Consider the following 455,902-nt stretch of genomic DNA (forward strand, 5'->3'; position numbering starts at 1 on the left):
TAGCGGAGTCCAACCGGATCAATCGCCCAGCCCCAGTCGCTCGACTGGATGTACGGATTCTCGACACCGTTCGCCAGTCCGCCGTTGACGATGTTGCCTGTATTGTTGACAGTCGCGTCGTGCTTGACGGTCGTCGACATGTAGTAACTGAAGCCGATGTAGTCGACCGTTCCGTTTTTCAGGATCTCGTCGTCGCCGGCGAGAATTGGAATCTGATACCCTTCACGTTCGAACTCTTTTAAGGCATAGTTCGGATAATAACCACGCGCCTGAACATCCGGGAAGAAATAGCGCTGACGCATCGATTTTTCCGCCAACATGACGTCTTCCGGATGCGACGAGTACGGATAGATTGGGACGTGTGAAATCATCGCCCCGATTTGGAAATCGGGATTGATTGCTTTTCCTTTTGCGACGGCAAGGGCACTGGCAATCAACTCGTGGTGACCGGTCTGATACATGACTTCCATCGCGTTTTCACCCGGCTCGACTTTGACACCGGAGTTCGTCCAAAGGAACAATGGGTTTTCGACATCCATCTTGTTGTTGATTTCGTTGAACGTCATCCAGTATGTCACTTTGTCTTTGTAACGCGTGAAGCAGACTTCAGCGAATCGCTCGAAGAACTCGGCGACTTTCCGGTTGCGGAACCCGCCGTATTCGCGGGCCAGATGCAACGGCATCTCGAAATGTGACAAGGTGATGATCGGTTCAATGCCGTGTTTCAACAATTCGTCAAACACATCATCATAAAATTGCAGTCCTGCTTCATTCGGTTCCGTTTCGTCGCCGTTCGGAAAAATTCGGCTCCAGCCGATTGACGTCCGGAGACATTTCAGACCCATTTCGGCAAACAAGGCGATGTCTTCTTTATAGCGGTGATAAAAATCGATCGCTTCATGGTTCGGGTAAAACGTCCCGTCTTCGATCGTATCGGTGATCCGGCGGGCTACCCCGTGTTCACCTGCCGTCATGACGTCGACGACGCTTGGTCCTTTGCCGCCGGCGTTCCAGCCACCTTCAAATTGATGGGCAGCCAGTGCCCCGCCCCATAAAAAATCGTTTGGTAATGTCTTCATCTTCGTTTCCTCCTTGTATCTCTCTGTTATTTAATGATCGTTAAAATCGCCGTGTTGGCTTCGACCGTTTCGTGTTTCCCGACGATCACTTCCGCATAACTCGACGCGTTCGTGACGATGACCGGTGTGATCGTCTGTAAGCCGTGCTGTTCAATCGCCTTCGCGTCAAACGTCAACAGCTTTTGACCCGCTTCGACATGTGCTCCGTCTTCAACGTGTAACGTAAACGGTTGTCCGTCCAAGCCGACGGTTTCGAGACCGACGTGAATCAACACTTCGACACCACTCGTCGACCGCAGACCGATCGCGTGTTTTGTCGGCGCAATCATGACGACCGTACCGGTGAACGGTGCGACGACCGTGTTTGAAGTCGGACGAATCGCGATACCTTGCCCCATTGCTCCAGATGCAAACACTTCGTCCGGTACGTCCGACAGCGGCACAACTTGTCCTGCCAGTGGTGCTTGAATCGTTTCTTCGTTCGTCAACGTTGCGCTGACTTCCTGTGCCGGAACAGGTGTTGCCGGTGTCGTCGTCACCGGGACGACTTTTTCTTCGCCGAATCCGAGGATTTGAATCAGGACGATCGGTAAAATCAAAGCAATCGCTGTTCCGATCAATAATCCGACGATCGACGATGGATAATCGGAACTGATGCCGTTGACGAGCGTCAATGGTCCCGGCAGACCGGCATAGGCGAAGTAATACGGTTTGAAGAAACTCGCGACGACCGCTCCGACCGCGCCCGAGATACAGCCGTAGATGAATGGTTTCTTAAAGCGTAACGTTACGCCGTAAATCGCCGGTTCCGTAATTCCGAAGATTCCGGTCAGACCAGCTGAGACACCAACCTTTTTCGTTTCCTTGTTGCGGGTTTTTAAAATGACACCAATGACGGCACCGACTTGAGCGATGACGGCAATCGTTTGATAGGCCTGGAACGAATCCCGCCCGTACTGTTCGAAGTTTGCCAGGACCATCGGTGTAACGCCCCAGTGGACGCCGAAGATGACGATGATTTGCCAAAAGCCGCCGATAATCAATCCGGCAAGTGCCGGCGCATTTTCCGCTAAATAGTTGTATCCGTTTGCAATTCCTTCCGCCCCGAGTGTCGTGATCGGACCGATGACGAGAATCGTCAGCGGCACCATGATGACCATGCTGAAGAACGGGACGAATAATGGTTTGATGACGTCATTGATCGTCCGGTTCAAGAACCGTTCGAGATAGGACAGCAACCAGACGAGGAACAACGGTGGCAAGACCGATGACGTATAGGTCGTACCCGATAAGGCGATGCCGATAAATGAAATCGATTCACCGGACGTGATCCGTCCCGCCATCTCGGCCCACGTCGGACTGACGAGTGCCGCACTACAGGCGACGGCGATGAATTGGTTGACTTTAAAGTGGTTCGCTGCCGTGATTGCAATGAAAATCGGCAGGAACGTAAACGGTGCCCATGAGATAAAGCTGAACACTTCATATGTTCCCGTCGCGGCAAAGTCTTTAAACACAAGCGAAATTAAGATGAGTGCCCCTTGCAGGATACCGGCTGCCGCTAAGATATAGACGAACGGTGCAAAGACGGCGGACATCGTTGCGATGATCCGGTTCAAGATGGTTCCTTTCGGTGCTTCGGTTCCCTGTTCCGAATTCCCGTCTTCTAATGAAACAAGTGGTCGAAACGCTTCATAGACTTCCCCGACATGCTGCCCGATGACGACCTGGAACTGACCGCCTGATTCGACGACCGTGATGACACCCGGTAAAGCAGCGACCTGGTCTTTCGCTTTCGCGTCCGATCGTTTCAAGACTAAACGAAGCCGTGTCGCACACCGTGCGACACTGATGATATTGTCCTCGCCGCCGACCGCCTCCAAAATCGAATGCGCCAGCTGCTGATAATCCCGCACTTTACTCATCCCTGAACCTCCTTATGTTGTAAACCCGAATCGTACATCCTCATTATAATTGTACATGTACAATTTATCAATCCATATTTAATTTAATTATTTGGATGATTTAGTTCAAATCAGTCGTATGCTATAGTAAAAAAGTAGAACAATTACTGGAAAATGAGGGTGAACCATGCTGAAATACCAACAGACGGCGACAGAAATCGAAGCTTATATTGAACGACATGCCTTACAGCAAGGCGACAAACTACCGGTTCTCGATCAATTGATCCGTCAATTCGAGGTCAGCAAGACGACGATGACAAAAGCACTGGAACTATTGGAGCGAAAAGGTACCATCTTTCAAGTCCGCGGCAGCGGAATTTTTGTCCGGAAGACGAATCGGAAAGGCTACATCGAGCTGTTTTCGACGCAAGGCTTTAAACAGAATCTCGTCGAGCACGACATCCAATCCAAAGTCCTGTCGTTTGAGTTGATCCCGTGCCCGGAAGAAATCATCGAAAACCTTGGGAGTCCTCCCGGCGAAATGGTCTATGCCATCAAACGGATCCGCTATATCGATGGCAACATCATGTGTCTTGAAGAATCGTATTACCGGCAAACGATCGTCCCCTATCTGAACCGGGAAATCGTCGAACAATCAATCTTCGAGTACCTCGAGACGGCGCTCGGACTGAATATCGGGTTCTCGGACATGTACATGCATGTCGGTAAGTTACCGGACTCGATTGCACAATTCTTGGAGCTTGAAGCCGGCGATCCGGCATTGACGGTCGAAACGATCTTCCACCTGACGAACGGCCGGCCGTTCGACTATTCCGTCATCACCTATCATTATGAGCACTCGCAATTCGTCGTTCAGGCGAACGGCTTGTATTTATGAGGGGACTTCGCACATGAATGAAGAAGTGCTTTTTTATTACGCGATTCTCGCTGGCGGTATCATCTGTATAGTGCTGAGTGTGTTGTTATATTTCTGGCTCCGTGAAGATAACGGAATCGAATTTTCCCTGTTTTTCCGACTCGTTTTACTGTGTTTATTAGGTGTAGGGCTAATTTGGTACACCGTTCCGAGCCTGAAATATATCGTCTATCATGACTATGTGACGACTAAAGGAATGTGTACGGTGGAATACGATGATCAATCTAGCCCGCGGACGATTGATCTTTATTACGATGAAACAGGCGACTATTTCAGTTTCTTGGATCGGGCAGACCTCGGCGCATACGGACCGGACGTCCCATACACTTGTCACGTGACGACGACAAAAGATCATGAATTTGAGATTTCTTACCGGATATACGATTTCAAGACGGATAAGTTATTGTATTCATCTGAATGACCGAAACTACTTCGAGGGTAGGAATGTGACCATGACCATCCAAACTAACCGATTGACGATTGTACCGTATACGACTGAATGGGCAACGCTCGTTTTGAAACAATGTTACGAGAACGGTCCTGAACTTGAGAATCACTTAATTGAACTGGCAGAAACACCTGCCCTGCTCCTCTGGGGCAGCTGGCTCGTCATCTCCCAAGCTGACGGCAACATCATCGGGGACATCGGCTTCAAAGGAAGACCATCCGCCAATAAGGACGTTGAAATCGGCTACGGCTTATTGGACCGTTATCAAAACAATGGTTATGCGACGGAAGCCGTCGGTGCTCTCGTCGATTGGGCGTTGTCACGTCCGGACGTTGCGACTGTTTTTGCTGAAACAACAGCGACGAATCGCGCTTCGATTCGGGTCTTGGAGAAAATCGGATTCCAAAAAACTCGTGCATCCGATACCACCTTTCACTGGTCCCGCCATCAGACGGACGGATCCAGATGAATGCTGAAATCATCACTTATTTTTTCATTTTCTTGTTAGGTGTTTCATTTGTCTTACCGGCCTGCTATCTTCTTGTCCTTCATTTTGACAACAAACAGTATTCCTTTTTCAAAAAACTCAAATGGACAGGGATCCTATTACTCGGATTGCTATGTCTCTGGGTAACGGTACCGAGCTTTACCGAGATGGTGTTTCGTGATTATCGTGTAATGGAAGGTTCATGCTTTCTAGAACCGTCTGAATCGAAAGGAACATCCATCGAAATCACGTTAATGGAAACTAACAACACGTTTTCCTTCCGTGACGCACCTGATCTTGATGCCTATGGTAAAAAGATTCCGTACTATTGTCAGGTAACGACAACACGAAACGGAGACTTCGAAATCGATTATCGGGTCTATGATCAAGACACGAAAAAGCTGCTCTATGCGAATTGAGGACACAAATAAGCGGAGTTCCTACTCTCAGGAACTCCGCTTATTTTACTGTTCGATACCAGAACGTTCAGCCGGTTCAAGAAACAGTTCATCATCAAATGTCGTCAGCTCAATCATCCGACCATCTTTTTCATACCTGGCGGCCAGTCCTTCCCGGTCGACCACTTTCCAGCCGGCTTGTCGAATCCGCATCGCGTACAATACGCCGGGACCTTCGACTTCTGAAACGAGGTGCGTCTTGACGAACAATCCCTCCGGCTTTTCCTGAACGGTCCCTGTCCGTGGAACCGGAAAACCATTCACATCCGACGTCTCAAACAGATAATACCAACCCGTTCCACTGATGATCACCACCCCCAATAAAACAGCCATCCACTTTCCCATGCGTCGTATGTTCATGTCATATTGCCCCTCCATTAATCATCTATGTATCGATTTAATTTTACCAATCATTTCCTTACCTTTGCCTCCTGCTTAAGGCGGATTCTTGTCGAACAAAGGGTATGAAAACGAATGAAAAACTTCATGTTTTTGTGAAAAGAACTGAAAAAAATTATTATTTTTTCATAAATCTTTACGACAAGACGTCCTGCTTAGAGCATCAACGGTTTGACAACTCCCGGCATAGAGCCGTTTTTACCTGTTATCAAGTCATTAAGTCGCTTAACGACTTGACTTCATTTCCTGCTATGTTACGATACGAACTTATTAAAGGGAGTGAATAGAACTTATGAAATTCAGAAAAGAAAAAGTCAATGTCGTCGACATGAAGCAAACCAAAAAAAGTGTCTACGCGACCGGAATTGGGAATGCGATGGAATGGTTCGATTTTGGTCTTTATTCGTATCTCGCAATCATCATCAGTCAAAACTTCTTTAGTGCCGTCGAGAACGATGAACTGAAGCTCGTCTTTACCTTTGCGACGTTTGCGATCGCTTTTTTAATGCGACCAATCGGCGGAATCGTCTTTGGACGCATCGGGGATCGGCTCGGACGAAAGGTTGTCTTGACGACAACCATTGTCATGATGGCCGGTTCGACCCTCATCATCGGATTATTACCAACGTATGATCAAATCGGGATTTGGGCACCGATTTTACTGTTACTGGCCCGGATTTTACAAGGTTTTTCAACCGGCGGTGAGTATGCCGGTGCAATGGTCTACATCGCTGAATCGTCACCTGATAACAAACGGAGCGCCCTCGGAAGTGGTCTTGAAATCGGAACGCTCGCTGGTTATATTCTGGCGTCAATTCTGGCAACCGTCCTGTTCGTGACGTTATCCGATGATCAAATGGCATCATGGGGCTGGCGGATCCCGTTCATTTTAGGGGCACCGCTCGGACTGTTTGGTCTGTACTTGCGCCGCCATCTCGATGAATCACCGATCTTCGAAAACGAAATCAACGAAAATACGGAAGAACCAGCGTCGTTCCGGGAAATCATCCGGGACCATAAACGCGATATCATCGTTTGTTTCATCGCTGTTGCTTTCTTCAACATTACGAACTACATGTTGCTGTCGTATATGCCGTCTTACCTGAATGAAGTCATGGGCATTTCCAGTTCAACGAGTACGATCTTGATTACCGGTGTCATGGTCATCATGATTCCACTCGCTTACTTCTTCGGGAAACTCAGCGACAAAAAAGGTAACCGGAACATCGTCTTGTTTGCCTTGGCAGGTCTCTCGATTCTGTCGATTCTCTCGTTCTACCTGATTGGTCTGAAACCACTCTTGTTCGTCGGAATCGGAATCTTCATTCTTGGCTTCTTCCTCGCAATCTTTGAAGGCACGATGCCAAGTCTGTTGCCAAGTATCTTTTATACGGATGTCCGCTACCGGACACTGTCTGTCACGTTTAATGTCTCCGTCTCGATTTTCGGCGGAACGACGCCACTTGTCTCGACTTGGCTCGTCCATGCGACACAAAATCCGCTCGCACCTGCTTATTATTTGACGGCGGTCAGCGTGATTGGTTTCATCACGTTCTTCTTCTTCTTCAAGAGTACGTCAGGCAAGGCCTTAAAAGGTTCGCACCCGACCGTCTCGACGGAAAAAGAACTGCATGCCGTTGCGAAGAAACCGGATGATGCTTTATGGTGGGCTGAATAATCGATTAAAAAAAGGACCGGCGTCACAAAGCGGCACCGCCTCAGATTGCAGACAACCCCTCATTTCGAACTAGAAATGAGGGGTTTTTGTATGATAGGAAGATAATTAAAAGGATACATCCTGTTTCACGTGGTCCATATCGCCTTCCATCAGGATTATATCCCCCTGCTCCGTCGATTCGACAATCGTCAGACTCGTCCCGTGGATGAAGGAAGATTTCCACAGTTCCTCTATCCCGGTTCTTTTAAAATGAGACAACAGCACTTTGATGGCGATGCCGTGTGTAACGATCAGAATCATTTCCTCTGGATGCTTCACTTGGATCTCTTTCAAAAATTCAACCAAACGATTTTGCAATACGTCAAAATTTTCCCCGGTTTTTGATATGTACAGGTGAGGTGTCTCCCAGAATGCCGTATAGGCTTCCGCGTCACTCTGCTTTAAACAATCATGGGTCTTGCCTTCCCACTCACCCAGATGAATCTCTTTGAGTCGTACATCGGTTTGGATCGGCATAGTCCGTCCCTCACAAATCAATTGTGCTGTTTGGAATGTCCGTTTGCTCGGACTCGAATAGACAGCTTGAAACGCGGTGTCTTGCAGACGTTGGCCTAATTGTTTGGCATGTTGCCGGCCTTTTGCGGTCAACGGAGAATCTTTCCATCCTTGCAGCCTGTTTTCGGTATTCCATTCCGTCTCACCGTGGCGCGTCAGATAGATAATAGTCATTTTCTTCTCACCCTTCTCCTTTAATGGTAAATCCTTCTTTATTTTAACCTTTAAGAAGATACTTACCCCAGGAAAATGAATCAAAAAGAAGAAAATGCAATCTTCCCAGTTAAGAGAAAGATTGCATTTGGTCTTTTGCTTATTTTGAAACCGATGTCTGCGTCAATGTCGCACCGTTCGAGGCGATGACTTCTTTGTACCAGTAGAACGAATCTTTCCGTGACCGGGCCAGCGTCCCCGAACCGTCATCGTGTTTGTCGACATAGATGAACCCGTAGCGTTTGCTGTACTCGCCAGTTGACGCACTGACGAGATCGATACAGCCCCAGCTCGTATACCCCATCATGTCAACGCCGTCCTGAATCGCTTCCATCATTGCTTTCAAGTGGCCTTCGAGATAGGCAATCCGGTACGAATCATGAATCGCACCGTCGGCTTCGACTTTATCGTAGGCACCAAGTCCGTTTTCAACGATGAACAACGGAATCTGATACCGGTCGTATAATTTATTTAAGATGATCCGCAACCCGTCCGGATCGATTTCCCAGCCCCAGTCACTTGCTTTCAAATAGGGATTCTTGACGCCGCTCATGATGTTTCCGCCGGCCTCATTTCCGTCCTTCTCCGCTTTTTCCGTCCGTGACATGTAGTAACTGAGCGAAAAGAAATCAACGGTGTAATCACGCAACAGTTCAAGATCACGGTCTTCGACAACCAGCTCGATGTTGTTTTCCGTGAAGAAACGGTCGGCAAACGCCGGATAGGCGCCGCGGACGTGAACATCCCCGCAGAAGTAGTTCATCATCCGTTCTTCTTCCAGTGCAAACTGGACGTCGACCGGGTTTGAGCTGAACGGATAAACCGGAGCGGCAATCAGCATGCATCCGATTTGCATGGTCGGGTCAATTTCGCGGGCCGCTTTCGTCGCCAGACTGCTTGCGACGAATTGGTGATGCAGCCCTTGATAGGTCGATTGCAGCATGTTTTCGTCTTCGCGGACTGCCATCCCGAGGCTGAGCATCGGCATGAACTGAGCGCCGTTGATTTCGTTGAACGTCAGCCAGTACTTGACCTTTCCTTGATAACGCTCGAACAAGACCCGGCTGTAGCGTTCAAAGAACGTCACGAGCCGGCGGTCGCGCCAGCCGCCGTACTCTTTCGCCAAATGGAGCGGCAGTTCGTAATGCGAAATCGTGACGAGCGGCTCAATGCCGTGTTTCAGCAATTCATCAAAGACATTGTCATAAAACTGCAGACCTGCTTCATTCGGTTCCGTTTCGTCCCCGTTCGGGAAGATCCGGCTCCAGGCGATCGACATCCGGTACGTCTTGAAGCCCATTTCAGCAAACAGGGCAATGTCTTCCTTGTAGTGATGGTAAAAGTCGATTCCGTCGTGATTCGGATACGTATACTCTTCTTTCAGCTCGAAATCAAACTGCGGATCATGGATGACCTGCATCCGGTGTTTACCGCCCGGCATGACGTCGGCAATCGACAATCCTTTGCCGTCCGTCGCGTACGCCCCTTCGAGTTGATTGGCAGCCGTTGCGCCGCCCCATAGAAAATCGGATTTGATCTGTTTCATGAATAATTCCTCCTCTGATTGGGTTTAGACTAAGATGCGTAAAACATCACGTGACGGTTCGACCGTTCCTTGATACGTCGGCAAGACGTCAAGGTAACTGGCGGTATTCGTTACGATGACCGGTGTGATGATGTCGTAGCCGGCTTGTTTGATCTGTTCGATGTCGAAACGGATCAACGGATCACCGACCCGGATTGACTGGCCGCTCTCGACGAACGATTCAAAGTGTTGGCCGTTCAGTTGGACGGTGTCGAGACCGATGTGGACCAAAATCTCGACGCCGGTGTCCGACCGTAAACCGATGGCGTGTTTCGACGGATACACCGTGACGACCTCTCCGTCAAACGGGGCGTAAACGATTCCTTCATTCGGAATGATCGCCAATCCTTTTCCCATCGCACCACTTGAGAAGACGGCATCATCCACTTGTTCGAGTGAAATGATTTGCCCTTTGACCGGTGCGAGGACCGGTAGACCAACTTGTTCACTGATCGTCGGCACTTCATCCGTGACCTGTTGTTTGTCGCGGGCAAAGAAGTACGTCAATCCGAACGCAACCAGTGCAGCGACGGTAAGACCAATCAGTGCTCCCCAAAATGTCAGGTTGATGCCAGTCTGCGGAATCATGACCGGAACACCGAAGATACCGAGTCCGCCCATCGCGTAGGAGGCTGTTCCGAGTCCACCGCCGACCAAACCGCCGACTGCTCCACCGATGATACCGAAAATGAACGGCTTTTTACGCGGTAATGTCAAACCGTACATCGCCGGTTCCGTGATTCCGAAGATTCCGGCAATCGTCGACGACGTTCCAAGACCTTTAATCTTTGGATCCTTCGCCCGTAACGTGATGGCGAAGACGGCACCAACTTGACCGAACGTCGCCATCAGGACACCGACCGTGATGGTGTCGAATCCATTGACCGACAAGTTATTGATGATAATCGGGACCAGTCCCCAGTGAAGACCGAACATGACGAAGATCTGCCAAAACGCACCGATGAAAGCAATTGCGATGACCGGACTCAAGTTGTAAAGGAATGAGTAACCGGCTGCAAGTCCCTGACTCGCGTATGTCGCAAGCGGTCCAATCGCAAGGAATGTCAACGGCACGACGAGCATCAGGACAAGCATCGGTGTCGTGAAGTTTTTGACCGCTTCATGCGAGTGACGGTTGAAGAATTTTTCAAGTTTTGATGAGACGAGTGTCGCCAGGATAATCGGAATGACGGATGAGGCGTAACTCATCAGGACGACCGGAATCGTCAGGAACGTCAGACTCTCCCCTGAAGCTTGCAGCGCGACGATTGACGGATAGACGAGCGCCCCGCCAATAATCATCCCGATATACGGATTACCGCCAAATTTTTTCGCAGCGGAATGACCGAGCACGACCGGCAGGAAGTAAAACAGTGCGTCCGCCGTCGCATTCAAGACGATGTATGTGCCCATCGTCGGTGTCAATAATCCGGTCGCCACAAGAAGTGCGAGTAACCCTTTTAACAGTCCGCTTCCTGCCATCGGACCAAGAATCGGTGTAAAGATACCGGCAATCGTATCGATGAAGCGGTTGAACAGACTGGTTTTTTCCGTTTCTTCTGAAGTCTCTTGACCGATTCCGTTCAATTCGTTATAGACGTCACCGACATGATTCCCGATGACGACCTGGAACTGTCCGCCGCTCTTGACGACGGTGATTACACCGTCGACCTGTTTCAACGCTTCGGCATCGGCTTTTTGTTCGTCCTTTAATTTAAAGCGTAACCGTGTCGCACAGTGAAAAACCGTCTTGACGTTGTCTTCGCCTCCGACCAATCGGACGATGTCTTGTGCAAGTACTTGATATTTGCCCACCTGATTCACTCCATTCTCCATTTTGGAATAAAAAAACCTAAACGATGACAAGTGAAAAACACCTGAAATCATTTAGGTTTGGCCCGTCGATGCGGTAACCATCCTTACGTTCGATTCTGTTTCATGAGATTTTCGATATGAATCATCAAGTAAAGCCGTTCATCTTTCGAAACTGTGTAGTCATACTTCCCGGTAATCAGATTGGCGATCTTTTCGACACACTCAAACGCTTTCGGATAGCGGGATTTGACCATTTCATACAGTTCTTCGTCTCCGCCGGTGTTCAGCTTTGTTTTTGAGACAATCCGCTGAACAAAAAACTTTAAATGGGTTAAAAAGCGGCCGTACGCGTGAGACTCTTCATCCAGCTCGACCTGAAAATGATACGTGATGATCGTCATGATGGCTTGCGTCGCTTTCGTCATTTCGGTCACGATGTGTAAACTTTCACCTTTGACACCGGACATCGAGGCATTGACCAGGTGCAGGGCAATCGAGACCGCTTCCTCTTCGTCGAGATTGACGCTGTGCCGTTCATTGATCAGGCGGACCGCTTCTTTGCCGGCCGCAAATTCCGGACCGTAAAACCGTTTGACTTCCCAGACGAGCGGATTGCGGATGATGATTCCGTCTGCATATCGTGACAGTGCGTAGTGGATATGATCGGCCAGTGTCACGTACACCGTATCATGGAGCGATTTGTCAAGTCTGGCTTCGGCCATCTTGACGATTTCCTTGACCGTCTCGATTTCAGCCTGCGGCATCTCGTTCAAAAAATCGATGAACCGTTCCCGGCTCTCTTTACTCTCGAGCGTAAAGACTTTTTCGATCCGGGATTCGTCAATCACATCACCCATTCGTTTTTGAAATGCGATTCCCCGACCCATGACCACATGTTCCTGCCCGTTCGATTCAATCGCCACTACATTGTTATTAAAGACTTTCACGATTTGCACGGAACCCCTCACCTCCACCCTTAGAGCATCGTATTGAAAAGAAAAAACCTAAATTCATATCCATCGCCGCAACACGCAACAGATATCAATTTAGGTTTTGCCTGCTTGCGCAGTAACAATCCTGATTGGTTTATTCTTTTCATTACTAGAATACGACGGAAAACGTGCCGCGTCAATCATTTTATGAAGCGCTTTCACAATATGTTTTAAAGCAGAAAAAAGCAAGCACCGCTTCTATCCGTGAGTGCTTGCTTTTTCCGTCAAGAGACCTGTTTCAAGACCAGTTTGACCTGCTGAATTTGATAATTTTCGACGTGCAACAGTTCAAGATCATACGTCTCCGTCTCAAGTCTTTCACCGACTTGATAGTCCGTTCCCTGCGCTTGGATGAAACCGGCAATCGTATCGATTTCATCCGCGTCAGTAAACGTCAGGTTAAATCGTTCCTGTAAATCTGCCAGCAACACGGTTCCCGACAGATGGTATTCTGTCTTCGAAACCGTCTCGATGTCGGCCTGTTCATCTTCATCGAATTCATCGCGGATCTCACCGACGATTTCTTCAAGCAAATCTTCCATCGCAATCATGCCGGCCGTCCCGCCGTACTCGTCGATGACGAGCGCGATATGGGAACGCGTCACCTTCATCTTCAGCAACGTTTCCTGGAGCGGTGTCATTTCGGACACAGCCGGAATGTCTTTCATATACTTCTGTAAGTCGCGTTGTTGATCGTTCGCTTGATCCGTCAGAACTTCCTTGACGTTGACGTACCCGATGATTTTATCTTTATCAAAATCCTCGATGACCGGGTAACGCGTGTATTGATTGTCCGTCATGATTTGTAAAACTTCGGCCCACGTCATGCTTAGCGACAGCGTCGTTACGTTCATCCGCGGCACCATGATATCCTTCGTCACCCGCTCGTCAAACGCAAAGACGTTTTGCATCAGGGCGAGTTCCGTCTGATTAATTTCTCCGCTCTTAAAGCTTTGCGACATGATGATCTTCAACTCTTCTTCCGAATGGGCCTGTTCATGACCGGCCGGCTGAACGCCGAACAGACGTAAGAAAATCCGAGCCGAACCGTTCATCACCCAGATGAACGGATACATGATTTTACCGAACACATACAACGCTGGTGCAAGAAGCAACGTCATCCGTTCTGCATACTGGATCGCGAGCGTCTTCGGTGCAAGCTCTCCGATGACGACGTGCAGGAACGTCACCGACACAAAAGCGATTGTATAGGAGAGAACCGTCGACAGGGCCGCTGCGACGCCAAATTCATCAAAGACCGGTCCAAGCAGCTTTTCAACGGTCGGTTTCCCGAGCGCTCCGAGTCCCAGTGCCGTGATCGTGATTCCGAGCTGACAGGCGGACAAGTAATAGTCGAGATCACTGGCGACTTTCTTCGCCAGGACCGCTCCCTTGTTTCCTTCCTGAATCATCTGATCAAGCCGTGACATCCGGACCTTGACGACGGCAAACTCCGATCCGACGAAAAACGCCGTCAACACAATCAACAATACAAGCAACGCCAAATTCAATACCAACAATATGTCCAATTCTTTCCCCTGAATCAGGGGGTCACCTCCGAGTAAAATAATTTGAATCGAGAAATGATTCCACAATTTAAAACCGTACAGTGAAACGTTATAGTTTCTATCATAGCGGACAGATTTCTGAATATCAACTGTTTTGCCTATGGTAATGATTCAATTATTCAGAATAATCTGATTTCAGTTTCTAAAAGGAGTACTTTTGATACTAGGTTTCTTCCCATGGTTTAGCGGCTATATAAGAGCTATGCACATCAACATCTCAAGTTAAAACAGTTTAAGACAAAGCTTCTTGAAATCAAGTGATGTACGTAAAATCGGATGTACGTAAAATCGTAAGTGGAGAGGTAGTGGATTATTATGGAAAAAACAAGAAAAGGTTTCTCGTCGTACTTGCGACCGGAAGCAGATGGAGCAGGTCGTAACATCTCGTGGAGTTCAATCATCGCGGGAGTCGTATCATTTTTTGCACTTTTAATTACATTCAGCTTGATCGGTTCGGCGATCGGATTCGGCGTCACGGACGTCACATCCAACAATCCGTTTGACGGCGTCGGCATCGGCTTAGCCATCTGGGCGATCCTGTCGTTGTTAATCTCATTGTTCGTCGCCGGTTTCGTTTCCGGTGTGACATCGTCACGTGCCGGACTCGTTCATGGTTTCCTCACATGGTCGACAAGCGTCATTCTCTTGTTCGCCTTGTTGACATTCACGACAATCAACACGTTCCAAACAGTTGGTTCAGTACTTGGTACAGTCGGTGGTGCAGCTGGTCAAGGTGTCGGCGCAATCGCCAGCACAACACAAGATGCTGTTTCAAAAGGATTCAGCTCAGTAACGGACAACGTCTCAAACGTTGATACAAAAGAACTTGAAGGAAATGTCGATGAAATTCTGAAAGATACAGACATTCCGGAATTACAACCGAACTACTTGCAAGGTCAGCTCGATGCGGTCAAAGATGACGCAACAGCAGCCGGTAAAGATGTCTTAACCAAACCGGAAGACTTCGATAAAATCGTCAGTGATCTTGGTGACAAATTGACAGCACGTTCAGAAAAAATCCAAAACTCAGTCGATGAAGATAAAATCGCTGAAGCCGTTGCTCAAAACACGGATCTCTCACAAGCAGAAGCCGATAAAGCAACGAAAAACATCGTTGACGGTTTAAACCAGGCAACAAGCGAAACAAGCAAACAGATCGAAAACGCAAAACAAACACTTGATGAAACATCAGCTGATCTCAAGAAAACAGTTGAAGATGTCCGTGTTCAAACAGAACAAGCGACACAAACAGCATCTAAAGTTTCAATCTGGGGCTTCGTCGCCCTCATCTTAACGATGATTGTGACATCAATCGCCGGCATCACAGGTTCACGTGTTGCATCACGCGGCCGTATCGCCAACAAATAATCGAATGCATGCAGCCGAAGGTCCCCGCGACCTTCGGCTTTTTTGTTTGACAATCGTTTTGAATCTGTTAGGCTGTTAACTAACGACCGTTAGGAAGGTGACGAAATGAAAGCTTCATTATTATTACAGACGGCCCTGCGGCATTTTGCCCAACACGGCTACGAAGGCGCCTCCTTGCAGGAGATTGCCCAGGACGTCGGCATCAAGAAACCATCGATTTATGCCCACTACCGTGGAAAAGACGATTTATTTCTGACAGCGATGACACATGCGCTCGCGACACAGAAAATACATCTCGCCACGTACTTCATCTCGACGCGCCATCTATCACTCGAGGAGAGTCTGAAAGGTTTTTTTGATTGGTTTCTCGAGGAAAGCACCCAAAATGATCAGCTGAAGTTCATTTTACGGATTGCCTATTTTCCGCCCGTCAAACTCGAGCGGGAAGTCACGGATTTGATTAATCCGTTTTTCGATTCGATGCAACGCCACTTGACCCGTTTGTTGCGGGAACGCGACCGCCAAGAACAGATTTTATACTCGGATGATTACGAAAGTGCCGCCCTCGCCTACTTGACGGTGACGGAAGGAACGATGACCGAGTTCGTGTTCAATGGCGTCGAGGCCTATCAACGGCGTTTCACCGCCGTTTGGCCGATTTTTTGGCGGGGACTTGTCCGCTGACGATTTAAACTACAGAAACAGAGGAATTCACCATGCAAAACAACAAATTGATTTTAGGCACCCTGCTACTTAATCTTTTTATCGCCTTTTTAGGGATTGGCCTTGTCATCCCCGTCACTCCGACGATCATGAACGAGCTGAACATTTCCGGTTCGACCGTCGGTTACATGGTCTCGGCATTCGCCTTTGCCCAGCTCGTATTATCGCCGCTTGCCGGTCGTGCCGTTGATAAATATGGCCGGAAACCGATGATCATCATCGGTCTGTTCATCTTCAGCATGTCAGAACTGTTATTTGGTCTCGGTCAATCGGTCGAAGTCTTATTCGCGTCGCGGATTTTGGGTGGTGTCAGTGCCGCCTTCATCATGCCGGCCGTCACGGCGTTCATCGCCGACATCACGACGAATGCAACCCGTCCGAAAGCCCTCGGCTATATGTCGGCGGCGATTTCGACCGGTTTTATCATCGGTCCGGGCATCGGCGGTTTCCTGGCCGACATCGGAACGCGTATGCCGTTTTTCTTTGCCGCCGCGTTTGGTCTGACCGCAATGATTTTGTCGGTCTTTACGTTACGCGAACCGGAACGCCATTATGAACAGACAACCATTCCCCAGCAAAAAACCGGTTTCCGGAAAGTCTTTTCACCGCTCTACTTCATCGCTTTTATGGTGTTGTTGATTTCTTCCTTCGGTCTCGCTTCGTTTGAGTCACTGTTTGCGCTGTTCGTCGACCGGAAGTTCGGCTTTACGGCAAAAGACATCGCGCTCGCGATTTCCCTCGGTGCCATCGTCGGTGTCATCGTCCAGGTCGGCTTATTTGAGCGCCTGACACGTTGGTTCGGTGAGATCCGTCTCATCCGCTACAGCCTAATCGGCTCAACCTTGCTCGTCCTCGTCATGACGTATGTGACAAGTTACCTTTCGATTATTCTCGTGACAATGGTCGTCTTCGTCGGCTTTGACTTAATGCGTCCTGCGGTCACGACGTATCTCTCGAAAATCGCCGGAAACGAACAAGGTTTCGTCGGCGGAATGAACTCGATGTTTACGAGTATCGGGAATATTCTCGGACCAATCATCGGTGGGATCCTGTTTGACGTCGATCTCAACTATCCGTTTTATTTTGCAACGGTCATGCTTGCAATTGGCATTGCCCTGACGTTCGTCTGGCGGGAACAACAGCCGGCTGATTTGACGGCTGAACAAAAAACATCGTAAAGAAAACCCGAACGTGGTCTGTATCAAAATGAGCCCTGACTAGTAGCTCTTTGATACAACATTCCGTTCGGGTTTTTTCATGGACTCATCTCAAACATGGACTCATCTCAAACATGCCAGCCAAATCCTGCACATCCGATAAAACAGAAGTCATTCCCGGCCCTGTGTCCTTCAAGACCGACGCCATGACCGAATACAATCAACGTTCCATCAAAATCTCACATGCCGGTACATCGTACCGCCTCCTGTCGCACAATCCAGTCCTCTATCCGGGTCAGTTTGTCCGTTTCCGGATTTGCTAAGTAATCAAAAGCTTTTAAGACAAGCGGTGACGCGTTTGACGCATCGACGTCTGCCCGGCTGACCCAGGAAGAACCGGTCGAATCCTGCCCGTCAAACGTCTTTGGTACAGACCGTTCCCCCTCTGCTTCCAACACACGGAAAAACACGGCGATATGATGCAGATGCGATGCCCGGTGCCAATCGGACTGGAGGAAAAATTCAAACGTTCCAAGCAACTGTTTAAAACGGACCGTCAAACCGGTCTCCTCCTGGAATTCACGGTCCAGTGCATCCGGCAACGTCTCGAAATCTTCCAGACTCCCGCCCGGCAGATCGTACCGGTACGTGTACGGTCCGCCCTGCTTATGAATGACGAGCAGTTTTCCTTCATTATAATAGATGCCGTATGTACCGAATGCCCGGTGAAACGTCGGTTCGTTTGTATTCATGATTCATCCTCCCCCATATACGCAGTTAACCACCGCTCGACCGATTGCAACGCCCCTTCCAAATGTCCGCCGAACGCCGGATCACTTTCCGTTCCAAGTAGCGTGACCTTGTCCTGCAACACACCTTCCAGTCGAATCGGTCGATAGGCCGGAAACTCGGTTAACGGTTCAGCATCTGCTTTCGTTGCCGTCTCCGGTTCATTTGCCCAGTCCTGATACAAAACGGCAATCGGATGACCGGCTTCCTCTCCGAATAAACGGGTCAACTGTTCGACGACCTGCCGCTTTACTGCCGTTTCTCCAAGCGTTGCACGCTCTGTTGCCGTCAGGCGGAAAAATCCAAATACGGCTCCGGGACCGGTCGGAGGTGACGCATCATGGATTTCCTGCAGCACACCGGACCAACTGATGGCGAAACCGGATCGACCTGCCTGCCGCCAAAACGGTGTATCGTACACGACAACCACCTTCGCTTGCCCGGCCATCCAGGTCGGTGTTGTACTCAGTTGACGGTGCACGGATTCCGGTAAAGCTGGATGCCAATTGATATGTGAACTGATTCGTGGCGGGAGTGTCACGATGACGTGATCAAACGTTTGCCGGAATCGACTCCCCATCTGCTCCATCGTCAGTTCGACCTGCTCGGTGGCCTCAATCGCCGTCACACGGTGCGCCAGTTGAATCGTTCCTGGATTCAGCCGTTCCGCCAGCGCCTCCGTCACACTGCCCATTCCTTTTAGCAGTCTGTGTGACAAGACCGTTTGTCCGTCCGGTAACCGGTGTTGTTCGACTTGCCCCGGTGACCGTTCAAGCATCATCGTCCCTTCTGTCGCCTGGACAAGGACCGGCAGTTGCAGACGCTCAATCAGCGTCGTCATCAACCGTTCTGTTTCCGGCCAATACCAGGTCGGTCCGAGATCAAACGCATAGGACTGATCTTTAAGCGTCAACGTTTTTGTCAGAACCCGGCCGCCGATCCGGTCACGTGCCTCAAAAATCGTGACCTCATATCCCCTTTCCTGCAGACGCCAAGCGGTGTACAAACCGGTCAGACCGGCACCGACGACAGCGATTCGTAGCATGTTCATCCCTTCTTTCTCATGTTTCTTTCTAGTGTACCGAATATTTTTTGGAACGCACAGAAAAACAGAGCGTCATCCGACACTCTGTTCGTTGTTGCTTAGGATGATTGCATATGTTGCCAGTCGTCTTCATCAAAGATCGACTGGACCCATTCGGTGGAAACATATAATGATTTGGCGATGGCTTCGTCGGATTTCCCGAGTTTACGCAGCAAATGGACGATTCGAATCCTTCGCTCGAGTTCACGCTCGTCAGGTAACAATTCCGGCATCATATCGGCGCCTCCTTTCTCTCTTTAAGCCAACCGTCATCGTTTTGTCTAAGTTACCCGTTTATCGGTTGAATATTCCGATAATTCAAGAGGTTCGATGATTTTTGATAAAGAGTCTCAAAAAAATAACAGTCTCATCACACTGAAATGTAAAATAAACTTTACAAAATGTAAAACAAACTATACAATTTAAGTACTAACTAATGAAGGAGAAACTGTGATGAAGCTGACGAACCGGGTTAAATCGTTGCGGAGTAGCAACGGATGGACGCAGGAACAATTTGCTCAGATGATTGGTGTCACACGCCAGACAGTCATCTCGCTTGAAAAAGGCAGCTATACTCCGTCCTTGTTACTGGCGATGCAGATTGCACGAGTGCTCGAGCGTCCTGTCGAATCGATTTTTTACTTGGAGGAGGAATCGGAATGAAACGTGTCATCATTCAGTCGTGTTTAAACATTTGTATGTATTTTTTGGCAGCTGTTTTCATTAGTTCTATTCACGATCAACTAAATGTTTTTCAAAATGATCCGGTCAAAGGAACCGGCTTCAATCTGACACTGGACCTTTCCATTATTCTTCCTGTCATACTGGTCGCAATTGGTCTTTCGGTCACCGGCTACTGGATGCGAACAGATAAGAAGAGTTCTTTTTCCAAGTGGTCGTCGTCGACTACAGAGTTTTCTGATCAAGATGAACGGGAAGAAGTGATCACAGGAAAGGCAACACGCGCCGCCTATGTGACTTTTTTAATTACTTTACCCGCTCTAATGATTTGCTTTTTATTTGATGTTCCGCTGATGTCGATTTTTCCAAACTTTTCATTTTACGCCATTGCGCTCGTCTTAACAGCAGGAACGCTTTCCTATATGGCGGCCTGGGTCTATCATTACCAACGCTAAACACTCATAAATGCTTTACGAAAAAGTACTGGGTCTGTCCTTCCGCCGGATGATCGGGCAGACGACCGTATTCCTCGAATCCGAGTTTTTCATAAAAGCCCGGTGCCTGAAAGCTGAACGTATCAAGCAAGATCTTACTGCATGATTTTTCTTCGGCAATCGATTCGATTTTTGCCATCAGCTGTTTTCCGGTACCGCCGATTCGGTTTTCCGGGTCGACCCACAAAAAGTGCACCTGCAGATGATTCCACACATAACTTGCCGTAACACCGCCGAGGAGTTGCTCGTCTTCATCCCATGCCAAAAAGCAATATGATTCCGTTTCCGTAAAGAGCGTTGCCGGAACGTGTTGTCGGTTATAAGCAATCAGTTGCTCCCGGATCCATTGCCCATCTTCCGTCGTACCGCTTGTGATTTCCATCATTCAAAACCCCCGATTGAAATATTTTACAATACGTTCTCATCATATCATGGAGAGAAAAGAAAAAGAGGCGCCGCTTGGCACCTCTTTTTTTTACTTCTTAAATTCTTTTTCTGTACCATCGGCAAACTCGATCTCGATTTCAAGACGGGTCGCGTCATTGATGCCAAAGACTTTCTCGACTTGAGCAATCGCGTCATCATTTGACGTATCGGCATCAAGGTTCAGTTCGTCGAGCTTGGCATCCAGCGTCTTCATCGCTTCATTGCCTCGCGCCTGCTCACCGTTCATCTTGTAATCGGCTTCCGTCCCGTCGTTATCCCGGTCATAACTAATGTCGACGGCGTCCATCATGTCCGAAGTATCTGCCTCGACTGACAGACTGACGAATCCGTAATCTTTGTCGGCATTGTCCGTCACCGTATCTTGATCTTGTGTACCTGACGTATCGTCGTTCATCGTGCTGTCATCCGTCATCGAATTATCATTTGTCGTTGTCGTTTCCTCGAATTTTTCCGTTTCCTGATTGTCCGAATTGCCGCATCCTGCTGCAAATAAGGCAAGACCGAGAACCGGGACCAAATATGTCTTCTTCATTAGAATGACCCCCTCTTTTTTTTGACTATCCCCTGGGTCAAGACACATAAATCGTTGTAATGTGCGATTTCAAAAAAAAGATTCACTCGTCACTTCACAATCAAAACCGGACATTTGACGCGTTTGGCAATCTTGTGACTGACACTGCCGAGCATCATCTCCTGCAGACTGTTTAGCCCCCGGCTGCCGATGATCGTTAAGTCGACCTGTTTTTGATTAGCGTGTTCCACAATCGTCGGACCCGGTTCACCGCGAAGAATCGTCACGTAATAGGAGACATCAGCTGCTTCCAACTTTTCTTCGACCGGGGCGAGTTTTTTCCGCCGCGCAACCTCGATTCCGGCCGCTCCCTCTGCATGCAGGACATCGTCTTTAGCTTTTGAAAAATCGGCGACAAAGACGACTTCAATTTTACTTTGCGAACTGAGCGTCGCTATTTTAATCGCTTCTTCCGTTGCCCGGATCGAGTGTTCCGAACCGTCGACGGCTAATAGGATATGTGGATACATTTTGTTCACTCCCTTATTTTAATGGGTAGAAATCTTCGGCGTTGGATCCTGATGAATCGCCAAACGATCGATTAACTTTTTACTCTCCGGATTTAATCCAATCATCTCGACATTGTTCTGATTCGCCAGTAAGCGGAGCATCACCTTGTCAATCGCTCCGACGGCGGAATCATCCCAGATTTGGGTCGATCCGAAATCAATCAGAATATCCTGCTTGTTCATTTCATAATCAAACGAAGCGATGAAATGATCGACGGAAGCAAAGAACAGTGGACCTTTGACCGTATAAACGGTTTTCCCCGCCTCGAGTCGTTGTTTGACGTTGATTTTTGAAACTTTTGCGACAAAAAACAAGGCGCTTAAGATGACACCGGCGATGACACCAATCGAAAGATCGTGTGTCGCGACGACAATGATGACTGTCGCAAGCATGACGAACGCATCCGCTTTTGGGGCTTTGCGGAGATACGTGAACGACGACCAGTCAAACGTGCCGATCGAAACCATGATCATGATTCCGACGAGAACCGGCATCGGAATCTGAACGACTAAGTTTCCGAGGACGATGATCAAAAACATCAGGAACAGTCCAGCGATAAGTGTCGACAGACGACCGCGGCCACCCGACTTGACGTTAATGACCGATTGACCAATCATCGCACAACCTGCCATCCCCCCGAAAAATCCGGTGATGAAGTTGGCAATCCCCTGCCCCCGGGCTTCCTTGTCTTTTTCACTTTCCGTGCCGGTCATGTCGTCGACGATCGTTGCCGTCAATAAAGACTCAAGCAAGCCAACGATGGCAAGCGCCAATGAATACGGGAAAATAATTTGAAGCGTCTCGAAATTGAACGGGACGTTCGGCAAGAAAAACGACGGTAACGACCGTTGAATCGCCCCGAGATCCCCGACCGTCCGCAAATCAACGTTCAAGTAGATCGCGGCAATTGTCAGTACGATGATTGCGATCAGTGGAGCGGGAATCGCCTTGAAAAAGCGGGGTAACAGATAAACGATCGCAAGCGTAATCGCGACGAACACATACGTCATCGTTGAAATCCCGATAAAATGCGGCACTTGGGCCATAAAAATCAGGATGGCGAGTGCGTTGACGAAACCAATCATGACGGCACGCGGAATGAATTTCATGACCTTCGCAATCTTAAAGACACCGAATAAAATTTGAATGATTCCGGTTAAAATCGTTGCAGCGAGCAGATAATCAAGCCCGTGCTCCTTGACGAGCGGGACCATTAAAAGCGCCATCGCACCGGTTGCTGCTGAAATCATCCCCGGCCGTCCGCCGACAAAAGCGATGATGACAGCGATACAAAACGAGGCATACAATCCGACCATCGGATCGACACCAGCGATAATTGAAAAGGCTATCGCTTCCGGAATTAACGCAAGCGCAACGACAATCCCGGCTAAGATATCTCCTCTGACATTTGAGAACCATTGTTCCCGTACACTCATTTTCATTTGTTTCTTCCACCTTTCTGTTGAGAACTGTTCTTTTCTCAACATCCTGTCCTGTTTTGAATACCCACAGTCTAGCACCATTAGTTTCAAAAAGGAACACTTTTGGTCTGATTTATTTTGAAACGATCAATCTGACCATACTAAAAAGGAGTTCATCCGAATCGATGAACTCCTAGTCGAGTGCCTTATTGATTTGCGTCAGTCTGCCAAACATTTCTTGCAGTGTTGGTAGTTTTTATTACCGCCGGATAAATTACAGACATTCGTAAAGCCAAGATTCTTCAGTACGTTTTGCGCGGCATTCCCGGTCACGCCCTTGTTGCAATAGACAATCGTCGGCAACGTCGGATCAAGCTCTTTCGCGCGTGTCCGAAGTTCACCAAGCGGGATGTGAATCGCGCCGTCGACGTGATTCTTCTCGAACTGGGCTTTCGATCGGGTATCGATGATTTGGAACGACTTGCCGCCGGCGACCTGTTCGATTAATTCATTTGGCGTCATCAGACGGGCTGTTTTTTTAATCGCATTGTCGAGTGCCATTCCGGTATAAAGGACTGGATCCTTGGTCGTCGCAAACGGCGGTGCATAGGCGAGATCGAGATGGAACAGATCCTCTGCCTTTGCTTTGAACGTAATCGCCGTCGCGAGGACATCAATCCGCTTGTCGACCCCTTGCGGACCAACGATTTGTGCGCCGAGGACCCGTCCTGTTGCCCGGTCGGCGATCGCTTTGATGACCATCTCTTTTCCACCCATATATTCCGGACGATCCGGTTTGATGTTGTGGAGGACTTCGATGTCATAACCCGCGTCCCGCGCTTCTTTTTCCGTCAAACCGGTCTGTGCGACCGTCAGATCAAACGCTTTGAAGATGCCGGTTCCAAGAATACCGCGGTGTTCCGCTTCTTCCCCGGTGATGACCATCCCGGCAATCCGGCCCATCTTGTTGGCGGTCGAGCCGAGCGGACGGTAAATCGCTTCTCCGGTAATGACGGAGAAACTTTCCGCGACGTCGCCGACAGCATACACATTGGTCAGATTCGTCTGCATCTTCCGGTTAACGGCAATCGCACCTGTCTGCCCGATTTCAACGCCGATCTGCTTCGCGAGTTCAGTATTCGGTTTAACACCGACTGATAGAATGACGAGATCTGTTGCAATCGACTTGCCGCTCTCAAGGGCGATGTCCGTGACCCGTTCCGTCCCGTTTAATGCCGTCACCGATTCACCAAGCATCAACTCGACACCTTTATCTTTTAAATGATCAGCAACCCGTTCTGCCATATCACGGTCAAGCGGCGGCATAACTTGCGGCAGGCGTTCGACAAGCGTCACCTGAATCCCGCGGTATGTCAGTTGCTCGGCCATCTCAAGACCGATGAAACCGCCACCGACGATCGTTGCCATTTTTGGATCATGCTGTTCGATGTACGAGCGGATCGCATCGGCATTACGGACATTACGGACTGTAAAAACGTTGTCGTGATCAACACCCTGTAAGGGCGTCATGATGCTTGACGCACCGGTCGCAAGCACCAGTGTATCGTACGTATCCGTAAACTTGTCACCAGTCGTCAGATTAATGATGGTTGCTGTTTTCGTTGCGTGATCAATCGATTCGACTTCGTGTCGTGTGTGGATGTCGATGTTATAACGTTTTTTGAAGAATGCCGCATCACGCGGTGTCAATTCGTCAATGTCGGCAATTTCGCCGCCAACGAAGTATGGAATCCCACAACCGGAATAGGAGATGTCCTGATCACGGTCATAGATCGTAATCTGTAAATCTTCACTGTTCCGACGTGCTTTTGCACCGACCGATGTCCCGGCGGCAACTGAACCAATGATCAACAATTTCATGTAAGTGTCCTCCTGAAAATTAATAAAGCAACAAACTGATGTACAATCCGAGCAACGTAATCGCAAGCGTTGGAATCGTCAGAATCGTACCGATTTTAAAGTATTGTCCCCAGCCGATCTTGACACCTTTTGAGCGCAAAACGTGCAACCAGAGTAAGGTCGCCAGACTGCCGATTGGTGTAATTTTCGGACCTAGATCAGATCCGATGACGTTGGCATAAATCAAGGCTTCCCGGATGATTCCGGTTGTTTGACTGAGATCGATCGCCAGCGCATCAATCATCACGGTCGGCATATTGTTCATGATCGATGACAGAATGGCGGCGAGGAAGCCCATCCCGAACGTCGCAGCGGCCAGATTCGTTGCAAAACCGTCAATGACATCTGCGAGAACTTGTGTCAATCCGGCATTTTGTAGACCGTAAACAACAATATACATTCCGAGTGAGAAGAAGACGATTGCCCACGGGGCACCGGCGATGACTTTTTTCGTCGGTACGCTTGGTGAACGACGTGCCATCAACAGGAAGAACAAGGCGATGACACCGGCAACCAGACTGACCGGAATCCCGATCAAGTCACTTGTGAAATAGCCGATGACAAGCAACACAAGTACCAGCCACGATAACTTGAACATCCGCTGATCCTTGATTGCCGTGCTCGGCGCGACGAGTTGCGTCACATCATAGGTCTTCGGAATACTTTTGCGGAAATACAAATACAACACAAGCAGACTGCCGATGACGGAAAAGACGTTGACGAATACCATCCGTGCAGCATACTCCGTAAAGCCGATGTCAAAGAAGTCGGCCGAGACGATATTGACGAGGTTTGAGACGACGAACGGCAGACTCGCCGTGTCGGCAATGAAGCCGGAAGCAAAGACATACGCCAAGACGACATAGTCCGGTAATTTTAAGTAGCGGACGATTGCGAGGACGATCGGCGTCAAAATCAACGCTGCACCGTCATTCGCAAACAAGGCCGCCACAATGGCACCAAGCAGTGTCAGATACACAAACAGTTTGACACCGCCGCCTTTTGCAATCCGTGCCATATGAAGCGCGGCCCATTCGAAGAAGCCGATTTCATCTAAAATCAATGAGATGATGATCAAGGCGATGAAGGTAAACGTCGCGTTCCAGATGATACCCCAGACAGTCGAGACATCATCCAGGTTCACAACGCCGGTCAGTAAGGCAATCAATGCCATCCCCATGGCGGAGTAGCCGATGCCGAGACCTTTTGGTTGTTTGATGATTAAGAATAACGTGATCAGAAAAATTCCGATCGCAAGTAGATGTGTGCCGGTCAATGCGTTCACTTCATTTCTCTGTTAATTTTTCTTTTTCTGTACATAACTAATCTGTTATGTTCGAAATCGCTTTATTTCTGATTTAACACGGTTTCCGTTGAACATCCGGTAAAGGAGTTGTCGTTAAGATGGTCAGCAGCAACGCATACCGGGGATGATCCGGATTGAGACGAAAATACGTCCACTGCCGTTCACGACGTTCCAAAATCAAATGCGCCTGCCGTAACAATTTCAAATGCCGGCTCACGGCCGGTTGTGAAATCGCAAACAGTTCAACAAAATCACAGACACAATGTTCCCGAACTGCCAAACGACGCAGGATTTCAAGACGTGTTCCGTCACTAAGCAATTTCAGGAACTGACTCATCTCATCGACCGGTGTCACGGTTAGAGTCATGGGAAGGCCTCCTTTTTTTAGAGTAAACAATAAGAAAATCGTCAGTCGACAGTTGCAGACGGACGATTTATATACAACCACTTTATTATATAACCTTTTTGTTATGCAATTCTTTTTTTGGCTGGCGTCTGACAAAACGCGGATACAGTTGATTGACTGTCAAAAAGTAGACAAAAAAGACGGTGAAGTAAAACTTGATGAATTTGTTCATTTCCGTTGTACTCAGCCAGATTGATTCATCGTACATCAACCGTCCCGATGCCGTGATGACGACGGGATGCGTCGCAAGCGTCAGACCGATCAGGACGAATAAGCAAACACCAAGATCATTGAGCCAGACTTGGGTGCTGCCTTTTGAATTACGAAACATTCCAATCCCTCCTTTATTTTGGAATCGTTTCAGCCAGTTCCAGTAAGATCCCCTCCGGTCCCCGAACATAACAAAGGCGGTATGTTTTTCCAAACTGTTCGACCGGATGAACGGCTGTATATCCCTGCTGTTCTATAAGCCGGATCATTTCGTCAAGCGACTCGACGTTGAGGCAAAGATGGCGAAGACCCCTTGAGTAGACTTCGTTAGATGACGGATGAGAATCAACCGGTGACTGATAGTGAACGAGTTCAAGCCAGGTCTCTCCATTCGGAATACCAAGTGCGACACACGTTGTTTTCGCTTCATGCAGGCCCGTCACCCGGTCGAGTTGCGGCCCGGACGCCTCCCATTCACCTTTGACGACGAATCCCAGGCTGACGAAAAAGCGTGTCACCTCTGCCAGGTCCAAGACGTTGATGCTGATATGATCCATCCGGTTGATCTTCATACCGTTTTCACCTGTTTCCGTTGATGCCGGCTTGCTTGATAGTCCGGCTTTAACAAAGAGAAAATCCGTCCGTCATGCGATGTTCCGCCTTGGAACAGGTAACCGCGTAAAATCCCTTCTTCTTCAAACCCGATTCGCGTCAACAGTTGGATCGAGGCTGTGTTTTCAAGGAACGTCACTGCTCCCATCCGGTACAAACCGAGTGTCTCGTACGCGTATGCCAAGACCGCTTCAATCGCTTCTGCTACATAACCGCGCCGCCAGTGTGCCGGATCAAGTTCAAAGCCGATTTCCGCCTTTTTACTGTACAGGCTAAGATGATTCAGTCCGATGGTGCCGATGAACGTTCCGCTGTCACGGGTGACCATCCCCCAGCGGATGCCTTGCCGGCTGTCGAATGTCTGTTTGAACGATTCGATGATATGTAGAGCATGCTCTTGTTCACGAAGCGGATCCATTCCGTAAAAACGGGTGACGTCCTCGTTCGACAGAATGTGGAAGAGGGCAGGCGCGTGTTCAGGTGTGACTTCAATCAGTTGCAGCCGTGCGGTTTTTAGTATTGGAAAAGGCATAGGGAATTCCTCCAGTATTTAAATTTGTAAGCTATGTACTGATACTTAACTGTTTAACACTTGTATTCTAATTATGCTTTAAGTGCTTGAATTCATGCGTGTCGTTTTTATTGTGAAATCCACTCAATTCCACACGTCCTTTGGGATTGATCTTATACTCATACGCAGCATCCGGTTCGTTTTGAAAGACGACCGTGATGACGTAAGGATTGATATGCTGGTATCCTTCTTTTTGAAAGGGGACGGTCGAGATCGTCCACTTTTCATCCGGAAATTCCTTTGCGAGATACGGTTTGACGGCTGCCACGTTTTCCTGAATCTGCACTTTGATGTCTTCCTCATCCGGCTGATTCATTAAAAAACTGCCGAACAACAGACACAACACGCCCGCCGCTGTAAACGCCACCGTGCGCTGTTTTCCTGTTTTCCATAAGCCGATTAATACAACCGGAATCACAATTAGACTAAAAACGACATACTTGATCCATTCCAAGAATTCCATCTCCTTTGTACGGGATTAGGTGTTTGTATCCGTCTTTCCTGTATGGCACCGTCGTCAACGTGGATCCATGTTACGTTCTCCGCTTCTGTACTACTCTTTTGTTTATTACGGTTTCCCCCTCAAAATTCCTGCTTTTTCCATCAAAAAACAGGTATCCGTTTTGGATACCTGTTTTGAACGAATGGATGACTTTTTTGAAAGTATCAGAGCTGTATCATGTTTCCGGTATGTTTGGATGAAAGAGCATGAGCGCTGTTTGAATAAAAGCATCCGTCGCCTTTGAAGTATCTTTTTTGTTCCGCACGGCCAATTGGATATTACGAAATGTCTTCGGTGTGAGCTCACGCATGACAACCTGATCGGGTAACGTTCCGACGCTTTGTTTCGTCGTGATGGTGACCCCTAATCCTTCCTGAACCATACTGATTCCCGTCTCGAGCTGTTCCATTTCAAATCTGACTTTCGGAATCAGATCATGTTCTTCGAATAGACTGTAGATGTGCTTTTCGACACCATCCTTGCCCATCAAGATGGATTGCTCTTTTAAATCAAGGATACTGACAGTTTGTTGAACAGCCAATGGATGATTTTCCGGCAAAAGGACAATCAGTTGATCCACTGCAAGGGCAATCGTATCGAATTCTTGATCCGTCGAAGTGATGATCCCCACATCCACACATTCTGTCCGTAGCCATTTTTTAATCTGATCGATTGTGCCTTCCCACAGCTTAATCTCCAGTCCCGGATACTGTTCCTCCATCGTCCGAATGATCTTAGGCAGAAACCGTGTATAAGCGGTCCGGTAGACACCTACATGAACCGTTCCGATTTCTAATCCGCGTTCAGCCGCTACCAATTCATCTACCTTATGAAACTCACTCATGATTTTTCGAAGAATCACTAGGACCTGTTCGCCGACTTCCGTAAAAAACAATCCGTTTTTCTTATCTCTTTTAATCAGCTTGGTTCCTAGCTGCGCTTCAACCGAAGCGACAGTCCGACTGACCGCGGGTTGTGTCATGTGCACGTGTTCTCCTGCTTTGGTAAAGCTTCCTGTCTCGGCAATTTGAATGATGAGTTCGATTTGTGACCTGTTCATAACGTTTTTGGTATGCCCCCTATGATGAATATGCATTTTATTAATAAGTATAGCTACTGTACTATGAGTGAGTATTTCAAGCAAACAGAGATTTGTAAATACAGAATTCATAAACCGAGGTGTCGAGTATCATGTCAAACATATGGAAAATTTATTTATTAGCGGCAATCAGCTTTTTGAATGGCACATCTGAATATGTCATTGCCGGTATTTTAGACAAAATCGCGGATACGAGTCATATTTCCGTTTCTTCCGCCGGACAACTCATTACCGTCTTTTCGATTGCTTTCGGAGCAGGAACCCCTTTCCTGATCGCGATGACGGCACGATGGGAACGAAAGAAACTGCTCGTCTATGCGTTGACAATCTTCTCTATCGTTAATGTGGGGATTGCCTTCTTATCAGGATACGATATGCTGATGGGCGCACGAATCCTTTCCGCCCTTTGCGCAGGAGTCATTCAAGTGACGCTATTGACACTCGCGGCCGTCTTGGCAGCCCCCGGAAAACAAGGGGGTGCGATTGCCACGGTCGTCATGGGGAATAGTACAGCTTTAGTCGCCGGCGTTCCGATCGGACGAGTCGTCGCCACCCATTACGAGTGGAATGTCATTTTCGTCGGTCTTGGTCTGATTGGATTACTGCTCACCGGATTGGCACTGGTCATGATTCCGAAAACCCAGGCTGAAGAACCCGTGCCGTTGCGTGAACAATTTAAATTCTTCATGCAACCGCGGATTTCTGCCTATCTGCTCATCACGTTCCTTTGGCTGGGTTCGTATTCCGTCGTATTCACCTATATCTCTCCGTATTTCCTGGATGTCTTTCAGATGAGTAACCAGGGAGTGACGACGGCCCTGTTCCTATTCGGAATCGCAAGTGCCATCGGTTCGAAATTAGGCGGATTCGGAACCGACAAGTGGGGATCGTTCCGTACGCTGGCTGGAAGCATGTTGCTTCATGCACTGGTCTTGTTCCTGTTCCCGTTCATCGGACAATCGGCTTCCCTGTTCTACGTTTTACTTGTTTTTTGGGCACTGGCAGCCTGGTCTTCCGGAACAGCGATCCAATTCCGACTGATTACGCTTGCGCCTTCAGCCGCTAGTATTGTGTTAAGTCTGCATAGCGCGTTCGGACAAATCGGGATGGCAGCAGGTGCCGGGATTGGCGGGATTGCTGTCAAAAACAGCTTGTTGCATTATTTGCCATGGATTGGTGCTTTTGCGCTCGCCGTTTCAGTCGTCGTCATTCTCGTCGACAACAAGCTGTCGAAGTCGGGAGAGACGCGGCAATCAGCAGAACCATTCTATGCAGAGAAGTGAGTTTGACTCTTCTTTTAAAAAACAAACGGTCTGAATTCTGTCGAAAAGAATTCAGACCGTTTGTTTTTTAGTCAGATGAACAGATACGACTTAGACATGAAAACGACTCGATAATCGTTTCAAATCTTCTGCCATCGTCGCCAGTGATTGTGACGCCGATGAGATTTCCTGCATCGATGCCATCTGTTCTTCCGTCGAAGCCGAGATGTTTTCCGTTCCGGCGGCCGTACTTTCCGTCACGCCTTGAATCTCGCGCATGACGGCTGCAATCTGTTCGCTGCCGGCCGCCATTTCCTGCACGGCACCGGACACTTCCTCGACTTGTCCGGTCACGTCACTGATCGAACGTTCAATCGCCTGGAATGAAGCACTCGCTTCATCGGCCACTTGAATCCCGTTTGTCATCTGTGCCGTCACCTTTTCCATCGAAACGACGGATTGTTCCGTTTCCTGTCGGATGACTTGGATCAAGCTCTCGATCTGCTTCGCCGCAAGAGCCGATTGCTCGGCAAGCGTCTTGACTTCCGCTGCAACGACGGCAAATCCGCGTCCCTGTTCACCGGCACGCGCCGCTTCAATCGCCGCGTTCAGTGCCAACAGATTCGTCTGCGCGGCAATTCCGGTGATCGAATCGGTAATCTGTCCGATCTCCTGCGACCGGTTTCCGAGACCGACGATAACGTGACCGAGTTCAGTGAAATCGGTGTTGATCCTCTCCATTTGTTGACCGAGCTGGCGGACGACCTGACCGCCATGCGTGACTTTATCCATCGCGTCACCTGTCGCATCTGTCATTTTTTGGGCATTTCCCGCGACCTGACTGACACCGGACGTCAAGTCCTGAACAGTCCGTGATGCACCGGATACCTGGTTCAACTGTTGGCTGGCACCACTCGCGATTTCTTCCATCGTCACGGCGACCATTTCCGTCGCTTTCGTCGTTGCTTCTGCATTGGTACTTAATTCATCCGATGCTGTCGCAACGTGTTTTGACGTGTCCGTCATTTCAATGATGACGTGGTGCAGTTGCTCCGTCATCGTATTGAAAGACGTCGTTAATTGACCGAGTTCGTCTTTTGACACGTAATCACCGCGGACCGTTAAATCACCTTCACCCGACTGCTTCATCCATCCTTGGAGCGAACGAATCGGTTGTGTGATCAGACGTGTAATGTACAGTGCCAGACCAGCAAATAACAGTAACGCGAGCAGAAAAATTCCGAGCATGATATAAAACGCGGTTTGCTTTTCCTGCTGGTTCAACGCATTGATGTCTTTTGACTGTTTCGTCATGGACATCATTAAACTTTTAGCCGTATTCGCGACTTCATCCCGTGTTTTCTCCAAACTCTCTGAATAGACGCGGTACCCTTCTTCTTTACTGTCTTGTGTGACCAAATCCTGAATCGTACTTAAGCCGTTATCGTAAGCGAGGACACTGTCCTTCAAGTTCTCGACTTGTTTTTCTGATTGTTTTGTCGGCACCGCGGTCCGCTCGAATTTGTTGAGGGAAGAACGGATTTGTGCTTGCCGTTGGTCGATTTGCGTACCCAGTTCTTCAGTACGAGCCGGATCTTCCGTCAACATCATCTCGACGAGAAACGAGTCAAGCGCCCGGGTATCAATCCGGATTTGTGCCACTTCCTGAACCGGAATCAAGTTTTCTTCATACATCGCCTGCGAGGCATTCGACATCTGATTTAAAAAATAGAGCCCTGCACCGGCTAATAAAATCATCGCGACAATTGCTGTCGCAATCAACAGTTGAATCTTTTTCCGTACCGATAAATTTTTCATTATGTAAATCCCTCCCACCTGTTTATCGGTCAATTACACAAATGATTCAGTCTTTTCGCATTTTTCGTTTTCCGGATGTGTTGTGTCGAGTCCCTGATTACGACAGCGGGTACCGGATTCGATATAATCAGAATCATACAGAAACCAAAGGAGTGAAGTCTGTGCAGTCTGTCTCGAACGAAATCACACAGTTCCGCGGAACACACTATGACTTCGGCCGCGAACAGGGCCGTTACATCAAACGCAACGAACTGTTGCATAACCGCGAAGACAATTGGAAAATCCGGGTTCCCCGTTTTCAGGTTGATCCGGTCGAAACGAAAGAGATGTTTCTCCGCTATGCCCCGTACATGTGGGACGAGTTACTCGGTTTGCAGGATGAACTCGAATTATCGCTCGCCGATACGCTGCTTCATTTTGGTCACTACCGGGTCGAAGGACCGAAAAGCGGCTGCTCCATCATGACGGGTGATAATTTCCTCGTCCGCAATTATGATTATCATCCGATGACGTACGATGGACGCTTCTCCGCCTTTCAGCCGACGGATGGCGGCTCCGCCATCATCGGACCGGCGTCCCGCGTCACCGGACGAATGGACGGAATGAACGAACATGGTCTTGCGATGGGGTACAACTTCATCAACCGCCGCCGTCCGGGAGACGGCTTCGTCAGTTTCATGATTGGACGGATTATCCTCGAGACATGTACCTCGGTCGAAGATGCGATTTCGCTTGTCAAAGAGATGCCGCACCGGGGATCGTTCAGTTATGTCGTCCACGATCAATCGAACCGCTCATTTGTCATCGAGGCGACGGCACGGGATATCGAAGTCCGCGAGACGAATCTCTGTACGAATCATTTTGATTTGTTGCAACACGAAAACCGGTTCCATCTCGACGATTCAAAACGCCGGATGATGGAACTGAAAACGCACCAGCATTTGATTCAGGACGCAGAATCGGCTTTCCGGCTGTTGAACGATTCCGATAAAGGAGTTTTCTCCGACCTTTACAGTCACTGGGCAGGGACGATTCATACATCGGCCTATTTCCCGTCCGACATGAAAGTCTGGTTCGCTCTCGGCGGCGATCAGGAGCCGGTTGAGTTCGATTTTAAAGACTGGCTTGCCGGTAACGATTTTACGTCAACGCACATTCATGGTGAACTTGAAACCGATATCCAGTTCGCCAATACGCTTCAAACGTGGCGTTGAAAACAGCAAACACCTCTGTCATCCATTTTTCGGATGCACAGAGGTGTTTTTCAGTCGATTGTTTTGGTCATATGTAAATCCGTCTTCAGGAATCCTGTCGTTTCATAGAGGTGAATCGCCCGCGTGTTATGCGCAAAAACGTGTAATTTAATTTTTTTGATATTCATCCTCCGGGCGACCTGTTCGAGCATCTCCATCGCTTGCCGGCCATAGCCTTTTCCTTGATGACCGTCATCGATTTTAAAATCAAAGATAAAGGCCGTCCGTCCGTGCGTTGATTCGCTTAATTGAAACCAGATCATGCCGACGCGTGTCTGTTCGGCGTCGTTCAAAATCGAAAACAGATAATGCTGTTTTGTCTGGATCCCGTCGGGCAACAATTGACCGTACTCAGCTGCCGAACGGTCAACGGCTTCCACTTCTGCCCATGTTCCGGCCTTGACCTTCTCCTCCGCATATTCTTTGATGGCTTCCGGTAGATACGCTGCGTATGCCGTTTCCGACATTTTTTCAAATTTAACCATCGTCCCTCTTCCTTTCTCTTTCCTGTCAGTTTGAACGGTAGCTTACGCGTTGATCAGACAACAAGGTAGTGGACCAGTCCTGTGCAAGCATCGCGTAAACTGCAACATCATGATACACACCGTACAACTTCTCCGCATCACGAAGGATTCCTTCCTGTTGAAAACCTAACCGTTCCGGTATCTTCCGGCTTCGTGTATTGTCGATCGCACATTCGATGACGACCCGGTTCAGTTGTAATGTCGCAAAACAATAGTCTGTGATAAATGCGACGACAGTCGTCATCAATCCTTTGCCGCGCCCGTTCCCGGTCAAATAATACCCGATCGACGTTTGCCGTAACGTCTGATTGATTTCGTGTAAGGCGATCGTCCCGACAAGTTCGCCCTCAAAGTAGATCCCGCAGGCAAAGCCGTTGCCGTTCGCATAGTCCGTCAACCAGGCCGGAATGATTTCGTTCCGGTAGACGTCGGGTCCCGTCGCTCCGTCGACCCAGCCGAGCCATTGGCGCAAGTGGTCCCGGTTCGCGTCAATCAACGCATACAGCGCGTCGGCGTCCTGGCGTTCGATTAATTTCACACTCAATTGATTGGTAATATGGTGCATGAACATCTGTCTTCACTCCTTATGTAACGTCTAAAGCTATACTTTAGACGTTGACGCTCAAAATACCTGCTTGAGAATCTGTTCTTGACTCGATTGCGACAAATTTTTATGAATGACCTGTTTTGGTTTGGTCGTTAAAGCCTGCTCGAGGAAGTTCGCTTGCGACCGTTCGCCGATGACGATGATCTGCTCCCAACCGAGCGATCGGTTTAATTTTTCGACCTCTCCCGATAATTCCCGGTAAAACCGTTCTGCCTGCTGTTCGACCCGATCGCGGAAATCGTCCGTCTGGTTGCTGCTCGAAGCGCCGCTCCGTCCGCTCCGTCCCTGGTACCGACGCCATTGACCGGTATCAAGATCCAGTTCGTACTCGTGCGTCGCGTCCACTTCACCAAGGCGGACGTCGAGCACAGTCGCCGAATCGAGATGCGTCAATACGATCCCGGTCCGCGGGAACTGTTGATCGAGCACTTCGAGTTGATTGAGATTCGGTTTTGAATAATAACTAATTTCATCCGTCACATCGAGCTGTAACAAATACACTTCTTGAAGCGAATCATCACTTGAAACAAAAGCAACGATACTCCGCAGCAACCCTGTCCGCTGATTGTTGATTGCCTGTTCCAGTTTCGTAAAGACGCTTTCGATGGCTTTTTTATCCTCCTGTTCCGTCAAAAGACGTTTCTTCTCATTCCGTAAAATCGTCTCCCACTGATTCCGTTTATCCGGTGCCGTGCTCAGATACACCGACAAGACATGCGTCGCCCCGTCAAATTCCTTTAACCGTTTGATATCTTCTCCAAGTCCCATGATAATGCCCCCTTTAATAAATGAATGACGCTAAAATTCCGGTGATAAAGACGGATGTGATCGTGACCGTCGAGAAGCCGGCAACGACCATCTTCGGTAAAATTTCGTCTTCGATGATCTGGACCTCGTCTTCCGTCTCTCCGATATTTTTAGCTGCTTCCTGACTGAGAATCAATGTACCGGGAAAACCATATAGTGACGTCAAACCGATTGCGATCGCCATCGGGTACGAATAACCGAGGAATTTCCCGGCAAGCATCGCGAACAACACGATCCCGAGTACACCAAGGATGAAGGCGATCAACAGTGGCACAAACAGTTCGACGAGATCCGCAAATGAAGTCGTTGCGAGTGGTCCGAAGATGATTAACAGAATCGCAAGCATCATCAAGCCGTAGGCATCGATTCCGTTTAAGACGTTTGGTTTCAAGACGCCGGTCGCCCGTAAGGCAATCCCGAGCAACAAAGCAATGACAAACGTATTGAGCCAGCCGTTCGTCAAACCGCTCAGGAACGACGAGACGATGACGACGACACCGACGACAAACAACGTTCCGGCCGTCGTTTGGAACGGTTCCGGCAAAATCGTTTGTTTCTCGGATGTTTCGGCCGGATCAAGGGCGGCTTTTTTCGTGATGCTGCCGTCGCGGATCCCGTCACGAATCCGTAACGCTTCCTTACGCAGGATGACCGACGTCAGCGGAAAACCGATCAAGCCTTGTAAGGCGGCAATCAAAACCGGAAAGACGGCGACCGAGATCAATCCGGCATTCAACGCTTGTTCCTGAACGATGATGACGGAAATCGTCCCGCCGCTGACCGCAGCAATCGCGCTGAGAACATAGTTCGTATCGAGGAACAGCCGGCCAATCGTAAAGAGCAACACACTGATTCCGATGACAGCCGAGACTCCAATCAAAAACGTTTTCCACTGCCGTTTAAATTCGTCGAGACTGATGAGCGTTCCGAGATGGACGATGATCATCCCGACGACGGTTTGTCCGAGTGGCAGTAAAGCCGACGTCGGCAGGAGATCTTCCGGGAACAGGTTGGTCTTGAATCCGATCAAGAAGATGATGGAAGCAACAAATAAGGAAGATAATAAGGCCTTTGTTTTTTTCGAGATATAATCACTGACCGTCCAGATGAGCATGATGATCGTAAAGGCAATAATCGGTTGCATACGTGTTCCTCCCTTTTAGACGACCGGTTGGTAGTTAAACCCGAGACCATGAACGTCGGCGACATTGTAGACAATGATGAAGGAACCGCGGTCAATTTGATGGATTGCCCGGATGACAGCGGCATATTCGGAACGTTTCATGACGACCATCAGCATTTTCTTCTGTTCTCCCGAGTAGCCGCCTTCGACGGTGAAGACGGTCATCCCCCGGTCAAGCGACGTCAGCAGGTAATTGCGAATCTCGTCCGCATGCAACTCACTCGTGACGAAGATCGCTTTTTTCCGTTCAAGCCCGATTTCGATATACCCCATCACAAACGTCGTGATGACGATCGAGGCGACCGCAAACAAAAACTCTTCCAGGCCAAAAACGAAAATGTTAAAGACGACAATCGTCGCATCGGTCAAAAAATAGCCGACGGATGTGTTCAGCTTAAAGTATTTGTGGAAAATCAACGGTGGAATCGTCGTCCCACCGCTGGACGCTCCGAACCAGTAAAGCGTCGCAACACCGATTGCAAACAGCACACTGCCAAAGGCGACCGAAAAGAAGCGGTCGGAGACAATCATCGTTTCCGGAATGATTCCCAGTGCAAGTGGCAACATCAAACTGCCGAGAACGGACTTTAAGAAGACTTCTTTGCCTAAAAACACGAAGGCAAACAGTAACATCAACAGATTGAGAACCAGGACGACAATCGAACGGTCAATGCCCAATACTTCTTCGAGCAGAATCCCGATTCCGGTGACGCCGCCCGCTGCGACATGATGTGGTCCTAAAAACAGATTGATGCCGGCAGCGAGGACAAAAATGGCCAGGATAATCAAAACGGTTTCACGGAACAGTTTCATCATCCGGCCCCCCTTACGCTGACGGATCTGGGAAGGACGGCATCTGCCGGACCAGTTCCAAGGCAAAAACGACGGCTTGTTCGAACTCGGCGATCGGAATGTATTCCTCGACCGTATGAATCTCTTCATAACCGATCGACACATTGACGACGACTTTGCCTTGTTCATTAAAAACGTTGGCATCCGTCCCACCGCCGCTCCGTTCAAACCGGGCAGGACGACCGATGGTTTCCAGACAGTGTTTGGCATGTGCGAGCAACGGATGGGTGTCTTCAAAATGATAGCCGGTGATGAGCGGTATCGCCTTGAAGTCGAGTTTAGCGCCGAATCGTGTCACCTCCTCGTTTAAAATCGTTTCGATTGCTTCGACCTGATTGAGACACTTTTGATGATCAAACGAGCGGACTTCCGCGACAAGCTCGAGGTGTTCCATGACGACATTCATCGCCGTCCCCCCCTTCACCTGACCGATGTTCGCCGTCGTTTCGTGATCGATTCGCCCCAGTTTCATCCGGCTGATTGCTTGGGCCGCGACTTCAATCGCCGAAATCCCTTTTTCCGGCTCAAGTCCGGCATGGGCAGCGCGACCGGTCAGTCGGATATCCAAGCGGTACATCGACGGGCTCGTCGTAATGATGCCGCCGACCGGTCCGCCGTTATCGAGGACGTAACCAAATTTCGCCTGCAGCATCGACATATCGACGGCTTTTGCACCGAGGAGCCCGACTTCTTCTCCGGCTGTCAGGATGAATTCAATCGGACCGTGCCGGATTTGCTGTTCTTTTAACCGTTTGACCAACTCCAGCATGATGGCGATTCCCGCTTTATCGTCCGCACCAAGGATCGTCGTTTGGTCGGACTGAATCCGTCCGTCCCGTTCAAGTGGACGAATGCCTTGACCGGGAGAAACCGTATCCATATGCGACGAGAAAAAGACCGGTTCAATCGACGTGTCTCCGTCAAGCCGAGCAACGAAGTTATTGGCGCCCAGTCCCGTCTTTTCTTTCGTCGCATCTTCGTCGATCGTCAGACCGAGCACCTGAAAACGCCCGATCAAGTCCTGTTGAAACGGACCTTCCGCATAGGATACGGAGTCGATTTGAACCAGTTCCATGAATTCTTGGATCAGTCGTGTCGTTGACATCGGAGTTCCTCCTATTCATTCCGCCCATTTACGATTAGCCGTAAACGCGACGGTGAGCCACTTGGTTTGCGGCAACCACTCAAGTGCCGCGTCGATCTGTTCACGAATCAAATCTTGTTCCAGAATCGAATCGTAGCGGTAGTTTTTGGCGACAATCAGATCAATTTCGATGAAAATCAGACTGCCTGTTTTGGAAATCCGCAAGTACATATCATCGACTTCGTATTCATCGACGATTGTAGCGACACTCTGTTTGATATCGATCATCAACCGTTCACTCGTCGACATCCCCAGCATTTCCCGCATCGCTTGAACCATCTCCTTGACCGGATAACGGACCAAAAACAAGACAATCAGCATCAGCATGACCGGATCGACGTACCGGGCGACGTTTTCAAAAGACAACCAGATCGCCATACCGGCGATTCCGTAACCGACGACGGCACCGACGCCCATGATGACCGTCAGACGCCACTGTTCAACTTCCGCTGTCGCTAAAATCGAGCGTGCGGACCGGTTGAGTTGCTTCAGGTGGCGGTATACGATAAGCGCAATCAAGGCACTGATTGTCAGATAGCCGATGACAAATCCCAGTTCGACCGGATCACCACCCGAACGAATCGTGTCGATGGCAGCGACAAATGCGTAGATAAGTAGGAGAAAGACGATGAGATATTGAAAGAAAACAAGAATGGGTTCCAATGATTCTTTGCCAAACGGGAAGTGGACATCATCCTTGACGGTGATGAACCGGCCACCTCGAAGCGAAAAAACACTTAAGACGACACTCAGCAAAGCATAAAGTCCGTCAAACAGAACAAAGGAGGAAGAAAGAAGGAATCCGGCTGCAATGCCAAATACCGATAAGAAAAGAGAACTAAAAATGGAGCGTTGCAACAACCGGTCTTCGATGACCGGATCTTTCACTTGCGCCAACCGCTTCACCTCCCTTAACGGAAGTGGCTTTCAGGTCTGCTGAACGATGACGGCATGACACATGTCTGAACAATGAATCGAAGTTAATTTATGATTACCCCTTTTTTGAAGCAAATAACAATTAAATGTGAAAAAGCACATATCTTTCAGAATTTTCACGCTATTTCCGGCGGTTTCGGGGAAAGGATACAACATGCCACTTATTTTCGAGGGAGGAGATTGCCTTGTCCGGATTGATTTCCAATCGTTCCTTTCGCATCGGTCTGTTCATCCTGCTTGTACTTGGCATCATCTATATGGCACGACAGGTCGACTTTCTTTTTTATCCGTTACTCGTCCTGTTTACGACGATCTTCACCCCGTTCATCATCGCCGGAATTTTATTTTACCTCTCCGTTGGTTTCGTCGATTCACTCGAACGCCGTCTGCGTTCGCGCAAACTGGCGATTTTTATCGTCTTGCTTTTGTTGTTTGCCCTTGTCATTCTGTTTCTCTTGACCTTATTCCCGCTGATTACGAAACAGCTCTTCGCCTTCATCAGTGCCGTCCCCGGTTTTGCTGAACGGCTCTACCGCCAGTCCCTGTCCCTCTACGCCAAGTACGGGACGTCGATTCCGTCACTCGAGAGCCAGTTTTCATCGGTCGACAGCTCGATGAAAAGCGCGACCGCCATTCTTGGAAACGTCTTTTCCTCGATTGCCGGTTCCGTGCTTTGGCTGATTCAGTTGATTGCCTCGACCGTCTTCACATTATTCATCGCCCTCTTTTTATACGTCTTCATGTTGGTCGATGGAAAAAAATTACCGAACGCGCTCGTCCAGTTCATCCCGATCAGTTACCGCAAGGAAGCCCTGCTGATATTAAAAGACATGAACGGGACGATCCGTTCCTATGTCCGGGCGCAATTGATCGTCTGTACATTCGTCGGGAGTCTCGCGACACTTGTCCTCTGGTGGCTCGATGTCCCGTATTTCTTACCGCTTGGTCTGTTCATCTTCGCGACGAATATCATCCCGTACCTCGGACCGTTTCTCGGTGCGGCGCCGGCCGTCCTGATCGGCTTCTTGGATGAACCAATCAAAGGGTTGTATGTCATCATCGGTATCACGATCGTCCAGCAACTCGACGCCAATGTCATTTCCCCGCTTGTTCAGGGAAAATCGTTGAAGGTGCATCCGATTACGATTACGGTCGTCCTGCTCGTCGCCGGGCAACTGGCGGGAATTCTCGGTATGTTGCTGGCCGTTCCCTTTTACGCCGTTGCAAAGGTGACGGTTCTCAACATCATTAAACTCGCGCAACTCCGGAAAATGGCATTACGGACGGACAAACCAGTTCCGGATCGTGTCCCGGAAAATCCAACCTAACAAACAAGTCAGGATCAGCAGACCGGGTAACAGGATGACACCACCGTGGGTCGCCCACCACGTCGAAAACCGGTTCAACAGACCAAATGCACCGAGCCGGTTGACGAGAATCGTCCAAAGCAACGCATAAACGCCGGTTCCGGCAAGCGTGACAAGCACATACGGGCGATACGGATAGGCGAGCAGTCCTGCCATATAATGAATCGGACGCCGGACACCCGGCAGGAAAAATGACATCGCGATGGCGACCGTTCCTTTTTCCTGCAGAATCACTTCGGCTTTTACGAGATGTTTATTCGTCAAGGCCTTTTGAAAGACAGGCAGTTCACGAAAAAAACGGGGAATGCCGTAAAACAGATTAAAACACACGAAACAGGCGGACCAGACGGATAAAAAAATCAGGATAAGTGCTTGATCCTGGCGTAACCAGCTGCTGATTTGGCGGATGACCAGCAAATCATCCGAAATCGGGATGAACAAGATACTCGAGATGAACCGGATCCATTCCGAAAACATGTGTTTTCCCTCCCGTCGAAGTCATTCTTTCTGAAAACGAGGTGTTCGTATTGATGGACTATACCCTAATCTTGACGATTTTGCTCTACGTCGTGTTAATCGCCAACGTCGCTGCGGCAATCGCCATCCTGTTTTTTGAGCGGCGCGATGTCAGTGCAACCTGGGCCTGGTTGATGATTCTCTTTTTCTTACCCGTCATCGGCTTTTTGATTTACTTACTGTTCGGCCGTTCGTTAAAGCAGGACTCCTTTTATCACATCCCGGAAGACCGCCGGATTTCACGCGAACAACAACTGACGCTTCAAACCAATGATCCGGTTGACCTGGAATCACCGCTTCATCCGTACCGGAAGTTGATTCAGGCGAACCGGACGTCAGGAGCCCTGTTGACGGAAGCAACCGATGTCCGGACGCTGTTCGACGGCAACCAGAAATTTGATACGTTGGTCGCTGACATACAGAGCGCCCAAGTCGAAATCAACATCCAGTACTTTATCTTAAAACGCGATCCGCTCGGTGACCGGTTGTTAAATGCTCTCTTCGAACAGGCCAAACGCGGCGTCAAGGTCCGGATTCTGTATGACGCCGTCGGTTCCTGGAAACTCAAAGCGAAGGACTTCGCAGCGTTCAAACAAGATGGTGGTGAAGTCCGCTCCTTCTTCTCCTCGCCGCTCGGTATCTTCAACTTACGCATCAACAACCGGAATCACCGGAAACTTTGTACGATCGACCGGCAAATCGGTTACATCGGCGGTTTTAACGTCGGCTCGGAATATCTCGGAGAAGACGAACAGTTCGGCTACTGGCGGGATACACACCTCCGGGTCCTCGGCCCCGTCGTCAAAGAACTCGAATTTCATTTTGAACAGGACTGGGACGCGGCAAGTAACGACCGGACCGATTGGTCGACCGCCCCGATTCCACCGCTTGAAGTGACGACGGAGCGGGTACCGGTTCAAATCGTGACGTCCGGACCGACGTCCGAGACGGAATATTTGAAAAACATGCTGATTCAAATGATTCACTCGGCGGAAAAATCGGTTTACATCCAGTCGCCCTACTTCATTCCGGACGCCAGTTTCATGGATGCCTGTCAGATTGCGCTGGCTTCCGGCGTCTCGCTCAAAATCATGATTCCGAACCAGCCGGATCACCCGTTTGTCTACTGGGCGACGTACGCGGCGGTTGGTGAACTGATTCAGCACGGTGCGGAAGTTTACACGTACGAAATCGGCTTCATGCATGCCAAGACAATTGTCGTCGACGGAAAAATCGCCTCGGTCGGGACGACGAACATCGACGCCCGGAGTTTCCGGTTGAACTTCGAGATGAATGCGATTTTGTACGATGCGACGATTGCGGAAGAGTTGGAGCTGCTCTTTTTGTCCGACGTCGCCGATAGTAGCTTATTGACCCGGGAAAAATATGCCGCCCGTCCGCGGATGATCCGCTTTAAGGAAAGTATCTCACGCCTGTTGTCGCCGATTTTATAAAACTGGCTCGGTTATGAATTGAAAAACTTCACTCGAAAGGAGAACTTGTAAAAATAGTAAAAATTATGAAATAATACTCATTGAACTCATTTTAATTATTGGCTATTTAGCAATGAAAAGGAGGATGGATATGGGAATTTTGCTGATTGTAACAGTAGCATTTTTGCCGATTTTCTATAATATGCACAAACGCTTGCGGATTTTAGAAGACAAACTTCGCGAATATGAGCGGTAACGGGTCAACTGAATTTCACTCATTAATTAACTCATTTGTCGCTAAACATACTCATTTTGATTGATTTTGAGTATGTTTAGCGCATTTGACTATGTTTAATACGTTCATTTTCCTGTTAAACATATTCATTTGCTGTAAAAATGAGCATGTTTATTAGTAGAGACTAAATAATACGCGTACTACATTAATGACAGGAGAGGAGGCGGTTGACGGCTTCCCTGACCGCCCATACCTGATGAGCATGAAACAGATTGTCGACTTCATGCAAGACACACCAGACCAAACGGTGGTCCCCTTCGACTGCTGTTTGTATCCGTTCATGTAACGTCATTTTAAAAAAGAACGCGTCGTTGAGAATCGCTTTCCCGTCTGGTGTCACCACGTACTGCTCGGCACGGCCGATTGGCGCATCGATTTGAATCGTAAACCCGGTCTCTTCGAGCAACTCCCTGTGAAGTGCTTGCTCCGGTGTTTCTCCCCGCTCGATTCCTCCACCCGGCAACAAAAGATTATTTAATTTGGTCTCGACGGTTAAAAATGTCTGCTGTCGCTGATCGTATGCGACGCCATAGACACTTTGCTTATACTCGTAGTGCCGTCCTTTCCGTTTCACACCAAAAGTTGGTCTCTTCTTTTCATCAGATATCATCGGTCGTCTCTCCTATAGTTCCCCGTTAATTTCCCGCCGTCATCCCACCGTCCGAGCATTTTTCCTTGTGCCGTGTATTTCAAAAAGTTGGCCAAGCGTTTTTCATATTCCGGACTACCGGGTTTGTACTCCTGAATGTAACTGATCCGGACCCGGACATACAGATCGGGCAACGTCTTAAAAAACTGATAGGTTGCTGCGTCTTTTTTTAGTTCCTCGAGAATCGCTTCATCGATGTCAAACGGTGTCTCTAAATTCGGCAAGACCTTTCTGCCTTGTTCGTGCATCTTTCCGAGTGCCGTCAAACGACGGACGCGTTCCTTGTTCAGTTCCGTCCAGTGACTGTTTTTACGGCGTGGCGTAAAGCGTTGGGCTTTTGTTGAGTCATCCATCTTTTTGCTGATTCCGTCAATCCAGCCAAAACAAAGCGCTTCCTCAACCGTCTCGATGTAACCCAGCTGGTAGTCACGCGCATCCCTTTTATAAAAGACGAGCCATATCTCGTTCTCTGTTAAATGGTTACTTTCCAAGCAATTGCGCCACTCTTCGATTCGTTCGACATGTAATTGTGTCGTGATGTCCATGAATTCCTCCGTTTTAATCAAATCGTTTCCAGTGACCTTCTGAAATCACTTCCACAACGCCATCAACAACCTGAATCGCCGTTTGATCATCAATCGCATAGGATGGTCCTGTGAGATCAGCCGCCCATTTGACGGCTTCGTCCAATGTATTTTCCGGTAACAGTTCGTGATCCAGATGCGGGAAAATCGAAAATTCAACTAATCCAAGGGTTTCATCTGACGTTGTATCAGGTGGTGTCCATTCCACGAACGCTTGACCAATCCGCGGCGTAAGCACCATACTGCCGGCACTCAATCCGACGTAGACTGCTTTTAGCGAAGGCAATCGCTCTGCAAGTCCCGACTTTTTCATCCAGTAGTTTAAAAATAACGGATCCCCGCCATTCACCAACAGCACATCTGCCTGTTCGATAAGCGGTACCCAGAGTGATTCATCCAGACTCGGTAGTGCCGTCAATTCGAGAACGCCCACCGACTGAAATCCTAATTCACACATCGGTGTTGAACCGGTTCCTGTGATGAATGAGTACGCATGGTACGGACCCTCTTTCATTCCGTAAACGGCCGTCGGAATACAGAGTGCATGTGCCTTCGCAATCGGTTTTCCGAGTAAATCAATGAGCGCACGACGTTGACTGTCATTTTGAATGCCGCCTGAAGTCAGCAATAATTTCATAAGAACCCTTCTTTCTAGATGAGATATCGAACCATCTTACGATTATATATATTTCCTCATTTTTAAACGATTTCCCTGCCAGTCATTCCGCACCTTTCAAATCACCCATGTCATTTCTTTCCTGTTTCGCTTACGACAATCAGCTTAAATTTTTAAAAGCATTTGCTATTTGAGTCTTTGCTTGCTACACTCAATCCGAGTACTTATTAAAATATTTTAAAAAGTAGAAAGGAGGTCCCGAATGGCTGGTATGAACACGGACTTATTAATCCGCTTGCGGCAAGCCCTCTTATTCGAACGGCTTCACACAATCCCGGAACTGAGCCGGACGCTTTCGACGAGTTTTCCGACAATCAAAAAACACTTGGACCTTTTAATCGAGCATGGTGAGGTCGACGAAGAGGATTCGGATGTATCGAGCGGCGGACGTCCGGCCAAACGCTACCGTTCCCGGGCCGATCACACTCACGGACTGGCGCTTTATCTCGAACTCGATGCCATCGGTTACCGGATTTTCGACGCTGTCGGCACGTTGCTGACGAACGGAACGGAATCGGTTCCCCGCAAGCACCCGCACGTTCCGGCTCTCGTCCGTCTAATTCACCGGTTGCTTGCGCAAGATCCGCGCATCACTTTTTTAAGTGTCGGCGTCGCAGCATCGGTCGAAGACGGGAAAGTCTTTTTTGCACCGGACTATCCGTCCCTGCAACAGGTCGATCTGAAACAGACGCTCGAATCCGAGTTTCACTTACCGGTCGTCGTCGAAAACGACATGAATGCGGCTGTGGTCGGATTCCACGAAGCAGATCAGAACCGTCAACAATCGTTGATCTATTTGTACTTAGGAAAAAACGGTCCCGGTTCCGGGATTTTGATCAACGGTCAGCTCGTGCGCGGAAGCAGTCATTTTGCCGGTGAAATCTCCGTCGTCCCACAATACGACAAGATGACATTCGGACAAGCGATTGCCAATCGGCAAACCACCTTGGATGTCCGGACGATTGATGCGATCAGCCGCTTGACGGCGACGTTCGCCGCGACACTGAATCCGCATCTGTTGATTTTTAACAGCGCGGAAGTGACGGCGTCAGATTTGGAACAAATCCGGACGACAACAGCCCGCTATATCCCGGAAACCCATATTCCCCGGCTCGTCCGGAGTAACTGGGAAACCGATTATCTGAACGGCTTGACACGTCTCGGATTACAACTTCAGACAGAACAACCAATAAAGGGGACATCAACATGAGTGGAGTCTGGTTACTCAGCATCATCTATCTTGCCTTCATCAGTTTAGGATTACCGGATTCGTTACTCGGCGTCGCCTGGCCCGTCATGCGGACAGAGTTCGGGGCGGATCTTGAAGTCGCCGGCTGGTTGTTCATGACGATTGCCGGCGGGACAATCATCTCGAGTCTGTTCAGCGGCAAGATTCTCAACCGGTTTGAGACGAGTCATGTCACCGCCTTTTGTGCCGCGATCACGGCCGGCAGCCTGCTCGGATTTTATTTTGCCCCTTCGTTACTGTGGCTGTTTCTGCTCGCAATTCCGCTCGGTCTCGGTGCCGGAGTCGTCGACGCGGCGCTCAATCATTTTGTCGCGACCCGTTACAAAGCGCACCATATGAACTGGCTCCATTGTTTTTGGGGCGTCGGTGCGACGACCGGACCGTTAATCATGGCGGCGATGATGAGCGAATCGGGGGACTGGCGTAACGGCTATTTGACCGTGGCTCTGGTCCAGTTCGGTCTTGCCTTGCTGCTCGTCTTAAGCGTTCCGCTTTGGAAACAGGCACCGGTCGCAATCGCAGCACCACCTGAAGATCTGTCCTTACACGGGACACAGGCGAAGCGTTTGACCGGTCTACCGTTCGCCCTCGCTTCATTTGTCCTCTATTGCGGTGCAGAAGCACTGATCGGTTTATGGGGCAGCAGTTATCTTGTCCAAGTGAAGTCGTTTTCGGTCGAGACGGCGGCCACCTGGATTTCCGTCTATTACGGCAGCATCACCGTCGGCCGGTTTTTGAGCGGTTTTTTATCGCTCCGGATGACGAACCGCCAGTTGATCCGGTTGGGGCAAGGGACGGCTCTGCTCGGCAGTCTGCTGTTCTTCCTGCCATTCGACGGTTTGATGCTGACCGGATTTATCCTGATCGGACTCGGACTTGCGCCGATCTATCCGGCCATGTTGCACGAGACACCGGTCCGGTTCGGACAGGATGCGGCGAAACGCTTGATGGGGGTTCAAATGGCCTTCGCCTACAGCGGCAGTACGTTCCTACCGCCTTTGTTTGGTGTCCTCGCCTCGTTCCTGACGCTGCAGCTATTCCCGGTGACAGGCTTCTTGATGATCTTGTTCCTGTTGCTTTGTTCCGAACGGCTTAATCGTGTCCTTGCGAAACGGGCCTTATCCCGCGCTTCCTAAATCATTCAAAAAGGAGTCTGCTCTCATGAAAATTGAACATATCGCCATCTGGGTCAAGGATCTTGAACGGATGAGAACCTTTTACGAAACGTATTTCGAGGCACAGGCCAATGCGTTGTACCATAATCCGCTCAAAGGATTTTCGTCCTACTTTCTCCACTTTAAGTCAGGCCCACGGCTCGAGTTGATGCACCGGACGGATATCGACCACGATGCCCCGCGCGACCGGTTCGGTTATGCCCACATTGCTTTTTCGCTCGGCAGCCGCTTCGCTGTCGATCAACTGACGGCACGGTTGGAGGGGGACGGCTATACCCGGCTTGACGGGCCACGTCTGACGGGTGACGGTTACTACGAAAGTGTCTTTCTTGATCCCGAAGGACTGACGATTGAATTGACCGTCTGACGCCAATTCAAAAACACCATGCTGTTTCGTACGCTTCCGGTCAAGGAGACGTCGAACTTCATGGTGTTTTCTTTTGTATGTGTTCGGCCAATCATTCTGTAAACAGTTTGTACCTGTTTTTTCCTGATGATTTTGCTTCGTATAACGCGATATCCGCTTGGCGGAGCAGCGTTTTCAGACTGATGTCAGCGTCTTTGTAGGTGACGATTCCGATGCTGGTCGACAGTTCATATGTGTCCCACGTACTCAACCGGACAAGAATTTCATCTGCTTGATCGATCAATGCTTGCTGAGAATCAAAGTGCGTAAACCGAATGACAAATTCGTCTCCGCCCAAGCGGACCGCATATGCTTCTTTTTGTCCCGCAATCAGTGACTTCAACCGCCTTGCGACCTCCTGCAGAACAGCGTCCCCGGCATCGTGCCCGTACAGATCGTTGACATTTTTGAAGCCGTCCAAATCAAGGAAGAACAAAGCCCCTTCCGTCTGCGGATGTTGGTCGAATTGATGTGTCAAATACCGCCGATTGTACAGATCCGTCAACATGTCACGCCAGGCAAACCGCTCGAGTTCCAGATAATACGAAAACAGGCGGACGATCCGTTGCAGTAACTCGATACTCTTGCTCTCGAACAAACTGACTTCATCATTGATGGCGCACAATGTACCGAACTTTTCTCCGTTCGCAAGCGAAATCGGAATCCCTAAATAGGACTGAACATTCGCCCCCTCCAATACTTCCCTCATGCCGTCGAGACTGCGGTCTTTTGTGACATCTTCGTATATAAGCGGTTGTTTCGTTTGAAAATCGATTCGTTGGCAGAGCGAGTAATTCAAATCAATGAACATTCCTTCTGTGACCGGCATCCGGGTCTGCTCTTCGGACAGTTTAATGATCAATTGCTCGGTCTCATTGATGGCTGATAAATAAAACAGCTGTTCCGGCAGAATCTCTTTTGCAAGATCCAGTAAATCATCTGCTAAATCATCAAATTTCGTGTACATTTTCAGTTCTTCAAAGTGTATGTTCATTCAGCACCTCGACACGTCATAGTTTTTAAACACTTCGTCTGAGTTTTTTTATAGACAGCATCTGCTAATCTATTTCATTTTACCATATATCGGATATTGATTTACTGTTCAACTCAAAAAAACACCGCCTTGTCGCACAGTCTCTCAACAGAGAAACGGGTACAAGGCAGTGTGTTTTGGTCGCATTCACGCGCGGTTTTTCCGCAGCAGATACAAGAAGTACGGTACACCAATGATTGCTGTGATCAATCCGGCCGGAATTTCAAGCGGCGGATGAATCCCGCGCCCAATCGCATCGGCGACGACCAACAGTCCGCCGCCGACGAGAACGGCCATCGGAATCAACAGGTGGTGCCGGTGACCGATCAAACGTCGGGCCATATGCGGGGCAACGAGTCCAAGGAACCCGATTGATCCGACCATCGCGACGGCGACACCAGCGAGAACAACAGCAAGCGCGAGAAAGACATACCGGGTTCGTTTCATCCGTAACCCGAGACCGATCGCCGCGTCTTCACTGAGTGACAGAATATCGAGTTGCCGGTGTCCAGACCAGATGGCGAGTCCGAGAATCAGAAAGACCGGCGCCAGGACATACACTTCCGTCCAGCCTTTGCCGAACAGACTGCCGGCAAGCCAAACGAGTGAATCATTCGTCTGGAGCGGAAACTTGATCAACAGATATTCCGTTCCCGACGCACAAATCGCACTGACGGCGATGCCGAGCAAAGCAAACGAACTGTGTTGCAGCTTGCCGTGATCGGCAAGTAACATCAGGGCAATCATCACGAGTGCCGCTCCGCCCATCGCTGCAAGCGGCGTCAAAACGAGCGGACCGTCCGGAAGTAACGCAATTGTCAAAACGGCAAACAAGGCCGCTCCGTTCGTCACGCCGATGACGTCCGGGGAGACGAGCGGATTCCGGATGATCGCCTGCAACAAAACACCGGATAGGGCAAAACAACCGCCGGCGAGTAACGCGAGAAGTGTCCGCGGCAACCGGTAGTTCAAGACGATGAAGGCACTTCCATCTCCTTGCAGGGCTGCGACGATTTCACCCGGTTTCAAGTAGACGGAACCGACGCCGAGCAACAGAAAACTGAGCACAGTGACAAGGAGCGACATGAGGACGAGACCAAGCCATGGTTGTTGACGGAGTCTGTTCATTTACGCCACCCCTTTCGTCTGACGTTTCGCTAAATACAAGAAGAACGGCGCCCCGAGTAATGCCGTCACGATCCCGACCGGTGATTCATAGGGATAAGCGATGAACCGGGCGAGGACATCGGCAGACGTCAGCAACAGTCCGCCGCATAACGCGGACACCGGCAGGACATACCGGTAATCCTCCCCGACCAGGCGCCGGACGATGTGCGGGACCATCAGACCGATGAAGCCGATGGCTCCGGCGACGGCAACCGTCACACCGGCCAGCAAGACAACAGCGACGGCTGCCAGCATCCGGATTCGGGTGATGTTTTGCCCCAGTCCGACGGCGACGTCCTGACCGAGTTGGAAAATGGCCAGCGATTTGGCCAGGCTTAAGGCTAAGATCAAGCCGATGATCGACCACGGCACAATCAACCGGACTTCAAGCCAGCCGCTGTCACTGATCGAACCGGATAACCAGTACAAGACATTCGTGATCCGGTCATTGAACAAAATCAACCCTTTCGTCAAAGACGTCAGCAACAAGTGGATCGCCATCCCGACGAGGGCCAGTTTCAGACTCGTCATGCCGCGGACGGAAGCAAACGAAAAGACGAGCAACCCGCCAATCATTGCACCGAGGAAAGCGAAGTACACGAGATTGGCCGTCCCGAGCGCCGGGAACAGCAATAACGCGAGAACCACGAACAGCGAGGCGCCGGCGTTGACACCAAATACCTGCGGCGAGGCGAGCGGATTCCGGGTGACCGCCTGCATCAATGCTCCGGCGACGGCTAGGTTTGCCCCGAGTATCAGTCCCAGTACTAATCGTGGTAATCGAAGTGTCGTCAGGACCAATGTTTCTTTTGACAAATCACCGGATGACCATTCCCGGATGGCTTCGAGCGGCCGGATCGTCGTCACGCCGAGAAACAGACTGAGATAGGAGCTGAGTCCAATCAGCACAATAAGTAGAACGAGCAAACGGATCAATCGTGTTTTCCGAATCATCAACGGATCCCCCTTTCATCAACAAAAGCCAGATTCCTCTGGCTCGTGTCGTCGTTTATGGTTTTTTCGGATACAGCAGTTGAATCGCTTCGTCGACGATTTGTTCCGCTGCGTCCAGTCCGCGGTAACGGGTCCACAAGTCACGATTGACTTCGTAGACTTCACCTTTTTTCACAGCCGTGATCTGATTCCAGAGCGGATTCTTTTTCCACTCGTTGAGCAGTTTCGGATCGGCTTCCGCCATGAAGATGACGTCCGGATCCCATTTGACAATCTGCTCAAGCGTAATCGTCACAGTTGGTTCCGCTGTTTTCGTGATGGCATTATCGATGCCGAGTTTTTCAAGCAGTTCCCCGTCAAACGATGTCTCTCCGTGTGCCGTCAATGAATCGGACCGGAAGACACCGACCATGATTTTGCGTTGATCGTCCGGATCGACTTTTTGTTTGGCAACTGCGAGCCGCTTGTCATGCAGTTTCAGACGTTGCTCCATCTTATCGGTCTGTCCGACGGCTTCCGCGATGCTCTTGAACGATGCGATGTTTTCCTGATAGGTCGCGTTCCGGCTTTTTAAGATGATCGTCGGTGCGATTTGTTGCAGTTGTTTGTAAATGCCTTTATGCCGGTTGAAATCTCCGATGATCAAGTCCGGTTTCAGTGAACTGATGACTTCGAGATTCGGTTGCTGGCGTGTCCCGACTTCCGTAAAGGAAATCTTCTTACCGAGCAGCCCCGATACATCATCCTTGTTTTCCTGTGCGATGCCGACCGGTTCAATGCCCAGTTCGTCGAGGGCATCGACGAACGAGAACTCAAGAGCCACGATCCGTTTCGGATGGTCCGGTACGTTCGTTGTTCCTGCTTCATGCGTGACAGCGTGCGTCTTTTTCGTCGTCTCTTCTTTCGCTTGTCCGGCACATGCCGCAAGCATCAGACAACTCATTACAATAAGCGCTAATGCGCCGGTCATTCGTTTTCGTAACATGAGGAGCCTCCTTCTTCATCCGGAATGAGAATCATTCTTAATTAATCCTGTTTCAGCATAACAAAGTTCATCACGAAACAAAAGACCAAATATTATTTTCAGATAACATGTATCCTGTCATGAACGGGAATATGCGATAATGGAATCATCGATTAAAGGAGGAATTGTCTTGTCTACATTTATTAAAGACGTAGCCGGCCGGATCCATTATCCGCTCGGTCATACGTTAACGTTTGCCGATTTACCGGCGCTGCTTGAAGCCTTTGCCTATCACCTGCCGTTTGATAATGCAGCGGTTCTTAAAAAAGAGTCGGTTCCGTTTGACCAGAACCGACTACGACAGACCTTCATCGAACGTCAGGCGGGCGGTGTCTGTTATGATCTCAACCATTTGCTGTACGAAGTGTTACGAATCAAAGGGTTTGACGTTTCACTTCTCAAGGCGACCGTCTTCGATCAGGAAAATGACGTCTGGTCCGCGACCGGTCCGACCCACGTTGCTGTCCTGCTGTCGCACCAGGAGCAGACCTATCTCGTCGATACGGGATTCGGTGTCAATCTCGCCTTACGCCCAATTCCTCTGACCGGAGAAACGATCACATCACCGAGCGGCAACTACCGGATTGCCCCGAACGGTGCCGGTTATCAGCTGGAGATGTTACGGACCGGTCAGGATGACGAGTTTGTCATCGGGTACCATTTCTACACGCAACAGACGATCGAACCGGCTGCTCTATCCGACATGGAACAGATCATCCAGGAGCATCAGGCTTCCCCCTTCAACAAACGCAGTCTGCTCGCCATCCGTAAGGCCGATGGACACCGTATTCTGACACGACAGGCGTTGACGACCTGGACCGACGGCAAGAAAACGATTCAACCGGTCACGTCTGACGACCAGTATGCCGCCTGGAAACACGAATTTTTTTAAGGATGTGATGATGCTTGTATCGTTATACAATCTGTTTAATCCGACAGGCCGATCAGTGGTTGCTGCTGAACCGGCAAAAACAACCGGCGATGGGGATGTGGAACGGGGTCGGCGGTAAAATCGAAGCCGGTGAGTCACCGGCGGAATCCGTCACCCGGGAAACGTTCGAAGAAACCGGTCTTACGGTACCGGACGTCCAGTTCGCCGGGACAATCCTCTTACAGGCAGAGGCGACGGTCGGGATTTATTTGTTCCTTGCCGAACTTCCGCCTGATCAGCTCCTCGTGACACCGCTCGCGACCCGGGAAGGCATTCTCGACTGGAAACAACTCGACTGGATCCTCGACCCGGACAATACCGGTGTCATCAGTAATCTGAAGACTTACCTGCCGCACGTCTTAAAACAGACGACACCACAGCTCCACACGTTTCACTATGACGGGCACCGGCTGCTTGAGCACCATATTTCTGAACTGGAACAAACCATCCGTTAAAAAAGACATCCGTTTGCCTGCTGCTGACCGAAATCAACAGTGCAAACGGATGTCTTTTAAGTTTCAGTTAAAACCAAACAGTTCCAAACCAGTCACGATCAATGCGACCATCACGATACCGGGTAGGAGATTCGCGACCCGGATTTTCGTGATGCCGGCGAGGTTCAAGCCGATCGCTAAAATCATCACTCCGCCCGTCGCCGTCATCTCGACGATAAATTGTTGGAGAATGGCGTCCGGAACGAATTGCGTAATGGCAACGGCACCAAGGGCAATCGCCCCTTGATAGACGAGAACCGGAATGGCCGAGAAAATCACCCCGATGCCGAGGGTGGAACTGAGGACAAGTGCTGTGAAGCCATCAATCAGACCTTTCGTATAAAGCACGTCATGATCTTGCCGCAAGCCGCCGTCGAGTGCGCCAAGCACCCCCATCGCTCCGATGACGAAAATCAGCGTTGCCGTGACAAATCCTTCTGCGATGTTTGACGGACGGCCCCGACCGATTTTCAGCTCAAGCCATTCACCGACCCGGTTCAATTTTTCATCAATCCGTAACCATTCGCCGATTGCGCCTCCTAAAACAAGACTGCCGATGACGATCAGGAAGTTTTCACTCTTCAGTCCCATCTGGACACCAAGGACGACGACGGCAAGACCGATTGCCTGAACGACCGTCTCCTTCATCCGTTCGGGGATTTTATGGAACAGCAAGCCAAGTAATGTTCCGACAATGATTAATCCTGTATTGACGAGTGTACCGGTTAAGACCATCCTATATCCTCTTTTCTAAGTAATTGTAATTACATATGGTATTTGAAATAATTATATTCCCGGTACTTCTTTTGACTGGGCCTGCTTTAAACTGTGAATCGTCATTCCGAGCATGACAAGCAGCATCCCGAACAACGCGAGACCGGTCGGAAACACGGCGTGTAAAAACAGCATCTCCCCGAGCACGGTGAACAGGATTTCAAACGACTGTGTCGCTTCGACGGCTGCAAGACGAACCGGTTCCGTCCGGACGAGTGTCGTCGCATAAAAGAACAGTGATGTCGCAATGACGCCGGAGAATAAGGCAACCAGCCCCGACTGTCCGACTTGTCCTGCGGACGGTAAGCCGACCTGTATGTAGGCGATCGCGGATAACACGAGCCAAAACGGCAGACTGGCCACCGTCATCCCGAGAATCCGGTCAAAGACGTCGAGTTCGTCGCCGTACCGTTCCATCATCTTCCGGTTGCCGAGCGGATAGGCGATCGCGGCACAAAGGACCGGAATAATCCCAAGCAACAGCGTCTTAAGCGACAGTCCTTCCGCGACCGACAGTTGCATCAAACAAACACCGGCGACAATCAGCAGCGAATAGCGCAGCGACGCCCAGGGAATCGATTGCTTAAAGAGTGGTGCGAGCAACGGTCCGGCCAGAATCGTCACTTGCCACGTCCCGGCAATCAACCAGCCGGGCGAATAATCGGCAGCAAGACAAATGCCGCTGTAAAAAATCCCGAAGCCGATCGTCCCGTAGGTCAGCCAAAAACGCGGCGCTTCCCGGAGTGCCGACCAGACACGACCGAGCCGACGCCGATAGGCGACAATCAGAATCAATAGCGGCAACATCAAATAAAACCGTAAGGCGGCACTGTAGATCCAGTGCCCCCCGCTCCCTTGCATCGACTGGTTCAGGATGAAGGTGACGGCAAAAAACATCGCCGCGAATATCCCGATCACGATTGGCCGCATGGTGGTTCCTCCTCTAAGGCGGCGACCAAATGTCGTCCGAGACCGTTCCAGTTGTGTTCCGTCGCACGGACGAGGGCTTCCATGTCCCCGTTTTGACACGCTTCGATGATGGTTTGATGATCCGTGACCGAGTCATGCCCGTGGCGGCTGAATTGGGCATACTCGAGCCGGCGGATCAGCGGCGTCAGCCGGTTCAGCGTTTCCGTCACTTGACCGTTTTGACTCCGTTCGAGGAACACTCCGTGAAAGGCATCATCGAGTCGCAGGGCCGACTCTGCGTCCTGACGTTCAATCGCTTCTTCAAATGCTTGCTCGATCTCAATCAATTGTTCGATGTCTGTTGCTTGCAGCAACGGGAACGCCAGACGTGCCGCGAGCGCATGCAGCGTCGCGACGATCGGAAACGTCTGCCTTGCCTGCGTCGCGTCAAGCAGCGTGACATTCGTCCGTGATCCCCGTTTCGCGACGACGAGTCCCTCCTCCTCCAGTTTTTTCAACGCTTCGCGGACCGGTGTCCGGCTGACGCCAAACGCTTCCGCAAGCTCCTGGTCGTTCAGCTTTTGACCCGGTGCAAGTGTCAAGGTAATGATTTGCTGTTGCAATCGTTGATAGACTTCTTCACTTAAGGAAGTTCGTTGAATCGGTTGAGTTTTCATAAAACTAATATATTACATATCAATTCCGGCTGTACAGTCTTTTTTCCAAAAAAATGAAGCAACCGGTACCGGCTGCTCCTTGGCTGTTTCTTTACGTTGTAAGCGGTCGCTTCAGATGGCTGAGATCGTGCCGTTTGAGCAACAGCAACTGAATCAGAATCGCCAGCGCGACAAATACTTGCGCAACGAGAGAGGGAATCGTCAAGTTCACATTCAATACCTCCGCCGCGATACTTGAAAAATCCCATAAAGCATGGAACAAGATCAACGGCCACAGATTGTTGAGTTTCAAGGCAATCAGGGCAAAAAACAAGCCGAACAAAAACGTATTACCGAGCTGAAAGACCATCGCACTTAGTGGTATGAAAGCAATCAGATTCAAGAGATGAAATGACGAGAACAAAGCGGCGCTGATCACAATCGCCCGGTATGGATGCTGTTCCGGATGGAGATTCCGCAGGATGATCCCGCGAAATAATACTTCCTCATTGAAACCGACGAACAGGCAGGTCACAAAGATGATCGCGACCAGTTGAACGGTGGTTGCCGACAGATCGCTATAGGACGCGACCAATGCATTGACGACGAGGACAACCTGATACAATACAATCAGCAGAATCGGCAGGTACCAGACCAGTCCCCTGATTTTCAGTTCGGAAAAGCCGACGGCTGCAAACGAACTGGTGCGACGGATGAACAGAATCAGAAAAATCGCTGTTACTACTTCTCCGAAGATCACAATTCGCAATAAATTAGGATCCCCATAGTAAAGACCGAATCCGAATGCCGAGACTGCCATCGCAATCCCCATGATTAGAAAGACGACAGCCGACGCTGTGACGATGGTCCGCTTTTCCATCAGTGCTCCCTCCTTTGGAACCAACTGACCGTCTGTTGCTTTTACCTGTTATTTACCTCATTTCCGGAAAAATAAGCGTTCTTTTTATCTACTACCTTGCTTTACAATATAGCAAGCCGTATACTTACCTTGTATTACATGATAGCGAAACGAGGAATCGAAATGTCATCAACGCAAATGTTAAAAGGCATCCTCGACGGGTGTCTCCTCGCCTTGATTGCAGAGGAAGAACTGTACGGTTATGAACTAGCGACGAAGCTCGCCGCATACGGATTTTCCGATATCAGCGAAGGAACGATTTACCCGTTGCTGATGCGGATGCAAAAACTCGGCTGGATCGAAGCAACGCACCGTGTCTCTCCAAGCGGACCAAAACGGAAGTATTATACCGTGACGCCGGACGGCCGAACGGAACTGGCCGCCTTTACGACACGCTGGCAGAAGTTATCGGCAAGCGTTCAACATATTCTGAAGGAGGAATCTTAAATGCAGACCTTATCTTCCGCGTCCGTTCGATTTTTGGCGGATTTAAAACTCTATTTACTGGCGTCCGGAAAAAATGAACAAGCGACACAGGATATCGTGACGGAACTCGAGAATCACTTACAAGAAGCAGAAGCCGACGGTAAGTCGACCGACGCGATTACCGGTGCCAGTCCGGCCGACTACATGAAATCCATCGCATCGGAAATGACGACGGATTACCGTGAATCGTTTGCCATCCTCTTGCAAATCTTCACCGGTGTGTTCTGTTATTTACTGTTTCAAGACCTGCTTGACGGACCGCTCGCGTACAGCCTTTATTTTCTGATCGGCTTCATCGTGTTGATCAGCCTGTTCCTGATTGCTCTGAGTCAATTATTTCGGTACAGCGCCACTCATGCCGACTCGAAACGACGATTCGTCTGGTTCGGCCTTTACGGCAGTCTGACGTTTCTGTTGTTAATCGGACTGTTTTTCACGGATCCGCTCGTTCCTTCGCCGATGATTCATTTCTCCTGGTGGAGCAGCTGGCTGATTGGTCTGTTTGCCTTTTTATTCACCGTCTACACGGCTTACCGGGCAAAAACCTGGATTTTACCGCTTGGACTTCTTGCGTACCTGTTGCCGCAAGTCGTGATCCGGTTCGGATTTGATGGCTCGCCACTACTCGCTGTACTGGTCGGCTACCTCTTTGCGACCAGCACCATGACCGGTCTGTTTTTTTATGAAACGAACTTCAAAAAATCGCAACATACGGAGGGGTAACCGATGTCTCAAACGCTGTTATTTGTTGTCATCATTCTGTCGCTCGTGATTTGGTTGACACTCACAAAAGAAGTCTCCCAATCTTCCGAAGAGATTAATCGTCCCAAAATGCTGACCTTGTTGAGCGCCGGCTGTCTGTCGACTCTGATTTTGATTCTCGCACTTGTTCAACGATAACCGTCGTGTTCCTCCAATCAAACGCTAAGGAGATATTTCATGAATATCAAAATAGTTCTCCCAAGCTTCATCCTGATTTATCTGTTGCTCAGTCTCTCTGCTGTCTTCGGAATCGGCTACGTGATTGACTGGGTACCGGAAGCGACGCTTGGTCAGAAGTTCAACGGTTATGTCATCGAAGGACTGAAAAAACAGTTCCTGCTGAAAAGCTTATGTGCCGTGATTGCAAGTATTGCCCTGAGTCTTGTGATACCAAACCGCACGGCGGGAAAACGTATGTAATGCCACAAAAGACGTTCCTCTCAGTTTTTTGAGAAGAACGTCTTTTGCTGTATGGCCAGTGTCGCTTATGAAGCCTGCTGTTTTTCAGCGATTTTTTCGTTCCGGAACAAACCGAGGTAGACCAGTCCAAGGCCGAGACAGACAATCAGTCCAATGTAGACACTCATCATGAACGGCGCAAGTACTGCTCCTAGGATGAGCGTCGACCGCGACAATAAATCGGCACCTGCATGTGACGTTCCGGCAAAGGCCGAGTAAGCGCCGCGTTGGTCGGCCGGCATCATGTTGGCTTTTTCCGCGTTCAGTGTCGGTGAATAGAGCAACTCCCCCATCGTTGCGATGAAGATAAACGTCAGTAACAGCGTCAGTGAATTCGCACTCGTCACCGTCGCGTAACCGATGATGTAAAGGGCCAGTCCGCCGACGAGCGCCTGTTTATTCGTAAAGCGGTTCGACAAACGCTGGATGAAGAACGTCAGACAGACAACAAGAATCGTATTTTCGATATTGATCAGACTGAGCATCCGGACGCCGTTGACGGTCAGGTCACCGATCGTAACTGTGTCGAATTCGTCTGCCAGGCGGACGGCAACATAACTCCCCATCGAAAACTCGGCCGCAAGAATACACATTGAGCCGAAGACGACTTTGACGAACGGCCGGTCACGCCAGGCAATCTGATAACTTTTCCCGAGATCCAAAAATACATTCCGGAGCGGTTGTTTCTGCCAGACGTGTTTCGACTCGTCGAGCAGGAAATGATAAGCAACCGGTAACAGCAGCGATGTACACGTCAGCAGGCTGAACAAGAACAGCCGGTTACTGACATAAAGCCAGCCGCCGAGCGCCGTCCCGAGAGCAATCGACAGATTGATTAACCAGTAGTCGATCGCATACACCGCCCGCCGGTTTTCCGGTGTCGTTGCGTCGATGATGATTGCACTCATCGCCGGCCGACCGATATTGCTTGTCACCGTGAAGATCGCATAGGCAACCGTAAAGAGCAGCATTTGATTGGCGGCAAGACTGATCGTCATGACTAAAAACATCAAGCCGGTCGCACTCGTCGACAGAACAAGCAACCGTTTTCGTGGGAAGCGGTCGGCGAGGTAACCTCCGATCAAGCCAATCAGGAAGCTGATAACCACTGTCCCGATCAAAAAGATCCCGGCAAATACTTTATTGTACGCTTGAACAAATAACAGTGCCATAAACGGCATGATGGCGAACGAAATCGTCCGGTTAAAAAACGACGTTACAAGTCTTACTTTAATTGGTCGAGGCATTTCTTTCCATTTCATGTTTTCACCTTCCATTCTCTACCTGTATACTAAACAAGACAAGTAGATAAAAAAATGGACATCGTCAGAAAAAGATGTCCCCTTTTAGAACGGAGGAATACGATGGATGCTTATTTATTCACATTATGGAAAACCTGCCGCGAAGGTTCGTATTCGATTGCCGAACTGGCCGACACCATCCATTTAAGCCCAAAACAAACGAAACGGTATTTAACGCGCTGGCAGGAAGACGGTTGGCTTGCGTATACGAGCGGACGGGGCCGCGGCCATTTGACACGGCTCGTCTGGCTCCGTCATGTCGAACGCGAATATGCGAAACAGATGCTTGAACGGATTGAACGGGAGTCGGTCGACGCGGTGACGGAAGAACTGAGCTGGGACTGGTCGCCGGGACAAACGGGACGATTCATGCGAAAGCTTGAGCAAAAGTTCGGCTATACGCAGGAATCGTCCGATGCCCTGCTGATTCCCCGCCGACGTCCTTTTTTAACGACCGATCCGCTCGAAGCCGCCGACATTCACAGTGCCCACCTCGTCCAAAACGTCTTCAGCCGGTTGTTCGCGATTGACGCAGACGGCAAACTGCAGGGCGAACTGGCCCACCACTATGCCTGGAACGGTCCTGTCCTGTCGCTTTATTTACGAAAAGATGTCCGCTTCCATGACGGATCGCTCTTAACGAGTAAGGACGTCACGAAAAGTCTCCGGAAACTGGTTGTCTATCCCGCTTATGCTAAATCGTACCGGCATGTCCAACACATTCAATCCAATGGACCGTACCAGGTTGATATCACGTTGGACCAGCAGCGCCATTCGCTGCTGCCAAAACTGGCGACGATCCATACGAGCATCAGCAAGGACAACGTCGGGACCGGACCGTTCCAGCTGACACAAAATGACCCGAAAAAGACAATTTTGTCAGCTTTTCCGAACTATTACGGCATCCGCGCTCTGCTCGACCGGATTGAGTTCATTCAAATGCCCGATGCCTATGATCCCGTCTACCGGACATCACGGTCGGACTCCGGTGAAACGGATACGATTTCGACCCAGTCCGGTTTCGGCCTCGTCTTTTTGAATCCGCGTCCCGGTGGCCCGTTCGAACGGCCGGAAGCCCGCCACTATATTCACCGGTTGATTGCCGCGATCCGTCCGGCAATCCAGTCACTCAGTGAACGCAGTTTTCCGAACGACCGCGGATTTCTCGAACAGTTCAGTTCCGTCCATCCGCTTCCGGAAGGTCCTGCCGTTTTGTTTACGCAACCGCTCCGGATCAAGCTGACTGACTTTACGGACAAGGTGACCCGCTGGTTATGCGAGACACTTGACGCGCACGGAATTCCCTATGAGTTCGTGCCGATTGGTTTTAAAGCGAGCATCACCGATTTTCATGCCTTTGACACGATTGATCTCGCCGTTCACGCCGAAGTCTTTGAACGGAACTTAGCGGTCGCCTTTCATCAGTTTTTGACGAATGATTTTTCACCGCCGGCGAAGCTGTTTCACCGGATGCCGGAGATGGACAAATGGATTGACCGGTACGATGAGACGCCGTTCGAAGACTGGATGAGATTACACCAGGCGGTCGAGCGGCATTTGATCGACTCGTCCTACTTCATTCCGCTCTATGATGATACGCGGATCATTCCGTTTCCGATTGAGCTGCAAAATATTACGATTGATTCGTTCGGCTATTTGGACTTCTCAAAACTGTGGATTTCCTCTTGACCTCCGACCTTCCTCGGAGGTTTTTTGTCGGTTGCTTGACGAAATGATGGCATACTTGTGACAAATATCACGTACTTTTTTAAATCTAGTATTTTATCTATTGCATTAAAATGATTTCTGACAGATACTGAAATCGAACCTGATCCGATCACCCATTATCCGAAAAGGAAGTGTACTTATGTTAACTCCATCTACGATCACTATCATCAAATCAACCGTCCCGGTGCTTGCCGAACATGGTCACAGTATCACACGTGTCTTCTATCAGCGCCTGTTTGAAAATCATCCGGAAATGAAACATATCTTTAATCAATCGAATCAAAAAAATGACCGCCAGTCGCAAGCTTTAGCGACAGCGGTCTATGCGGCAGCTGCTTACATTGATCAGCTCGAAACGCTCAAACCGACGTTATTGCCGGTCCTCCATAAGCACCGCAGTCTGCAGATCAAACCGTACATGTACGACATCGTCGGAACGGAACTGATCGGGGCAATCCAGGATGTCCTCAAAGACGCGGCGACACCGGAAATTATCGAAGCCTGGACGATTGGCTACGGGGAAATCGCCAAGCTGTTCATTTCGCTCGAAGCGGAGCTCTATCAGCAGGATGAACAAGCGACTGCCTTTGAAGGCTATCAGCCGTTCGTCATTGAACAGATCACACGTCAGTCAAGCGACATTCAATCGTTTACGTTACGTCCGGCTGACGGACGATCTCTTGCCCCGTATCAAACCGGTCAATACGTTACGGTCCGCCTCCAGGCACCGGATGGTCTTTGGCAAAACCGTCAGTACAGTTTAACGACGGTCGCAAACGGCACATCATATACGATCGGTGTCAAACAGGACGGGTCCGTCTCGAACCAAATGCACGATTTGTCCGTCGGCGACAGCGTGTTGCTCAGCGCGCCGGCCGGTTCGTTTACATTAACGGACGCTTCGACGCCATTCGTCGGTCTCGCCGGCGGAATCGGTTTGACTCCCCTGCTCGCAATGACTGAAGCAGCACTTGCGGCAGGTCGCGACACGACGTTATACGTTGCCGTCCAGGACGACCTTGACCGGCCGTTCGCCGAACAATTGGCACGATTCGAAGAACAAGGCGCAACAATCCTCCGTTTTGCAGAACGAAATGCGTTGCCGGGTACGACACCGGGACGCTTGTCGATTGACGACATAACGCAGATCGACCGGACAGCGGACGCATTCGTCTGCGGACCGGAAGCGATGATCCAGTTCGTCCGCTGCCACTGGAGCGGTCAGCCGGACAAGCTGCATTTTGAAGTGTTCGGACCAAGTCTCGCGCTCGAAGCACCGACTGCCGTTTCGTAACTTTCTTTTAGTCTAGCCAGAAAAAAACGACGCTGCCCGTTCCTGCGGGCAGCGTCGTTTGCTTTTAGCACGGTTCCGTTCGAACCGGTTGTATGTACAGGTTTATTTTTCAAGCTCCGGCGTAATCCGGCGCCATAAAACATTCAACATGACCGTCATTCCACCGATCGGAATCAAAAACATCAACGCAAGCATCGCCATTCCATCCATCCTGCACATTCTCCTCTGTAAGCGTTTTTTTAAGTATAACGCCTCCCATTTCTCCTGCCCTCCGCCTGAAGGCCGATTTGTCATCCGACCTCATCCCGTCGCACTTCCACAGCCGGTGTCTTACGCTGAAGACGAAGGAGCAGCAGGATGAGCAGACCGCTTCCGGAAAAGAACAGAAACACGGTGTCGATCGCAAATACGGTCGTCAAATATGCCGATAATCCGAAAAACAGCGCCGAACTGAAGGTTGAAGCAGCGACCATCGCCGAACGGATCCGTCCGAGCAGGGCGTCCGGTGTCGTCTGTTGCAGTAACGTCGAGAACGGGATTCCAAACAGACTGAGCGCCATCCCGAGTAATAACATGCCACTGAACGCAAACGGCAACGTCGTCGTCAGTCCGATCAGCAACGTGAATCCTCCCTGTAACACCATTGACAGATAAAACATCTGCATCAGGTCAAGCCGGTCCGCCAGTTTGGCATAGATGAGCGACATGCCGATCCCGCCGATGACGAGGGCCAGTTCGAGCAGTGAAAACGTATTCGCTCCGCCTCGGATGACATCTTTCGCAAACGGCGCGAGTAACGCGTTGACCGGTGTAATCATCCAGTTTGCGAGAATCCCGAACACTAAAATCCGGATCAAACGGGTGTCACGGGTGAGATACGTCAACCCTTCCCGTAAATCCACCCAATAGTTCCATTTCGGTTTGTCCGTTGTTTTCTCCCCGGACCGTAACGGGAATAACAGGCACCAGGCAAGAAGGTGCAAGACAGCCTCCATCCCTAAAATCACTGTAATTGAAAATCCGGTGATCAACAGCCCACCCGCCAGTAAGCCGGCAAGCGTTCCGACCCGGTCGAGCGTACTCAAGTAAGCATTGGCGACCGGCAGCTGTTCGGACACGACAATCCGGGTGACGACTTTAAACGCGGTATTGCCGCCGATGACTTGCAGGAACGTCTGGACGGCGAGCAAAAACAGCAACGGCACAAGCTGGGCATCCGTCTGCGTCAGGAGATACCAGACGGCAACAAGCAGAAAGCAACGGATCAGGACGGTCGCTTTCAGCAGGCGGACCGGCTCGATCCGGTCAATCCACGGTCCGACCAGACTCGAACTGATGAAACGAATCACAAACACGGCGCCAATCACTAACGAGACGGCTGCCGGCGACAACAGCTGGGCACACGTCCAGTAGATCGCAATATAGGAGATACTGGCGCCAACGACCGCAATCAGATCGGACACATAAAAATAACGAAACAGGCGGTTCATGCCAACTTCTCCTCTCCAGACGGATTTCCCCATCGTTTTCTCTCTTCTCATTTTACACTTTTTTACATAATCCGGACAGAGACCTTTCCATATTTTACAGTCTTCCATGTTCCCGACATCTGTTCGTCATAATTAGTTCATCTTGTTATCGACTTCTCATCGGACTGTAACGAAGATTTCGTCGTCAGTCCTCTATACTGAAAGCAGAAGGAAGTGAAGAGCCATGAGAATGCATACACGAACAGTTACCCAGCACGAATCGACGGATCATCCATCGGAAACACGGCTCGGCTATTACTTTTTATTGATCGTCTTGCCGTTAGGTCTGGCGCATCTCGCCCAGTCGCTCATTCCGTCAGTCGATTCCCATCAATCGTTTTTATTGTCCACGCTTACGATTTGCGCGATCAGTCTGTTTTCGATTCTCGGAAGCCGGACGGATGGCAGCCCTAAAACTACATTCTTCAGCTACGCGCTGTTTTTAGTCGTCAGCTTAACGTCGACGTTTGTCATGCCGCTGATTTGAGATGAACTACATATACGTTTCATCCGCTTCAGACAAAAAAAGCCAGTTTCCGCTATCCGGAAGCTGGCTTTTTGTCTGGCTTAGTTGTTTGCACCGACATACGTAAAGAGTGGTCCGCGCAGTTCAAACGAATAATCTTCCGCATTGACGATGCCGACGATTTGGTCACTGTCGAGCAGTTGGTCGAGGAACGTCGCCATTTCCGCCGCCGTATGGTACTTGGCCACGTTTTTGCTGTAATCAAATCCTTGTTCCCCGCGTGAGCGGTCGGCGAATTCCGTTTCCGTCGCAGCCGGTGCGAGGACTTTCGCCCGCAGTTTCGCGCCGGAGTTTTTCAGTTCCTGGGCGAGTCCTTCCGTATAGGCGCTGACATAAAACTTCGTCGCGCAATACGTGACCGCGTTCGGGACGATCCGGTAGCCGCCCCCGGACGAGACGTTGAGGACCGTCGTTCCTTCGACGTCATGATAATCATGGACATAACGGCTCGTTAAGACGGTCAGTGCTTCGATGTTCAGGCGGAGCATCTTCTCGATTTTCGGGACTGATACATCCTTGATGTTATCAAAATCACCGAATCCGGCATTGTTGATCCACGTCTCGATGTCGAGGTCTTTCAACGAGTCATACAGTTCGTGGACATTGGCCGATTCCGTTAAATCAACGGACCGCAAGATGACATCACTGTCCGGTGCGAGTGCTTTGACTTCGTCGCGTAACTTTTCCAGTTCATCCGTCCGGCGGGCAACGAGGACCAATGACTTCCCTTTTTGTGCGAGTACTTTTGCTGTTTCGTATCCGATGCCTGAACTGGCTCCTGTAATGACCGTGTATTTCATCTGTAATTCCCCATTTCTGTTTGGTATAGTAAAAGTCTACAAGTTAGAGTTGACTCTAAGTCAAGCATGAAAGGTGTGACACGATGTATACGATTTCAGAAATCAGTCAACTGACCGAAACGACGGCCCATACAATCCGTTATTACGAAAAAGAAGGATTGTTGTTCCCGACCCGGACGGCAGGCGGAGTCCGGCGTTATGACGAAAGCCAATTGACCTGGCTCCGTTTTGTCCTCCGCCTCCGGGCGACACATATGCCGATCGATCAGATCCGGGAATATGTCGAACTGTTTCTCGCCTCATCCGAAACGCACGACACGTCGCTTGAGCGGCTGCGTCTGCTCGAAGCACACCAACAAAATGTCCGCCAGCAACTCGCGGAACTCATCCGGACGGAACAAATGATTACGGAAAAAATCGCCGTTTACCAACAACTCCATCCGACCGTCAAGGAAACGATTTAGGATAGAGCCTGCCGAAGCCGGGTAAATCCGGTTTCGAGTGTTTCCGGATCCAGCTCCCCGTAAGCATCGCCGACACTGATTTCTGTTGAACAATACCCGTCTTTGTCGACGAGATAACCCACGAGGCCGAGTCCCGTTTCTTCCTGAACCTGTTCCAGTTTCGGGGAGACGTCCGCCGCCTGACCAGTAAAGTGCAGGTGGAACATGTTCGAGACCGGGACTTCCGGTGTCGTATGCACACCCGGCAACGCATTGAACCGTTCCGCCAGTTGTTTCGCATCCGCATAGTACTGCCCCATCCGGTCCTTTCGCAGTTCATAATAATAATCGGCCGAAACGATATACGGATACAAGCTGATTAAGTCCCCGCCATACCGCCGTTTCCAGATCCGGGCCGTCTTACAAAATGCTACCGGTCCTGCAAGAATCGCCCCGGCAATTCCGCCGAGTCCTTTATAAAATGAAATGTAGACACTGTCGAACAGTCCGGCGATGTCAGCTGCCGTCTTCTCGTAATACGGCACTATTTCAAACAGACGGGCGCCGTCAAGATGCAGACGGATTCCCTGTTCCCGGCAATACCGGCTGATCGCTTCCAGTTCGCTGAACGCCGGTACGACTCCACCGATTTCCCGTTGCGGTAATTCGAGCAACAGACAGGCAATCTCGGGCAATGCCTTGATTTCGTCGAGTGTCATCAACCGGTCGGCTTCTCCGACAAGAATCGTTTGAATCGGATGCAGTTCCTTTAATCCATCCTGCTCATGAATTTCGAGATGACAGAGCGGATGATAGGCGACGGACCGGTTATCCGTTTCGTCCGACCAAATCCGTAAGGCCACCTGTTGCGCCATCGTGCCGCTCGGGAAAAAGACGGCGTCCTCCATCCCGAGTACATCGGCAAACTTTTTTTCGAACGGTTGGATGATCGATCCCGTCCCGTATTGATCACTTGCCGTCTCGTCCGCAGTTTCTTCAAATGCTGTTTTTAACACGCCGACATTCCGTTTCCCGTGCCCGCTGATTTGTCCCGTTGCTTGTTGAAAACTGGTGCGTAAGCGATTCATCTGGTAACCTCCATTTTTTTAGGAAATAATGACTAATTTTTGAAAAATCAGAACGTTTTCCTGTCATATTTGCTATACTCAGTTCAGACTTGTTATCAACCGTTTTGACGGTATCAAAGAGGTGTTCTCATGAAAACTTCGTTCCGATTAAAAATCGGTTTGTTTCTTTCCGGCGTTTTACTGGCCGTGTTCGCGATCCAGTCCGTTGTCCCCCGTTTTCTGTCGTCGTTCGTTTCTCTTTTCGACAGTCGGACGACCAGCTCCTGTACGACACGCTGTGGCGACACGCATAATCTTCCGCTTCCGTCCGATCCACTCGTCATTAACTTTGATCCGATTGCCGAGACTGCCGCAACCGAGCCGGACCCGCTGTTATTACGGACGGGTTTCGATTCCACGGTCGTCGCACCACCGTATCCGTTCATCTTCATTTTCCTGATGGTGGCATCCGTCCTGCTGCTCGTCTATTACATCAAAGTCATCCGACCGACCCGCTTCCAACCGCTGCTGTTAACGCAAAGTCGTGTCGAGGTGCTTCATTATCCGCACCATGAATTACCGGCAGAAGATATTCGCCAACATATGCTGCTGTTTAACCGCCGGCTTCCGCAATCGATGCAACGGCGCGAACAGGAGACGATGACCGAGTGGTTCGCACGGATCAAGTTTCCGTCGCCGGTCAATCCGCATTACTTAGAAGTCCGTTATGGCGGACACGTCTCGATTCCGGTCCATCAACTGACGTTTTTTAAACAGACGACCGAAGACTTTTTGCGTCATGTCGGCTCGACGATCATTTGATTCCGCAGTACCTGATGCCAGATCGGGTCCTTCTGAATCAGGTGATTTTTTGTTGTACGTTAAAACATTCCCTAATTCACCAGTATTCGGTCCTTTTCCGGACAGAAACTGATATTTTTCAAAAAAATTGGGTATTATAGACTATATAGTTAACAAACAGCTTATAATTTTTTGAACTGTTTTGAAAGAGAGCGAGGCGAAACGAGATGATTACAGCACAAGAAGCGTACTTCATAAAAAATGGTCTGAACGAACAGTTTGAAGACCCTCGAATCGACTGCGACTTTTCCATTTTCTCGCTTGAACCGTTCCAACTCTTGTTACATGTACATGATGACGAGGTCGATGAATTGAGTACGGAAACAAGGTATGTCCTAAGTCGAAAGATTCGGTCTCAACTGCATCAATTGGATGCGAAAGTCGGCGGTACACCCGTCAAGACGGTGTTCGTCATTTCTGCCCCATTGATTTCCGACCGTTCCTATTGTGTGATTTTGCAATGATCTGACAGACTATTTATGGATTGAAAAAAAGATCCGATTCCATTTTCGAATGGAGTCGGATCTTTTTTTCGAGAGCATATCAGCTGGCTTCATGGCTTGAAATTTGATTGCGTCCGCTTGACTTCGCCCGGTACAGGGCTTGGTCGGCCAGGACGATCAAGTCACCTTCCGTCAACGTCTCGCTCGGCCGGACGACGGCAAGTCCGATACTGACACTGAGCTGGCAAAGCGGTTCGTACGCTTTGTGTTCAATTTTCAACCGGAGAATTTCGCTGCGGATCCGTTCGGCGACATGCGTAATCTGTTCGACATGCTCCGTCAAGATGACAGCAAATTCTTCTCCTCCGTACCGCGAGACCAGTCCAAACTCACCCGCCTGTTTTTTTAATGTAGCGGCGACTTTCTGCAGACACCAGTCGCCTTTCAGGTGACCGTACGTATCGTTGTACAGTTTGAATTCGTCGACATCAATCAAAATCAAGCCGACATCCGTCTGCTGTTCCCGGGCGGTCGTAAAGCATGCTTCCAGATGCTCATCGAATGCGCGCCGATTGGGAATCGAGGTCAAGGCATCATGTAACGAACGGTGAATCAACGCCTGTTGACTCCGCTCGAGGCGGAACGTCTGCAGGAAGGCCAGCAACAGCAGGACAGCGACGATGACGACGATGACGATGACCCACTTGGCAGACGCCGACGCCTGTTTGGAACGGTCCGTCGCTTCCTGGATGATTTTATCGATGTCCTGATTGATTTTTGCATTGATCGGCCGGAACTGATTGACATAGTCCATGCCGCTGTAACGTTTCAGTGTCGCCCGTTCGATTTGATTGCTCTGAATCCACTGAATCTGCTGCTCATAAAAACCGTCCGTCCGTAAAATCAGCGGAATCGCCTCCTCTGCCAGCAACTGCTTGAGAATCGGATGGCGTTGATCGAGCATCTTCAATGTGGCAATCGTTTCTTTCAGTTCGGCATTCGTATTTTTGAATTGCTGGAACGTCTGATCATTTTGATCGAGTAAATAACTGCGCACGGTCAACTCCTGATCGAGCAGCAATGGGAACAGTTGCGAAGCAGCATTTGAAATCGGGATCGCTTCCATCATGATCCGGTCGTTTTCTTGTTCAACTTTCAGGAAAGCATTGTAACTCCAGATACTTGTAAACATCAATGAAAACAATGCGAGTAACAGGTAAAATTGCAACGTCGATAATTTCAAGTTCAGTCTGACCTCTTTCTTTTCCGTCGGCAGCAACTGTGGAATGCTGGCGATACGGGACGCTACCTTATTATCGGTATCTTGGGATCAAACCATTAGCGCTCTACTCGAAATATTGCCCGTTGCCTGCACATTTCAAACAAATTACCAGTTCAGGTTGCACATTCATCCTGATTTTTCCTGTCCTTTGCGATAAACCTGTCCTTTCCACTCTTGTAACGTAACTTGTGCCTGTTGCGCCGCTTCGGTCATATTGTTATTTTTCCACCACGCATAAATCAGACCGCCTGCACCGAGAAGCGCCGTCAAAGCGGTTTCGACTTGATTCGTCTCAAACGGCAACGGTGTATAACCGGACGCAAGTAACGTCAAATTGACCAAACTGTAGAGCGGGACGATCAGTCGGATCAGGGCGATTGAACGTTCCTTCATCGGCGGAGTCCAAACAGATGGCGCCACGTGACCGGACCGATGACACCGTCTGCCGTCAGCCGGTGCTGTCGTTGAAACTGTTCGATGAGGTGCGTCAACTTACCATCAAATTGTCCGGTCAACGGTAGTCTAAGCCGTTTTTGAATCAGCCGGATCAGCGTCCGGTCCATCCGCTTCGCTCCTGCATAAAGTGCTCGACCGGGATAACGCGGTCCGAGTAACGGTTTCGCTTGACCGTTGACCGCATCATACAATTGAAAATGCGGATAATCAGGAAAGTTGCCCCAGTCACCGCCCCACTGCATCTGATAACGTTTCATCGCGGCGACGAGCCGTTTCAGCCGCGGATCGGGCGGTGCAAGAAACTCCGCCCGTTTGCCGCCATCCGCATAGACAAACAGATCAACGGCCACCCCGAAGTTATGATTTGATTTTCCTCCTTTGGCATAAGTAACGATTTTTCCCGGACGGGTCCGTCCAATCGCATACAAAGCATCCTGTTCCTGTTTTGTCCGGTAAGCTTGCGCAATACCGATCGGCAGTCCTTCTGCCGCCAGTTCCGTAATGACGGCGCGGGTAATCGCGACGACGTCCGGATCCATTTCGCTTATCAGTTTTCGGTTCGCTTGTGCGAGTAACCAGTCAAGTGATGGTGTCATAAAGTCCTCCTTGATCAGATAAGTTCTGCGAGCAGTAAAGCCAGTTCCCCTTGATCGGGAACGGTTTCTTCAAACCGTTGTTTTTGCTCCGCTTCTGCCTGCTGCTGTTGCCGGCGTTCCCGTTCGACCCAGTCCGGCAACCGACCGCGGTCTGTCCGGCGGGACGTTCGCTTCCGGGATGATGCCCGGCGGTGTTGTTCATGACGGTCAATCTGTTCCTGCGTCAATAAATTCCGCTGTTTCAGACTGTCGATGATGACTTGGATGTAGTTGAAATTGCGGATATTCGCCGCTGTTGCCTGTTCGATTGCATGGTGCAGGACGGCGGGACTCGTTTCTTTTAACAAACGCTCAAGCTGCCTGCGGATCGACGGGGTGACACGACCGATTTCCCTCTCAAAATGAGTAATGATTTCCTTGACTCCGGGTGATGGTGGTTCTTTTTTTAAAGACGGTTTCTTAACCCCTTTTTCTTTGGAGGCGACAGGTGTCTCCCCGGAAGTCGTCTCATGACCAGGGACCTGTCCGGAAGCACCCGGGGACCCCGCCCGGATCCGGTAGCCGTTTGACGTTTGTCCGCCGTGCCGGTCAAACCGTTCGACCTTTTCAATCCAGCCTTTTTCGACGAGCGTCTGGAGACAGTTTTTGACGGTCGTCTTGCCGCACGGAACGGCGTCCGCGAGCGTTTGATGCGACGGGAACGCGAGTCCGTCCCGTCCGGCATAACTTTGCAGCAGCAGATAGACCATTTTTTCATGGACGGAGGAAAAAGCGGCTCCGTCGCGTAACAATTGATGCTCGACACGTAAGTAAGGTTGCATAAATTTGTCCCCCTTTAAGTTCAGGAGGAATTTCCTCCTTTCTATCCAGAAATAACAGGACGAATCACTTGGTTGTTCGGAATTTTTTAGACAACAAACAGGCACGATTTTTTCGGAAGCGACTGTTCCGAAAAAAATCGTGCCTGACAGTTAGAGGAATCTGAAATACAAATACGGCAGTACACCGGCGAGCAGGATGCTGAAGGCGGCCATACCGAGGATGACGCAGATTGCTTTTGAGATTGAAAGCTGTTCTTTTCCATAAGACAACAGGACGGCTTTGACAATCGTCCAGAGCATTAAGCAACTCAAGAGACATGAGCCGATCAGGAGAATCAGCACTTCCATATCAATCACCCTTTCCTGTTATAAGTAATTATTTTATCTTGAATTAAACGATCTTTCCTTGACGGACCGCTTAAGCTTGCTAGACTGAACAAGAGAACGCTTACACCATATAAAAGGAGTTTTTCTAATGTCACGCCAACAGACCCTGCTCACCCGTCTCGACCAGATCGGCCAACAGCTGGAACAAACAAATGACGCCTGGTTATTGCTCGGACTCGGTTCCGTCGGTCAGGAACTCGAACGGCTTGATGCCTATTCCGATCTCGATTTTTTCGTGATTACGAAACCGGGTCAGAAACAGCGATTCCTCGATCGGCTCGACTGGCTCGAGTCCGTTCATCCGCTCAGCTTCATTTTCCAAAATACCGTCGACGGCTTTAAATTGTTATTCGCGGACGGGATTTACGGAGAGTGTGCGATTTTCGAACTCGATGAGATGCCGGACATCGCCTTTTCCCCGGGACGGATTGTTTGGCAGGATCCAACATTCCCGGGCGTCGACTTGACGGTTTCAAAACAAGCACCTCCACCGATCCGGCGCGATACACTCGACTTCGCACTGAACGAAGCCTTGACGAATCTTTACGTCGGTTTGTGCCGCTATGCCCGCGGGGAACGGTTGTCCGGTCTCCAACTGGTCGAACAGCATGCTTTTTCACAACTCCTGTCCGTTTTGCACCTGCTCGAGTCGGAAGTCGTGTATTATCCGGACCGGTACGGCAATGAGCGCCGGGCAGAGCAGCGGTTCCCTCAGGCGCAGGAACGATTCGCCGCTGTCCTGCAAGGATACGCCCGCGTCCCGGAATCAGCACTTGCGCTGCTTGACTGGCTCGAGCAGATTCAGCCGGTCAATCCGGCGATGGCGGCTGAAATTCGTCGGCTGGCTGCGGAATGCAGGTCGAAGCAAAATGGGTGATAGCAGGCTTCATGGCAATGGCGTGGTGTGACGGTCGTACCGTACTCGGTCCAGCCAACTTTCCAGAAATCCGTCAAAATGAAGTGTTCCGTCATACTTAACGGCTTGTATCGTAATCGGCAAATTTCATTACTCCTTTTATTTAATCCAAAATGACATTTTTTCCTTCTTTCGTTAACCCGGCCAAGGAATCCTTCATTTGTTGAATCAGTTCCTCCGAATGCCGCTCCCAAACGGCAAGTTCTGCGACGACGACAAGCGGTTCCTTCGACCGGTAGGACCGTGTCGGATTGCCGGGAAAGCGCTGATCCGTTAAGTTCGGATCGTTTTCGAACGGTCCGAGCGGTTCGACGAGATAAATCCGCTCCTTGCCATCGCCTTTGGCAAGCTCGGCGCCCCACTTCGCGGCTTCAAGCGTTGCGGTGAAATAGATATAATTCGACCTTTTTTCCTGATAATTCGACAGATAGTTGCTCTGTAACTGATCACCGATTTGTAAGACGGCCTTTGTCCCGTGCAGAAACGGTCCCCGGTCGAGCACATTGGTTTGTCCGGTCATTGCTGTTCACGTCCTTTCCTACAATCTTGTTTGTAGTGTAGAACAGAACGAAACGTAAAAGTAGTCTGTTTTCGTCTACAGATTCGCGGTATAATTCCAGTAGAGAAGAATGAAAAACTCCCGACATACGTCACGTTCCGGTTGGAGCGGTGCGTTTGGTTCGGGAGTTTTTTGCTTAGTAATGATAACGGCATTGAAGGATTTCCACCTGTTCACTCGTCATCCGGTAAACAAGCCGGTGTTCCGAATCAATCCGCCGGCTGTAAAAGCCCTGTAAATTGCCTTTTAATGCTTCCGGTTTACCAATGCCAGTTAAATTGCCGTTTCGTTTTACGTCTTCAATCAGTGTATTGATCCGCTTCAGTTTTTTTCTGTCTTCCTGTTGCCAATACAGATAATCTTCCCATCCATGATCCGTAAAAAGTAGACGGACTTTACTCATCAATCAACGTTCTTTCTGTCAGCTTTTTTTGTTCCAGCTGTTCGATTGACTCCAGTAGACGGACTGAATTTTGAGGACTTCGCATTAAATAGATGGTCTCCATCAAACGATTATATTCTTCTTCAGAAAGTAACACGGCATTTTCGTTATTTTTTCGTGAAATGATGACAGCTTCCTTATCATCATGCACTTGATCTAAAATCTGTTTAAAATTTTTCCGGGCATCACTGTATGTGACAATCGACATCATTAGTTCCTCCTTACGTGTTTTTTTCTATTTTTATTGTACATGATTTCGTACAACTACTCAATCTTCGTTCTGTTTCCTTTTACAATTAAAAGCCCGGCTCTCTTCCGGATTGACAACTTTTGTCAAAATGGTATCTTAAAAGTATCATGTTCAAGGATGTGGAAAATCATATTCATCGTCGAGCTGCTCGTCAACGCCTGCATCGCGTTTACCGGGTTTTACATCGTTTCAAAAATCATCCACTCCAACCGATTTTCATCCTATATCGCGAAGTCGCTGATCATCGGTCTCGCGACCGGATTGCTCGGGGTCATCCTGATGTTCAAAGGCATCCAGGTCAATGAATCATTACGGATGGATTTACGCCATTTACCGCTAGTCCTGCTCGCTTTTTACGGCAGCCGCTTCCCGCTTGTCATCGCCACCTTGATCATCGCCGGTTCCCGGTTTTTATTTGGTGTGACTCCGCAAGCGTTTATTGCGTTCATTGCCATCCTCGCCATCAGTACCGGAATGATGTTGATTCATCGCCAGCTCCTGAATCGGCCGTTCCGGCAGAATCTCGCCCTCAACGTCTGGGCGCTGTTGATGATTACGTTCGCCGTTCTGATTAATTTAGGTTTTAACGATGCTTCGCTTCGTCTGTTGCTTGCGACCTGGACGATTGGTCTTGCCGTCGGTGTTCTTTCAAGTCTGTTGACACTTGATTTCCAGACACTGAACCGCCAAGTCGAACTGTATAAGCAGTCGGCTGAGCGTGATCATCTGACCGGTTTATACAACCGGCGTGTTTGGGATGCCCGAACTGAGGGACTGGAACAGGAAGGACGTGTCTACAATGTGCTCGCGCTCGACATCGACCACTTTAAACATGTCAACGATACATACGGTCACGGAAACGGGGATCTCGTGTTGCAACAGTTCGCGAATATCCTGATGGAGGAAACGCGTCCCCACGATATCACGGCCCGGATCGGCGGCGAGGAATTCATGATTTTAGTCTATGACCTGGCTCCGTCCAAAGTCATCAAGGTCGCGAACCGGATCCGGGAACGGATTGCGAATGAACGGTTCCAGCTAAATGGTTTTCCTGCCATCACCGTCACGGCATCGATCGGAATCGCACATGGGAAACAGATTCACATCCAGCACATGAACGGACTGGCGGACGAAGCCCTTTATACGGCGAAACAGCAAGGGCGAAACCGGACAATCCTGTTCAATCAGCTTGATCAGCAGGACGTTGCGGTATCGCACACTTCAACGGAGACAACTTCTTAACGACATATCATTGGAGGTTTTACTTATGTATGAACCAAAACGGGAATTCATCACGACTTCGGAAACAATTCTTTTTGTCGGCAGCCTATTCATGTGGTTGTATATCGTTCGCTTTTTCGGGACGGTTGATTCCGCATGGTGGATCTTGCCACTTCTATGCTTCCTGCTCTTCTTGCGTTCGTTTATCGGCAGACGGGTTGATTTGAGTTTTAACTGGGTGGAGGAAGAAGAAGCACGCAAGTCCGAACAAAAATAAAACGAATCAAATAACAGCCCGGTCTCTCCGCTTGTTCAGGAGGAAGACCGGGCTGTTGTTCATTCACTTTTTTAAATAATATTCCCGGGTCAAGACCATCAGAATCGAATTGACACGTCGTCGTTCAACTTTGAGATCATCCTGTTCTACACCAATCACTTGAAACCCCAGTTTTTCATACACGTGCTGTGCCCTCGGATTAAAGTCAAAGACGCTTAACGTCAAGCGGGCAAGCGATGTCTGCCGAAACAGGTAATCGATCAGCAACCAGGTCGCTTCCGTTCCCAGCCCGCGGTTTCTGCCGGCTTACCCAATCAAAATCCGGAAGTTCATAATAGGTAGGTTTCTTAACGATTATGTACAATACTCCCAATTTTGAACGGTCAGGGTAAAATATAAGTGAAAGTGATTACATGGATTAGACCAATCAACTTTATGTATTGCTTCTTTTCAAAATTTAGATGGGTCGACATAGAATTTTTAAGTATTACAATAAAAAATAAGCGAACATAGCTACTTAAAGACATGTCCGCCTACCTTCCATTTCAAATTATTTTCTCAAAGACCTGCTTGACCTACTCCGTAAGTTGCTTCTTCTGTTGTAAATCCATCAAATACTAATTGATCGATCAAACCATTTCTCGAAAAAGACGTGAATCCAAGATAATCTTTTGCTTTTTTAGCAGCTTCTTCTTTCCAATCTACTTCGATGTTATTTACTGCGAAAGTAGAATCTTCGTTAGAAAAACCATCATATTCAAGTTGCGTTACAAGTCCACTTTTTGAAAATGCAGTAAAATTCAAATAATCTTTTGCTTTTTGAATTGCATTTTCCTGTTCTAGCGTCACTTCTGGTTCAGCCTGGACTTCTTCTTCCGGTTCAGCTTGGACTTCTTCTTCTGGTTCAGCCTGGACTTCTTCTTCCGGTTCAGCTTGGACTTCTTCTTCCGGTTCAGCCTGGACTTCTTCTTCCGGTTCAGCTTGGATTTCTTCTTCCGGTTCAGCTTGGACTTCCTCAGTAGAAGTTAACTCTTCTTTCGACGTATCAGCAGTTTCTTCTCCGCCATTTGAAGCAAGACTTCCAATAATAATAATACCTAACAGCCATACCCACCATTTTTTATAAAATGGCTTTTTAACTTTTTCTTTTCGCATAAATGACACCTCATTATATCTTTATATTAATGACTATAACATATAAATAAATTAAATTTAGGTAAAATAATGAAATTCATTACAATTTTGTACGTATTATTTACAATTTCAGTCCTTTATACTGGATGTATTCTAACCGTATACAAAGGAGTAATGCTGACTATGAAATTCCCCAAATGGCTCCTTTACCTCGGCGCACTCCCGACGTTCGTTTTTGCCTTTTATGCCATCACGAATCCTGCCTTTCGGTCTGACATCGCCGAGTCGTCTCCGGTCGCAGCCCCAGTCCTCGCTGTCATTCTTACTGTATTTGTCGGCTACTGGACCCTGTTCTTCATTTTTGTGAACGGACTTCGCCGGCATCTCGACTTAGTCGTCTTATCCGGCCTGTTGCTGATTTGTTTTCTGTTAACGAGTTTGTTTGCGACACTCGATTACTTTCTCACCTAATCGATGTACCCCAGCCATCTTCCGGATGGCTTTTTCCATTTTTTTCTTGCTTTCTTATTGGCTGTCCCTTAATATCAACTGTAATCATTTTCTATATATTCAAAAAACATTCAGAAGGAGTGATGGCGCATGCGTAGAACGTGGAAACACCCTGCTTTGTTGTTATCAAGCGTCGGCATCTCCAATCTCGGGGCGTGGGTGTATTTCATCGCTCTGAACCTGATTGTCCTTGACCGGACGAATTCAGCGTTCGCCGTCTCGATTCTCTACATGCTCGTCCCGATTGCCGCCCTGTTATCGAGTTTCTGGTCCGGCACGGTCATCGATCGTGTCGACAAACGGAATTTGATGGTCTTGCTTGATCTGTCCCGGGCTGTCTTGATTGCCGTCTTACCGTGGATCGATTCGTTATTCGTCCTGTATACACTGGTTTTCTTCATCAATATCGGCAGCTCGTTGTTTGAATCGGCTTCGCTGATCTACATGACGAAACTCGTCTCGAAAAACAACCGTCAACGGTTTAATGCGTTAAAAAATTTCATTCAATCCTGTGGCTTCATTCTCGGACCGACGATTGCCGGTCTCTTATTCCTCGTCGGTTCCCCGACGTTCGCCATCTATCTGAATGCCGGTGCCCTCGTTCTGTCGGCCCTGATTTTGTTTTCTCTGCCGGATATCGAAAAACAAGCTACAATCACCGGTGCCGAGCGGCTCAGTTTCAGTCTAATCGTCTCGGACTGGAAAGAAACGCTCCGTTATGCGCATAAGCATCGCTACATCACGCTCGTCTACGCCCTGTTCTGCGTGATGACGATTTTCATGTCCGGGCTCGATTCACTGGAAGCGACGTTTGCGACCCGTGTGCTCGATTTTTCGGAGAGTACGTACGGCTTCCTCGTCAGTATCGCCGGACTCGGCATCATTGCCGGTTCCATCATTAACGCGACGTGTACGAAATGGCTCAGCCTGCGATTCCTGATCGGCTTCGGAGCCATTGCGACACCGGTTGGCTATCTCATCTTTGCGACGGCGACCGATTTCAGTTTCGCGGCAATCGGATTCTTCCTGCTGACGTTTGCGTTATCATTCGCGAATACCGGATTCTTATCGTTTTATCAAAACAATGTCCCGGTTTCGATCATGGGACGATTCTCCGGCGTCATCAATGTTGCCGAGTCGGTTTTGATCATCGCTCTGACGTTATCGATCGGTTTGCTCGCTGAAACCTTTTCAATCCGCTCGACTTACATCGTCTTTTCACTTGGGTTCCTAGTCATCGGCTTGATCACATTACCGGTTGTCTTCAAACGCTCAAAACAAGCGTTGTATACGATGACAGGCGAGGAAGAATCAAAGGCATCTTAACAAACAGCGCCAACGAGGATCTGCTCCTGGTTGTCTCTGTTTTTTTATCGTCCAGGCGACAACCGGACATGCTATAGTCAAGAAAATGGATATCCGCTGAAGGAGGGATTTACATGACGGGAATCGACTGCCTGTTGTATCTGCATCACGAAATAGACCGGTATACCGAAACCGAATTACATTACATTTCTCAACCCGGTGTCTGGTCGCTTGGTCAAATGTATGATCATATTTTACTTGTCGCCCATGAATATCTGGACGAAGTCGAAATCTGTGCTTCGCTGACGACCGATACAGCGGATGGTAAAACACCGTTCGGAGAAGAATTATTCCGTCAAAATGCCTTTCCACCCGTCAAGATCAGACTGCCGGACGAAATGAATGCCCCACCGGACAATACGGACAGCCGTGACCGCTTAAAACAGCGTCTGCTGGAATTGGTCAAACGAATGGAGGACTGGTCGGAGCAACTCGATCACATCGAGCCGACACGAAAAACGAAACACGGCGGCTTCGGTTCGTTGAATGCGAAGGAATGGGTTCAACTGATCGAGATGCACACCCGGCACCATTTCCGGCAGAAAACAGAGTTGGAACAGATTCTTCCGGATTGACGACTGATATTTCCCTATGTTAATTTGTATATGCAAATGAAAGGAGATGATTTTCGATGCGTTCCGAAGAAGAAGAGGTTTTAATCCACTGTCTTTACTTCACAGCCAGTCGCTTCGCGCGAAATATCACGAAGATGGCAGAGAAGTCGTTTGACCTTGATGACTTGGCTCCCTCCTATCTCTATCTAATCATGATTGTTAAGTTCCGTCCGCGGATTACACAAAAAGAGTTGTGCCAGGAATTATCGATTGCGCCGTCGACGAGTACCCGATTCATCGATAAACTCGAGAAAAAAGGTCTTGTCCTTCGTGAAATGGATGGAAAACAATCACTGATTTCCCTGACGCCTGAAGGTGAAGAGATTTATCGCCGATTCCGGCTTTCGTTAAAGGAATTTTTCCAGGCCTACTCGGATATTCTCGGCAAAGAGTTCAGCAAAGACTTAAGTAAGACGTTACATGAAGCGAGTAATACATTAGAAAAAGAACTCTAGTTCTTTTTTTTGACCTTTCATTTGCATATACAAACGAAATCCACTTATAAGGAGCCTGAACATGAAAAACACATTAATCATCGTCGCCCACCCGAATCTTGAAACTTCCATCGTCAACAAGGCATGGCGGGAACAATTGGCGAAAGAGGTAGAGGGAACAGTGCATGATCTCTACGTCAGCTATCCGGATGAAGTGATTGACGTCGAAAAAGAACAGGCGTTGCTGCTGGCACACGACCGGATCGTCTTCCAGTTTCCGTTCTACTGGTACAGCAGTCCATCACTTTTAAAAAAATGGCAGGATGAAGTGCTTTCGTTCGGCTGGGCATACGGTCCTGGCGGGACGAAGTTGAATGGGAAAGAGTTTATGCTTGCCATCTCGACAGGAGGTCCGGCGGAAGCCTATCAAGCCGGTGGACATAACCGCTACAGCATGAGCGAACTGACACGTCCCTTCCAGGCGATGGCGAATCTGACCGGGATGCAGTTCCTGCCGTCCTTCATCGAACAGGGCGTCCGGTTCCTGTCCCCGGAACAAGTCACAGAAAGTGCTTTCCAGCTCGTCGCGCACATCAAAAAATAAAATCCCGCACAAAAAGGAGTTTTTAATATGTCCACACAGTATGCGCTCGTCACCGGTGCCAACAAAGGAATCGGTCTTGAAATCGTCCGTCAATTGGCAGAGCAGGACTATCATGTCTTTTTAGCAGCACGCGATGCAGCGAACGGTCAAGCGGCCGTCGCCTCCCTTGCCTCGGACAAAGTCACTTTCGTTCAACTCGACGTGACGGATCCGGCATCGATTGAACACGCAAAACAACAGATTCTTGCCGTGACGGACCGGTTGGATCTGTTAATCAACAATGCAGGCATCGCCCTTGATTTCGGACAACCCCCGATTACGGTCGACGTCAACGTCTTGCGCCAAATCTTTGACGTCAACTATTTCGGGACGTTCCAAGTGACACAAACATTTTATCCTCTGGTCGGGAACGGCAAGATCATCAATGTCACGACGGATATGTCGTCTCAGACTTCGTTTGATGAAGGACGGATTCATCCGCTTAACGTGTTGGGTTATAATTCTTCAAAAACCGCCCTTAACGCCATCACGCTGTCACTCGGCAAACAGTTTCAAGACAACGGACCGGAGATTTTCGGTGTAACGCCCGGATTCACGAGTACGGATCTGAACGGCAATGCACCGGGAGGCAAGACGACGGCCGAAGGAGCAGCCGTCATCGTCCGCTATGCACTTGAGGAAACGAATTACAACGGAAAAATCCTCAATGCTCAAGGGATCATGCCCTGGTAAAAAGCTATTACTGAAAATAGTCGTTCTGTTTTGCAAAAACACCTCCCGATGCGATCTCCGGGAGGTGTTTTTGAGAGCTTGCTATTTTTGACTGATAGGAGTTCGTTTCATTTTACAGTGTTTTCGTCAGGATCAAATCAACTTGTTCATCTTCTCCCATAAAGAACGAGTGTGCCCCTGTCTGGACGAAGCCGAAACGTTGATAAAAGCGTAATGCCCGGTGATTTTCTTCCCACACTCCTAACCAGACTTGCTCCATCCCCTGTGCTTGAGCAACCTCGAATGTTTTCTCCAGCAACTGCTTTCCAAGACCTGTTCCCTGGTACGCCGAACGAATGTAAATTCGTTCAAGTTCCAAGGTTTTTCCTTTCATCAGCTCCGTTTGAGCGTCTCCGACATTCAGCTTTAAATAACCGGCAATTTCCTCATTACTTTTGATGAAAAAGAAAAACGAATTCGGATGTTCAAGCTCACGTGTCAATTTTTCGAGATTATAGGATTGGTTGAGATAATCCTCTAGATGCTGCGGATCATTTTGGGAACCAAACGTCTCCGAAAAAGTTTCTATGCTAACCGCTTGTAATGTTCTGACATCCTTGACGTCACAGCGGACAAACTCAATTGTTTCTTTCATCCTGTTCACTCCTTCAGATAATGTCGAGTTCCACCTTTTTTGACAAAGTCCCATTCCCGCTCGATATTTTCACGGACGCGCTCCGTCAACTCCAGTAATTGGGCTTGTTCTTGTTCACTTAAACCAGCTAAAGCAACCCCTTTCGAATAAGCGTGTTCCTGCAGAATCACCGGACACGTTGCCTGCCCTTTTGCAGTTGCATACAGTTTTTTGATTTTTTTGTTCACGACATCTGGTCGTTTTTCGATGAATCCGGCTTTTTCTAATTTTTGAATCGATCGGGCGGCTGTCGTCCGGTCCACGAGAATCAGTTCCGCCAGTTTTTCTTGAATGATTCCTGGATTTTCACAAATCCGGACAAGATAAATGTATTGTCCTTTTGTCAGTTCCAGCTCTTTGAATTCAACATTACTGATGGAATCGAGTGCCCGTGCAATCATTCCAATTTCACGTAATAGTTCTCCCATGGCGCCTCCTTTTTATGTTCACTCATAACATGCTATGAACTTATTATATTATTTTTTGTTGCAAATACAACAAAAATTCTTTACATTTGTATGTTTTTGTTAAAACACCCTGTTATCCAATTGACAAAAAGTGTATATTTAAACCATCTATTCGTTTAAAGGAGGATTTACTTCGCCCGTGAAATTCTTTAGATCCCCCCGGACGCCTGAATTATCATGGATTCCGGAGCCAAACTGGCAAACCGTCTGTACTGAACGCTCCATCGACATTCAACAGCATCCGAACGAGCAGATCGTCGGACTGGCTTACAATAATCAACAGCAGGTCGTTCAAGTAACACGTAACATCCATGCACCGCTGTTCAGTTATTACGTGACGTTATTGGAAAATCGCCGCACCAACAAAACCGTTTTATCGAAACGGTCGCATATGACGATTCAACATCTGTCGACACGACTACATGGCTCAAGTAAATTTGCCGAGTTCAGCTTGCTCGACATCCATGTCCGCGAAGAAGGACTTGGCGAACGCGGTTTACTGCTCGAATCGTTAATTCATGATATTCAACATAAATATACCCATTACCGCGTCAGTGGAGACTTTACCGCCATTTCTTACGGTGGACGCGTCTCTGCCGAATGCTTTACCCGTTACGGCTTTACGATTGAACAGGATCGGTTGATTTTGAAAAATTTTCATGACCGACTGTTCGTCAGCTAATCATGGCTCAGGAGGTAACCGGTTTGGATTTAATCAACCGAAAGTGGTTCAACAATATCGTCCACCTGCTTGGATTCTTTTTAATGGTCATGGCGTATCGCGACTTATGGAAACGTCCGAAGACACGCGGTCCCAAATGGCTTTGGGGCATCCTGATTTTTCTCGTTAATTATCTTGGACCGATTTTCTATTTGGTTTGGGGACGGCATGCCCCGACACCAAAAACAGCATCGCGTGCCAACTAAAAAAGCCTCCTTCGTCCACCCGGTTGTCGGGTCAAACGAAGGAGGCTTTTTCGTCAGGCGCAAGTGATAGGAGATCAACCGATTTTGTGTTAATTTGTATATATGAAACCGCTTGATTTGAAAACAGCGTTTCTCATTATTTTACCGTTTACACGGTGACAGAAAAGAGGGATCTGATGACTTCACACCTGTCTACTCCATCCTACCGTCATTGGCAGGCCATCCAAAAACTGCATCACCGCTATATGAAGGAAGTCAATGCCGTCTTAAAAGACTGGGGCTTGTCAAAGGCACAATTTGATATGCTCGATACACTGTACCGCGAACAGAGTGCGACACAGAAATCACTCGAAACGACACTTGAGCTGTCGAGCGGTGCCATCTCCCAAACTTTAAAAAAATTATTTGAGCAGCATCTCATTACCCGGAAGCGGATTGACCGGGAAAAACGATTGGTCCTGACACCGTCCGGTGAAACAATCGTCGAAGAGTCAACACCGCTCGTCGAAGTCATTCATGAACAGTACTTCAAACAGTTTACGATGGATGACCATGAGTCGTTTGACCGTCTGCTCCATAAGATGCAAAGTAATCATTTTTAATCCGGAAGGAGTCGTTCTGATGATTCTTCGACATTTTACACACCGCCGCTTTTTACCGGCCATCGTCGCCCGCGGCGGACTGTCCGTCAAGGATACAGGCGGAGATTACTTACAATTCGAATTCGATCCTCCGAGTGAGCAGCCGCAGGACGAGACGGATACCGTTGCGCTTGACTTCGATTTCGTCAAGATGCAGGCGGCAGATATCGAAGTTTTAGAACAAGTAGAGGACGCGACATGGAACGTCGACCCTGACTCGAGCGTCGGTCCGTCCCGCTTCGTCAAAAGCTTTTTATCGCTCGGCTACCTGACGGAGGAATCACGAGAACAGTTATCCGAGTACTATTGAAGAACAGGTCGACGCGACCTGTTCTTTTTTTGTTTTACCTTCAGCTTCGTCGACTGTACATAAACAGCGTCACCGGGAACGTCATGACCTGAATGAACAACACACACAACAAAGCCGTTAGAACATCTTCGATGATTCCCCACTGCACGAGCACGACTACCGCAAACATATACACGATACTCAACGCATATGACATCTGACCGCTTTTCATCTTAATCGCTTCTTGCCGTTCGTCATGTGTCTCAGCCGCCGGGAAGACCAAATCGATCGCCAATTGACTGATTCCGACGAGGATGAGGATGATACTGTGCGGGCTCGGTCCATCAACAAGAGTCAGGTAGGTACCGTAGACAAGTAGAATAGCGAACAGTAAACGATTAATCATCGGCATATGTTTCATCAGGCATCGTCTCCTTTTTCTTTCGAATCGGGCAATCAAACAGCGTAGCGATTGAAAACGCCAGCTCAAGCGACGGATTATAGCGTTTTTTTTCGATGGAGATAACCGTCTGCCTTGATACACTCAGTGCTTTAGCGAGTTTGCCTTGCGACCATTGACGGGCTTCCCGTAACACTTTCAGTCTGTTTTTCATCCCAGTCACCTCTTGCTTCCAATAATAGGTAAATCGAATCTTTGTGTCCAGTTTCCTTTACAATCAGGATAAAAGAAAAACCACTCAATCCGTTTGGACTGAATGGTTGATGCTCAAGAAGATTTAACCGGTTGACCAACAGTTTCCTGTTGCTTTTTTAAATCCTGTTTCCACCAGCCGGCGATATAAAATAAAGCAGCCATTACAAAAAAGGCCATCGGATAATAAGTCAAACTAGGCTCATGCGAAGCCTCCAATGTTAAATACATGTATCTCTCAAAGATTTTAATGACAAACAGCATGACAATCCCGACCGCTACCGCAAGCGTACCCAACAGATAATGTTTATTCATCCTCGTCGCTCCTTCTCCATTTTTTTAACGATACCACATCCATCCATTATTTACCTTATAATTAAAAAGGATACAAAAAAACCTCCTTACCGATGTAAAGAGGTTCTATTTCCGAATCGTCCGGTACCGTGGATGTGTCGCAAGCACCGCTTGTCGGATTGCTTCGACATGTCGATCCGTCGCTTCCGTAAATGACTCGAGCGTCGGATAATCACCGACCAGCTGACCGTGATCCAAAATTACGAACCGGTCGCTCAGCGTCTGCGCCGCCTGGACATCGTGTGTGATGAAGACATAGGCGAGACCGAGCGTCGCTTTTAACTCCCGTAACAAATCGAGAATCATCGCCTTGTTGACCATGTCGAGACTGCTGACGGCTTCATCGAGGATAATCAACTTCGGATTCGTCGCAATCGCGCGGGCGATACAGATCCGTTGCAACTGTCCGCCACTGAACTGATGCGGATATTTCGTCAAATCTGCTTCAGCCAGTCCAACCTGTTCCAGCAAGGTGATGAGCCGTTCCTCGAGTGCATCCGGCGTCAAACGCAGGAAGTTCGTCAACGGCTCGGCAATGATTTGTCCGGCTGTCAGCTTCGGATTAACGGCAGCAAATGAATCCTGAAAGACGACCTGGATGTCCTGCCGCGATGACAGATTCTGATAGATATCCTGTCCTTCAAACAGCACCTGTCCCTCTTTCGGCCGCTCAAGTCCGAGCAGAATCCGTCCGAGCGTACTTTTACCGGCGCCGCTCCGGCCAAGTAGACCGAGGCACGTCCCGGCTTCAAGTGTCAGCGAGACGTCCTGTAAGACGGTCTGCTCCGGCTGCCGCGACAAAAACCGTTGATTGCCGTACCGGTGCGAGACGTGTTTGATCTGCAGAAGACTCATGCGTTCATTCCTCCCGCCTGAAGACCGTGCTGTTCTAGCAACCGGCGTGTATACGGATGTTGTGGCCGGTCGAACAAATCAAAGACATCGGCCTGTTCGACGATTTCCCCGTCCCGCATGACGAGAACGTAATCGGCCATTTCAGCGATGACGCTCAAGTCGTGCGATATCAACAGAATCGCCGTGTCGTATGTCGCCCGGACTTTCTCGAGATAATACAGCACCAGCTTTTGATTGTAGACGTCAAGCGCCGTCGTCGGTTCGTCGGCAATCAGGACATGCGGACGCAGACAAACCGCAAGCGCAATCATGACCCGTTGTAACATCCCGCCGCTCAGTTCGAACGGATAGGCTTTTAAAATCCGGTCCGGCTGTTCAAGATTGACTTCAAGCAGCGCTTCAATCGCCCGCTCCTTCGCTTCGCGTTTACTGCACCGGTCGTGTGTCCGGATCGTTTCCACCAATTGATGACCGATCGTGAAGACCGGCGTGAAGGCACTCATCGGATTTTGCATGATGAAGGCGATTTGACCGCCGCGGACACGACGAAGCGTCCGGTCGGACAATGTCATCAAATCGGTCGCATCGAGCAGAATTCGTCCCGATTGACGGATGACCTTTTCATCGAGCAGCCGCAACAGAGCGAGACTCGTCACGGTCTTCCCGCATCCGCTCTCACCGACCAGTCCGGTGATTTGTCCGGCCGCCAGCTGAAACGAGATATTTTGAACGAGCGGCTGGCCGGCCGCAATCGTCTCAATTGTCAGGTGTTCGACGGATAATACAGGTTTCATCCGGGTGCCTCCTTTCATTTCGATTGTTTGTTCACACCGAACCGTTCCGATAACGATTCACCGAGCAGGTTAAAGCTCGCAATGACGAGCATGATCAGCAGACCCGGGTAAATCATCAGTTCCGGATTCGTCCGGATATACGATTTACCTTCGTGAATCATGGCGCCCCATTCCGCTCCCGGCGACTGGACACCCAGACCGAGGAACGACATCGCCGAGATATCCATGATCGCCCAGCCCATCTCGAGCGTGCCGATGACAAGCAACGGCGGCAGGATGTTCGGCAACAGATGCATCCGGAAGATTTTCCAGTGCGAGGAGCCGTTGACGCGTGCCGCAGCGATGAAGTTCTTTTCCTTCAGCGTCATGACAAGACCTCGGAACATCCGGGCATAGTAAACCCACTGGACAAGCATCAGGGCGATGATGACCTGTTTCAGTCCCGGTCCGAAAATTCCGACGAGACCGAGGACGAGAATCAGACTCGGGAACGCCATCACACCGTCACAAAACCGCATCAGCAGCTGGTCGACCCAGCCGCCGATGTAGCCGGCCAGTGTACCGATCAACAAACCGATCAACAGCGACGACGCAAAAATCAGGACGGCAAATCCGAGCGATACCCGGGCGCCGTATAACAGACGCGATAACGTACAGCGTCCGAGGTGGTCGGTCCCGAGCGGATACGTCCAGGACGGGTCCTGCAGTTTCACCGCCAGATTGACGAGATACGGATCATGCGGCGCAAGCCACGGTGCGGCCAGTGCCGCGAGAAACAGCAGACCTAAAAAAATGGAACAGCCGATCAAAATCAGCCGTTGGTTCGACAGGCGGTCCAGCAGACGTGGTCGTCCGAGCGGCACATTCATCGTCTGTTCCCTCCTTTCCGGGCAATCCGCGGATCGATTGCCAGTTGCAACAGATCAACGAGCAGACTGCTGCCGATAAATAATAAAGCAGCCAGGAACACATACCCTTGAATGATCGGCATGTCCCGGTCAAAAATCGCTTCGATGAAATAACGGCCAAACCCCGGCCAAGAGAAGACGGTCTCGACGATGATCGTTCCCGTCAACAGCTTCCCGAGGTTCATCCCGAGTCCGGTGATCATCGGCGGAATCGCGACCCGCAAGACGTGTTTTCCGAGGATGACCGTTTCACGGATTCCGCGTGTCCGAGCAAACTGGACGTACGGTTCGCGCATCGTCTCGATGACGCTCGTCCGGAGCAACCGTGTGTAAAGGGCAATCAACGGTAACGCAAGCGTGATCGCCGGCAAGATGACGTGACTCGGACTACCGATGCCGCCGACCGGTAACAAATCAAGCTGGACAGCAAAAAAGAAAATCAGCAGATAGCCGAGCCAAAATGACGGAATCGACGCACCGATGAAGGCAATCCCCCGGCTGAGATGATCAAAAAAGCCGTTTTTGCGAATCCCGGCGAGAAAGCCGAGCGGGATACTGACGAAAATCGCTAACAACAGACTCGACAGCGCCAACTGGACGGTCGCCGGCAGACGAAGCAACACTTCGTCGAGGACCGGTTTCCCGGAAACGTACGATGTCCCAAAATCAAAGCTGGCCAGCCGGACGACGGTCGTCACGTACTGGGTCAAAAACGACTGATCGAGCCCGAACTCGGCCCGTTTCTGGGCGAGCACTTCTTCGGTCGGTTGGATATGGGCGGCAGACAGATAGGCTTCCGCCGGATCAACCGGTGACAAATGAATCATTGCCGTCAGCAGTAAAATCGCGAGGAGCAGGATCGGAATGACCGATCCGACCCGTTTGAGAATATAGACGCTCATTCCGTTCACCTCCCTTATTTAATGCCGATTTGGGCGAACGGACTTTCATCACGGTTTGCGGCAAACTTGAAGTTCGTGACACCGTTTTGATAAATCGCCATCTTCTTCAAATATGAGATCGGGACGAGTGCACCTTGATCTTGCAGCGACGGCAGGATTTCGGCATACATCGCTTGACGTTTCGTCTCGTCGGTCGTCTTCAAGACGTCCTTCATGTCCTGCAACAATTCCGTCTTGTTCGGATAAGCGGAAATCGCTTCTTTGAAGCCGAATCCGTCGGTCCCGATGATGTTGACGAACGTGTGTGGATCATACGGTGCGCCGAAATTACTGTACATGTTGATGTCGAACTTATTATCTTTAAAACGCTGGACCTGGTCCGGCAGCTCGACACCGACGATCTTCAGATCGACGCCGATATTCGCCCACTCCGATTGTAACGTCTCCGCCATTGCTTTTTGGACAAGTTCCGCTGCATCGTACATCATCTCGATCTGTAACGGTTGACCGTCTTTTTCGCGAACCTTTTTCCCGTCCGGTATTTTCCAGCCGGCTTCGTCGAGGAGCGTTTTAGCCTTTTCAACATCAAAGTCCCGTTTTTCAACGTTCAGTTTTGATGTATACGGCAGGTTCGGCGGCAGGATGAAGTCAGCAGGTGCTTCAAGACCGGATGTGATACCTTCAACGAGTGTCTTTTTATCAAAACCGTATTGCAGGGCTTGACGGACGCGTTCGTCTGCCAGCTGTTTTTTCTTCGTGTTCATGATCAACAGACGTGTCGCGACCGGCTCCGACATCGTCGTCTTATAGGATTTCGTTACTTTCAGTTGATTATAGGCGTCAACACTGATCGCTCCTTCGCCGAAAATCAAATCGATGTCGCCTTTTTCAAAAGCGAGTACGCGGCTTTCGGCATCCGGAATGATGTCGACCTTGATTTTCTTCACTTTCGGCTTCGGTCCCCAGTAGTTTTTGTTGACCTTAAATGTCGCATATTGATCCGCCTTGTACTCGTCGAGCACCCACGGACCGGTTCCGACTTCTTGTTCGACGCCTTTTGACGTGTCGCCATTTTTCGGGAAGCCCGCTTCGCCGAGGAAGCGGACCGGACGGACGACCGCCAGTTCCTGAATCGTCGGATAGTACGCTTCCGATAAGGTCATCCGGAACGTCTGCTTGTCGACGGCTTCCGTTTTTTCGATTTTTGAGATGAAGCCAAGCCAGCTATGTAAGGCTTTGTTTTTGAGGACGGCATCAAAGTTCTTTTTGACGATCGTCGCGTCAAACGTCGAACCGTCCGAGAACTTCACATCGTCACGTAACGTGAACGTATACGTTTTACCGTCTTTTGAAATATCCCATGATTTCGCGAGGAACGGTTCGAGCTTCCCGCCTTCCGCGTAATGGACGAGTGGCTCATAGACCATCGACTGGGCGAACAGTTGCGACGGGTTGTAGACATGCGGATTCATCTCGCCGATGTCACGCGGCCAGGCCATCGTTAACGTATCTTTATTTTTCTTATTGTCAGCACCTTCGTTCGGGTTTGAACAACCGAACAACAGTGTCGTAATCGAGAGGATGGAAACAGCTTGAATGATGGATTTCTTACGGCGTGAAACGTTCATAGTGGACAGGACTCCCATTCGTATTGATAATCATTTTCAATTGTAAGAGTCGGTACTAAGAATTGTCAATGGATAATCGGTGAAAGTGTTGATTTTGCTGTGTTTTACGATGAGGTCGAATTATTTTTGTATTGCATATATGACGTTTCAACAAATTCGAAAAACCACCCAGGCATATAGTAAAACGAAATGAGTCCACCAATCCACTTACTTATGTCAGCTAATCCCTCTATCGCCAGCGAGAAATTCAATACACTACCGACTAGTAGAATAATATGAAAACATGCCTTTTTTTGAGCAATCTGCCTATTTCTAGTTTCAATTGAAAACCGATTTTTAAAGTCTGTACGATAGTAACACCATTCAAACAGAGTTGTATGCGACGACAAGGATAAAAAGAAGAACCAACCGACTAAACCACCAGTCAACCACAATTCATTCCACTGGAGGAACGGTATCATGGTAGTCAAGACACACGTGCTGAATATGAATGGCATGAGAACGAAAAACAAGACCTGATCGACGAAGAAACAGAAACGACTTTTTAAAAAGTTCCAAAACGTTTTTTTGTCTCGATTTGGACCAACCTGATTTTCCTCGTTTGAAGATTCATCTTTTACAATCAAAGGACTGATTGTGAGAAGAAAAATAAGTGCCAGAACGATTAAGGCAATTCCTTTCAGCGAAACGCCACCACCTCTGTGCAGATTCTCTAACAAAAGAGCAGTCGCATACAGAATAATTAAAAGATAACCCGCAAACAGAAGATAGTTGCTCCGTCCTGTTCGCTCAAAGACGATTCGTCCACGGATCAGTTGCCGGATCATCGTTTCATACCAACAAATGAAGCAATCCATTGGACGATATAATTGATGGATGACATACATGAATCGACCGACAATGCCGTAAGATAGGAAGCATACTAAAAAGCTACTGAAGATCATGCCCATTCCATTTCCTCTCCCTTTACAAATAAAGCACTCATAAGATGATATGAGTGCTTAAGTAATCTGATTTTATTTATACTTCGCGACAATCAAACGCCAGTATTTCGACGTCACACCCTTGCCCTTCGAGATTCGGACTGCAGGCATATGGACCGACTTTCCAGTCCCCTTCCGCATGCAGGTGGGCAATCCGTAACTGCTCCTTCGTCTCACCGTCGACGAAGTACAGCTCGACGTCCTGGTTTTTGAAGACGAGCTCAAACGTCAATGGCTGATCAAAGACCGTGTTGTCGATATCACGCGATGACCAGTCAGAGTAACCGAATGATGTGACGACGGCTCCGAGATGTGATTTTCCATCCGGAATGAATTCCGCTGAAACTTTTAGCCAGTTGTCTTCGTTTAAATAGAGAAGGATCCCCGCCTGGTCGTACGTCAGTCGCGGATGCAGCTTCACTTCGATTCGGCAGGAGAAAGACGGTGCCGGGATCGGTTTAAGTAAGCCATGACCAGTCATCCGGTTAAATTGATAATACGTATTGCGCCAAAAGTCGGTATCGCCCTCTGTCGTGAATTTCAATTGTTCGTGCATGTCGATATTAGTCGGCTGGTTAAGCCATTCGTAGTTTTTCCACATGGTGTTTCCTCCTGATTTTATATTTCTTTATAAGTAGCCGTGTTATAATGAGTATATATATTTTCCAGGAAGAGGTTGAGTTAAATGAAAAATCTTACGCAAAACGAACGAAAAAAAGAGATTCGTTTCGCCATCGGAATGGCAGCCATTGACGGTGGTCAACCTAGTGATTTCACAAAAAAACTGCTATCTCAATATGAGCACGGTCTAATCAATTCGACACAATTAAAACAAGCTATTTTAAAGCAATATACTAAAGTCGAGTATTAATGAAATGGATCCGTATGTTTATAAAAATTCAACTGTTTTAATAAATAAATTAGATATTAGAGATGAACAAGAGTTAATTCAGGTAGAAGCTCAAATTATCATTGCCGCTATATTAGATCGACACTCTATATTAGAGCAGGTTAATTTTTTTATGCCTGACTCCTTGCAAATTGTACATCGTTTTCTGTTTAACGATTTATACGAATGGGCAGGAAAATTCCGTAGTATTGATATTTATAAGAACGAGCCTGTATTAAATGGATTGACTATAAGCTATAGTAAAGCATCCGAAATTGATCATGATTTAGATACCATTTATCAGTGGATGAAGGATATAGATTGGAGTTCGAGCAATCCTCATCTAAATGATCATTTCTCAAAATTCATTACTGATGTTTGGAGAGTACACCCATTTAGAGAAGGTAATACACGAACCGTTTCAATCTACATGAAATCATTTGCTGATAGTCAAGGATTTTCATTTAATGCAGAGTTAATTTCCAAGAATGCATCGTTCTTCAGAAATTCACTCGTTTTAGCAGCTGTAGAAGAAGCTCCCGATTCTAGTCACCTTATTCGAATTATAACGGATGCGTTGACACCCGCGTTTATAACCGAAAAGAATAATTCCGTTCCTTCAAAAAATCAATATCAACAGATTGGAAACTATCGTGTTACGAATTATGAAGAGAAACCTTTTTATACAAATGAAGATACTGAACTTTAATTAGAAAATACCATTCTTATTAATTTCTTGAACGAGAAAAACTTATCGAATCGTTTGTCTACTCAATAATCGCCAAAACACTCAATCATCGAATGAGTGTTTTTTTATCCAAGTTTTTAGCTTTTGATTACTTACGGTTCGTCCGTAAACTGTTCAAACTCCATATGTTCAGGTGCACGAAAGTCATTATCGTCATAACGTAGTTCCTTGAAGGCATAACCTACGTAAAAGGCCGTATACTCCCCATTTTTTTCTTTAACATTAAACGCATACGACGTCCGGGCTTCATCGTGGAACGTAATCTCGTAGCCGTAACCGTACTTCGAGAAATGACTTTGCATCTGATACTCGTCTTTTTCTAGCCCATACTGTTGTTCTAATCTGTCTTCCAAGTACAACTGCCGCAGGATTTTCTGATGAAAGGTATACAAAAAACATGAAACCAATATGAGCACCATCGAAATCAAAATTAAACGTCCAATCCGCCACTTGCCGTTCACTTTCCAAAAGTGTGTCATCCGTGCTCCTTCCCTCCTGTCTTCACGTATGATACGGTACGAATAAGGAAGATATTGTTAATACAAGTTCCTACTCTTACGAAAGAAGTGATTCACTTGAAGAAACATCTTTTGAGCCTCTGTTTTCCGGTCGTCTTTTTAATCGTTCCAGCTTGGACCGATCAACTGTCACCCCTGTTACAGACACTCTTTTTCCTGATGTTGTTCATCTCGGTCTGTTTATCGTTACATACGGCGTGGAGCCTGCTCAGTCCACGATTCCCAAACTGGACGGCACGCGTCAACAGGCTTCATCCGGCGCTTGGTATCTTGCTTGGTCTCGTTCTCCTGGCAGCATTCGGCTATCTGTTCTTCACTGTTTTTTCGCTCGTCACGTTCGGGATCCTCCAAAGCATCCTGACGATTGTCCTGATGTACATCGGCCTGGTGATTTTTGTCTTCCTCCTCAGCTGTTTCGTCGAAGGGATCACGCGTCAAGCCAAAGAGGCGTTGTTTCAGCCCGTCTTGATTTTTGTTTCCGTCTCCTATGTCGTCTTGACGACGTTCGGGATTTTACAACTTGTCGCTTAACCTTTTAACCCGTCTCAGGACGGGTTTATTTTTCGTGGTGCAGGACACCTTCTGCATCCAGTCGCACATGGAGCTTGCCGTCAAGTTCAAGCACGAGCGGACTGGTGACGGCCGGTTTCGGTGAGAACAACCATGTCCGGTCTTCTCGCCCAAGCAACAGATGTGTCCCGCCTTCCGGTGCTCCGAGGAAATTCAGGAAGTCGACGTTAATCGGTTGATGATACCGGTGAAAGACACCGAGCTCGGCGAATTTTGTTCCGACACCAGCGACATCCGGTGTCGTGACGTTCATCTCACCGATATCGAGAATGTCGTCCACCGTAAACGTCTCAAGTGATTTAGCCGGATTGACGTCATGCCGGGCAATCAATTCGACGACGTTTTCATCCGGATCATAAAAATAAACGGAATGGGCATTGATGTTTTCAAAAAAGATTTCGTCTTCGCCGTCCTCGATCAATAATGGGACACGTTGTTGCAACCAGTTCTTCGCCAATTGGAAGGCATCTCCCGGAACGTTAAACGCAAAGTGGTACTGCTTCGGTTGCTGTGTCGTATCGAGTTCGAAGCGAAGCTGACTCGTTCCGATCTGCACCGCAAACATCGTTTTCGTCTCTTCGATGAGTGGAAAACCAAGTATCTTCATGTAAAAGTCCTGCATCGGTTTTAACTCATTCGTCCAAAGTGTCGCTACTGTAATTTTCATCGTCCATCTCCTCCATCTCATTCCAATCCATTTGCTAGTTTCAGTATACAGTAATTGATGTATAATACTGGTTAAAAAGTAAGTACATACCTATTTAGAAACGGAGGCAGACAGATGAAACGTTATACACTGGAATGCGGCGGTATTTCAACACAGATTACCGAGTGGGGTGAACCGGACCAACCGGTCATTTTCTGCCTGCATGGTCTCGGCGGAACAAGCCTCAGCTTCATCGAACTGGCGGACGCCTTACAACAGACGTACCGGATTGTCTCAATTGATGCGCCGGGTCACGGAAAAACGGAGCCGTTCCCGGACGAACGCGACTATCAGTTTGCCCGCTTTTCCAATTGGCTGAATCAGCTTTTTGACCAAATCGATATTCAGGACTTTTATTTCCTCTCGCACTCTTGGGGCAGCTTCATCGCCCTCTTTTATCAAAAAGAACAGCCAGACCGGGTCCTCGGCTCAATCTTGATCGACGGCGGATATCAGAGCAAACGGTTACGCGGGACACCACTCGAACAGGAATCTGCGTTTTACGATACGGATTTCGAAGAGTCTGTTTCGACGTGGGAAGAATTCCGGGACGTTGCCGTCTACGGACCCAAGATGCGCCGGTCGCCGCTCCTTGATCTGGCCGGTAAGGATTTTGTCCGGATGCAGGACGGTCGGTACTACTGGCATGCCCGGGCGAAGACGGCGCGTGCGATTCTGACGGCAATGTACCAGGACGAGATTCTCGATTTCCTCGACGACGTCCCGGGTGACAACCTGGTGTTACTCCGCGCGACGTTACCGGTCTCAGATGAGCCGTTCCGGCAAGAAGCGATTGCCGTGTGGCAGGAGAAAACCGGCGGAACCGTCGTGTCTGTTCCGTCGACGTCCCATATCATGCACTGGGATGATCCGGCATTCGTACTGCAGGTGATTCAGGAATACTGGACGAACTCCCTGGCCGTCAACGAACAACACACTAACATCTGAAAAGATTGATTAAAAAACGACTCCCTCATCATCAGGAGTCGTTTGCTTTGTCCATTCTTCGATCAGGCGATATTTTCGATGAATCGCCGGACTTCTTTCCGTGACTTTAACACGATAATTGTCTTCGTCGCTTCGACTTGAGCGAGTCTCGCTCGAATGCCTGGCCGCTGTTCATCCCGATAACGCCACACCCACTTCAAAAAGGCAACATCAATTTTTTCCGGACAACCGGCTGCCATATCCGGTCGTGACTTGTGCCGGTAGCGGATCGACCGTTTCAGAATCCGGTAGACGCAGGTCATTCGCGGCAGATCAAGAAAGATGATCGTATCCGCTGCGTTCAACCGGAGATCCATCGTCCCGCCGTAGTTCCCGTCAATGATCCAGTCGTCCCGGCTGATCAAATCCGTTTGAATCTGTTGTTGTTCCGCGCGCGGCACTGCCTGCCAGTCTGCCCGCCACAATAAACTGTCGAGATGATGAACACGGATACCCAGTCGTTGACCAAGTTGCCGGGCTAACGTCGACTTGCCTGATCCACCGGAACCTATTAGCATGATCTTTTTCATTCCGCTTCCATCCACTCCAGCTGAAACCGTCCGCCGGGACCAATCTGTTGCACCAACGGCCGGTCCACTTCAATCACGCGTCCGATGACGTTGACCCGTTCGTCGGCCGTAAGATCCCGTTTGGTGATTTGTAATTCCCCGGCATACCGTCCGTAACGCAGATTATCGATCGTAATCGATCCAACCGGCCGGTCTGACAGAGTTGCGGGTTCAAGTAATCCGTTGCCCGGCCGGCCGTAAGCGCGTGACTCAACCGAGCGGATGACATCGCGGGCCGGATCCATCCGGTTCGTCTGGATACTCTTTAAAAGCGGATCATCACCGGTACCGGTTGCCCGGAGGACAATCACCCCCTCCTGATACGTAGCGAACTGGTGCCTCGTTCTTTCCGAAATGCCGGGATCGCCAATCAAAATCCGGTCGACGGACGATTCTAACTCGAGGTAGCAGGCAAATGGTGCCTGTCCCCGGTGGTCTTCGAGCGTCGGTAATGTGACATGCAACGGACCTCGTAATGGCCCGTCTCCCGGGATAAAAGCTTGGACACGGATTCCTTGCCCGTGAAGCCACGCATTTTTATCGTTGAACCAGTTCCGGTCAAGTCCCGTTTCCGGTCGTGGATAAAAGTTATGCCATGCCTCGACGTGCTCAAGCACCAGCCCCTCCGCTTTCATCGCGTCAAGTTCTTCTGCCGTCAGCGTACTGGCGTTTAAGGCCACCATCATCTGTTTTGATAAATCCGCGACCTGCTTCGGTGTCACGCCGTAGTCGACCCGTAGGCCGGTCACGCCCCACTCGGTCAACGTTCCGGCATCGTCCCATGTCTTACCGAGCGCAGCAAGGGAAGTCGGGGCGATATCGGCGACGAGTTCCATCTTAAGCTGTCGCGCCAATTCCCCTAAATTCCGCAACCGTTCGGTATAGAGCGACGGATCGTCTTCCGGAATATGTAACGAGGTAAAGATTGAGGTAAAACCAATCGTCCGCATCTGTCGGATGCTGTCTTTCGCCTCATCTGTCAGTGGTTCACTTAAATAAACGGCAAGTCCTTTCATCTGTTCCACTCCTTCTTGTCAGCGTAGTGTTTAAAAACCATAAATTGTTACTAAAATTCCAATATAAGAATTTTTTAGGATATACTTCATGAATTATGATACCATTAGTACGAGATCCATAAAGGAGAGATTGTATGAAACGAATTTTGATTCCGTTCCTGTCGATTGCCTGTCTGGTATTGATCTGGAACGGCTACAGTCAGCATGCCGATTCAAAGACGGACCTGTTCCAACATAAACATTCTTATGTCGGTGACAACAGCGCCGTCGCGAATATCGTCAAAGAACTGGCACACCATCAAGAGTTGCATCAGATTGCCCTCGAAACGAAACAAACACCGTATGGCATCCATTTGACTTACAAGGACATCGAGACGGAACAAGTCGAACAGGAAATCAAAGAAACGGTCCTGTTCAACGCGACCTACCTGTTTGTTCTCGTCGATAACGTGGACCGGATTACATTCACCTTCCCGGATTATACTTTCACTGTGACCCGCGATAAACTGGACGGCTGGTACAACACGCAACTGAGCACAATCGAACAGGAACAAGCAGTCACAAAATTGATTCAGCGTCATCTAAAGTCTGAAACCAAGATCAACCAGTTTTTCGCTGACTGATCTTCACCTATTTAGAAACCAATGGAGGTCATCTGTATGTTCGCTTGATTCGGCATGACACAGGTTAAACAAACGGATCGTCAGTTCTTTAGGAATCTGTAAAAACGGACTGTGACCTTGATCCTGCTGACAGCCCTTCTCGTGTTGAATGGCGTGAAGTCTCTGTTGACTTACCTGATTCCCGCAGCATACTTGACTGACTCAATCATTGCTGTTCTGCCAGGGACAGCGGGCTTTCTTGTTGCCTTGGTCTATGTCTTGGTCCTTGAACGTATACTACAGGACAAGACCGTCGACACGAAGATTCAATGAGCGGTTCAAGTCTGTCCTCGTTTAGGGGATACACTTCACTTGAAGACAAAAGTGGTTTTTCTCTTGATCGAGAAGAACCACTTTTTTCTCACTTCAAATCGTATGCCTATTGGATATTTTTATAGAAACGCCAACAACCTTCGCATCGATTTTTCTATCATCGGGAGCGAAGTTCGAATATCGATCCATCTTTTACTCTCCGAATCAAAGTACAATCCCTCTTGACGTATTTTTTCTTTTGAATTGATTTCGTCGTATTCTAAATACAGGTCTATTTGCTGCTCCGCCTCCTTGAAGTCATCAAAAGGACCTGTCCCAAAATAAAATAAACGTCCCTCTTCCGTATAATCTGCTAGTTCCTCCAGTCTCTCTTCCATTTCTGCTTGCGGTCTTATTTTTCCTTTGACCATATCAGTGATGGTCGCATACACTCGAAACGGTACCTGAGTCTTCAAAAATCGTTGTGAATACCATTCCCAAATCGCCACCCATTTAAAGATAATGTATAGAATATAGTCACATTGAGTTCCTTCTTCTCGTTCATGAAAATCAACAGTCCAAGTGACCATGCCTGTACTAAATTTAAAATTCACGATAAACTCACCCACTCTTGTTTCATCGTCCACAAAATCGTCTAGTCGAATACTGTACTTTTCCACGTAGTCCTCTAACGGAATTGGCTGCTGTTCCGATTCTTGTACAAAGATTGTAATGTCCTCGAAGATACTACTATTCATGCTAAAACCTCCAAAATCACCTGATAAAAAAAGATTTATGCTTCTAATAATGAGGAAACATATATTACTCGTAACAATTTAACCATGAAAGTCTACTACTCTGATGATTTGTTTAATTGCAGGTAACGAGTACTCTAAATCAATCCACACTTTTAAGTCATTATCGTAATAAATTTTTTCAGTTTTCATCCTCTCAAATGAATTTCTTTCGTCAAAATCCAATACCCAGTCCATATTGTTGTAATTTATTTCCGAATCACTTGTTTCCTCAAAAACTAAATTAATAGGAATAGAATTGAATGATGATAATTCACGATATTCTTGACTCTGTTCACCAAATCTTTTTTTTATATCTTCTTCACCCAATATGTAACTTTTATTCGTAACAAGATCAGTCTGATAAAACCATTCCCAGATGATTGTCCATTTCTGGACTAATTTATCGACCCAATAATGTCCCCACTCTATGTCTTTTCTGTTGAAATCAAAACTGAACGTATCGTTTTTAAAATTAGAAGTGACATGCATGACAACTCTTGTTCCAGTGATTACATCTGGATGCTCAACGAAATAAAAGCCATTATCAAACTCCTTAGAGAATTCTTCAATCGATTGGATTTGACTATTTCTTTTTTTGAACTTCAGTTCGATTTTATCAATTTTCATTACAGTTTTCTTCATAGGCTAAAAATCTCCTTATTTTATACTGATTTCAGTCCATCTGCTGATTAATAAATTGAACTCTAGTTATACAACGAATTGCCTACAAAACGACACTTTCTTACATTATTGTTAGGAAAGTTAATTTATAAAGATCAAAAGAGATGACTCAAATATGAGCCACCCCTTTGATCGGAAATTATTAAATTCCGTCCGCCATTTCTTCCTTGAATCCAAACCAGAATGTAAACAGGAAACCGAAAACGTACGAGATGACGAGACCGCCGATATACGTCAGGTACATCCCGTTATCGATCAACGGTGTCAACGACAGCCCGGACACACCGACGCCAAGCGCCGCCGTTTTCATCGTCGCCTGGAAGGCACCACCGACTGCGGCTCCCATACAAGCGGTCAGGAACGGACGACCAAGTGGTAACGTAACCCCGTACAGCAACGGTTCACCGATACCGAGGAACCCGACCGGAATCGCTCCCTTGATGATGTTGCGCAACCGTTGATTGCGTGTCTTGACGAAAATCGCCAGTGCGGCACCGACTTGTCCGGCTCCCGCCATCGCAAGAATCGGCAGCAGAGCCGTATTGCCGACCGTGTTCAGCAGTTCCAGATGAATCGGTGTCAATCCGTGATGGAGACCGACCATGACGAGCGGCAGGAAGAATCCGGCGAGGACGGCACCGGCAAGCGGACCACCGACTTCGAGAATCACGTTGATCGCTTTCATGATACCGTCTGATAAAACGCCGGCGACCGGCATGATGGCATACAGCGCCGTGAAACCGACAATCAGGACCGTCAAGAGCGGTGTAAAGATGATATCAATCGAGACCGGCATGAACCGGCGGATATGTTTTTCGAGATACGTCATCAACCAGGCGGCAAAGATAACCCCAAACAAGCCACCCCGTCCGACGACGAGCGGTTCGCCGTAAATAACGATGTCGACAAGCAACGGATTAAACAGAATTCCCCCGGCAATCGCCCCGAGGACCGGCGTGCCGCCGAATTCCTTCGCCGTATTCCAACCGACGAGAATCGCTAAGTAGGCGAAGACGGTACTCCCAATCAATAACAGAATCTGCATCCACGTTTCTGTCGCATCAACCCCGGCATTTTTCGCAAAGTTTGCCGCTCCGTTGATGATTCCCGACGCAACCAGTCCCGGAATGAGCGGGATGAAGATATTACCTAAGCGGCGTAAAAAGCGTTTGAACGGTGATTTTTGTTTGTCCTTCACTTTTTGCCGTTCGATGGCAGCCCGCTCTTCAAACGTCAGGTTCTCATCGACCGACTCTTCCCCGATGGCAAGCCCCGTTTTCCGGCTCAAGTGATCGGCGACCCGGTTGACGGTCCCCGGTCCGACGACGATTTGCAGTGTCTCGTCATCGATGACACCCATGACGCCGTCCAGTTGTTTGAGTGCTTGGATATCTGCCTTTGTCGGATCCTTCAGCGCCAACCGGACACGGGTCATGCAGTGGGCCAGTTGCCGCAGATTCTCTTTTCCGCCGACATGTTCCAGTATTCCTTCCGCCAACACTTCTTCCTTCTTCATCTGAATCCCCCCCTTAAAGCGCGTCACGGACGAATCCGTGCGCACGTTGTAATCGTTCGACCGCCTCAGGATACGAAACGTCCGCTAAAATCATGACGATCGCCGTTTTGACGTGACCATTCGCTGATGTGAAATAACGCGCGGCCGTCTCAAGATCGACCCCTGTCGCTTCCACGATCATCCGTTTGGCCCGGACTTCAAGTTTTTCATTCGTCGACTGAACGTCGACCATCAGGTTTTGATAGACTTTCCCGACGCCGATCATCGCTGCCGTGGAAATCATGTTCAGGACAAGCTTTTGTGCCGTTCCGGCTTTGAGCCGGGTCGAGCCGGTCAAGACTTCCGGACCTGTCTCTACTTCAATTCGGAGATCGGCGTGCTGGCTGATAATGGCTTGTTTATTGCAGGACAACGCTGCTGTCGCCGCACCGATTTCACGGGCGTAATCGAGACCGCCAATGACGTAAGGGGTCCGGCCGCTTGCCGCGATGCCGATGACGGTATCATTCGGCGTCAGCTGAAGGGCCTGTAAATCTTCGACGGCCAGTGTTTTGCTGTCTTCCGCCCCTTCGACGGCTTTGATCAAAGCCCGTTCGCCCCCGGCAATCAGTCCGACGACCATCTTTGGTGAGACACCAAACGTCGGGACACATTCTGCCGCGTCGAGCACACCGAGGCGCCCGCTCGTGCCGGCTCCGATATAAATCAGCCGTCCACCTGATTGAAATGATTGAATGACTTGCGCGACGACTTGCTGGATGACCGGGATTTCCTTTCGAATCACACCTGCGACCATCTGATCCTCCTCGTTCATCACCGTCAGGATATCCTCGACCGTCATATCGTCAAGCTCCATCGTTCGTTGATTGCGGCGTTCTGTCGCCAATTTCTCTAACATGATTTTCATCCTCTCTCCACAGCTCCTTTTATCCTGACCATAACGAAATATTAATTCAAAAATAAATTAATTTAATAGAAATAAAATTTCAAAAGAAGTCAATAGGGAAAGCCCAACCGCGTCGATTGGACTCCCTCACACGAGCCTGTTACTTATTCCAGTTGCGGAATCCGTCCCCGAACTCGCGGTACAAGTCGGTTTGGAACGTACCGTCCTTAAACTTCGGCACATCGACCGGCAATTTCCCTTGTGGTACGAATTCACCAAAAATGGCGCGGATTCCTGCCGGTAAATTCGGTCCGGCTGATTTTGTGTTTCCTGCTTCCGAATCCGGTCCGTTCGGATCGCCTTTGAAGCCGTAAACGAGTAATTGGGCGTCAGCATCCGGTTGGACGGCGACGTCATACGGATTCCGCAGACTGAGCAGGACGGATTTTTTACCCGTTCGGTTTGCCTGACGGAATACTTCAGCCGGCACATAATGATCCGCGGAGGAGGCTCCGAGCTTCGCACTATTATTGACGTTCGAGCCGACAATCAGATAGTCTGCTTGATTTATTTTCTCCTGAAGCGCCGGATTTTGATCGAGATGCGGCGTCGATGCTGAATATTGTTCCGTCAGCACGTTCACCTGTTTCAGATTACCGGCATTTTTCTCAAGCGACCGGATCGTCTTGACCATGCTGTCCGTCTGATCTTTTGTCGGTGACAGGACAAGGACCGTCTGCCCTTTTTTCGGTTTGAACGGCAATGTCTTCCGGTCATTTTTGACGAGCGTGACTGCCGCTTCCGTCATCTGCCGCTCAAGCGCCTTGTGCTCGGGACTGCCGACGACCGACTTCGCCTCGACCAGTTTTTCCTCAAGCGTCACATTCGAAGTTGCTTCACTCCAAATACCGCGTTTCGCTTTGAGTGTCAGAATCCGTTCAACTGAACGATTGATGTCCGCTTCCGAAAGCTCCCCGCTTTCAACCGCTTCGATCACGTCGTCAAAAATCGACTCCAGTTTCGTCACGTCGTTCGCAGATCTTAAAATCGTCGGCATCAACGCGATATCGACACCGGCTTTAAACGTTTTGATGACGGCTTCCGACTCCGTAAAGTTGTCGGCAATCGCCTGCATGTTCAACGCATCGGTGACGACAAGTCCCTGATAGCCGAGCTCTTCCCGTAAGACACCGGTAATGACGTCATCCGACAACGTCGCCGGTAGCGGGAATGTTCCTTGTGTGGACTCGACGACCTCATCCTCGATCTGCGGCATCCCGATATGTCCTGTCATGACCATATCGATGCCTTCCGCCACTGCCCGCTTGAACGGAATCAGTTCGAGCTGTTTCAGTTCGGCCAGTGATTTATCGACGACCGGTAAGCCGTAATGCGAGTCGACTGCCGTATCGCCGTGTCCCGGGAAGTGTTTCGCTGTCGCAACGACCCCTTGTTCCTGGATACCGCGCGTCATCGCCGAGCCCAGTTCCCCAACCAGGTTCGGATCACTTGAAAACGAACGGACCCCGATGACGGGATTGCCCGGATTGTTGTTGACGTCCAGGACCGGACCAAAGTTGACGTTGATGCCGAGTGCATGCAGTTCGGAGCCGATGATTCCGCCTGCTGCTTCCGCATAAGCCGGACTGCGGGTCGCCCCGAGTGCCATGTTGCCCGGTAAGTTCGTTCCCGTACCAAGTCGTGTGACGATTCCGCCTTCCTGGTCAATCGTGACGAACAATGGAATGTCGTTGCTTGGATCCTGCTCGACGACTTCCTGCAAATCATGGACCAGTTTCGTCGTCTGTTCCGTCTCGCTGACATTTTCTGCAAACAGGATGACACCACCTAAATCAAACCGGTCGATGATTCGTCCGACTTCCGGTGCCAGTTGCGTATGATTAACCCCGTTCCATAACCGGAAATCCGGCATGATCATTTGACCAACCTTTTGTTCAAGCGTCATCTGTTCCAGTTGTGCGTCAACCCGTTGTGTAACGGATGGTGTCTCGGCCACGACCGGTTGCATCGGCAGCGACGCGGCGAGTAGCGCCGTCGTCAATCCGAGCGTCGCCGTCCAGTTGAGTTTCTGTCCCATATGCTCAGCTCCCCTTTTTTTTGACCCTGCATGATTGCTACTTCCCCGTGTTCCCCGTTAGTATAACAAGCCCGACATTCAGAAACAATGTTTTATTTGAAAGCGTAAACATTTTGAAATAAAATTTCTTTATTGTTTTTATTTATTTTGTGTGATGATGACTCCTGTATAATGAATAGAACATCATTCCCTGCAAGGAGACACCTATCCCATGAAAAAATTCCGTGGCAAACGCCGCTACTTTCGACAACTTCAGGCCGAACAACACATCTCGGCCCATGCCTTAGATTTCAGTTCTGACAGCTGGTTTGATTTTTGGCATGTCCACCTTGATTTTTATGGACGTGGAAATGATCATCTCAAAATTCGAAAAGCACATGTCCGGGCACTGTTTCAGCTGATGAATGAGCTCGATGCCGCACTCAAGGAGTGGGGACAACCGTATCAACTTTGGATTGAACTGTCCCGGCTAGATGCAGGATTGGACGCCGTCTACATTCATACACACAATCCAAACGACGATAATTTTCCGTTTACCAATCCAACTTTAACGGAACCGACCGAAAGATTGCCGGACTATCTGCAAACCATCGATGGATTGGAGCATTATCAGATCCGTTCATATGAACAGCGAAACTATGATGAGTTTGACGATGTGCCGGTAGAAACCGCTGATCAGATCCTCGTTATTGAACGACGAGATCACCACTTATATCCGCTTTAATTCACTGGTCTCATATATCTTGATAATGAATGAATTCTTTTCTTTACTGTTCGATTCAATCACCATCCGACATCATCCGTCCAAAAATCGTCAAGTTCGTTTATTTTGAATCCTCTACACTGATATCAAGAAAGGAGGAATGACGATGTTAAAAGAACTGAACCAACTCATGGACCATATTGAACACCATCTGACCGAAGAACTTTCAGGAACGGACATTGTCCGAATTACTGGAGTTTCCGAATATCATTTCAGACGAATGTTTTCGTATATGTCCGGCATGACACTAAACGAATATATCAGAAACAGACGTCTTTCGCAGGCGAACATCAATCTCGTCAATCAGCATTCGGTTACCGAAGTCGCTTACGAATACGGCTATCAATCGATTGAAGGATTCTCACGTGCCTTTCGTGAGTGGTCTGGTTTCCTACCTTCAGAAGTCATTAAAAATAAAATTCAAAAATCTTTTCCCCGTTTTACTTTTTATATTGATATTAAAGGAGGAGTTTCCATGGAGTTTAAAATTGAACGAAAAAGTCAGTTTCATGTCGTCGGCGTCTCCAAACGTGTTCCGATTCAGTTCGAGGACGTCAATCACTCCATTGTGGAGTTAGCTCAATCGATTACGCCACAGCAACGCCAAGAAATGCACCAATTAGCCGATCTATATCCGGAAACCGCCTTGAATGTCTCGTTTGATTTTGATGAAGGTTATCTAGAGGAACAAGGAAGTTTGACTCATATGATTGGTTTTGCGACGAGTATCCAAAATCCTTACGGAGATTTAGAGCAAATTACGATTGAGGACAGTCTGTGGGCCGTTTTTCCAAACACCGGTCCGTTTCCACAAACGCTTCAAGAGACGATGGCAAAAACCTATGCAGAGTGGCTACCCACTTCAGGCTATGAACTCGTCGACTTTCCAAGTATCTCATTCACGATTCACAAGGATGATTCCCTGAACGTTTACAGCGAAGTTTGGGTCGCGGTCAAGGAAAAAACGACGTCTTAATTCACCTTGCGGACAACGGCTGCCCGTAGTTTTCATTTATTATTTTACAAAACATCCCGTGCCATCGATACTGTTGGCGCGGGGTGTTTCGTTTATCAGAATTCATTTGTGATAGTTCTTATTAATGTAATCATGATTTGTACTGTGCAAGAACCATTTTCCATGCATGATCGAGCGTTCTTTATGCTTTAACACCATGCGTGATCCAATCAAAAAAAATCAGCAGTAACATTCCGCCGAATACGAGATGGATCAGCCAAGGCAACGTCCCCATAAAGACTTCCCGTGCCGCACCGTTGAACGATTACCGTTCTACTTAAAACGCTTTCTGTTTTTTGTAATTTCCTATATCGTTGCTCCTTCGGCCTCCTTGTTACTGTTGATCCACTGGAAATCGCTCCGTCCTCAAACGCGCGACGCACGTTTGATTGTCTCCACCTTGTTTCTGCTGTTGTTTCTCGTCGATTTTTTCCCTCGTGGCTGGTACCAGAATGCCATGCTTGCCTTTACGCTCACCGTCGGATTGTTCGTTACCTTCATCGGACTGCGCTGAAAGAGACACACTCGACAAGTGATAATACGTCAAAAGACCGCATCACCCGGATGCGGCCTTTTAGTTCATCGCGATTCAGGAAGATACGGCTTCCCGTCTCGTCACTTCACTTCATATAATCAAAAATCTTCTTCGGACCGCCGAGGCGTAAATCGGAGATGATATGCTGGGCATCCAAAATCTTTCCGACCGGGAAATCGGCCAGCGGTGCCATGACATGCTGGAACAATTCCAAACGGGCCGGTCCGCGGTAGGCTTCCTTGACCTGAATATCCGTGATTTGACTGCGCGTCAATTCAGAGATGATCAGTTCCCCTTCGTAGCCGCGGTGTTGCTTCAGCATGAATTGCGGTGTCCCGATGATGGCTTTCGCCTCTTCTTCTGTTACTGGATAGTATTTGTAGCCCATCGTTGCCTGGGCGACACGAAGCGAATGATAATCGAGGGTCCCGACTAAGACGTCGTTATCCAAATAGAGTTTTGGCGAACCGTATTTTTTCGGGAACGAGGCCACTTCCCGCCCGGAAGCGATCGCTGCCTGGTTGTTGACGTACATCGACAGGTAGAATTCCCCGACTTCCCCGTTATATCGGACCGGGATGACATGTCCGCATTCCAGATACGATCCGAGTCCCGTACTGTCCGGCATATTGATGACTTCAAACTTGATTTGATTGCCGATCAACTCAAGCGGTTCCGGTACAACGGCTCGCAGTTGTTCGAGATCCGTTTCATAAACGATATTCAAATATTCACGGTTCCGGAAGAAAATATCGACCGCCGGAAAGACCGGCGCGTTGACCGGTGTCGCGACGATATTCTGGACATCCTCTTTTTTCATCTGATCATCTCCCTTATTTGACTGCGAGAAGTGCCTTGAACTGCTCGACACTCTGTTCAAAATCGGTCACTTCCTGTTTGTCCTGTGCATTTCGGACGAGTGCTTGAATCATTGAATTGACCGGTGTCTGAATGCCATACGTTTCCCCATACATCGTGACAACACCGTTAATGTAATCAATTTCCGTCGGCTGATGTTTCCGTAAGTCCTGCAACATGCTCGCTTCAAGATTCCGCGAGCTGTTCATCAGTTGCGGCAGTTCAATCATCTTTTGTTCGATGTCATCAAGTTCGCTGTACACCGTCAAATCCGCTTCTCCCATCCGGGCAAATTCGATGCCGTGCGCATGACCGACATCGAGGACTTCCTTCATCGCGTGAATCGCGGCCCGCAACAGGACCGGATGGTCGAGCACGTCGCCATACGTCGCATTACAGGCGGCAGACAATCCGCTGAAGGCACTGTTGATGATCAGTTTCGACCATTTCGTACCCGGCAGGTTATCGGAAATTTCCGTTCCGCCGATCGTATCGAGGACTTCTTTTAACTGAACGATCCGGTCTGTCGTCGCCCCGTCGAGTTCGCCGATTTGCAACGCATATTTTTTGAAGAACGCGTAGTCTGTTGTCAGGCGGGATTGTCCCGGTCCGACATACGTCGCCCCGAACTCCACCGAGCCCGCGATAATCTGTTCGCTCGGAATATGCTGGCGGATGATTTCTTCCGGTACTCCGTTTTGCAAGGAAACGAGGATGCCGTCTTCTTTTAAAATCGCTTTGACCGCCGGTAAGACTTGCGGATTGTAGAGCTGTTTCGTCAGCAACAATACGATATCATACGTTTTAGTAATCTCTTCCGGCAGAAAAGCCGTGACGCGTTGCGTGATATCGGGTCCGACGACATGTGCCCCTTTCTCGTTTAGTTGTGTGACATGTTCTTTGTTCGTATCAATCAAGTCAACGACAGGATATGTTTCACTTAAATACGCACCCATGATGGTACCGAGTGATCCTGCTCCATAAATTGCGATATTCATTTCCATCACCTCTGCACTCAGCATATACCGGTTTCCACATAAACAAAAATATATAATGATGTATACTACCATAAACGATTACTTATAGGAGGTGTGAGGGGTGGAATTGCTTCATTTACATTATTTCAGAACCGTCGCAGAAGAACTGAATTTTACTCATGCCGCGAAACGTCTGTTCATCAGTCAGCCGGCACTCAGCATGACGATTAAAAAACTCGAACGGGAATTGGATACCGAATTATTTAACCGGAACGGTCGGACGATCACCTTGACGAATCAGGGACGGATCCTGTTGCAGTCCGTCGAAAAAATCGAGAATGAACTCGAACTCGTCAAAGACAGGCTGTCGAATCCGGAACAGGATGTGACGATCAGCCTCGCCAGTTCACACGGCCGCTTCATCCAGATTCTGCTGGCGGAATTTTTGGCCAATCCGTCAGCAACGCTGTTCAATACAGAGATCTTGTCGAACCGTGAAATCCTGACGCAACTTTTGACTGATGAAATCCATTTCTCGATCAGCTTTATGGAAATCAAACATCCTGAAATCACAAGCGAACCCGTGGTCGAAGAAGACATCGTCCTGACCTATCCCGGTCATTATACGGAGCAGGACGTAATGCGTGTGCTCTATGACAACGAGACGGCAAAATCTTTCCTGTTCCCGTCACACAATAAGGATTACAACAGTTTCATCAAATTAAAGATGACAGAATTCAGTTTATACGCGGATTCGATTCGTTACATTGATGACGTCTCCCTGCAGGTCGCATTGCTTCAGCAACGGTATTTCAGCTTCGTTCCCGTTTCCGTCTGCCGGGAACTGAAGCTTCCGTTCGTCGCCAAGGATAACCTGACGATTGTCTCGAAAATCTATTTGTCACGCTTGAGCCGCGGTCTGACCGAAGAACAGCAGATTGTTTACGATGCCATTAAACAGTTCTTCCTCCGCGAAGCTGCTTCCTTCGTTAAATAACGGATACCCAAAAAAACGACCGTCCTGATGACAGGCGGTCGTTTTGCTGTGCTATTCGGTTGTTACGATTTAAGAAGACACGACTTCCTCGCCCGTCAAATCGATGTGTCCTTCGCCCCAGGCGCACATTGCGTCCAAGATCGGGCGCAACGACCAACCGTATTCGGATAAGGAATAGATGACTTTCGGTGGCACCTGTTCGTAGACGGTCCGGATGATGACACCGTCCTGTTCGAGCTCGCGCAGTTGTTGCGTCAACATTTTTTGCGTGATGTTCGGCATCAGCTTTTTCAATTCGCTTGTCCGGCGTTCACCTTTAATGAGATGACACATGATGACGACTTTCCATTTGCCTCCGATGACTTGCAGCGTTGCTTCGACCGGAATATTGTAGGCCATGCTGATTCTTCCTTTCGTTACGAAGTACGGCGGGACAGGTACTTTTTAGTGCCTATCGCACTTGAAAGTGCGTACTTCTCAAGTAGATTTGATGGGTTTATGATAACAACTGTCAACGGAAAGTACAAGTCGCCTTCATCCATTACTTCAATCGGTAAGGGTAGGGTACTTTTTAGTGCCTATCGCACTTAAAAGTACGTACTTCCACTTATTAACTCACCGCTCTATGATGGGATCACACAGAAGTGTTCCTGTTTGAAAAACGATCCGGGCCCGGTCGTTTAGAGCATGGTTGCGCTGTCTCACTTTATCTCATTTATCCAGGAGGAATTACCATGAATCAATTAAACCCGCGTGCTGAACAGGAACAGGTCCCGCAAAACGGTCGCTTTGCCCTGCTCGCACTTGCCATCAGCGCCTTTGGTATCGGAACAACGGAATTCGTCCCGGTCGGACTGCTTGCCGCCATCGCCGGTGACTTAAATATCGGCATCACTCTGGCCGGACTGATCATTTCCGGTTACGCAATCGGCGTCGCCGTCGGTGCACCGATCTTGACTGCCCTGACGAACCGGATGAACCGAAAAACATTACTGATGGCGTTGATGGTCGTCTTTATCGCCGGTAATCTCGTATCGGCCGTCGCGCCCAGTTTCGAACTGTTGATCGTCGCCCGGTTCATCACCGCGTTCTCACACGGTGTCTTCTTCTCGATTGGCGCAACGATTGCCGTTCAGCTCGTACCGGAACATAAAAAAGCCAGTGCCATCGCCTTGATGTTCACCGGACTGACGGTCGCGACCGTAACCGGCGTCCCACTCGGCACATTCATCGGTCAATCATTCGGTTGGCGTGCGACGTTCTTTGCCGTTGCCGCACTCGGCGTCATCGCCATCATCGCGAGCTTTTTCCTGATTCCAAAAGACTTGAAACAATCACCGCCGGCGAAGTTTTCCGACATGTTCAAACTGTTGACGAACGGTCGTTTAATGCTCGGTTTCCTGATCACCGCCCTCGGGTACGGTGGAACGTTCGTCGCCTTCACCTACTTGACGCCGATCATGCAGGACGTCACCCACATCAGTCCAAGCCTGATCAGTATCATCCTGCTTGTCTACGGCATTGCGGTCGCCATCGGCAACACGGTCGGCGGAAAACTCGCCAACGGAAATCCGATCAAAGCGTTGTTCTATATGTTCATTCTGCACGCGATTGTCATGATTGCCCTGTCCTTCATGATTCCGTTTAAAGTCGCCGGCATCATCGGCATCATCCTGATGGGACTGCTTGCTTTCATGAATGTTCCGGGTCTGCAGCTGTATATCGTTCAGTTGGCGGAAAAATACGTCCCGGCAGCGGTTGATGTCGCTTCCGCGTTGAACATCTCCGCCTTCAATATCGGGATTGCGCTTGGGGCAACCATCGGCGGATTCGTTGCTGACACGATCGGACTTGTCCACACACCGTGGGTCGGCGGGATCATGGTCATCCTCGCCGTCATCCTGACTGCCGTCTCCCGTCGACTTGAACGTCTATAATCATGCCGACGGATATGCGTGCACTTGACTACACCGTCTGGATGCTTGGAACGGTGCACGAAATGCACATCATCGTTCAATTATTGCATGCTCCTTGTTCATTCGAACAATTGACAGCTGCCGGATCATCACATTCGATGCATGAGCTGACTGTTTGTCTGACGCAACTCGAACAACGTGGAGTTGTCGAACGGCCGGAAGCCGTCTATCAACTGACGCCAACAGGTAAAAGTTTGCAACCGATTTTTCAAGCCATCGCCGAACAAACCCAGCCTCCGCTTACGAAGGCTGGGTTTTATCTTGTCGCGACAAGCGTGAATTCCCACGGGATGTTTTCGCCCTTCCACCCCCGATGTTCGTCCAGTTGCGCGAGCGTGAAGCCGCTTCTGATGACGGTGTTCACGATTTCACTCATCGTATAATGCCGCAATAGCACCTTCGGAAAGTCAGCTTGTTCAGCCGGATCAAAATGGGATTGATACGCAATGTTTTCTTCATATGTATTCTGATCGAAATAGCGCGGGATGTACTTGTCTTCATGAATACAATGTTTGATCGGATGATAATCACTCAAAATCAGTTTCCCGCCCGGCTTGAGCAAGGCAAACAAAATCGCCGTGAATGCCTCCAGGTCATGAAAATAATGCAATATCCCGCCTTCAAGATACAGGACATCGAATTGGTGCTCATAGGTATGCAAATCGATCTCATAAATATTGCCGACGACATATTCAATTTCTGTCCCGGCACAGGCGGCAAGTTCAAGGGCATAGCGGCGGTTGTCTTCCGAAATATCAAAGACCGTGACGTCCGCTCCAAGCAGTGCCAGTGGAACCGCCTTACGTCCGTTTGATCCACAGAGATTGGCAATTCGTTTTCCGACAACTTCTTCAAAATAGTTCTGATGTTTCTTCAGGCTTGCCTCGGGTCGGCCATGATTTTTTTTGCCTTGTCCACCGGTGACCCGTCACGCTGATTCCAAAATTCGTAGGCCCGGTATTCCCAGGCCGCTTTGTTGCGTTCACTGGATTTTTTCACATTTTTTAGCTCCTTTTCAGTCTGACTCTATTTTAAGGCAAAAAAGTGTCCAACTGTATTTTTAAAGAAAAACAGCATACTCATCACTTTACTTTGAGTTCTTATGAACTTATAATCAAAATATAAACAGAACACCATTTAAAAGGAGGAAGCGCTGTTGACACTATTGATTGTATTTTTAGCCATCGTCTTCATCATGCTCGCACTGGACCTTGGCGTGTTTCACAGGAAAGCACATGAGGTCTCGCTCCGCGAAGCCTGGACGTGGACGTTTGTCTGGATCGGACTCGCCGTCGCCTTTGGCGGTTGGTTGTTCTACGCACAAGGTAGTGACGCTGCCATTGAATACACGAGCGTTTATTTCATCGAGAAGGCACTCGCGATTGATAACGTCTTCGTCTTCTCACTCGTCTTTGCCTACTTCGCGATTCCGTTGAAGTATCAGCACAAAGTCTTGTTCTGGGGAATTCTCGGTGCCATTCTCTTCCGCGTCATCTTCATCGTCGCCGGAGTATCGCTTCTTGAGAACTTTGCATGGGTGTACTATATCTTCGGTGCATTCCTTGTCTACACGGGTTACATGATGTTTAAGAACATCGGTCAGGAAACGTCGCTTGAAGAAAATAAAACGATCCGTTGGCTTGAGAAACGCTTGCCGATTACCCAAGACATCTCGTCCGGTAAGTTTACGCAACGGATTAACGGTAAATTGTTCTTCACACCGTTGTTGATTGCGTTGATCTTCATCGAGATCTCGGATATCGTCTTCGCCGTCGACTCGGTCGCAGCAAGTTTCGCGTACTCGCGTGATCCGTTCATCATCTTCTATGCGAACATCATGGCAATCCTTGGACTACGCAGTCTCTACTTCGTCCTTGCGAACCTGATTGACCGCTTCTACTACCTGAAACACGGTCTCAGCTTCATGCTCGTCTTCATCGGAGCAAAGATGATTTTCAGCGATGTTTACAAAATGCCAATCTGGATGTCACTCGGAACAATCGTCCTTGTCATCCTGATCAGTGTCATTTACAGCTTTAAAAAGACAAAAGCACAAAAGTAACTTCAGTGAACCGCAGGCAAGGAGGGAATCATCGATTCCCTCCTTTTTTTCCGTTCCATCCATAACGACAAAAAAAGAGGAAAGACATCTCTTCTTACGGGATGTCTTTCCTCTTTTTTATGTCAGCATCAACACAAATCAGCTGTTGACGACTTGTTCAGTTGGTTCTTCAGCCATGGCTGTACGATTAATTGATAAGTTTTCGCCTTCTTTTAAACGCTTTTTAAATTCGGCAGTCGCTGTAAACAGTACATCCGTTGAAGAGTTCAGTCCTGTTTCAAACGAATCTTGCAAGACACCGATGATGAATCCAACGGCTACGACCTGCATTGCGACCTCGTTCGGAATTCCGAACAAACTACACGCAAGCGGAATCAACAGAAGTGATCCACCCGCAACACCAGAAGCTCCACAGGCACAGACAGCAGCTAAGACACTTAAGATAATGGCTGTCGGAAGATCGACCGGGATGTTCAGCGTGTTGACTGCAGCAAGCGTTAAAACCGAAATCGTAATCGCCGCTCCCGCCATGTTGATGGTCGCACCGAGCGGAATCGAAATCGCATACGTCTCTTTATCCAGACCAATTTTTTTACATAATTCCATATTAACGGGAATGTTAGCAGCCGAACTTCGCGTGAAGAAGGCTGTAATCCCACTTTCGCGGAGACATTTAAAAACAAGCGGATAAGGATTTTGACGGACGTTGATGAAAACGATCAGTGGATTTACGATGAGGGCAACAATAAGCATCGTACCAATCAAAACCAATAATAAGTTACCATAACCAAGGAGTGATTTGAGTCCATTCTCTGTAATCGAAGCAATCACAAGTCCCATGATACCAAGCGGTGCGAGTTTAATGATCCACCCGACCATTTTCGCGACGGCATCCGAGACATTCGAGATGGCTATCTTCGTTGTATCCGATGCATTTTTGAGCGCTAACCCTAAAATGATGGCCCATGTCAGAATACCAATGTAGTTTGCTTGAACTAACGCATTGACCGGGTTATCCACCATATTCAAGACGAGTGTCTGGAGGACTTCAATTGCATTCCCCGGCGCAGCTAATTTCTCCGTATTCTCCGTCAGCGTAATGTTAACAGGGAACAGGAAGCTCACGATAACGGCTACAGCTCCCGCTAAAAACGTCCCGAGGAGATACAAGAAGACAATTGACTTCATGTTCGTCTGTTGTCCTTTTTTATGCTGGACAATTGCTGCCATGACCAGGAAAAATACTAAAACTGGCGCAACGGCTTTCAGCGCGGAAACAAACAGTGTCCCGAAGATGGTCAAGGATTTTGCCGCTTCAGGAATCGTTACAGCTAAAATAATACCAATAATCAAGCCGATTGCGATTTGTTTCACTAAACTGATTTGGTTCCACATCTTCAACACTTTCATACGTTCCCCTCCAGGTTCAAAACGAATAAGTTATTTAGAATTTGAAAAACAACGATTCTCTCTCCTATCCAAAAGACAGATAGTTTACTCGTTTATTTTTCTAAAAATTCTCTCAGTTTGTTGTGTTCTATTTTTACATAAATCCCGTGAAATAAAAACTAGTTTTTTGCAAGAAATCTGATTCGTTTAAGACGAGGTATCAAAAGATTAGGGATGCAATCGATTGCATAAATACGAAATCAAAGACCTACTTTTCCTTATAATTTTCACGAAATCGCTTGATATCTAACAAAATGGACTGACCACTTTTAAGAAATAGACCATCATTTTTGGCGATGATCGCTCTAATAAAAATCAATAAAAAAAGCATCCAAAAAAGATGCTTTTTGTCGTAAAGTCAGACGATTTTTTTACTTTTTCGTCATGTAGACTCCAATGATTTTTGTGTATAACGCATCTAATTTCGCGTTTTCTTCAACCAGGATCGTTTCTTTTGTATTCACAAACAGTTGGTTCGCTTCTTCAAATTTACCGGCGTAAACTAGCAGTCTGATTGCACCGCGTTTGTCTCCGACGATTTCCGATGAGTCTTCACGAGCATACAGAAGCCGATCATATACTTGATCCATGATTTCGTTTTTCTCGTCTGCACTGAAGTTATTAGCATCCAGGTAAGCCTTCAAACGATTGGCGTAGTCCTTATAGTCGAGAACCGTTAAGTCTTTTGTAATCGATCCATACTGGCCTTCAAATAACTTGATTTGCTTATTTTCGTAGTCAACAATCACTTTATAGAGAGCCTGTCCTTCTTTGGTCAACACCTTTTCCGCCTTCGTCAAACGAATGGTTTCTTTTTTCAACGCCGCAATTCGTTTGTCCACAGCCTTTCTTTCCTTCTGCGTGTTCACTTCTTTAATCAGCTTTTTCAAGGCTTCCGCTTCTTTTCGTGCCTTCTTACGGTCCGTCATATACTGTTTTGATTTTTTGTTTTTCGCATCCACTTTGGCGCGGTACACAGAATCCGTGATGTAGTCCGGTACTTTGATTCCGCCCAGATTCCCCATATGGAAGAGTGTGCTGCCGTACGATGCTACGACTTTCGTTTGTTTGGCGCGATACTTTTTATAGTCGAATTTTTTCTTGGCGACTTGAGTCGTCTTGGTCGAAGCGTCCGCTACACCACTGCTTACTCCGACACCCGTCAATACAAGAGCCGTTACAAGCGTACTTGCCACCGCTTTACGAACCGTTACTTTTTTCATCCTGTCACGTCCTTTTTTATGTGGGTTGTGTTCCAGTTAGTTTCTATTCCAAGGAAATAAGTAAATATATTCCATACCTTCAGTTTATCATGTCCGGATGCTGTTGTTGAACAGAATTCATATGGATTACCACTTTATTTTGTCTGCCGGAATGACGAGATAGATTCCTAAAATAATCAAAATTCCGAACAGGATATAATCTGTTGTCGGTAAGCCCCCTCCCCAGGCAATATCCCCATCTTTCGTGACGATCATAGATCCCACCTCAGTAATCGTATCCGTCATTTTGTCGAGTTGAATGATCAGCATGCCGAATAATATCGTCTGCACGATGATCAAAACACCAATCCATTTTTTCATATTAGGCTCCTCCTGTTTCTGTTTATAAGAGTGTCACGATTTCCGGATAACGATGTTTGACGGCAAAATCGAGTGCCGTTCTTCCTTCCGCGTCTGGATGCTGTCGATTGGCACCGTGTTCCAACAATAATTTGGTGATTTCGGTTAAACCGTACTGACTCGCCAGCATCAAAGGGGTATTGTTCTCATTTAACGGATTTTCGATTTCAATGTCAGCTCCTGCTGCCAGTAATGCCTGTATCGCTTTGACATGTCCTTCCCCGACAGCCAGATGGAGCGGTGCGAAGCCGTTCCTTTCCATCCGGTTGACATCGGCTCCCGCTTCCGCCAGCATACGAATTTTCTTTATTTTTCCTTCTTGAGCTGCATAATGCAGTGGCGTATACCCTTCTCCATCATCTGTCTGCCAATTCACCAGTGCCCGGTCTTCCAGTAATCTTCGGAAAACCCGCTTGTTGCCGGAATGGGCAGCGATAAAATGCAGTGCCGTAAAGCCGTGCCCGTCAAAATCAAGGGTTGCATCGCGACCAATCAGTTGAATCGCGATTTCACCCTGCTTTTCATACAAGGCGAGATGCAACGGTGTCAGACCATCTTTATCGCGTTGATTGATGTCCGCCCTATGATCAAGCAACAGCGTGACGATTTCGTCGTACCCTTCCTCGATTGCCCAGTGCAGTGCGGCAGATCCTTCTTCATCGAGCGCATTCAAATCATCTCCGCGCGCGATACATGTCTTCATCTTTTTGATATTTCCGAAAAAAGCATAATCTTGAATGGATTTTTTAGGCATATTACACTCCCCTTTCAACGAGAATTTTCTCGTATGGATATTATTTACAATTAAAATCACTCATGTCAAGATAACAGTATGAACAAGAAGCGCTTGAGTACATACTTGCTCCAAGCAACTTTAATGTCGAAACATAGTGGGAGGGACGTAACCAATGAAAAAGCAATTGGCTTATGCCGGTTCATTCGCGTTATCTATCATCGTAATCATTGCGATTCTTAAATTAGTCGGAGTTGATATTTAAACTATTGACTGACGTTTGACAATTTAAATTAATGTATAGAAAAAGAAGGAGACGACTTACATCGTTACCTTCTTTTTTTTGCAAGTCGCGTCAAAAAGCGTTTCATCATTAAAAACTTTTCATCGTATATTAGATACATCGAAAATAGCGTACATGACGCATGACGCTTCACTTTATGATTTCAATTGTTTGAAACCGCAAGGCTGGTAATCGTCCGCTTGAACTTCGGATGATTCGCAATTCGACCTGTAAAGTTTTGGACCCAGTAGTCTGTAATCATCGGTATCTCTTGTCGTTGAATGACTTATAAGGTGTATCGATTGATGTTGAACACCTTATTCTTTCTTCCTAAAGTTACGCAAACAGGATGTTAAGTTTCACTCATCGAAATCCGGATACTCTGTAATTTTGCGTCTACTGACACGTTTATCTTGTCCAATTTGATCCGTTTCTTTCAAATGGTACTGCACGACAAGTAACACCAACATGACCGCGGACAAAACAGATAAACTGGCGTAGTATGGCTGTACTTCCCGCTCCAGTTCAAAAGCGGACAAGACTTGCAATACCATCAATGCACCAAACATTCCGTGAAAATACCGCCGGAAAGATTTCGGCAGACCAACCTGACCAAATGTCTCATACCAGACGTAAAGTCCTAAACCGAATGCAAAATTATTAAGCCTCTCGTAAGGAAGGACGAACAAGAGAATCCCGAGTCCAAGGAGCAGCCACGCCAAACGAATGGCCGGCTCAAAAAAGCCAGGATCAAGAGGTGGTTCTTCCGGTTCATCAATGACGTGCGCTGCCTGTTCTGCCTCTGTCAGCGGTCGAAAGCCGAGTGCTTCTTTTTCTTCGGCCAACTGACGCATCCGCTGTTTCATGCCAAAATAGAACGGGAACCGCTCTGTCGTGACCTCCCCTTCGTTCGTTTGACCATTGGCCTGCTCTTGGACGGAGACCTGATAAAGCGTCCGCCCCACCCGGTAACAGACCCAGTAATCGACGGTTTGACTGATCTCTCGTTTTAATTGAATCAGTGATTCTTGTTTATCCTTCATGCGGTGTGATCTCCTTCGTTGTCAGTTCCTTTAATTGTTGAGTCGTGTACAGCAAGAGGATGAATCCTGCGATAAGGCAGACGGTTCCGTTGGCAGAAAGATTAAATGGTTCTAAATAATCTTTTGATGAACCGGCCAATACAAAAAAGAATACGCCTCCCGACCAACGATAAAAACGGGCACGGGCTGTTTTCCCTTCAATATAGATCGGATAAAAGAAAGATAAGAACACAAGCGGAATATATCCCGGGATCGGTAACAGACCGGTCAATGTCGATAATCCGCACAGCATGAGCAAGAGAGCACTCAGGAGACGTAATTTGATGTTGCGCCGATCTGAGCGGTAGTCCATCGCCTCAGATTGAGAAAAAGGTGCTTTCAAGTACCCCTCCTCCATCTTTTGACGCATCCATTCTTTTTTCTGACGATAGGCGGCAAATATATTTTTAAAAGGAATTCGAACAGTCGCCGTCTCCTCGTTAATTTCAATCATGTCTTCACTATTCAGGGCTGGTTCTTTACGGGCAACGCCTTCCCTGACGAATAACGTGCGTCCTTCTTGATGATAGACGACATGATAGACTTCATCGTCAATTTGCTTTAATAATTGCACCATGCTGGTAGCTCCCTTTACATTGCTGTATATATAATTTTTTAAGACTGCATCCTACACCTTCAGTCGTGTGTGATGAATGATGCCCGCCTATTATTTCTTCTCTTTTCCTTACCAAACTTCGTTGACACCATACAGTAAAAGTACCCCTCCTGCTAAGCAGAAATAACCGTATTGTCTGACGGATAATGAACTAAAGAGGATGACACCAATTGATAAGAGAAGACTGAGCAAAAACGAATCGACATGATCGACCCCGTCTCCATGCCCGGATAGCGGCGTTTTGTTCGCATGCTTCGATCGGATGAAGTACGTTCCTAATATCAATAAAAAGAGTCCGACAGCAAGACCGATGAATGGTAAGATCACGAACGATTCCTCCAAGATATGTATTCATTTTCATTAGATAGCAAGTTTATTTTGATAAAGATATTATATACTAAATACGATATTTTCCTTTATTAAGTTTCACTCATGAAAAAAATCCCAAATTAAATATTTAGAGATCGTATTCAAGGAACGTGATTCTCCCTGTCGGTTATCGACAAGATGCTTAGGAATACTACATACAGAAAAAGCCGACATCGCTGACTATATGTAGGCTTCGTTTGATTATCGTGAGTTTTAATGGATTGACCGTACTTCTCTTGATCGCAACAATTAATTATGAAGTTTTAAAACCTCTTATACGAAAGGCTTACGATTGAAGTCTACTAATTCATCCGTGTCGAATAATAGATTTTCGAATTAATCCGCTCGATGCTGTTCGATATATTTTTCTTCTAATTTAAATATTTTTACGGGAATACGACTATAAGTACAGAAAAACAAATAATGGTGATTAAAATCATCCCAAGCGTCATTACTAGGTTAAACGTCCAATAAGGTATTGATTGATTCTTATAAACATCCAGTCTCTTGATTGGCAAGAAAAATATTAACCAAATGGTAATCATGAAAAAAGCAGATAAAATACGTTTATCCGAAACTAACTCATCGATTGAAAATCTTATGATAATCCACATTCCTATGTTAATCACAAATGCTGCGATGAAAGATCTTATTAATATTGATTTATTCATATTGTCCCCTCAGTTGTATTGATCGTTGATTAATCACCCCAAAAACAAATCAACGAATTTTGGTCGACAGCCATGATACACATTCGTTTAAGTAATTCCAAAAATTGATGTAGTTCCATTATTAACTCATCTGATTGATGGATCATCCAAGGTTCGTTTGGATAGTAATCTCCTTGATTCAATAACCGTGCTTCCTTTGGTGTGCAATATTTTTGAATTAGGAATTCGCAGATTCCGATCAGCTCGTTCACTTCCCTTGCTAAAAACAATCGATCCGCATAGGAATCTAGATGAATCAGCAAATCACAACGATCAGAAACGCTGGAGAAGTCCTGAATCAAAAAACTGTGAACACGACTCGGGTAACGGAGAATATCTTTTTCTTCTTTCGGAACTTCTTTTAAGCTCGTACTGATACCAAACATATTTTCGTCTCTCCTTTCTTTAAGGTTTGCCGGCTTTACTTTTCCTTACTCATAGTAATCGATGCCGTCACCTTCAGGCAGTAACGCTTTCACTTTGTCCTCTTTATCAAAGCAGACTTCATTCGAAAACAGATAATAGCCCATGAAATCGTGTTCGATCGTGATGAAAGACATTTCTTCCGTTGTATGAACGACAGGAATGACACGTTCTTTTCTGAAAAACCATCCTTTAACCATTCTCAGCTCAAACGTCAGGAGATTCGTAAACGACAGGAAATAAAAATCGTTTGCAGCAGCATACCAGTACGTTTCGTCCAACAGAAGTTCCAGTTCGCTAGCATCGTTCACTTGAACACTGTAATAAGGTCTGCGCTTATCCGGTGAAAACTTCGTGTAAGACAATTTTTCCCGCTGAAAAAACAACTCTATATCCTCATCTGTAAATCCGCCACCAAACGTCACGAAGATTGGGAATCGATTCAGACGTATCAAAAAATGCTTTAATACATCGTTCGAATCAGCTTGGTGGTCTCTTTTCTCCTCGTTTGGGATACATCCCATCGAGTAAATTGACTTGATGTATTCTGGTTCATCGATGTCTAGATAGCTGTGCTTGATCATTTTTTTATGATCTTTATGCTCCTCGAGATAGATATATAGCATAAGTCCTCCCTCCACGTATCCTATTTGTCCCACATTTACTAAACGAAACTTTCCTATGCATCATGATCCAGTTATTTACGCATGTTGAATATCATCTGTATTTCCAAAGTGCGCAATCTTTCCATTGGTACAGAAATGATCGAGCATACCAAACCGTCCATTTGCATCGCGTGTCACAATAAAGTTATACGGCATGCACAACATGAACTCTGTCACGAAGTTCTCGAGCGTTCGTCGAGAGGGCTTTGAGTAATTCGTTGGCAGGAATCCAGAAGTGATTTCTTTTCGGTTCAGCAAATGCAACAAACGATCTTCGAAGGCGGCTTGCCAATTCGTATCGTTCAACGTCATCGCATGGATCGAGTCTTCATCATTTAAAACGCCACGGCCGCAAAAGACGACCTCAATCGGGAACGTCGCATATGGTAAGACAGCATCAAAAAAGTTTTCGTACTCCGTGCCCGACTCGCTTAGTTCCTCATAGACGACACCATACATCGAGACACTATCGTTAGTGACACGAACAATTTCCTGCCCTTGTTTCCGAATGCTGAGAATCGTCTTCGACTCGGCTGACATCTCTATCTGTTCGATTTCGAGTTGATTTAGAAATGTCTTCAGTTGCGAAGTATCTGTCATAATGACATGCGACAAGACCGTCCAATCTGATAAATCGTAGATATTGCGGTTTTGTTTCACCGGTCGTTCCAACAACTTGACTTCAAAAGGATAGTTATGCTGAGTCATTTGAATTCGGACGAGCTCTTGCCAATCGTCATGCGGTAACAGCTCCCGATAGACATCAATCGATTCACCACTCTGAAATTCCACTTTTGCCCCTCCTAACTCTAGGCTTACCTCATTTGTAAAATTTTCTTCTTAGTACGTTGCAAACCCAAAACCCTATTCACCAATCGCATCGTCCGACTACTCAGGTCATACCGTTAAATTCTTCCTTGGATGACCGTTGAGATTTTTCTATCTATTCAATCCCACCGACAGGTCACGCTTTCGTCTACTTCAAGCCGTAAATGAATCAGGGTATTTGCGTGCAGACCTGAGAGAGTCAGAGCGCGAGTTTCTCCACCCGAATAGGGCAACTCGAAAACGACATCTTTCCTCTCTTTTAGTAAAAAGAAAGCCCAGTGAAGGTCGTATTCACGCTCATACAAAAGATCCCACAATGCTTCAGTAAAGGCTGTTTCGTCTACCACATACAACTTCATGAATTCATTTTCGTCCAACAGTTGAAACGCGGAAAACACCTTTTCAGTTGGAATCCGCGGTTTTTGAATGATCAAGGAGTAACCTTCTGCGAGCTTCTCAAGCAGTTTCATTTTACTGTCCAAGATGTCCTCTTCCATCACGGATGAGGGCAGGTCACTGATCTTCAACGGAAGACCCAATTCATATTCAAACGGGTCGTCGAGTTTTAGAAGCTCTGCCCGGGAATACGTTGTCTTCATGGAAATAGTCCTCCTTTCATCAGCTCGTCTTTTCAATGCTCTTTAACATCCTGTGATCAAGTTTTCGGATATGGATACTAAAACATCTCACCTTCTACTTGAATTGATACTTCAACAAGTTTAGGTGAGACGCTTTCAATCGCTGGTATTGAATTATTCGAAGTCCTCTTCAAAATTTTCATGTTCCCCGATGACCAGCAAAATACCGGTGACCTGATCCGCATCTCGTCGTACGCGAACCTTGTAGTGGCCGTCTCCCATCAACTGGACGGCAACGCCAAACGGAAACAGAAAGATTTCCTCCTCCATCATCTCATCTGAGATAGCGACATAAAATGGATCGATCTCATCGTCGAACTCAAGCGTGTTCCGAATCTCCCAATCAATGGCCTCGCGTTTTCCGTAATCTGCTGTATTCATGACGACGAGCTGTGAGGAATCCACCACTGCATAACCTTCAAGAATGTCAAAGTCATCCGCTGCAATATCTGCGTGATCATCAATCGTCAAGTACACTAAATTAATTTCCGGCTGGTCGTCCTCGTTATACCAGACCGTCCATGTCGAATCAGGTGCAACCGGAATCGTGATGTTAAATTCCGGATCCGGTTCAAGAAAAGCTGGGTCCGAAACGATCATATCGCCTTGCTGATTATGAAAAGTACCTAGTTTTTTCATTGTATGTCACTCCTCATTATTCAATAAATTGATTTTTCTACTTAGAATTAAACATAGCTGTTTTCTTTTTACGCGTCGTCCTCATCAAACGATTCATACAATTTTTTATTCCATTCGGAGCAACGGGCTATCCAGTCCGATTCGCTCGTTTTCAGGTATGTAAAAGCTTCTTTAGCCAGTTGTTCGTGCTCTTCTTCAGAAGATAGTCCTTTCATCACAAAATACATTCCATCATGATTGGCTACAACGTCTGACCCGACTGTAAATCGTTCATTCCCTTTTAAAGAAAAGACTGTCACTTTATTTGGAGGAATGAGATCCCCTTCAGAGTTAAGATAACCGGTTAACGGAATGACTCCCGTCTCGATGTAAAAATTTTCACTGTACTTTGTAATATAAAACATCAAGAGTTCCTGATGCGTATCTTGTTTTCGTCTGAAATGCGGATAGCTCCCTTTAAATCCTTGTTTCCTCAATTCAGGGACAATAATTTTTTTAATGGCTTGAGTCATCATCTTTCGATTTCCTACCGGCACAATTCCCATTTCCTCATTTTCCCTTCTCCGTTAAATTAGACGATACTTTTTGACAGAGGTATCCGACGATATGATCATGAGTCGTTCTTTCCTCCAAGTCATCGTTTTCAACCAATTCGTCAATCGCTTCCGAAATGACGTTCCACAGTTCTGTTTTTTTGTATCGATCGTATGGGGTTTTCATTGTTTATTCTCTCCCTGCTTTTCTTGTCGTTCCCGCCACTCTATGAACCCTTCCGTCTCTTCTTTTAAAAAGCGCAACCAAAGTTCATACGTCCGGGCGTGTTCCTGCCATTCCTCCATAAACTCGGTCTTTTGAACCGAATCATCGAGTTGATTAATCAACAAACGGGTTTCCTGCAGCGTCTCTGCATCGTCCTCCGTCTCACTTAAATACAAATCTTCATTGAGATGATGGAAGGCATACCATAGCCAATTCAACAGATGACGAATCATCGTCTCAATTGCCAATTGTTCCTGCCGACCGCCGCGGTCAATCGTCGTCTGCAGGTACTCAAGACGGTTGTCTTCTTCAAAAGAGAAGACGCCAAACCACCGATACGGTCGTACGTCTTCCGGCAGATCATTCATCCATTGTTTCAGGACAGGCTTCAATAACCTCTCCTTCAGCGGATGAATCAACAAGTCCTGTACTGTTTCCTCCCGTTCACATGCGGTCAGCAGACCGTCCGTAAACTGCCGTTGCCGCTTAACATCCCATGCAAGTGCTTCCGCTATAAAGGTGTTCATCTGCTGTAAAAACACGTTTCGCAATCCCTGTTGTTTCGCAAGATAAGCGGAACGTAATGATGCGAAGTCTGAACTCTCTTTTTCTTGCAGCAATTGCTTTAAAAACGTTGATGGCATGTCTAATCCTCCCGTTTCTCGTCAGATTACGCGTTAAAACGTTGTCTGCTTTTAGTCATGTAGCTCCACAGGAACACTCCCGTTACGAGTAACAGACCGGCGTCCAGATATTTTATGTCCGGTACATGTCTGTAACTGATGTTAATCAGGACATAACTGATAAAGCACATCGTTTTGACCCAAAACGGCAACATTTTTCCGCTCGTCGACATGATGAGGAAGGGAACTGCAAGGATGACCATTACGTACGGAGATAAAGTCCAGGGTGTTACGAGTGGAATCAATCCCACTCCGAAAAGTACATACGCAAACCATGTCGCCCTCTTGTGAAACGTCGACTGTTCTTCTTGACTTGGCACCGGATCCGGTGTGATTTCCTGTTGATACCCGTCTGCCTGCTTCTCGGCAATCAGTTCCTTCACGCGACGTCGGGCTTGAAAACGAAACGTAAACCGTTCTTCCGTTTTTTCATCGATATCTTCATCGAGCATCCATGGTTCATTGACTCCAAAAAATGCCTGAACCGTCCGGCCGTCGCGATAAATGGACCAGTAATACATCAAGCCGTCGATGTGTTTTCTAAGTATAATCATCAGGATGTTCCACCTTCCCTTCATGAACTCTATTTTGCTGAATAAATCGATTGATCCAATCTGAAGTCATACACCTCAGTCCAGATGTTTAAGCGGGTGTCATTAATAATGACAACGTCCCGTCGCCATTTCACACTTACCTCTCTACACGGATATTCCCAGTAGACACGCCGCTGTTCTTTTGTTTTTTGATCTTCCATGATGCCGAGCATCGCAAATCCCGTCGTCGCCCCGCCGCTCGAACGGTAAAACCGTAACGTATACCGCTCGTCCGGAGAAGTGACCGTCTTGTATAGATCGCCTCGCGGTACGTATTTGATATCTACGGCGAAGAGCGAGATGTAGATTTGCCAGGCCAAATATCCCGCCAGCAGTATGCCAAGTAGACTCGCGATGATTCTAATTTTTTTCCACACGTTCATTTCCTCTTCTCTTGCTTTTTACCATGACGCACTGATCCCGTACAGCAGAAGAAAGCCGCCGGCAAAGCACAGGTAGCCGTACTGTTTGACGGATAAGGAACAAAGGAGAAACATCACGACCGATCCAATGACTGAATCGGTTCCGTTAGCCGCGTCCAAAAAAGGTGTCTCATCCGGGTGTTTGGATCGGACGCATTTCAGACCCAGTGCAAATAAAGCAAGGACGACTCCGAGTCCAATCAATGATAGGATCATTTTTTCCCTCGATTCGTGAACTAATAGTTTCAAATACGTCTCGTTCCAAAAGTCGGTTTCATTAAAAAAACCACTTTTCCGCTCGTCCGGCCGGAAAAGTGGTGCTTACTCTGTCGTCAGCCTTCGAGTTCCTCGAGAACGTTCTCCGGATCTAGCTCGAGCCCCTGTAAACCGGCATCCCAGTTCAGTCCGCAATACAAACCGTCCTGAATCATGTTCGGCAACCAGCCGTCTGTAAAGACATCGAGATCGAGGCGAATCAGATGATACTTCTCCCATCCGTTTGTCTGGCAGGCACGTGCGCCTTCTTCCGTCGAGAAAAACAGCAACACATCCGTTTCCCCTTGATTTGACGGGCAATAAGCCCAGCCCGACTGCTTCAATTTCGATAACCCGTAGACAGCTTCTGTCTCGAGCACGGTTTCAAAAAAATCATCCGCTTGCATGGCACTGTCTAATAGCTGTTGTTCTTGTTCCATGAAGGCTGCAAGCGTCGAAGCGACCGGGAACAACTCCTGTTCTTCGTGATCCCACAGGACGATGGTTTCTGCGTCCGGCAAGAGATAGCCGAGTTCATCCCCGGAACCGTCCGCAGCAATCCGGAAAAACCCGTCCGGATAGTCTTCTGCATCCGTCGAGTTGACATGGACGACGTCTTCCCACGTCCGCTTGATGTACTGTGCGTCCTTGATCGGATGAAATTGCCACTCACCGGCTTCGAACTTGTTTTCTTTTTTATAGTACGTCCGCAACTCGGACGGCAGCGAAAATCCGAGTTCTGCCTCGACTTCCTGCAACCGTTCTTCTGTAATGCCTGGTAAACCGATCTGATGTTCCATTTTCACTACTCCTTTATGTATAATTTCGTTTCTTGCATTTACGTTTCTGTATCAATGATGTGGTCCATCTGATAATTATCCGGTAATATCGTTTTTAGCTGATCTACCGTCTTGAAGGCATCTCCATTTGCGAACCACATGAAACCGAGCGCGTCATGAGAAGAAAGAATGAACGGCAACCCATCACGTGCATCGAGTACATGCGTATATTTCGCTTCTTTGAATATCCATTTTCCTGAGGTTTTTAATTGATACGCGGGTCGTGTGAACGTGATGATGAACGTTTCACTCCAAGCGGCTCGAAAAAATGTCTCGCTTAACACGAAATGTAGATCATTCGCATTCAACACTTCGATACAACAATAAAAACCCGTGCGACGCTGATCGCCTTCATATCTTGGATGTTCGTGACAATTTAGTGGTCGTAGCTTTAAACGATCCAGAATATGCAACTCATCCTCTCGAATCTCATCAAAATTCGTCGTGATGTATAAGGGAAAACGATCATAGCGCACTAGGGCGTCATATAACACTTCTTCTGTCAGTTCACTCATGTAGCCGCCTACTGCATGGTCATAACACATGACTTCATAGACGGTTTGCATTTGACCAAGCACGTTGATCTCATACACCTGAAGTTTCCGCTGGATACTCTTTGTCTGAAAAGGGATTTCGAAGATTGTCAGCTCGTTCACGCCTTTTACTCCCTTGAAATTCGTCATTGTTCAATTTTTTCGATTAAAGTTCTTCCCTGCAGGATAGAGCCCGGTCAAACGTCTGCCATAATGAACTTTTGCCTGACCTATTCGGATTCGAGTCACACCATACTGTTCTTCGAAATATTCAACGACTGGTTCGACGATATAAGACGGGTCGAGGACATGGAGGACGAATTCGATTGCTTCCGGTCCATAGTCATCCTCTAAGAAATAGCCGTTTCCGGTCACCCCAAGAAATTCGTCGAGATCTTCCTCGATTTTCGTACGACTCTTCCAAACGGCATCATACTGTTCCTCGTTGCAGGTCAGCTCAACGACGACTTCCTTAAAGTCCTGTTCGTGGATCAGCCGGTAGCCGTCTGCAATCTTTGCCTCCACCAGCTCCCGGATATAGCCATCCATGTTGAAAAAACGGGAGAATTTCTGTTCACTTTCCGGTTCTTCCGCTATCTCTCCGACGATGCCTTGCAACGTGTACAACGTTCGGCCGTCCTTGACATACATCCAGTAATGATCACGACCATCTTTCGTTCGAATGACTTGCATCCTGTCGCCCTCTCCTTCACGTTCGCTTTATTTCTTAGAAGTGAGATTTTTCTGTTTTGAATCCTGTATTCCCGCAATCAATCTTCTTGACCTGACCTCTCGTCAATCATAATAAAATTAGTAAGGATCATGATCCGTCCTGCATCTACCTGTTTCGGACTTGCCGATACAGCGGAATGATCCGTTCCCTCGGTCCGATGACATCTACACCTTCTCCATCCGGTCCGACCGAGACGACGGCGTATGAGACATCGATTCCCGTAAAGTCTTCTGTGGTTGATAATACATCTGTTCCGTCCGTGATCACGGAATAAAGATAATTTTTATGACCGTGACATCCGCATGCGTGCAGGAATGGAATCATTTCCCGCAACGTTTTTTCCTGATTAACGATGAGCCGTATGCTGATGTCACGCGAAGCTTCTTCTCCATCAATAAGCTCTGTTCCGTTATTGCTTGACGTCTGATACGGTATGTCGAAGGATGTCAGAACCGCAATCGTTTCCTCCATCGAAAAATCAAACACATCAAAGACCATGCAGATTGGGAATGCATTCGTTTGTCCAAGTAACCACATCGCATCCTCGCTGGCAACTTCTTCGGTTGATTGGTTGATCGCGAATCCCCACTCAAAATAAATATTGAGATGTTCATACTTTTGAAAACGCTCATCTTTCGGTAGGTCAATTGATTGATAATCAATCTGTTTGTAATGATCGACTAGCATGTTGCTTTCTCCCTCTCTTCAGCAACGTATGATTGCTTTTCGTTCTATGAATATGATCCTCAAATCAATGGCTGACGTGTTAAGTCAAGCAGTTCATCCTCTGTTGCATCAATAATTTCGTCGAAATCTTCCGCACCGTGTTGCTCAAGATAATCCGCCTCCGATTCAAAAATCGGAACAAACCAAACCGGCAAAACGTGTTCCGGCTCATCAAAACTGGCATCCCCATGATGGATGAAAAAACTCTCGTCAAAATAAAATGGTGCAGTCACGTATACCCCTGCAAAGCCGTATTGTCCGAACACCGTCTCAGGCATACTGTAAAATTCACCCAATTCAAATGCCTGTCCGGTTTCCAGCGCAACCCGAGCGATGTCGCCGTATAGGTAGCATTAATTGGTGCGTTCTCGAACTTCAGGAATTGAATATTTTCTTCCATCATATTTTCTAGTTCTAAACTTCCTTTAATCTCACCACAGTGTTTTTCCAAATGCTCAATGTAATTCATATGTCCTCCCGTTTTCTTTCTTCGCCGACCAAACAAGGCCTAAAAGAAATTCCATTTATACTTCATATTATATAATCAGATAACATTATTGGGAATTTTTATTTTAATTGTTAACTCTCGTTTTTCATTTCGATTTAGGTGCAACTTCCAAATAATTGGTATAATTACAGTGATATTAAACGAACGTGAAAGGAACGTGTCCACGAAAACAATATTAATGGGTTCACTGATTGCTGCGAGTGCACTTGCAGGCTGTGATTCAGGTGAATCTACGGAAGTAAAAGCTTCTTCCTATGATGGAACATACTTAAAAATCGGTGTAATTGGAGAACAGCCTGATCTGAAAGAGAAAAATGTAAAGTTCATGACACTCTCGTTTGAAGAACTAGAGGACACAAACCGGATTTCCTCAAAGTTTGATGCGGTGTTCATCACAAAAGATAACCTAAAACAGGCAGATGAAGAGAAGTACGTGAAGGTGTACCGGAAACTTGATGTTCCGATCTTCTTCTTAGAGACAACAAAGGGGTTTCTCCCCTTCGTGTTTGAAGATTTAACGTATGCCAAGGCGAGCGAAGTGAATGATGCCTATGTATCCGGTTATCTGCAAGAGAAAAAAGATAGCTATCGCTTCTGGGAATATGGATTAAACAACAGTCAAAAGAACGATAAAAATGTCAAAGATGTCTATTCACGGATTTTCAAGACGATTGCAGAAGTGAAAGAATAACAAAAGGAGTGCTAACCGGGTCTTTTCCATCGCCCGTTTGCACTCCTTTTACCATATCCGCTCATTCAACGTCCTCGATTTCAATCGTCTCGTGTTGATACGGATGATCTGAAAAATTCGCAACAAAGTCAAATCCATTGCCATCATGATTCACCCATAGGAAGAAACAATTCCGCTCGTCATCCGAAAAGTTCAACCTGAACTTTTTAAAATAAAAGTCATTTTTTGTCTCATCGATTTCAATCGTCTTCTCGCTTGAAAACAATACACTCTCGTTATTGTATGCATCTTGATAAGCTTTAGGGAAGTAATGAAGAAATGCTTCTTCTGAAGTGATGGTCAATCGATGATAAATATTCTCCCGGTCAAATCTTGTGCTGCTGTCAGCGTCGTGCGCAATGTTGATCTTGCCCGAACCACTCATACTATGGACGTACAAAGGATAGTGGTCCAATTCCAGGAAAAATTCTCGAATTTTCTTACTGTAAAGAGCCATTCCGTCCTGCCATGAATCTTGCAACAGCTGATCCATATCGACATCTGCGTATTCTTCATCATCCGTATAACAATGAAAACGTACTTTTCCTTTGTCCTCGGATATAAAGATAAAAGCAGTTCCTTCACCGACCAACATACTATCCAATTCCATTATCCCAACTCCTTCATTCGTCCTCTGCGAAGTTCACCCGTACACCGACGATTTGCCTCGAGACATCATACTGTATGTCCACCTCGTACAGTCCGTCTCCGAAACCCGACGTTGAGACGGCACCGAATGAGACGATACCGGCCTGGTCGTCGACAGAAACAACTGTCTCGAACTCCATTGCTTGATGCTGACGATAAGCTGTCCCATCAAAAATACCGACAAGTGCCGAGTCCACGCCGATTGGTTGTTCTGCCGGTGCCATTTGCCGCTCCGCTTTTTGTTCCCTTCAAAAACAAGCAATTGCTTAACCCATTCATCTTCCGTGTAAATGATAGCTGCCGTCCAACTTCCTGATTTCACATTCGGCAAAATCAGCTGTAGATCGGTACCTTCCTCTAGTCCGTAATAAGGATCCGTCACGATCAGCTCGTCGCTCTCTACCGTGAAACGGCCAAGTCGGTGTACCTGATTCGTTTTTCGTTTTGGGACATGCCAATCGACGAACTGTTCCAAAGAAGACGACGGATATTTTGCAATTCCCGTTTTTTCGTTCCATCTAAAGACGAGTTCCTGCAGGAAACGTTTTCGAATCAGGTAACACAGCTTGTCACCCGTTAGATTTTCACCGATACAAATCAAGTCACCGGGCAAGCCAGCCGGACGCTTCTCATTTTGACGAACGATATCCTGTAAGACTGCTTGTCTGGTTGGTACAGGATAAAGGCTCCATTCACCAAACTGTGCACCGTTCGTCTGTAAGAAAAGGTCTTTGTATTCATCTGGAAACAAAACACCTAATGCTCGTTCCGCTTTTTTCAGGTCAACGGCTGATACCCCGGGCATCTTTGAATCGGGATGGAGGCGTTTAATGAGTTTGCTCACGATATCATCGCTCCTGCCCATGTTGTTTAGACGACTTCAGGCAACCAAATAATTAATACAAGTGACAGCACCGTTTTAGAAAATTGTTTTTTCTCCAGAAACCATGGCAGTAACACCAGCCCGACTAGCGTCATGGCAAGCAACACCAGTCCTAGATTAAAGTAATGCGCTCCCGCTGCTAACGGAATACTCATAATCCGAAAATCTGCATTCGGAAAATAACCGAGTCGGGTAAAAAGTATGTTTCCAAATACGCCGCCTACCATCAGCAGGATGGAGATGATCAACATTTTTTTCTTCAATATGAACAGCCCCTTTTTAACATCTATGTATGATTTCTATCATATGTCATCCTAAAACCGTTCCGAACATCACCACGACCAAGGCCAGCGTCAGCGACCAGACGATTGTTCTCCTATTGTTCCCTTCAATTCGTACATACCAGAGCGGAAAGATATTCATAACTAAAAAACCAAATGACCGATACAGCTTTTCCTCTGCAGCATCCCACCCAAGCAACGCGGTTACACTCACCAGGACCAACAACAAAACGGTCACGCTGATACTGATTGTCCGGACACGACTGCCCGGTTGCAACCGATTAAACAGAAAGGCCACGACCGTTCCGATACAGGTAGCTATACACAGATAATACAAAACGTGCTCCACTCTCATTCCTCCATATCTAATTTCAACCTTCTTTTACGTGTACCAGGATCAATCGGTTTCGTCATCCAGTAACCAGTCATCATTAATTTGCGAAATGACGGTCCCTTTCGGAAACCGGGTCATCAGGTGTTCGATTGGTATATAGCTTTCATCGTTTGACAGCAGGTAAAAACCGTTGCCATCGTGGGCAATCTTAAAACAGGTCATGTTTGGATGCATGGTCAGCACACCAATCGGGCGAATCAGTTTCAATCGCCACCATTTTGTCTCCCCCAACTTAAATGACAGGTTATCTGAGTACGAGACGGTATATAACAGATTTTCCGATGCCAGCCAGTAGGTTTTGTTCAGGACAAGACGCAGTTCTTCCGCATTTTGAACGGTAATCGTATAACACGGATGGTATTCCTTATAACGGACTTTCACCTCTCCGCTTCGAAACTGTGTATCTAAATCCAATACCACATATGAAAGCTTATTTTGCTTGAAAAACGCGTCATGTTCTTCATGTAATCCATACTCATCCACGAAACTGATATAGAGTGGAAACACCTGTTGATGGATTAAGAATTCGATTAAAAACTCTTTGTTTTCATCTGCCCCGTCTTTTTCAATTCGGCTTACATCAATGAAATAAGCTGTCGTCAACTCTCCACCCATTTCAAACGGGTATCCTAAGTTCATCGCATCCTTTTCGATAATCTTTTCTTCCATAATCATGATTTTTGCCATTTTGTTCTCCTTACTGAGACACAGCTTTTTTATTCTCTAAAGTGCAAATGATGCAGAAGACGAAATTTAAATGTCTTTTTCTTGATCCTCTGTATGTAATATCTCATCTTCTATTATTTCATCGTTGATTTGCGTAACGACCATCTGGTCCGGCAAACTGGCGATCATGCCAGCAAGAGAAGCATACTGCGTATCCCGGCTGAGGATACAAAATCCTAACCCGTCATAATCAGTGGTGATGTAGGTCTTTGAAGCATTAAAATCAAATACAGCGATGGATCGTCTTCTTTTGACTCCCCATTCTAAGAAATCTCCCCATTCAAACGTTAAAGAATCTGAATGACTGATGCAGTAGAATACATTTTCAGATGCGAGCCAGTACGTTTTGTTTAATACAAGCCGCAAGTCAGCAATATTTTGGATTTTTGCCGTAATACAAGAATAATAGTTGTACCGTTTATACCCGTAAGATTTCAAGTTGCCGCCACAGTCGTCAACCGTATAGTCAATCTGATGTTGTTGAAAAAAGGTCGTAAAGTCTTCAGACAGTTCATACTCGTCGACAAAATGCACATACAACGGGAAGACCGCTTGATGTGTTAAGAATGCCATTAAAAATTCTCGACCTTCTTCGACGTGTCCTTCTCCGCTTAAACGATGCACAACAGGTAAACCTCCATCAAACCGATGGGGATGCACTAAATCTTCTATGAACTTTGTGGTAACAGGTTCTTCTATAATCAGGACTTCTGTCATTTTATGCTCCTTACCGGAAAATAATGTTGTGCTACCTATAAAGAATAACGGAATATGTCTAAGGTTTCCATTTTTTCTAATATAAAGTCTATTGTTTGATATACTACATTATAGATTCACCTTGAAAGGATGAGCTTGATGTGGAAAGCACTATTATTCTTTTCTGTATGGATCGGCATTACCATTCCGATTCTTCTGTCTATCGTGTTCACGATCTTTAAACCGCTTGTTTTAGCAGATGATACCGGTATCAGTATGATTGTCATCGCAACTATCGTTTCAGTATGTAATATTTATATCGCAACACGTATTTGGAATCGAATCGAAGAGAAAATGTACAAACGAAAGACTTTCATGTGAAAAACGCAGATCCTCCTGTTCACGGAAGAACAGAGCATCTGCGTTTTTTCGTTCACACCTGAAAGCAGGCTATCTATATCAAATCTGGCAAGACAAAGAAATCCTCTTCACAATTATTGCACCGAATGAATAAGCTGTAACGGCAGCTTAATTAGGATATTTTTTTAGTTTCTCATATGTATTAACACTTAAACTTTTTCCAAAGATATTAATGATGAAGTGGTCAGCTCTTCGCTTTCTATAACGATTGCAGTCAATCCCGTATCTGTTTTGGTTTCATGCCATTCATCTTTATCCCAGAATACGGCTTCCCCACTATGAACTTTGATGTATTCATCCGTTTCACCTCTGACCCAGCCTTCTCCGCTTACAACTAAAAGAAGTTGAGGAACAACAGCTGGATGATAACCAATTAACCCATCCTCATCTAAATGCACACATCCTATATGTGCTACTTTGTCTGTCTGTGTAATACGTGACATCACAAAATCTGAGTCGAACTTTGTAATTTTCTTACCCACTTCTTTTTTAAATTGATAGATTTCCATATAATCCTCTCCTGACCAACCGCTTTGCGAAGATAAACCGCTACGTTTACAAGCTTTACAACTTTCAAGTATCATGTCGTTTCACGCACAATCAGCTCGAGTGGAATCGGCTGACAGATGGGAAGCTCTTTTCCCGCAGCCAATCGATCGAGCAGTTGGACTGCTTCTTTCCCGAGACGTTCAATCGGTTGAGCAACGGTCGTCATCCCCATCGCTTCAGCAATCGGATGATTGTCAAAACCGGTCACAGCAAGCATCTCCGGAATGTTAATCCCTCCTTGTTTCGCCTGATGAATGATGCCGGCAGCAACGTAATCATTCCCGACGATGATGGCAGTTGGTCTGTCCGTCAGTTTCAGCAAGCGTTTCATCACGTCCTGTCCATCCACAAAGGAATAGTTCTCCTCAAAATACCAGTCCGGCGAAACGGATATATCGTGTTCTTGAACGAACGCATCGAAGGTGTTGCGACGAATTAGTCCAACACCGCTCGCCGGATTTCCGAGACACAGTCCAAGAGAAGAATGTCCCCGTTCCACTAAATGAGATAACACTGCTAAGACTCCACTTTGATGATCAACAGCGACCTGCGCGAGACTTTCTTCCCGCTGTTCGCAGATTACGACCGGACCATCGCGTCGGACACGCTCGAGCACGTCAGGCGGACTGACCGACGAGCCGATGATCAGTCCGTCGATTTGTTTACGCCTCAGTTGTGTAAACGACAGCTGTTCCTGTTGCCTGTCATTAAACGTTTGATGGATCAGCATCGAAATGTTCTGTTCGGCACAGGCAATACCGATGCCCTCGATCAGTTGACTAAAAAACGGATGATTGATTTGCGGGACCATCACACCGATGACATTTGTTTTGCCACGCGATAAATGAACCGCGTTTTGGTTCGGCCGGTAATCCAGTTGCTCCATCGCCCGGAGAACCGCCGCACGCTTTTCCGCGACGACATACGGTTGATTGTTCAATACACGGGAAACCGTCGAGCGGGAAACGCCGGCGGTTTTTGCAATTTCAGTAATATTTGCCATCCTGTCCTCCTCCCAAATCGAACGGAATCGAACAAAACATTTCCAACGCCATGGCAACCCCGTCTTCATCATGATGTCCTGTCTTGTAAGTCGCCAGTCGTTTAACGATGTCTTCCGCATTCCCCATTGCAATACTTGTCCCGGCGACCCGAAACATCGGCAGGTCATTGTGATGATCGCCAATCGCTATCGTTGCTGTCAGTGAAATCCCCAACCGTTCAGTAAATTGTTGCAATGCCATGCCTTTATCTCTTCCGTTCGCCGTTACCTCGAGGTTAAATGGGCCGGAACTGGTAACGGTACAGTTTTGCGATGATAAGTCGTTTTGAATTTGTTTCAGTACGGTTGCGTTCGGACTGACGACCATATATTTCATGACTTTCGCGAAATCGACATTTAAGAAACCCGTTACTTCCCGGACACCGTATTGTTTCAATTGTGGTTGCACGGATTGAAGAAATTCGTCAGCTTGAAACGATGGATTAATCCTCTGTTCGTCATTGATTTGTTTCATCAGTCGATCCGTCGCATCAAACGTCAACAGAATTTCGTCTTCCAAGTAAATTTGAAGATAAACGTTCTTCTTCAGCAAGCAGTTCAAGATGGCTTCACTCTCATCAGAGGGGACATAAGTATTTTTCCGTATCGTTATCCCTTCGCATTCTGCCCGGATTTCTGCTCCGTTTGAACCGATAATTGGACAATCCAACCGGTGGAGCCGTAACAAATGCGCTGCATCAAACGCCGCTCGCCCTGTCGCGATCACGACGATATCTCCGTTCTCCTGACATCGCTTGACGGCTGTGACATTTCGTTCTGAAATCATATGAGTTGAGTGTAACAAGGTGCCGTCTAAATCAATGGCAAATAAGCGCATGGTGTTCCTCCTCACGGGATAATGTACTGTTCATCTTCAGTATAGATTCTGAAACGCATCCCAGAGCAACCCCCTATTACGGGTAATCGACCTCAATCCGTATTTTCCAAGAAAGTCGACATACATGGCTGAAGTTCCATTTCCTGATGATAATCATCCAGACACGCTAATAATTGCCCTGCTTCTTTCGGCAGCTTTCGTTGGAGTGCTGCAAAACCAATCCATATGATTTCGTCCGGTAAACCGTAATCCTCCGGATCGCTGATAAGATCCCAAAATGCATCCCAGTTCTCACCGTAATATGCCGGAAAGTCCAGTTTCTGTTTTAAGAGACGATGCAGTTCGCCTGCTGATTGAACCGTGGTGACGACCATTTCAATGCTCTTCATGAGCTCTCTCCTTCCGGCTACTTTCTTTACAGAGACAGAACTTGTGAACGTGTCTCGTGTCGCGTTGCCGCTTTATGATTGATACGTTGCAATGAACTCGAGCAAAATCGGATGTTCCGGCGGATTGATTTTGTCCGGTAAGTCGTCTAAACGAAAGAACCGTAAGTCCGCGACTTCTTTATCGTCCTGTACCAATGTCCCCTGATAGTCGCGGCAGATATAGGCCGAGATGACATTGTAGACTTCATCCCCGTGCGGATATTTATAGTAAAAGTCGTTGCCGGAGTAGACGTTGAATAACTCAAGCCGATTTGCCGTCAGTCCGGTTTCTTCAAACAGTTCACGGGCCGCTGCCTGCTCCAGCGTTTCACCCGGATCGAGTGCTCCGCCGGCAAGTCCCCAACAGTGATTATCGCGACGCAGTTGTAATAACACTTCCTTTTGTTCATTCAGGACGATGACACAAGCGCCGGGTACGACGAGCGGACGTGTACCGACAAATTTTCGGAGTTCCATGATATAGTTCATTATTTTGTTCCTGCTTTCCATTTTATATCGTACATAACCTATCCAGAGACGGCGCTATAACAACCTTGAAGCTTCTGAACGAATGCCAACTTTCTCCTTCTATTTTACCATCATCTGGTTTCACAATAATCCAAATGTTAAAATGATGGAAATACATTTCGAACGTCGATATCACCATTTTTTAAGGACAGGAGTCGAAGGATATGATTGACCACGATACACAAATCAGAGTTCTCCTGTACGGCAATCCGTATCAGTTTGCCTGCGACACACTGAATGTCTCTGACATGCGGAATCATTCCTACGCGGATGTGTTTACGGTCACGGAAGCCGACGTCCTCGCTTATACCAAAAAATACGGGTTGCCGGACTCACCAGACATCGACCGGCTGACGGACGGCTTCTTTTATTATGAGGACCGAGGGACCTGGTATACCTTTTTCCGGGAACGCGGGAACACGTTTGACTCACAACAGTTTTCGGATACCAAAACGGCAAAAACCTATATCGTCTCCACGTTGTTGAAACTGACGATGACAGGACTCTACTAGGCACAATAAAAACACGTCCATTTGATGCGACGTGTTTGATGCTTGCTTAACCTCTTGGAGGAAACGGATCGTGACCGTACGAATCCTTATCCCGGATCTGACCTTCCTTATTATGAATGATCAGCTCAACCTTTTGATCCTTCGCAATCTTCCGTCCTGCTGCGATGGCTTCTTTTTGTGTCGGAAACCGTTCCGTTGCTTTTGATGCCCCTTCCGCAATGACCTGATAGCCGCCATCCGGATGTGGTGTAACATGCTGATTTGCCATGAGTTCACTTCCTTTTGAGTGGATCGTTTTATTTTGCTCTTATCTTTCATACTTTCATACCCTTAACTGGAAATCTTCATTCATCCGGAAGCGTTTTTGAACCCATCAGGAGAGTACATAACAATCACTAAGGAAGGAACATTTTATGAAATTAAACGATTATTTCCGCAGTCGCTTTAACAATCCAAATCTTTTGGAAGAACCGTTTGCGGAGCGTCCACTGACACTGAGTCTCAACTTGCAAAAAGAACTGTATCAAATACAAGAAGATTCCGACGAACTGAATATGGCGTACTTCGAGAAAGTTTACCAAAAATCTCTTACTCTGTTTGAAGATCTGTTTCAGGAAAACGACCGTTTGTACCTCATTGTACGTGTCCGAAAAGAACGCCATTCTCCTCCGGCGAAAAGTACGGAGATTTTTGAGCGTTTTCTCAAAAATAACAAAAATCGATATGCGCTTGAGTTCGAAAAAAAGGATGTTTGCGATGAAGAGGAAGTCATTTACCAATACGCCCGCTTATTGCCGAGCAGACAGGCCATTCGTTATAAACAGTTGCTTCAAGCAATCTGTAATCAGGACTTTCCTGAGCTGTATCCCCGCTTCAAATCGAGACAGATGTACTATCCTGAGATTTTTTCGTGAATCCGGACAAAGACATCATCCTGTATATTTTTGACGACCGGGGTTGCTTTATTTTAACCAAGAACGAAGTAACGTTTGAGCTTCTAAAAGAAAGATATACCTTGGATTTGTCGGAAGGATATGTTCTTTTGAACGAACAGTCAGATTAACAGATTGGAACAGTATGCTTGTTAAGATATAAAAACAACCAGTTTTTATATCTGACTATCAACAGAATTATTTAGTATCGCTAAACGAAAAAAATCCGGTGTCTCCCTTTTTATAGGACCCACCGGATGAAACATCTTACCTTACATTTGTTTGTTTCTTCGCTCATACCCCATCACCCAGCCATGCAAAATCATGCCGATGATTCCCCAGCCGATCAGGACGAGTCCGACAAGCGTCAAAGCAATTTTTAAAAATGGTCCCATTTCCGTATCCGATAAGAAGCGCATCAATGCGATACCTGCTATCGTCAGCATCACTAAAGCAGAAAAATTCTTAATCATTTGCTTCATTCCTCCAAAATCATAGTTACTCTGCTGATTTTTCAGCTTCTAGTGCTGCTCGTTTTTGTGCTTCCTGTTTAAAGTCCTCATTCCACCAACCGCCAATCAGGAACGTACATCCCACAATCAATGCGATAACCGGAAAGTAGATCAAATGATATTCTTCGAGTGCCTCTCCATCAAACTTGGGTGACAGTTCGATATAGGCGCTATACATTTGAACGATTAAGAATAAGAAAAAGCTGACAATTAATGACCATATTCCATAGCGGTAACTTGGATTCTTCCACATTTTTGTTCCTCCTCTATTAATTTACTTTAGTTTTATTTCTCCATCCCCGGATGTACTTTCACTGGAAGGTTCACGAACGATATAGTCAATATCATACACACCCGCCGGAATGACACCGGCTTTGACTGTTCTCTTCAGCGTCACCGTTTTATGCGGTTGCACTTCTTTCGACAACCGTTTCGGTTCCACCTCTTCGTACGAATCATAGACGACTTTTTGCGTATCGTGCTTGCGAACTTTTACATTCAACAAATGACCGGCACGGGAGACGACTTTTACCGGATAATCGCCTCTGTTCGTCAGTTTGTATTCAAATACAAACCCGTCTTTGACGCTTCCTGTATAGCCGGTTTCGACCGACTCACTGCTCGGCTTCATGTCAAGGGACATACATCCGACTAAACTGAATAACAATGGGATGATTAGTAGTTTTTTCATTTCCGTTTCTCCTTTTCGCATGCGTTTCAAAAGAGTAGATGAAATGAACGCGCTCCTTGAACGTAATGCTTGGCTTATTCCCAGCCCGGTAACGGACGCGGTAATTGGTCCGCAAAGGCCCGGTAGCCGTCGTATCTTAATCCTTGTCGTTGTAGGTTTTTGTTTCGGACTAAAGGATCTCCTGATTGATCTTCGTTCGTCTGTAACAAATGTTCTCTTTGGAACACTTGAATTGACGAAAAATGATATTGTTCATAAGACAAATGATCGCGGACGGATTGGATGACTTTCTCAAAACCTCGACCTTCGTTATAACGCATTCCTAATTTCTCCTGTTCGAACTTACCCTCATAAATCGAAATCGTGAAATATGAATCGTTTTTCGAAATCGGGTATTCAATTTCGACGCGAACCGAATCGACAAACCGGATTGAGATTGGGGGATTAACCTTCTCTTCCGGAGTCTCTTCTTCGACGAAATAATCATCCTTCTCAATGCTGAAGTCCTTGAACTCCCAAAACACGTCTCCTTGGGCAATGATTGAATACTCAAGGAACGTGCCGAAATCTTGACCGATTGGATCGGCGTCCTCGGTCGATAATTCATGGAACACCCAATACATATATGGTGTATCCTCCGTTTTTGCAAACTCACGGTTAATCAACAGATAACCCTCATTGATTTCCCCAATTACCCAGTAATGATCGAAGTCCTCATGAATCAATTCATATTCAATCGCCTCATTCGTCGCTTCAATCACCCGCTCCAAGGAATGCAACACCAGTCCCAGACCGTCGTCAAGAATAAACAGGTTCGCTCCATCATGCAGTTCAAGGAACGTTTGGTATTCACTCGGTAATTTTTGATTGAATTCAGCTTCAAATGCCGCAAGTGATGCTGCCGTCACCGGTTCCGGGAGATTAAATTTTGCCTGCCCGATCTCATTGTACTTCCGTTGAATGAACGTTGATCCATGACTGATTTTCTGCTGAAGCCCGCCGAGTACTGCTGCGATTTGATTCATATCATTCTCTCCCTGTCATGCTTTTTCCCAGCCCGGTAACGGACGCGGTAAGTCGTTCACAAAAGCTTGATACCCGTCATACTGCATGATTTGGGTTTGCGGATGTTCAACACGTTTTGCAATCTGTTCACCGGATGCATCTTCACTTTCCCAAAGCGGTGCTTCTTTTTGGAAAACGACGATTTCAGAATAGTAGTATCCTGGTTCATCCAAAGTACCCACTAGATAACGATGGATTTGTTTAAAATTATCGAAACCGTTTGATTCCGACCGTAACTGGGCTTTTCCATTTTCATATGTATAAAAAGAAAGAATGAAACCTCCCCGGCGATAAATCGGATACTCAATTTCGATCCGGACCCGTTCCACGGATGCAATCGGAACGCCCGCCTGCATGTCCTCGATTTCTTCTTCGACATAATAATCAGTTTCCCGGACATCGAAGCTGTTGAATTCCCAGTACATGTCGCCTTGGGCGATGATCGACCGTTCAAGAAACGTCCCGAAGTTTTGACCGATTGCATCGGTGTCCTCGGTTGATCCTTCATGATACTTCCAGTACATGTAGGGTGTATCTTCCGTTTTTGCATGATCCGTATGAATCAGCAGGTATCCTTCGTTTATCTCGCCGATGATCCAGTAATGATCATAGTCTTCATCAATCAGACCGTCTTCCTTGGCTTCGATCGTCTTTTCGATTACTTCTTCGAGTGGATGTAGGACCAGTCCCTCGTCGCCCAGCATAAATAGTTTTGCGCCGTCATGCAGTTCGAGAAATGTCTGGTATTCGCTCGGTAACGGTTGCTTGAACTCGGCTTGAAAAGCTTGAAGTGTCTCCGGTTTGACCGGTTTCGGCAGATAGAACGTGGCCTGACCGATTGAATTGTAACTGCGTTGAATAAACGTCGATCCATGGCTGATTTTTTGTTTCAGTCCGTCGAGGACAACTGCGATTTGATTCATTGGATCCACCCTCTTATTTTTCTATATATGAGCCACCTGGCCTCATATTCCTTTATTCTACCATTTTACCAATAATTTAGGCGAACTCAACTTCCTCTTTCTGTGGTATTCTTTTTCTAATCAAAAATGATCTTTAAACAGCATCTATGTCTATTAATCCGGAGGTGAACCATGCACAAACAGTCTTCGATGCTACTGATTTTACTGGCGGCAATGCTTTGGGGTACGACCGGCACGTCGCAAGCCTTTGCGCCGGAAGCCGCTCATCCGATTGCCATCGGCGCCGTTCGTTTAGCGGTCGGTGGATTATTTTTACTCAGTCTCGTCTTACTGACCGGAAAGCTGACCTTAAAAGATTGGCCGCTGCCAACGATTTTTCTCGCTGCACTCAGCATGGCCGCCTATCAGCCGTTGTTCTTTTCCGCTGTCCTGATGACCGGAGTCGCCGTCGGAACCGTCGTCGCAATCGGCAGTGCGCCGATTTTTTCCGGAGTGATTGAATGGCTTGTCTTAAGAAATCGACCGGGTACCATTTGGTGGCTGTCGACATTGCTTTCGATTGCCGGTTGTTTACTGTTGGTCATGAATCAGGCATCCGTTTCAGTCGATCCGTTCGGGATCGTGCTCGCACTCGGTGCCGGAATGTCCTTTGCCGTCTACACGTTTGTCAGCCGGGACTTAGTGAAAACCCATCCTCCGTTATCGGTCGTTGCGGTCGTCTTTACACTCAGCGCTCTCTTGTTATCGCCTCTGTTATTCCTGTTTGATTTGTCATGGGTCTTCAGTCTGCGCGGCGCCGGCATCAGTCTGCATCTTGGCGTCTTCGCAACAGGTGTTGCCTATCTGTTGTTCGCACGAGGTCTTGCGCACGTCTCGTCTTCGACAGCCGTCACACTCTCCCTCGGTGAACCGTTGACCGCTGCCTTACTTGGCGTGTTTGTCCTCGGGGAAACGCTCAGTCTATTATCGTGGGTCGGTATTTTACTTTTATTTTGTGGTATCGGTCTGCTCATCTGGTCGTCGCGTTCGACACGTCAGCCGGACATCCTCGAACTCGCCAAGGAAAAACACTCTTAAGGAGGGAATCCGTCATGCATATCACATTCGAGAAACTGTTGTACCGGGAAGACTATCAGATTAAACTCGATCACATTGTCATGAACGAGGAAAATGGCAACCGGCTGGCACTCTATTTTCGTGGCCATACGGACGAAGTCATGGTGCTCATCGGTGACTATTCCTGCAATTATTTTGAACTGTTGTTTGAAGCAGATTGCGTCCTGCTCCGCTCGTCGGATTTGCATGAACTGGATGACGGACTGGAGTTCAGTACGATTCCGCTCGTCCTGTATAAGGACTCGGCACTTCTGACCTTTGCGACGGCCTGGATGGGCTTGAAGCGTGACACGTCGCGAGACTGGACCCACTACGCTATCCGGGCATTCGAACAGGACTTTCATGTCCTGTCTCCGCGTCCGCCGGTCTTTACGGATCTTGGTCATAAGATGAGTGATTTTACCGTCCGACATTCTTTTAATCTTCCGACGGAGAGTTGACATAAAAAAAGCCCTACCTCGCCAAAGGTAGGGTGATGCGACTCGTCCCGCCCGACGGCTTGCGCCGGACGGGACGTGGTTTCATTATACATAGCGCACCAGTGTTTTTTCAATCGTCTGGATCGAATCAACCGGCGCAAACCGTTTAACAACCCGCCCTTGACGATCAACGAGAAACTTCGTGAAGTTCCATTTGATGTTCGACGATAATAGACCACCCTGTTGCTGTTTCAAATACGTATATAACCGATGTTCGGTCGGGCCGTTGACGTCAATCTTCTGAAACATTGGGAACGTCACACCGTAGTTCCGCTGACAAAACTGCATCGTTTCTTGCTGATCGGCAAATTCCTGATTGTTGAACTGGTCACACGGAAATCCAAGGACCTTGACGCCTTTATTAGCATACTTGTCGTACAACCGTTGCAAGTCTCCGAGCTGACCGACAAGTCCACATTTACTGGCTGTATTGACAATGAGAAGTACCTCTCCAGTATAATCCTTCAAGGAAATCGTCTGTCCGGTTGCGTCTTTCACCTCGATCTCATAGAGCGATGGCATCCCGTCGCACCCCCTTTTCCGTCAGTATACTCCGCTGAAAAAGCTCCGTCTTTTTTGAACACGCAATCAGTTGCCTACCAGATGGATTCTTCCCGGCCACTCAGTTTAATGACAAACGGCATGATCAATAGAAAAAAACAGGCTGACGTATCCGAGTGACAGGTAATGTTGCGTATCTTTTGAAAGATACTGCTTCTTGCCGCAGTTCGGGCAGTCTTTGCCATGGTTTGCAAAGCCGACAGCCAGTACGTCCTTCGTTTTCCACTTGTAGTCGCAATTCGTACACCGTACCATTTCATCATCCCCTTTCCTCTTTTTACCTGTTTCTTTAAACAAAGGTTTCATAATTATGATGACTGGTTGAGAAATGTTAATCGGCGAAACATGCTCATTCCTTAGATTTAAAGCTTCTCCCCACTTCCTGAAATGCTTTGATCCAATCTCGAAAATCGTCGTCTACATGAAAATACTCGTCCGGGCTATTTTGCAAATCCATTCCATAGACTGTCGTTAGACAACGAAAGACGGCCAACTCCTCCTTCGTCAATGGCCTGCCTTCTTTCTCTTCCATCCACTCCAAATCCGCCATCCGTTCATATGCCCACTCGGCTACTTCCTCTCGTGTCAGTTGTTTTTCCAGGACCTGTTCCAGTTTTTTTATCACTTCATCGATTTGAATAGTTCTCATGTCAGCATCTCCCAATTAAATAATCATCTAAATAATTTATGCCTTAAACCCTTTAATTTTCATGGTATAATTTTACATACGAAGTTCTGAGTTCTATCCTCGTCAAGCAACGAGAACATTCATAATCCTACGATTTAGAAATGGAGGTCATCCCGTTGAAAAAAGTAATTGCTCCTTTGGTTTGCATCCCGTTCCTGCTGTTAGCAGCCTGTACAGACGAAACAGAAAAAACAGTGACGCACTCCGAAAGTAAAAAATTTAAACCGGAAACCGTAAAGATCGGCGAGGATGGTGAATTAAACATAGTGCCGCTTTATTCTCCCTATCAAACTTATTTGAAAGCATCGCTTAAAGCCGATACTTCAGAAACGGATACAAAAAATTACGCAGAATACGTCCTTCGTTACATAGATAAGATTGGAGAGAAGGAAAACTTTGATCCGACCACCCTAGAGACTTTCTTTATGTTGAAGGCGACAGCTTACGAGCAGGATCTGCTGAACCAAACGAATGAATTGATGAAACAGCATGACGAAATCAAAGATATCATTACAAAAAACTATATCGCTTCCTATGAAGCGCTCCCTAAAAAGAAAGCTACGATTTTCATCGCACCGTCCAATCCGGAATTTTGGTCAATGACGGATCCTTTGGCCGGAGTGTCCGGAGCAGCTTTTCAAGACTCGATTATCATTCAACTAAATCCAAACTTCGATAAAGAAGTTTTAGCCTATACGATCGCGCATGAATATCATCACCTGGTTTTAAATGATACACCGGAGTTAAGCAGAATTGACACATCCCTTGATTCGGTCATCTTCGAAGGAAAAGCAGATGCCTTTGCCGATCAGATCGTCACGGAAGTCTCGCCTCCTTGGAATATACCGATGGATGATACAACCAAAAAACATGTGTCACGTCTGATTGGGAATGGTGAAGCTGATTATCAGGAGATTACAATGGGGAACACTGAAAAAGACATTCCTTTATGGAGCCGTTACTCTTTAGGTCGCGATATCTTGACGCATCATCTGAAAGCAAACCCTGATCTCGCCATCAAAACATGGACGTATGAAGAGAATCACGCTATTTTGAAGGGATATAAGTATCAAAAGCTCATTGAATGAAAAGACTTTTGACACACAAGAATGCCACGTGCAAAGGAGGACAGTTTCAAATGCGTAAATTTTTATTAATCGGCTCTGTGATTATCATCATTGCTTTTTTCGTTCAATTCGAACCCTTTCGTGATGAACCACCAGATCCCCGTGTCGAGATACAGGGAAAAAGTATTGCAACGGTCCAAGGGACATTTTGCTGGAGTGGCATGTTTAGCGGCCAATGCGTAGACAAAATTTATGTAGACGGTCTGCATATGACTGAAAAAAGTAAACCGGTCACCGTCATGCCGAACGAGAAAATCCAGATTTCCTTCGATCCAGAACCTGATACAATCAAAATCCTTCGATTTAACAAGGAGACCGGTAACAAGGTTACGTTAAAAAATAATCAACTCGTAACACCGAAAGAAGCCGGAACATATGCCTATGAACTTCAAGCAAGATGGTCTGAGAATGGTGATGGTCAGTTTGCTTTCTTAATCAAAGTAGATTGAAGGGAGAACGAATACATGAATCCAACTAACGATGCTTGGGTTTGGATATTCTTTTACAGTTTCTTTTTAGTCATGATATGCAGTACAGTTTTCGTTTCAATCAAGAAAAAAAGTTTACGGAAAGTCTCCTTACGTGCTTTTGTAGCTACAATTGTCTTGTTTGCACTTTTTTCGTGGAATGCCATGTACCGCAACATGACAACGGAATTTGGTCACTTTTTCGAGAGTCTCACTTCGCTTAGACCATGGTCATGGATGTGCATATATTTGTTCGCTTATGTTTTAAAGTGGTGGTATCTCATATTTCTTCATTATCAGCAAAATTCAATTCCTTCTCATAAAAATGAATCAGAGTACAGACAGTAACTTGTTTCATATGAGGTGATTGACTTCATATGTAAAAATGTATAATCATGTAACAAATCAAACAGGGTGTGACTCGATGCAAAAAGTTCTATTCTATCTTGCTGTGCTAAACAGCCTTTACTTCGCAACCAACTCATTCACGTATTCCGATAGTTTCCTTAACGCCCCGATCGGCTTAACAACACTGTTCGCTGTCATTTTGATGGTTTTCAATGACAAAGCGAAGAAAACGGGACGATCGTTATTTACTAAAACAACGGATGTCCTCAGTTTTATTAACATTTTGATCGGGCTTTCGCTGATTGTCTTGATTTAGGAGTGGAGCTTATTGATGACGACTTTTATGTATATTTTTTGTTTACTCATTTGGGAGTCTTAATTTCATTGCCGTCAAGATTCAAGGTACGCCGGTCAGCCTGGAGCTATCGTTGACCTATCGTTTAATCCTGACTGCTGTGTTGTTCAGTCTTCTGGCATGGTTCATGAAACCGGTCGGAAAACCTCTGAAACAGGATCTTCCGTATATTCTGGTGTTTGGTATCTGTAATTTTGCACTCAGCTATCTCTGTCTCTATTACGCAACGATGCTCAGTTCAGCCGCAATCGTCACGTTGATTTTTTCACTGAAAGTGATCCTAACACCCGTTGCCTTGCGAATCTTTTTAAAAGAACAGTTACATCTCCGCATCCTGATTGGCGGACTTCTCGGTGTGCTGGGTGTTTTGATTTTGCTTTATCCGACTTTACACGACATACATACGAATGATATAAAAGGAATTCTGCTCGCGCTGCTTGGTACTGGCATTACAGCAATCGGCGACGCCAGTTCAGCACGAAATGCGAAGCAGAAAGTAAATCCGGTGTATGCCAATGCGGTCGGATTCACGGCAGGAGGTATTTTGCTTGGATTTGTCGTATGGTTTCAGGGGCAGGCAATCAGTATCCCGCCATCCGTTACTTACTTGTCCGCGCTTCTTTACCTCACGCTGCTCGCATCGTTTGGCGCATGGTTCTTCTACCTGAAGTTGGTCGAGAACATCGGTGGTGCCAAAAGCGGCTACATGGTAGCGCTGTTTCCGGCAATTGGAGGAGTCGCTTCCGTCCTGATCGGTGAATCGAATTTATCTATTTACTTAGTGCTCGGTTGCTTGTTCAGTTGCACCGGTGCCGCTGTTGCGTCAGGAGTCGGGACTTATCTTCGAAAGCGGTTGGCAAGTAAAAGGCCATCCATGAATGCCGATTTGAAATAATGAAAAACCTGCTTCCGGCTGTCAGTCGGAAGCAGGTTTTTCATTCCTCAATGATGTGTCGTGATATTGAAGCGGATAAAACGCAAAGTCAGATAAAAAGATACAGTTACTTTCTATACCGCCTTTCTTAGTAACAACAATATCGGAAATTATTTTCACCAAATTAATGAACTTTTATGTATCCTTGTAAAACAAAAAACTCAGGTAGTTATTGGACATAGGGTATTATGTTATTTTTAGACTTCAGACTCAAGTTGAACGATAACATGACTTAAATCCGATACATCTTCTTTTTTATTAAACAACACTATCGCTTCTTCGTAGGTCATAAACTCTTCATTAGTATAATTTACTAAAACTTCAGCTAATAGTTCAGCATAAGAATCTAATTCGTCCTCATCATCTGAATGTTCTACCCGTTGACGTAACTCAGTGATTAGTCCTTCAAGATCCTCACAACGCGTCAACCACATACGATACGCTTCGAGTCGTGCTTCCTCATCAGTACCTTTAATTGTTTCTCGAATTTCATCCATACTAGGATAGTCAGCAAATACAACTTCATGTGTTAGCCCGTCATCATTCTCTCGTTTTTCGAGATTTGGTAGTAATGCTTCAAAAGATTCTGCTACAAGATATGCAGCCTCGTCAGAAATGTCCAAACACCATACTTCTGGTTTTTTGGGATTTTCATCAAAATCAAAGTACCACAGATAACTTCCTTCACCTTCACCAAATATCATTTTTTCCCCAGCTAAGCCCCACTCATTTAAGACAGAGGTATTTTCTACAAATTTTTCAATTGTTAACGGCATGAATTCATATAAAGGTAAGTAAAGTCCTGTTTCTTCATCAGACCAGCTGTTTTTAAAGTCTACAATAACTAAATTAAATGCAATATTCCCACCGTTTTGTTCTTCCATTTTTTTGAGATAGCTTTTTGGTAAACGACTACCCAATTGCTTTTCAATATGTTTAATCTCTTCTTTTTTTAGAGGTGCAATAACTTCTTCGCCTAATAATTCATCCCAAAATTCCAATTAAATCCCTCTTCCTTGTAGAACATGTTTATTTCACGACTCCTGTATGCAGACGCATTTTGACGAATTCATAGCTCTCGCCGTTTGTTTCCTGCTGAAACCGTTCGACCGGCTCAAAACCGCTTTTCGTATACAGCCGGATAGCCCGTTCATTAAACGTCGCGACAGCTAATTCGATGTGATGTGGTTGATATTTCTCGATCGCGAAAGCGAGACCGCTTTCCAAAAACGCTACGCCGTTTCCCTGTCCCGTCAAATCTGGTCGCATTCCCAGTGCCAACTCAAGACTATTCTGTCCAGGCTCAAATACAAAAAATCCGATTAGTTGTGTTTCATCCATCACCGCATAATAATGTTCCGTCCGTTGATCGGGATCCAAAAATTCTGCCAAGTCGTCCTGATCGTTCGGCATATCATAAAAGGCAAAGTCGCCTTCGTATGTCCATTCATAGGCAATCTCTTCCGCCTGACTTTGTGTCAGTGGCAGATAAGTATAGCTCATCACGCATTCTCCTTTTTAAAACTACTCACAATGTTTTATTTCTTATCTTCAAGATAAAGTGTTTCGTCGACTTCTTCATACGTTAAAGTATCATCATATATTACAGTCATTTCAAGGTCTTCTGACCACTCCCAAAAGTAATCGCCTTGGGCAATGATAGCGCGTTCTAAAAAACATTCGAAATTCAAATTTAATGGAACAGCCATATCCAGACCATCTGATGGATGCACAACTGTGATATATGGTTTTTTAAAGGATCTTTCCGCATCCGCACATTGATTTTTATCAATTAAAATCCAATCCTCATCTATTTGACCTATGATCCAGAAGTTTCCTTCTGAGAGGAGACCGTCTTCTGAATGGTGTTCTTCCGACATTTCCAGCATTTCCTTAAGAGGAAACAATTCTAGAATTAGATCAGATTCAGTTCTAAATAAGCCACATCCATCATGCAACGTTAAAAAATGTTTATAGTCTTTCGGCAAAGAAAAATTATCTTCAGGCAAGCAGGATTCAATTTCTTGAGAAGTTAAAGGTTTATTAAAACTACAAGTTGCCCATCCGTTTCTACCGTATCTTCCCATAATAAATCTCGGCTCATCTTTAAACATTTGTTTGAGCAAAGTCAATGTTCTTTCAATCGGTTTCATCTTATATCCTCCTCAATTTTCGAACTGCTCCTATTTACAAGTATTCTCTTCATTCTATACCTTTAATTGGAAATAAAGATACCAACTTCTCGCGTTTATGATATGATCAACTCAATAAAAAAATACATATATTACCTTTTAAAAGAACGGAGGATTTTGAATGAGTGGTGATGGACTAGTTTGGAGTGTTCTAATATCAATCTTAATCGTTTTGAATTTGTCGGCTGTTCTTTTATACAGGAAAGGAAAAATGCCTTTATGGGGATCCGGACTAATAATCGGAATTCTTGGACCAATCATTGCTTTAATATCAGGTTCTATCTTTTTAAAAATAGATCACAGTATGGGCGGAGAAGGTTTTGGTGCTGCTTTTTCAGCAGCTTTTATCGGATTCGTTATCGTTGGTAATGGAATCCTTTATCTTATTGTCGGTCTTTTAATAGTAATTACGAAATTCATTAGAAAACGTCAATTAGATCAACGATGATGAAAGCATAAAGTATCCATAAGTAAAATGAAAATTAAGGTGGTCTGTATATTTTGAGAGAACGAAGACGTTCGGATCGGTATTCATCAGGGCTTAATGGGAAAGGAACGCTACTGGCTATTTTGATTGTAATTGCCATAGGAGCAGTTGGAAGTATGGCGAACAATGACGAAACGGAGGAAGTGAAAGAACCCAAGCAAGAAGCGAAAGCGGAGGATAAAAAAGAATCAGTCGATCAAGGAATGTCTGAAAAGAAAATTAAAACTACCGTTAAAGTGCAATCACCTAGCGATGTGAGCAATCTAAATGAAATACAACAAGCTGTGAATACGGGAGAAGATGACTTGCGAGACGCCATCGATTCAACAAATCAATTTGTAGACGATCTCGTGACAAAGCAAGAAGCCTTACGTAAATCTAAAAATCTCGCTATTCAAGATTTCCAGAAAACCATCACCGATGATGTCGTGGAAAAACTCGATAATCAAATTTCATTTTTGAATGATGCAGCTCAAACTGCTCATTCCATGGCAACTGGCGTTTTCTTGGACAACGAAAAAAACATTTCAGTCGAAGGTACTGAAAATCTTGATTTTGTGAAGCTTGAACAGTTAGCAGACAATTTTAATTCAATGGCGTTTAGCTTAGAGACATACGGGATGGCTCGTAGTTTTGAATCGTGGGAAGAAGCCTCTGCTTACCTACCAAGCCGTCGGGAAGAATCGCTTCTTGCTATTCCATTAAACGAAGCAATCATCCATTCTTCATCCGTTATCGATGAACCGATTATTGCAGAGCCGGTTACGGAAGAAGGAAATGTCGACGGGGAATCGGTTGCGAGTACAGAACAAACCGACGCCGAACGATATCCAGAAGCCATCACAAGCGTTTTTAAAATCTCAGAAGCTATGAATGCTATCTATGTAACGGCTGATGAATTACAACAGCGCTTTACCCCTTATGAGAAGGAGGACGGGTTTGGTCAGTTTGAATACATCTCAGTGGACGACTTAGATGATTTATACAAATTTGACGCAACCGTAGCGAATGAAATCACAGTGAGCATTCACTTCGAAGCACCTGATTATACGACAGATGGATTTACGCAAGCTATGGATTCACACCGTATTATCATAAAAGAATTGGATCAATTGAGTGCGCTCCTCGAAGTGTATTCAAGTGAATTCCGGCAAGATCCACAAGGCACACTTGCACAAGCGAAAGGCCACCTTGAACGAATCAAAGCAGCAGCCCAGATTGAACGACCAGGCTTTGAAAAATTCTTCAAAACTGCTGGACCAGAAGCAAACTAATCGTAATACACCACGCTCGCGTCTTTATTAGACGACAAAAAAACCGCTCAATCGAGCGGCTCCTGACATTTTGGCGAAAAAAATTAAAAAGTGGGAACTGAGTGGGAACTGGCGACTTCCGCACCCTTGAAAACTGCTTAAGCCTGCGGTCTTTTCCGACGGAGACCATAATACTGGTAAAACTGAACTTCGATATTACCATTGTAAAGCTTACGGCGTTTTGTCGCCGGACGACCAAATGCTTTTTCGAACTCGACGTACGACGTGATCATATAGACACTGTAGTACGGGAATTCACGGAACGCATTGCCGATCTTCCGGTAAAGTTGGTGGACTTCACGTGCGTCTTCCAGACGTTCACCGTACGGCGGGTTCCCGATGATGACACCAAAGTCTTCCTTCGGCTTGAAGTCCGCTGCGTCGCGTTGCATGACGTTGATTGCGTCGCGGACGTCTGCGAGCTCGGCGTTTTGTTTCGCGAGCTTGACCATTTCCGGATCCGTATCGTTGGCATAGATTTTGAGTGGCTTGTCCCACTCGGCTTTGTCGTTCGCTTCCTTGATTGCGTCGAACCAGGCTTTTTTCGGAATACATGCCCATTCCTGTGAGGCGAATTCACGGTTGATGCCCGGTGCGATATTCCGTCCGATCATCGCGGCTTCGATCGCCAGTGTCCCGGATCCCGTAAAGACGTCGTAAAGCGGCATATCCGGCTTCCAGTTCGTCAGCATCAGCATCGCCGCTGCCATCGTTTCTTTCAGTGGTGCCGCGGAGTGGAACTCGCGGTAGCCGCGTTTATGGAGCGCATCGCCTGACGTGTCGATTGTCAGCGTTGCGATGTCTTTTAAGAGCGCAACTTCGATCGGGAAGCTGGCACCGGTCTTCGGTAACCACTCGTCGCCCATGTTGTAGGCTTCCTGCATGTGCGAGACGATTGCTTTTTCCGTGATCTTCTGACAGTCACGGATCGAGAACAACTTCGATTTGACCGACCGGCCGTTGACGACGTAGTTCGCTTCCCACGGCAACAGTTCGCTCCACGGGAGGTCTTTGACCTGATCAAATAATTTTTCGAATGATGTCGCCTTGAATTCGGCGACGACGAGTTTGACGCGGTCTGCCGTCCGTAACCAGAGGTTAAGACGGGGAATGTCTTCCAGTTCACAATCGATGTAGACTTTTCCGTCCTCGACCGTACACTCATATCCTAAATCGCGGACTTCCTTGGCGACGAGGGATTCGATCCCCATTGCCGCCGTCGCGATGACTAAACGTTTTGCCATGATTGTTCACGCTCCTACCTGTTTCTAGAATTTCCAAAATCATTTCAATAAAAAAAGAGCCCAGTTGGACCTGGACTCTCGTTCAAAGTAAAAATAACAGCCTATGTGGTCCTGTAAGCCATGTTCTGTTCCCTAGTGTTGCAAACGGTTTGACCCTCACACGCGGGCGACAATCATCTATCTCCGTATTTACATACGCTCTCCTTCGCGTTCAGTTCCGCTCCGGAAATTCCCCTACCAAATTTGGGTTTCTCGCTCGTGGGGTTTACCTCGTTCCACCCTTACTGTTTCCAGTAAGGCTCCGTCACTGTGGCACTTTCAAGAAGTTTCGGCCATATCCGAAGACTTAGGCGTTCCTTCTGCCGTCAGCACGACGCTGCCTACACTTATCTTTTCGTGTAGCACGATCACTACAACCATCGCAGGTTGTGCGAGCATGGACTTTCCTCAAAGCACCGGAGTGCCCCGCAATTGTCCGAACCAACATAGTCACTGCTTAACAGTGTAGCGCACACGAGCGTTTCTAGCAAGAGGTATTTCTCGTTTAATGGGCGGAAAAGTTGCAATTCTCCCTGAATTTACGGTATAGTACAATGGTTCAGAAAGGGGCATATACCATGAAAAAACGACGCTCTGGTACGAACCAGCGTACCGTACGGAAGTTGACGTTCTTGATCGAGATTGATGAAATCAAGGCCCTTCATCTCCGGAACGGCATTTTTGCCTTTTACCGCAAGGGTGAACTCATCCATGCGTTCGAGCCATTTAATGTAAAACAACCTGATGCATTTTCGAAACGGAGTTACCATTTTGACCAGCATGACATCTTACTGATGAATGAACGATTCCCGCAACAGATTCCGCTTTATGATGAGGCGATGACGTTACGGTCGTGGGCGAATCAGGTCGAATACGGTCTGTATCAGCTGATCGATTCAGGACGCCTGTCGTTCATCCATGAAGACGATACCGGGTACAAAATGGAAGCGACGATTCAGTGGACCGGCGAAACGCTAGACGTTCCGACGCCCATCTATAAAAAAGGAAAAGACCCAAAGTAAGTACTTTGAGTCCTTAACGAGCTGTCTCTCCTCAGGTGAGACGGCTTTTTTTGTTGTTATTTGACAGTGATGATCCGTTCCGTCACGCGTGTATGACGTCCGCTTGAAGTCGTAAAGACGAGTTTATATGTCCCTGCTTCTTTTAAGGCGTACGTATACTTGTGCGTTCCGTTGCGCAAATACTCATTCGTAAACGTCTTGACGGTTTTCCCGTCCTTGTACAGACGGGTCAGCGTCTTCGCGTTCGAATACTCGTCAAAATAAAGCGCGAACGGCTGATTCGGCTTCAGGACGGACGGGACGGACACTTTCGAGACCGGTGCCGGAATCGTCGCAAGCATACCGGCGTTCAGACGGCCTGTCCCATAATGGAGCGACGTATCGCCCGTCTTTTTCGCTGCTGCTGCATACAGCTTGCTGCGAAGCGTACTGTTCGTAATGAACGGATTCTTCGATTTCGCCAGGGCAATGACGCCGCTGACGATCGGTGTCGCCATCGATGTGCCGTCGAGATACCCGTACTTGTTGCCGACCATCGTCGAATAAACGCCTTCTCCGGGTGCCATGATGTTCAGCCCTCTGCCGTAGTTCGAGAAGGTCGAGGCACGACCGAGCGTTCCGACCGACCCGACGGCAATGACCGAGTTCATCGACGCGGGGAATAACAGTTTATTACGCCCGTCATTCCCGGCCGCACTGACGACGACGATGTTTTTCGCTTCCGCCTTTTTAATCGCGGCTTCCATGTACGGATCGTATTCGTATTGACCGAGCGACAGATTGATCACGTCGGCGCCTTGAGAAATGGCATACAGAACGCCGTCCCCGATATCGATCGAACTGGCGAAGTCCCCGTCAAAGACGTCCGCACCAATCAGTTTGACGCCGGATGCGACCCCGACCGTTCCTTTACCGTCTTCCGCCGCCGCGACGATTCCCGCGACATGCGTCCCGTGATCGTCCGGTTTCCGGATGCCGGAAATCGTCGTCGTCTTATAGATGACGTTTTTGAACTCGGAGTGATTGACATCAATCGCATCATCGATGACCGCCACACGAACATCGGATTTACCGCGACTGTACTTCCAGTAAGTAGGAATACGCGATTGATCGAGATATGTCTGCTGCAATTGCGCGGAATCCGTCGCCTTTTCAACGACACTGACTGGAATCAGGTCGGCATCGACATCTTCTTTGTCGACATGCGGCAACGGTTCGACGAGTGAGAACCCGTCCTGCTTCAACTCCCGGACTTCCTGCAGCCCCTGTTCTGCAAGCCACGTTTGTTTTTGTTGCTCGTTAAATGTTGGATCATACTGCACATATTGAGAATTAGCGAACGCAGAAGTAGGTAACCCTACGACGACAGCAAATGTGAGTAGTGCAAGTTTCTTTTTCATTGTGGACCCTGCCCTTCTCTTTTGACACGCCGATTCTATTGATGTGCTGATCCAAACAGACTAAAAAAATGGTACCGTCCCATCGGATTCTTCGCTGACTTCAAATGGAATGATTTTTCCGATCGTGACATAGGAGTAATAACGGACGAGAACGGCACGCCAACGCTTGGCATCAATCCCGGTTAAATCTTCACCGAGTGGTGAGCCGTCAAACGTTTCGAACTGTTGGCAGAAGAATGCTTCCTCTGCCTCGCTCCACGTCACGGCCTCCCCGATGAAACCGGTGGAAAACCGAACAAAATCAGCAATCGATGGACCGATTACTTCAGACGGCAACCGTTCGCTCATCCGACCAACCAGTTCATATCGATCCCGTTCCGCCTGCTCGGCCTCTTCGAGTGAGTGGCACAATAAGACTTCCCGGTTGATTTCAACCAAAACGACATAATCACCTTGCGGCAAATTGACGTGTATCATCCCTACACCCCTTGAATTAAATTCATGCAGTATCTAGATGTCACTTTCTATGGGTTAATTTATAATGTCCATTTTCGATCAAACATCAATTCTATCGGTTCGTTATCCTTTGACTTTAACATACGAACCCGTGTCGTATCAATTTGATCAAGTAAATCCGCTTCTGCGAGCGAACGGATGACCGGTGCGTCCGACTGCTCAATCCGGGACCGGAACGGTGTCAGTAAATCCTGCTGACCGCTCGCGAGCGCGTACCACGCGAGGCGGGCAAACGGTTCATCCTTCGCTGTCTCGAGCGCATAACTTTCAAAAATGTCTGGTAAGTAACTGGAAAATTGATCAAGTGCGTCAATTCGTTCTGCAAGATCAAGTACCGTCAACCAACTCGGCAACGATAATAACGATTCACTTGACCACCAATCGATCAAATCAATATGTTCTTTAAACAACTGTTGTGCTTCATTGCGGTCGATGAAATGATGCATCGTCTGAATCAATTCGTTCCAGGCAATCGACCAGTATTCTTCCGACGGATTGGCGGAAATGAAGAATTGACGATAGACCGTCAACAGTTCCGAGACTTCCTGGAGCTGCTCCACTTCGAGCCGCTGATTTAACCGGCTAACTGCTTTTGTGAAATAACTCGGTTCTAATGTCAACGCCATATAGAGTAATTTCGGGACATCTTTTAATTCCCCTTGATCGACCGTCTCAAATAATTCCTGAATCCATTCTGGTTGTGGGTTTGTCATACACTTTTCTCCTCTGCATAGTAAATGTATTTACTATACCCGAAAAAGAATTAATGTAATCCTTTTCCTTATAAAGCTCCGATTCGCTGCGCCGTCTCTTCACTGCATAAGACGATCAGCGTCGTATTCGGTGGAATCGGTTCGTTCAGGCGCCGGTTCAAATCCAGCCGTTTGCCGTCCGATAAAATCGTCACCCCGTCTTCGAGCAGGACGTGGAACGCGTCCCGAAACGTTTGCCACTCCGGTTTCGCCGGAATCGAAAACATGCCGTCCCCGTCCTTCGTCAACAGGTTCGTCACGACTTTCGAGACGCCGGGATGATACGCGGCAAGAATCGCCATCCGAGCGACCGTCTCGTCGCCGAGCAGCACTTCATCGACTTTGACCTGTTCAAAGCTGTCGAGGTGTTCCTCAAGCATCATCTCGACGATCGTATAGATGTTTGGATTCGCCCGTTCGATGCTCGCGGCAATCAACAATGTCCGGCCGTCGGCAAGTGCCGGCGGAATCGAATGATCGGCGAGAATGATCGCCCGGGTTGCTTTTTTGATGTTCGCCCGCTGTAAGGTCGCGTCAAGCGCCGGATCACCGCTGACATAATGGAACCGCGGATGACTGAACGGTTCCCGCTCAAGATCGTCAATCAGGATGACGTCCGTCGTTTCAAGCAACTCGTCGATGACGTGTTTGGAACGCCGGCTGTAGCCGAATACTAACGTATGTCCCGTCTCTTTCACTTGCAATAACCCTCTTTCCTTTTGATTGCGAATCAGTTGGACACCATCGACGAGTTTCGAAATCAACCCGCCGACGATCCCAATCCCGAAGATGAAGACGAAAATCGTCATGAACCGTCCGAAATCCGTATTCGGGAAAAAGTCCCCGTATCCGACCGTCACGACCGTCGTCATCGTCCAGTAGACAGCCCGGAAGTATGTCCCGAACGTATCCGGCTCCGCCAGATACATGATCAGGGCGACACCGAAGACAAACAGAAACGACGCATAGGCGAGCGTCCGCATCTTTAAAAAGGACATCCGTCGTAAAAATCGTAACCAGACCATACTTTTTTTCACCCTTTCCGAACATTTGCTGTTTTCGTCCTGTCAATAAGGGCGAAGGAGGTGATACACATGACACAAGCAGAGGAAATCAAAACCAGTTTAGTCGTCGTCTTCGAACGAAACGACAAGGTGACACCAAACGGGGACGCTGTTCTCGCCCGTCGCCGCTTTAACGGACTGCGGTCGGATCTCGAACCGCAAGTCGTCGCATCCATCGGTCAAGCCATCGGCAACATGCTTGCCGGCTCGTACACACACACGGAAATCAGCCGTGACTTCGCTTTACTTAACGCTTAACTCATTTTACTACGTACATTAAAGGAGGAATTGGATGGAACACACGATTGTTTTGACATTCGATACGTTACTTAAAAAACCGTACCGCTTACGTCTGACGGGAGCGAAACCCGACACGTCGGTCGCGGAAATCAAGGCGCTCGGGCAACTAATGGTCGACCACGATCCGTTTCACGACGGGCTCGTCAAGTTGAGCCAGGCCGAGCTGCAAAACAGTTCGGAATCGGCTTACGTCATTTAAGCCGAAAAACTTCTTCCGTCATCATCACCAATAAAGGTGATGGTGACTTTTTTTTGGTATACTAGAAACATCAAGCAACTGGAAAGGAAGTCAATTTATGGCCAAACGCCCTCTTACGCCCCGCGAATGTGAACTCGTCGTCAGCAGCCTCTACGTGATGGAGCTGATTCCATTCGAAGGCATCATGGAACGACTCGAATCCATCACATTACGCGACATCATCGGACCGGTCGCAGCCGGCGAGATGTCCCGGGATCAGGCTGCCGACGCCCTCGATCAATACATCAAAGTGCGCCGCCGCCGGTTCCGTAACGTCCCTCCGGAACATCTTTGGTCACTCGACGACCGAATGGAACAGGAAGCGTTACGGATGATTCGTAAACGTGCGCCGTTGACGGCCGGTGAAAAACTGCAACCGAAAGCGATCCCGTTTGAAATGGGGGATACGGTTGAAATGACGGTGACGGAAGTCCAGGAACGTAACGGAAAAGTCAACGTCATCGGCAAGGTCGGCCAAGTGACGGCGAAACTGCCCGTCGCCAACCGGCAAGCGGTCAAAAGCAGTAAGACGATGTCCGCCTGGATCACCGGAATCGAAAAGAAACCGGCCTTGATCCACCTGTCGACGTCCGACTACGGGAAACACGAACCGTCCGCTGACGTCAAAGAAGCTTATGTTACGGCCATCTCTTCGCTTCGCCAGTACTTCGAGACGATGACGGTCCCGTCGACGGAAGAAGTCGATCTCGCGAAGTCACTCTTCCAACGGATGATCCGCCGTGATCAAAACGACTGGTTCACCGTCTACGTCGCAATGGGTCGTCCGCAACTCGATCACGTCCGGCGCTGGGTCAAAGTCATCCAGATGCTTGGTAAATCGTTACGCGGTGACGAGGAAGCAACACGTTTGCTCGCCTCACAGGAAGACCGGTTCTTCAAGGATGCCTTGCTCCGGGCATGTCGGGCGGCTGAAAAAAGCTTCTCGAACCCTATGTAAGGCATTCGACTACGAGGAAGTCTTTTCCTCGTTTGTTTTAAAATCATTTTTCAATGACGGTCCCCCATCTGGTTCGGCGATGAAGGGGATCGTTTTGCTGTTCACAAAAAAAACCGACGGCGTGTGCCGTCGGTCAAAAGAAATTATGCGATATCAATCGTTGATTCAAGTGCCCGGCAGGTCCGGCGCACGGTCGGAAGGAAATCCGTCCGTTTGGCGACTCCGCCCTCAATCAAAAAGTGCTGGATGCCTTTCGTGCGTTGAATGGCCGTCAAGACGGTGACCAGTTCGATGAACCAGTTCGAAATCAGTTCGACGACCTGTTCATCAAATGCTGCTGCTCCATACACATCATACCCGTTCTCGCAGAGATGGTTCGGGAAACGTTCCTTGAACCGAAAAATCAGTGTAGCCGTCGTCGGAATGCAAAAGTGATCGAAGATGATCCGTTGTTCTTGATCTGTTTCTTTCTCCGTCAGTCCATCCATCATCAACTTCGGTTGACTCCCGATATTTAGAGTCCAACTTGTTTTCTTTCGTTCGCCAGTGGAAGTGATCGTTCGCATGGTTTCGTCCATCTCCTTTGATGTGTAAGCGTTTACCTCTTCATTTTACAAGCCCATCGACGGTTCCTGCAACCGTCAAAATCTTAAAAATGAACGATGACTTCATCTGACGTTTAGTCTAACAAATTTTCGTTGTGTTGACGATGTCAGTAATTAACATCCTCATTCCCATTTAGCTGTTTTTTAAATCCACTCTGCTCTTGTTTCATGTTAAAAATCGGACATGATCCATCAATCTTTGAAGAAGGTGTGACCGCTCTCACCGTTGCACGGGAACGGAGTTCATAAAAAAACTATTAGCGCCTTGCGAAATATGATACCATTCAGTGGAATCACAGAAAGAGGAGAGAACAATATGCGAAAAGTTTTTCGATTAAGCATCTTGTTCGTACTGATCGTCCTCATCGGTAGTAGCATCATCTACTGGCAAAACCGGGAACGCGTCCAAAATGAGCTGTATCGCACCTATTATGGACAGTACGGTGTCCCAGCCGAGAATATCGACATCTACGAACAAGCCGGTGACCGCTACGAGGTCGATTGGAAGTTACTTGCCGCAATCCATCGCGTCGAGACCATCTTCTCAAAATCATCCGCGATGCAGTCTTCCGTCGGTGCACTCGGCCCTTTCCAGTTCATGCCGAAGACATGGGTCGGTTGGGGGTATGAAGGCGGAACGTCACTTGGCGACATCGAGCATGACGGAATTGACTTAACCGATCCAGAAGCCATCAAACAATACGGTGGACTGGGTGTCGATGCAAACGGAGACGGCAAAGCCGATCCGACGAATTTGACGGACAGCGCGCATACGGCCGCAAAGTACCTCAATCAGCACGACGTCACGAAAAATTCTGACCGAGGAACGCTTGAATCTGCCCTGTTTGAATACAATCGCAGTGAACAGTATGTCATTGACGTCCTCAACCAATACGATGCCTATCAACAAAAAATCGAATTGATTGATGCGAACGATCTCGATTTCAAGAAACAGACACTTGCCCAACTCCTTCGCATCAGCTTACGTTTGACCAACTAAAAGGAGGCACTACCATGACACAACCCGATCGTTCGTCATTGACGATTGAGGAATCGTCAATCCGCGTCCAGACGACGTTTGACGAAGCAAAAACAAAACGTTATCTCCGCAGTTACATCTTTGATGATGTGACGGACGGCGCGCACGTAGCCGCCCTAATTTACACACCGCGGACGACAGATGCCTTTTTATCCGGCACGACGACGCAGCGTGCGTATAATTTGATGAAGAAACACATTGAAGATCCAATCAAACAATACGATATCATCAGTCTGATGCCGGACCTGCTTGTCAGTGAAGACTTGCCGTTCGCCCAAGCCAGTTTTGACGACATCAATTACGAATTTGTCGAACAGACGTTACGCCGGGTCAAGGAAACGAACGGTGTCGTCTTGTGCGGTTGGGGTTCACCCGGCCGTCTGATGCACCATTTGCCGGCTTACGAAAAGCTGTTTGACCAGTATGCCGACATTCTGTATTGTTCCGGTATCACTTCAAAAGGTGAACCGAACCATCTCCGGCTGACCGTCGATGACAGTCCGATGATCACGTATCCGGACATGAAGCTGAAAGCGAAGAAATTAAAACGTAAATGATTGTACTAAAGGTGTTCTTTCCGCAGGTTGCGGAAGAACACCTTTTTGGTCGACTGTTTTTTCAGCTCACTCGTTGTCCATGAGGGTATGGTCTACCCGTACCGACTGATTATCTGCAAAAAAAGAAGCGATGGACGTGTCCACCGCTTCTTTTGAATGTTCGGAGATCTCCCTCGTCTTCATCCGACTCCTACAGGGAAAAGCGCAGGGAAACCTGCGCTGTCAGAGACAAACAAGACCCGGATTTGGGATTTAAGAAAATCCGAATCCTGGCTTGTGTCTCGCCTGAGGAAAGCGGATGAAAAGAGAGTGAGAGCTTGCGCTACCTTGCTTTGTTGTTAAAACAACATGATTTCAAGCAGACAGTCGACCAAATCTTTCTCAAGATCCAGCGCCTGCAACTGATGCATCATATTGACCGGATCCAGTCGTTGGGACAGCAACCGGTACAGACGGTCCTTCAGGTCATAACCGATTTCCGCCTGGTCGAGGAACGTATAGAGCCGTTCCATCCGGTTATCGTTCGTCGACATGTCGACCTGGAGCGACAGGACTTGTGTCTCTCCGAGCGTCCCCAGTTCAACGGACAACGATTGGGTCTTATGGTCATAACGGCTCGGCAACACTTCTCCGTCCCGGGAGACGTGTCCTTCGTTGACACCACGCAGAATCAGTGTCACTTCGCGTTTTTCCGGCAACAGTTCCCGTTTACCGAACGGCGTTGCAATCGTCAACGTCCGGGCCGCCCAGTCGAGTTCAAATGCCGTCTCGACATTTTCCCCGTCCCGGTGTGCGACACCGACATTGTCATCTTCAAACAACGTGAACTGGTTCGAAGCGCCCGGGAAAACAAGCAGTTCGAGATGCTCCGGATTGTGGAGCGCGTTCGAATGCTCGAGGTGTTGACCGAGCGGAATGATGGCTCCGGCTTTCGCAAGGACCCCTTGATCCTCGAGCTTACGGAACAGACGCATCTGTTTTCCGCCCGTGTACCGGTGACCGGTGAAGAAATCAAACCAGTCCCCTTCCGGCAACCAGGCCGTTGTCGCTGCGACGTGCAGCTTCGGATTCATCGGCTCGACGATCGGTGTGACCATCAGTTCCGTTCCAAAATAATATTGGTTCGGCACGGCATACGCCAGCTCGTCTTCCGGATGTTCATAGTACATCGGCGAGACAAGCGGCAGGCCGTCAAAGTGATTCCGGGCGTTCATCGTATAGATGTACGGGACGAGCTGGTGGCGAAGTCGTAAATACTTCTTCATCACCTGCTCCGATTCGACCGAATAGCGCCACGGCTCTTTCCCGTTGAAGATACTCATCGTACTATGGAGGCGCATGATCGGGCTGAAGACACCGTACTGTAACCAACGGGTCGACAGTTCGTCGTCCTTCTCGCCACGCTGATGACCACCGATATCATGACTCCACCAGCCGTAGCCGATGTTCGATGCTGTTGCCGTGAAGTATGGCTGGAACTTAAGCGATGCCCAGGAAATCAATGTGTCGCCCGAGAAACCGACCGGATAGCGATGACTGCCGGGTCCGGCATACCGTGAGAAAATCAGCGGACGATTGCCGTCGCGGGCGATATCGAGCGCATGGTAATGATTGAGCATCCAAAGCGGATCAAGCCCCTTCATCTTCGAGTTGGCACCTTGTTGCCAATCGATCCACCAGAAGTCGACCCCGTCGGCTTCGTGCGGATGATGCAGTTTCGTAAAGTAGTGTTCGATGAATTCACGGTCCGAGAAATCAAACGGGATCCGGTCTTCGGTCTCCGGGTCGACGCCCATCGCGACCGCCATCGCTTCGTACGCTTCCTCAAATCCGCGGACACCGTCTGCCGGGTGCAGGTTGAGCGTCACCATCCGGTCGTCATCTTTCAACCATTGCAGGAAACCTTTCGGATCCGGGAACAAATCGCGGTTCCACGTGTAACCCGTCCAGCCGCTGCCGTATTTCTCCGGAATATCCGTCACATGCCAGTCCATGTCGATGACACTGACCGAGAACGGCACATCTTCCGTCTTGAAGCGGGTCATTAAATCCTTGTACTCTTTTTCGTTATAGCGCCAGTACCGGCTCCACCAGTTCCCGAGGACTTGCCGCGGTAACATCGGTGTCGGACCGGTCAAACGGTAAAAATCCTTCAGTGCCTGTTTATAGTCGTGACCGTAACCGAAGTAATAGATGTCCTGCGCCCCTTCTTGACGGGGTTCGACGAAATGATCTTCCGTCAGGACGAATGACGCCGAGTCATCGATGGCCGCATAACCTTGGCGGGAGATGATTCCCTCTTCGAGAGGAATCTCACCGTCAGCATGGTCAAGCGTCCGCGCCGTTCCTTTAAGGGTCCGGAGGGGACCGCCGTACGTGTAACGGCTGTAATACGTACTGAAGTTTCCAAGGACGTCGATGTAAAGGGTGTTCGACGCAAACGGTCCTTTCGTATAATGCAAATGGACGTGTTCCGTGATGATTTGCAGTTCCGTCTCGTCCTCGACGATCCGGTACGAGGGCACCGGAAAATCGCGGTTCCAGACGGTTTGGGTCGGACGATCTTCAAATCGTCCGTCTGCTGCGTACTCGAGTCGAATCAGACGACTGGTGAGAACGGTGAAGCGGTATGTGTCCCCTTGGACAATTGCTTCCGGTCGTGCCAATGGTTTCATGTCTCGGGTATAGAAATGGGATTCGTCAATTGTGCGCATACGGGATCAGGACGCGAACGCCCTTGTCACTTCCTTCCAAAAATGAATGTGCAACCGATTACACTACTAGTGTATAAGAGTTGTTGTTCCCGTTTCAAGTGACAACTAATCAAAAAACGCACCAAACCCCTGAAAAAAGGGAGGTGCGCTTTGGATCACAACAACGGTGAAATCAAACGGGAGAACGATTCAAAAATCCGGAACCGCATCGGCCGTTTGACATAATCCGCCGAGGACAGCTGGATCGAGACGTCGAAATCATCGATGAAATCGCGTTCGAGCCGGGCGGCACTCTCGGAATCATACATAAAGGCCATCAGTTCATAGTTCAGGACGAAACTGCGGATATCCATGTTCGCCGTTCCGACGACGGCAATCTTTCCATCGACGAGGAACAGTTTGGCATGGACGAAATGACGGTTGTACGTATAAATTTTGACACCATCACTCAATAACGGACCGAAGTACGAACGCGTTCCATAGTAGGACGTAAAACTGTCACCCTTACCCGGCGTCAGAATCCGAACGTCGAGTCCGGCACGTGCCGCGAGGCGGAGCAATGTCATCGTCTCGTTATCCGGAATCAGATACGGCGTCGAAATCCAGATCGAGCGCTGGGCCGAGATGATGGCGGCAATCAACGCGTTCCGGATCGCCGGATCTTTTGACGTCGGTCCACTCGTCACGACCTGGACCGCGCCGTCGGTCTCGACATCGTGTTTCGGGAAGTATTGATCGATTGCCCCTTCGCCGGCAAACGTCTCCCACGTATCACTGCCTTCTAAATGGGCATAGAGCCAATCGTCGAGGAACGTTGCCTGCAGTTCCTTGACGGCCCGTCCTTCGAGCCGAAGGTGGGTATCGCGCCAAAAGCCGAACTTCTTACTTTTACCGTCATACTCGTCGCCGACGTTCAGTCCACCGGTAAAACCGATTTTGCCATCGACGACAACGATTTTCCGGTGATTGCGGAAGTTCGCCGTAAAGATGAACAACGGACTGGAGATGGGATCATAGGCGGCAATCTTTGCCCCGGCTTCCCGGAGCGGTTTCAAAAATCCTTCGCCGAGCATGTAACTGCCAAGACCGTCAAACATGAACCGGACTTCGACCCCGTCATTCAACCGGTCAATCAATGCTTCCCGGATCGCCTGCCCGGTCTCGTCGTTCCGGTAAATGTAATACTGGATGTGAACATGGTGCTTGGCGGAGCGGATCATCCGGAGAATTTCCGGGAACGTCTCGTTGCCGTTCGTCAGGATTTGACTGGCTGTATGGACGTCGACCCCACCACCACCGAAGTTACGGATTGTATTGGCAAGCTTCAGGTGGTTTGGCGGCAACTCACTGACCGCGAGCGACCGGACGGGACGGATTGCCTGTTTCAGCAACATCCGTTCATCGTGCGACCGCCGGTTCCGGCGACGGCGGCGCGGATTGCGCCCGAACATCATCCAGATGATGACACCGAGAATCGGTAAGAAGATCAAAACTAAAAACCAGGCAATCGTCGACTCCGCCGTCCGGTTCTCGATGAAGATAATCATGATGACGGCCAAAGGTACGACGGTCGCGGAAATCGTCAAAACATAAAACAGGTAGCCCAATTGGTATAGTCCCCAAATGATTCCGCCTGCGACTAAAAACACGAGCGCGAACTGTAAAATCCGATTGCGCACTAGACTTCCTCCTCTATAACGTACTCTGTTCTTCTAATTCCCTGTCTTCTCTAAAAATATAGCAAAAAAAGAAACCACAGATGTGATTTCTTGAAAAGTTGACCTATTTTGAAAAATTCAGATCATATAGCTCGCGTCCCGGAATCGGATCACTCAGGCTGGTCCAATCCGTTTCGTCCTCTTGAACGAGGCAGGTGTCGAACTCCGCTTCAAGTGTTACCTGATCGAAACCAATCCCGATCAAGACCAACTCCGTCCGGCGATCTGCAACCGACTCGAAGCGTCCGGCGTATTCCATATTCGAAGCATATCCCGCCTGATGGAACAGCAAGGCGATTTCCGGGCGCGTCGCAAGATAGACAAAGCCCTTCGCACGAACGATTTCTTCCGGCCAGGCTTCAATCAGTGCCATCAACCGTTCCGGATGAAACGGGACATCGCGCTTGTAGACGAACGAGCTGATCCCGTATTCTTCCGTCTCCGGAACATGGTCCTCCGCGTTCAGCTCACGGATCCAGCCGGCACTTGCTGCCGCCTGTTCGAAGTCAAACAGATCAACGTCAAGAATCTCAGCCGGATCGACTTGCCCGTGGGTCGTCTCAATCAGTTTGGCGATCGGATTGAGCGCCTTTAAGTAGCTTGTGACATCATGTTTTTCCGACTCGGTCAACCGGTCGATCTTGTTCAGCAAAATGATATCCGCGAACTCGACCTGATCGACGAGGAGATCGACGACTTCCCGGACATCCGTCTCGTCCACCGCCTGTTGCCGCTCAATCAACGATTCACCGGACTCAAAGTCTTTCAGGAAACGATAGCCGTCGATGACCGTCACCATCGCATTGATTTTCGTCGTCTCCGTCAAATCAATCCGACTGTCTTCGTCAAGATATGTAAATGTCTGGGCGACGGGAATCGGTTCCGAAATTCCGCTCGATTCGATGACGATGCCATCGATATCGCCTTGATCAACGAGGCGCCGGACTTCGAGTAATAAGTCGTCCCGCAGCGTACAGCAGATGCAACCGTTCGATAGCGTCACGAATGATTCTTCCGTCCGTGAAAAGCCGCCTTGTTCAATCAAAACGGCATCGATATTGACTTCACTCATATCGTTGACGATGATAGCAAGCTTGCGTCCTTGCCGGTTGTTCAACAGATGATTTAATACAGTTGTCTTGCCGGCACCTAGATAGCCGGACAAGACGGTGATCGGAATCGGATTCATATACAGTCTCCTTTTTAAATCGGAATCATTACGTTTTAAATAGTAATCGTTCCGGTTTAGCCTGTCAACTGCTGTTTTACACCATTAAAAAATTCCCGTTTCCATGACAATCCTCAAGGCGTCATGGAAACGGGATCCAGGAATCAGACTTATTTAAAAAAGGCGTTGCGGATCAAGCGGACGATTGTTGTCGCGGCCTCTTCCGAAAAACCGGCAATCGTATAATGATTCGTGTCCGGAATGACGTGAAATTCCGCGTCCGGCAAACTCGCAGCAAACCGTTCATGCGCCGCATTGATCCGCTTCGTCAGTTCCGGGTTCAGCCAGTTCTCGGGCATTCCGCCGGCCCAGTCCGATGCGGATAACACGAGGACCGGCGGCGTGATATGCTCGACGACTTCCAAGACGTGCTGGTTATTCGCTTCGACTGCCTGCCACTCATCCAGCGTCCCCCGCCAGTGGTTTTTCCGTGCCATGTTCCGCCACATCGGAATGCGGTCGGCTTCCGGCAGACTCGTAAACATCCGCGCGCCGAGATCATCCGGAATCAGCCAGGCGAGTGGCCGGACATGACTCAAAACATACAAAAAGCGGTTCCATTCCTCCTGCGTCCGTTCGTACCAGTTCGGCAGTTCGGCATCGACTTCCGGATGCGACGGGTCGAGCAGAACGATTCCTGCCGTCTCGTCCGGACGGCGGCGTCCGAGTTCAAGCGAGATGTAGGCGCCGAGTGAATGCCCGATGAAGACGAACGGTCCTTTAATCCCAAGCAATGCGAGGACCCGTTCCAGTTCGTCCGCTTGTTGCGTAAACAGGCGTTTCGTTTTACCACGGGTCGACTTGCCGTACCCGAGCCGGGAGTATTCAAAGACCCGTCCCTGTTTCAGAAGTTCCCCGCGGAGCCAGCCCCATTGGTAATGACTCGACATCATTCCGTGATCAAGAATGAATGTCACATTGCCCGTCCCCGTCAAACGTGTATCAAAGCGGCCGTCTGCTGTATCGACAATCCGTTCCATTATAAATCCTCTCCTATTCAAACAAATCCAGCTTGATGTCATACCCAAGCAGGTTCAAGTAATCAAATAACTGTGACCGGTGGTGGTACAAATGGACAGCTGCTTCCAGCAGCCAACCGGTCGTGCTGTCGGTGACGCCCCAGTAGGTCGTCTCCGTCGAAAAATCGGCCATAAGCCGATCTTGATAATACTGCCACGACTGGTCCAGCCGGTCGACAAGTTGCTCCGGCAGCACCGGAACGGTATAGAACTGTGCCATCTCGTCCGCCGTCGCCCCTGTTGCAATCCGCAGATCGGCTTCGAGCAACACAGCGAGATGAACCGCCACTTCATAGACGGACCGTTTGCCGGAAATCGGACGTTTGTCCCAATCCTCCGGCTGAATCAGCCGGATCAGCTCGCGTGTCGTCCGGACGCCGACACCAACATGCCGGTCAAGTGCCTGTTGCCAGTCAGTCATGCGACCACCAGGCCAGTGCCCGCTGCTCCATCGCTTTGACGAAGCTGTCCTTGCCGGCAATGTAGGCACTGATGTCTTCCGGAAACTGACGTGCCAGTTGCTCTTTGATCGTACTGTACGCTTCGACTTCCTGCGGATGCTCCCGCAAGTAGTCCCGAAAGACGACGTGACGTATGACTTCCGGGTTGCCGCTTGCATAAAGATGAATGTGATGCGTCCGCGCGTCTCCGCCTTTCCGGTAATAACGGCGCCCGGGCATCCCGAACTCTCCCTTCGCTTCATAGCCGATCTGTTCCATCGCCGCGTCAAACGCTTCAATCCCGTCGAGTGAATCGACGACCGGCAGAATATCGAGAATCGGTTTTGCCGATAGTCCCGGGACCGCTGTACTGCCGATGTGATGAACCGCCAGCAGACGGTCGCCGAAAATCTTCTCCAACTGCTCTTTTGCCTCTTGAAACGCCTCCGGCCACGACGCTTGATATGGTGTGACGATGACTTGCCGCATGGTACCCTCTCCCCTCGTATGTAGTATGCCAGTTTTTTCGTCAAAACCAAAACGACTCCTCAGACGAGAAGCCGTTTTCCTGCATTATTTTTTCGTGATGAAGTAACGGGACTGATCGAGACGGTCCGATGCTGTATAGATGTTCATCTTGTATGAACCTGTCGCAAGACCGGTCCGCATCTTCAGGACGTAGTTGCCGTGGTTATCCGCAACGTCTTGCGCAATCAGCTTGTAGCCGCTGCTTGTTTTTTCGAACAGGCGGACGATTTGACGTTTTTCGACTTTGCCCGTTAAAGTCTTTTTACCTGCCCATTTTTTGACCGGGTACGTGTTTTTGATCGTGAACGACGCTTTTTTCGTAATCTTGTTTGAGATATCCGTCGATTTGACCGTGTACGTCCCTGTCATTAAACCGTTTTTGACCGGAATCTTGAAGCCGCTTGCCGTCGTCTTCGCTTTCGCGATTTTCGTCGAGCCTTTATACAGCGTGACATCAAGCCCTTCCGTTGCTTTTCCTGTTAAGACCGTCGAACCGTAGACGGCTGATTTCTTGTCGATGGCCGGTGTCGCAACGACGCCTGTCCCGACTGTCACTGTCGTTTCTTTTTTCATGAAACCGAGTTCCGAGACGACCGTCAACTTGTCACGCAGTTTGACCGGACGAACCGTCACGGCATACTTGCCGGTTTCGTCGGCTGTCGCCGTACCGAGTACCGCCGTACCGCGTTTGACTGTGACTTTTGCTCCGGCGACGGCTGTTCCCGTGACGAGTTTCGCTCCCGGTTTGACAGCGCTGACGCTGACGTTAAAGTCTTTCATCGGGACGTCGAGTTTAAACTTCAGGAACGTACCGGTCTCACCGGCGCGTTTAACGCCCGTGTTCGTGATGCCTTCGTAACGTTTCGTGTAGTCCGCTGCGGCTTCGGCTGAATCAAAATCAACCGTGATCGGTTTGCTGGCGACGAGTGACCAGTTGTTGTCCGCTTGATAATCAACCGGTTGTTTTGCTTTGATGAAGTCCGAGATGACGTTGCGTGTTTCGTAAGCTGATTTGTAGACGATCTTCTTTCCTTGACCAAGGCCCGGGAAAGTCGCACTGCCGGCACGATAGTTGTTTGTTGCGACGAGGAACTCCTGATCGTCCTTGATTTCCTTGCCTTGGTACTTGATGTTTTGAACGCGGCTTGCGTCTTCCTTGACGACCACCCCGTTATAGTCAAACTTCGCCGGTTTCGTGATGTCGATATCGTATGTCAAACCGTCCAAAATATCGAAGTTGTAGCTGCGGAACTCTTTGTTCAGCAAATCCGTCTTCGCATCCGTCACTTCATTGAATTGACCGGCTGACATCTCGAGCCAGTTTTTCACGTCGGCTCCTGTCACTTTGACGACTTCGAGTGTGTTCGGATAAACGTACAGATCAGCGACGTTTTTCAACGCGATCGGTCCTTTTTTGATCAACGTGTAGTCTGACGCGTTCACTTGATTGCGGCCGCCGGTTTTAAACGGTGCACCGGCAGACAAGAGCGGTAAGTCTTTATATTGGGCGAGATCGGCATTTTCTTTCAGTTGTTTCTCGACGTACCATTTTTGCGCGTTCGTGACGAACTGGACGGAATCGTCATCTTGAACGAGCGCAAAGAAGCTTTGGATATCATCATTGATTGTTCCGACTTGTTGGCGGATGTAAGCGAGTGTGCCTTCATGTGCTTTTTCGATCAATTTGACGGCACCGGCATCAGCCGCCGTATCTTTTGTGACGTCTGCCAGTTTTGAGCCGGCTGTATCGACGACCCATTTCTCGCCGTCCTGCTTCAATTGCAAGTCAATCACGCCGACGTTTTTCCCTTGTGTGTTGGCCATGACAACCGGTTTGCCGTTGATGAGACCGTTTGCTGCGTCGACGTTCGGTAAGTTATTGAACGCTGATGTCTTGTCCGGGAATTTTCCGTGCTGGTGACCGGTCATCAAGACATCGATGTCCGCGATTTTTGTCAACGCGTACCCGACATTTTCATCGCCGTCTTTTTGATCCGCTGTATCACCGATTCCTGTGTGCGCGAGTGCGACGACGACGTCTGCACCGGCATCTTTTAATTTCTTCGCCGTTGCTTTAGCGACCGGTACGATATCTTCCGCTGTCACTTTTCCTGTCAGGTTTCCGGCATCCCACGCCATGATTTGTGGAGTGACGACACCAAAGACACCGACTTTGACCGTTTTCATCTGACCGTTTTGGTCTTTGACTTGGCGTTCGATGATTTGATAATCTTTCCCGTCCGTGTTGAATTCGGAAACGATCGGTTTTTTCGTAACGGCATCGAGCACATTCGAGTTCACGAACTTGATTTCACCGCTTGATGCTTTCATCGCTGACTTCAGGAAGTCGAGTCCGAAGTTAAACTCGTGGTTGCCGAGTGTCACGGCGTCATAACCGATGTATTCCATCAGTTCGTACATCGGGTGTTTCCCTTTGTTGCCTTTGTCGTACTGATTTTTGACGTAATCGCCAAACGGTGTCCCTTGTAATGTATCCCCGTTGTCGAATACGAAGCTGTTGGCTTCGCCGACGACGTTTTGTTCCTGCTTAATCACGGTTGCCGCTTTGACAAGACCGATTGTCTCATCTTGCACATCCTTGAAGTAATCGTAGTTCATTGAGTTTGTATGTAAATCAGTAGTCTCTAAAAAACGAAGTTTGACGACGCTGTTATCGGCGGCGAGTGTCTTGACTTGAATGACGGGCGCAAGCATCGGTGCGATCAACGTGCTGGCAATGACGATTTTCGTGATTTTTTTCATCTGATTTCCCCCTAAGTATAAATGACTGCTCAACTAATTTAACACGCTTTCATTGTAGCTTATAGCTTCTTTGAATAGGTCGGACATCCGTCTTATTTAACCTGCTTAACTAATTCCAAATACTGGCTTAATAATCTTCAAATGAACTTTACATGCCAAAGAAAAAGCGCCGGTCTGCCCTTTCAGGCCAACCGGCGTCCTCGACTATACAGTTGGTTTTCGTTTAATGACAAATCCGATCAATCCGGCAATCAATGCCATCCCCGCAGCATAGAGCGGTGTCAGTCCGGTCGGTTGCTGTGAAAATTGCAGTAACGCTTCATTGCGCCAGGCAACGGTAAAGTCTGCCGTCGTCGCTTGTGCGACAAGGAAACTTATGACTCCGACGAGAACCGCAAAAACAATCGGATCAAGGACGCTCTTGAAGGACCGGATACCGGCGAGCAGATACAGAATAAACGGAATCAGAATCAAGATCCAGTACGCACTTTCCGAGTTGACCGGCTCCGGCGTGACTCCGGCCGATTCGGCATCAAGCGCTTGAATCGTCTGCCGGGCGATACCGTAATCAATCGGTTCAAGATTTAACCGGGTATCGGATAAATCAGGACGTTCCCCGCCGAGAATCGTCAACAGTTGTTCTGTCACCCGATCGGTGTCGACTTCTGCCAAAACATCTTCAATCGATTGATTTAATTGACCGGTTGAAGTTTCCCCGTTCAGCATCGTCACCGGTATATCGACGTCCGCACCGAGTACATTCGCCTTATAGGTGATCTGTCCACCATGCAACAAATCATACATCCCGCCGCTGCCGGCATCAAGACTGGCGACGGTCAATGCTGTCCGAAGAGCCGAATCCCCGTCATACTGCGTTTCATCGGTCACGACGAGATACAGCTGGAGACAGCTCGCAAACATTAAGACGAGCAGGCTTCCCCGTGCGGCTGCCGACAACCCGGACAACCCTTGCGGATACAGGGCCAGATAACTTAACGCAATCACGATGCCGAGCGCAAGCAACCCTTGGCTCAACACACCGTCCTGGAAGGATAAAAAGGGAATCGAATCACTGCGCTGAACGAGCATGAACCAACCGATCCACGCCGTTATCAAAAAACTGACGGACCGGACTGTCCAGCCGAGCCGGTTGGCTTTGATCCGCATCATTAAAAAGAGAATAAAAACAAAAACGATCCCAAATACCGACAGCAACAGGGAACCATACGTCACGTCAAACGTCAGCGGTGATAGAACCTGGTTCACATCGATTCCGAAGATCGACAGGACATCACCGGCCGAACTTGCACCAATTACTTGGTTGATGATCGCTTCCCGGACAGCAGCCGGCATCGTCACGTCGAGTCCGCCGATAAACAGAAGCATCAGTGTGACCGTCACGTCACTGCTTCCCCAGGTAACGTCCGCGTCCTGCATTTGCGCGACGAGTGACTGATAATCACTGGAAGACTCGATTTGTCCGGTTACGACTGTCATCAGGCCATATAACACGGCAAAGAAAATGAGACCAAACCCGATTCCGAACACAAAATCCATAATCGAGAAACGCCTGTTGCGCCGCTCTTGTCGTTGCTCCATCGTCAATCCCTCCTTTTCCTTTGTTTGATTATTCCTGTTCTATGCCGTTCAGAAACGCCAACCGCCTAATTTCAATGACTTCTGGTCGTTTCTGTACGATATACTCTAATTATAACCAAATCTGTATGGAAGAGGGATTTTGCTTTCATGAGGAGGAACGACGTGTCACGAAGAGAAGAGCATTCAATACTTAGATGTTCACGCCGGATACTGGTGGAGGCTTCGAGTAGCTCGTACTTTCTTTCAACAAAGGGATCGATTATCTGATTGTTGCGCAAGGGGCGATGTATTGGGACTGGTTTCGTTAATACGGTTTAACGAATCAATCTGTTTTGGTAATACGCGGTTTAAAGAGGAGAAATAACAGAATTCCCGCAAACTTTCGCAACAACTGATAAAATTCATGTGTTTCTACCGCTGCTCCATGCAACAACACTTCGTATTTTGCCCATCGGTCTTCGTACACCAGCCCGGAATCCCGATAGCCGTTCCGCACATAGAATTTTTTCCGTGTCACCCGTTGTTGATAATTGTCAGCACTCTCATCCAGATTCTCAATGTTTAATAGTATCCGATTTCCCGGCCGGTGTTCTTCAATCTTCTTTAAGAGTTGACTGCCGTAGCCGCTGGATCTTGCCTGACCGTCAACAGCCACATATAACACATACGTTAAATCTTGATGCGTGATCAGATAGGTAAAACCAACAAAAATATTTTGATCATACAGCGCCCAAAAATCCACAGAGCGCTTGTTGGCTTTTCTTAACAACATGTTCATTGGCATCCGTTCATGATCCGGGAATGCTTCCAGGTATAATTGAGTTACCCGGTCGATATCCCGATGGCCTTTCTTCAAGTGTTCTATTTCCAAAAACATGTTCACTACTCCTTTTTAAAAAATAAACTCGATCCGGTCGAAGGACCAAAGTCTTCTCCGACCACATCAAGTTTTTTTAAAGTTATTGTTTTGCAAGAGGTGCATCCTATGTCGCATTCATCGCAGAGACAAACGCCGGTAAAAAAGAATCGTCAACAGCACGATGATTCCAAGCAGTACATACATGACGGTATATCCAATAACCGGCAACATCAAGCCGAGTAAAACCGGACCGAGTCCATTTCCGATATCAAAAAAGATAAGAAACGTCGCTGTTGCACGGGCTTTTCCTTCGCGCGGGACCGCTTTCACAGCCATCGTCTGGCTGATCGAAGAGAGATTCCCGAATCCGAGTCCAATCAACAGGCTGGCGAATAAAAAGACAACGGCATCCGTCGCATTACTCAGTAAAAACAGTCCGACGGCAAACAGGAGAAAGGCCGGATACATGACGACATCGGGTCCGCGCTGATCCATCAAACGTCCCGTAACAGGACGTGAAACCAAAACCGTCAACGTGTAGACGATAAAGAAATAACTGGCAGCCGTGATTAGATTACGCTCGATGGCAAATAAACTGATATACGAGAGGATACTGGAAAAACAAAAAGTCATCACTAAAATAATCAAGCTGATGGGTAATGCTTTTCGTTCAAACACATGCATCCACTTCAAATCCGAAGACGGCGTATTCGTTTTCTTCGATGGAACCGAAAGGAACCATCCACACACCAAACTCAGGACCGCCAACAGCAAACAGAATAAAAAGATTGTCGTAAATCCGATGCGGGGCATCAAAAACAGTCCAACGAACGGACCGATTCCGGTGGCCAATGCTGTACTTACTGCAAAGTATCCGATGCCCTCTCCGCTTCTTTCTTCCGGAATTGTCAAGACGACGATTGTTCCGATGATAGTTGTTGCAATACCCATTGCAAAACCGTTTAACAAACGGGTAAAGGCAAAAAAGGTAAATCCAAAATCCAAAATGTAGAGAGCCATCGTCAAGGCAAAGAACAGTAATCCAAAGCGTAATAAGGACTGACCGTTCAATTTCGACAAAAGCATCCCTGTCACCAGACGACCCACCAACGCACCGATGATAAAAATACCTGCGACTAACCCCGCCTGACCAGTCGTCGTACCCAATTCATTGAGGGCATACAGTGTGATGATGGAGTTTAGCAACAAATACATAAAAATCAAGAAAAAGTTGATACTTGATAACATCACAAATTCTTTGGTCCATAAAGACCGTTTATCTATCTGCTTCAAGATGAGCGCCTCCAAAAATCACAGCAACTCCAGTTAAATTTAAAACACAAACCGCTCGCCATCTTCCGGCACAATCAGTTGAGAAGAAAAGTGATGTTCAACGGCAAACGTTCTTAAATCTGTCCGAGACAATGTCCAATGATTCACAGCTTCCATATGGGCGGAAAGAATCCGTGCGGTTGGTGCGGCCTCGTGGACAGCTAAGACGTCTTCCGCTCCCATCACCAGTGACCCGCCTTCAACAAACTGGTTATCGCCTGCGTTGACGACGATGACTTCCGGTTGATGCTGCTCGATCACTTTCCCCACTTCTTCATACCAGACCGTATCACCAGCGATATAGACGGTTTTTTCATCTTCATGTTTAAAGACGACTCCGCATACCGAACCGGCGATTTCCAAAATGGGTCCTCTGCCGTGCTCGCCTTTTGTTTTAATCAACTGAATGCCTTCAAAAACTGTATCTTCTTGTAACACTTCGACGTTTTGGAATCCGCTGTTTCTAATTTCTTGCGCATCCTGTTCATTCTGAGTGAACAAAGGAATGTCTTTTGCTAGTACTTCTTTCGCCACGTCGTCCCAATGATCGAGGTGCAAATGTGTGACAATGACAGCATCTGCCTCAATAATAGAGTCGAGTGAAACCGGCAAGTCGCTTAACGGATTTTTTTGATCTTGTCGTGCCGAATTTGGAAATGCCGGATAGGCTCCCTTATTTGCTAAAAACGGATCAATCAAAAATGTTTTACCGGCATAGTCCAGTTTTAACGTTGCATTACGGATATGTTGGATGTTCATGTATACCACTCCTTTTCGTTGTTAGGAGCTTAGTATATAATTTGAACGTCATCCCGATACAGAGCTTACTGAAGGTGTTTTTACCGTTTTACTTTATTTATGAAGGGATTTGAAATCGTGTTGGATCAAACGGACTTACAAATTATCAACGAGCTGTCACAAAACAGCCGGATCACGATGAAAGAATTGGGTCAAAAAATTCACTTAAGTGGACCAGCAACATCGGCTCGGGTCTTGAAACTTGAGGAACAAGGCATCATCGAAGGGTATACGATTCTTCTCAATCCCGTAAAGATGGGTTATACGATTCATGCGATGATCAGTATCTATACGAAAGATACCCATCACCAGCCGTATCTCTCGTTTCTCAAAAAACATCCGTTATACGTTCTGAATAATTATAAAGTCAGCGGGGACAGTTGTTATCTGCTCGAATGCCGCTTTCCATCCAACAAAGAGCTGGATTCGTTTTTAACGGAATTAAATGAGCATGTGAACTATCAATTATCAATTGTAATCAACAAATGACTGAACTCGACTTCACGATTCAGAACACACGAAAGCCTTGCCTCCGTTAACCGGAAGCAAGGCTCTTTTGAATTGCCATGATTTTTTCTCTCTATTAGATCCCTTCGTAAGCAAATTCCATGATTTGACGGAGTTCTGTCACGAGCGGCATTTTCGGATTCGCAGTCGTACATTGATCCTCAAACGCATCGACAGCCATCTTGTCGAGTTTTGCTTCAAAGTCAGCTTTTTTAATGCCTTGGGCTTTAAACGACATTTTGATGTTGAGGCGTTGTCCGAGCTCACTGACGGCTTGGATAAACGATTCGACCCCTTGTTCCGTCGTTGCAGCCGGCAGACCGAGGTAACGGGCGATTTCCGCATACCGTTCATCCGCGATAAACGATTCGTATTTCGGGAAAGCGGCCAGTTTTGTTGGTCGTGTCGCATTGTAACGGATGACGTGCGGCATCAGAATCGCATTCGTCCGACCGTGTGGTGTGTGGAACTCCCCACCGATTTTATGCGCGATTGAGTGGTTGATGCCGAGGAAGGCATTCGCAAACGCCATTCCGGCCATCGTTGACGCATTGTGGACTTTTTCGCGTGCTTCGGCGTCCGAACCGTTATCGTAAGCGCGTGGCAAGTAGTCAAAGATCATTTTGATCGCTTTTAACGCCAGTCCATCCGTGTAGTCGTTCGCAAGGACAGAGACGAACGCTTCCGTGGCGTGTGTCAGGACATCCATTCCCGTATCCGCCGTGATCGAGGCCGGCACCGTCATGACGAACTCCGGATCAACGATTGCAACGTCTGGTGTTAACGCATAGTCAGCAATCGGGTACTTGACGTTTTTCTCTTTATCGGTGATGACGGTAAACGGTGTGACTTCTGATCCCGTACCGGATGTTGTCGGAATGGCGACGAACTTCGCTTTGTTGCCGAGTTCCGGGAATTTATAAGCCCGTTTGCGGATATCCATGAACTTTTGACGGAGGTTCGAGAACGTTTCGTTTGGCTGTTCGTAGAACAACCACATCCCTTTCGCAGCATCCATCGCCGATCCGCCACCGAGGGCGATGATCAAGTCCGGTTTAAAATCACGCATCGCCTGAGCACCGACTTGAACGGTCGTCACGGATGGATCCGGTTCGACTTGGTCAAAGATCCGGTAGCTGACGCCGGCAGGCAAGTTACGGATGACTTTGTCGGCATAGCCGAACTCGACCATCGATTGATCGGTGACGATCAACGCCCGTGAGACATTTTGAATCGATTTCAAGTATTGAACCGAGTTTTTTTCAAAGAAAATCTTTTCCGGTACTTTGAACCACTGCATGTTCACGCGTCGTCTCGCCACCTTTTTGACATTGAGTAGATGTTTCGCCGTTACGTTTTCTGAGACCGAGTTTTTTCCGTATGATCCGCAACCGAGTGTCAGCGATGGTGTCAATTCATTGTAGAGATCGCCGATTCCACCGTGTGCCGATGGACTGTTGACGAGAATCCGGCAGGCTTTCATCCGGAGACCAAAGGCTGTCATCAACTCATCATCCGTTGTATGAATGACGGCTGTGTGACCAAGTCCGCCGATTTCAAGCATCCGTTCCGCGACGTGGAACGCATCGTTCGTTGAGGAAACGCTGTATGCACCGAGGACCGGGCTTAATTTTTCGTGGGACAACGGTTCTTCCGCTCCGACTTTTTCGAGTTCCGCGACAAGCATGACCGTGTTGCTTGGAACGTCGATGCCGGCTTTTGCGGCGATCCAGGTCGCTGGTTTCCCGACGATGTCCGCATTGACGGCACATGTATCGGTTTTGATGACGAGTGACTCGAGACGTTTTTTCTCGTCCGGTGTACAGAAGTAGCAACCGAGTGCTTCCATTTCGGCCCGCACTTCGGCATAGATCTCTTGATCGACGATGACCGCTTGCTCGGACGCACAAATCATTCCGTTATCAAATGTTTTTGAGAGAACCAAATCACTGACGGCACGTTTGATTTTGGCTGTTTTTTCGATGTAACACGGTACGTTACCCGGTCCGACACCAAGCGCTGGTTTTCCGGTCGAGTAAGCGGATTTGACCATGCCGGCTCCGCCTGTCGCAAGGACCATCGCAATATCGGTGTGATTCATCAAGACTTTTGTTGCTTCGAGGGACGGTTGTTCGACCCACTGGATACAATCTTTTGGTGCACCCGCTTTGACGGCCGCATCGCGTAATGTTTTCGCCGCTTCAAGGGAACAGTTTTGCGCTGACGGATGGAAGGCGAACACGATCGGATTACGCGTTTTGATCGCAATCAACGCTTTGAACATCGTCGTGGACGTCGGATTCGTCACCGGTGTGACACCACAGACGACACCGACCGGTTCCGCGATGTAGGTGATACCGTTTTGGACGTCCTCTTCTAAAATTCCGACCGTTTTTTCATTCCGGAGACTATTGTAGATGTATTCTGTTGCGAACATGTTTTTGATCATTTTATCTTCAAAGACACCACGACCTGTTTCTTCAACTGCGAGACGTGCCAGTTCGACGTGACGTTCCAGACCGGCGAGTGCCATGTCCCGGACGATCGTATCGATTTTCGTTTGATCAAATGTCAGTAATTCTTGAAGTGCCGTTTGACCTTTCGCGACGATTTGATTGATTGCTTGTTCGACAGGTGAGACATCTGATTTGATTTTTTCTTTGACAGCCATGTTAGGTTTCCTCCCTATTTTGGAACGAATCTGAGTCTGCATTTCCCTACTGCATGTTAGGAATGCCAAGCTAATTTCGAATAGTTTGTGCTTTCCTTCACAAATCAATCATAACGCCTTTTCCATCATTTGTGCATGACCATCCTGTGAACTATTTCACATGAATGAGAACGTTTTCAATGAATCAATCTGTTCTGAGGCAAGGAGTCCCTTTTTCGTCCCGTTCCTGTGACAACTGTCACAGCAAATCATGAATCTGCTTGTCTGACCAATCGTTCATCGTGTACGCTAGGAATAGTTCCATCATTCATTTGTCTTAAAGGAGGAAGTTTCATGTCAGTCGTTAATCAAATGCTTGCGTTTAATCAACAGTTCGTCGAAGAGAAACAATACGAACCATTCATCTCGGATAAATTCCCGGATAAGAAGGTTGTGATTCTGACCTGTATGGATGCGCGTTTGACGGAGCTCCTTCCCCACGCACTTGGTCTGAAAAACGGTGATGCGAAAATCATCAAAAATGCCGGGGCTGTCCTGTCCCATCCATTCGGATCCGTCATGCGGTCGATTCTCGTCGCGCTCTACGCACTTGGAGCGGAAGAAGTCATTGTCATCGGACATCATGACTGCGGCATGAGCACGATCGATCCGGCGAAGATGATTTCTGAAATGCAGGACCGCGGCATCAATGAACAGGTCTTGCACACGCTCGATGCTTCCGGTGTCGACTTGAAACAATGGTTACGCGGCTTCACATCGGTCGAAGAAAATGTCAGCCACTCGGTCGGACTGATTAAAAACCATCCGTTGCTGCCACCGGGCACGGAAGTCCACGGACTTGTCATCGATCCGGGGACAGGTAAACTCGACCAGGTCGATTGCTGAATCACGTTTTAATGAAGAAGAAAGGTATGACCGGTCTCCACTTGACGTCGGTCATACCTTTTTGTGTTTTTTTCTTGACAGTCAAAAGAACGGTCTGTATGATACTTTAGTATAGTACAGTGATACCAAAAGAAAGTGTGGTTTTAGTTATGTTTAATGCAGTCATTATTGCCGTTGTTCTATTATTTGTTTTAGCCATCTTCCGGGTTCATATCGTGCTCGCGATGGTTCTCAGTGCCATCGCCGGCGGACTGATCGGTGGTCTTGGCATCAACAAGACAATCGCGACGTTTGCGGACGGACTAGGCGCCGGGGCCGAAATCGCCCTCAGTTACGCTTTACTTGGTGCATTTGCTGTCGCTTTGTCAAAAACCGGTCTTCCGGATGCGTTGGCACATGCCTTGATTAAACGTTCAAAAGGATCGGCTGACGCAGCGTCGGTCAAGAAGTTAAAAGGCTTCATCACAGTTGCGATCCTGTTGCTCGCAATCAGCTCCCAAAACGTCTTGCCGATTCACATCGCCTTCATCCCGATCATCATTCCACCGTTACTCGGTCTGTTTAATGAAATGAAGATCGACCGCCGGATGATCGCGATCGTCATGACATTTGGTCTCGTGACACCGTACATGTTCCTGCCGGTCGGTTTCGGTGACATTTACCTGAACCAGATCCTTCTGCCGAACATTGCGAAAAACGGAATGGATACAGCCGGTGCTTCCGTCATTCAGGCAATGGCGATTCCGGCACTCGGAATGCTCGTTGGTCTGTTGATTGGTCTGTACGTCTACCGGAAACCCCGCGAATATGAAATGCGGAACATCGCTCCGGACGACTATGAGATTCCGGTCATCACGAAAACGAAGCTGTTCTTGAGTGCTCTCGTCGTCCTGGCGACACTGGCCGTCCAGTTGACGACGGAATCAATGATCATCGCGGCGACGACAGGACTTGTTTTATTCCTCGTCCTCCGTCTCGTCCGCTTCAGTGAAGCAGACGATGTCATCACCCGCGGAATGCGGATGATGTCGTTCATCGGATTCGTCATGATTTCAGCAAACGGATTTTCGAACGTCCTCCGGGAAAGCGGCGACATCGAACCTCTTGTCGAAAATTCAAAAGCTTTGATGGGCGATTCGCAACTCGTTGCCGCTTTCGTCATGCTCTTGATCGGACTGCTCGTCACGATGGGAATCGGCTCAAGTTTCTCGACGGTTCCCGTCATCGCTGCAATTTTCGTCCCGCTCTGTGTCCAGTACGGATTCAGCCTGGAGGCGACGATTGCCATCATCGGAACAGCCGGTGCCCTTGGCGACGCGGGAAGCCCGGCGTCTGACTCGACGCTCGGTCCAACCAGTGGTCTGAACGCTGACGGACAGCATGATCACATGCGGGAAACCGTTATCCCGACATTCCTGCACTACAATCTGCCGTTGATTATTTTCGGAACGATTGCAGCCATGGTGTTATAAGAAGTATGCATTCAGGAACCAATGCCCTTACCGGTGTTGGTTCTTTTTCTGAAGCATTTTACTTCATTAAATGGGCAATACCTTCCACTTAAAGATGCTCACTACATATTTGTTTCATCAGATTAAAGATTTTTTCTTTCATTTTCCGACTTTCTTCTCTAATATAAAGGAATGAAGTGAATCTGAAGGAGTGTTACATGTGTTATCTCAAGTTGTAAATAACGTTTTATTATATCTTGCTGACTTAGGCTATTTCGGAATCGCCCTTGGATTGATGATTGAAATCATTCCGAGCGAAATCGTCTTGTCTTACGGCGGATTCATGATTTCCCAAGGGACGATCGGTTGGCCGCTCGCTGTCGTTGCTGCCGTCATCGGGGGTTTGTTTTCGCAATTATTTTTATACTGGTTTGCCCGTTACGGCGGTCGACCATTGATTTTGAAATACGGAAAGTACCTGCTGATCACGGAGCACCATCTCGATCTCGCAGAACGCTGGTTCCTGAAGTACGGACAAGGCGTCATCTTCGGAGCCCGCTTCATTCCGGTCGTCCGTCATGCAATCTCGATTCCGGCCGGTCTGGCAAAAATGGACCAGACAAAATTTTCACTTTATACGATTCTCGCCATCATTCCCTGGTCGATTCTATTCCTCTACCTCGGTGAAACACTCGGTACGAACTGGCGCTCCATCAAAGAAGTGGCTGCACCTTATACGAATGGTGTCCTGATTGCCGCTGTCGTTATGATTCTGGTCTATGTCTTCCTGAAAAAACGTCAACGTACAACCTGATTCAAGTTTTGCAGTCTGTCCCCGCGGCAGACTGTTTTTAAAAAGGAGCGACTTATCTTGGATACTTCCAACACATTAAAAATTCACCTTGACCGCGTGACGGCGTCTCAAGTTACCGGAAAACACGTGGCAACGGGACTGACGATTTCAGGACAAATCATGATGATCGAAGACATCTATGACACGAAACGTCGTAGAAACGTTCTGCACGTCCATCGCCTGCACGATCAATGGCGGACAACAACGATTGTCGCTCAGGCTGAAATAGATTTCAGTTATGTCGACTCATTTTCCGATGGTCGGATTCTACTCGTCGCTTCCCGCTGTGACGATGATGTCGACGGCTCCTGGTTGCCGAACGCCTTCATTTACGACCAGGCCGGTCATCTGCTCGACAGCTATTGTCTTGATGACGGGATTCAAAACGTCCACGTTGATGAAAAAAATCAGATTTGGGTCAGTTACTTTGATGAAGGCGTTTTTGCCGACAGTGCAACTACTTCGATCGGTTCATTTGGGTTGGCTGTTTTTGATGAGTTTGGACAAGTCATCTTTAAGAACAAGGATTATCCGATTGACGATTGTTACGCACTGAACGTCTGCGGTTCCGACGATGCGTGGTTCTTCTATCATCCGGATTACCGCGTCGTCCATCTGCAAGGGGAACGCAGTACGAGCTATCAAGTTCCGACACGTCATTTCTCCGACTTCGTCGTTCAGGGAGAATATTTAATTTCGACCGACAATGAGCATACGTACCTGTTACAACAGGAAGGCGACACGTATATCGAGAAGGCTCGGATTCTGTTTGAGTCGGAAAAAGGAACACCGTTGCAGGGAACGATCAAGATGCGCCAAAATCGAATCGTTCTTTCTACAGACACCCGTCTTTATGCCGGTACGTTTACAGATTTCGTCCCAGAATAAATCATCGTCGAATCCCTTCGTTGGAAGTGGTTCGGCTTTTTCATTTTCTTTCATTTTTCAAAATAAAACTAAAAATGTTTTCAGAAAAAGCTTTCTATTCTCTTTTTTAAAATAGTATACTCATGGTTATAGTGTTTCGAACTGGTCTTACAAGTTCGACAATCATCAATTTTTTGGTACATGGGGGTACTTATGGAATCGAATTTAAAACGCGAACTGACATCACGACAAGTACAAATGATTGCTCTTGGGGGGACAATCGGCGTTGGTCTATTTTTAGGATCGTCGAGTACGATTGCCTGGACCGGTCCATCGGTCATTTTGGCCTACATGTTTGCAGGTGCCTTTATCTTTTTAATCATGCGGGCATTAGGTGAGATGGTCTACACCCATCCACATACGGGATCATATGCGAAGTTTGCCAATGATTACATTCATCCGGCTGCCGGCTTCATGACAGCAAGCAGCAACATCTTCAACTGGGTCATCGTCGGGATGAGTGAAGTCATTGCCGTCGGCGCCTATATGCGCTTCTGGTGGCCGGATTTACCGACCTGGATTCCCGGTGTCGTCGTCATCGTCATCCTGACGCTTGCGAACCTCGCCTCGGTTAAAATGTTTGGTGAACTCGAATTTTGGTTCGCCTCCGTCAAAGTCATTACGATCATCCTGATGATCATTGCCGGTCTTGGTCTCATCCTGTTTGGTTTCGGAAACGACGGAACGCCGATCGGCTTCTCTAACCTTTGGTCGCATGGCGGCTTCTTCACGAACGGCTTCAGCGGTTTCTTCTTTGCCCTCTCGATCGTCTTCGCCTCCTACATCGGCGTCGAACTGATCGGTGTGACGGCCGGAGAAACGAAGGATCCGGAAACGAACATTACCCGTGCGATCAACGGTGTCATCTGGCGGATCCTGATTTTTTACGTCGGGGCAATCTTCATCATCGTCACCGTCTATCCGTGGGATCAGTTGGCCGATATCGGCAGTCCGTTTGTCGCGACCTTTGCCAAAGTCGGCATCACGGCTGCTGCCGCCATCATCAACGTCGTCGTCATCACGGCTGCGATGTCCGGATGTAACTCGGGTATCTTCAGTTCCAGCCGGATGATTTATACACTTGCGGAAAAAGGACAGATGCCGTCGCTGTTCCTGAAGGTCAATAAAAACGGTATTCCCTTGTATACGGTCCTTGCCGTCTCAGCCGGAATCTTCGTCGGTGTCATTCTCGACATCGTTCTGCCGCTGTTCCTCGGGAAAGATACGAACATCTTTGTCTATGTCTACAGTGCCTCGGTCTTACCGGGAATGATACCGTGGTTCGCCATCCTGATCAGTCACATCCAGTACCGGAAAATCGAAGCGGATCGGATAGCCGATCATCCGTTCAAAATGCCGGGCGCACCATACACGAACTACATTACGATTGTCATGCTGTTGATTGTTCTCGTCGGGATGTTATTTAACGATGAGACACGTGTCTCGATTTTGATCGGAATCGTGTTCCTGATTGTATCCGGTATCTACTACGTCGTACGCACACCTAAATCTTCTTAAAAAAAACGCTGTCTCCGGCTGAAAAATCCGGAGACAGCGTTTTGTCATTTCTTCAAGGCTCCGCGCGCGTTGAGTGCGGCAAATACAACCATCGCAATACTCAAAACGGCAGCTACGATGACACCCTGCGTATAAACACTCCAATCAATCGTCTCGCGTAACAGGACGGCCCGCATCCCTTCCATGATATACGTCGTCGGATTGAGTGTCGCGGCAATTTTTAGCCACTCCGCCTCAATCAACTCTTTCGGGACGAACGTCGTCGATAAGAAAATCAACGGGAAAAACAGCAATGTCCCGGCTTGTGCCGCCTGGGCGTTCCGCGTCTTCAAGGCGACACCGACGGAATAGCCAGCGAACGCGAGACCGAAGCCGAGCGCGAGGACAATCGTCAGGAAAAAGCCGCTAATGCCCGCCGGAATCGACAGACCGAGTAAAAAGCCCATTCCGAAAATCAATAACGTCTGAACGAATAATTGCAACATCCCGGCGAGCATCGGTCCGAGAACGATTGACGTCCGTGAGACCGGCGTCAACAGCAAGCGGGCAAAATAACCGCTCTCAATATCTTTGACGAGTGCCTGCCCCGCTCCCCCGGCTCCGCCGACGGCACCGGACACGATTGAGACGGGCAGGATGAAGTTCAAGTAGTCGACGCCGCCGAACTGGGGCAGACTCGAGATGCCGGACAAACCGCTCGTATAAACAAGCAGGAAAAAGACACTGATGATTAAGTTCGGGATGAACGAAAACGGATTCCGTAAGGTCACGAGCAGACTGCGTTTCGTTAAAATCAAGGTTTCCCGCCACATATCAGCTCTCCTCCTTATAGGCCTGACCCGTTAATTGAATGAAGACATCATCGAGCGACGGCTGTTTAACGACAAGCGAACGGGCTGTCACGTGCTGTTCATCGAGATAGCGGACGACCTGCTTCAGCGTCTCTGTCCCGTTGGACGGCAAAATGATCAGACCCTTCTCGATCCGACCATCAAACGCCTGCCGGAAAGCCTCGCTCGACTGTTCCCCTTCAAGGACGACCTCGATCCGTTCTGTTCCGTTCAGCGCTTTCAGCTCTGCCGCTGTCCCCTCGGCAATCAGCTTCCCGTCATTGATGATGGCGATCCGGTCTGCCAGCTGATCGGCTTCTTCCAAGTACTGTGTCGTCAAAAAAATCGTCGTTCCGTATTCTTCATTCAGACGCCGAACTTCCGTCCAGATTTGCTGACGGCTTGCCGGATCCAGTCCGGTCGTCGGTTCGTCGAGAAACAAAACGGTCGGCTGATGGACAAGTGTCAATGCGAGATCCAGCCGGCGTTTCATCCCGCCGGAATACGTGCCGGCGCGGCGTTTCCCGTCTGCCGATAATCCAACGAGTTCAAGCAGTTCAACGGCCCGTTCGACGGCTTTGTCCTTTGAAAATCCAAATAGTTTCCCTTGCAGCACCAGTAACTCTTCACCTGTCAAATCATTATCGATACCGGTTTCCTGCAGGGCGACACCGATTTGCAACCGGACATCCTTTTGATTTCGTTGAATGTCGTACTGGTTGATCGTTGCACTGCCGGACGAGACGGCAATCAACGTCGTCAGCATTTGGACCGTCGTCGATTTACCAGCGCCATTCGGACCGAGAAAGGCAAAAATCTCGCCTTTGTCGACATGAAAGGAAATCTGATCAACGACTTTTTTCCCGTTATATTCCTTCGTCAACCGGTCTACTTCAATCATGCTCATCCGTCCTTTCGTTAGTCAGACAATCGTTCAGTCACTTCCTTATCTTTACCCACTTTTTAGCTGATTGCACAAAAAGGGACAAACCCAAAATTGGATTTGCCCATCGGTTGCTCTATTTAGATGACATCCTGTCCAACTGAAGTCACACACCACTTTTCTTTTAAGGCTCGAATCCGTTCCTGTCCTTCATAGGAATTCATCCATAGATTCATCACGTCCAAAACTTCCGTCTGCCGGTCCTGGATCAGATAACTTTTTTCAGCAGGAATCCACTTTTCACGAATCTTCGGAGCCCCGAGCCGCTGATCGAGCGACGCATAGTAAATCGCTTCGACCGTGTCGGTGATCATGACATCAACTTCTCCGGCCGCAACTGCTGCCGGGATGGTCAGGTTATCGGCATACATGACGATACGGGCCTGATCAAACGTCTGCCGGACGAACTGTTCATTTGTTCCTCCCGGATTTAAGCCGATTGTCACATCAGGCTGGTTGATGGCTTCAATCGATGTTAACAGATCGAGGTCCGTCGCCCGGACAAGCGGCGTCTTTTGAAACGACAGGTAGCTTTTCGTAAAGTCGCCGACGATTTCGCGTTCGATGTTTTTCGTGACGCCGCCGACGACCATATGAAATTTCCCGGCACGTAGATCACGGGTCAGTGTTCCCCATGTCGTCGGGACGAATTCGACTTCGAGTCCGGCGACTTCCGCAAACGAGCAGATGACATCAATGTCGAACCCTTCATATTGGTTGGTCTGACGGTTCAGGTACGTAAACGGTTTATAATCTCCGGTCGTTCCGACGACAATCTTTTTTGTTGTGAAGACATTTTGTTTACCGACGCTGAATGAACCCGTCGCATTCTTTAATCGTGTCGCTATCATGAGACCGGAAAGCAACAGACTTCCTCCAAGTGCCAATTCTCGTTTATTCACTCTGTCCGCTTCCTCTCTCTGTCTGACGCTGTGTTTTTGTATAATACTCAAAACAGTATCATATTGTTCTAACGGTTCCAACAATTTTTTGATTATTTCGTCAAAAAGCGGCGATGTTCTCTTGCCAAGCCCTCTTGATTGCAGGATACACGTACTTTCTTCCATACTGACAAAGAACGAATCAACGAATGGGAGGAATGGAAGATGAGTAACGTATTCATTATTGGAGCAAACGGAAAAGTCGGTCGTCAGGTAGCGAAACAATTAAGCGGATCGAGTCACGACGTCCGCGTCGGATTACGTTCAAAGGAACAGTATGCCGATTTTGAATCTCTCGGGGCAACACCGGTCGCTCTCGATTTAGAGCACGATGTCGCATCGATTCAAGATGCAATCCAAGGCAGTGACATCGTCATCTTTACAGCCGGATCCGGCGGTCACACCGGCGCGGATAAAACCATTTTGATTGATCTTGACGGAGCGGCAAAAGCAGTTGCGGCAGCAGAAGGAATTCAAGCGAGCCAGTTCATCATGGTCAGCGCCTTAAATGCCGACTCGCCGGAAACGTGGTCCGACAGCATGAAACCGTATTACGTCGCGAAACATTACGCTGATCGTCTGTTGCGTGAAAGTTCACTTGCCTATACGATTCTGCGTCCGGGCGGCTTGACGGATGAGGCAGGTACAGGTGCGGTCACAACAGATCCGACTTCAACGGACGAAACAACGATTGCCCGGGAAGATGTCGCCCGCGTCGTCGTCGCCTCGATCGGCCAACAGTCGGCGTACCACCAAACGATTCCATTGCTAACGGGTGACACAGCGATTGCTGAATTGTTTGCTTAACTAAAAAACGAGCTGATCCGATTGGATTAGCTCGTTTTTTTGTTTCAGGAAGCCTGTTTGACCTCGACAACATGTGCCTGTTCCCGGCGGAGCGCTGTCAAAATCAGTGTAACAGCAAGCGTCACGAGCAGAATAACCACCAGTCGTAAGAGGTAGGTCGAGATATCACCGTCAAAATACAGCAACCGGGTCAAGCCACCGACGGCATTCGGAACCGGCAGATAATGACCAATCGTTTGGTAAAACGGGGCCAGCATCGAAGACGGAACGATATTTCCCGCCGTCATGAGTTGAAACGGAATCAAAGCAACGTTCACAAGCGGTGCAATCGGACCAAAAATCGTGAAGTTCATCTGCGTGACGCTGATACACGTTGCTGTCAGCAACAGTTGGAACGCCCATACTTTCAAGAAGGATGTCTCAATCTCGGCAAAGGCAAACGCAAGCGATACCATGACGAGCGGAACAACCAGCAGGACGATTCCGTGCAACAGTTGTTTACTCCAAAAGAGTGACCATTTTGAAAAACGTTTTTGGAGAATTTGTGTCACGAGATTAAATTGAATTCCCATCGTCATGACAGCAATATAAATCACGAAGCCCAGTAACAACGGCAACATCGACATCGAGAAATCGGACACTTCATGCTCGATGATGATGTCCGAACGAATAGCCGGCTGACCGTTTACCCCTTGCGCGATTTCAGCTGTCGCCTGTTTTAGAATACCGTTCGCGAACTCGGCATTTGCCTGGTTGACGTGAAACGTCATCTGTTTTTGACCGGTCAAATCGGCAGCAAGCACCATCTCGACGTTTCCGGCATCGAGTTGTTTCAGACCTTCCGTTTCGGACGAAACGGCTTTGACGGTAAACGGACTATCCGCTTTGAGGTTTTGATATAGTCCTTCCGTCGTCGCATCTTTGACGACAGCGACCCGTAACTGATCCAACCGGTCCGTCGCCCCGTGGTAACCGGTCATCCAAACGACAAGGAACAAGACCGGAACAATCAAGGCAAACATTAACCCGACTTTCGTTTGTGTAATCGACCATACTTCTTTAAAACTCTTCATGTAATCCGCTCTCCTTTTATATATGCATTACTTATAATATCATGTGCAACTATCAGTTCAAAAAGAGAAACCACTTACGTCACATTTTTGTAAATGGTCTCGAGTGTCTTGATGAATTGTTTAATCTCTTTTTTCGACAGACCGGAAAATGCCTGCTGCTGGAGTTCATCGAGCGTCGGTTCGAGTAGCTGAATCGTTTGGATACCTTCTTTCGTCGTCAACAAAATGAAGGCTCTCCGGTCTCTCGGATCCGCCGAACGAATGACAAGCCCCTTCTTGACCAGCTTGTCGAGGATTTTTCCGACCGTCGTCTGATCCCGCTCAGTCGTCAACGCCAACTGTTTTTGCGAGATGCCTTCCTGCTTATGCAGCTCACTCAACACTGAAAATTGTTCCGGTGTCAAACCATGTTGTTCCATCCGTTTCGTGGCCGCCCGTTTAAAAGACAGATAGCTGCGTGACAATTGCATACCAAGTGACCAATCCGCTTCTTTCATGAAGACTCCCCACTTTCGGAATAATAGTTGCACTACTTATTAATTGAACTTATTTACTATATGCCGGAACCGGTGGATTGTCAAATTGTTCTTTTCTTCTAAAAAAACAGTTGTTGATACGAAGTATTACTTCTCAACAACTGTTTCTTCTTTTATTTACTTCATCGGAATCATTTTTACGGCTTCTTCAGTAATCAGCGTATCACCATCTTCAGCGTAAAATGTGTAATCTCCGCTACCATTAGCTCCGAGAATTGTGTTTACTTTTAAATCCCCGCTCGCACTATGTACTACGAAGTTAGATCCTGAACCGATATTTGTAGCTTTGTATCTTGAAACGGGTAGATCAATACCCACTGTATATTGTCCAGCATTTAATGTTTTAGGATCATCCATTTTTTCTCGTACTTGCATACTTAATTGTTTTAATAAATTTTCCTTAGTCTTAATTTGATTCTTAATCTTAGTATAATTGCCATCAACTTTTTCGAAGTCATCTTCTCTTGCTTGCAGTTTAGCTTCAGCATTAACGATATCAGATTTTAACGCATCGCGCTGATCAATCATATCTAATACTGATTGATAATCTTCCATTGCACTTGCTTTTCCTTCCTCTGCATCCTCTCTGACTGACTTTAGTTTTTTAATTTCGTTTTCAAGTCCAGTTATATCGACTTCTTTTCCATGCAGTTTCGCTTTTGCTTCATACGTACCAACTCCACCGCCAATGAAAAGAGCAGCTAAAATAGCAATTACAATAAATATGTTTCTTTTTATGTTCTTCATTTTTCTCTCCTAATTATCATTCTGATCGGAATTTCTTCGTAGTAAATATTTAACATTCCAAAATGATTAGATTTTGCATATTTTTATTAAGTAAACGATTTAATCGACTCGATATGTGCATCCTTCACTTCTTGCTCGACTTGGGATTGTTGCTTGAGTTGTTCATAGACCGCATCGACCTGTTCTGGTGTCAAACGATCGACAGTCGCCAGTTTCTTGATGGTCCGCCGTAAGTCATTCCGTTTGACGACATGGACGTGACTGGAGTCCACCGTAATTTTTTTGAGTTCACAACGTTCACTGAAGACGATGACCGACTGGAATACTTCTTCTCCGATCGTCCCCTCCAAAAATCGTTCCATGCTCTTCAGGTGTTGTTCATTTTGTTTAATCGGATTATAAAATTTTTGTTTGTAGCGATTTTTAAACATCTGCGTCCACTGCCGGTCCGCTTCTTTTCCAAAAATCCAGCCGCTGTAATTTTTCGATTCAAGGATGTAAATGCCACTCTCATGAATGAACGTCACATCGATTTCCGTCAATCCTTTGCCCCGCGCTTTCGGGATGTACGTATTGATGACAAACTTGCCGTAGCCCCCGACTTTTTCAAGTTGTCGTGTCGTTAAATACTCGCCCCAAATGCCTTTATCGCGAACGGCTTTTAAAAACCGTTCCTGCGTGACCTGCTTGTATGTACTTTTCTCAAACGAACGTCTTCGGAAGTAAAATAAACTTCCGAGCGTGACGACAAACCCGACAAACAGGATACTCCCTGAAAGAAGTAATATCGGAATCAACGCCGCTAACAAATCTTCCACACTTTTCATTCCTTTCTTTTTCAAACCCTTAATTTTCCACTATTTCAGAATAAACGGTATTCTTTTCAATTTCCACTAATTGTTACATCATTTTTAGTATGATACGGTAAACGAAAGGAGGCTTCTTTCATATGGACTCATTTTTATCGGTTTGGTTGCCTTTGATCCTCTTGATCATGTTCTGGCAATCCGTATCTCAACAATTGGCAAAGCAACGAGTCGCGCAACAGCAACTTCTGCGCGAACTGACCCGGATTCAGGAACACCTCGGGATGACGGATGCCGCAAGCAGTCATACCGTACTCAATGAACAAATCCGTCAGCTTCTTGCTGATTATCAGACAGTCGAAGCCGTTAAACTCGTTCGGGAAACGCTCGGTTACCCGTTGCTTGAAGCGAAACAATATGTCGATGCACTCAAAGAGAATTCGTCTGACAACCGTTAAACCAACCAAACAGGCAAGTCCTCCGTTTTTTCGGAAGACTTGCCTGTTGGTGTATTCACCTGATGTGGTTCAACCCTCCTTCTTGAATGTGATACACCTCATCACACAGTAAATCGATGTCTTGTTGCTGGTGACTCGTCAGGAAAATCGTCCGGCCTTCCTGCTTATATTGCACGAGTAATGTTCGGATTCGTTCAACACTATCGGCATCAAGGGCATTAAACGGTTCATCGAGCAGGAGTACCTGCTGGTTTTCCATGATGGCCTGAGCAATCCCGAGCTTCTGTTTCATCCCGAGCGAATATTGTTTGACCTTTTGCGTCAAGTTCGGCGCAAGTCCGACCTGTTCCATCGCCTTTCGGATTGTTGCATCATCAATTTTGTTTTGAATCCGGGCCAGCTCTTTTAAGTTTGAGAAGCCGTCGAGTTGACCGATGTAACCGGGACGTTCAATCAAAATCCCAAAGTCCTTCGGAAAACGGTTTTTTCCCGACAACCGGCGTCCGTCCACTTCGATCGTTCCTTCGTCCGGAAAGACGAATCCGCACAGCATCTTAAATAAAACGGACTTGCCGGAACCGTTGATGCCGGTTATGCCGTAAATCTTCCCCGCTTCAAATGATACGTTGACGTCATGAAACAATTCCTGTCCTTTATAACGCTTGCTGACATTCGTAAGTGTAATCACTTGTTTTCCCCCTTAGTAAGTTGTCCGGATTTGCCTACGAAATGCGAGCTGAATCACGATCAAGACGAATAGACCGGTCAACACGAGTTGAATCGTGATGCTGACTGCCGAATGATCCAACAGCCGGACCGTCCCGTTCAAGCCAACCGGCATCCAGTCTTGTCGGACGAGCGGTAGCAGAGCGACCATCGCTCCCCCGATCCAGTACATACCTTGGACGGCTTCACGCGTCCAGTACAACACGAGAAACAGAATCAGACCGTACACGATCAGTTGCAGGGAACCGTTGACGACCGTGTGATAAAGAAGCGTCGTGATCCGGACCGGCAGACTTTCCATCTCCGTCGTCCACTTCACCCCCCGAACAAACGCAAAGCCTGTCGCAAGTACAACCAGCCCTGTTGCTGTCAGGACTGCTGTCATGATCAAGCGGCTAAATTGCCGTAAAAACCAGCGATTTAATGACTGATGCCGGATGATATGGTACATTCCCTGCTGAATGACATCCCGCTCGAACCGTTGGGTCAGTAAATAGGTGTAACCGAAAAACAGCACGGCATGATTCAAATAAGGCTGGAACGAAAAGTTCTCGGACGCTGTACCGCTGAATACCGCAATCAGATAGTCCCCATACGTCTGTCTCACCGGCTGCATCAAGAAAATCATTACACAACAAATGAGGTAGAGACTGGCTGCGCTGCCGCTTTGCGGCAACCGGATCGGCCGGTCAAGCAGTAACAATCCAGCGCCGATGACCAAAACACAACCTGTCCAAAAAGCATACGCCTGATATTCAAGCAAGGCGGCTAACGATAACAGGAAAAACGGGCTTGGAAGTCCGATTTTAAAGGCAACCCCTGTCCCGAGAAACAAAAGGCTCGCAAGCAGGTATAACAGTTTCGGGCGCTTCGTCCACAGGTACACGAGACCAAGCAAGACATGAATCAGTAGTCCACCCGTTAACAAAAAGCCGAGTTGCAACAGGTGGGCAATGAGCGGCGGAAGATCAAAAAACAGCGAATCTTTTGAGACATAAAAGACTTGTTCCGTCCGTGCCGCAAGACTCCAGACGGACGCGGACGGTGCTTGCAACGTGAATATATATCCGACCGCTCCATACAGCAATAGGCCTGTTCCCCAGACTTTCGCAAACCGTCCCGTACTATGTAATAATGCCGATCGCGAATCACGAAAGCGGATTAACCGGTTTTCCGTTAAATCTGCTCGGATTCGGATAATCGACAACACCAGGACAAGCAACAGCACATCGTAAATCAGCAGATACGTATTCATCGTCACCGCTGTCAGCAGATCCCATTGGTTGAAGACAATACCGTGTCCAAGTGCCTCCTGCTGATCGTAATACATCCAAATACAGGCGAAGACCGTCACTTGAAGCCAGGCAAGCGTATAGCCAATCCGGTTCACCATTCCCATTCCGTCCGCTTTTGTCCGGTGATAATCAAGCCAAGCAGAAACAGACCCAGCAGGCTGAACGGGACCAAAACCGTCCATAACGGCATCGCAATGATGTTAAACGGAAAAATCGTACTGATCGGCGAAAATTGAGGCGCACTGAACAGTCCTGCCGTAAAATTCAATAGATGATAAAACAAAAAGGGAAGGCCGACGGCGAGCAACAAATTCCCGGACAAAACCAGCAACAGGTAAGCAATCGTGGCGTACAGTGCCGCGTTTAGTCCAATCCAGAGTGCATAGACCAGCATATATATCCCGTCGGTCCGGAACACTTGCGTGAAGGTCGTCAACGATTCCGGTCCCTGTTCATATGTCATCCAGTGCAAGTTCGGCTCTACGAACCGTAAAAACAGCATCCAGGCAATCATCGTCACAAAAAAGATGGTGAAGACAATCAGAGCATTCACGATTCCTTTGGCAACCAGATATTGTCCGAGAGCAACCCGCGTCCGGGCATACCAGATGAACTGATGGTCGATTTCACGGGCGACTGTCGGCAGATACACTAGACAGCAGAGTAACGGAAACGCGACGGCGACAATCACGCCGGCCGACTCTTCGAAAACGCCCTGCCAGGATGTGAAGACATAACCCGTCCGGACCTGTTTGAATTGCAGCAGGATGATGAGCGGTACAAGCAACGCCATCAACAGGGTCCGGCGTGTACCGCTTCGTTTGAATTCTGTCCAAATGATCATTTGCAATGGTTTCTCCTCCTTTGGTCAGGACCGCTTTTTTGTCAGATAATACAGCAAAATACTGAGCGCCGGAATCATGATCGATATGACTCCTGTCGTCCGTGACAACCGGTCCGTCCGGTAACGTTGAATGATGATCCAAATCGTAAACAGGACATGTGCCGCCGTTAATCCGAGTAATGCAAGCGCGAGGCCGATGACGACGGTATCAATCATATCCAGTTCAACACTCCAGCTTCCATCCGGTGATCCGCTCGCAAGCGATGAAATGAACGGTCGGAAGGCCGACGGGACATGTTGTTCGTAACGTTGTTCGAGCGCCATCCGTTCCCCGTCTGTTGACGTACTGTAGATTCGGGCACCCGTGACACTCCATTCTTCCTCCACCACCGTCTTCAGCGGTGCAGCATCCGTCGTCTGCCACTCTTCCCCCAATTCGTATGGAATACCTCGTTCCATCACATCCGACATACTTCGCGCCATGAAACCACCGGAGCCGAACAGCAGACTGACAATCATCACAATGATACCGGCCAACAAAATGCGTTTCGCAAATAGCTTTTGAACGAGTTGCAATTCCTGAATCAGGGCTTTCGACTGTTCTTCGCCGCCAAAGCGATTGATGGCCATTTTAATCGCCGCCTGTTCCGAGTAGCCGTCAAAGACCAGCTCGGCGACAGCTTCTTCCAAATGTTGACGCGTCTCGTCTTTTAGTTCCTTTGTTTCCGACAAATCCGGATCAGCCGAACGGTACAGCCGGTCCACATATTCATTGATCATCCGTGTCCCCTCCTAAAAATTGATTCATTAATCGTTTGACGACCTGCCACTCCTGCCGCTTCGTCTGTAATAACGTTTGTCCGGCATCTGTCAGGTGGTAATACTTGCGGCGTGCTCCCCCGGCTGCCTCATCACTCCAATAGGACAGGACGGCTTCTTTCTTTTCGAGCCGTTTCAGCGACAGATAAAGTGTTCCTTCTTTCAGTTCGAAGGCATCAGCACTTTTTTCGCGGACTTCTTTGGCAATTTCATATCCGTACCGATCTTTATCGACCAATAGAGCCAATATCAAGGTGTCGATATGCCCTTTTAACAACTCTTTATCAATTCCCATCTTCTCCCACCACCTCTTACATACAATGTAAAACAATGTACTCTATAATGCAATGTACTTAAACAAAAAAATATTTAGTTAGCAAAAGGGCGGTGGATTGATTCCATCACCCTTTTGTCGATTCGGTCCTCTAGCCAAAATCCTTATATATAAAATGGCTTCCGCCATTTTTATTCAGCGTTAGTCTGATTCAAATTTCTGAATCAATTGATCGACCTGGCGAACAAACGGCAGGATATCTTTCTCATCCGTCATAATTCGGTGTAGTACTTCTTTTCCTTCAATATACAAATAAGCATGATGACGATTTGAGGTTGTTTCTTTCGTCAAACAAGCGGTTAAAAGATGATTCGAATGGTGTAGTGTATGTGCAGCTAAATGAATCAATTCCTTCGTTAACACTTCCCTTGCTTCATCCGTCGCCTCTTCCTCGAACAAACGGACAAGGGGTTCTAACAATTGAGCTTTGGTTGTAGACCGCAACTGTGCGTATCGAATCTCCACCGTTATGTTTTCAGCCGGCTCTTTCTTCTCGACAAGAAATAAGGGAGGTCTGATTATGGTCTTGATAACGGATGTGAATGTGTCGATGGTGATCTCAGACATTCTGGAAACTCCTTTCTGACAGAATTCAAGTTATGATTATTCCGGATGAGGACATCAAACGAAAGAAATCACTTTAGTTCCATGTTTTCATCCGAAATCAAGTATACCATTTACCGGTTTTAAGATGGAATTTTGTCTCCTTTTTTAATAAAAAAACACGCTACAGATTTTTACCAATCCGTAACGTGTTTTAAACTAATTTTCTTCCATTCTCTTAATTCACCTGAATCAAATCCTGTAACGAATATGCTTTTAACGCTTCCGAAAATTGGAGAAACGCATAATCAAACGCTTCTTTCATATTTTCCAGATTTTCATCTTCATGGATTTCAGGAAAACTTTCAAGATACGAGACTTTTTCAAAAAGTTGTACGATTTCACCTAATGTAATCTCTGACGGATCTTTCGCCAGCTTAAAACCGCCATTACGTCCTTGATAGGAATTGATGAGTCCGAATTTGCTTAGTGCATGAACAATCTTCATCAAATGATTTTTCGAGATATCGTAATAGTCGGCGACTTCTTGAATTTGAACGAGTCGAGTTGGGTGAAGAGTCGTAAACAATAGTACTCGAATCGCATAATCCGTTGATCGAGTCATTTTCATTATTTTCACCTACTTTGCTCTCTATACCGTTTATAGTACCGAAAAAAAGATACAAGATATAGTTTTAAGCGTTTCGGAATATGTCGATTTTTTTTACGAAAGATGTTTCCCGAAAACATGTACAGGAAATATTGGATATATGCAGAACGTTTTTGGAAGGAGCTCTGGCAGATGAAATTTTTAAGCGGTTCGGAATTTTTAACATTTATCGAAAAACAATTTTCGAAAGAACGGTATCGCATTGTTTCGACCTATTTGACGGCTAATTCAGCTAAAATCTCTATTTTCCAACTGGATTTTTCAGAAGAGCGGATCATGGATATTGAATACTTATTATTTTTGCCGACGCTCGAGAAACGGATTTTCATTCGAGGCGTCCGACATTCGTCTAATTTTCAGTTTTTCTTGAAAAGCTTTGAATCGCTGGATGAATTAGTCGGACCGATCCGTCAGTTAAAAAAATAAACTCTTGTCTTTTGCGTCTTTGTTCCTGTCAGTCAAAAATTTTGACTGACGTTCAGTTGATGAATCAGGTCACAACCTCCCTATAACATGTATAATCATAGTATGTTATTTAAACAGTGATCTTCATGCGGGACATGAATCGCATGTCTCTCCTGCTCACTGTAGAAAGAGGTTATGATGAAATGGCTGTCTCGTAAAATCACCCGAACCTTTTCAGGTCTACTTATATTGATTTTTTTGATTTTAGTTTGCATCATGACTGGTGCATACTTTTATTCCATTCAACAACTCGAACAAAATAATGCCATGCTGTTACGCCTGACGAATCAAAAAACTGCAGCGCGTCAAATCTGGAATGACTTGCAGGAAACGAATATTGAAATTCAAGAAGCATTATTATTAAAAACCCCGGCTGTTCCCAGATTGTCCAGTGATTTAACGCGGACAAAACGTGAGCTCGAGCGTTTGGGACACGATTATCCGTCCGAAGAGACTAACTCTTATCTGCAAACCTCGTCAACATTGATCGACTATTACGAAAAAATCCTGATCCCTTTGACAAAACATCCGCAATCTTCTCGCTATACGGACGATACCGCTATGCGACGGATGCTAAAGGATGTAGACCTGGACGTCCCGTTACAATCGACTTCAAGCAGAACAGAACGTGCTTCCCTGAATACGATGTATTTTTTTTCAAAAAACCGCCAGGCAGCCGATCAGTACATTTCTTCCGTTCATTCGCTGGAAAAACAGGCGCAGCAGAAGCTGGCTGATCAGATGCGGACAACGCTGTGGGGTACACTGACAGTTCTCAGTGCAGTCTTTTTCCTACTGAACAGTTGGACATTCCGGTTTATGCAACAATTGACGGATGATCTCGTCCGTTTGGTCAAACAAACGAAAAATCCGTACACTTTTTCCGCTGTCCCAGTAATTAAACGACAGGATGAGATTGGTGTTCTGGGAAAGGCCATGCGTAATATGATGACGATGCTTGCTTTTCAGCAATCGGAGACTCAGACGGTCAATCACCAATTGTCACACCGCAATCGGGAACTTTTCAATAGTCTGCAGGAAAAACAACGGACGGAAACTCAGTTACAGTTACAGACTGATTTTGCACGCCGCTTACTCGAATATGATTCGCTTTCGTGTCTGAATGGATTACTGCAAGATCTCGCCCATTCTTTCGGATTATCCGAATTAAAATTAACGATGATTGCGAGTCAGGAGGAAATCATTTACCGGTCTCCCCGTCCTGTCGAGAAAAGCCGGCACTCCATCGTCCGGACCGTTCCGTTGCTGAATTCCCGTGAACCGGAACCGTTTGCCTTGTTGACGTTTGAGGATTCAGCCGGAGATGCTTATAAGAAACTGTCGGCGTTGAGTGATATTCTTTCGCTCGGAATATTACGCATGGAACACATGCGGACGTTAAACGAAGACAAACAGCACGTACAACGGATTTTAGAGAGTCTGCGTGAAGCTGTCATCTACGTCAATTTCCCGGACTCCCGACTCATCCATAACGGAACACTCGTGACGATGTTTCCCGAGTTACATGATTTGCCGGATTCGTTGCATGAGGTTGAATCCATCCTGGATATTTTCCGCCGGGTATTCATCGTTGAAGAACAGCTGATTGATTATGTGACGCAATTAAAACTTCATTTGGCAAGTGGCCATGCCATGGAGGCACAAGACTTTGAAGTTAATGGAAATCGTCATATTCGTCTTTATACGGAATTTCTTCCGGACAAGAAGGGCATCATTTTTGTATTAAGTGAGCGGACAGCTGAAGTGGAAGCGATTCAAAACGAACATGCCTTTATCTCGATGATTTCGCATGAGCTCCGGACACCGCTCGCTTCGATTGAAGGATTTAGCGAACTGATGATCCAACGGAGTTTATCAAACGATAAACAATTAAAATATTTAAAGACCGTCCACAGTGAAGCACAACGTTTAGGTAAACTGGTCACTGCCTTTTTAGACTATCAACGCCTGAGTCGCCAAAAGGAAGTGTATCTGTTTGAGTCCTTTGATATCTCGGCTTTGGTACAGGAAGTGGCGGACTGGATGAATATCTCAATCCCGTCCCATCAGGTCAAGTTTGATACGACGCACATGACTTGCCTGATTGAAGCTGACCGTGAAAAAATCCGGCAACTGCTGACGAATCTGCTAGGAAATGCCATCAAGTACTCGCCGTCGGATCCGCAAGTCGATGTTCTGCTGGACTGCAGTGAGGAAGAAGTTGTGCTGACTATCAGCGATAACGGTCTTGGAATTCCACAAGAAGATCTGCCTCACCTGTTTGATTCGTTTTACCGTGTGGAGCGTCAAGAGCATAAGCAGATTAAAGGAACCGGACTCGGACTGCTGATCTGTAAAGAAATTGTCGAAGCCCATCAAGGGCAAATTTCTGTTTCTTCCGAATTAGGTGCCGGTACCGATTTTCTAGTCCGGTTCCCCATCCGGCAACAGACGGAAAAAGAACTAAACTGAGCTGATTTGAAGATAGAGGAAGTGTATACGTATGGATTACGAGTTAGATCGCATCATTGATTACCTGAACCGGAACTTTCACGACCATGTCAGTTCTTTTTCCGGAATGATTTTAAAAGAAACCCCGCCGGCCATCATATTAATTGAAGATCATGTCCGGCGGCAGCTGGGTCAAGCTTTGTATCAATATCCTGAATTCATTTCAGAAATTGAGGATACCATTTTCCGATGTCTCATTGATCTCCGGGGAAACAAGGAGTCCGATGATCCGACGGAGATTTTCATCGCAAAAGCCCAGCTGTATTCCCCTTATCATTATCTCGTCACGTTTTTATAAGGAGTCGATTGACATATGAAAAAAACAGGAACCGCCTTATTGATCGTCGATATCATTAACAAAATGGATTTTGAAGGTGCGGAAGATTTACTCGCCGAAACTCGTCCGATTTTAACACCGTTAGTCGAGCTTAAACATATATGTAAAACGTATGATATTCCGGTCATTTATGTGAATGATAATTTTGGTCTTTGGCAGGAAAATGTCGATCAAATTGTTGAGGAATGCCGCGGAGGTCTCGGAGATGTGTTTGTCCAGGCCCTGCATCCGCAACAGGATGATTATTTTATCATCAAACCGAAACACTCCGGTTTTTATGGTACTCAATTGGATATTTTGTTAAAACACCTTAACGTCTCCCGTTTGATCATTACCGGCATCACGACCGACATGTGCATCCTATTTACCGCGAACGACGCTTACATGCGGGAGTATGAGATTTGGGTGCCGCAAGACTGTACAGCCGCTGAAACGAGCGAAGCCAAAGAACACGCCTTAGAAATTCTGCATACGACGTTATCCATCGACTGTTCCGAAAGTAATACCGTATCGTTCGATTAATCAAACGGAATGTAGTGTGGACATAACGAACAGAACAATTTTATCAACTGGTATCCATTTCATTTTCCAGAACATTACATTTTGATGACAATCTTCCCTCTCCGGTTTCCGATTTTTTAAAACAGGTATATGTATCATGTACATTTTATACATGTTTTTAATCCAAGGGAGGAATCGTTCATGTTCAGACATCAAAAGGAACTACAGTTCGAGGTGAAAGTCGACCGTCCAGATCCGAAGTTGGCACGGTCTGTGCAGGAAGTATTAGGCGGACAATTTGGGGAAATGACCGTCATGATGCAGTATTTATTCCAAGGATTCAATTGCCGTGGAAATGAGAAATACAAAGATATGTTGATGGACATCGGAACGGAAGAAATCGGACATGTCGAAATGCTCTGTTCCTTGATTTCACAATTACTTGATGGAGCCTCACCTGATGATCAGGCAGAAGCAGCCAAGGATCCGGCGATTGCGGCTATTTTAGGAGGCATGAATCCACAACACCTGCTCGTCAGCGGGCTTGGAGGGCTGCCTTCCAACTCAAACGGTGTTCCGTGGAACGGTTCTTACATCGTCGCAAGCGGCAACTTGTTAGCAGATATGCGTTCCAATCTGCATGCCGAGTCACAAGGGCGTCTTCAAGTCGCACGCCTCTATCATATGACAAACGATGAAGGAGTTAAGGCGACCCTTCGGAAAATGCTGGCACGTGATCGGTATCACCAATACCAATGGCTGGCTGCAATTGAAGAATTGGAAGAAAAGAATGGAATCGTCGTACCTGCGACATTTGCTCCGGAGGATGAATTGGAGGCACAGCCCCACGCTTATGAATTTTGGGATCTCTCGGAAGGAACAGCTTCAAAAGAAGGCCGCTGGTCCCAGGGAAGTGCGCAGGATGGGACCGGAGAATTCGTTCACCTGGAAAACCCTGCACCCCAAGGCCAAATACCGGATCCCGAAATTCCGGCCCACAATCTGCATCATGATTTAAACGAGCCGCAACAAAAAAGAGGAATTACAGATACCGTAAAACACATTTTAAAGGACAAGGAATAACATCCTCGAAACTGAGCGTAAACGTCAGTCAACATTCAGATTAAATCCAAGTAAGCAACCATTTGCCCTCTCTTCTACCGAGAAGAGAGGGTTTCGTAACTTTTTAAGTCTTTTCCACAGATTTATCAAAAATCAGGCGAGAATACTCTCACCTCTAAGTGTCTCGGGCGAAGCCCAGCGTAAGTGGGAGATGAATCGCCTTCGGGCAAGGCGTGTCTTACGACACGTCAATTGTCCGACGTTCTCGGTTTGAAAACACTTTAAACCAGGAATAAATAATATGTCGTGTTCTTTGAAAACTGAAGGTATAGGGTTGTGACAGGAAATTCGTTTGTCACGTAAAATCTTCAACGTTCACCTTGCGGATGACTGAAGTAGCGAAAACCAAGCAGAGTAAGCATCCGCACAAAAGAAACTGACAAGATTAAAATCCAACCGTCGGGACGACGGGGTTAGCCTGATAAATTTCCGACCAATAGGTTGGATAACTCAGGAATCCTTCACCTCTTAGCATAGCGTAGGTGGAGGTAGTTCAAACCGGTTCACCAAACTCATGATTTAGGACTCAGTTTCTTGGCGGATTCTTTACCAAGTTGTCACTGGCTGTTCATAGACAATCGAACCCGGCCTTACTCGTGGAACCTTGCCCGGGTTTCTTTTGAAGGCAACAGGCATTGTTGTTTCTGCCCGAACCATTTGTGACGGTGTTTTGCAATGAAATCATATGCGAGATCTCTTGCCGCACGCGGTAAAACACGGAAGATGGATGCGAGCGGCCACGCCCCATTCAAATGCTTCGTAATCTGAAGTGCTGCATCTGATTTAACGTAAGGAATTCCCTCTTCAATGACGACCACACTGTCCAGGTCGGGAGGCAAACGATGTTTTTGAATAAGTTCCTGTCCTTTGATGCCTTGAAGCGAGGCAAACTGATAGTAGCCATGATCACGCTTCAAGATGAACTGTACACTGGTATCACATAAATTACACTCTCCATCAAATAAGATGATTGGTTTCATGTTCCTGTGCCCCCTCTGACAATTGGTTCGATTCCTTATTCTTCTATCCTACATCAGATGAATCGAACACACTTACATTTTCACTTCTTATTTTTCTAAGTATTCATCCATATAACTTTTATACATGTTTTCTGCCTGTTTAATTGGATTTCATCCAGCGGGAGTCCACCATGCGAAGCAAGTTCATTAAATCGCCTTCTGTCCTGATGACGGCTTGGCAAGCGACAGCTTCATTTTGAAGCAATTTTATCCGTACCGGTGTCTCATTGATAAAACAGAGCGCAAACAGCAGTTCCGAATGTATTTTTGTATATGCCGCGACTGCCAGTAATTCTTCATTTAAACGTTCTCTTACTTCTTCACTCGTATGCATGTGCAAAAGGTGAATCGTTTCATGAAGAAGAGATGATTTAAGACGATCCGAAATATCCAAATACCGGACTTCAAGATGTATATCCTGTCCATGTCCCCATCGCGTCGTCAGAAAATACGGTGGACTGACTAACTCCTGAATAAATCGAATGATACGATCAATACTTATCTCAGACATAAAGAAACCTCTCTTCTCACTTCGATACGACAAACGCACCGAAGACCTTCATTTTTAGGACGTGATTGACACTTAAACATATGTAAAATAAGTATGTTTTAATCGTGGTCATTTCACATCACGTACCTTTTTATTTTAACATAACGAGACTTTCCAAGCCGAATCGCAAGCAACGAAACACGGTTTTCCTCTCACCCGTAGGAAAAAGGAAAACCGTACTTTCCTATTGCATCATACTTTTACTTTCGTCAAGTCTTCCAGTGTGTAGGCTTGTAAGGCGTTCGCAAACAAAAGGAATGCTTCATCAAAGGCCTGACGTGTGTTCTTAAGCGTCTCTTTTTCATTGGTTGGCAATACTTCTTTTAGATAGGAAACTTCTTCAAACAGAGCTACGACTTGCCCCAATGTAATTTCATTTGGTGCCTTGGCCAGTTTAAACCCGCCGTTGCGCCCTTGATAAGACGTGATTAAACCAAACTTGCTTAACGCATGGACAATCTTCATCAAATGATTTTTTGAGATGGCATAATGATCCGCCACTTCCTGGATTTGAACAAGCCGGTTCGGATTCAACGTCGCATACAACAGGACGCGAATCGCATAATCCGTCGAACGTGTCATTTTCATTCTTTTCACCTTCTTGAGTTCTTGCCGTTCTAAGCAGACAAATACGAGTGTGTCGATCGTAATAATTTCCGTGCAGTTGCACATATTATTTATCAAATATAGAATATTTTCTTAGATTTGACAATCCAATTAACTGCGTCATATTTTTTCTTTTCAAGGCTGTCATCATGGACAGACCTGTTTTTTAGCAATCAATCGTACCAAAAAGGACATTCCGTCTGACGGAAATGTCCTTTTAAATCGTTATTAATCCCGTGCTGCCAAACGATACAGCAGATCAAGCAACTCGATGTACAGCCAGATGATCGTGACGATTAATCCGAACGCGGCCACCCACTCCATCGATTTCGGTGCACGGGCCTGGACTTGTTGCGAGATAAAATCAAAGTCCATCACGAGCGACAGGGAAGCGACGATCACGATGACGAACTGAATCCCGATCGCAAGCGGTGAACTGCCTGTCATGAACGGCAGATCGACACCAAATAATGCGAGTAACAAGTTGACGCCGTACAAGACGAGAATCGACAGTATCGCTGCCGTAACTGCTGAGCGGAACCGTTGCGTGACTTTAATCATGCCCGTCGAATAGACGAACCACATCGCAAACGACACGACAAATGTCGCGAGGACTGCCTTCCCGACAAGTCCCGGATACATGCTTTCGAACATCAATGAAATCGAACCGACGGCGACCCCTTCAACAATCGCGTAGACCGGTGAAAGTACCGGTGCCGTTCGTGGTTTAAACGTGATGATTAGGGCGAGAATCAACCCGAGGACGACTCCCCCGATCAAAGACGGTACTAAAAATTGCGGATTCGCGGCTAAGAAGAACCAGGTTCCTCCGGCTGCTGCCGTGACGAGCGCAAGTAAGAGGAAAATCTTACTCATCGTCCCGGCCTTCGTCATCGGCCGTTCGCCGGCACCCGCCGTCTCGAAACCACGGCGTAAGGCTGGATTCACTTTAAAACGTGTTGCCATCTTGCGTTCACTCCTTCTGTTTTTCTATTTCTTATTACGGTTGTTTCCCGGAAAAGTTTCAGCTTAACCAGCTATTTAACGCATTCAGTTGCAGCATCACGACCGGGATCGACGCTTTAGCCGAGACGAGATGCGACGTCGCCTGTCCGACTTTCCCTGTCGTAACGAACGGTTCGTCCATCATGCCTTCACCGATCGGTCCAAACGGATCACTGTCGATGATGCGATGCTGATAACGAATGAAGACTTCTTCATCTCCTTGCCGCATCTTGCATCCCGATTCCTCGAGCGGCCGGTCGATCCCGTATTCGGCATAATGCCAAACAGTTGTCGAATCCCACGGTGACCCTATATGCAGAATCTGTCCATCCGCTTCAATGAACTTCTCTAGCGGCGATCCGGGACCAAATCCGTTCTCGATCGTATGACCCGCGACAAACATTTCCGCGTCTTTTCCCCAGGCGGTGACCGACCACATCGGATGGGCACTGCGTTTGACGTCCGGGAACGTCCGGAACAGTTCAGGTACCTTGCCGATACTCCGGGTTGGTGTCTTCGCCGGATCATACGCCGGCATTTCCTGACGGATCGTTTCCCACCAATCTTCCGGAACGGCAGGACGGCTCCAGTTTTTCGGATCCGAATTATCCGTACTCTGTGCCGCCATCATGATCAGACCGTCCGGCGTGATGACTTCCTGCAACGCTTCGATCAGCGCTTGTGCCCCGCCGGGAATCCAGCCGATCTGTTTCATCGCGCTGTGGACGAACACTTTCATACCGGGCGTGACCCCCAGCTGTTTTAAATCTGCGATCAGCATCGATTTCGTGACCATTTGTCTTGTTTCCATTTCGCACCCCTCACTCGACGACAAGGCGAATCGTCGATCCTGTTTTACCTTGCGTCACTTCAATTTTCGCATCGACCCGTGATTTCAGTTCCTGGACGTGACTGATGATTCCGACCATCCGACCGCTCGCCTGAATCGATAACAACGTTTCGATTGCCTGCTCGAGCGATTCCGGATCGAGTGTGCCGAATCCTTCATCGATGAACATCGTTTCAAGCGACACGCCGCCGCTCGCTTCCTGCACGACTTCCGACAGACCGAGTGCCAAGGCGAGTGAGGCCTTGAAGCTCTCCCCGCCGGACAATGTCTTGACGTGCCGGGTCTGCGACGTATAGGCATCAAAGACATTTAAATCGAGACCGTATTTTTTCAAGCCTTTTCCGGCTTCCGTCTTCCGTTCGAGCAGGAACCGCCCGGATGTCATCCCGTGCAGATGCCGGTTCGCCGCTTGCAGGATTTCATCGAAATAGGCGGTTTGAACATATGTCTCAAACGTCATCCGCTGGGCGTTTTCGCCAACCCCGACCCGTGCCAGTTCGCCGATGATGCCGTACCGTGCATCTTCTGCCTCGATTTGTTGCTGGAGACCCGACCAGGCATCAACCAGTTGTTTGATGTGTAACCGTTCTTTCTCCACACCGATCCGGCCATCCGTCGCTGTCACCAGTTCCGCTTCTGCCTGTCTGACGACCGGACGAAGGGCGGCAAGATCCGGACGGTCCTGTTGCAGAATCAGTTGTCGGATCCGCTCAAGACCCGATTCGACATCCTGCCGTTTTCGTCGGTCGGCTTCGAGGCGTTCCGCCAACTGTTCCATCGCTTGCCGCGACATCCGCGCCTGCTCGAATTGTTCGACCGTCTCAAACCGTTCTTCCTGTAGACTGCGTGCTAAAGCCGCTTCCGCTTCCGTGCGCTTCGCCATATGAATCGTCAATTCTTCTTCGACGTGTTGCAGACGTCCGCGTCGTGCGGCGATGTCTTGATCGAGCCGTTGTTTTTGATTCTGACTTGCTGTCCGTGCCGCTTCAAACTCCGCCAATCGTTTTGTCAGTGTCTGTTGTTCGGTTTCCAGATCGCGACGGGACGGTGCGTCCGGATTTCGGTTCAGCATCCCTTCAAGCCGAGCGAGCTCCAGCAACAGTTTCGACTGCTGACTCGTCTCCTCTTCGATTTGCCGGTCTGCCTGTTCCAATGCCGTTTCGATGGTCCGGAGCTGTTGTTCCAGCTGCTGTTTCCGTTCCTGTTGCTGTTGCAGGCGGCTCTCTTGATTTTTCAAGTCGTTGATTTCTGTACGAATCGCGGTCACATCGTTCGGAACCGGCTGTCCGTCTGCAAGTGTCGCCAGTTCCTGTTCGAGTTGCCGTTTCCGTTCCGCGACTGTCCGGTACGTCGCCTGTAACTCCTGATGCGCCGATTGTGCGGTTAAGTAGGCCTGGTGCAACGCTTCGACATCAAGCGGTTCCGTCTTGACAGCGAGTTGCGGATGCGTCGCACTCCCACAGACCGGACAGGCTTCCCCGTCATGCAGATGTCCCGCCAGCTCTGCTGCCAGTTGACGGCGTTCATGTTGCCGTCCGGCCGTGTATGTCCGTTCTGCCTGTTCTTTTTCCGCTTTGACGCGTGTTCCATGCTCGATCAGCCGCAGTCGCTCGGCTTCATTCCGTTGCCATTCCTGCTGTTTTTGTTCGATCGATTGCAGAACGAACCGGCGTTCCTGCAAGGAAAGACGGGTACTCGAATCATCGGACAGCGTCGCGATTTCCGCCTGCAACCGGGTCCGATCACTTCGTTGCCGGGTCCGCTGTTCGCGTAACGCGTCCGGATTCAACTGCGCGACGGCACGTTGCAGATCCTGTTGTTGCCGAATCAATTGTTCCTGGTCCTGCAGTCGTTTCAGCTCGTCCGTAATCTGCTCGAGACGCCGTGACGCTTCACGCATCTCCGGCTCCTGCACCGTCAATCGTTCGACGGTCCGGTTGACCTGGTCAAGTTGCTGTTGTAAGTGTTCCAGTTCCGATTCGACCGTTTGTTTCGTCCCGGTTAATTGCCGGACCGTTTGTTCCTCCGACTGAAACGTTTCGTACACCCCTTGAATCGCCGCCGCTCGTGATGCCGCGTCGTACTGCTCTTTCTGACGCATCGTTTCCGGCAACGTTAAGGCAAGCTGTTGCTCGAGGTGCAGTAATTGATCGTACTCGGTGAATGTCTGCTCGAGTTGTTCCGCCTGACGCAACCGTTCCGTCAATTGTTCGAGCGTTTGACGTCCCGCCTGCTCCACCGTTTTCGCCTGCTCAATTTTTTCATCGAGTGTCGCAAGCAATGTATCGGTCTGGTGACGAATCGTCGTTTCCGTCGCTTCCGACCAGTTGAGGTCGAGCGGTAATTCTTCGAGTTTCGCAAGCTGTTTCGTTTTCGTTTCTTTGATGGTCGCTGCAAGATCAAGTGCTTTCCGGTGAAGACGCTGTTGAAACTCGCCGTAATGTTCCGTCTTGAACAATTGTTTAAGAATCTGCAGTTTGTCCTTCGACTCCGCCATCAACAGTTCGCGGAACTTATTTTGCGGGAGCAGCAGGATTTGCGAAAACTGTTTGTGGTCGAGTTGCAACAGTTCCTGCACCTGCTGACGGATTTCCGGAATTTTTAGCGCAAGCGGCTTCCAGCTCGTCCCGTCATGCCGGGCGAGTTCCGCCTCATGTCCGTAATCCGTTTTATTGACCGGATGCGGCTGCCCCGGTTGCCGGATGATCCGGTAGCGTTCGCCTTTCAATTGAAATTCCAGTTCGACTTCCGTCTTCTGTTCCGGTTTCGCGAAATGACTGCGCAAATCGCTCATTTCCCGTTCCCCGCCTGACGTCTCGCCGTACAAGGCAAACGTCAATGCATCAAAAATCGTCGTTTTTCCGGCGCCGGTATTCCCGGAGATGACGAACATCGTCCGTCCGCCGAGTTCCCGGAAATCAATCGTCTGTTCGTCGGCAAACGGTCCGAACGCACGTAAGGTCAATCGTTCTGGACGCATGAAGCTTCCTCCTCTAAGACGGTCTGCATCGCATCCGTCGGTTGTTTTTCCCGTACCGCTTCATAAAATTCCCGGAATAGATCGGTTATCGTCGCCGCCTGAACCTGATCGCGTGACGCCTGGACCGCGCGTGTACTTTCGCGTGTGAACCCGGTCCGTTCGAGATGAAGAATGTTCGGATACAACTTCTTTAATTTCCCCATCGGATCAATCAGCGCCTCGGCATCCGTCAGATTGATTTTGATATAGTCATCCGTCGCTTGTGTCTCGACGAAGACCGGATCCGTCAGCTCAGCGAGACTGCCGGTCAGTTCACGCAAATCGCGCTTGGCCTTCAACGGTTCGAAGCGGCGGTCAAACGTTCCCGTATCGTTCAACGTCAGGATATCAACGCCTTTGACGTGATGCGCTTCCGAGAACGAGTACTTCAACAACGAACCGCTGTACCGGATTGTCTCCGACTTGATCGCAAGAGGATTATGCAAATGCCCGAGTGCCGTATACGTAAACGGAGCAAAGGCGCTGGCGCTGACCTGTCCCGCGGTCCCGACCGACAACTGCCGTTCGGAATCGGTCTCCAGCCCACCGATGACAAACGCATGCCCGACGAGGACGCTTGGTCCTTCGAGCTCCATCTTACTAATGATTTTCCGCATCGCATCATCATGCGTCCGGATTGTTTCATCCTGATGGATATAGCGGACGGTCGCCGGATCCGCAAACGGGACCGGATAAAAACGGACGCCTTTAATTTCTACCGGTTCGATTGTGTCCGTTAATTTACCGGCTAAGTGCAGTCCCGCCCGTTGCAGTAACGTCGTGCCGAAGCTCAACCGTTCCGCCGAGTCATGATTGCCGCTGATCGCGACGACCGGAATCTTCCGTTCGAGCACGATGTCGGCTAAGACCGTATCCAGCAGTTCAACCGCTTCCGTCGGCGGGACGGCACGGTCATATAAATCACCGGCAATAATCACCGCGTCCGGCTGTTCCCGGTCAAGCAACCGCAAAAATTCCTGAAGGATAGCGCGTTGATTGTCGAGCATCGATTCCCCGTGAACGATTTTTCCTAAATGCCAGTCGGCTGTATGAATCCATTTCATTTTTCATCACGCTCACTTTTTCTCTATAATATCCTTATTTTAGCATGAGTCGAATGGTTCTGACGATGCTGTAGGTGATTCTAAAACGAGTAAAACCCAATGATTGACCAGAGATTTTATCCGGTCGATCATTGGGTCGCTGTAGACGTTATGTGTGAAAGGTTAATCCCTGCTCCGCGAGCAACTGTCTCAGTTTCGGTATCGAGGACGGTCCGATTCCGTGCCACTGCAACAGTTCGTCTTCCCGGTAGGTTGCTAACATCTTGAGTGACGTTACTCCATGTTCGCTTAAGGCACGTTGCGCCGGTTTCGCAAGGACTAGAAATAAATCAGTCTCAGCTCGTTTTTGCATTCATGATGACCTCCCGACAGAATAGACAAAACCCGCCTTCCGATTCAGCCGGATGGCGGGTTTTCGGACGACTGATCAGTCATCTTCAGTGGGTGTGACGCTTTTGCCGAAATCGCTTGACCGATGTGAAGATGGATACGGATCCTCCAATGATTGCTCCGACGACAATCCCAGTCGTAAATTTTCCACCGGGATTTTTAGTGGAACCTGGTTCAGTAGCTATTATATGCTCTTCCTGTTTCTGCTCGAATAACTGTTGGAGAGGGGAGGATGTAGGCTCGACTTCGACAATCCGGTCAACTTCCTGTTGACGGTCTTCCCGGCGTTCGACGCTGCAAGGTGACAGATAAAACGGATTCAGATTCGTCCGATACCGGTCTGGATTCCAATTCGCCTGCTGAACGGCTTCAGCTGCGTGGTCTGTCCGCTTCGTCTGATCCAATGACTGGATCGATTGATCGAATTCTTGTTTCATCGTAATCACTCCTCTTCACATTCAATCTTAACTAAAAAGCTCCGACTTACGTCTGAAGTCTTATTTACCTCTTTTTTAAACATCTAAAACATGTATCGAAAAAAATGTTTTACTTTTTTGTGAATATTCCGGTGAAATAGTTCTCATATACTTGTTTTGCCTGCTGAAGATTTGCTTCGCCATGGAGAAGGATTCGTCCGTCGGCAAAAGCCGTAATCCGGTAATGGTCCGCCTTGAACATCAGCAGATACGGATTCCGGAGACAGCTGATCCCGCGTGTAGTCAGCTCCTGTTCAAGCCGGACTAAATCCCGCGGTCCTTCGCCGCGGATTTGAACCGTATCCCGGCCGCACAAAGTCACAAATTGAACGGTCGGTGCATTCAGATACGGATAGACCGGATCCTCTCCACAAGACAGGCACGCGGATTGTCTGAGAGAACCGACGTTGATTTGACTCTGGTGATTGTCCCAGACATCGAACGACAGCAATGTCTGCCGTAAGGCGTTGTCCGCTCCCGTCAAATACTTCAAGGCTTCCGTCACTTGATGCGCCGCGACAAGCTGGACGACGGGACTGATGACGCCCGACGTCTCGCATGTCTCCTGCTGTTTCGGCAGATGTTCAAGCAGACAATGCAGACAAGGTGTCTGTCCGGGGCGAATCGTATAAGTCATGCCGTAACTGCCGACGCAGGCACCAAAAATCCAGGGAATACCGCTTTTTGCCGCCACATCATTGATCAGCATCCGGACACCGAAGTTGTCTGTCGCATCAATCATTAAATCACTGCCGCGGACCAAACGTTCAATATTTTCCGGCGTGACATCTTCGACGATTTCCGTGACGGAAACCACCGAATTGACTTTGCCGAGCCGGCGTTTGGCCGCAACCGCCTTCGGCAAATGATCCTGCACGTCCTGTTCCGTATAGAGTTGTTGCCGTTGCAGGTTGCTCCACTCGACATGATCCCGGTCAATCAACGTGACGTGTCCGACCCCTCCCCGGACAAACTGTTCGGCATTCGCAGTCCCGAGTGCACCGGCACCGATGATGACGACGTGACAATCCGCCAGTTGATCCTGCCCCTTTTGTCCGATCGGACTAAATCGGACTTGCCGGCTGTACCGATCCGTCACGGTCGGCTGATCCCGGTCATCGGACTGCTTGCCGTCGCATACCGTTTTTTCACAATCCGTCCGGCTTCAAAACCAAGTCGACCCGCTTCAATCGCCAGTTTCATTGCCTGCGCCATCTTAACGGGATCTCCGGCGTGGGCGACGGCTGAATTCAACAGGACAGCATCCGCTCCGAGTTCCATTGCGTAAGCCACGTCTGCCGGTGAACCGATGCCGGCGTCGACGATGACCGGGACCGTCAGTTGTTCGATGATGAAACTGAGCGCAAGCGGATTCAGAATCCCCTGACCGGAACCGATCGGTGATGCGGCCGGCATAATCGCATGACAGCCGAGTTCTTCGAGCCGGCGCGCCAGCAATAAATCGTCGGATGTATACGGTAAGACGATGAAACCGTCCTTGATCAGTTCCTCTGACGCCCGCAACGTTTCAACCGGGTCCGGCAATAACGTCTTGTCGCACCCGATCACTTCGACTTTGACCATATCGCACATCCCGGATGCGCGGGCAAGGCGGGCAAGGCGAACGGCTTCCTCCGCCGTCTTTGCACCCGCCGTGTTCGGCAACAAATCGTAGCGGTTTAAATCAAGTGCCGCGAGCGGGTCGGTCTGTCCTTTGGCAAAGACGTCGAGCCGTCGGACCGAAAACGTCAGAATGTTCGTCCCTGATGCTTCGACCGCCTGTTGTTGCGTCGTTGCATCCGGATATTTTCCCGTTCCGAGTAACAAGCGTGAAGCAAATGTTTTTCCACCGATTTCTAACATGATTCATCCTCCTCCTACAAAATGAACGATTTCAATGACATCTCCGGGCTGAACGGTCATGTCCGGATAACGGGACCGATCGATGATCTGCCGGTTCTGCTCGATGATGACGATTTTTCCGTCAATCGCCAGATGTTGCAATAAGTCGTGTAACGTCGTCGTTTCTTCGGTCAATGCGTAGTCTTTTCCATTTAAACGAATGTTCACTTCGTTTTCTCCCCCTGTCGCTGGTGACTAAAAGCACCCAACATCACTTTCGGTTTTTGCCCCATGATGCAATCTGCCAGCACAGTCGCCGTCGCCGGTGCCAGTAAGATGCCATGCCGGTGATGACCGGTTGCGACGAATAATCCTTCGATGCCGTCCACCGGTCCAAGATACGGCAGACCGTCACCGGTTTGCGGTCGGACGCCGGCCCACGCTTCGACAAACACAGCTTCCGCAAGCGGCGGATAGAGCCTGATGGCTTGATTCACTAACAAACGAATACTGTCGAGACTGACGGTCGTCGATTCATCCCCGGACCGTTCCGTCGCTCCGATGATGATTCGTCCGTCTGCTTTCGGAACGAGGTATATCTGTTCATTAAACAGCGTCCGGTCGAGACATCCGGTCATGAGGCGCACGGACAGGCATTCCCCCTTGACCGGACATGTATCGATTGTGATGCCGATCGAACGTAACACGGCTTCCGATCCACGACCACTGGCGACAATGATTTGTCTGCCTGTCCGCAGACCCCGGTTCGTCTCGGCGCCGATGATCCGCTGTTTGTCCCGAACGAGCTGCGAAACAGATGTGTCTTCTTCCATGACTCCGCCCCGTCGTTCGATCGCGCTCCGTAAAGCCTGCGTCACTAATCGGGAATCGATTTGTCCGACTTGTTCGAACGTCAAGAATTGATTTCCTCGATGCAGGCAAAACGGCTGTTCCAGATAACCGCTCCCGAGACCGGTCTCGTCCAACAATTGTCGGACCAGCTCCGGATACAACGTCCGGCTCAGTGCCGCCAGTTCGTGTAACGGTTCCGGCAGTTCTTCGTCTGTCGCAAGCATCCCTGCCGCTGCCCGTGTCGCCCCTTGTCCGGCTGTCGACTGGTCAAGTAAACGGACAGTTTGTCCGCGTTTAAGCAACTCATAGCCGAGCGTCAAACCGATCATCCCGGCCCCGATGATTAAGACATCCGGTCGTGTCATCGTTGCATCACCTCCCGGAACCGGTCAGCTGCTTTAAGCGAATTCGCTTGCCCGAGAATCCCCGACAAGACGGCAACGCCCGAACAACCGGTCGCAACGACCTCCTGAACGTTGCCTGGTTTGATGCCGCCGATCGCAATGACCGGAATCGAGACCTGCTCGACAATCTGTTTTAAGGCATGCAGTCCCCGCGGCGGTACACCGGGTTTTGATCCGGTTTCAAAAATGTGACCGTACATCACGTAATCCGCACCGGCTTGTTCTGCTGCTGCCGCTTCCGTCAGCGAATGGACCGATTGACCGATCCGCAGTTCCGGAAAACGACTCCGGACACGATCGACCGGAATACTGCGTGTCGTCAGTTGAATCCCGATGCCGGTGACGAGAGCGACGTCAAGCCGGTCATGGACGATTAATCGTTCCGCCGGCACCCCGCGTTTCATTAAAAACTCAATACAGGTCACCAACTCCCGTGCGGACCAAAGCGGTTCCCGCAGATGAATCCGGTCGACACGCATCGCGAGTTCCGGTAATGTATGTTCCAGCGTTTCCCAGCCCTGTTGACCGGTTGTCAACAGATGTAACTGCGTCATCATTTCCCCCTTTCCACACGAAAAAGGACCACCCCATGAACTGATGGAGTGGTCCTACAAAAAAGGGCGACAGTCGTCGCATCCTTTATGAATGATCGGAATCCACTTCCCTCCGCTAGTACGAACTAGATCAGGTTCAAAGGGTCCGGATACTTCCGTCTCAGTCTGCTGCGAGACTCCCCTAGTGTAGATATTGATTTGTGTGGTACGCCTGTAGTTTACCACGGGTAGTCCGATTTGTTCTACCCTTGATTAATGTCGCATGTCCGCTTCGACCGCTTTGACCTGCTCGATCAAGCGTTGGTATTCGTCGACACGTTTCGTTTGCGACAAGTCATACGTTTGTTTTAAGCGTAAAACCCGCATGACCTTCTGATCGAGATCGGCTCTCGACAATTTATCTTGTTTGATCCGTGCCATGATTTCCTTGTGGACGGATGTATACGCACCCGGAGCCGAGAACATCGCCATGTCAGCACCGTTTTCGAGTGCGAGACTTGCGGCCTGGGCAAGACCGTACTGTTCCGTAATCGCTCCCATGACGAGATCATCCGTAATGATGACTCCGTCAAACTTCAGTTCATCCCGCAAGACGCCGGTCATGACCGGTTTTGACAATGAAGACGGACGGTTTTTGTCGAGGGCCGGGAACAGGATATGCGCGACCATGACCATCTCGGCCCCGTCTTGAATCGCCCGCTTGAACGGGACCAGTTCCGTCTGCTCAAGTTCCGCTTTCGTCGCATCGACCCGCGGCAGACCGACATGCGAGTCGACGGTCGTGTCACCGTGTCCCGGAAAATGTTTGACGACCGGAACGATGTCTTCTTCTTTCATCCCCTGCATCAACGGCACACCCAGCCGTGCGACCTGTTGCGGATCCGCACTGAGTGCCCGGTCGCCGATGATCGGATTCGCCGGATTACTGTTCACGTCAAGAACCGGGGCGAAGTCCATATTAAAGCCGTAAAAACGGGAAATCGAACCAAGTGTCTGTCCGACTTCCTTCATCAATGCCGGATCATTTTTCTGACCGAACGACAGGCTCGGAGATAACTTGAGCTGTGCATCCGGGACCCGGCTGACACGCCCGCCCTCTTCGTCAAAGCCGAGAAACGCTTTTGCATCAGCCGGTTGGGCTTCAGCAATCGCTGCCGTAAAGGTTTTCAGTTGATCGGTCGACGTGATGTTGCTGCCGAGTAACAGCACACCACCGAGTGCATGATCCTGCAGCAGCGTTCGGTCGGCTTGTGTGAGAGCTGTTCCCGTCACGCCGATGTACAGCAACTGATCGACTTTTTCCGCCGTCGACATGTTCGAGACGGTTTCTTTAAGTTGTTTCTCTGCCCGCTCAGCAGCAGAAGGTCGATCCGGCTGCGGCGGCTTTGTTTTCTTCGCCGGCTTCGGTTGCGGTTCGACCGGTTGCGCCGGCTCGTCAGCACAACCGGCGAGGAGGACACTTGCCAACAGAACAGGAACCATCCGTTTCAAATCGGTTCCTCGTTCCGGACGCCGTTGATCGAGTAATAGACTTCAATTTCTGCGTTCAGCGATTGTGAGACCGAGCAGTATTTGTCTTTTGATAAGGCAATCGCCCGGCGGACTTTATCGTCCGGTAAATCACCTTCGAGCCGGTAATGAATCGAGATCGTCGTGAAACGCCGGGGATGATCATCCGCCCGTTCTCCTTCAATATCCATCTCAAATGACGTCAGCGTCAAGCGCATCTTTTCTAAAATCGAGACAATGTCGATGCCGGTACAACCGGCGACGGCGTGAAGCAGGAGTTCTGTCGGCCGGGGTGCCTGATTGTCCCCGCCGTTTTCCGGCGCTGCATCCATCGCTAGGTGATGTCCGGATTCGGTCTCCCCGCTGAAGCCCATCTTTTGATTCCAAATGACTGTTGCTTGCATCAAGATCACGTCCTTTTCTGATTTAAGTGATGTTTCCTACTCTGTTAGTATACCCGAATGCATGACAAGTGAAATTGACTGTCTATTCATAATAATGCTTCTTTTTCCGGGTCAGGCAAATCCGGTTTCCGCCCTTGTTAAATCATGCTATTCTGATACACGATAGTTTTTTTGCGCACAGGCGCCAGAAGTGGGGAATTATTTATGTCATCATCATCATCGACTCGTTTGAGTCAAGCCGACTGGCTGTTAATCGCGACGTTATCCATGTTGACTTTTGTCCTTGGAACAAGCGAATTCGTCATCGTCGGTATTTTATCTGAAATTGCGGACGGTCTGAACATTACGATTGCGAAAGCCGGCACGCTCGTCTCCGCCTTTGCGATCGCCTTCGCCATCGGAACACCAATTACGATGTCCTTGACCGGACACCTTGAGCGGCGGAAGTTAATGCTCAGTCTGATTTTCGTCTGGATCATCCTGAATATCTGCAGCGGGATCGCACCGAATTATGAACTGTTGCTGTTGTCACGAATCGTGACGGCTGTTCTGACAGGTGTCCTGATTTCACTTGCAATGGTCGTCGCCAGTGACAGTGTACCGATCGCGAAACGCGGCGTCGCTGTTTCCTTCATCTTCGGTGGATTTACGATGGCAAACGTCCTCGGTGTGCCGATTGGTACATTCATCGGACAACATGCCGGTTACGCCGCCACGTTTTGGCTGACGAGCAGTCTTGGTGTCGTCGCCCTGCTGGCTGTCTTGAAAGTCGTTCCGGTCCAGCAATCGGAATCATCCGGTTCGATCCGCGAACAGCTCAGTTTACTCGCCAATCCACGGATCATGATCGCCTTTTTCATTCCGTCATTCGGTTTCGGTGCGACATACGTCGTCTATACGTATCTCGTGCCCGTGCTTGAGTTGGAACTGAAATTGCCGTCCGCTTGGATCAGTCCGATTTTACTCGCTTACGGTGTCGTCTCGATCTTCAGTAACATCTTGGCCGGTAAAATCGCCAGTCGGAATCCGATCGGCCGTCTCCGGTTTGTCTTCATCGTTCAGGCGATTGTCCTCGCTGCTCTCTACGTGACGACAGCGTCGGTATCGCTTGGCCTGATCAACATTGCCTTGATGTCCTTGATGTCGATTTTATTGACGACGTCGACGCAAATTTATCTGATCGACCTGGCAGAAAAGTTTAATCCGGAAGCGAAAGGGCTTGCTGCTTCGCTGATGCCGGTCGCAAGCAACGTCGGGATTGCCTTCGGTTCCGCACTCGGCGGACTCGTGTATGCAAACGGTCCGATTATGAACATCGCCCTTGTCGGTGGTGCCGTTGCTTTACTCGCAGCCGCTTTGACAGCGGTCAGTCACCGGCTCGATCAACGTTCATAAAAAAAGCGTCTGTTTCCATGGTGTCCTCTCGTGAGGCACACGGAACAGGCGTTTTTTATTCCGGAGACTCAGACCGAACCTTACAACACTGTTAGGTGAACGTATCTAATTTGTTGCTTTATTTTCCAATCGGCATGGTACGGTAAAATCAGTTGTTCATCCCACTTACGAAAAAGGAGATTTTACTATGAAATCGTATTATGCCCTTCCATTAACAGCCCTCTTACTGACAGCGACGGTTAGTCCGGTCGCGACATCTGCAGCGACACCGACTAAAGTCGAGACACCGAAACCATTATCAGAAAAAGCACTCGCGAAAAAGAAAGCGGCGATTACGAAACTCGCGACGTCTTTGATCGGAACACCGTATAAAGAAGGCGGGACGACAACAAAAGGCTTTGACGCATCCGGCTTCACACAATACGTTTATCAAAAAAACGGTCTGACACTCGAGCGGACAATTGCGAAACAAGCCGCGATGCCGCTCAAAACCGTCACACTTAAAAAAGCCGTCCCGGGTGATCTGTTGTTCGTCCAGGCGAAAAAAGCAAAAGCACCGAACTTCGTCGGAATCTACACCGGGAAAAACAAGTTCGTTGCCGTGACGACGAAAAAGGTTGAATCGCAGGACCTAACGTGGAGTTACTACGCGAAACAGGACATCATCATCAAATCTTATCAATGAAACAAAAACAGTCATCCGGAACTCATACGAGTTTCGGATGACTGTTTTTTGAATACTGTGATACTTATGACTGCCAATCAATTATAGACAAGTGAATTCAAAGTCGTTTCTGTTCGTTTGAGTTTGTCTTTGATGTTTCCTTCATATATGACACGTTCTGATAGTGCATCAATGACAAGTACATTGAAAACACCGTCACCAGTTCGATTAGCCGTATAAATCAGATCATCTTTCAGTTCGGTATACTCTCCTGATCCAGACTCATCCGTTACTGACGGGATACTTATCTTATGTTTTATCGATTTCTTTGATGCCAGATCGTAAATAGTCCAATTTAATTTTTTTGGTTCACGTTCAAGCATAATCAGTTTCGTTCCATCTGTACTTAGTTTAGTTTCTTCATTACCGAACGATTTCAATCCCGTTAAACGCTGAGATTTTTTGCCGTCACTAAGATACAGTGTCTCCTTTTCATCATCTGCCCCTTCAACGATTTCCGTTGTGTAATAAACAATTGTCTCATTGTGGATACCTAGAATAATTATCTCACCTTTAGAAGTAACGGGTAAATTGATTTTTTGAATCGTATCGTTTTTCAAATCTATTTTGTATAATAACGTTTCCGAATCGTTTTGAATGTCTTGTGCAAGGACGTATAAACTGTTGCCAAACCGTTTATCTGGACTGAGTTGAGTTTCACCTAACTTCCGAGCTTCAGGAGGTGCCGGAAAGATTTTTTTGACGACACGCTGTTTACCCTTCTCCCAATACTGTAATTCCCATTTATTATTGTCCTTTGTACCCATTGCATACGTGGTGCCTTGCTGTTCGAACGTAAGCACGTAATCTGAACGGATGAAGCGCCGGAAATCAGCTGGCGCACCATTTTCATTATATGGACCTTCAAACATGCCACTAATCCAATTATCTTTCGTTTTTTCGACTCGACCGTCCAGCGCAACGTTGTAATCAACTTTTTTTAACCCTTCATCATAAAGTTCTGCTTGAACAGACCGGACAGCCGGCTGTTTCGGGTCACCTTTGACCGTCTCAACGGTAAAGTCAGATTCATCGATCGATTGTATAAATATGGTGTAGATCCCTATCGTCAGGAAACTTATGACAGCCAGGATAAGTAAAAAATTAAATTTTCGCATGACGCCCTCCTCAGACCGAAATTTTCCATTTTAATAAACGCAGGCTTTTCCAAATCGTATAAACAAAGTACAACACAAAAATCGCTAGCATGATTGCTGATATTTCTTGTGACAAAAAGAAATCCAGCTTTTCAATTACATACATACCTCCCACCATAATAATGAAAAAAGCGACCACTTCAAGAACAATGAACAATAGTCCTTTCACTTTACGGTAAGATCGTTCCAGTAAAACGAGCATGAACAAGAAACTTACAATAAAAAGCGCTAAAACCACTAATATTAGCGTATCTATCAAATTCATCGTATACAGCTGATTTAATTCAATCGGGATATTAAAAGATGACGTACGATAGTCATCTTTAATCAACCAGTTAAAGATGGCATAACTGAGTTGGATAACAACCCATTGCAAACCAATGAAACTGATGATAACAAGGGCTAATGATGTAAATTTCGCAAAAAATATTTTTGCCCGGCTACCTGGTAACAACAATAAACGATATATGTACTTGGACTCTCCGAACCAATCCCGGTACCAGATTTGAACAGCATACAAAATAACGAGGACGATCCCGACCAAAACGATATAGCCGAAATAAACACTGGCCAGTCCGAATGATAACTTTCCAAACGAACGCAGAGCTTCCGATTCGGTCAATTTCGAATAACTCATATATTCTTTAATTTGACGTTCATGATAGATGACCCGTCCGACGACGGTCAGGATTTCAATACTTGCCATCGCAAGAATGACCGAGACAATCATTTTCCAGCTGCGTTTTAACTCTTCGTTCGTTAACATCAGGTATTGTTTCATCGCTGATAGACCTCCCGCATCCGGTCCTGGACCGATTTTCCGTATACTTCGCGCATCTCTTCCGTATCGTGTTCATCAATGATCCGGCCGTCCTGTAAAAAGACGACCCGGTCAATCAAGTGTTCGATTTCAATGATTTCATGTGTCGTCATCAGAATGCCGCGTCCTTCCATGTAATGACTCGAAAAGATCCAGGCAATCTGTTCTTTCGTAAATAAATCAATCCCGGCAAACGGTTCGTCGAGCAACAGATACGGACGGTCGAGTGCAAAACCGAGCACTAGACTGAACTTCGCCTGATTCCCCTTCGATAATTCTAAAATCTTGTCGGTCGTTAATAACTTGAACAGACCCATCAATTCTTCCGCGACCTTCGGATTCCAGTCCGGATAATAATCACTCATATACAGCAAAGCATCACCGATTGTCATGTAACCGGGCATCGTTTGCAGATCCGGAACAAAGGCGATTTTTTCGCGTGAGACTTCTCCGTCGACGAGGACGGTTCCGGCATCGACCGGGACAAGACCCATGATGGCTTTCAGGATTGTCGATTTTCCTTCGCCGTTTAAACCGATCAGACAAGTGATGCTGTCCGGACGAACCGAAAACGAGACCCCTTCTAAAATCGGTTTCTTCCGACCGTATCGTTTTTTCAAACCATGGACTTCAAGCATCGATCTTCCTCCGTTCCGTTGACTGATACATCGTCTCGACTTTCGTGACGACTTCACCGAGCGGAATCTGAATTGCCTGGACCGCCTCGATGAACTGGGCGACTGCTTCATCCAGCATCTCCGTCCGGACTTTTTTGACTACTTCCTGATCCATCGTGATTTTACTTGGGACGTTCCGTTCTGTCGTGATCAAGTGCTGATCCTCCATTTCTTTGTACGCTTTTTGTGCCGTATTCGGATTGATTCCGAGTTGCGCAGCGATTTCCCGGCGCGATGGAATTTCCTGCCCGCACTTCAGTTCTTCCGTCGCGATTTGTTCCTTGAACCATCGGACGACTTGAAGATACACCGGGCTTCTTTGGTCAAATTGCATCGTGGTCTTGACCTCCCTTTCCCGTTTACTGTATTAAAACAGTAATACACTTTCTTTCTGTATCATACGCGTAGTACAGTTGACTGTCAATCCATTTCCAAAAAAATAACGCCTTCCATGTGGAAGACGGCATCCTAATTTGATTATTTTTGATATTCTAAGATCGTCTGTTGGACCGGGATACCGGACATCGGAACAGTTCGCTCAACGAACAGATAGCGTTTTCCATTGACTAAAAAGCGGCGGTTTCCTAAGTATTCAACAAGCTTCCCGTCCTGCTTCAACTTCGCTTCAATCGCGTGAACGTGGTCTTCAAGTGCATAAAACCGGTCGTCAAACGTCATCGTGATGTTTTTGTTTCGAAAGCCGAGTAAGTAACTGTAGAAAAACCAAAATCCCGCCCCTAATGCCAAAAATGCTAATAGAAATTCCATCTTTGCCTTCCCCCTTTTTCGTATATCTTTAATACGCAAGGCATTATGTAAGGGTTCCCATTAAAATGCATATTTTTACTTTTTAACAAAAAAACTGATTCCGGATAATTTCCGGAATCAGTTGCATCGGTTCAGTAAGGGTTTGGATCTTCTTGCGGTGTATCCGGAATTTCCGTCGGTTCCGGGAAGGTATCCGGTTCCGGTTGACGGATCGGATCTTCCTGCGGTGTCTCCGGTACTTCTGACGGAGGTGTCGTCGGAATCTCATCCGGCTGTTGATTCGGTTCGTGTTCCGGCACTTCGTTAGGATTTTTCTTCATGATGATTTCCTCCTTAAGATGTAATGTAATCGCCGCCGTTGATATGAATCGTCTGTCCGGTGACGTAACTTGAGTCGCGTGACGCCAGATAGACATAGGCCGGTGCATTTTCCGACGGTTGCCCGCGGCGTTTCATGAGCGTATCTTCCCCGTGTGCTTCCACCTTTTCTTTTGAGAACGTTGCCGGGATGAGCGGTGTCCAAATCGGTCCCGGTGCGACGGCATTGACGCGGATTCCTTTTTCAATCAGATTCGATGCCAGCGAACGAGTTAATGTCGTAATTGCGCCCTTCGTCGCTGAGTAATCAATTAGTGATGGTGCCCCGCGATAGGCCGTGACGGACGACGTATTGATGATCGAGTCTTCCTTATTCAAGTGTGGTAAGGCAGCTTGCGTCAGATAGAACATCGAGAAGAGATTCGTTTCGAACGTCTCTTTCAGTTGTTCCGGTGTGATTGCCAGGAAATCGTCCTGCGGGAACTGTTTTCCGGCATTGTTGACGAGGATGTTCAACTGACCAAACGTTTCGATGACTTTATCGATGATTGGTTGGGCATTCTCCGGCTGACTGACGTCTTTCGCAAACGCCAATGCTTTGACACCATACCCTTCAATCAATTGTTTCGTTTTTTCCGCATCCTGTCCTTCATTTAAGTACACGATCGCGACATTTGCGCCCTCTTTGGCGTAGGCAATCGCGACGGCACGCCCAATGCCGCTGTCTCCGCCTGTCACCAACGCCACTTTACCTTTTAACTTACCGGATCCGACATATTCCGGATCGTCATAAACCGGTTCCGGATTCATCTCGGATTCAATCCCCGGTTGTTGATCCTGAGTTTGTCCCCGTGCCTGTTGATGCATCTGCTCCAACTCTTCTTCACGCATATGACCCAACCCCTTTTCCAATAGATGACTACCTTCATTAACATTCCCTTGCCATGTATCAATAAACGTCTAACGAAAAAAAAACGATGAAAATCATCGTTTTTTAAAATTCGTTTCTTCTATTAGGGATTCACCAAAACCACCCATTACACGTCGTTTGAAAATAAGGGTGCCCACTCACCGGACTGAATCATCATCGTCAGTTTTTCGGGATATAATTTTACGCTTTGCAATTGATCAATCGGAACGTAACGATAGATTAACTCTTCTCCCTCTACTCCGAAAAAATCTTCCGAAGTGACCGTCATGTCATCTGATACGTTCACTTCATAATAAAAGCCGACTTCATGAAATGACACATCTTCATATGTAAAAAAGTTTTCCTGGACGGCTAAAAAACGAGTGACCTCAGCTTTCAGGCCCAACTCTTCTTTGATTTCGCGGATGACCGCCTCTGCTCCTGATTCCATCAAACGTACCCGTCCGCCCGGCAATGCCCAAAACTCATCCCGGACATTCCGGTGAATCAACAGATGTCCGTCTTTGATAATGACTGCCGCTGCCCGGTGGTTAAAGCGTTGTTGGCCTACTGTAAACTTGATATCCATCTTAATCTTCTCCTCCAATTCGCTATCGACCCATACTTTTTCACATTTTCACATATTCGGGATTATGTCATAAAACCGATACCCTGTAATAAAATTTCCCCTGGTATTACGGTATTTCAGAATCATTCCTATCAATATATTACAATACATATTAATTACCTATATTTAAGCAATCAAACTGAAATATTATTTTCAAAACACTCGATGCTATACTCGGTTTATCAAATTCACTACTTCGACGCAGTATTCATATACAGCCTACAACTTATAGACAGACGCGATCTGTCACAACTCATCGACCGTCAATTGTTTTCACATCAGGAGGAACTACTACATGAAACGTATTTTAACAACCGTCACGATGAGCGCACTCGTCGTTTCAGGATTTGCTAGCACGGGTACAGGTAAAGTTGAAGCCGCAAGCTCTTCTTCTTACAAAGTCAAAATCATGGCCGACGGATTACGTGTCCGGACCGGTCCTTCCACGAAATATAAAATCGTCGCTGGCGTCAATGCCGGACAGACCTTTAAATACTATGGTAAAAAAGGCAACTGGACGAAAATTTCATACGGCGGTAAAAAACGCTACGTCTATTCCAGTTACGTAAAACGATACAGCACAGGCAAACAGGCTACAGCTAAAAAAGCTTCCTTCTCGACAGGTTTCCTCCGTCCGACAAGCGGACGTGTCTCGCAAGGATACGGAAGTGCAAGCGGCCGCTACGGATATACGTTCCATAACGGCATCGATATCGCAGCAGCAACAGGGACAACGGTCCGTGCGACTGCTTCCGGTAAAGTCATCAAATCCGGCTACCAAGGTGCATACGGCAACTATGTCATGATGACACATAAAGTGAATGGTTTGACCTACACAAGTGTCTATGCCCACTTGAGCAGCCGTTCGGTCTATGCAGGCCAGTCAATCGCCAAAGGAACAAAAATCGGGAACGTCGGCAGTACCGGGAACTCAACCGGTTCACACCTTCACTTCGAACTTCACCGCGGCGGTTACATCTACAGTGGATCGTCAGCAGCCAACACGATCAACCCGCTCAGCGTTTTATAATCATTTCGGACAGCCGTTTTCGGTTGTCCGTTTTTTTAAACCTTTTTGAAAATAAGTCCACTGAAATAAATTCATACTAATTATTGGAAAATCTATCATAACATACTGATTGTTCTGATTTCCTGATACTTTTTAAAAATCGTTGCCTAATCAATAAAAATCTGTCTTTTACAGAAAAATTACCAAGAACTACAATCCCTAAATTAAGGTAAAATAGATTTTCTGTTCTCTATAATATAAAATAACGAAACATTATAGAAATAATATTGTAATATTTAAACATTTTTACTAATGGTACACTCATCTAAGAAATTCATAGAACAACCTTACATATTGCACTAGCCACATACGCGGACAAGGTCCGACAGATTCAAAGGAGGATTTACTGATTTGAAAAAATTACTTACTACGCTGACGGTGTCTGCTATTGCCATCGCCGGTTTCTCGACATATGCCGTTCCAAAAGCTGATGCGGCAACGTTTTATAAGGTTAAAGTCATGAACGATGGATTGCGTGCCCGCACCGGTCCCGCGACGACATACGGTATCATCACAGGTCTTGATAAAGGCGATACATACAAATACTTAGGCCGGACCGGAAATTGGACAAAAATTCTGTACGGATCACGTAAAGTCTACGTCTCTTCTACATATGTCAAAAAATATTCTGTCACGACATCATATAAAATCAAAATCATGGTCGATAATCTCCGCGTCAGAAGCAGTTCGTCCACAAGCAGTTCTCAGGTCGGGATCGTCAACAGCGGACAAACCTTCCGTTACCTCGGTCGGACGGGAGACTGGATTAAATTCTTATATAATGGCAACAAACGATTTGCCCATGCCGATTATGTTAAAAAATATACGGTCACGAGCTTAACCAATTCGGGTGGGGCAACCAAAGCCTCAAACGATTTCATCACGCCGACCAGTGGACCGATCACGCAAGGATATGGTCAAGCAAGCGGTGTCTACGGCTATACGTTCCATAACGGAATCGATTACGGTGCCCCGAAAGGCACACCGGTTTATGCAACGGCAGCCGGGAAAGTCATCACTTCTCAATTAAAAGGTGCGTACGGCAATTATGTCATGGTCAAGCATTCGATTGACGGCGCTTCCTTCACGAGTCTCTATGCCCACATGAACAGCCGATCGGTCTCAGTCGGACAATCGGTCTCAAAAGGACAGCTTCTCGGTACGGTCGGTCAAACAGGAAATGCGTTCGGAACGCATCTTCATTTTGAACTGCATCGCGGAACATACGTCTACAGTGCGACATCGGCGGCAAGCAGCGTCAATCCGTTGAACTATCTATAACGACTTGAACAGTCCCTCATTTCTTTTGAAGTGAGGGACTGTTTTGTTTTTTCTGATGTCTCATCCAACCGTATATCGTCCAATGATCGCGTTTCATTCTCTTCTCTCAGTGGGAAATGAAACATACGTCGATTGACCACAGACGTTTCGCATTCTATAATTCAAATAGACATTTGAATGTATCAGGAGGTATCTTTATGGCACATAATCATGATCATCATCATCACACCGACAATAAAAAAGTATTGCTTCTGTCCTTTATGATCATCACGCTGTTTATGATTGTCGAGGTGATCGGCGGATTTTGGACGAACAGTCTGGCTTTGTTATCGGACGCCGGGCATATGCTGAGCGACTCGATTTCACTTGCAATTGCACTCGCAGCCTTTCACTTTTCAAACCAGAAGCCGGATGCAAACAAGACGTTCGGCTCAAAACGTTTTGAAATTCTCGCGGCGATTTTTAACGGTGTTGCCTTGATCGGCATTTCGCTTTATATCTTCGCCGAAGCCGTACAACGGTTTGTTGATCCACCGGCTGTCGCAACGACCGGGATGTTGATCATCAGTATACTCGGACTTCTTGTGAATCTGCTTGTAGCTTGGATCATGACGCGCGGCGGCGGCCATGAAGACAATCTGAACATGCGCGGTGCGTACCTGCATGTCTTAAGTGACATGCTCGGATCGATCGGAGCTATCATTGCCGCCCTGTTGATCATGTTCTTCGGCTGGGGCTTTGCGGATCCGCTCGCAAGCGTCATCGTTGCCATTCTCGTTTTGCGCAGCGGCTATTACGTGACGAAGTCCGCCGTCCATGTTCTGATGGAAGGTACACCGAGCGATGTCGACATCGATCAGGTCGTCTCGACGATCCAGACCAACGAAGCCATTCTTGGTCTGCACGACCTCCACATTTGGTCGATCACGAGCGGCTATAATGCATTGTCCTGCCACGTCGTCGTCAAAGACGACATGACGGTCCGTGAGTCGGAATCGATCCGGGAACAACTGGACCATGACTTAAAACATGTCGGTATCACCCATGCCACGATTCAGGTCGAGACCGCTCAGCACGACCATGAGAATCAGCTGTACTGTCATGGGGAACAGAAGCATGTGCATTAACAAGAACCGTTCTTAAACCAAAAAGGCGATTTCCCTTCAATCGGGAGAATCGCCTTTTTGCTAATCATTCGTGCCACGTTTCGTCAGTTCTTTACTTTCGCCTGATAGGCTTTTGAATAACGGTCGGCGGCAATGATGGCATCCGCCACTTCATCCGCCGTGACATCAAAACCGCTGTGAATCGTCTCCCCTTCTGCAGTCGCTGCTTGACCGACTTTTAATATGTCTTCACGTGAAGCATCTTTCAGTTTGACATCTTCCAGCGTGACCGGCAGTCCAAGATCCATATAGAACGCAATGTACCGTTCGATTTCTTCCTGCGAGTGTTGTTCGAGCGCTAACTGGACGAGCGTCCCGAACGCGACCTTTTCCCCGTGCGTCAAATGGTGGATGTCGCCGTCAAGTGCTGTGAATCCGTTATGGATGGCGTGCGCTGCTGCCAGTCCTCCACTTTCAAAACCAAGACCACTCAGTAATGTATTCGCTTCAACGACCGCTTCAAGCGCCGGTGTGACGACCTTTGCCTGAACCGACTCATACGCAAGTCGTCCGTGTTCAAACAGAACTTCCTCACAGCGTTTCGCAATCGCTTCCGCCGCAATCGTCGGCCGTCCTCCGGCCATCGTCGTGCCGCCAAAGGCAATGACACTCCGGACCTCGACCCATGTCGCCAGGGCATCGGCAATCCCCGAGGCAAAGAACCGGGCCGGTGCTTCGGAAATCAATTTTGTATCGACCAAGACAAGATCCGGATTTTTGTTATAAAAACGGTAACTCTCAAAGATTCCCTCATCCGAATAGATGACGGACAGTGCACTTGTCGGCGCATCGGTCGAAGCAATCGTCGGTACGATGACGACCGGCAGATGAAACTCGTCCGAAACGGCTTTTGCCGTATCGAGCGTCTTCCCGCCCCCGACCCCCATGACGAATTTCACCCCGGCATCCTTGGCTTGAGCGGCAATCCGTTCGACTTCATGTTTTGAGGCTTCACCGCTGAAATCTGCTTTTTCAATTTTGATTCCTTCTGCTGAAAACGAAGCATGGACACGTTCCTCGACGATTTTCCAAACGACATCATCGGCGATCACTAGGGCCACGTCTCCAATCGGACTCACATATGTACCGAGCCGATCAATAACATTTTTCCCTTGGACATACTTCGCCGGACTAATGAAAACACGTTCTGACATGTTCAACATCCTTTCTTTCTTCAACGACAGTATCAACAATGGCTTACATTTTAAGCCATTCCTTTTCGGTCTGTTCGTTAAACGCAAAAAACCGTTTCGATTCGAAATCGAAACGGCTTCTTTCCAGAGCAACTGAATTTAAGCAACCCGCGACTGTTCCGGCCGGTAGGCTTTTTTCCGACCGAACAATCCGCCGAGGACGGCCCCGATGATCGCCGGAACGACCCAACCGAGTCCGACGGAAAAGAACGGCAACACGTTTTCGAAGACACGCAAGACCGGTCCGACCGGTGCTTCTGCCACCTTCAATCCGTCAAACAGACTGACGGCAAACGTCATCCAAATCGCTCCTTGATAGACGGCCGGTTTTCCTTTAAAGACGTTATGTAAGAACGTCAGGAAGATCAGACAGATCGCTAACGGATACAGTGTCAGCAGGACAGGTTTCGAAATCGCAATTAACTGCGTCAGACCGATATTGGCGACAAGTGCACTGAAAATCGACAGACCAATCGTCCACTTAACATACGAAATCCGCGGCAATAACAGTGAGAAGAACGACGCACAGGCGGTGATCAGCCCGACACTTGTCGTCAGACACGCAACCGTGATCATCAGTCCAAGTAAAATCGAACCGTATGAGCCGAAGTAATAATCGGACACCGCTGACAGAATTTCCGCTCCGTTCGTCAAGGGACCGATTTTTGAGATACTCGATGCGCCCATGAAGGCAAGGGCCGAATACGTGATGGCCAGTAAACTCGCCGCAATCAAGGCGGCTTTTGAACAAATGACGAGCAATTGTTTTTTCGACGTGACCCCTTGGTCTTTAATCGCCGAAATGATGATGATGCCAAAGACAAACGCTCCGAGGGCATCAAGCGTCAGGTACCCTTCCTGGAAGCCGTTAAAAAAGGCATTGTGCTGATATGTCGTCAAAGGATTCTGAAAACTTCCGATGGGTTTAATGACGGCGACGAGAATCAATAAGCCGATGAACGTGATCTTAATCGGTGTCAGGATTTTACCGACGACATCGACGATTTTTGTCGGATTCAGTGACAACAGACACGCGACCGTATAAAACAGAATCGAAAAAATCAGTAATGGTGTCGATGATGCCCCTTCTCCGAAGAAAGGTTTGATCCCGATTTCATACGAAACGGTTCCGGCGCGCGGAATCGCAAAAAATGGACCAATCGCTAAGTACAAGATGATGGCAAAAACAAGACCGAAGACCGGATGGACCCGTGACGCCATCGCCCGTAAATCCGCTTCTCCGGAATAAGCAAACGCTAAGATGGCAAGTAACGGTAAGCCGACGCCTGTGACCAGGAATCCGGCGTTGGCAATCCAGACGTTCTCGCCTGCCATCTGCCCGAGCATCGGTGGAAAAATCAGATTACCTGCTCCGAAAAACAAGGCGAACAGCATCATACCGATGACGACGATAAAGGATGTTGGAACTGTTTTAGACATAAGAAACCCCCACGATTTAATTACGACCTGATTCATGTTTTATCAACGAATCAGGTACTTCGTTCGAAAGGATAACATAGGTCTGTGACCTCGTGCTAGGAATTTATCTGGTGAATATTCTGACATTTCTCAAAAAACCTTGTTGCTTCACCCTTTTCTTAAAAAATGACTGCTGATGCACTCGAACGATGTAATCGGTAACATAAGTTCATCTGACTCAGTTCAGAAAAGAGGAACCTTTTGTCCTTAATCGACGTATGGATAATTGTGGTATATTTGGGTAATAGGAGGGATTTTTATGAGACGATTGTTGATTGGCATGACGTTAGCAAGTCTGCTTGCCGGCTGTACCGATGCGCCGGAAGCCGAAAAAGCCGAACCGCAGAAATTGACCTTCAAACAAGATCATCAGACGATTCAAATCATTCCGCTATACGATGCCTATCAGTCGTATGTCGATGCGACATTAAAAGAGCCGGCTGAGAATGGGGCCCTCTTTGAAAAACATGTGTTAGCTGCGAAAAACAAATGGATCGAAAAAGAAAAACTGACAGATACATATACAGACCGGCGGATTTTAGATATCCCGACCGACAATGCAGAAGAGCTGAACAAAACGATTGTCTACTTGAAAAAACATCAAGATGCCATTCAGCAACAGATTAAAAAAATTCTTCAGACTTCGATTGATGCATTGCCTCGAACCGATAAGCTGACGGTCTTTGTCGCACCTTACAATGTCCATAATCCGGCCGAGATAAAGCGCCATGGCGGAGTCACCGGTTTTGCCTCAGGAACTGATATGTTCACGCTCTACCTGGCTAAAGGTTTTTCAACAGATACACTTGCCAATGCTGTCGCCCATGAGTACCACCATACCGTTGCTTTTAAAAGCAACACGCACGACTCGATGTTCAATGGCATCATGTTAGAAGGTGAAGCCGACATGTTTGCTGCACAGGTTTATCCAAAAGGGAAATCGGAAGCGACAGAACCGTTACTCGATCATACGCTCGAAAATCTGTTGACACAGATCAACAACCATAACGTCGATGCATACGATTTACGATACGGCAACTATGACAAAGACATCCCGCCACTTGCCCAATATACGCTCGGCTATATGATCATGACGGACTTCCTTCAGAAAAATCCGGATCTTCCCGTCGCCAAATGGACCGAGATGCCGACAACTGATATTTTGGAGAAAACCGGTTATGCGAAGAAGTTGACCATCCGTTAAACAACATTCCAATAAACTGATGACAAAAACCACGGATCGCGTGTGTCTAAAGCAGACAGGCGAGCCGTGGTTTTGATTTTTTCATCTGAACACTCATTTAAAGGCCGGAATCGCCGTTTCGTCATAATTGTCTTCGAGGAATTTTTTGACTTTCGGACTTGTCATTGCTTTCGCAAGCTTCTGAATCGCTTCTGAATCCTGATTGTCCTTCCGGGCAACAAGCGTGATCGCAAAGTCATTTTCGACGCCTTCCGTGACAAGGGCATCTTTCTTCGGAGTCAGACCGAGCGGTGAAGCATAGGCCGGCGTCATGATGACCGCATCCGCATCATCATACAGACGGGCGAGCATCAGTAGATCGACTTCCTTGAACTTAAAATTACGTTTGTTTTCCGTGATGTCTTTCATCGTGTAGTACGGACCAGTTTTCTTTTTCAACTTGATCGCATCATGCTGTGCGAGCAGAGCAAGCGACCGGTCGATGTTCGAAACATCATTTGCGACGGCAATGACAGCGCCTTTCGGCAACTGGTCCATCTTTTTGTAGTCTTTTGAGTACAGACCATAGTTTGCGAAGTAAATCGGCTTGATTGGTACCAGATTGGCTTTGTTGTTGCGGTTGAACTCTTCCATGTACGGTACGTGCTGGAAGAAGTTCGCATCAACTTCCTTCGCTGCGAGGGCACTGTTCGGTTGCACGTTGTCACTGAGAACAACGACTTCCAGGTTAATGCCTTCTTTTTTCAGTTCCGGTTTAACGAGGTCGAGAATTTCCGTCATCGGTTTGATCAGTGACGCGACTTTTAATGTCTCGGTTTTTGACGCCGATTCCTGTTCGTCTTTCTTCTCTGCGTTGCCGCATCCGGCTAACGCCAATACAACAACACTGAGTACTGCCATGATTTTTTTCATCTTGAATTCCTACTTTCAGTTAACGTTTATCGAGCAAGCGTGCTGCGGTCGTTCCGGCAAACTGAATCAGTTGCACCAGGATGACCATAATCAAAATCATATACAGCATTAATTCCGTCTGAAATTGTTGGTAGCCGTACCGGACGGCAAAGTCACCGATGCCTCCGCCCCCGACAACCCCCATGATCGTCGAATAGGAAATGAAGCTGACGATCGACGTCGTCAGACCCAGCACAAGGCCGGACCGGGCTTCAACGAATAAAAACTTCAGGACGACTTCGCGTGTCGAAGCTCCCATCGAGACGGCCGCCTCAATGACACCTTTCGGCACTTCAAGCAGCGACTGTTCGACGAGCCGTGAGTAATGGGCGATCGCAATGACCGCAAGCGGGACGGTCGCCGCCGCTGTTCCGATCGCCGTCCCGATAATGAACCGCGTAAACGGAATCAGGAAAACGACGAGCAATAAAAACGGAAACGACCGGATTGTATTGACAAATAAATTCAGAATCGAAAAGACGAACTGGTTCGACAGCAACTGTCCTTTACGTGACAGATAAAGCCAGGTCCCGAGCGGTAAACCGAGAAGAAGAGCCGCGAGAATCGAGATTCCGACCATCACGAACGTTTGTCCGATCGCCAGTCTGATTTCCGCCGCATATTCGAGCACGATGTCAGGCATGTGGATCCCTCCGCTCTGTCAATTGGGTCAGGAACCAACCGGCATCACTCGTAATTTCCGTGATTCCCGCCGGCTCGGTCGCAATCGTCGTTTCAATCTGCCCGTCTGCCATGATCGTGACCCGGTTGCAGATGCTTTGAATCACCTGCATCTCATGACTGACGAGGACGATCGTCACCCCAAGTGTCTGATTGATGTTCTGCAGGACACGTAAGATTTCCGAAGTCGTACTCGGATCAAGTGAAGACGTCGGCTCATCACACAGCAAAACGCGCGGGCGGTTCGCAAGCGCCCGGGCTATCGCGACACGCTGCTTTTGTCCTCCGCTCAGTTCGGACGGATACTTTCGGGCAAAGGACTCCAGTCCGACAAATCGGAGACACTCCTCAATCCGGTTTGTCCGCTCGCGCTTTTTGACTCCGGACAGTTCAAGCGAAACGGCGATGTTTTGTTCGACCGTCTTGTTTCCGACGAGATTAAAGTCCTGAAAAATCATGCCGATATTTTGACGGGTCTGCCGCAGCTGTCGGTTCGACAGATTCGTTAAATCCATCCCGTCAAATTCGATTCGACCGGTATCCGGTCGTTCGAGCAGATTCATCAGCCGGAGTAAGGTCGATTTCCCGGCACCGCTCGCACCGATGATGCCATGAATCTCGCCCTGTTCAATCGAGAGGGCGACGGACTGGATGACCGGTTGTCCGGAAAAAGCTTTACTGACATTCTGTAATGAAATCATCTGACACCCTCCCTTACAACGTGTTTCATTTTACCGTAAGCTGTCTGTTTTTGTCATGTCGTTTGCTTCTTTTCTTTCCCGCGTCATTTCATTAATTAAGTAAACCATTTTAATAACAAAAAATCTGAACCGAAGTCCAGATTTTGATGAAGCGATTTTAATTACTCTTCGTACTTCTTGACGATCGTCGCAATTCCTTGACCGCCGCCGATGCAGAGTGTCGCCAGACCATGGCTTTCGCTGGTCCGCAACATCTCATGAATCAGGGTAACCATGATCCGTGTTCCGCTCGCGCCGATCGGGTGACCGAGGGCAATTGCTCCGCCGTTACGGTTTAGCTTCGCCGGATCAAACCGGAGTTCCGCATCCACGGCAAGTGATTGCGCCGCAAACGCTTCGTTCGCCTCGATGACGTCGATGGCGTCCAGTTCAAGACCGGCTTTATGCAACGCCTGGCTGACCGCTTTGACGGGACCGATCCCCATGATGCTCGGATCGACACCGGACGTACCGTTCGCAACGATCTCGACGAGTGGTGTCAGCCCGAGTTCTTTTGCCTTTCGCGCCGACATGACGACGACTGCTGCCGCTCCGTCATTGATGCCGGATGCATTACCGGCTGTCACTGTACCGCCTTTTTTGAAGGCCGGACGCAAGCGGGCAAGTGATTCCGCTGTCGTTCCGGCACGCGGGAACTCATCTTCCACAAACATAATTGGATCGCCTTTACGCTGCGGAATTTCGACCGGTGTGATTTCCGCCTGGAACCGGTTTGCTTCGATGGCCTGTCCGGCTTTTTGTTGGCTGGCTGCTGCAAACTGATCCTGTGCTTCGCGGGAAATCGTGTACTGCTCGGCCAGGTTTTCTGCCGTAATGCCCATATGATAATCGTTAAAAGCACACTCTAAACCGTCTTTGATGATCGTATCGACCAACGGCTGGTCTCCCATCCGTAAGCCGGTCCGGGCACCGCTTAACACGTACGGTGCCTGACTCATGTTTTCCATCCCGCCGGCGACGATGATGTCGGCCTCACCGGATTTGATCGCTTGGAAAGCAAGATGAATTGCCTTCAGCCCGGAACCGCAGACTTTGTTGATCGTCATGGCCGGAACCGTTTCCGGCAGTCCGGCGAGGAGACTTGACTGACGGGCCGGGTTTTGTCCGAGTCCTGCCTGCAGGACATTACCCATAATGACTTCCTCGACGAGATCCGGTGCCACATTTGCTTGTTCAAGTGCTGCCCGGATGACCGTTGCTCCAAGCTTCGTTGCCGGAACGTCCTTTAGACTGCCGTTAAAACTGCCGATTGCCGTTCGTGTCGCACTGACGATGACGACTTGCTCACTCATGCTGATTTCCCCCTTATTGAATCGTATAACCGCCGTCTAAGACGTTGGCCTGACCCGTAATCCCTTTTGCTTTACGGCTCGCAAGGAATAGCGCATAATCCGCGATTTCCTCGACTTCAAGTAACCGTTTTTGCGGAACGAGCGGATAGATGACATCTTCGAGGACTTTTTCCAGTTCGACCTGGCGCGTCTTCGCAAGATCCGCCATCTGATTGCGGACGAGAGGTGTATCGACGTAACCCGGGCATAACGCGTTGACGGTGATGCCGTGTTCCGCACCTTCCAGTGCCGCGACTTTCGTCAGACCGAGCAGACCGTGTTTGGCCGAGTTATAGGCCGCTTTTCCGGCAAAGCCGATCAAGCCGTTAATCGATGCCATGTTGATGATCCGGCCGTATCCTTGTTCCTTCATGAGGGGAAACGCATGTTTAATCGCAATGAACGGAGCCGTCAGCATGATTTTGATCATCAGTTCGAACTTCTCTGTCGGGAAGTCTTCGATTGGTGAGACATGTTGTAAACCGGCATTGTTGATCAGGACATCAAGTCGACCGTACCGCTTGATCGTCTCGGCAAAAACCGACTGAACCTGTGCTTCATCCGTCACGTTCAGCGTCAGTCCGATGACATCATGTCCCGCTTCCTGTAACGACTTCGCTGCTGTTTCGGCTGCTTCCGTGTTGACGTCCGTAATGACGACCTTCGCGCCTGCTTCAGCGAATGCTTTTGAAATTTCAAGCCCGATCCCGCTTCCTGCTCCCGTCACGAGGACGATATCTCCGTTGACCATCTGACTCACTCCCCTATGCTGATGCGTTCAAGTTCCGGACTGACCGTAAAGTTCGCTTCCGTCACGTTGCGGATGTCTTCGACTGTCATTCCGTCGAGCGTCTCGATCAAGACCATCCCGGCTTCCGTGAAATCAAAGACCGCTTTATCCGTAATCAACCGGTTGACGACTTGACTCCCGGTCAACGGTAACGTACAACGTGTCTTGACCTTCGACTCGCCGTATTTATTGACGTGTTCCATGATGATGACGACCCGTTTCGCGCCGTTGACGAGATCCATTGCCCCGCCCATTCCCTTGACCATCTTGCCGGGAATCATCCAGTTCGCGAGATCCCCGTTTTCGGCGACTTCCATCCCGCCAAGAATCGCGAGATCAATGTGACCGCCGCGGATCATCGCAAACGATTCGGCACTATCGAAGTAGGACGCGCCTTTTTGTGCCGTGACCGTCTCTTTGCCGGCATTGATTTCGTCAGCGTCGACTTCATGCTCGAGCGGATACGGTCCAATCCCGAGCAACCCGTTTTCCGATTGCAGCATGACGTGGACATCATCCGGAATCGCATTGGCGATCAGTGTCGGAATCCCGATTCCAAGATTGACGTACATGCCGTCCTCGATTTCCTGCAGCGCGCGATTGATAATGATTTCTCTAGACGTTGCCATAATATCTCCCCCTTATGCTTCCCGGACTGTCCGGCGTTCGATACGTTTTTCGTAGTCCGTCCCGACGATGATCCGTTGGACGTAAACGGCCGGTGTATGGATCTCGTTCGGATCGAGTTCACCGATTTCAACCAGTTCCTCGACTTCGACGATCGTCACTTTCCCGGCTGTCGCGACAAGCGGATTAAAGTTCCGTGATGTCTTCCGGAAGACGAGATTACCGAGCTTGTCCGCTTTCCAGGCTTTGACGAGCGCAAAATCGCCGACGATCCCTTCTTCAAGCAGATAGGTTTTCCCGTCAAACTCTTTTTGTTCCTTTCCTTCCGCAATCGGTGTCCCGACACCGGTCGGTGTATAAAAACCGGGAATGCCCGCTCCGCCGGCCCGGATTCGTTCGGCGAGTGTACCCTGCGGTACGAGATCGACTTCAATCTCACCGCTTAAGTACTGTTGCTCAAACGTCTTGTTTTCTCCGACGTACGACGAGACCATCTTTTTAATCTGGCGGGATTGCAATAAGATGCCGAGTCCGAAATCGTCGACACCGCAGTTATTGCTGACGACCGTTAAATCCTTGACCCCTTGTTCCTGCAGAGCCGCAATCGATTTTTCCGGAATCCCGCATAAACCGAATCCGCCGACGACGAGTGTCGCCCCGTCAAAAATATCAGCTGTCGCTTCTGTAAATGAATCGTAGATTTTCCCCTGTTGCATCGTTCGTTTCCCCCTTTTTTAAACCCACTCGCTTAATACAGACCTGTCAGATTGTACAGTCCGATCATCAGGAAGACTGTGACCGTTTTTAAAACCGTAATCATAAAGATGTCACGGTACGACTGACGGTGCGTCAAGCCGGTGACGGCAAGCAACGTGATGACGGCTCCGTTATGCGGTAACGTATCCATGCCGCCGGACGCCATCGAGATGACCCGGTGCATGACTTCCGGCGGGACGCCGCCCGAGGTGATGGCTTGTGTATATTTATCCGACATCGCACTGAGTGCGATTCCCATACCGCCGGACGCAGAACCGGTCACCCCGGCAAGTGCCGTCGTCGTGACAGCGCCGTTGACGAGCGGATCCGTGAACGTCGATGAAATCCCGTTCGATACCGTCTTGAAGCCCGGTAAGGCAGCGATGACGCCGCCGAATCCGTACTCGGCACCCGTATTCATGACGGCAAGCAAGGCACCACCGATACTGAGGTTCAGTCCGGCCTGGAAATTCGTCCGGACTTTTTTAAAGTCATACAGCATCGCGGAAATGATGCCGATGATCAAGGCCATTTGGACGGACCAGATGGCAAGGACGGCCGGCGTCTCGATTTTCCCGAATGCTTCGAGACCAATTGCTGCGAAATCAAAGCCTTCCGGATACCAGTTCGGAATCGCAAGCGTAAAGTATTTGTTCATGACAGCGACTAAAATCAGCGGGACAAACGCCAACACCTGGCGATAGACCGGCTGTTGTGCCGTCTCGAGTGTCATTTCCGGTTCGTTTTTCAATTCCATCTGCGGAGCGGTACTAGCTGCCGTTGCTTCAAATCCGGCGTACCCTTCCCCGGCTTGATGGGCTTTCCGTTTACGGGACTCGAGATAAAACATTCCGACTGTCAGGATAATCAGACCGCCGATTGATCCCATGATCGGTGCCGCGTAGATATCTGTTTTAAAAAATGTCGTCGGAATGACATTTTGGATTTGCGGTGTCCCCGGCAAGGCGTCCATCGTAAACGTAAATGCACCGAGGGCAATCGTTCCCGGAATCAATCGTTTCGGGATATTCGCTTCGCGGAACAGGTTTGCTGCGAACGGATAGACGGCGAAGACGACGACGAACAGGCTGACACCGCTGTACGTCAAGATCGCGCCGAGCAACACGATGGCGAGAATCGCCCGTTTCGCTCCGATCATCCGAATGATCGACTTCGCGATTGATTCAGCGATTCCTGACATTTCGACGACTTTCCCGAAAATAGCTCCGAGTAAGAAGACCGGGAAGTAGGCTTTAATGAAGCCGACCATTTTTTCCATGAAGATGTTCGAGAAGAACGGTAAGACCCAATCCGGGTTCGTCAGTAAGACGGCGAACAAAGCACAGATCGGAGCAAATAAGATGACTGAAAAACCACGGTACGCTACGAACATTAATAAAGATAAGGCAAGAAGAATGATAATCAGTTCCATGGTGAATCTCCTTTAAATTTTAGTAAGCGCTTTCAATTGCTTCTTCATCATTTAACAATTGAATACATGAATGGTCAATCAAAAACCTTAAACCTATAAGTACAGCTTATAGGTTCTATAACTTCACATTATAGACACATTTTCTTTTTGATGTCTTTTTCGGAAATCATTTCGGCAGATGAAGGACTATTTGATGTCAATAGCGTATTCTAACGGTAGAATGATTTGTTATACGAAAGCAAGGTGCCTGAATTTGAAAACCATTCTTTATGATCTTCTCCATAATCTGACTTTATTGATGAGCGGTTTTTATCTCCTTGGAAAACTGTCACCTCATCCGATTACCGTCGACTCCAAACGCTCGGTCCGCATTTTGTACGGAATCAGTTTGAGTCTTTTATCCTGGATGCTGATGCAACTGACGATTGAGCCCGTTCCCGGTGTTTTAGTCGATCTGCGGCACATTCCTGTCATCGTTGCCGCTTATTTTGCCGGTCCGTTACCGACGGCGATTGTGACGATCGTCATCATCCTCTACCGCTTCAGCATCAGCCTGAACAGTTCAGCTTATGCCGCGGCACTGTTCATCACCTTGATTGCTGTCGGGACGTCGCTGCTCGTCAAGTGGTTGCCGATCTATTCCAAGCGAACCTTTACGCTTGTCACGGTGTACGCGACTGTCCTGCACGGGATCGTCTTGATATATGTCTTAGCTGATTCTAAACTCATCATGGACATACTTAGCGTCGTCCTCCCTGCTTCATTCATCAGCAGTTGGCTTGCGCTCGTCATCATTCGTGATATCCGCTTGACGAAGCAGTCGATGCGAACATGGCAACAAACGGCGCAACGTGATTTTTTGACCGGCTTACATAATTTCCGTGCTTTTACGGACCATTTTGACGATTTAAAGCAACAAACGATTTTACAGCAACATGAAGTGGCCTTGATAACGGTTGATATCGATCACTTCAAACATGTTAATGATACGTTCGGTCATGAAGCCGGCGACGAGGTCCTGCGTCAATTCGCCTCCCGTTTGCGGGACGGAGTGACGGATGCCGGGTTCATCTCCCGCAATGGCGGCGAAGAGTTTTCCGTTCTCGTCGAACAGTTGACGGATGTAAAAGTTCTGGTGTTGGCGGAACAGTTGCGGGAACGGATTGCGACGTCTCCGTTTCAATTGTCGAATGGGGCGCAACTGCCGTTGACAGCTTCGTTCGGAGTCGCACATTTCCCGAAATCAACATCAGAGATTCAGCAACTTGTGACGGATGCGGACGTCGCACTTTATCATTCCAAACAAAATGGGCGCAACCGGGTGACACTTTTTACACGCGAACTCGAAGTCGCTGTGACTCATCCTGTCGATTAGGGATGGACGAATCCGGAAAAATCGGCTACGTTTGATGATGAGGAAGGTGATTCATCATGAAATTAACAAAAGGACCTTACATTATCATCGGTCTGCTGCTCGGACTGCTCTTCGGCTTCATCGGAGATAATTTTTACCTGTATGTCTCCGCCGGGATTTTAGTCGGAGCGATGCTCGAAGGGTACGTTGCCTGGCAACAACGAAAAGAACGAAACAAATCTAATCATTCCTAAGGAGGAATTAAGATGGGCTTCAGTGAACTGTTCGTCTCAACACTTGCGTATATCGGAGTGGCTACACTTTTACTTGCCATCGGCGTCGTCCTGTTTGAAGTGACGACCAAATCAAAAGAGATGGAGCTGATCCGTCAAGGAAAAAAAGCAGCCGTTTATGCATTCGGCGGACGCATCCTTGGTCTTGCGATCGTCCTCTACTCCAGTATCACGAACTCAGTCAGCATCCTCGATATGGTCTTATGGGGTGCACTCGCCATCGTCTTCCAAATCGTCCTGTTCTATTTGGCAGACTTGATCATCCCGCGAATCAGTATGACAAAAGAAATCGATGCCAATAATGAAGCTGTCGGTTTATTATTACTGTTTCTGTCGATTTCGATTGGTCTGATCATCGCCGGATCTCTTACATACTAAAAAAAAGCGCCAACAATCCGCTCGTGGATTGTCGGCGCTTTTCATTTTTCCAAATCTTCCAGTTCTTTTCGCGAACGCGGATAACCGTTCGCCTGCCACTCCGCCCGGTAAATCGAATCGAGTTTCGTCAATCCGACTTCATCCGGATCTTTATCGGCATCTGGACTTGAGTCCTGATCCAAGTGCGTCAAATACTCTTTTAACGGATCCGAAGTTCGTTTGTCCTTGTTTTTCAACAAGAGAAGACCGGCTCCAGCCAGCATACTTGCTCCGAACACATACCGTTTTCGTAACCGCATCGCTTTCCCTTCTTTCTTTTAAAACACGAACTAGACAAGTCCGCCTCCATCGCGTAAATCAGGATGTGCCAGCCGTTTGACTTGTCCTTGTTCAACTGTCAGGACATGGTCCGGTTGCCGCTCAAAATAACCGGTTTCAATCACGCCGGTCAAATTTTTCAGTTCTTTGGCAAAATGATGGACGTCTTGGACCTGCTTGAGGTCGACATCCAAAATCAGATGTCCGCCGTCCGTCACAAACGGTTTCCCGTCCTGTTCCCGCAATACCGCGTCGACATGTTTGTCCTGCAAAAAACGTTCGACATACGGTCTCGCAAACGCATCGATTTCGACCGGTAAGGGGCCGGTCAGGTGATGGACGAACTTCGAGGCGTCCGCTAAGTAGAGCACTTCCCGGCTCATCAGCGCGACGACTTTTTCCCGAAACAAGGCACCACCGCCACCCTTCAGAACGCGGAACTGCTGATCGATTTGATCGATTCCGTCAATGATCAGATCAATCCGGGTCGCTTCTTCAAGTGACAGAAGCGGAATGTTCAACCGGTTGGCTTGTTCCACTGTCTCATCTGACGTCGCTACCCCTTGCACCTGTCCACCGGCTTCGATCCATTTGCCTAAGACCTCGATAAAACTCCGCGTCGTCGAGCCTGTCCCAAGACCCAGCACCATTCCGTTCTTGACATACTTGACGGCAGCTTCCGCCAGCATCGTTTTCTCCTGTTCATACATCGGCACCCCTCCTTCGTTAGTTATCTATTCCCGATTGCTTCCGACTTCAATCGACGAGTCCAGCCGTCTCTTGTAAGTACATTTCAATCGCCGACAGGAGCGGTTCAAGTGCCTGTTGCCAAAAACTGATTGAGCCCGGTTCGCCGTCTATATACTGCTCAATCAGCTCCTCGATTGTCGCCTGTCCCGATGCGCGTAACAACGGTTCGAATTGTCCGGTGAACGCCTCATTTGATTGCTTGACCGCCGTATACAAGTGATTGCTCAGTAAGTAACCGACCGTGTAGGGAATATTGTAGAACGGCTTTTCCGTATCATAGAAATGACCGACAAAAATCCATTTATACGGATCCGGTTCCGCCAGTACACCGCCGTAAAAGCGGGCATCCTCCTCCCGCATGAGTTCAGTAATCCGGTCGCTTGAAACCGGTCCCTGCCGTCGCTCCGAATAAAAACGTTGTTCAAACCGGAACATGTCCGGAATGGTTGCGACGTATTTTAAGCCTTCGCTGATTTTGATTTCAAGCATCGCCAGTTTTTCTTCGCCCGCCGATTGTTCGATGACGGCGTCAAGGACCAGGTTTTCCATGAATGTCGAAGCCGTCTCGGCACTGCTCGTCCCTTTAATCTGATCAAGAAACGGCAACTCGTGTAGCAGTGCATTGTGATACGCATGACCCAGTTCATGGGCAAGCGTAACGACATCCGGATACGCTTCGCGGTACGTCATGAAGATCCGGCTCTCTTTAGCGGCCGGGAACGAGGCACAGAAACCGCCTTCTGCTTTAGACGGCCGGTTTTCCGCATCGATCCAGCCTTTTTCAAACACGGTTCTCGTAAAGTTTGCCAACCGCGGATGCAACCGGTCAAATTGATGCAGAATGATCGATTGCGCCTCAATATAGGAAACATGACCGTGCGAGGTAAAGGTATTCGCCTCTAAATCATGCCATGCCGGTTCCGTGACATGTGCCAGACGCAATTTCCGTTCGTAATAGGACTGGAACAGCGGACGATTTTGATCTATCGCCGCAAGCAACGCTTCAATTGTCGTCCGTTGCATCCGGTTTTGTTCACACAGTTCCGTTAACGGATCCTCCCATCCGCGTTTTGTGTAAACTTGCAATCGAAAACCGGCTATCCGGTTCAAAATCATCGCAAAGTCGTCTCGTTCAGCAGCACACTTCTTTGCGAAAGCTGTCGCCGCCGCTTGCCGGTCATGGCGTGTTACCCCATGAAAAACCTGATGCAGGGCGTGTCCGATTGTGACTTCTTCATCAAGCGGAATCCGTAAACCGGTCAAACGCTGTTCATACAACTGTTCCCATCCTGAAAAACCGTCGATTGCCAGTGCCTGAATCATTTGTTCCTGCTCAGCCTGCAGACGCCGTTCCATGATGGCACGGCGTTCCGTCAGATAATAAGACGGCGTGTCCGCTTGCAGCGTTTCCCATTCTGCATCGGACAGTTTCCGCAATCGTGCCTCAAAGTCCGTTTCACCCATCCGGAGACTCGCCTGCAATATCTCTGTCTGCTCAAGCAGCCTTCCCACTTCATGACGCGAAACATCTTCCGCGTACAGGCAATACACAAAATCACTCAGTTCTTCGACGTGGCATTTGATTCGCTCAAGATGCGTCAAATAAGAAGACACCGGAGGTTGGCCGGTTTGAAGCTGATCCAGTTCCTGTCGTAACCTGTCACTCGTCTGTTTCACGTCCTCAATCGAATACAGTTTTTCGAGCTGCCAGCGGGATTTCGTAATCGACATCACTTTTCCTCCTTTAATTCATCCTGTCCTTTCGTTTCCTTCGGCTTCCCTTCCCGGGAGACCTGCCAATGAAATACTTTGCCGACAAAAAACATCCTTCCGCTGACGAAAGGATGTGTGGATTGACTCATTAAATGACGAAGAAATAGACACAAAGGAAATGTGCTAAGCTGCCGAGCAGGACGAATACATGGAAAATCTCGTGAAAACCGAGGTGTTTGAACGAAAGTACACGCGGTTTTAAGCCATAGATAATGCCACCGATCGTGTAAAAAATCCCCCCGAGGAACAGTAAACCGATTCCGACCGGAGACAGGACTTCTGCGAGCGGTGTGATTGCAAAGACCATGATCCAGCCCATTCCGATGTACAGCGTCGTCGACAACCAGCGTGGACTGTTGAACCAGACAAGTTTAAAGGTGATACCGAAAACCGCAATCAGCATGACGATACTGAATAATACCCAGCCGGTCGGACCGTTCAGACTGATCAGACAAAACGGGGCATACGAGCCGGCAATCAGCAGATAAATCATCGAATGATCAAGACGTCTCCACGTCGCAATGGCCCGGTCACTCGCGAGTACCATATGATATGTCGCCGAGACTGCGTACAAGGCAATCATACTGACACCAAAGATGATTGCCGCGACGATTGGTAGTCCGGCTCCCCGCTCCAGTGCCGCTTTGATGACCAGGGCGAGCAATCCAATAAAGGCGAAGACGGCTCCGCCCAGGTGGGTCAGACCATTGATCGGTTCTCTCATATACGTTTTCATAATTCCCCTCCGTTTTTATGTAGTTTTAAATACTACATGGCGTTATATGAACATTCTATCATACACTAGAGAAATAGGAAGTCATTCCGCATTATTTTTTTGGAGGTATTTTCATGACACAGTCAGATCACCCGAAACCATCACTCGACCGCCAGTTGGAGTTAACGGATATCCCGAACATCGATCTCTACATGGACCAGGTCATTCAATTGTTTGAACGGACGTTCGAAGAGACGACACGGACCGAAGGCGAAACGATTTTAACGAAGACGATGATTAACAACTACGCCAAGAAAAAATTGTTTTTCCCGGTCACGAATAAAAAATATACGAAAAACCATCTGATCTTAATCAGTTTGATTTACCAATTAAAAGGAACGTTCTCCATCAATGACATCAAAACGATTTTGACGGACTTGAATACCGGTGTTACGGAACAAACAATTGATTTGGAAGACTTTTATCAAACGTATCTCGATGCGACAGCGGTCAATCAGACCTTGTTCGAGGAGCAGCAGCCTCCGACGGATGACTTGGATCATCTCGAACAGTTACAACTGATTTTATCGCTCGCCCATATGAGCAACTTGTACCGCCGGGCAGCCGAACGATTGATTGACCGATTAGAAAAGTAACCGTCTTTCTTTTATGTGTCATGGTAAAATAGGGAAAAAAGGATGAGGTGCAGGAGATGGAACTCGAACAACGTTTTTTACAACGTTTAGATGAAACAGGACATTATTTCGTCACTTACCAGGATGGTGTTTTAATCGAACTTGCTTTTGATGCTGTCGTCGGCCGACATCCCGCACCTTTTCCGGAGTTGGAGAAGACGGCTCGGTTTTTGGAAGAGCATCTCCGCTCCCATCAGACACAAGCGTTGTTGCTTGCTTCAAAAATTCAGGCTTATGATGCGGAACCGGCTGAACGGATTGCCCCGATGATGTCGATTTATAGCTTTTTTGCAACACACCGGCTCGTCCATCCGCTCAATGCTTATTCGACCGCTTTATTGATCAGCCGTTTACAGCCGACGGATGTCCAACTTGAGCGGACCGTCTCGTTATACCGCCTTTGCAAAACCTCACACCGGTTCATCGTCTCGCCCCTGCTGATCTCGTTTCTGTTTTTAAACAGTTTACGCCGGGGCGAGTTATCAACAATCCATGATCAGATCGAAGCGCTGTATGACATGTTGAAAAAGCGGTTCGGGCGGTCTCAGCAAACGTATGTCACGGCACTCTTATTTGCGTTATTACCGGACGAGGACCATCATCTTTATCTTAATCAGCTCGTCCAGTCCCGGAACGCTTACCGCAAACACGGGATTCCACTGTCGTTTCATGCGTTGCTTGCGCTACTCGGTCAACCGGAAGTACATCGCGCTGCACTTGAACAGATATCAGACCGTTTGCGGCAAAACCCCCACTTTAAATACCGGAAGGATTTAATTTTCCTGACGGCGGTCCGGCTCTATCTTGCGGATCATCCGACGTTGCACCAATTGTTTGCTCCGTACAGCCCGGCTGACTGGACGAATTCGACTGATTTCATCCCCGTTTTCCTGTTTCCGGTCGACTTGACGGATACGTCCCATGCGACAGACGGCGGAATGGCGGACGGCGGATTTGACGGTGGCGATGGTGGTGGTGGTGGCGATTGAACTCGCCCATCCACTGCCTGTTTCCGTATAAGATTTTCTAAAAAAACAAAACGGGGCGGACTCAAAAAAGAATCACTCGTTCTTTCACGCCCTTTCCTCAGGCGAGACACAATCCAGTTTCCCTGCCTCATTGAGGCAGGAAATCGGGTCTTGTTTGTCTCTGACAGCGCAAAAATGCGCTTTTTCCTGTAGGAGTTGTGTGAAGCGAGTGATTCTTTTTTTTACGAGATCAGGGTGGCAGATTATCATTCCGCCACCCTGATCTTTGTAGAGAGTGACTTTTAAGTCAGACCCATTTGTATAAAAGCCGGCACAAGTGCCCGATTATTTTTGTTGATCGTCTGCATCAGACGGTGTCACATCGCCGTCTTCATCAGCTTCGTGAGACAAATCAGGTGCTTCGTCAGATGATGGTTCAGAATCCGGTTGATCTGTTGATTCCGAATCCGCTGACTTCTTGTCTTGATTGTCGGACTGCGGCTCTTTTTCGTGGTGCTCGGATTTTGAATCCGACTCATTTTGTGCTGCTGTATCGGATTGATCACGACCTGCGATATCGTCGTTCGTCATACGATTGCCCGATGTAATCGGATCCGTTTCTTTTTCGTGTTGCTCTGACATAGTAACATCCCCCTTGAATCATGATGATTAAAGTATTCCCTTACGAGAGACGGTTAAACATCCTGGGTATGCGTGATCTTTGCAAAATCGGCAATCAAGTTCGTGATTGGTTGCGGATGATGCAGATAATGTCCTTGTACATACAGTGGATTTCCCACCGCAACGATGTGCTGGAACTGAGCGCTTGTTTCGACTTCCTGAATGACAAGCGAAATTCCAAGTGCCTGTGTCAACGAATAAACAGACTGGACCATCGACTGTTCGAGCTGGTTTTGAACGAGACGCCGTGTAAAGATCGGATCCAACTTAACCGATTGGACCGGTAAACGGAGTAAGGAATTGAGTGAAGCATAATGACTCCCGAAATGATCGACACTCAGACGATAACCTGCCCGGCGTAACAGTTCCAGACGTTCGATGACTTTCCGTTTCCCGATTTGCAAAACTTCTTCCCGGATTTCAAGCACAATCCGCTCTTTCTTGAACGACGCACCGTTTGCGAACTCTAACAGATTGGCAAGCATCGCATCCGATTTGAACTGACTGGCGGAGAGATTAATCGAAATTGTCACGGGACGCCCCAATTCTGTCTCCAGCCGGAGACTGTCCGAGATCGCCTGGGCAATCGTAAAGTGACCGATTTGACTAAACTTCCCTGTCCGTTCCGCAATCGGAATAAAATCGGCCGGGCTGACGAATCCGAGTACCGGATGATTCCAGCGAAGCAGTGCTTCGACGGCAACCGTCTGGCCCAGTTTGGCGTTAAAAATCCGTTGGTAATACAATTCGAACTGCCCGCGCTCTAACGCTTGCTCCAATTCCTGTTCCAATACACGGTTAAACGGATGTTGTTCGACCTCGCGTTGCTGATCGACAAATGAAATACCCGCTTTTCCGTCCAGTTTGACCTGTTGCATCAGGGCTTCTGCTGCATAGACCTGTGTCTGGCGGTTCATGTGGTCGCCCGTTAACAGACTGACACCTGACGAAGCCGTCAAACGAATCGGTTCGTCCGCAAGATTTTTAATCGGCTCCTCAATCGCCTGAATGATGGATTCAGCGAATGTCCGGCCTTGATCCGTAAAATCCGCTTGTTCCAGAGGGGCAAGAACAATGAACTCGTTCCCCTCCATCCGTCCGACGACGTGTTCCGGAATCGCGACATACTTTAAGCGTGACGCAATTTCCTGAAGCACCTGATTTCCAATCCGGTATCCGTACTTCGCATTGATCGCATGAAAGTTATCGAGATTGAGGACCATCAAAAAGGTCGGCTGGCTCGAGACACTAGAAATCAATCGGTTCATGTATCGTTCGTTATAGACATCTGTCAATGCATCTTTGATGACATAGGTCTCGACGCTGATTGATTTACTGATGATGTTCGCGTAATTCTCAATCATCTCTAATTCGGTTTCACTGAATTCATACGGTTGATCATCAAAGGCACACAACGTCCCGATTTTTTCGTTGTTGGCATTTTTAATCGCGACACCAAGAAAACTGCCGTTTCCCAGTGTTTGGGTGACCGGATGATGACTTGTCATCGGATTCGCCAATAATTCATTGATTTGAATCTTACCGTCTGTTTCATCGATGACGAGTTTACAGAGAACATGTTGGAAGATGTGTGTCGTTCCCTCTTCAATCAGTTCCTTTCCCTGATTAATCGCCTTGACGATAAAGTTACTGTTTGAGTCATTTAATGCGAAAAACAGTGTATTGACACCGATTTTTTCACTCAATTGATTTAAGATATCTTCGACAAGCGGATGTAAGGCTTCATATCGCATCTGCGAGTTATCCACGGTCCGTCCCTCCTTTCTTCGTTAGTCCTCTGTCATTTCAGTCGAAAATTGAAGCGTAAACGTACTGCCTTTTCCTTCTTCTGACTGCACGGCAATCGATCCGCCGTGATCCATGACAATCATCCGGCAAATCGCTAAACCAAGACCGGTTCCGCCAATTTTTCGCGTGTCCGAGTTATCAGCCCGGTAAAATTTATCAAATACAAACGGGAGTGCTTTTTCCGGAATTCCGATTCCTTCATCTTCAATCGTCAAGACCATCTGTGATCCCTTCATGTGACCCCGGACTTGAATCGTTCCTCCGTCCGGTGAATATTTGATGGCATTCATGATCAAGTTCGTGAAGAGCTGTTTCATCTTCTCTTCGCTCGCCGTCATCTGATAATCGCCCGCTTCAAACAGGACCCGAATCCGGTGTTTACTGCTCGCAAGCTCGAACATCGGTCGCATCTCATATACCAATCGTTTAAGGTCCAACCGTTTTTTGACGATGCCTTGTGAGACATCCTCACCTTTTTGGATTTCTAAAATATCATCAATCAGCTCTGCCAGACGAACGGTCTCGGAATGGATCGTCTCGAGGTATTTTTTTTGACGCGGACCATCGAGTGAACGACGCATCAACAGTTCCGTAAAGCCCATAATCGACGAGAGCGGTGTTCTTAATTCATGCGAAACAATCGAGACGAACTCCGACTGTTTCAAATCCAGTTCTTTTTCTTTCGTGACATCCCGCAAGACGAGCATCATTCCCCACTCGACATTGGCGATGGCGATTCGTTCGGCATAGGCACTCAGCAACAGATTCCCACGAAAAGCCGATAGTTCAATCGTCTCTCCGGGAATCTCCCCGTTCATCAATTGACCGATATAGTCATGCAGCGCATCGGGCTGATCGACGTGTTCGAATAAGGAAGTCGCCCGTTCGTACGCATGGCGGAAGCCTTGAGATTGACTGACGAGCTTTGGCGGGAACATGTTCAACAATGCCTGATTGGCATAAATCTGTTCCCCGCTGCTTTCGATATATAAGACCGCTTCCCGAATCGAATCGAGTAATTGGTACGTTTTGATTTTTTCATGCTCCATTTGATGGAACAACAGGTGACGTTCTAGCGTCATTCCGAGTTTGCGTGACAAATCCAAAATATCCCCGACCTGTTCCAAGTTGAACTGCTCGAATGGATGTTTGAGATAGATGACACCGACGACACCGCCATTGCTTGGTGACTGGACAGGAATCGCCGATTCATACATCATCTCTGCTACAGGGAGCTGAACCGATTTTCGCATGACAAAAGCACGGCGTAACACAGAATATTGATCCAAATCTTTTTCGATCAATTCAATGTCTTCCACCCCTTGCGTCACAAGGTGACTCAATTGTTCACGGCGATATAACAGGATGGCCCCCGCCTCAAGATTGATGAGTTTCAGCAACTTAACGAGTAATGTCTCACACGCTGACTCGACGCTTTGGGTTGCCAATGCTTCCATGATTTCGTTGCGGTGTTTCAATTTATGTTCCACTTCCGCCAAGTCCTGTGTCAGTTGACCGATCCGTTGACGGTCGGTCGTCTGTAACGTCTTGACGGGAAATGGACTGGTCTTCAGACGATACGGTCTCGTCTTCTTTTCCGGACGATATCGTACGATTTTTTTCAATGGGCTTCCTCCTTCCGATTCATGCATTCATGTTTAAAATTATAACACGAGATTTTAATTTTTCGTCTCGTATTTGACTTAAGAACGCGCGGTCGTTTCCGCTAATAAACGTTTAAATGCCTGTTCGAATGCAACATCTTCCTGCCGCGTCCGTTTTTTGGGTCCCTTCGTCCGTCCACCTGCCCGCCGGATTTCTTGACCGACATGTCGTGTATGTAGAAGAAAATCTATGTTTTCGTTTGTAAAAATCCGACCATTCTGATCAACGGCTCGTCCATTGCGTGCCAGGGCGAGGGCAGCCAGACCGTAATCCTGGGTCACGACGATGTCTCCCGGCGCCATCCGGTTGACGATGGCAAAGTCGACGGCGTCCGCTCCTTGACCAATCGTAATCGTCGTCGCCCCTTCCCGGTTAAACTGATGTGCTGTATCACAGACTAAAAAAACCTCGTATCCTTTGCTCAATCGAATCGTCAAATCGACGACCGGACAGCCGTCTGCATCGATCCATATTTTCATGTCACGTCACTCCTTCTATTACTTCGCTTTCATCAAGTGTCCGTGACGACCGGAATCACTGTCAAGTCCAGCACTCGAAGTTGACCGTAACTGCCATAGAACCGACAATAGAAAGGAAAGGATGTGCCGAATTGAAACCTGCAACATTTACCTCATTTTTATCCTTACTGAAGAAAAGCGAACCACCGGTCGGACTGCTGTCAGCTGCCGTGACGGTTTCAATCATTCAGGCACTCGCTGCTTTGATGATTCCCTGGTTTTTGAAATCCCTGATCGACAACTTCTCCATCGATCAGGTCACACCGGGCTTGGTCGCCCTCTTCATCACGGTCTTCATCGTCCAGATGATCAGCAATGCTTTTTCCATCTACTGGCTGCAAGTCGCCGGGCAACGGATCGTCGCCAACTTGCGGACGATGTTGTGGAAACACTTGCTAGCTTTACCCATTCCGTTCTATGACGAAACGAAGTCAGGCGAACTCGTCTCACGTCTCAACAACGATGCGACGACCTTACAACAATTATTATCGGAGCAACTCGTTCGTCTGTTGACCTCAATCGTCTCGATTGTCGGTGCGATTACGATTTTATTTTTCCTCGACTGGCAAATGACGCTCGTCATGGTCATCGCCGTCCCGTTGACATTATTGATCATCATTCCGCTCGTTCGGAAACTGCATCAGATTTCACGGGAGACGCAAAAAGAGCTCGCCGGCTTATCGGGATTTTTTGCAGAAATGCTCGGCGAAGTCCGCTTGGTCAAATCACAGGCGACAGAAACCTATGAAATGGAACGCGGAAAAACCCGGATTGAACATCTGTTTGGCTTCGGCGTCAAAGAAGGGAAGATTCAGGCCATCTTACTGCCCGTTTTCAACGTCGCCCTGACCTCGATGTTAATCGTCATCATCAGTTTCGGTGCTTACCGCGTCTCGACGAATCAGATTACGGCGGGTGAACTCGTCGCCTTTTCGTTATACCTGTTTCAAATCATGACACCACTCGTGACGATGACCGAGTTCGTCTCGAAATTACAAAAAGCACGCGGGGCAACGGAACGGATTTCGGAACTGCTCGAAGAACGACCGGAACAGGACGGGACCCGACAGGTTGAGCGTCCGTTCGCAGCCGTTCACTTTAATCATTTGTCGTTCGGCTATGACGACACGACACTGTTGCACGACGTCACCTTCTCCCTGCCGCGTGGTCAAACGACGGCAATCGTCGGTCCGAGCGGCTCCGGTAAATCGACCTTGTTCGCTCTGCTCGAACGCTTTTATCTGCCGACGAACGGTCAAATCGAGCTCGGTTTTCATGCGATTGATCAGTTTGAACTGGCCAGCTGGCGTAATGCGATCGGTTATGTCGCCCAGGACTCCCCTGTCCTGTCGGGCACAATCCGCGACAATCTGTTATACGGATTGACGCAAGATGTCACGGAACAACAAATCCGCGACGCCGCCGAGATGGCAAATGCCGATGAATTCATTTCTTCGTTTACACTCGGATATGACACGGAAATCGGTGAACGCGGTGTCAAACTGTCCGGCGGTCAACGGCAACGGATTGCGATTGCCCGCGCCCTCCTGCGGGATCCGGAATTGTTATTGCTCGACGAAGCGACTTCTAGCCTTGATTCGGAATCGGAACGGGTCGTCCAGGAAGCGCTCGAACGATTGATGGAAGGACGGACGACGTTCGTCATCGCCCATCGCCTCGCGACGGTCCGCCATGCCGATCAGATCGTCGTTCTCGAACAGGGACGTGTTTCCGGCATCGGAACACATGATACCCTCGTCGAGACAAATGTTTTGTATAATAAACTCGTAACGCAACAATTCATCGGTCAAACCGAAACGACCAGGGGGAGTAATACATGACAAAAACAATTGGTTTCATCGGACTCGGCGTCATGGGACAAGGCATGGTCCGCAACTTGTTAAAAGCCGGTTTTTCCGTCAAAGGCTACAACCGGACGAAAGAAAAAGGCTTGCCGCTCGAACAGGACGGGGCTATCATCGTCGATACGATTCAGGAAGCTGTCTCGGATGCCGACGTCGTCATCTCGATCGTCGGCTATCCGCAGGACGTCGAACAGATTTACTTGGCGGACGACGGGATTTTAGCCTCCGCTCAACCGGGGACAATCGTCATCGACATGACGACATCGAGTCCGGCGCTCGCGATCCGGATTGCCGAGCAGGCTGCTCAAAACGGCATTACTGCTCTTGATGCACCGGTCACGGGCGGCGATCTCGGAGCGAAAAACGGGACGCTTGCGATTCTCGCAGGTGGTGACGAAGACGCATTCAATACGGTCAAACCGATATTTGATGCGATGGGAAAATCGATTGCCCGCTTCGGAGGTCCGGGACAAGGACAGTCGGCCAAACTCGCCAATCAGATTGCGATTGCCGGATCGATGATCGGGACAGCCGAGATGTTGCTGTTCGTCACGAAATCGGGAATCGATCCGACACAGTTCGTCGAGACAATCAAAAGCGGCTCCGCCGGCAGCTGGTCACTTGAAAACCTGATTCCGCGTGTCATCGCGGAAAACTATTCGCCGGGCTTCTTCGTCAAACATTTCATCAAAGACATGAACCTGGCACTCGAACGGGCCGAGGAAATGGGGATTGCGACACCGGGACTTGCACTCGTCAAAGATTTATACGACGAGCTGGCAGCATCCGGTCATGCCGAATCCGGTACACAGGCTCTCTACCTGTTGTTAAAAGAGAAAACACCGTCGCATTAAAAGTACGACAAAAACGAGTCTGACGCTTCCGCACAGGGGGAAGTCAGACTCGTTTTTTTATGCTGAACGCGTTGCTGTCTGTTGTTCTTTTTTTAATTGTTCATAGAAGTGCGCCATCGTCGTATCAAAATACGGTGTCAGCAAAACAACTCCGACGGTACTGAGCAGCGCAAGAATCCCCCAAAGGATGAAACTGAGATAAAGTTTCGCCAGCCGCCACTTATGTCCATGCATCATCCGGCGGCTTTCACCAAGGACCTGGATAAACGACAGATCCGGTCGGTCGACCAATAAAAACGGCACCAATCGGTACATCAGATAAAAGTAGATTGCCGGGAGGATCAAAAAAGAACCGATGTAAACGAGTAATGTTACCAGTGTATAGGCTGCCATCGTCTTCAGGTAGAAACGGATCGACGCAAACCCTTCAAATAACGTCCCGATACCGGCTGATTCTCCGCGGACGAATCGTAAGTAGGCAATTGTCCGTCCAAGCGTGACGGGGGACAGCACAATCGTCACGACGATGTTCAAGGCGACGAACCGTAGCATACTGTCGAGATTATCCTGATCAAACGACATCCGGCTGGCAGCCAGCGCAAAGATGACGAAATAGATGATCGAGATGCTGAGCGCTGTCAGCCACTTCCCTTTTAACGTCGCAAGTGCTGCCTGTTTGTACTGTAAATTTGTCATAATGAACTCCTTTATCTTTCAACATTCCTGTTTTAGTGTACCGTAGTCTGCTTTGAAAAAATAGCAATCATCCCCTCACAAGGCTGAAGATGTGACGATTTTTGGACAGCTGTAATAATTGGATTTCATTCTCTTCTTTAAAAAGCGACGCAACCGAAACCACTTTTTCTTCACTCGCTTTCCTCAGGCGAGACACAAGCCAGTTTCCCTGCCCTTATGGTCAGGGAAGCGGGTCTTGTTTGTCTCTGACGGCGCAATGGAAATTGCGCTTTTTCCTGTAGGAGTCTCGTGAATGAAGTGGTTTCTCCAAAATAAAAAAAGAGGAACAGATTAAATCTGCCCTCATTTCTCATAAGGTTGACTGTCGCGCCAACGAATGACTTTGATTAACGTGCCAGCAATTGTTTTAACGCTTTGACCTTCTCCGGATCGACTTGACCGTCGACGAGGACAGCAGATCCGACATGTAACTCGGTTGCGTTCGTTGCATTAAGTAATTCTTCCGCCCGCTCGACTGTGATACCGGAACCCGGCAAGACAATCAGGTCGGGGTGCTGTTCGATTAACTGGGCGATGACCGTTTGTCCTTCAAGGGCTGTCGGTTGTGCACCGGACGTCAAAATCCGGTCGACTTCCGGAAAATCAGCCAGCACTTCCGCTGCTTCCAGGATGTCACGGCTGCTGTCGATCGCCCGGTGGAACGTCAACGACAAATCGCCTTTATGTTTGATGATACGACCGAGGAATCCTTCATCGACACGGCCGTCCGGCGTCAAGGAGCCGACGACGATTCCCGCTGCTCCGAGTTCTCGGATTAAATCGATATCCGTGATGATCGTTTCCTGATCGGCCTTCGAATAGACGAACGATTTGCTGTGCGGACGCACGAGGACATGGACCGGAATCTCGACCGACGACAAGACTTGCCGGATCAAGCCGTAACTCGGTGTCAGCCCGCCTTCCGATAAGGCGGATACAAGTTCCAGCCGGTCGGCTCCCGCCCGCTCGGCTGCTGTTGCTTCTTCGACTGTTGCTGCAATGATTTCTAACATGATACATCCCTCCCGCCCTAGTGTATCACGAGACGACGGTCCAATTCACCCGTTCGTTGAACAGTTTCATCTCCCAGGACGGCGGATAGGTCGAGGGACTGAGGACGATTTTAGCCCGCCGGAATTCGGCGACTTTGTACTTCCGGTTTCCTTCAAACTCGTCACACGCCAAAAAGGCATACACGTCCTTCGTCCGTCCGATGATTGCTTTTTGAATCAGGGACGATTCGATGTCATCGCTGACGAATCCCCGCTCGATTTCGGCGCCGTCAAATGTCAAAAACGATGCATCAAAGGCGTAAGCATCAAGTGCTTGTAACACTTCGACACCGACCGTCTGTCCGAATGAATCGACGGTTCCACCGAGCAGGCGAATTTCACCATGAAACGGTCCGGTTTCCCGGCATTGTTCGAGATGACTGGCAATCGATAAAGAATTCGTCACGATGGTCGCTCCCCCACTGAGGTACGGCAACAGATGTTCGACCGGTTCCCCTTTTCCTAAAAAGATGCAGGAATAGTCACTGAGCCAACCTTTGGCATACCGGGCCAGGCGCCGTGATAATTGATCCGTCCGTCGTGAAATCGACGACTCTTGTTTCCCGCCGTGATAGATTGCTCCGCCATACACCCGCTTCAGTTGCCGTTCCCGTTCGAGTTCCTCGAGATAGCGCCGGACCGTCTCACCGGAGACGTCCAAACGATCGATCAAATCTTTCGTCATGACTTTCCCTTCTTCTTCGAGCCATTGCATGATTTGTGATTTCCGTTCCTCTCCTAATAACGACACATGACCTTCCCCCTTCACAGACAAGTACTACTTCTAGTGTAGCGAACGTCTGTAAAGGTCTTGTAAATCCGGTGTAAAAAAACGTGTAATTCCTATGAAATGTTGTTGAATTCGTTTATTTTTCAGATTAACAAGATATTCACAAAAAAAACCGGATCCTCCTGTCCTTCCTTTACAGAAGAACAACAGCATCCGGTTGAAATCAATCGGTGTCTTTTTTATCTTTCGCAAACATACCAATCTTTGATTCCGTCCCTTGACGGATCCGGCTGATATTTTCACGGTGTTTAAAGATGACGAACAGCGCAAGAATCGTAAAGAACGTCGGGACGATCCAGTCCTGCTCGACGATACCGATCGTGATGGCAGCTACGATACCGATGCTTGCTGAGACGATTGAGCTGAGTGAAACCATCCGGCTCAGTCGTAACGTCGTCAAAAAGGAAATCAACAGCACCAGGAACAGAATCGGGCTCGTCACGAGCAGCATCCCGCCGGACGTCGCGACGGCCTTTCCGCCTTTGAACCTGGCAAAGACCGGATAGATGTGTCCGATGACGGCCGCTAGACCCGCAAACAGCGGATGCAGTTCGGAAGCAAGCAGAATCGGCACAAGACTGGCGACTGCCCCTTTGCCGAGATCGCCAATCAAGACGATGATCCCCGCTTTTTTTCCTAGGACCCGGAACGTGTTCGTCGTCCCGAGATTCCCGCTGCCGTGCTGCCGAATATCAATGCCGTGTCCCCATTTTCCGACAAGCAGAGCAAACGGAATCGAGCCGAGTAAATAGCCTAAAATTAAAATCCCGATGATTTCAATCATGGTCAACCTCCAACGTATTAGTGACCGACCTTCATATATTCTTCGAGAGTCTGCCCATTATTTTTAATTTGTGTGGCTGGACCGACACCAACATACCGGATGTGCCATGGCTCATACGTGTACCCAGTCCGCGACTGGAACCCACGGTCGTACCGGACGATGAATCCATACTTCGCTGCGTTGTTCGCAATCCATTTCCCTTCTTTTGTATCTCCGAGTTCTGCCGTCAATCCATTCCCGACGCTCGGTGCCGAGATATCAAACACAAGTCCGGTCTGGTGCTCACTGTGACCAGGACGGGCCGAATATTGATCGGCTGCCGCTTTTCCGTCACGGGCGACGTAGTTGTTGTAGAGAACCGTCTGACGTGAACCTGAACGGAATCCGCTGACAGCGTTCAGTGTCACACCATCGGCTTTCGCATCGGCAAACATTTTTTCCATTTGCTTCGCTGCCGGTGCCCGCATGTAACTTTGTTCGAGAACGCCTGAATACGAGAAGCTGACGTTTGGCACGACTAAATCCGACGGTTTGTAATCGATCGGCAAGCTGTACTTTTTGTTGACGACGACTAACTCACCCAGTGACAGATCGGCTTTTGTATTCGATTTATCGACGTCCGGTGTTTCGGACTCCGGTTTCGACGGTTTGGCCGGTTCCGGATCCTGAGCGGAATCAGTTTTTCCGTCCTCTTTTTTGTCGGTCGATTTGTCTTCAGCCTTGTCTTCTGTCGAAGATGCGTCCGATGACTTCTCTTCCGTCGTTTTATCTTCAGCTGATTTGTCCGCAGCCGCTTTCTCTTCAGCCGCTTTTTCATCCGCTGTTTTTTTGTCGGCAGCTGCCTGCTCTTCGGCCTTTTTCTCAGCTTCCGCTTTCGCTTCGGCTTCTTTTTTCGCTTCGGCTTCTTTTTTCGCTTCCGCTGCTTCTTTTGCTTCTTTTTCTTTCGCTACTTCGGCATCACTTTTTTCGTTGTCTGAAGTGGCCTTTTCATCTGCGCTTTTATTCGCCTGTTCGGTTTTTGAGTTGTCTTGCGCTTCCTGATCCCCAGGGTTACATCCTGCAAGGAGGAGCGCCAATGTACTGACTGCTACGATTTTTTTCATTTTTAATTCCCCGCTTCCTTGGTGCTATTCTATGTTACCTCTAATCGACTGATTAGAAAAGCCCTCACGCAAGAAATCCTGCTGAGGGCGGAGGCTTAATTGGAGACAAGTGCGGCATCATCGGTACGCATTTGTTCGTAAATCGCGTGCCAGTTCGGAAAGACTTTTGGTAAACGGATTGGACGGAAATTTTCTTTTTTAACGACGACATGCGACGTTTTTCCCGCGACCGCCAGTTGACCGTCGGCATTCTTGACTTCATAACCGTAAATCGTCCGCAGACCGTCATAATGATCAACCCAGACGGACACATGTGCTACGTCACCGTACGTTAATGACCGTTTGTAATCGAGATTCACATTCGTGACCGGCGAGACGTATCCGGCTTCTTCCATTTCCTTGTAGTCAAGTCCAAGTGACTTGATCAGTTCCGTCCGTGCGATCTCAAAATAAACGAGATAATTCGAATGATAGACGATGCCCATCATATCGGTTTCGGCGTAACGGACTGGTATTTCAATCGTGTACATGAAGCTTCCCCCTTAAAAATCCTCTTTTTCAAGATAGGACCATTCTGAACCGGTTAAGCTAAGTTTGTCAATTAATCGGACGGATTGCTTCGCAATTGCTCGTTCGACAATCGTAATCGCGGCACGGGCATTGCCGTTCGGAACCGTCTCAATCATCTGCTCAAGCGTCTGTTTCGCTTCATCCGTCAATTGATACCCGTACTGGGCGGCATAATTGATGATGATCTCAATCAGTTCGTCCTTCGCATAGTTCGGGAAATGGAACTCACGTTTAAAACGGGATTTCAGACCGGGATTGCTGGCAAGCAACGCCTGCATCGGCTGCTCGTAACCCGCGAGGACGACAACCAGATTATCGGCATGTTTCGTCATCTCGTCGACGAGCGTATCAATCGCTTCCTTGCCGAAATCGTTGGCACCGCCGTTTAACGCGTACGCTTCATCAATAAACAGAACACCGCCGAGCGCATCACGGATGACGTCACGCGTTTGTTGCGCGGTCTGACCGACGTAGCCCGAGACAAGATCGGCCCGGCTGACGACTTTCAAATGACCCCGCTTCAAGTAACCGCACTGGCGGAGGACATCGGCATATAATGCTGCGACGGTCGTTTTCCCGGTTCCACTGTTGCCGCTGAAGACCGCATGCAGTTCGACCGGCAATACTTTAAATCCGGCTTCCTGACGGCGCTTCTGCATCGATAACAACGCTTGGATCTGTTTGATTTCCGCTTTCAGCGGCTGTAATCCGACTAATTGTTCAAGTCGTTCCTCAACGCTATTGTCGTCTGAAGCGACAAGTTCAAAATCAGCTTGTTCGAGCAACGCAAAATCTTCGTGACTGGCACTTTCCCCCAGACTCGCCCCTTTTTTGAAGATGGCATCGAGGACGATATTACGAACGGCGCGTCCGTTACCGAAACTGGCGTCGACCCGTTCGCGCTCGAGCCGGGACAATAAAGCCCGCTCGGCTTGTTCCGTCAGGACATAATCGTTGACCGTCGCAATCGAACGACCGATTTCAAGCAGTTCTGTATCGGTATAATCCGCGAGCAGATAATGATTCGATTCCGGGAAACGGCTCCGCAGACCGGGGTTCGCTTTCAGGAAATCGCGCATTTCTTCCGGATACCCGGCCAGAACGACGGCAAACCGGCCGGCGTATTCCCCGCTCGTCATCGCAGCGACAAGCGTATCGATTGCGGCTTGGCCGTAATCATTGCCGCTTTGACCGGCCCGTTTTAAGGCGTAGGCCTCGTCGATGAACAGGACACCGCCGACCGCTTCGCGGACTTTACTCATGACCTGTTCTTCCGTTTGACCGACAAACGCTCCGACGAGCGACGAGCGGTCCGTCTCGACGACTTCCGGCCGCTCCAGCAGACCAAGTTCGTGATAGATTTTCGCCATCAACCGGGCAAGCGTCGTTTTACCGGTCCCTGGATTCCCCATGAAGATCATGTGGAGGGATGGTTGATCGCTCGAGCGGTACCCGTCCGACGTCCGTTTTTGCTGATATTTCAAGAACCGATACATCTGATGGACACGCAACTTAATATCTTCCAGTCCGATCATCGCATCGAGTTCCTCGAGCGCCGACCGTTCGACCTGTTTGATTTCTGCCGGAAGTAACGCAACAACCCGGCGTAAATCTTGCAGTGCCGTCGCTTTCAGTTCCGTCATCTCCCGGAAGGCATCACGCGAATAAAACCGTTCCTGCAGACTGTCGAGAAATTCCGTCGCAATCTGTTCGAGCGACGCGCTCGACAACAGCAAAGCTTTACCGGCTTCAAACAGTTCTGACCAACGCGCTGTATCCATCCGCCGCAACCGTTCCGTCTGTTCGACGACCTGTTCCGTCTCATGCAGGATTTGACCCGCTTGTTGAATCAGTTCTTTTGTCGCTGACCGTTTCGCATTGGCATTGTCCGTCTCGCGGATCGTCGGAAAAGTGTTGGCGACGAGCAATTGGTAACTGCTCTGGAGCTGCTGTTCGATCAGCAACTGTTCCAGCCGTTCCGGCAGCCGGTCGTGCTGGCGGATTTCCTGCATCCAGCTTTCAGCCAGGGCATCAATCCGCCCCGTCATGATGTAACGGTGTTCAACGAGTAAAGCTAAAATTCGGACTAATGCTTCTGTTTCCTGTAATAGGCGGCTGCTTTGGGCATAACGTAAGGCGAGAACTTCTTCGACCTTTGCCCCGTTTTCCCAAGCCGTAATTTGTTTAAACATCTCCTCTTTTGAGAACGTCTCCATGTTATCTTGATTCCTCCCGCTTCTCGAAAAAACCGACTGTGGTCGTCACGGTGTGACGCTCCAGTCGGTCTGTCCTCATTTAGCTTTTAACCAGTTTGGATCGAATGTATCCAGTGTCTCGATTTTTTTCATCTTGACCGAATAAAATAGTTTTCCATTGTTACGTGACTCGGCTCCAAGTACTTTCGACCGGTCGGACGCGACGTAGTAGGTCGCCTCTTCCGCATTGTCGTCCTTATCGAAGAACGATGGATACTGTTTAATCCATTCTTTCGGGACTGTGCTTGCCGGCTCTTTTTTGACGTAAACATCAGCCGCATTTCCGGCGATATCAGCTTCGCCTTCGACTTGACCAAAGTCACCGTTTTCGATGAACTTGATGATTTGTTCGTTAAAGCCGCGTGACAAGAACGGACGCGGTGCGCTGACACTCTTCGACGCTTTCGTCTCATTCAACAATTTTCCGTCGGCATCGTATTCGCGGAACATCTTCCCGTCCCAAATCGCCATCGTTCCTTTAGATGGTCCGTCGATGACTTCTGTCCGGAAGTGGCCTTTGTCATCAAAAACGACTTCATATGTCCGCGTCTCGAGAGCGTCTTCCGTCGTCGACAGTTTCTTTTCGACGTACTGGATCCGCGACATCGTGTAAAACGGTTTGACCGGAGCAGCTTTATCTTCATTAGCGGTCTGTGTCTTATTCAAAAGGTAAAAATTATAGGCAAGGAGTATCGCCATTGCCACGATTGCGACTGCAATCCATGTGCTCGTTCGTTTCGTCATGCCATGTACACCATCCTAGATTTGTCTCGTTTCATGTTAATGGTATCGGTTTTAGGCTTAGAATACAAAGGGTTTGTCCAAGATTCCTGCATTTCCGAAGAAATACGTCAGACTTTTGAACAATTGATTCTGTTTCGAATCGTTCTGATCTCTTCCTTGACGACACACAAAGACGACACACAAAAGGTGAACGGCCCATCGATCCGGCAGTCCACCTTGATTTAATCTGTTTTCGGTTCGAGTGAGACAATCATCGATTCATCGACGAGGTAATACGTTTGATGGGGCAGCTCGCGTAAATAGCCTTGCTCAAACAGTTTCGCACAATCGACCTGGAACGTCTTCGAATACGGTTTGAGGGGTAACTTCCGCTCTTTGTCAAAATACCGGTCGACCGCGACCTGGACGTGATCCATCTCATAGACCGTCAAATGATCTTTCGCTTCCATGATCGCAAACGTTTCCCGTGACATATAGAAGACCTGCGTCGAGCGGGCACCAAGATAGGGTGCAAGTTGCGTTAAATCAATCCGTTGTTCTTCATCGAGCAGAATCGTCCGGTTCGTCCCTTTCGGCAACGCCAGTTCAAAATCGTGTGTCGCCCGTTTGACTTCATCGAGCGTGACGTCGCGAACCGGCAGCTCGGGTTCTTCTTTTGCTTGAAACCATTTCTTGAATCGGTTCACGGTCTCGCCCCTTTCTGCATCAAAAAAGGTGGGGTTGCCCCCACCTCAAACGTTAATGTAAACGGTTTAGTTTTGCAAGCGTTCGCGGAGAACCATTGGTAAGATTCCGCCGTGACGGTAGTAATCGATATCGACTTCCGAATCAAAACGAGCGATTGCTTCGAACTTCGTGACTTTTCCGTCAGCAGCTGTCGCTGTGACTTCGACGACGTCACGTGGACGAACCGACTCGTCGATCGCGATGCTGATTGCTTCTTCACCTGTTAAGCCAAGTGATTCAGCAGATGTGCCGGCCGCGTATTGGAGTGGCAAGACACCCATCATGACGAGGTTCGAACGGTGAATCCGCTCAAAGCTCTCGGCGATGACGGCTTTGACACCAAGAAGGTTTGTTCCTTTTGCTGCCCAGTCACGTGATGAACCCATCCCGTAATCTTTACCGGCGAGGATGACAAGACCTGTACCATCTTCTTTGTACTTCATCGCAGCGTCGTACATCGCCATCGTTTCGCCTGTCGGCCAGTACGTCGTGAAGCCGCCTTCTGTACCTGGAGCGACTTGGTTACGGATCCGGATGTTCGCGAATGTTCCGCGCATCATGATCTCATGGTTACCACGACGTGAACCGTATGAGTTGAAGTCTTTTGGTGCGACACCTTTGCTGACAAGGTATTGTCCGGCTGGTGTTGTTTTCGAGAATGAACCGGCTGGTGAGATGTGGTCTGTCGTGACAGAATCCGCAAACTTACCGAAGACACGGAGATCGTTTAATGCTTCGACGTGACCGGCTTCTTTCGCCAAGTTCTCGAAGAACGGCGGGTTTTGGATGTATGTCGACTCTTCGTCGAAGTCATACTGATCGCCCGTCGGTACGTCCAGGTTGTTCCAACGTTCGTTTCCTGTGAAGACCGAATCGTACTCGGCACGGAAGCTTTCCGGTGTGACGACCGTGTTGATGATCGTTTGAATCTCGTCACGTGATGGCCAGATGTCCGCGAAGAAGACTTCTTGTCCGTCTTTGCCTGTTCCGAGTGACGCGTTCATGATGTCGACGTCAACCGTTCCGGCAATCGCATAGGCGACGACGAGTGGTGGTGATGCCAGATAGTTGGCTTTGACGAGCGGATGAACCCGTCCTTCGAAGTTCCGGTTTCCTGAGAGGACAGACGAGACGAGCAGGTCTGATCCGAGGATCGCGTTTTCGACGGCAAGGTCAAGCGGACCCGAGTTCCCGATACATGTCGTACAACCGTAACCGACTGTGTTGAAGCCGAGTTGATCGAGGTACGGTTGAAGGCCTGATTTCTCAAGGTAATCCGTAACGACTTTTGATCCCGGTGCAAGTGATGTCTTGACGTATTTCGGAACCGTCAATCCGAGATTGATTGCTTTTTTCGCAACGAGTCCGGCACCGATCATGACGTACGGGTTCGATGTATTCGTACAGCTCGTGATCGCAGCGATCGCAAGGTCTCCCGTACGCATCTCAACCGCTTCGTCTTCGTATTGAACGACAGCAACTTTGCTTGCTTCGTCTTCCGCAAGACCAAAACCGGCGTTTCCTTGTGGTGCCGTCAATGCTTTTTGGAACGACGTGTGGACGTCCGTCAAATCAATCCGGTCTTGTGGACGTTTCGGTCCGGCAAGTGCAGGAACGATCGTTGAAAGATCAAGTTCAACCGTCTTCGTGAATGTTGGATCTTCGTTTTGCGGCGTGTAGAACAAGCCGTTTGCTTTTGAGTAGTTCTCGACTTTTTCGATCAAGTCTTCGTCACGGCCTGTCAGACGGAGGTACGTCAACGTTTCCGTATCAACCGGGAAGAATCCGCAAGTTGCGCCGTACTCAGGTGCCATGTTGGCGATTGTCGCGCGGTCAGATAATGACATCAAGTGAAGAGATGGTCCGAAGAACTCAACGAATTTACCGACAACGTTTTGTTGACGTAACATTTCCGTCACGCGGAGCGCAACGTCCGTCGCTGTTGTTCCAGGATGCATTTCACCTGTGATGCGGACACCGATAACTTCAGGAACCGGGAAGAATGAAGGTTGTCCGAGCATGCCGGCTTCTGCTTCGATTCCACCGACACCCCAACCAAGGACACCAAGTCCGTTGATCATCGTTGTGTGCGAATCTGTTCCGACGAGTGTATCCGGGTAGACATCAACCGAACCGTCTGCTGTTTCTTTTTCAAGAACGACAGATGCCAAGTACTCGAGGTTTACTTGGTGGACGATTCCTGTTGCAGGCGGTACAGCACGGTAGTTGTCGAATGCCGTTGTTGCCCAGCGTAACAATTTGTAACGCTCTTCGTTCCGTTCGAACTCAAGATCCATGTTTTCAGCAAGTGCGCCGGCAAATCCGTAAGAATCGACTTGAACCGAGTGGTCAACGACGAGATCAACCGGAACTTCCGGGTTGATGACTGACGGATCTCCACCGAGGTCCTGCATCGCTTTACGGAGTGACGCGAGGTCGACGACAGTCGGAACGCCCGTGAAATCCTGTAAGATGACGCGTGACGGCTTGAACGGCACATCGATATCATTCGATACTTGGGCAGTTCCCCATTTCGCCAAGTTTTCGACATGCTCTTGTGTAATCGAACGACCGTCTTGTTGACGAAGGACGGATTCAAGCAGCACACGGATTGAATACGGAAGGCGTTTGACTTCCGTCAGACCGAGTTCTTCCAATTTTTCAAGGCTGTAATAGTTGTAATTTTTACCGTTAGCTTCAAACGAACGGCGTGCACCAAACACGTCTTGCGTTGGTTGCGTTTGCTTCATGCTGATTCCCCCTTTAAGTGTTGACGACATCAAGCCCCTGATACCGCTTACTTGTACAGCTCTATCATAGTATAATATGAGCCCCGTTACAATTTGAAAGAACAAAAGACCTTCAATAAGTTTTACTTATCACCTAATTGAGAAACTATATCAATCATATGCTTATGATGACACGCGCTTTCTAGTTTTTAATGGTTCTGTTACGGGTACTACTAAATTGTAGAACGACATCAGAACTTTCTGGAGGCGGAAATTATGGCACAATATAAAAACAACGATGCAACGCACGTCGTCACGACGATTATTTTCAACGATCTGGAAAAAGCCAAAACCGGTTTTGAAATGATCAAGGATCTCGAAGCGATCAAAGAGATTGAAATGGAACAGATGGTCCTCGCCGAACGCAATGAGACGGACGGCTTCTCCTTCATCGATGCGATCGACTTCACGCAACAGGATCAATCGTTTAAAGGCTCGTTGATCGGAATGGCGGTCGGCGTCGTCGGTGGACCATTCGGCATGCTCGTCGGCTCCGTCGCCGGATACCTAATCGGCGCAAACCGGGACGAAAAAAACGAACGCGATTCGTTTGATCTGTTTAACCGGACACTCAACCAGATCAATCCCGACCACTACGGCGTCATCATCATCAGTGAGGTCAACGAGGATTCGGAAGCGATCAACGCGATTGCGGCGGAACTCGGAGCGACCGTACGCCGGACCGGTGAAACGTTTACGGATGAGACGGTGTGAACTAACAATATAAGGTGTACATTTCGTCCCCGCTTTTTCGGGGACGTTTTTGATGTAGATAGTTTTAGTAGAGACTTATTCATTTTACTTGTGATAAGGTAAATTAGTTTATATAACAATTTTTCTTTTGAATGAGCGTCGTGAATTAAATGATGTATTCAGAGTGAATTAGTTGAATTAATATAGAAAGGTATTGAGTTTTTAACGAACTGTAACATTTAGCACCAATCGCGAACCGAAATCCATTACTAATGCATGGTAAATATTTAATCTTCTAAAAATATTTAACACGGACCCTGTTTTTTTATATAAAACGTTATCTACAGTTCATAAATAGACATTGATTAATATACGAGTAAATACAACATTTTTTGCTTCGTTTACTAGGTTTTTTAGTAATTAGTATTTTTTTATATTAAACGACCGTTTTATATAATTACAACACCGGATAATAAAGGATTAGTTTGCTTTTGCTCTTTTATTATCAAGAGAAATTATTCTCCTTAAAATTCCTTATAACTATCTATCTTCACCTCTTTTTTTTAATCCCCCCCAAAAAAGAGTACCGTTTTGAAAACGGCACTCTTTTTTGCAATATTTCAATCATTTTTTTGACTCGCGCTTGATAATGTATACCTTCTTCAAAAGTAACCCTTTATAGTTTCTTAATCCATGACCAAGAATAGGACTGTGGAAGTTCTAGTACAACTCCAAGTTCCTGGGCGGCAGCATATGCCCAATGTGGATTCCATAAAAGTTCTCGTCCTAGAAAAATAAGATCAGCTCTCTTATTTCTTAAAATTTCTTCTGCATGTCCGGCTTGCTTAATTAAACCTACCGCTCCAGTCGGGACATCTGCAGCGTTGCGGATTGCATCAGCCAACGGCACCTGATATCCTGGATACGTTTTCGGACGGAAGTTAATCAGCCCACCGGCACTGACATCAATCAAGTCGACGCCCATTTCTTTCATAAGTCGGCTGTAGTAAATGTAATGATCAAGTGAGTTTCCTTCAGTATCAAATTCATCGGCAGAAACACGGACAAAAAGTGGTCCGTTCCATTCTGTTTTTACGCTCTCAATAATCTCTTTCAACAAGCGAAAGCGTTTTTCTACAGTTCCGCCGTATTCATCCTGTCGCTGGTTAGTGACAGGAGAAAGAAACTCATTTATGAGATAGCCGTGGGCTGCGTGAATTTCCAGAACATCAAATTCTGCTTTTCTAACCCGAGCTGCTGCTTCTTTGAACTCTTGCACAATGTTTTCGATTTGGGTAATAGAAAGCTCTTCCGGCGTTTTCTCACCTTCTTTGAAAGAAATAGCCGAAGGGGCTACAATGGGACCGTCTATTTTTGCTTTACGGCCTGCATGGCTAATTTGAATACCTACAGCTGAGCCAGCTGTTTTAACAAGGGCAACCAAACTTTTTAATCCGTCAATATGTTCATCTCCCCAAATCCCTAAATCCTGAGGGGACATTCGGCCTTGAAGAGTAACAGCAGAGCATTCTACCATCACTAAACCAACACCTCCTATTGCACGCGCTGGGTAATGAATACGGTGCCAATCTTGAACAATCCCGGTTTCATCTTTACATGCATACATACTCATCGGTGACATGACAATCCGGTTCTTCAAGGACAAATCTTTAATCGTGAACGGGCTGAACAGCATAGATTCACACTTCTTTCGTCTATTATTGAATAAAGAATTATTTTTTAATTATCATTAAAAAGATAAAAATGGATAGGAATAGTTTTCACAATCCATCGCCTTTGCATGCATAGAGTTTAGTTCCATTCATTTAGTTTTTATGTAAAAAAGCGAAACCTAGAGAGAGTAACTTCTCTATAAGGTCTCGCCACTTCACTGATGAACTAAAGAATTTTTACAATCATTTCTTTACATGATTCACTTTTCTTTTTACTGAGCCGATTTCTTTTGTTTTGAATAAATTTCATCCATAAATGCTCCGGCACTTAAAATAGCTTCTTTTCCTTCTTCGAGATAGGAATGGAATGCAGGCCAATTGTGAACCATGCCAGGGAAGGATCTGAATCTAATATCGACTCCTGCCAAGGCTGCATTGGTAACGAACGTTAACGCTTCACTTAACATAACTTCAACTTCTCCAACCATTACATAGATCGGGGGTAGTCCTCTTAATTCCCCGTGGATTGGCGATGCTAAAGGAACCTCAGGCGAAACACCATCTAAATACGTTTCTGCAAGGTATTTAACACCTGCGTTTGAATTCATCGGATCGATTCCTTCTTTTGTTATATACGTTTCACCAATTTGTCCTAGATCAATCCAAGGAGAAATCATTACGCCTGCTGCTGGAAGAGGCAGGTGGTTATCACGAATGTTCATCAACAAACCGGCAGTCATGCTTCCGCCTGCAGATTCACCGGCAACAATAATATTTTTCTCGTCATAGCCTTGATCTAGTAACCATGTATAAGCTTTCATTGCGTCTTCAAGTGGTGCAGGGAAATGATGTTCAGGTGACAGGCGATAGTTAATAGCAAGTGTACGGGCTTTAGCTGCTCTCCCTAATTCACTTGTTTCACCTCGATGAGTTGAGATGCTTCCGAATAGGAATCCGCCACCATGCAGGTAAAGAAGAACACGATCATCCTGAGATTCAGGGACAGTTTGCCATTCGCCCTCCATCCCGTAAATATCCACTTTTTCTGTCGTTACATCTTCAGCAACAGGTAACGTTCCATATGCTTTTTCAGCTTGCACACGCAGTTCGTCAACAGGTATAGAGAAGTCCGGGATATTATCTTTAAAAAAGTTACTCGCTTTTTGTCTAGCTTTGTAGTTGCTCATTTATAAAAACTCCTTTTATATTTATATACATCTATATAAAAAGATTTATTAAATCGCTTTTTATAGATATTAAAGATTATACTAACCTCCTTTTTTTATCCTGTCAATTCTTTATACTTAAAAATTTGAGAGACTAGAAGCTTAATAAAGAAATTCGTTCGCATAAGGTGCCTGTGTGTTTTAGCCTTACAGTTCGTCTTTAATCCAGCCAGCTAATTTTTGAACCGTTTGTTCATTCCGCCGGTAATACGTCCATTGACCGATTTTTTTAGCCTCCACTAATCCGCTTTTATAAAGCATAGACATGAAATTCGATACCGTGGATTGGGAAATGTCCACTTTTTTTTGAATGCTTGCTACACAAACGCCGCCAATAAAATTATGGGTGCTTAATGAATGTGACTGTGGCTCGAAATTCTTTTCGGGCTCTTTTAACCATTTAAAAATCTGGAGGCGTGTATCGTTAGATAAGGCTTTTATAATTTTGATTTCATCCATTTGTTTAAGTTCTCCGTTTCCTATAATTTTTTATTCTTTATATGTTAAGAATAACTATATGCATACTTTCTACTACAATATAACTTCTAAGCAGACAAAAGCAAAATGCATTGCCCTCTAAAAGTTTTGAGTTCGTCTCTTTTATTAATTCGCGCCTTTTTTGTCTTATAGTAAATAAGCTATAAAAAATCAGCTATAAAGAAACTTCTAGATAGGAGTCATTCAATTTATTCATAACGCCAATATCTTTCATACAAGTATTTCGTTTGGAATTGTTCGCCTAATAAAAAAGGAGGAAACAACCTTTTGCGTTCTCTCCTTTTTTCCGTTGTGATTTCCCCTATTTATTTGTCATTTTTAAATTTTCTATAGCTTAGGCTCAGGCATTCTTCTAGACGTTCAAAAAGGATCATCATATTGATACTTTAAAAGTAACTACATGTGATCCTCTTCAAAAACTTAATACAAACGCTTTTCAGCAATTTTATAAATTTCATCTTTATCTCTTTTACCGATAGCAACAATCTGAATGATTTGCAGTTTACCTTCTACTTCTCTAAAGACAACACGTTACCCCATCTTCCTGTTTTTTTAACTTATTGCAATGAGACAGGTTTCCGTTAAGTTGCTGTCCTGCCTCCATTCCTTTGAAAATGATTCGTTCTAGTGCCTTATCCACGAATATCTTTTGACTACCGTCGAGATCATCGTAGTCTCCCTTTGAATACTGCGTCCACTCAAGCTGATACAATTCTCATTCCCACCCATCCATTTCATCAATAGTAGATGGGGGATTGACTCGTGCTCCACGAACTTCTGAATCAGAATATGTTCGGACATTTTTATTGGATAGTCGCATCTCGACTGTCAAATCATCTAATCGGCTGTACAATTCTTCAATTTCTTTATTTAGTGACTCGTATTGCTATTGGGTAAGCATGACACCAGCTGCTTCACAGTCAGCTCTTTGGAATGCTTCCATAGGCGACCGTTTGACATCAGAAATTGAAGTGGTTGGAATATCGAGTGTTCTCATATCCATAATCATTACCTCCCTTTTATTTACTCTGTCATATACCTTTTAAAAGACTTTTAAAAGGTATATGATTACGATTCTGCAAATCTATAAATGGACAAATGTAAAGAAGTACAAATATATAATGCGTCAAAAATACATGTACGGAGGCAGAATCCCCCTTGTTTTCAATGAATGAGGTTTAAAACGTAGTAGGCTGCACCTAAGAAATGATGAAGAAATGTTACCAGTCCCATTAACCAGGTTAGCAGTACAGATAATATCTTCACCATCCGCTTAAAGAAATTTAGTTTCTCCATAAGGGAATCACTTTCCTTTCAGTAGTTTCGCAATATCCTACTAAAATCAAATGGAGAATAATCGGACTAGAGCACCTTAAACCGTTCTATATATCGTTTACGCATAGTATGAATAGGCACAGTTTAACATTCTACACGAGGCGTTATGAGTTTTTTTGTGTTTTCAGTTAGGTGTTGCACTTAATATTACAATTCATCTTATAATAAAAACTATGAAATGAGGAATTCCTTTCCATGAGACTATTGCCTCCAAAACCCTTTTATTATGAAGGTGGCGAAAGAGCCGTTCTACTTTTGCATTCCTTCACCAGCAATCCGAACGACATGAAAAAGCTTGGCCGCTACCTGCAACAAAATCAGTACTCCTGCTACGCTCCGACACTCAGTGGACACGGTTTACCGGCAGAAGAACTTCTGAACTACGGACCAACTGACTGGTGGCAAGATGTTCTCGACGGTTATCAGCTGTTGAAAGACAAAGGATTTGAACATATAGCAGTCGTCGGTCTCTCCCTGGGTGGTGTTCTTGCTTTAAAAACGGCACAGGAGTTGCAAATCAACGGTGTAGTCACCCTGTCCGTACCGATGGATAAGGAAGCAGCCCTCCTAAAGGAACGAATCCTTTATTACGCCAAGCGCTATAAACAGCTCGAAGGGAAAGATGACAAACAGATTGCCTCTGAAATGGCTGAACTGGATCATCTCCCTTTTGAATCGCTGACCGACTTCGAACAACTCATTAACCGGACGCGAGACCATTTAACGTCGATCGTCTCTCCTGTTTGCGTCATGTATGGGGAATTGGATGATCCCTCATACATGACGAGTGCCGAGAAGATTTTCCAAAGCGTAACTTCGGATCAAAAAACGATTAACGGATTTGCGAATTCGAAACATTTAATGACGCTAGGAAAAGATATGAACGCAGTCAATCAAGACATTCTTGCGTTTTTAAACGAACTGAGCTGGTGATGTATTTATCCCCTTTAAAGGCAGTCCGCACTCAGCGGGCTGTCTCTTTTCATTCTGCTGTATAGATCTGTAATCAGAAACCAATCAAAACAATTGACGCCATAAAAAACAGATGGTATATTTATCTCGAATTAAAGATATATGAATTGAAGATAAAAGAGGTGAACGAAATGGAACAGCCGAATCCGAACTTAAAAGCACTGACGGTCATGGTTCGCGCCGTCGATGCGCTTCATGAAGTCATCAAACAGGATGTCGCTAAATCGGGTTTAAATCCGACAGATTTTTCGGTACTCGAGTTGCTGTATCATAAAGGAAGGCAACCGATTCAACTGATTGGGAAAAAAGTATTGATTACCAGCGGCAGCATCACCTACGTCATCGATAAGCTCGAAAAAAAGAATTACGTCGCCCGTAAAGCCTGTCCGGAGGATCGGCGTGTGACATTTGCGGAACTCACCCCAGACGGTCAAAACTTGATGGATACGATTTTCCCGGAACATGAACAAGCTATTAATCAGGTTTTTCAAGGGATTGACCAGGCGGAAATTGAATTGTTCATTAAGACTGCTAAAAAAATAGGCTACCAAGCCCAAAATCATTAAATTTTTTTACCTATATATCTCGAATTCGAGATAATAACAACTAAGGGAGCGATTTAGATGAACGAATTAAAAGGAATCCACCACGTAACGGCCATCACGAGCAGTGCCGAGAAAAATTATGCGTTCTTCACCAACGTCTTAGGCATGCGTTTGGTCAAAAAGACGGTAAACCAGGATGATATTCAGACCTACCATCTGTTTTTCGCCGACGACAAAGGATCCGCCGGCACCGATATGACATTCTTTGATTTTCCGGGCATCCCGAAAGGAACACACGGCACAAACGAAATCTACAAAACCGCTTTTCGCGTGCCGACGGACGAAGCACTTGACTACTGGATCAAACGGTTTGACAAATATGACGTCAAACATCGCGGCATCAAAGAACAATTTGGGAAGAAAACCCTCTCGTTCGTTGATTTCGACGATCAGCAATACATGCTGATTTCAGATGAACACAACAAAGGCATTGCCTCCGGCATTCCATGGCAAAATGGTCCGGTTCCATTAGAATTTGCCATCACCGGTTTAGGTCCGATCCACATCCGGATTGCCGAATTTGACCGGTTAAAAGAAGTATTGGAAAAAGCGATGCTGATGCGGGAAATCGATAAAGCCGGATCACTGCATCTGTTTGAAATGGGCGAAGGCGGAAACGGCGCTCAAGTCATCGTCGAACATAACCTCCTCCTTCCAAGTGGACAGCAAGGATTTGGTACCGTTCACCATGTTGCGTTTCGGGTCGAAGATACAGCCGCTTTAAATGAATGGATCAGCCGCATGCAAAACTTACGATTCAACACATCCGGCTACGTCGATCGTTTCTTCTTCGAATCATTGTATGCACGTGTCGCCCAAGGCATTCTGTTCGAATGGGCAACGGATGGTCCCGGCTTCCTGGGCGATGAGCCGTACGAAACAGTCGGAGAGAAATTATCATTACCACCGTTCCTCGAGTCGCAACGTCAACAAATCGAACAAATGGTCCGTCCGATTGATACCGTCCGCAGCACGCGGACAATCGAAAAAGAATATCTATAATCCGGAGGAATTAATTTGAATATCTTCAGTAAAATATTTGGTTCAAAGGAAACACCACAATTAGAGGAGGAAACGAACATGACAAAGTTAAACATTGGGATTATCTTAGGATCAACACGTGAAGGTCGCTTAAGCCCGCAGGTCGGCAACTGGGTCAAAGAACTCGCGGACAACCGTGGGGACGCCAACTATACGATCATTGACATCGCCGATTACAAATTACCGCTGCTCGGTGAAAAAGACGGCGATGCATCCGGTGCAGCTGCTTGGTCTGAAGCGATTGCTGCGCAAGACGGCTTTGTCTTCATCGTTCAGGAATACAACCATTCGATTTCCGCATCCTTAAAAAATGCCCTCGATTACCTTCGTGTCGAGTGGAACAATAAAGCAGCCGGTATCGTCTCGTACGGTTCGGTCGGCGGTGCCCGGGCAGCAGAACATTTACGCGGGATCTTAGGCGAATTGTTGATTGCAGACGTCCGCGTCCACCCTGCCCTCTCACTGTTCACTGACTTTGAGAATGGAGCTGTGTTAAAAGCAGCACCCGTTCAGGCAGATTCCGTCAACCAAATGCTCGACCAGGTCATTCCTTGGGCTGACGCTTTAAAAACGATTCGTTGATCATTAAAACAAAACTATTCTTTTAAGAAAACGAGAGAACTCCTTCATCCCAGGAGTTCTCTCATTTTTCATTTATTATCTTCCTTCCACTATCTTCATTCCACGTATCGACATACGAAACCACGTACTCTTTTTTCGTTCGACTGTACTTCGTTTCGAAATAATAGAGGACATTCTCTTTCTGGTTCAAGACAGAATAAGAATACGTCTTGTACGCCTTTGGAAAAACAGGTTGTTGTTTACCGGTCTGCTTCCCGACTTTTGAATAGTCGATATACGAGACTCTTTCATGTTTCCCAATCCCTGTCCCTGTCATCACCGCATCCAACTGCTTTTTCGTCATGCCTTTTTTAATCTTTTGATTGTTATAGACACGTTTGGAAGTGACAGCGGATGAGTCAAACCAATGTTTTTCGACGAGTTTTAACTGCTTGCTGTGTTCTTTCGACTTAAATACGAGCAACATCCGGACGGTTTGGAACGTCACTTCATCCGGATTGTCTGATTCATTCGGTACCTTTGAATCTGGGTACAAATAAAATTCATACTTCAAATATTTCAGCTTCCCGCTTTTATCATATGTATTGGAATCGTTCAATTCACCACTGCAAAAAAGATTAACTTTCACCTCATCTTCTGAGCGGTCACACAGATGTTTTTTATAGTTCTTGCCATACATGACTTCCGCAACACTGGTCATCGAGGCATTCATTTTCAACTTTTTAAAGGTGTCATGCTGTGTTTCCTTTTTGGTTTTTGCCTCGGCTTTGTTTGACGGATAACTCGTCAATAATAGAACAAAGACCATGGACAAAGTCATTAGTCCTTTGATTATGTTTTTCATATTAAAATTCTCCTTCAACATCGTTAATTAACAGAAATTAAATCATTCAACTGAACGATATGACTGCCCTTTTTTGCGTAATATTCGACCATCTCTGGAAGTTTCTTTTTGTCGTAACTTGTGATGCCGTCCGTGATCACCGTCACGTCATACTCCAGTTTCCGTAAGTTAAAGCACGTCGATTTGACGCAAGCCGTTGCATCTCCACCGGTCAGATAAAAGCCGGTGATGTCATGTTGCGCAATGAATGCTGCGAAGGCTTCACTTGTTAAGGCATTCCCCTTATATTTCGTGAAAATGTGATCCGACACGATCTTTAAATCCGGTGCCAACTCGGCACCACGCGTCCCGGTTTTAAACGTTCTTGTCCCGGCTGATAAATTCTCGTGCCGGATGTAGACCACATGCATGTCCTGTCCAACTGCCCAATCGATTGACTGATTGATCGTCCCGATGACTTCTTTGTAGTTTTTTGTCATGTCATTTTGAATATCGATGACGACCAAGGCTTTCTTTTGCATGTAAACTCCTCCTGAATGAATAAACGGATTTTTCGTTCTGATGAATGTTTCCGGTTCCGATCGAATAACGTACACTTGAGGTAAGAAGCAGATTAAAGGAGACATGCCGCGTGAAAGAAAAATATTATTTTGACGTCTTTCCTGAACTGACGAGCGAACGGCTCCTGTTAAGGGAAATCCGCTTAAGCGAAGCAAACCACATGATTGAAATTACGGCCTATGACGGGCAACAGGCAGAAAACAGTCACGACGTCGTCCGGATCTTGAGTCAAATTGCTCTTGATTACCTCAACGGGGACGGCATCACGTGGGGACTGTACTTAAAGTCGACCGGCGAATTCATCGGCAACTGCTGTTTTTGCAGAGGCTACCAAAACAACATCGCCGAAATTGGTTATGTACTCAAAGCAGACTTCCGCGGCCACGGCTACATGACGGAAGCTGTCAAAACGGTTACCCGATTTGGACTGCAGGACATGAAAGTCAAACAGGTTTGTGCCTATACCGCACCCGACAACCGGGCCTCGCAGTCCGTTCTCTTAACAGCCGGGTTCACGACAGGTAGTTGCAATCAAGACAGCCACCAGTTCATCTGTCAGTGAGCAAGACGCCGGACTTTCGCCCATCATTTTGCCTTAAAGTTATAAAGTGGTTTAATGACTTGGAGTAACTCAACCGTGTCCTCTGTGTTCCGGATGATTTCCTCCATCGGCTTATAGACAAACGGCGACTCATCGCGTGTCGATTCGACGACCGAACTCGACCAGACATCCTGCATCGTCTCCTCAAATTCCTTCAAGTCCACTGATTTGAAGGCTTTTGAGCGGGACATGATGCGTCCGGCTCCGTGGGGTGCGGAATAGTTCCAGTCCGGATTCCCTTTTCCTCTGACAATCAATGAACCATCGCGCATGTTCATCGGAATGATGGCGACTTCACCGGCTTGCGCTGAAATCGCACCTTTCCGGAGAATCATCTGCTCGAGATCGATGTAGTTATGGATCGTATCAAACTGTTCCGTGACCGACCAGCCCATCGCTTCAACAATGACGTCGGTCATCGCTTGACGGTTCAACGCTGCGTACTTTTGAGCGATTTTTAAGTCATGTAAGTAATTGTCCATATCGGAACCGGACACGTAGGCTAAATCTTTATTTGTTTCATTGAACTGACTCTTCAGCTCGACCAACGTTGTTTGAATGTCCTGCTCCCGACCCTGATCTTTCAGCGAGGCGACGATTGTTTCTGTATCGACCGTGAATTGTGAGCTTTCCGCCAGCTTTTGATAATGCTCGGCAATCGTTTTCCCGAGGTTTCGGCTGCCGGAATGAATGACGAGATACAGATTGTCTTCCTCGTCCGCATTCAGCTCGATGAAGTGGTTTCCACCGCCTAACGTGCCGATTGATAATCGGGCCCGTGTTTCGTTAAATGGTGCCAACACTTGATCAAACGGAATCTGTTCCGACAACCGATGCGGCTGATTACGGACGGACATGCCACTCGGCACCAGTTCCTGAATTGTTGCATCCAGTTTGTCATAGTCGATGCCGGCTGTTTCGTTTCGTATAATCTGTGTACATAACATCCCGCAACCGATATCCACCCCAACGAGATTCGGCACGACTTTATCGTGAATCCGCATTGTTGTTCCGATGACCGATCCCTTGCCCGCGTGACAATCGGGCATGATTCGGACATTCCCGTCGACGGCAATATTTTCATTCAGCATGCCTGTCACCTGTTCAATCGTCATATCATCGACATTATGTGTAAAAATTTTCGCTTCGCCGTATTTTCCACGGATCGTCTTCATCTTGTTCTCCCCCTGTTCACTCCACTCTTTTTTCAAGTATCCTACAAAATCCCTTTTTTAACAATTTATTCTCGTTCGTGAACAATTGTCAGAAATTGTTGCGTTAAGGCGGATTGCCCGTCTTCCGTCAACCAGACAAGAGCCGTCGTACTCGTCGCGTCCGGTAACCGTTCCTGAACAAGTCCCGTCATGTCGAGCTCGCGAAGTGTACTTTCCGGTAACAGTGTCACGGCTTGTCCGCACCGGACAAGTCCAATCAAGGTCAAGACGTCGGAACAGGTTTCCTGCGAGACGACCCCGAACTGCTGGCTGAGCGTCTGAAAGACTCCCAGTCCTTCCTGACTCGGAATAATGACGTCGGCGTCCGGGAAATCAGGATGATGGACTCGGTAAAATGGTTCCTCTTCCATCCACTCGATCGTGACCCCTTGCGCCTCAATCGGCAGCCGGACGAGTGCCACGTCGATCGCATGATCCTTCAAACGATCAATCAAGGCAGCGGACTCGCCCTGATGAATTTGCAACGTGATCCGGGGATGTCGTCGTTTCATCTCTTGCACCCATCCCGTCAATCGACCGGCGGACAACGTATTGACCCCGATCCGTAAGATGCCGGTCCGTCCTTCCTTGATGTCACTGACTTCAATCCGGGTTTCCGCTTCATACCGCAACAAGGAGACGGCCCGTTCATACAGCCGCTCGCCGCTCGCCGTAATCCGGATGCCGCGTCCCGCCCGTTCAATCAGCCGTACACCAAGCAACTCTTCCATCTTCCGAATTTGTTGGGTCAACGCAGGCTGTGCCATCCGCAGTCGTTCCGCCGCCCGTGTGACGGATTGTTCTTCAACGACCGCGCAAAAATACCGATATTGGCGTAAATCCATATTCATCATCTCTTTCATATGTTTTTAGTCATAAATATGTATGAATCATAACATCAATCATATGATACGATGCTGAAATCAGCGATTTTTAAAGGAGACGATTTTTGTGAAACGTACGACGTCCACGGTCCAGTGGATTATTTTCTTATTAGCCAATACGATTGCCTTGCCAATCGTCGTCGCGAGCCTGTTTGACCTCTCAAGTGTCGAGACGGCCGCACTTGTTCAACGATCCTTCTTTGTTGGAGGAATCGCCTGTTTCCTTCACGGAACGTTTGGTCACCGGTTACCGATCGTATCCGGTCCGGCCGGTTCATGGGTCAGTATCTTTGTTGTCATCGCCGCGTTGCCGGTCGATTCAAAGACGGCCTTCACGATTGCGATGGCCGCTGTCGTCATCGCCGGCATTGTCCTGATTTTCCTCGGGTTGACGGGATGGACGCGCTTTTTATTACCGGTCTTTACGCCGCTCGTCAGCGGAACGTTTTTGCTTTTATTATGTATTCAATTGACCGGCGTCATGCTCGGTGCCGTTCTCGCCGTCGAAGCAACACGTCTTGCCGGCATGCTGACATTCCTGCTCGTCCTTGGACTCAGCCAGTTTGGTCCGGCACGTCTCCGGCCATTCGCCTTGATGATCGGCATCGTCGTCGGCTGGTTGGTCAGCCGTCCGTCGTTACCGGAAGCGTCCGGTGTCTTCGCCGTTCCGACGGCTTTACCGTTCGGGATGCCGCAATTTGACGGCAGTGCGTTTCTCGTCGCGATTCCGTTTGCGATTCTTTTGATCGTCAACCTGATTGCCGCGCTCAGCGCCGTCGAAGCGACGATTCAGAAAAAAGGGGCCTTGAATCAAGGACTGACCATCGAAGGAATCATTCACTTGATCGCGGCGACGTTCTCGACGCTCGTTCCGGTCCCGTTGCCGATCACAAGTGGTTTCATCGCCCAGACGGGAAGTAAGGAACGCCGGCCATTTTTGATTGCCTCACTTGTCATCGCCCTGATCGGGTTTTTCCCGAGCATCATCGGGATCATCGCAACATTGCCCCGCAGTGTCGCCAGTGCGGCTTTGCTCGCAACGTTACCGCACATGTTCCTGATTGCCTGGCAGTCCGCTGAAAGCAGTATGACGACCAGTCGCCGGAAGCATGCTTTTGCGATTTGTGCCGTCATCGGCATCAGTATCTTATTGCAATCGACGGTCCTGGCGGAAATCCTCCCGTTGACGTTACGTCCATTCTTCAGTAACGGCTTATTGATCGGTACGATGCTTGTGCTCGGTTTTGAAGTCATCGAGCGTTTGCGTTCACGACGTGATGCTAAATCTGATCGACTTGCCAGTTGATTTGTACGTCAAAGTAAAATCCCCACTTTCTCGCAAAATGCGACAGAGTGGGGATTTTGTGTTTGAAATCATATGAAAACAGTCTATTAAACTCGGCTTCTTCCCGTGACTCCTACAGGAAAAGAATACGAGGATTACTTTATCGTACCTCGCGCCACCATTTACGCGTCTGGCTCGTAGCCGTAACACTTTCACCAATCATCGGGGTCACGACCGGTACGTCGTGTTTCGCTGCTTCCTTCAGGACGCGTTCAACCGGTTCGAACCACGGATGAAACGCCAGCGTAAACGCCGACCAGTGGACGGGAATCATCACGTCCCCTTTGACATCGAGATGCGCGGCGAGCGTCTGTTCCGGCAACATATGCGAACTCGACCAACGGGTGTCGTATTGTCCGCATTCCATGATCGTTAAATCAAACGGACCATATTGTTCCCCAATGGCTTTGAAGTGAGGACCATACCCGCTGTCGCCGCTGAAGAAGATTTTTTTCGAGCCCTCAATCACCCATGACGCCCAAAGCGTCGAAAATTGATCGAGCCCGTTGCGACCAGAGTAGTGCCGGGCCGGTGTTGCCGTCAGGCGGAGACCGTTCGTCTCAACCGATTCATGCCAATCGAGTTCCGTAATCCGGGCCGGATCGACACCCCAGCCTTTCAGACGACTCGCGACACCAAGCGGGACGATGAATTGACCGACACGATCTTTTAACGCCAGGACCGAATGATAATCCAAGTGATCATAATGGTCATGTGAATAGATGACGAGATCAATCGGTGGTAAGGCATCCAGATCGACCTGTGCCGTCGTCTGGAACCGTCCACCCCCGAGTTTCGGGAACGGTGACGGAGCACGTCCGAGCATCGGATCAAAGAAAATCGTCTGCTGATCGAGTTCAAGCAGGAACGCCGAGTGACCGAACCAGGTTACGCGCGGTTCCGTTCCGTCCGTCCGTTGTTCAAACGGAACAACCGGCAACGGTTTGACCGGTTTTAACGACGGCAGCTCCCGTCCGTAATCTTTTAAGATACTTTTCATTGTGTCCCATTCCATCTTTAATTGGAATGGCAGTTCATTTTGAAACTTTCCGTTCGAAAACTGAGCCGAACGGGCATAACGCTGTTGATCTGTCTTCGATGGTCGGCGACCGAACAACGGATAACGGGTCATGAAGACCGCTCCGAGAACGCCGAGACCAGCGAGTGTTGCGAGTGTTGCGACTGTTTTTTTCATTTTTCTTCACCTCTTTGATACGTTCAGTATAGCACCGGCGATTTTTAAAGCGGTAATGAACAAACTTCACTTCTCAAAAAAAGACGCCAAACTGAAAAGCTCAGCTTGGCGTCCCGGTTTATTAATCTACATCGTCGGCTTTCCATTTTGAACGGTCGCTCTTGTCGTGATCATCCGAATGCTCTGATTCATAATCATTGATGCCCGGATTTGCGACTTTTCCGCCGTGACGGTCATTCTCATCGTTAGAATGATCATGTAAATGGTCGTGATCATGGTCGTGATTGTGATCATGTGTATGGTCATGTTCATCGTGCCGGTCTTTTGCGAACAATGCGATTCCTCCCCGCTCGACTTCCTGGTAATGGCGTTCCGCTTCATGATCGGAATGACCGACCCGCTTTAGTGTTTCCCGAAGCGGCGGCTCATGACTGAACTTTGATTTGATTTGGTCGATCCAGGACGCACCCGATGTTTCATCTGTTGCATCATCCCGTCCCACTACTGAAAAATCAGAATCTTTATGTCCTTGCTGTTTTAGTGCTTGCATTTTTTGATGTAAACTCGATTCATCATGAAAAATGCCGATAAATTTTTTCGCCATCGTCAACACCATTCCTCTCACAGAGATATGAATTTACAGACTCCAATTTTTACCCTTCTTTTCGGATCTCAAAACGAAAAAAACGTATCTTCCGGTGAACCGAAAGATACGTTTTAACAGATTAGTCTTTGAGTAATTGTGGTGAATCAACGAGTGTGATGACACCGTCGTTTTTCTGAACGAATCGTTCGTAGACGAAATCATTCGCAAACAAGAGAACCGGGTTTTCCCAGCGGTCGTAGACGAGGACAGTCCGTGAATCCGTCAACTTCTTGACTTCACTGATTTCTGTCACTTTGACCCACTTCGCAACCTGGAAGTTTGCCGCATCTTTTAAGATGTCTACGCCGTATTCCCCTTTGAGACGGTGTTCGAAGACTTCGAATTGAAGTTGTCCGATCGCGCCGAGGATGATTTCGTTGTATTCCGTCTTATAGACTTGAATGGCTCCTTCTTGTGCGAGCTGTTCGACACCTTTTTGGAACTGTTTTGATTTCAGGGCGTTTTTCGTAAAAACTTTCAGGAACAGTTCCGGTGCGAACGTCGGCAAGGCCTCGTACTGCAGGCTCGGATCACCGTTCGTGATTGTATCGCCGATTTGGTAGTTGCCGGAATCGTACAGACCGATGACATCGCCGGCAAACGCTTCGTTGACCGTTTCCCGCTCATCTGCCATGAACTGTGTCGATTGCGACAGCTTCATCTTTTTGCCGGTCCGCGTCAGGACGACTTCCATCCCACGGTCGAACTTACCGGTACAAATCCGGACGAACGCGATCCGGTCACGGTGATTCGGGTTCATGTTTGCTTGGATTTTGAAGACAAAACCGCTGAAGAAATCTTGTGCCGGCTCGATTTGTCCTTTGTTCGACTCACGCGGAGTCGGTGACGGTGACAAGTTGAGATAATGCTCAAGCAACGGTGTGATCCCGAAGTCGACTAAGGCAGAACCGAAGAAGACCGGAGTCAATTCACCTTTCGCAATCAATTCTTCATTGTATTCATTGCCGGCTCCGTCGAGTAAATCAACTTCGTCGACTAACGTGTCGTACATTTCATTGTTGATCGTTGAGGCTAACTGATCGTTTGCGAGTCCTTCTTCGCCGAGATCAATCGTCAGACGATCGTTTTTAAAGCAGTGGAACTTCTCGTTGACACGGTCGTAGACACCTTCGAACTGTTGTCCGGATCCTGCAGGCCATGTGACCGCAACCGACGGAATCCCGAGGACTTCTTCGAGCTCTTCCATCAATTCGAGCGGGTCACGTGCTTGACGGTCCATCTTGTTGATGAAAGTAAAGATCGGAATACCACGCATCCGGCAGACCTGGAACAGTTTCTTCGTTTGGGACTCGATCCCTTTCGCCGCATCGATGACCATGATCGCCGAGTCGACGGCTGTCAGGATCCGGTATGTGTCTTCCCCGAAATCGGAGTGACCCGGTGTATCCATGATCGAGACGATTTTTTTGTCATATTCGAACTGCATGACGGAAGAAGTAACGGAGATTCCCCGTTGTTTTTCGATCTCCATCCAGTCGGATTTCGCAAATTTCGAGTTTTTCCGTGCCTTGACGGATCCGGCTTCGCGGATTGCTCCACCGTGGAGCAAGAATTTTTCAGTTAATGTCGTTTTCCCGGCATCCGGGTGGGAGATGATGCCGAAGATCCGGCGTTTCTCGACTTCGGTTTGAAGTAGTTTTGTCATGTATATTAATTCCTTTCACCTATATATTCAACCTCGATACAGATACTTTTTCGCAACTAGTCTATCATACCGAATTTTCGCAGTCTCGTCCATTTCACATTGTTGACTTAATTTTCAGATTTTGTATTGACAACCCAGCCTGATGTTCTATACGATGACGAGGAAGTTACTATTACAAGAAGGAGGAGACGTACAATGTCACAATCATTTAATCAGCAACAACCGATTTACGTATTGGCTACAACTGTACGTCACCCAATCGTTTAATTTTCAATTAAGCAGGGTGTACGTATGCGTATACGTACATGCTGCCCTCTTATATCAGGACGGGTATGCCCATATTTGTGCGTATCCGTCTTTTTCATGGTCTAAAAACGGAAATATAAGGGGTTTTGTTTATGTTTACTGCACTAAAACAGCTTGACCGTAACATCTGGATCCGGTTCGTCGGGGAAACGATTACCGGCGTCATGATGTTCATGATTGCACCATTTCTTGTTCTCTATTATTCGGAACAGCTTGATTCGTATTTTTTAGTCGGCCTCATCATGGCGACCGGTCCAATCACGTCCCTGTTCGGTTCGTTCCTCGGCGGCTATCTCGCCGACCTGTACGGACGTAAACCGCTGATGGTCATCTCGATCGTCGGGGATGTCATCGCGTTGATCGGCTTTTCGTTCGCTGATTCGTTTTGGCCGTTATTATTGATGAATGCCTTGCTCGGTCTGACGAATTCCTTGTTCCACCCGGCAGCAAGCGCCATGGTCGCCGATGTCACACCGCCGGAACGGCTTAATGAATCGTTTGGGTTGCTCCGGATGGGACATAATGTCGGAGCTGCGTTCGGACCGTTGATCGGAAGTGCCGTCCTGTTCATCGACCGGTCGCTGATTTTTTACGCTGCTGCCGCCGTCTTTTTCCTGTATGCCCTCGTCTTGTTAGTTTTCATCCAGGAAACCAAACCGGATCAGATCGAACACACGCACGACGAACCAAAGCTGTCGGCTTTCACCGTCCTGCGGAAAGATCATGTTTTCGTGATTTTCATTGCAGCTGGTGTCTTTATCTCGATGGGCTTCGCCCTCGTTGAAAGCATGTTGCCGGTTTTCCTGAAGGAAGCCTTGCCGGGACTGCCGAATGATAAAAATCCGTTCCCGTACCTGATGGGACTGAACGGCATCATGGTCGTCCTGTTCCAGTTCCCGGTCGCCGCCCGCTTGTCCGGTAAAGCCTTCGGCAAAGTCATGTTGCTTGGCGCCAGCATCTTCGGACTCGGGATGATATTACTTGCGTTCATCCCGTCGTATCTGTTTTCGCTTGGAACCGGCTATATCGTGCTCGTGACGATTTTACTGGTCATCTACGCCCTCTATACACTCGGTGAGATGATTATGTCACCGGTCCAGATGACATTCATCGCTTTGATCGCCCCGGAACACTTGCGCGGAACGTATAACGGTGCCGCCAGTATCCAGTGGCTGATTGGTGGAGTCACGGCGCCGTTACTTGGTTCCTTGTTCCTCGACTCCGGAAACGGACAATACGCGCTTGCCGGTGTCGGTGTCGCCTGTTGTTTGTCCGGACTTGTTTATCTCGCGCTCGACCGCTCGATCCAACGCGCGAAACGGTTGTCTCAATCCGCATAAATTAAAGTAGTTTTTTTTACTCATTTAATATAGAAACCCCAAACCAGACACTCGTCAAAAGTATCCGGTTTGGGGTTTTCGTATGTATATGATTTAATAAGGAATTTTGTCCTATATGATATTCGAGGAGAAGAAAGGGTATTGATGATTAAATAGTAGTATTTATTTTACAAGTTTTCCGTGGAGATATTTACTCTCCACAGCAGGAATTGAACTCCTTAACAGAATTTAAGGCCAGAAAGCCCACTGCTTCAGTGCTGGGAGTGTCAGGATCGTGACATTAACGTAGGAATCGCGATGCTTCAGTTCCGGGTTAAGGGAGAGACGATGCAGATGATTACCCATGAAAGAGCGCTATCCGTTCGCCAGTGCATCTTCGATTACTATCAACGCGTCGGGATCCGCTGTCAGGTGACGATTTTTACGGAGCAACCGCTCCAACTGTTATTGGACTTCGATTCCAATCGGGACGAATTGATTACACCACAACGACGAAGCCATTCTTGTCGCCATATCCGGGCTCATCTTGTCTCTGCCTTGATTACGTTTGATGACTCCTATACGCATGTTTATATGACAAAAGCCCCGTTCACCTCCCTGACACGTTATTGCCTCCTGATCGTTTGACAAAATAGGTGGTCTGTTCCTATCTGAGAGAAAACTGATTATACATTCAATTCAAAGCATTCCTGAACCCGAAACAGCTCATGTGGGAAATGGCTTCTGCTTCGAATGCTCCAAAAGACAGACTCGATTTCCGAACACCATCACGATGGCAACACACCGTCCGCAACAAATGGACCGAATATAACGGGCAGAGGTTCTAACGTTCGTTGTACTTCAGTAATGAATCGACTCGAGCCGCTGACGAAAACGATTGGATCGTCTATTGAAATGTGTTCCAGGAAACTTTCGATTTCTTCGTCCCATCCCTCATTCTGAATGCTGTGAAAAATTAAGCCCTGTTTCGTGAGTAAATTAAGATCTGACAACATTTTCTTTGAAGATGGTTTTGTTGACCGGACATGTAAAATTGTCGTTGTCCGTCCACTCATCAGCGCATACTGCGCCTCATCGATGATGGCACCCAGATGATGCCCTTCCGCGACGAGCAGGACACCAAGACGAGACCAGTCACCCTGTTGCTTATATTTGCAAAAATGGCGACACGTCTCGACTAATTGATGATGGACAATCCGCCAGGCTTCGAGTACCGGATCCGTCGGTGACAATCCAAGTTCCACTCTGACCGCATCGACAATCTCGGTACTGACGATATCCGGATAGGTCAGGATAAAAGATTTTGTTTGCTTGATTTCATTTAATAAGACCATTTTAAACAGTTCACTGGATTCGTGTTGATGCGTGACATGTTTCATTAGTTGAGCCAACCGGAGGATCCGGAGCTCAAAGCTTTGCGATGGAAGCTCGAGACTTCCTATTTCCTGCAGTTCTGCGCTATACTTATTTTCCAACTGTTTATAAAAACGACTGGCAATCCGTAAGCCGTTTTGATCCACTTGGGGTCCGATCGATTGTAACAGGTGTAATGCCTGATCAAAATGCATGACATGACCTACCTTTCCTCGTATATTATGCCCGACCTTTTCTTTAAATTCAATCTCTAAAATGCATCTTTAGATATGCACATTCAAACTTGTACTTTCTATTTAACTTCTCTAACATGTGTAGTTAAGTAGGTGATGAAAATGCGCATGACACGTTATACGGATTATGCAATCAGATCCCTGTTATTTGCCGGGGCAAACGCTGATCGATTGGTCCGAATTCAGGAAGTAGCGGACTGTTACGACATTTCAAAAAATCATCTGATGAAAGTCGTCTATCGTTTAGGACAAAATGGATTAATTCATTCTGTTCGAGGTCGAGGTGGCGGATTCCGTTTGGCAAGCCCGCCGGATGAAATTTATATCGGTGACGTAGTGCAATTGTTTGAACCAACAACTCATTTTTTAGATCCACTCGAAGGGACATCCGAGCTCCCTTCTTTAGACCCTGCACGCGACGCTTTTGATGACGCGATTGCTGCGTTTCATCAAGTCTTGAACAGTTACACGATAAATGATTTACTTCATCCAACGAATTCTACACATCGACAAATCCTTGAAATGATTCCGAGCCGCGACTAATCGTGGGCGGAATCATTTTTTTGTCGACAGACATCCGTGACGTCATCTGAATCCGTGCGTGGTATACTTATATAAGAAAGGAGGGGTACAGATGAACCCTCACGAAGAACTCAACACTTTATATCTCCGCTTAAAAGAGGCAGATCCGTCACTCGAACGTGGTGAATCACTTTGGACCATTTTTGAAGACACGACTGATGCGACACTCCGTCCCCTTGCCTTATGGACGTTTTCTCAAAACCAATTCGATTTGGGTCACTTCCGCTCTTTTTTAGTTTCCTTTTCCCTTTTGATGGATTGGGTCCGAAAAGATGAATTGACATTAACCCCTAAACAGGAACTTGACTTGTACTGGAATTATAAATCCTATTTAATTTATGCAGCTGAACAGGAAGATATGCCCGTTGCCTTGTTAGAAGAAGATTTTGACCGGTTCGTTGATTTTTGTGACGCTCACGGCTTTGCCCGGACACGGGATTATATCGGCTTTATGATTTACAGCAAACTCGGTGACGAGGAACAGGCGGACCACTATCTTTCCGAATGGATTGACGCTCCGTCCGATGAATTAAGTGACTGCCCGTCTTGTGAAGGTTTCAGCCGGATGACGTATGCGATTGAACGCGGTTATGAAGACCGGGCCTTGTTACTGTACGCTGCCATCCGCCATGAGCGTGGCTGTTCGCGTATGCCCGATCAGGCCCATCCGTTTATCCTTCCGTTATTCATCAGCCGGAAGAAAGACCGGTTTGATTGGACGGAACGATTGATCCAAGAAGTCAAACGGGTTAAACCGCTCTTTACAGGCGGTGATGAACCGTACCACCTCTATGCCGCGATGTATTACGACGACAAGTACGTCTGGTCGATGGAAGAGAAAAAACAGTTGATTCCATTATTGACGGACCGTGGTTACCTGCAATTCCTGCTCGCCCACTACGCAGCGTCCTACCGTGCTGCGCGTCATGCCGAAGTGGCCTATCTCGGAGTACTGCGTTCCAATATTTATGAAGTCGCCCAGGAGCTGGATCGACGGATTGACGGACATTTTTATTTGAATTTCGTCGAACGGGAACTCAAACGGGTCACGGAATTCATCGTTTAATTTTCTTGAGAGGACGTGTCGGAATGTTAGATCATGTACAGTTAGCTGCCCCAAGAAACTCGGAAGAACAGGCTCGGGCTTTTTATGCCGGGCTTTTACATATGAAGGAAGTTGACAAACCGTCCGGCGTCAACGCAAGTGGTGGTGTCTGGTTTGAATCACATGGCGCCGCACTTCACCTCGGTATCGAAGAGCCGTTTCATCCTGCCACAAAAGCACATCCCGGTCTGACCTTTTCGCATCTGGATGACTTGGCAAATCGCTTGCAGACTGCCGGATACCCGGTTCAGTTTGATGACCGCCTGGCACCACGCCGCCGGTTTTTCACAAATGATCCGTTCGGCAACCGGATTGAATGCATCGAACAGCAAATTCCCGTCATCGTTCCGAAACGGCTGACGAACGGTTCGCACGTTCGTTTGCTCGCACCGGCCTCAAGTCTCGCGACGGTCGAGTCGAACATCCTCGATCAGGCAATTACGGTTTTGGAATCGTTTGGCTTACGGGTGTCGATCAGTCAACATGCCCGGGCTTTGAATCCGTTTGGTTCGAGTGATCCGGCGTGCCGCTTGGACGATCTGCACACCGCGTTCGCCGATTCATCGATTGATGCGATTTTATGTGTCCGCGGTGGATTTAGCTCCAATGAATTGCTGGACGGGCTGGACTATGATTTAATCCGGAATAATCCGAAGATTCTCTGCGGTTTTTCCGACATTACAGCGCTCAGTCAGGCACTCCTGACACAAAGCGGACTCGTTACCTATTCCGGACCGATGTTACGCGCACTCGCCTCCCGCGATGCCTATACGTTACAGTCGTTCGTGAAGGTTTTATTCGAAAGCGGAACGACGCTGATTCAGCCGAGTGTCAATTGGCATGATCAGCACGAAGGAAAAAATGTAACGCTTTCGAATCCCGGCCCTGTCGTCCTGTCTTCCGGTTCTGCGACAGGACGTCTGCTTGGTGGAAACCTCTGTACGTTAAATCTGTTACAAGGTACACCGTACTTCCCGGACTTGCGTGACAGCATCCTGTTCCTTGAAGATGATTACGAAGTCCATCCGGCGACATTTGCCCGTGATTTTGCTTCTTTGATGGCACAGCCCGGAGCAGATCAAATTCGGGGAATCGTCTTTGGCCGCTTTCAGCTCGCAACTCAGATGACAGATGAACACCTGCGTTATCTGATCAGCCTGTACCCTGCTCTCCCGTCGATTCCGGTCATCTCCGGAGCAGACTTCGGTCATACGATGCCGCTCTTCACCTTCCCGATCGGCGGGACGGTCTCGATGGAAGACGGCATGCTTTCGATTCAACATTAAAAAAGGGAGGAGTCGCGGCGATCCGCGTCTCCTCCTTCTTTAATAGTCGAGCAATCTCGAAGCATCAATTTGACGCTTCGATCCATCGGCAAACATCTCGAGTGTCGCGAGGATTTTATGATCCGTCAAGTCATATCGGACCAACGTAAAGTCCTCGAGCGTCGAAATCGTCTTAAACGTTTTTCCGACCGTGAACGCCCGCTTCCGGCTCGTATCCTGAACCGGAATCGTCACGAATACGACCGTGATGTCCGTTCCGTTCGTATCGTAATAAAACTCGACGACACGACCGTCCGCTGTCTCCGGCAACAGACCTTTTTGAGGTCGTCCGGACTCATCCAATTGTACATAAGGTTGTAACATCGTTCCGCCTCACTTTCTCCGTCATTTATCATAGCATGACAAAAAAAATTATGCTAATGTATAAGTGATGTTGAAAGGGGGATGAGTCACGGATGGCATGGTTCATGAATGGAATTTTGCTCTGGGGCTTTATCATGATCACATTGATGGCGATTGGCGGTTTCTTCATGTTCCGGAAGTTCCTAAAGAAACTTCCAAAAGAAGACGGCAAATCGATGATGGACTGGGAAGATGAATACATCGATCAGACCCGCCATTTATGGACGGATGAAACACTTGATTTATTAAATGCACTGGTTATGCCTGTTCCGGCTGCTTTTCGGGATGTGGCACGCCGAAAGATCGCGGGACGGATCGGTCAGTTCGCACTGGAAGAACGCGCACCTGTGATGACGTCCGAACTGGTCGTCAAAGGCTATATTTCTGCGACACCGAAACGGGATCATAAATTCTTGAAAAAAGCCTTACGCGAACACGCCATCGATTGGCGGGATTACGAACTTTATTTCCAAAACTAAAAGGAAGGACTCTCTCGCGAGAATCCTTCCTTTTAGTTTTGCGGTAAATGTTTGACCGGAACGATTCCCGACTTGACCTGCTTATACTTCAGGTACATCGCAATCCGCCAAGGCACAATCATCCCAAAGGCGACGAGATAAAAAATTCCGCCCGTCTCAAAAATATCAATTTGCCCGCCGATGACAAACTTCGCGACGGTCCGGACAATCAGAATCCCGAACAGGACGATGAAAAAGGCTTTCGATCGTTGCAAATAAATTTGTCCTTCGGCTTCGTAAAAATTAGACGTCTTGATCAAAAAAATACTGAAGATCATCCCGATCAATAACGCTTCTGCCACTTCCGTCCAGGTCAGACGTGATGCCGGATATAAAAACTGCAGCATCCCGGTCGACATGGCGAAGGGCGGGATTAAGATTTTTTTAGCGTTCGTCGGTTTAGCCGAAGCTTTGACACGAATGAAGCTGATCAGTAAACCCATGACGAGCGCAACCCCTGTTGATACCCAAATCATCCCATCACTTCCTTGTTAAAATCCAGTGAATCCTACGATATCACTCATCCATGCAGCAAATGCACTGAGTCCGTCAAAATACAGGACGATTCCGAACAACATCATCAATGCTCCACCGAATTTTGTCATCTTTAAACTGTATTGAACGAATAATCTCGAACGACCGACGAAAAAAGCCATCAATAAAAATGGAATCGAGAATCCGAGCACATAAAATAGCATATACAACATACCTTGACTCGGGTTCGTCGCTGCCAGTCCGATGACACCTGCCAAAATCGGACCCGTACAGGGCGTCCATCCGGCAGCAAAACCAATTCCGACAAGGATGGTACCGATGTACCCGCCCTTTCGTTCACCTAAATTGAGTTTTTTCTCACGCATCAAGAATGTCGGTTGCCACAAGCCAAGCAACACCACACCAAATACGAAAATCACGAGCGCACCGACCATCCGTAATGTGTCACGGTAGGTAATGAAGACGTCCGCCAGTAAGGAAGTCGATAGGCCAAGAACAGCAAACACCATCGCAAATCCAACCAAAAAGGCTACGGTATGCAACAGTGACCGTTTTTCTCTGACCCCTTTTTCTTTCAAGTCCGTTACAGAAACACCGGTAATATAAGAGAGGAATACCGGATATAACGGAAGCGTACAAGGTGAGACAAATGACAACAACCCTGCACCAAACGCTAACCAAAGCGAGAGCTCCATTTCAGCAGCTCCTTTCTAATAAGAAGAAGTTCCTTCTCTATTTTGCCAAACTAATCGACATTTAGCACCTATTATCTTCCGAAAGATAAAAAAGATTCGTGACAATTGAAATTACAAAAAAATTACATTTCCTCAAAACAGATGAAATGTCGTTGCACTGCCAGAAACCACTTGCTAGAATATGGATATGACACCAATGTAAGGGAGGATTCTATGACAAGCCAACATCTATTGACTTTAGCGATCGAAGCAAAACGAAGTGAATTGTATCATCAAGCGGATCGGTCTAGTTTCACCTCCCCGCATGTTTTAAAACTGAGTCATGAACTGGATTTATTACTCCTTGAATACACTCGCTTCGTCCAAAAATATACCTATCCGTCTTCAAATGAATCTGTTTTAGGATAATTGGATGAAAGCTACAGACCATATATACGAATGAGAAAAAGCCGTCGATGGATCAATCCGTCGACGACTTTTTCGTGTTTCTTCTATATAATGCGGTCAATTCATCTTTTTTAATCGAGCTTTACATTCGATTCATTGAAAAAATACTTTACTTCCGTCCAGTTACTCTCTTTTCAGTCTTTCTTTGAGCCTTAAGTTCGGGGAATAGTTAGAATATTTCCTCATTACTATGTCTAAAGTCCTACTCTCCCTTTAATTTACCAAGCATTATGACCTAGACGTGACAAAACAGGCATTTTTGCAATCTGTTTGTCATACTAGCCCGGTTTGTAACTTGAATGACTCCGACCTGTAAACGCACAACCCTGAATTGCCGTGTAAAGTAGGAACAGTAAACACAGCATATGTCAGGAGGACATCAATAATGAAAAAAGCAGTTTTCGCTGCAGGTCTTGCAGCAACGGCTCTATCAGTAGGATTCGCCCAAGAGACAGAGGCTGCCTCAGAGACGGTAACAGTAAATACAGCGGTATTAAATGTACGCACAGCACCTACAACGGCATCAGCGGATGTAGGTAACGTATATAAAGGTCAAAAATTAAATGTCGAAGGACGTTCTGGTGCATGGATTCAAACAAACATCAATGGCCAAAAACGTTATGTACACGGCGCATACACTTCAGCCGGCTCTTCATTCGACTTTAAAAAAGCTACAGTCACTACGGCAGTATTAAACGTTCGTTCGCAACCTACTACAAACTCTAAAGACGTTGGCAACTTGTATAAAGGTCAGTCCGTTAACGTAGAAAACAAAGTCGGTGCTTGGATCAAAACAACAATCGACGGAAAAACTCGTTACGTACACAGCGCTTATACAACTTTAGCAGGTTCAACAGCAAAAGCTCCAGCTGTTAAAGCTCCAGCAGCTAAACCAGCAGCACCTGTTGCTAAAGCGGCTCCAAAAGCAGCAGCTAAACCAGCTGCAGCAACAAAACAAACAACAGCAGCTAAATCAGGTACAAAAGTTACAATGAATGTTTCTGCGTACACGACTGATCCATCAAACAACGGTAGCCGCCTTTACAACGGTCGCGCATTGACTGCCAGCGGTTATGATGTTACAAATACGATCACGTACAATGGTATGCGTATCGTTGCAGCATCAGCTCAATACCCAATTGGTACACGCATGCACATCTCAGGTATCGGTGAAGCCATCGTACTTGACCGTGGCGGCGCTATCCAAGGTAACAAACTCGACCTTCTCGTTGGTTCACAACAAGAAGCACTCAACTGGGGACGTCAAAACGTCACTGTTACTGTCTACTAATTTCAAACACAAACAACCTGCCGGGCGTGATCGCCTGGCAGGCTTTTTTGTGTCTTACGAAACGGGTGAAACGTGGCCGGATTGTAGTTCATACATTTTTTTATACAATCCGTTCTTTTCAATCAACGTCTGATGGTTCCCTTGTTCGACGACTTCCCCCTGATGCAGGACTAAAATTAAATCCGCATCCTGGATTGTCGACAACCGGTGGGCAATCGCAATCGTCGTTCGCCCTTGCCGCATGCGTTTTAAGGCGACTTGCACTTTTTCTTCCGTTTCCGTATCAATCGAACTTGTTGCTTCGTCGAGAATCAGGACTTTCGGATCTCGCGCCATCGTCCGGGCAAACGAGACCAACTGGCGTTCCCCGGCAGAAAACGTCGCTCCCCGCTCTGCGACCGGACTGTCATATTGCTCGTCCAACTGATTGATGAAGCCATCCGCTTGGACAAAACGGGCTGCTTCCTCGACTTTTTGGAACGGAATCGAAGGATCGAATAAGCGGATGTTATCGGCGACACTTCCAGTAAACAGGAATGAATCCTGTAACACCAGTCCGACATGACGCCGCAGTTCGTCTTCCGGCAATTGTTCGAGCGGTTGCCCGTCAATCAAGATCCGACCCGACTGATAGGAATAAAAACGCATCAGGATATTGATAATCGAACTCTTCCCGCTGCCGGTCTGACCGACCAGGGCAACCGTCTGCCCTTTCTTCGCTTCAAACGAAATCCCTTTTAAAACTTCCTTCTCTCCGTCATAACTGAAGCGGACGTTATCAAAGACGATATGTCCTTCTGTAATATCAGCGTCACCCGCAATCGTCTTCGCAGGTTCCGGTTCATCCGTATCGAGTACTTTAAAGACACGGTCCGCCGAGACGACAGCCTGTTGGAATTCAGACAGACGTTGCATGATTTGCTGAACCGGTTGGAAAATCCGCTCCATGTAACTGATAAAGGCATAAACGACCCCGACCTGGACCGTTTGTGAAAACGACAGGACTCCGAAGTACGTAATCAAGGACGCAATCGTCAGCGCTAACATCAACTCGATGATTGGCCGAAGCAGCCAGCTGTCGAGCTTCAGGTTCTTGTAACGCCCGTTCTGATGGGCGATGTTCGTCTCTTCAAATTCCGCCATCAACCGTTTTTCCTGGCGAAATTGTTGAATGATTGCCATTCCGTTGATCGATTCATTCAGCTGTCCGTTAATCTTCGACAACAAATCCCGGACTTCAGCGTAATATTTCGTTGAATAACGGCGGTAAATCCAGATGATGAAATAAAACAGCGGTAACAGGACTAACGCAATCGTCGCGAGGCGCGGTTCGAGCAAGTAAAGGAACAGATAGGTTCCAATCAGTTGCACCCCGCTTTGGACGAACGTCGACAAGACACCGATATACAGTTCTTTGATGGCTTCCGTATCGTTTGTGATCCGTGACACAAGTACGCCAGCCGGTGTCCGGTCAAAGTAACCGAGCCGTAAGTGCATGACGTGACGAAACACATCAATCCGGAGCCGTTGAATGACTTTTAAGGCAATCTTTTGGAACTCAAACGCCTGCAGATAATCGACGATGATCCCTGTCGTATGCAACAGCAAGTACACCCCGAACAATAACACCACTTCCTGCACCGGATAGTTGCCGACCGCGACATAATCGTCGATGAAAATCTTGACGAGATACGGACCGCCGAGCTTTGCTCCGGTTGTCACGAGCAACAGTAAAAAGGCAACTAACACCTGTTTTTTAAACGGTTTGACGAATCCCAGCAATCGTCGCAAGACCGCTTTTTCATTAATATCATGATTCAAGCGTTCCACCTCCCTGTTCGACGAGTGATTCGAGTTGCTGACGGTCGTAGGTTTCTTTATACCAACCGTCACGGGCAAGCAATTCATCGTGTGTTCCCCGTTCAATGATGCGACCCGCATCAAGGACGATGATCTCATCGGTATGCGAAACCGCCGACAGACGGTGGGCGACAATGATTTGTGACTGTTCGTTATCCTCCGTCCGGAAGTGTTCGATGATCGCTTCCTCCGTCTTGGCATCAACCGCCGACAAGGCATCATCTAATACCAAAATCGGACAATCGGCAAGTAACGCCCGGGCAATCGAAATCCGTTGTTTCTGACCCCCGGATAATGTGACACCCCGCTCCCCGACCATCGTCGCATACCCTTCGGTAAAACCGAGAATATCCTCGTGAACGGCAGCAATCCGTGCAGCTTCCATGATTTCTTCCATCGATGCATCCGGTTTCGCAAAGGCGATATTATCAGCAATCGAAGCAGAGAATAGGAAATGATCCTGCGGAACGATTGCGACCTGTTTGCGGACCGTTTCCCGCGTCAATTGTTTGACGTCCTGTCCGCCAATCGCAATCGAACCGTATTTGACATCGTATTCGCGTGATAACAGGCGAACGAATGTCGATTTCCCGGCACCGGTCCGACCAACGATTCCAAGTGTCCGACCGGGTGTCAATGTCACATGAATGTTCTCAAGCACAGGTTGTGTCTCATATACAAACCGATCAATCGCGACTTGTAAATCAGCGGATGCAACCGTCGTCGCCGCTTCTTTCGCATCCTTGATTTCCGGTTCGATTGCAAGCATCCGTTCGATCCGGTCATACGAAGCCCGTCCCCGTTCGACGATATTGAACAACCAGCCGAACGCAAGCATCGGCCATGTCAGTAATCCTAAATATGTAGTGAAGGACACGATGTCCCCGATCCGGATTTCCCCTTGCTGTAATAAATACGCGCCGTATCCGACGGCAATGATATAAGATAAGCCGACCAAACCGAAAATCGTCGGATCAAATAAGGCATCGATTTTCGCGACCCGGCGGTTTTTTTGAACGACATCGTCAGATAACGAAGTAAACGTTCCGACATCCGACTCGACTTCCCCTGTTGCTTTTAAAACCCGGACTCCGCTGACGCTTTCTGCGACCTTGTCATTCAAATCCGAAAAAGCTTCCTGCGCATCGTGGAATCGGGAGTGCAGCATCTTCCCGTACCGTGACGTTAAATAAACCATCAGCGGCATCGGTAACAACGAAACAAGCGTCAGTTTCCAACTGATTGTCGTAATCATCGTGATGATGACGAAACTGCCCATCGTCACGGAATCGACGAGTGTCAAAATACCGGCTCCTGCCGTCATCGAGACGGCTTGTACATCATTCGTCGCATGCGCCATCAAATCCCCGCTGCGGTACTTCTTGTAAAATGATTGATCCAGGTCCGAAAAATGACCATAGAGTTGACTGCGCAACAACCGGCCGAGCCGGATCGACGCTCCAAAGATGTAAAACCGCCAAAAATAACGAATCACATAGGTCGATACCCCGATCAACACCAGTGTCGCGACCAGTTTCCATAAATCATTTTTCGTCAAACTGCCTTCGCTCAGTCCGTTGACCGTCGAGCCGATCACTTTCGGCGGAATCAGTTCCAGTCCGGCAACAAAAATTAAAGCAATGATGCCTAAACTGTATGCTTTCCATTCGAGTCGGAAAAACCAACTCAGTTTCCTGAAGACTCCCATACAAGTCCCCCCTTTTTAAATCGATTGAGTATTTCTAATAGTCTCACATTTTAGATTAGCCATCTTCCTAAAAAATAGCAAACAAAAGGAGACCAAATTGGTCTCCTTTTACAAGTCGTTATTTTTTCGGTGATTTCATTGAACCACTCATTGAACGCATCACTTGGTTGACTTTCTTTTGTGATGGCTTTTGACCCATTTGCATCATCAATGTCTTAATCATATCTTCGTTGATTGGTGGGTTTTGCTCCAAATAGTTCATCATGTATCGACGAGCGATATAAAAACCAAGGGCGACACCAGCTACCAAGCAAAGAAGGGCAATTAAAATCCAAATCCATGTAGCCAAGTTGCTTCCTCCTCTAACTTCAAACGTCGCTTTTTACTATACTATAATTTAAAGCCTTTGCATAGATAATGCAAAAAAAAGGTGCGCGCGTTTGCGCACCTTTTTTCATTAACCGAGTTGCTTGACTGTGTTCAAGACATTTTCGACAGACATGCCGTACTCTTTTAACAGAAGATCTCCAGGAGCCGAAGCACCAAAGCGATCGATTCCGATGACTTGGCCTTCTGTTCCTACATATTTATACCAACCGAGTGAAGCACCGGCTTCAATCGCAAGACGCTTCGTGATACGTTTTGGCAAAACTGATTCTTTGTATTCTGCTGATTGGGCTTCAAACAATTCCCATGATGGAAGTGAAACGACAGCTGCCGTTTCGCCGAGTTCTTTTTGTGCTTCAACTAATAGATGCACTTCAGAACCTGTTCCCATTAAGATTGTATCTGCTTTGTCGATGTCACCTGCGATGACGTATCCGCCTTTTTCAGCGCCTTCAACCGTCGTACCTTCAAGTTCAGGTAATCCTTGACGTGTCATGACGAGAAGTGTCGGTTTGTTTGTTGATTGAACGGCTGTTTTCCATGCGGCAATCGTTTCTTTTCCATCTGCCGGACGGTAAACTGTCAAGTTCGGCATCGCACGGAAACTCATTAAGTGTTCAACCGGCTCGTGTGTCGGACCATCTTCACCAACAGCAATCGAGTCATGTGTCAGGACGAAGATCGACTGGATACCCATCAACGCTGCTAAACGAACTGCAGGACGGAGGTAATCCGAGAAGACGAAGAATGTCGCACCGTAAGGAATGACACCACCGTGTAACGCCATACCGTTGACCGCTGCTGCCATTGCGAACTCACGCACACCAAACCAGATGTTACGGCCGCTTGGATCGATGTCGAAGTCTGCTTCGCCTTTGAGCATCGTGTTGTTTGATCCTGCTAAGTCAGCTGATCCACCGAAGATCGATGGGATGTTTTTCGCAAGAGCGTTTAAGACTTCACCACTTGTCTGACGTGTTGCTTTTTTCGATGTCAGATCATATGTCGGAAGGTCTGCTTCCCAGTTGCTTGGCAATTCGTTATTGATTGCTTGTACAAGTTCAGCATGCAATTCCGGATGCGCCGTTTTGTATTGTTCCATTTTCTCAGTCCATGCCGCTTCCGTATCAGCGCCACGTTTTTCGATGCGCTCTTCGAACAAGTCTTTAACTTCTTCCGGTACGTAGAATTCTTCGTGATCCCAAACGTAGCTTGCTTTCGTCAACTTAATTTCCGCATCTCCGAGTGGTGCACCGTGTGAAGCCGATTTACCTGATTTGTTTGGTGAACCAAATCCGATGACTGTTTTTACTTCGATCAATGTCGGTTTTGTTGTTTCAGCTTTTGCTGCTTCGATTGCTTTTGAAATCGAATCAAGATTCGTACCGTCTTCGACACGGATGACTTGCCAATTGTATGCTTCAAAACGTTGTTGAACGTTTTCCGAGAATGATTTATCGAGATCGCCGTCAAGCGAGATATCGTTTGAATCATACAGAACAACCAATTTACCGAGACCTAAATGTCCAGCGAGTGAAGCGGCTTCTGCCGAAACACCTTCCATTAAGTCACCGTCTCCGCAAATCCCGTATGTGAAGTGATCAACGACGTTTAACTCGTCACGGTTGTATTTCGCTTCCAAGTGACGTTCTGCCATCGCCATACCGACAGCCATCGCGATGCCTTGTCCGAGTGGACCAGTCGTCGCATCGACACCTGCTGTGTGACGGTATTCCGGGTGACCCGGTGTTTTTGAGTTCCATTGACGGAATGACTTCAAGTCATCCATCGCGAGATCATAACCTGATAAATGGAGGAGTGAGTAGAGAAGCATTGAACCGTGTCCTGCTGAAAGTACAAAACGGTCACGGTTGAACCATTCTGGATTTTTAGGGTTGTGGTTCATATGATCCGCCCATAATGTAAATGCCATCGGTGCTGCACCCATCGGCATTCCCGGGTGACCCGAGTTCGCTTTTTGTACTGCATCAATTGATAAGGTACGAATCGTATTTACTGCTAATAATTCTACTGTTGTCATGTTCGTCAAAACAATCATCCTCTCTCTTTTTCACAAATTCCTCCTCATTTTAGCATACCCAGAAATGTGATACAACTTTTCTAAATAGTATGTCACATTGAAATGAATGCGCTCTCTATTGCCGTTTTCTTGGCACTTTCGTGATACATATTACGAACGTTTCATCAAAAAAAGCTACGCCACTCATCCCAATGAGTGACATAGCTTTTGTCATTATTGTTTGTTCCGTTCTTCTTCTTGTGCTTGCTTCAGTTTTTCAGGTGTTACGTCGGTTCCTTCTTCATCGACAATCTTGATGCCCATCATCTGATTTTTGAACGAACCACGGAATGCTTCTAGATAAGCCGTCCGTAATTCTTTTTGCTCCGCTGTTTCCGCATCCGTCAGCGGTTCGACTTTTGATTTATTGGCTAATTCGTTAATCCGGTCTAATTGTTCTTGTGATAACATGATATCCCTCTTTCTGTTGACTCAAAGCTGAGCTTTCAATAGTAATCTTACTGTAAAAGACACGAAAAAAAAAAGCAAGTTTGATGCGCCGCTGAGGCATCAAACTCGCTTTCTTATTCATACGTACTGACAACTTCTTTATATTCCAGATAACGCCGGTTGACGGTCGCCTTCGAAATGTCGTGTCCCATCCCTCTTAATGTCACCGCGATGTCCGCGAATGTTAGTCCTAACTCACGTAATCGGACGATTTCTTCAATCGGGACTTCCTTTCGGCTCCGGCCGGCATTTTCACCTTGACGGTTCAGGTTCTGTTCGGGACGAAAGCCATTTTCGACAGCCCGTCGCATACCGCGGGCAATCTTCGCATTATGCAGTTTCCGTTGATATTCTTCGACGAGCGATACGATCTCAAGAACCATCGCTTCGGCGTCTGCCAGTTTATACTCGCCATCCGATTCCATCGTCATCAGTTGAACCTGATGTTTTTGGAACGTATGTAAAATGGCGATTTTGGCATTCCCGCGTCCGATCCGCGTATCATCCGTCACGAGAACGGCATCCACGGCTTGACGTGTGACGAAATCGAGAACGGATAACATCCCTTCCCGGTCAACGTCATAACCACTTTCTTTTTCCGTGATGATCTCCACGACTTCAAACCCTTTTGTTGCAGCGAGTCCCGACAGTTCTGATCTTTGCCGCTCAAGCGAGCTGTCCTGTGCTTCTTTTTCCGTCGAGACGCGACAGTAGATTACTACTTTCACTGTACTTCACACCCCTGTTCGTTCTTTGACAACTTTTACAGTTTGTCACTGTTGCGCGATTGGTACAACGATTTTGTTTTTCGAAATGACATGAGTCGTCTTCAGTTCATTATTCTCGATCAACCACTCGACATATTCCTGATCGGTCATCGATCCGTCATTGTAGACTTCGGCGACCTGTTCGACGGTCGCGTTTTGATCGACCGTGACAGAAGCCGTCAAGAGTTGTTCAACCTTCTCGTCCGGTCGAGGCGTTAAGAGAAAAAGAATGAAAGCAAGGCTGAGCGTATAAAAAACAATGGAAAAGGCATGGGTACGAATCGTATGCATCATGATAAATCCCTCCAATTAAAAATGTTTTAGAATAGATGTTCTCGGAACAATTGTTCGCATAACTCATCTTAAACCAAGAACCGGTGTTCGGTCAACACAAAATGTCGAACAATTGTTTGTACGCTCATTTGTTCTATGTTATAGTGATTTTAGAAACATGTATTCCTATAACCTTCAAAAAACCAATCCGGAAAGAGGTGGCAATTCATATGCGGAAAATGTCGAAACGACAACAAGAAATCCTTGACTACATCGTTGCTCAAGTGAAACTGAAAGGGTATCCACCTTCAGTTCGTGAAATCGGTGAGGCTGTTGGTCTTGCTTCAAGCTCAACGGTACACGGTCATTTGGATCGTCTAGAAAAACGCGGACTGATTCGCCGTGACCCAACTAAGCCACGTGCGATTGAGATATTGCTTGATAAAACTGATGAAGATCATGAAGCCATCGTGCACATTCCCGTCATCGGGAAAGTAACGGCTGGTTTTCCAATCACAGCCATCGAAAACATTGAAGAGCATTTCCCGCTTCCTGCCCATTACGTCGGGAACGAAAATGTCTTTATGTTGACGATTGATGGTGAGTCGATGATCAACGCAGGTATTCTAGACGGTGACCGGGTCATCGTTCGTCAGCAAAACACAGCAGAGAATGGTGAAATCGTCGTTGCTATGACCGAAGATAGCGAAGCGACCGTCAAACGGTTCTTCTTAGAAGATCAACAAGTACGTCTCCAACCAGAAAATGATTCGATGGACCCGATGTATTTCGATAACGTCTCGATTCTTGGCAAGGTCATCGGCGTATATCGGACGATCCACTAAGCGAGGGACCAGCTCAGCTGGTCTTTTTTCATGCCTTCTGGAAATGTACACGATACTGTCAATACCGTTGCTTTAACCGGCTATGTTGCGTATTCGGTCGCAACTCAGCAGACGGATTGGCTTCCAACCGCTGTCGGCATCGCCGTCGGCACCCTTTGGCTTTCACCAGACCTCGACTTGAAGTCCGAACCTTACTACCGGCACGGTCCTTTACGGGTCCTTTGGATGCCGTATGTCAAAATCATGCCCCACCGCTCCATCTGGTCGCATGGTTTGATCATCGGCGATCTCATTCGTCTGATGTACAGCGCTGCTTTTCTGATTCCGCTTTTATTTTTGGCGCTGTATCTGAAAATCATTGAATCGAGTACGGTCGATTCCTGGTTTGCGTCCATGCCCGCCTTCATCATCGGCGTCATGGTTGCCAGTACAATACATATTGTCCTTGATCACTCCAGCAGCTTCTTTCGAACAAAAAAGAAGCGAAAAAAGCGTCGTTAAAAATCCTTCGTTCATTGTAAAAATGAACAAAGGATTTTTTAATATCCATTATTCATTTTTTTAAACATAAATTAAGGAAATTTTAATTCGAAGATTTGAATTAATTGTATTGAAAACGTTCTCAATTAGATGTAGGTTTAAATGGAAAGGCCATTATTTGCTTTAATCCAAAGGGAGGGTTTTTGCATGAGTAACTTTACAAGTGAGCTGATTGGAACAATGATTCTGATTTTGCTCGGGGACGGAGTCGTTGCAGGGGTTGTCTTGAGAAAGACGAAATCTGAGAACGGCGGCTGGATTGTCATTACATTCGCTTGGGGTCTCGCCGTCATGACGGGAGCATACATTGCTGCCTCGAGTGGTGCGCATCTCAATCCTGCATTGACATTGGCGCTTGCCATGAATTCCGATTTACCGTGGGCAGACGTACCTGTCTATATCGCCGGTCAATTAATCGGAGCATTCATCGGTGCAGTACTCGTTTGGCTTCATTATATGAAACACTTTGAAGCGACTGATGATCAAGCAGCAAAACTGGGTGTATTCGCAACAGGTCCGGCGATTCGCCATACACCGTCAAATCTGATTTCAGAGATCATCGGGACGTTTGTCCTGGTATTCGGAATCCTGTCATTTGGTCTGACAACATTTGGTGACGGACTGAAACCATTCATCGTCGGTCTTCTTGTCGTCGTCATCGGTCTCTCGCTCGGTGGTACAACAGGGTATGCCATCAACCCGGCCCGTGACCTTGGTCCGCGGATTGCACACGCTATCTTACCGATTAAAGGAAAAGGTTCATCTGACTGGAGTTACTCGTGGATTCCAATCGTTGGTCCAATCATCGGTGGTGGAGTAGCCGTCTTGCTGTATCAACTGCTGCAAAACTGATTTTGTTTGACACCTACATCTCAAGGGGGATTTCAGCATGGAAAACAAGTACATCTTAGCACTCGACCAAGGAACAACAAGCTCACGCGCCATTATTTTTGACCACGATGGTCAAATCGTGAACTCTGCGCAACGTGAATTCAAACAATACTTCCCGCAACCAGGCTGGGTCGAGCATGATGCCAATGAAATTTGGGGATCAATCCTCGCTGTCATGGCGGATGCTCTCGGAACGGCTGATATCAAACCGAGCCAAATCGCAAGTATCGGAATTACGAACCAACGTGAGACGACGGTCGTCTGGAACAAAGAAACAGGTAAACCTGTCTATCACGCGCTTGTCTGGCAATCCCGTCAAACATCCGGTATCTGCGATGAGCTGAATGCACAGGGTCTGAACCAAACATTCCGTGATAAAACAGGTCTTCTGATTGACGCCTACTTCTCAGGGACAAAAGTGAAGTGGATTTTGGATAACGTCGAAGGCGCACGGGAGCAGGCAGAAAACGGAGAACTTCTCTTCGGAACAATCGACACATGGCTCGTTTGGAAGCTGTCTGGCGGAAAAACACATATCACAGACTATACAAACGCTTCCCGGACATTGATGTACAACATTTACGAACAAAAATGGGATGATGAGTTACTTGAAATCCTGACAGTTCCAAAATCAATGTTACCGGAAGTCCGTCAATCAAGTGAAGTGTATGACAACACGGTTCCGTATCATTTCTTCGGTTTTGAAGTTCCGATTGCCGGAATCGCCGGTGACCAGCAAGCAGCCCTCTTCGGTCAAACATGTTTCGAACCGGGTGAAGGAAAGAACACATATGGTACAGGTTGCTTCATGCTCATGAACACTGGCGAAAAAGCCGTTTCGTCTGACCACGGTCTGCTGACGACAATCGCTTGGGGTGTCGACGGAAAAGTCGAATATGCACTCGAAGGATCGATCTTCGTTGCCGGTTCTGCGATTCAGTGGTTACGTGACGGTTTACGGATGTTGAAAAATGCGAAAGACTCAGAAGGCTATGCCTTGAAAGTTGATTCGACAGAAGGCGTTTACGTCGTTCCTGCATTCGTCGGACTCGGTGCCCCTTACTGGGATAGTGACGTTCGCGGCGCCATCTTCGGCTTAACACGCGGAACGGATAAAGAACATTTCGTCCGTGCAACTCTTGAATCCCTTGCTTACCAGACACGTGATGTCTTGACGGCGATGGAAAAAGATTCAGGAATCGAACTGAAAACGTTGCGCGTTGACGGTGGTGCGGTTTCAAACGACTTCTTGATGCAGTTCCAGTCGGATATCTTAGGTGTACCGGTTGACCGTCCGGAAATCAATGAGACAACAGCTCTCGGTGCTGCCTATCTCGCTGGTCTCGCAGTCGGTTACTGGAAAGACAAAGCAGAAATCAAACAACAATGGAAACTGAACCATCAGTTTAAACCAGAAATGAAAGAAGACGATCGCGAACAGCGTTATGCCGGATGGCAAAAAGCGGTCGAGGCAACCATGGCGTTTAAACCAAACAAAAAAGAAGTCAACGCCTGATTTCTTTACTGGTATTCCCTCGCGGAATACCAGTTTTTTTGTTTTCCCTAAAAAAAACAGGTTCGCTTCCTCTTCGGAAACGAACCTGTTAGATCGGACAACTTGTCTTACGAAAATTCTGCTTTGATGCCTGTTACGATATCATCCAGCGATTTTGATTGACCGCTTAAGACCGCTGCCAAAAAAGCGCCCTCTACCAGCGGTGCTTCGACGAACTGAACGTTCCGGTCCCCACTGTATAATTCTAAGGCCAGTTCCGCGTTCATCGTCGCCGATCCGATATCCGTCAAAATTAAGCCGTCATCGTTCAACTCATTCATCGTCTCTTCAATTCGGGACGCATCGGTCCCGATACTGCCGTCCGCCAGCCCTGCGGCAAGTAAAATCGGTGTATCCGGAGCCATTTCAGCCAATAGTTCCTTTAGTCCGGTCGCAAGCTTTTCACTATGGGAGACTAAAATCAAATTAATCATGACAAGACCTCCACAATCGAACGTAATAACAGTGAACTTGATAATGCGCCGGGATCCTGGACACCAACCGTTGCATCCCCAAAATAAGAAGCCCGTCCTTTTGTCGCCACACGCTCTTTTGTATCTGACAATGCTTGATCGAGTGTTGCGTTCAAATCACTCTCTTGTTCCAGCGCTTCATAAAACGGTGTCCAAATATCGACCATCGTTTTTTGTCCAAACTCTGATTTCCCGCGCATTTTGATTCCATCCGTCGCTTCTTTGAAGGCTGCCGCGAGTTCCTGTCCTTCGACTTCTCTTTTCCCTTTAAACGCTCCGGCAAATTTAACGAATGCTGTCCCGTAAAGCGGACCCGATGCACCACCGACAGTTTTAATCAAGGTCATTCCGACTTGTTTTGACAAGGCACCCAAATCTTCATACTCTTCTTGCGCCTCAAGTTCTTTTTGTACAGCCTGGAAACCGCGCGACATATTGATGCCGTGGTCGCCGTCACCGATTTCCCGGTCAAGATCCGTCAATTCATCTTTATGTTGTTCGAGCTCGGCAGCCGCTTTAAGCAATGCTTTGCGGAATTCTTCAGTCGATAACTTCATCTATCTCACCCTCTTTTAATTAGAATCCGATTGCGTTCGTTTTGGCATCCAAGTAGCCGACCAGTTCATCGTCAACCGGAAGCAGCGTAATTGAGAAACCGTGCATTTCGAGTGATGTCATATAGTTGCCAACGAACGGGCGAACGATCTCGTATCCTTTAGCCTGCAATTGTTCCGCGACATATTTATAGGTGATGTACAATTCCGATTCAGGCGTTCCGCCCATTCCGTTGACCATGACCGCTACTTTTTTATCGGTTACTTCCGCTGTCAATCGATCGAGTAATTCCGTCACGATGGCTTCGACGGAGGCAATCGGTTTCCGCTCCAGCCCCTTTTCACCGTGAATCCCGATTCCGATTTCCATTTCATCCTCGTGTAAATCAAAGCCGGGTTTACCGCTCTCCGGCATATAACAAGGTGACAATGCCATTCCGATTGACCGGACGCCGGCAATGACTTTCTCAGCGACTGCTTTGACTTCAGCAAGTGATTTGCCTTCTGCTGCCGCAGCCCCTGCGATTTTATGGACAAAAATCGTTCCTGCGACGCCGCGACGGTCTTCTTCTTTTTTAATGGCGATATCATCCCGGACGATGACCGTCTCGACTTCGATGTCTTCGAGTTCGGCCAACTCTTTCGCCATATCAAAGTTCATGACATCCCCGGAATAGTTTTTAACGACGAGCAGAACCCCTTTTCCCCCGTCTGCTGCTTTGATTCCTTCAAGCACCATGTCCGGTGTCGGAGAAGTAAAGACTTCGCCACAGACAGCGGCTGCGAGCATACCGTCCCCAATAAATCCGGCATGGGCCGGCTCATGCCCGCTTCCCCCACCGGATACGAGGGCCACTTTTCCGTTTAACGGTTCTTTTCGTTTGATGACATTGACTCCGTCGACTTTTGCATAAAGATCGGGATGTGCTAAAACGAGACCATCGACCATATCCGAGACAAACCGATTCGCATCTTGCATTAATTTATCCATCTTGAACGCTCCCTTGTCTAACGAATTTTGCCGTACCACTTACTCTTTACCACAAATCGAGACGACTTATGTCAAGGAAACATATGAAAATATTGACCAGTTCATTTCCAATCCGTTTTGATGATGCTATGCTGATAACACATCATCACGAGAGGAGTCCCCTTCTATGAACGCTTCGTTTCAAGCAGGTATCAAAGCCTGTCTGCCGACCGTCCTCGGTTATCTCGGCATCGGATTTTCTGCCGGCATCGTCGGACGCGCCGCCGGACTCAGTCCGCTTGAAATCGGTCTGATGTCTCTTCTGATTTACGCCGGAGCGGCCCAGTTCATCATCACCAGTCTGTTGCTGTTAAACAGTCCGTTCTCTGCCATCATCTTGACGACATTCATCGTCAACTCCCGTCATTTACTGATGAGTATGACGCTCGCACCGCGTGTTAAAAGCCGGCATCATTTAGACCGGTTTGGAATCGGCGCTCTCTTAACGGATGAGTCATTTGCCGTCGCCATGAATACTTCCTTAAAACGGCCGCTTGATGCACCATTCATGCATGGATTGAACATAACCGCTTATCTGAGCTGGATTGCCTCGACCGTCCTTGGAGCACTCGTTGGCAGTTGGTTCCCGGATCCGGAACGATTCGGACTGGATTTTGCGTTAACGGCGATGTTCATCGGGTTATTGTACCTGCAGTTTGAAAGTGAGCGGTCCCGCATCGCTCTAAATGGTCTGTTGCTCGTCCTTGTTTTCCTGTTGTTGTACATATCAATGCGCTATCTGTCACCGGAACTCGCCGTTTTATTCGCGACGATGATAGCTGCCAGTATAGGAGTTGTAATCTCACGATGGAAATCCGCTTAGAACTATTCGTCCTTTTTGCTGCCTGCGGTCTCGTAACGTTGATTCCGCGGATATTGCCGTTTTTGTTGATGCATGGTCTGACGTTACCCCGCCTGCTGACCGATTGGTTGTCGTTTATCCCGGTTTGTTTGTTAAGTGCGTTATTCTTTCAAAATTTATTAGTGGCACAAAGCGGAGGTTATCCAACGTTGTCGCTTCTCCACCTCACAGCATCCGTTCCGACCGTCCTCGTCGCTGTCACCAGTAAAAGTCTTTCCTTTACCGTCATCACCGGTGTCCTGTCGATGGCGTTGCTCCGTATATTCCTGTAATGCTCAAAAAAACGAGGGGGAACGGATCGTATGTCCGTTCTTCCTCGTCTTTGTCTAGTTATCCTCGCTTCGTTAAGCCGATACATCTGCATAGTCCGGCGTCTGCTCGAACTCCCGTTTCGCGAACGGACAAAGCGGCAACAGCTTGACGTTTTCTTCGCGTGCCCACTCGACAATGGCATTGACCAGTTGTTCGCCGATTTGTTGATTCCGGTGATTCGGGTCGACATACGTATGATCAATGATCCACTTGCCGCCTTTCGTATCACTGTATGTGATTTCCCCGACAACTTGCCCCTCTTGATAGGCTTCAATCTTTTGATCTGCTCGTTTAAATTCCATCAGGCTTCCCTCCGTTCATACGATAAAGCGCCGCTCGGACAGCCATCGATGACCCGCATGACATCTTCGACCGGGGCCCCGTCCGCTTCAATCCATGGACGTTTTTTGACATCAAAGACGGTCGGTAGACTCTTCACACAATGACCGGAATGAATACAGACTTCGGCATCAAAATAAACGGTGATGCCTTTTCCTTCATACGCCTTTTTCATTTAAAACGCCTCCTTGGTACAGAATTCGCTGTTACTGCCCCGAATTCCTCTACAAAAAAACGCCCGAACCATGTCCGGACGTTTCAAGAGATTAGAACAAGACCATGTACTGATCGCGTTCCCATTCCGTGACTTGCGTCCGGAACATATCCCATTCGATTTCTTTCAGTTCAACGAAGTGCTCTGCGATGTGCTCGCCAAGTGCGTGCATGACGACGTCATCCGCTTTCAAGACTTCGAGTGCGTGACTGAGTGTTGACGGAAGATCGTCAATGCCGTTTGCCACACGTTCCGGTTTGTCCATCACGTAGATGTTACGGTCGATCGGAGCCGGTGCTTTCAAGTTGTTTTTGATTCCGTCAAGACCTGAAGCGAGCAATGTCGCAAGTGCCAAGTACGGGTTTGCTGCCGGGTCGACTGAACGGACTTCGATTCGTGTCGAGAGACCGCGGGCTGCCGGTACACGGACAAGCGGTGAACGGTTACGCGCTGACCATGCGACGTAGCAAGGTGCTTCATAACCAGGTACAAGACGTTTGTACGAGTTAACTGTCGGGTTACAGACAGCTGTGAAGGCACGGGCGTGCTTCAAGATACCTGCTGTGAAGGCACGGGCGTCATCCGACAATTGCATGTTGCTGTTCGCTTCGTCGAAGAAGACGTTTTCGTTGCCTTTAAAGAGCGACATGTTGGCGTGCATTCCTGAACCGTTGACACCGTAAAGCGGTTTTGGCATGAATGTCGCGTGTAAGTTATGTTTCGCTGCAATCGTCTTGACAACGAGTTTGAACGTTTGGATGTTATCCGCCGTTGTGATCGCGTCCGCGTATTTGAAGTCGATTTCGTGTTGTCCCGGTGCGACTTCATGGTGAGATGCTTCGATTTCAAAGCCCATGTTTTCAAGCTCGATGACGATTTCCTTACGGCAGTTTTCACCGAGATCGACCGGTGCTAAGTCGAAGTAACCGCCTTGGTCATTCAGTTCAAGTGTCGGACGACCGTTCGCATCCTTCTTGAACAAGAAGAATTCCGGTTCCGGACCGACGTTGAATGAAGTGAAGCCAAGCTCTTCCATTTCTTTAAGTACCCGTTTGAGTTGACCACGCGGATCTCCAGCAAATGGTGTGCCATCCGGATTGTAGATGTCACAGATGAGACGTGCGACTTTACCCGTTCCGTCTTCTGTCCATGGGAAGACCACCCATGTGTTGAGGTCTGGGAAGAGATACATATCTGATTCTTCAATGCGGACGAATCCTTCGATTGACGAACCATCGAACATCATTTTGTTATCAAGTGCTTTTTCCAATTGGCTCACTGGAATTTCAACGTTCTTGATCGTACCGAGGATATCTGTGAACTGTAAACGAATAAAACGTACATCCTCAGCTTTAGCGATTTTCATAATGTCTTCTCGTGTAATGTTGCGACGTGTCATGTGACAAATCCCCTCTCCGACTCTTTTTTATATGGTAACAGGTGCTTACTTGAAAAATCGTCCGAGCTCACCTTGGATGAGTGACGTTTTCCCATGTCGCCCTGCTTCCTGCAATTCATTTTTCAGGAGTTTATACAATTCGCCATCTGATAATTCCGGACGGGCCGTAACGACCTTCTCCGCAACTCGTTCGCGCTTGACAAGATCATTGTCAAAAATCATTTTGATCCCTGCGATATTCAGTCCCTGGTCCAGATATTCCTTGATCGATAACAAGCGATCGACATCGTTGAACGAATAGAGGCGACGTTTCGTCTCTGTCCGCTCCGGCTTGATCAATCCTTGTTCTTCGTAATATCGGATTTGTCGGGCAGATAACGCGGTCAACTCTTGAACGACTCCGATGGGGAATAGTGGCTTGGACTGTCGTGATAAGTCTGCCATTTCGTTCCTCCTTTTTCCTTACCTCATGAGAATAAACCTCTGTGAGGCAAGTTGTCAAGAGATGTAAGGAAAGTTAACATGACTTTCTTACAAGTCAGACGTCCTGCGTAACAGAGGTCTTTTCACATCAAGCTATTTTTTTAAACCTGTTGCGGTTGAATCAATTGTTGTTCCATTAATTGATTGACGGCCGAGACAATCGCGATTTTGACGTGACTGTAAGTCAGTCCGCCCTGGACATAGGCTGTGTATGGTGCCCGGATCGGACCATCTGCTGATAACTCGATCGACGATCCTTGAATGAACGTTCCGGCAGCCATGATGACATCATCGGCGTATCCCGGCATATAGTCCGGAATCGGCAAGGCTTGCGCATTGACGGGAGACGCCGCTTGGATTGCCTGACAAAAAGCAATCATCGGTTCCGGGGCATGGAAAGAGACCGATTGAATCAAGTCCGTCCGTTCCGCCGCATAATGCGGTGCTGTATCGAATCCGAACTGCTCCATCATGCTTGAAGTAAACATCGCCCCCATCAGCGCCTGACTGACCGTATGCGGAGCCATGAAGAACCCTTGATACATGTCCTGAAGCGAATAAAGCGACGGACCGGCTTCAGCCCCGATTCCAGGTGTTGTCATCCGGAACGATGCCCGTTCAATCAAATCGCGGCGTCCGACGAGGTAACCGCCTGTCTTCGCAAGACCGCCACCCGGATTCTTGATCAGTGAGCCGGCCATCAAATCCGCTCCGACATGGGTCGGTTCGATCGTTTCAACGAATTCGCCGTAACAGTTGTCGACGAAGACGATGATGTGCGGATGTTGCGCCTTGATGGCTTCAATCGCTTGACCGATTTCTGCGACCGGCAAGCTCCGACGGGTCGCATACCCTTTTGAACGCTGGATGCCGACGACTTTTGTCTTGTCCGTGATCCGGGCGAGGACAGCATCCAGATCAATCGTCTCTGCCTGTTTCATCTCGACGACGTCATACGTGACACCCAGTTCTTTTAACGAGCCGCGGCCGTCACCGCGGATACCGACGATTTCTTCCAACGTATCGTACGGCTTACCGGTGATGTACAGCAGTTCGTCTCCCGGTAACAGCAAACCGAACAACGCGATGCCAATCGCGTGGGTCCCGCTGATGATTTGCGCCCGGCAGAGTCCGGCTTCCGCGCCGAAGACCGCTGCGTAAATCCGTTCGAGATTATCGCGCCCCTCATCGTTGTAGCCGTAACCTGTCGACGGCATGAAGTGAAAGTCACTCACTTTATGCTCCCGGAAGGCATTCAGGACACGGAACTGATTCTGTTCCGCGACTTGTTGTGCCTTGCGAATACCAGGTGCGATTTTTTCTTCCGCCCGCTCGACGAACGGACGGATTGTTTCATAATGCGTTAACTCTGTAAACATGCTTACACCTCGTATTGTTTCAATGTCGAGTACAGACGTGTATCTTTGCGCAAGTAGCCTTTCAAGGTCACGGAGCCGTCCTCTTCATATTGTTCTGTTAAATTCATCATGACTTCTTTTGCCGGGTTGTAATGGGCAAATGCGTTGACCGGAATCCGGATCTCGAGATATTCGAGAATTTCACTGATCGCTTTTTCGATTTCGACGGTCAGGCGTTCGATATCTGCCGGATCGAGTGCCGAAATCAACAGTTTTCCACCTGTGAACAAGTCCGTCAACTGGTCTTTTTTATTAAAGACTTCAAGTTGCGGGATGTCACCGGCACCGAGCTCATCGAGCACATCATTGGTCGTCTGCATCTGATTGAGATAATGCTCGCTTGACGCATCGATGACGTGAATGATCAAATCGGCTTCGAGAACTTCTTCGAGTGTCGACCGGAACGCGGCAATCAGTTTCGTCGGCAAATCCTGAATGAATCCGACGGTGTCGGTCAGGAGGATCTGTCCGCCTTCCGGTAAGTCGAACTGACGCGTCAACGGATCGAGTGTCGCGAATAATTCATTTTTTTCGTACGTGTCGGCATTGGTCAACCGGTTGAAGATGGTGGACTTCCCGGCATTCGTATATCCGACAAGGGCGATTTGGAACGTCTGGTTTTCTTTCCGGCGTTCGCGGTAGCGGGCACGGTGGGCAACCGATGTTTCGAGCTGTTTCTTGATTTCGTCGACACGGCGGCGGATATGCCGGCGGTCTGTCTCAAGTTTTGATTCACCGGGACCACGAGTCCCGATCCCGCCGCCGAGGCGGGACAATTGTGTTCCTTGTCCGCTTAAGCGCGGCAACAGATAACTCATCTGGGCGAGTTCGACCTGGAGCTTCCCTTCCCGCGACTGGGCACGGCCGGCGAAGATGTCGAGAATCAACTGGGTCCGGTCGATCAATTTGATCGATTCCGGATCTTCGAGGGCAATCCGGATGTTTTTCATCTGCCCCGGCGTGACTTCGGCATTAAAAATAATCAAATCCGGTTCGAGTTCCTGTGCCAATGCAACCAGTTCCTCAACCTTCCCTTTTCCAATAAACGTGCGGCGGTCGATCGATTGACGTTTTTGATCGAGTCGTCCCACCACGACGGCGTGCGCAGTCGTAACGAGTGCTTCGAGCTCCGCGACCGATTCTTCATAAATATGATCCGGTACACCGGGGAGCTGACAACCGACGACGATAACGCGTTCTGACATAGAATCATTCCTTTCAAAATAACAAACCTTCTGCGTCCCTAATCATACCACACGGACCTGTCGTCTGAACATTTTTGGACAGGAAACATCCGTTCGGTTTATGATAAAGAAAAGTACTTCACACAGGAGGTCCGTGATGGCACGAGAACGACTCGACTATACCTTGCCGGAATTCATCGAACGGTATCTGTTTTTCCTCAGCGCGAGCGGCCGACAGGACTCGACGATCCGACGGTACCGCTACGACTTAATTGAAATTCATCGTTATATGACGGAAGTCGATCAGCCCCTCGAGACAATTGACGACTTCAAGGCGATTCCGCTCGAAACATGGAAAACGTTCATCAACGACTATCTGATCGAGGAAAAATTGTACCAACAGGCGACGGTCGCCCGGATTGTCACCGTCCTCAATCAGCTGAACTACCAGATTCGTCAGACAAAATCGAAGCTGATCGAGTATGCCCAGCCGACGCATGAGTTGACGCCGCAGCATGTTGCGTCCCTTGCCGAATACGAGCAACTGATCCGGACGAACCGGTCCGACCGGGGTTTGACGGACCATCAGCTCGTTGCGCGGCCGTATCTGATTGACCGCAATGAATTGATTTTACGGCTCTTTTACCGGTACGGTCTTCGCGTCCACCATATCATTGGTCTGAAGATGCAGGACTTGAACTTTGCCCAACGGGAGATGACGGTTCATGACCGGCTCGGTAATGCCTACCTGCTTCACCTTGAGCGTGACGATCAGGATCTGATGCTCGCGTATTTAAAGACGATCCCGGAACCGGTTCGTCCGCGGTATCATTCGACCGATCCATTTTTTGTCGCCTTTGATTTCTCACGCATGACATTCCGCTGGGTCTACAGCAAAAATGCCCCGAAACAATTATCGATCGTCATGATTACGAAGATGATGCGCCAGCTGAATGAACGGTCGGACAATAAACGGATCATCACCCCGTCGATGTTGCGGAACAGCTTCATTCTCGGAACGTATCTCGAGGAGTTGACGAAAGAGGAACGGTTGACGAAGACCTGTCTGTATAAGGAAGTCTCCCTCCGTCGGTATGCGGAGGCAGTCGACGAGCTGAAAGATTTACTGTAACAAAAAAAGGAACAACGCCATGGCGTTGTCCCATCAAGTAGGCGGCCCCCCGGCCGTCTTTTTTTTTAACGTGTGACTTCTTCCGTTTCCGCCTCTTGTTCATACAGCGTCACATTACGTGCCGGTGCGAATGTCGAGATGGCATGCTTGTAAATCAATTGTTGTTTGCCTTCTGATTCCAAAATGACGGTGAAGTTATCAAACGACTTGATCAATCCCCGTAACTGATACCCGCTGATTAAAAATACTGTCGTCGGAACTGAATCTTTACGCAATTGATTTAGGAAATAGTCTTGAATGTTGTACGTTGCCTTCATAAGCCCCCGTGCCCCCTCTATTTTTATCTGTTTTTTTACTTCAGGCTACTCCGATTTAACCGCTTTCAGAAACCCTACTGTTCTATCATAGATAATTTTGAAGTTTTCTTCAAATGAAAGCCTTCCCATTTCAATCCAATTTCCGTCAAATTGATGGCGGAACCATGTTAATTGCCGTTTTGCGAAGCGTCGGGTATTCCGTTTCAGTTGCTCAACAGCCGGTTCGAGCGGCGCTCCTTCGAGAACCGGAATGATTTCCTTGTAGCCGATTGCCTGCATCGCTTTGGTTTCTTTATAACCGGCTGCGACTAACTGTCCGACTTCAGGGACGAGCCCTTGATCGAGCATCAGATCGACCCGTTGATCAATCCGCATGTACAGCTGTTCCCGGTCTTCCATATGTAAGACAAACAACAGACTGTCATACAAACTCGGTTCACTGCCGGAGACTTGCGTTTGCCCGCTCATGGCGACCTCAATCGCCCGGACGACCCGTTGAATATTGTTCGGGTGGATTTCGTCCGCCCGTTTCGCGTCCAGTTGCCGCAGGCGGTCGTGAAGAGCTACCGCTCCTTCCGCTTGTGCAAACTGTTCCAGTTCCTCGCGCAAGACCTTATTTTCTGCCTGAACGGTAAATTGATAATCATACAGAATCGCCCGGATATAAAGTCCGGTTCCGCCGACGATGATCGGTAACTTGCCTTTTGCCGCAATCTCATCGATCGCCGTCCGGGCTAGCGTCTGAAAACGGGCGACACTCATCTCGTCGTCCGGATCGACCAGATCGATCAGATGATGCGGAATCCCTTCCATTTCTTCATGTGTCACCTTCGCGGATCCGATATCCATCTGTTTATAGACCTGAACGGAATCTCCTGAAATGATTTCTCCGTTTAACCGTTTTGCTAATTCAATTCCTGTCTTCGTTTTTCCGACGGCAGTCGGTCCAACGATGACAATGACGGGCTGTTTACTCAATGACATCACCATTCCTAGTTCATACATTTTTGTAGTCAGTGTATCATATCCGAACAAGCGGACGACAGGACAAAAAAACGTCTCCCACTAAGGAAGACGACTCAGTTGCTTCTGTTAGACCCGACGAATAAAGTCGTCATATACTGCACTAAATACACACCATCCACAAATCACTAAACCGGTCAGCATGATTCCCCAATCTGCCATGTTGGGCACCTCCTCGTTGTCTTTAGATACCTTTTGACAAATCCGGGACTTCGTAAACCCTTTCAAGCAGGTTTGACACCAATTACTGGAATCGCTATGATAAAAGTACGATTGTTGCGTAGCGCAGAAGCTGACCTGCATCGGCTTCTTTTAAGAGGGATTCCCCTCTTGATTCCACGCAGATGCTGGACATCTGCAAAAAGTCCCTTTTCCATTACGGAGAAGGGACTTTTTTTCGGTCAGGTTAAAATCAGTACATATCTTTTTGGGTAAAGTTCCAGAACGCGACGATCAATGCTCCAATCGTCCAGCAAAGGAGAACGGCGAGCGAGAACGGTAACGTCATCCCTTCGATTGGCGGCGCTTGTCCGTCAAGGTAGTTGATTAAGCCGAAGTTGACGTTGACGAGATATTTCGAACTCGTCCAACTTGAACCAAGTGTCGTCAACAAGGTACCGGAAATCAGGACGGCCATCATGATGCCGATACCGGTTGCCGTGTTTTTGACGAGCACGGATACCATCAAGGCAATCGTCGCAACGACCGCCGTGACGATCCAGGCGAGACCCACTGCCATCAACAGATACTCCCACATCGGAATCGTATGCACGAATTCGGTCGAGAACGTTCCGCTCGGTGACGCTTGGAAACCGGTCAGAATCGGCGCGGTCCATCCGTCATATCCGAGGACGATTCCGGAAATCGCATAACAGACGGCGGCAGTCAACGCCATCAGCATCGACGTATACAGCAGGACAGTCAACCATTTCGCCATCAAAATTTTCCAGCGCCTTACGGGACGGGACAGCAACGTCTTGATCGTTCCGTCATTTTGCTCCCCGCTGACGATATCCGCCATGATGACGATGATGAACAGAGGCAGAATCAACGTCAATCCTTGCGAGAAGAAGATCCGGATGAAGGTCGGTGCCCCCGGATAGTTCGGATTGATGTCATTATCAAGATAATACTGGTTTTGTTTTAAATCAAATTCTAAAAACTGTCTGAATTCATCTTGAATACTGCTGGATGCCAACCGGTTTTGTGTGTCGACGATATCCTGTTGCAGTTCGACCCGCCAGTCGAGTGTGCCTTGTTTCTTGATTTGTTCCTGAATATCACGGTACTGGGCATACGTGAACATCGAGACGAGGACGACCAGGATGATCGCAACGACGGCAAAACGTTTTTTTGAGGCAATCTTCATGACTTCGTTTTGAATCAAGCCGAGCATGTTCGGATTACGCAATATGATCTCCTCCTGTCAATGTAATGAAGAGATCTTCGAGTGTCTGGACTTTCCGTTCAATCGTCCACACTTCGACACCCGCTTCGAACAGCTGTTTGTTTAAGGACGGTGTCTTACTGGAATCCATCAATGTATGGACCGTATTGGCATCGACGATTTCCGAGACCTGGACGTCAGGCGACGCGGACAGGATTTCGTTTGCTTTGAACGCATCATCGACACGCCAGTCGACGCCCGGTGCGAGCGACTCGACCAGTTCCTTGACCGTTCCGACCTGGACGATTTTTCCGTAACTCATGATGGCGACACGATCCGCCAGCATTTCGATTTCCGCCAGGATATGACTCGAGACGAGCACGGATAAACCGGTCTCATCAACCAGCTTCCGGATGAATTGTCGTAAATCACGGATTCCCATCGGATCGAGTCCATTCGTCGGTTCATCGAGAATCAGGACATCGGGACGTCCGAGCAGGGCTTGGGCAATCCCGAGACGCTGACGCATCCCGAGCGAATACGTCCGGACTTGATCATCGACCCGCGCCGTCAGATCGACCAGATCAATGACTTCTTGAATCCGGGCATCGTCCACGCCTGGCAACATCCGTGAAAACACTTGTAAATTTTCACGTCCTGTCAAATATTTATACAGCTCGGGATTTTCAACGATCGAGCCGATTCGTTGCATCGCTTGGACAAACTGTTTCCGGACATCAAAGTCGCAGACCGTGATTTTGCCTGATGTCGGTTTGATTAACCCGACAAGCATCCGGATCGTCGTCGTCTTTCCGGCACCGTTCGGTCCGAGGAATCCGAACACTTCACCGGGGAAGATTTCAAATGAAATATCATCAATAATCGTTTTCTTTCCAATGACTTTTGTGACTGATTCTAATTTTACAGTTGGTTTCACGTCTCTCACCTCTTACTATCCATTCTAGCGGAATAATGAATGATTTACCTTATTGGAACACTTCAAAACCGCACATTCCAAAAAGTTTTGCTACAATCATAGTAACAGCAAAAGGAGGAACGGTTCATGAAACGATATCTTTGGCCACTTTTTTTAGTAGTTTCTCTAATTTTAACGGCAGTCTTCGGGTACGGTTTTGCCAGTGCCTATAACGATGTCGTCAATCCACCGAAACGGGCCGTCTTGACGCCGACGAAAGAAGAACCCGTCAAAAAAGGCGGGACGTATGTCGCGCTTGGTGATTCCTTGACACGCGGTGTCGGTGCCTCAAACGGAAACAGTTACGCCGCCATCGTCGGTCGCGAGCTGGTCAAAAATGACCGCGTCGAACGTTTCCAAAATCTTGCCGTCAGCGGTGCCCGGACGGAAGATCTCTTAAAACAACTCGAACAAAAAGAAGTCCGCCGTACGTTGTCCCAAGCAAAAGTCATTTCTGTGACGATTGGCGGAAACGATTTATTTAACCGCGGTGAAGGTGTCGCAAACTTCAATGCGAAAAAGACAGCCGCCACGATTGCAACGGCTCAAACCAACCTCGCCAAGACATTCAAGATCCTGAGGGAAGAAAACCCGGATGCCGTCATCTTTTATGTCGGACTCTATAATCCGTTCCGCGCCAGCGAAAACGGAGAAGCATTTGACGCAATCGTTCAAGAGTGGAACGCGAAATCCCGGACGCTTGGTTTGAAATACGATATCGAAATCATCGATACGTTTAACCTCGTCCGTGACGTCAAACGTGATCTTTCAAGCGACCAGTTCCACCCGAACGACTCGACATACGAAGACATTGCGAATGCAGCCATCCTCGCCGTCGAAAAACGTTTTTAATGGAACAACAAAAAAAGGGTTACCCGGTGCGATTCAACTGCCCCGGGTAACCCTTTTGTCTCTTCATTTTAAGCGTTTAGCAAAAGCAATCAACACCCACTGTAACGGCAAACGGCCCCATAATCCCCAAGCCGGCAATGTTTTCCCGTTAATCGGTTTCGGATTGACCGCCATGTTGATATTTGCCGGTAAAACGGCATATAAAAACGCAGGTAACGTCTTCCGGACGAGATCTACGCCGCGTCCGGACAGCAACATCAAACCGTACAGGATCTCGATGACACCCGTCACCTGGACGAAAAAACGTTTGAATGGGATGAAAGCGGGCATAATCTTAACAAATCCTTTTTCATTCCGGAAATGACCGATTCCGGCAAACAGTAAGCCGGTACCATACAGAACACGCAGTACATACTTCATCTGAATCTCTCCCTTTGTGACTAAGTCGGTTACTTAAGTACGAAACACACTCAGTGTACCGAACTGACCGGCTCGACTCAACTGTTTGAGATTGTTGTCGAATTATGGGGAATGATGAGGCATTTCGGAAAAACCACCGTAATTTCATTCCGTTCGATTAAATCTGATACATTAATGTTAGAAAAAACAACACATGAAGGGATGGATTTCGATGGCAGGAAAAACAAGACAACTCTTACCCGGACTTACCGGAGGCATCATCGGTGCTGTACTTACCGCAACAGTCGCCTTTCCGATTTTGATGGATCAAGAACAGCAAGTCGCCGATACGCCACTCTCAAACGGCATGCCAAAACAAGTTTCGACGACGACAAGCGATCCGGTGACGAACGCTGTCGCAACCGCACAAAAATCCGTCGTCACAGTCACGAACTATCAAGCCGGCAATGCAATGAATCAGGAAGAAGCGGCAGCCGGTTCCGGTTCCGGCGTCATTTATAAAAAAGCAGACGGCAAGGCCTATATCATTACGAATCACCACGTCGTCGACGGGGCGTCCAAACTGGACGTCACGTTAAACAATGGAAAAACACTCAGTGCCAAATTATTGGGCAGTGACGAAACATATGATTTAGCCGTGTTGGAAGTCAACGCCAGTGACGTCCCGTCCGTCATCAGCCTCGGAAAATCGGCTGACTTAAAAGCCGGTCAAACCGTCCTTGCAATCGGGAATCCGCTCGGTGAGTTCCAAAACTCCGTCACCCGCGGAATCGTCAGCTCAAACGACCGGACTGTTCCCGTCGATACGAACAAGGATGGACAGGATGACTTCAATACGACGGTCATCCAGACCGACGCCGCCATCAATCCGGGGAACTCCGGTGGTGCCCTGATCAATGAACAAGGGCAACTGGTCGGAATCAACTCGATGAAGATTGCCGAGACCGGGGTCGAAGGGGTCGGTTTCAGCATCCCGATTGATGACGCTCTGCCAATTTTGAAACAGCTCGAAACAAACGGTGAAGTCAAACACCCAACGCTTGGTGTCTCATTGCAGGACGTCTCGGCTTTCCCGGCCGGCTACCTGCTTGATCAAGTCAAATTACCGGAGTCCCAAAAAACAGGTGTCGTCGTCATGTCGGTTGAACCGAACAGCCCTGCTGCTTCCGCTAAATTAAAAACCGGAGACGTCATTACGAAAATCAACAAGGAAGAGATTAAAAGTTTTGTTGATATCAAGACGGCTCTCATCAAATCTGACGGTAACGTCACCTTGACCATCATCCGTGACGGCAAACAAATGACCGTGTCGACGCAAACGACAACGACTGACCAATTGTAATTCATTAAGAGTGTAAACAATTAACCGAATACGTTTCGAACGCCTCCCATATCGGGTATTGTTTTATAACAATATCGATTGGGAGGCTTTTTTTATGTATGATTTGATTGGCGTAGGTATCGGACCGATGAATTTAGGCTTAAGTGCCCTGGCTCATCCGACACCTTTACGGACATTATTTTTTGATGAAAGCGAACAATTTTCCTGGCATCCCGGGATGATGATTAAGGATTCAATGATGCAGACGAGCTTCATTTCCGATCTCGTCACACTGGCTGATCCGACCAGTCCTTTTACGTATCTCAACTACTTACGATCCATCAACCGGTTGCATACGTTTTATTTTTATGAAAAACTACTTATTTCCCGACAAGAATATAATGCGTACTTGAAATGGGTTTCAACACAGCTCGACGATTTACATTTTTCGACCCGTGTCATCGACATCCAGGATACAGGTGACAGTTACGAAGTGTTGGTGGAAGAAGTCGCCACCGGTAAACGGACGACTTATGAAACACGCAACGTCGTGCTTGGAACCGGTTCAAAACCGTCGATTCCGGAGAGCTTCGATAAAGGTGTCATTCATAACACCCAATACGTCATGGAAAAAGAGAGCATCCTGCAACAGGATAAAGTGAGTATCGTCGGTTCCGGTCAAAGTGCCGCCGAAATCTTCCTTGACCTGTTAACGAGTGATCGGAAAGAGACCTTCGAACTCGAGTGGATTTCCCGGTCGACGATTTTTGAAACACTCGAGACCGGCAAACTGGGTGAAGAAATCTTCTCTCCGAGTTACGTCCGTTATTTCAACAGTCTGCCGTTAGCTGTCAGACAAGAAGCGGTTTCGAAATTCGCCCGGTCCCAAAACGGGATCAGTCCGGAAACCTTACAAGCCATTTATGAACATCTGTATGATTTATCAAATGAAGAACAGAATCGCGTAAAGATTCGTGCCAATCTGGAAGTCGACCAGATTTCATATGATTCGGACTTCACGATTACAATGCGGCATACCGAGCTGAATGATCAGCGGACGTCAACAACCGGTGCTGTCGTTGCTGCGACCGGCTTCGTCCCGTCTCTCCCCCGCTTCATCAACCGGCTCGATATCGCGTTTGAAGAGGAACAGGCCTGGAAGGTCGATGCTAACTACCGGATCAGCCGAACCGTTTCGGCGAATCATCATTTGTATGCGACGACGAACCTCGAACTGTCACACGGTCCGGCAGCTGATAACCTCGGCATGTCCGTTTCACGCAACCAACTCATTTTAAATGATGTCGCCGGTAAAGAATTGTATCCGGTCGAACAGCATGCCACCTTCACGACGTTTGACTGATCATCGGACAAAACAAGAGATCCTTGGCAACTTGGCTGAGGATCTCTTTCGTTTGTTTTCTTACGGTTTTTTCGTCAGCTCGAGCGTCGCTAAAATCAGTAAGGCCGACTGTAGACGACTTTTGCCGCTTTTCGCGAGCAACAGATGAAACGCAATCAACCAATTGACCTCATCTGAAAAGCGGTTGCGGGACCGCTCCCGGTCGACGACACGCGTCACATAAATCATATCGACCCGTTCGGTCGTCTCAAGCAATGCCAGTAACGGAAAAATCCGATCCCAAATCCGGAGCTCCCGTTCTTCCATCATTTCGCACCAGGCTTGAATCCGCTTTTTTTGACTATCGATCGATTTCGATGCGGCTAAAATTTGGGCCGTCATCAACCGTTCGCTTGAAGGTTTCATCCATCGTTCCAACCACCGTTCGGCTTGTTCGACCGTTTCGATGAATCGTTCCGGAAGGTTTTCCCCTTCCATGAGCGTCGATGTCACCACATATTGCTTCGCCAGATTGAGGACAGGACGTGTCTGTCGCAGTTGTTCTACGATCGGAAAGGCGTCGATTCCCTGTTCACGGTTTAAGACTTCACCGAGTGCAAAGAACGGTCGGACTGCCTTTTCTTTAATAAAGCGTCGTTTGATGTGGCGCTCCGCCTCAATGACCCGTTCGAGCAATCGCTCCGGTTCAGGACTGTTTAACTGGATATGTGAGATCAAGAGCGGCGTGTACCGGCTGCGTAATGCTGAAAACCGGGTCGTTTTTTGTTTGACGATCTGCATCATCCGATCAAACGCGGTTTTGTCAAAGACTGTATCATGAATCGTATAAGATAAGGCAAAAAAACGGTGGAAATCATGTGAAGATTCCCCATGTAACGTCGAATACGTCTCATTATAGTTTTCACAAAACAAACCATACATCTTCCCGTCCTCCCTTCTCTTATATGTTCCCGGTTCTTGTGAAATCATTCCGCCTTTCTTCCACGCTAATGAAAAAGACGACAAAACCGGAAGCCATGATCATCCTGATGATGAGTTGACTTCCGGTTTTATCAAACGCGTTGCCGGTCAAGGAGTCGTGCGAAATATCCTCCGTTTTCGACCAGTTCTTCATGTGTCCCGTCTTCGACGATTCCGTCTTTCGTCACGACCAGAATACGGTCTGCTTGGCGAATCGTCGCCAGACGGTGCGCGATGATCAGCGTTGTCCGATTTTTCGATAATTCAGCAAGCGATTCCTGGATGATGGCTTCCGTCTCGGTATCGAGGGCCGACGTCGCTTCATCCAAAATCAGGATTGGTGGATTTTTGAGGAACATCCGTGCAATCGCCAGCCGTTGTTTCTGCCCGCCGGACAGCTTCAGTCCCCGCTCCCCGATTTCCGTATCGTATCCGTCCGGTAAATCGGCAATCATCTGTCCGAGGTGCGCCCGTTCCGCCGCTTCCACGATGTCAGCACGATCGGCTGACAAATCGCCGTACGCAATATTGTCAGCAATCGTCCCCGAAAACAGGAAGACATCCTGTTGCACGATGCCGATTTGTTGCCGGAGCGATGCTTTCGTCATCTGTCGGATATCGATCCCGTCAATCGTAATGGCACCGTCCGTGACGTCATAAAACCGCGGAATCAACGAACAAATCGTCGTCTTCCCGGCACCCGACGTCCCGACGAAGGCAATCGTCTGTCCCGGTTCCACGGACAGGCTGATGTCTTTTAAAATCAACCGTTCGGCTTCATAACCGAAGCTGACGTCATCAAACCGAATCGCGCCGCGTAACGTCGAGACGTGAATGGCGTCCGGAGCATCCTTCAGTTCTTCATCATGATCAATCATTTCTAGAAAACGTTTGAAGCCCGCCATTCCTTTCGGATACAGTTCCAAGAGTGCTGTAATCTTATCAATCGGTTTCAATAAGATGTTCATATAGAGAATAAAACCGACGAGTTCGCCATAACTGAGTTTTTTTGTATAGCTGAGATAAGCTCCGACGACGAGGACAGCGAGCGTCATCAGACGTGTCGTCAGATAAATCCCGGACAAACTCGTACTCATCACTTTGTAGGCATTGATCTTCGACTGCCGGAACGTCGCATTATCTTTTTCGAACCGTGCGACTTCATGGGCTTCATTCGTAAACGATTGGACGACACGAATGCCGGAGACACTGTCCTCAACCCGCGAATTGACTTCGGCAATGTTGCCGTACATCCGGTCCCACGACCGGTTCATCCGGACGTTGGCATAACTAATCAGCCAGATCAGGAATGGGACGGCAATGATCGTCACTAGTGCAAGCGGTACATTGATCGTCATCATGATCGAAAAGGCACCGAGCAGTGTCATGACGGCAATGAAGGCATCTTCCGGGCCATGGTGAGCCAGTTCACCGATATCAAACAAATCGTTCGTGATCCGGCTCATGATATGCCCGGTTTTCGTATTGTCAAAAAAACGAAACGACTGTTTTTGAACATGACCAAATAATTGCCGCCGCATATCGGTCTCGATATTGATGCCGAGCTTATGCCCGAAGTAGTTGACGACGAACTGCATCAGCGTACTGATGACATACAAGCCGAGTAATCCGACACTGACGAGAATGATCCAGTTTAACTCACCGTCCGGTAACAGTGAATCGATGAACCATTTGACAGCAAGCGGAAAAGCGAGCTCGAGCAGACCGACGAACAATGCGGACGAAAAATCAAGCCAAAACAACCGTTTGTGCGGTATGTAATACTGATAAAACCGTTTTAACATGCGAGTCCTCCTTTCAAATTATCTTTAGTGTACAGGATTACTGAAAATAATTCTCGTTTACAAAACTTCTGTCTTTTTTTGAAAATGAATCGAATTTCTTTCTCAAAAAATATATTTTAAAATCAGGTGAATCCCTATCTTCTTATGACAAAATGGTAACAATGATTCGATGTACCATCGAACAAGACTCACTATTTTGGAAGGGAGCCACACTACGTGAAAAAGACTTTTCTCACTTTGACGACACTTGCGCTGATCAGCTCAGCCACCGGCGTCGAAGCTGCATCAACGACACTCATCTTGACAGACAACGTCAACATCCGGACTGCTGCCACTACTTCCGCTCCTGTCATCACCACACTTAAAAAAGGAACGACGGTCACTGCAGTCAAGAAGACCGGATCCTGGTACGAAATTCGTCATCAATCGAAAAAAGCTTTCATTACAGCCGCTTACGTCAAAACCGTTCCAGCAAAAGCACCGACAACCACGACCTACATAACGAACACCTCATCCGTCAACGTACGCGAGAAAGCAACGACCACTTCGAAATCGCTTGGTAAACTTGCGAAGAATGTCAGTCTTTCCGTTAAAAAGAAAACCGGTGAATGGTACGAAATCAATTACAAAAACAAGTCCGCCTATGTCCATACGACACTCGTCACAGCTAAAACATCGACAGTGACGACAGGATCAAAACCTCCGGTCACGAAGCCGGTCACACCGCCTGTTTCCACTGCCGTCAAAGCAGTCGATTCGTCCAAACAATATGAAGTCAATGCAAAAGAAGGGTTAAATGCCCGTCTGTCCGCGTCAACGACCGCTAAAATTTACAAGACGTTAGCACACAAAACGGTTTTAAAAGTAACTGGATCGCTTGATAAATGGTATCAAATCCAGCTCGATGGAAAAGACCTGTACGTCGCCTCGAGTTATGTTTCAGCGACGGCTAAGGATGCACCACCGCCTACACCTTCGACACCGGGTGTCTCGGTCACACCAGTCGATCAATCGAAGACGTATAAAGTCGATGCACCGACCGGCTTAAATGTCCGGACTGCTCCATCGACGGCATCGACGGTCTTTACGCAACTGGCACACGGATCCACCGTTCAAGTCTCCGGTGAAACGACGGGAGCATCTGCTGGCTGGTATCAGATTAAAATCGGCACTGCGTATTACTACGTCGCCAAAACGTACATTACGACAGGATCCGTCACGGCGCCGGTGACACCACCCGTCACGCCGCCAACGACGACGATTCCGGCGTCCGGCATCATGGAAAAAGCAATCTCAATCGGACAACAATATCTCGGTACTCCGTACGTTTGGGGCTCAAGCAGTCCCGTTAACGGTGGTTTTGATTGCTCCGGCTTCATCAATTATGCGTTGAATACGGCCGGCTACAAAGTAGCCCGGACGAACGTCAACGGTTACTGGAACAATGATGGCTACCTTGGTCAAAAGTTATCGAAATTACGCCAACCGGTCCGCGGCGACATCATTTTCTTCGAAAATACGTATGCAGCTGGTCCGACTCACATTGGCATCATGTTGAACAATGATCAGTTCATTCATGCCAATACACCGTCACTCGGGATCAGTCGTCTGTCCGAGCGCTACTGGACACAAAAATTACTTGGTTTTAAAGCACTTTAATCCAACAGGACCAATCGGGATGATACCCGGTTGGTCCTGTTTTTTTACGTTAATGTCGCCAAGGTTTGTTCAATTTTTTGTTTAAAATGACCGGGTGACAGTTGTGTTGTCAATTCTTCCACTTCTGCTTGACGGTCCAATCCAACTCCGGCTTGCATCGCAAACGCGAGCGCATATAACATCATCGCGTGATCGTACTCACCACCGGCCCGCCATAAGTGGGCATTCCTCCAAATTTTAGAAACGGCGCTTGGCAGGTCAAAGGTCAGTTCCTCTTTTGAATCATTCCATAAACAAAGGTAGACTTCGAAATACCCGATGTAATGAAGACAGGCTTCAATCTCGACTTCGATCAGCCGTTCCCGTGCCTCACGAATCCCGGCATAATCCTCACGGTGGACCGCAATGGATCCTTTCGTCAAGTCGACAAGGATTTGATCAAGTGCCGTTGCTTCCGTGAATAAAAAGAAATGCCGTAATTTTTCGAGTTCGAATTCCGCCGCTTCATAGTCCTCTTCTAAACTTAAAAACAAGGCGAGCAGCCGGTGGTAGTTACTGACATCACTGTAGACACCCTTTTCCCGCATATAGCGAATCCCTTCCCGCAAGAAAACAATCGATTGACTCCAGTTATCATTGATCACACTGGCACGAATCGCCTGTAGCATTTGATAGTCCAAAAACGTTTCATGCGCGAGCGGGACATCCTGAAAAATCATCATCCCGTCAATCTTTCGGTAGGCTTCTTCATAACGGCGCAGAAAAAACAAAAAATAAACTTTTGAAATCTGTACTTTAATCTGTTCATCCCGTAATCCGAGTTGTTGGAATACATCCTCCGCCAAATCGAAGTAATGTAAGCCTTTTTCCGTATCCGAAAAACGTAAAGCACTTCCGTATTCGTAATAAATTTGCCCTTGCCAGTAAGAATTGATGGCGGGCTCTAAATACGGCTCAAGCATCGTCGCAATTTGTCCTTCCGCATAATAACCGCTTGCGGTCGAATTGATTTTTTCAATCATTTGCTTCATTTCGACGGCACGCGGATCAATCAATAACGCGTCGATGGAGACATGTAGACGATGGGCAATCGCCTGTAAAGCCGGTAAAGACGGTGTCGCCTTTTCGTTCTCGATCATACTGAGCATCGACTTCGTCATGATGCCGTCTGCGACATCCGACTGTGTTAATTTTTTCGCTTTCCGTAAACTTTTAATGCGTTGTCCAAGCATCGATTAGTACCTCTCTCTATCAATTAAGTTCAATTAAATTTAACTTTTACATTTACAATTCTTCCCTGCTCCTCTAGTATAAAGGAAAGTTCAATTAAATTGAACAAAAAGGAGGGTTTATGATGTCGAAAAATTTACAACGTCTGTTATTCGGTAAGTTTTGTTCGTTGTTCGCCGCCAGTCTGTTTACGTTCGTCGCCGGTCTGACCGTTTTACGGGAAACCTCATCCGGGCTTCAATTCGCACTTGTCTTACTCGCCGGGACACTGCCGCGGATTCTGTTATCCCCCGTTGCCGGTGTTCTGTCTGATCGTTGGAACCGGAAAAAAATCATCGTCACGACCGAAGCATCAAGTGCCTTCATACTTGCCGTATTTGCAGGTTACGCGACCTTTTTTCCTGTCCAGACGATGCATTACATGATTGTCAGCGCCCTGTTGACTGCTCTTTCAACCTTCCTTTCCGTCACTTTGATGAGTTCGTTGACACGATTGCTTGATGATGCGGAACTACAGCGTGGTAATTCCCTCATTTCAAGTATCAGTTCTCTTTCCTCAATCGTTGCTCCGATGCTCGCTGGTTTCCTGTTAGCCTTTGCACCGATCCACCTCTTCACCCTCTTACCGTTTAGCTTGTTTTCACTCGCCGCACTTTGGAACATGCGGCTGACGTTCCGGGCCATTCCTTCTGCCGGTGAAGAAAGCTCACCTTCATTTTGGACAGACTTTCAATCAGGTTACCGCTATTTATTTAAGCAACGTGTCCTGACGACACTCATCTTGATGGCACTTGTCTTGAATTTCTTTTTCATTGCATTGGAAGTCATCTATCCGATTATCCTGCTCGACCGCCTTACCTTCACCGCCTTCCAATTCGGAACAATTGAAGCCGCTTTAGGTACGGGTTTGTTGCTCAGCTCCCTGATGCTTGCTCTGCCTCGTTTTACGATCAAGCGTCCGTTGGTGACATTGTTTCAGTCGATTGCTTTAGTCGGCATGCTGTTTCTTTCACCAGTATTACCGTTACTCGACGTTATTCCATCAAACTGGACGTTCGGTTATTTTTTCGTTTTCTCTTTCATCGTCGGATTTATCCTCCTCCGGGCAAACATTCCGATTCAACTCCTCGTCCAGCGTCAAACAGACCCTGCTTACTTAGGACGGGTCATCGGTGTCATGGAATCCCTTGCGATGGGCATCATTCCACTCGGTATGTTGTTATTCGGCTTCTTAAGTGATCACGTTTCCCTCACTCTGATTCTCGGAATCAGTTCATTCGGTTTACTCGTGACCGTCAGTATCGGATTCTTCCACTTGCGGCACGATATCAAAATGGAACGCTTACCGGAAAACCAGCTTAAAACAGAAAAAACGTCCACCTCAGCGAGCTGAGATGAACGTTTTGATAGACTTAAACCGTCGCTTTGACTGCATCCATAATCAGACGGAGTGATTGTTGTTTCGCGTCCTTGTCGGCAATCATCGAAGCAATCATCACTTCATCTGTTCCGTACGAATCTGCCAGATTTTGCAACTGACGCGCGACATCTTCCGGATTTCCGACGATCATCCGTTTCCGGTTTTCGGCGATCCGGAACTGATCCTGGAACGAGTACTGGTAAGCCGCCGCTTCTTCCGGAGTCGGCGTGCCTGTTGACGAGACACCTTTCTCAAGCAGGAGCAATGACAAATCAAGACTCGAAGCCAATCGTTCCGCTTCTTCCGTTGTCTCGGCACATGTCACGAAAATCGAGACGAGTGTCTGCGGTGTCGCGTTGAATGACGTCGCCATGAAGTTATGACGGTAATAATCCATCACTTCCTGACCACCCTGTCCGTTGATGAAGTGGGCAAACGCGAAACCAAATCCGCGCTGCGCCGCATTCAAGGCGCTGCCGCCGCTTGACCCGAGCAACCAGGCTTCCGGTGTCGTATCGACTTCCGGTGTTGCAACGAGTCCTGCAAACCGGTGATCAGCCGGTGCCCCGTCGGATAAATAATCTACGAGATCATCGAGTTGAGCGCCGTAGTCGGCTCCGCCGAACCGCGGTGACGATCCTTCCTGAAGGGCACGTGTCGCGAGCGGCATGCCGCCCGGTGCACGACCGAGTCCTAAATCAATCCGGTTCGGTGCCAGTCCTTCGAGGACACGGAAGTTTTCCGCGACTTTATACGGACTGTAATGCGGTAACATGACGCCCCCTGAACCGAGACGAATCTGTTTTGTGACGGCTGCCATGTAGGCGATCAAAACTTCCGGACTTGATCCGGCAAGCGTCTTCGCAAAGTGGTGTTCCGACACCCATAACCGCGTATAACCGAGCTCATCGGCAATCTTCGCCAGTTCAACCGTTTCATGTAAGGCTTCTGACGGCGTCTGTCCTTTTGAGACCGGCGACTGATCTAAAATACTTAATTTCATTTATAATCTCTCCCCTTGCTGTTGACTTCATGTCTAAACTGTACGCCTGTCTGATAATCGAATGCAATTAAACTGCCTGTTTACCGGATGGCGACGTTTTCAATTTGAAATTCAGGGAACATTCTTAAAGTAGCCGCAATAAAAACTTAAAGGATGAGGTGTTTTTTATGTCAACGAATCATACATCAAATCAGGAAGCCGTCGAAACGGTCAAAAAATTAATCGATAAAATCGAAACAGCGATGCTGACGACTGTTTCTGATGAAGGGCTCGTCTCACGTCCGATGCAAACACAGGATATCGAGTTCGATGGCGATCTCTGGTTCCTTACATCAAAAGATACAGGCAAATATACTGAAATCCTTAAAAATCCGAACGTCAACGTCGCGTATGTCGATAAATCATATGTCTCGATTCGCGGAAAAGCAGAATTCGTCGAAGATGTAGCCCGTAAAAAAGAATTGTGGAGCCCGCGTTACGAAGCGTACCTCGGTACGACGTACGAAGATCCAAAAGTTGTCCTGATCAAGGTCAACACGGAAGGCGCCGAGTACTGGGAAACAGGAAACACGACGAAATCCGTCAAACAGCTGTTGAAAAAAGCGGTCGGCAACGACGACTCGAATGAAATCAACAAAAAAGTAGATTTAAAATAATTCTTGTTTGACCGAATCGCCTTATAGCGATTTGGTCTTTTTTTGTTTGAATTGGTTTTAAGCACGTCATCTGGTGTAACATACTACTATTAGTAATCAAGTTTATTAGCTAAAGGAGACGCATCATGGGAGAATTTATTACCTTATTAAAACGCGGTAACCGTTCGGCTCTGACCGCCGGTATCGTTAACTCGATTATCGCCATCATTAAAGCAGTTGCTTATGTCTTAACGGGAAACGTCGCTATGTTTGCCGAAATGATGCATACGTTCGGCGATGCCGCCAACCAGTTTTTTGTCTTCATCGGCTCCGCCCTCAGTAAGAAGGCGCCAACTAAACGGTTCCCGAACGGGTTCGGCCGTCTCGTCAACCTCGTATTACTCGGTGCGATTCTATTCGTCGGCATCATGGCTTACGAAACGATTCATGAAGGGATTGCCCATATCATTGAACCGACGGAGTCGACCGGTTTCTGGATTACACTGTCCGTCTTATTTGTCGGTGTCGTCCTCGAAAGCGGCGTCTTTTACAAAGCGATGCAGGAAATCGCCCACGATGCCCGGATCACGACAAAAGGTCCCAAATTGATTCTCGACAGCTTCCGTGCCTTAAAGCAGGCAAAACCGGCGACACGTCTTGTCTTCCTCGAAGATTTAGTCGCAACGGCCGGCGGACTCGTCGCCATGATTGCCGTCATCATCTCGCATCTGACACCGTTCCATCAGGCGGAAGGGATTGCGTCGATCATCATCGGACTGATGATGTTTTATGTCGTCGGCAACGTCTTTTTACAAAATGCGGCCGGCGCACTTGGTGAAGCAGATGAGACGATGGCCGCACGGCTCGGCGGTCTCATCATGCAGGATGCCGATGTCCGTGATATCAGTAAGCTCGAAGTCATCAAGGAAGGGGATCATTTCCATGTCGAAGTTGAGATTGAAGTTGATCCGTCGTTGACGATTGCACAAGCCGATGACATCAAAGACCGGCTCGAACTGCAAATCCGGCTTCAGCAAGGGATCACCGATGTCACGATTGGGTTTGACGAAGATGATAAAATTCAGCAGTATATCGTTTCCACGAAGGAAACCCTTTGATTCCGTTTACACAAGAGGTCATGGCTATCATCCGTTCGATTCCGGCAGGACGCGTCATGACGTACGGTCAAGTCGCCCGGCTTGCCGGAAACCCGCGGGCAGCCCGGCAAGTGGCACGGATTCTCCACAGCCTGAGCCGGACGGAACACCTGCCGTGGCACCGAGTCTTAAATGCCAAAGGTGAAATTTCACTGGACGGTGACGAACAGCAACTGGCACTCGAGGCGGAAGGAATCGTCTTTGATCGTCCCGGGAAGTTATCGTTGTCCCGTTATCAGGTCTGAACAAAAAGGAAGTAAACCGCATGTGCGGCTTACTTCCTTTTTTCATGCTTTTTCTTTCATTTGGCGCACTACTTCTGCTTCGAGTTGCGGCTCCGGCGGCAACCATCCGTCCGGCTTCATGACCTTCTGATCCGATTCCCGGAAAATCGGTTGGCCGTCCGGACCGAGTTTCGCCATGTTGGCCTGTTGGACGATTTCGAACAACGGCCCCGGCTCAAGACCGGCTTCAACAAAACTGCCCATGATGAAGTACAGGGCATCCGTCAAGGCATCACCTTGGCCGACAAGCCGTTCGACTTCCGTCACCGGATAGGTTTCCTTCAGTGATTTTTCAACGGCCTGATCGAGTCCTGCCTTAAACGTCTCGATGGCTGCCAAAAACTCAGTTTCGTTTTGCGACGACTGGTGGAGAAACTCAACGACTGCTTCTTCCGCTGTCCAGGTCGCCCGTTTGACACCCCGTTCGAGCGGAATCGCTGTCGGCTGTTCTGCACCCGGATGACGGAACGTCTGATGGAATTGTTTGACGTCCTGATAATAATTCGGTTGTTTCATATCGATCACTCCCCTGTTCCGTATCACTTTCACACGGTTTCCATTCTAACAGGTTTCAGGAGATTTCTCGATGCCTGAATTACCGGACAAGATCCAGCAGGAGCATTCCGCGGCTGATCAGCTCGTCCCGTTCGGCCGACGTCTGCTTCAGACGGTCTAAATCCTTGATTAACCGGGGCTGATCGACTTCATCCGCCAGTTCCAGTAATTCAAGACGCAACAACCAGGCATCCGGTAATTGAGTCAACGTCCGGTCAATCAGTTGCGGCAACAGTTGACGGTCGGCCCGTCCTTCCCGCATTTCCCGAATGGCTTCAAAAATCGGGTCGGCTGCTGTCAACGGACGTTCGATCCGTTCGAATTCGACTGTCTCCGGAATTGGTTTTAACGCTTCGACTTCTGTTCCCGGGAAAGCCGACGTGATGTCTCCGACGACTAACTCCATCCGGTCCATTGCCGTCGTTTGACCGTCGTTCGTCAATTGAGCTTCTTCCAGGACGACGAGTGCCCGGTGACCGTTGACGTTTTGAATCGCTGAAATTTGTCCTCTGACGTGAACTGCACCTTCTGTCCAGTCCAGCTCTTCCCCGACTTTGACCTGGAGCAGGACTTCGTTCAGCTCCGGTCCGTGAAGGAGTGTAAATCCTTCCGGATGATCGGCAAGCCCTTGACCTGTCATGACTTCACCTTTCGCAGCCAGCGCCGTTGGACCGGTCAGCTTGACGATGTGTAGGGTTTCATGGATTTCCTGTGTTGCCGGTACACCGACGAGCGAGACGCCGCTGTCAAAGACAAGCGTCGAAAGGTTGCCTGACTCGACGGCTTTCGTCAATCCGTGGATACCGCCGCGGACGTATGACATCGTCTGCGCGAACTCCTCCAGGGCTTCCCGGAGCTGTTCGAATGATTCGCAGACAAACAGTTCTTTTTGCATGCTCGTGACGTCATGTTTCGTCGCCAGTGCTTTCGCAAGTGAAAACGGATGTTTGACGACCGCGTCTGTCAGACAGTGACGGCTTTCACCGACTGATGATAAAAGACCGGCTCCGTAGATTTGCGGATTGTCGAGATCACCGATGAGACCAAACTCAACCGTCCACCAGAACAGACGTGAAATTTCATTCGCTTCCGAGATTCCCGTCACATGGGTCCGGGTTTCAGCAAGGGCAATTTCCGCCTGCTCGATGTCAGCCGGTGTCGAAAACGGACTTTCTTTGACAATCGTCAATTTTTTCAACGCTTTGAAGACGTCGTGCTCCGCTTTATGGTTAAAGGCATGGGCACCAATCTCACCGAACCGGCGAACGAATTCCGCGTACGTCGGATTCATCAGGATTGGTGCATGTCCCGCTGCTTCGTGCAAGATGTCCGGTGCCGGTGTGTAGAGAATATTGTCGACCTTTCGGATATCCGTTGCGATCGGTAACAAACCGTGTCCTTGGAAGTCAAAGAATGCGACACCCGGTATCAGGCCGTCAACGGCAACTGTTCCCCAGCCGCCCCGGCTCAAATTGGCCGTCATCTCCCGGACATCCGGAATCCGTTCCGGACTGATACCGGACGCAGCGAGTCCTTCGAGGTATGCCGGATGGGCCGTGTCTTGTAACGTCTTTAAATTCAGTCGCATGACGTAACGCCAGACCGCGTGATCCGTCGGCGTGTAATCGTCGTAGTGCTGTGGTGCGACGTGTGGTTGTAAGTGACTTGGAATGATTGGTGTAGACATATGAATTCCCCCTTGAAAGTAGATGAACAACAAAAAGTCCCTGCCGAACAAAGATGTTCGACAGGGACGACAAAAGGCCGCGGTACCACCCTGATAATCTACGTAGACATAGATCGCTTCATTACGGGATAACGGTTTTCTCCGCTTGCATGGCAAGAGACTCGGAAACTGTAATTCGATCCAATCTGTGTACACGTTCGCAGCGCCACGTGCTCTCTGAAACAGGGAGATTGTTTCTACTTCGGTTTCGTCTTCGTCCAATTTCTTTTGTTCTGTTATGCTGTTATGCTGTTAGCAACTAAAGTGCTGTTAAGAAGGACTATACGCTTACTTTTGGCTTTCGTCAATCGCTTTTTTTCGTTTAAAGCGGTTAAAGGTTTTATCACGGACTGATTTTTGTTCGATCGACAGCGAAGTCACATGGCGGCGAAGCGCCCCGTTCAGCCGTTTTTCAAACAATTCCAGTTCCTGAATCCACTCGTTCATCGCGACGACGATCGGCAGGATTTCCATGATGATTTCTTCTTCCAACTCATCCCGGTCAAGGAACGAGTGTTTGACGAAGGCAATGTTTTCTTTAACGAGATCTTCCATCGCGAGCGGTTCTTCCGTCAATAACAAGTCATACGTCAGCAAAACCTTTTCCTGACGCTGGGCGATATGCATCAGGTGATAGAACAACTCGCTCCGTAACTCGTCAGCAATCGAATTCAACGCCTTCTCCCGCTCCCGGAACCGTTCGGCGGTCGCGACACCCCGTTCGAGACACGACTGCATGTGTTGCAGAATGATCAAATTCCGTAATAACGAGACATGCCGTTGCCGGGATCCGCGAATTTCTTCCCGGTGCAGATTAAATAACGTCTTCGTTTCAAGCATCGAACGGCTCATTTTGTCGATGGCTGACCGGTACGGTGTGACTTTCCCTTCAAAGGCAATTGCCCGGGTCACGACGAGCAGCTTCTCGAACAGTTTCGAGGCTTTCTGATAATAGACATTTCCGTAACGCGGCGGGAAAATCAGCGCATTGACACCGAGGGCACAACCAATCCCGAGCATGACGAGTAAGTAACGGATCAGGACGATTTGCCACAATGGATCCGTCGCCCCTTCAACACTTTCCAGGATGACGATGATCATCAAGACGACGTGGGGAATCGTCCGGCCGAAACCAAATGCCAATAAAATTGAGATGGCGGCCATGATGACGATTCCGATTGCCAGTGGATTAGCCGGGTTGTCACCTAAAATCCATAATGAGACAAGCGTCAGGAAGGCTCCGATCAGGTTAGCTTCCGCTTCCTCGAGGAATTGTTTCCATGTCTGATAAACGGACGGTAATAACGTTGTCGCTGCCGAAATCGCAGGTAGGATCGGGCTCAGATTAAACAGGTTGCTGATAATCAGCGCCAAAATGACCGCAAGTCCGGTCTTGATGGTACGTGGTCCGATTTGTAAAGACTGACCGCCCATATACAAACCTCCTTTTATAGTGGGGATACGCCCCCTATTCTTGCTCTAATACCCGAAAAAGGCAATTAAAAAATCACTCCAAGTCGCCTTGGAGTGATTTTATCGAATAATTTTTTCTTATGAAGCTTTTGTTCCCGTGCCAGAAGTCATTTCTTTTTTCGCAACTTCTTGATCGACGAGCGGTTTTTTCAAGATCGAGAGGATGGCAGCTCCGACAAGTGCTCCGATTAAGATCGCACCAGCGTAGCTAAGAACGGCCATTAATGTGCCTGATGGTCCGTCAAGTAATGGGAAGACGAACACACCGCCGTGTGGTGCCGGAAGCAACACACCGAAGACGATTGTCAATGCACCGGCGATTGCTGAACCGATGACGCTTGACGGGATGACACGAAGTGGATCGGCTGCTGCGAATGGAATCGCACCTTCTGTGACGAATGAAGCACCCATTGCGTAAGCAGCGATACCGGCTTCGCGTTCTTGCGGTGTAAATTTCTTACGTGCGAACAATGTAGACGAGAATGCAACGAGAAGCGGTGGAACCATACCACCCGCCATGACGGCTGCCATGACTTCCGTGTTTCCTGCTGTTAAAGCGGCTGTTCCGAAGACATAAGCCGTTTTGTTGATTGGACCACCCATATCGATCGCCATCATTGCTGCGACGAGCATACCGAGCAGGATCGCGTTACCGCCACTGAGACCGTTGAGTGAATCTGTCAACCATGTCATGAAAGCAGCGATCGGTTCGTTGATGACAAGCAACATGATCATACCTGTGATGAATGAACCGAACAGCGGGTAAAGCAAGACCGGTTTGATCCCTTCAAGAGCTTTCGGAAGACCTTGTAAGACTTTGATCAGTAAGAGGACGACATAACCAGCAAGGAAACCGGCGATCAATCCGCCGAGGAATCCAGCGTTCCCTTGGCTTGCGAGGAACCCGGCAATCAAACCTGGTGCGAGACCCGGTTTATCGGCAATCGACATCGCGATGAATCCGGCAAGAATCGGAATTAAGAGACCAAAGGCTGCTTTACCAATCGACATCAATTGAGCGGCAAATTCGTTATATGACGGATCTTCCGGATTCGCTGAGTTGATGCCCCAGAAGAAGCTGATTGCGATTAAGAGTCCGCCGGCAACAACGAGTGGCAACATGGCGGAAACCCCGCTCATCAGGTGTTTGTAGAAGCCGCCGCGGGCCGGTTTCGAGCTGTCGCTTGATCCACTGCCTTTATACACCGGTGCATCCTGTTTAACGGCACGGTCAATCAGTTCTTTTGGTTTACGGATTCCTTGAGCGACCGGAACTTCGACAACGTGTTTCCCGTTGAAACGATCCATCTCGACGGCTTTATCCGCAGCGACGATGATTGCTGTCGCTTCTTGAATATCTTGACTTGTCAGACCGTTTTTCACGCCAGTCGAACCGTTTGTCTCGACTTTGATGCGGACACCCATTTCTTCCGCTTTTTGACGGAGGGCATCTGCTGCCATATACGTATGGGCAATACCGGTCGGACATGCTGTGACGGCAAGAATATATGGTGCGTCCTGTGCGACACTTGACGACGAGACGTCGACCGGACCTTCTTCTTCCCGTTCTTTTGCTTCGATCGCAGCGATGACTTCATCTTCCGAACGAGCGGAAAGAATCGTATCACGGAACTTCATGTCCATCAGGTAGACAGACAGTTTTGATAATGTTTCAAGGTGCGCGTTGTCAGCATTTTCGCCGGCAGCAATCATGAAGAACAAGCGGCTTGGTTGTCCGTCAAGTGCTTCGTAATCGATTCCTGTCGAACGTCCAAAAGCGATGGCCGGTGATTTAACGGCTGCCGTCTTCGCATGCGGAATCGCGATTCCTTCACCGAGTCCGGTCGTACTTTGTGCTTCCCGGGCCAGGATGGCTTCGCGGTAAGCAGAGCGGTCATTTAATTTTCCGGCACGATCGAGTACATCGACGAGTTCATCGATGACAGCTGCTTTATTCGACGAACGTAAATCGAGTTGGATCGTATCACGTGTTAACAGATCTGTAATTTTCATGAGTTTGTCACTCCTTTTAGGATTGAATGAGTTCAACGACTTGGACATCGGTCAGTAAACGGTCAATATCTTCTTTTGTACATAATCCAAACGAGTAAGCGGACGCACTGCCTGTCGTGACTGCGTACCGGAACGCTTCTTCCGGCGGCCGTCCGAGCGCGTAACTGGCGACGAATCCTGCGACGAGTGAATCTCCGGCACCGACTGAGTTGATCAGCTTACCGGCTGGTGTGTTCGCCGTGTAGGCCCCCTGCTTGTTGACGAGTAACGCTCCGTCACCCGCAAAAGAGATGATGACATTTTCCGCGCCGCGTTCAACAAGTTGTTGCGCATACGGGACAGCCATTTCTTTTGACGTGATATCGACATCAAAGATTTCACCGAGTTCATGATGGTTCGGCTTGATCATGAACGGACCGAGCGGTAAAACTTCAAGCATCGCTTCCTTCGTCGTATCGACGGCGAATTTGACGCCTCGTTCCGTCAGGACTTGTGCAATCTTCCGATACAAATCCTGCGGCAGACTGCTTGGAATGCTGCCGGCGAAGACGACGATGTCACCCGGCTGCATCGTTTCGAACGCAGCCAGTAACGCCTGTAATTCTTCATCCTTGATTTGAGGACCTGCCGCATTAAGTTCCGATTCCTGATCGGCACGGATCTTAACGTTGATCCGCGTTTCATCGGCAATCGGTGTGAATGCGGTCAGGACACCTTGTTTTTCCAGTTCGTTACGAATGAATTGCCCCGTACTGCCACCTAAAAATCCAAGAGCTTCCGTCTCGACGTCGTAGTTTCTTAAGACGAGTGAGACATTGATTCCTTTTCCACCTGCTACTTTTTCCGCTTGTTCCACACGATTGACTTGTCCGGCCTCAAATACCGGCAACGTGACGTAATAATCGATTGATGGGTTGAGTGTCAGTGTATAAATCATTTTGCGTTCACCACCTCTGTATATTGACTGTATTTCGCTTCCTGTTCACTGGATGTCATCGTGATAATCGTTGCCGCCCGCAGTGACGCGACCCGGCTGAAACTGATGTCATCCAGTTTCGTCTCATCGACTAATACATAAGACTTTTTCGCTAACTCAATCGCGGTCTTCTTAACGAGTGCCTCTTCCGGATCTGGTGTCGTGAAACCTTGAGTCGGATGAACACCGTTCATCCCAAGGAAAGCGACATCAAAATGGTAAATCAACATTCCTTCACGCGCATTGTAACCAACAAGTGCTTGGGTCGAATGCTTGAGTTGCCCTCCGACGACGAACGTCGGGATACGGTGATAGAGTAACGTGTTCGCTAGAGGAAGACTGTTCGTCACGACTGTAATCGCCTTTTGTTCGAGATAAGGGACGATGGCTAGCGTCGTCGTTCCTGCATCGAGATACACGTACATTCCGTCTTCGATCAGGTCGGCCGCTGCTTTCGCGATCCGGTCCTTCTCTTCCACGAAACGGTCACTTTTCTCGAAATAACTCGGTTCATCAATCTGCATATGGTTGGCGGTTGCCCCGCCGTGAACCCGCCGTAGGTGACCAGCCGATTCAAGTTGTGATAAGTCGCGGCGAATCGTTGATTCACTGGCTCCCGTCTGATCAACAATGGTTTGCATTTTGACGACTTCTTCCCGGGCGAGTAGCTCGAGAATCAGTTGATGGCGTTTTTTCGTTAACATGAGTTTCCCTCCACATCCTTAATATAAAGCGTTTACATTCAAAAATCAATCAAAAACATTCATTTTTTTATGTTTTTCGTTAAAAAACCTTCAAAATACGACTTTATTCGACAATAACATCCTGTTATACGTCTATTATACATCAAAAACGGTCATACCATGACCGTTTACGCAAAAAAACCGCTCATTCTCTGAGCGGTTTTAAACAAGACGGTCATTGATTATTCATTTATAGGCTTTGACGTGATTTTGCAGATGACCGATTCCTTCAATCGAAATATCTACGACATCCCCATCCTGAAGATACGTCGGCGGCTTCATCCCGTGTCCGACGCCAGCCGGTGTTCCTGTTGCGATGATATCCCCTGCTTCAAGGGTCATCCCGCGGGAAACTTCTGTTAAAATCGTCACGACATCCCGGAGCATCAGCTTCGTCGAACCCGATTGACGCAGTTGACCGTTGACGCGCGTCTCAACCAGTACATCAGCCGGATCAAAACTGTCTTCCGTCACGATGACCGGACCGAACGGACAAAACCCGTCGAGTGATTTACCGCGGAAAAATTGAACATGCTCTTTTTGCAGATCACGTGCCGTCACATCATTGACGATACTGTAACCGAAGACATGATCCAGTGCATTTTCCGGTGTCAAATCACGACCGGACGTCCCGATGATAATGGCGAGCTCACCTTCGTAGTCGAGTTGCTGTGTCAGATCAGCATGCCGTTCGATTGCTTCAAACGGACCGACGATGGAACTCGGTGCTTTCGTAAATAAAACGAATTTCCCGGCACCTGCCGTATCCATCTCCTTGATGTGATCGGCATAGTTCTTCCCGACACAAATCACATTACGAGGCGGTATGTACGGTGCGAGTAACTGGATTTCATCGTTCAGTCGCGGTGCGACATCCAAATCAAGATCCATCTCGAAGCCCCGTGCGATGACTTCAAGCAACGAATCCGTATAGACCTGCGCTGTCACGTCATACCGGTAACCTGCTTCCTCAACTCCAATCCGTGACTCTCCTTCTTGCTCAAACCGAAACCATTTCATGACTATTCCCCCTTTTTTCCAGTATACCGAAAAGTCTCTCCAACCGTCTGCTTTCACGAAAAAAGAACCGTCCGAAATACGTCTCGGACGGTTCTTCTTCAGGCAATGCGACGGGCTAAACGGTCGACAAGCGCCTGTGATTCTTCATTTAAGGAAACCAGATCAACTGACACACCTGCCGCCTGATATTTCAAAACGACCGTTTCAATCGCTTCCGTCGCCGAATCATCAAACAAGTGGGCTTGTGTGAAATCAAGCGTGACCCGTTCGAAGTCGAGATCTGCTGGCACATCGAATTGTTCGACGAACGCTGTCGTCGACGCAAAGAAAATCGGACCGTTGATCCGGTAGACGACGTTTTTCCCTTCGGCATGTCGTTTCACATCAATCCGTGAAATCTTCGATGCGAACAGAATCGCAGCAAGCAGAATCCCGACCAGTACGCCCATTGACAAATCATGTGTCAGGACGGTCACGAGGACCGTTGCCAGCATGACGGCAGAATCACTTTTCGGAGAATTTTTCAGCATTTTGAAAGATCCCCAGTCAAATGTCGCGTACGACACAAAGAACATGACACCGACGAGGGCCCCCATCGGAATCGTCATCAGTAAATCATTCATCGTCACCATCAACAGCATCAGAAATGCTCCGGCTGTAAAAGTCGACAAACGACCGCGACCGCCGGATGTGACATTGATGACCGATTGCCCGATCATCGCACAGCCCGGCATACCACCAAAGAATCCGGCCACGATGTTGGCGATTCCTTGTCCGCGTGACTCGGTCGCTTTATTCGATGTCGTATCCGTCATCTCATCGACAATCCGTGCCGTCAACAACGATTCAATCAGACCGACGAATGCGAGTGACAAGGCATACGGGAAGATGATTTGCAATGTCTCAAGCGAAAATGGAACGTTCGGCAGGAAGAAACTTGGGAGTGAAGCTGAAATTTGACCCATGTCGCCGATGACGCGGGTATCCAGCGAAAAGGCAACCGTCAGAATCGTCATGATTGTAATCGCGACGAGCGGTGCCGGAATCACTTTCGTAAACCGCGGGAAAATCAGGATGATGGCGAGAGACGCCGCGACCATCGCATACATGATCCAGTTCTGTCCTTCAAACTGCGGCAACTGTGCCGAAAAAATTAAGATCGCCAAGGCATTGACGAACCCGACCATGACGGCGCGGGGAATAAAACGCAATAACTTGGCGACACCGGCGACGCCTAAAAGAATCTGGAAGATTCCGGCGAGAATTCCTGCTGCCAGTAAATAATCCACACCATGATCTTTGACGAGTTGGACGACGACAAGTGCCATCGCACCGGTCGCTGCCGAGATCATCCCCGGGCGGCCGCCGGCAATCGAGATGATGATGGCAATGATGACGGACGCATATAAGCCGACCATCGGGTTGACGCCGGCAATCAAGGAAAACGCGATGGCTTCCGGAACCAGTGCCAAGGCAACGACGATTCCGGATAACAGATCCGCTTTCGGTTGCAGGACCCATTCTTTTCTCCATTGTGAAAACATCTAATTCCTCATTTCTTTTGGTTTGAACATATTTTTTCATTGTAAGGTGTTTTACCTGAAACGATAAGCCCTTATTGTAACAGCGTCCGGATCCGGACGATTTCATCGACCATATCCTGATAACGGACCATGATTTCCTGACCGGTGAAGATTGGATCTTCCTGCAACGTTTCGAGTGCCCGCTTCAACAGATGGATTTTCGGCTTTTTCCGTTCCAGTAATTCTTCATAAATGAAATCGAGCACTTCATCATGTGCTTCTTTTGATTCGTCTGAAATGGCAGACAGCGTGATCAGTCGCTTCATATGAGCATTCGTCTTTTCAAATAAGTCTTTCCGGATGACGACCTCATCTTGCGGACGATCGAGCCAGACTGATAAAAACCGCGGCGGAATCAATTGTTCTTCCGTCCGGCTGACATCTTCGACGAGATGGGTCAACCGGTTAAAGACATACCGGACAACCCGTTCCGGTTGCGTGTTTGGTTCTGATTGCCGGAAGAAGTACATCGCATACTGTAACATTCCGGTATAGATGACGGCTAAATCAAGCAGATACGGTGTTTTCGCTTCTCCGAACAAATCACGCAGACGATGGTACGTCCATTCGATTTCAAGCAGCCGGTTATTTTCCATGAATGCTTTTAATTCTTTTTCATTAGAAGCAATCGCTTCTTCAAACAACGTATACAGTTTATATTTCTGCATCAATTCGAGGTAACAGTTCCCTTGCCGGATAAACGTTTCATAATCCGAGACGTCACGGCCGACTAAAATTTCTTTGCGGGCATTACGCATCTTTTCGAAAACCGTATTGAAGACATCAATGAACAATTCATTTTTTGATGAAAAGTAATTATAGAACGTTCCTTTGGAGACGACACTTTGATCGAGTATGTCCTGGATCGAAGTCGACTGGTAACCTTTTTCGACGAACAGTTGGTAGGCAGCATCAAGGAGCTGTTTCTTTTTCGGGTTCATAACATTATCCTTTTCTTTAAATGATCTGTTTTTCAAAAACCACTCATTTACTTTAGTGTATAAAGCAAATAATTTGTAATGTTTTGCCTGAGACGGTAAGATAGCTAAGTTGTAGAATCAGTGTATAACAAACTAGACTTACTGTACAAAAGGAGCATAACGAAATGCAATCAACGAAGCAATCATCTCGTCTTTATTTAATTTTAGCGGTCTTGATGGCCGGCGCCTTCGTCGCTGTCCTGAACTCGACGCTGTTAAATATCGCTTTACCATCCATCATGAAATCATTCAACATTGAAGCAAGCACCGCTCAATGGCTGACAACGGGTTACATGCTCGTCAACGGAATCATGATTCCGACGTCCGCCTTTCTCGTTCAAAAGTTTTCGACACGCCAATTGTTCTTAACGGCAATGGGATTGTTCTCGATCGGCACAATCGTCGCCGGTCAAGCCGATCTGTTTCCGGTCCTGCTCGGTTCGCGGATGTTACAAGCATCCGGTTCCGCCATCATGATGCCGCTTCTCATGAACGTTCTTCTGAACGGCTTCCCGATTGAGAAACGTGGACAAGCGATGGGCATCTTCGGTCTTGTCATCACGTTCGCTCCCGCCATTGGCCCGACGTTGTCCGGCTGGGTGCTTGAACATTACGAATGGCGGATGCTGTTCCATATCGTTACACCGATTTCCCTGCTGGTCCTCATCATCGGATTCTTCTTATTAAAGAAAGAAGTCGTCACGAGTACACTGCGTCTTGAAAAACTTTCACTTGTCTTATCAAGCTTCGGCTTCGGCGGATTACTGTACGGTTTCAGTTCTGCCGGTTCTGCCGGTTGGGGATCATGGACCGTCATCGGTGCTCTTGCCATTGGTGTGATCAGTCTCGCTTCGTTCATTATACGCCAATTCCGACTCGATGAACCGATGCTTGAGTTCCGAATCTTTAAATACCCGATGTTCGCTCTATCACAAGGCATTTCAATGGTCTTGAACATGTCGATGTTCTCCGCCATGATCCTGATGCCGATTTACGTCCAGACGATTCGCGGTATTTCACCGTTCCATTCCGGTCTCTTGATGTTGCCGGGGGCACTTGTCATGGCCTTCATGTCACCGATCACCGGTCGTTTGTTTGATCGCTTTGGTGCCCGGGTCCTTGCCATGATCGGTCTGTCTTTGACCGTCCTGACAACTTTCTTCTTCAGTCGTCTGACGGCGGATACGGCGTATTCGTTCCTCGTCATCATGTATACGTTACGCTTCCTTGGGATCTCGATGGTCATGATGCCGGTTATGACAAACGGATTGAACCATATCCCGCAACATTTGACACCGCACGGAACGGCGCTCAACAATACGTTGTCGCAAGTATCCGGTGCGATTGGTTCAGGACTGCTCGTTACGGTCATGACATCACGGACCGCTGACTATGCCAAAGAACTGACGGCAAATGCAACGCCCGGGACGAATCCGCAAACGATCATCACGCAATCGATGGTCGAAGGCATCAATGATACGTTCTTCATCGCCACGTTGCTCGCCTTACTGGCTTTAGGATTATCGTTCTTCATTAAGAAACGGAAAGTCGAGCAAGACGTCGTTCATATTGATGAAGCACGTGAAAAGAAATATGCTTAAACCTCAAACAGGTCGTTTCCTCTCTATCATGAGAAGAAACGACCTGTTTTTTTATCCGAGAAAAGTCTGAAGCTGTTCCCTCGTCAAGATACGTTGATTCGTACTGCCACGAATCGACAGGGAAGAATCATGAAGGGTTTTGATATACCTCCCGTCAACTAAACCATCAATCTGTGACAGAATCTGTCGGGCTTGCGCATCGTCCAGCAACTGTTCAATCCGGTAACCGGTAAACAGATAGATGTCGCAGCCGGCTAACGCGTGAACCAGTTCTGCCAGGGCAGTACGTTGCAAAAACGGTTCCCCGCCGGAAATCGTAATCCGGCGTGAACCGATGCCTTCAATCTGTTCCAGGACTTGGCGAACCGTGTAGTCTGCTCCGCCGTCCATTGCCCAAGACTCCGGATTATGACACCCCGCACACTGGTGGGGACAACCGGCAAAAAAGATGACCGTTCGGAGGCCGGGTCCGTCGACGACGGAATCAGCGAGAATGTGGAGCAGTCGCATGTTTCACCCGATCCCGTTCTTCCGCCCGCTTCGCAGGATTCCACCGGTCCATCGTTCCGACCAGGTATCCGGTAATCCGGCGAATCCGTTCAATCTCTGTTCCGCCGCACACCGGACAGGAGGTTTCGATCGTCTGCTCCGTCCGGCACGTCAGACAGCGGTCAATCGGATGATTGATCGACCCGTATCCGATACCGGCTTCTGCCATCAGGCGGACGATGTCTTCGATTGCTTTTGGATTTTCCGCGAGAGCCCCGTCCGTCTCGACATACGTGATATGTCCACCGTTACATAAGGCATGAAATGGTGCTTCCAAACGAATTTTTTCACGGATGGTCACCGTCGTCTCGACCGGCAGATGAAATGAGTTCGTATAATACGGTTTATCGGTCACACGTTCCATTACACCAAACCGCTCGACATCCACGGTCGTGAATTTTCCGGATAGTCCTTCCGCCGGTGTCGCGAGCAGAGAAAAATTCAGTCCGGTTTTTTCCCCGTACTGATCGACGACTGTCCGCATCAGTCGGATCAAGGCTTGACCGATTTCGTGGGCGAGTTTCGATTCCCCGTGATGTTGCCCCGTCAGGACGATCAATGCTTCTGCCAAACCGATGAACCCGACGGATAACGTCCCTTGCCGTAAGACCGGTTCGACCCGGTCTGATTCAGCCAGCATCTGTCCGTCCCGCCAGATATGCCGATATAAAAAGGTAAACTCGTCTGCCGTCCGGTTGCCTTGGTAATGATAGCGTTCCAGTAATTGTTCGCAAATCACTGCCGTATAAGCGGAGACCGCTTCAAACATCCGATCGAGACTCTGCGTCATCAGGGCAAGGCGTACAAGATTCAGACTCGTAAATGACAGATTTCCCCGTCCGACGACAGAAGCTCGACCTTGCCGGTTCTCAAGCACACGTGTCCGGCACCCCATGTAGGCCACTTCTTCGTCCGGTGTACCAGTCGATTGGTTAAACGGCGCATCGAGAAAGGCAAAGTTCGGAAACAGACGTTTCCCCGTCACTTCCGTCGCCAGTTGAAACAAGTCATAGTTCGGGTCTTCCGACTGAAAATTGACTCCTGTTTTAACCTTAAAAATTTGGATCGGAAAAATCGGCGTCTCCCCTTTTCCAAGTCCTGCCCGAGTGGCTTCAAGCAATGCCCGAATCACCAGCCGGCCGAACGTTGAGGTATCTGTTCCGTAATTGATGGAAATGAACGGCACTTGGCCGCCACCGCGTGAATGCATCGAATTCGTATTATGAATAAACGCTTCACATGCTTGATAGGTCAGCTCATACGTTTCCGACATCGCATAGGCCCGCTTGCGTCGATTTGACCATTTCGGAACCAGTTCCCGGATTTTCTTCAGTTGCCGCTGAAAGGTTTTTTCGACAAACGGGGCCAGATCAAAATCGAACATCGGGTAGGACTGCCCGCCGTGTTGCATATTTTGATTCGCCTGCATGATGATGGCAGCGAGTGCCAGGGCCGACCGGATATCCTGTGCCGGACGGATCGATCCGTGGGTCATCGTAAAACCGTCCGTTAACAATCGTCCGAGCGGCAGTTGAACACAGGTCGTCGTCCCGGTCACATAATAGTCGGCATCGTGGACATAGATGATGTTTTCAGCAAGGGCCTGTTTCGCTTCTGTTGATAACAACATGTCCTGCATCATCTGTTTTGCCGCGACACCGGCAAGGCGGTTCAGCTTGCCGAGCGGCGATTTCCCATCGACATTCGCATTTTCCTGCATCTCATCCGTTGACGGATCCTGAACGATTTGTTTGTATAACGTCTGTATGTCCATCTTCATCTCTCCCTAAATCATGTGGTTTCTATCTGTATCCCCACTATAGCGAGAGCTTTCCAAGACCGACAATCCCTGCATATCTGAAACGATTTGCAAGGAAAACAGCCGTTTCGTCACCAAATGTTTTCAGAAAATCGCATGGAATTTGCTCTCATCCACTTTTCTTCTATCCTCCCCCGGTATGAGAAACCTCACTGCTCACGAAAAAACAGGACAGGATATGCGGATGATCCTTTTCCGCACTTCCTGCCCTGTCCTATTTGATTTAATCCATTTCAATCAATGTATCGGAGACACTTGGTAACAAGACCTTAAACACGGTACCTTCCCCTAAAATGGATTCGACATCAATATTGCCGTCATGTGCCCGGACAATTTCTTTACAGATCGAGAGACCTAAGCCCGTTCCGCCGATTTTACGGCTGTCGGAATTGTCGACCCGGTAAAACTTGCTGAACAGATGCGGCATCGCACTGCTTGGGATCCCTAATCCAAAGTCACGGACACTTAACTCAATCTGATTGTGGTGATGCGTCAGCGAGATGACGACAGCGCCGCCGTCCGGTGAATATTTGATTGCATTGTGAAGTAAATTACCGAGCAGTTGTTTCATGCTGTTTTTATCCGCATGAATCAAAAATTCATGGTTCTCATCGACATCCAGCTGCAGACGATGTTGTTCGGTTGACGCCTGATAAAAACGTGTCTGTTCCCGGACCGTATCAATCAGATCAAACACTTCTTTATCGTAGGACTGTTTCCCGGACTCCATCCGTTGAACATTTAAGAAATCGCTGACAAGATCCGTCAATCGTTTCGATTCATCATGAATCGTCTGCAGATAACGTTTGTTCCGTTCCGGATCCAACTTCCGTTTCAGCATCAGTTCCGTGAACCCGTAAATGGAAGAGAGTGGTGTCCGCAGTTCGTGTGAGACGGTCGAGACAAGTTCCGACTTCATCCGGTCAACTTCCGTTTCCGCCGTCACGTCCCGGAACACAAGAATCGTTCCTTTCGCTTGTTCACTGAGCATGATTTCTTCCGCGTAGACTTGAATGAAGTATTCCCCTTGATCAATCGATAATGAAAACATCCCTTCCGGAATCTGACCGGATAAGACTTCTTCAAAATACGCTTCAAATGCCTCTTTTTGATCGACCTGCTCAAACATCGTTTCCGGCCGTACTTCGAGGAATGTCATCGAATCGTTGTCTTCTTCGATTTGTAACGATTCGAAGATATCAAATAACGCCTGATTCCCAAGAATCGTTTTTTCATCATGTTTGATATAGAGGATAGCTTCCCGGACTGAATTCAGCAGTTGGGCTGTCTCTTTTCGTTCGTATTCCATTTGTTCATACAGTGACATCCGCATCAAGGAAATCGCAATCTGTTTCGAAAACGATTCCAGTTCATTCAATTCTTTTGTGTTGAAGGATTGATCGAACCGTGCCAGATAGAGGCAGGCAATCAGTTCATCTTTCGCCTGATCCATGACGGGGATGACGGCTTCATAAATGTAGTACGGAAAACCAATCAAACTGTCATTGGCGACCTTTTTCGAAGAATTGGCACGTTCTTTCGAAATCATGACCCGTTTGAGCAGTAACGATTCGGTTTTCAGGCTCTCCTGCTGTTCTTCCGTCATTTCTTTTGGAACGACCGATGAGATCTCATTGTTTTTAATCAATAACAGGGCTCCAAACTCGGTTTTCGTCAAACGGACAATCGTACTGATGACCGATGAATAATCAAACAAACTTTCCTTCGAAGCAAGTGTTTCAATCAGTTCATTGCGGTCCTGCAGATGCAGTTCGTTCGAACGTGTGACTTCGAGTGCCTGTTCCAGTTCTGTTTGTTTACTTTTAAGGGCTTCTTGATTCTGTTCCATCAACTGATTTTTTCGTGACAGCTCCGTGTGTTGCGAGGAGATTGAACGGGCCATCCGATAAAAGGATTCCGTCAGCTGACCGACTTCGTTCTCCACCAGGACATCGTGTTCGAGCGAAATTGATTTTCCTTCCGCGAGTCGCTGACTTTTGATATTCAGTTCATGTAACTGCATCGTCAGCCGGCCAATCAACGGTCGGACGATGAATAATAAGCATAAAAGAAAAATCAATAAGTTCAAAAACCAGAACCACTGGGTTTGTTGCAGTTGAGCAAGTACTTGTTCCTTCGTCTGACCAGCCGAATTGTCGATATAAAGATAACTGGCGACAGATGTGAGTACACTCCAGACAAACACGCTGTAAAATACCGCCATCAGCTGTCTCCCTAGTTTTTCAGTCATCCATTGTTTCATATTGCTAAAGCCTCCTACTAAAACTATAAAAATAAAAGTGTGATACGAGACTTTCGTTTCGCATCACACCTTTATTTCCCTCAATCCTGCCGTTTCAATCCTGTCTCTTACGCTCCGTGGCGGCAATAACCGGAGATTGCAGACTAATCCGATGGCATCAACGATTTGCTGTTTCGACATCCCGTCCGTCTGAAGATGATGCGAGAAGAGCGGGTGGGAAAGCTCACGCAACCGGTCCTCGGCTTGTTTCCCGCCCCAGGACTGTCCGCGTTCAAACCGGCTTCGCAGCCGGCGTCTGACGGCTTTCGGACTCGCCATCAATGCTACATGGTGAACACGGTGGCCGTTTTTTCTTAACGTCCCGATGATTTCTTCAAAATACGTACTATTTGTTAACGTCATCGGGACGATGATGACGGCAGAACCTTGATCCAGTTGTTCGAGCATCAACAAATTAAACCGGCGCCAAAGCGGCTCATCCTGAAAATCATCAGCCTGGTTCTCTTGCGGAAGCTGTTGGCGTAACAGTTGACCTGTCAACTCAGGATCAAATAAATATGAGCCTTTGATTCGTTGCTGTAATCCTCGGGCAGCCGTCGTTTTACCGACGCCGAATGTACCATTGATCCAAATAATCATTGTCCGGATATACCACCTTTATCTTTCCCTGGCAGGAGTTTCCTTTAATATACAATTTGAATGATCCACGGTGCAAGGACACTGGCGAGAATTGCCGTTAAAATCATCGTCAGTAAACCAACTGCCCCTTCCCGCTGATCGAGACTCATTGATTTCGTCGCTCCCATGACATGGGCAATCGATGCCAGTCCGACACCGCGTCCGACAAAATGATGGATCTGCAGACCGGTCATCAGGCGCGGACCGACAATCGAACCGACAAGCCCGGTCACAAGAACAAACGTCGCGGTTAAGGCCAGCGTGCCGCCGGATCGTTCCGAAATCGCCAAAGCAACAGGCAATGTCACCGACTTTGGTAACAAAGCAAGATTGGTCGTCCGGCCAAGATGCAATAACAGACCAAGCAGTAAGTCGGATGTCAGGGCAATGATGGTTCCAATCCCGACACCAAGTGCGATTTCCGGTAAAAACTTCCGGACATGATGCCGGACCTGATACAACGGAATCGCAAATGCTGTAATGGCCGGTCCGAGCATCCGTGATAAATACTGTCCGCCTGACATGTATACAGCGTGCGTCGTACCGCTGAGCAATAAGATGACAATCACGGCCGCCGTCACGGTCAAAATCGGCAGCGTCCAGACAAACGGAAACGCCCGGTACAACCAAAACGCGCCGCCAAACAGCAAAGTCGTCAACACCAGCCAAAATAGTCCTTCACTCATGGGCATCGACCCCCTCTTTGCGTCGGGCCAATCGATCGACGAGAAAAGCGGATCCGGTTAATGTCAACAGACTGCTGATGATCAGGATGATCAGGACCTGAAGGCCGGATTGACGCATGAAAACCGTGTAATCCATGATACCGGATAAGGCCGGTACAAAAAACAGCGGCATGACGAGCAGCAGGACCCGTCCACCGTGCTCGACATAGCTGATTTTGAGCAGACGGCTTTTTAATGCCAGATACAATAAAATCAAGCCGATGATATTTCCGGGTAACGGCAACTGCAGTCCTGTACTCACAACATCCCCGATCATCGCGAAACAGGAAATGAGGACAATCTGCAATAGGATTGTCACACCTAACAATAATTTTGAACGCATAATGATTTCCCCTTGTTTAACGTATTCGGACCCTATTATCCGCCTCAGTTTGTGAACAATCAATGAAATGAGCTGGATTTGTTGAAGTAACCGTTCTCACAGCAATTCCCTGCTTTTACTGTCCTAGCACAAAAAAAGAAGAGCCACCTGTCGTAAGACAGATGCCTCTCCTTTCGTCACATAATCCGTTTAAACAGTTTTTCGAGTTCATACGTCGTCCATTCGATGATGACCGGTCGACCGTGCGGACAGGTGAACGGCATCTCGGTTTTAGCGAGGTCGACGATCAACTGCCGCATCATATCATGATTCAGCGGATGATTGGCTTTAATCGATTTTTTACACGCCATCATGATCGCCGCGTCTTCCCGGTACGTCTCAAGATCGACCTTCCGTTTCATCAAGGCTTCATCCATCAGTTCCTGAATCGTCTCTTCCTGCCGGTGCGACGGGAACCAGGTCGGGACTTCCCGGACGATGAAGCTTTGTGGACCAAAAGCTTCGAGTTCGATCCCGACATCACGGAGGAGCGGCAAAACTTCCTCCATCCGCCGCATATCGTCACTCGCAATCTCAAAGGTATACGGCAACAACAACTGTTGCTTCTGCTCGAGCGGACGACCGAACATGATCTTATAGGTCTCATATTTAATCCGTTCCTGCGCGGCATGCTGATCAATCAGATACATCCCGTCCGCTCCCGAACAGACGATATAAGACGAATGGAGCTGTCCGATGACATCGAGATGCGGAAACTTCGGACCGGTCGCGACCGGCTGATCCACTTGTTCCGGGACTGGTTCATGCGGCACTTCGATTAATTGGTCCGGTTTTTGAATCCCGCTGCCTGACGGGACAGGCTCGTCCCCGGCTTCGGTCCGTTTCGGAATCGGATAATTCCAGACAGACCGGGAAGACAATTCCTCGACCGGCTCCGCCACATAGGAAAATTCTAATTTTCCCTGCGCACTCGGATCTTTTTTAGGTTTCGGCGGTGTCACTTTCGGAATCAGCGTCTGCCGGCTGAGCGTCAAGCGGATTGTCTCCTGAATCAATTGACAGAGTTCCGCTTCCTTTGACAGACGGACTTCCCGTTTCGCCGGGTGGACGTTGACATCAATCAACAATGGATCCATCGTCACTTCGATGACAGCAATCGGAAAACGACCAATCGGCAACAACGTGTGATAGCCGTTTAAAACGGCTTGCGTCAAGGCAAAGTTTTTGACCGAACGTCCGTTTAAGATCAAGGTGATGTAATTTTTCGATGCGCGGGTCACTTCCGGCTTCACGAGATGACACGTCAACTGATAATCAGCCGTCGTACCGGTTGCGACAAGTGTTCCCTGAATCGTCTGATGCCCGTAGACACTGGCAAGTGCCTGCCGGACGTCACCCGAACCATTGGTCTGAATCAAGACTTTTCCTTCGTGAACCGCATACAGTTTGACTTCCGGATGGGCAAAAGCGAACCGGTTCAAAATGTCCGTGATGGCGGCCAGTTCCGTATGTGTCGTCTTCAAATACTTCAGCCGGGCCGGTGTATTAAAGAACAGTTGCTCGACCGTCAGCTCCGTCCCCCGGTTCATGGCGATCACCGACCGATTCGTCAGCCGTCCGCAGTCAAGTGTCAGCTGGATCCCTTCCTGCTCTTCCCGTTTCGTCTTTAAGGTGACTTTACTGACAGATGCAATCGACGCCAAGGCTTCGCCGCGGAATCCAAGCGTCTTGATGCGGAATAAATCGTGTTCATCCTTGATTTTGCTTGTCGCGTGCCGGACAAACGCCAGTTCAGCGTCTTCCGGGTAAAAACCGTGTCCGTTGTCGCGGATCGTCATCCGCTTCATTCCCGCTTCTTCCAGTTCGACATCGATTTGTGTCGCCCCCGCATCGAGCGCATTTTCAACCAGTTCCTTGACGACGGAGGCAGGGCGTTCGACGACCTCACCTGCCGCAATCCGGTTCGCAAGCGAATCGGATAGTTCCCGAATGATTCCCATGCCTGACGTCCTCCTTATTTTCTCGCTTCCGCTTGTAGACGGTACAACGTGTTTAATGCTTCAAGTGGTGTCATATTGATTAAATCCAGTGTCTGGACCGTCTCCCGGACCGGATCCGTCTCAGTAAAAAGACTCAGTTGATCGACAGGTGCCGCCGGAACAGTCGTTTCTTTCGGTGATACGACGGTCCGTTCATCCGTTTGTTCGAATTCCGATAACAGGACTTCCGCCCGGGCAATCAGGGCATCCGGTAAATCGGCTAAGCGTGCGACATGAATCCCGTACGATTGATCGGCTTTCCCGTCCCGGACTTCGTGTAAGAAGACGACCCGTCCATCCTGTTCGACCGCCCGGACATGGACATTCGCGAGACGCGGCATCGAGTCCTCAAGGACCGTCAATTCATGATAATGTGTCGAGAACAGGGTTTTTGCACCGACGTGCTCTGCAATGTGTTCGACGATGGCCTGTGCGAGCGCCATTCCGTCGTACGTCGACGTTCCGCGACCGATCTCATCGAGGAGAATCAATGATTGGTCCGTTGCCCGTGTTAATGCTTCTTGCGTTTCGACCATCTCGACCATGAAGGTCGATTGACCGCTGACTAAATCGTCCGCTGCCCCGATCCGCGTGAAGATTTGATCGAAAATCGGTAACTCGGCCCGGCTTGCCGGGACGAATGATCCGATTTGATGCAGTAAGGCAATCAAGGCAAACTGGCGCATATACGTCGATTTACCGGACATGTTCGGTCCTGTGATTAACAGCATTTCCCGTTCCTCGTGAAGCGAGATCCCGTTCGCAACATACTCTCCGCGCGGCAATACCGTCTCGATGACCGGATGTCGTCCGTTTTCGATCAGTACGTTCCGACCGTTCAGTGTGACAGGTCGGACGTAATCATATCGTTCGGCGGTTTCCGCCAAGGCGACGAGAACATCGAGTTCGGCAATCCGCCGGCTGACCCGTTGCAGACTTTCGATGTGTGTCTTCACCTGATCCCGGACCTGACAGAACAGTTCGTATTCCAACGTGATACTTTTTTCCTCAGCTCCGAGAATCAGGGCTTCCTTCTCTTTCAGTTCCGGTGTCACATACCGTTCCGCATTCGCAAGTGTCTGTTTCCGTTCGTAACGCCCTTCCGGCAACAGTTTGGCGTTGGCCCGCGACACTTCGATGTAATACCCGAAGACCCGGTTATAGCCGATTTTCAATGTCTTAATTCCCGTTGCCTGCCGTTCACTGGCTTCAAGCGTCGCCAGCCATGTTTTCCCGTCTTTTGACGCTACGAGTAATTCGTCGAGCGCCGGATCAAATCCCGTCCGGATCATTCCGCCGTCTTTCGTCGAAATCGGTGGAGCTTCGACAAAAGCACGGTCGAGCAGATCGGTTAATTCATCGTGCGGATCAAGTCCAAGTGCCAGTTGTCCGAGCCGGTCACTGAGTAATTCTTCAAGTGCCGCTTGAATTCGCGGAATCAGACGCAGCGTTGACTTCAACTGGACAAGATCGCGGGCGGAAGCCGTCCCGTATCCGACTTTTGCGACCAATCGTTCCAAGTCATAGACTTCGCGCAATGTATCCTTCAACTGTTGACGCTCGAAATAATGAGCCAACAGTTCTTCGACCGCGTCCAGCCGCTCGGCAATCGTATGTTGTGACAGCAACGGTTTTTCGAGCCAGCGCTTCAGCATCCGTCCGCCCATTGCCGTACCGGTGACGTCCAGCAGTCCCAGTAACGAGCCCTTTTTATCACCGGTCCGGGCAGACCGGACCAGCTCCAGATTTTTGACCGTATTCGGTTCGAGCTGCATGAAGTCGGCCGCTTCGTAAACGATGGCCGGTTGCAAGTGGGCAAGCGACCGTTTTTGCGTATCATGCATGTAGGCATAGAGAACAGCAAAAGCGTCCGCTTGTGCCGTATCAATCGCCCGGTCACCGTGGGGATGGTTTTCCCGGCGTGCACTTTGCGTCAATGGAATCTGTAAATGGCTGAGTGCCGCCTCATGTTCACTTGTCGTCACGATGATTTCACGCGGCAGGATGATGCTCAACTCCTTTGCGACCGCATCAAGCGTCGCGACGCTCGTCAAGGCACTTTCACCGGTCGAGACGTCTCCGCGGGCAATGCCGAACCGTCCGTCCTGCTCGACGACGGCGACGAGATAGCGGTTTTCTTTTTCTGTCAACGATGACATCAACGTTCCCGGTGTGATGACTTGGACGACTTCACGTTTGACGAGCCCTTTCGTCAACTTCGGATCTTCGACCTGGTCACACAACGCCACCTTATAGCCGCGTTCAATCAATTGTTCGATGTAACCGTTCGCTGCGTGATGCGGGACACCGCACATTGGAATCGGATGTTCGGCATTTTTGCCGTTTTTCGCTGTCAGCGTCAATTCGAGTTCATGTGCGACTTGTTTCGCATCTTCGAAAAATAATTCGTAAAAATCACCTAACCGATAAAACAAGAAGGCATCCGGATAGTCGGCCTTAATCGAAAAATATTGTTTCATCATCGGCGTGTTATGGACTGCTTCCATGCTGTTCACCTCATTCGCGTAAAAAGCCGACGGGAATCCGTCGGCTTTTCCAATTCAATTCATTGATTAATAGCCGCAACCGCCGCTTTTATTTTCTGCGTCCATGCCGCTGCCTGTTTTCCCCGCCAAGACATCGCCATCTGTCGCTTCGATGATTTGATCCGTAATGCCGTTTGAAATCGTCACCGTCACGTACTGAAGAAGTCCGTTGACTTCTTCCTGTGATTCCTGGAATTGTTGCACGACCGGCATCTCATCGAGTTCAGCGAATAATTTATCCAGTTTTGCTTCGACACGTGCCAAAGCTTCCGTTTTACCATAATGCTGGCAGTTGACGGCTTCTTTTTGCAGGAACTTGATTTGTTTCATCATCTTTTGAACTTTTTCGTTCCCGTTGATGTTTGCTTCAGCAGCTTTGAATCGTTCTACTTCTGATGTCTCAGAAATCATTTTCGCGATTTCATTGGCCTTTTCGATGATTTGTTCATCTGTGTACATAAACATTCGTCCCCTCTATCGGAAGCGGTAATCCCGCTACGCTTATCGTATCTACGAACGATGACTCGTTCTTAACGCATTCATTATACCGTTCTCTTAGAGGGGTGACAAGAATAGTTCCTTATTCAATCGAGCGCCACAGCAGATAGGTGGCGTGACTGCGGTACGGGGCAAATTCTTCCGCCAGCAAAACTGCCTCTTCCACACTCGGCCGGCTCCCGTGCAAGTGCTCAAACGCCCGTAAAATGCCGATATCCGACGCCGGAAACAGATCCTCCCGTCCGTAGCCGAACATCAAAACGTTTTGTACCGTCCAGGGGCCGACTCCTTTTAAGGCGATCAGTGTCTCCGCGATTGTTGCGTCGGACGATTCCGTCAACTGATCGAAATCAATCTCGGCCCGAGCTGCTCCAAGCAGATACTCGACTTTTCGTCCGGACAGTTGCAACGCCCGAAGCTGTTCCGGATCCACTTCCCGTAACCGGTCTGGCGTCGGCGGGAAAATCACCCCGTTTTGTTCCGTGCCGAATGTCCGGCAGAACCGTTCCATCAGGACTTGCGCGAACGCTAGATTGATTTGTTGATGGATGATTGACCGGATGAGTGCAGTGAACGGACTAATATCCAGCACAAGCCGCTCCGCTCCGAACGTCGCCACGACTTCTGAAAGCGAGGTGTTTGACAGGTGCTGGCTTGGATTCGCCGTATCCAGACGAAACCGACGGCGCAATTGTTGCACCATCGGTTTCTGTGGACCGTTTCCAGACAAGAGCAGTGTCCGCGGACCGGATGCTTCCATCTGACCGATGAAGTTTCCTTCCGGCAACAAGAGCGGAACAAACAACCGACCGTCCTGTTCGACCTGTAACCGGTCACCCCGAAGGCGTTTCCGGATACCGGCAAAGTCATAGTCGTCTTCCAACAGTAACTGTTCCTGCCACATACAATCGCTCCCTCAACCAATGAATAGTTTGATTCCACCAAGAATCAAACCAATGAAAAATCCGCAAATCGCGCCGTTGACGCGAATCCATTGCAAATCGTTCCCGACCTTGTCTTCAATCATATGAATCAATGTTTCCGTATCAAAACGGTTTAAGTTTTCCCGGACCAGACCGCCGATTTTTTGGTGGTTTTGATCCACGAACCGTACGAGCTGATCTTTCATCCAGCGGTCACTTTCTTCTTTGAACGTCGGATGCTGATCCCACTCGTTCAGCGCTTGGTTCATCAACGGCAAAGCACGGTTTTCCCAGAAAGAATCGGATGCCAGGTACGTTTTCAGCTCCTCGATTCCTGCCGTGTAGGCCCGGTTCAAGACCGGATGCAGATCAAAACGATCCACTTCCGTTGCTTTCCATTGATCAATTTTGGCAAGCCGTTCTTCATCTTGCGTCAATTGTGCCAAATTCCGGCGTACATGATCAAGAATTGCCAGACGGTTCGGGTGATGCACCTGCTTCATATCTTCAATTACACTCAGCAGGACCGATTGAATGACAAGGCTCAACCGTTCTTCCGAGTAGACTTTTTGTACCGTTTTCGCCGTAACGCGTAAAAAGGTGTTTTTCTCCTGATCAATCATGGCGTGATACGCCAGACGACCGATTTGATCCCGGATCACGGGATCTTCGAGCAACCGTTGCCCGTACCCGAGCAATTGGTCGATGGCGAGTTCATCGAGGCGGCGTTCCTCGTTTAATCCCATCAGCCGTTCTGCCAATCGTTTGGATGGATACGCTTTGACCGTGTCGGAAATCCGCTCATCGACGACTTTCAGAATCGCCTCTTTTGGCAGTTTGTGTAAAATACCGGTCAACAGTTCCGTGACCGTCGAACGAAACGCCGGTAACAGGACAATTGAACGCAACAATTTGATGAAACGATCGGCGAGCGTCATATGCCGTAATTTTTCAACGATACTCTCTTTATTAAGCAAATCTTTTTCGAGCATCTGGACGATCGACTCGATGACGCGCTCCCGGTTTTTCGGCAACAGGTTCGTATGGGGAATTTTCAATCCGAGCGGATGCCGGAATAAAGCCGTGATGGCAAACCAGTCTGCAATTCCGCCGACAAGACCGGCTTCAAAACCGCTCTGCAGCCAAAATACCCAATCGTTTTCTTTAAACGGCAATGAGGCGATAAAGCCGACTGCCATAAAAATCAAGGATACGGTCGCGAGACGCCGGGTCGATGATTTTGGTTTTAATTGTTGTTGCAAGATGGTTCCTCCTTCTCGCTGCATGTTTTGTCATACTTCGTATACGTTCAAAAACGCATCCAAGTTTCGACATGAAAGAGTCCCAGCCTCAACCGGACTGGGACTCATTATGTAGTTAAAACGTAAATTCACCGAAATTTTCGCCGTCCCATGTTGCTGTCGCTGTCGACACAAAGTAGACGAGTCCGTTTCCAAATGTATTTTCCATCAATGAAACGATTTGATGACCGGCCGTCTGTTCGACGAACGCCAATCGGACTTCTTCTTTTCCTTGATAAATTCGTTCATATACGCTCAATCCCCGGGCATTGATGAAGGTGCGGGCGTTTGTAAAAATTAACGGACCGACTTCCGGGCGACGTTCTTGAATGAAATGTTGACACTTGTCCTCAAACTGATTCAATCTCGTTCACTCCTTCTCTCTCTTTTTTCGCTCATGATTAACTACTTCCCGTCTCGCCTCAATCATAATCCTGTTCTCAAAAAAAAGCGACCATCCGGCCGCTTCTTTCATGATTTCCCAAACTCTTTTCTAAATCTTCACACCGAACTCCCGGGCCACATGAATGGCGGAAGTCGTCGCCCCGATCGTTCCGGCACCCGGAAATACAGTATCGCCGATGATATAAAGTCCCGGCACACCTGTCCGAAACGAGGCAGCGCGAAACAGACTTGTCGACGGTAATTGCGGATATCCGCCGACACCACCATCCGGACGTGATGTGTAGCGGACCCAGGCACCCGGTCCACCGGGATGGCGTTCAATGACTTGATCTTGGAAACCGGGAAATTCTTGTTCTAAAATCGTTTCGAATTTTTCCTGCATGGCTTCGACTTGCCGGTCATATTGTACGCGGTCGTCGCGTGCGAACTGACCGATCGGAATATGGCAGGACATCGTCAACGTCCGACACCCGATTGGTGCCCGCTCGATGTCCCCCGTCCGGGATAAGGAGATGAACGCATGACCCGACGGTAGAAGCGGATCGTGAATTTGACGAAAAACGTGGTCCTCTTGAATGATTGTCTCAGGAATCGCCGCGTAATACGTAAATGTTGCCCACTGCGTTAAATCAGCTTGTCGCTTGTATGTCCGGTCCAATGCCGGTCGCAAGGACGGTCCGATCAGTTGCTGCATCGCTTCGATCGGCACGGCACCGATGACGGCATCGGCCAGTAAAAGTCGTCCCCGCCGGTCTTCGATTAAAAAGCCATCCGCCGTTTGACGGACAGAGGTGATTTTACGACCGAGCAATACTGTTGCTCCGTCCGCTTCCGCAACAGCTTTCAGACGTTCTGCAACTTGATACAGTCCACCCGGAACGTAATACGCGCCGTCATGATAAATTGACAATGCAACAGCTCCGAGCAACGCCGAAGCTTCTTTTCCCGTCTGCATGCTGTCGAGTAAAATCCCGTCAATCAGTTGCGCAAAAACCGTCCCGTCCAACTGATGTTTCCGGAGAATGTCACCAACCGTCCGTGCCAGATAGGGGAGTAGCGGCAGACTTGCTTTTGTTTCACGGACAATCATCCGCGCATCACGCAACGTTTTGAGCGGTAACGCCGGTAAGGCCTGCATTAACGGTCGGACGTGTCGCTGGATCCGGTCCAGTTCATCAAAAAAGTCTTGAATTGCAGTAGCCTGATCAGAAAACTGGTCCTTTAAATGCGCAATGAAACGGTCCCTGTCCCGGTAATAGAGGATATCGTACCCGGCCAACTTGATCGTCATGACGGTTTCGAGCAATTCGACAGGCTGGTCGATTTGCAGGTGTTGCAACACCCGGTCATGAATACCGCCGGACTCAAAACCCATTCCGAGTGTCGCACCGACCGGATAGGTAAAATCTTTGCGGGTAAACTTACCCGCTGAGCCGCCCCATTCACGGCTTCCTTCGCACAAAGTCACGTCATGCCCGTTTCGAGCGAGTAACGCTGCAGCGGTGACGCCCGCTATTCCGCCCCCGATGATGACAATCCGTTTCATGACGGTTCCTCCTCTGTCTCTGTGACCAGATTTTCTTTAAACAAAAAATTGCGGACTTCTTTGAAAACCGGTTCCCGGCGATGGATCGTAAAATGATCATACTTATAGGATTTCGTCCGAATGTTATCCGTATACGCATCAAGTGCAAACGAGCTTTTGAGCGGAATCAAATTGAAGTCTCCGCCTTTCGCCCCAAAAGAATAGACCAGCACATCCCGCGGCCATGTCTCCAAACGATCCTTCAGATTTTTCATCGCCGCCGAGTTTTCAGCCAAATCCTGAATCGCCGGACTGTTTGTATTCGTCCCGAACGGAGCAAGCGTCAGCCCGAGCGTCGCATAATCCGAGCCGCTGATCGGTGCATCGAGCGTCACCACTTTTCGGACATGGTACGGGATATCTTCTTTCAGTGTATAGGCGACGACATCGACTCCGCCCATACTGTGACCGACGAGTTGGATGTCCGTAAACGTCGCCTGTTGCTTTTTGTCATATTGTTCAATTGCTGTGTTGAGCCATTTTTGTTGATCGGCAAGGCTCGCTTCATCATCTTCAAAGACGATCCGGACAAGCGGATAACCGGTCGTAGACGGCTTGACGTCACAAACTACTTTCCCGTTTCGTGACACATCACATCGTCCACCGTCATCTGCCAGCTTCTTTTTCGTAAAGTTCTCCATCATCGGCAAGAAGGTCCGCTCTGTCCCGAACAGACCGTGCACCATGAATGTCGGCGTGATTTCGCCGACCTGTTGCGCGACAATCTGTTTTGTCGGCGGCGGCGCACTCGACGTCTCGTCGGCAAAGAACCACCAGGCACTGCCACCGACAAGCAGACAGACGAGTACCGAGATACCGATGGTCTGCAGTTGTTTGCGGCGTAATTTCCGGACGTGATGAACAATCCAAAAAATAAGCAGACAAACCCCGATCAACAAAACGATTCCCGTGACGATCCAGCCGGTCGGATTCGGAACATAGGCAATCAGCTGTAACTGGTTGGCCTTTGTCCCGTACAGTTTCCACGAAACATTATTATGGTTCGCCCAGTCGATTTTTTCCCCGTTTTGAAGACCGATCACTTTCGGTCCATGAAGATTGATTTCAATATCCGCCTGACGGAGATAACGATCGGCTAATTTTTTAACCTGTCCGGTCGGCTGATAACCTTTGATGTTCAACCGGTCGATACTCAAATCAATGTTCGTATCCAATCGATACGTATTAAACCAAAATCCTTTTTCCTGTTTGACTTCATACGTCGTATCCGGCGGGATGAGGATACCGCCGATCCCTGTTTTCCATTCATCTTTAATCGTTGCCAAATCTTCGAATTTGGCAAATTTCTTTTCCATCCGGATGCCTTCGTAATCATCCTGCGTCTTGAACGTCTTTGCCGCGTACCCGTTCTTCTCAGCCTGCTTGACATACGTATTCCAGTCCGGGTTCAGATTAAGTAATCGCGCTACAGGATGCTCTTTTGCCGCATATGTTGTTTTCAAGGTAACACTTTTGTCGGTATGGACCGCCGCATCATATTGGATCCGGATACATCCGCCAAGCACCATTGCCATCAAGGCGAACGACAGGACAATAAGTTTTTTTCGTTTGCTGATCAAATCGTCACACGCCCTTTCTCTTTGCTGTCGGCTCGTTTTTCTTTTCCCTAACTCAGAAGTCCTCATGCTTCAAAATGAATATGTCCAAAAAAATGTAACAGAGTTTAAGCCGTCACGCTCTAGTTGTTTAAACATGGAGAAATCATTTCAGTCTTTTTCCTTCTACTTTTCCAGAAAAATATCCGATTCTTGCATCTGTTGTGAACGATTGAATCCATTCAACTTCTAACCGTTTAAATTCTGTTGTTCTTACGATTATATCAGCTGATTGGACCGTTATCAGCAAGTGATTGCTGTTCCTTTAACAGATGACTTTTGTAAAATACTTTAAGATTTTTATTCCCGTATAGTTTATAGAAATAAAAAATCGGAAAGTTCAGCAAACAAAAATTGTCATTGCATCTCCAATTTTTGTTTGCTATCATTCAACTTGAAGATGACAATGATAATCATTATCATTTAATTCGTGAAAGAAAAACACATACATATTCATGAACGAATTGATGTGATGGATTGTCTAATACCAAAAGGAGATGAATCAAAATGGGGACACTCAAAACATCGATGGTGATGAGCTCACTCGCCGTCTTACTTGCCGCTTGCGGTACTGCAAACGAAACGACTACGGCAGACAGTAAACAATCTGCTGCAAAAACGGTCGAAATCACCGATGCACACGGTACGGTCAAAGTACCCGTACAACCCAAGAAAGTCGTCGCACTCGATAACCGGACATTCGAGACGCTCGCTGCCTGGGACGTTGAACTCGTGGCCGCTCCGGTCGGACTGTTGCCGGCTGAATCGCCGTACGCCAAAGACAAGGAAATCGTCGACGTCGGCATGCACTTCGAACCAAACCTCGAAGCCATCGCCGGCGTCAATCCGGATGTCGTCATCGTCGGTCAACGTTTCGCGGATTACTACGATGAGATCAAAAAATTGGTTCCGGAAGCTGCTGTCATTGATTTGGACATCGAATTGCCGGAAACATCCGGAACGCCGGGTGAACTGTTAGTCAAAGGTCTTGAAGATACGACACACACACTCGGTCAAATTTTTGCCAAGGAAAAAGAAGCCGATCAACTCGTCACGACTTTCGAACAGTCGATTCAGGATGTGAAAAAATCCTATAACGGAAAAGACAGCGTCATGTCGGTCATCGTCTCAGGTGGAGACATCGGTTTCTCTGCCCCGATGAGCGGTCGTGTCTTTGGACCGATGTATGACATCTTCGGCTGGAAACCGGCACTTGAAGTCAAACAGAAATCAGGTAAGGACCAAGGAGACGAAGTGTCGGTCGAAGCCATCGCACAAAGCAATCCGGACCGTTTGCTTGTCTTAGACCGTGACGCTCCGCTCGGGAACGCCAAGGATGCTGTTCCGGCGGAAGATGTCATCGATCGTGCTCCGGCGCTTCAAAAGACGACAGCCGTCAAGGAAGAGCGGATTGTGTATACACCAAAGGATATGTACTTGAACGAATCGATTCAGACCTATTCGGAATTTTTCCAAAGCGTATCGAAAGCATTTGTGAAGTAAATGGAACCGATTAAGTCGCAACAAATGAATGGAAGTGTTGAGCCGGTTGCTCGACCTTCCTTTTCTGTCGTTTGGACGCCACCGTTTATCATCGCCCTGCTGATCATCGGTCTGCTTGCCGTTACTTCGCTGTTTACCGGAGTTTACGAGCTCGGCAACACGGCAAATGACTTTTCTATGTTTTGGATTACACGTGTTCCGAGAACGGTTGCCTTGATGCTGACAGGTGCAGCCATGGCGATGGCGGGACTCGTCATGCAACTGATTACACAGAACCGGCTCGTCGAACCGACGACGACCGGCACGATTGAATGGGCGGGACTCGGACTGTTGACCGTTTACCTGCTTGTCCCGGCACCGACCTTGATGATGCGGATGACCGGTGCGATTGTGTTCGCTTTTATCGGCACGATGGTGTTCTTTTGGTTCCTGCGTTCAGTCCAGCTCCGCTCTTCATTGATTGTACCGATCATCGGCCTCATGCTCGGAGCTGTCATCTCGGCCGTTTCCACTTTCTTAGGTTTATATTTCCGGGCGAGCCAGGCGCTCGAAGGGTGGTTCGTCGGATCGTTTTCATCCGTCCAAGTCGGGCGCTATGAATACTTATGGATTATTGTCGGGGTCACGATGTGTATTTTCTTTCTCGCCAATCGTTTGACGGTAGTCGGTCTCGGCGAGGATATCGCGACGAGTCTCGGCATTCATTACAACCGTCTGATGATCATTGCGACGGGTCTGATCGCCTTGTCCGTCGGCATCGTCGCGACGGTTATCGGAAACTTACCGTTCCTCGGTCTGATCGTGCCGAATCTCGTCTCGATGATGCGTGGAGATGACTTGCGCAGTAACTTGCCGTGGGTCTGTATCATCGGGATGGGGACTGTCCTCGTCAGTGATTTAATTTCGCGGACATTGATTCAACCCTTTGAATTGCCGGTCTCACTGATTCTCGGAACAGTCGGGGCAGCCGTCTTCATTCTCATCCTGTTGCGGCAACGAAAAAGAGGAGGGATCCGATGAGTACAGTCATGCACAGAAAACCGAAACCTTACCCAGGTGAACGAACGACCGCTCATACAAGTAGTCGGAATGCTTCCGCCTTCCCGTCCAAACGGCTCGCGCGCCGCTACTGGATCTTGTTATGCCTGTTTCTGTTCGGTGGACTGCTCTGTTCGCTTGGTCTCCTGCTCTACAACAATCCGGTCCCCGTTCAGTCACCGTCCTTTTGGCCGGTCGTCGAACGCCGGATCACAGCCATCGTGACAATGGCGATTGCCGCACTCTGCCAAAGCCTTGCCACCGTCGCCTTTCATTCGGTCACGAATAACCGGATTATCACACCGTCCCTGCTTGGATTCGATGCACTGTACTCGACGATTCAAACGTCGATGATCTTTTTCTTTGGTGCAGGGGCTCTGATCGGTTTTTCAGGGACGGGAGCCTTTTTGACCCAAGTCGGTCTCATGCTCGTGATGAGTCTGCTCCTCTATGGATGGCTATTATCCGGAAAATATGCCGATTTACAGCTCATGTTGCTAATCGGCATCATCCTCGGCACCGGACTGAATTCTCTCGCAAGCTTCATGAGACGGATGCTCGATCCGTCCGAATTCGATATTCTGCAGGCACGACTGTTCGGTTCAGTCACAAATGCCGATGCTGCCTATTTTCCAATCGTTATTCCGGTCGTTCTGATCGTCAGTATCTTGTTGTTTCTGTCGGCGAATCGTCTGAATGTCATCGCCCTTGGAAAAGACGTCGCGACCTCGTTCGGCGTCAATCACCGCCGAAGTGTCATCTATGTCCTCATCCTCATTTCCTTACTCATGTCGATGTCGACGGCACTGATTGGACCACTGACGTTTTTCGGTTTTCTCGTTGCCACACTCAGTTATCAGGTCGCTTCTACATACGACCATAAATACGTCTTACCAATGGCATTTTCAATCGGCTTTCTCGTTCTGACGAGTGCCTATTTCTTCATGTATCATATTTTCAATGCACCGAGCGTCGTCTCCGTCATCATTGAACTCTTTGGCGGTCTGATTTTCTTAACGGTGTTATTACGAAAGAGGTCCCTATGATTAAATTAACGCAAGTCAAAAAAACGTATTCGGATCATGTCCAAATCGGTCCGCTTGAACTTGAAATCCCGCAAGCCGGGCTGACCGCACTGATCGGACCGAACGGCGCCGGTAAATCGACGACACTGATGATGATCGGTCGTCTGCTGCATCTCGACGAAGGACAGATCCAGGTCGCAGGACTCGATGTCTCAAGTACGAAGTCCAAGGATCTGGCAAAAATCCTGACGATTCTTCGTCAGGAAAATCATTTTGTAACCCGGTTGACGGTTCGCCAACTGGTCGGGTTCGGCCGTTTCCCCTACTCCCAGGGGCGCATGACGCCGGACGACGAAGCCATCACATCAAAATACATCGACTTTCTTGACCTGACACCACTCGAGAACCGTTATCTCGACGAACTGTCAGGCGGACAACGTCAACGGGCTTATGTCGCAATGGTCTTATGTCAGGAGACGGATTACGTGTTGCTGGATGAACCGCTCAACAATCTCGATATCGCCCGGTCCGTCCAAATGATGGGGTATCTTCGTCATGTCGCGGATGAGCTCGGACGAACAATCATTACCGTCTTACACGACATCAATTTTGCAGCGAAATATGCCGACCATATTTGTGCCATGAAACATGGACAGATTGCTGCGTTCGGGACGGTACAGGAAATCATGGTCGCGGACACGCTATCCGATATTTTTGAGACCAATCTCGAAATCATGGATGGACCATACGGACCGATTGCCGTTTACTGAGATGATCACATATCAAAAAGAAGGACGGCGCATCGGAGTGATGGGCCGTCCTTCTTTTTAGTTTCAGACTTTCTTATTTAATCAATTCTAACTCTTGTCCGACTTGTTTAAACGCTTCGAGCGCCTGCTCCAAGTCTTCCCGTGTATGTTCCGCTGTGACGATCGTCCGGACACGCGCTTTGCCTTTTGCGACCGTTGGGAAAGCAATCCCTTGTGCAAAGACACCGTGTTGACGCAGACGGTCTGACAGCTGATGACATAATGCTTCGTCACCGACGATGACCGGTGTGATTGGCGTCGTCGACGTGCCGATATTAAAGCCGAGTTCACGCAAACCATGTTTGAAGAATTCCGTGTTTTCCCAGAGACGGTCAAACAATTCCGTTTCTTCTTCCATGACGCGGAGCGCTTCCCGGTTCGCTTCGACGACTGCCGGTGGATGCGACGTTGAGAACAGGAACGGACGGCCTTTATGGATCAGATAGTCTTTGACGTGTTGTTCACACGCGACATATCCCCCGAGAACACCTATCGCTTTTGAGAGGGTACCGACCTGTAAGGCGACACGTCCGTCGAGACCGAAGTGATTGACGGTTCCACGGCCACTTTTTCCGAGAACACCGGATGCATGGGCATCATCGACCATGACGAGGGCATCGTATTTTTCAGCCAGTTCAACGATTTCCGGAAGCGGTGCAATGTTACCGTCCATCGAGAAGACGCCGTCCGTTACGACGAGACGCGTCCGCGCGTCCTGTGTTTCCTGCAGTGCTGCTTCCAAATCCGCAAGATCAACGTGGTTATAAATACGGCGTTTCGCTTTCGTCAGACGAATTCCGTCGATGATCGACGCATGGTTCAAGGCGTCGGAAATGACGACATCCTCCGGTCCGAGCAAAGCAGACAACACACCGAGATTTGTTGCGAATCCGGATTGGAAGACAAGTGCCGCTTCCGTATGCTTAAAGGTTGCCAGTTCCCGTTCGAACGCCTGGTGCATTTCGAGTGTTCCCGCAATCGTCCGGACCGATCCTGTTCCGGCACCGAATTCAAGTGCTGCGTCCGCTGCCCGTTTCGCGAGACGCGGATGCGCTGCGAGTCCGAGATAGTTGTTCGACGACAATTGAATCAATTCTTTCCCGTCGACCGTCACCCGGTTGTGCTGGGCACTTTCAAGTGCGACGAGTTCGCGGAACGTTCCCGCTTGTTTCATCTCTTCTAATTCTGTCCGTAAATGCTCAAAACCCATTAATTCGTCCCCCTTGGTTGTAGTACGACCTTTCCACATTTCCCTTGTCGCATCAATTCGAATCCTTCTTCAAACCGTTCGAGTGGTAACGTATGCGTAATCAACGGTTTCACATCGACTTTTCCGCTCGACAGGAAAGCGGATACCTGACTCCATGTCTCATACATCTTCCGCCCGGTAATCCCCTGAACGCGGACTCCTTTGAAGACGACATGGTTCGTCAAATCGATTTCAACCGGTTTGACCGGCAGGCTCAAGATGTTAACGTCTCCTCCTGCTGTCACCATCTCAAATGCTTGACCGATCGCGACCGGATGACCGCTCATTTCGCAGACGACATCAATACCGTCTCCGTCCGTCATCATCCGGACCCGTTCGAGGACATCTTCATGACGCGAATCGATGACGACATCCGCCCCCATCGTCTTCGCAAGTTCCAAGCGGTACGGATTGACATCGATTGCGATGACTTCCGCAGCGCCTGCCGCTTTCGCGACGGATACGGCCATCAGACCAATCGGACCACAGCCGACGACTGCCACCGTTTTCGCACTGACATCACTTGCAAGGACCGTATGGACGGCATTGCCCATCGGCTCTTGAATCGATGCGATGCTGGCCGGCATATCATCCGGATTGACCCAGAGATTTTCTTCCGGCATGACGACGTACTCCGCGAAACAGCCTTGCGTGTCGACCCCGATGATTTTGGTGTTTTTACAAATATGATATTGACCACGTAAACATTGTTTACATTGATGACAGACGATATGTGTTTCCGCCGAGACATGGTCCCCGAGCTTCAGACGTTTTGTCCCTTCCCCGAGTTCAACGACTTCGCCTGAAAACTCATGTCCGAAGACATACGGTGGATTGACACGGGACGCTGCCCAGGCATCCCATTCGTAAATATGGACATCCGTCCCGCAAATGGAAGTCGCCTCGACGCGGATCAAGACTTCACCGCGTTTTGGTGACGGAACTGCCACTTCTTTTAAAACGGCGCCAAATCCCCGTTCTTCTTTGACGAGTGCCCGCATCGTTTTTACTTTCGTCGTGTCTTCTACAGCTGTCACTAGTTTTGTCATCATTCCCCGACTCCTTCGTGGTCCTTGCCTCTTTCTCTAATCGGTCAAGACCAAGTATTGAGCATCCCCAACTAACCAAACAATCATTCACTTCTAGTTTACATGAATTCAGCCGCAAGTTTACCAAATGTTTCTTCATCCATGTCGAGATTTGCAAAAGTCAGCCCCTGATCGGCATACCCGTCGATTTGTGACTGATAATCCGGACGCGAATCGTCCTGATAAATCAAGCCCATGACGAGACCGTTATGTTCGTGGACGACCCGTTTTGCAAGGTCCAGATTCGTCGCATCATAGTCATCGAGATCATCCAGTTTCGTCAGATTCTGTTTAAACCAGTCGTACGTGTTGACTTTATTGAACGTCACACACGGACTGAACACGTTGATAAAGGCAAATCCTTTATGTTGCGTCGCCTGTTCAATCAGACTCGTCAATCCTTTTAAGTCATTCGAAAAGCTTTGGGCAACGAATGTCGCACCTGCCGTCAAAGCTAGTTCGACCGGTGAGACACTTTTTTCGATCGATCCTTTCGGTGTCGACTTCGTCTTAAAACCGAGCGCCGACGTCGGGGACGTCTGTCCTTTTGTCAAACCATAGATTTGATTGTCCATGACGATGTACGTCATATCGACATTTCGTTTGAACGCATGAATCGTATGTCCCATCCCGATGGCGAATCCATCCCCGTCACCGCCGGACGCGATGACCGTCAACTCACGGTTCGCCATCTTGACGCCCTGGGCAATCGGTAACGACCGGCCGTGGACCCCATGAAATCCGTACGTATTGATATAACCGGAAATCCGTCCCGAACAGCCGATACCGGAAATCAAAGCCAGTTCCTCCGGCTCCAGTCCGACGTTTGCGACCGCCCGCTGAATGGCCGCCTGAATCGAAAAGTCACCGCAGCCGGGACACCAGTTCGGTTTGACATCGTTTCTGAAATCTTTAAAGGTTGCCATGGAAAACCCCTCCTGCAACGACTTGTTCCACCACTTCCGCCGGATAGAACGGATCGCCGTTGAATTTTAAAATATGTTCAATTTTTTCTGCAAAACCGCAGTTCATCTGAATCAGTTTCGCCAGTTGTCCCGTCGCATTGTATTCGACGACGACGACCTGTTTGGCCCGCTCGAGGTGCGGACGGACGAGTTCACTCGGAAACGGATGCATCTGCCGGATATGGAGATGATCGACGTGAATCCCCTGTTCTTCAAGACGTGGCATCACTTCTTCAATCGTTCCGCGCGTCGAGTTAAAACCGACAAACAGAATATCCGGTGTGGCATGCTGTTCTGTGACAAGGACGGCATCCTTCATCCGGAACTGACTTAACTTGCGGAGACGTTTCGTCATTTGATCGACCCGGTTCTTCGTCGCTTCCGACGGACGGCCTTCTTCGTTATGTTCGACTCCCGTCACATGATGAATACCGTGTTTCGTACCCGGGACGACACGCGGACTGATTCCGTCTTCCGTCACTTCATAGCGTTTGAAGTACGCTTTTCCTTCCAGTTCCGGCAGTTCATCCAGCATCAATTTCCCGCGGCGGATTTCAACGCGGTTGACATCAAGCGGTTCGACAGACTGTTTCCCGAGCGATAACATCAAATCCGTCAAGAGAATGACCGGACATTGGTATTCTTCCGCGATGTTGAATGCTTCCGCTGCATCATAAAAAGCTTCCTCGACGGTCGACGGCGCCAGGACGACTTTCGGAATCTCACCGTGTGTGCTGTAAATCATCGCCATCAAGTCGGACTGTTCCTGTTTCGTCGGCAGTCCGGTCGAAGGTCCTCCCCGTTGTGTATCAATGATGACAAGCGGCGTTTCCGTCATTCCGGACAAACCGATTGCTTCTGCCATCAGCGACAGACCGGGTCCGGCTGATGCCGTCAAGGCCCGGACGCCGGCGTAGTTGGCACCAATTGCCATCGTGACTGCGGCCAGCTCATCTTCCGTCTGAACGACGGTTCCGCCGAACTGCGGTAATTTTTTAATTAAGTACTCCATGATTTCCGACGACGGGGTAATCGGATAAGCTGCCATCAGACGGGCCCCCCCTGCAACTGCACCAAGCGCAATCGCATCATTGCCGATCATGAACATCCGTTGCTGTCCGTCTGCCGGATCGAGGACGAAACGTTCCGCTGTTCCAGCCATCGCTTCGAATGCCGCTGCCCCTTCGCGAATCGCCGATAAGTTTTTCTCGACCATTTCCGGTCCTTTGCGGCCAAATATCTGTTCCACGACCGCCTGGAAACGTTCCGGTGCAATCCCGAGAATCGCACTCGATGCCCCGATCGCAACCATGTTCTTCATCAACGACGTTCCGAGTCCGGATGCAATTTCCGTAAAAGGAATCGGATACAGGACAGCACGTGTCTGGTCTGGATTCGTCGGATTGAACTTCGCATCGGCAATGATAATTGCCCCTTGACGCAACTCATGGAAATTGACGTCGATCGTTTCCTGGTCAAAGGCAACCAGAATATCAAGATCGTCGGCGACGGTCCGGACTTCGTGTGTCGCGACCCGGATTTTGTTGTTCGTATGTCCACCTTTGATGCGTGAAGAAAAATGACGGTATCCGTATAAGTAATAACCAAGGCGGTTCAAGGCAATGGCAAAGATCTCACCCGTCGATTCGATCCCTTCCCCCTGCTGACCGCCTACTTTCCATGACAATTGATTGTACATCGACGTTCGCTCCTTTAATCCCCTGAAATGATTGAAGCTGTCTGCTTCACTATCCTCCCCCATGATACCGATTTCCCGATGCTTGTACAATGCTCCGCTGACGAATCCGTTGATTTTTTCCTGTAATCCGTCATAAAAAAAGACCATCTACTCCAACGAGTAAATGGTCTGGTTTAACGTAGGACCTATGTCCAATGATGCATCATCGTGGTTCAATGATTAATTTGATTGCCGTCCGTTCCTCGCCATCAATCATGATGTCGGTAAATGCCGGAATACAGATCAAATCCATGCCTGCCGGTGCGACAAATCCTCTTGCGATTGCCACCGCTTTGACGGATTGATTGAGTGCACCTGCTCCGATTGCCTGAATTTCGACAGAACCTTTCTCTCGAAGTACACCTGCGAGCGCACCTGCGACCGCATTCGGATTCGATTTAGCTGATACTTTCAGGACGTCCATGCATGTACCTCCCAATCAAAAATCAAAACTCAATCAAAGAAAATCGATTGATCCGTTAAATGGATGCGTTCAATCTTCGTTGCTTTTTTTGATACATCATCAATATGAATCAAGACTCCATTTAATTGTTCCCGTCCTTCAGCAACTTCAAACCGGGTTGGGAGCTGTGTTTTAAATTTTCGCAAGACATCTTCTTTGCGCATCCCGAGAACACCGTCGAGTGGACCTGTCATGCCGACATCCGTGATGTAAGCCGTTCCACCTTCAAGAATCCGTTCATCCGCCGTCTGGACATGCGTATGGGTCCCGACAACCGCCTGGACACGACCTGCCAAGTGATAGCCCATCGCGATTTTTTCACTTGTTGCTTCCGCGTGAACGTCAACGAAGATTGCATCGACCTCGCCTTCGACTTCAGCAATCAGTTCATCGACTGTCCGGAATGGATCGCCGAGCGGCGGTAAGAAGACCGTCCCTTGAACGTTGATGACGGCGATTTTCTTGTTGCCGACTTTTAAGACCATCATACCACGACCCGGTGTACCTTCCGGATAGTTCGCCGGACGGACGATCCGGTCCGCGTCATCGATCCAGTCAAAGATGTCCCGGTTATCAAACGTATGGTTCCCCATCGTCACACCATGGAATCCAAGTTCAAGTAACTGATGATAAATCGATTTCGTGATTCCTCGGCCATGCGCTGCATTTTCTCCATTGACGAGCATGACAGTCGGATTATATTTGGATTTAATGCGTGCTGTGAACTGCTGTAAGATATGACGGCCGGGTGCTCCGACGACATCTCCGATAAATAAGATTTTCATGAACCATTCCTCCAAGTAATTAAAAAAAGTGGCGGTCGCCCGCCACTTTGCTTATTTTGCGTATTCGACCGCCCGTGTTTCCCGAATGACCGTGACTTTGATATGACCCGGATAATCGAGTTCTTCTTCGATTTTTTTCCGGATATCGCTTGCCATCTTATGGGCAAGGACATCGTCGACGACATCAGGACGAACGATGATCCGTACTTCACGACCTGCTTGAATCGCAAAGGACTTCTCTACCCCGTCAAACGATTCTGAGATTTCTTCCAGACGTTCAAGACGTCGGATGTAACTCTCGAGTGTTTCTTGACGTGCACCTGGACGGGCGGCAGATAAGGCATCTGCTGCTGCGACCAGAACGGAAATGACAGATGTCGCTTCCGTATCCCCGTGGTGGGAAGCAATCGCATTGATGACGGTTGGATGTTCTTTGTACTTCGTACCGAGTTCCACACCGATTTCAACGTGACTTCCTTCCACTTCGTGGTCAATCGCTTTCCCGATATCGTGCAGGAGACCGGCCCGTTTTGCAAGTGTTACATCTTCTCCGAGCTCAGCTGCCATCATACCGGCAAGATGCGCGACTTCGAGTGAATGGAACAATACGTTTTGACCGTAACTTGTCCGATACTTCAAGCGACCGAGAATTTTGACAAGATCCGGATGAATCCCGTGAATGCCGACATCATATGTCGCTTCTTCACCGATTTCACGAATCCGTTCGTCGACTTCCCGACGTGACTTGTCGACCATCTCTTCAATCCGAGCCGGATGAATCCGACCGTCTTGAACGAGTTTTTCAAGTGCCATTTTTGCCACTTCCCGGCGAATTGGATCAAACCCGGATAAGATGACTGCTTCTGGTGTGTCATCGATGATTAAATCGATACCTGTCAACGTTTCAAGTGTCCGAATGTTTCGACCTTCACGACCGATGATCCGGCCTTTCATTTCGTCATTCGGCAAGTTGACGACAGAAACCGTTGTCTCTGCGATATGTTCCGCGGCGAACCGTTGAATCGCAAGTGAAAGAATGTTGCGTGCTTTTTTGTCTGCTTCTTCTTTTGCTTTTTGTTCGATTTCTTTTTGAAGAATCGCTGCGTCATGCATAGCAGCTTGTTTCGTCTCATCCATGATGATAGCTCTAGCCTCGTCTTGCGAAAGATTCGCAACACGGACGAGCTCTTGGCGTCCCTGTTCATACAGGTCCTCTACTTTGCGTTCTAACTCTTCAGCTTGATGCTTCCGTTTCGCGATCTCTGCATCCCGCGTATTGATTTGCTCTTCCTTACGGTCGATGGAATCAACACGGCGATCGAGTGTCTCTTCTTTTTGAAGCAATCGTCCTTCTTGTTTCGTTAACTCTTGACGACGTTCACGAAGCTCTTTTTCGACTTCTGTCCGAAGTTTAAAAGCTTCATCTTTCGCTTCGAGCAATGCTTCTTTTTTCGTTGCTTCCGCTGATACTTGTGCACGTTCCACGATTTTCGTCGCTTCTGTTTCCGCGCCTTGAATCTTCGCTTCTGCAATCGATTTCCGCAAGAAGTAGCCTACGATGAATGCGATTAGTATTGCGAGGAGAAGTATGACAATCCAAGTTGTTGTACCCATGGGTTCACCTCCCCTTTACAAGGTGTTTCTTAGTTCATTTCGGTTATTCATCGAAGCTGTCTAAAAAACGTACATCTATATTGTAAGGATAGCACTCGTTCATTGTCAACGAACGGGCGGGAAAGAATTCCTATGTTTTCCTCTTTTCAACAAAAAAAGAGCAGAATCTGAATCGATTCCACTCTCTTTCGGCTTATTCTGCAAACAAATCTTCATCTTGACCTTCTTCAAAATCAACCGGATCTTTGCGGTCGACAAGACCGTGATGCTCACGAATCAACCGTTCGACCTCATCCGCAACATCTGGATGTTCGATCATGTATTGTTTTGCATTTTCACGTCCTTGACCAAGACGCTCTGAATTGTATGAATACCAAGCGCCACTTTTTTGGACGATATCAAGTTCTGTTCCAAGATCAATCAATTCACCAAATTTCGAGATACCTTGTCCGTACATGATATCGACTTCCGCTTGTTTGAACGGCGGCGCGATCTTGTTTTTAACGACTTTCAGTTTCGTCCGGTTTCCGACGATGTCTGTTCCGTTTTTCAAGGCTTCCGCACGACGGACTTCAAGACGGACGGATGAATAGAATTTCAAGGCACGTCCACCTGGAGTCGTTTCCGGGTTACCGAACATGACACCAATTTTTTCACGAATCTGGTTGATGAAGATGACGATTGTTTTTGATTTGTTTGTCGCACCCGACAATTTACGTAACGCCTGACTCATCAAACGGGCTTGCAGACCCATATGCGAGTCACCCATTTCGCCTTCAATCTCGGCTTTCGGGACAAGTGCAGCTACTGAGTCGACAACGAGGATATCGACAGCTCCTGAACGGACTAAAGCTTCCGCGATTTCAAGTGCCTGTTCTCCTGTATCCGGTTGTGATAACAATAACTCGTCGATGTTGACACCGAGTTTGCTGGCATAAGCCGGATCGAGTGCGTGCTCGGCATCGATGAATGCTGCCTGTCCGCCTTGTTTTTGAACTTCAGCAATCGCATGCAGCGAGACTGTCGTTTTACCAGAAGATTCTGGACCATAGACTTCGATTACCCGTCCACGTGGATATCCACCTGCACCGAGCGCTATATCTAATGTGATGGATCCAGAAGAGATTACGGATACTTTCTGATCTGGACTTTCACCTAGTTTCATGATTGAACCTTTACCAAATTGTTTCTCAATCTGGCGTAATGCCATCTCAAGTGCTGCTTTACGATCACTCACGTAGCAGGCCTCCTTTTATTTATCTTACTGAGATTATTGTACTTCTTTTGAGACCGAATAACAAGCTTTTTACGAACATTTATTCGCATAGTTGAAAGAAATCATCTTTTGCCTATTTCGTCCGTCAGGCTGATATTCTGAATGAGCATGAAGTACGCATCTTTGACAGAACGTAATCTAATCATACCACGGTCGAAGGCGGGATACGTCAGTTCACGTACTTCCGTACCGCCTGAATGTGCCAGGGCACAGTAGACCGTCCCGACCGCTCGTCCGCTGTTGCTCGTCGGACCTGCTTCACCGGTTAAAGCGATCGCAAGATCCGTTTGATACAGTTTGCGTGCCCCTTCCGCCATCGCAACGGCAACATCTCTGCTGACGGCAGTCTCTTCATCAAGTAAGGTCTGCGGTACACCCAGAACGTTCACTTTAGCGGTATCCGAATAGACGACGGCACTGCCGCGGAAAACATCACTTGCGCCTTGAATATCGGTCAAGCCGCTCGCAAAAGCACCTCCGGTCAGTGACTCCGCTGCAGACAGGGTCAGGCCGGCTTTCCGGCAGCGGTCGAGGACGACTTCTGGTAAACTCGTTTCGCCGTAACCGTAAAAGTGACTTCCGACTTCGGCAAGTATCTGCTGCTCCAGCGTATCGAGCATACCAAGGGCGACCTGTTCATCAAGCGCCTTTGCCGTCAGACGAAGACGGACTTCTGCTAATTCAGCATACGGCGCGACGGAAGGATTACGGGCAGTCCGGATGAGATCCGCCAACTGATCGTTTAATGCCGACTCTCCGATACCGAAGAAACGTAATGTTCTCGATTTAATCGTTTCCTTGCCTAAAAGATGATCGAAATGGTCCGCAATGATCCGTTTCATTTCCCGCGGGACACCCGGTAGCAGAATGTATTGATGGTCCGCTGTATGAACGGACATACCCGGTGCAAGTCCCGCCTGGTTCGTCAAAACATCGGCCTGATCGATGACCAGTGCCTGTTTTTTTTCATTTTCCGTCATCATGCGTCCCCGTGTTTTTAAGAATGCTTCAATCCGGTCATAGGCCGGTTGATCCACATGAAGTGTCCGTCCGAGTAAGTCTGCTACGACTTCTTTCGTCAAATCATCTTCCGTCGGTCCGAGCCCTCCGGTAATGACGATCAGCTCCGCCCGCTCCTGGGCCCGTGTCACGACTTCAACCATCCGCTCCCTATTATCCCCGACGACTGTATGGTAATGCACGTCAATACCGCATGTCGCAAGCCACTCCGATAAATACTGGGCATTCGTATTCGCGATTTCCCCTAACAACAATTCACTTCCGACAGCAATGATTTCTGCTTTCATCCTACATCCCCGCTTTCTTAACTATACGAAAAGACTGTTCGGTTTGACGAACAGTCTTGTTTGATCCACCTTACATGGATTTCGTAATTAATTTGATATTTTTCGAGAAATACTCGAGACCTGAATAAATTGTTAAAATCAACGCCAACCACATCGTGATTTCCGCAAACGGAATGTTAAATAACGCAAATCCGATATCGTGCAGTAAAAAGGCGATGATGGATGTCAACTGGACCCAGGTCTTTGCTTTTCCGGAATTTCCGGCTGCAAGGACAATCCCTTCATCTGAAGCGACGAGACGGAGTCCTGTCACAGCAAATTCACGGCATAAGATGATCACGACGACCCAGGCAGCTACGAATCCGAGTTCGACTAAATAGACGAGTGCCGCAGCGACAAGCATCTTGTCGGCGAGGGGATCCATAAATTTACCGAAGTTCGTGACCAGTTTGTTTTTCCGGGCAATATACCCGTCGAGCCAATCGGTGATGGCGGCGACGGAAAAGATCATCGCGGCGACAAAGTGGGAAACCGGGAGTTCCGCTCCTAAGACATCCCACTGTCCCCAGTCTGGATTGATGGCTAAGACGGCAACGAACACGGGAATCAGTAACACGCGTAAGACCGTCAATTGATTGGGCAAGTTCATTCTCGTATCCCTCCTTTTCGGGTTATGTATGCCAGCAGGGCTGACATGAAGAAGACACGCCTTATGGCGTGGCTACTTTCTTCAAGTAAATATTCTGAACGAGGAGGGAGCGGTTAAGCTTAAGCTCCTGATTGTTGACGAGAATCCGGTCGATTCCTTTGATGGAGCCGACCCGAATCCGAATCACGTCCGTTTTGGCATTTTTGACGACGATCGGGTTTGGATCTGACGCATTGATATGGTCAGGCGCGAGTGCTTGTCCTTCTAAAGAAGTATCCCGTACACCGACGAACGGTGACGGTGATGCATCTTTTTTGATCCGGATTGATACACTCATTGTACCATCTGTCGGGACCTCATAGGTGATGTCTTGACCGACTGTCGTCTTGACTGTCAATGGTTTTTTCGTTTCTTTTTTTACAGGTTCTTCTTTTTTCGCCGGTTCCTCTTTCGGTTCTTCCGCTACCGGTGCGTCCGCTTCCTCACTCGGTGCGTCACCTTCATCAATTGTGACCTCACTTTGTTTCGGTGTCGCCGTTTTCGTTCCGTCACCATCCTGGAACGCTTGGAATCCGTAATACAAGGCTACCCCGATTGCAAAAATCAAGGCAATGATGATGATATTCGGAATCCACCGTTTGGCGACACTTTTCTTCGGTGCCGTTGATTTCGAATACGTCGCCCGGCGGGACAGCTCAACGACAGGTTGCGCTTCCGGTTCCGGCAAATCACGTTTGTAAGTCGTAAACACTTCATCGACATCAAGACCGAGCGCTTCCGCGTATGTCTTGATAAAGGCACGTGCATAAAATGCACCCGGCAATTGTTTATAGTCGCCCTCTTCAATCGCAACAATGTAACGTTTTTGAATTTTTGTTGTACTTTGAATTTGTTCAAGAGAGATTCCTAACGTCTCCCGTTGTTCCTTTAAGTAGGTTCCGAGCTCAGTCATCGGTAACACACCTTCCATTTTCAATACTTATTCGAAATTGAACCAATCGTTCCCGCCATGGGCACGAGGTGGTTCGGTGACAATGATTTCTTCTGTCGAGTTGCGTAATTCAATGATGTAATCAAAATCATCCCACGTGTATTCGCTCGATTTAACAAAAGCATCTGGATGTTCAACGATTTTGGTAGCGGGAAGTCGCATGACTTCACGTAAAATCTGCCAATGCCGCTCGTCGAAATGGCGCTGTGAGACAAGCGCATCGATGATATACACATAATCGCCTGTCCGTTCATCGTCGAACAAGGAAGTCCGGACCGTCTGTTTGATTAACGTCGATGAAAGAAATAACCATTTTTTATTGGCACTGACACTCGCCGCCACGATGGATTCGGTTTTACCGACACGCGGCATACCGCGAACACCAATCAACAGATGGCCGTCCTGTTTGCAGAGTTCGGCCATGAAATCGACGAGAATCCCTAAATCTTCCCGGACGAAACGGAACGTCTTGATTTCGCCGCTGCTGTGGTCGATGTAACGACCATGGCGAATCGCAATCCGGTCCCGGAGTTTCGGTTTACGAAGTTTGATCACGTCGATCGTCGTCATCGTCTTCAGAATGGCTGCGAGTCGCGGGATTTGATCCGGTTGCTTTGTTTGAAGCAACATGCCCCGACGCTGGTGATCGACACCGTTAATCGTGACAATCGAAATATGTAGCATCCCCATGAGTGACGCGATGTCCCCTAATATACCAGGACGATTGACGTTCAGTTCGTACTCCAGATACCACTGTTCGAATTCACTCACGCGCCCAGCCTCCTCTTCAAATCGATTATCCATCCCTCATGTTAAATGATTTTTTGAAAAATGAAAAGCATTCCCCTAAGCAAATTTCAACGGATTACATCCAACCGCCGTCAATTTTGAGAACGGCACCATTCATATATGCCGAATCTTGTCCCATTAAATACGTTATGGCGGATGCCACTTCCTCGACCCGTCCAAAACGGCCGGCCGGAATTTCAGCGAGTGCCAAGTCCCGGTCTTCTGCGGAAAAGACGGCATTCATCGGTGTCTCGATCCAGCCCGGCGTAATACCATTCACCCGTCCATTCATCGCACCGAGCTCTTTACTGTACGACTTGACGAAACCGAGTTGTGCCGCCTTACAGATCGAATAGACGACTTCACCGGCGGCACCGAATTCACCTAATACGCTGCTGACGACGACGATCGAAAGTGATGCTGAAAAAGCTTTTCGGCTCGTCAAAGTCTGGGCAATCCGAATCAGGGATTCGACGTGCAACGTCATCATCGACTCAATCGAGGAACGGGACTGATCAACGAGCAGACCACTGAAACTCGTTCCGGCAATGTGCACGAACCCGTCGACAGACGGTAATTTCTCACAAAATGCCGTCAAGTTCCCCCGGTCAGACAGATCGCCTGTGACGATCTCCGTCGTCACAGGCAACTGCTTCACCATCTGTTCGAGCTCATGTTGTTTTTGGTGGGTGTGGAGGACGAGTTCATGCCCTTCCGCCGCTAAGCGGAAGACTGTCGCCCGACCAATTGCTCCGCTTGCTCCCGTAATTAAAATCCGCATCGGTCAAGCATACGGTTTAACGATGGAAATCGCACGATTTTCAAGCGCGAACAATTCATCGAACCGGGCTTCGATTTCTTCTTTTGTAATCGATGCGATCAAAGTCGGTAACGTAAACAGGTTCGTTCCGGCAAGAGCATGACGTGAGAATTGATTTGCGATGAATTCCGGTGAGTTCAGCGACCGGAGGAATTTCCCCTGCATCATGTTCCGCTTCCGGACGACTTCTGTTTCTTCAAAGTCGGGACGGACAGCCAACAGTTTTTCATAGGCTGTGATGAAACGCTCCGGATCTTCCGTCTCCATTCCGAATGTCGCGAAGGCAAATTCTTCTTCACTCGAATAATCAAAGCTGAACGTATCGTCGATCAAACCGTCTTCGTACAGCTCGAGATACGTGGACGACGTCTGGTCAAATAACAGGTGTAACAACAGTTCGCTTGTCAGTTCACGACGCAATTGTTCCTGTCCGCCGAGTGAACTGTCTTTATAACCGATCAGGACTTTTGGTGTCTTGACGTCCAGTTCAAGTTCAAATCGTTTACGGAAGACATTGTCTGGTTCGACGCCGTAATCGCGTTCGATCGCCGGGCGATCCGTATAATCTTTTTTCGCCTGGTTCGCTTTAATCAAGGCCAGCGTCTCGGCAGGATCGATATTACCGACGACGAACAGCACCATATTGGACGGATGATAAAACGTCCGGTAACACGTATAGAGATCATCCGCCGTAATCTGATCGATTGATTCCGGTGTCCCGGCGATGTCGATCCGGACCGGGTGTTTTGCATACATCGATTCGATCAGACCGAAGAATAGGCGCCATCCCGGATTATCCTGATACATCTGAATTTCTTGAGTGATGATGCCTTTTTCTTTTTCGACACTCTCTTCCGTGAAATACGGATCCTGGACGAAATCAATCAACGTTTCCAGATTTTGTTCAATCAACGATGTCGCCGAGAACAGATACGCAGTCCGCGAGAACGATGTGAAGGCGTTTGCCGATGCACCGAGGCGTCCGAATTCTTGGAAAACATCCCCTTGCTCCGACTCAAACATCTTGTGCTCGAGAAAATGCGCGATGCCGTCCGGGACATTGACCCATTGTCCATCCTTTTTAAAGCGGTTATCGATCGATCCGTAACGCGTCGTAAACGTCGCATACGTCTTTTCGTATCCTTTTTTCTGAAGTAAATAGACAGCAAGTCCGTTATCGAGCTGTTCAAAAAATACTGTTTCGTCTGTATCGTGATACGTCAACTGTTCCATTATTCTTCACCTCGCAATAGATAAACTGCCTCAAGCTCAATCGTTGCCGCTAAACGGACGACATCCTCACGTGTTGCCGTCTCGATGAGATGAATCTCATCTTCAAGCGTCAGTCCGCGCATCTTCGATCCATTCAACCAGCCGATCAATTGTCCCGGCTGATCCAAAATTTGCCGACGGGCATTGATTAACATCGCCTTTGTCTGCGTCAGTTCCTGATCCGTGAACTGCCCTGCCTTGAGATCCTTCAGTTGTTCGCCGATAATCGTTTCGGCCCGTTCCGCCTGTTTCGTCTCGACGCCGGCATAGACATACAATGCACTGTTCAGTGCGGCATAACGGGATGCCGCATAATAGGCGAGACTCTCTTTTTCACGGACATTCATGAACAGCTTCGAATGCGGGAATCCTCCGAACAGACCGTTCACGATTTGCATCCGAATCGAATCGACGGACGTCGGATCGACACTGACACGATATCCTAAATGCAATTTACCTTGTTTGATCGGTTGCGTCTCTGACGAACGTTTGACGCCTGCCACCTGTTTTTGGGCCGGAATGTAGTGACTCGCCTTTTCATCGTGGGAAGGTAAGAACGATAACGCATCTTCCATCTCCTCTTGCGTGACATGACCAACGACAAATACATCAATCCGGTCCTGTTCGACCATCGAGCGGTATGTATCACGTAAGGAAGCCGGTGTGATCTGTTCCAGTGCTTCGAGTGTACCGAGCGAGGATAACGAAACCGCTTCTCCCGGAGCCATCAGCTCGAGCAAACGCTGCTGGGCAAAACGCATCTTATCATCGTATAACGAGCTGATCCGGAGAGCGTGCAACCGTTTTTCCTGTTTGACGAACTGTTCCCGGAATCCACCCTCTGTCAGGTCCGGATAAAAAATCATCTGTTCCAGTAAATCGAGTGCTTCTTCGAGCAACGTCTCATGACGGACGAGATCCCCGCGGACGACATCCAGCTGGAACGAGATGACGTGTTCTTCCCCGAATTTCGAAGCATCGGCATACAGACCTGCATCATATAAGGTTTCAAGCGGTTCACGCAACGCTTTCATCGACGGATAGGCCGCTGTCGACTTTTCCATGATGTACGGCAACAGAGCACGGCTCGTCAGCGTTTTTTCTTCGAGTGGTGCTGAAAACGTCACGAGGACCGTCGTCGTCTTGAATTTATCGGTTGGAACGAGATGAAAGGTCGTTCCTTGTTTGTTCCACGTTTGAAATGACTGACTCATGCTTCTCCATCCTTTCGTTTAAACACATGGGCACTGCGTAAATATTCGATATCCGCTTTTTCATTGACCGCATTTTCATAACGGGCTGCCGTAAAGAAGAAATCGCTTAGACGGTTGATGAACGGTAACAAATGATGTGCCTGTTCGACATCGATCATCGCCCGTTCGACACGCCGGCAGACGGTTCGCGCCACATGCAGGCAGGCTGCGGCTTCCGTGCCACCCGGTAAGATGAATTTATCGAGCGGCGGCGACAGTTCCGTCAGACTGTCAATCCAGCTTTCGAGATCTTCCGTCGCAGTCGTACTCAGACGGGATGCTTTCGGTTCGACATACATCAAGTCACTCCCGCAATCGAACAGGACATGCTGGATGACCGTCAATTGTTCTTTGACTTCGATTGATGTCGCTTTTGTCCGGGCCAGTCCGACAAAACTGTTCAGTTCGTCCAGTTCGCCCATCAGCGTAATCCGCACATCATTTTTTTTAACACGTCCACCGACAAGTGACGTATCTCCCTCATCACCTGATTTAGTATAGATTTTCAAACGACTCACTCCTATAGCGAAAGGAAGCGAATCATAAAGTTCGCTTCCTTTGTTTTTTTGGTAATTGAATTCGGAAAACGGATCCTTTGCCCAGTTCACTTTCGACCTGGACTTCTCCATCGTGCGACCGGACGACGTTTGCAACAATCGCAAGACCGATTCCGGTCCCTGTCTTGCCGCGTGTCCGGGCTTTGTCCGCCTTGTAAAAACGGTCAAAGACGAACGGGACATCCTCTTCCGGAATACCGTCCCCTGAATCAATTACAGATAAAGATATAGTTTCCCTATCTTCTGTGATTTCAATCTTGATTTGTCCATTTTCCGTATACCGTAACGCATTTCCAAGCAGATTTGTCATCACCTGATCCATTTGATCCGGATCAGCTTCAAACTGCACGTCGGGACCGGCCACTTCGAACGAGACCCGCTTTTCAAGTCCCATCTGCTTGAACTTCTTGATCATCCGGTTCGCGAACGGAACGGCATCAATCGGTTCAATCCGTTTTTCCTGATATCCGGCTTCCATCCGTGCCAGATCGAGCAAATCATTGACGAGGCGGGACAACCGTTGCGACTCATCGTAAATGATGGACGCAAACTCTTTTGTCGCTTCATCACTTTCAGTCATCCCGTCAACAATTGCTTCCGAATAACCTTGCAGCATGACGAGCGGTGTCCGCAGCTCATGGCTGACGTTTGCGACGAAGTCGGCCCGCATTTTCTCAAGTTGCTGCGCTTCCGTCATATCGCGCAGGACAGCAACTGCTCCGATTTGTTCTTCCTGCTCAAGCAACGGGCTGACGATGATGATATAAAAGCGGCCTTCCCGTTCAAAGGAAACCGTCATTTCTTTTTCTTTGCGCATGACCGTCTGGAACAACTCAATCAACTCATCCGGAACCGGTCCACCCGCCAGGAACGCTTCGGCCGGCGGATTAGTCGCCAGTAATTCACCTGATTCCGAGAAGGTCAAGACACCGTCCGCCATACACCTTAAGATGGACGATAACAGATGACGTTCCTTATCAAGATCCGTGACGTACTGATTGAGCTGACTGCTCATCTCATTAAACGCCAGCGCCAAATCCCCAATTTCGTCGCGCGAGCGCTGGGTCAGACTCTGATCAAACTTTCCTTCACCGGCCTCGACGACCGCTTGACGAATCGTTCGGAGCGGAGCCGTAATCCGGGTCGACAGGAAGAAGGCAAAGACGGTCGTTCCGATGATGGCCAGCAACACACAAAGCTGAATGATTTGCCGCGCTCCTTCATTCGCCTGTTCGATGTTCGTCAACTGCTCGATCAGATACATCGTCCCGCTTCCGCTTTCCGTGATGAACGGAGCACGGTAAGCAAGAGCTGCTTTTCCGTTAAACGTCTCGTAGTTCCCGATTGCGGTCTCCCCTTCTTCACCGTCAACGGCTTTCCAGTTCTGACGTTCGAGTTCCTTGATGATCCGCTTTGCTTTTGTTTCCGAGATATTCGTTTCGACCGTATCGTCTTTCGTCGTCGCAATCAAGGTCGCCCCGTAAATATCGGTAATCTCGATCGCGGTCGCCGATCCTTCTTCGAGACCGCTGTGGGCCTGGAAGACCGTTTCGACCTGTTGCCCGAGTTTCGCGAGATGACCCCGTTCCTGTTCGATATGGAACGAGTTAAAAAATTCGAGTAATAAAATCGTCAAGGCAATCAAGACGACGGAAACGAGTAATAAAATCGTTCCCCACAATTTAATGACGACGCTCTGTAACCATTTCATCGTCAGGCGGGATTATTCTCGAACTTATAGCCGACACCCCAAACCGTCGTAATCATTTGGGCTGCATTTGGTGACAGACGGTTCAGTTTTTCACGCAGTCGTTTGACATGGGTGTCAACGGTCCGTAAGTCGCCGAAAAACTCATAGTTCCAGACTTCTTTTAATAACTGTTCCCGCGAAAAGACTTTGTCCGTCTGCTTCGCCAGGAAATACAGCAATTCATATTCTTTTGGTGTCAAATTGACTTCCTGCGATTCGACTGTGACGCGGTGGGCATCATTATCAATCGTCAAGTGCGGGAAGACGATGACATCTTTTGTTTTCGCATCCGTATGCAGGAACTTCGTTGCACTTGCCCGGCGCAGGATTGCCTTGACACGTAAGACGACTTCGCGTGGACTGAACGGTTTGACGATATAATCGTCCGCACCCATTTCAAAACCGTGGACCCGGTTCGTCTCTTCGCCTTTTGCCGTCAGCATGACGATTGGTGTCGCTTTCGTTTTCCGCAGTTCTTCACAGACCTGCATGCCATCGAGCTTCGGCATCATCAAATCAAGTAGAATCACATCATATTCCGTTTCAAGTGCCATCTCGAGAGCCGTTTCTCCATTGTCGGCTTCTTCAATCGTAAAGTTCTCACGTTCGAGATACATTTTTAATAAACGTCGAATCCGTTCTTCGTCATCGACGACTAAAATACGCGCTTCTTCTGACATCAGTTGATTCCTCCCATGAACTAATCTGTCTCACTCTATCCTACTACTCTCCTAGTATACTATGAAACAAAAGAAATAGCGTCTCTGACCGCGGAAATCAATCGTCTCGCCTAAAAAAGGATGGACAGCGGAAGTTTCCTTCCACCGTCCATCCTTGACTGATGATTCCAGTAATTGTTTTCGTTACTTATGCGTAAGAGTGAAGACCCGCAACGACCAAGTTGACGAAGACGAGGTTGAACATGATGACGGCAAAGCCGCCGACACACAACCACGCTGATTTTTTACCAATCCAGCCGCGCTGGATCCGCATGTGCAGGTAGAAGACGTAGAACAGCATCGTGATCAAGGCCCATACTTCTTTCGGGTCCCAGCCCCAGTAACGGCTCCATGCCATCTGTGCCCAAATCATTGCAAAGATCAGTCCACCGAGAATGAAGACAGGCAAACCAATCGCAATCGCACGGTAGCTGATTTCATCTGCTGTCTCGAGATCAATCTTACGGGCGATCGGTTTCAGGCTCTCCGCCAAACGTTTCCGTAAAATGACGAAGCGAAGCAGGATATAGAAGACTAAACCGCCGATCAATGACCATAAGACCGTATTGACCTTATTGGCATTGAGGAAATTCGGTAATTCAACGACAGCACCAGAACCGGAAATGATCTTTCCGTTTTCAGGACCAGTCAAAACTGGCATCGTGTAGTCATGTTGCATCGTCGCACCGTTTTTCGCGACATACTCGATCGTCGAGTTCGTTCCGAGTGCATTGAACAATAAACCGACGATGATATAACCGACGACACATGCGAGTGAAAACATGACGACTTCAAGCCATGTCCGTGTTTTCGATTCTTTGTTGAAGTCTGTCGCATGGATCAGGTACAGCAATCCGGTTGCGAAGCTGACTGCAAGAATCCCTTCTCCGAGTGCTGCCGTCGTCACGTGGATTTTCAACCAGACACTTTGAAGTGCCGGAATCAACGGTTGAACTTCATCCGGGAACATCGACGCGTAAGCGATGACAAGCAACGCGACCGGCATCGCCACAAGTCCGAGGACATTGTTGCGATAAATCCCGTAGACGATCAGGAAGCCGAGTACCATCATCATTCCGAAGAATGTCGTGTACTCATAAAGATTCGAAACCGGAACGTGTCCAGCTCCTGCCCAGCGTGTGAAGAAGTAGCCGAGCTGGGCCACAAATCCCAAAAGAGCGAGTGAGAAAGCAATTTTCCCGGAACGGCTTGGTCCCTTTTTACCACTTGTTGCGACGGCAAAGAAACCGGTACTGATCAGATATAAGATGAACGACGTAAGCAGTAAATTACCGCTTAAACTAAGCAGATTCATTTCGATTCCCCCTCTTCCCGCAACTTCTGCCGGTCTTCCAGTTGCGGAAGTCCCACTTCAGTCAAGGCGAGATTGACTTCTTTTTGAAGTCCAAGTGCATTTTTATTCGTAAATCCGGCAATGTTGATCTGCCCGTTTGTTTCTTTCAACCAGAGTCTGCGGTGCGGCCAGTACATGCCGAGCAGCAACCCGATCATGAATATCATACCGCCAGCGAACAGGAATGGCAGCGTCAGATCTTTTTTAATCCGGACGCCGGAAATGTTCGACAGTTCCGTACCGGCAAAGCCCATCTTGTACTGGTTTTCATCGCCGCCGACATTCAGCTTAATTCCGATCAGACTCCGTTCCCCTTTTGGATGTTCCGGTGATTTGATCGTAAAGACAAACGCCGGATTGACGGGACGGGACGAGTTCGTTGTCGGTTTTCCATCCTTGACGACGAAGTCCGGTAAGAAGTCTTTCAGTTCGACGTCATAACCGTTCTTTAATTTGTAAGTTTCCTGCGGATTGCGCAAGTCGACTTTAATCGTATCGACGACCTTACCCGTTTTTTGATTCTCGATGTTGAATGACATCGTCTTGAATTCCGGATCCGCTGCATACTGTTCTTGGAAAACTTGATAATTCCCGAACTCGAACGGTTGGTTGACGGCTGTTTCACCGGTTTTGACTTTCTCAAGTTTCGGTTTAAAGTCGTCCGTCATGCCGGTTTTTTTATACAGCGTCATCTGGGTGTCATAGTTCTTTGGAACACTTCCACCGGCCCGTTTCAGAGCTTCTCTGAATTTCTCAGGTTCTTTTGCCGGATCATAAAACTCAATGTTAAACGAGTTATTCTCGAGATAATACTTATTGTCCGTCGCTTCGACCGGCAATGTTTCGCCTTCACGGATCCACATCAGCTCATCTTCGTGCATGCCGGGAACGATGCGTAACATCGCCCCGCCGAAGAACAGGACAAGCCCGATATGGTTGATATACGGACCCCAGCGCCCGAAGCGTTGTTTCTCCGCGAGCAAGGAACCGTCTTGACGACGGACCTTGTAGCCTTTTTTCTTCAGTAACGGTTCAATGGCATCAATCTGTTTGACCGTCCCAGTCGCTTCAGCGCCAAATCGCTGACCGCCCATAAAACGGTCGGACTGGATGACCGGTTGTTTCTTCAACGCACGATACAGCGGGAAGAAACGGTCGATCGATACAATGATGATGGATAACAGCAATAATGTGATTAAGCCGATGTACCACCAGGATTCAAACAAATTATGGAAGCCGAGGGCATAATAAATCTCACCGGCCGTGCCATATTCTTTTCCGTAAAATTCTTCAGGCGGAATCGCTTGCGGAATGTACATCTCCTGCGGGAAGATGGTTCCGACGCCGCTTGCGATGATGATTAAGCCGATCAACCACAAACCGACTTTAACGGATGAAAAGAACGTCCATGTCCGGTCGATCCATGATTGATTTTTTCGTTTTGAACGAAGCTCGGCTTCCTCATAACGCATATCCAGTTGCTTATATTCCTGCTGCATCATAAATTCCCCCTCGATGCGTTACTCGTTTGCTTTTTTGATCATTTCCTCTAACTTCGCTTGGTCAATTTCACCTTCATACTTTTCAACGACCTTACCTTCTTTGTTGATGATGAAAGTCACAGGCAGGTTGTAGATCCCGTATGCCTTCTCAACGGCACTGTTCGTATCCATCAGGACCGGATAGTCGGTTCCTCCGATTTCCTTGATGAAACTGGATACTCGGACCGGTGTCTCACCGACGTTGACTGCCGCAAAATTAACACCCTCTTTTTGCATCATGTCGTAATTGTCGTTGATCAACGGCATTTCTTTTTTACAGGGCTCACAGAATGTCCCCCAAAAATTGAGTAAAAGTCCTTTGCCTTTGTACTCGTCCATCGTATGTTGTTTTTCTCCATACAAATCGACAAGTGCAAATCCTGGCGCGTCATCTCCGGCAAGGACACGACCGTCTTTATCCCGTGTCGCCTGATCGACAAACTGCATGATAACGACCGCACCGGCGAATAATACCATCGTCATGATCATTAACCGCCAAAATGAACGTTTTTTCTTCTTTTGCTTCGCGGCTGCTAGCCGCTCATCCGGGTTCTGATTCGTTTTTTTCATGTTGCACCGCCTCCACCCATATTGTACTTGAAATCGCTTAATTGTTGACAGAATGTGAAATACGTTAATCGTTTTGTCACAAACAAAGAAAACTCAACCCGCAGGCTGAGCTTCTCGCTTTACAAATTAACGTTTTTTTGTGTTCTTACGTCTTTTCGTAGGGGGAGCAACCGGATCCGCCAGCTCACGCAATTGATTGACTTCTTTTTTCGAAAGTTCACGCCAGTCGCCTGATGTTAATCCAGCAAGCGTCAGGAAACCAAACTGTTCCCGTTTCAACTTGATGACTTCTGCACCGAGTGTTTCGACCATTTGACGGACTTGACGGTTATGGCCTTCATAGATGACCATTTCTAAAATCGCGGTATTTTTTTTCTTATCGACATCGCGCATCTCGACGCGTGCTTTACCGGTTTTGAATCCGTCCGGTAAGACGACACCTTTTTCAAGACCTTTGACATGATAGTAGTCCGGCACGCCTTTGATTTTGACGATGTAACGTTTCGGTACTTTGTATTTCGGGTGGAGCAGGAGATTCGAAAACTCGCCGTCGTTCGTCAACAGCAATAATCCGCTTGTGTTGTAGTCAAGACGGCCGACCGGGAAGACGCGGTGACCCGGGGGAACAAGATCGACGACCGTTTTACGGCCTTTATCATCTTCTACCGTCGAGACGACACCGGTTGGTTTATACAGCATGTAGTAAACGTGTTCTTCCCGTTCCAGCTTAACGCCGTCGACTTCGACTTCTGCACGTCCGCCGACTTTCGTCCCGAGTTCCGTGATGACTTTCCCGTTGACTTTGACGCGACCTTCTGTGATTAGTTCTTCTGCCTTGCGTCGTGATGCGACACCGGCCTGGGCAATAATTTTTTGTAGACGTTCCATTAATTTATTCTCTCCTCTAGTGACGGTTCATTCCGGAAAAACAAATCCCCGTCCGCTTCAAGTGTTTCTTCAAACTCAAGCGGCGGCAATTCTTCGATACTGTTCAGTCCGAAGTGATCCAAAAAATGATCCGTCGTCTTATACAATTTGGCACGCCCGACGCCTTTGGCACGTCCGGCTTCATCAATTAATCCTTTTGCACTTAACGTGTGGATGACACGTTCCGTCTTCACACCACGAATGACTTCGATGTCCGCCCGGGTAACCGGCTGTTTGTAGGCGATGATGACGAGTGTCTCCATCGCAGCACGTGACAGGCTGTCCTCTGCAAGAGACCCGGCATACGCCTGCACATACGGTGACATCTCTTTCCGGGTGACCATCTTGAAGACACCGCCGGACTCAACGATTTGCAATACCCGTTCGTCCGCTTCAAATGTTGTCTGAAGGGCGTGCAACTGTTCCCGAGCCGCTGCCTCACTGATTTCAAGGACTTGACTCAGACCACGCGGATCGATTCCGTCGTCTCCGACGACGAACAACAAACTTTCAATGATTCGCTCATACGCCAATCTGATTCTCCTCCTTCACTAAGGCACGCAACAGGATATCGTCGTTCATTTGCTCACAGGCGACGACCCGTTGTTTGACCAGTTCGAGTACGGCCAAAAAGCTGACGACCAATTCTTCAACGGTCGGTTGTTCCGTGAAGAAACCAAAAAACGTCGTTCCTTCATTGGCAAAAACATATTCCGAAACATGAACCATCTGTTGTTCAAGAGTCCGTTCTTCCCGTTTGACGGTTTTTGAACGGCGTACTTTCCAGGCGACACGTTGACGCATTTTCTCATAGGCGCGCAACAAGTCACTAAAAGACAGGTTTCCACTGTAATCCTGATTGTCCGGATCCAAATACGTCATCAAGTCTTCCGGCTGTTTTGAAAACAGTTCGAGCCGCGCTTCTTCCTTTTCCTTTAAGACAAGTGCAGCTTCTTTGTATGCTTTATATTCAATCAGTTGCTGAATCAACCCTTCACGTGTCGGATCCTCTTCAAAATCCGGAACTTCTTCGAAATCCGTCTGTTCGACAGGTAACAGTTGTTTACTTTTTAATTGCAGGAGCGTCGCTGCCATGACAAGGTATTCACTTGCAACATCCAGTTCGAGATGCTGCATGGCCCGAATATAGGACACATACTGATCCGTCACGATTGAGACGGAAATATCATACAGGTCAATCTCCAGTTTACCAATCAAATGCAACAACAAATCCAACGGGCCTTCAAACGCATCCATCTTTACACTGTATGATTCCATGATTCTCCCTGCCCATCAACGTTTTTTGCGCCTTAGTATACCACACATCACCTGATTTCGACTATGCTATATTAAAAGGAAAGGAGATCCATCCATGCATCCAATCGAACAATTTGCCTTTGAATTCAACGTCCAACATGACTATTTCGAATGCCACGAAGTACTTGAAGAATTGTGGCAGGCCGGGCAACGGCAAGATGAATCCCTCGTCGCCTTGATTCAGCTCGCCGTCGCCCGCTATCACCACCGCCGCGGCAATGTACAGGGAGCGATGCGGACCTATCCGAAAGCGTTCCAAAAACTCGAACGGCATGCCGGATCACTGTCCGCCCAAGGCATCGATGTCCCCCGTCTGCTTGCCTTACAACCAGTATTCATGCAGCCGGACTACGAGCATATTCCGTTACCCCTCGCACATGACTTGGACCAACGGATCAACAGTCTGCCGATTGAACAGTTGCAGGACCTGTCGTTCTTGCGACATAAACACGTCCTGCGGGACCGGCAGGATGTCATCACGGCACGACAAGCGGCACTTGCCGCGCGGCAAAAAAAATGAAAAACCGGTCCGTAACTACATGGACCGGTTTTTATTGATTTTTCCATTTCTCAACAAGTCGACTCGTTTCGTCCGTTGCACCCGTGATTTCTGTCCGCAACATCTTTTCGGCTGCATCCAGTAACATATACGACATCCGTTCCCCGCGGAACGATGGCGACAAGGCGATATGTTTCAATTCAGCGTGGCCATCCACTAATTGAAATCCGATGATGCCGATAAAATCTTCATCCTGTTTATAGAGATACAACTGTTGATTCTCATCTTGTTCATAGGTTTGAACCGTTTCAAGCAAATACTTCGGATCCTTCACTTCGCACGAAAAAGCGATTAACCCCATCGCGGTCCGTTCATTCAACTTTTTATATTTTACTAGCATCTGATTCTACACCTTCCTAGTTTCAACAACTCTCAGGAACATGATCAACTGAGACTTGTTTATTCTACACCTTCTCGACCTGAAATGCTTCACTTTTCGTCAAATCCGTCAAAAAAGCAGACTCCGGTAAAACAATTGCCTCTGTCCCATTTTCAAACAAGACCTCCCTGTCCGGTGACAGGGAGGCGCACTTTTTCAGACGATACTGTTTTACTTCGAATCTTCCAGTACTTTAATGAATTCGCGCATGTAGTCCGGTAAATCCGGTGGGCGACGGCTTGAAATGATGTGTCCGTCAACGATGACCGGCTCATCATGCCACGTTGCTCCGGCATTTGTCATATCATCTTTGATTCCCGGTGTACTCGTGACATTGACACCATTCAAGACACCTGCTGAAATCAGAACCCACCCGGCGTGACAAATCTGACCGATCGGTTGTTTCGTTTGGTCAAAATGACGGACCATGGCGAGGACCGAATCAAACCGGCGCAATAGATCGGGTGACCAGCCACCCGGTACTAAAATCGCATCGTAATCTGCCGGATTGATTTCGTCAAACGTTTTGTCCGACACAATCGGGACACCGTATTTTCCGATATATTTTTCATCGGCCTTCTCACCAACGATGTCGACCGTTGCTCCCTCTTCGCGTAACCGGTGGACCGGATACCACAGCTCTAAATCTTCAAAATCATTACTGACAAGTTGGATGATCTTTTTTCCTGCTAAACGCATGATGCATCACTCCTTCGTTTTTCGGTTCTTGTTGTCACTTCCCGTATTGAACGAAAAAAAAACTCCCCTTCTTTCATCAAAGAAGGGAAGAAATCACTTACGCTTCGACACGAATTTCTTTAATGCCAGCGCCTTGCTTCATTTTTGTTGCATGTTCAAGACCTGATGTCACTTGTCCGAAGACTGTGTGCACGCCGTCGAGGTGTGGTTGCGGCTCATGAACAACGAAGAATTGGCTTGATCCCGTGTTACGACCAGCATGTGCCATTGAAAGTGAACCGGCTTTATGCTTGTGCGGGTATGATGTTGACGTTTCACACGGAATCGTCTTACCTGATCCGCCTGTACCGTTTCCGATCGGGCAACCGCCTTGTGAGACGAAACCAGGGATGACACGGTGGAAGTTCAATCCATCGTAGAAGTTCGAGTTCGCAAGGTTCTCGAAGTTTTCTGTTGTGATCGGTGCATCGTCGTTAAACAGTTCAAACTCAATTTTATTACCGTCTTCCAGTAAGATATATCCTGTTTTTTGCATCGTATACCAACCTTTCGCGCTTTTCAGCTGTGGTGTTCGCCACGACATTCGCGGCTCCGTTACCTAGTGTATCAAATCTTTACGCAAAACGCAGGTTTTTTACTCACTCGACCGCGGATTCGAGAATTTCGAGCACAACCGTTTCACCGGCAGTCACCGATGCCTGAATGCCGTTCGGTAACGGGAAGACCGGATCCGTATGCCCGAAGTCTGCTCCGAGTACAATCGGGAAGTCATAACCGCGGGTCGCCCGCAGGAGAATGTCCTTCAGCGTAAAGTCCGGATCAAACTCGACTTTTCCGTGAAAACGCCCGATGACAATCGCCGAAATCTTTTCATATGCCCCGAGATGACGGAGTTGTGTAAAGTACCGGTCGATCGTCGCCGGTGTTTCGCTTTCGTCATCTTCAAGCATTAAAACAGCACCGTCGAACGACGGCATATACGGTGTCCCGGCAAGCAACAGCAGTGTCCCGAGATTGCCGGCGATGATCGGTCCGCTCCCTTGTCCTGCGCGGGCGACGACGTACCCCTCATTGACGACGTGTGTCCGTCTCCGGTCATCATTGACATCCCAGCGCAAACCTTCATCCGTCCATTCGTCGGATGCTTCGATTTGACCAATCGGTCCGGTCTGCATCAACGTTTTTTCAAACCACTTCTGCGTATACGTATCCAGTCCGTGCAGTTGACCAAACTGCGGTAAAATCGCAGGCCCGACGAACGTCGTCAAACCGGTTTTCGTCTGAATGCCAGACAGAAGAGCCGTAATGTCACTGTACCCCATGAAGATTTTCGGATTATTCCGGATCAAGTCGTAATCCAGTTCATCGAGCAACTGATGCGAGTTAAAGCCGCCAATCGTTGCAATGATCGCTTTGACGTCCGGATTTTGAAACGCCATATGTAAATCTTGAAGCCGTTCCCCGATCGTTCCTGCCGTATGACTGTGGACCGCTGTCGTGTTCGGCATCACGAGGACTTGAAAGCCCATCCGTTCAAGCGTCTCGATTCCCCGTTGCAGACGACGCGGTACGTACGCTGCGACGGCAGAAGCCGGTGAAAGAATCGCAATCGTATCCCCGACGTTTAATTGAGCTGGTTTCATCTGGTTTCCCCCTCCCGTTTATGTTTTTACTATACCAAAAAACAACCGTCTGGGAAAGAAACCCAGACGGTTGTCAGAAAACACCTTATTGAATGACTGCGTGAACGAGCGGACGTGCTTCCGGCTTCGTGTCACTGATATGATACGCGTGATCCATTTTTTCGATTGCTTGATCGAGTGTTTCTTTGTTCGAACGGAGTGTCGCGATGACATCACCGACTTCGACTTTGTCGCCGACTTTTTTGAACAATGTAACGCTTGCTGCGTGATCGATGACATCCGTTTTCGTTGCCCGGCCTGCACCGAGAATCATCGCTGCGACACCAACTTCATCGGCAATGATTTCTGAGACGTATCCGGCTTTAGACGCGACGAAATCTTTTTCGAACTTCGTTTCAAGTGCTTTTGACATATCGTCAACGAGTGACGCGTCGCCGCCTTGTGCTGCGATGAATTTCTTGAAGACGTCAAGTGCTGCTCCGTTTGCGAGACGTGTTTCAAGATCGGCATACGCTTCGTCAAACGTCGGGTAGAACTCACCGAGGACTGCCATGTGTGATGCAATCGTCAAGGCAATGACTTTCAAATCGCGTACATCTTTCCCTTGGAGGACTTCAATCGCTTCTTTGACTTCGTTTGCATTTCCGATTTCGTTTCCGAGCGGCTGATCCATGTCCGTGATGACGGCAATCGTCTTCCGGTTAACACTTTTTCCGATTGAAACCATTTCTGTCGCAAGTGCTTTCGCGTCTTCAAATGATTTCATGAAAGCGCCTGAACCCGTTTTAACGTCAAGGACGATGCTGTCTGCACCGGCTGCGATTTTTTTCGACATGATTGAGCTTGCGATCAATGGAATCGAGTTGACCGTCGCCGTCACGTCACGTAACGCATACAATTTTTTATCGGCTGGTGTCAGGTTGCCTGTTTGACCGATGATTGCCATCTTGATGTCATTGACTTGTGTCACGAAAGCTTCTTCCGATAACTCGACATCAAATCCAGGGAACGCTTCGAGCTTATCGATCGTTCCGCCTGTGTGACCAAGACCACGTCCGCTCATCTTCGCGACAGGAATTCCGATTGATGCGACGAGTGGTGCGACGATCAGACTGATCTTATCGCCGACTCCGCCTGTTGAGTGTTTGTCGACTTTTTTACCGTGGATGCGTGATAAATCAATCACGTCACCTGATTCGACCATCGCCATCGTTAAATCCGCGATTTCGCGGTCCGACATGCCTTGATAGAAAATTGCCATCGACATGGCTGACATTTGGTAATCCGGGATGTCACCGTTCGTGAATCCTTCGACCATCGCTTTAATATCGGCTGTTGGTAACTCGCCACCGTCTCGTTTTGTTGCAATCAAATCTACCATACGCATAATAAGTTCCTCCTCAAGGGGTCGTTCGTATTTTTATCGGGCTACAATTCTTACATTTTTTTGATCGAACCGCGGACAAGTGACAGGAAGTGCGCACGGACACGTTCCGTCGTTTCCATGACTTCGTCGTGGTGAAGCGGCTGATCGAGAATGCCGGCTGCCATGTTCGAGACACACGAAATACCAAGCACGCGCATATCCGAGTGACGGGCAACGATGACTTCCGGAACCGTCGACATACCGACGACATCTCCACCGAGCAGGCGGGCAAGTTTCACTTCCGCCGGTGTTTCGTACGTCGGACCTGTATTGCCGAAGTAAACGCCTTGACGCACTTGAATACCAAGTTCGTCTGCTGTTTCTTGGGCAAGACGCAACAATTCAGCGTCATACGGCTTCGACATATCCGGGAAACGTGGTCCCATCTCATCAACGTTTTTGCCAATCAACGGGTTTGTGCCGAAGAAGTTGATGTGATCCGTGATCAGCATCAAATCTCCCGGTTCAAATGCTTCGTTACACGCACCGGCTGCGTTCGTGACAATCAGTGTTTCGACACCGATTGCTTTCATGACACGGACCGGGAAGGTAACCATTTCCATCGAATAGCCTTCATAGAAATGAAAACGTCCTTGCATGGCAACGACTTGTTTGCCTTCGAGCGTTCCGAAGACGAGCTGCCCGGCATGACCTTCTACCGTCGAGACGGGGAAGTTCGGGATATCGCTGTAAGGAATCGCAATCGGATTTTCGATGTCATCCGCCAGGACACCGAGTCCTGAACCGAGAATCAAACCGATTTCCGGTTTCGCCTGCATCTTGCTTTCTAAATACGACCGTGTTTCATTCCAATTGACTGTCATCTGAATCGCTCCCTTAAATTAAAGTTCTGACAAGAAACTCGTACCGTGCGCCGGCAGCTTCACGTTGAAGTTATCGGCAACCGTTGCTCCAAGGTCAGCAAACGTCGAACGGATACCAAGATCTTTTGCAACACCGTTTTTCGAGTAGACCAACAGCGGAACGTACTCACGGGTATGATCTGTTCCCGGATGAACCGGATCATTGCCGTGGTCTGCTGTGATGATCAATAAATCATCTTCCTGCAGGCGATCAAAGACTTCCGGCAGACGGGCATCAAACTCTTCTAATGCCTGACCGTATCCTTGCGGGTCGCGACGGTGACCGAACAACGCATCAAAATCGACGAGGTTCAAGAAGCAAAGTCCCGTAAAGTCACGATCGAGCTGATTGACGAGTTGATCCATACCGTCCATGTTCGATTTTGTCCGAATCGCGTCCGTGACACCTTCACCATCAAAGATATCGGCAATTTTCCCGAGCGAGATGACATCAAGACCCGCTGTTTCGAGTTCATTCATGACAGTCCGGTCAAACGGCTTCAGCGCATAGTCGTGACGGTTTGAAGTCCGGACCCATGCTCCCTGCTCACCGAGGAACGGACGGGCAATGATCCGGCCGAGCATATACGGGTCGTCGCGTGTAATATCACGGGCATACTCGCAAATCCGGTAGAGTTCTTCAAGCGGCACGACTTCTTCATGCGCTGCGATTTGAAGCACGGAGTCTGCTGATGTATAAACAATCAACGCACCGGTCTCGACATGTTCCTGTCCAAGTTCATCGAGAATTTCTGTTCCGGATGCCGGTTTGTTCCCGATGATTTTCCGGCCTGAGAATGTTTCCAGGCGACCGATTAAATCTTCCGGGAACTTCTCAAAGACGCGGAACGGCGTGTCGATCCGCAAGCCCATGATTTCCCAGTGACCAGTCATCGTATCTTTGCCGGCTGAAACTTCTTCCATCTTCCCGTAAGAAGCAAGTGGCGTAGCATCTGCTGACACACCTTGAACAGGTTCAATATGCGACAGACCAAGCTGAGCGAGATGCGGCATATTCAGACCGTCACGTTGTTCCGCAATATGTCCGAGTGTGTGCGCACCAAGGTCACCGAATTGTTCTGCATCCGGTGCTTCTCCGATTCCTACCGAATCCATGACGACTAAAAATACGCGTTTGAATGGTTGAGCCATATTAAAATTCCTCCTATATGCTTATTGCTTATTACTAAAGATAAATCCCGTTAGAATTTTCCCGTAAATGGACTAGACAAAACACCCTATTTGTCTGAAGTCAGACCTTTTAAACGTAAAACCATCATGCACGGGGATGATGGTTCTTATAGACATCATGCAGCCTGGCTTTATTGACATGTGTGTACATTTGCGTCGTCGATAAATCGGCATGCCCTAACATTTCCTGAACGACACGCAAGTCTGCTCCGTTCTCAAGAAGATGGGTCGCAAACGAATGACGCAAAACGTGGGGAGTGATGTCTTTTTCAATTCCCGCTTCTTTTGCGCGGCGTTTAATCATCTTCCAAAAACCCTGCCGCGATAAACGATCGCCGCGACTGTTGAGGAACACATAATCCGTTTGCCGTCCACCGAGACTGTTGCGGGCCAGCTCAAGATAAGTCGAGACGCTGTCAATTGCTGTCTGACTGATCGGGATAATCCGGGTTTTGTTGCCTTTTCCAAGACAGGACAAGTAACCAAGTTCAAGTTGCAAATCACTCAGTGTCAACTGTAACAATTCACTGACACGCATACCGGTTCCGTAGAGCAATTCAAGCATTGCTGCATCCCGCCGGACAAGCGGATCATTTCCGACGACCGAATCAAGCAAACGGACGATATCGGTTTGACTCCAAACAACCGGCAGTTTTTTATCCGGTTTCGGCAAATCAAGATGACGTGACGGATCATGGCGGACAATTTGACGTTCCACTAAAAACTGATGGAACGATCGGATCGAGCTCGTCGACCGCCGGACCGTCGACCGTGATTTTTGCGCCTGTAACAAGGATTCAATATGAAGGACGATATGGTGGCGTGTGACTTCTTCCGCGGACGAAATCCCTTGCTGTTCAAGCGTCGTCAAATACTGGTTTAAATCATTTCGATAAGCAGCTGCCGTGTTCGCTGACATCTGCCGCTCAATCACTAAATAGTCGATAAATGTCTCCAGTTGTTGTCTCACTGAACTCATCCTCTGTCATTAAGAAATCGCTTACTTTCCCATCATATCAAAGGTGTAAACCGTTGTGAAGAGGTCTGACCTATATTTTTCAAAAAGAAAAACCGTCCCCTTTTTGATGAGGACAGTCAGACGGTTTGTGTTTGTGATTGTTCCAGTGCTTCGCGTGCATGACGCTCTTGGCAAACCCGGCATACACCATGGAACGTCAAGCGGTGATCTTTGATTTTAAATTGGAAACGCGTGACGATTTCTTTTTCGACTTCTTCTAACATATCATCCAGGATTTCCTCGACAGATCCGCATTCGATACAGACGAGATGATGATGCGAGTGGCTCGCACCTTCCTGCCGTAAATCAAATCGGGATACGCCGTCTCCGAAATTGACTTTATCAACGACTTCAAGCTCCGTTAATAATTCAAGTGTCCGGTAGACCGTCGCAAGTCCAATGTCTGAGTTTTTTTCTTTGACCAATAAAAAGACATTCTCTGCACTTAAGTGGTCCGACTCATGCTCCAGTAAAATCCGTACGGTCGCTTCACGTTGGGGAGTCAGCTTATATCCTTTACCGCTCAGCTGTTTTTTAATGCGTTCAACACGACTTTCCATCATAGCGCCCCCTTTGGTCGAAACTGATGGTTTTATCATAGCCGATAATCTGCTGTTTTTCAAATTAAAATGATTATCAACTGAAAATCATTCACTTTAGAATGATTTTAATGTACGAATGTGCCAATGCTGAATCGCCATGATCGTTTTGGCATCGACAATCGTCCCGTCTGCGACAAGTTCAAGTGCCCGTTCAAGCGTCAACGTCTGGTTTTCCAAGAATTCATCTGGATCCAGTTGGCGTTGCCCCGCAGTCAAACCCGTTGCTTCATAAATATGTACGCGTTCGCTGCAAAAACCGGGTGCTCCGTAAAAATCAAACACATGCGTCAGCTCATCTGCCGCGTATCCGGTCTCTTCCTTCAATTCACGTCCTGCGCACTCTTCCGGATTTTCCCCTTTTTCCAGTTTTCCGGCCGGGATTTCAATCGATAATTGTTCAAACGCTTTCCGGTACTGCTCGACGACTAACAAATCTCCTTTTTCGTCAAACGCAATGATTGCGACTGCGCCGTTATGATAGACCAATTCACGGACAGATGTATTACCGTTCGGAAGACTGACGACATGTTTCTCGACGTTAAAGACTTTTCCTTCATAAATAACTTCCCGCTCTAATGTTTTTTCTTCCATCATAGACACCTCTTCTAATCGAATTTCTTCTCTTTCATAGTATGCCTGTTTTTCGATTCCCGTTGCAAGTCTGTTTCCTTTTCCGACGGAATGCCCATTCCTTACAAATCCACCCGGGAACAACCTGGATCAAATATGCTAAACTGATACACAGTAGCACTAGTCGAAAGAAATGAGGGATTGATATGACACTAGGTTTAGGTACGATGACGATTTTAAAACGGGGTCAAGAGGAAGCAACCGAAATACTCCGGACAGCGCTCGACGAAGGCATCGTCCACTTCGATACAGCAGATGTCTATGCCAACGGCGCAGTCGAGTCACTGATTGGACAGACTTTCTCACCGGAAGATCGCAGCCGGATGTTTTTGGCGTCAAAAGGCGGAAACCGGATGAATGATACAGGGACCGGCTGGACGTGGGACCCGAGCTACGACTATCTGAAAAAAGCGTGTATGGAGAGTCTGAACCGTCTCGAAACACCGTATCTCGACCTCTATTATGTCCATGGCGGAACGATGGACGATGATTTGGACGCTTCGATTCGTGCCATGAAAGACTTGCAGGAAGAAGGACGGATCAAAGAATACGGCCTCTCGTCACTCCGTCCAAACGTCATCAACTATTGGCTTGACCATAGTGATTTCAGTTATTTGATGACACCGTATTCGCTGCTCGACCGTCGGATCGAGGAGTTATTGCCGCGGCTTCAAGAGCGAAACATTAAACTCGTTGCCCGCGGACCGCTCGCCAAAGGTCTTCTGACGACAGAGAGCATGTCTCGTCTTCAATCGGTCGACCGGTTCGAACAGTACGATAAGGAACAGCTGGAACACATTTTATCGACATTACAGGACTATCCCCTCCCGGCCATGGCACTGCAGGCTATTGATCAGCAAGCTGATATCGTACTGCCGGGTGCGTCAAGTGTGTCGCAACTGCAGGCGAATCTGCAGGCGATGCGGGAACCGTTGACGGCTGAACAGATTGCGCATGTCTTGTCACTTCTTCCCGTCCATACGTATACAGAACACCGGTGAGGTTTGAGTTTTTCACCAGCAGGGAAACTTCTTCTTTGTAACGTTATTACAGAGGAGGAGTTTTTATCATGTCAAAAATTTTAATCGTATCTACAAGTGCTGACGAAATGAACGGTCATAAAACCGGTTTATGGTTCGAGGAGTTTGCTGCTCCGTTCAACCTGTTCAAAGAAGCCGGTCACGATGTCACAGTCGTTTCGGTCAAAGGCGGCGACGTACCGATCGATAAAGCATCAATGGTGAAAGAAATCCTGCCTAAATTCCAGGAAGCACGCCGTGCCTTACACGACACGACGCCACTTGCCGATGTAGATGCTGCATCATTTGATGCTGTTTACTTCCCGGGCGGTCATGGGGCAGTCGTCGATTTCCCGAATAATCCACTCGTCGCAGGTGCAATCGAAGCGATGGTCAAAAAAGACGGGATCGTCGCATCTGTTTGCCATGGTCCTGCTGCCTTTGCACACGTTACGATTGATGGCAAACCATTCGTATCAGGCCGTCAAATCAACGGCTTCACGGACGAAGAAGAAAAATCAACAGGACTCGAAGACAAAGTCCCGTTCTTGCTTGAAACAACATTACGCGGTGAAGGGGCAACCTTCCTGACTTCCGATGCCGGAAAAGAATTTGCTGTCATCGACGGTAACGTCATCACAGGTCAAAATCCTGCATCAAGTGAAGCTGTCGCTAAACTCGTCATTGCTAAACTTGCAACTGTCTAAGCAACTATTCCTACACGAAAGCCCCGATCCGATGCGTACATCGGATCGGGGCTTTTTATGTGATTCGGTCGGAAAAGATTGCATTTACGGTAAAACGCGTTCGTAGGCTTCGATTTCACGGCTCAATTCTTCTAACTTTTGTTTTTGTGTTTCATACCGTGGTGTCAGCTCAAGGTGTTCCTGCTCCAGACTCGTTTGTTCCGCCGGAGTGAACGCACGGGGAACAACCCGTTCCCGCCGGTACCACCGTTTCGGGATAATCGTCGGTTCCGGACCCGTCTTCAGGAGATGATCGACCTGATCGTATGCCGACCGGACTTCTTCAAACTGATCTTTGACAGATGGATGCTCCTGACGCAATTGTTCGAGGCGTGTCGCGACGAACGGTTGCGACTTCAGCACCAGCTGTTGTTTAATCGATTGCTTCAGAATCTGTTTGACTTGTGACCGTTGCACATCTGATTCTGATTCGTCTGCTACGATTTCAAGATTCAGCTCTCCCGCTTCATCTAAAATCTGTTCCATTTCCTCAAACGATAACCAGACCAACTGTTGTGTGACAAACCGGTCAATCAATCCGGATTCTTCATAGTAGTCACCGATTTCTCCGCCTAATTTTAATTCTGCGACGGCATAATGAACTTGATGTTCAATCATCTCATCCGTGACTTCATCCAACCATTCTTCATAATCTGTAAATACACTCACGTTCGTAGTCCTCCTCTAATCCCTTTACAATTCATTTACTGTACCATATCGTCTGTCTCGAATGCTCTTTTGACGACGCAAAAAAACAATCCCCTGTTTTGACAAAGGATTGATGATATCACTGTATAGTTTAGACATTCGCCTGACTTTTCTTTATTTCTTCCATCGCCCAGTCACACCAATCGAGATAATTCAGCATCATGCGTAAGCCGTATTCACTCGTCAAGGTTTCCCCGAGCGTTGCCCCGTTTTCTAAATGATCTTTCCGCCAGACCTTCATCATATCGACGGCAAACTGGTGATGCCGCTTCGATTCTTCCAAATACAAAATCGCTTCATCCGGCGGCAACAGATGCAGCAAGGACACCCGCATCAAGTTTTCATCTTTCATCTTCGGCTTGAACTCACTTGGCGCACGCAACCAGGCGACAAGTGCCGTTTGACCTTCTTCCGTAATCGAATAGACCTTTTTATCGGGTAAGTCTTCTTGGACGATATACACACTGGTCACAAGCTGATCTTCTTCCATTTTCAACAATTCACGGTAAATTTGTGTATGATGTGCCGTCCAAAAATGGGTCATCTGCTTTTTGAACGTCGTACTTAAATCATATCCGGTCGCTTCTCCCTGAGTTAGCAGTCCGAGCAATGCAAATCGTAACGCCACTGGCTGCACCTTCTTTCATCAAATGTATATATTGTTAATTATCTCAAAGAAATGCCCATTATGCTACTTTTTGCCTAGCTTTACCGCAAAAAAACGAAAGGACTGACGCATAAAAATGCATGACAGCCCTTTCGTTATGTCTGTTGGACACGATATGCTTGAATTCCGTCATTCACACGTCTAAAGTAGGCAGACGGATGCGGTACGAATTGATCACGGTGGATGATTTCCTGATCGACGGTCTTAAACGTTTCTGCTGTCTCATCCGTCAGCCGGGCAAACTCGGAAAGTGGTAAGGCAATCAATCGACTGACCTCTTCTGTTTGCAGAACATAACGTTCGAGCGGCATTGCTGAATCCGTCAGGAACAGATGGACTCGTTCACGATCTTTCAAGTCACCTACTATCAACTCTTCCAGGAAAACGCCAAGGGAAAACAACTCCTCAAACTGCCGGACAAGCCCAATCTCTTCTTTGAGTTCGCGGATTCCGTCCCTTGGCGCTTCACCTGCGAGCAAATGCCCGGCAGCCGTGATATCAATCAACTCCGGAAAATCCTTTTTCTGCTTCGCCCGTTGCTGTAACAAAACGTGTCCTTTGTCGAGATCAATGACAAAGCAATGAAACGTTTCATGCCATAATCCGTCACGATGTACCGTTTCCCGGGTCTCTGGATACAGCGGCTGACCGGATGAATCGACGACCATCAACTGTTCCGATTCACTCATCGCAACACCTTCGATGCTTGATAAAACCGTTCGCCGACCGTGTACAATTCAGCAATCAAAAAGAGGACGGCAATCCAAATGATGGCGCTTGGGAACAGTAACATTGCAGTCAGGAAAAGAAATCCTTCCGTCCGTTCGACAAGACCCGGCTGATACTGAAATGATTTGAATCCGTAATTGTCGCTGACCGCTCCAATCGCAAGAAACATCGTCATACCGATGACGAATGAGGCGACGAGTAATAAAATAACGACCTGCGTCTCCGGAAACCGCAAGGCAATACCAATCAGGACGGATAATTCCACGACCCGGTCGAGGACTAAATCAAGAATCGTTCCGATCGGCGTTGTTTTCTCCCGTCGTGCCATCGTGCCGTCGACGACATCAAGCGCTCCGGACAGCCATAATAATAAAATTGCAATTCCCATCATATCGTTATAGACAAAGAAACCGGTCGAAGCACCGATAATGCCGGAAATGATTGTCACTTGGTTGGCCGAAAGCCCCATCTTCTTCAATAATGTCGCCATTTGCTCAAAAAGGGGCTGGACGACTTTTCTGGCGCGCGTATCTAACATGCTACCCCTCCTTCCTCACAAGATAAGCTGTCACTTTCTCACTGAACGTCTCTGTCGTTTGAACGACAAGCCGCTCTCCCGTCTGGCGTTCAACTTCATAAAATCGAACACCGTACTGTGTCAGCTCTTTCGTAATCGTAACACGTTCCTGTAATCCGTTCGTCGGTCTTAAGACCAACTTCACGTCGGATAACGGATACCACTCCCCGTCCAGATACACTCCGTCACCGAAAAACGGACTTTTTTGCGCTAATTCAATCGGATGTCCCTGATCAATGATTTTTCCTTGTTCCATGACGTAGACATAATCCGCCATCGCCATCGCTTCTTCACGGTCATGCGTGACAAGTAACGTCGTCACACCTTCCGCGACCGTTAAGCGCCGAATCAGCGTCCGCAGTTCGCGGCGACGTGGTAAATCGAGACTCGAGAACGGTTCGTCGAGCAACAGAAAATTCGGACCGCTGGCTAATGCCCGGGCAAGACTGGCCCGCTGTTGCTCACCGCCGGATAATTCATGGACATAGGCATCGACCCGCCCTGTTAATCCGACCTTGGTTAACCACTCGTGGACGTCCTGTTGACGACCTGTCGCCATACCAATCCGGATATTTTGTCCGACCGTCAAATGAGGGAACAGCAACGGGCGTTGGAACAACATTGTCACTCCCCGTTGATTTGGAGCAACGTGCGTCATGTCGGTTTCACCGAAACGAATGATACCGCCTGATACTTTCTCAAGACCTGCAATCAATCGCAGCAGCGTCGTTTTCCCGCTTCCACTTGGACCCACAAGTGCAACACATTGACCGGACGGAATGTGTAAATCAATCGCCTGCAGGACTTGTTTCTGACCAAATCGTTTATTGACGTGCTGAATCGTAACGTCCATCTAACAGCCTCCGAACTACTTGCACCCATCCTTCTAATAAAATGAGTTGCACAAAATAAATCAAAAAAGGTAAAACCAATAACCAAATCGTCGCTTCTTTAGCGGCAACCAAGGAATTGCCGGAATAGAGCGGAAACGCTTCAAGGGCAATCATTTGAACGACTCCGCCCCCGATTAAGGTAACGAGCGCATACTGACTCAGGGCGATGACCGTTACAAGTAACGTGACGGACTGGATGGCAGAACGCATCATCGGTCCTGTCAAAAAAAGAAACCGTTTCAACCGGCTGGGTTCAATCAACACCATTTGCTCCATCATCTGTTCACCCAGTGCTTGAAACGCATTCGTATACATCCGGATCGTGTACGGTAGTGTCGGAAGCAGTAAAACCAACAGTACACCGATAAATTGATCGGCGAGCCCTAACCGGATCCACGTCAGATAGAGACCAAACGACAATAATAATACCGGCAGGAAAAGCGGCAAACTGATCAACAGTTCCATATACCGGATGAGTCGTCCCGCCCGAAACGCAATCGCCTTTCCTGTGACATAACCAATCAAATGATTGAGAAGTGTCAAGACCGCAATCATTGAAACCGTTGTCGTCAACGTTTCGAATAATCGCGGGTTCCAGGTCCAGGTCGACGGAATCAATCCAAGCAACGGAACGAGTACTAGCAATCCGATCACTGCTGTTATTACCCTTCTCTTCATTCTACCCGCCCCTTACTGATCCGCTCCGTTAACGGACGGATCGTACGTGTAAAGATCACTAACAGCAAAAATAAGATTCCGGTCAAAAGAACACTGATGGCAAAGGCTTCCGGTTGACGGGATAAATCCCCTTGCGTATATAAATCAAACGTATAGACGCCAATCAGCTTCGGATACGTCACACCGAGCAGCGCCGGGACTTCGTAAGCAAATAAGGTAAAGGCAAAAACAATGAACGCTGCCTCGAGGACGGGAAACAGTAAAAATACGCCTTTTCCATGCCAAAACCGTTTCAGTCGCGATAGACCGAGCATTAATCCGAGTTCTTCATACCGGTGATCAAGGCGCCGGTAAACCGGTAACAAATAAAAAAAGATAAACGGAATTTCTTTGTAGAGATACGTCAGGATGATACTGAATTGATTCACTTCATGCGGACTGATGACCGGTAAATCGCTCAAATAAAGAATGGCCAAATAGGCGGCGCCAAGATGGGGTAAAAATAACGGAATGGCCAAAACCTGTGCCGTCCATCCCGTTTGTTTGGCAAAAAATCCAGCCAGCCAGGCCCCGATCAATACAGACAGTACCGTACTGCTGACTGCTACGTATAAACTGATTCCGATACTTTCCAAAAATACCGGGTCTCGGAACAATCGGCTGTAATCTTCCCAAGTCGTCATCGACAGACTGACGAAAAGACCATAGCCGACCATACCGGTAATCAGCAAGGTGGCTGGCCAGGCATTACCGCGCCACACGTTCCGGCCAGTCTTTCCGGATTACATCAAAGAATGCCGGATCCAGTTCCGCACGGACTTTGCCGTCGAATGTTGCCGGTTTCGGTGTTGACGCAGCTGCCGGAACGTCTTCAAATGCCTCTTGTTCCGTCGAACTTACCGTCGTCAAATCTAAACTTGTTCCGTCTCCCCAATACGTGCCGTCGAATTTCTTGAGTTGGGCGTCCGGCGACAACAACGTGTTGATTGTAACGAGTGCTCCATTCGGATTCGGCGCATTAAACGGAATCGACAGGAAATGGGTCGAAGCAATCGAACCATCGGTCAAGACGAGCGGACGTGTCTCTTTCGGGAATGTCCCTGACTTCACTTCCTGTTCGGCCCGGCGTTCGTTGAAGCCCATCGTGAACGCAACACTTCCTTTAGCGTACAACTGGTCAAGCTGAGCCAGTGTTTTCGGATACGTTTTGCCCTCTTTCCATAAATACGGCTTCAGTTCGTTTAAATACGCCCACGTTTTCTTAAAGTCTGCTTTCGGATCTTTTAACGTTTCTTTTGACTCAAGCCCGTACATGACGTGGCGGACAAACGCATTCCCTGTAAAGTCCGTCACTTCCGGATACGTGAATTTGCCCGGATTTTCTTTCACCCAACTTTTGAGTTCCTGGAGGTCCTTCGGTGGGTTCGCGACACTCGCCTTGTCGTAATGGAACGTATATTGAACTTTTCCCCATGCCGCTTCCAAATGATCGGTCGGTGTCCCGCTGTCCGATCCTTGCGCCTGCGGATCGACGTATTTCATGTTTGGCAACACTTTCGTGATCTCACCGTATAACAAGCCGTCCTTTTTCGCGTTCCGGAAGTTGTCGCCGTTAATCCAGATAACATCGATGACACCCGTTTCTTTCCCGGCTTTCTTTTCCGCCCGCAATTTTTGAATCAAGTCGGCCGTTTCAATCGGAACCCGCTTCAGCGTAATGTTGTGCTCTTTTTTTACTTTTGGTGCCACGTATTCATCGATATAGGCATTGATCCCCTCATCGCCGCCCCACATATACATCCGGACAGTCGTTGCGTTTGCGTCCTTTTCAATCGATGTATAGGAAGAACCTAATACTTTTTCCTGCACCGGTGCTGCTGGAGACGCACATCCGGCAAGAAGCAGGCCTGTCGCTGCGATTGCAGTCATTTGTTTTATCATGTGTGAAAATCCCCTTTATTTTTTATCAAAGCCTGACTTACCAAGCCATTCAATGACCCGCGGAAACAATCCGTAGGCCTTTGCCGAACCTTCCATCCAAAACGGCGCATTCACCTCGCGTTTTTCCCGGATCATGGCCCGTGTCACCGTTCGTGCTAATTTTTCTTTCGACAACACGATGCTCGCAACGTTTTTTTCGTATTTCCGGCTGAGATCCGCCCGGACAAAAAATTCCGTTGCAATCGGACCAGGATTGACAGTCATGACATGAAGCCCCTTCGGCCTCAGTTCAAGACGCAAAGCATTGGAAAACTGATATAAGGCGGCTTTTGTCATACAATAAATCGTCGACTTAGGTGTAGGTAACTTCCCTGCCTGACTCGCCACGTTGACAATCATGCCGCGCGGACGAAACAGCGGGAGACAGGCTTTCGTCAATCGAATCGGAGCCAGGACATTGACCCGGTTCATTGATTCGATGGTCTCAATCGTCGTCTCCTCTAAAAAACTGAACTCCCCGAACCCGGCATTGTTGATTAATACATCAATCATGCCATATCGTTCAGCGATTTGATCAGCCAGACGCTCCGGTGAATGTTCTAAATCATAAACCACGTATTCCGCTTGAAGTGTCTTTGCCATCTGTTGCAACCGATCTTCCCGCCGGGCGACTAAGATTAAGTTCGCCCCCTGCCGGTTCAGCTCGTATGCAAGAGCTTCCCCGAGTCCACTGGAGGCACCGGTCAAGACGACCGTTTTATTCATGAGATTCATGTTCACTGCCCTTTCTCGTATACCGTAAAATCCCGTCCTGTTTTTCGACAAGGATCTGTCCACTCGCCACGAGGTAGTCGAGGCGGGCTTTCATCTCACTCATGACGAGCGGAAACGATTTCTTTAAACGGTTTCCGTACGTCACTTGTGCGAGCTCAAACAGCGTTTTCGTCCCCTCGATATGCTTCAGTAACTGTTCGCCGCGTGCTTTACGTTGCAACAAACGTTCTTCAATCAAGGACGGAACATCGCGAATCGGCTCACCATGTCCGGTGTAAGCGATCTCGATCCGTTCTCCCTGCAGTTTGCGCAAAGAGCGCATATAAGCCAGGACCGGCCGCTTCATGTCCGATTCATCTCCGGGTTGCGGTTGCTCGAGCAACGGATTCGGTTCGACGCGCGCCAACAGATGATCTGCTGCAAACAGGACTCCAGACTGACCGAGAATACCGATTTGATCGCTCGCATGTCCCGGCAGTTCAATGACTCGATACGTGCCTGACTCTGTAATCGCATCCCCTTCTTGCAGGACATGATCCAGTCGTCCCTTCCCGAGCCATTTTAAAGCGGATAAATAACTCGGTAAAAGCGCCCGTATTTCGTCCGGCACACCAAACGACAAGGCCAGCCGTTGCAGGAAATCATCCCCTCTGCTCAAAAACGCTTGATCTTGTTCTAAGTAGGGTCTTAGACGGGCATGTCCATAAATCGGAATCCCCTGTTCGGAAAAACGATAGGCAAGCCCGGCATGATCCGCATGGTGGTGCGTCACGATCACTTTATCGAGCATTGAAACCGTCACTCCGATTTTTCTGAGACCATCTTGCATCGCTTGCCAGGCTTGATCCGTATCCGGACCACAATCGATTAAAATGGTTTCCGTATCGGTCCGTAGCAGATAACAATTGATATCTCCGACCGGAAATGGTGTCGGAATCGGTAACGTAAAGATTTTATCTTCTTGTCGCATCGGTAAACCCCTCTTCTCTCTGGATGGTTTCCTTCATTATAGAGAGAAAGAAGCGACAGCGGCAAACTTTGTCGCCCTCAAATCATGAAACCTTTAAAAAGAATACGGCGGACGACAGCATTTGGATGCAAAAAGAAGCGACCTTTCCGCAGATTGAAAGGTCGCTTCCATAAAAATGTTCTTATTTTAAGTTGAGCACTGTTACTTTATCTCGTGTCATCGAAGCTAGGCTTCGTCCGACACCCTGTACACCAAGACCGGATGATTTTACACCGATGAATGGGAAGTGATCCGGACCACGTTCCGTCCGACCGTTAATTTGGACAGAACCCGTTTCAAGCGCATCCGCAACACTGAATGCTGCGTCGATGTTTTCCGTGAAGACACTTGCTTGAAGACCGTATTCCGATTCGTTCGCATAAGCAATCATTTCCTCGACCGAGTTAACACGGATGACGGGTAAGACCGGTCCGAATGGTTCTTCCCATGCAATCCGCATATCACGTGTAACATGGTCAAACAATGTCGGCTCAATCAGGTTCGCCGTCCGGTTTCCGCCTGTAACGAGCGTTGCCCCTTTTTCTTTTGCGTCTACAATCAATCCTTCGACGAAATCAGCTGACTTCGCATCGATCAACGGTACGACAACACTTTCGTCTTCCGGCGAACCGACTGTCAATTTCGCGATTCGAGCAGACAATTCTGCGACAAGCGCATCTGCCTGAGGTTCAAGAACGAATACACGTTTGATTGCTGTGCAACGTTGTCCGGAATACGAAAACGCACCGCTGATGATGTGATCTGCCGCTAGCGAGAGATCCGCATCCTCAAGAACGAGGGCCGGGTCTTTCCCGCCAAGTTCGAGAACGAGTGGAATCATCGCGGATTGACGTGACAAGTGTTGTCCTGTCGCTGTTCCACCTGTGAACGTAATCATGTTGATGCCCGGATGCGCTGTCAAATAATCTCCGATGACTGAACCGCGTCCTGTCACGAGATTGACGAGACCTGATGGCAATCCTGCCGCGACAAGTGCTTCAACCATCAACGTACCACTGATTGAACCTTGTGTTGCCGGTTTGAAGACGACGGCGTTTCCTGTCATCAAAGCCGGTGCAAGTTTCGCAGCCGCAAGATTGACTGGATAGTTAAACGGTGAAATTGCCAGTACGACGCCGAGCGGTGCTTTTTTAATGATCGCGATTTTTTTAGCACTTCCACCCGGGAATGAGTCTCCTTGCATCATTTGACCGTCAAAACGAAGACCTTCTTCTGCTGTATAACGGATGATTTCCGCCGTCCGTTTGACTTCTTTGATTCCATCAGCAAGCCCTTTACCAACTTCACGCATGATGACTTCGCCAATTTCGTCCGCACGTTTTTCTAACTCCGTTGCCCAGGCATGAAGCAATTCAGCCCGCTTGTTGGCAGGCACTTTCGCCCACTGCGCTTGTGCTGTTTTAGCAGACGCAATAGCCCGGTCTACTTCTGATTTTGTCATCGCTTGAACGCGACCGACTGTATCTTCTTTATAAGGGGAAGAAATTTCAATGGTTTCATTGGATTCACTTTCCTGCCATTGCCCGTCTAATAAGTATGTGTATGTTGTTGCTGTAGTCATTCCACTCGACCTCCATTTATTTTTTCTCTCTCACTTCAGTGTGTGGCTGCATAGCTTATTGTAATCAATTGGTCAGACAAATGCCAAACTTTTTGCTTAACATAAAATGAAAGCGATTTCAAGAACTTTTTTATTCTTTTTACGGTGGAAGAATTGCTTCTTTCTGCCGATAACTAGTCAGAAGTGCAGTGCAGGATGGAAAGGGGCTCAATTACGTGTACAATCAACACGATATTTTATTAGAAGCTGGAACAAATGAGTTGGAAATCGTTATTTTTCATTGCGGACCGTATACGTTCGGCATCAATGTCATGAAAGTCCGGGAAATCATCGTTCCGTTACCGATGACACCATTACCCGGAACACCGGACGCCGTCAAAGGGTTGATCGAGCTTCGGGGTGAAGTCATGACGGTCATCGATTTACCGACTGTCATTGGCGTGGCCCATGAAGAAACAACAGATGATCGCTTAATCATCTGTGAGTTTAACGGCGAGAAGAGTGTCCTCCGTGTCGATTCCGTAACGGAAATCCGTCGTATCTCGTGGGAACAGATTGATACGCCGAATGAACTCGCCCGTGGGATTGAAGGCTTGACGAATGGTGTCGTCAAAACAGGCGATAAGATGATCATCTTGCTGGACTATGAAAAAATCGCGTTGGAACTTTCCCGCAAAGATATCTTCGCCCGCGAAGAAGGCCGTCGTGTTTCACCCCGCAACCGGTCGAACAAAACGATTTGGATTGCGGAAGATTCGGAAATGCTCCGGACTTTGATCATCGAAACGCTGGAGGAAGCCGGTTATGATGGCTTGAAATGGTTCATCAACGGAAAAGATGCACTGGATGCGTTTGAAGCAGGCAGTAACTGTGACCTCTTGATCACCGATATTGAGATGCCGAAGATGGATGGACTGCATTTGACGAAACGATTGCGTGAAGATGATCGGTATACGGATTTACCAATCGTCGTCTTCTCATCCTTGATTTCGGATGACCTCCGTCATAAAGGCGAGTCTGTCGGAGTCAATGCACAGATTACGAAACCGGAAATCGGTCGATTGATTGAAACCGTCGATACATACGTTTTGTAATTACTATTTCTCCAAACAAAAAAACCGTTGCCTGATTGGTCAGGGAACGGTTTTTTGTTTGGAGAAATTTTATTAAACGAAATCACTGTTTTTTCCAAGAAATACATTCAGCCAAGTTTTTCTGAAATCTACCATGCAGTCTTCGATCCGGGTCAACACACCGGCCGCATTTTCGACTGAGCCTGTCTCCGCCTCTTTTTCCAGTAATTCAAAGTCATCCGCTAAATCATCCGCCGCAACGGAATAGGAGGCACCCTTAAGTAAATGAGCTAATTTTTCCGTCTGTTCGGCATCGTTTGCTTCGACCGCATCCTTCAATTCCGGAAACTTCCGATCAAACTGGGCAATATACGTCTCACCGATTTTTTGCAAGAACACATCATCACCGCCTGCAATCAGACGTAGTTCTTCTAACTTCTTTTCATTAAAAAAAGGCATCTTTTCCCCTCCTCTTTTCTATATTATCATTAATTGTTTTAAAAAAAAATCTGAGAATCATTTACACGGTCGATATAGTATTCCTATAATAAAAAAGTGAAGAGCAGGAGGGATAGACAATGTTGACGATTTATCGAAGTGATGTGACGGGGGCAGTCAACGAAATTCAGGAGTTTACGAAGGGTTCCTGGATTCATCTTGTCAATCCGACAAAAGACGAAGCCGATCAAGTCATCGCTGCTACGAAAATTCCTGAGGATTTTATTTATGACCCACTTGATGTCGAGGAAAAACCTCGTTTCGAGAAAGATGATGAAGGTTTGTTGATGATTGTCGACGTTCCTTACATTGAAGAAGAATCATCCGGACGCCGTTACAATACGATTCCACTCGGTATCATCGTGACGTCAAGACACTTCATCACTGTCTGTTCGCAACAGTTGGATGTCCTGACGTTGTTCTCAAGCGGAAAACTCCGCACGTTCCGGACGAATTACCGTTCCCGATTCGTCTTTCAAATCTTATATAAAGTCAGTTCTTCGTATCTCCGGTTCCTGCGGCAAATCGACCGCCGGATGGATGAGCTCGAGGAAGAATTACAACGTTCGATGCGAAATCAGGAAATTTTCCAATTAATGAATTTACAGAAATCGCTCGTGTATTTCATGACTTCCTTGAAGTCAAACGACGGTGTACTCGACCGGATCATCAAAACACCAAGTCTTGAAAAACATGAAGACGATGAAGACCTGCTCGAGGATGTGTTCGTTGAACACCGCCAGGCCATGGAAATGGCCCAAATCTATAAAGATATCATCAGTTCGACGATGGATACGTTTGGTTCCGTCATCTCGAACAATGTCAACTTCGTCATGAAGTTCCTCGCGTCGATCACGATTGTCATCTCGATCCCGACGATGATTTCCGGAATGTTCGGGATGAACGTGCATGTGCCGTGGGAAGGCGAAGTCATGGGCTTTTGGATTGTCTTCGGCATGATGATTTTCTTCTCTGGCTTAGCCGCCTTTATATTATGGCGCCGCCGTTTCTTTTAGTGCGTATGAATGGATGGACAAAAAACCACTTACTTTTGAATGCTTTAGTCTAGAAACGCATGTTGAGACGACTGTCTCTTCGGCTTTCTACATAAGTCCATCAAAAGGAAAGTGGTTTTTTTGCAGGTTAGTTGATTTCGATGGTCACGAGACATAAATCGTCCGCATCGTCACTTTGATCCGGTTGAATCAATTGATGAATCGCCGGTCCCTGTTCCTGAATCAATTCACGAATCGCACTGATCCCTTCATCGATTCCTTTACTGTACAATTCCATGAAGCCATCTGTATACAAGTAGACACAACCTGGCGAAACGAGGTCAATCGTCTGGCTCGTATACTCCGAATCTTCGAACATCCCGACTGGTAATCCCGTATTTTCAAGCGGAATGATTTGATTACCCATCCGCAACAAGCCCGGTGGATGCCCGGCATTCGCATAACTGAGTTTCATCTCATCCAGTTCGATGTACAAGTACACGGCCGTAAAGTAAATTTCCGTTTCATCGCCAGGGAACAGACGGCTCATCTGTTTGTTTAATTCCTCGAGAACTTTCGCCGGATCTCCGATGCGGTGCACGAGTTCAAATAAAATCGAACTCATTCCCATCGTAATCAATGCAGACGATACCCCATGTCCCATGACATCAAATAAGATGATGCCGTATTTTTGCGGCGAAATCCGGTACCAGGCATACATATCGCCTGCCAGTTTTTTCGACGGAATGTACGTCGCCATGATCCGGATGTCTTCATCCTCGATGTTTGCACTTAACACGCTTTGCTGAAGCTTTTGTGCTAAATCAAAATCCTCCTGTAAAACTTTTTCATAACGCTTTCGGGCGTCAATCGCCTGTTTGAGCGACATGGCATTTCGGACACGGGCGAGCAGCTCCGTTTTCCGAATCGGTTTTGTCGTGTAGTCGGAGGCCCCGGCATCCAGTCCGTCCGCGATGTCTTCTTCGTTTGATCGACCGGATACGATGACAATCGGTAATTCATCCAGGCCAAACCGTTTACGAATCAGACGTGTCGCATCAATGCCACTGATTCCGGGCATTTCGACGTCAAGTAATACAACGTCCAGTGTTTCAATGAACAACGGATCTTCCATCAGCTCCAGCGCTTCTTCCCCGCTCATCGCCTTGACCACGTCATATCCTTCATTTTCAAGCAATCGTTCTAAAATCATCAAATTCGTAAACTCATCATCTACGACCAGTATACTCATGTCGTCACCTCGCTCTATCCACATATTCATTGAAAATAGTTTAGCACATAATTTACATTTTCGTTTAGACGAAAGCTGCTTTTTCCGTCATACTATAGAAGAATGAAAGGGGGAATGGATCATGTGGCTTTATGTCGTCTCCATTCTAATCATTGTCTTCGTCTTAGTCGCTTCAATCCTCGTGATTTCAAAGGGTTACGGCTATAAAGGCAACAAGGATGACATCGAAATCGATTACGATGAAATCAACCGTAAATTAACTGAAAAGCACGATGATGAACATCGGCCGTAACACAATCAAATCGTCTCAGACCATCATATCATTGGATGGTCTTTTTGTTGCATTACAAATGCATGTTTTTAGTTGTGAGATAAGGGTATATTCCTATCATGGTCAAATCATACTTTAAGGGAGTGTCAATCATGCAACCAAACTTACCAAACGATCCTCATGCTGTACATGCCGAAAACCCGAATCGCCAGTTCGATCAGGAAACTTCATCTGGTCGTCAAGTCAGTTTACTTACAGGAATGCTGCTAGGTGCAGTCGTCGGCGGTCTTCTGACGCTACTCAGCTCATCTAGCCGTCAAAATACGAAACAAAGCCTGCGCGGTGCTAAAGACTCTGTCTCAACGCTCGCTTCATCGCTTAAAGAAGATCCGTCAGGCAAAGCATCACAAGTCATCAATCAAGTGAAAAGCGCTTCAAGCATCATCCAAGAAGTCGCATCTGACGTCCAAAACGTGTATGACAAAGTCAACACGGAGCTTGATACTGTCAAGACTGATGCGTCGTCCGTCAAAGATACGGTCAATGAAGCGAAAGGAGATCTCAACTCGATCAGCAGTAAAGTCGTTGAAGCGAAAGATGTGGCACTCGGAAAAGAAGAGGCGCCTCCTGAGCACCAACCGAACAACACGCAACACGATGATTCGAAACAAGATCAGTCACAACAAAATAAATAATTTAATGAAACCTTTCCGGGACAATCCGGGAAGGTTTTTTTAATTGGAAGTATTTTACGACAATCGCAACACGTTCCCGCATTCCGTAACGCAAGACGCCGGACAGTGGTGTCTCAGCCGGAATGGCGTCGGTCTTTAAGTCCATCTGTTCCGCCTCTTTTCGGGCACGATACAAATGGAAGTCCGACGTCACGATCGAGACACGGTTTTCCGATTCCGGTAACAGTCGTTTTGAAAACGTCAGATTTTCAGTCGTCGATGTCGATTGATCTTCCAGCAACAACCGTTCTTCACTGATTCCACCTTGAAGCATTCCCCGTCGCATCGCTTCCGCTTCCGAAATCGCTTCTCCGTCCCCTTGTCCTCCGCTTAAGATGAATGTTGTATCCGGAAATTGTTTTCCGTACCGGACGGCTGCCTCAATCCGGTTGCTTAAAATCAGCGAGGGTTTCTCCCCTTTGACACCGGCTCCAAGCACGATAACGTAAGGATGTTTCCCGTTCGCAAGCGGTCGTTCCCCCTTTGCGACGAACCAACCGATGCTGAACCAGAATACGGTGAGCAATAAGAGTAACCCAAGACCGGTTTTATAAAAACGGCGTATGATATGTTTAACTGTGTTCTTCATAATTATGACCCCTCAGTGGTAAGATCCTGCTGTCTTTTTGTCACCTCTTTTTATACGCCTTACCACTCAAAAGGTTTCAACTCGTTTTCTCAGCAAAAAGAGCGACACTTCCGCAAAAAATCGGTGTGTCGCTCTTCCTTATCTGACTGACATTAATTTCCCCAAATTGATGTCACGTATTCCGGGTGATCGATGAACGGATTCCGGTTTTTCTGCCACTTCTCAAAGATGATATCATTTCGTCTGATTTCCGTCGCATCGACCGGATCAAGTTTGTTCCATGCTTTTAGCGTCGACAGTTTGCCATGAAGTGGATTTGCGCCGTTGCTGACATTTTCCGATGCTTCCAAATCAATTTCACCGCCGCCTTCATAGCGGACAGCCATGTAGAAGATCATACGCGCGATATCGCCTTTGACACGTGTCGGCGGTTCCCATGAATCGCTGTCACGGTAACAGTCGCAACCGGCATACTTCGTGCCTCCGTTATCAAAATCAAGATTCCCCCGTGCGCTGTTGACGACGACATCTTCCGCCCGCAGATGATGCAGGTCCGTTCCCGGTCCGTTGCTTGTTCCGAAATCACCGTGCGACTTCGCCCAGACGTGCTCCCGGTTCCATTGACCGACGTTCCCGCCGTTATTGCTCTTGGCAATCGATTTCCCCGTATAGAGTTCGATGACATTATTCGCATTATTCGGATCTTGATCCGTTTCCTTCAGAGCAGTCCAGACCGTGTCGTACGATACTTGTGTATGATTATCGATGATATCGTGCAGTGAGGCTTTTAGTGCTGCTCCTGACTTACCAGACGCTGGTAGATAATATGCGTCGATCGTCGATTGTGACGTGACCATCTGCGGTCCGGCAACGATTTTCGTTGGTTCTGTTTTAGCGATGACTGGTGTAAACGAAATTGATCCGAGTGCAAGTGCAGCGACAAGCGCCCCGCTGATTTTCGACTTCCAATTCATACTGTGTTTCCCCCTTGGTTACATATGTATGTGCTCGTCTTACCTCCTCATTTTTACACCTCCTTTCGCTTCTGAGAAGCTGGACAAAAGACCTTGAAATTCCCGGAAAGAAACTGAATCAAAATTCATTCAGTTGTTCAAGAGTCCGATGGTCCTGTTTTTTTCTTGAGAACAGGTCAACCGGCTGATTATTCTTCTACACAAAAAATATTCCAGGTTCAAAAGTCACGAAAACAAGATGTTCAGAAATAGACGCCACGGATGATACAGCAACTTTCAAGACTTGCTATACTATAAATGCAAACGCTTTCATAAATTTATAGGAGGTCTTTTCATGAAACAAAAACGCTTGATTGTCGCAACACTCGCGACCGCTACTTTTTTAGCGCCACTTGTGCAACCGATTGCAGTAGGGGCGACGGCAGATAACGGCACGATGATGCAGTATTTTGAATGGTATGTTCCGAATGACGGCAACCACTGGAACCGCCTCGGCAGTGATTCAACCAAACTCGATCAGCTCGGGATCACCTCCGTCTGGATACCCCCCGCTTACAAAGGGACGACTCAAAACGATGTCGGCTACGGCGCTTATGATTTATACGATCTCGGAGAATTTAATCAAAAAGGAACCGTCCGGACGAAATACGGAACGAAAGCTCAACTCAAAACAGCGATCAGCCAACTACATACAGCCGGTATCGATGTCTACGGCGATGTCGTCATGAATCATAAAGGCGGCGCCGATTTCACGGAAGCGGTCACAGCCGTCGAAGTCAACGGCAGCAACCGCAATCAGGAAATCTCGGGAGATTACCAGATTCAAGCCTGGACCGGTTTTAATTTCGCGGCGCGAAACAATACGTATTCGAACTTTAAATGGAAATGGTATCACTTTGACGGAACGGACTGGGATCAATCCCGTTCGAAAAGTGCCATCTACAAATTCCGGGGGACCGGAAAAGCGTGGGATACGGATGTCTCGACCGAAAACGGAAACTATGACTACCTGATGTATGCCGATATCGATTTCGATCATCCGGAAGTCCAGCAGGAAATGAAGAACTGGGGCAAATGGTACGTCAATGAACTGGGTCTCGACGGATTCCGCCTTGATGCCGTCAAACACATCAAACACGGTTATCTTGCGGACTGGCTCGCGAACGTCCGTCAGACGACCGGAAAGCCGTTATTCACGGTTGCTGAATATTGGCAAAATGATCTCGGCACTTTGCAAAACTATTTGAGCCGGACGAACTATCAGCAATCGGTCTTTGATGCTCCGCTCCACTATAAGTTCGAGCAGGCGAGTAAAGGCGGAGGCTACTATGACATGCGGACGATTTTCGACGGCACACTCGTCAAGACGAATCCGGTTCAAGCCGTCACACTCGTTGAGAATCATGATTCCCAGCCGGGGCAATCACTTGAGTCGACTGTCCAATCGTGGTTCAAACCGCTTGCTTACGCCATGATTTTAACGCGTGAACAAGGATATCCGTCGGTCTTCTACGGCGATTACTACGGAACAAAGGGCACGTCGAACCGTGAAATCCCGGCGCTTGCCTCAAAAATCGATCCGTTGTTAAAAGCGCGGAAAGACTTTGCCTTCGGAAAACAAAACGATTATCTCGATAACGCCGACGTCATCGGCTGGACGCGTGAAGGTGTGACGGACCGGACAAAATCAGGTCTTGCGACGATTCTGTCGGACGGTCCGGGCGGCAGTAAATGGATGTACGTCGGGACACAAAACAAAGGTGAAGTCTGGACCGACATCACCGGCAACAACACGGCTTCCGTCACGATCAATCAGGACGGTTACGGTCAATTCTTTGTGAACGGCGGCTCGGTTTCTGTCTACCGCCAGCAATAAATTCATAAAAAACCGGTTGTTCACAGGACGTTTCCGTCCACTGAACAACCGGTTTCTTTTTATTCGGCGAGTCCGATGCTGCTGCGGACATGTTCGTCCTGTTCGATTGCTTCGAGTAAAAAGTGAGCGACATCTGCCCGGTTGATTTGTTTTGCCTGCTCCGGGACCCCGCTCTCTGTTTGACGATACAAACCGGTCAACGGACCGTTCATCAGACGAAGCGGCCGGGCGACCGTATAAGCGACGTCCGCCTGCTTCAACAGTTCAATCGCCTGCCGGTGATCTTTTAAAGGATTTTTGAGAATCTGTTGAGCAAGTAACCCCTGAGCACCGGGCAGTTCCTGCTCGACTCCGGCGGAAGCGACATATCCGATCCGTTCGACCCCGTTCACCTTCATTGCGTTGACGATTCGCAAGAGACTCCGTTCTAAAAATCCGCTGTACGCGAGACTCTCGGTTCCTAGAGCCGTCAATACTGCTTCTTGTCCCTGCATCGCTTGATTCACTGCGTCCTGGTTAAGTACGTCTCCTTCCATGACATGCAGTTTCTCGTCCGTCAACTCCAGTTTGTCCGGGTTACGGACGAATGCTGTCACCGTATGTCCGTGGGCAATCGCCTGTTTGACCAACTCCTGTCCGGTTTGTCCGGTTGCTCCGAAAATAATCAGTTTCATAAAATGGCCTCCCTTTATCTGTTCTTTTACTCATGTACCCTTCCCTTTCAGTCCGTAATCGTCTGGCATTTTATAGTGAATCAGAAAATAGTTTCTTCTTGTTTTCAATTTGTGCTAAAATTCAGTTAATATTATTGGGTATTTTTTCCTTAAGTTGCTTTGTTTCTTAAATCCTTTTCAAAACGGCTGTTTGAAGTTCATTCCACTAGACGGAGGCGTACATATTGAAACTACAACAATTAAAAGACCAACTCAATACGATTTATCTCGGAAAGTCTGATGTCATCGATTTATGTTTAACGGCTTTAATCGCCGAAGGCCACATCCTGCTTGAAGATGTACCGGGTACCGGAAAAACGATGCTTGCTAAAGCCCTGGCCAACAGTTTCGACAGTGCCTTTTCCCGGATTCAGTTCACGGCAGACCTGCTACCGTCTGACGTCATCGGTTCCGACTTCTTTAACATGAAGACCCAGGAGTTTGAGAATAAGCGTGGTCCTCTGTTTGCGAACGTCGTTTTGATTGACGAAATCAACCGGGCTGTTCCGCGGACCCAGTCTGCTCTGCTCGAAGCGATGGAAGAGCGTCAAGTCTCGATTGGCGGTACGACGTACCAGATGCCGGCTCCGTTTTTTGTCATCGCCACGCAGAATCCGATTGAATCTGCCGGAACCTTCCCGCTGCCGGACGCCCAGCTCGATCGCTTCATGGTCGCGATCGAAGTCGGCTATCCTGATCTGGAACACGAACGCCAGCTGTTGAACGAAGTATTGGCGAACGTCCGGAAACAAGCCATCGGTATCGCGACAGGCGGCGACTTGATTACCTGGCAGGAAGAAGCGCGGCGTGTTCATGCATCTCAGGACGTCCTCGATTATTTACTGTCGATCGTCCAGGCAACCCGTCACCATGCTCTCGTCGAAGTCGGCGTCAGTCCGCGCGGTGCGATTGCTTTACTTCGGGCATCACAAAGCTTTGCCTTCCTGAGCGGACGCGATTTTATCATTCCGGAAGACATCAAATACTTGGCGAAACATGTCTTGTCCCACCGCCTGACGCTGACGCTTGAAGGCGGTATCAAAACAACGAAAGCCGATTTATTGCTTCATCTGCTCGATGATATCCCTGTCCCGGTTGAAATGGGGTGACGTCATGCACATCGAACGTTCGGTTCCATTTTGGCTGGAACGCCGGCTCTTTTCCGTTTATGTCATTTTAACGTTCGTTTTCTTATTTATCCCGGGGTTGTCCTTACTCGGCTTTTTATTCGCGGCAATCTCGACTGTTCACTACGTTGTCGGACAGACTGAAAAACAACTGAAGCGGGACGTTGCCTTGGAATGGAAACATTACGAACCGCTGATGTTTAATCAGGAATCGACTGCGCTGCGTTTACAGCTGTTCGGTCTTGAAGCCCTCGAAAAATTAGGACTGAAGACCACACTCCGGCTGCATACAGATGACGGTCTTGTTTTTCCTGACATGGATCCGCTCCACCCGCATACGTATCATGCCGTCATCGGGGCGGATGAACAAATTGAAATCCCGATTCAGGCGATGCGTCGGGGACCCGCACATTTTGACGAACTCACATTAACCATCCGGCTCCCTTGGCGGATGGGTGTCTATCTTTTTACCTTTGATGCATTTCCTCATTTTACGGTTTTGCCTTCGCTGACGGCGCAGGCAACCCCGCTCTTGCTGCACCGACTTCGGATCGGAGATCGGGCCGACCGGTACTCTCCGCTGAAAAATAAGCTCGTTCAACTGGGGGCAAAACCGTATACGGCCGAGCCGTCGAAAGAAATCGACTGGTATGCGACAGCGAAGACCGGCCGTCTGCAGGCCAAAGTCTTTGAAACGAGCAACCAGGATACGTTCAGCCTTGCCTTGAACCTGTCCGGTCCAAGCGGTTACGGACTGCATACGAACTTTGAGACGTTCATTGATCAGACTGCGTTTCTCGTAAGTGAGCTGATCAAAGAAGGCTGTAAGGTTGAACTGTTTTTAAACCATCTCGACGCAAACAACCAAATGTCCCATTTGAAGCTTCAGGAAGGTCAGCCTCAACTGAAACAAATCTTATTGACGCTTTCGACACTGTCCACGCGGGATACTTATATTCCGACCGGACAATTCGAGCGGTATGTCACACGCCGGAAACACCGCAACAGTCAATTGATTCAAATTGGCAATGATCTCATTCAGGCTATCGGTTAAACTGCTAGTGTAGGAGGAACAATATGTCGTCGTTTATCATTCGTAAAACTACTCAACTTGTATTTGCTTTTCTTGTTTTAGTCGGGATCAGTGCTCTGCCGGGTTTGATCGTTCAGATGCGACCGGATTTTCCTTGCTATTTCAAAATGGTCCAACAACAGCTCGGTCTGTTGACGACTTCCGCCCCGTTGACATATTACAATGTCACCGCTTCCGAAAAAAGACCGCTGATGCCTGATCTCCAGCCGTTCATCCAGGAAACGCTCATCATTTTCACCAGTGCTCTGATCTGTTCATCGGTCGTGGCGTTGCTTTATGCCTTTTTGTTTTACCGGACCGGATCAAAAACCCGGTCCATCCTGACACAATCCGCCCGGCTCCTCGAAATGATTCCCGATTTATTTTGGATCATCGTTTCCCAGTCCATCATCGTTTTTTTATTCAAGACGACCGGATTTAATCAAATTGAAATCGCCGGCGGATTCGCAGACTCGATTCGTTTCCTGCCGATTTTGACTTTATCATTGACGACTGTCTTTTTCTTCATCAAATGGTTGACCGGTCGGATTCAGGAAGAACAGTATGCGAGCTATCTGGAGTTGGCCCGTGCTAAAGGCATGCACTCGACCCAACTGTTTTGGCAACATTTGATGCCCAATCTGTTTTATCGGTTTTATCTGTTTTTCCGGACCAACACCATTACGATTCTGTCGAGCCTGGTCGTCATCGAATATGCTTTTAACGTCCAGGGACTGTTCCGTTTTATCTTGATCAATCAAGATTTTTCGGTATTACTCGTCTTGTTGCTCCTCATTTATGTACCCTTTTTCATTTTGGATACAGTGGCAGAACTTTGTATCCCCCGCTCGTGGAAAGGAGAGATTTCATGAGACGTGTTTTACTGCGTGACCCCGTCTTTTGGGTGTGTCTGCTGTTCTTCGGGACCTTACTGATACTCAGTTTTGCCAATTCCGTATTTCGTGATGGACAGGTTGATCAAATTCAGAATCTCTATTCAAAGGATGGAACATTTATCGCCACCTCGCCACTTGAACCGTCTGCAGAACGGTGGCTCGGGACGGATCGTTCCGGAAACGATTTGTTTCAGGTGATGATTGAAGGTGCCAAGTGGACGATCGGTATTTGCGTCAGCATCGCCTTCGCTCGAATCGCTCTCGCGTTGCTGATTGGTATTCCGCTCGCTTTTCGGAAGAAACAACTGTATACGGTATTACGACTGCTGTTAGACGGTTTCTTGATCCTCCCGATTTTGCTGATTGCATTATTCATTCTGTTACCGGCTTTCCAGTTCTTCGATCCCGCCGAGATTCCGTCTACGTTCTCACGGGTCTTCCTTGAAATCAGTGTCTTGGCGTTACTCGGTTTACCGGCACTCGTGCTGTATTTCATCGGTGAAACCCGGCAACTGCTCGCTCAAGAGTTCATGCTTGTCGCCCGGACACTCGGCGGGCGTCCGGGCTATCAATTCCGGACACACATCTGGCCGCACCTGTTGCCGACGTTGACGATTGTCTTCATGCAACAGTTTGTCCAGACATTGATGGTCCTGATCCATCTCTCGTTGTTCGGTTTATTTTTCGGCGGAACACTTGTCTTGTTCGAAGGCAATGCTGCCCCGACGATTTTTGAATGGGCTTCCCAGTTCGGTTATTATTTCTTTCAGTTCACTGCCGTCTCCTGGATCAACCATCTATTTTTAGTTCCGGCAATCGCTTTGGCTTTGCTCGTGTTCTTTGCCAATCTACTGACGAGCCGCCTCGAGCGTGCTTACCGCTTGCGTCGACAACAAATGATTCCCTCTGTCCCGCTTGCTGCAGCAGATGCGGAAGCCGCCGCCGCCCGCTTATCCGACCCGTTTGATCCGGTCGACATCTCAATCAAATCATAGGAGGATGTGTCAATTACCCATCACTAAAGTGACGGGCTTGTGAAAGCCTGAAATTGACTAGTCTCGGTTCTCACGAACTCCGTTGGTTGGGTCATGACACCTCTCGGTGCCCGTTCTAACCGTTTGCTCTGTCGTCTGTGATTAAAAGTCCTGTTGGGTCGGGACGGTGTTGCAGATGGAAAAAGCCCTACCAACATTGACGAAGAACAATAAACTCGTAGGAGGAAAACGTAATGTTCGTTTTCGTACTAAACCATCATGGTGAACCATTGATGCCATGCAAACCAAGTAAAGCACGAAAATTATTAAACAATGGCAAAGCGAAGTTGGTCAAACAAACTCCATTCACCATTCAGCTACTGTTCGGATCAAGTGGGTATAAGCAAGAAATTTCACTGGGCGTTGATGCCGGAACGAAACATATCGGTTTCTCAGCGACAACATCCACTAAGGTATTGCTCGAAGGAGAAGTACAACTGCGTACCGACATCCAAGACCTACTGGCGACACGACGTGCTATGCGAAGCGCAAGAAGAAGCCGGAAGACACGTTACCGTCAAGCGCGTTTTCTTAATCGTAAGAAACCAAAAGGGTGGCTTGCGCCATCCGTTCAGCATAAAGTCGATGCCCATCTGAAACTCGTCCGGATGATTCATCGTCTGTTGCCAATCAAACATCTAACGATTGAAGTCGCTCAGTTCGACATCCAAAAGATCAAGAGTCCTGACATATCGGGTGATCTGTATCAGAAGGGAGACCAACTCGGTTTTTGGAACGTCCGGGAATATGTCTTCTTCCGAGACAAGCACATCTGTCAGCACTGCAAAGGAAAATCGAAGGACAAGATCTTGAACGTCCATCATATCGAAAGCCGTCACACTGGTGGGGATGCACCAGATAACCTCCTCACACTCTGTGAGACATGCCACAAGAAGATTCACAAGGAAAACCTGGAGCATCTTTTCCAACGTAAATCACGTTCTTTCCGTGATGCCACGCAGATGACAGTCATGCGTTGGTTCATCTACAACGCTGTCAAAGAAACGTACCCTTACGTCAAACTGACCTATGGCTTCCTCACGAAGAACATACGCATTCAAAATGGACTCGAGAAGCGTCATGCTGTCGACGCACGTTGCATCAGCGGGAATCCATTATCGGAAGAACCGAATGTGTCGTATCTTTTCCGACAGGTACGCGCGAACAACCGTCAACTGCATAAGATGACCATTGGTAAAAAGGGTAAGAGAAAGGCGAACAAAGCGGAGCGTTTTGTCCGCGGTTATCAACTGTTCGACAAGGTACACTACGAGGGACAGACGTGTTTCGTTTTCGGAAGACGTAAGACCGGCTATTTCGATCTTAGGACGCTACAAGGAGTCCGTGTTCATAAATGCGCTTCGCATAAGAAACTGACACTACTTGAAAGAGCGACGACATGGCTCGTCGACATTCCAACCAGAAGGAGGTGGAGGTCGGCTCCTCCCATGACTGAAGCCACGGGTCTCCGCCGACCTATAAACAATGAAACGAATAGCTGTTGGTACCGTCATGGTAGTGTATATGACGGTTTTTAGTTTTTCACTTTGGACTTATCAACATCCGGTCCTCACCAGTTCCGACCAGTCGAAACTACTCCCGACCCGTGTCAAACAGATTCGTTCGGCGACATCGACGAACGATCTCAAGTACTGGGTTGCGCAAGCAAAACAGCGGCAGGAAACCGTTTCTGTCGCCGGTATGCAACACAGCCAGGGCGGACAAACCTATCTGCCGGATACAACAGTTCTCGATATGACAGATTACGACCGAATTTTGGAATATACGCCGGACAAGCACCGGATTACAGTCCAAAGCGGAATCACCTGGGCCGAAATTCAGGACCGGATTCAGCCGGATGGACTGGCGGTTCAGGTCATGCAATCCCAAAACATCTTTACGGTCGGCGGTGCCCTCAGCGTCAATGTCCATGGCCGGGATATCCGCTACGGTTCCCTGCTCGATACCGTCGATTCCTTCCGGCTGTTGAAGGCAGACGGTACCGTCGTCCATGTCAGCCGAAACGAAAATGCGGATTTATTCCGCCTCGTCCCCGGCGGATACGGACTGTTCGGCATCATTTTGGATGTCACCCTGAAACTGACCGACGACGAATGGTATACCGAGCAGACCGTCGCTTTGGACTATCATGATTATCCGGCTTATTTCCGTCAACATGTACTCGGTGATGCTGACGTCCGGATGCATATCGGACGTATTTCCGTCGCGCCGGACGGGTTTTTCAAAGAGATGTATGTGACGAATTATCATAAAGCCGAACGAACGGTTCCGATTGAAGAGGAACCGCTTAAGCAGGAAACAATCATTGCCCTGCCGAAAGCGTTACTCGGTCTCTCCCGGTACAGCGACTTCGGAAAAAATCAGCTCTGGTCGTTTCAAAAATCGTATTTCCTGAAGCAGAGCGGCACGTTCGAATCCCGTAACAATGTCATGCGGTCCGACAGTGCGTTCATGGAGTATACCAGTCAAGGTCGGACCGAATTACTCCAGGAATATTTCGTGCCGGTCGATTCGTTTGTTTCCTACGTCGATCAACTGCGGTCGATTTTGACAGCCCATGAACTGAATGTCTTGAATATCACGATCCGGTATGTCGAGCAGGATGAGACAGCTGCCTTATCCTATGCGAAACAGGATATGTTTGCCCTCGTTTGGTTGATCAATACGGAAACGGATCCGGTATCGATTAAAGAAACGAAACGGATTGTTCAAAAGTTGATTGATGCGACACTCGAACATCAGGGCAGTTACTATTTGCCGTACTACCCGTTCGCGACACGCAGGCAGTTCCATGACGCGTATCCACATGCTGCTGCTTTCAAAGCCGCGAAACAAAGGCAGGATCCCGCTGGACTTTTCATGAACCAATTTTATCTCGACTATTTGAAGTAAGGAGACAATGATGAACTATCCACTTTTTGTTCGTATTCAAAGCATGATTTTAATGAGCAGCAGTATCATTTTTCCATTTTATTTATTGCTTGTCCGGCAAATTGGCGATTCCTATGCCCAGTTTGGTCTGGCCTACGGTCTCTTCACGCTGACGTCAGCATTCGCTTATCTCGGAATCGGTCGGTTGAGTGACCGGTTCGGGGACCGATCATTGCTTGTCACCCACACGTTCGGGATGGCGCTGATTTTACTGTATGTTCCGATCGTGACCTCCATCAGTCATGTCTACCTGATTCAAATCATTATGGGAATACTCGGGGCATTGCAAAAGAACACGGAAAAAACCATTCTCGCCCGGCAGGAACTTGCCTTGACGACGGTCGGCCGGGCAATCGGCCGCTATCATTTCAAGACGTCTTTATGGTCGGCACTTGGCATCATTGCTGCCGGTTATCTGATTGACTTTTTAACGATCGGCAGTCTGTTTTACATCATCTCTGCCGTCTATTTGTATGTCACGGTGCGTTTACTGTGGGACCGTCCACGTTCAGGAAAAAAACATACGGAAGATTCATCATCGGGTGTCGAAGCGGGTATAAAGAAGTAGAAGGGATGTGATCGCATGATTGACGTAACCCATTACTCCCAAACATTCGGGAAACGCACGGTCTTGACCGATGTCCAGTTTTCGATTGGTCAAGGTGAAATCGTCGGTTTAATTGGTCCGAGCGGTTCCGGAAAAACGACTTTAATTAAGTCCTTGATTGGTCTGCAGCAACCGACGACCGGGACGATCACCGTGCTCGGAACAAAACAACCCTCGCTTGCCCAAGCGGAGAAAATCGGCTACATGGCACAGTCCGATGCGCTTTATGAAGATTTGACGGCGCGCGGTAATCTCCGATATTTCGGAAAACTGTACGGTTTAAAAAAAGCACGCCTCCGGGCCCGCATCGAAACCGTCCTTGAATTCGTCGATTTAAAAAAAGATGCCGATCGCCCGATTCATCAGTTTTCCGGCGGGATGAAGCGTCGGCTCAGCCTGGCCATCGCCTTGATTCATGAACCAAGTCTTTTACTGCTCGATGAACCGACGGTCGGGATTGATCCCGCGCTCAAGAAAACATTTTGGCATGAGTTTGAACAATTGCGTCAGTCCGGCGTGACGATTCTCGTCACGACCCACGTCATGGATGAAGCGGAGCGTTGCGATCGTTTATTGTTGATTCAACACGGCCGTCTGATCGAAGCCGGTACACCGGACGACCTGATTCAACGCTTCGGCTCCATCGATGAAGCTTTCATTCAAAAGGAGCGAGTATGATGCAAATTCTGACGGTAGCTGAACGTGTCATTTCACAGATTTTTCGGGATAAACGGACGATTGCCATGATGTTTCTCGCTCCGTTGTTTGTCCTCTTCTTACTGTCGACGATTCTCGGCTCGAGCTCGGATGATGTGACGATTGGTACGGTCGATCTGCCGGTCTCCTTTCAAGACACGTTGAAAACCAAAACCGATACTCGCACCTTTACAGATAAAGCGGCCGGTGTCACCGCCATGAAGGATCGCGAAATCGATGCCCTGATTACCTTTCAAAAAAATCAGCCGCAGATTTTGATTGAAGGCGGCGATATTTCAAAAAATGCAGCGGCACTCCACGTCATTCAGGAGACATTGATTACTATCCAGGGACAACAAGCGCTCGCTGCCAATACGAAACTTACGGCAGCCGTTAAACAGTTGCAGCAACAGCTGACCCAATTGACGAATCAAACGTTTGAAACACCGCAACCTGTTGCACCTCCCGTCACTAAACCCGATATCCAGTTTTTATACGGCAATCCGGACGCCGAATTATTTGATCAAATCGCCCCTGCCTTAATGGGCTTTTTCATCTTCTTGTTCGTGTTCATCATTGCCGGTGTCAGCTTTTTACGGGAACGGTCGAGCGGTACACTGGAACGGACACTTGCGACTCCGCTCAAACGGTCGAGCATCGTCTTCGGTTATTTCGTCGGTTTCTTTTTATTCGTCACGATCCAAACGATTCTCATCCAACTGTTCATCGTCAACGTGCTTGACGTGACACAACAGGGGAACTACTTCCTGCTTTTGTTCGTCAATCTCCTGACGGCAAGTGTCGCCTTGTCACTCGGCTTACTGCTGTCGAGTTTTTCCCGGACGGAATTTCAACTGATTCAGTTCATCCCTTTAGCGATCGTACCTCAGATTTTTTTCAGCGGACTGTTTGATTTGAGTGATGCCCCGCTTTGGGTGGAAGTCATCAATCGGTTGATGCCGTTGACTTATGCCGCGCATGCTCTGCAAAATATCATGACTCGGGGCTACGGGCTGCAGGACATTTGGGTCGACCTCGTCGTGCTGGCAGGATTTGTTGTGTTATTCGTCGCCCTCAACATGCGGGCTCTCAAAAAACAACGCCCGGTCTGAGTTCATTGACCTCATTTTCCCGACTCCATTGACAATCCATTTTTTTCCTTATACAATCAAAAAAACCGCGAAATGAGGCTGACCGATGTAAATTCATCTATTTACCCACCCACTAACTAAATACGAACGATGTGGAGGTTTTATAGATGAACCGATTTACAACTTTACTGGTCAGCCAGTGGGTAGCAAATGCGGGAGATGCGCTCTACATCGTCGCTCTCATCGCTACCCTGTATGCTGAAACCGGACAGGCCAGTACAGCTGCCCTGTTCCCGATTACCGTGACGGCAGGCATGACGCTCAGCGGATTTTTCTTTGCCGATCTCGTAAGACGGTTCCGCCATGCTTCGCTTTTGTTATCCAGTCAGCTTTTAAAAACGATCAGCCTCGGTCTGATTGTATTTCTTGATTTACCGTTCGGTTATCTGCTTGGATGCGTCGTCTGGATTGCCTTTCTCGACGGATTTGCCCGACCGCTCGAAAGTGCCTTCCTGCCGCGCATCACGGATAATCTTCAAAAAGCCAACAGTCTGGTTCAAGGGACAAACCAAGTCGTCCAACTGGTGATGTGGCCGCTCGGTGCGATTTTTGTCAGCCTCGGCTCCCCCGGTCTCGTCCTGACGATTTCGTTCGGCTTATTTGTTATGGCAAGTCTTTGGACCGGTCTGTTTCGTCATCAGGTCCGTCAACTCGCGGATCCTGTCGAAGAAACGCAGGAAACACCGTCGTTCCGCTCTAGCTTCCGCTATACGTGGACGACTGAACCGGCCCGGCTGAATACGACGTTGCTCGGCATCGACGCCTTTGCCAGTACCGCCTGGATTTCAGCGTTATTCCTTGTTTATATTGATACGCATCTCCATGTGTCTGACAGCTGGTGGGGCATCTTAAATGCGTTTTACCTGCTCAGCATGATCGGCGGCAGTTATTACATGCTCCGCCGGACCAAATCCGCTTCCCTGTTAACGCTGAGTGTGGCGTTATCGGTCGGAGCCACCGTCTTATTTGCGTTCGCACCGTCTGTCGTCTTTGCCGTTGTCGCCTGTGTGTTGCAGGGCACCTCGAGCCAACTACGGGCAATTGAGCTGACTACCCGTTTGCAGGAAGCGACGCCATCCGCCCGCTTACCGTACGTCTACAGCATGCAACAAACCGTCTATACGCTCAGTTTTTGTCTAGGCAGTCTGCTGTTCGGATTGCTTGCGGACCGTTTGAGCATCGAGACCGTCTACTGGATCGCGGCCGCGGTCGCTCTGCTGATGTTCCCGGCAGCCCGGCGTTTGCATGATACCGTTTTGATCAAGCAGAAACAGCGCATCTCGTAAGACAAGCACCCAAAAGAGAGGTTTTTTCAGGTATCGCACCTGGAAAAGACCTCTCTTTTTTATCTGTTCGTTGCTATCTTTTTTGGTGAAATACCAGTAATCCTGTTCCCATCAACAGACAGACAAGTCCAAGCGAGAAATAGGCTCCGTCAAGACCTGAACTTTGACTGATTTGACCAAACACCAATCCGATACCGATCGTCACCACACTCTCAAGCATCGACAGCATCGAACTACCCGTCGCCCGAACATCATCCGTCAACATGTCCTGCAACCATGTCGTCAGGACTGGTTCCGACCAGCCGTAAATCAAAAACAGACCTATTAAGACAAGAACGGACCATCGACTGTCCATCACAGCAAGTAAGACAAAACCGCCTGCATACACAAGTAGAAGAACGCTGAGCGGAACGAACAGACGGGCCGGTTTAGGCAAAAGATTACCGAGTCCCTGGGCGACCATCAGACCAATCAAGATAACCCCAAACCAGGAGACGGAAATGCCTTGTTCCTGGACATACAATTGCCAGAACTCATCCAAGAACGTAATTGTCGCTCCAAACGAAATGCTGAGTAGCGTCATCCGGATGAACGAAGGAACAAGATTCCACCGACGCCAGTCGTAACGCGTAACAGAAACTGACGGTCGTCCGGATTTGTCCGGTTCAGTCAACAAGCAACTGACAAAAACAGCCGCCGTCAAACAACCAAGCGAGAGATGATAATGCACCGTCAGCTCGTAGGATGTCGCAAGCCAGGCTCCAATCAGCGCCGCACTACCGGTTGCTGCAAGACCTGCCGCGTTTATTCGGCCAATCGTTTTCTCAAAACGGTCCTTTTCCCCTAGTTGCTCCATCGTTTCGTAAATCAAGGCCTCTTCCGCTCCGCTGACAGCGGCACTTCCGATTCCGGCTAACACCATCGCCAGTAAAAAGGACGACAGGTCATACGCCTGAAGCAAGATTACAAACGATAACGTTTCAAAGAGTGTCCCCGTCAGCAGACTGATTTTCCGTCCCAACCGGTCAGCAAACAAACCAAATGGGACTTCTAGCATCACCACCGTCAGGGCAAAGATGATTTCAGCATAGACGACGTCCTGCACCGTCATGCCGCGTTGTTCCCAAAACAAGCGCTCGATGACATAAGCCGGCAGACATGCGGCCAAACAACGAATCAGATACATCAGTCGAATATTCCGCCGAAGTCGAACTTAACAAGGCGGCCGTATATTTTTCATGGTGGATTCCTCCTTTTTGAGTGATATCCTGTAACCTGTGTTTTTACTTTTCCCGTTTCTGTTTCTTCCGAATCGGGTTACACAAAAAAGCAGACGACGGATCGTCCGTTGTCTGCTTCTGCTTCTGTTTCAGTCTGCTTATCTTTTATGGTCTTTCGCATGTTCCGTTCCGGTAATCGTTTCAAGTGAACTGATTTGTTCGAACGGCAGTTCAATCGTAAAGGTTGAACCGCTACCTTCCGTCGATTCCACATGGATCAACCCTTCGTGGGCACGGACGATTTCCTGACAAATCGCAAGCCCCAGACCGGTTCCACCGATTTTCCGGCTGTCTGAATTATCGACCCGGTAAAACTTACTGAACAGTTCAGGTAAGGCATGTTGCGGAATCCCGATTCCTTCATCGATGATCTGAATCCGTAACCGGTCATCCAATGCCTCGAGCTTCAGCTCAATTTCTCCGCCATCCGGTGAATACTTGATGGCGTTATTAATCAAATTTCCGAACAACTGACGCATTTTCGATTCGTCCGCTTCAATCCAACGAAGCGGCTGATCTCCTTTTTCAAGCGTCAGTTGATGCTGACTGGTCGAACCGGCATGGAATTCAGCAACTTCCTGAATCAGGTTTCCAAGATCGAGTTTTTCGAACTGATACTGTTGCTGACTTGATTCCATACGTTGAACATCCAGGAAATCGTTAACGAGACTCGTCAGACGTTGCGTCTCCGAATGAATCGTCGACAAATACCGTTGTTGACGGTCAATTGGCAAGTCTTTCGCCAGCATCAACTCGGTATACCCGAAGATGGATGCAAGCGGCGTCCGTAACTCGTGGGATACTGTCGAGACGAACTCCGACTTCATCCGGTCGATGCCGGTTTCAATCGTCACATCCCGCAGCACGAGCATCGTTCCGCGGAAACGGCCGCCGTACTGAATCCCTTCCGCATACACTTGGACAAATCGTTCCTCTTTGTTTAAGGATAAGGATAAGCCTTCGGTTGGAATTTCATGAAGACAGACCCGACTCATATATTCGAGGAATGCTTCATGTTGATCGACCTGAACAGCCAACTCTTCAATCTTGACGTCAAGCGTCATCAATCCCTCATCAAATTGATCATGGGACGGATGATGGAACAAGGCGAGTAACGGTTTGTTGGCGAAAATCTTATCATCTTCGATATAAATGACAGCTTCACGAATCGAATGCAACAGCTTCGATGTTTTCTCGCGTTCCCGCTCGATTTCATCAAAGACCCGCATCCGGAGCAGTGACAAGGCCAACTGTCGGGAGAACGACCAGATTTCTTCCGTTTGCTCCTCATTAAACTGATCCCGGTAACGGACCAGATAGATGCTTGCGATCATCGTATTGGTCGACGGATCCATGACTGGAACAACCGTTTCGTACATGCTGTACGGGTAAGGAAGCGGATGATCACTCGTCACTTGTTTCGTCGAACGGACGGCGTGCTTGTGCATCCGTGCCCGTTCCAGTAACGAAATTGAAGAGTGTAACAACTGATGCTCCTGATCCGGTGTCATCCCGTACGAGACGATATCCGTATAACGATCGTCGTCAAGGAAAACGATCGCACCAAGCTCGGCATCGGTAATCGTAATTAATTTTTCAATGATTGCAGGGTAAGCCGTTAACGTTTCCCGCGAAGCGAGCGTTTCCGTCAACTCATTGCGGTACCGCAAATGCGTTTCATTTCGCAACGTAGTATCGAGCGCTTCTTCCAGTTCTTCTTGTTGCATCTGTAACTCTTCCTGTTGGGCAACGAGTTCTTCCTGCTGACTCTGCAACTCATCGTTACTTGAAACGAGTTGCATCTTTTGGGAAGAAATCGATGCTGCCATCTGATTGAAAGTTGTCGTTAATTCACCGACTTCATCCTGTGAATTCACAACTTTGATTGGTGTCGCATCCTCGCCTTGTGCGAGACGACTGCTCTCCCGGTTCAACTGACGTAATTGTCCGGTCAGACGCGAGACAAATGGACGGACAAGCAACGCAATGATCAGCAGGAGAACAGCCAGATTAATGAACCCAAGTACTTGAGAAGCATTGACCTGTTTGCCCAGTTTTTCTTGCGCCGCAAGTTCCTGTTTATTGAGCGAGTTGCGGTACTTCGTGAAGACCGTTTCCATATCGACGATGCTTGAACTCATATCCGCTGCACTTTTCGTTTTGATATTGAACTTCCGTTTTGGATCGAGTGTCGGTGCTTTCGTGACTTTTCCGAGCGTTGCCATCTGCAGGAACGGTTCTGTCACATCCCCGTCTTTTTTAGCAGCGACGTAGTTCGTCAGACTAGGCATGACGCGTTGCGTATACGCCGTATAAAGCGATCGGGCATCTTTTGCATACTGTTTTTCTTCTTTAAAACGGGCATTTTTCTCAAACCACGTTGTTTGTTGATTGATGTTCGTTTTTTTACGTTCAATTTCTTCCAGCATTGCTTTATCACCTAATAAGACGAATCCGCGCATTTCATACTGAAGACTTTGCCATGATTCATATAAGTTCGTCGCACGTGTCCGATGATCGTTTAATGTCAGCAGTTCCTGACGTGATGTCTGAACCTGACTTTTCGTATAAAAATAAACGCCGGCTGAGGTCAGCACGAGTGTCAATATAATCATATAGAAGGCAGACATAATTTGGCGTCCAATCGTTCGATTAAGCCATGACTTCATCTATTCATCCCCCTCTACTGTTGAAACTTAAACTAATCGTTTCTAAACCTTATTCTAAAGCTTTTTTAAGCAAAACCACTAAATATGCTCAAAAAAGACCACTTTTCATCTAACTTTAATCTAAACGGTTGTATGTTACAAACAGATGTCACAAAACAGGAGAAAACTTTGTTCATTTGGAGATTTTTACAAAAAAAACCCGCTCCGATAGACGGAACGGACAGCTATTTAAAGATTAGAATGGTTCGTAATCTCTGTATTTTGTTGATTGACGTGCATCTGATGATGATCATGATGATGATGCGTACTCGAATGACGCCGGACAGGTTCTTCATCTGCAAGTGGATCCCCGTCCAAAATGCCAAGCCGCGCATATTGGGCCGCAACAGCCTGTTTCGTCGTCGCCTGCACTTGATCCGTCTGATGAATCAACGATGCAATTCCTTTCGCCAACCGGAACGGCTCCAAATTCGTTTTTTCGACTGGAAACGACGGCAACGAACGGAGATAGTCAAGATACCGTTCGGCACCTTCTTCCGATGGTGTCACAAGTTCCGAAGCATGATGCCGGAGCGACTTCGTCAGACTGTGTGTCGAGGCCCCCTGTGTAATCATCGTAAACAGTCCAATCACGAAAACACATACGATTATACCAAAAAAGATCATCATGAAAATCGGCATCCCGGAAAAAAAGCCGTCACCTTCAATATACAGCACCAGTCGGTTGCCGCTAAGCAATGACGCAATTCCTGATAACGACATACAAACCCTCCTCGTTTCGTGTGATAGTTACTCTTACGTAACATGAACAAGGAGGGTTTCCGTTTTTTGTTAAGTTTCTAAGGAAACTTCCGCATTAAACCAGTCTTCCACAAACAAAAATCCATTTGGAACATCAATCCGGTAAGAATAGAGGACGGCGAAATCACCGTCTGTCATCATCGGTAAGGTCAATTCCCGCAAGACTGCTTTGACTTCTTCCGTCATGACCGTTTCATAGCGGACGAAATCGTCTTCCCGGGTTTCCCGCTCCGTTAAATACGGCAACAACAATGCTTTTCCAAACGATTGGGGATCATCAATGACTTCTGCCGTCACCCCGAATAATTCTTCCGCTTCTTCGATTAAGGCATCAGCCTGCCCGACCGTCACTTCGTTCGGAAACCAGACCGTCAGTTTGGTCCCTTCTTTCAAAAATTGTTCGAACATTGGTATAAAGGTCTTATTTTCCATCAAATCGTAATGCATCAAGCTTCTCCCTTCACGAACTCGAATTTCAATTGATTTTGTTCCAAATACAGCATCGCCTGGAAAGTACGACCGTTTTTTTTCATCTCAAGCGGCTTTGTTTTTCCGTTCGCGAGAAGTTTTTTCAGCTCGGTTTGTGTCAGACGTGCCCCGAGAATCGTCTTCGGCAGGGTAAAACCACAATTGTTTTTCTGATAGGCACTGCACCCGTAAAACTTCCCCCGATCGAGCAACTCTGCCTGACAGACCGGACAGATGCCGACCGGCCGGTTCGTTGCGCCCCGCGCCCGTTTTGCCGGCACTTGGGTGGGGTCGACTTCCAATTGTTCGACCCGTGTTTTCGCATCCTGGACTAAATGTTGCGATAGTTTTTTCGCCTGATCAACAAACTGGGCCGCTGACGCCTCCCCTTTACCGATCTGGTCGAGCCGGCTTTCCCATTTCGCCGTCATCTCCGGAGAAGCAAGGATACTGCCGCTGACGGCTTCAATCAAAATCCGCCCCTTTGCTGTCGGATGGAGTTCTTTTTTCTTCACTTGAATGTATTCCCGGCGTTTCAGTCCGTCGATGATGCCGGCCCGTGTCGCTTCTGTTCCTAGGCCCTCGATTTCTTTCATGATGGCTTGCAGTTCATTTTCGAGTACTTTCCCGGCCGTCTTCATCCCGAGAATCAACGTCCCTTCCGTATAACGTTTTGGCGGTTCCGTTTGCTTCTCGAGTAACTTCGCGCTTTTAATCGGCACCTGTTGTCCGATTTCGAGTGCCGGCAGTTCCTGCTCTTTCGCTTCAACCTTCAAGACTTTCTTGAATCCTAACTCAAGCGACCGGCTGCCTTTTGTGATGAAGCGGTCCTGTTCCCGTTCCGTGATGATTTCCGTTTTTTCCGATCGGGCATCCGGGGCAAACGCCGCCAGGAAACGACGGACGATCAAATCGTAGACTTGTGCATCGCGTCCTGTCAGTTTTGCAACGGCTCCCGCTTCTTCGGTCGGGATAATCGCATAATGATCGCTGACCTTCGCTGAATTGACGTACCGTTTATTATTCGTCAGATTGTTCGTCACGATGTCCGTCAGTTCGGTATACTCCGGCTGTTTCAGAAGTCGTTTTAAAATCGTCGGAAACTGGCTCGCTTCATCTTTTGAGACAAAGGACGAATCCGTCCGCGGATAACTGATCCAGCCCCGGATATACAGTTTTTGCGCAATATCAAGTGTTTCCTTTGCGCCAAGTCCGAAACGCCGGCTCGCTTCCGTTTGCAACAATGACAAACTGAACCAGAACGGCGGTTTTTCGACTTGTTCCGTCTTCTCGACTGCTGCTACGGTACCGGTTCCTGTTGTTCGGGCGACAATTGTTTCCGCGAGACTCCGTTCTGTAAGCTTCGTTTGTTTTTTAGCATTGATGTACTTCCCTTTATACCGGGTAAAGTCCGCCTCGACTTCAAAAAACGTTTCCGGACGGAAATTCTCAATCTGCTTTTCCCGTTCGACGATCAAGGATAATGTCGGCGTTTGGACCCGCCCCAGTGAAAAGACGTCGGCAATCCCTTTTTTCTTGAGCAGCGTCGTATAGGCACGGGAAGCATTCATCCCGATCAACCAATCGGCACAGGCACGGCTCATCGCTTCATGAAACAAATTTTCGGTTTCCTTGCCATCGAGCAGATGCGCAAAACCGTGATCAACGGCTTGAGGTGTCAGACTGGAAATCCAAAGACGTTGAATCGGTTTCGCATTGTTCGCCAGCCGGAGAATCAATCGGACGATTGCCTCTCCCTCTCGCTCGGCATCCGATGCTATAATGATGGAAGTTGTCGTCCGTTCGTTCAGTAATTTCTTGATGACCTGGAACGCTTTGCTTTTTCCGCGGGATAACCGGTAGTCAAACCGTTCCGGGATGATCGGGAGATGATCATAGTTCCATCGTTTCCATTTGGCGTCGTAATGGGCCGGTTCCTGAAGTTCACATAAATGGCCGACGGCATAAGCCAGCTTTGCCCCGGCCGGAAACCGGTCACATGGTTTGATTTCAATATATCCGTCCCGTTTGACCGATGGATACGGTGCTGCGAGTTTTTCAGCTTGTTTTGGTTTTTCCGCAATGATTAATTGCATTGATTCACCCTCATTTCCTTACTTCAGACACGCGGAGGTTAACATGCCCTATTTCACTTTATTCATGGCACTCTTTTTTATCTCGACATCTGCAATTTTCGTTAAATGGGCCGAAACCCCGATTGAAGCCGTCGCTTTTTACCGGATGTTGTTTTCGACGCTCTTGCTGTTACCGTTGATTCATCTGAAAGAATTACTTAGTCTCAGTTCAACGACCATCCGACATATGATTTTAAGTGGAATTCTCTTAGCCGGTCATTTTTGGCTGTGGTTCCTGTCCCTTGATTATACGACAGTTGCCAGCTCGACGCTCTTCGTAACCGCGAGTCCGATTTTCGTTTTAATCGGGAACGCTGTCTTCTTTAAACAACACCCGTCACGAAAAGCCCTCTTTTTCGTTGGCGTCGCGTTGTTCGGCGGCGGACTTGTCGCTTATGGTGATATCGCGGTCGGTCCAAGAGCGCTGATTGGAGACGGACTGGCCCTGCTCGCGACGATTCTTGTCGCCGGTTACTGGCTGCTCGGTCAGCACGTCCGGACAAGCGTCTCGACGAATACGTATTCCTTCGGTGTCTATGCCGTGTCTTCCGTCGTTTTGTTACTGTTCTCGCTCATTCAGTCGGTCAATCTGGTCGGTTCATTCCAAACTGATTGGAAAATTTATATTTTACTCGCTGTCTTCCCGACGCTGCTTGGACACAACTTATTTAACTGGGCCTTATCGCGTGTCAGTGCCAGTATCGTCAGCATTACGATTCTCGGTGAAGCCGTCTGGGGGATGATTTTCGGTTATTTCCTGTTCCAGGAATCGTTGACTTGGATTCAAATTACCGGTGCCGCCTTACTGCTCGTCGGAATCGGTCTGTTCCTCCGGCGGAATGAACGGGATATCCGGGAACAATTCGCCAAACAAAATGCCGCAACGACGGCGGAATAAAAAATAAATACCAGTCAGCAGCCTTCTGTTAGAAGATTGTCTGACTGGTATTTTTTAATTCGTCGGATCTTCCGGACGGACTTTCGGCAGACGGAAGGTCATGAAAAAGGCGAGGATGGCGCAGGTGAGTCCGCCAATAAAGACGAGGTGCAACCCATTTGCCAGTGCCTGCTCCGCTGCTGTCTGAACATCCGTTCCATAACGCGATGCGGTACCGGATTGAAAAAACGGATCAATCGAATAGCCGTTCAATAGTTTTGAGTCGGAAAAGGCCTGGATGATTGAGACGTTAAATAACGTCCCGAAGATCGCCACACCAAGCGTTTGACCGGTCGTACTCAAAAATGAGTTGACGGCAGTCGCTGATCCACGCAGTGACCAGTCGACTGATGTCTGCAAGACGACCATGAAGACCGGTTGCGCCAGTCCGAAACCGATTCCAATCAACGAAACAGCCAAATAAATGAAAACGTCACTTGATTCCCGTCCGATTCCGATTAAAATCGCCATTCCGATGACGAGTAATCCCATTCCGGTCATTGTCCGGTAGCGCGGCGAGGCGATGCCAATCGTCCGTCCGCCAACGATTGCCGTCAGTGTCCAAAACAACGATAACGGCATCAGCATGAAGCCGGCTTCGGTCGGACTTTTCCCAAGAACGCCTTGCGCAAAAATCGGGATATATGCCGACATCGAGACAAGTACCCAGGCAGAAAAGAAGACGGCCAGATTGATGACGAGAATGACCGGATGACGGATGACCGCCGGTGGCAATAATGGGTCAGCTGCTTTTTTCTCGACCCGGTAAAACCAAAACAACAGGACCAGACTGACCGCAAAACTGATTAAAATCAGCGGTTCGGCAAAGGATTCAGCTTCACTTCCCGAAAGTAACCCGTACAGTAAGGCACTCATCCCGGTCGCAAATAAAATCGCTCCCCGGTAATCAATCTTACGTGAAGTTTCGGTGACATTTTCTTTATAAAACAGGACGATCATAATAAAGGAAATCAGAGCAAACGGAACATTCAACAAAAAGATATAGCGCCATGATAACGTCTCGACTAAAAACCCGCCGACGAGCGGACCGGCGACACCCGAGATTCCCCAAACCGCACTTAAAACGCCCTGGATTTTCCCGCGTTCCTCGTATGTATACAAATCCCCGATGATGGTCATCGCAATCGGCAAGACGGCTCCCGCTCCAATTCCTTGCGCGGCGCGGAACAGAATCAGCATTTCCATCGATTGCGCCAATCCACAGGCGAGCGACGCGACCGTGAAGACTCCAATTCCAAACAACAGGACTCGTTTTCTTCCGTACAAGTCAGCCATCTTTCCGTAAATCGGTGTCGATACCGCCATGAACAGTAAGAAACCGGCGAAAATCCAGCTGACGAGTTTCGCGCCGTTTAACTCACTTGCCATGACCGGTGTTGCCGTCGCAACAATCGTACCTTCAATCGCTGCCAAAAACGTAGCTAATAACAAAGCAATCGTGACATTTTTCCTCAAGAGACTCAGCTCGCTTTCTGTAGGTGTATCCTTTCTTTATCATACCTTGAATCGGCGGACTTCTAAAAGGAGATGCTTATCGAGCAGGAATCAAGGGAACAATAGGGAATGATAAGATTAGAGAATGAGTCATCAATTGAATGGAGGAGTATGAGATGTTACGAAAAACTGCTTTGATTACAGGTGCTTCCGGTGGAATCGGTCTTGACTTGGCCGTATTGGCGGCACGCGACGGGTTTGATTGTGTATTGATCGCCCGCAACGAAAAGAAACTGACCGAGCTGAAACATGTTCTTGAAAAACGTTACCAAATCAAGGCGTACACATTCGCTGTCGATCTCTCACAAGCAGACAGCGTCTCCCGTGTTCTCAGTTTCCTCGAGGAACATGAACTGACGGTTGATTTATTGTTCAACAATGCCGGTTTTGCGACATCAGGCCGTTTCGCGGAAATCGATCCGTCAGAAGATTTAAATTCGATTCACGTCAACGTCGTCGCCTTGACGGAACTGACAAAACGTTTGGTACCGGGCATGCTTGATCGCGGATTCGGCCGTATCCTGAACGTTGCCTCTGTTGCCGCCTTCATGCCGGGACCGTACATGAGCGTCTACTATGCCACTAAAGCGTATGTCTTATCGTTGTCCGAAGCACTCGCGTCCGAGCTCGACGGTTCAGGTGTCACGGTCACCTGCCTTTGCCCGGGACCAACGGATACGAACTTCTTTGATCGTGCCCAAATCACATTACCTTTTAAAAGCATGCCGTCTCACCTCGTCGCCTTTGCCGGATACCGGGGAACGTTAAAAGGAAAACGTGTCGTCGTACCGGGAGCAAGTAACCGCGCCATGGTGACGTTCGCTAAACTGTTGCCCCGCCGTCTCTTAACGGAAGTGACTGGACGTATTCAAAATCCGGATCAACAACAACAAGAGACACCGGTCGAAGAATTCGCTGTTTCCAACTAATCCGAACATAGAAAAGACGTTCATCCTTTCCTTCCCGGAAAGCGATGGACGTCTTGTTTCGTTTAGTTTGGTTTTGGACGATGAAAATGGTCCGTCATCCATTTTTGAACGTTTTTCGGAATGGAGGTATAACGGTACACGTACCGAAGCGTAACAGCGCCCGTCACCATGACGAGGTAACCGCTCGACAGGACTAACAACCAGGCGACGATTGACAGGAACAATTCTTTCTCAAAAAAGAGATGTCCGACCAGTCCGCCTTCGACGGAAGTAATCAGCATCGCTCCGGGGAAAATAGCTGCTGCCAGTAAATAAAATCCTGCATAACGCCCCCGAACCGTTCCCTTCAACAATAAGATACTTCCAAATGCCAGACCCAAACCTGCAATAAGTAACAACCCGACGAGATACGTTATGGACAGCGACGAACTAAGCATCACGCTTCACTCCAATCGAATGGGATTACTTATCATGTACCCTCATTTCCATCAAACGAGTGCAAAATCCGCAAAAAAATCGGATACAACAACCAGATGAAGACGGCATTTGAAACACCGTGTACTAAATCAAACAGACCTCCCGTCAAGAGCAATGTCCAAAACGCTTCTCGCGAAAAATCGGTAAAGATCAGAAAACCTAAATTGCTGATCCAGCCATAAAAAAAACCTGATGCCAGTCCATAAATCGTTAAGACCCATCTCGTTCGCATACCCGGTAAGACACAGAGGAGACTGATGACCATGTACGCCACGATTTGAAATAACACAAAGGGACCGCTCCCCAAAAATAAACTCGTCAAGACGACAACGAGCATCCCGACGATTGTTCCGGAAATCGGTCCTATACAGGCTGCAACCAAGAGAATCAGTGCAGTTGCCGGCTGGACATTCGGAATACTTGCAAAAATCAGCCTTCCGACAATCGCCGCTGCCGAAACCAGTGCGATGAACCGAAGCATCGACTCTGAAATCGGACGTTTCTCGAAACAAAGAACAATTAAACTGATGAGGAGGACTGCTGCGCCGATCAGTTCCATTCGTACAACCTGCTTTGCTCGATGAACAGCGACGCCGGACCATCAAAGGCAATCTCTCCCTGGACAAGATACACGACACGGGTCGCACAAAAAATCAGGTCAGGATCGTGTGTAGCAAGAAGAATCAACTTGTCCGGATGATTTAGCATGGTTTGAATAAAATCAGACCGTTGCTGATTGGTTAACCCCGCCGTCGGTTCATCAAAATAACAGGCTTCTTCCGTCCAGGCAAGCCGTTCCATCAACTGTTGTTTTTGCTCGGAAAAAGTAGCGCCCGGTTTGTCGAGGACAGGTGCCAAAGCCGGATGTGCCGGAACATAACATTTTCCCCCGGTCCGCTTGACCTTTCCGTATAGCGGACGGTCAACACCGAGTAACAGACGTAACAAAGTTGATTTCCCACTTCCGTTGGCCCCAATCAAGGCTACCCGTTCCCCTAACCGAAACGACATCTGTTCGACCAGCAACGCGTATTTTGACTGCAACGGATAGCGGTGCCGGATGCGTGACATCTCGTCGATGACCCTTCCTTTGACCGGTTCCGTTCCGCTCTCCTGCTTTAGTCGTTGCTGGTGTACCATGGAATAAGTGATGTGACAGGAAAAACGGCGTTCGATTTCCTCAAATAACAGCATCAAGCGGTTTTTACGGACTTGATCTAAAAATAAAAATGGTTCCGCCAAGAAAATCCGTTCCGGTAAACCAGACAATGTATGGCCAAGCGAAACAAGTTGCTGTTCCCCCGATGACAGTTCACTTGTCTCCCGGTCAAAAAAAGCTTCTAAGCCAAGTAATGTCGCCAGTTCACCTGCGACAAATAAACTGGTTGTCGCCAACATATCGCGGACACGCCCATGCAACAGTCGGTCCGGATGAATCACTTCGGCTCCAGCTGCCCGAGCCAGTTGTTCCAACCGTTCAAGTGAACTTTCTTCGTCGGTAATGATGGTAGGCATCCCGTATCCCTCCTTTTGAGAACATCACTAATCCGGGTAACATTAACGCTGATACGACCGCAACAGGAGACCACAATGCGATGTACATGCCTGCAATCACAAGTCCAATCAACAGATCAGAACGTGTCAAACGCCGTAACGGACTTGGGACTGCTTCAACAGGTAACAGATGATACAACGCAACCCGTTCCATCTTTTCTGCCACTGGTTGTTTGGCATGGCTCATCTTCACTTCCGGCCATGTACGGAGCAATGAGGGGATAATAGCCAGGACCATCCCCGTTAAGCGCGTCAGTCGCGGTAACATCCGGAATAAAGGACCCATTTGCTCGAGCCGGACCAAGGTGAACGTCAGTTGACTCGAGGTCACGAATAAGGCAACCGTCAGACCGGTCAGCCAAATTCCGTATGAGTCTACGGACGCACCGATGAGCAGAGGAGCATACATCATTCCGATATAAATCAGAGGGAGTGTCAGATAACGCAGGACGTCCCATTGCCGAATCCATGTAAAAAACAACAAATGTCCGGTCAAAACAAACAGGATGCTGACATGCGTCTGCAAAAAGAACGGGACCGATAACATTGCCACTACAAAAAGAGCGACATTCAGTGGATGAAGTCGCTCCCGTTCCGCCTTACTGAAAATAAGCCATTGCATCTTTTTCGAATCGCCATTCCAGACGGTCACCGTCTTTTAGTTCGTACGCTCCTGCCCCGACTTGTGCCGGTTTATCATTGACGCCAAATACCCAGCCGCTGCTGGCTCCGGCTGATTTTTCACGGATGCCGTCAACAGCCGTCACGTATGCCATTTCACCCTTACCGGTTTTGACGACCGGAAGATCCGTTTCTTCTAGCGCATCAAGCGCCGTTTCCGATTTGCTCAAGCACATCTCTTTTTCGAATAATGTCGTCGTTTTTTTCTTTGCATGATTGACGACCGAAACGTCTACGGAGCGGTCACATGCTTTTGAATCCGCCGTCGGATCCGCCGGTTTTTCCGTACATCCTGCAAGCAACAAGATTCCACTCATCAGCATCCATTTTTTCATCGTACGACTCCTTTGCGTCTTGAGGTCTCAAAACTGTAATTGTATAAAAGTATCGTTTTCTCCCGTAACGATTGCCCGTCGGAACGAAGATACGTCAATCGAATCGCGTTTGCCAACACATCTTCTCCGGTATTCACATACGGAATCAATTCACCTTGATCGTTAATCAATAGAACCGTAGCATCCTGTAAGCTGAACGTTTCATACAAACCATCCAAATCCATCTCGACGTACGGTGTCTTCGATTCATGAAGAATCTGCTTGATGGATAAAGTCTTCAACGTTCGAAACGAGGTCGAGGCATCAATCAATTTTTGATAGTACGACTCGAGCGAACGGGTCAGTACTTCTTCCCGGGGACGGTATGTCAATGTGCCCGTCACTTCTTGATAGGTCACTTCGTACCGGATGAACCGCTTCGGACTTTTCGCGATCAACTCAAATGTCGCATTCCGCAGGTTGCCTCCTTGGTCAAACAACAATTGACTTTGTTCCAGTCGCAGCGAGTCGTCTCCGATCCGCCGGTCAATGTGCGTCATCAGTGTGTCAAAAGATTCATCTGTAATCGTGACCTGTCCCATTTGTTGTGTCTCTTCCCGAAGCGTAAACGTATCGAACGGTCCCAGGATGAGCTGAAGCAGGAAAAAAAGAAATCCGAATAAGGCCATATAGCGTTTGTATCGTGAATTTTTTTTCGGGTGCAGGACAATCAAAAATAAGATAATTCCCAGCGGCAACTGAATATCATAGACAGGGAACGATACCGCTCCTAAACAGGCATAAAAAACAAATTTCAAATAAAGATATTGTTCTTTTTCGGTCCGTTTTTCTAAAAAGAAACCAAGAATGATACTTGCTAACAGGAACAGTGACCATTGGATGAGAAAGTCCATATTGTTTACCCCTTAATCACGACAGATTGATGATCCGTCATGAGGTATGACTCTTCAAATACTTCCCGCGCCTCCACTTCCAACCGTTGTTCCTGATCGACATACCGCGCAGAAATATGCGTCAACAACAGTTTTTTTGCCTGTGCTTTCAAGGCGATCTCTGCAGCCTGTCTTGCTGTCGAATGACCAAAGCGTCCTGCATGATCTTGTTCGGAATCAGCAAAAGTCGCCTCATGGACAAGGACATCTACTTCTTGCGCCAGACGTATACTCCCGTCACACGGCACTGTATCTCCTAACACCGCCAACTTGATGCCAGGCTTTGGTTCTCCGAGAAAATCAATCGACCGGTATTCGATTCCCTCAAACCTAAACGTTTCTTCTTGTTTGATTTGTCGATAGAGTGGTCCTGAAGGAATACCCAGCTGTTTCAATGCTTCGACGCGTAAGGCACCCTTTTCTTCCTGGCCTTCAATCCGGTAACCATAAGCCAAAAAGCGGTGTTCCAATGCTTCGACGTGAATTTGAAACCCTTCCTGCTCGTATGTCTGACCCGCTTCGACCTCAATGATATCAAGCGGATAACGTAAGTACGTACCCGTGATACGCAGTGTCGCATCAAGCCATTCTTTGATTCCTTTCGGACCGAAAATCGTTAATAACGTCGTTCCTTCCAGTGCAGCCCGCGTACTGATGAAGCCGGGAAGACCAAAAATATGATCACCATGCAAATGTGTGATGAAAATTGTACTGACCTTCCGTGGTTTAATCGGACTATGCAACATTTGGTGTTGTGTTGCTTCCCCGCAATCAAACAGCCACGTCATTTTCGGATGCAAAAGCGCGATCGAAGAAACATTTCGTTGTTTTGACGGCATACCTGCACCGGTCCCTAAAAAATAAAATTCCATCTTTTTCCCCTTTTCGTAAAATTAGCATTTTTTATACATAAAATACACCTTTCTCAGTCCGAAGCATGCTAAGATGGGCATATACTGATTCGAAAGGTGGTTTTTCCATGACCAAAATCGAACGGACTTATGCACGTGTCGTACAAGCCGCTCGCTTGTTGAACGAGAACTATCGGCAACAGTACGGAAGATCAATTCAACTTCAAGAAATCGCAACGACCTTACTATGTACCGAAGAGCTCATTCTCGAGTCCATGGAATTTTTCGAACGTCCTCAATTAACTTAATCGTAAACGAACAAAGAGTGTACCGCAATGTCGCGGTACACTCTTTTTAGTCTGTCATCATTTATTTGTGATGTAATCGACTAACGTTACGCATAATTCTGCCGTTTTAACAAGTTCTTCAATCGGCATTTTTTCATTTGTCGTATGAATATCTTCATAACCGACAGCCAGGTTGACGGTTGGGATACCGAAACCGGCAATCACGTTTGCATCTGATCCCCCACCAGAATGCAGGAGACGTGGTGTCCGACCGAGTTGTGTAATCGCGGCTTTTGCCACTTCGACGACTTGATCGCCGTCTTCGAATTTGAAACCAGGATACATGACTTTGACTTCGACTTCGGCACGTCCTCCGAATTCAGCAGCAACGTCTTCGAACGCCGCTTTCATCTTCGCCGTTTGGGCTTCCATTTTCGGTGCAACGAGTGAGCGTGCTTCCGCAAAGATTTCGACGTAGTCACAGACGATATTGGTCGATGGTCCACCACCGCTGAAGCGTCCGATATTCGCCGTCGTCTCTTCATCGATCCGGCCGAGCGGCATTTTAGCGATTGCTTTTGCTGCAATCGTGATGGCCGAGATTCCTTTTTCAGGTGCTACACCGGCATGCGCTGTTTTGCCGTAAATTTTTGCATTTACTTTTGCTTGGGTTGGCGCAGCCGTAATGATATCGCCGACTTTACCGTCTGAATCCAAAGCAAAACCGTAGTCTGCATCAATCTTCGATGGATCCAAAACCATCGCCCCCACCAAACCGGACTCTTCGCCGACCGTGATGACGAATTGAATTTTCCCGTGCGGTTGATTCGTTTCGTTTAAGACATGGACCAATTCGATTAATGAAGCGAGTCCCGCTTTATCATCTGCCCCAAGAATCGTTGTTCCATCGGTCTTGACATATCCATCTTCGATGATCGGTTTGATTCCTTGTCCCGGAAAAACAGTATCCATATGGGAAGTGAAATAAATTTTATCGACTCCGTCTTTTGTTGCCGGAAGCGTGATGATCAAGTTGTTTCCTTTATGTTCGGTTTTGGATGAAGCGTCATCTTCGAATACGTCACACCCGAGTGCCGTAAACGTTTCTTTTAAGTGGGCACAGATTTGTGCTTCCTCTTTTGATTCCGAGTCAATCTGGACCAATTCTAAAAAGGTATCGAGTACACGTTGCTTATTCACCATGTTACATTCCTCCTCATTTTTTCAGTTCGACTAGCGCTTTTTTAGTATACCATCTATAGGCAGATTTGCACTTCGCAAGCGTTGTTTGTACAATGGCTATAATCAATCGTTCTAGGAAAGGAGTCGTTTTATTATGGCAAAACCATCAAAACAACAACGGATCATCAAATGGACCACGATTACGATCTTGGCAATTTTCTTACTCGGTACTTTTGCGTCGACGATGTTCTACCTCTTCTGATCGACGAATCGTTGTTTCAGTTTCAAATACTGTTCCGCTTCCTGCAACATGTGCAGTAGTGCGGACCGGACTTCGAACTCATCGCGTGTCTTCGGTAACGGTGACTCGCGAAAATCTTCGAGTAGACGTTTGAGTTCCATCAAAAATAACGTCGCGTCGGCATCGGGGCGGACATTGTCACCAATCGTCCGGAACAGGTCGGCGACTTTTTTGCCTTCGTCTACGACGAGAACCAAATCATCCACGTTACGGACGATTCCATTCAACAGTTCAAATTGTTGTTCCCGCATTCGGAAATAGCGATAGTCTTCATCATCATTTCGCCGACCGATGGCATTCCCCATCCGTTTCAAGGAAGCATCCTTCCCCTCTTTCAACAGCCGTTCCGTCTCATGTAGCGTCAACGAATGCCGGTTGATCCGCCCCGTCTCGATCGCTGCGGCCACTTCGAAGAACAAGGCGGCAATCCGTTGATCGATTTGCAGTCGCCGCTCGGCAATCGTCCGGTCGAGACTCGGCATGTACATATTAACGAGTAATCCGACCCCGACCCCAATCAGCAACAAATACAATTCGTTTAAAAAGATGCTCAGGTTCAATTGGCGTGCGACATACAGATGGGTCAGGATGACGACACTTGTGATAAAACCGTCCTGTAGGCGGAGGCGTTGTGTCAGTGGAAGAAATATAATGAAATAGAGTGCAATGGAAATCGGACGGTATCCGATGACTTCGAAGATGACGAAACCAAGTCCAATCGCGAGGACCGACGCCATAATCCGTTCATAAGACGAACGGAATGATTTTTTTCTTGTCGCCTGAATGCTCAAAATAGCGATGATGGCTGCAAAAACGTAGTAATCCAGTTGCATCGTTTCCGCAATCCACATCGCCAGTGCCGCTGCGACAGCGGTCTTTAACGTTCGATATCCGATAAACACAGACTTCCCCCCATTCTTTGTTAGGTTACCTATTCTTTACCCAGGTTGTCGATTGATTTTTTTGAAGGACGTGATTTTTTGACCAAACGTACGATTCGCCCCACTCGCCCGGTCCGTCGAACGGGCTCCTTCAAGGGGCTTGTCTTTTTTTTCTTACTCGGTTGCGGATTGTTCCTGTTGTTACGGGACAAACCCCAGACCATTCTTCCTCCGGCTTCCCCATACGTCGCGGAGCTCTACCGGGACGGGAAAGTCATCCGGGAAGAAGAATTCGATTCCGTCACCGAAGCGAAAGCATTTATCAATGGACGCCGTGGCGCCATCAAACGGACGTCCGATGAACGGTATCTCTATTTGACCGGAAGCGGGATTGGAATCGTCAATTCCAATCAGACCTTAAATATTTATTCGGACCGGGCGTTGAAAAAACGACATACGTATGTCGCGCCCGGCAGTCGACTTGCTTTACTTGCCTATACGGATTCGGTCAGCCGGGTCGAGATTGCCGGTCTGACCGGTTATGTCGCTTCGGACCGGTTGACTCTTTATCCACTCGAACAATCCAGTAACCGGTCCTATTATGAAAAACGTGGCGCGCGTCTCTTGCATTATATCGTCGCCGATGCCGGTCTCGGCGGTTTAATTACGGCCGGTGAAGCGCCGGCATCGTTAGACGACCGAACGATGCAGTATGTCGAGTCCAAAACGTTGACGCAGGATTTACGGAAACCGACCGCCCTGACAGCAAAGCAGCTCGATGCCTACATTCAAAAAAATGCACCCGACAGTCCTTTGATCGGTACGGGCAAGACGTTTAAGCAAGTCGAACGCACCTATCGAATCAATGCGGCTTATCTGCTCGCCCATGCGATTCATGAATCCGATTACGGACGGTCAGACATCGCAAAAGATAAATTTAATCTCTTTGGAGTCAATGCAACGGATATCGCTCCCGGTCAAAATGCGACGGCCTATACTTCCTTTGAAGACTCGATCCGTCAAACGGGTCGCTTCATCGCCCGTGACTATCTTTCTAAAGACGGGAAATATTACCGCGGTCCGTTTCTCGGAAACAAGGCACGCGGAATGAACGTTTTTTATGCCTCCGATCCGTACTGGAGCGAAAAAATCGCCGGAATCCTCTTGAAAATGAACGCCGTCTAAAACCGACTTATGGTACACTAATGGGCGAGACATCAATCATTTAGGAGTGAATACACATGGAAAAAGTTTTAGTATTTGGTCATAAAAATCCGGACACGGATACGATTGCATCGGCGATCGCCTATGCCGAATTAAAAAAAGAGCTCGGTGTTCATGCTGAAGCCGTTCGTCTTGGTGAAATTAACGGAGAAACACAATTTGCACTCGACTATTTCAAAGTCGCTCGTCCCCGCCTCGTGACAGAAGTATCAAAAGAAGCACAACACGTCATTCTCGTTGACCACAATGAACGTCAACAAAGTGCCGACGATATCGATGCCGTCAAAGTGACGGAAGTCATCGATCATCACCGGATTGCCAACTTCGAGACGTCTGATCCGCTTTATTACCGGGCAGAACCGGTTGGTTGTACGACGACCATCCTAAACAAAATGTACAAAGAACACGGTGTTGCGATCAAACCGGAAATCGCCGGTCTGATGTTGTCAGCCATCGTTTCCGACTCGTTACTGTTCAAGTCGCCGACATGTACGGAGCAAGACGTGTTAGCCGCACGTGAACTGGCGACGATTGCCGGTGTCGATGCCAACGTCTATGGTCTCGACATGTTAAAAGCAGGTGCTGATCTATCGAAGAAAACCGTCGATGAGCTGATCTCACTTGATGCAAAAGAATTCTCGATGGGACCATTCAAAGTCGAGATTGCCCAAGCAAACACGGTCGATACGGCAGAAGTCTTGCTTCGTCAAGCAGAGCTCGAAACGCGGATTGAAGCCCTGATTGCCGATAAAGATTTGGATTTATATATGTTACTCGTTACGGATATCCTGACGAACAACTCGGTCGCGCTCGTCCTCGGACCTGAAGCATCACTTGTCGAACGGGCCTTCGGACTTGAAGCGACGAACCATCTCCTTTATCTCGAAGGTGTCGTCTCACGTAAAAAACAAGTTGTTCCTGTCTTGACCAATACGGCAGCAGCCGTCGAATAATTTCTGTTCAAAAGAAGGAGTTTACTCCTTCTTTTTTGAATACTTATATTGAATGGCTATTCATTCAGTTTATAAGGGGGTTTTGGAAATGGCAAAAACAGTACTTGTCACAGGTGGTACGAGCGGAATGGGGAAAGCGATGGCGATCGCTTTAAAAGAGGCCGGATGGAATGTCGTCGTGACCGGTCGGAATGCCGAACGGTTGCAGCAAACCGATCAGGATTTACAAGCGATTGATGGAAACCACCGTGTCATACAAATGGACGTCCGGAATCCAGATGCCTGTATCGCTGCCGTCAATCAAACCCGGCAACAGTTTGGACAACTGGAAGCCCTCATCAACAATGCCGCCGGTAACTTCATCTGTCCGACGGACGAACTTTCGCCAAACGGCTGGAAAACGGTCATTGATATCGTCTTGAACGGGACATTCAACTGTTCCCATGCCCTCGTCAAAGGCTGGCAGGAAGACAACGTATCGGGCGGACAAATCTTGAATATCGTTGCCTCATACGCGTGGCAGGCAGGTGCCGGTGTCGCACCGAGTGCTGCGGCAAAAGCCGGTGTCCTGAATTTGACACGGACACTTGCTGTCGAATGGGGATACAAATACGGAGCCCGCATCAATGCAATCAGTCCCGGTCCGATTGAACGGACCGGCGGAGCCGATAAACTTGCCATGTCACCGGAACATGCGGAACGGATTCGACGGAACGTCCCGCTCGGACGATTCGGAACACCGGAAGAGATCGCCGGACTGGCAACCTGGATGTTATCTGATCAAGCGAGTTACTTAAATGGGGAATGTATCGCCCTCGACGGTGGACATTGGTTAAATAAACAACCGTTCTGATGCTTTTCTCAGTCTTCCGTCTCCACGACGGGAGACTTTTCAATTTTTTTCAGTCTCTTCCTTCTTATTTTTTTCATTTAGCTATGTTTATCAATCATTTTTTTAGGAAAATAGTAATACAGATAGTTGAATGCGTAAGGAGGATATAGAAATGGGAATCGCTTTTATGTGGGGGGCAATCGCCGGAGGAGCTGTCGTCATCGGTGCCTTGATCGGTTTGTTCATCCCTCTTAAACAACGGTTGATCGGGTATGTGATGTCGTTTGGAACGGGCATTTTAATCGGGGCGGCGACGTTTGAGTTATTGGATGAAGCCTTAAACAAATCCACGACGATGGTGGTCGGTGTGTCCTTTATCGTCGGTTCACTCGTGTTCACCGGTTTTGACATGTTCGTTTCCTCCCGTGGTGCCAGTAAACGAAAACGATCGTCCGGCGGTAACGAAGGTACAGGAACGGCCATCTTCTTCGGGACGATTCTGGATGCGATTCCCGAATCGATCATGATCGGTGCCAGTCTGTTATCCGGAAATGTCAGCGCCGCTCTTGTTGCAGCGATTTTCGTCAGTAACATCCCGGAAGGTCTCTCGAGTACGACCGGCTTACAAAAAGACGGCTTCTCGAAGAAAAAAATTCTTTTAATGTGGGGAATCGTCTGGTTGATTTCTGCACTTGCTTCCCTTGCCGGTTATTCGATTTTAGCGGAATTACCGGATATGCAGTTTGCGATAATCGGTGCCTTTGCAAGCGGCGGCATCATTGCCATGCTCGCCTCGACGATGATGCCGGAAGCCCATGAGGAGGGCGGTGCGATCGTCGGTCTGTTCGCTTCACTTGGTCTGATTACAGCAGTCATCTTAAGTTAACGAAACAGGGATCCGGTCCATTTTTGGAGCGGATCCCTGTTTCGTTCTAGTTACTGGCCTCCCCATTCCTGTTTGAACCGTTCGACGAATTCCAGCATGTACTGGTGGCGATCTTCAGCGATGTGTTTCGCCGTCTTCGTGTTCATCAACTCTTTTAAGCGGAATAATTTTTCATCGAAATGGTGTAAGGCACTCGTCTTTCCCGTCCGGTCACCCGGCTCGCGGGGAACGAGTCCCGGTACATACATCGGTTCCTCGAATTGACCGGCAAATTGAAATGTCCGGGCGATGCCGATGGCGCCAATCGCATCCAACCGGTCAGCATCCTGAACAATCTTCCCTTCAATCGTCTTCATCGGCGGACGGTTACCCCCTTTAAACGACAAGCTGTTGATGATGTCGAGGATATGCAGGCGGTCCTGTTCCGATACGAGTGGCCGCAGATGCTGATCGACGCTGTCACTCGTTCCGCCGAGCTTACTATCGGCTACATCGTGCAGTAGGGCGGCGAGTTCAATAATCTGAACATCGCCCCCTTCGATTTCGGCAATCCGCAACGCCATCGTCCGGACACGTTCGATGTGGGCAAAATCATGACCGGAAAAATCATTTGCATGGAATCTCTCGACAAATTGTTTGGTTTCTTCATACAACGTAACATCACCCTTTCAAAAAACGCCGACTCGTTGAATCGAGTCAGCGCTTTTCGTCATAACACTTTTTCTAAGAATTTTTTAGCGCGATCGGTTTTCGGATGATCAAACAGTTCAACCGGGCTGCCTTCTTCCATCAAAATCCCTTCATCGAGGAACAGGACGCGATCTGCAACTTCTTTTGCAAAGCCCATCTCGTGCGTAACGATGACCATTGTCATTCCGCTTTCCGCGAGTTGTTTCATGACGTCAAGCACTTCATTGACCATTTCCGGGTCAAGGGCTGATGTCGGTTCGTCAAACAGCATGACGTTCGGTTCCATCGCGAGCGCTCGGGCAATCGCGACCCGTTGTTTTTGACCGCCCGACAGCTGGTTCGGGAAGTTGTCCCGTTTTTCGGCCAAACCGACGCGTTCGAGCAGGACTTCCGCCCGTTTGACAGCTGCATCTTTCGAGAGACCAAGCACGTTAATCGGTGCATAAATCAAGTTATCGAGGACCGATTTATGCGGGAACAGATTAAACTGTTGGAACACCATGCCGATGTTTTGACGGGCCTTCGCGATATTGGCTTTCGGTTTCGTCAGTTCAAACCCATCGACGTTAATCGTGCCGCTTGTCGGCTGTTCCAACAAATTGATGCATCGTAAGAACGTTGATTTCCCGGATCCCGACGGACCGATGACGGCAACGACTTCTCCCCGCCCGACCGTCGTCGTAATGCCTTTTAAGACTTCTAATTTTCCGAACT

Annotated in this window: 498 protein-coding genes, 1 other RNA gene, 4 pseudogenes, 1 riboswitch and 1 other annotated feature (2 of these 505 cut by a window edge); of the genes and pseudogenes, 159 read left to right on the plus strand and 344 right to left on the minus strand. The window is 48.2% G+C overall.

The features are described 5' to 3' along the window. On the minus strand, positions 1-1,079 hold the 5' portion of the coding sequence (bglA, locus tag DVG79_RS05880) for a 6-phospho-beta-glucosidase BglA (protein WP_114595878.1). 382 nt of this gene lie to the left of the window's left edge; only the first 1,079 of its 1,461 coding nucleotides appear in the window; its start codon is at positions 1,077-1,079; its stop codon lies off the left edge, out of view. 26 nt (positions 1,080-1,105) lie between these two features. Then, the gene (locus DVG79_RS05885) at positions 1,106-3,004 is read right to left on the minus strand and encodes a beta-glucoside-specific PTS transporter subunit IIABC (RefSeq protein ID WP_114595879.1); all 1,899 of its coding nucleotides are present in this window, start codon (positions 3,002-3,004) and stop codon (positions 1,106-1,108) included. Positions 3,005-3,170: 166 nt separating this feature from the next. Between DVG79_RS05885 and DVG79_RS05890 the strand changes: the two genes are divergently transcribed. Genes DVG79_RS05890 through DVG79_RS05905 form a run of 4 tightly spaced genes read left to right on the plus strand, consistent with a single transcriptional unit; the run spans position 3,171 to position 5,274 of the window. Continuing rightward, entirely contained in the window at positions 3,171-3,881 is a 711-nt protein-coding gene (locus DVG79_RS05890) for a GntR family transcriptional regulator (protein WP_114595880.1), read from the plus strand. Between the two features lie 13 nt (positions 3,882-3,894). Then, positions 3,895-4,341 (plus strand): hypothetical protein, encoded by a 447-nt coding sequence (locus DVG79_RS05895; RefSeq protein WP_114595881.1) that lies wholly within the window; start codon positions 3,895-3,897, stop codon positions 4,339-4,341. 31 nt (positions 4,342-4,372) lie between these two features. Then, entirely contained in the window at positions 4,373-4,837 is a 465-nt protein-coding gene (locus DVG79_RS05900) for a GNAT family N-acetyltransferase (protein ID WP_114595882.1), read from the plus strand. Further along, positions 4,834-5,274 (plus strand): hypothetical protein, encoded by a 441-nt coding sequence (locus DVG79_RS05905; RefSeq protein WP_114595883.1) that lies wholly within the window; start codon positions 4,834-4,836, stop codon positions 5,272-5,274. The genes DVG79_RS05900 and DVG79_RS05905 overlap by 4 nt, the downstream gene beginning before the upstream one ends. A gap of 45 nt (positions 5,275-5,319) precedes the next feature. On the opposite strand, the gene DVG79_RS05910 is transcribed toward DVG79_RS05905, so the two are convergent. Continuing rightward, the gene (locus tag DVG79_RS05910) at positions 5,320-5,673 is read right to left on the minus strand and encodes a hypothetical protein (RefSeq protein ID WP_147269815.1); all 354 of its coding nucleotides are present in this window, start codon (positions 5,671-5,673) and stop codon (positions 5,320-5,322) included. 331 nt (positions 5,674-6,004) lie between these two features. On the opposite strand from DVG79_RS05910, the gene DVG79_RS05915 reads away from it, so the two are divergent. Next, a complete protein-coding gene (locus tag DVG79_RS05915; protein WP_114595885.1) occupies positions 6,005-7,390 on the plus strand; it encodes an MFS transporter in 1,386 nt (461 codons plus the stop codon). Between the two features lie 105 nt (positions 7,391-7,495). Here DVG79_RS05915 and DVG79_RS05920 read toward each other — a convergent pair whose 3' ends face one another. The 5 genes from DVG79_RS05920 to DVG79_RS05940 all read right to left on the minus strand — a co-directional run bounded on the left by DVG79_RS05920 (position 7,496) and on the right by DVG79_RS05940 (position 14,079). Continuing rightward, positions 7,496-8,119: a histidine phosphatase family protein gene (locus DVG79_RS05920; RefSeq protein ID WP_114595886.1), complete on the minus strand. Its 624-nt coding sequence runs from the start codon at positions 8,117-8,119 to the stop codon at positions 7,496-7,498. Positions 8,120-8,258: 139 nt separating this feature from the next. Further along, complete coding sequence (locus DVG79_RS05925; protein WP_114595887.1) at positions 8,259-9,704, minus strand: glycoside hydrolase family 1 protein; 1,446 nt, start codon at positions 9,702-9,704, stop codon at positions 8,259-8,261. A gap of 24 nt (positions 9,705-9,728) precedes the next feature. Next, complete coding sequence (locus tag DVG79_RS05930) at positions 9,729-11,558, minus strand: beta-glucoside-specific PTS transporter subunit IIABC (protein ID WP_114595888.1); 1,830 nt, start codon at positions 11,556-11,558, stop codon at positions 9,729-9,731. A 104-nt stretch (positions 11,559-11,662) separates the two neighbouring features. After that, entirely contained in the window at positions 11,663-12,514 is an 852-nt protein-coding gene (licT, locus tag DVG79_RS05935) for a BglG family transcription antiterminator LicT (protein ID WP_114595889.1), read from the minus strand. Positions 12,515-12,774: 260 nt separating this feature from the next. Further along, the gene (locus DVG79_RS05940) at positions 12,775-14,079 is read right to left on the minus strand and encodes a hemolysin family protein (RefSeq protein WP_114595890.1); all 1,305 of its coding nucleotides are present in this window, start codon (positions 14,077-14,079) and stop codon (positions 12,775-12,777) included. Positions 14,080-14,433: 354 nt separating this feature from the next. Here DVG79_RS05940 and DVG79_RS05945 point away from each other — a divergent pair, with 354 nt between their 5' ends. From DVG79_RS05945 to DVG79_RS05955, 3 genes are all read left to right on the plus strand, one after another. Next, complete coding sequence (locus DVG79_RS05945) at positions 14,434-15,486, plus strand: hypothetical protein (protein WP_114595891.1); 1,053 nt, start codon at positions 14,434-14,436, stop codon at positions 15,484-15,486. A 105-nt stretch (positions 15,487-15,591) separates the two neighbouring features. Continuing rightward, positions 15,592-16,170, plus strand: coding sequence for a TetR/AcrR family transcriptional regulator (locus DVG79_RS05950; protein WP_114595892.1), 579 nt, complete (start codon positions 15,592-15,594; stop codon positions 16,168-16,170). Between the two features lie 32 nt (positions 16,171-16,202). Further along, entirely contained in the window at positions 16,203-17,387 is a 1,185-nt protein-coding gene (locus DVG79_RS05955; RefSeq protein ID WP_114595893.1) for an MFS transporter, read from the plus strand. A 218-nt stretch (positions 17,388-17,605) separates the two neighbouring features. On the opposite strand, the gene DVG79_RS05960 is transcribed toward DVG79_RS05955, so the two are convergent. The 3 genes from DVG79_RS05960 to DVG79_RS16165 all read right to left on the minus strand — a co-directional run bounded on the left by DVG79_RS05960 (position 17,606) and on the right by DVG79_RS16165 (position 19,475). After that, positions 17,606-18,118 (minus strand): NUDIX hydrolase, encoded by a 513-nt coding sequence (locus DVG79_RS05960; RefSeq protein WP_114595894.1) that lies wholly within the window; start codon positions 18,116-18,118, stop codon positions 17,606-17,608. Continuing rightward, on the minus strand, positions 18,115-19,200 hold the full coding sequence (locus tag DVG79_RS05965) for a flavin monoamine oxidase family protein (protein WP_158537526.1): 1,086 nt from the start codon (positions 19,198-19,200) through the stop codon (positions 18,115-18,117). The genes DVG79_RS05960 and DVG79_RS05965 overlap by 4 nt, the downstream gene beginning before the upstream one ends. Before the next feature lie 98 nt (positions 19,201-19,298). Further along, the gene (locus DVG79_RS16165; protein WP_012370320.1) at positions 19,299-19,475 is read right to left on the minus strand and encodes a hypothetical protein; all 177 of its coding nucleotides are present in this window, start codon (positions 19,473-19,475) and stop codon (positions 19,299-19,301) included. Positions 19,476-19,692: 217 nt separating this feature from the next. Between DVG79_RS16165 and DVG79_RS05970 the strand changes: the two genes are divergently transcribed. Next, positions 19,693-19,902: a helix-turn-helix transcriptional regulator gene (locus tag DVG79_RS05970; RefSeq protein ID WP_114595896.1), complete on the plus strand. Its 210-nt coding sequence runs from the start codon at positions 19,693-19,695 to the stop codon at positions 19,900-19,902. Continuing rightward, a complete protein-coding gene (locus DVG79_RS05975) occupies positions 19,899-20,375 on the plus strand; it encodes a hypothetical protein (protein ID WP_114595897.1) in 477 nt (158 codons plus the stop codon). The genes DVG79_RS05970 and DVG79_RS05975 overlap by 4 nt, the downstream gene beginning before the upstream one ends. A gap of 4 nt (positions 20,376-20,379) precedes the next feature. Here the strand turns inward: DVG79_RS05975 and DVG79_RS05980 are convergent, their stop codons facing one another. The 12 genes from DVG79_RS05980 to DVG79_RS06035 all read right to left on the minus strand — a co-directional run bounded on the left by DVG79_RS05980 (position 20,380) and on the right by DVG79_RS06035 (position 30,061). Continuing rightward, positions 20,380-20,799 (minus strand): GNAT family N-acetyltransferase, encoded by a 420-nt coding sequence (locus DVG79_RS05980; protein ID WP_114595898.1) that lies wholly within the window; start codon positions 20,797-20,799, stop codon positions 20,380-20,382. Between the two features lie 90 nt (positions 20,800-20,889). Further along, positions 20,890-21,393 carry a YusW family protein gene (locus DVG79_RS05985; protein ID WP_114595899.1) on the minus strand — a complete coding sequence of 168 codons (504 nt, stop codon included), beginning with the start codon at positions 21,391-21,393 and terminating at the stop codon, positions 20,890-20,892. Positions 21,394-21,482: 89 nt separating this feature from the next. Continuing rightward, positions 21,483-21,902 carry a universal stress protein gene (locus tag DVG79_RS05990; RefSeq protein WP_114595900.1) on the minus strand — a complete coding sequence of 140 codons (420 nt, stop codon included), beginning with the start codon at positions 21,900-21,902 and terminating at the stop codon, positions 21,483-21,485. Positions 21,903-21,920: 18 nt separating this feature from the next. Next, the gene (locus DVG79_RS05995; protein WP_114595901.1) at positions 21,921-23,384 is read right to left on the minus strand and encodes a SulP family inorganic anion transporter; all 1,464 of its coding nucleotides are present in this window, start codon (positions 23,382-23,384) and stop codon (positions 21,921-21,923) included. A gap of 198 nt (positions 23,385-23,582) precedes the next feature. Beyond that, positions 23,583-25,244: an FAD-dependent oxidoreductase gene (locus tag DVG79_RS06000; RefSeq protein WP_114595902.1), complete on the minus strand. Its 1,662-nt coding sequence runs from the start codon at positions 25,242-25,244 to the stop codon at positions 23,583-23,585. A gap of 19 nt (positions 25,245-25,263) precedes the next feature. Next, positions 25,264-26,568 (minus strand): arsenic transporter, encoded by a 1,305-nt coding sequence (locus DVG79_RS06005; RefSeq protein WP_114595903.1) that lies wholly within the window; start codon positions 26,566-26,568, stop codon positions 25,264-25,266. Between the two features lie 73 nt (positions 26,569-26,641). Further along, positions 26,642-26,956 (minus strand): ArsR/SmtB family transcription factor, encoded by a 315-nt coding sequence (locus DVG79_RS06010; protein ID WP_114595904.1) that lies wholly within the window; start codon positions 26,954-26,956, stop codon positions 26,642-26,644. 85 nt (positions 26,957-27,041) lie between these two features. Next, complete coding sequence (locus tag DVG79_RS06015) at positions 27,042-27,326, minus strand: hypothetical protein (protein ID WP_114595905.1); 285 nt, start codon at positions 27,324-27,326, stop codon at positions 27,042-27,044. Positions 27,327-27,339: 13 nt separating this feature from the next. Next, complete coding sequence (locus DVG79_RS06020; RefSeq protein ID WP_114595906.1) at positions 27,340-27,777, minus strand: VOC family protein; 438 nt, start codon at positions 27,775-27,777, stop codon at positions 27,340-27,342. Further along, a complete protein-coding gene (locus DVG79_RS06025; protein WP_114595907.1) occupies positions 27,774-28,349 on the minus strand; it encodes a GNAT family N-acetyltransferase in 576 nt (191 codons plus the stop codon). Before DVG79_RS06025 ends, DVG79_RS06020 begins: the two co-directional genes overlap by 4 nt. Before the next feature lie 67 nt (positions 28,350-28,416). Next, positions 28,417-28,842: a hypothetical protein gene (locus DVG79_RS06030; RefSeq protein ID WP_114595908.1), complete on the minus strand. Its 426-nt coding sequence runs from the start codon at positions 28,840-28,842 to the stop codon at positions 28,417-28,419. A gap of 223 nt (positions 28,843-29,065) precedes the next feature. After that, the gene (locus DVG79_RS06035; RefSeq protein ID WP_114595909.1) at positions 29,066-30,061 is read right to left on the minus strand and encodes a LysR family transcriptional regulator; all 996 of its coding nucleotides are present in this window, start codon (positions 30,059-30,061) and stop codon (positions 29,066-29,068) included. A gap of 20 nt (positions 30,062-30,081) precedes the next feature. Here DVG79_RS06035 and DVG79_RS06040 point away from each other — a divergent pair, with 20 nt between their 5' ends. Beyond that, positions 30,082-31,272 carry an MFS transporter gene (locus tag DVG79_RS06040; RefSeq protein WP_114595910.1) on the plus strand — a complete coding sequence of 397 codons (1,191 nt, stop codon included), beginning with the start codon at positions 30,082-30,084 and terminating at the stop codon, positions 31,270-31,272. 90 nt (positions 31,273-31,362) lie between these two features. Here the strand turns inward: DVG79_RS06040 and DVG79_RS06045 are convergent, their stop codons facing one another. Further along, positions 31,363-33,069, minus strand: a complete 1,707-nt coding sequence (locus DVG79_RS06045) for a methyl-accepting chemotaxis protein (RefSeq protein WP_114595911.1) — start codon at positions 33,067-33,069, stop codon at positions 31,363-31,365. A gap of 161 nt (positions 33,070-33,230) precedes the next feature. On the opposite strand from DVG79_RS06045, the gene DVG79_RS06050 reads away from it, so the two are divergent. Next, positions 33,231-34,283, plus strand: a complete 1,053-nt coding sequence (locus DVG79_RS06050; RefSeq protein WP_114595912.1) for a C45 family autoproteolytic acyltransferase/hydrolase — start codon at positions 33,231-33,233, stop codon at positions 34,281-34,283. A gap of 50 nt (positions 34,284-34,333) precedes the next feature. Here DVG79_RS06050 and DVG79_RS06055 read toward each other — a convergent pair whose 3' ends face one another. From DVG79_RS06055 to DVG79_RS06085, 7 genes are read right to left on the minus strand one after another with little or no spacing between them, the layout of a single operon-like run. After that, positions 34,334-34,807, minus strand: coding sequence for a GNAT family N-acetyltransferase (locus DVG79_RS06055; protein ID WP_114595913.1), 474 nt, complete (start codon positions 34,805-34,807; stop codon positions 34,334-34,336). A 25-nt stretch (positions 34,808-34,832) separates the two neighbouring features. After that, entirely contained in the window at positions 34,833-35,417 is a 585-nt protein-coding gene (locus tag DVG79_RS06060; RefSeq protein ID WP_114595914.1) for a GNAT family N-acetyltransferase, read from the minus strand. Positions 35,418-35,468: 51 nt separating this feature from the next. Further along, on the minus strand, positions 35,469-36,221 hold the full coding sequence (locus DVG79_RS06065; protein ID WP_114595915.1) for a VLRF1 family aeRF1-type release factor: 753 nt from the start codon (positions 36,219-36,221) through the stop codon (positions 35,469-35,471). Between the two features lie 13 nt (positions 36,222-36,234). After that, positions 36,235-37,404, minus strand: coding sequence for a hypothetical protein (locus DVG79_RS06070; RefSeq protein WP_114595916.1), 1,170 nt, complete (start codon positions 37,402-37,404; stop codon positions 36,235-36,237). Between the two features lie 15 nt (positions 37,405-37,419). After that, the gene (locus tag DVG79_RS06075) at positions 37,420-38,259 is read right to left on the minus strand and encodes a YitT family protein (protein ID WP_114595917.1); all 840 of its coding nucleotides are present in this window, start codon (positions 38,257-38,259) and stop codon (positions 37,420-37,422) included. A 10-nt stretch (positions 38,260-38,269) separates the two neighbouring features. Beyond that, positions 38,270-39,400 (minus strand): M20/M25/M40 family metallo-hydrolase, encoded by a 1,131-nt coding sequence (locus tag DVG79_RS06080; RefSeq protein WP_114595918.1) that lies wholly within the window; start codon positions 39,398-39,400, stop codon positions 38,270-38,272. A gap of 15 nt (positions 39,401-39,415) precedes the next feature. Continuing rightward, a complete protein-coding gene (locus tag DVG79_RS06085; protein ID WP_233494579.1) occupies positions 39,416-40,327 on the minus strand; it encodes a cation efflux transmembrane domain-containing protein in 912 nt (303 codons plus the stop codon). Between the two features lie 233 nt (positions 40,328-40,560). On the opposite strand from DVG79_RS06085, the gene DVG79_RS06090 reads away from it, so the two are divergent. Then, positions 40,561-41,703 carry an AI-2E family transporter gene (locus DVG79_RS06090; RefSeq protein ID WP_114595920.1) on the plus strand — a complete coding sequence of 381 codons (1,143 nt, stop codon included), beginning with the start codon at positions 40,561-40,563 and terminating at the stop codon, positions 41,701-41,703. Here DVG79_RS06090 and DVG79_RS06095 read toward each other — a convergent pair. After that, positions 41,653-42,219, minus strand: a complete 567-nt coding sequence (locus DVG79_RS06095) for a DedA family protein (RefSeq protein ID WP_114595921.1) — start codon at positions 42,217-42,219, stop codon at positions 41,653-41,655. The two genes, DVG79_RS06090 and DVG79_RS06095, sit on opposite strands and share 51 nt — an antisense overlap. Before the next feature lie 53 nt (positions 42,220-42,272). Between DVG79_RS06095 and cls the strand changes: the two genes are divergently transcribed. Beyond that, a complete protein-coding gene (gene cls, locus DVG79_RS06100; RefSeq protein WP_114595922.1) occupies positions 42,273-43,712 on the plus strand; it encodes a cardiolipin synthase in 1,440 nt (479 codons plus the stop codon). 419 nt (positions 43,713-44,131) lie between these two features. Here the strand turns inward: cls and DVG79_RS06105 are convergent, their stop codons facing one another. Genes DVG79_RS06105 through DVG79_RS06115 form a run of 3 tightly spaced genes read right to left on the minus strand, consistent with a single transcriptional unit; the run spans position 44,132 to position 45,856 of the window. Continuing rightward, positions 44,132-44,596 carry an NUDIX hydrolase gene (locus tag DVG79_RS06105; protein WP_114595923.1) on the minus strand — a complete coding sequence of 155 codons (465 nt, stop codon included), beginning with the start codon at positions 44,594-44,596 and terminating at the stop codon, positions 44,132-44,134. Beyond that, positions 44,593-45,180: a YdeI/OmpD-associated family protein gene (locus DVG79_RS06110; protein WP_114596562.1), complete on the minus strand. Its 588-nt coding sequence runs from the start codon at positions 45,178-45,180 to the stop codon at positions 44,593-44,595. The genes DVG79_RS06105 and DVG79_RS06110 overlap by 4 nt, the downstream gene beginning before the upstream one ends. A gap of 13 nt (positions 45,181-45,193) precedes the next feature. After that, positions 45,194-45,856 carry a Type 1 glutamine amidotransferase-like domain-containing protein gene (locus DVG79_RS06115; protein WP_114595924.1) on the minus strand — a complete coding sequence of 221 codons (663 nt, stop codon included), beginning with the start codon at positions 45,854-45,856 and terminating at the stop codon, positions 45,194-45,196. 241 nt (positions 45,857-46,097) lie between these two features. Between DVG79_RS06115 and DVG79_RS06120 the strand changes: the two genes are divergently transcribed. From DVG79_RS06120 to DVG79_RS06130, 3 genes are read left to right on the plus strand one after another with little or no spacing between them, the layout of a single operon-like run. Next, complete coding sequence (locus DVG79_RS06120; RefSeq protein ID WP_114595925.1) at positions 46,098-47,105, plus strand: ROK family transcriptional regulator; 1,008 nt, start codon at positions 46,098-46,100, stop codon at positions 47,103-47,105. Then, the gene (locus tag DVG79_RS06125; protein ID WP_114595926.1) at positions 47,102-48,280 is read left to right on the plus strand and encodes an MFS transporter; all 1,179 of its coding nucleotides are present in this window, start codon (positions 47,102-47,104) and stop codon (positions 48,278-48,280) included. The genes DVG79_RS06120 and DVG79_RS06125 overlap by 4 nt, the downstream gene beginning before the upstream one ends. A 25-nt stretch (positions 48,281-48,305) precedes the next feature. Continuing rightward, a complete protein-coding gene (locus tag DVG79_RS06130) occupies positions 48,306-48,686 on the plus strand; it encodes a VOC family protein (RefSeq protein WP_114595927.1) in 381 nt (126 codons plus the stop codon). 91 nt (positions 48,687-48,777) lie between these two features. Here DVG79_RS06130 and DVG79_RS06135 read toward each other — a convergent pair whose 3' ends face one another. The 4 genes from DVG79_RS06135 to DVG79_RS06150 form a co-directional block, all read right to left on the minus strand. Beyond that, the gene (locus tag DVG79_RS06135) at positions 48,778-49,719 is read right to left on the minus strand and encodes a sensor domain-containing diguanylate cyclase (RefSeq protein ID WP_114595928.1); all 942 of its coding nucleotides are present in this window, start codon (positions 49,717-49,719) and stop codon (positions 48,778-48,780) included. Between the two features lie 186 nt (positions 49,720-49,905). Beyond that, entirely contained in the window at positions 49,906-50,886 is a 981-nt protein-coding gene (locus DVG79_RS06140) for a FecCD family ABC transporter permease (RefSeq protein WP_114595929.1), read from the minus strand. Continuing rightward, positions 50,887-51,879, minus strand: coding sequence for a FecCD family ABC transporter permease (locus tag DVG79_RS06145; RefSeq protein ID WP_114595930.1), 993 nt, complete (start codon positions 51,877-51,879; stop codon positions 50,887-50,889). Positions 51,880-51,934: 55 nt separating this feature from the next. After that, on the minus strand, positions 51,935-52,864 hold the full coding sequence (locus tag DVG79_RS06150) for an ABC transporter substrate-binding protein (protein ID WP_114595931.1): 930 nt from the start codon (positions 52,862-52,864) through the stop codon (positions 51,935-51,937). A gap of 169 nt (positions 52,865-53,033) precedes the next feature. Between DVG79_RS06150 and DVG79_RS06155 the strand changes: the two genes are divergently transcribed. Both DVG79_RS06155 and DVG79_RS06160 read left to right on the plus strand, forming a co-directional pair. Further along, on the plus strand, positions 53,034-53,795 hold the full coding sequence (locus DVG79_RS06155; protein WP_233494538.1) for an arylamine N-acetyltransferase family protein: 762 nt from the start codon (positions 53,034-53,036) through the stop codon (positions 53,793-53,795). Between the two features lie 14 nt (positions 53,796-53,809). Next, entirely contained in the window at positions 53,810-54,289 is a 480-nt protein-coding gene (locus DVG79_RS06160) for an NUDIX hydrolase (RefSeq protein ID WP_114595933.1), read from the plus strand. A gap of 63 nt (positions 54,290-54,352) precedes the next feature. On the opposite strand, the gene DVG79_RS06165 is transcribed toward DVG79_RS06160, so the two are convergent. The 4 genes from DVG79_RS06165 to DVG79_RS06180 form a co-directional block, all read right to left on the minus strand. After that, a complete protein-coding gene (locus tag DVG79_RS06165; RefSeq protein ID WP_114595934.1) occupies positions 54,353-55,063 on the minus strand; it encodes a DUF554 domain-containing protein in 711 nt (236 codons plus the stop codon). A gap of 51 nt (positions 55,064-55,114) precedes the next feature. Further along, a complete protein-coding gene (locus DVG79_RS06170) occupies positions 55,115-56,032 on the minus strand; it encodes a DMT family transporter (protein ID WP_114595935.1) in 918 nt (305 codons plus the stop codon). Then, positions 56,017-56,688 (minus strand): GntR family transcriptional regulator, encoded by a 672-nt coding sequence (locus DVG79_RS06175; RefSeq protein ID WP_114595936.1) that lies wholly within the window; start codon positions 56,686-56,688, stop codon positions 56,017-56,019. The genes DVG79_RS06170 and DVG79_RS06175 overlap by 16 nt, the downstream gene beginning before the upstream one ends. 91 nt (positions 56,689-56,779) lie before the next feature. Further along, positions 56,780-57,547, minus strand: a complete 768-nt coding sequence (locus DVG79_RS06180) for a CPBP family intramembrane glutamic endopeptidase (RefSeq protein ID WP_114595937.1) — start codon at positions 57,545-57,547, stop codon at positions 56,780-56,782. Between the two features lie 162 nt (positions 57,548-57,709). Here DVG79_RS06180 and DVG79_RS06185 point away from each other — a divergent pair, with 162 nt between their 5' ends. From DVG79_RS06185 to DVG79_RS06195, 4 genes are read left to right on the plus strand one after another with little or no spacing between them, the layout of a single operon-like run. Then, entirely contained in the window at positions 57,710-58,033 is a 324-nt protein-coding gene (locus DVG79_RS06185; protein ID WP_114595938.1) for a PadR family transcriptional regulator, read from the plus strand. Beyond that, on the plus strand, positions 58,034-58,795 hold the full coding sequence (locus DVG79_RS06190) for an HAAS domain-containing protein (RefSeq protein WP_114595939.1): 762 nt from the start codon (positions 58,034-58,036) through the stop codon (positions 58,793-58,795). Between the two features lie 3 nt (positions 58,796-58,798). Then, positions 58,799-58,972 carry a hypothetical protein gene (locus tag DVG79_RS16170; protein ID WP_199505845.1) on the plus strand — a complete coding sequence of 58 codons (174 nt, stop codon included), beginning with the start codon at positions 58,799-58,801 and terminating at the stop codon, positions 58,970-58,972. A 39-nt stretch (positions 58,973-59,011) separates the two neighbouring features. Then, positions 59,012-59,254, plus strand: a complete 243-nt coding sequence (locus tag DVG79_RS06195; protein ID WP_114595940.1) for a hypothetical protein — start codon at positions 59,012-59,014, stop codon at positions 59,252-59,254. Between the two features lie 65 nt (positions 59,255-59,319). On the opposite strand, the gene DVG79_RS06200 is transcribed toward DVG79_RS06195, so the two are convergent. Then, positions 59,320-60,555: an MDR family MFS transporter gene (locus tag DVG79_RS06200; protein ID WP_114595941.1), complete on the minus strand. Its 1,236-nt coding sequence runs from the start codon at positions 60,553-60,555 to the stop codon at positions 59,320-59,322. A gap of 102 nt (positions 60,556-60,657) precedes the next feature. On the opposite strand from DVG79_RS06200, the gene DVG79_RS06205 reads away from it, so the two are divergent. Both DVG79_RS06205 and DVG79_RS06210 read left to right on the plus strand, forming a co-directional pair. Next, positions 60,658-62,283, plus strand: a complete 1,626-nt coding sequence (locus DVG79_RS06205; RefSeq protein ID WP_114595942.1) for an ABC transporter substrate-binding protein — start codon at positions 60,658-60,660, stop codon at positions 62,281-62,283. A gap of 178 nt (positions 62,284-62,461) precedes the next feature. Further along, positions 62,462-63,616 (plus strand): globin domain-containing protein, encoded by a 1,155-nt coding sequence (locus DVG79_RS06210; RefSeq protein WP_114595943.1) that lies wholly within the window; start codon positions 62,462-62,464, stop codon positions 63,614-63,616. Positions 63,617-63,906: 290 nt separating this feature from the next. Here the strand turns inward: DVG79_RS06210 and DVG79_RS06215 are convergent, their stop codons facing one another. Beyond that, entirely contained in the window at positions 63,907-65,106 is a 1,200-nt protein-coding gene (locus DVG79_RS06215; RefSeq protein ID WP_158537529.1) for an MFS transporter, read from the minus strand. A gap of 229 nt (positions 65,107-65,335) precedes the next feature. Between DVG79_RS06215 and DVG79_RS06220 the strand changes: the two genes are divergently transcribed. Then, on the plus strand, positions 65,336-65,632 hold the full coding sequence (locus tag DVG79_RS06220) for a hypothetical protein (RefSeq protein ID WP_233494539.1): 297 nt from the start codon (positions 65,336-65,338) through the stop codon (positions 65,630-65,632). Between the two features lie 80 nt (positions 65,633-65,712). Here the strand turns inward: DVG79_RS06220 and DVG79_RS06225 are convergent, their stop codons facing one another. Next, positions 65,713-66,471: an SDR family NAD(P)-dependent oxidoreductase gene (locus tag DVG79_RS06225; protein WP_114595946.1), complete on the minus strand. Its 759-nt coding sequence runs from the start codon at positions 66,469-66,471 to the stop codon at positions 65,713-65,715. Between the two features lie 83 nt (positions 66,472-66,554). Between DVG79_RS06225 and DVG79_RS06230 the strand changes: the two genes are divergently transcribed. Continuing rightward, the gene (locus DVG79_RS06230; RefSeq protein ID WP_114595947.1) at positions 66,555-66,935 is read left to right on the plus strand and encodes a MerR family transcriptional regulator; all 381 of its coding nucleotides are present in this window, start codon (positions 66,555-66,557) and stop codon (positions 66,933-66,935) included. Here the strand turns inward: DVG79_RS06230 and DVG79_RS06235 are convergent. Next, complete coding sequence (locus DVG79_RS06235) at positions 66,932-68,002, minus strand: threonine aldolase family protein (protein ID WP_114595948.1); 1,071 nt, start codon at positions 68,000-68,002, stop codon at positions 66,932-66,934. The genes DVG79_RS06230 and DVG79_RS06235 overlap by 4 nt on opposite strands. Before the next feature lie 129 nt (positions 68,003-68,131). Here DVG79_RS06235 and DVG79_RS06240 point away from each other — a divergent pair, with 129 nt between their 5' ends. Beyond that, positions 68,132-68,803: a hypothetical protein gene (locus DVG79_RS06240; protein ID WP_114595949.1), complete on the plus strand. Its 672-nt coding sequence runs from the start codon at positions 68,132-68,134 to the stop codon at positions 68,801-68,803. 206 nt (positions 68,804-69,009) lie between these two features. Beyond that, positions 69,010-69,306 carry a hypothetical protein gene (locus DVG79_RS06245; RefSeq protein WP_114595950.1) on the plus strand — a complete coding sequence of 99 codons (297 nt, stop codon included), beginning with the start codon at positions 69,010-69,012 and terminating at the stop codon, positions 69,304-69,306. A gap of 79 nt (positions 69,307-69,385) precedes the next feature. Here the strand turns inward: DVG79_RS06245 and DVG79_RS06250 are convergent, their stop codons facing one another. The 5 genes from DVG79_RS06250 to DVG79_RS06270 form a co-directional block, all read right to left on the minus strand. Continuing rightward, entirely contained in the window at positions 69,386-70,528 is a 1,143-nt protein-coding gene (locus DVG79_RS06250; protein WP_114596563.1) for a sensor domain-containing diguanylate cyclase, read from the minus strand. Between the two features lie 165 nt (positions 70,529-70,693). Then, the gene (locus DVG79_RS06255) at positions 70,694-70,960 is read right to left on the minus strand and encodes an SPP1 phage holin family protein (protein ID WP_114595951.1); all 267 of its coding nucleotides are present in this window, start codon (positions 70,958-70,960) and stop codon (positions 70,694-70,696) included. Then, positions 70,957-71,619 (minus strand): M15 family metallopeptidase, encoded by a 663-nt coding sequence (locus DVG79_RS06260; protein WP_114595952.1) that lies wholly within the window; start codon positions 71,617-71,619, stop codon positions 70,957-70,959. The genes DVG79_RS06255 and DVG79_RS06260 overlap by 4 nt, the downstream gene beginning before the upstream one ends. A 14-nt stretch (positions 71,620-71,633) precedes the next feature. After that, entirely contained in the window at positions 71,634-72,440 is an 807-nt protein-coding gene (locus DVG79_RS06265) for a helix-turn-helix domain-containing protein (RefSeq protein ID WP_114595953.1), read from the minus strand. A gap of 150 nt (positions 72,441-72,590) precedes the next feature. Continuing rightward, complete coding sequence (locus DVG79_RS06270) at positions 72,591-72,788, minus strand: hypothetical protein (RefSeq protein ID WP_114595954.1); 198 nt, start codon at positions 72,786-72,788, stop codon at positions 72,591-72,593. Between the two features lie 127 nt (positions 72,789-72,915). Here DVG79_RS06270 and DVG79_RS06275 point away from each other — a divergent pair, with 127 nt between their 5' ends. After that, positions 72,916-73,704 carry a hypothetical protein gene (locus DVG79_RS06275; RefSeq protein WP_114595955.1) on the plus strand — a complete coding sequence of 263 codons (789 nt, stop codon included), beginning with the start codon at positions 72,916-72,918 and terminating at the stop codon, positions 73,702-73,704. 142 nt (positions 73,705-73,846) lie between these two features. Here the strand turns inward: DVG79_RS06275 and arr are convergent, their stop codons facing one another. The 3 genes from arr to DVG79_RS06290 form a co-directional block, all read right to left on the minus strand. Then, positions 73,847-74,263: an NAD(+)--rifampin ADP-ribosyltransferase gene (gene arr / locus DVG79_RS06280; protein WP_114595956.1), complete on the minus strand. Its 417-nt coding sequence runs from the start codon at positions 74,261-74,263 to the stop codon at positions 73,847-73,849. 175 nt (positions 74,264-74,438) lie between these two features. Then, a complete protein-coding gene (locus DVG79_RS06285) occupies positions 74,439-74,705 on the minus strand; it encodes a Txe/YoeB family addiction module toxin (RefSeq protein ID WP_114595957.1) in 267 nt (88 codons plus the stop codon). Then, on the minus strand, positions 74,698-74,952 hold the full coding sequence (locus DVG79_RS06290; RefSeq protein WP_114595958.1) for a type II toxin-antitoxin system Phd/YefM family antitoxin: 255 nt from the start codon (positions 74,950-74,952) through the stop codon (positions 74,698-74,700). Before DVG79_RS06290 ends, DVG79_RS06285 begins: the two co-directional genes overlap by 8 nt. A gap of 159 nt (positions 74,953-75,111) precedes the next feature. Here DVG79_RS06290 and DVG79_RS06295 point away from each other — a divergent pair, with 159 nt between their 5' ends. After that, on the plus strand, positions 75,112-76,236 hold the full coding sequence (locus DVG79_RS06295; protein ID WP_114595959.1) for a GGDEF domain-containing protein: 1,125 nt from the start codon (positions 75,112-75,114) through the stop codon (positions 76,234-76,236). 25 nt (positions 76,237-76,261) lie between these two features. After that, the gene (locus DVG79_RS06300; protein WP_114595960.1) at positions 76,262-76,492 is read left to right on the plus strand and encodes a hypothetical protein; all 231 of its coding nucleotides are present in this window, start codon (positions 76,262-76,264) and stop codon (positions 76,490-76,492) included. Between the two features lie 63 nt (positions 76,493-76,555). Here the strand turns inward: DVG79_RS06300 and DVG79_RS06305 are convergent, their stop codons facing one another. After that, positions 76,556-76,780: a GNAT family N-acetyltransferase gene (locus tag DVG79_RS06305; protein ID WP_255412941.1), complete on the minus strand. Its 225-nt coding sequence runs from the start codon at positions 76,778-76,780 to the stop codon at positions 76,556-76,558. A gap of 270 nt (positions 76,781-77,050) precedes the next feature. After that, positions 77,051-77,647 (minus strand): Ltp family lipoprotein, encoded by a 597-nt coding sequence (locus DVG79_RS06310; RefSeq protein WP_114595961.1) that lies wholly within the window; start codon positions 77,645-77,647, stop codon positions 77,051-77,053. 162 nt (positions 77,648-77,809) lie between these two features. Between DVG79_RS06310 and DVG79_RS06315 the strand changes: the two genes are divergently transcribed. From DVG79_RS06315 to DVG79_RS06340, 6 genes are all read left to right on the plus strand, one after another. Continuing rightward, positions 77,810-78,097, plus strand: coding sequence for a hypothetical protein (locus DVG79_RS06315; protein WP_114595962.1), 288 nt, complete (start codon positions 77,810-77,812; stop codon positions 78,095-78,097). A 129-nt stretch (positions 78,098-78,226) separates the two neighbouring features. After that, positions 78,227-79,462 carry an MFS transporter gene (locus DVG79_RS06320; RefSeq protein WP_114595963.1) on the plus strand — a complete coding sequence of 412 codons (1,236 nt, stop codon included), beginning with the start codon at positions 78,227-78,229 and terminating at the stop codon, positions 79,460-79,462. A 113-nt stretch (positions 79,463-79,575) separates the two neighbouring features. Next, positions 79,576-80,076 (plus strand): DinB family protein, encoded by a 501-nt coding sequence (locus tag DVG79_RS06325; protein ID WP_114595964.1) that lies wholly within the window; start codon positions 79,576-79,578, stop codon positions 80,074-80,076. Between the two features lie 56 nt (positions 80,077-80,132). Next, a complete protein-coding gene (locus DVG79_RS06330; protein WP_012370253.1) occupies positions 80,133-80,570 on the plus strand; it encodes a MarR family winged helix-turn-helix transcriptional regulator in 438 nt (145 codons plus the stop codon). Positions 80,571-80,631: 61 nt separating this feature from the next. Then, complete coding sequence (locus DVG79_RS06335; protein WP_114595965.1) at positions 80,632-81,153, plus strand: NAD(P)H-dependent oxidoreductase; 522 nt, start codon at positions 80,632-80,634, stop codon at positions 81,151-81,153. Positions 81,154-81,180: 27 nt separating this feature from the next. After that, the gene (locus tag DVG79_RS06340; protein WP_114595966.1) at positions 81,181-81,885 is read left to right on the plus strand and encodes an SDR family NAD(P)-dependent oxidoreductase; all 705 of its coding nucleotides are present in this window, start codon (positions 81,181-81,183) and stop codon (positions 81,883-81,885) included. Positions 81,886-81,997: 112 nt separating this feature from the next. Here DVG79_RS06340 and DVG79_RS06345 read toward each other — a convergent pair whose 3' ends face one another. After that, positions 81,998-82,519 (minus strand): GNAT family N-acetyltransferase, encoded by a 522-nt coding sequence (locus DVG79_RS06345; RefSeq protein WP_114595967.1) that lies wholly within the window; start codon positions 82,517-82,519, stop codon positions 81,998-82,000. 5 nt (positions 82,520-82,524) lie between these two features. Beyond that, on the minus strand, positions 82,525-82,986 hold the full coding sequence (locus tag DVG79_RS06350) for a MarR family winged helix-turn-helix transcriptional regulator (protein WP_114595968.1): 462 nt from the start codon (positions 82,984-82,986) through the stop codon (positions 82,525-82,527). A 178-nt stretch (positions 82,987-83,164) separates the two neighbouring features. Between DVG79_RS06350 and DVG79_RS06355 the strand changes: the two genes are divergently transcribed. From DVG79_RS06355 to DVG79_RS06370, 4 genes are all read left to right on the plus strand, one after another. Then, positions 83,165-83,707 (plus strand): hypothetical protein, encoded by a 543-nt coding sequence (locus DVG79_RS06355; RefSeq protein ID WP_114595969.1) that lies wholly within the window; start codon positions 83,165-83,167, stop codon positions 83,705-83,707. Positions 83,708-83,730: 23 nt separating this feature from the next. After that, positions 83,731-83,952, plus strand: a complete 222-nt coding sequence (locus DVG79_RS06360) for a PLD nuclease N-terminal domain-containing protein (RefSeq protein WP_233494541.1) — start codon at positions 83,731-83,733, stop codon at positions 83,950-83,952. 176 nt (positions 83,953-84,128) lie between these two features. Continuing rightward, positions 84,129-84,554 (plus strand): MarR family winged helix-turn-helix transcriptional regulator, encoded by a 426-nt coding sequence (locus tag DVG79_RS06365; protein ID WP_114595971.1) that lies wholly within the window; start codon positions 84,129-84,131, stop codon positions 84,552-84,554. Between the two features lie 19 nt (positions 84,555-84,573). Continuing rightward, positions 84,574-84,903: a hypothetical protein gene (locus DVG79_RS06370; RefSeq protein ID WP_114595972.1), complete on the plus strand. Its 330-nt coding sequence runs from the start codon at positions 84,574-84,576 to the stop codon at positions 84,901-84,903. Positions 84,904-84,943: 40 nt separating this feature from the next. Here DVG79_RS06370 and DVG79_RS06375 read toward each other — a convergent pair whose 3' ends face one another. From DVG79_RS06375 to DVG79_RS06420, 10 genes are all read right to left on the minus strand, one after another. Continuing rightward, a complete protein-coding gene (locus tag DVG79_RS06375; RefSeq protein ID WP_114595973.1) occupies positions 84,944-85,303 on the minus strand; it encodes a hypothetical protein in 360 nt (119 codons plus the stop codon). After that, positions 85,281-85,496: a helix-turn-helix transcriptional regulator gene (locus DVG79_RS06380; protein ID WP_114595974.1), complete on the minus strand. Its 216-nt coding sequence runs from the start codon at positions 85,494-85,496 to the stop codon at positions 85,281-85,283. Before DVG79_RS06380 ends, DVG79_RS06375 begins: the two co-directional genes overlap by 23 nt. 113 nt (positions 85,497-85,609) lie before the next feature. Further along, a complete protein-coding gene (locus DVG79_RS06385) occupies positions 85,610-85,849 on the minus strand; it encodes a hypothetical protein (protein ID WP_114595975.1) in 240 nt (79 codons plus the stop codon). Between the two features lie 105 nt (positions 85,850-85,954). Continuing rightward, a complete protein-coding gene (locus tag DVG79_RS06390) occupies positions 85,955-86,743 on the minus strand; it encodes an ATP-binding cassette domain-containing protein (RefSeq protein WP_114595976.1) in 789 nt (262 codons plus the stop codon). Beyond that, positions 86,740-87,537 (minus strand): ABC transporter ATP-binding protein, encoded by a 798-nt coding sequence (locus DVG79_RS06395; protein WP_114595977.1) that lies wholly within the window; start codon positions 87,535-87,537, stop codon positions 86,740-86,742. The genes DVG79_RS06390 and DVG79_RS06395 overlap by 4 nt, the downstream gene beginning before the upstream one ends. Positions 87,538-87,551: 14 nt before the next feature. Beyond that, positions 87,552-88,406, minus strand: coding sequence for a nickel ABC transporter permease subunit NikC (gene nikC / locus DVG79_RS06400; RefSeq protein WP_114595978.1), 855 nt, complete (start codon positions 88,404-88,406; stop codon positions 87,552-87,554). Continuing rightward, positions 88,403-89,347 carry an ABC transporter permease gene (locus DVG79_RS06405; RefSeq protein ID WP_114595979.1) on the minus strand — a complete coding sequence of 315 codons (945 nt, stop codon included), beginning with the start codon at positions 89,345-89,347 and terminating at the stop codon, positions 88,403-88,405. Before DVG79_RS06405 ends, nikC begins: the two co-directional genes overlap by 4 nt. Positions 89,348-89,361: 14 nt before the next feature. Beyond that, positions 89,362-90,975, minus strand: a complete 1,614-nt coding sequence (gene nikA / locus DVG79_RS06410) for a nickel ABC transporter substrate-binding protein (RefSeq protein WP_114595980.1) — start codon at positions 90,973-90,975, stop codon at positions 89,362-89,364. A gap of 104 nt (positions 90,976-91,079) precedes the next feature. Further along, on the minus strand, positions 91,080-91,925 hold the full coding sequence (locus tag DVG79_RS06415; protein WP_114595981.1) for a hypothetical protein: 846 nt from the start codon (positions 91,923-91,925) through the stop codon (positions 91,080-91,082). A gap of 70 nt (positions 91,926-91,995) precedes the next feature. Further along, positions 91,996-92,559 (minus strand): DUF1349 domain-containing protein, encoded by a 564-nt coding sequence (locus DVG79_RS06420; protein WP_114595982.1) that lies wholly within the window; start codon positions 92,557-92,559, stop codon positions 91,996-91,998. Between the two features lie 84 nt (positions 92,560-92,643). Between DVG79_RS06420 and DVG79_RS06425 the strand changes: the two genes are divergently transcribed. Together DVG79_RS06425 and DVG79_RS06430 are read left to right on the plus strand one after the other, a co-directional pair. Next, positions 92,644-92,829, plus strand: a complete 186-nt coding sequence (locus DVG79_RS06425; protein WP_114595983.1) for an antitoxin VbhA family protein — start codon at positions 92,644-92,646, stop codon at positions 92,827-92,829. A gap of 4 nt (positions 92,830-92,833) precedes the next feature. Beyond that, positions 92,834-93,556, plus strand: a complete 723-nt coding sequence (locus DVG79_RS06430) for a Fic/DOC family protein (RefSeq protein ID WP_114595984.1) — start codon at positions 92,834-92,836, stop codon at positions 93,554-93,556. A gap of 131 nt (positions 93,557-93,687) precedes the next feature. On the opposite strand, the gene DVG79_RS06435 is transcribed toward DVG79_RS06430, so the two are convergent. Beyond that, positions 93,688-94,074 carry a hypothetical protein gene (locus DVG79_RS06435; RefSeq protein WP_114595985.1) on the minus strand — a complete coding sequence of 129 codons (387 nt, stop codon included), beginning with the start codon at positions 94,072-94,074 and terminating at the stop codon, positions 93,688-93,690. A gap of 87 nt (positions 94,075-94,161) precedes the next feature. Here DVG79_RS06435 and DVG79_RS06440 point away from each other — a divergent pair, with 87 nt between their 5' ends. Further along, positions 94,162-94,644, plus strand: coding sequence for a hypothetical protein (locus tag DVG79_RS06440; protein WP_233494580.1), 483 nt, complete (start codon positions 94,162-94,164; stop codon positions 94,642-94,644). 25 nt (positions 94,645-94,669) lie between these two features. On the opposite strand, the gene DVG79_RS06445 is transcribed toward DVG79_RS06440, so the two are convergent. Beyond that, positions 94,670-95,350: a VOC family protein gene (locus DVG79_RS06445; protein ID WP_114595986.1), complete on the minus strand. Its 681-nt coding sequence runs from the start codon at positions 95,348-95,350 to the stop codon at positions 94,670-94,672. 114 nt (positions 95,351-95,464) lie between these two features. Here DVG79_RS06445 and DVG79_RS06450 point away from each other — a divergent pair, with 114 nt between their 5' ends. Beyond that, positions 95,465-96,337 (plus strand): alpha/beta fold hydrolase, encoded by an 873-nt coding sequence (locus tag DVG79_RS06450; RefSeq protein WP_114595987.1) that lies wholly within the window; start codon positions 95,465-95,467, stop codon positions 96,335-96,337. Between the two features lie 62 nt (positions 96,338-96,399). Here the strand turns inward: DVG79_RS06450 and DVG79_RS06455 are convergent, their stop codons facing one another. Together DVG79_RS06455 and DVG79_RS06460 are read right to left on the minus strand one after the other, a co-directional pair. Beyond that, positions 96,400-96,906, minus strand: coding sequence for a DNA topology modulation protein (locus tag DVG79_RS06455; protein WP_114595988.1), 507 nt, complete (start codon positions 96,904-96,906; stop codon positions 96,400-96,402). Continuing rightward, positions 96,903-97,961 carry a DUF871 domain-containing protein gene (locus tag DVG79_RS06460; protein WP_114595989.1) on the minus strand — a complete coding sequence of 353 codons (1,059 nt, stop codon included), beginning with the start codon at positions 97,959-97,961 and terminating at the stop codon, positions 96,903-96,905. The genes DVG79_RS06455 and DVG79_RS06460 overlap by 4 nt, the downstream gene beginning before the upstream one ends. Positions 97,962-98,095: 134 nt before the next feature. Here DVG79_RS06460 and DVG79_RS06465 point away from each other — a divergent pair, with 134 nt between their 5' ends. Beyond that, positions 98,096-98,584, plus strand: coding sequence for a DUF4825 domain-containing protein (locus tag DVG79_RS06465; protein WP_114595990.1), 489 nt, complete (start codon positions 98,096-98,098; stop codon positions 98,582-98,584). 431 nt (positions 98,585-99,015) lie between these two features. On the opposite strand, the gene DVG79_RS06475 is transcribed toward DVG79_RS06465, so the two are convergent. The 5 genes from DVG79_RS06475 to DVG79_RS06495 all read right to left on the minus strand — a co-directional run bounded on the left by DVG79_RS06475 (position 99,016) and on the right by DVG79_RS06495 (position 104,853). Then, positions 99,016-99,633, minus strand: coding sequence for a hypothetical protein (locus tag DVG79_RS06475; RefSeq protein WP_114595992.1), 618 nt, complete (start codon positions 99,631-99,633; stop codon positions 99,016-99,018). A gap of 78 nt (positions 99,634-99,711) precedes the next feature. Continuing rightward, positions 99,712-100,314, minus strand: coding sequence for a hypothetical protein (locus DVG79_RS06480; protein WP_114595993.1), 603 nt, complete (start codon positions 100,312-100,314; stop codon positions 99,712-99,714). Positions 100,315-100,495: 181 nt separating this feature from the next. Next, positions 100,496-101,869 carry a PTS transporter subunit EIIC gene (locus DVG79_RS06485; RefSeq protein WP_114595994.1) on the minus strand — a complete coding sequence of 458 codons (1,374 nt, stop codon included), beginning with the start codon at positions 101,867-101,869 and terminating at the stop codon, positions 100,496-100,498. A 13-nt stretch (positions 101,870-101,882) separates the two neighbouring features. Beyond that, positions 101,883-102,776, minus strand: a complete 894-nt coding sequence (gene murQ, locus DVG79_RS06490) for an N-acetylmuramic acid 6-phosphate etherase (RefSeq protein ID WP_255412932.1) — start codon at positions 102,774-102,776, stop codon at positions 101,883-101,885. A 139-nt stretch (positions 102,777-102,915) separates the two neighbouring features. After that, positions 102,916-104,853 (minus strand): glycoside hydrolase family 3 protein, encoded by a 1,938-nt coding sequence (locus DVG79_RS06495; RefSeq protein ID WP_114595995.1) that lies wholly within the window; start codon positions 104,851-104,853, stop codon positions 102,916-102,918. Positions 104,854-105,064: 211 nt separating this feature from the next. On the opposite strand from DVG79_RS06495, the gene DVG79_RS06500 reads away from it, so the two are divergent. The 3 genes from DVG79_RS06500 (at position 105,065) to DVG79_RS16045 (ending at position 107,145) form a co-directional block, all read left to right on the plus strand. Next, the gene (locus tag DVG79_RS06500; protein ID WP_114595996.1) at positions 105,065-105,577 is read left to right on the plus strand and encodes a hypothetical protein; all 513 of its coding nucleotides are present in this window, start codon (positions 105,065-105,067) and stop codon (positions 105,575-105,577) included. 145 nt (positions 105,578-105,722) lie between these two features. Beyond that, a complete protein-coding gene (locus DVG79_RS06505; protein ID WP_114595997.1) occupies positions 105,723-106,592 on the plus strand; it encodes an AraC family transcriptional regulator in 870 nt (289 codons plus the stop codon). 247 nt (positions 106,593-106,839) lie between these two features. Then, complete coding sequence (locus DVG79_RS16045) at positions 106,840-107,145, plus strand: hypothetical protein (RefSeq protein ID WP_147269816.1); 306 nt, start codon at positions 106,840-106,842, stop codon at positions 107,143-107,145. A 106-nt stretch (positions 107,146-107,251) separates the two neighbouring features. Here the strand turns inward: DVG79_RS16045 and DVG79_RS06510 are convergent, their stop codons facing one another. Both DVG79_RS06510 and DVG79_RS06515 read right to left on the minus strand, forming a co-directional pair. Then, complete coding sequence (locus DVG79_RS06510) at positions 107,252-107,986, minus strand: acetoacetate decarboxylase (RefSeq protein ID WP_114595998.1); 735 nt, start codon at positions 107,984-107,986, stop codon at positions 107,252-107,254. Positions 107,987-107,999: 13 nt separating this feature from the next. Then, positions 108,000-109,022, minus strand: a complete 1,023-nt coding sequence (locus DVG79_RS06515; RefSeq protein ID WP_114596566.1) for a ketopantoate reductase family protein — start codon at positions 109,020-109,022, stop codon at positions 108,000-108,002. A 100-nt stretch (positions 109,023-109,122) separates the two neighbouring features. Here DVG79_RS06515 and DVG79_RS06520 point away from each other — a divergent pair, with 100 nt between their 5' ends. Further along, positions 109,123-109,998 carry a LysR family transcriptional regulator gene (locus DVG79_RS06520; protein WP_114595999.1) on the plus strand — a complete coding sequence of 292 codons (876 nt, stop codon included), beginning with the start codon at positions 109,123-109,125 and terminating at the stop codon, positions 109,996-109,998. A 69-nt stretch (positions 109,999-110,067) separates the two neighbouring features. Here DVG79_RS06520 and DVG79_RS06525 read toward each other — a convergent pair whose 3' ends face one another. After that, positions 110,068-110,397 (minus strand): winged helix-turn-helix transcriptional regulator, encoded by a 330-nt coding sequence (locus DVG79_RS06525; RefSeq protein ID WP_026829663.1) that lies wholly within the window; start codon positions 110,395-110,397, stop codon positions 110,068-110,070. A 335-nt stretch (positions 110,398-110,732) separates the two neighbouring features. Between DVG79_RS06525 and DVG79_RS06530 the strand changes: the two genes are divergently transcribed. Next, complete coding sequence (locus tag DVG79_RS06530; protein WP_114596000.1) at positions 110,733-111,935, plus strand: MFS transporter; 1,203 nt, start codon at positions 110,733-110,735, stop codon at positions 111,933-111,935. A gap of 2 nt (positions 111,936-111,937) precedes the next feature. Beyond that, positions 111,938-112,357: a winged helix-turn-helix transcriptional regulator gene (locus DVG79_RS16240; RefSeq protein WP_114596001.1), complete on the plus strand. Its 420-nt coding sequence runs from the start codon at positions 111,938-111,940 to the stop codon at positions 112,355-112,357. A gap of 137 nt (positions 112,358-112,494) precedes the next feature. Here the strand turns inward: DVG79_RS16240 and DVG79_RS16245 are convergent. Together DVG79_RS16245 and DVG79_RS16295 are read right to left on the minus strand one after the other, a co-directional pair. Beyond that, positions 112,495-112,851: pseudogene (locus tag DVG79_RS16245) on the minus strand (class I SAM-dependent methyltransferase); the annotation flags it as partial. After that, positions 112,848-112,973: a hypothetical protein gene (locus DVG79_RS16295; RefSeq protein WP_255412933.1), complete on the minus strand. Its 126-nt coding sequence runs from the start codon at positions 112,971-112,973 to the stop codon at positions 112,848-112,850. The pseudogene DVG79_RS16245 and the gene DVG79_RS16295, both read right to left, overlap by 4 nt. 157 nt (positions 112,974-113,130) lie before the next feature. On the opposite strand from DVG79_RS16295, the gene DVG79_RS06545 reads away from it, so the two are divergent. Next, entirely contained in the window at positions 113,131-114,036 is a 906-nt protein-coding gene (locus DVG79_RS06545) for a TerC family protein (protein ID WP_114596003.1), read from the plus strand. A gap of 138 nt (positions 114,037-114,174) precedes the next feature. On the opposite strand, the gene sstT is transcribed toward DVG79_RS06545, so the two are convergent. The 23 genes from sstT to DVG79_RS06660 all read right to left on the minus strand — a co-directional run bounded on the left by sstT (position 114,175) and on the right by DVG79_RS06660 (position 129,971). Continuing rightward, a complete protein-coding gene (sstT, locus tag DVG79_RS06550) occupies positions 114,175-115,446 on the minus strand; it encodes a serine/threonine transporter SstT (RefSeq protein ID WP_114596004.1) in 1,272 nt (423 codons plus the stop codon). A 410-nt stretch (positions 115,447-115,856) separates the two neighbouring features. Beyond that, entirely contained in the window at positions 115,857-116,708 is an 852-nt protein-coding gene (locus DVG79_RS06555) for a hypothetical protein (protein WP_114596005.1), read from the minus strand. A 126-nt stretch (positions 116,709-116,834) separates the two neighbouring features. Further along, positions 116,835-117,068, minus strand: a complete 234-nt coding sequence (locus DVG79_RS06560) for a hypothetical protein (RefSeq protein ID WP_233494542.1) — start codon at positions 117,066-117,068, stop codon at positions 116,835-116,837. A 22-nt stretch (positions 117,069-117,090) separates the two neighbouring features. Further along, on the minus strand, positions 117,091-117,861 hold the full coding sequence (locus tag DVG79_RS06565) for an ankyrin repeat domain-containing protein (RefSeq protein WP_114596006.1): 771 nt from the start codon (positions 117,859-117,861) through the stop codon (positions 117,091-117,093). Between the two features lie 621 nt (positions 117,862-118,482). Further along, positions 118,483-119,166, minus strand: a complete 684-nt coding sequence (locus DVG79_RS06570) for a hypothetical protein (protein WP_114596007.1) — start codon at positions 119,164-119,166, stop codon at positions 118,483-118,485. Further along, positions 119,156-119,782, minus strand: a complete 627-nt coding sequence (locus tag DVG79_RS06575) for a hypothetical protein (RefSeq protein ID WP_114596008.1) — start codon at positions 119,780-119,782, stop codon at positions 119,156-119,158. The genes DVG79_RS06570 and DVG79_RS06575 overlap by 11 nt, the downstream gene beginning before the upstream one ends. A 108-nt stretch (positions 119,783-119,890) precedes the next feature. Continuing rightward, positions 119,891-120,148, minus strand: a complete 258-nt coding sequence (locus DVG79_RS06580; RefSeq protein WP_114596009.1) for a hypothetical protein — start codon at positions 120,146-120,148, stop codon at positions 119,891-119,893. 742 nt (positions 120,149-120,890) lie between these two features. Continuing rightward, the gene (locus DVG79_RS06590; RefSeq protein ID WP_114596011.1) at positions 120,891-121,286 is read right to left on the minus strand and encodes a hypothetical protein; all 396 of its coding nucleotides are present in this window, start codon (positions 121,284-121,286) and stop codon (positions 120,891-120,893) included. Between the two features lie 45 nt (positions 121,287-121,331). Next, positions 121,332-121,949: a hypothetical protein gene (locus DVG79_RS06595; RefSeq protein ID WP_114596012.1), complete on the minus strand. Its 618-nt coding sequence runs from the start codon at positions 121,947-121,949 to the stop codon at positions 121,332-121,334. A 75-nt stretch (positions 121,950-122,024) separates the two neighbouring features. Then, positions 122,025-122,780 (minus strand): hypothetical protein, encoded by a 756-nt coding sequence (locus DVG79_RS06600; RefSeq protein ID WP_114596013.1) that lies wholly within the window; start codon positions 122,778-122,780, stop codon positions 122,025-122,027. Between the two features lie 155 nt (positions 122,781-122,935). After that, complete coding sequence (locus tag DVG79_RS06605; RefSeq protein WP_114596014.1) at positions 122,936-123,415, minus strand: hypothetical protein; 480 nt, start codon at positions 123,413-123,415, stop codon at positions 122,936-122,938. A gap of 153 nt (positions 123,416-123,568) precedes the next feature. Beyond that, entirely contained in the window at positions 123,569-124,093 is a 525-nt protein-coding gene (locus DVG79_RS06610) for a hypothetical protein (RefSeq protein ID WP_114596015.1), read from the minus strand. 68 nt (positions 124,094-124,161) lie between these two features. Then, on the minus strand, positions 124,162-124,608 hold the full coding sequence (locus DVG79_RS06615; protein WP_158537530.1) for a DUF4304 domain-containing protein: 447 nt from the start codon (positions 124,606-124,608) through the stop codon (positions 124,162-124,164). A gap of 34 nt (positions 124,609-124,642) precedes the next feature. Next, positions 124,643-124,813, minus strand: a complete 171-nt coding sequence (locus tag DVG79_RS16175) for a hypothetical protein (protein WP_199505846.1) — start codon at positions 124,811-124,813, stop codon at positions 124,643-124,645. Further along, complete coding sequence (locus tag DVG79_RS06620) at positions 124,810-125,496, minus strand: hypothetical protein (RefSeq protein WP_114596017.1); 687 nt, start codon at positions 125,494-125,496, stop codon at positions 124,810-124,812. The genes DVG79_RS16175 and DVG79_RS06620 overlap by 4 nt, the downstream gene beginning before the upstream one ends. Positions 125,497-125,522: 26 nt before the next feature. Further along, positions 125,523-126,089, minus strand: a complete 567-nt coding sequence (locus tag DVG79_RS06625) for a hypothetical protein (RefSeq protein WP_114596018.1) — start codon at positions 126,087-126,089, stop codon at positions 125,523-125,525. 29 nt (positions 126,090-126,118) lie between these two features. Beyond that, complete coding sequence (locus tag DVG79_RS06630) at positions 126,119-126,511, minus strand: DUF5412 family protein (protein WP_114596019.1); 393 nt, start codon at positions 126,509-126,511, stop codon at positions 126,119-126,121. Between the two features lie 18 nt (positions 126,512-126,529). Beyond that, positions 126,530-126,766: a hypothetical protein gene (locus DVG79_RS06635; protein ID WP_114596020.1), complete on the minus strand. Its 237-nt coding sequence runs from the start codon at positions 126,764-126,766 to the stop codon at positions 126,530-126,532. A gap of 116 nt (positions 126,767-126,882) precedes the next feature. Next, on the minus strand, positions 126,883-127,605 hold the full coding sequence (locus tag DVG79_RS06640; RefSeq protein WP_114596021.1) for a DUF2750 domain-containing protein: 723 nt from the start codon (positions 127,603-127,605) through the stop codon (positions 126,883-126,885). A gap of 38 nt (positions 127,606-127,643) precedes the next feature. Next, the gene (locus DVG79_RS06645; RefSeq protein ID WP_114596022.1) at positions 127,644-128,300 is read right to left on the minus strand and encodes a hypothetical protein; all 657 of its coding nucleotides are present in this window, start codon (positions 128,298-128,300) and stop codon (positions 127,644-127,646) included. 30 nt (positions 128,301-128,330) lie between these two features. Then, a complete protein-coding gene (locus DVG79_RS06650; protein WP_114596023.1) occupies positions 128,331-128,870 on the minus strand; it encodes a hypothetical protein in 540 nt (179 codons plus the stop codon). A gap of 145 nt (positions 128,871-129,015) precedes the next feature. Beyond that, on the minus strand, positions 129,016-129,597 hold the full coding sequence (locus tag DVG79_RS06655) for a hypothetical protein (protein WP_114596024.1): 582 nt from the start codon (positions 129,595-129,597) through the stop codon (positions 129,016-129,018). A gap of 59 nt (positions 129,598-129,656) precedes the next feature. Next, the gene (locus DVG79_RS06660) at positions 129,657-129,971 is read right to left on the minus strand and encodes a suppressor of fused domain protein (protein WP_114596025.1); all 315 of its coding nucleotides are present in this window, start codon (positions 129,969-129,971) and stop codon (positions 129,657-129,659) included. A 330-nt stretch (positions 129,972-130,301) separates the two neighbouring features. Here DVG79_RS06660 and DVG79_RS06665 point away from each other — a divergent pair, with 330 nt between their 5' ends. Continuing rightward, positions 130,302-130,835, plus strand: coding sequence for a hypothetical protein (locus tag DVG79_RS06665; protein WP_233494544.1), 534 nt, complete (start codon positions 130,302-130,304; stop codon positions 130,833-130,835). Between the two features lie 61 nt (positions 130,836-130,896). Here DVG79_RS06665 and DVG79_RS06670 read toward each other — a convergent pair whose 3' ends face one another. From DVG79_RS06670 to DVG79_RS06695, 6 genes are all read right to left on the minus strand, one after another. Continuing rightward, positions 130,897-131,484, minus strand: a complete 588-nt coding sequence (locus DVG79_RS06670; RefSeq protein WP_114596027.1) for a hypothetical protein — start codon at positions 131,482-131,484, stop codon at positions 130,897-130,899. Between the two features lie 33 nt (positions 131,485-131,517). Beyond that, a complete protein-coding gene (locus DVG79_RS06675) occupies positions 131,518-132,366 on the minus strand; it encodes an SMI1/KNR4 family protein (RefSeq protein ID WP_233494545.1) in 849 nt (282 codons plus the stop codon). Positions 132,367-132,392: 26 nt separating this feature from the next. Next, the gene (locus DVG79_RS06680; RefSeq protein WP_114596028.1) at positions 132,393-132,668 is read right to left on the minus strand and encodes a hypothetical protein; all 276 of its coding nucleotides are present in this window, start codon (positions 132,666-132,668) and stop codon (positions 132,393-132,395) included. Between the two features lie 46 nt (positions 132,669-132,714). Further along, a complete protein-coding gene (locus DVG79_RS06685; RefSeq protein WP_114596029.1) occupies positions 132,715-133,035 on the minus strand; it encodes a hypothetical protein in 321 nt (106 codons plus the stop codon). 48 nt (positions 133,036-133,083) lie between these two features. Continuing rightward, on the minus strand, positions 133,084-133,767 hold the full coding sequence (locus DVG79_RS06690) for a hypothetical protein (RefSeq protein ID WP_114596030.1): 684 nt from the start codon (positions 133,765-133,767) through the stop codon (positions 133,084-133,086). A 66-nt stretch (positions 133,768-133,833) separates the two neighbouring features. Then, positions 133,834-134,430, minus strand: a complete 597-nt coding sequence (locus DVG79_RS06695) for a hypothetical protein (protein ID WP_026828569.1) — start codon at positions 134,428-134,430, stop codon at positions 133,834-133,836. Positions 134,431-134,661: 231 nt separating this feature from the next. On the opposite strand from DVG79_RS06695, the gene DVG79_RS06700 reads away from it, so the two are divergent. Then, positions 134,662-134,883, plus strand: coding sequence for a hypothetical protein (locus DVG79_RS06700; protein WP_114596031.1), 222 nt, complete (start codon positions 134,662-134,664; stop codon positions 134,881-134,883). Positions 134,884-135,071: 188 nt separating this feature from the next. Here DVG79_RS06700 and DVG79_RS06705 read toward each other — a convergent pair whose 3' ends face one another. The 5 genes from DVG79_RS06705 to DVG79_RS06725 form a co-directional block, all read right to left on the minus strand. Next, positions 135,072-135,431: a cupin domain-containing protein gene (locus DVG79_RS06705; RefSeq protein WP_071500292.1), complete on the minus strand. Its 360-nt coding sequence runs from the start codon at positions 135,429-135,431 to the stop codon at positions 135,072-135,074. 71 nt (positions 135,432-135,502) lie between these two features. Then, positions 135,503-136,474: a LacI family DNA-binding transcriptional regulator gene (locus DVG79_RS06710; protein WP_114596032.1), complete on the minus strand. Its 972-nt coding sequence runs from the start codon at positions 136,472-136,474 to the stop codon at positions 135,503-135,505. Continuing rightward, positions 136,458-137,351 carry an HAD family hydrolase gene (locus DVG79_RS06715; protein ID WP_114596033.1) on the minus strand — a complete coding sequence of 298 codons (894 nt, stop codon included), beginning with the start codon at positions 137,349-137,351 and terminating at the stop codon, positions 136,458-136,460. The genes DVG79_RS06710 and DVG79_RS06715 overlap by 17 nt, the downstream gene beginning before the upstream one ends. 92 nt (positions 137,352-137,443) lie before the next feature. After that, positions 137,444-137,740 (minus strand): barstar family protein, encoded by a 297-nt coding sequence (locus tag DVG79_RS06720; protein WP_114596034.1) that lies wholly within the window; start codon positions 137,738-137,740, stop codon positions 137,444-137,446. Between the two features lie 72 nt (positions 137,741-137,812). Beyond that, complete coding sequence (locus tag DVG79_RS06725) at positions 137,813-138,268, minus strand: NUDIX hydrolase (RefSeq protein WP_114596035.1); 456 nt, start codon at positions 138,266-138,268, stop codon at positions 137,813-137,815. A 203-nt stretch (positions 138,269-138,471) separates the two neighbouring features. On the opposite strand from DVG79_RS06725, the gene DVG79_RS06730 reads away from it, so the two are divergent. Continuing rightward, a complete protein-coding gene (locus DVG79_RS06730) occupies positions 138,472-138,819 on the plus strand; it encodes a hypothetical protein (protein ID WP_114596036.1) in 348 nt (115 codons plus the stop codon). Between the two features lie 46 nt (positions 138,820-138,865). Here the strand turns inward: DVG79_RS06730 and DVG79_RS06735 are convergent, their stop codons facing one another. Then, entirely contained in the window at positions 138,866-139,087 is a 222-nt protein-coding gene (locus tag DVG79_RS06735; RefSeq protein WP_114596037.1) for a DUF2188 domain-containing protein, read from the minus strand. 145 nt (positions 139,088-139,232) lie between these two features. On the opposite strand from DVG79_RS06735, the gene DVG79_RS06740 reads away from it, so the two are divergent. Both DVG79_RS06740 and DVG79_RS16340 read left to right on the plus strand, forming a co-directional pair. After that, entirely contained in the window at positions 139,233-139,733 is a 501-nt protein-coding gene (locus DVG79_RS06740; protein ID WP_114596038.1) for a DUF3885 domain-containing protein, read from the plus strand. Then, a complete protein-coding gene (locus tag DVG79_RS16340) occupies positions 139,730-139,882 on the plus strand; it encodes a DUF3885 domain-containing protein (protein ID WP_483297332.1) in 153 nt (50 codons plus the stop codon). Before DVG79_RS06740 ends, DVG79_RS16340 begins: the two co-directional genes overlap by 4 nt. A gap of 141 nt (positions 139,883-140,023) precedes the next feature. On the opposite strand, the gene DVG79_RS06745 is transcribed toward DVG79_RS16340, so the two are convergent. From DVG79_RS06745 to DVG79_RS06765, 5 genes are all read right to left on the minus strand, one after another. Continuing rightward, complete coding sequence (locus DVG79_RS06745; protein WP_114596039.1) at positions 140,024-140,224, minus strand: hypothetical protein; 201 nt, start codon at positions 140,222-140,224, stop codon at positions 140,024-140,026. A 25-nt stretch (positions 140,225-140,249) separates the two neighbouring features. Then, on the minus strand, positions 140,250-140,516 hold the full coding sequence (locus DVG79_RS06750; RefSeq protein WP_114596040.1) for a hypothetical protein: 267 nt from the start codon (positions 140,514-140,516) through the stop codon (positions 140,250-140,252). A 21-nt stretch (positions 140,517-140,537) separates the two neighbouring features. Continuing rightward, on the minus strand, positions 140,538-140,954 hold the full coding sequence (locus DVG79_RS06755; protein ID WP_114596041.1) for a hypothetical protein: 417 nt from the start codon (positions 140,952-140,954) through the stop codon (positions 140,538-140,540). 74 nt (positions 140,955-141,028) lie between these two features. After that, positions 141,029-141,979: an SMI1/KNR4 family protein gene (locus DVG79_RS06760; RefSeq protein ID WP_114596042.1), complete on the minus strand. Its 951-nt coding sequence runs from the start codon at positions 141,977-141,979 to the stop codon at positions 141,029-141,031. A gap of 15 nt (positions 141,980-141,994) precedes the next feature. Continuing rightward, on the minus strand, positions 141,995-142,942 hold the full coding sequence (locus tag DVG79_RS06765; protein ID WP_114596043.1) for an SMI1/KNR4 family protein: 948 nt from the start codon (positions 142,940-142,942) through the stop codon (positions 141,995-141,997). Positions 142,943-143,113: 171 nt separating this feature from the next. Here DVG79_RS06765 and DVG79_RS06770 point away from each other — a divergent pair, with 171 nt between their 5' ends. After that, positions 143,114-144,019, plus strand: coding sequence for an EamA family transporter (locus DVG79_RS06770; RefSeq protein WP_114596044.1), 906 nt, complete (start codon positions 143,114-143,116; stop codon positions 144,017-144,019). Positions 144,020-144,033: 14 nt separating this feature from the next. Beyond that, the gene (locus tag DVG79_RS06775; protein ID WP_114596045.1) at positions 144,034-144,498 is read left to right on the plus strand and encodes a hypothetical protein; all 465 of its coding nucleotides are present in this window, start codon (positions 144,034-144,036) and stop codon (positions 144,496-144,498) included. An 84-nt stretch (positions 144,499-144,582) separates the two neighbouring features. Here the strand turns inward: DVG79_RS06775 and DVG79_RS06780 are convergent, their stop codons facing one another. From DVG79_RS06780 to DVG79_RS06790, 3 genes are all read right to left on the minus strand, one after another. Next, positions 144,583-145,059: a glutathione peroxidase gene (locus DVG79_RS06780; RefSeq protein ID WP_114596046.1), complete on the minus strand. Its 477-nt coding sequence runs from the start codon at positions 145,057-145,059 to the stop codon at positions 144,583-144,585. Positions 145,060-145,164: 105 nt separating this feature from the next. After that, positions 145,165-145,353, minus strand: coding sequence for a hypothetical protein (locus DVG79_RS06785; protein WP_233494546.1), 189 nt, complete (start codon positions 145,351-145,353; stop codon positions 145,165-145,167). A gap of 94 nt (positions 145,354-145,447) precedes the next feature. After that, positions 145,448-145,747, minus strand: coding sequence for a hypothetical protein (locus tag DVG79_RS06790; RefSeq protein WP_026828585.1), 300 nt, complete (start codon positions 145,745-145,747; stop codon positions 145,448-145,450). A 155-nt stretch (positions 145,748-145,902) separates the two neighbouring features. Between DVG79_RS06790 and DVG79_RS06795 the strand changes: the two genes are divergently transcribed. The 4 genes and pseudogenes from DVG79_RS06795 (at position 145,903) to DVG79_RS06815 (ending at position 148,978) form a co-directional block, all read left to right on the plus strand. Then, positions 145,903-146,874 carry a DUF2268 domain-containing putative Zn-dependent protease gene (locus DVG79_RS06795; protein ID WP_114596047.1) on the plus strand — a complete coding sequence of 324 codons (972 nt, stop codon included), beginning with the start codon at positions 145,903-145,905 and terminating at the stop codon, positions 146,872-146,874. A 50-nt stretch (positions 146,875-146,924) separates the two neighbouring features. Then, on the plus strand, positions 146,925-147,362 hold the full coding sequence (locus tag DVG79_RS06800) for a hypothetical protein (RefSeq protein WP_114596048.1): 438 nt from the start codon (positions 146,925-146,927) through the stop codon (positions 147,360-147,362). Between the two features lie 442 nt (positions 147,363-147,804). Then, positions 147,805-148,044 carry a hypothetical protein gene (locus DVG79_RS06810; RefSeq protein ID WP_114596050.1) on the plus strand — a complete coding sequence of 80 codons (240 nt, stop codon included), beginning with the start codon at positions 147,805-147,807 and terminating at the stop codon, positions 148,042-148,044. A gap of 15 nt (positions 148,045-148,059) precedes the next feature. Then, positions 148,060-148,978, plus strand: a pseudogene (locus DVG79_RS06815) (DMT family transporter). A gap of 236 nt (positions 148,979-149,214) precedes the next feature. Here DVG79_RS06815 and DVG79_RS06820 read toward each other — a convergent pair. Genes DVG79_RS06820 through DVG79_RS06830 form a run of 3 tightly spaced genes read right to left on the minus strand, consistent with a single transcriptional unit; the run spans position 149,215 to position 151,170 of the window. Further along, entirely contained in the window at positions 149,215-150,018 is an 804-nt protein-coding gene (locus DVG79_RS06820; protein ID WP_114596051.1) for an SMI1/KNR4 family protein, read from the minus strand. 28 nt (positions 150,019-150,046) lie between these two features. After that, positions 150,047-150,520, minus strand: coding sequence for a GNAT family N-acetyltransferase (locus tag DVG79_RS06825; protein ID WP_114596052.1), 474 nt, complete (start codon positions 150,518-150,520; stop codon positions 150,047-150,049). A gap of 35 nt (positions 150,521-150,555) precedes the next feature. Beyond that, entirely contained in the window at positions 150,556-151,170 is a 615-nt protein-coding gene (locus tag DVG79_RS06830; RefSeq protein ID WP_114596053.1) for an SMI1/KNR4 family protein, read from the minus strand. 160 nt (positions 151,171-151,330) lie between these two features. Here DVG79_RS06830 and DVG79_RS06835 point away from each other — a divergent pair, with 160 nt between their 5' ends. Together DVG79_RS06835 and DVG79_RS16100 are read left to right on the plus strand one after the other, a co-directional pair. Further along, a complete protein-coding gene (locus tag DVG79_RS06835) occupies positions 151,331-151,657 on the plus strand; it encodes an ABC transporter permease (RefSeq protein WP_114596054.1) in 327 nt (108 codons plus the stop codon). A gap of 155 nt (positions 151,658-151,812) precedes the next feature. Beyond that, positions 151,813-152,970: a hypothetical protein gene (locus DVG79_RS16100; RefSeq protein ID WP_158537532.1), complete on the plus strand. Its 1,158-nt coding sequence runs from the start codon at positions 151,813-151,815 to the stop codon at positions 152,968-152,970. Between the two features lie 137 nt (positions 152,971-153,107). Here DVG79_RS16100 and DVG79_RS06845 read toward each other — a convergent pair whose 3' ends face one another. Both DVG79_RS06845 and rnpB read right to left on the minus strand, forming a co-directional pair. Further along, positions 153,108-154,253: a THUMP domain-containing class I SAM-dependent RNA methyltransferase gene (locus tag DVG79_RS06845; protein WP_071499832.1), complete on the minus strand. Its 1,146-nt coding sequence runs from the start codon at positions 154,251-154,253 to the stop codon at positions 153,108-153,110. 109 nt (positions 154,254-154,362) lie between these two features. Continuing rightward, an RNA gene (gene rnpB, locus DVG79_RS06850) (RNase P RNA component class B) lies at positions 154,363-154,736 on the minus strand. Between the two features lie 134 nt (positions 154,737-154,870). On the opposite strand from rnpB, the gene DVG79_RS06855 reads away from it, so the two are divergent. Next, complete coding sequence (locus tag DVG79_RS06855; RefSeq protein WP_233494547.1) at positions 154,871-155,314, plus strand: hypothetical protein; 444 nt, start codon at positions 154,871-154,873, stop codon at positions 155,312-155,314. A gap of 56 nt (positions 155,315-155,370) precedes the next feature. Here the strand turns inward: DVG79_RS06855 and DVG79_RS06860 are convergent, their stop codons facing one another. The 4 genes from DVG79_RS06860 to DVG79_RS06875 all read right to left on the minus strand — a co-directional run bounded on the left by DVG79_RS06860 (position 155,371) and on the right by DVG79_RS06875 (position 159,007). Then, entirely contained in the window at positions 155,371-156,714 is a 1,344-nt protein-coding gene (locus tag DVG79_RS06860; protein ID WP_114596057.1) for a S8 family peptidase, read from the minus strand. A gap of 60 nt (positions 156,715-156,774) precedes the next feature. Then, positions 156,775-157,191 (minus strand): hypothetical protein, encoded by a 417-nt coding sequence (locus DVG79_RS06865; RefSeq protein ID WP_114596058.1) that lies wholly within the window; start codon positions 157,189-157,191, stop codon positions 156,775-156,777. 59 nt (positions 157,192-157,250) lie between these two features. Continuing rightward, a complete protein-coding gene (locus tag DVG79_RS06870; protein WP_114596059.1) occupies positions 157,251-157,943 on the minus strand; it encodes a hypothetical protein in 693 nt (230 codons plus the stop codon). 68 nt (positions 157,944-158,011) lie between these two features. Beyond that, positions 158,012-159,007, minus strand: coding sequence for a potassium channel family protein (locus DVG79_RS06875; protein ID WP_233494548.1), 996 nt, complete (start codon positions 159,005-159,007; stop codon positions 158,012-158,014). A 69-nt stretch (positions 159,008-159,076) separates the two neighbouring features. Between DVG79_RS06875 and DVG79_RS06880 the strand changes: the two genes are divergently transcribed. The 3 genes from DVG79_RS06880 (at position 159,077) to DVG79_RS06890 (ending at position 160,542) form a co-directional block, all read left to right on the plus strand. Further along, positions 159,077-159,304, plus strand: a complete 228-nt coding sequence (locus DVG79_RS06880; RefSeq protein ID WP_114596060.1) for a DUF1659 domain-containing protein — start codon at positions 159,077-159,079, stop codon at positions 159,302-159,304. Between the two features lie 34 nt (positions 159,305-159,338). Continuing rightward, a complete protein-coding gene (locus DVG79_RS06885) occupies positions 159,339-159,545 on the plus strand; it encodes a DUF2922 family protein (RefSeq protein WP_114596061.1) in 207 nt (68 codons plus the stop codon). Between the two features lie 97 nt (positions 159,546-159,642). Continuing rightward, positions 159,643-160,542 carry a hypothetical protein gene (locus tag DVG79_RS06890; RefSeq protein ID WP_114596062.1) on the plus strand — a complete coding sequence of 300 codons (900 nt, stop codon included), beginning with the start codon at positions 159,643-159,645 and terminating at the stop codon, positions 160,540-160,542. Between the two features lie 143 nt (positions 160,543-160,685). Here DVG79_RS06890 and DVG79_RS06895 read toward each other — a convergent pair whose 3' ends face one another. Next, complete coding sequence (locus tag DVG79_RS06895; protein ID WP_114596063.1) at positions 160,686-161,108, minus strand: hypothetical protein; 423 nt, start codon at positions 161,106-161,108, stop codon at positions 160,686-160,688. Positions 161,109-161,463: 355 nt separating this feature from the next. Between DVG79_RS06895 and DVG79_RS06900 the strand changes: the two genes are divergently transcribed. Then, a complete protein-coding gene (locus DVG79_RS06900; protein ID WP_114596064.1) occupies positions 161,464-162,147 on the plus strand; it encodes a lytic transglycosylase domain-containing protein in 684 nt (227 codons plus the stop codon). 14 nt (positions 162,148-162,161) lie between these two features. After that, entirely contained in the window at positions 162,162-162,743 is a 582-nt protein-coding gene (locus DVG79_RS06905) for a DUF1643 domain-containing protein (protein WP_114596065.1), read from the plus strand. 338 nt (positions 162,744-163,081) lie between these two features. On the opposite strand, the gene DVG79_RS06910 is transcribed toward DVG79_RS06905, so the two are convergent. The 11 genes from DVG79_RS06910 to DVG79_RS06960 form a co-directional block, all read right to left on the minus strand. Beyond that, positions 163,082-165,418: a glycoside hydrolase family 31 protein gene (locus tag DVG79_RS06910; RefSeq protein WP_233494549.1), complete on the minus strand. Its 2,337-nt coding sequence runs from the start codon at positions 165,416-165,418 to the stop codon at positions 163,082-163,084. Between the two features lie 194 nt (positions 165,419-165,612). Continuing rightward, the gene (locus DVG79_RS06915) at positions 165,613-167,136 is read right to left on the minus strand and encodes a cardiolipin synthase (protein WP_114596067.1); all 1,524 of its coding nucleotides are present in this window, start codon (positions 167,134-167,136) and stop codon (positions 165,613-165,615) included. 103 nt (positions 167,137-167,239) lie between these two features. Continuing rightward, positions 167,240-168,364, minus strand: coding sequence for a GTP-binding protein (locus DVG79_RS06920; protein WP_114596068.1), 1,125 nt, complete (start codon positions 168,362-168,364; stop codon positions 167,240-167,242). Between the two features lie 149 nt (positions 168,365-168,513). Beyond that, on the minus strand, positions 168,514-169,383 hold the full coding sequence (locus DVG79_RS06925) for an alpha/beta fold hydrolase (protein WP_114596069.1): 870 nt from the start codon (positions 169,381-169,383) through the stop codon (positions 168,514-168,516). 13 nt (positions 169,384-169,396) lie between these two features. Continuing rightward, positions 169,397-169,843, minus strand: coding sequence for a DinB family protein (locus DVG79_RS06930; RefSeq protein ID WP_114596070.1), 447 nt, complete (start codon positions 169,841-169,843; stop codon positions 169,397-169,399). Continuing rightward, complete coding sequence (locus tag DVG79_RS06935; protein WP_114596071.1) at positions 169,836-170,351, minus strand: GrpB family protein; 516 nt, start codon at positions 170,349-170,351, stop codon at positions 169,836-169,838. The genes DVG79_RS06930 and DVG79_RS06935 overlap by 8 nt, the downstream gene beginning before the upstream one ends. Positions 170,352-170,435: 84 nt before the next feature. Then, positions 170,436-173,153: a bifunctional 2',3'-cyclic-nucleotide 2'-phosphodiesterase/3'-nucleotidase gene (locus DVG79_RS06940; RefSeq protein ID WP_114596072.1), complete on the minus strand. Its 2,718-nt coding sequence runs from the start codon at positions 173,151-173,153 to the stop codon at positions 170,436-170,438. 204 nt (positions 173,154-173,357) lie between these two features. Continuing rightward, positions 173,358-174,752 carry a hypothetical protein gene (locus DVG79_RS06945; RefSeq protein WP_114596073.1) on the minus strand — a complete coding sequence of 465 codons (1,395 nt, stop codon included), beginning with the start codon at positions 174,750-174,752 and terminating at the stop codon, positions 173,358-173,360. A gap of 322 nt (positions 174,753-175,074) precedes the next feature. Beyond that, positions 175,075-175,629, minus strand: a complete 555-nt coding sequence (locus DVG79_RS06950) for a GNAT family N-acetyltransferase (protein WP_114596074.1) — start codon at positions 175,627-175,629, stop codon at positions 175,075-175,077. 117 nt (positions 175,630-175,746) lie between these two features. Beyond that, positions 175,747-176,904: an MFS transporter gene (locus tag DVG79_RS06955; RefSeq protein WP_114596075.1), complete on the minus strand. Its 1,158-nt coding sequence runs from the start codon at positions 176,902-176,904 to the stop codon at positions 175,747-175,749. A 39-nt stretch (positions 176,905-176,943) separates the two neighbouring features. Continuing rightward, positions 176,944-177,702, minus strand: a complete 759-nt coding sequence (locus DVG79_RS06960) for an MBL fold metallo-hydrolase (RefSeq protein ID WP_114596076.1) — start codon at positions 177,700-177,702, stop codon at positions 176,944-176,946. A gap of 117 nt (positions 177,703-177,819) precedes the next feature. Here DVG79_RS06960 and DVG79_RS06965 point away from each other — a divergent pair, with 117 nt between their 5' ends. Further along, complete coding sequence (locus DVG79_RS06965) at positions 177,820-178,230, plus strand: Lrp/AsnC family transcriptional regulator (protein WP_114596568.1); 411 nt, start codon at positions 177,820-177,822, stop codon at positions 178,228-178,230. A 94-nt stretch (positions 178,231-178,324) separates the two neighbouring features. On the opposite strand, the gene adhE is transcribed toward DVG79_RS06965, so the two are convergent. Continuing rightward, positions 178,325-180,919: a bifunctional acetaldehyde-CoA/alcohol dehydrogenase gene (gene adhE, locus DVG79_RS06970; protein WP_114596077.1), complete on the minus strand. Its 2,595-nt coding sequence runs from the start codon at positions 180,917-180,919 to the stop codon at positions 178,325-178,327. A gap of 333 nt (positions 180,920-181,252) precedes the next feature. Between adhE and DVG79_RS06975 the strand changes: the two genes are divergently transcribed. The 5 genes from DVG79_RS06975 (at position 181,253) to DVG79_RS06995 (ending at position 186,553) form a co-directional block, all read left to right on the plus strand. After that, entirely contained in the window at positions 181,253-181,804 is a 552-nt protein-coding gene (locus DVG79_RS06975; protein WP_012370131.1) for a beta-class carbonic anhydrase, read from the plus strand. Positions 181,805-181,953: 149 nt separating this feature from the next. Next, on the plus strand, positions 181,954-183,276 hold the full coding sequence (locus DVG79_RS06980; protein WP_114596078.1) for a Na+/H+ antiporter family protein: 1,323 nt from the start codon (positions 181,954-181,956) through the stop codon (positions 183,274-183,276). 199 nt (positions 183,277-183,475) lie between these two features. Then, positions 183,476-184,069, plus strand: coding sequence for an undecaprenyl phosphate transporter UptA (gene uptA, locus DVG79_RS06985; protein ID WP_012370129.1), 594 nt, complete (start codon positions 183,476-183,478; stop codon positions 184,067-184,069). A gap of 57 nt (positions 184,070-184,126) precedes the next feature. Next, positions 184,127-184,996, plus strand: a complete 870-nt coding sequence (locus DVG79_RS06990) for a hypothetical protein (protein ID WP_012370128.1) — start codon at positions 184,127-184,129, stop codon at positions 184,994-184,996. Positions 184,997-185,188: 192 nt separating this feature from the next. Continuing rightward, positions 185,189-186,553: an amino acid permease gene (locus DVG79_RS06995; protein WP_114596079.1), complete on the plus strand. Its 1,365-nt coding sequence runs from the start codon at positions 185,189-185,191 to the stop codon at positions 186,551-186,553. Positions 186,554-186,597: 44 nt separating this feature from the next. Here the strand turns inward: DVG79_RS06995 and DVG79_RS07000 are convergent, their stop codons facing one another. The 3 genes from DVG79_RS07000 to DVG79_RS07010 all read right to left on the minus strand — a co-directional run bounded on the left by DVG79_RS07000 (position 186,598) and on the right by DVG79_RS07010 (position 189,228). Continuing rightward, entirely contained in the window at positions 186,598-187,365 is a 768-nt protein-coding gene (locus tag DVG79_RS07000) for an ABC transporter permease (protein WP_114596080.1), read from the minus strand. 1 nt (position 187,366) lies between these two features. Then, entirely contained in the window at positions 187,367-188,284 is a 918-nt protein-coding gene (locus DVG79_RS07005; RefSeq protein ID WP_114596081.1) for an ATP-binding cassette domain-containing protein, read from the minus strand. A gap of 122 nt (positions 188,285-188,406) precedes the next feature. Then, positions 188,407-189,228: a transporter substrate-binding domain-containing protein gene (locus tag DVG79_RS07010; protein WP_114596082.1), complete on the minus strand. Its 822-nt coding sequence runs from the start codon at positions 189,226-189,228 to the stop codon at positions 188,407-188,409. A 204-nt stretch (positions 189,229-189,432) separates the two neighbouring features. Between DVG79_RS07010 and DVG79_RS07015 the strand changes: the two genes are divergently transcribed. Next, the gene (locus tag DVG79_RS07015; RefSeq protein WP_114596083.1) at positions 189,433-190,074 is read left to right on the plus strand and encodes an SDR family oxidoreductase; all 642 of its coding nucleotides are present in this window, start codon (positions 189,433-189,435) and stop codon (positions 190,072-190,074) included. Positions 190,075-190,118: 44 nt separating this feature from the next. Here DVG79_RS07015 and DVG79_RS07020 read toward each other — a convergent pair whose 3' ends face one another. The 4 genes from DVG79_RS07020 to DVG79_RS07035 form a co-directional block, all read right to left on the minus strand. Further along, a complete protein-coding gene (locus DVG79_RS07020) occupies positions 190,119-191,147 on the minus strand; it encodes a YhgE/Pip domain-containing protein (RefSeq protein ID WP_114596084.1) in 1,029 nt (342 codons plus the stop codon). A gap of 74 nt (positions 191,148-191,221) precedes the next feature. Continuing rightward, positions 191,222-191,644 carry a MarR family winged helix-turn-helix transcriptional regulator gene (locus DVG79_RS07025; protein ID WP_012370122.1) on the minus strand — a complete coding sequence of 141 codons (423 nt, stop codon included), beginning with the start codon at positions 191,642-191,644 and terminating at the stop codon, positions 191,222-191,224. 156 nt (positions 191,645-191,800) lie between these two features. After that, entirely contained in the window at positions 191,801-192,430 is a 630-nt protein-coding gene (locus DVG79_RS16250; RefSeq protein WP_233494550.1) for a hypothetical protein, read from the minus strand. 86 nt (positions 192,431-192,516) lie between these two features. Continuing rightward, positions 192,517-193,257: a nuclease-related domain-containing protein gene (locus DVG79_RS07035; protein WP_233494551.1), complete on the minus strand. Its 741-nt coding sequence runs from the start codon at positions 193,255-193,257 to the stop codon at positions 192,517-192,519. Between the two features lie 122 nt (positions 193,258-193,379). Between DVG79_RS07035 and DVG79_RS07040 the strand changes: the two genes are divergently transcribed. Next, complete coding sequence (locus DVG79_RS07040; protein WP_114596086.1) at positions 193,380-193,694, plus strand: hypothetical protein; 315 nt, start codon at positions 193,380-193,382, stop codon at positions 193,692-193,694. A gap of 55 nt (positions 193,695-193,749) precedes the next feature. Here DVG79_RS07040 and DVG79_RS07045 read toward each other — a convergent pair whose 3' ends face one another. From DVG79_RS07045 to DVG79_RS07075, 7 genes are all read right to left on the minus strand, one after another. Beyond that, positions 193,750-194,382: an ABC transporter ATP-binding protein gene (locus DVG79_RS07045; RefSeq protein ID WP_114596087.1), complete on the minus strand. Its 633-nt coding sequence runs from the start codon at positions 194,380-194,382 to the stop codon at positions 193,750-193,752. A gap of 12 nt (positions 194,383-194,394) precedes the next feature. Continuing rightward, positions 194,395-195,897 (minus strand): hypothetical protein, encoded by a 1,503-nt coding sequence (locus tag DVG79_RS07050; RefSeq protein WP_158537533.1) that lies wholly within the window; start codon positions 195,895-195,897, stop codon positions 194,395-194,397. After that, positions 195,807-196,565, minus strand: a complete 759-nt coding sequence (locus tag DVG79_RS07055; RefSeq protein ID WP_114596089.1) for an ABC transporter permease — start codon at positions 196,563-196,565, stop codon at positions 195,807-195,809. The genes DVG79_RS07050 and DVG79_RS07055 overlap by 91 nt, the downstream gene beginning before the upstream one ends. Before the next feature lie 18 nt (positions 196,566-196,583). After that, entirely contained in the window at positions 196,584-197,339 is a 756-nt protein-coding gene (locus DVG79_RS07060; RefSeq protein WP_114596090.1) for a permease prefix domain 1-containing protein, read from the minus strand. Continuing rightward, positions 197,329-197,673: a PadR family transcriptional regulator gene (locus DVG79_RS07065; protein ID WP_114596091.1), complete on the minus strand. Its 345-nt coding sequence runs from the start codon at positions 197,671-197,673 to the stop codon at positions 197,329-197,331. The genes DVG79_RS07060 and DVG79_RS07065 overlap by 11 nt, the downstream gene beginning before the upstream one ends. A 180-nt stretch (positions 197,674-197,853) precedes the next feature. Continuing rightward, a complete protein-coding gene (locus DVG79_RS07070) occupies positions 197,854-198,279 on the minus strand; it encodes a hypothetical protein (RefSeq protein ID WP_114596092.1) in 426 nt (141 codons plus the stop codon). 214 nt (positions 198,280-198,493) lie between these two features. After that, on the minus strand, positions 198,494-198,886 hold the full coding sequence (locus DVG79_RS07075) for an RrF2 family transcriptional regulator (protein ID WP_114596093.1): 393 nt from the start codon (positions 198,884-198,886) through the stop codon (positions 198,494-198,496). Between the two features lie 171 nt (positions 198,887-199,057). Here DVG79_RS07075 and DVG79_RS07080 point away from each other — a divergent pair, with 171 nt between their 5' ends. The 5 genes from DVG79_RS07080 (at position 199,058) to DVG79_RS07100 (ending at position 203,822) form a co-directional block, all read left to right on the plus strand. After that, positions 199,058-199,351 carry a hypothetical protein gene (locus tag DVG79_RS07080; protein ID WP_114596094.1) on the plus strand — a complete coding sequence of 98 codons (294 nt, stop codon included), beginning with the start codon at positions 199,058-199,060 and terminating at the stop codon, positions 199,349-199,351. Positions 199,352-199,528: 177 nt separating this feature from the next. Then, complete coding sequence (locus tag DVG79_RS07085) at positions 199,529-201,862, plus strand: sensor histidine kinase (protein ID WP_158537534.1); 2,334 nt, start codon at positions 199,529-199,531, stop codon at positions 201,860-201,862. Positions 201,863-201,893: 31 nt separating this feature from the next. After that, complete coding sequence (locus tag DVG79_RS07090) at positions 201,894-202,199, plus strand: hypothetical protein (RefSeq protein WP_114596096.1); 306 nt, start codon at positions 201,894-201,896, stop codon at positions 202,197-202,199. Between the two features lie 15 nt (positions 202,200-202,214). After that, complete coding sequence (locus tag DVG79_RS07095; protein WP_114596097.1) at positions 202,215-202,760, plus strand: cysteine hydrolase family protein; 546 nt, start codon at positions 202,215-202,217, stop codon at positions 202,758-202,760. Between the two features lie 180 nt (positions 202,761-202,940). Next, positions 202,941-203,822 carry a manganese catalase gene (locus DVG79_RS07100; protein ID WP_012370113.1) on the plus strand — a complete coding sequence of 294 codons (882 nt, stop codon included), beginning with the start codon at positions 202,941-202,943 and terminating at the stop codon, positions 203,820-203,822. A gap of 629 nt (positions 203,823-204,451) precedes the next feature. Here the strand turns inward: DVG79_RS07100 and DVG79_RS07105 are convergent. The 16 genes from DVG79_RS07105 to DVG79_RS07180 form a co-directional block, all read right to left on the minus strand. Next, a complete protein-coding gene (locus tag DVG79_RS07105; protein WP_114596098.1) occupies positions 204,452-204,841 on the minus strand; it encodes a thiol-disulfide oxidoreductase DCC family protein in 390 nt (129 codons plus the stop codon). A gap of 139 nt (positions 204,842-204,980) precedes the next feature. Further along, positions 204,981-205,391 (minus strand): hypothetical protein, encoded by a 411-nt coding sequence (locus tag DVG79_RS07110; protein WP_114596099.1) that lies wholly within the window; start codon positions 205,389-205,391, stop codon positions 204,981-204,983. Positions 205,392-205,622: 231 nt separating this feature from the next. Beyond that, on the minus strand, positions 205,623-206,018 hold the full coding sequence (locus tag DVG79_RS07115) for an RrF2 family transcriptional regulator (RefSeq protein WP_012370109.1): 396 nt from the start codon (positions 206,016-206,018) through the stop codon (positions 205,623-205,625). Positions 206,019-206,264: 246 nt separating this feature from the next. Next, positions 206,265-207,002 carry a Bax inhibitor-1/YccA family protein gene (locus DVG79_RS07120; RefSeq protein WP_114596100.1) on the minus strand — a complete coding sequence of 246 codons (738 nt, stop codon included), beginning with the start codon at positions 207,000-207,002 and terminating at the stop codon, positions 206,265-206,267. Positions 207,003-207,060: 58 nt separating this feature from the next. Beyond that, positions 207,061-207,852, minus strand: a complete 792-nt coding sequence (locus DVG79_RS07125; protein ID WP_114596101.1) for an AAC(3) family N-acetyltransferase — start codon at positions 207,850-207,852, stop codon at positions 207,061-207,063. Positions 207,853-207,862: 10 nt separating this feature from the next. Beyond that, the gene (locus DVG79_RS07130) at positions 207,863-210,871 is read right to left on the minus strand and encodes an AAA family ATPase (RefSeq protein WP_114596102.1); all 3,009 of its coding nucleotides are present in this window, start codon (positions 210,869-210,871) and stop codon (positions 207,863-207,865) included. Further along, on the minus strand, positions 210,853-211,974 hold the full coding sequence (locus DVG79_RS07135) for an exonuclease SbcCD subunit D (RefSeq protein ID WP_114596103.1): 1,122 nt from the start codon (positions 211,972-211,974) through the stop codon (positions 210,853-210,855). Before DVG79_RS07135 ends, DVG79_RS07130 begins: the two co-directional genes overlap by 19 nt. Before the next feature lie 148 nt (positions 211,975-212,122). Then, entirely contained in the window at positions 212,123-212,326 is a 204-nt protein-coding gene (locus DVG79_RS07140) for a helix-hairpin-helix domain-containing protein (protein WP_114596104.1), read from the minus strand. Positions 212,327-212,411: 85 nt separating this feature from the next. Next, positions 212,412-212,801 (minus strand): hypothetical protein, encoded by a 390-nt coding sequence (locus DVG79_RS07145; protein WP_114596105.1) that lies wholly within the window; start codon positions 212,799-212,801, stop codon positions 212,412-212,414. Positions 212,802-212,910: 109 nt separating this feature from the next. Then, positions 212,911-213,939 carry a thiazole biosynthesis adenylyltransferase ThiF gene (locus tag DVG79_RS07150; RefSeq protein ID WP_114596106.1) on the minus strand — a complete coding sequence of 343 codons (1,029 nt, stop codon included), beginning with the start codon at positions 213,937-213,939 and terminating at the stop codon, positions 212,911-212,913. Further along, positions 213,936-214,703: a thiazole synthase gene (locus DVG79_RS07155; protein WP_114596107.1), complete on the minus strand. Its 768-nt coding sequence runs from the start codon at positions 214,701-214,703 to the stop codon at positions 213,936-213,938. The genes DVG79_RS07150 and DVG79_RS07155 overlap by 4 nt, the downstream gene beginning before the upstream one ends. A gap of 3 nt (positions 214,704-214,706) precedes the next feature. Continuing rightward, positions 214,707-214,910 carry a sulfur carrier protein ThiS gene (gene thiS / locus DVG79_RS07160; RefSeq protein WP_114596108.1) on the minus strand — a complete coding sequence of 68 codons (204 nt, stop codon included), beginning with the start codon at positions 214,908-214,910 and terminating at the stop codon, positions 214,707-214,709. Then, the gene (locus DVG79_RS07165; protein ID WP_114596109.1) at positions 214,907-215,899 is read right to left on the minus strand and encodes an NAD(P)/FAD-dependent oxidoreductase; all 993 of its coding nucleotides are present in this window, start codon (positions 215,897-215,899) and stop codon (positions 214,907-214,909) included. The genes thiS and DVG79_RS07165 overlap by 4 nt, the downstream gene beginning before the upstream one ends. Beyond that, positions 215,896-216,495, minus strand: a complete 600-nt coding sequence (tenI, locus tag DVG79_RS07170) for a thiazole tautomerase TenI (RefSeq protein ID WP_233494552.1) — start codon at positions 216,493-216,495, stop codon at positions 215,896-215,898. Before tenI ends, DVG79_RS07165 begins: the two co-directional genes overlap by 4 nt. Before the next feature lie 87 nt (positions 216,496-216,582). Beyond that, positions 216,583-216,685: riboswitch (TPP riboswitch) on the minus strand. A 59-nt stretch (positions 216,686-216,744) separates the two neighbouring features. After that, positions 216,745-217,974, minus strand: a complete 1,230-nt coding sequence (nagZ, locus tag DVG79_RS07175; protein WP_233494581.1) for a beta-N-acetylhexosaminidase — start codon at positions 217,972-217,974, stop codon at positions 216,745-216,747. A gap of 5 nt (positions 217,975-217,979) precedes the next feature. Further along, positions 217,980-218,405 (minus strand): OsmC family protein, encoded by a 426-nt coding sequence (locus DVG79_RS07180; protein WP_012370096.1) that lies wholly within the window; start codon positions 218,403-218,405, stop codon positions 217,980-217,982. Positions 218,406-218,609: 204 nt separating this feature from the next. Here DVG79_RS07180 and DVG79_RS07185 point away from each other — a divergent pair, with 204 nt between their 5' ends. Together DVG79_RS07185 and DVG79_RS07190 are read left to right on the plus strand one after the other, a co-directional pair. Continuing rightward, positions 218,610-219,800 (plus strand): MFS transporter, encoded by a 1,191-nt coding sequence (locus DVG79_RS07185; RefSeq protein WP_114596112.1) that lies wholly within the window; start codon positions 218,610-218,612, stop codon positions 219,798-219,800. Between the two features lie 187 nt (positions 219,801-219,987). After that, positions 219,988-220,485 carry a C40 family peptidase gene (locus tag DVG79_RS07190; protein ID WP_114596113.1) on the plus strand — a complete coding sequence of 166 codons (498 nt, stop codon included), beginning with the start codon at positions 219,988-219,990 and terminating at the stop codon, positions 220,483-220,485. Positions 220,486-220,562: 77 nt separating this feature from the next. Here DVG79_RS07190 and DVG79_RS07195 read toward each other — a convergent pair whose 3' ends face one another. The 8 genes from DVG79_RS07195 to DVG79_RS07230 form a co-directional block, all read right to left on the minus strand. Beyond that, positions 220,563-221,642 (minus strand): hypothetical protein, encoded by a 1,080-nt coding sequence (locus DVG79_RS07195; protein WP_114596114.1) that lies wholly within the window; start codon positions 221,640-221,642, stop codon positions 220,563-220,565. A 10-nt stretch (positions 221,643-221,652) separates the two neighbouring features. Further along, positions 221,653-222,462 carry a hypothetical protein gene (locus DVG79_RS07200; protein ID WP_114596115.1) on the minus strand — a complete coding sequence of 270 codons (810 nt, stop codon included), beginning with the start codon at positions 222,460-222,462 and terminating at the stop codon, positions 221,653-221,655. Beyond that, positions 222,459-223,139, minus strand: coding sequence for an ATP-binding cassette domain-containing protein (locus tag DVG79_RS07205; RefSeq protein WP_114596116.1), 681 nt, complete (start codon positions 223,137-223,139; stop codon positions 222,459-222,461). Before DVG79_RS07205 ends, DVG79_RS07200 begins: the two co-directional genes overlap by 4 nt. Continuing rightward, positions 223,132-223,512, minus strand: a complete 381-nt coding sequence (locus DVG79_RS07210) for a GntR family transcriptional regulator (protein ID WP_114596117.1) — start codon at positions 223,510-223,512, stop codon at positions 223,132-223,134. Before DVG79_RS07210 ends, DVG79_RS07205 begins: the two co-directional genes overlap by 8 nt. A 143-nt stretch (positions 223,513-223,655) precedes the next feature. Then, positions 223,656-223,946 carry a hypothetical protein gene (locus DVG79_RS07215; RefSeq protein WP_114596118.1) on the minus strand — a complete coding sequence of 97 codons (291 nt, stop codon included), beginning with the start codon at positions 223,944-223,946 and terminating at the stop codon, positions 223,656-223,658. Positions 223,947-224,077: 131 nt separating this feature from the next. Continuing rightward, positions 224,078-224,266: a hypothetical protein gene (locus tag DVG79_RS07220; protein ID WP_026828653.1), complete on the minus strand. Its 189-nt coding sequence runs from the start codon at positions 224,264-224,266 to the stop codon at positions 224,078-224,080. A 13-nt stretch (positions 224,267-224,279) separates the two neighbouring features. Next, positions 224,280-225,155, minus strand: coding sequence for an SDR family oxidoreductase (locus DVG79_RS07225; RefSeq protein WP_114596119.1), 876 nt, complete (start codon positions 225,153-225,155; stop codon positions 224,280-224,282). Between the two features lie 146 nt (positions 225,156-225,301). After that, positions 225,302-225,763 carry an NUDIX hydrolase gene (locus tag DVG79_RS07230; RefSeq protein WP_233494553.1) on the minus strand — a complete coding sequence of 154 codons (462 nt, stop codon included), beginning with the start codon at positions 225,761-225,763 and terminating at the stop codon, positions 225,302-225,304. Between the two features lie 334 nt (positions 225,764-226,097). Between DVG79_RS07230 and DVG79_RS07235 the strand changes: the two genes are divergently transcribed. The 3 genes from DVG79_RS07235 (at position 226,098) to DVG79_RS07245 (ending at position 229,279) form a co-directional block, all read left to right on the plus strand. Further along, positions 226,098-226,832: a peptidoglycan DD-metalloendopeptidase family protein gene (locus DVG79_RS07235; RefSeq protein WP_114596120.1), complete on the plus strand. Its 735-nt coding sequence runs from the start codon at positions 226,098-226,100 to the stop codon at positions 226,830-226,832. A 390-nt stretch (positions 226,833-227,222) separates the two neighbouring features. After that, positions 227,223-228,152, plus strand: a complete 930-nt coding sequence (locus tag DVG79_RS07240) for a peptidoglycan DD-metalloendopeptidase family protein (protein ID WP_114596121.1) — start codon at positions 227,223-227,225, stop codon at positions 228,150-228,152. Positions 228,153-228,349: 197 nt separating this feature from the next. Then, the gene (locus tag DVG79_RS07245) at positions 228,350-229,279 is read left to right on the plus strand and encodes a cation diffusion facilitator family transporter (RefSeq protein ID WP_114596122.1); all 930 of its coding nucleotides are present in this window, start codon (positions 228,350-228,352) and stop codon (positions 229,277-229,279) included. 83 nt (positions 229,280-229,362) lie between these two features. On the opposite strand, the gene DVG79_RS07250 is transcribed toward DVG79_RS07245, so the two are convergent. Next, positions 229,363-230,472, minus strand: coding sequence for a glycerol dehydrogenase (locus DVG79_RS07250; RefSeq protein ID WP_114596123.1), 1,110 nt, complete (start codon positions 230,470-230,472; stop codon positions 229,363-229,365). A 138-nt stretch (positions 230,473-230,610) separates the two neighbouring features. Continuing rightward, on the minus strand, positions 230,611-231,951 hold the full coding sequence (gene brnQ / locus DVG79_RS07255) for a branched-chain amino acid transport system II carrier protein (protein WP_114596124.1): 1,341 nt from the start codon (positions 231,949-231,951) through the stop codon (positions 230,611-230,613). A gap of 298 nt (positions 231,952-232,249) precedes the next feature. On the opposite strand from brnQ, the gene DVG79_RS07260 reads away from it, so the two are divergent. Further along, a complete protein-coding gene (locus DVG79_RS07260; RefSeq protein WP_114596125.1) occupies positions 232,250-233,194 on the plus strand; it encodes a DUF2268 domain-containing putative Zn-dependent protease in 945 nt (314 codons plus the stop codon). 93 nt (positions 233,195-233,287) lie between these two features. Here DVG79_RS07260 and DVG79_RS07265 read toward each other — a convergent pair whose 3' ends face one another. The 9 genes and pseudogenes from DVG79_RS07265 to DVG79_RS16325 all read right to left on the minus strand — a co-directional run. Next, the gene (locus DVG79_RS07265; RefSeq protein WP_114596126.1) at positions 233,288-234,106 is read right to left on the minus strand and encodes a MetQ/NlpA family ABC transporter substrate-binding protein; all 819 of its coding nucleotides are present in this window, start codon (positions 234,104-234,106) and stop codon (positions 233,288-233,290) included. Between the two features lie 19 nt (positions 234,107-234,125). Beyond that, positions 234,126-234,788, minus strand: a complete 663-nt coding sequence (locus DVG79_RS07270) for a methionine ABC transporter permease (protein WP_114596127.1) — start codon at positions 234,786-234,788, stop codon at positions 234,126-234,128. After that, on the minus strand, positions 234,781-235,527 hold the full coding sequence (locus tag DVG79_RS07275; protein WP_114596128.1) for a methionine ABC transporter ATP-binding protein: 747 nt from the start codon (positions 235,525-235,527) through the stop codon (positions 234,781-234,783). The genes DVG79_RS07270 and DVG79_RS07275 overlap by 8 nt, the downstream gene beginning before the upstream one ends. A 161-nt stretch (positions 235,528-235,688) precedes the next feature. Then, the gene (locus DVG79_RS07280; RefSeq protein WP_114596129.1) at positions 235,689-236,879 is read right to left on the minus strand and encodes an acetyl-CoA C-acetyltransferase; all 1,191 of its coding nucleotides are present in this window, start codon (positions 236,877-236,879) and stop codon (positions 235,689-235,691) included. Between the two features lie 13 nt (positions 236,880-236,892). Further along, positions 236,893-237,669: a 3-hydroxybutyrate dehydrogenase gene (locus tag DVG79_RS07285; RefSeq protein WP_114596130.1), complete on the minus strand. Its 777-nt coding sequence runs from the start codon at positions 237,667-237,669 to the stop codon at positions 236,893-236,895. A 5-nt stretch (positions 237,670-237,674) separates the two neighbouring features. Next, on the minus strand, positions 237,675-238,337 hold the full coding sequence (locus DVG79_RS07290; RefSeq protein WP_114596131.1) for a 3-oxoacid CoA-transferase subunit B: 663 nt from the start codon (positions 238,335-238,337) through the stop codon (positions 237,675-237,677). 12 nt (positions 238,338-238,349) lie between these two features. Then, positions 238,350-239,051: a CoA transferase subunit A gene (locus DVG79_RS07295; RefSeq protein WP_114596132.1), complete on the minus strand. Its 702-nt coding sequence runs from the start codon at positions 239,049-239,051 to the stop codon at positions 238,350-238,352. Between the two features lie 32 nt (positions 239,052-239,083). Beyond that, positions 239,084-239,791, minus strand: a pseudogene (locus DVG79_RS16320) (GntP family permease); the annotation flags it as partial. An 86-nt stretch (positions 239,792-239,877) separates the two neighbouring features. Next, positions 239,878-240,523, minus strand: a pseudogene (locus DVG79_RS16325) (GntP family permease); the annotation flags it as partial. Between the two features lie 253 nt (positions 240,524-240,776). Here DVG79_RS16325 and DVG79_RS07305 point away from each other — a divergent pair. From DVG79_RS07305 to DVG79_RS07310, 3 genes are read left to right on the plus strand one after another with little or no spacing between them, the layout of a single operon-like run. Next, positions 240,777-241,898 carry a GGDEF domain-containing protein gene (locus tag DVG79_RS07305; protein ID WP_114596134.1) on the plus strand — a complete coding sequence of 374 codons (1,122 nt, stop codon included), beginning with the start codon at positions 240,777-240,779 and terminating at the stop codon, positions 241,896-241,898. Between the two features lie 56 nt (positions 241,899-241,954). Beyond that, entirely contained in the window at positions 241,955-242,131 is a 177-nt protein-coding gene (locus tag DVG79_RS16180) for a hypothetical protein (protein ID WP_165871658.1), read from the plus strand. Between the two features lie 12 nt (positions 242,132-242,143). After that, positions 242,144-242,548, plus strand: a complete 405-nt coding sequence (locus DVG79_RS07310; protein WP_026828679.1) for a DUF350 domain-containing protein — start codon at positions 242,144-242,146, stop codon at positions 242,546-242,548. 41 nt (positions 242,549-242,589) lie between these two features. Here the strand turns inward: DVG79_RS07310 and DVG79_RS07315 are convergent, their stop codons facing one another. From DVG79_RS07315 to trhA, 4 genes are all read right to left on the minus strand, one after another. After that, on the minus strand, positions 242,590-242,847 hold the full coding sequence (locus DVG79_RS07315; RefSeq protein ID WP_114596135.1) for a hypothetical protein: 258 nt from the start codon (positions 242,845-242,847) through the stop codon (positions 242,590-242,592). Positions 242,848-242,877: 30 nt separating this feature from the next. Beyond that, the gene (gene rpiA / locus DVG79_RS07320) at positions 242,878-243,576 is read right to left on the minus strand and encodes a ribose-5-phosphate isomerase RpiA (RefSeq protein ID WP_114596136.1); all 699 of its coding nucleotides are present in this window, start codon (positions 243,574-243,576) and stop codon (positions 242,878-242,880) included. A 46-nt stretch (positions 243,577-243,622) separates the two neighbouring features. Then, on the minus strand, positions 243,623-245,347 hold the full coding sequence (locus DVG79_RS07325; protein WP_114596137.1) for a M3 family oligoendopeptidase: 1,725 nt from the start codon (positions 245,345-245,347) through the stop codon (positions 243,623-243,625). 130 nt (positions 245,348-245,477) lie between these two features. Next, positions 245,478-246,125 (minus strand): PAQR family membrane homeostasis protein TrhA, encoded by a 648-nt coding sequence (gene trhA, locus DVG79_RS07330; RefSeq protein WP_114596138.1) that lies wholly within the window; start codon positions 246,123-246,125, stop codon positions 245,478-245,480. Positions 246,126-246,238: 113 nt separating this feature from the next. Between trhA and DVG79_RS07335 the strand changes: the two genes are divergently transcribed. Both DVG79_RS07335 and DVG79_RS07340 read left to right on the plus strand, forming a co-directional pair. Beyond that, on the plus strand, positions 246,239-246,760 hold the full coding sequence (locus tag DVG79_RS07335; protein WP_114596139.1) for a DUF1836 domain-containing protein: 522 nt from the start codon (positions 246,239-246,241) through the stop codon (positions 246,758-246,760). A gap of 56 nt (positions 246,761-246,816) precedes the next feature. Then, entirely contained in the window at positions 246,817-247,788 is a 972-nt protein-coding gene (locus DVG79_RS07340) for a DUF4003 family protein (protein WP_114596140.1), read from the plus strand. Positions 247,789-248,112: 324 nt separating this feature from the next. Here DVG79_RS07340 and DVG79_RS07345 read toward each other — a convergent pair whose 3' ends face one another. The 4 genes from DVG79_RS07345 to DVG79_RS07360 all read right to left on the minus strand — a co-directional run bounded on the left by DVG79_RS07345 (position 248,113) and on the right by DVG79_RS07360 (position 252,401). Further along, on the minus strand, positions 248,113-248,409 hold the full coding sequence (locus DVG79_RS07345) for a hypothetical protein (RefSeq protein WP_114596141.1): 297 nt from the start codon (positions 248,407-248,409) through the stop codon (positions 248,113-248,115). 53 nt (positions 248,410-248,462) lie between these two features. Further along, positions 248,463-250,217 carry a bifunctional diguanylate cyclase/phosphodiesterase gene (locus DVG79_RS07350; RefSeq protein ID WP_233494554.1) on the minus strand — a complete coding sequence of 585 codons (1,755 nt, stop codon included), beginning with the start codon at positions 250,215-250,217 and terminating at the stop codon, positions 248,463-248,465. A 21-nt stretch (positions 250,218-250,238) separates the two neighbouring features. After that, on the minus strand, positions 250,239-251,882 hold the full coding sequence (locus DVG79_RS07355) for a sensor histidine kinase (protein WP_233494555.1): 1,644 nt from the start codon (positions 251,880-251,882) through the stop codon (positions 250,239-250,241). Positions 251,883-251,960: 78 nt separating this feature from the next. After that, entirely contained in the window at positions 251,961-252,401 is a 441-nt protein-coding gene (locus DVG79_RS07360; protein WP_114596142.1) for a YaiI/YqxD family protein, read from the minus strand. A gap of 131 nt (positions 252,402-252,532) precedes the next feature. On the opposite strand from DVG79_RS07360, the gene DVG79_RS07365 reads away from it, so the two are divergent. Continuing rightward, complete coding sequence (locus tag DVG79_RS07365) at positions 252,533-254,281, plus strand: ABC transporter ATP-binding protein (protein ID WP_114596143.1); 1,749 nt, start codon at positions 252,533-252,535, stop codon at positions 254,279-254,281. Beyond that, positions 254,278-255,159: an NAD(P)-dependent oxidoreductase gene (locus DVG79_RS07370; RefSeq protein WP_114596144.1), complete on the plus strand. Its 882-nt coding sequence runs from the start codon at positions 254,278-254,280 to the stop codon at positions 255,157-255,159. The genes DVG79_RS07365 and DVG79_RS07370 overlap by 4 nt, the downstream gene beginning before the upstream one ends. Positions 255,160-255,216: 57 nt before the next feature. Here DVG79_RS07370 and DVG79_RS07375 read toward each other — a convergent pair whose 3' ends face one another. From DVG79_RS07375 to acnA, 10 genes are all read right to left on the minus strand, one after another. Further along, positions 255,217-255,855, minus strand: coding sequence for a DUF975 family protein (locus DVG79_RS07375; protein ID WP_114596145.1), 639 nt, complete (start codon positions 255,853-255,855; stop codon positions 255,217-255,219). Positions 255,856-256,241: 386 nt separating this feature from the next. Next, the gene (locus tag DVG79_RS07380) at positions 256,242-256,907 is read right to left on the minus strand and encodes a copper homeostasis protein CutC (protein WP_114596146.1); all 666 of its coding nucleotides are present in this window, start codon (positions 256,905-256,907) and stop codon (positions 256,242-256,244) included. 25 nt (positions 256,908-256,932) lie between these two features. After that, entirely contained in the window at positions 256,933-257,697 is a 765-nt protein-coding gene (locus DVG79_RS07385; protein WP_114596147.1) for a DeoR/GlpR family DNA-binding transcription regulator, read from the minus strand. 202 nt (positions 257,698-257,899) lie between these two features. Beyond that, positions 257,900-258,520 (minus strand): glycerol-3-phosphate 1-O-acyltransferase PlsY, encoded by a 621-nt coding sequence (gene plsY, locus DVG79_RS07390; RefSeq protein WP_114596148.1) that lies wholly within the window; start codon positions 258,518-258,520, stop codon positions 257,900-257,902. A gap of 17 nt (positions 258,521-258,537) precedes the next feature. Beyond that, entirely contained in the window at positions 258,538-259,623 is a 1,086-nt protein-coding gene (locus tag DVG79_RS07395) for a M15 family metallopeptidase (protein WP_114596149.1), read from the minus strand. Between the two features lie 95 nt (positions 259,624-259,718). Then, the gene (locus tag DVG79_RS07400) at positions 259,719-260,153 is read right to left on the minus strand and encodes an acyl-CoA thioesterase (RefSeq protein WP_114596150.1); all 435 of its coding nucleotides are present in this window, start codon (positions 260,151-260,153) and stop codon (positions 259,719-259,721) included. Positions 260,154-260,165: 12 nt separating this feature from the next. Further along, positions 260,166-262,409: an AAA family ATPase gene (locus DVG79_RS07405; RefSeq protein ID WP_114596151.1), complete on the minus strand. Its 2,244-nt coding sequence runs from the start codon at positions 262,407-262,409 to the stop codon at positions 260,166-260,168. A 75-nt stretch (positions 262,410-262,484) separates the two neighbouring features. Continuing rightward, positions 262,485-263,192, minus strand: coding sequence for a hypothetical protein (locus DVG79_RS07410; protein ID WP_114596152.1), 708 nt, complete (start codon positions 263,190-263,192; stop codon positions 262,485-262,487). Positions 263,193-263,413: 221 nt separating this feature from the next. Beyond that, a complete protein-coding gene (locus DVG79_RS07415; RefSeq protein ID WP_114596153.1) occupies positions 263,414-263,878 on the minus strand; it encodes a DUF3939 domain-containing protein in 465 nt (154 codons plus the stop codon). A 66-nt stretch (positions 263,879-263,944) separates the two neighbouring features. Then, on the minus strand, positions 263,945-266,668 hold the full coding sequence (gene acnA, locus DVG79_RS07420) for an aconitate hydratase AcnA (protein WP_114596154.1): 2,724 nt from the start codon (positions 266,666-266,668) through the stop codon (positions 263,945-263,947). A gap of 255 nt (positions 266,669-266,923) precedes the next feature. On the opposite strand from acnA, the gene DVG79_RS07425 reads away from it, so the two are divergent. Beyond that, the gene (locus DVG79_RS07425; protein WP_114596155.1) at positions 266,924-267,421 is read left to right on the plus strand and encodes a hypothetical protein; all 498 of its coding nucleotides are present in this window, start codon (positions 266,924-266,926) and stop codon (positions 267,419-267,421) included. Between the two features lie 655 nt (positions 267,422-268,076). Here DVG79_RS07425 and namA read toward each other — a convergent pair. From namA to DVG79_RS07440, 3 genes are all read right to left on the minus strand, one after another. Then, positions 268,077-269,096 (minus strand): NADPH dehydrogenase NamA, encoded by a 1,020-nt coding sequence (gene namA, locus DVG79_RS07430; RefSeq protein WP_114596156.1) that lies wholly within the window; start codon positions 269,094-269,096, stop codon positions 268,077-268,079. Between the two features lie 249 nt (positions 269,097-269,345). Beyond that, positions 269,346-270,260, minus strand: coding sequence for an alpha/beta hydrolase (locus DVG79_RS07435; RefSeq protein WP_114596157.1), 915 nt, complete (start codon positions 270,258-270,260; stop codon positions 269,346-269,348). 186 nt (positions 270,261-270,446) lie between these two features. After that, complete coding sequence (locus DVG79_RS07440; protein ID WP_114596158.1) at positions 270,447-270,758, minus strand: ArsR/SmtB family transcription factor; 312 nt, start codon at positions 270,756-270,758, stop codon at positions 270,447-270,449. Positions 270,759-272,327: 1,569 nt separating this feature from the next. Here DVG79_RS07440 and DVG79_RS07450 point away from each other — a divergent pair. From DVG79_RS07450 to DVG79_RS07465, 4 genes are all read left to right on the plus strand, one after another. Next, positions 272,328-273,065, plus strand: coding sequence for an alpha/beta hydrolase (locus DVG79_RS07450; RefSeq protein WP_114596159.1), 738 nt, complete (start codon positions 272,328-272,330; stop codon positions 273,063-273,065). Between the two features lie 170 nt (positions 273,066-273,235). Beyond that, positions 273,236-273,670, plus strand: coding sequence for a MarR family winged helix-turn-helix transcriptional regulator (locus tag DVG79_RS07455; protein WP_114596160.1), 435 nt, complete (start codon positions 273,236-273,238; stop codon positions 273,668-273,670). 57 nt (positions 273,671-273,727) lie between these two features. After that, the gene (locus DVG79_RS07460; protein ID WP_114596161.1) at positions 273,728-274,711 is read left to right on the plus strand and encodes a ring-cleaving dioxygenase; all 984 of its coding nucleotides are present in this window, start codon (positions 273,728-273,730) and stop codon (positions 274,709-274,711) included. Between the two features lie 78 nt (positions 274,712-274,789). Next, the gene (locus DVG79_RS07465; protein ID WP_114596162.1) at positions 274,790-275,332 is read left to right on the plus strand and encodes an NADPH-dependent FMN reductase; all 543 of its coding nucleotides are present in this window, start codon (positions 274,790-274,792) and stop codon (positions 275,330-275,332) included. A 61-nt stretch (positions 275,333-275,393) separates the two neighbouring features. Here DVG79_RS07465 and DVG79_RS07470 read toward each other — a convergent pair whose 3' ends face one another. Continuing rightward, positions 275,394-276,176, minus strand: coding sequence for a hypothetical protein (locus DVG79_RS07470; protein ID WP_114596163.1), 783 nt, complete (start codon positions 276,174-276,176; stop codon positions 275,394-275,396). A 23-nt stretch (positions 276,177-276,199) separates the two neighbouring features. Then, positions 276,200-276,697 (minus strand): cysteine hydrolase family protein, encoded by a 498-nt coding sequence (locus DVG79_RS07475; RefSeq protein WP_114596164.1) that lies wholly within the window; start codon positions 276,695-276,697, stop codon positions 276,200-276,202. Between the two features lie 110 nt (positions 276,698-276,807). Between DVG79_RS07475 and DVG79_RS07480 the strand changes: the two genes are divergently transcribed. Further along, complete coding sequence (locus DVG79_RS07480; protein WP_114596165.1) at positions 276,808-277,299, plus strand: GNAT family N-acetyltransferase; 492 nt, start codon at positions 276,808-276,810, stop codon at positions 277,297-277,299. Positions 277,300-277,322: 23 nt separating this feature from the next. Here the strand turns inward: DVG79_RS07480 and DVG79_RS07485 are convergent, their stop codons facing one another. Together DVG79_RS07485 and DVG79_RS07490 are read right to left on the minus strand one after the other, a co-directional pair. Then, complete coding sequence (locus DVG79_RS07485) at positions 277,323-278,513, minus strand: RtcB family protein (RefSeq protein ID WP_114596166.1); 1,191 nt, start codon at positions 278,511-278,513, stop codon at positions 277,323-277,325. A 65-nt stretch (positions 278,514-278,578) separates the two neighbouring features. Then, a complete protein-coding gene (locus DVG79_RS07490) occupies positions 278,579-279,397 on the minus strand; it encodes a LysR family transcriptional regulator (protein ID WP_114596167.1) in 819 nt (272 codons plus the stop codon). Between the two features lie 106 nt (positions 279,398-279,503). Here DVG79_RS07490 and DVG79_RS07495 point away from each other — a divergent pair, with 106 nt between their 5' ends. Next, positions 279,504-280,742, plus strand: coding sequence for a purine/pyrimidine permease (locus DVG79_RS07495; protein WP_114596168.1), 1,239 nt, complete (start codon positions 279,504-279,506; stop codon positions 280,740-280,742). A gap of 139 nt (positions 280,743-280,881) precedes the next feature. Here the strand turns inward: DVG79_RS07495 and DVG79_RS07500 are convergent, their stop codons facing one another. From DVG79_RS07500 to DVG79_RS07510, 3 genes are all read right to left on the minus strand, one after another. Continuing rightward, the gene (locus tag DVG79_RS07500; protein WP_114596169.1) at positions 280,882-281,976 is read right to left on the minus strand and encodes an MBL fold metallo-hydrolase; all 1,095 of its coding nucleotides are present in this window, start codon (positions 281,974-281,976) and stop codon (positions 280,882-280,884) included. A gap of 121 nt (positions 281,977-282,097) precedes the next feature. Next, positions 282,098-282,580 carry a general stress protein gene (locus tag DVG79_RS07505; RefSeq protein ID WP_233494556.1) on the minus strand — a complete coding sequence of 161 codons (483 nt, stop codon included), beginning with the start codon at positions 282,578-282,580 and terminating at the stop codon, positions 282,098-282,100. Between the two features lie 121 nt (positions 282,581-282,701). Continuing rightward, on the minus strand, positions 282,702-284,288 hold the full coding sequence (locus DVG79_RS07510; RefSeq protein ID WP_012370017.1) for a peptide chain release factor 3: 1,587 nt from the start codon (positions 284,286-284,288) through the stop codon (positions 282,702-282,704). Between the two features lie 398 nt (positions 284,289-284,686). Here DVG79_RS07510 and DVG79_RS07515 point away from each other — a divergent pair, with 398 nt between their 5' ends. Both DVG79_RS07515 and DVG79_RS07520 read left to right on the plus strand, forming a co-directional pair. Beyond that, complete coding sequence (locus DVG79_RS07515; RefSeq protein WP_114596171.1) at positions 284,687-285,934, plus strand: MDR family MFS transporter; 1,248 nt, start codon at positions 284,687-284,689, stop codon at positions 285,932-285,934. A 333-nt stretch (positions 285,935-286,267) separates the two neighbouring features. Beyond that, the gene (locus tag DVG79_RS07520; protein ID WP_147269817.1) at positions 286,268-286,561 is read left to right on the plus strand and encodes a hypothetical protein; all 294 of its coding nucleotides are present in this window, start codon (positions 286,268-286,270) and stop codon (positions 286,559-286,561) included. Between the two features lie 140 nt (positions 286,562-286,701). Here DVG79_RS07520 and DVG79_RS07525 read toward each other — a convergent pair whose 3' ends face one another. Then, the gene (locus DVG79_RS07525) at positions 286,702-287,502 is read right to left on the minus strand and encodes a hypothetical protein (RefSeq protein ID WP_114596173.1); all 801 of its coding nucleotides are present in this window, start codon (positions 287,500-287,502) and stop codon (positions 286,702-286,704) included. Positions 287,503-287,643: 141 nt separating this feature from the next. Here DVG79_RS07525 and DVG79_RS07530 point away from each other — a divergent pair, with 141 nt between their 5' ends. The 3 genes from DVG79_RS07530 (at position 287,644) to DVG79_RS07540 (ending at position 290,514) form a co-directional block, all read left to right on the plus strand. Further along, positions 287,644-288,084 carry an RrF2 family transcriptional regulator gene (locus tag DVG79_RS07530; protein WP_012370012.1) on the plus strand — a complete coding sequence of 147 codons (441 nt, stop codon included), beginning with the start codon at positions 287,644-287,646 and terminating at the stop codon, positions 288,082-288,084. A gap of 91 nt (positions 288,085-288,175) precedes the next feature. Then, complete coding sequence (locus DVG79_RS07535) at positions 288,176-289,189, plus strand: hypothetical protein (RefSeq protein ID WP_012370011.1); 1,014 nt, start codon at positions 288,176-288,178, stop codon at positions 289,187-289,189. Positions 289,190-289,212: 23 nt separating this feature from the next. Then, positions 289,213-290,514, plus strand: coding sequence for a VOC family protein (locus DVG79_RS07540; RefSeq protein WP_114596174.1), 1,302 nt, complete (start codon positions 289,213-289,215; stop codon positions 290,512-290,514). A 39-nt stretch (positions 290,515-290,553) separates the two neighbouring features. Here the strand turns inward: DVG79_RS07540 and DVG79_RS07545 are convergent, their stop codons facing one another. Beyond that, the gene (locus DVG79_RS07545) at positions 290,554-290,877 is read right to left on the minus strand and encodes a hypothetical protein (protein ID WP_114596175.1); all 324 of its coding nucleotides are present in this window, start codon (positions 290,875-290,877) and stop codon (positions 290,554-290,556) included. A 92-nt stretch (positions 290,878-290,969) separates the two neighbouring features. Between DVG79_RS07545 and DVG79_RS07550 the strand changes: the two genes are divergently transcribed. Continuing rightward, entirely contained in the window at positions 290,970-291,395 is a 426-nt protein-coding gene (locus tag DVG79_RS07550) for a DUF2621 family protein (RefSeq protein WP_114596176.1), read from the plus strand. 32 nt (positions 291,396-291,427) lie between these two features. Here the strand turns inward: DVG79_RS07550 and DVG79_RS07555 are convergent, their stop codons facing one another. Then, positions 291,428-291,910, minus strand: a complete 483-nt coding sequence (locus DVG79_RS07555) for a CcdC family protein (protein WP_114596177.1) — start codon at positions 291,908-291,910, stop codon at positions 291,428-291,430. 15 nt (positions 291,911-291,925) lie between these two features. Next, positions 291,926-292,624 (minus strand): cytochrome c biogenesis CcdA family protein, encoded by a 699-nt coding sequence (locus DVG79_RS07560; protein WP_026828727.1) that lies wholly within the window; start codon positions 292,622-292,624, stop codon positions 291,926-291,928. Between the two features lie 213 nt (positions 292,625-292,837). Between DVG79_RS07560 and DVG79_RS07565 the strand changes: the two genes are divergently transcribed. Further along, positions 292,838-293,032, plus strand: coding sequence for an aspartyl-phosphate phosphatase Spo0E family protein (locus DVG79_RS07565; protein WP_026828728.1), 195 nt, complete (start codon positions 292,838-292,840; stop codon positions 293,030-293,032). Between the two features lie 424 nt (positions 293,033-293,456). Then, positions 293,457-294,362: an SH3 domain-containing protein gene (locus DVG79_RS07570; protein WP_114596178.1), complete on the plus strand. Its 906-nt coding sequence runs from the start codon at positions 293,457-293,459 to the stop codon at positions 294,360-294,362. Positions 294,363-294,416: 54 nt separating this feature from the next. On the opposite strand, the gene DVG79_RS07575 is transcribed toward DVG79_RS07570, so the two are convergent. The 7 genes from DVG79_RS07575 to yneA all read right to left on the minus strand — a co-directional run bounded on the left by DVG79_RS07575 (position 294,417) and on the right by yneA (position 301,908). Further along, entirely contained in the window at positions 294,417-296,183 is a 1,767-nt protein-coding gene (locus DVG79_RS07575) for an ABC transporter ATP-binding protein (protein ID WP_114596179.1), read from the minus strand. Further along, positions 296,173-297,930: an ABC transporter transmembrane domain-containing protein gene (locus DVG79_RS07580; RefSeq protein ID WP_114596180.1), complete on the minus strand. Its 1,758-nt coding sequence runs from the start codon at positions 297,928-297,930 to the stop codon at positions 296,173-296,175. The genes DVG79_RS07575 and DVG79_RS07580 overlap by 11 nt, the downstream gene beginning before the upstream one ends. A 118-nt stretch (positions 297,931-298,048) precedes the next feature. After that, positions 298,049-298,279 (minus strand): YneF family protein, encoded by a 231-nt coding sequence (locus DVG79_RS07585; protein ID WP_012370001.1) that lies wholly within the window; start codon positions 298,277-298,279, stop codon positions 298,049-298,051. Positions 298,280-298,387: 108 nt separating this feature from the next. Then, positions 298,388-300,376, minus strand: a complete 1,989-nt coding sequence (tkt, locus tag DVG79_RS07590) for a transketolase (RefSeq protein ID WP_114596181.1) — start codon at positions 300,374-300,376, stop codon at positions 298,388-298,390. Between the two features lie 195 nt (positions 300,377-300,571). Then, entirely contained in the window at positions 300,572-300,808 is a 237-nt protein-coding gene (locus tag DVG79_RS07595) for a DUF896 domain-containing protein (RefSeq protein ID WP_012369999.1), read from the minus strand. Positions 300,809-300,921: 113 nt separating this feature from the next. Continuing rightward, a complete protein-coding gene (locus DVG79_RS07600) occupies positions 300,922-301,575 on the minus strand; it encodes a YneB family resolvase-like protein (protein ID WP_114596182.1) in 654 nt (217 codons plus the stop codon). Between the two features lie 45 nt (positions 301,576-301,620). Further along, positions 301,621-301,908 carry a cell division suppressor protein YneA gene (gene yneA, locus DVG79_RS07605; protein ID WP_026833384.1) on the minus strand — a complete coding sequence of 96 codons (288 nt, stop codon included), beginning with the start codon at positions 301,906-301,908 and terminating at the stop codon, positions 301,621-301,623. Between the two features lie 209 nt (positions 301,909-302,117). Here yneA and lexA point away from each other — a divergent pair, with 209 nt between their 5' ends. From lexA to glpK, 4 genes are all read left to right on the plus strand, one after another. Continuing rightward, complete coding sequence (gene lexA / locus DVG79_RS07610; protein ID WP_114596183.1) at positions 302,118-302,732, plus strand: transcriptional repressor LexA; 615 nt, start codon at positions 302,118-302,120, stop codon at positions 302,730-302,732. A gap of 30 nt (positions 302,733-302,762) precedes the next feature. Next, positions 302,763-303,233, plus strand: a complete 471-nt coding sequence (locus DVG79_RS07615) for a metal-binding protein (protein ID WP_114596184.1) — start codon at positions 302,763-302,765, stop codon at positions 303,231-303,233. Positions 303,234-303,419: 186 nt separating this feature from the next. Further along, complete coding sequence (locus DVG79_RS07620; RefSeq protein WP_012369994.1) at positions 303,420-304,124, plus strand: MIP/aquaporin family protein; 705 nt, start codon at positions 303,420-303,422, stop codon at positions 304,122-304,124. Between the two features lie 37 nt (positions 304,125-304,161). Beyond that, on the plus strand, positions 304,162-305,679 hold the full coding sequence (gene glpK / locus DVG79_RS07625; RefSeq protein WP_114596185.1) for a glycerol kinase GlpK: 1,518 nt from the start codon (positions 304,162-304,164) through the stop codon (positions 305,677-305,679). 107 nt (positions 305,680-305,786) lie between these two features. On the opposite strand, the gene dhaM is transcribed toward glpK, so the two are convergent. Genes dhaM through dhaK form a run of 3 tightly spaced genes read right to left on the minus strand, consistent with a single transcriptional unit; the run spans position 305,787 to position 307,736 of the window. After that, entirely contained in the window at positions 305,787-306,152 is a 366-nt protein-coding gene (gene dhaM / locus DVG79_RS07630) for a dihydroxyacetone kinase phosphoryl donor subunit DhaM (RefSeq protein ID WP_012369992.1), read from the minus strand. Next, complete coding sequence (dhaL, locus tag DVG79_RS07635; protein WP_114596186.1) at positions 306,149-306,748, minus strand: dihydroxyacetone kinase subunit DhaL; 600 nt, start codon at positions 306,746-306,748, stop codon at positions 306,149-306,151. Before dhaL ends, dhaM begins: the two co-directional genes overlap by 4 nt. A gap of 19 nt (positions 306,749-306,767) precedes the next feature. After that, on the minus strand, positions 306,768-307,736 hold the full coding sequence (gene dhaK / locus DVG79_RS07640; RefSeq protein WP_012369990.1) for a dihydroxyacetone kinase subunit DhaK: 969 nt from the start codon (positions 307,734-307,736) through the stop codon (positions 306,768-306,770). Positions 307,737-307,902: 166 nt separating this feature from the next. Between dhaK and DVG79_RS07645 the strand changes: the two genes are divergently transcribed. Next, positions 307,903-308,598: an AzlC family ABC transporter permease gene (locus DVG79_RS07645; protein ID WP_012369989.1), complete on the plus strand. Its 696-nt coding sequence runs from the start codon at positions 307,903-307,905 to the stop codon at positions 308,596-308,598. After that, positions 308,583-308,909: an AzlD domain-containing protein gene (locus tag DVG79_RS07650; RefSeq protein ID WP_114596187.1), complete on the plus strand. Its 327-nt coding sequence runs from the start codon at positions 308,583-308,585 to the stop codon at positions 308,907-308,909. Before DVG79_RS07645 ends, DVG79_RS07650 begins: the two co-directional genes overlap by 16 nt. 72 nt (positions 308,910-308,981) lie before the next feature. On the opposite strand, the gene DVG79_RS07655 is transcribed toward DVG79_RS07650, so the two are convergent. The 6 genes from DVG79_RS07655 to hflX form a co-directional block, all read right to left on the minus strand. Further along, positions 308,982-309,251 (minus strand): GNAT family N-acetyltransferase, encoded by a 270-nt coding sequence (locus tag DVG79_RS07655; RefSeq protein ID WP_114596188.1) that lies wholly within the window; start codon positions 309,249-309,251, stop codon positions 308,982-308,984. Beyond that, positions 309,251-309,463 (minus strand): (4Fe-4S)-binding protein, encoded by a 213-nt coding sequence (locus DVG79_RS07660; protein ID WP_114596189.1) that lies wholly within the window; start codon positions 309,461-309,463, stop codon positions 309,251-309,253. Before DVG79_RS07660 ends, DVG79_RS07655 begins: the two co-directional genes overlap by 1 nt. A 91-nt stretch (positions 309,464-309,554) precedes the next feature. After that, entirely contained in the window at positions 309,555-310,901 is a 1,347-nt protein-coding gene (gene glnA / locus DVG79_RS07665; RefSeq protein ID WP_114596190.1) for a type I glutamate--ammonia ligase, read from the minus strand. A gap of 45 nt (positions 310,902-310,946) precedes the next feature. Next, positions 310,947-311,345, minus strand: coding sequence for a MerR family transcriptional regulator (locus tag DVG79_RS07670; RefSeq protein WP_012369985.1), 399 nt, complete (start codon positions 311,343-311,345; stop codon positions 310,947-310,949). Positions 311,346-311,485: 140 nt separating this feature from the next. Beyond that, positions 311,486-312,763: a methionine gamma-lyase family protein gene (locus tag DVG79_RS07675; protein ID WP_114596191.1), complete on the minus strand. Its 1,278-nt coding sequence runs from the start codon at positions 312,761-312,763 to the stop codon at positions 311,486-311,488. Between the two features lie 2 nt (positions 312,764-312,765). Next, on the minus strand, positions 312,766-314,007 hold the full coding sequence (gene hflX / locus DVG79_RS07680; protein ID WP_026828750.1) for a GTPase HflX: 1,242 nt from the start codon (positions 314,005-314,007) through the stop codon (positions 312,766-312,768). Between the two features lie 136 nt (positions 314,008-314,143). On the opposite strand from hflX, the gene DVG79_RS07685 reads away from it, so the two are divergent. Then, a complete protein-coding gene (locus DVG79_RS07685) occupies positions 314,144-315,118 on the plus strand; it encodes a tyrosine-type recombinase/integrase (protein ID WP_114596192.1) in 975 nt (324 codons plus the stop codon). A 65-nt stretch (positions 315,119-315,183) separates the two neighbouring features. Here the strand turns inward: DVG79_RS07685 and hfq are convergent, their stop codons facing one another. From hfq to DVG79_RS07705, 4 genes are all read right to left on the minus strand, one after another. Further along, positions 315,184-315,435 carry an RNA chaperone Hfq gene (hfq, locus tag DVG79_RS07690; RefSeq protein ID WP_114596193.1) on the minus strand — a complete coding sequence of 84 codons (252 nt, stop codon included), beginning with the start codon at positions 315,433-315,435 and terminating at the stop codon, positions 315,184-315,186. A gap of 45 nt (positions 315,436-315,480) precedes the next feature. Beyond that, a complete protein-coding gene (miaA, locus tag DVG79_RS07695) occupies positions 315,481-316,419 on the minus strand; it encodes a tRNA (adenosine(37)-N6)-dimethylallyltransferase MiaA (RefSeq protein WP_114596194.1) in 939 nt (312 codons plus the stop codon). A 451-nt stretch (positions 316,420-316,870) separates the two neighbouring features. Continuing rightward, complete coding sequence (locus DVG79_RS07700) at positions 316,871-317,869, minus strand: ABC transporter permease (protein WP_114596195.1); 999 nt, start codon at positions 317,867-317,869, stop codon at positions 316,871-316,873. Beyond that, positions 317,862-318,782, minus strand: a complete 921-nt coding sequence (locus DVG79_RS07705) for an ABC transporter ATP-binding protein (RefSeq protein ID WP_114596196.1) — start codon at positions 318,780-318,782, stop codon at positions 317,862-317,864. The genes DVG79_RS07700 and DVG79_RS07705 overlap by 8 nt, the downstream gene beginning before the upstream one ends. Before the next feature lie 126 nt (positions 318,783-318,908). Here DVG79_RS07705 and DVG79_RS07710 point away from each other — a divergent pair, with 126 nt between their 5' ends. Next, positions 318,909-319,673, plus strand: coding sequence for an SGNH/GDSL hydrolase family protein (locus tag DVG79_RS07710; RefSeq protein WP_114596197.1), 765 nt, complete (start codon positions 318,909-318,911; stop codon positions 319,671-319,673). Between the two features lie 63 nt (positions 319,674-319,736). Here DVG79_RS07710 and DVG79_RS07715 read toward each other — a convergent pair whose 3' ends face one another. Then, positions 319,737-320,093 (minus strand): DoxX family protein, encoded by a 357-nt coding sequence (locus tag DVG79_RS07715; protein WP_114596198.1) that lies wholly within the window; start codon positions 320,091-320,093, stop codon positions 319,737-319,739. Positions 320,094-320,304: 211 nt separating this feature from the next. Between DVG79_RS07715 and DVG79_RS07720 the strand changes: the two genes are divergently transcribed. Beyond that, positions 320,305-321,435, plus strand: a complete 1,131-nt coding sequence (locus DVG79_RS07720; protein ID WP_114596199.1) for a S1C family serine protease — start codon at positions 320,305-320,307, stop codon at positions 321,433-321,435. Positions 321,436-321,529: 94 nt separating this feature from the next. Beyond that, entirely contained in the window at positions 321,530-322,777 is a 1,248-nt protein-coding gene (locus DVG79_RS07725) for a lysine N(6)-hydroxylase/L-ornithine N(5)-oxygenase family protein (RefSeq protein WP_114596200.1), read from the plus strand. Between the two features lie 60 nt (positions 322,778-322,837). On the opposite strand, the gene DVG79_RS07730 is transcribed toward DVG79_RS07725, so the two are convergent. Both DVG79_RS07730 and DVG79_RS07735 read right to left on the minus strand, forming a co-directional pair. Beyond that, positions 322,838-323,698 carry a DUF4003 family protein gene (locus DVG79_RS07730; RefSeq protein WP_114596201.1) on the minus strand — a complete coding sequence of 287 codons (861 nt, stop codon included), beginning with the start codon at positions 323,696-323,698 and terminating at the stop codon, positions 322,838-322,840. A gap of 131 nt (positions 323,699-323,829) precedes the next feature. Beyond that, positions 323,830-325,542 (minus strand): ABC transporter ATP-binding protein, encoded by a 1,713-nt coding sequence (locus DVG79_RS07735; protein ID WP_114596202.1) that lies wholly within the window; start codon positions 325,540-325,542, stop codon positions 323,830-323,832. Between the two features lie 216 nt (positions 325,543-325,758). Here DVG79_RS07735 and DVG79_RS07740 point away from each other — a divergent pair, with 216 nt between their 5' ends. Further along, positions 325,759-327,201 carry a C40 family peptidase gene (locus DVG79_RS07740; protein ID WP_114596203.1) on the plus strand — a complete coding sequence of 481 codons (1,443 nt, stop codon included), beginning with the start codon at positions 325,759-325,761 and terminating at the stop codon, positions 327,199-327,201. Between the two features lie 44 nt (positions 327,202-327,245). Here the strand turns inward: DVG79_RS07740 and DVG79_RS07745 are convergent, their stop codons facing one another. Beyond that, positions 327,246-328,433, minus strand: coding sequence for a helix-turn-helix domain-containing protein (locus DVG79_RS07745; protein ID WP_114596204.1), 1,188 nt, complete (start codon positions 328,431-328,433; stop codon positions 327,246-327,248). A 122-nt stretch (positions 328,434-328,555) separates the two neighbouring features. On the opposite strand from DVG79_RS07745, the gene DVG79_RS07750 reads away from it, so the two are divergent. Further along, the gene (locus DVG79_RS07750; RefSeq protein ID WP_114596205.1) at positions 328,556-329,824 is read left to right on the plus strand and encodes an MFS transporter; all 1,269 of its coding nucleotides are present in this window, start codon (positions 328,556-328,558) and stop codon (positions 329,822-329,824) included. A gap of 19 nt (positions 329,825-329,843) precedes the next feature. On the opposite strand, the gene DVG79_RS07755 is transcribed toward DVG79_RS07750, so the two are convergent. Beyond that, complete coding sequence (locus DVG79_RS07755) at positions 329,844-330,854, minus strand: LLM class flavin-dependent oxidoreductase (RefSeq protein WP_114596206.1); 1,011 nt, start codon at positions 330,852-330,854, stop codon at positions 329,844-329,846. Between the two features lie 167 nt (positions 330,855-331,021). On the opposite strand from DVG79_RS07755, the gene DVG79_RS07760 reads away from it, so the two are divergent. The 3 genes from DVG79_RS07760 (at position 331,022) to DVG79_RS07770 (ending at position 332,891) form a co-directional block, all read left to right on the plus strand. Further along, complete coding sequence (locus tag DVG79_RS07760; protein ID WP_114596207.1) at positions 331,022-331,510, plus strand: pyridoxamine 5'-phosphate oxidase family protein; 489 nt, start codon at positions 331,022-331,024, stop codon at positions 331,508-331,510. Positions 331,511-331,635: 125 nt separating this feature from the next. Continuing rightward, positions 331,636-332,607 (plus strand): cation diffusion facilitator family transporter, encoded by a 972-nt coding sequence (locus DVG79_RS07765; protein WP_114596208.1) that lies wholly within the window; start codon positions 331,636-331,638, stop codon positions 332,605-332,607. Next, positions 332,604-332,891 carry an MGMT family protein gene (locus DVG79_RS07770; RefSeq protein WP_114596209.1) on the plus strand — a complete coding sequence of 96 codons (288 nt, stop codon included), beginning with the start codon at positions 332,604-332,606 and terminating at the stop codon, positions 332,889-332,891. Before DVG79_RS07765 ends, DVG79_RS07770 begins: the two co-directional genes overlap by 4 nt. A 42-nt stretch (positions 332,892-332,933) precedes the next feature. On the opposite strand, the gene DVG79_RS07775 is transcribed toward DVG79_RS07770, so the two are convergent. From DVG79_RS07775 to DVG79_RS07815, 9 genes are all read right to left on the minus strand, one after another. Then, positions 332,934-333,446: a pyrophosphohydrolase domain-containing protein gene (locus DVG79_RS07775; RefSeq protein WP_114596210.1), complete on the minus strand. Its 513-nt coding sequence runs from the start codon at positions 333,444-333,446 to the stop codon at positions 332,934-332,936. A gap of 79 nt (positions 333,447-333,525) precedes the next feature. Further along, complete coding sequence (locus DVG79_RS07780; protein ID WP_114596211.1) at positions 333,526-335,172, minus strand: aromatic amino acid hydroxylase; 1,647 nt, start codon at positions 335,170-335,172, stop codon at positions 333,526-333,528. 59 nt (positions 335,173-335,231) lie between these two features. Next, positions 335,232-335,435: a binding site (T-box leader), on the minus strand. Positions 335,436-335,499: 64 nt separating this feature from the next. Further along, entirely contained in the window at positions 335,500-336,645 is a 1,146-nt protein-coding gene (locus tag DVG79_RS07785; RefSeq protein WP_114596212.1) for an FUSC family protein, read from the minus strand. A gap of 117 nt (positions 336,646-336,762) precedes the next feature. Further along, a complete protein-coding gene (locus DVG79_RS07790) occupies positions 336,763-338,697 on the minus strand; it encodes a PTS fructose transporter subunit IIABC (protein ID WP_114596213.1) in 1,935 nt (644 codons plus the stop codon). Between the two features lie 16 nt (positions 338,698-338,713). After that, complete coding sequence (pfkB, locus tag DVG79_RS07795; RefSeq protein ID WP_012369960.1) at positions 338,714-339,634, minus strand: 1-phosphofructokinase; 921 nt, start codon at positions 339,632-339,634, stop codon at positions 338,714-338,716. Beyond that, positions 339,631-340,377, minus strand: a complete 747-nt coding sequence (locus DVG79_RS07800) for a DeoR/GlpR family DNA-binding transcription regulator (protein WP_012369959.1) — start codon at positions 340,375-340,377, stop codon at positions 339,631-339,633. Before DVG79_RS07800 ends, pfkB begins: the two co-directional genes overlap by 4 nt. 225 nt (positions 340,378-340,602) lie before the next feature. Continuing rightward, entirely contained in the window at positions 340,603-341,436 is an 834-nt protein-coding gene (locus DVG79_RS07805; protein WP_114596214.1) for a fumarylacetoacetate hydrolase family protein, read from the minus strand. A 98-nt stretch (positions 341,437-341,534) separates the two neighbouring features. Next, positions 341,535-342,980, minus strand: coding sequence for a SulP family inorganic anion transporter (locus DVG79_RS07810; RefSeq protein ID WP_114596215.1), 1,446 nt, complete (start codon positions 342,978-342,980; stop codon positions 341,535-341,537). 71 nt (positions 342,981-343,051) lie between these two features. Continuing rightward, a complete protein-coding gene (locus DVG79_RS07815) occupies positions 343,052-343,960 on the minus strand; it encodes a TetR/AcrR family transcriptional regulator (RefSeq protein WP_114596216.1) in 909 nt (302 codons plus the stop codon). A 164-nt stretch (positions 343,961-344,124) separates the two neighbouring features. Between DVG79_RS07815 and DVG79_RS07820 the strand changes: the two genes are divergently transcribed. After that, complete coding sequence (locus tag DVG79_RS07820; RefSeq protein WP_114596217.1) at positions 344,125-345,600, plus strand: DHA2 family efflux MFS transporter permease subunit; 1,476 nt, start codon at positions 344,125-344,127, stop codon at positions 345,598-345,600. A gap of 51 nt (positions 345,601-345,651) precedes the next feature. On the opposite strand, the gene nrdG is transcribed toward DVG79_RS07820, so the two are convergent. From nrdG to DVG79_RS07890, 14 genes are all read right to left on the minus strand, one after another. Then, positions 345,652-346,110, minus strand: a complete 459-nt coding sequence (gene nrdG, locus DVG79_RS07825) for an anaerobic ribonucleoside-triphosphate reductase activating protein (RefSeq protein ID WP_114596218.1) — start codon at positions 346,108-346,110, stop codon at positions 345,652-345,654. Then, positions 346,085-347,923, minus strand: coding sequence for an anaerobic ribonucleoside triphosphate reductase (locus DVG79_RS07830; protein WP_114596219.1), 1,839 nt, complete (start codon positions 347,921-347,923; stop codon positions 346,085-346,087). The genes nrdG and DVG79_RS07830 overlap by 26 nt, the downstream gene beginning before the upstream one ends. Positions 347,924-348,191: 268 nt before the next feature. Beyond that, on the minus strand, positions 348,192-350,231 hold the full coding sequence (locus tag DVG79_RS07835; RefSeq protein ID WP_114596220.1) for an ATP-binding protein: 2,040 nt from the start codon (positions 350,229-350,231) through the stop codon (positions 348,192-348,194). A 63-nt stretch (positions 350,232-350,294) separates the two neighbouring features. Then, positions 350,295-350,870 carry an AAA family ATPase gene (locus DVG79_RS07840; RefSeq protein WP_114596221.1) on the minus strand — a complete coding sequence of 192 codons (576 nt, stop codon included), beginning with the start codon at positions 350,868-350,870 and terminating at the stop codon, positions 350,295-350,297. A 44-nt stretch (positions 350,871-350,914) separates the two neighbouring features. Next, positions 350,915-351,595 carry an LrgB family protein gene (locus tag DVG79_RS07845; protein ID WP_233494557.1) on the minus strand — a complete coding sequence of 227 codons (681 nt, stop codon included), beginning with the start codon at positions 351,593-351,595 and terminating at the stop codon, positions 350,915-350,917. Further along, positions 351,588-351,977 (minus strand): CidA/LrgA family protein, encoded by a 390-nt coding sequence (locus DVG79_RS07850; protein ID WP_114596223.1) that lies wholly within the window; start codon positions 351,975-351,977, stop codon positions 351,588-351,590. Before DVG79_RS07850 ends, DVG79_RS07845 begins: the two co-directional genes overlap by 8 nt. A gap of 176 nt (positions 351,978-352,153) precedes the next feature. Next, entirely contained in the window at positions 352,154-353,977 is a 1,824-nt protein-coding gene (gene mutL / locus DVG79_RS07855) for a DNA mismatch repair endonuclease MutL (protein ID WP_114596224.1), read from the minus strand. 14 nt (positions 353,978-353,991) lie between these two features. Continuing rightward, on the minus strand, positions 353,992-356,523 hold the full coding sequence (gene mutS, locus DVG79_RS07860; RefSeq protein WP_114596225.1) for a DNA mismatch repair protein MutS: 2,532 nt from the start codon (positions 356,521-356,523) through the stop codon (positions 353,992-353,994). 66 nt (positions 356,524-356,589) lie between these two features. Beyond that, positions 356,590-357,027: a YlbF/YmcA family competence regulator gene (locus DVG79_RS07865; RefSeq protein ID WP_188005300.1), complete on the minus strand. Its 438-nt coding sequence runs from the start codon at positions 357,025-357,027 to the stop codon at positions 356,590-356,592. Positions 357,028-357,142: 115 nt separating this feature from the next. Next, positions 357,143-357,964 carry a DNA-3-methyladenine glycosylase family protein gene (locus DVG79_RS07870; RefSeq protein ID WP_114596227.1) on the minus strand — a complete coding sequence of 274 codons (822 nt, stop codon included), beginning with the start codon at positions 357,962-357,964 and terminating at the stop codon, positions 357,143-357,145. A gap of 12 nt (positions 357,965-357,976) precedes the next feature. After that, positions 357,977-359,245, minus strand: a complete 1,269-nt coding sequence (locus DVG79_RS07875) for a DUF445 domain-containing protein (RefSeq protein ID WP_114596228.1) — start codon at positions 359,243-359,245, stop codon at positions 357,977-357,979. Positions 359,246-359,360: 115 nt separating this feature from the next. Next, positions 359,361-359,648 (minus strand): hypothetical protein, encoded by a 288-nt coding sequence (locus DVG79_RS07880; protein WP_012369943.1) that lies wholly within the window; start codon positions 359,646-359,648, stop codon positions 359,361-359,363. Between the two features lie 129 nt (positions 359,649-359,777). Next, complete coding sequence (locus DVG79_RS07885; RefSeq protein WP_114596229.1) at positions 359,778-361,235, minus strand: phytoene desaturase family protein; 1,458 nt, start codon at positions 361,233-361,235, stop codon at positions 359,778-359,780. Next, positions 361,232-362,854 (minus strand): DUF3153 domain-containing protein, encoded by a 1,623-nt coding sequence (locus tag DVG79_RS07890; protein ID WP_114596230.1) that lies wholly within the window; start codon positions 362,852-362,854, stop codon positions 361,232-361,234. Before DVG79_RS07890 ends, DVG79_RS07885 begins: the two co-directional genes overlap by 4 nt. A 543-nt stretch (positions 362,855-363,397) precedes the next feature. Here DVG79_RS07890 and DVG79_RS07895 point away from each other — a divergent pair. Genes DVG79_RS07895 through DVG79_RS07910 form a run of 4 tightly spaced genes read left to right on the plus strand, consistent with a single transcriptional unit; the run spans position 363,398 to position 367,226 of the window. Continuing rightward, on the plus strand, positions 363,398-364,393 hold the full coding sequence (locus DVG79_RS07895) for a siderophore ABC transporter substrate-binding protein (protein ID WP_114596231.1): 996 nt from the start codon (positions 363,398-363,400) through the stop codon (positions 364,391-364,393). 24 nt (positions 364,394-364,417) lie between these two features. Next, a complete protein-coding gene (locus DVG79_RS07900) occupies positions 364,418-365,413 on the plus strand; it encodes an ABC transporter permease (RefSeq protein ID WP_114596573.1) in 996 nt (331 codons plus the stop codon). An 8-nt stretch (positions 365,414-365,421) separates the two neighbouring features. Next, positions 365,422-366,477, plus strand: a complete 1,056-nt coding sequence (locus DVG79_RS07905) for an iron chelate uptake ABC transporter family permease subunit (RefSeq protein WP_369835035.1) — start codon at positions 365,422-365,424, stop codon at positions 366,475-366,477. Then, positions 366,474-367,226 carry an iron ABC transporter ATP-binding protein gene (locus DVG79_RS07910; protein ID WP_114596233.1) on the plus strand — a complete coding sequence of 251 codons (753 nt, stop codon included), beginning with the start codon at positions 366,474-366,476 and terminating at the stop codon, positions 367,224-367,226. The genes DVG79_RS07905 and DVG79_RS07910 overlap by 4 nt, the downstream gene beginning before the upstream one ends. A 73-nt stretch (positions 367,227-367,299) precedes the next feature. Here the strand turns inward: DVG79_RS07910 and DVG79_RS07915 are convergent, their stop codons facing one another. The 24 genes from DVG79_RS07915 to DVG79_RS08030 form a co-directional block, all read right to left on the minus strand. Further along, a complete protein-coding gene (locus DVG79_RS07915) occupies positions 367,300-368,475 on the minus strand; it encodes a glycine C-acetyltransferase (RefSeq protein WP_114596234.1) in 1,176 nt (391 codons plus the stop codon). Further along, positions 368,475-369,566, minus strand: coding sequence for an L-threonine 3-dehydrogenase (tdh, locus tag DVG79_RS07920; RefSeq protein ID WP_114596235.1), 1,092 nt, complete (start codon positions 369,564-369,566; stop codon positions 368,475-368,477). The genes DVG79_RS07915 and tdh overlap by 1 nt, the downstream gene beginning before the upstream one ends. A 95-nt stretch (positions 369,567-369,661) precedes the next feature. Continuing rightward, a complete protein-coding gene (locus DVG79_RS07925) occupies positions 369,662-370,528 on the minus strand; it encodes a 2-oxoacid:ferredoxin oxidoreductase subunit beta (protein WP_114596236.1) in 867 nt (288 codons plus the stop codon). Continuing rightward, positions 370,515-372,266 (minus strand): 2-oxoacid:acceptor oxidoreductase subunit alpha, encoded by a 1,752-nt coding sequence (locus DVG79_RS07930; protein WP_114596574.1) that lies wholly within the window; start codon positions 372,264-372,266, stop codon positions 370,515-370,517. Before DVG79_RS07930 ends, DVG79_RS07925 begins: the two co-directional genes overlap by 14 nt. A gap of 202 nt (positions 372,267-372,468) precedes the next feature. After that, positions 372,469-372,729, minus strand: a complete 261-nt coding sequence (locus DVG79_RS07935; protein ID WP_012369932.1) for a stage V sporulation protein S — start codon at positions 372,727-372,729, stop codon at positions 372,469-372,471. Between the two features lie 29 nt (positions 372,730-372,758). Further along, positions 372,759-373,553, minus strand: coding sequence for a TIGR00282 family metallophosphoesterase (locus tag DVG79_RS07940; protein ID WP_012369931.1), 795 nt, complete (start codon positions 373,551-373,553; stop codon positions 372,759-372,761). 51 nt (positions 373,554-373,604) lie between these two features. Then, entirely contained in the window at positions 373,605-375,167 is a 1,563-nt protein-coding gene (gene rny / locus DVG79_RS07945) for a ribonuclease Y (RefSeq protein WP_026828797.1), read from the minus strand. Positions 375,168-375,360: 193 nt separating this feature from the next. Next, positions 375,361-376,404, minus strand: a complete 1,044-nt coding sequence (gene recA / locus DVG79_RS07950) for a recombinase RecA (RefSeq protein WP_114596237.1) — start codon at positions 376,402-376,404, stop codon at positions 375,361-375,363. Positions 376,405-376,505: 101 nt separating this feature from the next. Continuing rightward, on the minus strand, positions 376,506-377,750 hold the full coding sequence (locus DVG79_RS07955) for a competence/damage-inducible protein A (protein ID WP_114596238.1): 1,245 nt from the start codon (positions 377,748-377,750) through the stop codon (positions 376,506-376,508). A gap of 70 nt (positions 377,751-377,820) precedes the next feature. Then, positions 377,821-378,399 (minus strand): CDP-diacylglycerol--glycerol-3-phosphate 3-phosphatidyltransferase, encoded by a 579-nt coding sequence (gene pgsA / locus DVG79_RS07960; RefSeq protein WP_114596239.1) that lies wholly within the window; start codon positions 378,397-378,399, stop codon positions 377,821-377,823. A 61-nt stretch (positions 378,400-378,460) separates the two neighbouring features. Next, on the minus strand, positions 378,461-379,351 hold the full coding sequence (locus DVG79_RS07965) for a helix-turn-helix domain-containing protein (RefSeq protein WP_114596240.1): 891 nt from the start codon (positions 379,349-379,351) through the stop codon (positions 378,461-378,463). A gap of 27 nt (positions 379,352-379,378) precedes the next feature. Then, positions 379,379-380,161: a DUF3388 domain-containing protein gene (locus tag DVG79_RS07970; protein WP_012369925.1), complete on the minus strand. Its 783-nt coding sequence runs from the start codon at positions 380,159-380,161 to the stop codon at positions 379,379-379,381. 94 nt (positions 380,162-380,255) lie between these two features. Further along, positions 380,256-380,960: an elongation factor P 5-aminopentanone reductase gene (gene ymfI / locus DVG79_RS07975; RefSeq protein WP_114596241.1), complete on the minus strand. Its 705-nt coding sequence runs from the start codon at positions 380,958-380,960 to the stop codon at positions 380,256-380,258. Positions 380,961-380,963: 3 nt separating this feature from the next. Beyond that, entirely contained in the window at positions 380,964-382,235 is a 1,272-nt protein-coding gene (gene yfmH / locus DVG79_RS07980; protein WP_369835036.1) for an EF-P 5-aminopentanol modification-associated protein YfmH, read from the minus strand. Further along, a complete protein-coding gene (gene yfmF, locus DVG79_RS07985; RefSeq protein ID WP_114596243.1) occupies positions 382,232-383,485 on the minus strand; it encodes an EF-P 5-aminopentanol modification-associated protein YfmF in 1,254 nt (417 codons plus the stop codon). Before yfmF ends, yfmH begins: the two co-directional genes overlap by 4 nt. Beyond that, a complete protein-coding gene (locus DVG79_RS07990) occupies positions 383,482-384,033 on the minus strand; it encodes a cob(I)yrinic acid a,c-diamide adenosyltransferase (RefSeq protein WP_114596244.1) in 552 nt (183 codons plus the stop codon). The genes yfmF and DVG79_RS07990 overlap by 4 nt, the downstream gene beginning before the upstream one ends. 31 nt (positions 384,034-384,064) lie before the next feature. After that, positions 384,065-385,792 carry a sensor histidine kinase gene (locus DVG79_RS07995; RefSeq protein WP_114596245.1) on the minus strand — a complete coding sequence of 576 codons (1,728 nt, stop codon included), beginning with the start codon at positions 385,790-385,792 and terminating at the stop codon, positions 384,065-384,067. Positions 385,793-385,794: 2 nt separating this feature from the next. Beyond that, positions 385,795-386,511, minus strand: a complete 717-nt coding sequence (locus tag DVG79_RS08000) for a response regulator transcription factor (protein WP_012369919.1) — start codon at positions 386,509-386,511, stop codon at positions 385,795-385,797. Positions 386,512-386,698: 187 nt separating this feature from the next. Then, a complete protein-coding gene (gene ccsB / locus DVG79_RS08005) occupies positions 386,699-387,865 on the minus strand; it encodes a c-type cytochrome biogenesis protein CcsB (RefSeq protein ID WP_114596246.1) in 1,167 nt (388 codons plus the stop codon). Beyond that, positions 387,862-389,403, minus strand: a complete 1,542-nt coding sequence (gene resB / locus DVG79_RS08010) for a cytochrome c biogenesis protein ResB (RefSeq protein WP_233494558.1) — start codon at positions 389,401-389,403, stop codon at positions 387,862-387,864. The genes ccsB and resB overlap by 4 nt, the downstream gene beginning before the upstream one ends. A 21-nt stretch (positions 389,404-389,424) precedes the next feature. Continuing rightward, positions 389,425-390,015 (minus strand): redoxin domain-containing protein, encoded by a 591-nt coding sequence (locus DVG79_RS08015; RefSeq protein ID WP_026828810.1) that lies wholly within the window; start codon positions 390,013-390,015, stop codon positions 389,425-389,427. A 126-nt stretch (positions 390,016-390,141) separates the two neighbouring features. Further along, positions 390,142-390,903 (minus strand): pseudouridine synthase, encoded by a 762-nt coding sequence (locus DVG79_RS08020; protein ID WP_014969990.1) that lies wholly within the window; start codon positions 390,901-390,903, stop codon positions 390,142-390,144. After that, complete coding sequence (scpB, locus tag DVG79_RS08025; protein WP_114596248.1) at positions 390,903-391,475, minus strand: SMC-Scp complex subunit ScpB; 573 nt, start codon at positions 391,473-391,475, stop codon at positions 390,903-390,905. Before scpB ends, DVG79_RS08020 begins: the two co-directional genes overlap by 1 nt. Continuing rightward, the gene (locus DVG79_RS08030) at positions 391,465-392,220 is read right to left on the minus strand and encodes a segregation/condensation protein A (RefSeq protein WP_114596249.1); all 756 of its coding nucleotides are present in this window, start codon (positions 392,218-392,220) and stop codon (positions 391,465-391,467) included. The genes scpB and DVG79_RS08030 overlap by 11 nt, the downstream gene beginning before the upstream one ends. A 94-nt stretch (positions 392,221-392,314) precedes the next feature. Between DVG79_RS08030 and DVG79_RS08035 the strand changes: the two genes are divergently transcribed. Continuing rightward, on the plus strand, positions 392,315-392,779 hold the full coding sequence (locus tag DVG79_RS08035; protein ID WP_114596250.1) for a DUF309 domain-containing protein: 465 nt from the start codon (positions 392,315-392,317) through the stop codon (positions 392,777-392,779). 31 nt (positions 392,780-392,810) lie between these two features. Here DVG79_RS08035 and DVG79_RS08040 read toward each other — a convergent pair whose 3' ends face one another. From DVG79_RS08040 to DVG79_RS08085, 10 genes are all read right to left on the minus strand, one after another. Beyond that, on the minus strand, positions 392,811-393,158 hold the full coding sequence (locus tag DVG79_RS08040; RefSeq protein ID WP_026828814.1) for a GNAT family N-acetyltransferase: 348 nt from the start codon (positions 393,156-393,158) through the stop codon (positions 392,811-392,813). A 210-nt stretch (positions 393,159-393,368) separates the two neighbouring features. Next, positions 393,369-393,896, minus strand: a complete 528-nt coding sequence (locus DVG79_RS08045; protein WP_114596251.1) for a type 1 glutamine amidotransferase domain-containing protein — start codon at positions 393,894-393,896, stop codon at positions 393,369-393,371. A 97-nt stretch (positions 393,897-393,993) separates the two neighbouring features. Beyond that, the gene (locus tag DVG79_RS08050) at positions 393,994-394,431 is read right to left on the minus strand and encodes a peptidylprolyl isomerase (protein WP_012369909.1); all 438 of its coding nucleotides are present in this window, start codon (positions 394,429-394,431) and stop codon (positions 393,994-393,996) included. Between the two features lie 103 nt (positions 394,432-394,534). After that, positions 394,535-395,539: a S66 family peptidase gene (locus DVG79_RS08055; RefSeq protein ID WP_114596252.1), complete on the minus strand. Its 1,005-nt coding sequence runs from the start codon at positions 395,537-395,539 to the stop codon at positions 394,535-394,537. Between the two features lie 85 nt (positions 395,540-395,624). Further along, positions 395,625-396,926, minus strand: a complete 1,302-nt coding sequence (locus DVG79_RS08060; RefSeq protein ID WP_114596253.1) for a pyrimidine-nucleoside phosphorylase — start codon at positions 396,924-396,926, stop codon at positions 395,625-395,627. A gap of 50 nt (positions 396,927-396,976) precedes the next feature. Then, positions 396,977-397,789: a purine-nucleoside phosphorylase gene (locus DVG79_RS08065; protein ID WP_026833469.1), complete on the minus strand. Its 813-nt coding sequence runs from the start codon at positions 397,787-397,789 to the stop codon at positions 396,977-396,979. A gap of 18 nt (positions 397,790-397,807) precedes the next feature. Then, positions 397,808-398,980, minus strand: a complete 1,173-nt coding sequence (deoB, locus tag DVG79_RS08070) for a phosphopentomutase (RefSeq protein ID WP_114596254.1) — start codon at positions 398,978-398,980, stop codon at positions 397,808-397,810. Between the two features lie 124 nt (positions 398,981-399,104). After that, on the minus strand, positions 399,105-399,989 hold the full coding sequence (xerD, locus tag DVG79_RS08075) for a site-specific tyrosine recombinase XerD (protein ID WP_114596255.1): 885 nt from the start codon (positions 399,987-399,989) through the stop codon (positions 399,105-399,107). Positions 399,990-400,114: 125 nt separating this feature from the next. Next, a complete protein-coding gene (fur, locus tag DVG79_RS08080) occupies positions 400,115-400,597 on the minus strand; it encodes a ferric iron uptake transcriptional regulator (protein ID WP_026828821.1) in 483 nt (160 codons plus the stop codon). A 96-nt stretch (positions 400,598-400,693) separates the two neighbouring features. Then, the gene (locus DVG79_RS08085; protein ID WP_114596256.1) at positions 400,694-401,230 is read right to left on the minus strand and encodes an NUDIX hydrolase; all 537 of its coding nucleotides are present in this window, start codon (positions 401,228-401,230) and stop codon (positions 400,694-400,696) included. A 185-nt stretch (positions 401,231-401,415) separates the two neighbouring features. On the opposite strand from DVG79_RS08085, the gene DVG79_RS08090 reads away from it, so the two are divergent. Both DVG79_RS08090 and DVG79_RS08095 read left to right on the plus strand, forming a co-directional pair. Beyond that, entirely contained in the window at positions 401,416-402,270 is an 855-nt protein-coding gene (locus tag DVG79_RS08090; protein ID WP_114596257.1) for an aldo/keto reductase, read from the plus strand. 68 nt (positions 402,271-402,338) lie between these two features. Further along, the gene (locus DVG79_RS08095) at positions 402,339-402,995 is read left to right on the plus strand and encodes a type 1 glutamine amidotransferase domain-containing protein (protein ID WP_114596258.1); all 657 of its coding nucleotides are present in this window, start codon (positions 402,339-402,341) and stop codon (positions 402,993-402,995) included. 84 nt (positions 402,996-403,079) lie between these two features. Here the strand turns inward: DVG79_RS08095 and DVG79_RS08100 are convergent, their stop codons facing one another. The 11 genes from DVG79_RS08100 to DVG79_RS08150 all read right to left on the minus strand — a co-directional run bounded on the left by DVG79_RS08100 (position 403,080) and on the right by DVG79_RS08150 (position 412,592). Next, on the minus strand, positions 403,080-403,703 hold the full coding sequence (locus tag DVG79_RS08100) for a hypothetical protein (protein ID WP_114596259.1): 624 nt from the start codon (positions 403,701-403,703) through the stop codon (positions 403,080-403,082). Positions 403,704-403,833: 130 nt separating this feature from the next. Next, entirely contained in the window at positions 403,834-404,370 is a 537-nt protein-coding gene (locus DVG79_RS08105) for a PadR family transcriptional regulator (protein WP_114596260.1), read from the minus strand. 134 nt (positions 404,371-404,504) lie between these two features. After that, positions 404,505-405,098 carry an NUDIX hydrolase gene (locus DVG79_RS08110; RefSeq protein ID WP_114596261.1) on the minus strand — a complete coding sequence of 198 codons (594 nt, stop codon included), beginning with the start codon at positions 405,096-405,098 and terminating at the stop codon, positions 404,505-404,507. Continuing rightward, entirely contained in the window at positions 405,095-405,676 is a 582-nt protein-coding gene (locus tag DVG79_RS08115) for a CDP-alcohol phosphatidyltransferase family protein (protein WP_114596262.1), read from the minus strand. Before DVG79_RS08115 ends, DVG79_RS08110 begins: the two co-directional genes overlap by 4 nt. Position 405,677: 1 nt before the next feature. Beyond that, a complete protein-coding gene (locus DVG79_RS08120; RefSeq protein ID WP_114596263.1) occupies positions 405,678-406,568 on the minus strand; it encodes an ABC transporter ATP-binding protein in 891 nt (296 codons plus the stop codon). Next, a complete protein-coding gene (locus DVG79_RS08125; RefSeq protein ID WP_114596264.1) occupies positions 406,540-407,286 on the minus strand; it encodes an ABC transporter permease subunit in 747 nt (248 codons plus the stop codon). Before DVG79_RS08125 ends, DVG79_RS08120 begins: the two co-directional genes overlap by 29 nt. Further along, positions 407,283-408,047, minus strand: coding sequence for an ABC transporter permease (locus tag DVG79_RS08130; RefSeq protein ID WP_114596265.1), 765 nt, complete (start codon positions 408,045-408,047; stop codon positions 407,283-407,285). Before DVG79_RS08130 ends, DVG79_RS08125 begins: the two co-directional genes overlap by 4 nt. Further along, entirely contained in the window at positions 408,034-409,227 is a 1,194-nt protein-coding gene (locus DVG79_RS08135) for an ABC transporter substrate-binding protein (protein ID WP_114596266.1), read from the minus strand. Before DVG79_RS08135 ends, DVG79_RS08130 begins: the two co-directional genes overlap by 14 nt. A 15-nt stretch (positions 409,228-409,242) precedes the next feature. Continuing rightward, entirely contained in the window at positions 409,243-410,001 is a 759-nt protein-coding gene (locus DVG79_RS08140) for an SDR family NAD(P)-dependent oxidoreductase (protein WP_114596267.1), read from the minus strand. Further along, the gene (locus DVG79_RS08145; RefSeq protein ID WP_114596268.1) at positions 409,985-410,971 is read right to left on the minus strand and encodes an MBL fold metallo-hydrolase; all 987 of its coding nucleotides are present in this window, start codon (positions 410,969-410,971) and stop codon (positions 409,985-409,987) included. Before DVG79_RS08145 ends, DVG79_RS08140 begins: the two co-directional genes overlap by 17 nt. A 181-nt stretch (positions 410,972-411,152) precedes the next feature. Next, complete coding sequence (locus DVG79_RS08150) at positions 411,153-412,592, minus strand: NADP-dependent glyceraldehyde-3-phosphate dehydrogenase (protein WP_114596269.1); 1,440 nt, start codon at positions 412,590-412,592, stop codon at positions 411,153-411,155. A gap of 215 nt (positions 412,593-412,807) precedes the next feature. Between DVG79_RS08150 and DVG79_RS08155 the strand changes: the two genes are divergently transcribed. Next, positions 412,808-413,686: a chemotaxis protein CheV gene (locus DVG79_RS08155; RefSeq protein WP_114596270.1), complete on the plus strand. Its 879-nt coding sequence runs from the start codon at positions 412,808-412,810 to the stop codon at positions 413,684-413,686. A 72-nt stretch (positions 413,687-413,758) separates the two neighbouring features. Here the strand turns inward: DVG79_RS08155 and DVG79_RS08160 are convergent, their stop codons facing one another. Then, positions 413,759-414,124, minus strand: a complete 366-nt coding sequence (locus DVG79_RS08160) for an Hpt domain-containing protein (RefSeq protein ID WP_114596271.1) — start codon at positions 414,122-414,124, stop codon at positions 413,759-413,761. A gap of 119 nt (positions 414,125-414,243) precedes the next feature. Here DVG79_RS08160 and DVG79_RS08165 point away from each other — a divergent pair, with 119 nt between their 5' ends. Continuing rightward, entirely contained in the window at positions 414,244-415,179 is a 936-nt protein-coding gene (locus DVG79_RS08165) for a magnesium transporter CorA family protein (RefSeq protein WP_114596272.1), read from the plus strand. A 127-nt stretch (positions 415,180-415,306) separates the two neighbouring features. On the opposite strand, the gene DVG79_RS08170 is transcribed toward DVG79_RS08165, so the two are convergent. Beyond that, positions 415,307-416,410, minus strand: a complete 1,104-nt coding sequence (locus tag DVG79_RS08170) for a PP2C family protein-serine/threonine phosphatase (RefSeq protein ID WP_114596273.1) — start codon at positions 416,408-416,410, stop codon at positions 415,307-415,309. Between the two features lie 121 nt (positions 416,411-416,531). Here DVG79_RS08170 and ytzI point away from each other — a divergent pair, with 121 nt between their 5' ends. Both ytzI and DVG79_RS08180 read left to right on the plus strand, forming a co-directional pair. Beyond that, entirely contained in the window at positions 416,532-416,702 is a 171-nt protein-coding gene (ytzI, locus tag DVG79_RS08175; RefSeq protein WP_114596274.1) for a YtzI protein, read from the plus strand. Positions 416,703-416,833: 131 nt separating this feature from the next. Further along, the gene (locus DVG79_RS08180; protein WP_114596275.1) at positions 416,834-417,376 is read left to right on the plus strand and encodes a hypothetical protein; all 543 of its coding nucleotides are present in this window, start codon (positions 416,834-416,836) and stop codon (positions 417,374-417,376) included. Position 417,377: 1 nt separating this feature from the next. Here DVG79_RS08180 and DVG79_RS08185 read toward each other — a convergent pair whose 3' ends face one another. Both DVG79_RS08185 and DVG79_RS08190 read right to left on the minus strand, forming a co-directional pair. Then, entirely contained in the window at positions 417,378-418,004 is a 627-nt protein-coding gene (locus DVG79_RS08185) for a YdcF family protein (protein ID WP_114596276.1), read from the minus strand. Positions 418,005-418,156: 152 nt separating this feature from the next. Then, entirely contained in the window at positions 418,157-418,978 is an 822-nt protein-coding gene (locus tag DVG79_RS08190; RefSeq protein ID WP_114596277.1) for an endonuclease I family protein, read from the minus strand. Between the two features lie 334 nt (positions 418,979-419,312). On the opposite strand from DVG79_RS08190, the gene amyS reads away from it, so the two are divergent. Next, positions 419,313-420,854 (plus strand): alpha-amylase, encoded by a 1,542-nt coding sequence (amyS, locus tag DVG79_RS08195; protein WP_114596278.1) that lies wholly within the window; start codon positions 419,313-419,315, stop codon positions 420,852-420,854. 59 nt (positions 420,855-420,913) lie between these two features. Here the strand turns inward: amyS and DVG79_RS08200 are convergent, their stop codons facing one another. Next, entirely contained in the window at positions 420,914-421,528 is a 615-nt protein-coding gene (locus DVG79_RS08200; RefSeq protein ID WP_114596279.1) for an NAD(P)-dependent oxidoreductase, read from the minus strand. Between the two features lie 224 nt (positions 421,529-421,752). Between DVG79_RS08200 and DVG79_RS08205 the strand changes: the two genes are divergently transcribed. From DVG79_RS08205 to DVG79_RS08250, 10 genes are all read left to right on the plus strand, one after another. Continuing rightward, positions 421,753-422,676, plus strand: a complete 924-nt coding sequence (locus DVG79_RS08205; RefSeq protein WP_114596280.1) for an AAA family ATPase — start codon at positions 421,753-421,755, stop codon at positions 422,674-422,676. Positions 422,677-422,680: 4 nt separating this feature from the next. Beyond that, the gene (locus DVG79_RS08210) at positions 422,681-423,748 is read left to right on the plus strand and encodes a DUF58 domain-containing protein (protein ID WP_114596281.1); all 1,068 of its coding nucleotides are present in this window, start codon (positions 422,681-422,683) and stop codon (positions 423,746-423,748) included. Between the two features lie 23 nt (positions 423,749-423,771). Continuing rightward, positions 423,772-424,638 carry an ABC transporter permease subunit gene (locus DVG79_RS08215; RefSeq protein WP_114596282.1) on the plus strand — a complete coding sequence of 289 codons (867 nt, stop codon included), beginning with the start codon at positions 423,772-423,774 and terminating at the stop codon, positions 424,636-424,638. Beyond that, positions 424,635-425,657: an ABC transporter permease subunit gene (locus DVG79_RS08220; protein ID WP_114596283.1), complete on the plus strand. Its 1,023-nt coding sequence runs from the start codon at positions 424,635-424,637 to the stop codon at positions 425,655-425,657. Before DVG79_RS08215 ends, DVG79_RS08220 begins: the two co-directional genes overlap by 4 nt. A 233-nt stretch (positions 425,658-425,890) precedes the next feature. Continuing rightward, positions 425,891-427,234, plus strand: coding sequence for an RNA-guided endonuclease IscB (iscB, locus tag DVG79_RS08225; protein ID WP_114596284.1), 1,344 nt, complete (start codon positions 425,891-425,893; stop codon positions 427,232-427,234). Next, positions 427,182-428,609, plus strand: a complete 1,428-nt coding sequence (locus DVG79_RS08230) for an FAD-binding oxidoreductase (RefSeq protein WP_114596285.1) — start codon at positions 427,182-427,184, stop codon at positions 428,607-428,609. Before iscB ends, DVG79_RS08230 begins: the two co-directional genes overlap by 53 nt. Positions 428,610-428,619: 10 nt before the next feature. Beyond that, positions 428,620-429,216 carry an MFS transporter gene (locus DVG79_RS08235; protein WP_114596286.1) on the plus strand — a complete coding sequence of 199 codons (597 nt, stop codon included), beginning with the start codon at positions 428,620-428,622 and terminating at the stop codon, positions 429,214-429,216. A 15-nt stretch (positions 429,217-429,231) separates the two neighbouring features. Next, positions 429,232-429,933, plus strand: a complete 702-nt coding sequence (locus tag DVG79_RS08240; protein ID WP_114596287.1) for an ABC transporter ATP-binding protein — start codon at positions 429,232-429,234, stop codon at positions 429,931-429,933. Then, a complete protein-coding gene (locus DVG79_RS08245; RefSeq protein ID WP_114596288.1) occupies positions 429,933-431,063 on the plus strand; it encodes an ABC transporter permease in 1,131 nt (376 codons plus the stop codon). The genes DVG79_RS08240 and DVG79_RS08245 overlap by 1 nt, the downstream gene beginning before the upstream one ends. Before the next feature lie 146 nt (positions 431,064-431,209). Continuing rightward, entirely contained in the window at positions 431,210-432,388 is a 1,179-nt protein-coding gene (locus DVG79_RS08250; RefSeq protein ID WP_114596289.1) for an MFS transporter, read from the plus strand. A gap of 73 nt (positions 432,389-432,461) precedes the next feature. Here DVG79_RS08250 and DVG79_RS08255 read toward each other — a convergent pair whose 3' ends face one another. The 5 genes from DVG79_RS08255 to DVG79_RS08275 form a co-directional block, all read right to left on the minus strand. Next, on the minus strand, positions 432,462-433,574 hold the full coding sequence (locus DVG79_RS08255) for an MFS transporter (RefSeq protein WP_233494559.1): 1,113 nt from the start codon (positions 433,572-433,574) through the stop codon (positions 432,462-432,464). A gap of 192 nt (positions 433,575-433,766) precedes the next feature. After that, entirely contained in the window at positions 433,767-436,337 is a 2,571-nt protein-coding gene (locus tag DVG79_RS08260) for an ATP-binding protein (RefSeq protein WP_114596290.1), read from the minus strand. Between the two features lie 228 nt (positions 436,338-436,565). Then, a complete protein-coding gene (locus tag DVG79_RS08265) occupies positions 436,566-437,099 on the minus strand; it encodes a hypothetical protein (protein WP_114596291.1) in 534 nt (177 codons plus the stop codon). A gap of 69 nt (positions 437,100-437,168) precedes the next feature. Then, positions 437,169-437,585 (minus strand): hypothetical protein, encoded by a 417-nt coding sequence (locus tag DVG79_RS08270; protein WP_114596292.1) that lies wholly within the window; start codon positions 437,583-437,585, stop codon positions 437,169-437,171. Continuing rightward, positions 437,585-439,702, minus strand: a complete 2,118-nt coding sequence (locus DVG79_RS08275; protein ID WP_114596293.1) for a DNA topoisomerase III — start codon at positions 439,700-439,702, stop codon at positions 437,585-437,587. The genes DVG79_RS08270 and DVG79_RS08275 overlap by 1 nt, the downstream gene beginning before the upstream one ends. 43 nt (positions 439,703-439,745) lie before the next feature. On the opposite strand from DVG79_RS08275, the gene DVG79_RS08280 reads away from it, so the two are divergent. Further along, positions 439,746-440,639: a DMT family transporter gene (locus DVG79_RS08280; protein ID WP_114596294.1), complete on the plus strand. Its 894-nt coding sequence runs from the start codon at positions 439,746-439,748 to the stop codon at positions 440,637-440,639. A gap of 54 nt (positions 440,640-440,693) precedes the next feature. Here DVG79_RS08280 and DVG79_RS08285 read toward each other — a convergent pair whose 3' ends face one another. Then, complete coding sequence (locus tag DVG79_RS08285) at positions 440,694-442,154, minus strand: MDR family MFS transporter (RefSeq protein WP_114596295.1); 1,461 nt, start codon at positions 442,152-442,154, stop codon at positions 440,694-440,696. Positions 442,155-442,309: 155 nt separating this feature from the next. Between DVG79_RS08285 and DVG79_RS08290 the strand changes: the two genes are divergently transcribed. Then, on the plus strand, positions 442,310-443,122 hold the full coding sequence (locus tag DVG79_RS08290) for an SDR family NAD(P)-dependent oxidoreductase (protein ID WP_114596296.1): 813 nt from the start codon (positions 442,310-442,312) through the stop codon (positions 443,120-443,122). A gap of 62 nt (positions 443,123-443,184) precedes the next feature. Here the strand turns inward: DVG79_RS08290 and DVG79_RS08295 are convergent, their stop codons facing one another. Genes DVG79_RS08295 through rnz form a run of 7 tightly spaced genes read right to left on the minus strand, consistent with a single transcriptional unit; the run spans position 443,185 to position 447,973 of the window. Beyond that, positions 443,185-443,559 (minus strand): hypothetical protein, encoded by a 375-nt coding sequence (locus DVG79_RS08295; RefSeq protein ID WP_114596297.1) that lies wholly within the window; start codon positions 443,557-443,559, stop codon positions 443,185-443,187. Between the two features lie 32 nt (positions 443,560-443,591). Next, complete coding sequence (locus tag DVG79_RS08300; protein WP_114596298.1) at positions 443,592-444,158, minus strand: ECF transporter S component; 567 nt, start codon at positions 444,156-444,158, stop codon at positions 443,592-443,594. Continuing rightward, a complete protein-coding gene (locus DVG79_RS08305; RefSeq protein ID WP_114596299.1) occupies positions 444,149-445,114 on the minus strand; it encodes an ATP-binding cassette domain-containing protein in 966 nt (321 codons plus the stop codon). Before DVG79_RS08305 ends, DVG79_RS08300 begins: the two co-directional genes overlap by 10 nt. Then, positions 445,077-445,775 (minus strand): hypothetical protein, encoded by a 699-nt coding sequence (locus DVG79_RS08310; RefSeq protein WP_114596300.1) that lies wholly within the window; start codon positions 445,773-445,775, stop codon positions 445,077-445,079. Before DVG79_RS08310 ends, DVG79_RS08305 begins: the two co-directional genes overlap by 38 nt. After that, entirely contained in the window at positions 445,753-446,169 is a 417-nt protein-coding gene (locus tag DVG79_RS08315) for a DUF4430 domain-containing protein (RefSeq protein WP_114596301.1), read from the minus strand. The genes DVG79_RS08310 and DVG79_RS08315 overlap by 23 nt, the downstream gene beginning before the upstream one ends. Beyond that, on the minus strand, positions 446,166-447,062 hold the full coding sequence (locus DVG79_RS08320) for a hypothetical protein (protein WP_114596302.1): 897 nt from the start codon (positions 447,060-447,062) through the stop codon (positions 446,166-446,168). The genes DVG79_RS08315 and DVG79_RS08320 overlap by 4 nt, the downstream gene beginning before the upstream one ends. Positions 447,063-447,067: 5 nt before the next feature. Continuing rightward, entirely contained in the window at positions 447,068-447,973 is a 906-nt protein-coding gene (gene rnz, locus DVG79_RS08325; protein WP_114596303.1) for a ribonuclease Z, read from the minus strand. Positions 447,974-448,080: 107 nt separating this feature from the next. Here rnz and DVG79_RS08330 point away from each other — a divergent pair, with 107 nt between their 5' ends. Next, positions 448,081-448,260 (plus strand): hypothetical protein, encoded by a 180-nt coding sequence (locus DVG79_RS08330; protein WP_114596304.1) that lies wholly within the window; start codon positions 448,081-448,083, stop codon positions 448,258-448,260. 57 nt (positions 448,261-448,317) lie between these two features. Here DVG79_RS08330 and DVG79_RS08335 read toward each other — a convergent pair whose 3' ends face one another. Together DVG79_RS08335 and DVG79_RS08340 are read right to left on the minus strand one after the other, a co-directional pair. Further along, complete coding sequence (locus DVG79_RS08335; protein ID WP_114596305.1) at positions 448,318-449,442, minus strand: M20/M25/M40 family metallo-hydrolase; 1,125 nt, start codon at positions 449,440-449,442, stop codon at positions 448,318-448,320. Positions 449,443-449,670: 228 nt separating this feature from the next. After that, a complete protein-coding gene (locus tag DVG79_RS08340; RefSeq protein ID WP_114596306.1) occupies positions 449,671-450,624 on the minus strand; it encodes an aromatic acid exporter family protein in 954 nt (317 codons plus the stop codon). 78 nt (positions 450,625-450,702) lie between these two features. Here DVG79_RS08340 and DVG79_RS08345 point away from each other — a divergent pair, with 78 nt between their 5' ends. The 4 genes from DVG79_RS08345 to DVG79_RS08360 all read left to right on the plus strand — a co-directional run bounded on the left by DVG79_RS08345 (position 450,703) and on the right by DVG79_RS08360 (position 454,498). Next, complete coding sequence (locus DVG79_RS08345) at positions 450,703-451,788, plus strand: N-acetylglucosaminidase (protein WP_114596307.1); 1,086 nt, start codon at positions 450,703-450,705, stop codon at positions 451,786-451,788. 56 nt (positions 451,789-451,844) lie between these two features. Further along, positions 451,845-452,780 carry a manganese-dependent inorganic pyrophosphatase gene (locus DVG79_RS08350; RefSeq protein WP_114596308.1) on the plus strand — a complete coding sequence of 312 codons (936 nt, stop codon included), beginning with the start codon at positions 451,845-451,847 and terminating at the stop codon, positions 452,778-452,780. Positions 452,781-452,868: 88 nt separating this feature from the next. Beyond that, a complete protein-coding gene (gene fadH, locus DVG79_RS08355; protein ID WP_114596309.1) occupies positions 452,869-453,633 on the plus strand; it encodes a 2,4-dienoyl-CoA reductase in 765 nt (254 codons plus the stop codon). Positions 453,634-453,784: 151 nt separating this feature from the next. Then, positions 453,785-454,498 (plus strand): ZIP family metal transporter, encoded by a 714-nt coding sequence (locus DVG79_RS08360; protein WP_114596310.1) that lies wholly within the window; start codon positions 453,785-453,787, stop codon positions 454,496-454,498. Positions 454,499-454,548: 50 nt separating this feature from the next. On the opposite strand, the gene DVG79_RS08365 is transcribed toward DVG79_RS08360, so the two are convergent. Then, positions 454,549-455,151, minus strand: a complete 603-nt coding sequence (locus DVG79_RS08365; RefSeq protein ID WP_114596311.1) for an HD domain-containing protein — start codon at positions 455,149-455,151, stop codon at positions 454,549-454,551. A 56-nt stretch (positions 455,152-455,207) separates the two neighbouring features. Continuing rightward, positions 455,208-455,902, minus strand: partial view of an amino acid ABC transporter ATP-binding protein gene (locus tag DVG79_RS08370; RefSeq protein WP_041261856.1) — the 3' portion only. The gene runs 28 nt beyond the window's last position; the window shows 695 of its 723 coding nt (coding positions 29-723); its start codon lies off the right edge, out of view; it ends in the stop codon at positions 455,208-455,210.

Origin of the sequence: Exiguobacterium sp. RIT594 (genome assembly GCF_003339585.1) — a bacterium.
Lineage (GTDB): Bacteria > Bacillota > Bacilli > Exiguobacteriales > Exiguobacteriaceae > Exiguobacterium_A.

Bases quoted from the DNA above. Each gene is read 5' to 3' on its own strand.
- DVG79_RS05885 (WP_114595879.1), bottom strand. From the start codon at position 3,004: ATGAGTAAAGTGCGGGATTATCAGCAGCTGGCGCATTCGATTTTGGAG.
- DVG79_RS05890 (WP_114595880.1), top strand. From the start codon at position 3,171: ATGCTGAAATACCAACAGACGGCGACAGAAATCGAAGCTTATATTGAA.
- DVG79_RS05895 (WP_114595881.1), top strand. From the start codon at position 3,895: ATGAATGAAGAAGTGCTTTTTTATTACGCGATTCTCGCTGGCGGTATC.
- DVG79_RS05900 (WP_114595882.1), top strand. From the start codon at position 4,373: ATGACCATCCAAACTAACCGATTGACGATTGTACCGTATACGACTGAA.
- DVG79_RS05905 (WP_114595883.1), top strand. From the start codon at position 4,834: ATGAATGCTGAAATCATCACTTATTTTTTCATTTTCTTGTTAGGTGTT.
- DVG79_RS05910 (WP_147269815.1), bottom strand. From the start codon at position 5,673: ATGAACATACGACGCATGGGAAAGTGGATGGCTGTTTTATTGGGGGTG.
- DVG79_RS05915 (WP_114595885.1), top strand. From the start codon at position 6,005: ATGAAATTCAGAAAAGAAAAAGTCAATGTCGTCGACATGAAGCAAACC.
- DVG79_RS05920 (WP_114595886.1), bottom strand. From the start codon at position 8,119: ATGACTATTATCTATCTGACGCGCCACGGTGAGACGGAATGGAATACC.
- DVG79_RS05925 (WP_114595887.1), bottom strand. From the start codon at position 9,704: ATGAAACAGATCAAATCCGATTTTCTATGGGGCGGCGCAACGGCTGCC.
- DVG79_RS05945 (WP_114595891.1), top strand. From the start codon at position 14,434: ATGGAAAAAACAAGAAAAGGTTTCTCGTCGTACTTGCGACCGGAAGCA.
- DVG79_RS05950 (WP_114595892.1), top strand. From the start codon at position 15,592: ATGAAAGCTTCATTATTATTACAGACGGCCCTGCGGCATTTTGCCCAA.
- DVG79_RS05955 (WP_114595893.1), top strand. From the start codon at position 16,203: ATGCAAAACAACAAATTGATTTTAGGCACCCTGCTACTTAATCTTTTT.
- DVG79_RS05960 (WP_114595894.1), bottom strand. From the start codon at position 18,118: ATGAATACAAACGAACCGACGTTTCACCGGGCATTCGGTACATACGGC.
- DVG79_RS05965 (WP_158537526.1), bottom strand. From the start codon at position 19,200: ATGCTACGAATCGCTGTCGTCGGTGCCGGTCTGACCGGTTTGTACACC.
- DVG79_RS16165 (WP_012370320.1), bottom strand. From the start codon at position 19,475: ATGATGCCGGAATTGTTACCTGACGAGCGTGAACTCGAGCGAAGGATT.
- DVG79_RS05970 (WP_114595896.1), top strand. From the start codon at position 19,693: ATGAAGCTGACGAACCGGGTTAAATCGTTGCGGAGTAGCAACGGATGG.
- DVG79_RS05975 (WP_114595897.1), top strand. From the start codon at position 19,899: ATGAAACGTGTCATCATTCAGTCGTGTTTAAACATTTGTATGTATTTT.
- DVG79_RS05980 (WP_114595898.1), bottom strand. From the start codon at position 20,799: ATGATGGAAATCACAAGCGGTACGACGGAAGATGGGCAATGGATCCGG.
- DVG79_RS05985 (WP_114595899.1), bottom strand. From the start codon at position 21,393: ATGAAGAAGACATATTTGGTCCCGGTTCTCGGTCTTGCCTTATTTGCA.
- DVG79_RS05990 (WP_114595900.1), bottom strand. From the start codon at position 21,902: ATGTATCCACATATCCTATTAGCCGTCGACGGTTCGGAACACTCGATC.
- DVG79_RS05995 (WP_114595901.1), bottom strand. From the start codon at position 23,384: ATGAAAATGAGTGTACGGGAACAATGGTTCTCAAATGTCAGAGGAGAT.
- DVG79_RS06000 (WP_114595902.1), bottom strand. From the start codon at position 25,244: ATGAAATTGTTGATCATTGGTTCAGTTGCCGCCGGGACATCGGTCGGT.
- DVG79_RS06010 (WP_114595904.1), bottom strand. From the start codon at position 26,956: ATGACTCTAACCGTGACACCGGTCGATGAGATGAGTCAGTTCCTGAAA.
- DVG79_RS06015 (WP_114595905.1), bottom strand. From the start codon at position 27,326: ATGTTTCGTAATTCAAAAGGCAGCACCCAAGTCTGGCTCAATGATCTT.
- DVG79_RS06020 (WP_114595906.1), bottom strand. From the start codon at position 27,777: ATGAAGATCAACCGGATGGATCATATCAGCATCAACGTCTTGGACCTG.
- DVG79_RS06025 (WP_114595907.1), bottom strand. From the start codon at position 28,349: ATGCCTTTTCCAATACTAAAAACCGCACGGCTGCAACTGATTGAAGTC.
- DVG79_RS06035 (WP_114595909.1), bottom strand. From the start codon at position 30,061: ATGAATTCTGTATTTACAAATCTCTGTTTGCTTGAAATACTCACTCAT.
- DVG79_RS06040 (WP_114595910.1), top strand. From the start codon at position 30,082: ATGTCAAACATATGGAAAATTTATTTATTAGCGGCAATCAGCTTTTTG.
- DVG79_RS06045 (WP_114595911.1), bottom strand. From the start codon at position 33,069: ATGAAAAATTTATCGGTACGGAAAAAGATTCAACTGTTGATTGCGACA.
- DVG79_RS06055 (WP_114595913.1), bottom strand. From the start codon at position 34,807: ATGGTTAAATTTGAAAAAATGTCGGAAACGGCATACGCAGCGTATCTA.
- DVG79_RS06060 (WP_114595914.1), bottom strand. From the start codon at position 35,417: ATGTTCATGCACCATATTACCAATCAATTGAGTGTGAAATTAATCGAA.
- DVG79_RS06065 (WP_114595915.1), bottom strand. From the start codon at position 36,221: ATGGGACTTGGAGAAGATATCAAACGGTTAAAGGAATTTGACGGGGCG.
- DVG79_RS06070 (WP_114595916.1), bottom strand. From the start codon at position 37,404: ATGCAACCGATTATTGCCTTTACGATCATCATGCTCATCTGGACGGTC.
- DVG79_RS06075 (WP_114595917.1), bottom strand. From the start codon at position 38,259: ATGATGAAACTGTTCCGTGAAACCGTTTTGATTATCCTGGCCATTTTT.
- DVG79_RS06080 (WP_114595918.1), bottom strand. From the start codon at position 39,400: ATGTCAACGACACGACTGATCCAAGAATTCATGGAACTGGTTCAAATC.
- DVG79_RS06095 (WP_114595921.1), bottom strand. From the start codon at position 42,219: ATGTTTTCGGAATGGATCCGGTTCATCTCGAGTATCTTGTTCATCCCG.
- cls (WP_114595922.1), top strand. From the start codon at position 42,273: ATGGACTATACCCTAATCTTGACGATTTTGCTCTACGTCGTGTTAATC.
- DVG79_RS06105 (WP_114595923.1), bottom strand. From the start codon at position 44,596: ATGATATCTGATGAAAAGAAGAGACCAACTTTTGGTGTGAAACGGAAA.
- DVG79_RS06110 (WP_114596562.1), bottom strand. From the start codon at position 45,180: ATGGACATCACGACACAATTACATGTCGAACGAATCGAAGAGTGGCGC.
- DVG79_RS06115 (WP_114595924.1), bottom strand. From the start codon at position 45,856: ATGAAATTATTGCTGACTTCAGGCGGCATTCAAAATGACAGTCAACGT.
- DVG79_RS06120 (WP_114595925.1), top strand. From the start codon at position 46,098: ATGGCTGGTATGAACACGGACTTATTAATCCGCTTGCGGCAAGCCCTC.
- DVG79_RS06125 (WP_114595926.1), top strand. From the start codon at position 47,102: ATGAGTGGAGTCTGGTTACTCAGCATCATCTATCTTGCCTTCATCAGT.
- DVG79_RS06130 (WP_114595927.1), top strand. From the start codon at position 48,306: ATGAAAATTGAACATATCGCCATCTGGGTCAAGGATCTTGAACGGATG.
- DVG79_RS06135 (WP_114595928.1), bottom strand. From the start codon at position 49,719: ATGAACATACACTTTGAAGAACTGAAAATGTACACGAAATTTGATGAT.
- DVG79_RS06140 (WP_114595929.1), bottom strand. From the start codon at position 50,886: ATGAACAGACTCCGTCAACAACCATGGCTTGGTCTCGTCCTCATGTCG.
- DVG79_RS06145 (WP_114595930.1), bottom strand. From the start codon at position 51,879: ATGATTCGGAAAACACGATTGATCCGTTTGCTCGTTCTACTTATTGTG.
- DVG79_RS06150 (WP_114595931.1), bottom strand. From the start codon at position 52,864: ATGTTACGAAAACGAATGACCGGCGCATTAGCGCTTATTGTAATGAGT.
- DVG79_RS06165 (WP_114595934.1), bottom strand. From the start codon at position 55,063: ATGGTCTTAACCGGTACACTCGTCAATACAGGATTAATCATTGTCGGA.
- DVG79_RS06170 (WP_114595935.1), bottom strand. From the start codon at position 56,032: ATGCGGCCAATCGTGATCGGGATATTCGCGGCGATGTTTTTTGCCGTC.
- DVG79_RS06175 (WP_114595936.1), bottom strand. From the start codon at position 56,688: ATGAAAACTCAACCGATTCAACGAACTTCCTTAAGTGAAGAAGTCTAT.
- DVG79_RS06180 (WP_114595937.1), bottom strand. From the start codon at position 57,547: ATGGAAAAGCGGACCATCGTCACAGCGTCGGCTGTCGTCTTTCTAATC.
- DVG79_RS06185 (WP_114595938.1), top strand. From the start codon at position 57,710: ATGTCATCAACGCAAATGTTAAAAGGCATCCTCGACGGGTGTCTCCTC.
- DVG79_RS06190 (WP_114595939.1), top strand. From the start codon at position 58,034: ATGCAGACCTTATCTTCCGCGTCCGTTCGATTTTTGGCGGATTTAAAA.
- DVG79_RS16170 (WP_199505845.1), top strand. From the start codon at position 58,799: ATGTCTCAAACGCTGTTATTTGTTGTCATCATTCTGTCGCTCGTGATT.
- DVG79_RS06195 (WP_114595940.1), top strand. From the start codon at position 59,012: ATGAATATCAAAATAGTTCTCCCAAGCTTCATCCTGATTTATCTGTTG.
- DVG79_RS06200 (WP_114595941.1), bottom strand. From the start codon at position 60,555: ATGAAATGGAAAGAAATGCCTCGACCAATTAAAGTAAGACTTGTAACG.
- DVG79_RS06205 (WP_114595942.1), top strand. From the start codon at position 60,658: ATGGATGCTTATTTATTCACATTATGGAAAACCTGCCGCGAAGGTTCG.
- DVG79_RS06210 (WP_114595943.1), top strand. From the start codon at position 62,462: ATGTTAACTCCATCTACGATCACTATCATCAAATCAACCGTCCCGGTG.
- DVG79_RS06215 (WP_158537529.1), bottom strand. From the start codon at position 65,106: ATGAACCGCCTGTTTCGTTATTTTTATGTGTCCGATCTGATTGCGGTC.
- DVG79_RS06220 (WP_233494539.1), top strand. From the start codon at position 65,336: ATGCATACACGAACAGTTACCCAGCACGAATCGACGGATCATCCATCG.
- DVG79_RS06225 (WP_114595946.1), bottom strand. From the start codon at position 66,471: ATGAAATACACGGTCATTACAGGAGCCAGTTCAGGCATCGGATACGAA.
- DVG79_RS06230 (WP_114595947.1), top strand. From the start codon at position 66,555: ATGTATACGATTTCAGAAATCAGTCAACTGACCGAAACGACGGCCCAT.
- DVG79_RS06235 (WP_114595948.1), bottom strand. From the start codon at position 68,002: ATGAATCGCTTACGCACCAGTTTTCAACAAGCAACGGGACAAATCAGC.
- DVG79_RS06240 (WP_114595949.1), top strand. From the start codon at position 68,132: ATGAAAACTTCGTTCCGATTAAAAATCGGTTTGTTTCTTTCCGGCGTT.
- DVG79_RS06245 (WP_114595950.1), top strand. From the start codon at position 69,010: ATGATTACAGCACAAGAAGCGTACTTCATAAAAAATGGTCTGAACGAA.
- DVG79_RS06255 (WP_114595951.1), bottom strand. From the start codon at position 70,960: ATGAAGGAACGTTCAATCGCCCTGATCCGACTGATCGTCCCGCTCTAC.
- DVG79_RS06260 (WP_114595952.1), bottom strand. From the start codon at position 71,619: ATGACACCATCACTTGACTGGTTACTCGCACAAGCGAACCGAAAACTG.
- DVG79_RS06265 (WP_114595953.1), bottom strand. From the start codon at position 72,440: ATGCAACCTTACTTACGTGTCGAGCATCAATTGTTACGCGACGGAGCC.
- DVG79_RS06270 (WP_114595954.1), bottom strand. From the start codon at position 72,788: ATGGAAGTGCTGATTCTCCTGATCGGCTCATGTCTCTTGAGTTGCTTA.
- DVG79_RS06275 (WP_114595955.1), top strand. From the start codon at position 72,916: ATGTCACGCCAACAGACCCTGCTCACCCGTCTCGACCAGATCGGCCAA.
- arr (WP_114595956.1), bottom strand. From the start codon at position 74,263: ATGACCGGACAAACCAATGTGCTCGACCGGGGACCGTTTCTGCACGGG.
- DVG79_RS06285 (WP_114595957.1), bottom strand. From the start codon at position 74,705: ATGAGTAAAGTCCGTCTACTTTTTACGGATCATGGATGGGAAGATTAT.
- DVG79_RS06290 (WP_114595958.1), bottom strand. From the start codon at position 74,952: ATGTCGATTGTCACATACAGTGATGCCCGGAAAAATTTTAAACAGATT.
- DVG79_RS06295 (WP_114595959.1), top strand. From the start codon at position 75,112: ATGTGGAAAATCATATTCATCGTCGAGCTGCTCGTCAACGCCTGCATC.
- DVG79_RS06300 (WP_114595960.1), top strand. From the start codon at position 76,262: ATGTATGAACCAAAACGGGAATTCATCACGACTTCGGAAACAATTCTT.
- DVG79_RS06310 (WP_114595961.1), bottom strand. From the start codon at position 77,647: ATGCGAAAAGAAAAAGTTAAAAAGCCATTTTATAAAAAATGGTGGGTA.
- DVG79_RS06315 (WP_114595962.1), top strand. From the start codon at position 77,810: ATGAAATTCCCCAAATGGCTCCTTTACCTCGGCGCACTCCCGACGTTC.
- DVG79_RS06320 (WP_114595963.1), top strand. From the start codon at position 78,227: ATGCGTAGAACGTGGAAACACCCTGCTTTGTTGTTATCAAGCGTCGGC.
- DVG79_RS06325 (WP_114595964.1), top strand. From the start codon at position 79,576: ATGACGGGAATCGACTGCCTGTTGTATCTGCATCACGAAATAGACCGG.
- DVG79_RS06330 (WP_012370253.1), top strand. From the start codon at position 80,133: ATGCGTTCCGAAGAAGAAGAGGTTTTAATCCACTGTCTTTACTTCACA.
- DVG79_RS06335 (WP_114595965.1), top strand. From the start codon at position 80,632: ATGAAAAACACATTAATCATCGTCGCCCACCCGAATCTTGAAACTTCC.
- DVG79_RS06340 (WP_114595966.1), top strand. From the start codon at position 81,181: ATGTCCACACAGTATGCGCTCGTCACCGGTGCCAACAAAGGAATCGGT.
- DVG79_RS06345 (WP_114595967.1), bottom strand. From the start codon at position 82,519: ATGAAAGAAACAATTGAGTTTGTCCGCTGTGACGTCAAGGATGTCAGA.
- DVG79_RS06350 (WP_114595968.1), bottom strand. From the start codon at position 82,986: ATGGGAGAACTATTACGTGAAATTGGAATGATTGCACGGGCACTCGAT.
- DVG79_RS06365 (WP_114595971.1), top strand. From the start codon at position 84,129: ATGACTTCACACCTGTCTACTCCATCCTACCGTCATTGGCAGGCCATC.
- DVG79_RS06370 (WP_114595972.1), top strand. From the start codon at position 84,574: ATGATTCTTCGACATTTTACACACCGCCGCTTTTTACCGGCCATCGTC.
- DVG79_RS06375 (WP_114595973.1), bottom strand. From the start codon at position 85,303: ATGAAACATATGCCGATGATTAATCGTTTACTGTTCGCTATTCTACTT.
- DVG79_RS06380 (WP_114595974.1), bottom strand. From the start codon at position 85,496: ATGAAAAACAGACTGAAAGTGTTACGGGAAGCCCGTCAATGGTCGCAA.
- DVG79_RS06385 (WP_114595975.1), bottom strand. From the start codon at position 85,849: ATGAATAAACATTATCTGTTGGGTACGCTTGCGGTAGCGGTCGGGATT.
- DVG79_RS06390 (WP_114595976.1), bottom strand. From the start codon at position 86,743: ATGAGTCTTCTGCAGATCAAACACGTCTCGCACCGGTACGGCAATCAA.
- DVG79_RS06395 (WP_114595977.1), bottom strand. From the start codon at position 87,537: ATGAAACCTGTATTATCCGTCGAACACCTGACAATTGAGACGATTGCG.
- nikC (WP_114595978.1), bottom strand. From the start codon at position 88,406: ATGAATGTGCCGCTCGGACGACCACGTCTGCTGGACCGCCTGTCGAAC.
- DVG79_RS06405 (WP_114595979.1), bottom strand. From the start codon at position 89,347: ATGAGCGTCTATATTCTCAAACGGGTCGGATCGGTCATTCCGATCCTG.
- nikA (WP_114595980.1), bottom strand. From the start codon at position 90,975: ATGAACGTTTCACGCCGTAAGAAATCCATCATTCAAGCTGTTTCCATC.
- DVG79_RS06415 (WP_114595981.1), bottom strand. From the start codon at position 91,925: ATGGGCATGATCTTCAGTAGCTTTTTAGTATGCTTCCTATCTTACGGC.
- DVG79_RS06420 (WP_114595982.1), bottom strand. From the start codon at position 92,559: ATGTGGAAAAACTACGAATGGCTTAACCAGCCGACTAATATCGACATG.
- DVG79_RS06425 (WP_114595983.1), top strand. From the start codon at position 92,644: ATGAAAAATCTTACGCAAAACGAACGAAAAAAAGAGATTCGTTTCGCC.
- DVG79_RS06430 (WP_114595984.1), top strand. From the start codon at position 92,834: ATGGATCCGTATGTTTATAAAAATTCAACTGTTTTAATAAATAAATTA.
- DVG79_RS06435 (WP_114595985.1), bottom strand. From the start codon at position 94,074: ATGACACACTTTTGGAAAGTGAACGGCAAGTGGCGGATTGGACGTTTA.
- DVG79_RS06445 (WP_114595986.1), bottom strand. From the start codon at position 95,350: ATGAAAATTACAGTAGCGACACTTTGGACGAATGAGTTAAAACCGATG.
- DVG79_RS06450 (WP_114595987.1), top strand. From the start codon at position 95,465: ATGAAACGTTATACACTGGAATGCGGCGGTATTTCAACACAGATTACC.
- DVG79_RS06455 (WP_114595988.1), bottom strand. From the start codon at position 96,906: ATGAAAAAGATCATGCTAATAGGTTCCGGTGGATCAGGCAAGTCGACG.
- DVG79_RS06460 (WP_114595989.1), bottom strand. From the start codon at position 97,961: ATGAAAGGACTTGCCGTTTATTTAAGTGAACCACTGACAGATGAGGCG.
- DVG79_RS06465 (WP_114595990.1), top strand. From the start codon at position 98,096: ATGAAACGAATTTTGATTCCGTTCCTGTCGATTGCCTGTCTGGTATTG.
- DVG79_RS06475 (WP_114595992.1), bottom strand. From the start codon at position 99,633: ATGAATAGTAGTATCTTCGAGGACATTACAATCTTTGTACAAGAATCG.
- DVG79_RS06480 (WP_114595993.1), bottom strand. From the start codon at position 100,314: ATGAAGAAAACTGTAATGAAAATTGATAAAATCGAACTGAAGTTCAAA.
- DVG79_RS06485 (WP_114595994.1), bottom strand. From the start codon at position 101,869: ATGAAGAAGGAAGAAGTGTTGGCGGAAGGAATACTGGAACATGTCGGC.
- murQ (WP_255412932.1), bottom strand. From the start codon at position 102,776: ATGAAAATCATGTTAGAGAAATTGGCGACAGAACGCCGCAATCAACGA.
- DVG79_RS06495 (WP_114595995.1), bottom strand. From the start codon at position 104,853: ATGGGACAGAAACTCAACTGGACGGCGACGCTCGGATTGACGACGGCG.
- DVG79_RS06500 (WP_114595996.1), top strand. From the start codon at position 105,065: ATGAAAAAATTCCGTGGCAAACGCCGCTACTTTCGACAACTTCAGGCC.
- DVG79_RS06505 (WP_114595997.1), top strand. From the start codon at position 105,723: ATGTTAAAAGAACTGAACCAACTCATGGACCATATTGAACACCATCTG.
- DVG79_RS16045 (WP_147269816.1), top strand. From the start codon at position 106,840: ATGGATCAGCCAAGGCAACGTCCCCATAAAGACTTCCCGTGCCGCACC.
- DVG79_RS06510 (WP_114595998.1), bottom strand. From the start codon at position 107,986: ATGAAAAAAGAGGATGTCCAGAATATCGTCGCGACACCGGTCAACGCG.
- DVG79_RS06515 (WP_114596566.1), bottom strand. From the start codon at position 109,022: ATGAATATCGCAATTTATGGAGCAGGATCACTCGGTACCATCATGGGT.
- DVG79_RS06525 (WP_026829663.1), bottom strand. From the start codon at position 110,397: ATGGCCTACAATATTCCGGTCGAAGCAACGCTGCAAGTCATCGGAGGC.
- DVG79_RS06530 (WP_114596000.1), top strand. From the start codon at position 110,733: ATGAATCAATTAAACCCGCGTGCTGAACAGGAACAGGTCCCGCAAAAC.
- DVG79_RS16240 (WP_114596001.1), top strand. From the start codon at position 111,938: ATGCCGACGGATATGCGTGCACTTGACTACACCGTCTGGATGCTTGGA.
- sstT (WP_114596004.1), bottom strand. From the start codon at position 115,446: ATGAAAGTGTTGAAGATGTGGAACCAAATCAGTTTAGTGAAACAAATC.
- DVG79_RS06555 (WP_114596005.1), bottom strand. From the start codon at position 116,708: ATGAAAAAAGTAACGGTTCGTAAAGCGGTGGCAAGTACGCTTGTAACG.
- DVG79_RS06560 (WP_233494542.1), bottom strand. From the start codon at position 117,068: ATGAAAAAATGGATTGGTGTTTTGATCATCGTGCAGACGATATTATTC.
- DVG79_RS06565 (WP_114596006.1), bottom strand. From the start codon at position 117,861: ATGCCTAAAAAATCCATTCAAGATTATGCTTTTTTCGGAAATATCAAA.
- DVG79_RS06570 (WP_114596007.1), bottom strand. From the start codon at position 119,166: ATGAAGGATAAACAAGAATCACTGATTCAATTAAAACGAGAGATCAGT.
- DVG79_RS06575 (WP_114596008.1), bottom strand. From the start codon at position 119,782: ATGGTGCAATTATTAAAGCAAATTGACGATGAAGTCTATCATGTCGTC.
- DVG79_RS06590 (WP_114596011.1), bottom strand. From the start codon at position 121,286: ATGTTTGGTATCAGTACGAGCTTAAAAGAAGTTCCGAAAGAAGAAAAA.
- DVG79_RS06595 (WP_114596012.1), bottom strand. From the start codon at position 121,949: ATGCTATATATCTATCTCGAGGAGCATAAAGATCATAAAAAAATGATC.
- DVG79_RS06605 (WP_114596014.1), bottom strand. From the start codon at position 123,415: ATGAAGACAACGTATTCCCGGGCAGAGCTTCTAAAACTCGACGACCCG.
- DVG79_RS06610 (WP_114596015.1), bottom strand. From the start codon at position 124,093: ATGAAAAAACTAGGTACTTTTCATAATCAGCAAGGCGATATGATCGTT.
- DVG79_RS06615 (WP_158537530.1), bottom strand. From the start codon at position 124,608: ATGATGACTCAAGCCATTAAAAAAATTATTGTCCCTGAATTGAGGAAA.
- DVG79_RS16175 (WP_199505846.1), bottom strand. From the start codon at position 124,813: ATGAAAACCCCATACGATCGATACAAAAAAACAGAACTGTGGAACGTC.
- DVG79_RS06620 (WP_114596017.1), bottom strand. From the start codon at position 125,496: ATGCCATCAACGTTTTTAAAGCAATTGCTGCAAGAAAAAGAGAGTTCA.
- DVG79_RS06625 (WP_114596018.1), bottom strand. From the start codon at position 126,089: ATGATTATACTTAGAAAACACATCGACGGCTTGATGTATTACTGGTCC.
- DVG79_RS06630 (WP_114596019.1), bottom strand. From the start codon at position 126,511: ATGAACGTGTGGAAAAAAATTAGAATCATCGCGAGTCTACTTGGCATA.
- DVG79_RS06635 (WP_114596020.1), bottom strand. From the start codon at position 126,766: ATGATCCTATCATTGATTGGACTCGGAGTCGTCCTTGCTTTATTTGCA.
- DVG79_RS06640 (WP_114596021.1), bottom strand. From the start codon at position 127,605: ATGGAACATCAGATCGGTTTACCAGGCATTACAGAAGAACGGTTGCAG.
- DVG79_RS06650 (WP_114596023.1), bottom strand. From the start codon at position 128,870: ATGCAAGTCATTCGAACGAAAGATGGTCGTGATCATTACTGGATGTAT.
- DVG79_RS06655 (WP_114596024.1), bottom strand. From the start codon at position 129,597: ATGCTAGTCGATCATTACAAACAGATTGATTATCAATCAATTGACCTA.
- DVG79_RS06670 (WP_114596027.1), bottom strand. From the start codon at position 131,484: ATGGAATTGGATAGTATGTTGGTCGGTGAAGGAACTGCTTTTATCTTT.
- DVG79_RS06690 (WP_114596030.1), bottom strand. From the start codon at position 133,767: ATGGCAAAAATCATGATTATGGAAGAAAAGATTATCGAAAAGGATGCG.
- DVG79_RS06700 (WP_114596031.1), top strand. From the start codon at position 134,662: ATGTGGAAAGCACTATTATTCTTTTCTGTATGGATCGGCATTACCATT.
- DVG79_RS06705 (WP_071500292.1), bottom strand. From the start codon at position 135,431: ATGGAAATCTATCAATTTAAAAAAGAAGTGGGTAAGAAAATTACAAAG.
- DVG79_RS06710 (WP_114596032.1), bottom strand. From the start codon at position 136,474: ATGGCAAATATTACTGAAATTGCAAAAACCGCCGGCGTTTCCCGCTCG.
- DVG79_RS06715 (WP_114596033.1), bottom strand. From the start codon at position 137,351: ATGCGCTTATTTGCCATTGATTTAGACGGCACCTTGTTACACTCAACT.
- DVG79_RS06720 (WP_114596034.1), bottom strand. From the start codon at position 137,740: ATGAAGAGCATTGAAATGGTCGTCACCACGGTTCAATCAGCAGGCGAA.
- DVG79_RS06725 (WP_114596035.1), bottom strand. From the start codon at position 138,268: ATGAACTATATCATGGAACTCCGAAAATTTGTCGGTACACGTCCGCTC.
- DVG79_RS06730 (WP_114596036.1), top strand. From the start codon at position 138,472: ATGATTGACCACGATACACAAATCAGAGTTCTCCTGTACGGCAATCCG.
- DVG79_RS06735 (WP_114596037.1), bottom strand. From the start codon at position 139,087: ATGGCAAATCAGCATGTTACACCACATCCGGATGGCGGCTATCAGGTC.
- DVG79_RS06740 (WP_114596038.1), top strand. From the start codon at position 139,233: ATGAAATTAAACGATTATTTCCGCAGTCGCTTTAACAATCCAAATCTT.
- DVG79_RS06745 (WP_114596039.1), bottom strand. From the start codon at position 140,224: ATGATTAAGAATTTTTCTGCTTTAGTGATGCTGACGATAGCAGGTATC.
- DVG79_RS06750 (WP_114596040.1), bottom strand. From the start codon at position 140,516: ATGTGGAAGAATCCAAGTTACCGCTATGGAATATGGTCATTAATTGTC.
- DVG79_RS06755 (WP_114596041.1), bottom strand. From the start codon at position 140,954: ATGAAAAAACTACTAATCATCCCATTGTTATTCAGTTTAGTCGGATGT.
- DVG79_RS06760 (WP_114596042.1), bottom strand. From the start codon at position 141,979: ATGAATCAAATCGCAGCAGTACTCGGCGGGCTTCAGCAGAAAATCAGT.
- DVG79_RS06765 (WP_114596043.1), bottom strand. From the start codon at position 142,942: ATGAATCAAATCGCAGTTGTCCTCGACGGACTGAAACAAAAAATCAGC.
- DVG79_RS06770 (WP_114596044.1), top strand. From the start codon at position 143,114: ATGCACAAACAGTCTTCGATGCTACTGATTTTACTGGCGGCAATGCTT.
- DVG79_RS06775 (WP_114596045.1), top strand. From the start codon at position 144,034: ATGCATATCACATTCGAGAAACTGTTGTACCGGGAAGACTATCAGATT.
- DVG79_RS06780 (WP_114596046.1), bottom strand. From the start codon at position 145,059: ATGCCATCGCTCTATGAGATCGAGGTGAAAGACGCAACCGGACAGACG.
- DVG79_RS06785 (WP_233494546.1), bottom strand. From the start codon at position 145,353: ATGGTACGGTGTACGAATTGCGACTACAAGTGGAAAACGAAGGACGTA.
- DVG79_RS06790 (WP_026828585.1), bottom strand. From the start codon at position 145,747: ATGAGAACTATTCAAATCGATGAAGTGATAAAAAAACTGGAACAGGTC.
- DVG79_RS06800 (WP_114596048.1), top strand. From the start codon at position 146,925: ATGCGTAAATTTTTATTAATCGGCTCTGTGATTATCATCATTGCTTTT.
- DVG79_RS06810 (WP_114596050.1), top strand. From the start codon at position 147,805: ATGCAAAAAGTTCTATTCTATCTTGCTGTGCTAAACAGCCTTTACTTC.
- DVG79_RS06825 (WP_114596052.1), bottom strand. From the start codon at position 150,520: ATGAGCTATACTTATCTGCCACTGACACAAAGTCAGGCGGAAGAGATT.
- DVG79_RS06830 (WP_114596053.1), bottom strand. From the start codon at position 151,170: ATGAAACCGATTGAAAGAACATTGACTTTGCTCAAACAAATGTTTAAA.
- DVG79_RS06835 (WP_114596054.1), top strand. From the start codon at position 151,331: ATGAGTGGTGATGGACTAGTTTGGAGTGTTCTAATATCAATCTTAATC.
- DVG79_RS16100 (WP_158537532.1), top strand. From the start codon at position 151,813: ATGGCGAACAATGACGAAACGGAGGAAGTGAAAGAACCCAAGCAAGAA.
- DVG79_RS06845 (WP_071499832.1), bottom strand. From the start codon at position 154,253: ATGGCAAAACGTTTAGTCATCGCGACGGCGGCAATGGGGATCGAATCC.
- DVG79_RS06855 (WP_233494547.1), top strand. From the start codon at position 154,871: ATGAAAAAACGACGCTCTGGTACGAACCAGCGTACCGTACGGAAGTTG.
- DVG79_RS06860 (WP_114596057.1), bottom strand. From the start codon at position 156,714: ATGAAAAAGAAACTTGCACTACTCACATTTGCTGTCGTCGTAGGGTTA.
- DVG79_RS06865 (WP_114596058.1), bottom strand. From the start codon at position 157,191: ATGATACACGTCAATTTGCCGCAAGGTGATTATGTCGTTTTGGTTGAA.
- DVG79_RS06870 (WP_114596059.1), bottom strand. From the start codon at position 157,943: ATGACAAACCCACAACCAGAATGGATTCAGGAATTATTTGAGACGGTC.
- DVG79_RS06875 (WP_233494548.1), bottom strand. From the start codon at position 159,007: ATGGTCTGGTTACGATTTTTACGACGGATGTCCTTTTTAAAGATGCGG.
- DVG79_RS06880 (WP_114596060.1), top strand. From the start codon at position 159,077: ATGACACAAGCAGAGGAAATCAAAACCAGTTTAGTCGTCGTCTTCGAA.
- DVG79_RS06885 (WP_114596061.1), top strand. From the start codon at position 159,339: ATGGAACACACGATTGTTTTGACATTCGATACGTTACTTAAAAAACCG.
- DVG79_RS06890 (WP_114596062.1), top strand. From the start codon at position 159,643: ATGGCCAAACGCCCTCTTACGCCCCGCGAATGTGAACTCGTCGTCAGC.
- DVG79_RS06895 (WP_114596063.1), bottom strand. From the start codon at position 161,108: ATGCGAACGATCACTTCCACTGGCGAACGAAAGAAAACAAGTTGGACT.
- DVG79_RS06900 (WP_114596064.1), top strand. From the start codon at position 161,464: ATGCGAAAAGTTTTTCGATTAAGCATCTTGTTCGTACTGATCGTCCTC.
- DVG79_RS06905 (WP_114596065.1), top strand. From the start codon at position 162,162: ATGACACAACCCGATCGTTCGTCATTGACGATTGAGGAATCGTCAATC.
- DVG79_RS06910 (WP_233494549.1), bottom strand. From the start codon at position 165,418: ATGAAACCATTGGCACGACCGGAAGCAATTGTCCAAGGGGACACATAC.
- DVG79_RS06920 (WP_114596068.1), bottom strand. From the start codon at position 168,364: ATGAATCCGATTCCGATCACCGTCTTGTCCGGCTATCTAGGTGCCGGC.
- DVG79_RS06925 (WP_114596069.1), bottom strand. From the start codon at position 169,383: ATGGAACGGATTGTCGATACAGCAGACGGCCGCTTTGATACACGTTTG.
- DVG79_RS06930 (WP_114596070.1), bottom strand. From the start codon at position 169,843: ATGACTGACTGGCAACAGGCACTTGACCGGCATGTTGGTGTCGGCGTC.
- DVG79_RS06935 (WP_114596071.1), bottom strand. From the start codon at position 170,351: ATGCGGCAAGTCATCGTCACACCATATCAAGCGTCGTGGCCGGAGGCG.
- DVG79_RS06940 (WP_114596072.1), bottom strand. From the start codon at position 173,153: ATGAAAAAAATCACGAAAATCGTCATTGCCAGCACGTTGATCGCACCG.
- DVG79_RS06945 (WP_114596073.1), bottom strand. From the start codon at position 174,752: ATGGAGCAACGACAAGAGCGGCGCAACAGGCGTTTCTCGATTATGGAT.
- DVG79_RS06950 (WP_114596074.1), bottom strand. From the start codon at position 175,629: ATGTTTTTGGAAATAGAACACTTGAAGAAAGGCCATCGGGATATCGAC.
- DVG79_RS06960 (WP_114596076.1), bottom strand. From the start codon at position 177,702: ATGAACATCCAACATATCCGTAATGCAACGTTAAAACTGGACTATGCC.
- adhE (WP_114596077.1), bottom strand. From the start codon at position 180,919: ATGGCTGTCAAAGAAAAAATCAAATCAGATGTCTCACCTGTCGAACAA.
- DVG79_RS06975 (WP_012370131.1), top strand. From the start codon at position 181,253: ATGTCAGTCGTTAATCAAATGCTTGCGTTTAATCAACAGTTCGTCGAA.
- DVG79_RS06980 (WP_114596078.1), top strand. From the start codon at position 181,954: ATGTTTAATGCAGTCATTATTGCCGTTGTTCTATTATTTGTTTTAGCC.
- DVG79_RS06995 (WP_114596079.1), top strand. From the start codon at position 185,189: ATGGAATCGAATTTAAAACGCGAACTGACATCACGACAAGTACAAATG.
- DVG79_RS07000 (WP_114596080.1), bottom strand. From the start codon at position 187,365: ATGTGGCGGGAAACCTTGATTTTAACGAAACGCAGTCTGCTCGTGACC.
- DVG79_RS07005 (WP_114596081.1), bottom strand. From the start codon at position 188,284: ATGATTGAAGTAGACCGGTTGACGAAGGAATATAACGGGAAAAAAGTC.
- DVG79_RS07015 (WP_114596083.1), top strand. From the start codon at position 189,433: ATGAGTAACGTATTCATTATTGGAGCAAACGGAAAAGTCGGTCGTCAG.
- DVG79_RS07020 (WP_114596084.1), bottom strand. From the start codon at position 191,147: ATGAAGAGTTTTAAAGAAGTATGGTCGATTACACAAACGAAAGTCGGG.
- DVG79_RS07025 (WP_012370122.1), bottom strand. From the start codon at position 191,644: ATGAAAGAAGCGGATTGGTCACTTGGTATGCAATTGTCACGCAGCTAT.
- DVG79_RS16250 (WP_233494550.1), bottom strand. From the start codon at position 192,430: ATGAAGAACATAAAAAGAAACATATTTATTGTAATTGCTATTTTAGCT.
- DVG79_RS07035 (WP_233494551.1), bottom strand. From the start codon at position 193,257: ATGAAAAGTGTGGAAGATTTGTTAGCGGCGTTGATTCCGATATTACTT.
- DVG79_RS07040 (WP_114596086.1), top strand. From the start codon at position 193,380: ATGGACTCATTTTTATCGGTTTGGTTGCCTTTGATCCTCTTGATCATG.
- DVG79_RS07050 (WP_158537533.1), bottom strand. From the start codon at position 195,897: ATGGACGGTTTTGGTCCCGTTCAGCCTGCTGGGTCTGTTTCTGCTTGG.
- DVG79_RS07060 (WP_114596090.1), bottom strand. From the start codon at position 197,339: ATGATCAATGAATATGTGGACCGGCTGTACCGTTCGGCTGATCCGGAT.
- DVG79_RS07065 (WP_114596091.1), bottom strand. From the start codon at position 197,673: ATGGGAATTGATAAAGAGTTGTTAAAAGGGCATATCGACACCTTGATA.
- DVG79_RS07070 (WP_114596092.1), bottom strand. From the start codon at position 198,279: ATGTCTGAGATCACCATCGACACATTCACATCCGTTATCAAGACCATA.
- DVG79_RS07075 (WP_114596093.1), bottom strand. From the start codon at position 198,886: ATGAAAATGACTCGATCAACGGATTATGCGATTCGAGTACTATTGTTT.
- DVG79_RS07080 (WP_114596094.1), top strand. From the start codon at position 199,058: ATGAAATTTTTAAGCGGTTCGGAATTTTTAACATTTATCGAAAAACAA.
- DVG79_RS07085 (WP_158537534.1), top strand. From the start codon at position 199,529: ATGAAATGGCTGTCTCGTAAAATCACCCGAACCTTTTCAGGTCTACTT.
- DVG79_RS07090 (WP_114596096.1), top strand. From the start codon at position 201,894: ATGGATTACGAGTTAGATCGCATCATTGATTACCTGAACCGGAACTTT.
- DVG79_RS07095 (WP_114596097.1), top strand. From the start codon at position 202,215: ATGAAAAAAACAGGAACCGCCTTATTGATCGTCGATATCATTAACAAA.
- DVG79_RS07100 (WP_012370113.1), top strand. From the start codon at position 202,941: ATGTTCAGACATCAAAAGGAACTACAGTTCGAGGTGAAAGTCGACCGT.
- DVG79_RS07105 (WP_114596098.1), bottom strand. From the start codon at position 204,841: ATGAAACCAATCATCTTATTTGATGGAGAGTGTAATTTATGTGATACC.
- DVG79_RS07110 (WP_114596099.1), bottom strand. From the start codon at position 205,391: ATGTCTGAGATAAGTATTGATCGTATCATTCGATTTATTCAGGAGTTA.
- DVG79_RS07115 (WP_012370109.1), bottom strand. From the start codon at position 206,018: ATGAAAATGACACGTTCGACGGATTATGCGATTCGCGTCCTGTTGTAT.
- DVG79_RS07120 (WP_114596100.1), bottom strand. From the start codon at position 207,002: ATGGCAACACGTTTTAAAGTGAATCCAGCCTTACGCCGTGGTTTCGAG.
- DVG79_RS07125 (WP_114596101.1), bottom strand. From the start codon at position 207,852: ATGGAAACAAGACAAATGGTCACGAAATCGATGCTGATCGCAGATTTA.
- DVG79_RS07130 (WP_114596102.1), bottom strand. From the start codon at position 210,871: ATGCGTCCAGAACGATTGACCTTACGTGCGTTCGGACCGTTTGCCGAC.
- DVG79_RS07135 (WP_114596103.1), bottom strand. From the start codon at position 211,974: ATGAAATGGATTCATACAGCCGACTGGCATTTAGGAAAAATCGTTCAC.
- DVG79_RS07140 (WP_114596104.1), bottom strand. From the start codon at position 212,326: ATGCAAAAACGAGCTGAGACTGATTTATTTCTAGTCCTTGCGAAACCG.
- DVG79_RS07145 (WP_114596105.1), bottom strand. From the start codon at position 212,801: ATGAAACAAGAATTCGATCAATCGATCCAGTCATTGGATCAGACGAAG.
- DVG79_RS07155 (WP_114596107.1), bottom strand. From the start codon at position 214,703: ATGTTAGAAATCGGTGGAAAAACATTTGCTTCACGCTTGTTACTCGGA.
- DVG79_RS07165 (WP_114596109.1), bottom strand. From the start codon at position 215,899: ATGACACGACCGGATGTCTTAATCATCGGGGCCGGGATGATCGGTTTG.
- tenI (WP_233494552.1), bottom strand. From the start codon at position 216,495: ATGATGACGCAGTTACATCTGTTGACAACCGGTCAACAGGGCTGGGAA.
- nagZ (WP_233494581.1), bottom strand. From the start codon at position 217,974: ATGGTTCCTGTTCTGTTGGCAAGTGTCCTCCTCGCCGGTTGTGCTGAC.
- DVG79_RS07180 (WP_012370096.1), bottom strand. From the start codon at position 218,405: ATGCAAGCAACAGTCATTTGGAATCAAAAGATGGGCTTCAGCGGGGAG.
- DVG79_RS07185 (WP_114596112.1), top strand. From the start codon at position 218,610: ATGTCATCATCATCATCGACTCGTTTGAGTCAAGCCGACTGGCTGTTA.
- DVG79_RS07190 (WP_114596113.1), top strand. From the start codon at position 219,988: ATGAAATCGTATTATGCCCTTCCATTAACAGCCCTCTTACTGACAGCG.
- DVG79_RS07195 (WP_114596114.1), bottom strand. From the start codon at position 221,642: ATGCGAAAATTTAATTTTTTACTTATCCTGGCTGTCATAAGTTTCCTG.
- DVG79_RS07200 (WP_114596115.1), bottom strand. From the start codon at position 222,462: ATGAAACAATACCTGATGTTAACGAACGAAGAGTTAAAACGCAGCTGG.
- DVG79_RS07205 (WP_114596116.1), bottom strand. From the start codon at position 223,139: ATGCTTGAAGTCCATGGTTTGAAAAAACGATACGGTCGGAAGAAACCG.
- DVG79_RS07210 (WP_114596117.1), bottom strand. From the start codon at position 223,512: ATGCAATTTGACCAAAGAAGCCCGGTGTATCTTCAAGTCGTCCGATGG.
- DVG79_RS07215 (WP_114596118.1), bottom strand. From the start codon at position 223,946: ATGGAATTTCTATTAGCATTTTTGGCATTAGGGGCGGGATTTTGGTTT.
- DVG79_RS07220 (WP_026828653.1), bottom strand. From the start codon at position 224,266: ATGAAGAAAAATCCTAACGAAGTGCCGGAACACGAACCGAATCAACAG.
- DVG79_RS07225 (WP_114596119.1), bottom strand. From the start codon at position 225,155: ATGCGTGAAGAAGAGTTGGAGCAGATGCATCAACAGGCACGGGGACAA.
- DVG79_RS07230 (WP_233494553.1), bottom strand. From the start codon at position 225,763: ATGGATATCAAGTTTACAGTAGGCCAACAACGCTTTAACCACCGGGCA.
- DVG79_RS07235 (WP_114596120.1), top strand. From the start codon at position 226,098: ATGAAACGTATTTTAACAACCGTCACGATGAGCGCACTCGTCGTTTCA.
- DVG79_RS07245 (WP_114596122.1), top strand. From the start codon at position 228,350: ATGGCACATAATCATGATCATCATCATCACACCGACAATAAAAAAGTA.
- DVG79_RS07250 (WP_114596123.1), bottom strand. From the start codon at position 230,472: ATGTCAGAACGTGTTTTCATTAGTCCGGCGAAGTATGTCCAAGGGAAA.
- brnQ (WP_114596124.1), bottom strand. From the start codon at position 231,951: ATGTCTAAAACAGTTCCAACATCCTTTATCGTCGTCATCGGTATGATG.
- DVG79_RS07260 (WP_114596125.1), top strand. From the start codon at position 232,250: ATGAGACGATTGTTGATTGGCATGACGTTAGCAAGTCTGCTTGCCGGC.
- DVG79_RS07265 (WP_114596126.1), bottom strand. From the start codon at position 234,106: ATGAAAAAAATCATGGCAGTACTCAGTGTTGTTGTATTGGCGTTAGCC.
- DVG79_RS07270 (WP_114596127.1), bottom strand. From the start codon at position 234,788: ATGCCTGACATCGTGCTCGAATATGCGGCGGAAATCAGACTGGCGATC.
- DVG79_RS07275 (WP_114596128.1), bottom strand. From the start codon at position 235,527: ATGATTTCATTACAGAATGTCAGTAAAGCTTTTTCCGGACAACCGGTC.
- DVG79_RS07280 (WP_114596129.1), bottom strand. From the start codon at position 236,879: ATGAGTGAGCAAGTCGTCATCGTCAGTGCGACACGAACGGCAATCGGC.
- DVG79_RS07285 (WP_114596130.1), bottom strand. From the start codon at position 237,669: ATGGTCAACGGAGATATCGTCCTCGTGACGGGAGCAGGAAGCGGGATC.
- DVG79_RS07290 (WP_114596131.1), bottom strand. From the start codon at position 238,337: ATGGCAACGTCTAGAGAAATCATTATCAATCGCGCGCTGCAGGAAATC.
- DVG79_RS07295 (WP_114596132.1), bottom strand. From the start codon at position 239,051: ATGCAACAGGGGAAAATCTACGATTCATTTACAGAAGCGACAGCTGAT.
- DVG79_RS16180 (WP_165871658.1), top strand. From the start codon at position 241,955: ATGAAATTAACAAAAGGACCTTACATTATCATCGGTCTGCTGCTCGGA.
- DVG79_RS07310 (WP_026828679.1), top strand. From the start codon at position 242,144: ATGGGCTTCAGTGAACTGTTCGTCTCAACACTTGCGTATATCGGAGTG.
- DVG79_RS07315 (WP_114596135.1), bottom strand. From the start codon at position 242,847: ATGCGGTTACGAAAACGGTATGTGTTCGGAGCAAGTATGCTGGCTGGA.
- rpiA (WP_114596136.1), bottom strand. From the start codon at position 243,576: ATGTATGAACAGGAGAAAACGATGCTGGCGGAAGCTGCCGTCAAGTAT.
- DVG79_RS07325 (WP_114596137.1), bottom strand. From the start codon at position 245,347: ATGTCGATTACGAAATCCCGCTGGCAGCTCGAAAAACTGTATTCGATT.
- trhA (WP_114596138.1), bottom strand. From the start codon at position 246,125: ATGAAAACGTATATGAGAGAACCGATCAATGGTCTGACCCACCTGGGC.
- DVG79_RS07335 (WP_114596139.1), top strand. From the start codon at position 246,239: ATGACACAGTCAGATCACCCGAAACCATCACTCGACCGCCAGTTGGAG.
- DVG79_RS07340 (WP_114596140.1), top strand. From the start codon at position 246,817: ATGGAACTCGAACAACGTTTTTTACAACGTTTAGATGAAACAGGACAT.
- DVG79_RS07345 (WP_114596141.1), bottom strand. From the start codon at position 248,409: ATGTCAGAGCAACACGAAAAAGAAACGGATCCGATTACATCGGGCAAT.
- DVG79_RS07360 (WP_114596142.1), bottom strand. From the start codon at position 252,401: ATGAAAATATGGATCGATGCAGACGGCTGTCCGGTCGTCGATTTGACG.
- DVG79_RS07370 (WP_114596144.1), top strand. From the start codon at position 254,278: ATGACAAAAACAATTGGTTTCATCGGACTCGGCGTCATGGGACAAGGC.
- DVG79_RS07375 (WP_114596145.1), bottom strand. From the start codon at position 255,855: ATGACAAATTTACAGTACAAACAGGCAGCACTTGCGACGTTAAAAGGG.
- DVG79_RS07380 (WP_114596146.1), bottom strand. From the start codon at position 256,907: ATGTTAGAAATCATTGCAGCAACAGTCGAAGAAGCAACAGCAGCCGAG.
- plsY (WP_114596148.1), bottom strand. From the start codon at position 258,520: ATGATTGAAATCATCGGGATTTTAATTTTAGGCTATTTACTCGGCTCG.
- DVG79_RS07395 (WP_114596149.1), bottom strand. From the start codon at position 259,623: ATGAAAAAAATCGTAGCAGTCAGTACATTGGCGCTCCTCCTTGCAGGA.
- DVG79_RS07400 (WP_114596150.1), bottom strand. From the start codon at position 260,153: ATGTACACGATTGAAATACCAGTCCGTTACGCCGAAACCGATATGATG.
- DVG79_RS07405 (WP_114596151.1), bottom strand. From the start codon at position 262,409: ATGGAGACGTTCTCAAAAGAGGAGATGTTTAAACAAATTACGGCTTGG.
- DVG79_RS07410 (WP_114596152.1), bottom strand. From the start codon at position 263,192: ATGACGAAACGAACGAGCACATGGATTGCAGTCGCAATCGTGGCAATG.
- acnA (WP_114596154.1), bottom strand. From the start codon at position 266,668: ATGAAGCAAACGCAACCAACGCAAGACGTGTTTGGTGCACGCCGTTCG.
- DVG79_RS07425 (WP_114596155.1), top strand. From the start codon at position 266,924: ATGGCACAATATAAAAACAACGATGCAACGCACGTCGTCACGACGATT.
- namA (WP_114596156.1), bottom strand. From the start codon at position 269,096: ATGCTGTTCAGCCCGTTCACGATTAAAGATTTGTCCTTGAAGAACCGG.
- DVG79_RS07435 (WP_114596157.1), bottom strand. From the start codon at position 270,260: ATGAGCAACTACAAAGCTAGACAAAAAGCGAGTAACTTTTTTAAAGAT.
- DVG79_RS07440 (WP_114596158.1), bottom strand. From the start codon at position 270,758: ATGGATGAAATCAAAATTATAAAAGCCTTATCTAACGATACACGCCTC.
- DVG79_RS07450 (WP_114596159.1), top strand. From the start codon at position 272,328: ATGAGACTATTGCCTCCAAAACCCTTTTATTATGAAGGTGGCGAAAGA.
- DVG79_RS07455 (WP_114596160.1), top strand. From the start codon at position 273,236: ATGGAACAGCCGAATCCGAACTTAAAAGCACTGACGGTCATGGTTCGC.
- DVG79_RS07460 (WP_114596161.1), top strand. From the start codon at position 273,728: ATGAACGAATTAAAAGGAATCCACCACGTAACGGCCATCACGAGCAGT.
- DVG79_RS07465 (WP_114596162.1), top strand. From the start codon at position 274,790: ATGACAAAGTTAAACATTGGGATTATCTTAGGATCAACACGTGAAGGT.
- DVG79_RS07470 (WP_114596163.1), bottom strand. From the start codon at position 276,176: ATGAAAAACATAATCAAAGGACTAATGACTTTGTCCATGGTCTTTGTT.
- DVG79_RS07475 (WP_114596164.1), bottom strand. From the start codon at position 276,697: ATGCAAAAGAAAGCCTTGGTCGTCATCGATATTCAAAATGACATGACA.
- DVG79_RS07485 (WP_114596166.1), bottom strand. From the start codon at position 278,513: ATGAAGACGATCCGTGGAAAATACGGCGAAGCGAAAATTTTTACACAT.
- DVG79_RS07490 (WP_114596167.1), bottom strand. From the start codon at position 279,397: ATGGATTTACGCCAATATCGGTATTTTTGCGCGGTCGTTGAAGAACAA.
- DVG79_RS07500 (WP_114596169.1), bottom strand. From the start codon at position 281,976: ATGAAAAAAACAGTCGCAACACTCGCAACACTCGCTGGTCTCGGCGTT.
- DVG79_RS07505 (WP_233494556.1), bottom strand. From the start codon at position 282,580: ATGGCGAAAAAATTTATCGGCATTTTTCATGATGAATCGAGTTTACAT.
- DVG79_RS07510 (WP_012370017.1), bottom strand. From the start codon at position 284,288: ATGACAAAACTACTTCAAACCGAAGTCGAGAAACGCCGGATCTTCGGC.
- DVG79_RS07515 (WP_114596171.1), top strand. From the start codon at position 284,687: ATGTTTACTGCACTAAAACAGCTTGACCGTAACATCTGGATCCGGTTC.
- DVG79_RS07520 (WP_147269817.1), top strand. From the start codon at position 286,268: ATGATTACCCATGAAAGAGCGCTATCCGTTCGCCAGTGCATCTTCGAT.
- DVG79_RS07525 (WP_114596173.1), bottom strand. From the start codon at position 287,502: ATGCATTTTGATCAGGCATTACACCTGTTACAATCGATCGGACCCCAA.
- DVG79_RS07530 (WP_012370012.1), top strand. From the start codon at position 287,644: ATGCGCATGACACGTTATACGGATTATGCAATCAGATCCCTGTTATTT.
- DVG79_RS07535 (WP_012370011.1), top strand. From the start codon at position 288,176: ATGAACCCTCACGAAGAACTCAACACTTTATATCTCCGCTTAAAAGAG.
- DVG79_RS07540 (WP_114596174.1), top strand. From the start codon at position 289,213: ATGTTAGATCATGTACAGTTAGCTGCCCCAAGAAACTCGGAAGAACAG.
- DVG79_RS07545 (WP_114596175.1), bottom strand. From the start codon at position 290,877: ATGTTACAACCTTATGTACAATTGGATGAGTCCGGACGACCTCAAAAA.
- DVG79_RS07550 (WP_114596176.1), top strand. From the start codon at position 290,970: ATGGCATGGTTCATGAATGGAATTTTGCTCTGGGGCTTTATCATGATC.
- DVG79_RS07555 (WP_114596177.1), bottom strand. From the start codon at position 291,910: ATGATTTGGGTATCAACAGGGGTTGCGCTCGTCATGGGTTTACTGATC.
- DVG79_RS07560 (WP_026828727.1), bottom strand. From the start codon at position 292,624: ATGGAGCTCTCGCTTTGGTTAGCGTTTGGTGCAGGGTTGTTGTCATTT.
- DVG79_RS07565 (WP_026828728.1), top strand. From the start codon at position 292,838: ATGACAAGCCAACATCTATTGACTTTAGCGATCGAAGCAAAACGAAGT.
- DVG79_RS07570 (WP_114596178.1), top strand. From the start codon at position 293,457: ATGAAAAAAGCAGTTTTCGCTGCAGGTCTTGCAGCAACGGCTCTATCA.
- DVG79_RS07580 (WP_114596180.1), bottom strand. From the start codon at position 297,930: ATGGGAGTCTTCAGGAAACTGAGTTGGTTTTTCCGACTCGAATGGAAA.
- tkt (WP_114596181.1), bottom strand. From the start codon at position 300,376: ATGATTGTTTTGACGAACATGACAACAGTAGAATTATTAGCAGTAAAT.
- DVG79_RS07595 (WP_012369999.1), bottom strand. From the start codon at position 300,808: ATGTTATCACAAGAACAATTAGACCGGATTAACGAATTAGCCAATAAA.
- yneA (WP_026833384.1), bottom strand. From the start codon at position 301,908: ATGATGCATACGATTCGTACCCATGCCTTTTCCATTGTTTTTTATACG.
- lexA (WP_114596183.1), top strand. From the start codon at position 302,118: ATGCGGAAAATGTCGAAACGACAACAAGAAATCCTTGACTACATCGTT.
- DVG79_RS07615 (WP_114596184.1), top strand. From the start codon at position 302,763: ATGCCTTCTGGAAATGTACACGATACTGTCAATACCGTTGCTTTAACC.
- DVG79_RS07620 (WP_012369994.1), top strand. From the start codon at position 303,420: ATGAGTAACTTTACAAGTGAGCTGATTGGAACAATGATTCTGATTTTG.
- glpK (WP_114596185.1), top strand. From the start codon at position 304,162: ATGGAAAACAAGTACATCTTAGCACTCGACCAAGGAACAACAAGCTCA.
- dhaM (WP_012369992.1), bottom strand. From the start codon at position 306,152: ATGATTAATTTGATTTTAGTCTCCCATAGTGAAAAGCTTGCGACCGGA.
- dhaL (WP_114596186.1), bottom strand. From the start codon at position 306,748: ATGAAGTTATCGACTGAAGAATTCCGCAAAGCATTGCTTAAAGCGGCT.
- dhaK (WP_012369990.1), bottom strand. From the start codon at position 307,736: ATGGATAAATTAATGCAAGATGCGAATCGGTTTGTCTCGGATATGGTC.
- DVG79_RS07645 (WP_012369989.1), top strand. From the start codon at position 307,903: ATGAACGCTTCGTTTCAAGCAGGTATCAAAGCCTGTCTGCCGACCGTC.
- DVG79_RS07650 (WP_114596187.1), top strand. From the start codon at position 308,583: ATGGAAATCCGCTTAGAACTATTCGTCCTTTTTGCTGCCTGCGGTCTC.
- DVG79_RS07655 (WP_114596188.1), bottom strand. From the start codon at position 309,251: ATGGAATTTAAACGAGCAGATCAAAAGATTGAAGCCTATCAAGAGGGG.
- DVG79_RS07660 (WP_114596189.1), bottom strand. From the start codon at position 309,463: ATGAAAAAGGCGTATGAAGGAAAAGGCATCACCGTTTATTTTGATGCC.
- glnA (WP_114596190.1), bottom strand. From the start codon at position 310,901: ATGACACGTCGCAACATTACACGAGAAGACATTATGAAAATCGCTAAA.
- DVG79_RS07670 (WP_012369985.1), bottom strand. From the start codon at position 311,345: ATGGCAGACTTATCACGACAGTCCAAGCCACTATTCCCCATCGGAGTC.
- DVG79_RS07675 (WP_114596191.1), bottom strand. From the start codon at position 312,763: ATGTTTACAGAGTTAACGCATTATGAAACAATCCGTCCGTTCGTCGAG.
- hflX (WP_026828750.1), bottom strand. From the start codon at position 314,007: ATGTCAGAACGCGTTATCGTCGTCGGTTGTCAGCTCCCCGGTGTACCG.
- DVG79_RS07685 (WP_114596192.1), top strand. From the start codon at position 314,144: ATGGCACGAGAACGACTCGACTATACCTTGCCGGAATTCATCGAACGG.
- hfq (WP_114596193.1), bottom strand. From the start codon at position 315,435: ATGAAGGCAACGTACAACATTCAAGACTATTTCCTAAATCAATTGCGT.
- miaA (WP_114596194.1), bottom strand. From the start codon at position 316,419: ATGTCATTGAGTAAACAGCCCGTCATTGTCATCGTTGGACCGACTGCC.
- DVG79_RS07710 (WP_114596197.1), top strand. From the start codon at position 318,909: ATGAAACGATATCTTTGGCCACTTTTTTTAGTAGTTTCTCTAATTTTA.
- DVG79_RS07715 (WP_114596198.1), bottom strand. From the start codon at position 320,093: ATGAAGTATGTACTGCGTGTTCTGTATGGTACCGGCTTACTGTTTGCC.
- DVG79_RS07720 (WP_114596199.1), top strand. From the start codon at position 320,305: ATGGCAGGAAAAACAAGACAACTCTTACCCGGACTTACCGGAGGCATC.
- DVG79_RS07725 (WP_114596200.1), top strand. From the start codon at position 321,530: ATGTATGATTTGATTGGCGTAGGTATCGGACCGATGAATTTAGGCTTA.
- DVG79_RS07730 (WP_114596201.1), bottom strand. From the start codon at position 323,698: ATGTATGGTTTGTTTTGTGAAAACTATAATGAGACGTATTCGACGTTA.
- DVG79_RS07735 (WP_114596202.1), bottom strand. From the start codon at position 325,542: ATGTTAAAACGGTTTTATCAGTATTACATACCGCACAAACGGTTGTTT.
- DVG79_RS07745 (WP_114596204.1), bottom strand. From the start codon at position 328,433: ATGCTTGGACAACGCATTAAAAGTTTACGGAAAGCGAAAAAATTAACA.
- DVG79_RS07750 (WP_114596205.1), top strand. From the start codon at position 328,556: ATGTCGAAAAATTTACAACGTCTGTTATTCGGTAAGTTTTGTTCGTTG.
- DVG79_RS07755 (WP_114596206.1), bottom strand. From the start codon at position 330,854: ATGAAATTAAGTATTTTAGATCAGTCGCCGGTCTCAAAAGGACAGACG.
- DVG79_RS07760 (WP_114596207.1), top strand. From the start codon at position 331,022: ATGTCAACGAATCATACATCAAATCAGGAAGCCGTCGAAACGGTCAAA.
- DVG79_RS07765 (WP_114596208.1), top strand. From the start codon at position 331,636: ATGGGAGAATTTATTACCTTATTAAAACGCGGTAACCGTTCGGCTCTG.
- DVG79_RS07775 (WP_114596210.1), bottom strand. From the start codon at position 333,446: ATGAAACAACCGAATTATTATCAGGACGTCAAACAATTCCATCAGACG.
- DVG79_RS07780 (WP_114596211.1), bottom strand. From the start codon at position 335,172: ATGTCTACACCAATCATTCCAAGTCACTTACAACCACACGTCGCACCA.
- DVG79_RS07785 (WP_114596212.1), bottom strand. From the start codon at position 336,645: ATGGGCGGTCAGTCTTTACAAATCGGACCACGTACCATCAAGACCGGA.
- DVG79_RS07790 (WP_114596213.1), bottom strand. From the start codon at position 338,697: ATGAAAATTACAGATCTGTTAACACGTGATACGATCCAACTCGATTTA.
- pfkB (WP_012369960.1), bottom strand. From the start codon at position 339,634: ATGATTTATACACTGACACTCAACCCATCAATCGATTATTACGTCACG.
- DVG79_RS07800 (WP_012369959.1), bottom strand. From the start codon at position 340,377: ATGTTAACGAAAAAACGCCATCAACTGATTCTCGAGCTACTCGCCCGG.
- DVG79_RS07805 (WP_114596214.1), bottom strand. From the start codon at position 341,436: ATGAAATGGTTTCGGTTTGAGCAAGAAGGAGAGTCACGGATTGGAGTT.
- DVG79_RS07810 (WP_114596215.1), bottom strand. From the start codon at position 342,980: ATGTTTTCACAATGGAGAAAAGAATGGGTCCTGCAACCGAAAGCGGAT.
- DVG79_RS07815 (WP_114596216.1), bottom strand. From the start codon at position 343,960: ATGAACCCGAAAAAGAAACAGCTCCTTGATGCTGCCTACCAACTGTTC.
- DVG79_RS07820 (WP_114596217.1), top strand. From the start codon at position 344,125: ATGCAATCAACGAAGCAATCATCTCGTCTTTATTTAATTTTAGCGGTC.
- nrdG (WP_114596218.1), bottom strand. From the start codon at position 346,110: ATGCGACTGCTCCACATTCTCGCTGATTCCGTCGTCGACGGACCCGGC.
- DVG79_RS07830 (WP_114596219.1), bottom strand. From the start codon at position 347,923: ATGGACATACAGACGTTATACAAACAAATCGTTCAGGATCCGTCAACG.
- DVG79_RS07835 (WP_114596220.1), bottom strand. From the start codon at position 350,231: ATGAAACAATGGATGACTGAAAAACTAGGGAGACAGCTGATGGCGGTA.
- DVG79_RS07840 (WP_114596221.1), bottom strand. From the start codon at position 350,870: ATGATTATTTGGATCAATGGTACATTCGGCGTCGGTAAAACGACGGCT.
- DVG79_RS07845 (WP_233494557.1), bottom strand. From the start codon at position 351,595: ATGAGTGAAGGACTATTTTGGCTGGTGTTGACGACTTTGCTGTTTGGC.
- DVG79_RS07850 (WP_114596223.1), bottom strand. From the start codon at position 351,977: ATGCGTTCAAAATTATTGTTAGGTGTGACAATCCTATTGCAGATTGTC.
- mutL (WP_114596224.1), bottom strand. From the start codon at position 353,977: ATGGGAATCATTCGGGAACTATCCGATTCGCTTGCGAACCGGATTGCG.
- mutS (WP_114596225.1), bottom strand. From the start codon at position 356,523: ATGGAAGCAGTCCATAACACGCCGATGATGAAACAATATTTTTCGATT.
- DVG79_RS07865 (WP_188005300.1), bottom strand. From the start codon at position 357,027: ATGTTTATGTACACAGATGAACAAATCATCGAAAAGGCCAATGAAATC.
- DVG79_RS07870 (WP_114596227.1), bottom strand. From the start codon at position 357,964: ATGTGGCAGGAACAGTTACTGTTGGAAGACGACTATGACTTTGCCGGT.
- DVG79_RS07885 (WP_114596229.1), bottom strand. From the start codon at position 361,235: ATGAAACGGATTGTCATCATCGGGGGCGGAATAGCGGGCGTCACCGCT.
- DVG79_RS07895 (WP_114596231.1), top strand. From the start codon at position 363,398: ATGGGGACACTCAAAACATCGATGGTGATGAGCTCACTCGCCGTCTTA.
- DVG79_RS07900 (WP_114596573.1), top strand. From the start codon at position 364,418: ATGAATGGAAGTGTTGAGCCGGTTGCTCGACCTTCCTTTTCTGTCGTT.
- DVG79_RS07905 (WP_369835035.1), top strand. From the start codon at position 365,422: ATGCACAGAAAACCGAAACCTTACCCAGGTGAACGAACGACCGCTCAT.
- DVG79_RS07910 (WP_114596233.1), top strand. From the start codon at position 366,474: ATGATTAAATTAACGCAAGTCAAAAAAACGTATTCGGATCATGTCCAA.
- DVG79_RS07915 (WP_114596234.1), bottom strand. From the start codon at position 368,475: ATGGGTTTTGAGCATTTACGGACAGAATTAGAAGAGATGAAACAAGCG.
- tdh (WP_114596235.1), bottom strand. From the start codon at position 369,566: ATGATGACAAAACTAGTGACAGCTGTAGAAGACACGACGAAAGTAAAA.
- DVG79_RS07925 (WP_114596236.1), bottom strand. From the start codon at position 370,528: ATGGCAACCTTTAAAGATTTCAGAAACGATGTCAAACCGAACTGGTGT.
- DVG79_RS07930 (WP_114596574.1), bottom strand. From the start codon at position 372,266: ATGTACAATCAATTGTCATGGAAAGTAGGCGGTCAGCAGGGGGAAGGG.
- DVG79_RS07935 (WP_012369932.1), bottom strand. From the start codon at position 372,729: ATGGACGTCCTGAAAGTATCAGCTAAATCGAATCCGAATGCGGTCGCA.
- DVG79_RS07940 (WP_012369931.1), bottom strand. From the start codon at position 373,553: ATGAAAATCTTATTTATCGGAGATGTCGTCGGAGCACCCGGCCGTCAT.
- rny (WP_026828797.1), bottom strand. From the start codon at position 375,167: ATGGGTACAACAACTTGGATTGTCATACTTCTCCTCGCAATACTAATC.
- DVG79_RS07955 (WP_114596238.1), bottom strand. From the start codon at position 377,750: ATGAAAGCAGAAATCATTGCTGTCGGAAGTGAATTGTTGTTAGGGGAA.
- pgsA (WP_114596239.1), bottom strand. From the start codon at position 378,399: ATGAACTTGCCCAATCAATTGACGGTCTTACGCGTGTTACTGATTCCC.
- DVG79_RS07965 (WP_114596240.1), bottom strand. From the start codon at position 379,351: ATGACTGAGCTCGGAACCTACTTAAAGGAACAACGGGAGACGTTAGGA.
- ymfI (WP_114596241.1), bottom strand. From the start codon at position 380,960: ATGCGGATTTTAATTACGGGAGCAAGCGGAGCAATTGGTCGGGCGACA.
- yfmF (WP_114596243.1), bottom strand. From the start codon at position 383,485: ATGAGTCAGTCATTTCAAACGTGGAACAAACAAGGAACGACCTTTCAT.
- DVG79_RS07995 (WP_114596245.1), bottom strand. From the start codon at position 385,792: ATGAAATGGTTACAGAGCGTCGTCATTAAATTGTGGGGAACGATTTTA.
- DVG79_RS08000 (WP_012369919.1), bottom strand. From the start codon at position 386,511: ATGTCAGAAGAAGCGCGTATTTTAGTCGTCGATGACGAAGAACGGATT.
- ccsB (WP_114596246.1), bottom strand. From the start codon at position 387,865: ATGAATCTGCTTAGTTTAAGCGGTAATTTACTGCTTACGTCGTTCATC.
- resB (WP_233494558.1), bottom strand. From the start codon at position 389,403: ATGCAGCAGGAATATAAGCAACTGGATATGCGTTATGAGGAAGCCGAG.
- DVG79_RS08015 (WP_026828810.1), bottom strand. From the start codon at position 390,015: ATGAAAAAAACGAATCAGAACCCGGATGAGCGGCTAGCAGCCGCGAAG.
- DVG79_RS08020 (WP_014969990.1), bottom strand. From the start codon at position 390,903: ATGGAACGTCTACAAAAAATTATTGCCCAGGCCGGTGTCGCATCACGA.
- DVG79_RS08030 (WP_114596249.1), bottom strand. From the start codon at position 392,220: ATGGAATCATACAGTGTAAAGATGGATGCGTTTGAAGGCCCGTTGGAT.
- DVG79_RS08035 (WP_114596250.1), top strand. From the start codon at position 392,315: ATGCATCCAATCGAACAATTTGCCTTTGAATTCAACGTCCAACATGAC.
- DVG79_RS08040 (WP_026828814.1), bottom strand. From the start codon at position 393,158: ATGCTAGTAAAATATAAAAAGTTGAATGAACGGACCGCGATGGGGTTA.
- DVG79_RS08045 (WP_114596251.1), bottom strand. From the start codon at position 393,896: ATGCGTTTAGCAGGAAAAAAGATCATCCAACTTGTCAGTAATGATTTT.
- DVG79_RS08050 (WP_012369909.1), bottom strand. From the start codon at position 394,431: ATGCAAAAAACAGGATATATCTTACTGGAAGACGGTAATAAAATTGAG.
- DVG79_RS08055 (WP_114596252.1), bottom strand. From the start codon at position 395,539: ATGAAACCAGCTCAATTAAACGTCGGGGATACGATTGCGATTCTTTCA.
- DVG79_RS08060 (WP_114596253.1), bottom strand. From the start codon at position 396,926: ATGCGTATGGTAGATTTGATTGCAACAAAACGAGACGGTGGCGAGTTA.
- DVG79_RS08065 (WP_026833469.1), bottom strand. From the start codon at position 397,789: ATGACAGTCAATTGGAATGAAACACGGTCGTATTTAGAAAGCAAGATG.
- deoB (WP_114596254.1), bottom strand. From the start codon at position 398,980: ATGGCTCAACCATTCAAACGCGTATTTTTAGTCGTCATGGATTCGGTA.
- fur (WP_026828821.1), bottom strand. From the start codon at position 400,597: ATGGAAAGTCGTGTTGAACGCATTAAAAAACAGCTGAGCGGTAAAGGA.
- DVG79_RS08085 (WP_114596256.1), bottom strand. From the start codon at position 401,230: ATGGAAGAAAAAACATTAGAGCGGGAAGTTATTTATGAAGGAAAAGTC.
- DVG79_RS08090 (WP_114596257.1), top strand. From the start codon at position 401,416: ATGACACTAGGTTTAGGTACGATGACGATTTTAAAACGGGGTCAAGAG.
- DVG79_RS08095 (WP_114596258.1), top strand. From the start codon at position 402,339: ATGTCAAAAATTTTAATCGTATCTACAAGTGCTGACGAAATGAACGGT.
- DVG79_RS08110 (WP_114596261.1), bottom strand. From the start codon at position 405,098: ATGAGTGAATCGGAACAGTTGATGGTCGTCGATTCATCCGGTCAGCCG.
- DVG79_RS08115 (WP_114596262.1), bottom strand. From the start codon at position 405,676: ATGTTAGATACGCGCGCCAGAAAAGTCGTCCAGCCCCTTTTTGAGCAA.
- DVG79_RS08120 (WP_114596263.1), bottom strand. From the start codon at position 406,568: ATGGACGTTACGATTCAGCACGTCAATAAACGATTTGGTCAGAAACAA.
- DVG79_RS08125 (WP_114596264.1), bottom strand. From the start codon at position 407,286: ATGAAGAGAAGGGTAATAACAGCAGTGATCGGATTGCTAGTACTCGTT.
- DVG79_RS08135 (WP_114596266.1), bottom strand. From the start codon at position 409,227: ATGATAAAACAAATGACTGCAATCGCAGCGACAGGCCTGCTTCTTGCC.
- DVG79_RS08140 (WP_114596267.1), bottom strand. From the start codon at position 410,001: ATGAATCTCATGAATAAAACGGTCGTCTTGACCGGTGCCTCCAGTGGA.
- DVG79_RS08145 (WP_114596268.1), bottom strand. From the start codon at position 410,971: ATGCGACAAGAAGATAAAATCTTTACGTTACCGATTCCGACACCATTT.
- DVG79_RS08150 (WP_114596269.1), bottom strand. From the start codon at position 412,592: ATGACTACAGCAACAACATACACATACTTATTAGACGGGCAATGGCAG.
- DVG79_RS08160 (WP_114596271.1), bottom strand. From the start codon at position 414,124: ATGCCTTTTTTTAATGAAAAGAAGTTAGAAGAACTACGTCTGATTGCA.
- DVG79_RS08165 (WP_114596272.1), top strand. From the start codon at position 414,244: ATGTTGACGATTTATCGAAGTGATGTGACGGGGGCAGTCAACGAAATT.
- DVG79_RS08170 (WP_114596273.1), bottom strand. From the start codon at position 416,410: ATGAGTATACTGGTCGTAGATGATGAGTTTACGAATTTGATGATTTTA.
- ytzI (WP_114596274.1), top strand. From the start codon at position 416,532: ATGTGGCTTTATGTCGTCTCCATTCTAATCATTGTCTTCGTCTTAGTC.
- DVG79_RS08180 (WP_114596275.1), top strand. From the start codon at position 416,834: ATGCAACCAAACTTACCAAACGATCCTCATGCTGTACATGCCGAAAAC.
- DVG79_RS08185 (WP_114596276.1), bottom strand. From the start codon at position 418,004: ATGAAGAACACAGTTAAACATATCATACGCCGTTTTTATAAAACCGGT.
- DVG79_RS08190 (WP_114596277.1), bottom strand. From the start codon at position 418,978: ATGAATTGGAAGTCGAAAATCAGCGGGGCGCTTGTCGCTGCACTTGCA.
- amyS (WP_114596278.1), top strand. From the start codon at position 419,313: ATGAAACAAAAACGCTTGATTGTCGCAACACTCGCGACCGCTACTTTT.
- DVG79_RS08200 (WP_114596279.1), bottom strand. From the start codon at position 421,528: ATGAAACTGATTATTTTCGGAGCAACCGGACAAACCGGACAGGAGTTG.
- DVG79_RS08210 (WP_114596281.1), top strand. From the start codon at position 422,681: ATGCACATCGAACGTTCGGTTCCATTTTGGCTGGAACGCCGGCTCTTT.
- DVG79_RS08215 (WP_114596282.1), top strand. From the start codon at position 423,772: ATGTCGTCGTTTATCATTCGTAAAACTACTCAACTTGTATTTGCTTTT.
- DVG79_RS08220 (WP_114596283.1), top strand. From the start codon at position 424,635: ATGAGACGTGTTTTACTGCGTGACCCCGTCTTTTGGGTGTGTCTGCTG.
- iscB (WP_114596284.1), top strand. From the start codon at position 425,891: ATGTTCGTTTTCGTACTAAACCATCATGGTGAACCATTGATGCCATGC.
- DVG79_RS08230 (WP_114596285.1), top strand. From the start codon at position 427,182: ATGAAACGAATAGCTGTTGGTACCGTCATGGTAGTGTATATGACGGTT.
- DVG79_RS08235 (WP_114596286.1), top strand. From the start codon at position 428,620: ATGAACTATCCACTTTTTGTTCGTATTCAAAGCATGATTTTAATGAGC.
- DVG79_RS08240 (WP_114596287.1), top strand. From the start codon at position 429,232: ATGATTGACGTAACCCATTACTCCCAAACATTCGGGAAACGCACGGTC.
- DVG79_RS08245 (WP_114596288.1), top strand. From the start codon at position 429,933: ATGCAAATTCTGACGGTAGCTGAACGTGTCATTTCACAGATTTTTCGG.
- DVG79_RS08250 (WP_114596289.1), top strand. From the start codon at position 431,210: ATGAACCGATTTACAACTTTACTGGTCAGCCAGTGGGTAGCAAATGCG.
- DVG79_RS08255 (WP_233494559.1), bottom strand. From the start codon at position 433,574: ATGTATCTGATTCGTTGTTTGGCCGCATGTCTGCCGGCTTATGTCATC.
- DVG79_RS08260 (WP_114596290.1), bottom strand. From the start codon at position 436,337: ATGAAGTCATGGCTTAATCGAACGATTGGACGCCAAATTATGTCTGCC.
- DVG79_RS08265 (WP_114596291.1), bottom strand. From the start codon at position 437,099: ATGTCGTTATCAGGAATTGCGTCATTGCTTAGCGGCAACCGACTGGTG.
- DVG79_RS08270 (WP_114596292.1), bottom strand. From the start codon at position 437,585: ATGCATTACGATTTGATGGAAAATAAGACCTTTATACCAATGTTCGAA.
- DVG79_RS08275 (WP_114596293.1), bottom strand. From the start codon at position 439,702: ATGCAATTAATCATTGCGGAAAAACCAAAACAAGCTGAAAAACTCGCA.
- DVG79_RS08280 (WP_114596294.1), top strand. From the start codon at position 439,746: ATGCCCTATTTCACTTTATTCATGGCACTCTTTTTTATCTCGACATCT.
- DVG79_RS08290 (WP_114596296.1), top strand. From the start codon at position 442,310: ATGTTACGAAAAACTGCTTTGATTACAGGTGCTTCCGGTGGAATCGGT.
- DVG79_RS08295 (WP_114596297.1), bottom strand. From the start codon at position 443,559: ATGCTTAGTTCGTCGCTGTCCATAACGTATCTCGTCGGGTTGTTACTT.
- DVG79_RS08300 (WP_114596298.1), bottom strand. From the start codon at position 444,158: ATGGAACTGATCGGCGCAGCAGTCCTCCTCATCAGTTTAATTGTTCTT.
- DVG79_RS08305 (WP_114596299.1), bottom strand. From the start codon at position 445,114: ATGCCTACCATCATTACCGACGAAGAAAGTTCACTTGAACGGTTGGAA.
- DVG79_RS08310 (WP_114596300.1), bottom strand. From the start codon at position 445,775: ATGCAATGGCTTATTTTCAGTAAGGCGGAACGGGAGCGACTTCATCCA.
- DVG79_RS08315 (WP_114596301.1), bottom strand. From the start codon at position 446,169: ATGAAAAAATGGATGCTGATGAGTGGAATCTTGTTGCTTGCAGGATGT.
- DVG79_RS08320 (WP_114596302.1), bottom strand. From the start codon at position 447,062: ATGGACTTTCTCATCCAATGGTCACTGTTCCTGTTAGCAAGTATCATT.
- rnz (WP_114596303.1), bottom strand. From the start codon at position 447,973: ATGGAATTTTATTTTTTAGGGACCGGTGCAGGTATGCCGTCAAAACAA.
- DVG79_RS08330 (WP_114596304.1), top strand. From the start codon at position 448,081: ATGACCAAAATCGAACGGACTTATGCACGTGTCGTACAAGCCGCTCGC.
- DVG79_RS08335 (WP_114596305.1), bottom strand. From the start codon at position 449,442: ATGGTGAATAAGCAACGTGTACTCGATACCTTTTTAGAATTGGTCCAG.
- DVG79_RS08350 (WP_114596308.1), top strand. From the start codon at position 451,845: ATGGAAAAAGTTTTAGTATTTGGTCATAAAAATCCGGACACGGATACG.
- fadH (WP_114596309.1), top strand. From the start codon at position 452,869: ATGGCAAAAACAGTACTTGTCACAGGTGGTACGAGCGGAATGGGGAAA.
- DVG79_RS08360 (WP_114596310.1), top strand. From the start codon at position 453,785: ATGGGAATCGCTTTTATGTGGGGGGCAATCGCCGGAGGAGCTGTCGTC.